Genomic DNA, 461,373 nt, shown 5'->3' on the forward strand with positions numbered 1-461,373 from the left:
GGATAAACTCAATTATCGCCCATTTTAAAACAAAACGATAACATAAGTAGGAAAAATACTACTTTATGCTTACTTTCGTCACCTTTCAACCCAAATCTGTTCTCCCAACCATGAGGATGTTTGATAAAATGTAATTGATACTTGCTGTGGTATTTGGTTTAAATCAATAAATCTAAATACCATGAGTAGAAAACTACTATTACCTTTATTTGTTTGCTTTTCCTTAGGGGTTTATAGTCAATCTTGTAACTGTGATGTTACATTATCTGGCCTATCCTCTACTACATTGAATCTTGTTTGGGCATCCAATATCAATTATTCCCCAGGAGATACCATATGTATTCCTGCCGGTAACTATGCCGGTATTCGATTTTATGACTTTAAAGGAACTGCGAACAACCCTGTTACTTTTAAAAATTGTGGGGGACAGGTAGTATTGAATGAAACTGCCTATTCTGCATTGGAATTTAAGAATAGTGAATATATCCATTTAACTGGAGCGGGTGATTCTGGGTATAATTATGGAATTAAAATCGCAGGAACTGGCTCATGGGCTATGGGTATTGTACTGAGTGCATTAACTACAGATGTAGAAGTTGATCATATTGAGGTGGCTACAGCTGGTTTTGCTGGATTTATGGCTAAAACGGATCCAGATTGTAACAATACGGCTACGTGGCGAATCAATGGCTTTATTATGAAGAATTTGAATATTCATCATAATTATATCCATGACACAGGAGGTGAGGGCATGTATATTGGGTATACTTTGGGGTATAAACTAGATAGCGGTAAAAACTGTGGGGGAACCCAAGTCTATGGTCATTGGCTTGAAAATGTAGATGTACATAATAACATTGTGGAAAACACTGGTTGGGATGCTATCCAGGTTAACCTCACACGCGAAAATGGGAAAGTAAGGGATAATTACATTTATAACTATGGCACCAAAGGTCATTGGGGGCAATCCTTCGCAATGAGTATTGGTGGTGGAACCTATGAGATCTACAACAACTTTGTTGAGAATGGAACTTTGGAAAAGGGATGGGGTATGCAGGTTATCAATGGTGAGAGCGGAACCAAGGTTTTTAATAATGTTTTTGTAAAACCTAAAATGCACGGTATCTTTTTACATAACCGTCATGAATTTGAAGATATTAATGATGGCTATTATATAGCCAACAACACTATAATAGAACCTCAAAGAGCTGGTGTTCACTATAATACCACGGTATTGCATCCCATCAATCCATCGGATTTATATCGTAATCAAAGTGAAGTAAGCTCCTATTTTGTGAACAATCTGGTCATAGACCCTGGATATGATTTTGAAGGAGGTAATACATGGAAACAGAATCAGGAGAGTTATTTTGATTTTAATGAACGTGATACAAGGGATAGTTTGTTGACCAATATCTATACGAATATCATGTCCCGTGACATTGATACATTAGGACTGACAAATCCGTCTATCTTGGATTTCACACCGGCAAGTAGTGGTTCTGCTTTGGTTGATGTCGGTTCAACGTTATCATCATGGGGTATCACTTTTGATATGGATACTAATTCTAGACCATCAGGAACCGGATTTGATATTGGTGCATTTGAATTTCAGTCTAGTGGAACTAGCCTAAGGGCTGCAATTCCGGAAGAGCTGGAGCTAAACAATCAAATTGTAGATGTCAGTAGAGAAACAATTTTCTATCCAAATCCTACCCGCTCTTCTTTTAGGTTGATGCATTCAAACTACGATAAAGTTCAAATTGAATTAACAGGGATGGATGGGAGAGTTATGTATAAAGGGGATTATAAAACAGGAACTTCCTTCAATGTGGAATCTTTTGCAGCTGGACTATACTTCTTGAAGTTAATAAGCTCAGAAGCAACTGAAGTGCATCGATTGGTCATACAATAAAAAAACTCCTGTGCTTTAATGCATCAGGAGTTTTCGGTTAGGTTGGTTATGGTTAGTTGTTATACCCTTGGAAGGTCTCCATCACCTTTCAGGGGTAAATTTGATATACCCATCAAGTAGGTATCAACATGGTGTGCCGCTTGCCTGCCCTCAGAAATAGCCCAAACAATCAAAGATTGGCCTCGTCGCTGATCGCCAGCGACGAAAACCCCTGGGACATTGGTTTTATAATCCAAAACAGATGCTTTAACATTTGTGCGTGGATCTAATTCTAGCCCTAATTCGTCAGCAATAGTTGTTTCTGAGCCGGTAAATCCTAGTGCCAATAAGGCAAGATCGCATTCCCATTCTTTTTCAGAGCCTTCAACTTCTTTTAGTACAGGTCTTTTTTCTGGAATTTTTTCCCAAGTCACCTCGGAAGTAATCAGACTTTTCAAATTGCCTTTTTCATCTCCCACGAATTTTTTGGTAGAAATACTAAAAACACGATCGGCACCCTCTTTATGTGAAGTGCTGGTTCGTAATCGCATAGGCCAAAATGGCCAAGGTTGTCCTTCTGGTCTATCAGTTGTTCCTTTGGGCATTATTTCAAAATTGATAACTGAATCTGCACCATGTCTGATTGAAGTGCCAATACAATCGGAGCCTGTATCTCCACCTCCAATAACGACTACTTTTTTATCCTTGGCTGTAAGATCTTTTCCTTCATACGGAATGCCATCCACCTTTCTATTGTTTTGAGGTAAAAAATCCATTGCTTGGACCACGCCATTTAAATCCGCACCGGGTATTGGAAGATTTCTTCTGACCGTTGCACCACCGCATAACAATAAGGCGTCGTATTCTTCCTGTAGCTCCTTGGCTGTGATATCCACTCCTACATTTACACCAGTTTTAAAATGGATACCTTCTTTTTCCAAGATTTCAAGTCTACGGTCAATGATGTTTTTTTCCATTTTAAAATCTGGAATGCCATAACGGAGTAAGCCTCCAACTTTTTCATCGCGTTCAAACACGGTTACGGTATGCCCAGCTCTATTTAATTGCTGGGCAGCTGCTAAACCTGCCGGACCTGAACCTACAATGGCTATGGTTTTTTCCGTACGAATTATTGGTGGTTCAGCTTGCACCCATCCTTTTTTAAATGCGGTTTCAACAATGTTTTTTTCAATATTTTCTATAGAAACAGGGTCTTCGTTTATTCCTAAAACACATGCTTCCTCACACGGAGCTGGACATAATCTTCCAGTAAACTCCGGAAAATTATTCGTGGAATGAAGGATTTTTGCCGCTTTTTCCCATTTACCCTGATATACGGCATCATTGAAATCTGGAATCAGATTCCCAAGAGGACACCCACTGTGACAGAAGGGTATACCGCAGTCCATACAGCGTGCTCCTTGATCTTTTAACTGCTGTTCCTTAAGCGGAATAGTGAATTCCTTATAGTTCTTGATTCTTTCCTTGACAGGTGCATAACTTTCGTTAATCCTGTCAAACTCCATAAATCCAGTCGTTTTCCCCATGCTTCAACAATTATAAGGTTTGTAATTTTTCTTTTTCCAATCGAATAAGTGCCTGTCTGTATTCTTCTGGGAATACTTTTATGAACTTAGGCAATTCCTCTTCCCAATTTTCCAAAAGTTCTTGTGCCAATGGACTAAGCGTAGTGTTGTAATGATTTTCAATCAATTCTTTTAACTGTTTGATATCTGAATCTTCTTCTACCGCCAAAAGGTTTAGTGTTTCACCATTGCAACGTTTTCTGAAAGTGTTTTCTTTATCGTAGACATAGGCGATGCCACCACTCATACCTGCTCCAAAGTTTCTTCCAACAGACCCTAGTATTACTGCAACTCCGCCAGTCATGTATTCACATCCATGATCTCCAATTCCCTCAACTACAGCTTTTGCTCCTGAGTTACGCACGCAAAAACGTTCCCCTGCCTTTCCATTAATGTAGGCTTCTCCTGAGGTAGCACCATAAAGTGTAACATTACCTGTGATTATATTTTCCTCTGGTTTTAGGGTGGAGTTGAAAGGAACTTTGATTATTAGTTTTGCCCCTGAAAGTCCTTTTCCAAGGTAATCGTTGGTGTTTCCATTAACGATCATCGTTAGACCTTTGGTTGCAAAAGCTCCAAAACTCTGACCAGCTGAACCTGTAAAATTCAATTTCAAAGTGTTCTCTGGTAGGCCATCTGCACCATAAATCTTAGAAATTTCATTGCTGATTATAGATCCAACGGCCCTGTCGGTATTGTAGATTGGGAAATCCAGTGTGGTTTTTTCCTTTCTAAATAAAGCAGGATGGGCTTGTGCTATGATATCAAACTCAATAGATTTTTCGATTCCATGAACTTGACTTTCCGTATTGTGGAATTTGGTTCCATCTGGTACATCCACTTGATACAAAATTGGCGTCAGGTCAATTCCGGCTGCCTTGTAATGCGCAATGGCTTTTTTGCGATCTAGCTTTTGAACTTGGCCTACCATTTCATTTACGGTTCTGAATCCTAGTTTGGCCATGATTTCACGCAGCTCCTGTGCTACAAAATACATGTAGTTGACCACGTGTTCGGGTTTACCTTTGAATTTTTTCCTCAATTCTGGATTTTGAGTAGCAATTCCAACAGGGCAGGTGTTCAAATGACAAACCCGCATCATAATGCATCCAGATGCTACTAAAGGCGCAGTTGCAAAGCCAAATTCCTCTGCACCTAATAAACAAGCAATTGCAACATCCCTTCCCGTTTTTAATTGCCCATCACATTCCAAGACGATTCTATTTCTCAAATCGTTGAGTACAAGGGTTTGCTGAGCTTCAGCTATTCCCAATTCCCAAGGAAGTCCGGCATGCTTTAAAGAAGTTAGGGGAGATGCTCCTGTTCCACCATCAAATCCAGAAATAAGGATTACATCTGCCTTAGCTTTGGAAACCCCAGCAGCCACAGTTCCAACTCCCACTTCGGAGACCAATTTCACGTTGATACGGGCATCCCTATTTGCAGATTTCAAATCGTAAATAAGTTGAGATAAATCCTCAATAGAATAGATATCGTGATGTGGTGGTGGGGAAATTAGCCCAACATAAGGCGTTGAATTCCTGGTCTTTGCAATTGCTGGATTTACCTTAGGCCCCGGTAGTTGGCCTCCCTCACCGGGTTTTGCGCCCTGAGCCATTTTAATTTGGATTTCCTGGGCATTGGTAAGATAGTTGGAGGTAACCCCAAATCTACCTGAAGCAACTTGTTTAATGGCACTGTTTTTCCAATCACCGGTTTGGTTTTTATAAAAACGTTGCGGGTCTTCACCTCCTTCACCAGAGTTACTCTTACCACCTATACGATTCATGGCTATTGCCAAGTTCTCATGAGCCTCTTTACTAATACTGCCATAGGACATGGCCCCTGTTTTGAATCTTTTTACGATTTCAGTCCATGGTTCCACTTCTTCCAATGGTATAGGGTCGTAGTTAGAAAACTCAAACAGTCCTCTTATGGTCATTAGGTTTTTGGATTGTTTGTTTACCAAGTCTGAGTATTCCTTATAGGTAGAAGGCTCGTTATTTCTTACCGCCTTTTGAAGTTTGGCAATGCTCAATGGGTTGAACATATGTTTTTCACCATCTCTTCTCCAGCGGTATTCTCCACCAATCTCAATATCAAGATTGGCCGCTAATTCCTGGTTTTTGAATGCCTTTTTATGGCGTTTGGCAATTTCCTTTTCAATTTCATACAATCCAATCCCTTGTATACGGGTTGGTGTGTTTGGGAAGTACTTGTCAACAACCTTGGTGTTGATTCCGATACATTCGAATAACTGTGAACCACGATACGAGTTCAACGTTGAGATGCCAATTTTGTTCATCACCTTCAAAATGCCTTTACCAATAGCTTTATTGTAATTCTTAATGGCTTCATCAAAGGTGTATTCGGTGATATCGTTTTCTTCTATTTGCTCTCCAATAATTTCGTTTACCAAATAGGGGTTAATGGCACTGGCGCCAAACCCAAACAATAAGGCAAAATGGTGCACCTCCCTTGGTTCTGCCGATTCTACGATAATGCTTAATTTGGAGCGCTTACCTAACTTGCTAAGTCCGCTGTTAACAAAAGAACATGCAAGTAAAGCTGGTATTGCCGCCATTTCGGTACTTACCATCCGGTCAGAGAGTATGATGATATTGGCACCTTCATCAATGGCATCAAGAGCTTGTTGTAAAATGGAATCCAATGCTTCTTCCAGACCATTATGTCCTTTGGCAATTTCATATAGCATTGAAATCGAAACTACTTTATAATCTGGACTTGCATCATAGTTTTTAATCTTGTCCAAATCCTCTTTGGAGATTACCGGATTTTGGATTTTCAGCTTTCTGCAATGCTGTTCATTGATATCAAACAGATTCTGGTCACTTCCCAAGGTAAGGCTGATATCAGTAATCAATTCTTCACGAATCCCGTCCAAAGGTGGGTTGGTGACTTGGGCAAACAATTGTTTGAAATAGTTGTAGATTAATTGCGGGCGCTCTGAAAGTACTGCAATTGGAGTATCCGAACCCATAGATCCGATAGGTTCCTTGCCATTTTTGGCCATGGGAAGAATAATGGTATTAATATCTTCCAATGTGTACCCAAATGCTGCGCGCCTGGTTTCAATTGGAAATTCCCCATAAAATACAGGACAGTCGTTATATGGAATATCCTTAAGGTGAACTAAATTGTTGTTCAGCCACTTTTTATAAGGATATTTCTTTGCTATGGATTCCTTTATCTCTTCGTCATTAATAATTCTTCCCTCTTCCATATTAACCAGGAACATTTTACCAGGCTCCAATCGTCCGTGTAGCTCAATATCCTCTGGTTCCAAATCAACAACACCTGTTTCGGACGACATGATAACATACCCTTGCTTTGTCACTGAATACCTAGAAGGGCGAAGACCGTTACGATCTAGAACGGCGCCAATATAATTTCCGTCGGTAAATGGAATTGATGCTGGTCCATCCCATGGCTCCATTAGGCAAGAATTGTATTCATAAAAAGCTCTTTTGGCTTCGGACATTTCTGTGTTTTTTTCCCATGCCTCAGGAACCAACATCATCATAACTTCCGGTAACGAACGCCCAGTCATTAATAGCATTTCAACTACCATATCCATACTTGCGGAATCTGATTTACCAGGAAGTACCACAGGAAGTATATTTTTGATTTCTTCCCCAAACCATTCACTTTCCAGTAATTCTTCACGTGATCTCATTCTGGAGACGTTGCCGCGTAACGTATTAATTTCGCCATTGTGGCACATATAGCGGAACGGTTGTGCCAGGTCCCATGTTGGGAAGGTATTAGTTGAGAACCTTTGGTGCACTAATGCCAATCGTGTCACCACGCGTGGGTCCAACAAATCTTCATAATACCTACTAATGTCTTGAGGCACCAATAAACCTTTGAATATGATGATTTTAGTAGATAGGCTGGGCAGATAAAAAAACTGACTCTGCGAGAGTTTACTTTTTAAAATTGTATGCTCTGTAACCTTTCGTGCTATAAAAAGTCTAAGGTTGAACTGAAAATCATCCAGATCCTCTGTTTTGCCGATAAAGACTTGTTTTACAAAAGGTTCCGTTTCGGCAGCTATTTTCCCAGGTACCGAAGCGTTGACCGGAGCATCTCTCCACCCCAGTAACTTTAACCCCTGTTTTTCTATATTTTCTTCCAGGGTTTTAATGCAGAAATCACGTTGGTTTTCTTTTTTAGGAAGAAAGACATTACCTACCGCATAACTGCCTGGGATTGGAATTTCAAAATTACATACCTCTGTAAAAAAATCATGTGGGATATCTATAAGTATACCCGCACCATCACCAGTTATTCCGTCCGCACTAACCGCTCCTCGATGTTCCAGTTTATCAAGAATTTCAAGTGCTTTATGTATGATATCGTTGGATTTCTTTCCTTTAAGGCTGCAAATAAAACCTGCTCCACAGTTGTCATGCTCAAATTCTGGCAGGTATAACCCTTGCTTTTTCAGTGTCCTCATCATTACAGTATTTCCTCAAAAATATCTTTTTTGATGAAGAAACATCATGGTTTTTAATCAAATACAACTAATTCATCAACGTTTGTGTTATAACGTTAAAAATCATTCAAATTTTAAATTTAAACGCCTTGAAATTGTCAATATCTCAATTTAGGGGTAGGTCAAGTATTTAAATTGATTGTATTGATGGGTATATGGTTGGAAAACATGTTATACACATATGGATGCCCCCTAATTTAATAGGGGTACTCATGTAAAAAGTCAAAAAACCTATTGAAAACGGCCTGCAGAATGGGGTTGGGGAATTAATCCCTTTTAGTCTTTTAAAATACTTCTGGAAATGACGATTTTTTGAATTTCAGACGTCCCTTCGTATATCTGTGTGATTTTGGCATCACGCATTAGACGTTCTACGTGATAGTCTTTCACAAACCCGTTACCACCGTGGATTTGAACTGCTTCCACAGCTGTTTCCATGGCCACTTCCGAAGCATATAATTTTGCCATGGCACCGGACAAGGTGTAATCCTTGTGTTCATCTTTGTCGCAAGCGGCTTGATAAACAAGGCTTCTTGCAGCTTGGATTTTGGTATGCATGTCGGCTAACTTAAAGGCAATGGCTTGATGGTTTGCTATTTCAGTGCCAAATGCCTTACGTTCCTTTGAATACTTTTTTGCCAGTTCATAGGCGCCGGCGGCAATACCTAAAGCCTGTGCGGCTATCCCAATACGTCCACCTGCTAATGTCTTCATGGCAAATTTGAAACCAAATCCATCCTCACCAATTCGATTTTCTTTCGGAACCTTCACATCGTTAAAAATCAAAGAATGAGTGTCACTTCCTCTAATTCCTAATTTGTTTTCCTTGGGTCCAATAACAAACCCATCCATTCCTTTTTCCACAATTAACGCGTTGATGCCTCTATGACCTTTATCAACATCAGTTTGAGCAATAACCAAAAATACTTCTGCAGAACTGCCATTGGTAATCCAGTTTTTGGTACCATTAATAATATAGTGGTCTCCTTTGTCCAGTGCGGTGGTTTTTTGGGAGGTTGCATCACTACCTGCTTCTGGCTCTGATAAGCAAAATGCACCGATTATTTCCCCAGACGCCAAACGTGTTAAATATTTTTGCTTTTGCGCTTCCGTTCCAAAAGTTTCAAGTCCCCAGCAAACCAAGGAATTATTCACGGAAACCATTACCGAAGCGGATGCATCTATCTTGGATAACTCTTCCATTGCCAATACATAACTCAAGGTGTCCAATCCACTGCCTCCGTATTGGGTGTCTACCATCATTCCCATGAATCCCAATTCAGACATTTTGCGAACAAGTTCCCAAGGAAATTTTTGATCATCATCGCGTTCAATTACTCCTGGGAGCAATTCGTTTTGTGCGAAATCCCTAGCGGCTTGTTGAATCATTAATTGTTCTTCGGAGAGTGAAAAGTCCATATAATTGACAAATAGTTAAAAAAAGCATACAAATATAGCTCTTCGATGGAAATTTCTCATCAAAGTTCCTATAAAAATGAGAATAAGTTAATTGTATTTTTTGGTTTATACTGGTTCTATACCCATTTCGAATTTTATGAAAATAAGATTATGCAGGAAATACCATTTTGAATATCTTTAACAGCAAGCTTCGCCATTAGGCAGATTAAGTTACACATCTAAACCAACACCTATGGAAACCATCCTGATTGCTATTTTCGTCCTTGGATATCTAGCCATTACCTTAGAACATAATCTAAAAATTGACAAGCTTATCCCAGCTTTGGCCATGATGGCCATATTATGGGCTATGATGGCTTTTGGGATTGATGGCTTTACAACTTGGTTCGATTCTGGCAAGCATGCGCTGATGGAGAATTTTGGTGCACTAGGGCATGAAGACAAAATGCACATGTTGGAAGAAACGCTGCTTCATCATTTAGGTAAAACCTCGGAGATTCTTGTATTCTTATTGGGTGCGATGACCATTGTTGAAATCATTGATTACTTTGATGGTTTTGCCACGATAAAATCCTATGTAAAAACAAGAAGTAAGCGAAAAATCCTTTGGATTTTTGCCTTCTTGGCATTTATACTTTCTGCAATTATTGATAACCTGACAGCTACAATTGTATTGGTTTCCATCTTGCAAAAGGTAGTTAGGGACAGAGATGTCCGTATTTGGTATGCGGGTCTAATAATTATTGCGGCAAATGCAGGTGGTGCTTGGTCGCCAATTGGTGATGTCACCACAACTATGCTTTGGATTGGAAACAAGGTGACTACGGCCAAATTGATAGGCTACTTATTGGTACCATCACTTATCTGTATGTTGGTACCAACGTTTATTGCAAGTTTTATGGCGCCATTTAAAGGCGAAATAGACTTGGAAGAAGCCGCTCCACCTAAATCTAAATTCGGCTCCAAAATGCTTTACTTAGGATTAGGCGCAATTGTTTTTGTTCCAATTTTTAAAACGGTAACCCATTTACCGCCTTATGTGGGAATGATGTTATCCCTTGCAGTGGTGGCTACTTTTGCGGAGATTTACAGTAATTCCAAAATAACGATTTCTTCAGTTGACCCTGAAAGTGACGCTGGTTCACATCATAGTCCAGTGCATAGTGCTTTGACCAAAATTGAATTGCCAAGTATTCTTTTCTTCCTTGGGATTTTGATGGCTGTTGCAGCACTTGAATCTCTAGGGTTGTTGTTTAACTTTGCGGAGAATTTAAAGCAAGGTATCGGATTGTTAGGTACTGAAATAGAAGGAACTGAAGTTTCAGATTTAGTAGTGATAATCTTGGGTATCGGTTCTGCGATTATTGATAATGTTCCATTGGTTGCAGCAAGTTTGGGAATGTTCTCTGAGCCTTTGGATAATCCGCTTTGGCACTTTATTGCCTATTCCGCGGGAACAGGTGGTAGTATGTTGATCATTGGATCTGCAGCAGGTGTTGTGGCTATGGGGATGGAAAAAATCGATTTCTTCTGGTACTTGCGAAAAATTGCATGGCTGGCTTTCATTGGTTTCATTTCCGGTGCAATCTGTTTTATTATCATGCGATATTTCTTCTAAAAGATACTTTAGCTCAAAAATCTCCGTTATTATTGCAACTTAAATTGGGGATTTTATATGATTACTTTTCAAGAATTGGAGGAAGGTGCCGAGGCAACTGCTGCTATTTCGGAGGAAAAAACACTTTCTGTTATTGATTTAATTGTAAATGGAGGTACCGGTAGTATCGTGATTATCATGGTGCTTTTTGTATTGTTATTTGTGGCACTCTACATTTATTTTGAACGCATTTTTGCCATTAAGGCAGCTTCAAAAATTGATAAGAACTTTATGAACCAGATTCGTGACCATGTCATGAACGGTAAATTGGAAGCCGCTAAACTCTTGTGTGCCCAAACAGATTCTCCAGTAGCTAGATTGACTGAGAAAGGGGTGTCCAGAATTGGAAAGCCTTTGGATGATATTAATACTGCCATTGAAAATGCGGGTACACTTGAAGTTTATAAACTTGAGAAAAATGTAAGTGTGTTAGCGACCGTGGCTGGAGCCGCTCCTATGATCGGTTTTTTGGGAACTGTAATAGGGATGATTTTGGCCTTTCATGAAATGGCAAGCAGCGGCGGACAAGCGGAAATGGGGTCGTTGGCCTCAGGAATTTACACCGCTATGACTACAACAGTAGCGGGATTGGTTGTTGGTATTATCGCTTACATCGGATACAATCATTTGGTGAACAGAACTGATAAGGTCGTCCATAAAATGGAAGCCAACGCAGTGGAGTTTTTGGATTTGTTGAATGAACCAATCTAGGATTCCCAAATGAAATTAAAAGGAAGAAATAAAGTAAGTCCAGAGTTCAGCATGTCGTCCATGACGGATATTGTTTTCCTGTTATTGGTGTTCTTTATGTTGACTTCCAATGCACCCAATGCTCTGGATTTGTTATTGCCTAAGGCCAAAGGCAAATCGACCAATACACAAAATGTTTCTGTTACCATTAATAGGGATTTGGAGTATTTTGTGAACAACGAGCAGATTAATGCAGAATACATTGAAATTGAATTAAAAAAGGCACTAGAAGGGCAGGATAAGCCTACAATCATTCTAAGGGCAGAACAGAACGTTGCCATCAAAGAAGCAGTCAACGTAATGGATATTGCCAATAGAAACAATTACAAGGTTATCTTGGCTGTGCGGCCAAAATAATGTCATTTTTAGATACGAGACACAAGAAAAAATCCTTCACGCTTACTACTTTATTGTTAAGCGCATTACTGCTATTGCTGTTTTATATAGGATTGACTTATTTAGATCCGCCCATTGAAAATGGGATTGCGGTGAATTTTGGAACCATGGATTTTGGTAGTGGTACCATCCAACCAAAAGAAAAAGTCCGTTCGGAGCCAAAGCAACAAGTCACAGAGCAAATCCCAGAACCTGTTCCGCAACAATCTGAACCTGAGCCAGTGGCACCGCCAGAGCCAGTTGAGGAAGTCGTGACCCAAGAAAGCGAAGAAACAATTCGCATAAACCAACAGAAAGAAGCAAAACGTAAAGCCGAAGAAGCTGAAAGAAAAGCTAAGGCTGAAGCGGAACGCATTGCCCGTGAAAAGCAACAAGAAGCAGAACGCAAACGCAAAGAGCAGGAAGCTAAAAAGAAAAATTTGGATGCTTTAATTGGCGGGATAGGTAAATCCGATGGCACTACAACAGGTAGTGAAGGTGATGATAACAAGCCCGGTGACAAAGGCAAACCTGATGGCGACCCGTATGCCACTAGTTATTACGGAAGTCCTGGTAGTGGCAGCGGCACTGGCGGCTACGGACTTAATGGCCGTTCTTTGGTCAATAAAGGTAAAGTACAACAGGAGTGTAATGAAGATGGGCGGGTTGTGGTCCGTATTGTGGTGGATCGGAATGGCAAGGTAATTCAAGCAACCCCCGGTGTTAAAGGTACAACCAACAATGCACCTTGTTTATTGGAACCGGCTCGTAAAACTGCTTTTATGCACCGCTGGAACCTTGATTCCAATGCGCCTTCCCAACAAATAGGATTTGTAGTGGTCAACTTCAAGTTAGGTCAATAATCAGATGACATATAAGGAAACATTGACTTGGATGTTCCAACAATTGCCAATGTACCAGCAAAAGGGAACTGTGGCATTGAAGGAAAAGCTTGATAATATCATTGTGTTGACCGAAAGGTTGGGAAATCCTCATGAAAACTTCAAAAGTATACATGTTGCAGGAACAAATGGTAAAGGTTCAAGTAGTCACATGTTGGCTTCCGTTCTGCAAGAGGCGGGATATAAAGTAGGATTGTATACAAGTCCGCATCTCAAGGATTTCCGAGAGCGAATTCGAATAAATGGTGAAACGATCGATAAAAAGGCAGTAAAACAATTTATCGCATCCCATAAATACTTCTTGGAACAAAACCAACTCTCTTTTTTTGAAATGACGGTGGGTATGGCCTTCGAATTTTTTGCAAAGGAAAAAGTTGACATTGCCATAATAGAAGTGGGTTTAGGAGGTAGATTGGATTCTACCAATATTATAGCACCAGAAGTTTCATTGATAACGAACATTGGATTAGATCATACTCAGATACTTGGAGATACTATAGAAAAAATCGCTTTGGAGAAAGCTGGAATCATCAAACGAAATACTCCGGTGGTCATAAGCGAAAAACAAGCGGAAACTACTGGAATTTTCTCATTGATTGCGGCTAAAAATAAGGCGGAAATTACTTTTGCCGATGATCAAGATATTCCACATTACAAAACGGATTTGATTGGAACATACCAAATCAAGAACATAAGAGGTGTTGTTTGTACGCTTAAACAATTGAATGGTTTTGATATTAAAAACAAACATCTGAGAAATGGATTGAAGAATGTAGCGGGCAATACCGGTTTGCTAGGTCGTTGGCAAGTTTTGGGGAAGGAACCGCTGATTGTTTGTGATACAGCCCATAATCGCGAAGGTTTGCAGTTGGTTCTAAAGCAGGTGTCGGAGCAAAAGTTCAATAGGCTGCATTTGGTGCTGGGATTTGTGAATGATAAAAACTTATATACGATATTGGAACTGTTTCCATCTAATGCAAGCTATTATTTTGTGACACCTAATATCCCTAGGGGTTTAGCTGCGGGGGAGCTCAAGAAAGTGGCGTCGAAATATGAATTGGTTGGAACAGAATACGCAACAGTATCCAAGGGTTTAGAGGCCGCACTCAAGGAAGCCCAAAAAGACGATATGGTCTATGTCGGGGGCAGTACTTTTGTAGTGGCAGAAGTAGTTTAGATATTTTATCTCTTTTCTTTTTGGTAAATAAAAAATGGTGCTATATTTGCACTCCCATTTAGGGAAATGAATGGGGCTCTTAGCTCAGTTGGTTCAGAGCACCTGCCTTACAAGCAGGGGGTCACTGGTTCGAATCCAGTAGGGCCCACAAAGGCTATCGGAAACGGTAGCCTTTTTTGCTTATATACTTCAAGAAACTGAAGAAAGAACCAACTATTCTTCAAAATCACATATTTCTTTCAGTGGTATTCCAAAAAGTAAGAACTACGGGTAATCGAAGTCTTTCTGATAAATCTACAATATTTATAGGGTTTATGGGATAATTGTAAATTCTCCCGACAAAGGTTTACGTTAAACCTTATCGGAAAAACCCAGAAACTCTTTAATTCGTGGGAAATTGAATGTAATTAAGTCGCAGATGACTCAATATGAAGAAGTTTCTAATAGACATACTTGCATTTAGGTCTTCCAGTACAAAGGCTCAACTAGGCACCACGATAGCGGTTAAATACGTTAAATCAGGCCTGACTTTGCAGGAAGCCACGGAAATTCAACAACGAATTACCCAAGCATTTGCATATGACAAAATCTACAGGAACAATACCATCTGTCTTAATGAACTTTCCAATTACATAGAAAGAGACCGATATAAGGTTTCACAAGTATTGAACGAATACCTTTCAAAAAATTTCTATTCACTAATCAATCAGTATCGCATTGCGGAAGCCAAAGAATTGCTTCGTAACCAACCTTATCTAAGTGTGAAAGCTGTGATGTACGAAGTTGGATTCAATAGCAAAACAAGCTTTCATAACGCGTTCAAAAAAGAAACCGGCTTAAGTCCTAATGATTATAGGGCAATGTCCTCTTTTGCTTCCTAAATCATAACCATTTACTAGTAGATTCAACAACTTAATATCTTGATATTAACGCTTTTGAATATTATCTCATTCAGAAATCCGAAAAAATTCTACTGTCGCGTATAATTGTTTGTTAAATGAGGTTCGTTTCCTTGGGCGTCCCAAAATTTTAGGTGTTTCCCGTTTTAAAAGTACTCGCGGTTGATGGTACTACAATTGTTTTGTTAGTGCAATTGTAAAGGTAAGGCGGTGAGTGGCCTTACTACCTTATTAAAAACTTTCCATTAAGTTTTGTTTTCGTGTTAGGGAGTATTATTTGAATTAGCTATCAATACCACCTTCTCCCGCCTGCCTTTCTCAGTTGCACTGACTCATTATTTTCTAACAAAACTGCTAACTCTATGAAAGTAAAAAAGCTAGTTGGGATGTTTGTGTTAATGCTCTTAGGCATAACTACCGCGAGGTCCCAAGAAAAAACAATTACAGGTACGATCATTGATCAAGCCGGAATACCGCTACCCGGTGTTAACATTTTGGTTGACGGTACCACCACAGGAACACAATCCGATTTTGATGGGAATTACTCCATCTTGGCCAGTGTTGGCCAAACATTGGTCTATACTTATATAGGTCAAAAACCTGAACGACGACTCGTAGGTGCTGCGAACGTGATTAACCTTCAGATGGAGGAAGATGCACAAGCACTTGAAGAAGTTGTGGTAACGGCATTAGGTATTAAAAGGGAGAAACAAGCCCTTGGGTACGCCGTTGCTGAAGTAAGTTCAGAACAATTGGAGGAAAAAGCCGAAGGTGACTTGGGAAGGGTCCTTATGGGTAAGGCTTCTGGTGTGAACATTACACAGCAAAGCGGATTATCCGGATCAGGTACCAACATTATTATACGTGGCTACAATTCCTTTAGTCAAAGTAATCAGCCGCTCTTTATTGTAGATGGTGTACCATTTAATGGAGATACCAACGCCTCTGGTAGACAGGGTTCGAGACAAGATTTCATAAATGGGAATAATGGTTCAAGTAGATTTTTGGATTTGGACCCCAATAGTATTGAAAGTGTAAACGTGTTAAAAGGCCTTGCCGCTTCCACCCTTTATGGTTCTTTAGGACGAAATGGTGTAATCTTGATTACAACTAAAGCAGGTGCCGGGGGTGATGGAGCCAAGAAAACAGAAATTACTGTAAACACTTCCCTGTTTTTTAATGAAATCGCTTCCACACCAGAGTACCAAAATCAATATGGTAATGGTTTTGACCAATCATTTGGTTGGTTCTTTAGTAACTGGGGGCCAAGTTTCGATCGCGAAGGGATATCGGGTTGGGGCAATAGCTCTGCTTTTGATGCACAAGGAACTTTGCCACACCCATATTCTATCTCTGCAGCTGGGCAACAAGCTTTTCCAGAGTTTGCCAATGCGAGATACGAATGGAGGCCGTACGATAGTTTTGGAGATTTCTTCAAAACAGGGACCGTTACCAATCTATCCGTTAATGTGAGCGGAGCTTCGGATGATGGGAAGGTGTCTTACAATGCCAACTACGGACATCTAAAAGACTTAGGATTTACGCCAGGAAATAGTTTGAATAGAAACAATTTTGGTGTTGGGGGTCGTGCCGTGCTTAGTAACAAATTTACCGTTACTGGTGCTATGAATTTTTCACGTACTAAATTTATTTCCCCTCCTGTGGCGCTTAGTCAAGGTAATGGTGCTACAGGCTCAGGTTCTTCCGTTTTTGGGGATCTATTCTTTACGCCAAGAAGTATTGATGTTGTTGGGCTGCCATTCCAAAGCCCTATTGACGGTAGGAGTATTTACTATAGAAATGGTAACGATATCCAGCACCCCTTGTGGACGGCAAACAACGCTGGAACCGAACAAGAAACCAATCGTGTGTTTGGTAATATGGGCTTACAATATCAAATCAATGATAATTTGAATGTAATCTATAGAGTCGGATTGGATGTGTACAGCGAGAATAATCTTAACTATCAAAACAAAGGAGGTATTAATGGTAATGTACCACAACCTCGATTGGCTAGTGGGATCTATGAAACTTGGAACAACACCAATACAATTTGGGACCACAACTTGGCCTTGAATGGTGACTACGATATTACCGAAATGATCGGTACAACCTTCAATGTAGGTGTCAACGGTAGAAGAGAGATATTCAATCAAAGTGGTGTTGCCAGTGATGCCCAACAAGTATTTGGGGTACTTAGACACTTCAACTTTTTAAATCAGAATGAAATTCAAGGAACGTCAGAAAGAAACTTAGTTGGATTCTACGGCCAAGTAGAAATGGATTATGACAACTATGTGTATTTGACGGTTGCGGGAAGAAATGATTGGGTCTCTAATTTGTCAACGGCAAACAGATCATTGTTTTATCCAAGTGCCAGTTTGTCTTTTGTACCTACAACTGCATTTGAAGGATTAAAAAGTGAGAATGTCCTGAACTATTTAAAAATTAGAGCAGGTTATGGTACTTCTGCTGGTTTCCCTGATGCCAATTCAGATAATTTTCCGGTGGCCAATAGGCTAAACTTGGATACACAGGATTTTCAGGGTCCAAATGGAACAAATACGGTTTCCAATACCAGTCCACTTACTTTGGGTAATCCCAATTTAAAACCTGAACGTGTTGATGAAATTGAATTGGGAATAGAATCGAGATGGTGGGATGGCCGTATTACTTTGGATGCTTCCATATACGAGCGTACCACCACAGATTTGATTGTTCAGCAACCACTGGATCCTTCATCTGGTTATTTCAGAACAAACACCAATGTTGGTGAAATCAAAGGTCAAGGTGTTGAAGTTGATTTAGGTTTGAACTTCTTTAGAAGTCAAGAACCGGGTGGATTCAATTGGAGTACGAACATCAATTTTACAGCCAATGAATCGGAAGTAACAGATTTAGGTCAAGAAACGGATTTAATCGTTTATTCCGGTTTTGGAAACTTGGGTAATGCAGCGATTGAGGGTGAGCCTTTGGGTATTATCTATGGTAGTAGGATTCTTAGGGATGATGCTGGCAACTTTGTAGTTAATGCAATCGGGGATTATGTTCAGGATTCCCAGGATGGAGTCATTGGTGACCCCAACCCTGATTTTGTGGCCAACATCAATAACACTTTTTCATATAAGAACTTCAGCTTGGGCTTTCAGTTCAACTGGACACAAGGCGGAGACATATGGTCCAGTACTATTTCCACCCTGCTGGGTAGAGGGTTGATCGTTGAGACGATTGATCGTGAGAACACTTTTGTTCTACCAGGTGTACAGCAAAGTGATGGACGCGTCAATGACGTTCAGATCAATAACTCAGATTATTATTTCAACAACATTTTGGGGAATATATCCGAGCTGCAAATTTTCGATGCAACCGTGCTGCGATTGCAAGAAGTTACACTGGGTTATTCGCTTCCCAAGAAATTCTTGGAGGATACGCCATTTGGTGCACTATCATTTACCCTTTCCGGTTTCAATCTTTGGTACGATGCGATCAATACGCCTGACGGTGCCAACTTTGACCCGAATACATCGGGGACTGGAGTAGGTAATGGATTTGGATTCGATTTCCTAAATGGGCCAAGTTCAAGACGATATGGATTCAGTGTAAAAGCAACCTTCTAAAAAAAATAACATGAAAATAAGAAGCAAACATATTATTCGAGGTCTTTTTGCAGGAGTTCTGATCCTAATGACCTCATGTGAAGTTACAGAGTTGGATTTAACAAACGACCCTAACTTTTTAACTCCAGAGCAGGCCTCTCCGGATTTCTTTATTAGCTCTATCCAAGAGGACTTTGCAAGACACTTGGATGGGGATGTCGCAGGTGATCCCAATGATAATTTTGTCACCGGTGGATTTCAGTTTGGTGATGGATTGTCGCCTTTGGGTATGGAACTTACGCGGGTAATGCAAATGAGTAGTAGGGATTATGAAAGTACATACCAAGATTCGGATGTGGATGATGAGTGGGACAATGCTTATCGGGGAGTTCTTTTTGATATAAGACTAATGACGCCCTTGGCCGAAGAAGCAGGTTTGACCCGTCATTTGGGGATTGCACAGTTTATTGAAGCCTATATCATTTCGTCTTTGGTGGATTTCTTTGGGGACATTCCCTATACCGAAGCCGTACAAGCACCTGAAATTGTTAATCCGATTTTAGATAGTGGGCAATCCGTGTATCAGGCGGCGCAAACCTTATTGGATCAGGCAATTGTCAATTTTACCAATACGGCCTCGGCTACGCCAGCGGTAGAATTTTTCTATAACAATGATTATTCAAAGTGGGTTAAGGCGGCCAATACGTTAAAAATGAAACTGTATCTGCAAACGCGTTTGGTAGACCCAGGTGCTGTAGTGGCTTTTAATGCTATTGTGAATTCCGGAGACTTTATCTCGGATTCTGCCGATGACTTTGATTTTCAATGGCCTGGCACGAGTGCTGCACAACCAGATAATAGGCACCCCCGTTATGGGCTTAACTATGTGTCCAATGGACCTGGGGATTACGCCTCCAATTGGTTGATGAATCAAATGATGGTGAACAATGACCCTAGGATGCGTTATTATTTCTACCGCCAAACCAATGCAGTTCCCGGGGTAGAAATAGATCCAGATGAACAGACCTTACGTTGTTCATTGCAGACACCTCCAGCACATTATACGAATGGTGGATTTACCTTTTGTAACCTTCCTAACGGATATTGGGGTAGGGACCATGGTGATGACGAAGGTACGCCTCCTGACGGGCCGGTTCGAACGACTTGGGGAGTGTATCCTGCAGGTGGTCGTTTTGATGATGATAGTTTCAGTCCTGTGGCCCAACCTACGGACCCATTATCCAATGGCGGTGGTGGATTGGGAATTACACCGATCTTGGATGCATTTATGGTAGATTTCTGGAGGGCGGAAATGGCCTTAGTAGAAGGGAATACGGCGGTAGCCCAAGGATTCCTAGAAGCTGGTATGACCAAGCAAATTGCAAAGGTGACTGCTGCTTCTGCTGTAGATCCAAATGCGGATCTGTCTTTTGAACCTTCTGCTACGGATGTGACTGATTTTATCAATACCGTGGTTGCGGATTTTGCTGCTGCTACAGGTGATGACCAATGGAACATATTGGCTGAAAACTATTTTGTTTCCCATTATGGAAATGGAATAGAAACGTACAATTTTTATCGGAGAACAGGATTTCCAAACAGTTTACAGCCCAATAGGGAACCTGATCCAGGAAGTTTTCCGAGGTCAATGTTCTATCCAAATCAGGCGGTCACCTCCAACTCCAACATTACACAGAAAGCCAATCTTGCGGTTCAAGTGTTTTGGGATAACAATCCAGCTGGACCAACATTTCCGGCATCAAACTAATCATAACAATGAAAGTTAAAAAACGTATTATGAGAAAAATAAGCACATATATAATGCTCGTTGTAGGGTTGGTTACGGCTTTATCCTGTACCGAGGAGAAAATTGTCGATGATGTTCAAGCTACGGTAGGGCGCGGTTTGGTTTTAAGAACTGTGGCTAATCTAAGTACAACATACAACTTACTTGATCCTTCGTCCACTTTTGGAGTTACTTTGGAGGCTCAAGATGAGGAAAATGGAGGACTGTTGTCAGAGGTGCGGGTATTTGCACAATTCGTGGACAATACGATCGAAAATGACAATAACGAATCATCTGCAGAGACATTGGTGGTCACATTGCCAACTTCTGCCTTTAGTACAGGGCCTTTTGGATTTCCAAGAGCTGATTTGGTAGTTACCTTGAATGAGGCACTAACAAGCACTGGTACGGATTTTTCAACCGTAGATGGTGGGGATGCTATTAGTTTTCGTCTAGAAGCCTTGTTGACCGATGGTAGGGTGTTTACGAACAATGCAGCTGGAACTGTGGCTAATGGTTCGTTCTTTTCATCACCGTTCGCCTATTCGGCAGGAATTAACTGTATTCCAGTAACCCCTGTTACCGGGGATTATCAGTTGGATATGACAGATACTTTCGGTGACGGATGGGATGGTGCCTTTATAACTGTGAATATAGATGGTACGACCACGGATTACACCATTGCAGCTGGAGGTGCGGCATCGTTTACCATTTCCGTTCCGGCAGGAACCACAGAACTTGTATTTACGTATACACCCGGTAATTTTGAAGCCGAGCATCTATTTGTTTTACTGGCGCCGTCAGGCGAAGTGGCGGCAGCCGGAGGACCTGGCCCTACACCAGGTGAAATTGTATTGAATATTTGTTCCTAATAGTAGTAAATTAATCTTTGGAGGAGCCACCTTTAGGTGGCTCTTTTTTTGCATAAAACTGGGTCTTGTCACATCTTTTTATTTGCTTTGCAAAATGATTGCCACAATTTGCAGAAAAGCACATTTTAATGCCGCTCATAGGTTGCATAACCCGAATTGGAGTGATGCGAAGAACAAGGAGGTTTTTGGAAAATGCAATAGCCCAAGTTTTCACGGTCATAATTTTGATTTGGAGGTAAGAGTTCGGGGTGAAGTAGATCCAGATACAGGATTTGTTATGGATTTGGCAGTTTTAGGCGGGCTGATCCACGATGAAATTGAGGAACGTTTTGATCATAAAAACCTGAATGAGGATTGCCCGGAGTTTAGTCACGGATTGCCTACAACCGAATATTTTGTGAAAGTCATTTATGATATCTTGAAACCTAAACTCACAACCGGACAGTTATTGCATATTACATTGCATGAGACACAAAAGAATTCGGCAGAGTATGGTGATTGGTAACATTTTTACGATATTGCACCGCTTTTAAGGGATATTAGCTCAGTTGGTTTAGAGCGCTGCCTTGACAGGGCAGAGGTCACTGGTTCGAATCCAGTATATCCCACTTTTAAATGCTTATTGCGCAGGTTTGGGATTTGCCAAACCATCTCACTCTATTTTTTGCCGCTAGTTTATAGATGTTATCCCGAATAACTTTTGGGACTAGCGCAAGTGCACTCCCAATTATTGCCCACTGCGGAATTTTGGAAAGGATACGTAAAAATCCATCGGAAAGGGTGTGTTCGCCATGCTCGTCAAAAAGAATTACAGTTTCTAGGGTGTTGGTGGCATAGCCATTTTGTTGCAACAATTGCTTTCCCATTGGAGACTGAAACGGAATCATCTGAAATTGACCATTTGGGGCATATGCCAAAAGCCAACCAACAACTCCATTGCATAAATTACATTCTCCGTCAAAAACAATAACATTTCTTTCCATGGCATATTGGTTTTGGAGTATTGGTCGGACCAAATCCAATGCCATTCCAAGTTTATGTTTTATTTAAGATTTTAAAATAAATCCAAGGTTCGTTCCAAAGCCATTCCTCTGGAACCTTTGATCAAGACCGTTCCTTTTCGAGGGACATTGCCTTTCAGGTAGGATTCAAAACTGTCATAGGAGTCAAATTGATGGAAGTCAGTTTGCGTTCTGGAAAAATTTTCCCCAACCAAAAATACATTGGAAAAACCAAGGGATGTTGCTAGATCCACAATACCTTGATGTTCCTTTTTTGCGTCTTCACCCAATTCGAACATGTCGCCAAGTATCAATGTTTTGAAATCAGATTGCATGCCTTTTAAGTTTTCAATAGCGACCTTCATGCTAGACGGATTCGCGTTGTACGCATCCAGTATGATTTCCAAGCCATTTTTTTCTATGATCTGCGAACGATTGTTTTTTGGCTGGTAAGATTCTAAAGCAGCTTTAATTTTAGCAGTAGGCACGTTGAAATATTTGCCGATAACTACGGCAGCACAACAATTGGTGAAATTATACCTCCCGATCAATTGTGTTTTTACTTTTAATCCTTCAAAAGTGAATTGAACAAAGGGGTCAGCATCTACATAATTTATATTGAAGTATTGTGGATTTTCAGTGCTGTAACCAATTTTCTTCACATAAGACCCCAGTTTTTCAAGTTGGATGGGATCATCTGCATTCATGAAAATGTGCTTATTGTTTTCAATGAGGTGATCGTATAATTCGCTTTTACCTTTAATTACACCTTCAATTCCACCAAAACCTTCTAAATGTGCTTTTCCAAAATTGGTAATGTAACCATAGTCGGGTTGGGCTATACCACATAAAAAGTCAATTTCTTTTTGATGGTTGGCTCCCATCTCAACAATAGCTATTTCAGTTTCATTTGTTATGGATAATAGGGTTAGGGGAACACCAATGTGATTGTTTAAATTTCCTAGGGTTGCTATGGTATTATAGGATTGCGATAGTACCGAATGAATTAATTCTTTAGATGTGGTTTTTCCGTTACTTCCAGTTAAGGAAACAACTTTAGCCTTAGATTGCTTTCTATGGTAGGTGGATAGTTTTTGCAAGGTGGTCAAAACATCTTCCACAAGTATATGCTTTTCAGAAGTGTTGAATTTTTCCTCGTCCACTAGGGCATAGGCAGCACCGTTTTCAAGGGCTCTATCCGCAAATTCATTTCCATTGAAATTGGGTCCTTTTAATGCGAAGAAAAGGCAATCTTTAGAAATTTTCCGGGTATCTGTGCAAATGGTAGGATGCGCTAAGAAAAGCTGGTGCAATTGTTCCAAATTCATGGGTCGAAGATAAAAAAAAAGCCCCGATTTAATCGGGGCTTTAGATGCTTTCAAGTTCTTATTTGGAGGCCTTTTTATGACGGACTGTTTTGTTTTTAGATTTGGATTTTGAACCAACTCTTGACATGGCGCATCTAAATCCAATATCATCCGTAGCCATATATTGTGGCATATATCTTCTTTGCGCTGGATCTAACCAGAATGCTCTATCTCTCCATGAACCTCCCTTGTATACACGAACTTCGTCGTTAATAAGTGATGTTCTGTAGTTTGATGTATCGTACTGGCGAATCAAATTACCAGTGGAATCACGTTCTACTTTGTGCTTAGGCGAATCATACATCATCCTGTTATTGGATTCATCACTGAATCTCTCAAAGAATCTTGAAGAACCAGCATCGCCATCTCTGTACCCTCTGTTGTCACTGGAGTCGAAATTGGTTCTTAAATAGGTCTCTTCTTCAGTAACCGGAACCATTTCAATTTCACCTGGTAAGTTCATCGCAACGATTTTACCGTTAGGAAGTGTATCATACTTGATTTCGTCCTTAAGTACTTTAACTTTTCCGTCTTCACCAATAGCTTTTTTCAAGAATATGTTACCACGATAGTAGTTGAAATCACTAATCTCGTCATCTACAATTGGACGATAAACATCAGCTACCCATTCGGAAACATTTCCAGCCATATCGTAAAGACCAAAATCATTGGGTTTGTATGATTTTACTTCTGCAGTAATATCCGCACCGTCGTCAGACCAACCTGCTATTCCGCCGTAATCACCTTTGGCTTGTTTGAAGTTTGCCAATTGATCACCACGACCAACACGTTGTCCGTTTCTGGTGTAATCACCTTCCCATGGGTATTTCTTTCTACCACGGTAATTGTTGTACTCTCTTGACCCTATAAGTGCTTGGGCGGCATATTCCCATTCAGTCTCGGTTGGGAGTCTGTATTCTGGCATGATCACACCGCTGCTTCTTTTAGCATAAACATTGATGGAATCACGTTTTTGTTTTCCTTGAAGGGAATCTATCTGACCGCCGTATACACTTTGGGGATTGTTCAAATACGCTTCGGTACTGAAGGTTTCACTGATTTCACCGTTTAACACCTTGTACTTGGCATCCTGGGCCAAATAGCCTTCTCTTTCCAACATAGCCTCATTTACCCTATCGGTTCGCCACTCGGCATATTGGGATGCCTGAACCCAGTTAACACCAACTACAGGATATTCAGCATATGCTGGATGTCTTAAGTAGTTGTTGGTCATGGTCTCATTAAAACCTAAACGGTTTCTCCATACCAATGTATCCGGAAGTGCACCGTGGTAAATATTTCTATAATTTGGGTTTTCAGGAGGATAAACCGCTTTCAAGTAATCCAAGTACTCCAAATACATAACATTGGTAACCTCGGTTTCATCCATATAAAAAGACTGTACGTGCTGCTGGGTTGGAGTATTGTTCCAATCATGCATGATATCATCCTGAACTTTACCCTTGGTAAATGTTCCGCCCTCAATAAAGACAGTACCAGGAGGTGTCTCCTGCTCTTTGAAATCTGAATTGAATTGGAACCCACCCTCCTTGGCGTTGATTTTCCATCCAGTTGCTCTAGAGACATTTTTGGATGAGGAAGATCCGGAGTTTTTACAACTGGTAAAACTTCCTACTATGACAGCACTAGAAAGTACAACTTTGATAAAGTGTTTTTTCATAATTTGGGCTTGAGTACTTTAAAATAAGGGCTTTGACCCCCTTAGCTACTTTAACTTGATTTTGATTTTAAATCCTTCAATGGCTTTAAAACGATGTTTTGACCATTATATTTTATCCCCGAAAAATAATTCTCAAGATCATTTGACGGATCACGGCTAATACTTAAACGCACTTACCCTTGGATTAGTATGGAATCCATCGGTTTTAACGCATTCTTGGATTCGTTTTTTCATGTGGGCGTAAATTTACCTTGGATGTAGCCAATTATTTATCAAAAAATAGTGCAGTTGGTACAAGAATTTTGGCAATTGGTCGTTAAGTTGTAATATGTCCATTAGATTTTTTAAATCTTTGTGGGCCTTAATGTTCACTAAACGCTAAAAACAAAAAATGAAAAAGTTACTATTATTGGTAGTGTTGCTTTGTCTTTCAGTAAGATTGAGTGCACAACAAGAAAGAGTAATTACAACAGCTGTCCCTTTCTTAACCATTGCTTCTGATGCTCGCGCATCTGGTATGGGTGACATGGGTGTTGCGACATCCTTTGACGCCTTCTCCCAACAATGGAATCCAGCAAAATTTGCATTTGCTACACAAAAATCAGGATTCGGTGCGAGTTACACCCCTTATTTGGAAAGTATCGTTAATGATGTTTCCCTGCTCAACGCTAGTTTTTACAACAAATTGAATGATAGAAGTGCATTCGCATTCAGTGTGCGCTATTTTGGGTTGGGTGAAATAGAACTTAGACAAACCATTGATGAGGATGCCACTTTGGTAAAGCCTAATGAATTTGCTATTGACGGTTCTTACTCACTTAAGTTGAGCCAGACCTTTTCCATGGCAGTTGCTGGTAGGTTTATAAGTTCAAATTTGAGGTTTCAGGATGGAGCGCAAGATTCGCAAGCTGCCAATTCTTTCGCTGTAGATGTTGCTGGTTTTTATCGTTCTAGGGAAATAGCATATAATAGTTTTGACGGACGTTGGAGAGCCGGATTCAATATCTCCAATCTTGGAGGGAAAATCCAGTATGACGAAGGCGGACAACAAAACTTTTTGCCAACAAACTTGAAGTTTGGAGGTGGTTTTGATTTCATATTTGATCAAGATAATATCCTTGCACTGCAAACCGAATTCAATAAATTATTGGTTCCAACCCCTCGAGACTTTACGGGTGATGGTTTGATTACTGCTGAGGATAACAACGAATACCAACAAATTAGTTTCTTGAGTGGCGTGTTCGAGTCTTTTGGAGATGCACCTGACGGCTTTAGTGAAGAGTTGAAAGAGATAACTTGGGCATTAGGAGCCGAGTATAGATATATGGAAGCTTTTATGTTGAGAGCTGGATATTTTAATGAAAGTGAGGTTAAAGGAGCACGACAGTTCTTCACACTTGGAGCAGGATTCAAATTCAAATCAGCTCAAATCGATCTATCGTATTTATTCTCTACTGCACAAGTAAGAAATCCATTGGAAAACACATTGCGTTTTTCGCTTACCTTCAATTTTGGAGAAGAGTTCCTAAACGATTAAGAATTGTTAATGAATATATTGAAAACCTGTCCTTGGACAGGTTTTCTTATTTTTGGGTATTACTTCCAAGTATGAAGAAACAGCAAATTGGCTTTGAGCTTTTCATATATGAAACTATCGAAGAGCTTTCACAAAACGAGCAAAAATTGTTAGTCGAGGCTGAGCGGGCACGTGAAAATGCTTATGCGCCGTATTCGAGTTTTAAAGTTGGCGCAGCTGTACTTTTAGACAATGGCGAAATTGTTATTGGTAACAATCAGGAAAATGCCTCCTATCCTTCAGGTCTATGTGCGGAACGAGTAGCTGTCTTTCAAGCCGGCGCCAAATATCCCGGAGTGCCTATAAATACAATTGTGATCACTGCTACATCCAAGGACTATGTGGTAGACAATCCAGCGGCTCCATGTGGCAATTGTAGGCAATCCATCATTGAGTATGAACAACGCCAAAAAAAGCCCATTGCTATTCTCTTAAGAGGTGAAACCGGACCTATCTACAAATGCAGTTCTATGGCAGATATTTTGCCCCTAGCATTTAGTAGTTCATTTTTGTCCGATTCTTAATCCATTTCTTTTCCCAAAAAGAGATATATATGTATTTTTGCTTTTCTTCCGTAACGGGGGTTTTCAATTAATACAACCATTGATGAAAAAGATTACCAAAGAAGTTTACCTTAAGTGGTATGAAGACATGTTGTTCTGGAGAAAATTCGAGGACAAATTGGCTGCTGTTTACATCCAACAGAAAGTAAGAGGATTTTTGCATTTGTACAACGGTCAAGAAGCTGTTTTAGCAGGTGCATTACATGCCATGGATTTGACAAAGGATCGCATGATCACAGCATATAGAAACCATGTGCAACCTATAGGTATGGGTGTGGATCCACGAAGAGTAATGGCAGAGCTATTTGGAAAAGTTACGGGAACTTCCAAAGGAATGGGAGGGTCAATGCATATATTCTCCAAAGAGCACCGCTTTTATGGTGGACACGGAATCGTAGGTGGACAAATTCCATTAGGTGCTGGATTGGCCTTTGCAGATAAGTATTTCAAACGCGACGCCGTAACTTTATGTTATATGGGTGACGGCGCTGTTAGACAAGGGTCGTTGCATGAAGCTTTCAACTTGGCTATGCTTTGGCAACTGCCAGTGGTATTCATTTGTGAAAACAATGGTTATGCAATGGGTACTTCAGTGGCCCGTACGGCTTATACCACGGATATCTGGAAATTGGGATTGGGTTATGAAATGCCTTGCGGCCCCGTAGATGGTATGGACCCTGCAATTGTTGCAAAGGAAATGGATAAGGCAATTGAGCGCGCAAGAACAGGTGGAGGTCCAACTTTCTTGGAAATGAAAACATACCGTTATAGAGGTCACTCCATGTCCGATGCACAGCATTATAGAACAAAAGAAGAAGTAGAGGAGTACAAGAAAATTGATCCTATAACCCAAGTGAAGGATGTGATTCTTGAAAAAGGATATGCAACCGAAGAGGAAATCAAAGTGATGGACAAACGGGTGAAGGATTTAGTTGCAGAATGCGAAAAATTCGCTGAGGAATCTGATTTTCCGCCAATTCAGCAATTATACGATACAGTTTACGAACAAGAGGATTATCCATTTTTACAACATAAACTTTAGTTAGATGGCAGAAGTGATCAACATGCCTCGCTTGAGCGATACCATGGAAGAAGGTACCGTGGCAAAATGGCTTAAGCAAGTAGGGGATAAAGTAGAGGAAGGAGATATATTGGCCGAGATAGAAACGGACAAGGCTACCATGGAATTTGAATCTTTTCATGAAGGTACACTTTTGCATATCGGTATTGCTGAAGGTGATGGTGCTCCGGTAGATTCACTATTGGCCATTATAGGTGAAGAGGGTGAAGATATTTCGGCACTATTAGCTGGAGGGAATGCACCTGCAGCTGAAGCAACACCAGTTGTTGAAAATGCTCCGGTTGAAGCAGCACCTGCTACAAGTCCAGTTGCTGTTCCAGAAGGTGTAGAAGTAATAAAAATGCCACGTCTTAGCGATACCATGGAAGAAGGAACTGTTGCTTCTTGGTTGAAAAAAGTTGGCGATGAAGTTGAGGAAGGTGATATCCTTGCGGAAATAGAGACAGATAAGGCCACCATGGAATTTGAATCATTTTATTCCGGAACCCTATTACACATAGGAATACAAGAAGGTGAATCTGCTCCGGTAGATGAGGTTTTGGCAGTAATTGGTCCTGCAGGGACTGATGTAAGTGCTGTATTAGCTGCACCTGCAACCGAAGCTGTTACAGAAAGTGGACCTAAAGCTGAAGCCGTTGCAGCATCAGCGTCTGCGGAGGTTGCTGTACAAGCCACTCCTTCACAAAATGGAAGAATCCTTGCTTCGCCATTGGCCAAGAAAATCGCCAGTGATAAAGGAATCAACCTTGCAGATGTCACTGGATCAGGAGACCATGGTAGGATTGTGAAAAGGGATGTGGAGAACTTCCAGCCTAGTGCTGTTCCAGCGGCGCCAACTGCAGAAAAAGCCGAAATAGCTCCAACCCCAGCCGCTCCAATGAACTTGCCAGTGGGTGAAGAAAGCATGGAAGAAGTGAAAAACTCTACCATGAGAAAAGTAATTGCCAAGCGTTTAGGAGAGTCTAAGTTTTCAGCGCCACACTATTATCTTACAATTGAGGTGGACATGGACAATGCGAAAGCGTCCAGAGCGCAAATCAACAGTTTGCCAGATACCAAAGTTTCCTTTAACGATATGGTGTTGAAAGCTTGCGCCATGGCATTGAAAAAGCATCCACAAGTGAACACCACTTGGAATGGAGACTCAACCATTTACAAACACCACGTACACATGGGTGTTGCGGTAGCGGTAGATGAAGGACTTGTGGTACCGGTAGTCAAATTTGCTGATCAACTTAGTCTTACTCAATTGGGTGCTTCGGTAAAGGATTTAGCAGGGCGTGCTAGATCTAAAAAGATCAAACCTGACGAAATGGAAGGAAGTACCTTTACAGTTTCCAATTTAGGGATGTTCGGTATTTTGGAATTTACCTCCATAATCAACCAACCCAACTCTGCTATTTTATCAGTTGGGGCTATCGTGGACAAGCCCGTTGTAAAGAATGGTGAAATTGTTCCTGGAAGCACTATGAAGGTAACTTTGGCGTGTGATCATAGAACGGTTGATGGTGCAACTGGAGCGCAATTCCTACAAACTTTGAGAGCTTATTTGGAAAACCCAGTAACAATGCTTGCATAGTAAAGCTGAGAAATATCCAACTAAATGATACTAAGCATCCTTTTAGGATGCTTTTTTTATCTTTAAATTCAAATTCATCACTATGAAAAATATCTTAACTGTAGCAAGTGTATTGTTAGTTGTAAGCTGCGGAACTACTCAAAAACTTGATACGTATTCCAACAATGACCAGCCAAATGGCCCAGATGGACTAAAGGCTAAAACTACACAGGAGATTAATTCAAAAACGATTAATACAAATACATTTTCAAAAGCGGATCGTGTGGGGGAAATCATGACTTATTTGGCTTCTGATGACTTAAAAGGTCGTGATTCTGGAAGTGATGGAATTGACATGGCGGCCACTTATATTGAAAACTATTTGACTTCCTATCAGGTTAAACCATACTTTGAATCTTTTCGGGATACGCTTTCCAATTTTGAAAAAACGGCATATAACGTGGTTGGAATTGTAGAAGGCAATGATCCTAAGCTCAAAAATGAATACATCATTATTGGTGCACATTACGATCATATCGGCCTAATTGAACCAGAAAATGGAGATATTATAGCCAATGGGGCCAATGACAACGCTTCAGGTACCACAACTGTAATGGAGCTGGCACGTTATTTTGGCACGACCAAATCCAACAAGAGAAGTCTGATTTTTGCGCTTTTCAGTGCTGAGGAAAAGGGTTTGTTGGGATCTAAACACTTAGCAAAAAAATTAAAAGAAGAAGGGTTTAATCTTTATACTATGTTGAACTTTGAAATGACCGGAGTACCGTTAAAGGATAAGGATTATACGGTTTACATCACTGGCTTTGAAAAATCAAATTTGGCGGAAATCAGCAACAAATATGCAAAAGAAAAGCTTGTAGGGTTTCTTCCTACTGCTAAGGAATTTAATTTATTCCAGCGCTCGGATAACTATCCGTTTTATACAGAATTTGGTGTTCCATCCCATACCTTTTGCACCTTTGATTTTACCAACTTCATTTTTTACCATAAAGTCGGCGACGAAATAAAGTTGATGGATTTTGAGCATATGGCAAGCCTAATCAATAAAATGCTGCCTGTAGTGGAAAACATTACCAATGCTGAAAAACAGGAAGTACAAGGAATTTAACCGAGAAAAGGAAAGATAAAATACTAAGATCAACAATGGCAAACATCATCGTTACTGGTACCAGCAGGGGAATAGGGTTTGAACTGGTAAAACTATTGGCTTCGGACAAGCACAATATTCTTGCCTTATCTCGTAATGACCAGCCATGCGCTAATCTTGGATTAAAGAACGTCCATAGCCTTAGCTGTGATCTTGCAAAAACTGCTGATTATGCAAAAATTGATTCGTTTATTGTACAGTGGGATCAGGTGGACGTATTGATAAACAATGCCGGGAGTTTGCTCAATAAACCATTCTTGGAGATATCCCCAGAAGAATTTGAGGCGGTTTATAAAGTAAATGTGTTTGGTGTGGCAGAACTTACACGCATGGTTTTGCCTAAAATGCGTAAAGATGGTCATGTTGTAACCATAAGCTCAATGGGCGGTGTTCAGGGAAGTATGAAATTTCCTGGCTTGTCGGCTTACAGTTCAAGCAAAGGAGCAGTGATAACGTTAACAGAGCTATGGGCTGAGGAGTTTAAGGAAACAGGCCCCAGTTTTAATGTGCTGGCCTTGGGTGCCGTACAGACAGAAATGTTGGAAGAGGCCTTTCCTGGGTACATGGCACCTGTTACGGCTTTAGAGATGGCTATTTACATCAAGGATTTTGCCCTCAGTGGTCAAAAAATGTATAACGGGAAACTTTTGCAAGTAAGTAATAGTACCCCTTGATCTAGGACTCCAAGTTTTTGATAGCTGAAAGATGGACCCATACAATAAAAACCAATTGTAACGGAATACGAAACCATAGATAATTAACTCCTGGTCCATCCGAATTCCCTGATTGATAATTAACATTCAACATTGCTGAACGGATATTCAAAGGTAAAAGCAGTACGAAGAATAGGATAAGTATGATTCCTATTGTTTTGTGATACTCAGGGAGTAAGAGTCCAATCGCTAGCATCAATTCAAATAGTCCTGAAAGTTTGACTAGGGCTAGTTTGTTCGGCACTATTTCTGGAAACATGGTAGACATACCTTCGGCGTAAATAAAATGACCTACCGCTGTGAATGATAACATTATTGCCATTGCCAACCGTCCCGCATACTGAAAGTCAATTGTACGATATACTAACTGTTGGATGATGCAGACAACTGCAAAGGAACTTAACAAAACGATCAATGGTTTCATTGTTTTTTTTGACAAAGATCTAGTGATCCGGCTGTTCAAACAATGAACCTAGGTTAAGAAATACGCTTTCGGATGCGACTTAGGGCCTGTGGCGTTATTCCAATATAGGAGGCTATATATTTTAAAGGTATTTTTTGGATCAATTCCGGGCGTTCAGTAAATAGCTTGAGGTAGCGTTGCTCGGCGGTATCATTCAGAAGGGCGATTTCCCGTTGCGATTTTTTCAGAAATTGTTCTTCGGCTGCCTTACGACCTATAAAATTCCCAATTTCTGTGGACTTGTATACAGCTTCCAAATCTTGATAGGAAATACGCCAAAGTTTGGTTTCTGTAATTGCTTCCATACTATAAATGCAAGGAGCTTGGGTTAAGAAGGAGTCGTAGGCACTTACAAAGTTTCCTTTAAAGGCGAAGCCAAACGTAAGATCATTGTCTGGATTTGGAATGTATAGGCGTATTATCCCTTCGGAAATAAATGAAAGATGGTTTTCCACCTTGCCTTTAACGAGCAAATGTGTCTTTTTAGGAAATTCCCGATAAATCAACTTTGAAGAGAAAGCGGCCCAGTCTGATTCGGAGATACCGAAGGTATTTTTGAAATAGAGTTTTAATTGGTCCATTGGAAAATCTAGGCTGTCACAAAGTTAATCATTGTAGACCCATGGAATCTTAAACGAATCAAGCGGCCTTACCGCCGCTTGATTTAGTATGTCCTTAAATAGGGGGCATTTATTTACCATAAACAAAATTCTCCAAGATTTTACCATCAAACAACTGGATAAGATTATTGGCGATATCATCCAAAGCCATGGCATAGGAGTCAATATTTAAATGTAAAGTGGGTTCATCTCCAGCATTATAATGTATGTCCCAGGTGAAAATGGTACTATCCTCTGTTACCGAAACAGACACTAAGGCAAGGCTATCTGTGTAACCAAAATTGTTAGGTTCTTGAGATTGGGAAATGTAGCCGATATTTTCTTCATACCAGATTACCTGCTCTTTATGTTCCAAACCAATGTTTTGTCCTTCCATGGGATGGAAATAACACGTGAAACCTGTGCATTTTTGTTCGGAATAATCAGCTTCTACCTTGTTAAGGCCCATGCTGTATTCTGGCATGCGTTCCGGTCTTCCAACTACATTCCAGACTTCGGAAACAGGGGCTTTTAGATTTAATTTAATTCGATTTCGTAAAGGACTATCAACAAAATTTTGTGCCTTGGGCATTTCGGGTATTACGTTCATAACAAGTTTACTTTCTTCGCTTTGTGTTTCATTTTTTGGTTTACAGTTGACGGAGATCAGGACAAAAAAAAGCAGTCCCAATCTTCCAAAACGGGTTGTTTTCATATCAATAGTATTAAGATGAAACAAATGTAAATCTGGGATATGACAGCCCTATGTCAACTAGGGTCAGGAAATTTGGGAATGATAGTCCTGAAGGTTAAAATCATCAGTGAATTGTGGTTTTTCCAGAAGGGTTTTATACTGCAATATGCGATCTAAACGAAATTCTCTAAACCCTTTTCTTAGTTGACAATAGGCAATTACTACCCAGGCTTTTGAGGTGTAATACAGTGCCAATGGTTCTATTTTACGTTGCGTGATGTTGTTTGTTTGGATTGCGCGGTACCTTATTTCCATTACCTGGTTTTTTGCAATGGATTTTTGGATATGGGTCAACGAATCACTTGGTACTGAATTGACCAAAAAGGATGAGCTTACTCTTTTGTCCAGTAAACTCAAGTCCTCTTTTTGCGAACTTCTTAAAATGGATTTTATCTTAAGCAATAATGAGTTGAACTCTTGCTGTAAGGAGGTGTCACCTTGATTTAAAACTACCTTTTCGGCAACAATTAAGGCATTGGCTTCTTCTTCTGTAAAACTAACAGGGGGTAATGTATATCCATCCACAATGAAGTAACCAACACCATTTTCCGAACCGATGGGAACGCCAGCGTCTTGTAGTGTTTTTATATCTCTGTAAATTGTGCGTAGACTTACTTCAAAACGATTGGCAATTTCCTGTGCAGTTATCACTTTTTTGGATTGCAGTTGAATTAATATCGCGGTGATTCTTGTGAGTCGATTCATGAAGAAAGAGGATTTAGGCCAATTTCAATATAAAAATAGTAGTAAGATAGGTTAGAATTCAAGACCTGGATTTAATTTCATCCGTAGACGAGCTAAACTCGTAACTTTGTTGTGGTGATTGAAATTTTAAAAAAATACCTTCCAGAACGCGCTGTATCGCCTTGCTTTGATTTAATCAAAGAACATCAAGTACATCTAAAAATCGTTGGGCACAGGCACACACGGCATGGTGATTATAGAAGAATGCCTGATGGATCACATAAAATCACCGTCAACGCCTCTTTGAACAAATATCGATTCTTGATTACCCTGATTCATGAAATAGCCCATCTGGTGGCCATTCAAGAATATGGGAGAGAAATAAAACCACACGGCAAGGAATGGAAACGTACGTTTCAACATTTGATGATTCCTTATATTAGACCGGAAATTTTTCCTTCACAGCTATTGCCAGTAATTGCCAACCATTTTAAAAATCCAAAGGCCAGCAGTAGTTCAGATGCACGTTTGTCCATTGCATTGAAATCCTTTGACCCCGAAGAACGCAAAGAAAGTTATGTGTATGAAATACCTTACAATGCAATTTTTCGTTTACATAATGGAAAACTATATAAAAAAGGCAATAAAAGGGTGAAGCGTTATGAGTGTATTGAGTTGGCCACAGGAAGATTATATTTGTTCCAACCCAATGCGGAAGTAGAACTAGTGCAGATGGCTTCCGACGTTGAGCCGCCATTTTGAAATATAAACAACAACTTGAAATGAATAAAAACTACTACGCCGTATTAATGGCTGGGGGTGTGGGATCACGTTTTTGGCCTGTAAGTACTTCGGCCAACCCCAAACAGTTCCATGATATGTTGGGTGCAGGCAAAACCTTGATTCAAAAAACATTTGATCGGCTCAATAAGTTTATTCCAACGGAGAACATTCTGATTCTGACGAATGAGCGATACAATGACTTGGTATTGGAACAATTGCCAATGGTAACGCAAGAACAAGTGGTCTTGGAACCTGCAATGCGAAATACGGCTCCTTGTATTCTGTATGCGGCATTGAAAATCCAAAAAATGAACCCAAATGGAGTTATGATCGTTGCCCCAAGTGATCATTGGATTGAGGATGAACAAGCCTTTGAAGATAACGTGAAGGCGTGCTTTGATAAATGTGAAAAGGAAGAGGTATTATGTACTTTGGGCATTCAACCTACCTATCCAAACACCGGATTTGGTTATATTGAATTTGAGAAAGGAACTGACGTAAACCTGAAAAAAGTGTCTCAATTCAGGGAGAAACCCGATTATGAAACAGCCAAGGAATTTTTAGCGCAGGGTAATTTTTTGTGGAATGCAGGAATTTTTATGTGGAGTGTTGATACTATTGTAAACGCTTTTAAGACATTCCAGCCCGAACAATTCAACCTGTTTGAGCAAGGAATAGCCTGCTATAATACAAGTGAAGAACATGATTTTATTACTGAAAACTATCCAAAAGCGGAAAACATATCCATAGATTATGCTATCTTGGAGAATTCCCAAGCTATTTTTACTTTACCTGCTACTTTTGATTGGAACGACTTAGGTACTTGGGGAGCTTTGTATGAAAAGCTCGGCAAGGACAAGGAAGCTAATGCGGTTGTAAATAGTAATACGCTGTTACAAGATGCAAAAGGGAACATGATTCGTTCTGATAAAGGAAAGATTGTGGTCGTGGATGGTTTGGAGGATTACATCATCGTTGATAAAGAGGATGTATTGTTGATCTTCCCAAAATCCAAACAGCAGGATATTAAATCGGTATTAAACCAAGTGAAGGAAAAATTTGGTGACGAGTACGCATAAAAATGAGTGAACACTTATTCGCAGAAGGGAATCCTCAACCACCAGACAGTGGTGATGAGGTAAAAAAAGGTTTTATGGGGCTGGTTGGCAGTGTCCGGAAGTTTCTATTGGAGCTTTTGGAAATACGTTCCAATACGGACGCCGCAGCAACCAAAGAATCCATAATTGCTGATATTCCATTTAAAGGACATACCTCATGGATTTTGGTGTGCTCCATTTTCATTGCATCTGTTGGACTTAATGCAAATTCTACCGCGGTTGTAATCGGTGCCATGTTAATTTCACCATTGATGGGTCCAATTTTAGGCATGGGCTTATCACTGGCCATAAATGATATCGATACCTTGAGGCGATCGTTCAAAAACTTCACCGTGATGGTGGTGCTGAGTGTTATTACAGCGTTTCTGTTTTTCTATTTATTCCCCCTTCGTGATGAATCTTCTGAATTATTGGCACGTACCAAACCGGATATTCGGGATGTTTTGATAGCCTTTTTTGGGGGATTGGCTTTGGTTATTGCTAGAGCAAAAAAAGGAACAATTGCAAGTGTGATTTTTGGTGTAGCCATTGCTACTGCTCTTATGCCACCACTTTGTACGGTGGGCTTTGGGTTGGCCATTGGTAAACCTTGGTATGCTGCAGGGGCCATGTATCTTTTCATAATTAATACCATTTTTATTGGATTGGCTACGTTTTTGGTCATAAAATATTTGCGCTTTCCTATGGTGCGTTACGCCAATTCTCAGCGTAGGCGTATGATTGCCCGGGCTGCATCAATTACTGGGATTGCGGTAATGATTCCAGCTGGATTTACCTTTTATCAAGTATTCCAAGAGTCACTTTTTAAGAAACAGGCCAATCAATTTCTTAAGGAAACCATAGAGGTTTATCAATTTAATTCTGCGGGACGCTATGTGGATAATCTCACAAAATTGGAGTATCAAGAAGGTGATGAACCCTCATTGATTGAATTGGTATGTATGGGAGACGAATTGATTCCCGAAAATGTGATCAATACTTGGCGGGTACAAAAAAATGATTATTCACGCCTAAAGGATGCAGAATTTAGAATTTTACAAGGGGGCAAGGACGATTCCGAAGAAAAATTCAACTACGTAAGTGAATTGTATGAGAAAAACAAGGCGGAATTGTTGAACAAGGATGAGCAAATCCGATTGTTGGAGGAAGAAGTTGCAACCTTGACCAAAAATGCAGGAAAACAGATTCCTTTTGAAAGTATAAGTGCCGAGGCAAAGGCAAACTATTCCAATATTCAAAAGGTAGGTTTTTCATACCAACTGCAAACAGATTTTAAAAAATTGGATACGATTCCTGTCTTTGAAGTCCAATGGAAGTCAGACGCCAATGCCAATCAAATTCAATCAGATAGTAGAAAGTTGGAAAATTGGTTGAAGTTGCGCATTCAGGATTCCACGCTGGTGGTTAAGGAAGTGAACTAGTTTCGCTCCTCAATATACATCTGCCGTACTTTTTTAAACAACTCGGAAGAATAAACAAAGTTTGTCACCGCCTCATTATCTGTCTTAAAGATCTCCTTGTTTGTGCCTTCCCATTCTTTAAAACCATCCTTTAGAAATAGGATTTTTTCTCCAATTTCCATAACCGAATTCATGTCATGCGTATTTATTACCGTGGTAATGTTGTATTCTTTGGTAATCTCCTGAATCAAGTTGTCAATTAATATGGCAGTCTTTGGGTCCAAACCGGAATTAGGTTCGTCGCAGAACAAGTATTTTGGATTCATTACGATCGCACGTGCAATGGCCACACGCTTTTTCATCCCGCCGGATATTTCTGATGGAAACTTTTTATGGGCATCAATAAGGTTCACTCTTTCCAAGACAAAATCGACCCGATCTTGCATTTCCGCCTTGGTTTGTCTCGTGAACATGTCCAGTGGGAACATAACATTTCCTTCCACTGTCATAGAATCGAACAATGCACTTCCTTGAAATACCATGCCCATTTCCTGTCGCAAGTCACGGCGTTGATCTGTGCTAAGGTCTGCATAGTATTTTCCGTTGTAACAGATGTTGCCTTGCTCTGGTTCAAATAACCCCAATAGACACTTCAAGAAAACTGTTTTGCCCGAGCCACTTTGTCCTATAACCAAATTTGTTTTCCCTTGTTCAAAAGTGGTACTGATACCTTTGAGTACATGGGTGTCACCGAATGATTTATGTATGTTTTCAACTTCAATCATTAGCCTAATAACAATTGGGTTAGGATATAATTCGATATAATGATTACCACACTGGTCCACACAAATGCAGTGGTACTGGCTTTGCCTACTTCCAATGCCCCGCCTTTCATATACAAACCATGAAAAGAGGGTATAGTGGCTATTATAAAGGCAAAAACCACGGTTTTGATAAAGGAATAGGTAATATGAAAGGGAATAAAGTCCAACTGCAGTCCTTTTACAAATTCTCCGCTTGGTGCATAACCACCAAAGGTCCCTGCGACCCATCCACCTAGAATACCCACATACATGGCGATTGCAACGGCAAAGGGGTAGGCCAACATGGCTATGATTTTAGGAAAAACCAAGTAATTCACTGAATTGATACCCATCACTTCAAGCGCATCAATTTGTTCCGTAACCTTCATGGTTCCAATACTTGACGTGATATAAGAACCAACCTTTCCTGCCATGATTATAGAAGTGAAGGTAGGAGCAAACTCCAGGATTACGGATTGACGCGTGGCAAAACCAATCAAACTTTTAGGAATCAAAGGGCTGTTGAGATTTAAGGCGGTTTGTATGGTAACAACACCGCCAATAAAAAACGAAATGAATATAATGATACCCAAGGAACCAAATATCAGTTCATCGATTTCCTTTAAAATAAGGGATCTCATGATTGGCCACTTGGTAGGTTTTTTAAATACTTCATACACCATGATGAAGTACTTTCCAATCGCTTCAAGGTATTTCATGTAGCAAAAAATAGACTTGCAGGCATAAAAATAAGAATATTGAAATGCAATTAACCTTCATTTGAATTTTAATACGGGAATTATTGAATAGTTTTGCGCACATACCAAATATTCGTACTGATGAGACTAACAAGGTCATTATCCCTATTACTGATTCTTTTTGCGGTATCCTTAACGATCGCACAACGTAAAAAAAAGAGTGTTCCGCAGCCTGAACCTATTGAAATTGCCAAATCGCCCAAGTTGGTTGTTGGACTTGTAGTAGATCAGATGCGCTATGATTACCTCACCCGATTTTGGGATCATTATGGAGAAGGTGGATTTAAACGGATGGTACGTGAGGGTTTTAATTGTAAGAACCATCATTTTAACTATGCCCCTACAAGTACAGGTCCAGGCCATGCTTCGGTGTATACGGGAACAACTCCGGCAACCCATGGCATAATAGGGAACAATTGGTATGATAAGGAATTGGATGAGGAAGTATACTGCGCATCCGATGTTAATTATAATACCATAGGTTCAATGTCGGATGCAGGGAAGATGTCTCCACATCGTATGATGACTACAACTATTACAGATCAACTGCGATTGCATACCCAGAAAAGGGGAAAGGTGATTGCGGTGGCATTAAAAGATAGGGGAGCAGTACTACCTGGTGGACATATGGCCAATGCTGCGTACTGGTTTGAAGGTGGAGAAAGTGGAAACTGGATTTCAAGTTCTTATTATATGGATGAGCTTCCTGAGTGGGTCAATGATTTCAATGAATCTGATGCGGTTGAAAACTATAAAAAGCCTTGGACCACATTAAAACCGATAGACACTTATTTGGAAAGTGGTCCTGATGCCAATACCTATGAAGGGAAGCACAAAGGGGAAGTCACAAATACCTTTCCTCATGATTTGCCTGCAATTTGGGACTTTAACAGACAATTTGACTTGTTGAGAAGTACCGCCTATGGAAATAGTATTACCACAGATTTTGCTTTGGCTGCTTTAAAAGGTGAAGGATTAGGAACTGATACTATAACCGATTTCTTTGCTGTTAGCTATTCCAGTACGGACTACGTTGGCCATTTCTATGGCGTCAACTCAAAGGAAATCCAAGATACGTATCTAAGGTTGGACCTGGAATTGACTAAACTTTTCAATGCCTTGGATCAACAAGTAGGAGCAGGTCAGTACACGGTGTTTTTAACCGCCGACCATGGAGCTATTGATGTGCCTGCCTATTTAAAGGATGAAAAAGTTCCTGCCGGTTATATTGATATCTTGGAAATGCGTTTGAAATTCGTTGAGTTCATGAAATACAAATACGGAACCACCGATGTGTTGAAGAATATTTCCAATTACCAGGTTTTCCTTGATCATAAAGTGATCAATAACTTGGACATTGACCTGCAAGATGCCCAGGAGGAAATTGCTGCCGAGTTTATGAAATATGGTTCCATTAACCAGGTCTATACGGCCTACCAGATGTGGCAAAATGAGTATACGGAAGGCATTCCCTATATCTTACAAAATGGATACAACCAAAAACGTTCTGGCGATGTGTTGTTCGTACCAAAACCAGGTTTTATTTCGTATAAAAATACGGGCTCTACGCATGGTTCACCTATGATTTATGACACCCATGTACCCTTATTGTTGTTTGGTAAAGGTATCCAACATGGAAGTACGGCAAACCGTACTGAAATCCCTGATATTGCACCTACCATAGCTACTTTATTGGGGATTTCATTTCCAAATGGGACTACGGGCAAGCCTATTGTGGAGGTGTTGGAATAGTTGACTTTATTTGTTGTTCAAAATTGTTAAAGCTATAATGGTTAAAGTAACGTGTCTTTTTTTCTAGATTATATGTTGTTGGCGAACCGTTAATTTTTAAACTTAAAGTCCATACCGAACAGAAAATAACCTAAAGTGAAATAATTGTTACCAACCATTCCGTTGATAGGTCTTATTTCATAAGCTATTTTCCTCTTAGGGAAATCTATTCGAAGCCCAATTGATACATTCCCGCCAAAATAGAATGAATTGAAAAAAATGGAATGGCTATTTCTAACATCGCCATCTCCACCTGTTCCCAAAAGGCCTCTTGAGTAACTTGCAAATGGTCCAATTGAAGTTACAAAGGATACTGCTTTGTATTTCATAATGTCATAGTGTAGGTTGTATCCCAAGGTAGTAATACGATAAAATTGATTTGGAGTATCAGTAATTCCAAAAGGAACGAATCCGCCTATCATCAGATTCGGATTTAATCTGAGTTTTTGTTTTTTTCCAAAGCTTTTTTGTAGCCCAATAGAGTAGATGATTCCTAGACCTCTTTCGGTCTCTCCTTCATTAAACCCAAAAGCAATACCTGTTTTTAAGGAATTTCTCTTGAATTCAATATTTTGGCCATAAACAAAGCTAGCGCACGAAGTAAGTAGGACTGTTAAATATAATGTTATGTTCTTTAGTTGCATCACAATATAGACTAATTGAGCTTGCCGGTGTTTTATAGGTTAGTCTGGTAATTCAAAAGCTCCCTCCAATAGTTCTGGAGTCAAAACATACTCATAAACCCGGGTGTCGATTTCTGTGAATATAGTGCCCTCCAATCTCGTAAAAACTCTTTCGTCGTCTATAAAACATAAATTCTCAAAATCTGAGATGGCTCTATGACATCGAAAGCCCATATTGGTATTTGAAATTCTAATTTCAACAAAATTTCCACATAAACCGCCAACAAAGCTTTCAGGTATTGTATATGAACATTCATATGAAAAGTTGTTTAAAATTGTTTGCGTTGATGAATCCGTATCATTTGTGATTTGTACATCTTGACCAGTCTCATTTTTTAATACATATACGTATTTGAATTTTTCCTCTTCAGTATCTTCAATGATGCCACAAGAAGTGCACAAAAGTATTATGGATAAAAGTGATAATAGTTTTTTCATTATTATTAATTAATTGCAATTGTCGTACATATAGACTCCAAATAGCTCATCAACAAAAGCTTCGGTTGGGTTAACGTGTTGATTTTTTAATCGTTCTTTCCATGTATGTGGACCTCTAGAGCGAAATAATGAAGTTTGAATTTGCCTTAAGGAATAATCACGAACACGGTCAATCGGCAATGTTTCACGTATTTCTTCTTGTTGATTATAGTTGTCAGTTAAATCAATAACAATTGGAGTATATTGATTCTTGCTATGATGTCTAACTATTTGATCTTGCCTCCATGAATTAAATAACCGCCTATCGTCTGTTGCTCTCGCGTTCAAAGCATTAGACCCTGAATAATTTAGATTAAGTTCTAAATATCTATCATTAGTAACAACGGTTTCCACGCCTGCTGCCCAACTTTCTGCCATGGTCTGTAGGGTACAGCCCATACTGCGTAAATTGGTGAAAAATGCTCGGTCCAAACGGTAATGACTGGCATGCGTCATTTCATGGGTAACCAGACCGTAGATTTCATCACTTGCCATGGGTCTTCGGCCGTCTAGCCTACCCACCCTAATTTCGCATTTTGGGATTAGACTGTATCTTCCCAAAGGATTTAAATCCAGATGGAACCCAGCGTCTTTGTTATATAATGCATTGATTCGTATCCAACTCCAATTGGGGTGTTTTAACCCAAATTGCCCAACGGCTCTTTCGTAGAAATCATGGGAGGCATTATGAACCAAGGCATAAAATTGGCTTCTACCCCATGTAAAATTTTGGTTCCAACTACGCCTTCTATAGGTGCGTGTACCTCTATGTTTAGCTGCAATATAGGCGTTGCCGGCCATTACTTTGAATTTTCTGCGGGTATTGTTAAAGTAAACCGCATATTTCACCCGTTGTGTGCGGGTGCTACTTGTTCTAAAATTCCCGTTTGCGTTTGTCCGTGCTCTTTTAATTACAAGATAACCCCATTTGCGCACCTTAACCTCTGCACCAACAACACCTACATTTCGTCCCAAGACATCCTCGCGCACCGTTATTCGCCCAGAGGGACTCCATCTGCGTCTTCTGGCTGTGGTGCCTTGTTCGGCTGCTATCATGGCTTCCACAGAAGCAAGGTCTATGATCAAGTCTTTTTGCTGATAACCCTTGGCCACCGCCTTAGCATAGCTGTAAAGTGTACCCGAGGTGTCGTTGGGAAGATAGAACTTTAGGGCTGCCAATTCTTCTTCATCCAGGTTATTGGTCAGTTTTAGGGCCTCCAGCTCCAAATATTCAAAGACTTCACCACTATTGTCCACAGTTAAAATGTCTTTGGTGGTTTGGTTACGGGGCTGTTTTACCATGATTTCCCCTTCAGCCAAGCTTTCCTTGTCATCCATTTCCGGAGCAAAATAAAGGTCATTTAATCGTTCATTGTGTATGTTTTCTGGTATAGGGTAATCAAAGGGTACTACAGCATAGAGGTAGGAAAAGGAATCTGGGTTTTCATCACCCTCCAATTCAGGGTCATCGTAAAAATCGCCTTGTTCCTCAATTTGGTAATGTAAAGGAATATTGGAAGCTTGAAGTATCGTATCTCTACTGATCAGATCATGTTCCAAACTATCTTTGGGTAAAAACCGATAGTAATAATGCGAAGGAAGAATTTCGATGCTTTGACCATTTTTAAAGGTTTTGGCAAGTTTGCTGTCTTTAGAACGGTGTTTGAGATTTACCAAAAGATTTTCAAATGCCGTATTCATATTTACCACGGTGTAGGGCATGTTGAGCTCTTCTCCTAAGATTACTGGTTTACTATCCAGTTGTTCTTTTTTGAGAATTTCATTCTGATTGGTTTCTAGATTCGACTCTTGTTGGCATGAAGTGACCAATAAAAGTAGGAGTGAAGTTGTAATAAGTGGAAAGTTAGCATGGTTTTTCATAAAGGATTGATTTGGGTTTAAATAACTAGACCTGTTTGTCAACTCAAAAAGACTGAAAATCAAAGTATTCCAAAATGCATCTTAGATTTTGGAAGCTTTTTCTTTCAAGATATGCGCTCAATAATTGAAAACACGTACGAATTGACGTACTCACGTTTTTAATTGACGGATACACTAATTGAGTTGACGGATGCCATATTGAAACCCAAATGTTTCAAGGTTTTGCTCTTCTATTTTTTTCGAAACACCTCAATTTTACCCCTGCTTAAACTGCGCCAAAGCCATTCAAATGGACCGTAGTGGAAATGGGACAACCAATATTTGCTATAGCTTAATTGCGCTGCCCAAATGAAAGCCACCATGATGAGTTGTTGCGATCGTTCCACTTTACCAAAATACCCTAATCCGTAGAAAAACAAAGCCATTGTGAGGGATTGAACTAAATAATTGCTTAAGGCCATTCTGCCAATTGCTGCAATTCGAGATAAGAGTCCTTTGGCACATTGTTTTTGGATGACCAGGATCATAATACCAACATAGCCTATGGCCATTCCAAGACTGCCCCAATAATTGAACTGGCTACCCAAAAACATGGAGTATTGTAGTTTCCAATCGTGATGAAAATTAAAAATTACACCGAATGCTACAATTATTAGTGAAGGAAACCCAACGAACAAAACGGATTTTATATAAACGCTTTTGCTACTTTTTCCTGTCAAAAATCCAGATTTGAACAATGCCATACCTAGTAACATCAAACCAAAAACACGCCAGAAGATGTGTCCGAAAAAATAGGTGGTTTGCAACATTTGGGCGGTATGGTAACGTTGTGCCATTTGATTGGAGATACTTCCTTGATAGGCAGCTACCTCTCGCTGAATCAAATCGACATTAGGTGCCCAGCCGCCGGATATGCTTTGAATTACTTCTTTTGGGGCATTTAGCATTTGGAATCCTGTATAAAAATCTAGTAGACTGCTAACTGAAAAAACAACAAGTCCTAGCGCTATCAAACCTTTTATGGATTGCTTTCGAAATGGATAGACTAAAAATGCGCAAAATGCGTATGGCGCCAATATATCACCATACCAGACGAGGTAGGCATGCACTAATCCAATAATCAACAACCAAAAATTTCTTTTGTAATGGATCTTGAAGGACGACCTCCCCTTTTGTTCATATTTGGAAGTTATCAATAGCACGGAAGCACCAAACAGCAGTGAAAACAATGTCATGAATTTTTGGTCGGCCAGAATATGACTGGAAACCCAAGTGATAAGATTCAATCCCTTTAAATCTTCAAACGCATTTGGGTTTAGATAAGCTTGTCCCACCATGGAAAAGCTTTGTACATTCATCAAGGGAATACCAAGAATGGCAAATCCTCTTAATACATCTAGGGCGATAATTCTCGTTTTGTCCTGCATGACTTTGATTTTAGCTCATGCAAGAAGTCTAATTTTCTTCAGAATCGACCAAAATCCAAGGGCTTAGGTATGATTGGGCAGGTGGGTGTTATGAATGGGAAAGTGTGCCTAAGCGTTCAGCTGTTGCAATAAGGTTTTGGATTTTGCTCTAGATACTGGAACGGCCATGCCGTTGGTCAGAATAAGCTTAAGGTCTCGTGCGTTACCATCGGCACGGGTGACATGCTTTAAATTCACTATAAAACTCTTGTGGCATTGTATAAAATCCTTTGAAGGAATTTGTTCCAACAAGACTTTCAAACGATTCCGAATGAGGTGTTTTTTGGTTTGGTCATGGACTGAATAATACAATTCTGCATAATTGCCATCGGAACCTAAGGCAATAATATCCTTGGGGTTTAATTTGATTTCAAAATTGCCTGTTTCAGAATGTAGTGCAAATTCATTTTCCTCATGTGTTGCATTCAATTTGGATTGCAGTTCTTCTGTTATTCTTTCGGAAAGTAACAATTGCCTATGCATTGCACGTTGATGTTTATATGCTATCAAGGCAATTAATGGTATCAACCCAACCAAAAAAGTATGCCATTCAATACGAATTAGCAAGGGTAGAAATGGCTCTTCTGTTCTAAATGTGAATTTTAGAAAAAGCGTGTTCCAAAACCCAATTAATGCAAAATCGTAGATATTGTATATAAATTCATGGCCCAATGTCCATTTTTCTTCGTCAATGTATCTTGGAGTAATCAGTTTGGCTAAGAAAAGATTTAAAGGCGCCGCCAAGGCAGTTATCAGGGTAAATGGAAATGCCAAGACAATCCGATCTATCCAATTCAATTCATCAAATCCATATGGCGCGAGAAAAACGAGTATAAAAAAGACTACCGAGGCAGGAATTAGGACATAAGCCCAGCCAAATCCTACAGGATGGGGTGTTTTTAAGAGTTTCATCATAATTTAGACTGAATGCCTTTCCACCGTAACTTACGTATAAACCTGCCTTCCTTTGGTGTCACAAATCGTTGGGGTCTTCTTACAACAGCATTGATATAGCCCAATATAGTTTGTATATAGAGTAATGGGCTTTTGGCGTGCCATGCCATTTTTAGAGCGGCTAATTTGGCAAGTACAATCCCGTATCGCATTTTATACAGGGCTTCGCCTTTGCTTTGCCACTTCTTTAGCGTATACCCGTGTCCGGTTGATCTTAGGTGTTTTACCTTCAAACCGGGTACGGTGCGTATGGTAAATCCATGGAACTGCGCCAATAATACATCAACAGTATCCCAGCCTACACCAGGTCTTAGTCCGCCAATTTTATCAAAACACGCCTTGTGATATAGTTTTATCGGCCCCCGAATGTGGTTTTTATTGGCAATATTTTCATACACCCACTTACCGTTTACTTCAATATGTAGCAAACCGGAACACATACCTAGTTTCCAATCACTTTGGAATTGGTTTACTATTAATTCAAAATAGTTGGAAGGTAATATGATATCCGCGTCGAACTTTCCAATCAATTGATACTCCCCTACCTGTTGAAGTCCAAAATTGAAGGTGTCAATAACCTTTTTACCTGGATGATGTTCATCTGAAGAAATGCGTTTGATCACGCTAATCCAATCATGAATCGCTGCGAATTTGGATGCTGTTTCGTGAGTGCTGTCGGTTGAATTATCGTCAACGATAATCAGATCATTAGGTTGAAGGGTTTGCGCCACAAAGGAATTGAGGCATTTTTCCAAATAATGGGCCTCATTATGTGCTGGAATTATCACACTTATCTTCACCCGTGCAAATTACCACTATTACCTCATGATTCTAAAAAAGAGAATTCTTTTTTGCGTAAAGAACGATTGATCCGAAGCAGTTTTATAGATCAAATACGGTATACAATAGCATTAATATTCATACCCGCACCTACACTGGCAAAAATAACCACATCGCCTTTGTTGATTTCATGTTCTGCCAGTTCTCCTTTTTTTACCAAATCGAACAAGGTAGGTACAGTTGCTACGGAGCTATTGCCCAATTTATGGATACTCATGGGCATAATCCCCTCAGGTGCTTGTTTACCATACCGTCTGTAAAACCTTTTTATGATGGCTTCATCCATCTTTTCATTCGCCTGATGAATAAAGATTTTCTTGACTTCGTCAATAGCGACACCGCTCGCATCCATGCAGGCTTGCATAGCTTCCGGGACATGAGTACAAGCAAATTCGTAGATTTTCCTCCCGTGCATTTTGATGTAACGCGTATCCGGACAGCCTTCTTCTTTGTAGGTTTTGTCAAAAAAGAGGTAATAGGCCTCTCCATTGGCATAAGTTTCAGAGGCATGACTTAAGATTTCACCAGATGAAGCGTCAGCTTCTAAGATAACTGCGCCAGCGCCATCAGAATAAATCATACTGTCACGATCATGCTCATCTATTACGCGTGAGAGTGTTTCGCCACCAATAATCAGACATTTTTTTGCCAATCCACTACGAATAAAAGCAGAAGCTTGAATCACTCCTTCTACCCAACCCGGACAGCCAAATAACATATCATACGCTACACATTTTGGGTTTTTGATTTGGAGTAGATGCTTAACCCTCGTCGCTAAACTTGGCAAGGTATCCCCTTGGATTTTACCCGGAGTCATGTCACCAAAATTATGAGCAAATATGATGTAATCCAGTTCTTCCTTATTGATACCCGCATCTGCAATAGCTTTCTCAGCGGCCAAATAGCCCAAATCCGAGGTTTTAAGTTCTGGTGGGGCATATCTACGTTCTGAAATTCCCGTTATGGCCTGGAATTTTTCAATGATTACTTGGTTTTCATGCTCAAAGTGAGATCCATTGGTATCCAAAAAATGATGTTGTAGAAAATCTTCATTTTTTGTGATAACGGGTGGAATATAACTCCCTGTTCCGGTGATGCCAATGTTCATATAGAGGTTTTGATAACAAGATAAGGGTCTAAAGCGAATTCAAACTGCTAATTGCGGTTTTCGTACGATGTCCAAAGGGCGTTGTTATAAACGAATACATGCTAAAACGCCATGGAACTCGTAAGAATCCATGGCGTTAAAACTAGTTTGTACCCTTTAAAACCTAGGCTTCAGCATAGGCTTCAATAGGAGCGCAAGTACATATAAGATTACGATCGCCAAAGGCCTCGTCAGTTCTTCGTATACTAGGCCAAAACTTGTTTTCCGAGACATATGCTAAAGGAAATGCGGCTTTTTGGCGACTATATGGAAAATCCCAGTCGTCGTTGGTTACCATGGCTAAAGTATGAGGTGCATTTTTCAGCACATTGTTAGGCTCATTTTGATGCGCCTCGTCTATTTCCTCCCTAATGGATATCATTGCTTCGCAAAACCTATCCAACTCGGCCAGACTTTCACTTTCCGTTGGTTCTATCATTATGGTACCTGCTACTGGGAATGATACTGTTGGGGCGTGAAACCCATAGTCCATAAGTCGTTTGGCGATATCCGTAACCTCAATCCCATGGGCCTTAAAGGGTCTGCAATCGATTATCATTTCATGTGCTGCACGACCTCTTTCCCCTGTATAAAGTACATCGAATTTCCCTTTAAGTCTATCCTTGATATAGTTGGCGTTCAAAATGGCAATTTTGGTGGCATCGGTCAAACCTTCTGCACCAAGCATTTTTATGTAACCATAAGAAATCAAGCATGCAAGGGCGCTGCCCCAAGGAGCCGCGGAAATCGCGGTGATTGCTTGTGAACCTCCAGTGGAAACTACAGGATTTCCAGGTAAGAAAGGTTTTAATTGCTCCGCTACGCAGATGGGTCCTACACCAGGTCCACCACCTCCATGCGGGATTGCAAAGGTCTTATGTAAATTCAAGTGGCAAACATCCGCTCCTATTGTTGCCGGATTGGTGAGACCTACTTGTGCGTTCATATTGGCACCGTCCATATACACTTGTCCCCCATGGTCATGTATAACCTTGGTGATATGTTTTATGGAGGACTCAAAAACTCCATGTGTAGAAGGATAAGTGACCATCAATGCTGCTAGATTTTCAGAATGAAGCGCCGCTTTTTCTTCCAAATCGGAGACGTCAATATTACCATGTTCATCGGTTTTTGTTACCACGACCTTCATGCCTGCCATAACAGCAGACGCAGGGTTGGTTCCGTGGGCCGATGCTGGGATAAGACAGATGTTTCGATGCCCTTCATTTCTGGATTCATGATAGGCTTTTATCGTCATTAATCCCGCGTATTCCCCTTGTGCTCCAGAATTGGGTTGCAACGATGTTGCTGCAAAGCCGGTAATCACATTTAACTGGGATTCCAATTCATTCAACACCTCTTGGTATCCTTGTGCTTGATCTAGTGGCACAAACGGATGAATATTTCCCCAATTGGCCCAGCTCAAAGGGAGCATTTCACTAGCGGCATTTAACTTCATCGTACAACTTCCTAAAGAAATCATGGAATGATTTAACGCCAAATCCTTTCGTTCCAACTTTTTGATGTAGCGCATCAATTCAGTTTCCGAATGGTATGAATTGAAAACTTCATGTTCCAAAAATGGCGAAGTTCTTTTCAAAGATTCAGGAATCACCTCGCTATGATCTTGTGTAAGTGTAGCCTCCGTGAAACAGGATACAAGCGTCTTGATATCTTCGGTTGAGACTGCTTCATTCAATGAAATCGAAACCGTGTCCTCATCTACATAATTGATGTTGATTTGATGGCGTTCTGTGGTTTCCTTCAATTTTACAGCATCCTTGACCCTTACCTGAATGGTATCAAAATAGGTGCTATTGATTTGTTCAAAACCATTAGCAGCAAGTGTATTCGCTAAAAGCTTGGTATGGTTGTGAACTTTGTTGGCAATATATTTCAGACCTTCAGGTCCGTGATACACGGCATACATTCCCGCCATAACAGCCAATAAAACTTGAGCCGTGCATATATTTGAGGTTGCTTTATCCCTTTTTATGTGCTGCTCCCTGGTTTGTAATGCCATTCGCAGTGCTGGGTTGCCATCAGTATCCTTGGTAATTCCAATTATTCTGCCAGGGATACTTCTTTTATACGCTTCTTTGGTGGCAAAATATCCGGCATGCGGGCCTCCGTAACCTAGTGGAATTCCAAATCTCTGGGTAGTACCAACAACAACATCCACTCCCCACTCCCCAGGAGCTTTTAACTTCACAAGACTTAAAATGTCCGCTGCTACCGCTACTTTGATTTCATTTGCTTTGGCGTGCTGCACAAATTCCGCATAATCGTGTACTTGACCATGTTTCCCTGGGTATTGTAAGAGAGCACCATAAAACTCTGAAGTGAATTCAAAAGTCTCATGATTGCCAATTACCAATTCAATGCCTAATGGCGTGGAACGGGTTTTCAACAAACTAAGTGTTTGCGGCAGAATTTCTTCAGACACGAAGAATTTTAAAGCACCATCCTTTTTTTGTTGTCTTGATCTCAAGTCGAGCATCATGGTCATAGCCTCAGCTGCAGCCGTACTTTCGTCCAATAGGGACGCATTTGCCAATTCCATGCCTGTAAGGTCACTTACCATGGTCTGGAAATTCAACAAGGCTTCCAAACGACCTTGGGCAATTTCAGCTTGATACGGGGTATATGCTGTATACCAACCCGGATTTTCCAAAATATTCCTTTTAATGACAGAAGGAAGCAAACTCTCATGATAGCCTAAACCAATATAGGTTTTGAACACCTTGTTTTTATCCGCCAATTCCTGAATGTGTGTCAAGAAATCGTTTTCACTGACACCAGCTGGAAGGTTTAGCCGTTGTTTTAATTTTATATCGTTGGGAATTGTTTCATGAATCAATTGGTCCATGCTTTCAACTCCAACGATTTCGAACATAGTCCGTAAATCTTTTTCTGTAATCCCAATGTGCCGGGAGGCAAACACATCTGTATTCATATTCCAAATTGTAAAGTGCACAAAATTAGTTATAAATTCATTCAAATTGATCAATTTTATAGGGGTCGAATTCAAAGTTGTTAACCACAGATTAAACAGCAATCAATTCGAATGTAATTTGTTTAATGCACTATTTTAAAATTCTTTTTGATTTTTATTTGAACGCCAGTGTTCACGTGGCTTTGTCCGTATTGGCCCTTACTGGTGGCACACAGCATTTGTTGAACATAACAACAACTATCGATTTACTTGCTTTTGTTTTTTTTGGTACAATTGTTTGCTACAATTTCATCAAGTATGGTGTTGAGGCCGAAAAATATTTGATTGTATCAAATAGCTATCATAAATACATCCAGATTTTCAGTTTCATCTGTTTTGGGTTGGCATTGTATTTCTTTTTCCGATTAGAATCCAATATGTGGTGGGCTATTTTGATTTTGGGTGTCATCTCCACCATTTATGCAATCCCATTATTACCGAGCTCAGGGAACCTTAGAAGTCTTGGAGGGATGAAAATATTTGTTGTTGCTTTGGTTTGGGCAGGGATTACAGTGGTACTTCCCGTGTTGGAGGTAGGAATCCAGTTTAACTGGGACATCTGGGTTATGATCATTCAGCGATTCCTATTGGTTTTAATCTTGATTTTGCCTTTTGAGATACGCGATTTGAAATGGGATGCTAAAGACCTTCGTACTTTGCCTCAGGTTTTGGGTGTAGCACGGACAAAACAATTGGGAATAGCTTTAACCACAGTGTTTATGGCATTAGTTTTTTTTAAGGATACAATTCCTATTTGGCAATTAACCGGATATGGAATGCTCAGTATAACATTCCTATTGATTTTTTTGCTGAAAAAAGATATGGGTAAGAACTATTTCGCCTCTTTTTGGGTTGAGGGCATTCCAGTTTTTTGGTTTGGTTTATTGCTGATGTTGGAAAGATGGATTTAAAGATGCTTCTCTAAATCTTTTTTCATGTTCTCTTTTTCGCTTTCTGATAAAACATTCAGATTAGCTTTGTCACAAAGCGAGGAGAGCATCTGGTTTTGCTTGGTGAACTTTGCACACGTCTTGCATGTGAATAGATGGAAGCGTAGTTTAAGTACTTGCCAAAAACCTGCTTCTTTGTATTGCGATTTGTTACATATGGTTGCTGCTTCCTCGCATGAAATCTTCATAACTAATACCATTTTTCATTTATGCAACCCATTAAGGCAGTTCTTGCCCTATGGATCATCACCCAGAGGTTGGACGGATTAATTCCTAATTCATTACAAATATCTTCCGTACTCATTCCTTGGATCGTTTTCATACTAAAAACCAAGGATTGTTTTTTTGGTAACTTGGAAATACACTCTTGGATTGCCATTCCCAATTCCTCGTTTTCAATTGTACTAGCGCCATCTTTACTAAATGGGTCGGCAACTTGTTCTTCCAACCAATCCCCTTCAGAATCAGATGCGGAATTGTAATTGATGCGTACTTCGGCTTTTCCTTTTTTGGAGTTAATTTTTCGATAGTGATCGATAACTTTACGCTTTAAGATGGCAATCAACCATGTGCGTTCAGCAGCATCGCCTTTGTAATTCTTAGCGGAATTCAGTCCAGCATAGAAGGTTTCCTGTACTAAGTCCTTGGCAATTTCCGCGTCACTAACACGAGCTACAGCGTAGTTAAAAAGGTAATCGGCATATTGGTCAACCCAAGTTTCCGGATGAAGTTTGTGCGCTACCATAGTTTTAATGAAGTACCAAAAATAATGGTTTTAGTTAATGATTTCATGCATTTTTCAACACAAACCACTTTAAAAACTATCACAAAATGTTCATGGACTTCCACATTACCATAAGTTTAACAATGAGAGGGATGTTTAGATTCAGCCCTACCCCGCTCGCTTGATTAATCCAGCACGCTCCAATAAAGGTTCAATTTTAGGTGCTGCCCCTCTAAACCTTTTATACAAAATCATTGGATTTTCCGTACCTCCTTTAGACAACACATGGTTTTTGAATTTATCTGCGATTTCCTGGTTGAAAATGCCATTTTCCTTAAAATATGCAAAAGCATCAGCGTCCAATACTTCTGCCCATTTGTAACTGTAGTATCCAGATGAATATCCTCCTTGGAAGATGTGCGAAAAGGCTGTACTCATGCAAGTTTCGCTTGTTTCAGGAAAAAGGCTTGTGTCTTTGAAAGCATCGGATTCATAACTTTTCACATTGGAAATACTCACAGGATCTTGACCGTGCCAGGCCATATCCAAAAACCCAAAACTCAATTGGCGTAAGGTAGCCATGCCCTCTTGAAACGTGGCAGATTCTTTTATTTTTTCTACCAATTCCATTGGTATCAATTCGCCTGTTTCATAATGGTGGGCAAACAATTCCAAGGCTTCTTTCTCGTAACACCAGTTTTCCATCACCTGACTCGGTAATTCCACGAAATCCCAATACACTGATGTTCCTGAAAGGCTGGGGTAGGTTGTGTTTGCCAACATCCCATGTAGTCCGTGGCCAAATTCATGAAATAAGGTGGTGACTTCATTAAAAGTAAGCAGCGAAGGTTTGGTGTCTGTAGGTTTGGTGAAATTACAGACATTGGAGATATGAGGTCTACTATTTATTCCTGATGCTGTGGATTGGGATTTGTACGAAGTCATCCAAGCGCCACCTCTTTTACCTGGTCTCGGATGGAAATCAGCATAAAAAAGAGCAACAAATTGATTTTCGGAATCGTATACTTCATAAGTTTTGACCTCTTCATGGTATTTTTCAATATTGAAGACCTCATTAAATTGCAATCCAAAAAGCTTTTCTGCCACTTTAAAAACCCCGTCTATTACATTTTCTAATTTAAAGTAGGGTTTCAGTTTTTCATCATCCAAATTGAAGAGCTGCTGCTTGAGTTTTTCAGAATAATAGGCACTATCCCATTTTTCCAATTGTTCAATCCCATCTAATTCCTTAGCAAAATCGGTTAGCTGCTTGAATTCCCGTTCTGCAGCAGGTTTGGCCTTCTCCAATAATTCGTTTAAGAAATCAAGTACGTTATGGGGTGTTTCAGCCATTCGTTCTTCCAAAACAAAATGCGCATGGGTCTCATAGCCTAATAATTGAGCACGTTCGTGACGCAATCGGACAATTTGAAGCACATTTTCCTGATTGTCCAATTCATCGCCGTGGAAACCTTTACTGCCAAAGGCCATGGCCAATTTTTTTCGTAGCTCCCTGTTTTCCGCGTATTTCATGAAAGGGATGTAGCTGGGATAATCCAAGGTGATGAGCCATCCTTCCTTATTCTTTGATTTTGCCAATTGCACCGCGGCTTCCTTCGCACCATCCGGTAATCCCGCAACTTCGGATGCTGAGGTAAGCAACATTTCGAATTTATTGGTCTCTGCCAATACATTTTCACCAAATGTGAGTTTGAGTTTGGACAACAAAGCATCTATTTCCCGTAATCTTGATTTATCCGAATCATTTAGATTGGCTCCATTACGGCTAAAACTTTTATAGCGTTTGTCCAGTAAGGTTTGCTGTTCAGGATTAAGTCCAAACGTCGCTTTTTGCCCGTAAATGCTTTTAATGCGATGGAACAATTTTTCGTTGAGGGTAATGTCATTGCTAAACTCTGAAAGCAATGGTGAGACTTCTTGAGCGATTTTTTGAATTTCCTCGTTGGTTTCAGCGGAATTTAAATTGAAAAAAATACTGGATATACGATCTAATTGTTTTCCAGAATAGTCCAAAGCTTCTAGGGTGTTTTCAAAAGTAGGAACCTCTGGATTATCCGCAATTTGGTCTATTTCATTCCTTGCGGACGCTATGGACTGCAAAAAAGCAGGTTTAAAATGTTCGTTTTTTATTTGTTCAAAAGGGGCTTTGTCAAATGGAGTAAGTAGGGGATTGCTCATGTTCTATTACGGTATATGATGTTTGAGTTCAGGGTTCAGATATCGGTTGTCAGGTATCAGTTGTAAGATATCAGATGACGGAGGTGAGATTTAAATAGTCTGGAATTCTTTGTTCCTATTTGTGGTGCTTACTTTTTATTCCTTACCTCTTCGGCACCTTTAATCACTTTTTCTTTTAAGCCTTGCTTATAAACCTCAATTTTATCCAACATACATTGGTCTGCACTACCCAGAATCTGCGCGGCTAAAATTCCTGCGTTTTTAGCCCCGTTCAAGGCAACTGTGGCTACTGGTACCCCACCTGGCATTTGTAAAATAGACAGCACGGAATCCCAACCATCTATGGAGTTACTACTTTTTACGGGCACTCCGATAACAGGCAGCGGTGAAAGGGATGCAACCATTCCTGGCAGATGTGCGGCTCCGCCTGCTCCAGCAATAATTACTGCGTACCCATTTTTATGTGCGTTTTTACTGAAATCAAATAATTTTTCAGGTGTGCGATGGGCAGAAACAATATCTACGTCAACTTCCACATCAAAACCTTTTAAAACGTCAACGGCATCTTGCATAACGGGGAGGTCGCTTGTACTTCCCATAATTACGGCTACTTTTTTCATTTAAATATTGAGTATTAATCCAAATGCGACCCAAAAATGGGTCAAATGGAATTCTATTTTTTACTTTTTACCTGTATAGTCTCTTTTACATGCTGAGCCACCTTTCTAGCTCTGGACATGTCCTCGTCAACAATGGTTACATGTCCCATTTTCCGGAATGGCCTGGTTTGTTTTTTTCCATAGATATGGGGGGTAACCCCGTCCATTTCCAATATGTCCTCCATATTTTCATACACAACGTTTCCCGTATGTCCTTCGGCGCCAACCAAATTTACCATGATTCCGGCGACCTTGCTATCTGTTTTGCCCAATGGTAAGCCCAAAATTGCTCTAATATGTTGCTCAAATTGATTGGTGTAGCTTGCCTCGATGCTGTAATGCCCACTGTTATGAGGTCTTGGCGCAACTTCATTCACTAGAATTTCATCATCTTGTGTTTGAAATAACTCCACCGCCAATAGGCCAACATGTTGCATGTGTTCGGACACTTTTAGGGCCACCTCCGTTGCCTTTCTAGCCACGTTGTCATCGATTCGCGCAGGACATATAACATATTCCACTTGATTGGCTTCCGGGTGAAATTCCATTTCCACTACAGGATAGGTCGTTATGTTGCCTGAGGCGCTTCGTGCAACAATTACCGCAAGTTCATTTTTAAAATTCACCATTTCCTCTGCAATGCACTCCACATTGGGTAGATCCTTTAAGTCCTCCATAGTACGTACCACTTTTACACCTTGCCCATCATAACCAAATTGTGCGCTCTTCCATACAAATGGTAGATTTAATCCGCCATTAGCTATACTGTCTTCAATTTCCGATGTATAAGCAAATCGGCTAAAGGGAGAAGTTGGTACGTCATTATCTGTATAAAATAGCTTTTGGGTTGCTTTATTCTGAATGGTACGCAATGCTTTGGTGGGTGGGTAGACCGTAATGCCCTCTTGCTCCAACTTTTCAAGTGCATCCACATTTACATTCTCGATTTCAATGGTCAGCACATCCACATCCTTTCCAAAGGAATATACTGTGTCAAAATCCAGCAAACTGCCCAGCACGAATTCGTCACAAGCAATACGACAAGGAGCTTCGGGTGAGGCATCCATAACTTTGGTCTGAATGTCCCATTTACGGGTTTCATAAAGCATCATCTTGCCTAGTTGTCCGCCGCCTAAAATGCCCAATTTGAAGTCAGAAGAGAAGAAATTCATGAATTGAATTATTGGAATGTCAGCAAAAATACGGGAATTCCTTGAAGCTATAAAGGTTGAGCCTTCGAAGAGGGCTTAAAAATGTTATCTTTGCCAACCTGATTAATTTGATGACCAATTGATTAAGCTTCACGATAAAGTCTTTAAGCCATTCTTGACCGAAGAGCAGATTTTGGAAGCCATTGAAAAAATGGCGCTGGAAATTGCCAAGGACTATCAGGATACCGTTCCGATTTTTATAGGCGTGCTTAATGGTGCGTTTATGTTTGTTTCGGATTTTCTGAAGGCTTATCCCCATCCTTGCGAGGTATCCTTTGTTCGATTAAGTTCTTATCAAGGGCTTACATCCACTGGGATAGTGGAGACATTATTGGATGTGCCGGAAAATGTAGAAGGAAGGGATGTGATTATTCTGGAGGATGTAATAGACACGGGACGAACGCTGAAACAATTGGTGCATCTGTTCTCAGGAACCAATGTTAGGCAATTTAAAATCGCTTCCTTGTTTTATAAATCTGAAATCTACAATGGCGAATATTCCATTGATTATGTTGGATTGGAGATACCAGATAGTTTTATCGTTGGATACGGACTGGATTACAAGGAATTAGGAAGAAATTTAAGACAAGTATATCAACTAAATCAAGATAATATGATCAACCTAGTGCTTTTTGGTAAGCCTGGTGCAGGAAAAGGTACCCAAGCGGGATTGTTGAAGGAGAAATACAATTTGAAGCACATTTCCACTGGGGATGTTTTCCGCTATAACATGAAAAATGATACCGAATTGGGCAAGTTGGCCAAATCATACATTGATCGTGGTGACTTGGTACCAGATGAAGTTACTATCAATATGTTGAAAGCCGAAGTGGAAAAGAATCCGGAGGCTGCAGGGTTTATTTTCGATGGTTTTCCTAGAACCGAAGCACAAGCAGAGGCATTGGATAATTTCCTTGAGTCAAAAGGAATGCAAGTAGATGCTACCATAGCTTTGGAAGCGGAAGATGATATACTGATTGCCAGATTGTTGGAAAGAGGGAAGGAAAGTGGTAGAAGTGATGATCAGGACGAAAGTAAAATCAGAAATCGTTTTGATGAATACAATGAAAAAACTGCACCTCTGAAAGCGTATTACCAAAAACAAGGCAAGTTCCATTCTGTAAATGGAATAGGCGAAATAATTGAAATTACAGAGCGATTGAACGCCGTAATTGAGCAGTTATAATTATCATTTTATTGACTTGATTGTCAATGGTAATTTACTATTGTTTTTCTTGTGGGAGTAATTAATTAGTGCATCCTACAAATAATAATCTCCTTGAAACCTTAATATGACCGAAGGAAACTTTGTTGATTATGTAAAAGTGCATTTGGCTTCTGGAAATGGAGGTAAAGGATCTGTGCATTTACATCGAGAAAAATACATCACCAAAGGTGGTCCTGATGGTGGTGATGGGGGTAGAGGTGGCCATGTTATCGTTCGCGGCAATAAAAACCTATGGACTTTAATCAATTTTAAGTTCAAGAAGCATTTTAAAGCAGGCCATGGAGAGCATGGGAGCAAAAATAGGAGTACCGGTGCTGATGGTGCCGATGTGTATATGGATGTGCCCTTGGGAACAGTTGTACGCGATACGGAAACCAATGAGGTGATTTTTGAAATTACTGCGGATAAGGAAGAAAAAATAATTCTTGAAGGCGGTAAAGGAGGTCGTGGCAACTGGCATTTTAAAAGCCCTACAAATCAGACTCCGAGATATGCACAACCTGGTATTCCAGGCCAAGAGACGCAAGTTACTTTGGAACTTAAGGTTCTGGCAGATGTTGGACTAGTGGGATTTCCAAATGCAGGGAAATCCACATTACTTTCTGTAATGACATCTGCAAAACCGAAAATTGCGGACTATGAGTTTACAACCTTGAAACCTAATCTTGGCATTGTAAAATACCGCGATTTTAGGAGCTTTGTGATGGCAGATATCCCGGGTATTATCGAGGGCGCCGCAGAAGGAAAAGGATTGGGCCATTACTTCTTGCGTCATATTGAGCGGAATGCCACATTGTTGTTTTTAATTCCTGCCGATAGCAATGATATTTCCAAGGAATATGAAATTTTGCTCGATGAGCTTCGTAGGTATAATCCCGAACTTTTAGACAAGGAACGTCTGGTCGCAATTTCGAAGAGTGATATGCTTGACGAAGAGTTGATGACCGAAATGAAAGCGGAGTTGGACAATGATCTAAAAGGAACTTCCTATCTCTTCATCTCTTCCGTGGCTCAGCAAGGTATCCAAGAGCTTAAGGATAGACTTTGGACGTTGTTGAACGAATAATACTTCCTTAGGTCTTTTTGAAATTAAATATTGATTACCTTTAAAGGTAACCCCTTAGCTATGAAAGACCTTGGTTTTCTTATCCTTTTAATGCTTTTGGTTTCCTGTGGCGGTGTCAAAGTCAATTACGATTACGATAAATCCACTGATTTTTCCAATTACACCAGTTACAACTACTTTTCAGACATGAATTCGGGCTTGAGTCAACTTGACGAAAAACGTCTATTACGTGTTCTGGATTCAACATTGCAGTCTAAAGGGTTCCTATTAACAGAAGAGCCTGATTTTTATATCAATATCATTAGCTCTGAGTACAGGAATGCTCCAAATAATTCGGTAGGCGTCGGAATTGGCGGTACCGGAAGAAATGTAGGCGGCGGTGTTTCCGTTGGTCTTCCTCTTGGTAACACAGGAATCCAAAGAAGAATTCAATTTGACTTTGTGGATGCCCAAAAGGATGCACTGTTTTGGCAAGCTTCAACAGAAAGTGGATATCGGGAAAATGCATCTCCAAGCGTACGAGAAGATCGTATAAGAGCTTTGGTGCATAAGGTATTCGATAAATTCCCGCCACAGTAGATTGGACTCCTTTTTTTAGGAGTTAAACTCTAATTTTTCTCAAATTTTGATCATCAATTTGTAACAAATGTCCTGAGGCACAGTCCTATTAGGATACTAGTACAATTTCCACGAACACTATAAACCAAAAAAAGTATGAAAACTACATTCAATTTTAGGGCCGTATATGTAACGGGCCTAGCATTATTATCTGGCTTGGTTTCACTCGCCCAGGATAAACCTGGAAATCCTGAACTGGCAAGCTCAGATGAAGAATTGTTGTCATTAGCAGCCTTGGACCAAGGAGATTATCGTTATACGGTCGAAGATTATTTTGCCAACCCGAAGGCATTTACCTTTCGATTCTCGCCAGATGGGAAATACCTCTCTTACCGGGAAAGTGATGAGAACGGAAAACAACACATCTATGTTAAAAACCTAGCTTCTGGCGAAACTAAAAGAGCTATAGAGGAAAAAGAAGAATTGGTAAGGACTTATGGATGGCTGAACAATTCCCGATTGTATTTTGCAATGGATCAAGGCGGGGATGAAAACTATCATATTTATGCAGTTGATTTAGACGGAAGCAATCTTAAGGATTTAACACCTTTTGACGGTGTAAGAGCACAGTTCAATGATTTGCTGCGAGAAGATAAGGAGCACATCATTGTTACAATGAACAAAAACAATCCTCAGGTTTTTGAGCCATATTTGGTAAACCTCAATACTGGGGAAAGTGAACAGCTTTATACCAATGAGGATTTGAACAATCCAATCCTTGGATACAATTTTGATAGAAAAGGAAAATTGAAATCATTCGCACGTATTAGAGATGGTGTGGAGCAGGATGTGTATTATGAAGATGGGAATGGAGGATATAAAATTCTAAAAAGCTTAAACTGGAAAGATAATTTCAATATCATCGCTTTTAACTACGCCACAGCTAATCCAGACGATGCGTATGTATTATCCAATTTGGAAAGTGATAAAACCGAGATTTTGCTGTACGATTTAAAGCAAGACAAAACATTGGAAAAAGTCTTTGCCAATGACCAGTATGATGTGCAGTCCATGGGTCTTTCCAGAACTAGAAATTATGAAATCGACTATTTCTCCTATGAAGGGGAAAAAGGAATCGTTGTACCAATTAGCGAGCCGCATAAGAAGCTGGCCGCCAAAATGAAAACGGATTTACCGGATAAGCAATACCGTGTATTGGACGCTACAGAAGACGAGAATATTTATATGGTCTATGTGGATAGTGATCGATTGTATGGTGTGTATTATTCCTACAATGTCGCTAAGGATGAATTGCAGGAACTGTACAATACAATGCCTCAGTTACGAGAAGAGGATATGTCCGAAATGCGACCTATTACCTTCACAAGCCGAGATGGCGTTACCATTCACGGTTATATTACCTTGCCAAAAGCAGCGCTTGCAGGTGAAAAGGTCCCAGTTATCGTAAATCCACACGGTGGACCTCAAGGTATCCGGGATTCTTGGGGATTCAACCCAGAAGCACAATTGTTTGCAAGTAGAGGCTATGCCACTTTGCAAGTTAATTTTAGAATTTCAGGAGGTTATGGTAGAGCATTTCTAGAGTCAGGCTTCAAGCAAATCGGAAGAAAGGCAATGGACGATGTTGAAGATGGTTTACAATATGTTGTAGACCAAGGATGGGTAGATGGATCTAAAGCTGCAATTTATGGAGGTAGTCACGGTGGGTATGCCGTATTGAGGGGATTGACAAAAACCCCTGATCTTTACGCCTGTGGAGTGGATTATGTTGGCGTTTCCAACCTCTTCACGTTTATGAAGACCATTCCACCTTATTGGAAACCCTACTTGAAAATCATTAAAGAAATTTGGTATGATGAGGATGTTGCAGAAGAAAAAGCCATAATGGAAGAAGTTTCACCAGTATATCAAATGGATAAAATCAATAAACCCTTGTTTGTTGTGCAAGGCGCAAACGACCCACGCGTCAATATTGATGAGTCAGATCAAATTGTAAGCGGGTTACGCGAAAAAGGATATGATGTTCCTTACATGGTAAAGTATGATGAAGGTCACGGATTTGGAAAGGAAGAAAATCGGTTAGAGCTTTATAAAGCTATGATGGGCTTCTATTCCAAGCACTTAGGGAAACAAGATATAGCGGTGCCATTAAAGGATTGATGTCAATGGTATTTCCATGAAAAGGAGCCTTTTAGGCTCCTTTTTTTATTTCTGGGATCAACTTACCGTTTAAGGTTTGAAAATTACCACTGGTCATATTTCACTTCTAAATGGGTCTATGCCCTTGTACATTTGACTTATCAAAACTTAAAACAGCAATTATGATCACTCTAGCAAAATTAATTCTGACTGTTCTTTTGGACGTTTTGATTTGATTCAAACCTTAATCCCATGAAAATGAAAAAATTAAGCAATACACAAAAATTGATTTTTGTTTTAGGCGTTGTTGGAACTATTGTAGGTCTTGTTGGAAAGTTCAACAACTGGGATCACGGCGATTACTTTCCAATTTTCTATGCCGGAATGTCGTTTATGTGGATCGCATTCTTAAAACCTGAAACTAAATGCTGCAATTTATTTAAACGAAGAACAAGTCGTTCCAGTATTTAATGTAGGCTAATGACCTATATTTGAAATAAGCATTTTTAGAATGGAATTGACGGATCGCAAAAGAAACCAGTTTTTTTGGCTCCTACAGTTTTTAGGCTGGGGATTTATAAATATGTTGTCCGTTTTTGTCTTGAAAAAGATAAGCATTGAGCTCGTTGTATATTCCATTATCACCGGGATGTTCATCGGTATCTTTTCAACGACTTTATTGCGCTTGATTCTTAAAAGACACGTTAAATTCGAAGATTTTTCCGTAAAGGATTTTCTAGTGATTCTTTGTGTATACCTTGGAGGCGCTGCACTATTTGGTTTTTTGAATTTTGGATTTGGATATGCCTATGTGAAATTGGGACCAGAGCTTACTGAAGGTGAAATTCAACTATTCAATACCTATGATAGCGTTTGGATTCAGGTAGTGAATGCATTATTCATCATAGGTGCATGGATCGTGACTTATTTGGTGATAAAACTCCTGCTGAAACTAAACAAGGACAGAATTGAACGTCTCGAATTAAGCACACATCTAAAACAAGCACAACTTAATACACTAAAAGGGCAGATTAACCCGCATTTTATGTTCAACAGTCTCAACAATATTAGAGGTCTGATGTTGGAGGATGTAGATAAATCCCGGGAAATGCTAACCAAGTTATCAGAAATTCTACGCTACTCCTTAACCAAAAACAATAGCAATTCAATTGCTGTTGAAGAAGAATTGGAGGTAGTTGATAATTATATCGATTTATCCAAAATACAATTTGAGGAGCGGTTAGAGTTCAAAAAAGACATAGCCCCTGAGACACTCCAACTTGAAATCCCACCAATGATTATTCAATTGTTGGTTGAGAATGCCGTAAAACACGGTATTTCCAATTTAAAACGAGGGGGCATAATTGAATTGACCATTAAACAGGAAAAAGGACTCCTGGTCATAGAAGTAAGAAATACAGGAAAGCTTCAAATTGGAAAAAACAGCACTCAATTAGGATTGAAGAACATTAAGCAAAGACTCAAGATTCTATATGCAGATAAAGCTTCCTTCAAACTTAAGGAAATTGGAGATGAGGTAGTGGCGGATATTAAAATACCAATGGCATGAAAATAAGTGCGGTCATTGTGGAGGATTCTCGGTTAGCTCGTAATGAGTTAAAGGAACTGATAAAAAATTATCCAGATATCGAGTTGCTTGGAGAGGCAGAAAATGTAGATCAAGGCTTTGAACTGATTACCAAAGAACGCCCCCAACTTCTTTTTTTGGACATTAATATGCCAGAAAAGGATGGTTTTCAACTCTTGGAGATGTTGGATGAAGTCCCATTAACAGTTTTTACCACTGCCTTTGATGAGTATGCCATTAAGTCTTTTGAATACAATGCTCTGGATTATTTGCTAAAACCGGTAAGCGAAAAACGGTTTGCAATGGCTTTGGAGAAAGTGAAACTAAAATTAAACTCAATCTCCGATCCCAATACGAATGGCCAAAAACTATCTGAAGGCAGTCAAATCTTTATAAAAGATGGTGAAGCATGTTGGTTGGTTAAAATTGGGGATATTTCACATTTTGAGATTGTAGGGAATTACACGCGTGTATTTTTTGATGATAAAAAGCCGTTGTTGTATAAGTCGCTTAATCAAATTGAAGAAAAGCTTCCGGAACAGTCTTTTTTTAGGGCAAATCGCCAACAAATAGTGAACACGAATTTCATCGTAAATGTGGTCCCATGGTTTAATGGGAAATTAAAACTGGAAATGGGAAATGGAGAGGAAATAGAAGTTTCACGAAGACAATCTTATATTTTTAAAGATAAAATGAGCTTGTAGTAAAGCTACCTAACTACCACTTAAACTAAAAGACCCGCCAAATTGGCGGGTCTTTTAGTTTGTATTGTAGAAAATCAAGCGCGGAGCATATCACTATATCGGTCTTTATAACCAAACACTGCTGCTATATTCAAAATCAATAGTAAAAGCGCTGGACCTACACCTTCAGGTGCAAGCGTTGCATGGAATAACACCGCATTGACGGACACACTCATCAAAATAACGGACATGAGTGCACCATATTTGTTCAAAATCAAAGCTAAGCCTGCCAAAATCTCCACTATTGCCACCATGGTCATAGTGTGAGTGGAAGAAAGGGCACCAAAATAGTTCATTGCTGCTTCCGGCATTTCACCAAATGGGATAAAATGGAGGAACTTGTTCAAACCAAATACTAGGACAAATACGCCCAACAGGATTCGAACGACTAGAAAAACTTTCGAGTTCATTTAGTTAATTTTTATCGGTTAAGCAATAAAAATACCAAATAAATGCTAAAATGTTAAAAAAACAACCTGAATATTACCATGTTGATGAAATGTAGGTCATAGGGATTTTAACAATCCACCATCAATTGGAATGTTGGTCCCATTGATATATGCGGCCTGCTCTGAGGCAAGAAATGTAACCAAAAAGCCATATTCAGATGGATGTCCAATTCGCTTTGCAGGTACTCTAGCTTCCATACTCGCTCTGACTTCCTCCGGGGAAACGCCCATTTTTTCTGCTTTTTTGGTGTTTAACTGTGCTATTCTATCCGTATCAAAATAGCCAGTTAGCACGTTATTTACGGTTATTCCGTACTGTGCAACATCAATGGATAAACTTTTGCCCCAAGTAACCACGGCTGCTCTTATGGAATTGGACAATGCCAAGTAATTTAAAGGTTCTTTTACAGAGATGGAAGCAACATTGATTAATCTTCCCCAACTTTTCGCCTGCATTTGTTTTAAGGCCAACTCAGTGGTAAATACAACACTTTTGAACAACAAGTCAAATGCAGCTTGGTAGTCATCAACAGTTTTTTCCAGTGCACCACCTGCAGATGGACCTTGTGTATTATTGACAAGGATGTCCACGTTATTGGTTTCAAAAAAATTGGAAATCTGTATTTTAAAGTTATCGTAGTCAGAGAAATCAACCATTAAATAGTGATGTTGTTGCCCTAAAGTTGTGTCCAACTCAGCAAGAAGATGTTCCATTTTGGCTTGATTCCTGGCCATTAGTGTCACAGAGGCCCCACTTTTGGCCAATTGCAGGGCAATTGCTGCACCAATTCCTTTGCTACTTCCGCCAACTAAAGCTTTTTTGCCTTTTAAAGAGATGTTCATGATTATTTATATTCTTCCCTAACCGGACTGAAGACGTCCATCAATTTACAATTGGTCAAAGCCCTTCCGCTGTGATTGGCATGAGAAGGAATGACAACGACGTCACCAGGTATATATATTTTGGTATGCCCATCCAAAGTAAATTCAAATTGTCCTTCAACAACATGCATGATTTGTTCATGTACATGACTATGCTCAGGTACTTGAGCATCTTTTTCAACCTCCCAGAAAGCCCATGAAATACGTTCCCCATGAATTAATTTACCATGGTAACCAGGCATAATTTCCTTTGGAGTTAGCTCTGCTACATTCATCTTTTTAAATTTTCAACAAGATAGAAATTAATAAGATGTGCACTTAGTTTGTATTGCCTGTCCCAATTTCTATTTTTGGCATATAATTCCTTTTCATGAAAATCCATTTTATTGCTATTGGAGGCAGTGCTATGCATAATCTTGCACTAGCTCTTGCACATAAAGGCTACACAATAACTGGCAGTGACGATGTAATCTTTGAACCATCCAAAGGGCGTTTGGCTGCTCAAGGACTGTTACCTGAGGAATTTGGCTGGTTTCCGGATAAAATTCATTCCGGATTAGACGCCATTGTTCTTGGAATGCATGCTAAATCGGATAATCCGGAATTGTTAAAGGCACAGGAATTAGGGTTGACCATCTACTCGTACCCAGAATTTCTTTATGAGCAATCCAAAAACAAGACAAGAGTTGTAATTGGGGGTAGCCATGGTAAAACCACCATAACTTCTATGATTCTGCATGTTTTGGATTATAATGACATAGCTGTGGATTATATGGTGGGTGCCCAACTTGAAGGATTTGATAGAATGGTGCATCTTACGGAAGAAAATGATTTCATGGTACTTGAAGGTGACGAATATCTTTCTTCGGCAATTGATAGAAGACCTAAATTTCATTTGTATAAACCCAATATTGCCTTGATGAGTGGCATTGCATGGGATCACATCAATGTTTTCCCAACTTTTAAAAACTATGTAGAGCAATTTCGCATTTTTGTGGATGGCATCGTTACTGGTGGTAGCATAACCTATAATGCAGAAGATCCAGAAGTTAAAAAGGTTGTGGAAGCTTCGGAAAACACGATTCGAAAATTTCCTTATGAAACCCCTGAACACCAAATAGAAGACGGTGTAACCTATTTAGAGACACCGGAAGGGCCTATGCCTGTCGAAATATTTGGACAACACAATTTGAACAATTTGGCAGGGGCGAAATGGATTTGCCAGCAAATGGGTGTTGATGAGGCGGACTTTTATGAGGCCATTGCCTCTTTTAAAGGAGCTTCCAAGCGATTGGAGAAAATAGCCGAAAGTTCCACTTCTGTGGTCTATAAGGATTTTGCCCATTCACCAAGTAAAGTCAAGGCTACTACACAAGCGGTTAAAAATCAATACCCAAATAGAAAACTGATCGCTTGCCTAGAATTGCATACGTATAGCAGTTTGAATGCTGAATTCTTGAATGAATACTCAGGTGCTTTAGATGCAGCGGACGAGGCGGTTGTCTTTTATTCTCCAGAAGCGGTAAAAATCAAACAACTGGATGAAGTTAGCGCAGAACAAATCGCAGATGCGCTGGGTAGGGGAGACGCCAAAATATTCACTGATCCCATATCTTTTCAAACGTATCTATTTGCTATGAATTTTGCCAATTCCGCATTATTGTTAATGAGTTCTGGCAACTATGGAGGGCTTGATTTTGAGCGCCTTAAGGGATTAATTTCTTAAGCCAATTTGGCAGTCCATTGGTCGAGGAATGGTTTTTGAATTCCCATTCTTATGGGTCAAAACAAGAAATCTCCAATCAACATAGGGCTTTGGAAACTTAGAAAGTTTGCGTCCATATTGATATCGGCATATATGATTGGTATATCGAACGTTGTGCTTGAGGAGGATCGAATGATTCAAGATACCACACCACAAATAGAACAGCAAGAACTACAAAACAACGAGGACATTACATGATGCGGTAATGCCTTGAATATGGATCAGGTTTGAATTGATCGCTAAACCGATTCTTGACTTCTATAAATTCACCTTATATTTAGAAACTACCTCAACCCCAGTGGCAAATTTAAATTTAGCTACTCACTCAACATTTTAGAATTCGAGCTTTAGCTCATACCTCAAATCTAAACTTAAATTATAATGGTAATGCCATTATAAAGTGGAATATAAATGCTTAACCTAATTTCAAATTATGCACAAAAAACAAAATTCGTTGACCATCAAGGACTGGTCAGAAGATGACAAGCCCAGGGAAAAATTAGTGAACAAAGGCAGAACGGTTTTATCTGATGCCGAGTTGATAGCTATATTAATTGGCTCCGGGAATAAGAAGGAAAGCGCAGTAGGATTGTCGCAGCGTATTTTGGCAATGGTTAATCACAACCTTAATGAATTGGGGAGATTATCTGTGCATCAATTAAAACAATTTGATGGTATTGGGGATGCCAAAGCCGTTACCATAGCTGCTGCGCTGGAAATAGGTAGGCGAAGACGCGGCGATGATATTGCTAACAATTCCAAAGTAAATAGTAGCAAGGATGCATTTGAAATACTCTTTCCTTTAATCGGTGAATTGGAACATGAAGAATTTTGGATACTTTATCTGAATAACAATAACAAAGTAGTTCACAAAGCATTACTTAGCAAAGGAGGTATAACCGGAACATTGGTCGATGTACGTTTGGTTTTGAAAAAAGCGCTGGAACTGGGTGCGGTGGCCCTAATTTTGGCCCATAACCACCCATCAGGAAGTCTTAGATCCAGTGCTGCGGACAAGCATATCACGAAAAAATTGAAAAATGCATCAGAAGCATTGGATATTCAGGTGCTGGATCACCTAATTCTTACGCAACATGGTTATCTTAGTTTCGCCGATAAAGGCATGCTATAACCAAAAGCACTAAATGTTACTGATTTATACCCATAAAATTACCAATCGTCTTACATATACCGCAAGGCACTTATTTGAACGGATTCTGGGTATTGAGGTGATATTCACCAGCACCGTGGAGGATTTTATTAAGCACACGGGGCCAAAGTTGACCTACTCCAAACAACCGCTCCAAAACGAATTTTTTATCAGGAGTAATGACCTTTTGTTTGAACAGGGAATAAATGATCTGGATATCAAAGTGTCAGATTGGGAGGGAGTTCCATGCTTTTTCAGGGCAGATGATAAAAGCACCGTACCCTATGACATATTTGCCGCTAGTTTCTTTCTTTTGAGCCGGTATGAAGAATACTTGCCCCATGTGAAGGACAGCGTGGGAAGATTTCCGGCAAAGGAAAGTATTGCCTACCAAAACAACTTTTTGGAGCTACCTGTGGTAGATATATGGGCATATAGGTTGTTGAATTTGCTTTCCGAGCGTTTCCCGAATATCAACAACGTTCAACGCAATTATTCATGTACGCCAATTATAAATGTTACCACCTCGCATAGTTACAAGTTTAGGGGTTTGGTTAGAGGACTTGGTGGTTTTTTTATGGATTTAGGGAATTTCAGACTTAGAAGATTGGCGCAAAGAACAATGGTCTTGCTAGGTTTTAGGAAAGATCCCTATGATAATTTTTTCGAATTGGTGGATATTCATAAGAAGTTTCCAGTGAAAAGTATGTTTTTCTTCCAGTTTGCAAAGTATTCCACGCACGATAAGAACATTTCACCAAACAACAATAAATTCAGATATCTGATAAAATCTATTGCAGATTATAGCATTGTTTCATTAAGTACTTCCTTGTTATCGTCAACAAATAAAATTGTTCTTAAAGAAGAAAAAGAACAACTTTCCAACTTGATAAATAGGCCCATAAAGTACTCCCGATTGCGCTACAATAGGGTAAACGTGCCTATGACATACAGAACCTTGATTGAAACAGAATTCACCGATGATTTTTCAATGGGGTATACCCATGAAATTGGGTTTAGGGCAGGAACATGCACACCATTTTACTTTTATGATATCAATATGGAAGTACGGCAACCTTTAAAAGTGCATCCCTTTGCAGTTCACGATTATGCTTTGACTTCATTTAAGACAAGAGAAGAGATTTTTGAGAAAATGGATGCGATTTACAAACAAATCAAAGGGGTAAATGGTGAGTTTATCATGGTATTTTCCAATGAGCTTCTGGGGGGTGAACATAAGATAAATTGGATGGAATTGTATCATTCTTTATTGAGACGCTATTATGTTTAAATATCCCATAACCGATATATTTTTTGATTTAGATCATACACTCTGGGATTTTGAAAAAAACTCCGCCCTAACTTTTGAAAAGATTTTAGCAGAAAATAATGTGGCAGTAAATCTTGATGACTTTCTTCAGTATTATGTTCCCATTAACCACGAATATTGGAAGCTTTATCGAGAAAACCTGGTTACAAAAGAAGAATTAAGGTACCAAAGGCTTAAAAGAACTTTCGATTCCTTGTCCCTGCAGATTTCGGATGCAACAATAAGTGTTTTGGCAGATGCTTATATACAATATTTGTCCTCCTATAACCATCTTTTTCCAGATACCGTGCAGACCTTGGAATATCTTTCGCCAAAGTACAAACTGCATATTATTACAAATGGGTTTCAGGAAATTCAAGAGAAAAAGCTCCGAGGTGCCAACATCTTTCATTTCTTTGAACACGTAGTCAATTCTGAGGATGCCGGAGTGAAAAAGCCGCATCCCTATATTTTTGAGCTGGCATTGGAAAAAGCCAACGTACTCCCAAAAAATGCAATAATGATCGGCGACAATCTAGAAGCTGATATTTTAGGTGCGCAGTCCGTTGGTCTGCAAACACTTCATTTTAATGCACATAGCGAACCTGATCACAATTTGTGTCAAATGATTAACCATTTGATTGAAATAAAAAGCATTTTATAGAGTTATAGTAGGGTACAGCATTACCCTCATTGTTATACTATAAAATTGCTTTTGATCCATGAAAAGATTGCTTTCGCGCTTTTTGGCTGTACCCCTTGCGTTTATTTTAACCTTGTCCTGTTCAGAGGAACAAGATTTCAATCAATTTGATGATTTGACCGTAACGCCAACAGTGGCCTCCAGTATATTTTACTTGGAATCTACAGAGGAAATGATAAATGCTGTACCCACCTTCCCAGTTTTTTATTCCCAAGAATTCAGTTTTAATCCATTTAATGAACAATTTGTTGCGGATCATCTTTTAGACGGGATGTTATTGTATGAACTGGAAAACACAACGAGTAAACAACTTACCTTGACCATTGAGTTCATGGATGATGCCAATACGGTATTGGATACAGAAACCTTTACCATAGAGCCTGAACCAGCACCATTGTTGACGCGGGAAGTTGCCTATGGACCAGGCGGAAAAAACTTGGATATATTGACGAACACCACCAGATTACGTGTATCTGGGCAGAATTTGGGGGATAATACAAGTGTTTCACCTATCGCAGACCCTACAATAATTTTTAGGTCAGCTGGCGAGTTTAGATTCCGTTTACAATGAAAAAACGGTTTCTGATTATTCTATTTTGGTCTTTAGGGGCAATTATTTTACATGCCCAAAACAAACAGTTGTTGTACGACTTTTACGAGATTCCACAATCCATCCTTGTAAACCCTGGTGTGAAAACCATGCAAAAATGGCATGTTGGTATTCCGGTGTTGTCCGGCTTGTCCTTTCAAGGAGGAACAAGTGGCGTAACTGTGAATGACCTTTTTGCCAATGATGGTGTGGACTTTACTACAAAGGTCAGAGAACGGCTTATAGATGGGATGAGCAAACGCGATGATTTCAGTACCACGAGTTATATTGATGGCATTAACATTGGTTTCCGTGGTAAAAACCGGCCAGATGACTTCTATTCCTTTGGAATGTATGGTGAAACGGATATCATAGCCTATTGGCCTAAAGATTTGGCCATTTTGGCGTTTGAAGGAAATGGAGGCAACAATATTGGAAGAAGTTTTGATCTAAGCGATTTAAGCTTGCGCGGTGAAATGATCAACGTAATCCATTTCGGGATAAATCGTAAGATTGATAAAAGTCTTATTGTTGGGGCTCGGGCGAAGCTGTATTCATCCATTTTCCAATTTCAGTCTACAGCAAACAAAGGAACCTTTAGGACAACGCAAGGTCAAGACAATATTTATAGATCAACTTTAGATATTGATATGCAACTGCAGACGGCAGGGGTTGAAGAGATATTGGATATTTTGGAGGTGGATTCAGGTACCACTGCAGAGGATTTAACTTCATTATTCACCAGACGCGTATTCCTAGGCGGAAATTTAGGTCTAGGATTTGATGCAGGTTTCACATACAAACTAAATCCTCAAACAACCATAACCGGAAGCATGTTAGATCTTGGTTTCATTTACAACTCCAAGGATGTAAAGAATTATTCGGTTAGGGGTAATACCGCTATTGAAGGAGTTACTGTGTTTTTGCCAGAAGACATCACCAGTATTGGCAACGAGTTATGGGAAGATTTGGTGGATGAGGTAGAAGCGGCAGTTCCGTATGAGGAGGATGATGGTAGTTATATTTCCTTTAGACCTTTAAAAGTTTACGGGTCCATACGATATGATTTTGGTGAAGGTTCAAGTCCGTTACGGGAAAATTGTGGCTGTTTGATTACTCAAGGTAATGGAGGAACCAATGACAATTGGTATAGGAATAGTGTGGGAGGACAACTGTATATGGTAAAGAGACCAAGAGGTGTTCAAGCCGCATTGACTGGTTTTTACCAAAAACGTTTAGGGCAGGCTATGTCGTTCAAGACAACTTATACGGTAGATAAGTATTCATTTACCAATATAGGATTGGGACTTAATTTTCAAGCTGGACCAGTTAATTTTTATATACTAGGAGACAATCTTTTGTCCTATAGAAATGTAGCGGACACTCATTATGCTTCTTTACAGTTCGGATTTAATATTATATCTTGGAACGATAATTGAGTATCTGTTACGTATGAAGTCTAAACAGTTATTAGTATCGGTATTTGTGTTGGTTTTTGTTGGTATGGCAAACGCGCAATTAAATAAATATAAGTACATCATTGTACCTAAGAAGTTTGATGCGTTCAAAGAGCAAAACATGCATCAGACCAGTACCATGATCAAATTCCTATTCTCACAAGAAGGATTTACTACCACCTATGACGATTTATTGCCTGAAGATTTAGCCAGTGATCGTTGTTTAGGTCTTGTTGCAGATTTGGAAGATAACTCCAACTTGTTCAGCACTCGTACCACACTTGTTTTAAAGGATTGTAATGGTGCAGAAGTGTTTCGAAGCATCGAAGGAAGAAGCAAAATAAAGGAGTTTAAGGCTGCATACAGAGAATCCGTTTCAAATACATTCGCGCCAATAAAATCCATCGGATATTCATATACACCCAAGGATGAAAAAACGGCAAAAAAGGAAAGCGAGACCGTGACCGTCAGCTTTAAGGATGATGTTAAATCTGTAAATAAACAACCCGACTCCAAAGTCGTGCAACAAACCGCTACTCAAGAAGAGCAGAGTTATAAAAGCGTGGAGCCAGTTGCATCGAATATTACAAAATCGGTGGAAAAGAAACCTGCAGAAAATAATGTCTTGTACGCGCAGCCAACAGAAAATGGATATCAATTAGTGGATAGCTCACCCAAAGTGGTCCTTAAGCTGATAAAAACTTCCGTAGATAATATTTTCCTTATAGATGATGATACCAAGAATGGGATGGTATTCAAAAAAGGAGAAAAGTGGGTATTGGAATATGCAGATGGAAATGGTAAAAAGCAGGAGGAATTGAACATTAAGTTCTAAAATTCATACTTGTCTTTCCATCGTTTTTTCAAAAAATCCCGCAACGAATTCTCTCTAGGAGTATTTCCCGGTATGTAAAAACTGGTTCCTGAAATTTCTTCAGGAAGAAATTCAAAATCCACAAAATTCTGTACATGGTCATGGGCATAATCATAACCTTGACCATAACCTAGGTCTTTCATTAATTTTGTTGGAGCATTTCGTATGGCCAGTGGAACCGACAAATCCCCAGTTTCCCGTACTTTCTGTTGTGCTTGTTTTATTGCAACATAACTTGCATTGCTTTTTGGTGAACTGGCCAAATATGTTGCACACTGACTCAGGATTATTCTCGCCTCGGGGTAGCCAATGGTATTGACGGCTTGAAAAGTTGCATTGGCAAGCACCAATGCGGTTGGATTAGCATTTCCAATATCTTCAGAAGCCAATATAACCAACCTTCTAGCTATGAATTTGACATCTTCACCGCCTTCTATCATTCGAGCTAACCAATATACTGCAGCGTTAGGGTCGCTACCTCTTATCGATTTGATAAAAGCAGATATGATATCGTAATGTTGCTCACCCGTCTTATCATAAAGCACTGTATTTTTCTGAACCTTGGCCATTACCAAGTCATTGGTGATTTCTACAGTATCACTGCCATCTGAATTAATGATCAATTCAAAAATGTTGAGCAATTTTCTGCCATCACCTCCTGACAGACGTAAAAGAGCTTCGGTTTCAACAAGTTCAATCTGTTTGGATTTTAGGTGCGTATCGGTTGCCATTGCCCTATGCAACAAGGCTTCTAAATCAGTTTTGTCAAAAGGGTTCAGGATATAGACTTGGCAACGTGATAAAAGCGCTGGAATTACCTCAAAACTGGGATTTTCCGTGGTCGCACCAATTAACGTTACCCATCCCTTTTCCACTGCGCCCAACAAAGAATCTTGCTGGGATTTACTGAATCTATGTATTTCATCAATGAACAAAATAGGATTTTTAGCCGTAAAAAGTCCTCCGCTCTGTTTGGCTTTTTCAATAACCTCCCGCACATCTTTTACACCACTACTAATTGCGCTTAACGTATAAAATGGGCGTTCGCTTTCAGTGGCAATAATATTCGCTAAGGTAGTTTTTCCTGTACCAGGAGGGCCCCAAAAAATCAAAGATGGGATAATGCCATTTTTGATTTGATGCGTAAGGGAGCCCTTTTCACCAACTAAATGATTTTGACTAATATACTCTTCCAGAGTTCTTGGTCGTATGCGCTCTGCCAAAGGTTCGTTCATGGGAATAAAAATAAGTTTTTAAAAGGATCATTGTCGAAAAAATGTAATCTTGAACAGCATTAAAACGACTATACAGCTGACAATTTGTAAGTAGATTACACTATGGAAGGATAATTGAAGTTATAAATTAAGATGCCTAAAAAACAATTTCAGATAAGTGATTCGGTGTTGTTAATGCCCCTGTTTGCTATACTGTCCATTTGGATTGTATATTGGATTGAAGTGCAATTTGGATTCAACTTCAACCAATATGGTGTGCGACCACGAACGATTTCCGGATTGAAAGGAGTATTTTTCAGCCCTTTTATCCATGGATCGGTTGAACATTTATACAACAATACGATACCATTGGCGGTCTTAACAGCCTTCCTATTTTATTTTTACCGATCTGTGGCGTTTAGAGTGCTGTTGATTGGGGGTCTACTCTCAGGGGTTTTGACATGGTTGATAGGTCGAGATTCCTTTCACATTGGCGCAAGCGGAATAATCTATGTGTTGGCGAGTTTCATTTTTTTCAAAGGCATATTTGCACGGCATTTCAGGTTGGTGGCATTGTCTCTTGTTGTGGTATTTGTGTATGGAAGTATGATTTGGTACATATTTCCAGTCAAAGAAGGGATTTCTTGGGAAGGTCATTTGTCAGGGTTTCTTGTTGGATTGTTTTTTGCATTGACTACAAAAGTTCAGGTACCACCCAGGAAAAAATACGAATGGGAAAAGGAAGGTTATGACGAAGAAAACGATCCTTTCTTGAAGCATTTTGACGAGAATGGAAATTTCATTGAGAACACACCTGAAGAACAGGACCAAAACGCGGTGAAAATAACGTACCAGTATAAATCCAAAGATTCGTAGGCTACCTATCTAGGAAATACGTTGTCGTACAACCTCGTATAGAAAAACACCACATGCTACAGACACATTCAGTGAACCAATCTGTCCCATCAAAGGAAGTTTGGCGGAATGATCCAATACCTTTAGCACTGAACTTGAAATACCTCTATCCTCAGCACCCATGACTATGGCACAAGCTAATTTGAAATCAATACTATAGAGGTTTTTATCAGCTTTTTCTGTGGCACCTACCACGTTAACCCCGGAAGATTGCAAATAATAAATAGCATCTTTCAAGTGATCAACTTTTGCGATAGGGACATTGAATACCGCCCCGGCAGAGGTTTTTACTGTGTCCGGAGTAATTGGTGCAGCGCCGTTTTTTGGTATTATTATCCCGTCAACGCCGCAAACTTCAGCTGTTCTAATAATGGCGCCAAAGTTACGGACATCAGAAATTTGATCTAGTAGAAGAAAAAATGGCGCATCCTTCTCCTCCAAAACCTTTTCTGCCAACGCCTCAAAGTCATGGAACTGTACCGGTGATATTTGAGCTACCGCTCCTTGGTGGTTGTTCTTGGTAAGTCTGTTAAGTTTTTCAACAGGGACATAAGAACTACTGATTCCATTTTTCCGGATTGTGCTTTCCAATTCTCGAAAGAGTTCTCCCGCCAATCCTTTTTGCAAAAAGACTTTATTGATAGGTTGGTCTGCCTCAATGGCCTCTAAAATAGCCCGTATACCGTATATCTGGTTGTTCATTGCAGTGATTCTAATAGCTAGGTGAAATCTTATGGATGCCTAAGGGGCCATTATTTGTGGTGTTTATCAAATAAGTACTATTGGGACCTTCAATCAACTCTAACGATTTTACATTTCCTTCAAGGTACAATCCAGATTCATGCTGTGACATTGGAAAATAGCCATCCTTGCCGTTTGAAATAAGGATTAAACCTGATATTGCATCCAATCTCGGTGTTTCTACCTCGGTTTCATAAATGTTTCCAGCAGTAATGACATCCTCAAAACCGTCCTTGTTGATATCAATGAAAACGCAATCGAGTAGGGGGAAAGCTTGCACTTCCGTAGGTAGAATATGCTTTTCAAAAGCATCATTGCCGTTGTTGATCAATAAAATGGAATTGAATTCGGTAACACTCCGCTCATAAGAAGATTCCAATTTTTCACCATAAATATCTACCAATGTGGCATTTGCAAATTCGTTATAGGTTCCAAATTTATCTTTTATAAAAGGCATTTGTTGAGATGAACATTCACGACCTCTTACCGGTACATAGGTGCCATTGTACTTCTTGCTCAACACAATATCATTTGTACCATTCTCATCAAAATCCGCTGCAAAAATTTTAAAGGGTTTCTCTTTGGAGGCTTTAAATTTGATATTTAGTCCCGCATTGCCTAGTATATAATCTTTAAGTCCATCATTGTTGACATCAGTCTCATTGACAGAGAACCACCATCCTTTTTGTTGAAGTACTGGATCGTCTGCGGCCATATTTTCAAAGCGACCGTTTTTATTAATAAACACACCAATTCCTGTCCACTCTCCCACAGCAATGAAATCATCCAGACCGTCATTGTTTACGTCCGTGAGCTGTATATCGTTTATGATGCCAAAATCCGCTAAATCCGGAACAACAGCGTCGGTTACATCTATAAGTTCCCCATTTCTATTTTCAAATAAGGTAGATGGTTGATGATTCGGATACATTCCTGGAGATACGCGATTTCCAATCAACAAATCGTTATCACCATCCTTATCAAAATCCAAGAAAACTACGGATTTGCCATTTTTGGGATATTTACCCAAGGCGTCACTCTCCATTCGGGTAAGGTTGCCGCGGCCGTCATTAATGTAAATACGATCAGTGTGATAGGATGAAAATTCTGCAAATTCATTTCCACCACTAACAATATAAAGATCTTGGTCCTTGTCCCCGTCAAAATCAAAGAATAGGGACTCCATGTCCTCATAAGCTGCATCAGCAACCAATGCAGGCGAGGCTAATTTTGTGAACCCCGTTGTATTTTGAATAAACACTGCTCCAGGTTGGCCCGCTGCACCTCCAACATGGATATCCATCAAACCGTCATTATTAATATCCCCTTGGGATACAATTGGTCCTAAATTGGATTGTTTGTAGGGTAACAAGATCTCTTTTTCAAAATCATCAAAAGGGTTTTCCTGATGGGTATAATCTAGTCCATATGCACTAGTGGTCAACTTTTGGAACAGATTGTTGGATATAACCTGATTATTAGTGGATTTGGCATCGTTCTCATGGAACTCCAAGGTGCTATTCGCAGCTACGTCAAACTTTTTTTCGATTTTTCCAGAGGCCCAAACTACTTGAATGGAATCAATTTTGGAGGCATTGCCTATTCCAAAGAGCGCATTATTTTCCTGTGATGACCGATATCCACGTACTCTTTTAACCTCCATCATTTGAGGTTTCCCATCAACATGGATATAGATTTTTGCGAACACTTCAGAGCTATTGCCCTTAGGAATAATTTTTAGATAATTGGCGTTGCCTTCTTCAATAGTTGTGTTACGGTAAACGAATGCGTTATCGTCCATGTTATTTACAACAAGGTCTAAATCACCATCATTGTCCAAATCAGCGCTTATTGCGCCATTACTAAAGGAAAAATCATCCAGACCCCATTCAGTTGAAACATTTTTGAATTGTAATTTGGAGGATTGTTTGTACAAAATATTGGGTAAGCGCTCTGAAGGCATGGATTCGTACAAACTTTGTTTTACATCCAAAGGAACATTGTTCCCGTATTTCTGTCTAGCTTCAAAAACTCTTCGCTGGAGGTCGTTATCTAATGCATAGCGCCTATAACCATTGGTAATGTGAATTTCTTTTTGACCATCCAGATCAAAATCGTTCATGAGTACCGACCAACTCCAATCCGTATTGGCAACACCAGATAGCTGGGAAATATTGTTGAATTTTAATCCACCAATATTCTGCTGCAAGGAATTGTACATGTATTGATGTTGGAATTCCCTTTTGTTCACCAAATAATCAAATCGGCTTGTGCTCATGGAAGCCATCAAGGTTTTTGATCTTACATGGTCATTGGCTGCCATATCAAGTACAAAGATGTCTTGAAGGTTATCGTTGTCGATATCAGCAATATCCAGTCCCATCCCATAAAAGGAGATTTGATTTGTGGTTTTTTTGATTTGATCAGAAAAAGTGCCGTTTTTGTTGTTGATGTACATGACATCCGGCAAATAGTAATCACTTGCCAAATAAATGTCCAACCAACCATCATTGTTAATGTCAGAAACGGAAAGACCTAAGCCGAAAATTGGTTTTTCAAGTCCAGCGGAGCGGGTGATGTCCACAAATTTACCCCCATCATTTCGGTACAAATGGGAGGAATTGTAATAAATGCTTTCAGGATTTGAATCTAGGTAACGCTGAAGGCTTATCGGATCAAACCCATACAATTCGTTTTCATTCATTACCATGCAATCCAAATCACCATCCTTGTCAAAATCGAAAAAAGCGGACTGGGTGCTGATTCCTTGATCGGCAAGGCCCATTTCCTCAGCTTGTTCGGTGAAGGTGCCATCCTTTTGATTGATAAACAATAGATTTTTTCGCTCAATACGATTTTTTGGTCCGCCTTGAGAGAAATAGATATCCATCCAACCATCATTATTGACGTCTGCAAAAGTTACACCATTGGACCAGTTTTTCCCTGAATTGATCCCTGAAGAATCCGTGACATCCTCAAAGGTGAAATTGCCAGTATTTATATAGATTTTATTGGCAACTTGATTCCCGCAGAACACAAGATCTAGGAGACCATCATTATTCAAGTCTTCAACACCAACGCCTGCACCATTATAGAAGTAATCATAATCAAAAAGATTTTCCATGGTCGCCACATCATGCGTAAGTCTGTTGTTGAAGTCAATCCCAGTTTTTGAACTTTCCAATTTTTGGAAAATCTTTTTCGTGGACGAATCCATAACGGATTCTTCGTTGACAGAATCTTCTTTTTTTTCAGATACGCAACTAAGGGCAAGTAGTGCAATTAAAAGTGATGTATAGGCTTTTGACATGCAATTAGCAATTAGCACGGGAATATACTATAATATGAGGATAAGCATTGTTAATATTCCTAGGAATACAGCAATAGGCCGTTAAAGACCTAATTCAACTACACCAGGATGGTCTTTTTCGTAATGATAAGCTCTCCAGAAAAACCCTTCTCCTGCGAATTTCCATACCACTTCACCTGCTTCAGTAACTTCCCATACACCAAAGTCGCCCTCCGTGATGAGTCGGTTCCCATTTGGGGATTTAACCATACCTGACACCCTAGGTGCATAAAGGTTTGCATCGGTGAAGCTCCATGCAATGGTAGGTTCATTGTTTGTATTTGCTGCAAGAGATAGCGGGTCTGGTAGCAGTAGTTCATATGCTGTGGATTGATTCAAATCGCCCCCGTTCATATAGATTGTAAATTTTCCAAGATCTTCACCAGACAACAATCGCGGATGGTGATTATTATAAAATAATCGTTCCCCCATAGGATTGTCATATACTTCAGGATTACCAAATCTATAGATCAAATCCCCACCGAAACCATAATTTCCCCCAGTGTGGCTAGCGGCTTCTTCCGTGGTTGTGCTATGATCAATTACCCAAACCTCATGATAAAAGTTTACGCTGATGTAAATGATATCATTTTCTTCGTCATATTCGATGCCATTGGCATGCATGATATCACCTTGTTTATCTGTAACATAATTCAGGTCTATCAAACGAGGATTATCTGCTAATACCCCAAAATTATCCTTGGTATCATCATGATCCTGTATGATATGGTCCCAAGCGTGCCATTCCCATACAATTTCATCTGTGAGTGGGTTGATTTCAATAATGGCTTCTGGAAAAATAGCCTCACTTAAAACGGATCCTGCCTGTTCGGCAACTTCTTGACTACGTTTTTCCCATACCAATGTGATTACATTGCCGTTTGGTAAGAGCTCCACATCGTGATGGGTAATGTAATCTTCAGATGAATAGTCAAAATTCCATTCTACCGAGCTATCAGGGTTCACAAACTGTAATTTTCCCCCTTGTCCGCCATAGGTAATATCCGGCGCTTCCGCTTTCATGATGCCCAATAGGCGACCGTCATCCAAAAGTTCTACATCGTTTCCGATACCGAAGGGCAAGTCCCATTCATGTAAAATTACAGCATCTTTGTCCATTAGGTAGACCCGGTCATTACCTGCGTCATTTATCAGCACATAGGTATCTTCCACTTTTGGTTCATTAAAAAACTCAACTGTACCAGCGATATCTTCTGGCAGCGGGTCCGTTGGACCATCATCCGTAGGTTCGTCATCAGTAGGTGTTTCCCCAATGGAGTCATCATCTGTTGGTTCTGGGGTGTCATCGTTATTGTTGCACGCATTCAATAATAAGAATACAGAAAACAGCGACGCTATAAGAAGTCTAAACGTATGTTTCATAGTAATTTTTGACTAAGGTAATCAAAATCGAAAATATGAAAATTGAAGAATATATATCAAAAAAAAGAGGCATCAATTGATGCCTCTTTCTATTGTGATAGGATCAAGATCCTATTCCATTTCTCTAGTTACAGATGTTCAACACAATCTCACCAGGAGTTGGGCCAGGGCCGCCAGCAGCAGCAGTCTCACCTGTAGGCGCGATCAACTCAAAAGAGTGCTCACCTTCAAAGTTTCCTGGGGTGTATTCCCATAGTAAATCTGTAGTTCCATCAGGAACATTGATCGTCTCGGTATTGGTCGTCGCTTGAGCAACGGATACCGTGTAATCAGTAGCTGTTCCATCAATGGTAACGGTAATAAATGCACCATCCCATCCATCACCATAGCTGTCATCCATGGTCAACTCATAATCCCCGGTCACTGGAGCAACTGGAATACAGTTGATCCCTGCTCTGTACGCATATGGAGAAGAGAAGAAGGAACCACCGGAAACGTTACCAGTAGCATCAACATCGGTAAAAGATCTACCATCGGTAAGGTTCACCACCAAACGAATGGCAATCTGGTCACCACCTGTTACGTTGGCAGGATCGTTTACGATACCCAAGGCACTAAGGGCCTCACCAAGACTCACGCTAAAGCTGGTCCTTGGCAGGTTGTTCGGTCCATTGGTGAACTCAGAAGCAGCCACGGTGCTCACCAAGGTCTCGGCAGCAGTGGTCGTTCCATTGGAATCCGTATTGTCTACGAAGCCAACATAGATTTCCATGTTGGACAATAATCCACCATCCAATAGGTCTTGCTCCTCGATGGTCACCCCGAAAATGGAGGCCGGATCAAAGACATTGAACGTTGTGCTCTCAAACGAGACAGTCCTTAAAACCGCACCTCGCTCAACAGTATCCTGAACTAGCACGGTAATCTTATCATCCTCAGAGCAAGAAGCCATAAGCGCGACGAAAGCAAGTGCTATAAATAATTTTAAATTTTTCATGAATTCTTATTTTGTTTTCAATGCAGTTATTAGTTAGCAGCAGGAGCCGAACCATTGTTGTCCCAGAAAACTGGTTGTTGTTGGTTTGCTTTCTGGCTGATGCTAGAGTTGTTGTTAACCGAGTTTGTCGGATAGTACATAGACCGAACGAAAACATCCGGATTTGGCTCCAAGTTTGCCTGCAAAGTAGTTGGGGCACCTGTTCTTCTGTAGAAGTTGTAAGGCTCCACACCATTCCCGAAACTTGCGATGAACAACTGCTCACCTAAAATGTCCCACTTACCAGCAGTATCAGCTGCATCATATGCGGTACCAACTGCATCTATATAGGCAGTAACAGCAGCAGCATCAGGTTCAAACGACCCATCTGCAGACCCCAATCTTGTAGCTGCAAAAGCTTGAACCTTGGCAATTGATTTAGTTACACCGTCTAATAATGCAGTTCTAGCACCAGGCTCATCGTTAGCGGCCAATGCCATCTCGGCGATTTTAAAGTCTATATCGAACGCTGTCAATAAATTACTGATTCCAAGACCTGCTGCACCAGCAACTAAACCAATGGCTTCAAAACTATCATCATCGAATTTACCACCTACCGGGTAAGTTCCATATACAGTTCTCAAAAGACCATCTGGTGGGATACCATCCGCATCACCGTGATCACGGCCCCAGTATCCATTAGGAAGGTAACAGAATGTATAACCTCCGTCAATATAGTGCTGTGGTGGTGCTTCCAAAGAACAGTTCAAAGTTTCCTCATCTGGTGGAATTTCCGCACCTGGAACCGCAGTAGTCTGACGGTAGAAGTAGTAACGTGTTCTTGGGTCATTTGATGTAGTCATTAGATTCATCAACCAGTTGGACATGTAATCACCGCCACCGGAAACCGTATAGTTGATCCCGTAACGAGGGTGTCTGTTATCAGGCTGTGAAGCACTGGTTGCACCCCAGCTGAATAGAAAATCATCAGCAGTAGCATCGATGTAGTCACCTCCAGCTACGATAGCATTGAAGCTAGCCGCAGCGCTGGCGTCCACCAATCTACGTTGTAAATAGATCTTCATCTTCAAGGTATTACAGGCCTTGATCCATTGGTCCTCATCACCTCCATAGTAAAGGTCAGTCGGTGGCAATGCAGACTCCGTAGCATTGAAATTGGCAATTGCCTGATCCAACAAGGCCAATGCGGCATCATAGATTGAAGCACCTGGATCCGCAACCGGGTTGAAGTTGTCATCTGCGATGGCAGCCTCGGAGTACGGTACATCCCCGAAGAAATCCACCATGGTCACAAATAGGTAGGCCTCAAAGAAGTTGGCCATACCCAAGTGGGTGAACAATTCAGAGGCTTCAGCCAATGGCTCTAATGTTCTGATGTTTGCCAAAGTCCTGTACGCATTGTCCCATTCATCGGACATGTCACTTCCTTGGTATACACTCACATAGTTCCTACCACTCATGTTAACAACACGGGTAAGCTCCATGCCAAGTTCATTGAAACCGTCACCGGTAGTGTTACCACCCGATGCCCAGTTATCGTTAGGGTCGTTATCGGCATCCCCTTCGAACTGTCTCACAAAGTCTTCCTGAACTGCATTCAATAGGAAATCAGGAGAAGACTGTTCTGGAGTCAAGAAGTTTGGATCTGCAGTAAGGTCCAATTCCGTTGTCTCACAGGAAACCAATACAAGGGCCATTCCGAAGAATGCCGTAAAAATATTTCTAGTTATCCGTTTCATTATTTTATAAATTTTTTATTCTTAGAATGTTGCCTTTACACTAAGCCCGTATCTTCTTGCACTGGGTCCGTTGATGAAGTCGAAACCAAATCCGTTGGATACCCCAAGACCTGAGGTGTTCGGATCGAAGTTGGCACCCTTGGGAGTGTTGACCGCTCTGTACCAAAGGTTGTTCCCTGATACCGTGAAGGTCAAGTTCCCGAATGGTGTCTTGTCCAAGAACTTGCTTGGCAAGGAATAGCTCAATGAGGCCTCCTGAAGTCTTACCGTTGTGGCATCGTACACCTGTAGTTCACTTGGTCCGAAAAGGACATTGGAGAACCAGAAGGTGGAGTTGTTGATCTGCAGGTTGTTGGTATTGCCATTGGCATCAACCCCTGGAAGTACATAAGTATCTTCACGATCAACAGTCTCAGTGATTAGCCCCCTACCCATCAATGTGGAGATGGTACTGGAGTATACGTCACCACCTTGGGTGTAGTTCCACTGGAACCCTAGGCTGAAGTTCTTATAGGAGATGTTGTTCCTTACGTTCATTACCCAGTCCGGGTTCGGATCACCGATGATACCATCGTTTGGATCCTGTACGTAGTTACCATCGGCACCTACAACGAAGTCCCCGTTGGCATCCCTAAGGATACGGCTACCGAAGAACACGCCCAATGGCTCGTCCTGGATGGCCGCGTTACCCAAGTTTGAGAAACCGGAGTAGACTACCTGATCGGTATCCTGTCCTAAATCTGTAACGGTCGTTTCATAAGCGGTGAAGTTCACGTTCGTTCTCCAGCTGAAACCACCTTGGTCTTTTGCCCTGAACCAGTTGACGCCCAAATCGGCCTCGATACCTTCGGACTCGATCTCACCGATGTTAACGGCAACGATCCTTGTTCCAAGATCAGCGGCTGGATCCAATGGTCTGTCCAAGATAAGATCGTTGGTCTTTCTCTGGTAGATGGAGGCATCCAGTGTGATACGTCCGTCCCACCATCTGGATTCGATACCAAGTTCGATCTCTTCCAAGGTCTCCGGCTGCAAGTTCGGGTTACCCGTTCTTGTACCCACTTCATTGGTCACGATGTTGGCACCGGTTCCGTCCTGTACATCCTGTGTATCCAATATCAATGTACTTGCGACTGGATAATTGGAGGACTCAAAATTCGCCGATACCCCAAGACCTGCACGGATCTTCAAGTAGTTCAATACGTTCTCCGACTTAAGGCCGTCGATAGCGGCCGTTGGGATGAAGGAGATACTTGCCGATGGATAGAACTGTGCCCTGTTTTCAGTGGTAAAGTTCGATACCCAATCGTTACGACCTGCAAGGGTCAAGTATAGGTATTTATCGTAATCGAAATCCACCTGTCCGTATACACCGACAAGGTTTCTCTCTACAAATGTCTGTATCTCATTTTGGTTCAAGAAGTTGAAGTGTCTCAATACGTCGAAAACCTGCTGTCCATCACTGGCCACACCGTTTTGGTCGAAGATCTCCCTTCTTGAAGTGGCACCAACGTTGAACGTGGTCCCGATCTTTTCGGTGATGTCAAAGTCACCGTTAAGGATGAAGTTGTGGTCCCAAATGGTGTTGGTGTTGTTCCATGTTTCATAGAAACCGCTAACCGTTCTAGCACCACCACCGATACCACCTCTGTTTTGGTAGTTGGTGTTGTTCTCACTATAGATATCGATACCTGCGCGATACACCAAGTTCAGGTTATCATTGATATCATATTGTAAAGAGGCTTGACCGAATACCCTATTTGTTTCCTGATTAGATCCAGCGTTATTTACGGTCCATAATGGGTGCTGGATGGAGTTATTCTGTCTGTAGTAAACGCTACTTCCATCGATAGGGTTCTGGAACGGAAGTCCCTGGACATCGATACTACGTGGTGTGAACCACAAGTGACCGAATACGGAAGAACCTGTACCTGTAGATCCGTTACCTTGACTTAATGCCACCGGAGGAGAGGTAAACTTCGTTCTTGCGTAGTTCAAAGTACCTGAGGCAGTGAACTTGTTGCTCAACTGCGCCCTACCACCAACGGATAATGTGTTACGAGTAACGCCATTTCCAGGTGTGAAACCGTTGTCCTTCAAGTGACCGAAGTTCACGTTGTATCCTATTTTTCCATCATCGGAAGCACCTCTAACGTTTACGGAGGAGTTTGTGATAATACCTCTTTTGAAGAAGCGTCCCACACTGTCATATGGTCTCCAATCGTAACGTGCCCCTTGGAACTCCGGGAAAGCGGCCTGGATGGCTGCAGTTGAAGTGGAGTATGGGTGGGCCAATGTCCCTTGATCATCGATTGCAGACTGTGCGCCCCAACCTGAAGCTCCTTCCCTTCTGAAGCTTGGGCCCCAGTTGGAGAAGAACCATCCGAAGGACTGGTCGAAACCGTTACCATATTCGTTCTGGTAATCTGGTGTAGAGGCGATCTCGTTGAAGAAAACCGAAGAATTTACTGTAACTTCTGTCTTCTTTGGACCGGCTGCACCCGTGGATCCACCTTTGGTGGTAATGAGGATGACCCCGTTACGACCTTGTGAACCATATAAGGTAGCAGCTGCAAGACCCCTAAGGACGTTCACGCTCTCGATACTGTTGGGATCAAGGTCAAGGAACCTACTGGAACCGTTGTTACCATTGATGAAATCCTGACGGTCGCCCTGTCTACCCTGTGAGTTGGTGTCCGTACTGAACGGCACACCGTCCACGATGAACAATGCCTGGTTGCTAGAGCTGAACGTGGAAAGACCCCGGATGATCACGTTTGTACCGGAACCGGAAAGACCACTCTGGTTGGTGATCTGTACACCTGCGGCCTTACCTTGAAGTACCCTGGCGACATCACCATCTGGTCGTTGCTCCAGGTCCTCGCTACCTACCTCGGTAACGGCGTAACCCAATGCTTGTTTCTCCCTTTTGATACCAAGGGCAGTCACAACAACTTCCTCGAGTGCCTGTGCATCTTCCTCCATTTGGACGTTGATCACATCACTTGCGCCAACTTCCCTTCTGGCATCTCTCTGTCCAATGTAACTGAAAAGAAGTGCTTGACCTTGACTGGCACTGATAGCATAGTTACCGTCAAAATCTGTTTGGGTACCCGTAGTGGTACCTTCAACGACAATGTTGACCCCAGGCAGCGGCAGCCCATCGGCGTCCGTAACAGTACCTGTAATCGTCTTGTCTTGTGCAAAAGAAACATGCACAACAAACGCCAATAACAGCGTTAACAATCCATTAAGTTTTGTTCTCATTTTAAAATTATTTGAATTAGCTAGCCGCTAAAATCATAATTTCATGTTAATAATCCAAACTAATTGTACTAAAATTTTAAGCTTAAGTTTACAAATGCAAAGCCATCAAAATTCAGAGGGATAATTATGGTGTTCACAATGTGAGGGGGTAAAAAATGATTAAACATCAATATTTGTCTTTTGAAAATTGCGTTATATATTGCTTAATTTCTTCTTGAAAGTGTTGTGTTTATAAGGAATCCACGTTTTTATGCGCTTTTAAAACAAACAGAACCTATTGTATGGGATCAGTTGGCTAGATCTGATATGTTTTTTGTAAATTATACCTTAATATATATGAGGGCATGTCAGTTAAAATTTTAACATTGTTTTTTTTGGTATTAAACACAATGTTGTGCGCGCAACAAAAAGTTAACGTACAGCCAGGGGTGATAAATCTATATGAAAAAGGATTGCAGGGAATTGGCCCTGATTTTGGCAATAACCCAGCTTCTGAAAATTTCTATAATCAAATGCGGGACAGGTTTGCAGCATTAGGAATTGACAGGCCAATTGGATTAGAGGATATTGAAGGGTCCATTTATTATAATGACAAGTTTAGACCGGCAACTATAAGCTTTGAGGGTATCGAAGCCCGCAAAGTTTTTGCGCGTTACAATGCCTTTAATGATGAGTTTGAAATAAAAAGTTCGGATGAAGGTGGTGAAAAAACACTGGCACTATTCAAAGATGTTGCTATTGCTTGTGAATTAGATGGAAAGAAATACACCTATTTTAAGGTAGTTGGAAAAAAAGGAGAACAATCGACGATTTATCTTACTCCAATCTCTACTGTCGGTGCTTTTCAATTAATGGAACAAAAATCAAAAAGATTTAAAGAAGGGAAACAGGCTAAAACATCCCATGCGGTATCATTTCCCCATAGATTTGTGGATGAAATTAATTTCTACTTAATAGTCAATCGTGCCGCACCAAAATATATTCCCTCTAAGAAAAATGAAGTAATTGGGTTGTTTGATGCGGACTTACGTCCAAATATCAAAAGTTATATCAAGACCAAAAAGTTAGATTTGAAATCTAAATCCGGATTGATTGAATTAGTGGCCTATGCTGGTGATTTGTAAGTTTCATGAGGTTTTCGCGCTTTCTTTTCGGTCTTAAAATCACTTCTTATACGATACTAAGATTTTGATTTTCAGGTTTGACTGGAAATTTAATCTGCTTGGATTTGAATTATAATGAAATATCACTACATTTGCAGCCCTCAAAACGAGGGTTGTTTTGATTTTTAAAAGAAATTTTAATGCCAACAATTTCACAATTAGTACGAAAAGGAAGAGTCACCATTACCAAGAAGAGTAAATCGGCTGCTTTGGATTCGTGTCCTCAAAGACGAGGGGTTTGTACGCGTGTTTATACTACTACGCCTAAAAAACCAAACTCAGCCATGCGTAAAGTGGCAAGGGTAAGGTTGACCAATGGTAAAGAAGTTAACGCATACATCCCTGGTGAAGGTCACAACCTCCAAGAGCACTCGATAGTATTGGTTAGAGGTGGAAGAGTTAAGGATTTACCCGGTGTACGTTACCACATTGTTCGTGGTGCATTAGATACCGCAGGGGTAGCAGGTAGAACGCAGCGTAGATCAAAATACGGAGCTAAACGTCCTAAAAAATAAGAAGCGATGAGAAAAAGACAGGCGAAAAAAAGACCGTTGTTGCCAGACCCAAGGTTTAATGACCAGCTGGTAACTCGCTTTGTGAACATGATGATGTGGGACGGAAAAAAATCCGTTGCCTTCAAGGTTTTTTATGATGCAATTGATATTGTAGAAGAAAAGAACCAAGACGAAGAGAAGACTGCTTTGGAGTTGTGGAAAGATGCACTTTCCAATGTAATGCCACACGTTGAAGTAAGAAGTAGAAGAGTGGGTGGTGCTACATTCCAGATTCCTATGCAGATCCGTCCAGATCGTAAGATTTCTACGGCTATGAAATGGTTAATCAGTTATGCAAGAAAGCGTAACGAGAAATCCATGGCGCAAAAATTGGCAGCTGAAGTCTTGGCTGCTGCAAAAGAAGAAGGTGCTGCTGTTAAGAAAAGAGTGGATACTCATAAAATGGCTGAAGCCAATAAAGCATTCTCACACTTTAGATTCTAGTCAATACAATGTCAAGAGATTTAAAATTCACAAGGAATATTGGAATTGCAGCACACATTGATGCTGGAAAAACCACAACTACAGAGCGTATTCTTTTTTATACTGGTGTAAGTCATAAAATTGGTGAAGTGCACGATGGTGCGGCAACCATGGACTGGATGGAGCAGGAGCAAGAGCGTGGAATTACCATTACTTCTGCTGCTACTACATGTACATGGCAGTTTCCTACTGAAAATGGAAAGCCAACTGCTGATGCCAAAGGGTACCACTTTAATATTATAGATACTCCGGGACACGTTGATTTTACGGTTGAAGTAAACCGTTCGCTTCGTGTTTTGGATGGTTTGGTTTTCTTGTTTAGTGCGGTTGATGGTGTAGAACCTCAGTCTGAAACTAACTGGAGATTGGCCGACAACTATAAAGTGCCAAGAATTGGTTTCGTTAACAAAATGGACCGTCAAGGTTCCAACTTCCTTATGGTTTGTAAGCAGGTTAAGGAAATGTTGGGTTCAAATGCAGTTCCGATTGTTTTGCCAATTGGCGAAGAGGCTGACTTCAAGGGTATTGTTGATCTTGCCAAAAACAGAGCAATAGTATGGCATGATGAGAACTTTGGTTCTACCTTTGATGTTATCGACATTCCAGAAGATATGAAAGCTGAAGTTAAGGAGTATAGAGCTGCCTTGATTGAAGCAGTGGCGGAATATGACGAGGAGTTGATGGAAAAATTCTTCGAAGATGAAGATTCCATCACGGAAGAAGAAGTTCATGCTGCATTGAGAGCTGCGGTTATGGATAGAGCTATTATACCTATGGTTTGTGGTTCCTCATTCAAAAACAAAGGAGTTCAATTTTTGTTGGATGCCGTTTGTCGTTACTTGCCTTCACCCTTAGATAAGGATGATATAGTAGGTACTGATCCAAACACAGGTAACGAGATTACAAGAAAGCCAGATCCAAAAGAACCATTTTCTGCTTTAGCATTTAAGATTGCAACTGATCCATTTGTTGGTCGTTTGGCATTCTTTAGAGCATATTCAGGTCGTTTGGATGCTGGGTCTTATATTTTGAATAATAGATCTGGTAAGAAAGAGCGTATTTCTCGTATCTATCAGATGCACTCCAATAAGCAAAATGCAATCGAGTATATCGAAGCTGGTGATATTGGAGCTGCCGTTGGATTTAAGGATATCAAAACTGGGGATACTATGTCTTCAGAAAAACATCCAATCGTTCTTGAAAGTATGGATTTCCCTGATCCCGTAATTGGTATCGCGGTTGAGCCTAAAACTAAGGCGGATGTGGATAAATTGGGAATGTCTTTGGCGAAACTCGCTGAAGAGGATCCAACGTTCCAGGTAAAGACAGATGAAGCTTCAGGTCAGACCATAATTTCTGGTATGGGAGAGTTGCATTTGGACATTATCGTTGATCGTTTGAGACGTGAGTTCAAAGTAGAGGTAAATCAAGGTCAACCACAGGTTGAATACAAAGAAGCTATTACACAAGCTGCTGATCATAGGGAAGTTTACAAGAAACAGTCTGGTGGTCGTGGTAAGTTTGCGGATATTGTATTTACAATGGAGCCGGCAGGTGAAGAAACTGAAGGTTTGGAATTTGTTAACTTGATCAAAGGAGGTAATATTCCTAAGGAGTATATCCCATCTGTTGAAAAAGGATTCAAGGAAGCTATGAAGAATGGTCCTTTAGCTGGATTTGAGATGGATAGCATGAAAGTTACTTTAAAGGATGGTTCATTCCACCCTGTGGATTCCGATTCCTTATCTTTCGAATTAGCGGCAAAAATGGGATACAAAGCTGCTGCTAAGGCTGCAAAATCCGTATTGATGGAACCTATCATGAAGATTGAGGTGTTGACACCTGAAGAAAACATGGGAGATATTGTTGGTGACCTTAACAGACGTAGAGGAACTATTAGCGATATGAGCGATAGGGCTGGTTCCAAAGTAGTTAAAGGTGAAGTGCCACTATCCGAAATGTTCGGATATGTAACTTCTTTGAGAACATTGTCTTCTGGTAGAGCTACTTCCACTATGGAGTTTTCACATTATGCAGAAACACCATCCAATATTGCAGAGGAAGTGATTAAATCAGTAAAAGGAGTAACCGCTTAATTTTTCAGCAAGATGAGTCAAAAAATTAGAATAAAACTTAAATCTTACGATCACAATTTGGTGGATAAATCTGCTGAAAAGATTGTTAAGACCGTAAAAACGACAGGTGCTGTAGTAACAGGTCCAATACCGTTGCCAACGCACAAAAAGATATTTACAGTTTTGCGTTCACCACACGTGAACAAGAAATCGCGAGAGCAATTTCAGCTAAGTTCCTACAAGAGATTGTTGGATATTTACAGCTCTTCTTCAAAAACCATTGATGCTTTAATGAAATTAGAGCTCCCAAGTGGTGTAGAAGTCGAAATAAAAGTGTAGATTTGCACGCCTTTTGAGAGAAAGGTGAACATGTCCTGAGCTGCGTGCGAAGGAAAAACGGGAAAAGAAAAATATCTGGGTCACAGAATCTTTTTTCTTGACCCAATTTTTTTGCCAAGGAATTGGCATAGTAAAACAAGAACAATTAATAATTAATATATGTCTGGGTTAATAGGTAGAAAAATCGGTATGACCAGCATCTTTGACGAGAATGGAAAGAACATTCCATGTACTGTTATTGAAGCAGGGCCGTGCGTGGTTACCCAAGTCAGAACCGAAGAGGTAGACGGGTACAGTGCCCTTCAACTAGGTTTCGATGACAAGGCAGAAAGACGTGCAAACAAGGCCGAATTGGGCCATGCTAAGAAAGCAGGTGCTTCTCCTAAAAAGAAAGTCGTTGAGTTCCGTGATTTTGAAGGTGAATACAAATTAGGAGACACCGTAGGTGCCGACCTTTTTGTTGAAGGTGAATTTGTTGACGTTGTTGGAACTTCCAAAGGAAAAGGTTTCCAAGGTGTTGTTAAAAGGCATGGCTTTGGCGGTGTTGGTCAAGCAACCCATGGTCAGCATAACAGATTGAGAGCTCCTGGTTCTATTGGTGCAGCTTCTTATCCTGCGAGAGTATTCAAAGGGATGAAAATGGCTGGTAGAATGGGTGGCGATAGAGTTACAGTTCAAAACTTGAAAGTGTTGAAAGTGGTTCCCGAAAAAAACCTTATCGTAGTGAAAGGTGCTGTTCCAGGTCACAAAAATGCTTACGTAACAATTGAGAAGTAATGAAGGTTGCAGTTTTAGATATCAAAGGAAAAGAAACCGGTAGGAAAGTAGAGCTTTCCAAGGAGGTTTTCGGTATTGAGCCAAGTGAGCATGCCATTTATTTGGATGTTAAGCAATATTTGGCACACCAAAGACAAGGTAACCATAAAGCCAAAGAGCGAGGAGAGATTGCAGGTAGTACCCGTAAGATCAAGAAGCAAAAAGGTACTGGTACGGCAAGGGCTGGTAGTATCAAATCCCCTGTTTTCAGAGGAGGTGGTAGAATATTTGGTCCAAGAGTAAGGGATTACCAACAGAAATTGAATAAAAATGTGAAGCGTTTGGCTAGAAAGTCTGCATTGACAATCAAGTCAAATGAAAAGGCAATCACGGTTGTTGAAGACTTCTCATTTGAAGCACCAAAGACCAAAGATTTCAAAGCTATTTTATCCTCCTTGGGTATTGAAAGCAAAAAGTCTTTGATTGTGTTGGGTGACGCGAATAATAATGTATATTTGTCGTCGCGCAATTTGGAGCGTTCTGAAGTTATAACTAGCTCAGAATTAAATACTTACAAGATTGTTAATGCTAACAATGTGGTATTTACTGAAAGTGCTTTGGAAGGAATAGAATCGAACTTTAAGAAATAAGAATATCATGAGTGTGTTGATAAAACCAATCATAACGGAAAAAATGACCGCAGATAGCGAGCTTTTCAATCGTTATGGTTTTTATGTTGATCCTTCAGCAAACAAGCTTCAGATCAAGGAGGCTGTTGAGGAAACTTATGGTGTTTCTGTGGAGAAGGTTCGTACCATGAATTATGGTCCAAATCGAAAGAGTCGCTATACCAAAACAGGAATCCAACATGGAAAAACAAATGCTTTGAAAAAGGCAATTGTTGATGTTGCGGAAGGTGATATCATTGATTTTTACAGTAATCTATAAAGACAAGAGATGTCAGTTAGAAAATTAAAACCGATAACCCCTGGTCAGCGTTTTAGAGTAGTAAACGGATTTGACGCGATTACTACTGATAAGCCGGAGAAAAGCTTGCTTGCTCCGTTAAAAAAGACAGGTGGTAGGAATAGTCAAGGAAAAATGACCATCCGTCACAGAGGTGGTGGTCATAAAAGAAGGTATCGTATTATCGATTTCAAAAGAGACAAGCAGGGAGTTGATGCTACTGTTGTTTCTATTCAGTACGATCCAAACAGAACTGCATTCATCGCACTTGTTGAATACAAGGATGGTGAAAAAAGATATGTGGTTGCTCAAAATGGGTTGCAGGTAGGTCAGAAAATTTCTTCTGGATCCAAAGCTGCTCCAGAAATTGGAAATGCACTTCCGTTAAGTGAGATTCCATTGGGTACCATTATCTCTTGTATAGAACTAAGACCAGGTCAAGGTGCTGTTATGGCACGTAGTGCTGGAACATTTGCTCAATTAATGGCGAAGGATGGAAAATTTGTTACTATCAAATTGCCATCTGGTGAAACCAGAATGATTTTGGCAAATTGTTTGGCGACTATCGGTGCTGTGTCTAATTCTGATCACCAATTGTTGGTATCCGGTAAAGCGGGTAGAAGCAGATGGTTGGGTAGAAGACCTAGAACAAGACCAGTAGCAATGAACCCTGTTGATCACCCAATGGGTGGTGGTGAAGGTAGGGCTTCTGGAGGTCACCCAAGATCTAAGAACGGAATCCCTGCAAAAGGATTTAGAACCCGTTCTAAGACTAAAGACACCAATAGATATATCATAGAACGTAGAAAGAAATAAAAGCAAAGTAAATGGCACGTTCATTAAAAAAAGGACCTTACGTTCATCATAGTCTGGAAAAGAAAGTCCAGAACAATATAGAGTCAGGTAAGAAAACGGTTATCAAAACATGGTCAAGAGCCTCAATGATAACTCCGGATTTCGTAGGACAAACCATAGCAGTACATAATGGAAGACAATTTGTTCCTGTGTACGTTACTGAAAACATGGTAGGTCACAAACTTGGGGAATTTTCACCTACAAGATCTTTTAGAGGTCATGCGGGAGCTAAAAACAAAGGTAAAAAGTAAGTAAGCTATGGGAGTTCGTAAAAGACAAATGGCCGAAAGGTTAAAGGAAGAGAAAAAGCAGCTTGCAATTGCCAAGTTGAACAATTGCCCTACTTCACCGAGAAAGATGCGTTTGGTAGCTGACTTGGTAAGAGGTAAGCAAATTGAGATGGCATTGGCTATTTTGAGATTCAACCCAAAAGAAGCTTCTAGAAAATTGGAAAAGCTTTTGCTTTCAGCAATTGCTAATTGGGAAGCTAAAAATGAGGATGCAAGTATTGAGGATGCTGATCTATACATCAAGGAAATCCGTGTAGATGGAGGAACTATGTTAAAGCGTTTACGTCCAGCTCCTCAGGGTAGAGCACATAGAATTAGAAAACGTTCCAACCATGTTACCATGATCTTGGAATCCAATAACAACGTTCAAAGCTAGAGTATAATATGGGACAGAAGACCAATCCGATAGGAAATCGTTTGGGAATTATCAGAGGATGGGAATCCAACTGGTATGGAGGTAACGATTACGGCGATAAGCTGGCTGAGGATGATAAGATCAGAAAATATATCCATGCGCGTTTGGCAAAAGCAAGTGTGTCAAGGGTAATTATCGAAAGAACCTTAAAGTTGATCACTATAACCATTACCACTGCAAGACCTGGTATCATTATCGGTAAAGGTGGGCAAGAGGTAGATAAGCTAAAGGAAGAACTTAAGAAGATCACCAATAAAGAGGTTCAGATCAATATTCATGAAATCAAGAGACCTGAATTGGATGCCAATTTGGTTGCTGCAAGTGTTGCAAGACAGATAGAAAGCAGGATTTCATACAGAAGAGCAATCAAGATGGCTATTGCCGCTGCAATTCGTATGAATGCCGAAGGTATCAAGATTCAGATTTCAGGACGTTTGAACGGTGCGGAAATGGCACGTTCAGAATCTTACAAAGAAGGAAGAATTCCATTATCTACGTTCCGTGCAGATGTTGATTATGCTTTGGTTGAAGCGCATACAACTTACGGAAGATTGGGTATCAAAGTTTGGATCATGAAAGGTGAGGTTTATGGTAAGAGAGAACTTTCCCCATTGGTAGGATTGTCCAAGAGTCAAGGTAAAGGCGGTAAGCAAGATGGTAAGAAACCACAGCGCCGTAGAAAGTAATTAGATAAAGTAAAGGTAAGATGTTACAGCCAAAAAGAACGAAATTTCGTAAAGCCCAGAAGGGGCGTATGAAAGGGAACTCACAAAGAGGGCACCAGCTTTCCAATGGAATGTTCGGTATCAAATCCTTGGATTCCCACTTCATTACCTCCCGTCAAATAGAGGCTGCTCGTATTGCTGCGACAAGGTATATGAAAAGGCAAGGTCAATTGTGGATCAAGATTTTCCCAGACAAGCCTATCACCAAGAAACCTCTTGAGGTTCGTATGGGTAAAGGTAAAGGTGCTCCAGAATATTGGGTGGCCGTTGTTAAGCCAGGAAGAATCATGTTCGAAGTTGCCGGTGTACCTATGGATATTGCCAAGGAAGCGTTGCGACTTGCTGCGCAGAAACTTCCAGTGAAAACCAAGTTTATCGTAGCTAGGGATTACTCCGCTTAATTTTTAATTGGAACGAAAGATGAAACAATCAGAAATAAAAGAACTTTCAATTGAAGAGCTAAAAGAAAAGTTGGCTGACCTTAAAAAGCAGCACGCTGATCTTAAGATGGCACATGCCGTTACTCCGTTGGAAAACCCTATGCAGATTAGGAAAACAAGAAGGACGGTAGCAAGACTTGCAACTGAATTAACTAAAAGGGAATTACAATAATCGGTTTTGCCTTATGGAAGATAAAAGAAATTTAAGAAAAGAAAGAATAGGCGTTGTTACCAGCAACAAAATGGAGAAATCCATTGTAGTTTCTGAGGTAAAACGAGTAAAGCACCCTATGTACGGTAAATTCGTTTTGAAGACCAAAAAATACGTTGCGCATGATGAAAAGAATGATTGCAACGAAGGTGATACCGTTAAAATTATGGAAACCCGACCATTGAGTAAGACAAAATGTTGGAGATTGGTTGAAATCCTTGAAAGAGCTAAATAATTATGTTACAGCAAGAATCAAGATTAAAGGTTGCGGATAACACAGGTGCAAAGGAAGTTTTGACCATCCGTGTACTAGGAGGAACTAAAAGAAGATACGCTTCTGTGGGTGATAAGATTGTAGTTACTGTAAAGGAAGCTACTCCCAACGGAACGGTAAAGAAAGGTTCGGTTTCAACAGCGGTTGTAGTTAGAACTAAAAAGGAAGTAAGAAGACCAGACGGTTCTTACATCCGTTTTGACGACAATGCTTGTGTTCTATTGAATCCAACAGGCGAAATGCGAGGAACAAGGGTTTTCGGTCCAGTGGCAAGAGAACTTAGAGACAAGCAATTCATGAAGATTGTTTCACTAGCTCCAGAGGTGCTTTAATAGAAATATCAGTAAGATGAAGTTGAAAATTAAAACAGGGGATACCGTAAGAGTCATTACAGGAGACCATAAAGGTACAGAAGGTAAGGTACTAAAAGTAGACCGTGAAAAGAACAAGGCCATCGTGGAAGGCGTCAATATGGTTTCCAAACACGAAAAGCCAAGTGCAAATAATCCTCAAGGAGGAATAGTGAAAAAGGAGGCTCCTATCCATATCTCCAATCTTTCGTTGATTGATCCAAAATCAGGTGAAACTACAAGAGTAGGTTACGAAGTTAGAGATGGGAAGAAAGTTAGGTTTGCCAAGAAATCCAATGAAGTAATCTAGTTATGAGCTACATTCCAAGATTAAAGCAAGAATACAAAGAGCGCGTAGTAAAGGCGCTTTCTGAGGAATTTGGGTACCAGAATGTAATGCAGGTTCCTAAATTGGAGAAAATCGTTGTAAGCCGTGGTGTTGGTGCTGCTGTATCTGACAAGAAACTGATAGACCATGCTGTGGAGGAATTGTCCAACATTACAGGTCAGAAGGCAGTTGCAACGCTTTCCAAAAAAGACGTTGCATCCTTTAAACTAAGAAAGGGAATGCCAATCGGCGCTAAGGTTACCTTAAGAGGTGAGCGTATGTACGAGTTTTTGGATAGATTGATTACTTCTGCCCTTCCAAGGGTACGTGATTTTCAAGGTGTAAAAGCTACTGGTTTTGATGGTAGAGGAAATTACAACCTTGGTGTTACGGAACAAATCATTTTTCCAGAAATCAACATCGATAAAATCAACAGAATTAATGGTATGGATATCACATTCGTTACTTCTGCTGAAACAGATAAAGAAGCAAAATCATTGTTAACCGAATTGGGAGTACCCTTTAAAAAGAACTAGTATGGCTAAGGAATCAATGAAAGCCCGTGAGAGAAAAAGGGCGAAGATGGTTGCAAAGTATGCAGAAAAAAGAAAGGCTTTGAAAGAAGCTGGTGATTACGAGGCTTTGCAAAAGCTTCCAAAGAACGCATCTCCGGTACGTATGCGAAACAGATGTAAACTGACCGGTAGACCAAGAGGTTACATGAGAACCTTTGGAATCTCTAGGGTTACGTTCAGGGAAATGGCCAATCAAGGCTTGATTCCAGGTGTTAAAAAGGCAAGTTGGTAAACAGATAAAGAAGAGAAATGCTTACAGATCCAATTTCAGATTATTTGACCAGAATTAGAAATGCCAGTAGGGCAGGTCATAGGGTAGTGGATATTCCTGCTTCCAATCTTAAGAGACAGATGACAAAAATTTTGTTTGATCAAGGCTATATCTTGAGCTACAAATTTGAGGAAAACAGTACGCAAGGTAATATCAAGATTGCTTTGAAGTATGATAAGTTTACCAAAGAGCCTGTTATCAAAAAATTACAAAGAGTAAGTAAACCTGGTTTGCGTAAATATGCAGGTTCAGAGGAGCTTCCAAGAGTTCTTAACGGTTTGGGAATTGCTATTGTATCAACTTCGCATGGCGTAATGACAAGCAAGCAAGCCAAACAAGAAAACGTAGGTGGCGAAGTATTGTGCTACGTTTATTAATTGAGAAAAGAAAAGAAAAATGTCTAGAATAGGTAACAATCCAATTACAATTCCAGAAGGTGTCACTGTAGAGGTGAACGAGAATGTAGTTACCGTAAAGGGTAAACTGGGAGAATTGTCCCAAGAATTTTCTGGTATTGAAGTTAAAGTTGAGGAAGGTAGTGTTCAGTTGAGCCGTCCTTCTGATTCCAAAGAGCACAAAGCCAAACATGGACTTTACCGTGCCCTTATTGCCAATATGACCGAAGGTGTTTCCAAAGGATGGACCAAGGAATTGGAATTGGTTGGGGTAGGATATAGAGCGAGCAACCAAGGACAAAAATTGGATTTGGCTCTTGGATTCTCACACAACATTGTGTTGGATATTGCTCCAGAAGTAAAAATCGAGACGATTTCTGAAAAGGGTAAGAACCCAATCGTGAAATTAACGTCTCATGACAAACAATTGGTAGGACAGGTTGCTGCCAAGATCCGAGGCTTCCGTAAGCCAGAACCTTACAAAGGTAAAGGGGTTAAGTTTGTAGGTGAACAATTAAGAAGAAAAGCAGGTAAATCAGCATAATTAGTAAGACTATGGGATTATCTAAGACTGAAAGAAGATTGCGTATCAGAAGAAGAATCAGAAAGGTTTCTTCCGGTACTGAAGCGAGACCAAGACTCTCTGTTTTCAGAAGCAACAAGGAAATTTACGCTCAATTAATTGATGATAATAAAGGTGTTACTTTAGCTGCTGCCTCTTCAAGAGATAAAGATGTCGATGCTAAAGGAACAAAATCCGAAGTAGCGGCCTTGGTAGGTAAAACAATCGCCGAAAAAGCCAAAAAACTTGGTGTGGAAGCTGTAGCTTTTGATCGAGGAGGTAACCTTTACCACGGACGAGTAAAATCATTGGCGGAAGGCGCTAGGGAAGCAGGACTTAAATTCTAATAAACTATGTACCAGAAATACAAAAACGTAGAAGTAGTTAAGCCAGGTGGACTGGAGTTGAAAGATCGTTTGGTTGGAGTCCAAAGGGTTACAAAAGTTACCAAAGGTGGTAGAGCATTTGGATTCTCAGCAATTGTTGTTGTTGGAGACGAAAATGGAGTAGTTGGTCATGGTTTGGGTAAATCCAAGGAAGTTGCAACGGCTATTGCCAAAGCAATAGAGGATGCCAAAAAGAATTTGGTTCGTATTCCATTGAATAACGGAACACTTCCACACGAGCAAAAAGGAAAATATGGTGGAGCTAGAGTTTACATTCAACCAGCTTCTCATGGTACCGGAGTTATTGCGGGTGGTGCGGTAAGAGCGGTATTGGAAGCCGTAGGTGTTCATGATGTATTGTCAAAATCACAAGGTTCTTCCAATCCTCATAATGTTGTAAAGGCTACTTTTGATGCTTTGTTGCAATTAAGAGGAGCACGGACGGTAGCAAAACAAAGAGGAATTTCCTTAGAAAAAGTCTTTAAGGGATAAATAGAGGGTATTATGTCAAAGATTAAAGTAAAACAGTTAAAAAGCGCCATCAAAAGAACACAAACGCAAAAGCGTACTTTAGAGGCACTAGGTCTACGTAAAATTGGACAGGTTGTTGAACACGATGCAACGCCCAATATCCTTGGAATGATCAATAAAGTAAAACACTTGGTTTCCACTGAGGAAGCATAAAAATAAGATTACATGGAATTACATAATCTTAAACCAGCAGAAGGTGCTGTTCAAAAAGAAGGAAAACGTGTAGGTAGAGGAGAAGGTTCTGGAAAAGGCGGTACTTCCACACGTGGACATAAAGGTGCCAAATCCAGATCTGGATATTCAAAGAAACTTGGATTTGAAGGTGGTCAAATGCCTTTACAACGACGTGTACCTAAGTTTGGTTTCAAGAACATCAACCGAAAGGAATACCAAGGTGTTAATCTGAACAAACTTCAAGAATTGGTAGACAAAGGAATCGTTAAGAAAGAGGTTACTTTGGAAACTTTGATTGAAAACAGACTAGCGCATAAAAACGACTTGGTAAAGATTTTAGGGAATGGCGAATTAAAAGCCTCCTTAAAAGTATCAGTACATAAATTTACGGCTTCCGCAAAAGCAGCTATCGAAGCGGCAGGAGGCGAGGCTATAAATTTATAAGGATAAAGAAGCATGAAGAAATTTATTGAGACCATATCAAATATTTGGAAAATTGAAGAGCTAAGGCAACGAATTCTTGTTACCCTTGGCTTGCTTTTGGTTTACCGTTTTGGTGCACAAGTTGTGCTTCCAGGTATTGATACTTCCCAATTGGCACAATTAACCTCAAATACTGAAAATGGTATTTTGGGAATTCTTAATGCTTTTACAGGTGGTGCCTTCGCAAATGCATCGGTGTTTGCACTAGGTATTATGCCTTATATCTCTGCTTCCATTGTTGTGCAGCTAATGGGTATTGCGATACCTTACTTGCAAAAATTGCAGAAAGAAGGAGAAAGTGGTAGAAAGACCATCAACCAGATCACAAGATGGTTGACCATTGCTATTTGTATTGTTCAAGCCCCTGCTTATTTATTTGGATTGGGAGCTTTGGGAGTACCGGATAGTGCCTTTGTATTGGGTAAAGGATTGGATTTTATTATTCCAGCTGTAATAATTTTGGTTACCGGTTGTGTTTTCGCAATGTGGCTAGGTGAGAAGATTACAGATAAAGGTATTGGTAATGGTATTTCCTTATTGATTATGATTGGGATTATCGCAACAATGCCACAATCTTTTGTTCAGGAATTTGTTTCTCGAACTACCAACAATACAGGAGGTATCATGTTCATGTTGATTGAGGTGATTATCTGGTTCTTGGTAATCTTGGCTAGTGTATTATTGGTGATGGCCGTGCGTCAGATACCAGTTCAATATGCTCGAAGGACAGCTTCAGGTGGTTATGAAAAAAATGTAATGGGGTCTAGGCAATACATCCCATTGAAGTTGAACGCTTCTGGTGTAATGCCAATCATCTTTGCACAAGCAATCATGTTTGCACCAAGTTTGTTGGGAAGAACATTCAATGATACAGCAGCAGGGCAATGGATGGAAGTTCAATTCGCGGATATCTTCGGCTTGGCTTACAACATCTTGTTTGCAGTATTGATTATAATATTCACTTACTTCTACACGGCCATTACTGTTCCTACGAACAAGATGGCAGATGATTTAAAAAGAAGTGGTGGTTTTATTCCTGGCATACGTCCAGGAAAGGAAACCGGTGATTACTTGGACAAGATCATGTCCCTGATCACATTGCCTGGTTCTGTTTTCTTGGCCTTGTTGGCGGTTTTACCTGCAGTAGTAGTAAAACTTATGGATGTGCAGGCCGGTTGGGCACTGTTTTATGGTGGAACATCACTATTGATTATGGTGGGTGTTGCCATTGATACGGTACAGCAAGTCAATTCATACTTGTTGAATAGACATTATGATGGTTTGATGAAAACCGGAAAAAATAGAAAAGTAGCATAAACAATGGCAAAACAGCCAGCAATAGAACAAGACGGAACAATTATAGAGGCATTGTCAAATGCTATGTTCCGAGTGGAATTAGAGAATGGACACGTGGTAACAGCTCACATTTCTGGGAAGATGCGTATGCACTATATCAAATTACTCCCTGGAGATAAAGTAAAGTTGGAAATGAGTCCATACGATTTAACAAAAGCAAGAATTACTTACAGATACTAAAGCGATGAAAGTAAGAGCATCAATAAAGAAGCGTAGTGCCGAATGCAAAATAGTTCGCAGAAAAGGCAGATTGTACGTGATCAACAAAAAGAATCCTAGATTTAAACAAAGACAAGGGTAATTATGGCAAGAATTGCAGGTGTAGATATACCTAAACAAAAGCGCGGAGTAATTTCACTTACCTACATTTACGGAATTGGTAAAAGTAGAGCACAAGAGATTTTGGCAAAAGCCCAAGTAAGTGAGGATACCAAAGTTTCCGATTGGAACGATGATGAGATAGGAAAAATCCGTGAGGCGGTTTCCGCTTTCACCATCGAAGGTGAACTTCGTTCAGAGACTCAATTGAACATCAAACGTTTGATGGATATTGGTTGTTACCGAGGAATTCGTCACAGATCTGGATTACCCTTAAGAGGTCAACGTACCAAAAACAACTCTAGGACAAGAAAAGGAAAGAGAAAAACTGTTGCTAACAAGAAAAAAGCAACTAAATAATAATTAGAAAGTAGTCATTAGTCTTTAGAAGTTAGAAGAATCTGTTTGAAATGTAAAAGTCTAGGATTCCAATAACTAAGAACTAACAGCTAAAAACTAAAAAGTATGGCAAAAGCAAATACAAAGACAGCCAAGAAGCGCAAAGTAGTAATCGAATCCACTGGGGAGGCGCACATTGTTGCTTCATTTAATAATATTATTATCTCCTTGACCAATAAGAAGGGAGATGTTATTTCTTGGTCTTCTGCCGGTAAAATGGGCTTTAGAGGTTCTAAAAAGAACACTCCTTATGCTGCCCAAGTTGCCGCCGAAGATTGTGCCAAGGTAGCTCATGAAGCTGGTCTAAGAAAGGTCAAAGTTTATGTAAAAGGACCTGGAAACGGAAGGGAATCCGCAATTCGTTCCATTCACAATTCAGGAATCGAGGTTACAGAAATCATTGACGTGACTCCACTACCGCACAACGGTTGTAGACCTCCAAAAAGAAGAAGAGTTTAATTAATTATAAATTGGGCCCAATAGGGTTTTCACGAAGGTGCAACTAGATTATCGAAGGATAAGCCTTAATTCATAATCGCACTTTCAAAAAATTAGAACATGGCAAGATATACAGGACCTAAAACAAAGATCGCTAGAAAGTTTGGAGAAGCGATATTCGGAGACGACAAGTCTTTTGAAAAGAAAAATTATCCTCCAGGACAGCACGGTAACAACAGACGTCGTGGAAAAAAGTCAGAATATGCAATCCAGTTGATGGAGAAGCAAAAAGCCAAGTATACTTACGGTATCTTGGAAAAGCAATTTAGAAACCTTTTTACCGAAGCTAAAAGACGCGAAGGTGTAACTGGTGAAGTATTGCTTCAATTGTGCGAATCGCGTTTGGACAATGTCGTTTACAGAATGGGAATTTCTCCTTCTCGTAGAGGTGCAAGGCAATTGGTTTCCCACAGACATATTACTGTAAATGGAAATGTTGTGAACATTCCATCATATTCCCTAAGAGCCGGTGATGTTGTTGGTGTGAGGGAAAAATCCAAATCAGTTCAATCCATCCAGGATTCACTTGATACAAATAGCAGTGTTTACGAATGGATTACTTGGAACTCCGAGAAAAAGGAGGGTACCTATGTAGCTGTTCCAGAAAGACTTCAGATTCCTGAAAATATCAAGGAACAACTAATCGTCGAGTTATACTCTAAATAAAATCAACATTAATCCAATATGGCATTACTTAATTTTCAGAAGCCCGATAAAGTTATAATGATAGATTCAACAGATTTCGAAGGGAAATTTGAATTTCGCCCTTTGGAACCTGGTTATGGATTAACAGTTGGTAATGCGCTGAGAAGAGTATTACTTTCCTCATTGGAAGGTTTTGCGATCACTTCTGTGCGTATAGATGGAGTTGAACATGAATTCTCTGTTATTCCAGGCGTTGTTGAAGACGTTACTGAAATGATTTTGAACCTTAAGCAGGTTCGATTCAAAAGACAGATTGATGATGTTGAAAGCGAAACTGTTTCTGTTTCCGTAAGTGGAAAGGAGCAGTTGACTGCTGGTGATTTCCAAAAATTCATCTCAGGATACCAAGTACTAAACCCAGATTTGGTTATTTGTAACATGGATCCTAAAGTGAGCATCAATTTAGAGGTGATCATTGAAAAAGGTCGTGGTTATGTTCCTGCTGAGGAAAACAAGAAATCCAATGCACCATTAGGCAGCATTGCCGTGGATTCTGTTTTCACTCCAGTGAAGAACGTAAAATACAGTATCGAAAACTTTAGGGTTGAGCAAAAGACCGATTACGAAAAATTGGTTTTTGAAATCATCACTGATGGTTCTATTCATCCAAAAGATGCGTTAACTGAAGCCGCTAAGGTTTTGATCCATCACTTTATGTTGTTCTCTGATGAGCGTATCACGCTTGAAGCTGATGAAATTGCGCAAACAGAGACCTACGATGAGGAATCATTGCATATGCGTCAATTGTTGAAGACCAAGTTGGTAGACATGGACTTGTCCGTAAGGGCATTGAATTGTCTTAAAGCTGCCGAAGTAGATACTTTGGGAGATTTGGTTTCCTTCAACAAGAATGATTTGATGAAGTTTAGAAACTTCGGTAAAAAATCCTTAACTGAATTGGAGGAGTTGGTAATCAACAAAGGACTTCAGTTTGGAATGGATCTTTCCAAATATAAATTGGATAAAGATTAATCAATCATATTTTGCTCTCCTGATTATTGGGATTTGGTAGCAAGATGATAAAATAGAAAAATGAGACACGGTAAAAAATTCAACCACCTAGGTAGAACAGCTGCCCACAGAAAAGCAATGTTGGCAAATATGGCCTGTTCCCTAATTGAGCATAAAAGAATCAACACTACGGTTGCCAAAGCTAAAGCGCTAAAGCAATTTGTAGAACCATTGATCACTAAGTCTAAAACCGAAAACAACCAAACTACGGAGAAAAGTACCCATAACAGAAGGGTGGTTTTCAGTAACCTTAGAAACAAGTACGCGGTTGCAGAACTTTTCAGCAGCGTTGCTGAAAAAGTAGGAGATAGACCTGGCGGGTATACTCGTATCATTAAGTTGGGTAACCGACTTGGGGATAACGCTGATATGGCCATGATCGAATTGGTTGATTTCAATGAGTTGTACAATGCTGGAAAGCCTGCTAAGAAAACTACAAGAAGAAGTAGAAGAGGAAAGGCTAAAAACGTAGAAGCTGCCGCTCCGGTAGCAGAAACTAAAGCAACGGACGATTCAGAAGAATAAGAAGATGTTATTAACTATTGTATTAGTGGAAAAAGGATAAGTGAAAACTTATCCTTTTTTTGTGTTTTTTTGCAAACAGAAATTTAATGAGCATGAAATATCAGGCAAAGAAAAAAGCATTGGTGTTGTTGGCAGATGGCACCGTTTTTTATGGAAAAGCAATTGGTAACCAGGAAGGTACCGCTGTTGGTGAAGTATGTTTCAATACAGGAATGACCGGCTATCAGGAGATTTTTACAGACCCTTCCTATTTTGGTCAGATCATGGTTACTACCAATGCCCATATTGGGAATTATGGGACCAATTTGGATGAAGTGGAATCCGATTCTGTGAAAATTGCGGGATTGGTAGTTAAAAATTTCAGCTATGAATATTCAAGACCCAATGCAGACGCCAGCTTGTTGGAATTTCTTGAGAAAAACAAACTTTTTGCCATTTCTGATGTTGATACTCGAGCTCTTGTAAGTTACATTAGGGATAATGGCGCAATGAACGCTCTTATTTCTACTCGTGTTAATGAGTTGGATGCGCTTAAGGAAGAATTGAAACAAGTTCCAAGCATGGAAGGCTTGGAATTGGCTTCTAAGGTATCAGCCAAAGAACCATACTATTATGGCGAAGAGAACGCAGGTATTAAGATTTCTGCCTTGGATATTGGTATCAAAAAGAACATTCTCCGCAATTTGGCCAAAAGAGGCGCATATATTAAAGTATTTCCGTACAATACCCCATTTAATGAGTTAAAGGAATGGAGCCCCGATGGATACTTCATATCCAATGGACCGGGTGACCCTGAACCTTTGACAGAAGCGATTGCCACCGCAAAGGAAATGATCGAATCAGATAAACCGCTGTTTGGCATATGTCTGGGTCATCAAGTTCTCGCATTGGCAAATGGTGTTTCTACCTATAAAATGCATAACGGACATAGAGGAATCAATCATCCCATATTGAATTTGGTCACAGGTAAGGGTGAAATTACCTCCCAAAACCACGGGTTTGCCATAAATCGTGAAGAAACCGAGGCGAACAAGGATTTGGAGATTACCCATATTCATCTAAATGACAACACGGTTGCCGGTATCAAAATGAAGGACAAGGATGTATTCTCCGTTCAATATCACCCTGAGGCAAGTCCTGGGCCACATGACGCAGAATACCTTTTCGACCAGTTTTTCGATGCGATTCAGACTAGGAGCAACTAAAACGTTGTAGTTTATTTTTAGGTTATTATCAGTGTTTTATGAAGTTTATCATGAAGCAAAAGCTACTTCCTTTTGTATCTTTGCCGAATTAAATTCAACCATAAATTTTAAGTTCACATGAGCATTATTATCAACATTCATGCAAGACAGATTTTAGATTCAAGGGGTAATCCTACTGTAGAGGTAGACGTAATCACTGAGAATGGTATTTTGGGAAGAGCGGCTGTACCCTCTGGAGCTTCTACTGGAGAGCATGAGGCTGTTGAATTAAGGGATGGAGGTAACACATTTATGGGTAAAGGTGTTAGCCAAGCGGTAAGCAATGTCAATACGATTATTGCCGAAGAACTGGTTGGCACTTCTGTTTTTGAACAAAACCATATCGATGATACTATGATTGCCTTGGATGGTACGCCCAACAAGTCAAAATTAGGGGCGAATGCAATTTTGGGTGTTTCTCTTGCAGTTGCCAAAGCAGCAGCCAATGAATTGGGAATGCCATTGTATCGTTATGTAGGTGGTGTAAGCGCCAACACATTGCCTGTGCCAATGATGAACATTATCAATGGAGGGTCACACTCAGATGCACCTATCGCATTCCAAGAGTTTATGATCATGCCGGTAAAAGCAAAAGACTTTAGCCATTCCATGCAAATGGGAACTGAGATTTTCCATAATCTTAAAAAAGTATTACACGACAGAGGGTTAAGTACTGCAGTTGGTGATGAAGGTGGATTTGCTCCAAACTTGGCAGGAGGTACTGAAGATGCATTGGATACCATCGCCAAAGCGGTTGAAAAAGCAGGATACAAATTAGGTGACGAAGTAATGATCGCATTGGATTGTGCATCTGCTGAATTCTACGTTGACGGAAAATACGATTACACCAAATTTGAAGGAGATAAAGGGGTTGTAAGGACTTCTGAAGAACAGGCTGCTTATTTAGCAGACCTATGTGCCAAATACCCAATTATCTCCATTGAAGATGGAATGGATGAAAATGATTGGGATGGATGGAAAATGTTGACAGATAAAGTTGGAGACAAAGTTCAATTGGTTGGTGATGACTTATTTGTAACCAATGTTGAACGTCTTTCACGTGGAATAGAAAATGGAATTGCAAACTCCATTTTGATTAAAGTAAACCAGATTGGAACACTTACGGAAACCATTGCAGCTGTGAATATGGCGAAGAATGCAGGTTATACTTCTGTAATGTCCCATAGATCTGGAGAAACAGAGGATAATACTATTGCCGATTTGGCCGTGGCCTTGAACACAGGTCAGATAAAAACCGGTTCTGCTTCCCGTAGTGACCGTATGGCAAAATACAATCAATTATTGCGTATTGAAGAGGAATTAGGTGGAACAGCATATTATCCACAAGAAAAGGCGTTCAAAGTTCAGTAATTGATGATGATTTAATAGCATTAGAAAAGCCTTTCCACAACGTGAAAGGCTTTTTTTTGCATCCAATACAAACTTTGGCTAAATTAACTTAGCAAACTTACCTAAATGAAGAATTTTCTTTTTGTGGCAGCTGAAAACGACGCCCTTGCAAATTGCAAGGCCGGCGGTATGGGAGATGTGGTTCGTGACGTACCCAGACATATTTCAGAAAAGGGGGATAAAGTCCATGTGATTGTCCCTTCCTATAGTCGTTTACATCAAAATGGTTTATTCAAGGTTAATTTGAATTTTAACCTTAGAGGCATGTCCTATACGGCCGAACTTTATGAAGTGAAACCCAAAAAGGAATTTCCAAACATCGTACATTATGTTTTGCACCATCCAGAAATAGAAGCTGGGGATATTGCGCATATCTATCATAATGACCCTGAAGAACCATTTTATACTGATGCAATTAAATATTTCATCTTCTGTACGGCAGTAGCTGAAGCAATTAAAAAAGGTGCTTTTGGTGATTTGAATATCATACACTTGCACGATTGGCATTCGAGTCTTTTGTTATTCTTGCGTGAGTATCATGAGGAATACACCAATTTGAAGGACATTAGGTTTGTATACAGTATCCACAACCTAGCCATTCAGGGTATTCGACCTTTTGATGATAATTACTCATCGGTACGTAATTGGTTTCCGGAAGTCATTTACGATCATAGAAAATTGATGGATTACCGTTATCAGGACTGCATCAACCTTATGGCAGTCGGTATTCGATTTGCTGATGCGGTACATACAGTTTCTCCTTCATATAAAGAAGATGTGATGAAGCCAAGTTCCCCGCCTGAATTCATTGGTGGTGAGAGCTTGGAGAAAGACCTGCAACAAGCAGATGCAGAAGGTCGCTTGATTGGCATTCTAAATGGATGTAACTATAAGAATATCAATGTTGAGGAGTCAGGATTTATCTATAGAAATACTGTTAAGGCTTTGTTTCAATGGTTGCAAGAGGAATCCAAAAAGTACAAGGCAGATTTCTTGGCGCACACCGGGGAAAAAATCATGGAATATGTAGATCATAGACCTAAATTCATTGCTTCCAGTGTGGCGAGACTTACAGAACAGAAATTCTATTTTTTCAGAAGATCACCAGAAGCCTTTGTGGAAATACTTAAAAAACTTGAAAAAGTAGATGGTATTTTCATGTTATTGGGAACTGGAGCTCCAGAGTATGAAGAGTTGTTTCGCAAACTTAGCTATGAACATAAGAATTTCATCTTTACCAATGGGCAATCGGAAAATTTAATAGATTCCATTTATTTGGAATCGGATCTATACTTTATGCCCAGCCTTTTTGAACCCTGTGGAATAAGTCAAATGTTGGCCATGCGTAATGGGAATCCTTGTTTGGTCCACCATACCGGTGGTTTAAAGGATACCGTAAAGCACATGAAGACAGGATTCAGTTTTGATGGAGATACTTACGATGAGAAAATTAGGAATATGCTCGATAGCTTTGATCAGGCATTGGACATTTTCCAAAACGATAAACCTACTTGGGAAAAAATTCAGGCAGCGGCCAAAAGAAAGCGTTTTACCTGGAAGAAATCCGTGGATAATTACTACAAGGATTTATATCGATTTGAGGCATAGGTTAAGCTATAACACCTTAACAATAATTTGTGTCTTAAGCCCTGTAGAAAGGGGCTTTGGAAATTGTTAATGGCGCTGCTTTTTCGTAATTTCCCCTTCTGTTTAATTAAAACGTTTAGAAGTTAATATGTCGGACAAAGCAACATTGGAATATGCAGGCAACAAATACGAATTCCCAGTTATAGAAGGCACTGAGAATGAGTTGGCTATAGATATTAAAACCCTTCGCGGCACTAGTGGAATTGTTACCATAGACCCAGGATACAAGAATACAGGTTCCTGTGAAAGTGCCATCACTTTTCTAGATGGTGAAAAGGGAATTTTACGCTATAGAGGCTATTCTATTGAAGATTTGGCAGAAAAAGCCGATTTCTTGGAAGTTGCATACCTATTGATTTTTGGGGAATTACCCAACAAAGAGCAATTGGAAACGTTCCATAACGACATCAAGGAAGAATCCCAAGTGGATGAAGAAATGAAGAAGATTTTGGATGCATTCCCGAAATCGGCACATCCAATGGGTGTTTTGTCTTCCCTTACCAGTGCCTTGGTAGCTTTTAATCCGGTTTCAGTTGATATTTCGTCAGAAAAAGCCATGTATGATTCCATTGTTAGAATCCTGGCTAAATTCCCAGTATTGGTTGCCTGGACCCAACGTAAGAAAAAAGGCCTTCCATTGGATTATGGAGATGACACGCTGGGGTATGTGGAAAATTTCCACAAAATGATGTTCAAAAAACCATCTCAGGAATATAAAAAAGACACCATCGCTATTGATGCATTGGATAAATTGTTGATCCTTCATGCGGACCATGAACAAAACTGTTCTACTTCAACAGTGAGAATCGTTGGTTCTTCACATGCAGGATTGTTTGCATCGTTATCTGCGGGAATCTCTGCGCTATGGGGACCATTGCATGGGGGTGCCAATCAGGCCGTGTTGGAAATGTTGGAAGCGATTCAAGAAGATGGCGGTGATACAAAAAAATATATGGCCAAGGCCAAGGACAAGAACGATCCATTCCGATTGATGGGATTCGGGCACCGTGTCTATAAAAATTTCGACCCTAGAGCTAGAATTATCAAAAAGGCCGCTGATGAAGTATTGGGAAGTCTAGGTATTGAAGACCCTATTTTGGATATAGCCAAAGGATTGGAGAAAGAAGCATTGGAAGACGAATACTTTGTGAAGCGTAAATTGTATCCCAATGTGGATTTTTATTCTGGGATCATTTATCGAGCGCTGGGAATTCCAACTGATATGTTCACGGTAATGTTCGCGCTGGGGAGACTTCCAGGCTGGATCGCACAATGGAGGGAAATGCGTTTGCGCGGCGAACCCATAGGTAGACCAAGACAAATTTACATCGGAGAAAACCATAGACCGTTTGTTGAAGTCAATAAACGATAATTAGTATTCGATCAGTTAAAACATAAGGCGACCTTTAGGTCGCTTTTTTATTTGGAATTTCTAACCAATATTTCCGAACTTGAATTCAAGGATGCATCCAGTTTGTGGCAAATGCGCAGCGCACCCAAATGATAATAGGTGTCCTTTTGGGATAGGGAATCAGCAAGCAATCTTTCACTAAATTCCTTGTACGCAGAATGTAAAAAAAGATGAGCTTCCACTGCGCTCAGATTCTGGACCACGGAGTCCATGGCATGACTGTACTTAATTAACGATTTTTCAGCTTCTAATACCAGTAGGGAATCATTGGGTTGATTAAGCTGATGTTGTTCCACAAGTCTTTTAAGCTTTAATGAATCAATACAATCGGAATACTTAAAATTTGGATCACTTTTTTCTATAGTTTTTTCACTAAACGTCAGGGGTAATGTCTTGCGGTCGTTTATGATGCTAATGGAGGCCAAGCATAAACTTAGAATTGCAATGAAACAGATGAATAAAACTATCTTCTTCATCTCGGGTTAGTTGTTTACTTAAAGTTACTATACTTCCGCTGGAAAATTGAGTTTTAAATGATAAAATATGTGGAAATAAATACCGTTTAAAATACTGAAAAACAAAAAGTTAGACAATAGTAGGGAATAAACTAATGCATATTGGTTTTTGTCTTAATCATTGGGAATTAATTTCCCAATTATCAAGTGGAAATTCGCAAACAAAGCACTAGTTTTGCCTTAGGATTTTTGAGGATATCCTCACATTGGACAAAATTCCAGTTCCAATGCACTTGAAAATTAGAACTATGATGCAATTGCATGTTATTGATGAAACAAGCTCTTTGAAAGCGGTTATTTTGGGAACTGCCGAAAGTTGTGGTCCAGTACCTAAACCGGAAGAAGCTTATGATCCAAAATCATTGGAACATATCTTGGCAGGAACGTATCCCGAAGAAGCGGATATGATCAATGAAATGGATGGGTTTGCAAAAGTTTTCGAAAAGCATGGCGTAAGGGTATATCGTCCAGAAGTTTTGGAAAACTGTAATCAAATTTTTTCAAGGGATATCGCTTTTGTGATTGAAGACAAGTTGTTTCATTCGAACATTCTGCCAGATCGTGAACGCGAATTTGATGCAATTCATGGCGTTTTGGAATTGATTGATCCAACGAAGATTATACGACCTCCAGAAGAAGTTCATATTGAAGGAGGAGATGTTATGCCTTGGGGAGATTACATTTTTGTGGGAACCTATACTGGAGCAGATTATCCAGATTTTATTACTGCAAGGACCAACAAGGCTGCAGTGGAATTTTTAAAAGCGCAGTTTCCCGATAAAACAGTTAAAGCATTTGAACTTCGCAAATCCAATACGAACGCCAAGGAAAACGCTTTGCATTTGGATTGTTGTTTTCAACCCGTGGGTAAAAACAAAGCGATACTGCATAAAAATGGTTTTCTAGTCGAAGAAGAATATCAGTGGTTGGTTGATTTCTTTGGAAAGGAAAACATCTTCGAAATTGATAAGGACGAAATGTACCAAATGTTCAGTAATGTCTTTTCTATATCCCCTGAAGTAGTTGTTTCCGAGTGTAATTTCACACGATTGAATGATTGGTTGCGCGAACAAGGGTTTACTGTAGAGGAAATTCCCTATGCGGAAATTGCCAAACAAGAGGGTTTACTACGTTGCAGCACCATGCCTTTGATTCGAAGTTAGTCTTTAGAACACTTTTACAATAAATTATAACATCTATTAATTTTAAATGCAGATTACCAACACAATTCTCATGGTGCGTCCAGCTACATTTCGTTCAAACGAAGAAACAGCTGTCAATAATTATTACCAAAAATCTGATGTGACTCTAAGTGAAACAGCACTTTTACAAAAGGCTCAGGAAGAGTTTGATGCTTTTGTGGGTAAATTGAGAGCACAGGGTGTTGAGGTGGTTGTTGTGGATGCTGTTGCCGCTGATGACACCCCGGATGCACATTTTCCCAATAACTGGATATCTTTTCATGCCAATGGAACAGTAGCGCTTTATCCTATGTTTGCCGTAAACCGGAGAAGAGAGCGAAGAGAGGCTATATTGGACCTTCTTGAGGAAAAAGGGTTTGATATTGAAAATGTTGTGGATTATTCTTCGGCTGAGGATGAAAACCTCTTTTTGGAGGGTACGGGAAGTATATTATTGGATCGTGTGAATAAAAAGGCCTATTGTGCACTTTCTCCCAGAGCAGATGAAGAACTATTTATTGAATTCTGTGAGGATTTTGAATATACTCCGGTGATTTTTACCGCGAACCAAACGGTAAATGGAGCGCGAATGGCTATTTACCATACCAATGTAATGATGGCCCTTGGGGAAAACTTTGCAGTGATATGCTTGGATAGTATTGATGATAAAAAAGAACGTAAAAATGTGATTTCCCATCTCAAGGAAGATGGCAAAGAAATCGTTGCGATTACTGAAGAACAAGTGACTCATTTTGCTGGAAACATGCTTCAAGTTCGAGGAGCCAACGATCAAGCCTATATGGTCATGAGCTCCGATGCATATAGTAGTCTTACTCCAACACAATTGCAATCAATTGAAAAACATGGCCCAATAATCCACAGTGATTTAAATTGGATTGAGACCTGTGGAGGTGGCTCTGCACGTTGTATGATGGCTGAGGTGTTTTTGCCTAAAGCATAATCCTTGCTTTAAAAGTATCAGAAGTTATTCTTCAACGGTAAACTCACGTATTGCTTGATTGGGCTCCATTATGGTATATCCTTGCCAAAACGCGGGATCATACGCAGATAGATACGTGGCTTCTACCGTTTCATCTTCTTCCAACTGCTCTAATTGCGAAGTGGCAATGGAAGTGTTGTCAAATGCAACCAATTCGTACTTTTCCGTATTGTAGTTTACAATATCCAATCCTAATGAAAGTTCGTTTTGCTTGCGCGGACCTTTTACGTGTTTGTTCTTTTCAATTACTTTTAGTGGTCTGTCAACACCAAATTTTCTACCAAAGGTGAGGTTCATGAATTTAATGTTGTACTTGTCTTTCCCAAACTTGGAAAATACCGTACTACCTTGATAATCCAGTTCAGCATAACTAAAGCCTAATAGTTTGATGCTTTTAATAGCCTTTACATTTTCATAGTCCATGCGTACAATGGCAAAATCCTCGATGTTCACAAATAGTTTTCCTTGAAAGTCAGCTCTTCCTTTGGGAACAAAGCCAATAACGTAGACGCCTTGATTTTCAATTTCTGAATATCCCAATAGTTCATAGCGGTAGCGGTTGAGCTTTTTGGCTACATCCAACTTGGATTTTTTGCCCAAAAATTGGGAATGGATTTCGTTCAAAACATATTTTCTACCTCCTAGAAAACCATTTTTCTTGGGTTCCTGTAGCTCATTTTCCAATTCATCGGTTTCTTCTTCAGCTTCCAAAATGGAGTCCACTTGCACCTTTTCTCCAAAGATTCCAGATTTGATCTTTAGATAGGAATCTGGTTTCACGTTGGCCTTGAAGATTTCTTCCAGCTTATTGGATAAGGCTTCCATTGAGCCTTCATTGCTTTTGTCATACAATTCAGCAGCTTTGATGATCTCTAATTTGTTCTCCTCTGTGCCACGATAGTAATCACCTAAGGTTTCCGTATAATATGAGGCATTCCTTGGTAAGATGGAAATAATGCTATCCATCAATTCTTCGTTGAGCTCCTCAATGGTCGATTTCTTGAATTCAATATCCAGTTTCTGCAGTGTATTAAAACTAGATTGTCGCAGGAAAAAGCGTTGTTTTATAGGTTCGTTATCATAATTCTTAGGTAGGTTTTCCTCTACCAAGTCCATTATCTCATCCACGGTTAACTCTTTATCAAAAAGATAGACGCCCGTTAACTCGATGGCTTTCGGTTTTAAGGTAATAATACTGTCTTGCAGTTGTTCCAAAGTAAAACCGGTTTTCTGATACCCCATGGAAGATATGTAAATGGAATCGGGTAGTGCGCCATTCTCATCTAAAATAAATCCAAATCGACCTTCCTCGTTCGTTATTACCCCTTGATGTTCACCATATTGAATTGTTGCATATGGTATTCCTTTATTGGTTTTGGCGTCTACCAATTTAGAGGAGATAGCTTGTGCATTTCCAATGTAAATTGAAGCTACCAGAAAAATTAAGGAGCTGATGGTGTTTTTTGATTGCATGATTTTTGAATAAGTCTTCAACATATAGACAATGAAAATCGTAAAAAGGTTGCTTGTCCTTAGGACGATTTGCAGCCAATGTTGTAACAAGGATTATTCCAAATTATACGCATTCACCAAGTTTTTGATCATGCCATTGAAAATGAAGTAGTGGAAGGGCAGTACACTATACCAATAAAGTCGCCCTTTTAACCCTCTTGGTCGGAATGTAGCTGTTTGGTGAAGCGTATTGGAATCATCAATTCGGAATTCGAGCCAAGCTTCTCCGGGAAGTTTCATTTCAGCAAAAAGCAACAATCTTTTGGTTTTTTTATCGGCTAGTAGAACGCGCCAGAAATCCAGGGCGTCGCCTGGGAATAGCTTGTCGATATGGGTTCGTCCCCTTCGCAAGCCAGGCCCCCCATTGATTTTGTCCATGAATCCTCGAATTTTCCAAAGCCAATTGCCATAGTACCAGCCGGTTTCACCGCCTATTTTCCAGATGCGTTCCAATGCAATATCGGGCTGTGCAACAATAATTGATTTCTTGTCTTGGAGCACTCCAAATGATGGGACTCTTATGTATTGATGCAAATCTTCACGAATATTACCGCTGGAAATACTATCCTTCCAGCTACTTATCACAGAATTCTGTGCAATTTTTATAAAAGCTTTTGCTATGGCATCCTGGTAACTAATTGTGGTTATTCCCAGAATCTGTTGTAATCTGTTGTCTTTGGCAACAACTTCCATTTTCATGCTTTTTACCAGGTTGACCGCCAGTTTGTACGAAGTGGAGGTAACAAAGTACAGCCAATACGAGGATAATTTTGGTGTCATCACGGGTACTGTTAAAATCCAATTGCGAAAACCACGGACTTTGGCGTATTGTTGCAACATATCCTTGTAGGTCAGTACATCTGGGCCACCAATATCAAAAGATTGGCCATAGGTTTTTGTATTTCCCAATACGCCTGTCAAAAACTGTATCACATCACGAATAGCGATAGGTTGGGTTTTGGTCAACACCCACTTAGGAGTGATCATTACGGGTAGTTTTTCACAAAGATCCCTGATTATTTCAAAGGAGGAACTACCGGACCCCACGATTATTCCAGCTCGTAAAACCGTTAATTTATATGGTCCACCATATAGAATATCCTCAACATTTTTACGTGAACTTAAATGCTTGGATAGTTTTTTGTCATTTACAATACCACTAAGGTAAATTACTTGACTTGCCTTTGTTTGTGCAATGTGTTTGATGAAATTTTTAGCGGCAGCTGCTTCTTTTTTATCGAAATCACCTGTGGATGAGGTCATGGAATGAATCAGATAATATGCAACATCAATGTCTTTAGGCAGAACAGGATTTGAATTGGTATCCAAAAAATCGATTTCGATCACCTTAACTTTAGATTTTAGCTGATCACTGATGGAAAGCCGGTCTTTGTCCCGCACAGCACATATTACCTCATGCCCCATTTCCAATAGTTTGGGTAACAAGCGCATGCCAATGTAGCCGTTGGCCCCGGTCAATAATATTCTCATAGATCACCAATGGATGTGGGTTCGTTATCCGCTTTATAGTCCAAAAGCTTCTTGAAAAACTTTTGGATAGCCTTTGTGTCCGATCTTACTTTGATGAAGTATTGGTCACGATGTACGGAGTAAGCTGCAAAATCGCCCTTGTACAACTTTAACTTATAGTACGGGATAATCAGCCCGTAGGTTTCCAATAAGGACCTAAATCGAATGACAATCCCTTTAGGTCTCATTTCAATATTACAAGTGTCCATATTGTTATCCAGAATCAGAAGGTTTCGGATTTCCAGACTGCAATCCAGAATATGCAGTTTTGGGGAGCCAATGCCGTTCATATTCCAGCGTTCCTTCAAGGTGAATGGCTTGCCAACTTCAGCATCTATCTTTCGGGTAATTTCGCAATCAGTGTAGGAAACGTTCAGAAGCATTTCTAAAATTAACGAAAAATGTGTTTTTCCTAATGATGTAAAAGGTACTGGCTCAAAAAATATGTAGTTTTGCAGCCTTAATTCCAATGTGTTTATGAACATTCAAGAAGTACTTGCCCAAAAGGTTAAAGATGCTGTTTCTTCTATATACAATGCTGAATTACCATCGGTTGAATTTCAGCCCACTCGAAAGGATTTTGAGGGTGATGTCACGGTAGTCGTATTTCCCATGCTTCGCGTAGTTAAGGGAAATCCAGTGGAAATTGGCACTAAGATAGGTGAGTATCTTCAAGAACACGTTGACGAGGTTTCCAAGTTCAATGTGGTAAAAGGTTTTTTAAATATTGTAATTAACGATGCCTTTTACCTTGATTTTTTCAATTCCATCAAGACAGTACCCGATTTTGGTTATGTTACCACACCATCAAAAGATGCCGTAATGGTGGAATATTCTTCTCCCAATACTAATAAACCCCTTCATTTAGGACATATTCGAAACAATCTCTTGGGATATTCAGTTTCCGAAATCCTTAAAGCTGCAGGTAAAAAAGTATATAAGACCCAAATCATCAATGATAGGGGTATCCATATCTGTAAAAGTATGTTGGCGTGGAAGAAATTTGGTGAAGACGAAACCCCGGAATCCACAGGCTTAAAAGGTGATCACCTTGTTGGAAAATACTATGTGGTTTTTGATAAAGCCTACAAGGAAGAAATAGCCGAGTTAGTAGGGAAGGGCATTGCAAAGGATAAGGCGGAAAAGGAAGCACCAATTCTGTTGGAGGCACAAGAAATGCTTCGAAAATGGGAATCAGGTGATGAAGCTACCGTTACGCTCTGGAAAACTATGAACGGTTGGGTATATGAAGGTTTCGATACTACCTACAATAACCTAGGTGTTGATTTTGATACCTTGTATTACGAAAGCAATACGTATTTGCTTGGTCGTGATGTGGTAAAAGAAGGTTTGGAAAAAGGGATTTTCTTTAAGAAAGATGACGGAAGTGTTTGGATAGATCTTACAGACGAAGGTCTAGACGAGAAAATAGTATTGCGTTCAGACGGTACTGCAGTCTATATGACGCAGGATATCGGTACCGCTATTCAGAGGGTCACGGATTATCCCGACATCAACGGAATGGTCTATACCGTTGGAAACGAACAAGATTACCATTTTAAGGTGTTGTTTTTAATACTAAAGAAACTGGGCTACAATTGGGCACAACAATTATATCATCTGAGCTACGGTATGGTTGATCTTCCAAGCGGTAAAATGAAAAGTAGGGAAGGCACTGTTGTAGATGCTGATGACCTAATTGTTAGTATGGAAAAGACCGCGGAGGAAATTTCCAATGAATTGGGAAAATTGGATGGGTATACTGATGCGGAAAAGAAGCAATTGTACCGAACTATAGGTTTGGGAGCATTGAAATACTACATTTTGAAGGTGGATCCGAAGAAACGTATTCTTTTTAACCCAGAGGAATCCGTGGATTTTCAAGGGAACACAGGACCGTTTATACAATATACCTACGCAAGGATACAATCTATTCTGAGGAAATCCGAAGAAGGTGTTTCCGAGACCATAACCAGCGGATTGGAATTGCACCAGAAGGAAAAGGAATTACTTAAGCAAATACGTTTATTTCCGGAAACGATTCAATTGGCGGCCGAAAATTATAGTCCGGCCTTGATTGCCAATTACACCTACGATTTGGTCAAAGAATTTAATTCCTTTTATCAGCAAGTATCTATTTTGGGTGAAACAGATGCTGCCAAACGTCAATTCCGAGTGGAGTTATCGAGAAAAGTAGGGGAGGTTATACAATCGGCTTTCAAATTATTGGGCATAAACGTACCAGGCAGAATGTAAATGGGACAACTTTCGGAACAGCAAAAAGAGATTCTGGCGGTAATTTTAGCGCTAGGACTTCTTTATGTTTTTGCTAAAGTGGCCTATGAATATTTCCTGAAAGAACGTTTTTCAATTTACAATGTATTTCACCCTGTCCGAAGGATAAGTACACGTGAACGGCATTTTATTAGCAGTTTTTTGGTTCCATTCACCCAATTTTCCCCAAAACAGCGAAAGCAATTTTTAAAACGATTTGCATGGTTCAAGTCCAAGAAACCCTTCGTTTTTTATGGTACTATTGAAAACAAAGAGGAAATCAAGGCTTATGTGTCTGCATCCGCTATTCTCTTAACCATGGGAATGGAAGATTTTAGGTACGAAAAATCCATTTCCAGGATAATCGTTTACCCAAATCAGTACTATTCCAAAATTGGTAAAAGTCATCATATTGGAGAATACAATCCCAATTTGAAGATTTTGGTGTTTTCTGCTGAAGACCTGGTCAAGGGATATGAAATCTCCAATGATAATAGAAATTTGGGCATTCATGAGATTGCCCACGCCTTAATGTTCGAAACCCGTAAGAAAAGTAGCTGGGAGGCCCGGAAATTCAAGGTAGGATTGACCAAAATCAAACAGATTTATGATATGCCGGAATTTCAAGAAAGATTGGAACATTCCGATTATTTTCGAGCGTATGTGAATGCCAATTTCTATGAGTTTTTTGCAGTGATTTTGGAAAATTTTGTTGAAACACCCAAGGAGTTCAAAGTGGAGTTTCCGGGGATTTTTGACACTTTAAAACGAATGCTAAATATTGATTATAGCAATTTGTCTTAGTTTAACAAAGCAAAGGACCATGGCAAATAGCACCAAAATCTAATCAAAGTGAATACGAAGACTGAAATTTGGGGTCAAGCCTAACGAAATGTTTTCCACAGTTTCAATTTGATTGTCCTCAGTAACCCTATAAAAACGATTAAGACTGTTTTTTCTATTGGTCATATTCAGAATTGAAATTCCTGCATTGGCTTTAATGTTTCTTCCCAAATTAAACTTGTAAATAGCAGATGCATCAGCTCTAAAATACTCCGACAATCTGTTGCTATTAGGTGCCTTGTAGTTTATTTGTACAGGAAAAACAGTGGTGTCCAAGGCCAAATCCCCATCCTGTGGTTCGGTGAATGGTTTCCCGGTTCTAAAATTTAACCCTAAACTCAATTTTAAGTTATTGTAGGTGTAAGTGCCTGCAAAGGTCAATGTATGTCTTATATCCAAGTTATTTGGAAAACTGCTAGGGACGATGGTTTCAAAGGTGTAATCGTTTTTATTGTAGGTATAGCTCAACCATGTACTGTAGTTGTTCCCTTTTTTATTGATCAAGAATTCCAGACCCTTAACATCATAACTACCAATTTCACCATCAAATTGATTTTGGTTTTGAAAACCTTGCGTACTTGTACTTATACCATCTACTTTTTTATAGAATCCCTCCAAACCAATATAAAGCTTGTTGGTGTCATAATTGAAACCCAGAGACCCTTGTTTGCTTTTTGTTATTGGCAATGTGTCTTCATCGGAAAGAATCCAACGCCGCTTTTCAATGCCGAGAAAATTCTGCTCTAAATCTATAACTTGATTGGTGCTCTGACTTTTGAATTCCCCCAATAACTCCGCTCTAAAATGCTCGGAAAGTTCATAACTGAGGTTTAGTCTTGGTTCAATCAGTAATTTTGTGAAGGTGTTCAAGTTTTCGATATAGTTGAATCGAAGTCCTCCGCGACCTACAAACTTATTGCCTTCAGAACGGTATGAAATACTAGAGTAGGGCGCGTGAATTCGGATAACGCCCTTTATTTCACTATCAAAACTAGGTTGATTGATTTGGGTGGTATTGGTGATTCCCGTTTCGATATATTGATAGCCATTGTGTAACGTGAGATTATCCCAGAACCGGTATTGTGTATCTATTTTCAATGCGTTCTCCAGTACCTCGTTGTTTTGCAACAACAATTGTATTTCGTTGGCAAACAAACTTTCTGCGTCCAATACATACTTGGAGTAATATGCATTGATGTTGGACGAAAAACGATTATTCCACTGACTTTGTAGTTGCGCCCCAAATGATATATTTTTTTGATCCAAAATACTATTGGTGCTCTCTACATCCGTTCGATTTATTTCTTCATAATTCAAGTTATTGGCAATACCGATAAAATTCAATCGAAGTTTGTGGTAGTCATTGATGTCATAAAGAAGTTTACCGGTAAAATCATAAAAGAAGAAGTTTTCATTTCGGTCAATGTCATCATCTATTGCCACATTGTTTTGATTGCTTACTTCGCTATCTTGAAAAGCTCTATCAAAGAACTTGTTATAAGTAGGTGTATTTAAGAAGTCCGTAGTTGACCGACGGGCAGAAAACTGCAAGCCCAGTTTTTCGCTTATGGGGATATGGCCATATATATCCCCACTTATAAAGTTAATACCACCTCCGCCAGCAAAATAATCGGTTAGTTCATTGCTGGTCTCCATTTGGATCACGCTACTAACACCATCCCCAAATTGTGATGGAGTTCCATTTTTTATTACGGAAACCTTATCCGTCAAGTAGGGATTAAAAGCGGATATCAATCCAAAAAAATGCCCAGATTGGTACATTTTAATGCCATTCCAAAGAATTAAATTCTGATCGTTGGTTCCACCCCTAACATTGATATCTGAAACTGTCTCGTCAATACTTTCAATACCAGGAAGTGCTTGTACCGTTTGTAGAACATCGGGCTCGATTAATCCAGGTAAAATACCAAAATCTGCAGTGTTCAATGTAATGCTTGCGTCGGTTTCCTTAATAATACCTGTTGTAAGAAATTGATAAACTACAACTTCCTTAAGCTGCTCATAATGTTGCGCCATTAGGATTTTAGGGCATTTCCCTTGTTGTAACAACTCCTCAACGGTAATGTACTTGGTATTAAAACCGAGGTATCGAATTTTCAGGGTGGCATTTCTAGGAATATCCGTTAAAACAAACGAACCATCAGTATCCGTCGTTTGAGCGATTTCCGTATTGAAGACTTCCACGGTTGCTCCTGGAATGTTGTTTTCTGCAAAATTGTCCAGAACACTGCCACAGACCTTGACTAACGAACTTTTAGTCAAGGTGTAATAGCGATAGTTGAGTTTTTGGGCATTGATCTGCAGTTGATCATCAATAAAATCTAAGATATCCTGTAAGGCCACTAAGTTGTTCGGAACCGTTATGGATAGTTCGTCCAGCTCTTCAGGGATATAGGAAAACTTAATATTGAATTGCTCTTCAAGGGACTTGATATACGCCACAAGATTGGTGGGTGCAATTGAATCTTGCTGACCCCAGGATTTGGGAATCAAAAGAAGCAAAAACACTAAGTAGAGGCCTATTCGGCTGTTAAGGAGTCTTTTCAGCATAGAAAAGTACATTATCGCCCTCAAGTTTGTAATTCATTCGAGATGGGGTACTTATACTTTTTAACGCCATATTTAAGTCTGTGTTGCTAAAAGTTCCTGTAAAAAGGAGATTCTTATCAACATTTTGTGTATTAACTTTTATATTGAATTGCCTTTCCAATTCTGATAAGACAAATTCCAGTGGGATTCGTTCAAATGAACTTTCATCATTAACCCATGAAGGTTCCATATTGTGTGGTTTCCCAGTTTCTTTAATTTCACCATCAATTACCATAAATGAGTTACCAGCAGGGAGCTTGGTTTCCATTCCATTATGGCTAACACTAACTAGCCCTTCATAACAAGTTACTTCAAAAAATCCATCACGATTTTCAACATTGAATTGTGTTCCAAGTACCGTTACGGTTCCTTGGGAAGTGGAAACTGTGAATTTTTGGCCTTTAGCAACTTTAAAAAAAGCTTCACCCTCAAGTTTAACATCCCTGTTTGTGTCCCAATTCTTTTCAGAATAAGTGATTTTGGAATCGGCATTCAAAATGATTTCGGAATTGTCAGGTAATGTGATTTCCGTGCGGTCCGCCAATTGTGTTGAAATGGATTCATCCAGGCTGTTCACGTAGAAATAAGATCCAGTCAATAAAATTGCAATGGCTGCTGCCACTCGTAAAAACTTTTTGAATGGATGTAGTGTAATTACTTTAGGAGCTTCCTCCATGCGGGTTGCCCTAAGCTGTTCGAATGCTTGGTCAACATCAAATTCAGGAGCTTCCAAGGTTTCGGAAACTTCCTTGAGCTTAACATAGGAAGCATAGGCTTCGGACTTTTTAAATTCCGCAAGCTCTGCTTCAGAAAGCGCTCCGCTAAGCCATTTTGCCAAGTAATTTTCTTGCATGATTTCTATGCTTTACATCTTTATAACAACTAACTACAAAAAAACCCTACCTAAATAAATGAAAATCAGATTCCATCAATTTTTTCACGCAGCGATTTAAGGGCCAAATGCATTCTTTTTTCTATCGCCTTCACACTTACACCTTCCATTTCTGCTATTTCTGCATATTTTTTTCCATCAATCCGATTCAATAGAAAAGTAGTGCGTTGGTTTTCAGGTAAATCGTTCAAAGCATTATCCAATTTTTCCTTGTACTGTTGTTCTTCCATCAAAAATTCCGGCGACTCAGTGGAATGCTCCAATGACGGTGCCGCGTACTTCAATCGAACTTTTTCAGCTTTGATCACATTGAGATACATATTGTTGGCAACGGTGTATAAATAGGATTTGGCTTTTTCCGGAACCACCTTGGAACAGTTTTCCCAAAGTTTCACAAAAGCCTCTTGTACAGCGTCATGTGCCTTTTCCTCATTACCAAACTTATAATATATATAATTGAAAACCGTTTTGGAATTAGCCTTGAAAATGGAGCTGAAAACCTGCTCTTCGCAAACGTTGTTCATTTAAGAGGTTTTGTCTGTTGATCAAAGATATCTGAAAAAAAACAAAGATGAAGTAGGGTTTTTTTTCGTTGAGTTGTTTTACGATTGAATTCTAACTAAAAAATCCAAATCGTTATGAAAAAGTTGTTAAACTTAATGTATGCTAGCTTTGTGCTGATTGCACTTACCTTCACTTCCTGTCAAGAAGAATTTGAAGAAGTTGCTGGCGGCAATGAAAATGAAACCATCCAAGCCGATTCCTCCACTTCCCTATTGATTCAAAAAACCTCATCTAATGATGGTTCTTATGACAATATTGTGGATGGTGCCAGTTGCATTGCACTTAAGTTTCCATATGTGGTGGAAGTCAATGGAATTTCCGTTACAATCGATTCGCGTGAAGATCTTCACACCATTGAAGATATTTTTGATGAAGTGGATATTGATGAAGATATCCTAGAGATTATCTTTCCAATTACCATTACCCTAGCTGATTATACTGAAATCATAATAGAGAATGTAGAGCAGCTGAGAGAATGGGCAGATGCCTGTACCGAAGGTGGTGACGATGATGATATTGAATGTATCGACTTCGTCTATCCAATTACCCTATTCACTTTTGATGTCAACGAGCAACAAACAGGTGAAGTCCAGGTTGAAAATGATGAAGAATTAAGTAGATTCTTTGATGGATTGGATGGCAGTGATCTTGTAAGTATCCAATTCCCGATTACCTTGAAAAAATATGACGGAACCGAAGTTGTTGTTGATAGCAACGCTGAATTGGCCCGTGCTTTGGAATTAGCTGAAGATGAGTGTGATGAAGATGATGACGATGATTTCAATGATGACGATTTTGATGAAGAAAGATTTGATTTCTGTTTGACGCAATGTCCTTGGAAAGTTATGGAGGTAGTACGCGATGAAGTTAACCAAACTGATCAGTACTACGCTCGTATCATGAACTTCTACGAAGATGGTAGTGTAACTGTTTCTGATGGTTCTGGGAATTTGATTGAAGGAACATGGAGCAGCAGGTTTACTGATAATGGTCCTCTATTGACCTTGGATTTTGATAATCTAGTTGACTTTAACCTTGAGTGGTTGGTTTATGAAATAGGAGATCACACGATTAAATTATATAATGCCAACGGAAACAAAATCATTCTAAAACAATTATGTGAGGATGATGAAACTGATCCAGATACCCTTCGCGAGATTCTTAAGGAATGTGAGTGGATCATCAAGAAAGTTGTGAATCAAGGTGAGGAAATCAACAGACTTTTAGGTTATAAGTTCAAGTTCTTGCCAGATGGTGTACTTCACTTGACCAATGGTGACACAACTTCTGAAGGTACCTGGGAAATAGGTCTGAATAATGATGAAATTCCTTCAGTGCTAATTTCCATTGGCGAAGAAAACAGCATCAATTTTGAATGGCCGTTAAGAGATCTTACCAATGATCGATTGAAGTTTGGTATCGAGGATATAGGATATAGATTGGTATTACAGCGTACCTGTGATGATGATGCCAATGACGGTGACGTTGCCGAAATTAGAAATATCATGCAAGGCGGAACATGGAATGTTGCTCTTTATGATAATGAAGGCATGAATACAACAGTAAACTATGCAGGTAAAGATTTCGCTTTTTCAATGCCAAATTTGGTAGAAGTTTCTGAAAACAACGATCCATTGCTTAACGGACTTTGGAGAATTGCCAGAAGTGAAGATTCAGGATTATTGTTCTTCTTGAATTTTGGCGAGGATGACATGGACTTCGCTGAATTAAATGAGCCTTGGTATATTGTTGAAGTAGATGCAAATCGAATAGAATTGGTTTACGAAGACGAAGATGTGAATTACAAAACATTGGTTTTCGAGAAACAATAAGATTTTCCCCTATCTTTTTTTGAAAAGGACGGCTCTCCCCAAAGCCGTCCTTTTCTTTTTATTCTTAAATTTGTCCCTCTTTTTAAATGCCGAGAGCACATGTTCGATAATTTAAGTGATAAGCTGGATAAAGCGCTCCACGTCCTCAAAGGTCATGGACAGATAACGGAAATCAATGTAGCGGAAACCTTGAAAGAGGTTCGAAGGGCTTTACTGGATGCCGATGTCAATTTTAAGATAGCCAAGGAATTCACTAACCGGGTAAAGGAAAAGGCACTAGGGCAAAACGTATTGTCAAGTCTTAAACCCGGTCAGCTAATGGTCAAAATCGTGAAGGACGAATTGACCGAGTTGATGGGTGGCGATGCTGAAGAATTGGATTTGACCGGAAGTCCTTCCGTGATTCTTATGTCTGGACTACAAGGTTCAGGTAAAACAACCTTTTCGGGTAAACTTGCCAACTTTCTTAAAAATAAGAAGACCAGAAAACCACTTTTAGTGGCCTGTGATGTGTATCGTCCTGCTGCGATAGATCAGTTACACGTAGTTGGGGAGCAAATAGGAGTTGAGGTTTTTTCAGACAGAGGAAACAATGACCCTGTGGCCATAGCCAAAGCTGGTGTACAGCACGCCAAAAGCGATGGTTTTAATGTTGTGATTATAGATACCGCGGGTAGATTGGCTGTTGATGAGCAGATGATGACGGAAATAGCCAACATCCATAAAGCAATCACTCCGCAGGAAACCTTGTTCGTTGTGGATTCCATGACAGGTCAGGATGCGGTAAACACGGCCAAAGCGTTTAATGATGTGCTTAATTTTGACGGTGTCATACTTACCAAACTGGATGGTGATACCCGTGGTGGTGCGGCAATTTCAATTAAATCCGTAGTAAATAAACCCATAAAATTTATCGGTACCGGTGAAAAGATGGAGGCAATTGATGTCTTCTATCCTGCCCGTATGGCCGACAGAATATTGGGGATGGGAGATGTTGTGTCTCTTGTTGAACGTGCCCAAGAGCAATTTGACGAAGAACAAGCCCGACAAATCCAAAAGAAAATCGCCAAAAACCGTTTTGGCTTTGATGATTTCCTAAGCCAAATCCAACAAATTAAGAAGATGGGGAACATGAAGGACCTCATGGGTATGATTCCCGGCGTTGGAAAAGCTATGAAGGGATTGGATATTGATGATGATGCATTCAAGCATATTGAGGCAATGATACATTCCATGACCCCAGATGAACGTGCAAACCCCTCTAAATTGAATGCAAGTCGAAAAAAGCGAATTGCGGCAGGTAGTGGGCGCTCTATTCAGGAAGTCAACCAACTACTGAAACAATTTCAGCAGATGAGCAAAATGATGAAAATGATGCAAGGAGGAGGAGGAAAGAAGATGATGCAGATGATGCAGAATATGAGATAACCGCAATACTAAAACCAACCCAATAGAACCATGGAAATCCTTGACGGAAAGAAAGTATCCAACCAGATTAAAGATGAAATAGCCGTTGAGGTGTCCCAAATGAAGGATAGGGGCGAAAAAGTGCCACATTTGGCCGCTGTACTTGTTGGTAATGATGGGGCAAGCCTTACTTACGTGGGCAGTAAAGTGCGTTCCTGCAAGAAGATTGGTTTTGAATCCACTTTGATTCACCTACCAGAGGATACCTCCGAAGAACAGTTGCTATCCCAAGTATATGAGTTGAATAACAACTCTGATATTGACGGCTACATTGTGCAGTTGCCATTGCCAAAGCATATTAATGAGCAAAAGGTATTGATGGCAGTGGACCCGGACAAAGATGTAGATGGGTTCCATCCAACGAATTTTGGTAAGATGGCTTTGGATATGGAGTCGTTTATTCCAGCCACTCCTTTTGGCATCATAGAGTTGTTGAAAAGGTATAATGTAGCTACTTCTGGTAAGCATACAGTGGTTATTGGAAGAAGTCATATTGTAGGTAGACCCATAAGTATTCTAATGAGTCAAAAAGGTGAAGCTGCAGACGCTACCGTCACCCTAACACATAGCAGAACAAAAAACCTTGAAGAACTTACCCGTCAGGCAGATATAATCGTATCGGCTCTAGGTGTGCCTAATTTTCTCAAGGCAGATATGGTAAAAGATGGTGTTGTGGTTATTGATGTTGGAATAACAAGGGTTCCCGATGAAAGCAGGGAACGGGGCTACTATATTACCGGTGATGTGGATTTCACAGGCGTTAGCGAAAAAGCCTCTTACATTACTCCGGTACCAGGAGGCGTTGGTCCAATGACCATCGCAATGCTTTTGAAAAATACCTTATTGGCTAGGGAAAGACATAAAAGTAGAAAGGCCTAAGCGCCGTTTCCTTTATCCATTTCAGTATACAAGCTGTTTTCTTCTTCTTCAGGGGTGATGAAATCCAAGTCATTTTCCCCTTCTTCATTAGTGCAACTGGATAATGCCATGCCAGCAAAAAAAAGCGTGATAAACAATAGAACAGTTTTCATGATTTTCGATTTGGGCGCTAAAAATGCCTGTTCGTACTAAATATTAACGGTTTAGGTCATTGATTCTTACGTCGTAAACCATTTATTCGATAAATTGTAGGCAAATCAGTAAACATGTCTGGAAGCACGCGTAACAAAATAGCTTGGGTAGTTTTTGCCTTTTTGGCCATTGGAGTGGGATTGTATCCACTATTGTATTGGCTGGTTGATGAACCTATTGGGTTGTTGCTAAGTAAAACAGCCGAGTTGCTGGCAGATGGGATTTGGCGGATTGGGTTTTATGGCCACATTACCTTTGGAGGTATCGCTTTACTGACAGGATGGTCGCAATTCAGCAAGAAAATCAGAAATAGGAATCTGCAATTCCATCGAAATCTTGGAAAGGTCTATGTAGCTGCTGTATTGATTAGTGGCATTTGTTCCATTTACATTGGACTATATGCAACCGGGGGACTTATCACCTCAGTTGGATTTATAAGTCTTGGTGTTATATGGTTGTATACCACCTTGCGGGCTTATACCGCAATTAGGTCAAATGATCTTAACCTTCATCAAGGTATGATGATTTACAGTTATGCAGCCTGTTTTGCCGCGGTAACCCTAAGATTATGGCTACCCTTGCTTACAATGATTTTTGGTGAATTTTTAATTGCCTATAAAATTGTAGCTTGGTTATGTTGGGTGCCAAACATAATATTTGCAAATTTATGGGTACGGAAAAAAGGACTTTCATTGGGTTGATTTCCATATGCCACTTACTTTGATCAATACCGTTTTATAGGATGAACTTAGGTTATCTATTAGGTCTATTGTCCATCGGTCAAGGTATATTCTTGACGTTTTATATACTTACCACAAGAACAAAGGAGCATTTCATTAAACTGTTGCTCATTGCCATTTTATTGATTGAAGTATTCATCTTATATGATGAGGTATTTTTATCCTATAACACTTCGTTACCTTGGCAATTATTCCTCTATGGTAGTGCAGGTGCCTTTCTCTTGGGTCCTTCCTGTTATTTTCTGGCAAGGAAACTTAGACACCCTTCATTAAAACTCAAACCTTGGGAGTTCTTGCATATTTTACCGTTTGTGGTATCATTGGTTTTTATACTCAATCAATATCATTTGCTGCCCATAGCAGAAAAGATGGCTTATATTGAATATTTCAATCGTGAAGATGATTTTGAGCGACAGATATCCGTTGCAGAGTTTTTGGTAAATGGATCTCTAAGATTCCATTTGTTGGTTTACAGTGTTTTAGCATTTTTTCAGTTAAAGGGAATGACCTCTATACAGGTGGATTCAAAACTGGTCACTATTCGATTTGCAAAGTTTCTGGTTTTAGGTCTTGGTATTCTAGGATTGTTCACTTTAGGAAATGCCTTGTTGAATCAATTTGAAGTGGGCAGCATGAATTTAAAGACTGAGGCATTTATCATCTGTTTTGCCAGTCATATTTTTGGATTGACTTTTTTCTACTTCAAAAGAAATTACATTCAATATCAAGCAGTAAAAAAATACGGTAAATCAGGTTTGTCCAATAAGGAAGAAACTGAGATTTATGATAAATTACTGGTTTTGATGCATCAAAAAGAATTATTCACAGATCCACTATTGAGTCTTCCAAAACTAGCCAAGGAATTGGAAACCAATACGCATTATTTGTCACAGGTCATCAATGCAAAAACCAGCCAATCGTACCACGCATACATTAATGATTTTCGGTGTAACAAGGCAAAAGATGCCTTGGTTAATCCAGTCAATTCAGAAAAAACCATTGAAGAAATAGGGTTGATCTGTGGTTTTGGTTCTGCCTCCAACTTTTATAGATCTTTTCGAAATAAATTCAATTATACACCCGCCAACTACCGAAAATCATACGCAAATACATTAGATTGAATTCTTGCAGCCTATCGGGCAGTATTGTTAACCCATGGTAATTGCTGGGATATCGACTTCTTTTGTCCTCAAAATAAAAAACAAAAAAATGAGGATTATACAATTAGTACTTGTATTGTTATGTGCTACAAACGGCATAGCCCAAGAGCTTAAACCGCTAACAACAGTACCAATAGAAACAGATTTTAATCTTATTCACGTACCGGTACAAGTAGGAGATCAAGAAGTTTTAATGATTTTGGATACGGGAGCTGCATTCACTGTAATTGATGAAGGAGTTGCCTTAAAGGCAGGTTTGGAAATAAAGGATCAAAGAGTTGTACCGCAGCCAGGTGGCGAAGTGCGTTTAGGTCGTTTAGATATGCTTACCCTTGGATTGGGTTCTGTAAACGCTGAAATTCCAAATGTGCGCACGGTAGATCTTTCTTCATTAAAACGATTTATTGGCAAGGAGACGCTGGGAATAATAGGGTACGATTTTATTAAAATGCACACTATTGAAGTTGATTATTTGGGTAACGCCATGCATATTTTTGATAAGGACAGTTACACCTATCAGGGTGATGGTACTATTTTGACTACGGAAATAATAGAAACCAAACCTTTGGTGTCTGGTGATATCCTTCATGGTGAAAAAGAATTTGAAGGAAAATGGCTGTTGGATACCGGAAGCTTAATGTCCGTTGGTTTGAGTAAAGCATTTGCCCAAAAAGATGGCATTGGGAATATGGTGAAAATGAAAAATTCCATAAGCGTTGGCTTTGGCGGTTCCACTCCTGGAAAAGCGTTTAAAGTTGACGGATTCAAATTAGGGGACTTCCAGTTTGAAAATATCATTACCGGCTATGCCGAGGATGAAGTGTTGGCCGCAATGGTTGATAATGGGGTAATAGGTGGTGAAATACTATCCCGCTTTACCTTGGTGATTGATTATGAACGGTTGCGCTTTATTTTAGAACCTAACCCTAAGTTGGATGGGCCAATTCGTTGGGATTTGAGTGGGATGATGATGGCTTTTCCTGATGATAAATTTATGGAACTTGAGGTTTTGCATGTTTTTGACGATGCTCCAGCAATGCATACAGGGATAAAACAAGGAGATATGATTAACGCAATTGATGGCATGGGAATTCAAGAATTCACATACCCAAAGCTTTGGAAATTGTTTCATTATAGTTTGGGTAGACCAGTTACCCTTACCATTACTAGGGAAAACAAACAAATGGATTTGACTCTGGTGCTAGCAGAGTACTTTGATTGATGCTATTTGGCGAACAACTGCCCCATGTCCTTAAATGCCTTGAACTCCAAGGCATTTCCTGCTGGGTCTAAAAAGAACATGGTGGCTTGTTCTCCAACTTCTCCAGCAAATCGGATGTAAGGTTCAATAACAAATTCCACACCCTTGGTTTGCAGTTTTTTTGAAAAGGTTTCAAAAATTTCCCAGTCCAATACCACACCATAATGAGGTACAGGAACATTTTTACCATCAACTGGATTGGTATGTAGGTCTTCGCCCGACTTTGCTTTATAATGTATTACTACTTGGTGGCCAAAAAGATTGAAGTCCACCCAATGGTCACTGCTTCTACCTTCTTCACATTCTAGCACATCTCGATAAAATGCTCTGCATTCAGCTAAATTATGTACAGGTATGGCAACGTGGAAAGGAGTTATTGTATTCATAGCTGTAAAGGTAAAAGCTACATCAGAGAACAGCAAGAGATTTAGTGTTGCTTATTGGGCAAAATAGGGTATTCGTTGGGTTAGGTATGTTGCTGGGCTATATGTTTTTATAAGATTACCTAAATGTGGTTACCTTTAGAAAAAAGGTACCAACCAACATGAAAAATACAGCTTTACTACTGGTCTTATTGATCGTTTGCGCTTGTAAAAAAGAAACAAAGAAAACCGAAACTGAAATTGAACCAGTTGCTGAAACAACTTCTGACTGGATTTATTTATTCGATGGGTCAAGTACTGAGGGATGGCGTGCGTACAATGGAGAAGCACTGCCGCCGGGTTGGATCATCAAGGATAGCACACTCACTTTTGATACTGAATTGGGCCTGGAACAAGATTATAAAGGAGGAAAAGACATTATTTATGGGGCTGAAGAATTTGAGAATTTTGAGCTTTATCTAGAATGGAAATTACCGGAAGGTGGCAACAGTGGTATCTTTTATCACCTTAAAGAAGGCTATGGTGGTCCACCAGAAGTTTCTCCAGAATATCAGTTGATAGATGATGAGAATTATGCCAGAATCCATGATTTGACCGCATACAACAAGAGTTTGGGCTATATGGATAAGCCCGAAGAACTAAAACCATTGCAGCAGACAGCTTCTGATTATGCGATGCATGCCGCGGACCCTGCAATGAAGAAACTGAATCCGGTAGGGGATTGGAATTCCTCTAAGATTGTTTTCACTCCGGAACGGGTTGAGCATTGGCTTAATGGTCAAATGGTATTGTCTTTTGTACCTTGGGATGAAGCTTGGTATGAAAAGAAAAACTCGGACAAGTGGAAAAATAGTGAGGATTACGGAAAATTTAAATCTGGATTCATCGGATTACAAGACCATTCCAGTCCAATATGGTTCAAGAATATTAAAATCAAAAAGCTTTAGTCGATATGGAAAAAAGGGAATTTTTAAAAACCACAGCGTTAGCATCCTCATTGGCCTTGTTGCCATCAGGAATGCTAGCTGCTTTAAAAGGAGATAAACGATTGAGAACGGCCCATATCGGCGTTGGTAATATGGGATTTGAAGATTTAAAAGCCATTTCTTCCCATAAGTTGGTAGATGTAGTTGCTTTATGTGATGTGGATGCCAACAAATTGGAAACAGCCAAAAATATTCATACCAAGGCCAAAACTTTTGCCGATTATCGAGTTATGTTGAAAGAAATTGGTGATGAAATTGATGCTGTGATTGTTTCAACACCGGATCATACCCATGCACCTGCCTCTATGATGGCCATGGAAATGGGTAAACCAGTTTACTGTCAAAAACCCCTAACACACCATGTATCTGAAGCAAGGGCGATGCGAAAACTTGCCAAAGAAAAGAACCTTATTACCCAAATGGGAATTCAAGTGCATTCATTTTACGATTATAAATTAGCTACACTATTGATTCAATCCGGGATTATCGGCAAGGTACATACCGTAAGGGCATGGTCTCCGAAAAATTGGGGATTCAACGGGCCAGCACCCGAAGGAAGTGACCCAGTACCAGAAACCTTAGATTGGAATCTTTGGTTGGGAACAGCAGCTGAGCGCCCATATAAAGAAGGCTATTACCACCCGGGTAACTGGCGAAAGTTATTGGATTATGGATGTGGTACATTAGGGGATATGGGAGTACATATTTTTGATACACCTTACAATGCATTGGGATTGGACGTACCGTACACAATAAAAAATGAATGTAGACCACCATCTGGTTTCGGATTTCCGGAAAACAATGTGGTTACTTACGAATTTCCAGGTACCGAATACACTACGGATAACTTCAAATGGGTTTGGTATGATGGACCAGGTGCTCCAACAATGCACGAGGATTTAAAATTACCTGCTGCCCAAACGGCTTCTGAAACAGAGGACACCGATCAAGGAGAGGCTTCACTTGAAGATAAGGTTTCCTTGGATACCAAAGAAACTGCCGAGGGCAAGCTTCCGGAACAAGGAGCCATGTTCATAGGAGAGAAAGGTCGACTGCTGTTACCTCACTTTATGGAATTGCCAAAGAAGATCGTTGATGGCGAATATGTGGATATTTCCGAAGAAATAGCGGCTGTGGAAAAGGCCAACAATATGGGCAAACCGATTCGTAATTATGCTTCAGAAGGACCAAAACACTATCATCAATTTGTTGATGCTTGTCTTGGTAAAGACACCTGTACGGCACCATTCTCTTATGCTGCAAGATTAACGGAAACCATTCTTTTAGGGGTAATAGCGGGTAGATTCCCAGGAGAAACTTTGCATTGGGATAATGCCACAGCGAGATTCAAAGAAGAGAAAGCAAATCAATATTTGGATTCGGAATACCGAAAATTTTAGGTTTCCAAAAAGGAGATTATTTGTTGGTTTACTTGTTCTTGGTGCATGGAATGCCCTAGTCCTTCTGTTGATATGAGCTTACTGTCAGACCAGGTGGCATTTACCTTTTGTGAGGCATGGTAAGGGGCTATAGCGTCCCATTTATCATGGAATAACAAGCCTTTTTTGGTGTTCTTTTTGGCAAATTCCGAAGTGGAGAATTCATGGATTTTAAACCCAAATCTGTTTTGGATGTAGTTATCTATATGTCCCATGAAGCGATTGCTGAATTTCAGAACAGCCTGATATTGATCCATGATTTCATGGAATTCAGAAGGTGAACCAATGGTCACCATTTTGGTCACTGTAGGATTGGGATTTTTATATTCATTATACATCATGGTCATTCCGCCTAGTGAATGCCCAACCAAATATTTTGGATTATGCTTTTTGACCATATGGCTCAATACCTCTTCATATAAGGGGGCATAAAGTAATTTGCCAGTGGAATAGCCATGCGAAGGGGCGTCAAAGGCAATAATGTTAAAGTTGGCCTCACGTAATGTTTTAATCAAATTTCGCCATCTAAAGGTATTGCTCTCCCACCCGTGTACGAGCAAAACAGTTTCCTTGTCTCCTGGCCAATGATAACTCTGAATTTCGTGTTTTGCAACGAGTTCACGTTCTAGTTTAGCTGCATCTAGAAATTCTTTTTGCTTTGGTAAAACCTTGCCTTTTCTTATGGTGCAGAATACATTGAATGCTTTGTGGGCCGTTTTTTTTGGTGCAATAAGGGAAGACAAGTCAAAATATTTCCCGTAGGCCAGTGGAACGATTTTAGCAATCAGTTTTTTCATAACGGTTACTTTTTGTAACTTACTCTTTCAAAGAAACCAAATGTAAGGATTCCCTCAATAAGAAAAAAGAAGTCACTCTAATTCAACCTGGTATGGAAACGGAAACTATTACTGAAAATCAATCAGTTAGGACTGCAAAAAAGTTAGAAAAAATGTTCGGTCATATTGACTATAAAAATCCCCCAGAACTTTGTCCTGTGCGTGATGTAATGTCCGTCGCCTCTGATCAATGGAGCGCCTTGATTATTTTATGGTTGGGCTACTTTCCTGTGTTACGATTCAATAAGCTAAAGAAATTCGTTTATGGAATCTCTAATAAGGTGTTGAGTCAAAGATTAAAAGTATTGGAAGCAGATGGCTACATTGAACGCAAGGCATATGCAGAAGTGCCAATCAGGGTAGAATATAGATTGACGGAATTTGGACAGTCCTATGTGGAGAAATTGTTGGAACTGGCGGAATGGATGCAAGCGAACAGCCCGAAAGTCATTGCCAATAGGGAAAAATATGGTTTGATTTAATCCACCAGTCGATTCCAGATATCGATATACATTTTCCAGCTACCGTTTATCTTTTTCCAAACAACGACATATTTACCCTTCCAATCGGAGATTGCCTCCGTGCCTTTTTGGCTTCGTCCGTTATAATAACCATAATCATAAGCAGTATCGCCAATAATGGTGATTTCCGAGGCATCCATGCTATGGCTAAGAATTTTGGTGTCCTTACCTTTTTCCCACCGTGCTCTAATGGCTTGTCGACCTTCCACAATAGGGACTCCTAGTGGTATGAGCTTTGCATCTGAGGTATACAAGTTGGCCATCTTATCAAAATCTTGAGCTATAAAGGCTGCTGAAAAGGCCTTGGAGGCATTTCTAACCTTTTCCTGTTCCATGGTATCCCCTTCATTTATCTTACCATTACTACAGTCAATTTTCCAAGTTGGGAATACAACAGATTCTGTTTTATCCACCCATTCGCCAACCCATTTAAACCCATTGTTATCAATTTCATAAAAGGTAAGACGATAGTAACCGTCCATTCCATTTGGGGCTTTTCGTTCCCTGTACAAAACGATCTTGCCTTCTTCATTCTTTGTACCCTCCCATGCTGGTAGTACGGTTGTTGGGAACTTTGCTGAATAATAGTGAACATACCATCGGGTACTGTCCGGTATAAACTGACGAATGCTTCCAGAATAGGTGTTGTCCTCCTTCATAGTCTCATCCTGAATGGCCATGCCGTTCATGATATATTTAAATCGCCAGATCATTTTAACGGGCTTGGCCCAAGTTTGATCTTGGTTTCTAGTTTCCGAAATACAGTTGCATTCGCCTATTAGCGGCGCAAAATCCATGAGCTCTTTTGGAGCATCTGGGTTGGGTAGTCCAAAAGGATGTGTTGCAGAAGGTTCGTAATCATATTGGGCAAAAGTCAACAGAGGCAGGACCAAAAACAAGGTCAACAATTTCATATTCATTAGGTTGGAGTTTCCTAACAAATTACCCAAATTACAGACGCCCTAGGTTTGCTTTAGCAATTAATTAACAGCCGTATCATTCCCAACCAATCATCAAATATTTGATTTTTGCTGTCGCAGGAATTTGAACTGATTCAATATTGGACGTAGTGTAACGAAGATTAGAAGGCAGTTCTTCTTTATCAATCGTAAAATACAGATTACTGCTCTTTGGGAATACAACAATGCTGTTGAGCGTAGTTACAATTTTTTTGATGCCGTATTTGGTCTGTACCTCCTCAAATGTGCTATTAAGTGATATGCCGCGGTCCGAGACATAACGCGAATCCAATACTCTTACGTTTTCGATGGTTGGTATACTATCCGTATTTGGAGTTAGTGTCAAGAGGTGGGCACCGCCTTTTTCGTAGATTTCAATTTTTTTGGAATTAGCCCCAAGTTTGATTCGTGCGGAATCACGAACAATGGAATCTTGTGCAAACACCGTTTCCAATTCACTGATGGCTGTTTTTTTTGTAAGTGTCCCTATACTTCCTTCGCCAATTAAAAACTTGGAATTTTTCTCAGAACAGCTCGCACATAGTACACCCCCTATGGCTAGGGTAACAATTATCTTTTTCATGAATAAATCTATCGGATTACTTTTTTCAAAACGCCTAGAACACCACGTATGAACGTAGCGCTTGTAAGCACTTTCACTACTGGATTCATCCGGGTACTGCGTCTTGTGGTTGTTTTTCGTCTTGAGGAAGTAGACTTTTTTTCTTCTTCTTTTTCCGCTTCCTTTTGGGCTTTTTCTATTTTCTCATTGAGAATTTCATAAGCACTTTCCCGGTCAATATCTTCATTATATTTCTTGACCAACTTGGAACTCGCGATAGCTTCTTTTAATTCTTTATCTGTTAGTACGTCCATACGACTCATTGGTGCCCGCAGCAAGGTTGCCGCTAAAGGTGTAGGTCTTCCCTTTTCATCCAATGCTGATATTAGGGCCTCACCGATTCCCAACGAAGTCAATACTTCTTTTGTGTCGTAGAACTCAGAGATGGGATAATTCTCAGCAGTAAGTTTAATTGCCTTTCGATCCTTGGCGGTAAATGCTCTTAATGCATGCTGAACTTTTAAGCCTAGCTGTGCCAACACATCATCTGGAACATCTGTGGGATTCTGGGTGACGAAATAGAGACCAATGCCTTTGGAACGTATAAGCTTTACTATGCTTTCTATTTGTTCCAAAAGTGCTTTGGAAGCTTCTTTGAATATCAAATGTGCCTCATCGATAAAAAGTATCAATTCTGGTGAATCACTATCTCCTTGCTCAGGGAAAGTGGAGTATATTTCGGCCAAAAGACTTAACATAAAAGTGGAAAACAGCTTGGGACGATCTTGAATGTCCGTCAATCTAATAATGTTGATATAACCACGACCATTTTCATCGATACGCACCAAATCCTCAACATCAAATGATTTTTCGCCAAAGAAAAGTTCGGCACCTTGTTGTTCCAACTCAATGATTTTCCGAAGTATAGTGCCTGTTGAACTTGTGGAGATACGACCATACGCTGCTTGAAATTCCTTTTTTCCCTCTCCTGTGGCATATTGTAGGACCTTTTTGAAATCCTTTAAGTCCAGCAATGGCAATTTATTGTCATCGCAATATTTGAAGACCACGGCTACAATACCCTCTTGGGTCACGGTCAAGTCTAAAATACGGCTTAACAATACCGGACCAAATTCAGAGACTGTTGCTCTTAAACGAACACCGTCCTGTTCAGAAAGTGACATAATCTCTACAGGGAATCCCTTTGCTTCAAAGGGAATACCTATCTTTTCGTGACGCTCATCAATTTTGGGATGCCCAGGGCTAGGTTGTGCAATACCACTTAAATCCCCCTTAAGATCCATTAGTAAAACTGGGATACCTTTATCAGATAGATTTTCTGAGATTACTTGTAAAGTTTTTGTTTTTCCAGTTCCAGTAGCACCTGCAATAAGACCATGTCTGTTTAAGGTTTTCAAAGGAATTTTTACCAGGGCATTGGTTACGGTCTCGCCATTGAACATTCCTGCGCCCATAGTGATGAAATCTCCTTTGGTGGTATATCCTTTTTCTATATGCTCGAAAAACTTTTCCTTGGTGCTCATGGCGTTCTATTTCGGATAAAAATAGGGGAATTTTGAGCAAAATTGAAAATGAACTAATGAAAGTAATCAACGCCTGCTCGTATTTGTTGGAATAGTGACTTCTGGTTTTTTATAATGACTCCTAATTATCGCGTAACTACCTGTGGTTCCATCTAGAATTGACGATAATTAGTTACAACAATCCATTGTATCTTTGCCGAATGGTTTCAGAAGAAGTTATGGCAATGGTAGAAGCGGGGAAGATGCTTCCCTTGATGGAGGAATTCTATACCATTCAAGGGGAAGGTTTTCATAAAGGAACTGCGGCTTATTTTATTCGAGTGGGCGGCTGTGATGTAGGCTGCCATTGGTGTGATGTAAAGGAGAGTTGGGATGCTAACATTCATCCACCAACACATGTGGATGAGATTGTTCAGAACGCTGCAAAGTATTCAGATACAATTGTAGTAACAGGCGGAGAACCATTGACTTGGGATATGGCTCCACTGACCTCAGGCTTAAAATCCAGGAATCTTCAAACCCATATTGAAACTTCTGGCGCTTATGATTTGACAGGTGAATGGGACTGGATATGTTTATCCCCTAAAAAAAACAAACTTCCGGTCCAAGAGATTTATCCACTGGCGCATGAATTAAAAGTTATCGTATATAACAAACACGATTTCATTTTTGCTGAAGAACAAGCAGCTAAGGTGTCCAAGGATTGTATTCTTTATTTACAACCAGAATGGAGTGTTAGGGATAAAATGATTCCCATGATTGTGGACTATGTGATGAAAGATCCAAAATGGAAGGTCTCGTTACAAACGCACAAATACCTAAATATTCCCTGATTTAATATTTGCGATTTACTATGCTAACGTCCTCCGTTACCTTGTAAATCACGGATGCATTCTGCATCTAAATGAGGAATAGCGGATAGGCCCTTTGCAGCTCTGTTTCTAAGCATTCGCATAGTCGGTGCACCAAATTCCAGCGTAGCTCTCATCAAACAGCCCTGTACTAGGCAATGGTGTTCGGCATCTGGGTCCTCATGAGGATTGATTTCCTCCGTACCCAAATCCACAAGTCCTAGAAGATGACCAAACTCATGATGCAAAGTGGATCCTTCAATTTCACTTAGAGGTATAGAAGGACTTTGTGCTTGTAAATCCATAATCGTGGATTCATAGATAATCATAGATGTATTTCGATAAACAGCTCCTAAGGTTACCAAACCTTCCTCCATATCATCGCCGTCAGAAGGCGCATCTGCGAAATAAATATAAATTGCCAAGGTAGTCCCATCGTTGTATGCTGTTCGGTTTTCTTGTTCCAAATCGTCTACTTCTTCAATGGTAAGGGTTTCCTCATTAGGAGAAGGAAGACTCAAAAACTCAAAGTCAATAGCAGTTTTAAACGTGGTTTGCCTCACAAAGTTCTCAAATAGCGCAATTGAAGTAGCTTGAGGTCTAAAGCCTTCAACATAAGCTATTTGGAATAAAATTCTATCGAAATTGGTGTTGGACAATATATCGTTTGCCGAAGCTCCTGTTGCCTGCAAATTGGCAGTCTTATCCACGTTATTGTCTGGTGGGGTTGGGCTTGAACCGGAATCTTTGGAGCATCCAACTAGTAGGCCTAGGCAAAACAAGGCGTAAATAGCAATTTTCTTTTTCATACCATAAATGTATTTAAATAGAACGTTTAGTAAGCACGTCTATTATTAATGCAGCAAAAGTTTTGCCAAATAGTCGTAATGATTTCCTTTTCCTACCAGCTCACACTCAAAATTATGTGCCCAGGCAGCATTTTGTAGTGTTCCATAATCCAAATACAACCAAGGAAAAGGTTCACTTCGTTGGTTTTTATATTCCATGGTAAAAACTACTTCTCCATAATAGGAACCATTATCTGGAATCCAATACCCACCGTCTTCGTCTTGATCAAACATATAAATGATATCACTGGAGTCCAATAAGATTTGTCCATTTGGATTTAAAAGCGATTTCAAATGACTTAAGAAACCATCAAGTTTTTGCATGGTGCCCGCTAAACCAATGCCATTCATTAATAGCAGAATGGTGTCATATTTTGTTTTGGAATGGTTCAATATATCTGAATGGATAACAGCATTTAGTCCACGTTGCTGGCATACCTTTACTGCGCCTTTAGATGTATCAATACCTGTAACGTCCATTCCTTTTTGTTGAAGATAGAGCGCATGGTTACCTGCACCACAACCAATATCCAATACCTTGCCCTTCGCCAATTTTAAAGCTGTCTTTTCTAAGCTTGGCATATCCTTAAAAGTTCTAAAAAGGTATGGTAGAGGGATGGTGTCCTCTTCATCTAAAGAGGAATAGGTTGCAATGTCTTCTGTGTATTCGCCAGCGAGATAATCCACCAATGCGTTTCCAAAAATATCGATCATAACTGTTTGCAAACCTACAAAAATGGACTGCAACCAGAATGCTAACAATTCATTCCAGTTTTATAAGTTTGCGGTATGGAGAAGGTATTAAGGGAGTTGCCAAATATGGCTTTGGAAAAGCAATCGGAAAACAGAAAGTTTTTTTCCAAGCTCAAAAAACGGCCCCCCAAGAACCTGGATTACCTTATGCAGGATTTACATGAAGAGGAATTTGAAAGAACTGACTGTCTTGAATGCGCCAATTGCTGCAAAACAACGGGTCCATTGTTCACTAATGCCGACATTGAACGGATTTCCAAATTCTTTCGCATGAAGCCCTCCAAGTTCATTGCAATGTATTTGAGAACGGATGAGGATAATGACCATGTGTTACAAGAACTTCCCTGTACATTTTTAGGGCCGGACAATTATTGCTCCATTTATGAGGTCAGACCCAAAGCATGTCGTGAATTTCCACATACAGACCGAAAAAAGTTTCAACAAATAAGTCACCTTACCTTAAAAAATGTGGCCATCTGCCCAGCCGCTTATAATATTGTTGAAGAAATGAAAAGAAAGTTAAAGTTTTAATATTTGTAGGAGGATTATCTAATAAAGTTAGATTTGCATTTTTTTAAAAACCAATTCATCAATCTTGCAAATGCAAAAATCAACCTTATTTTTCCTAGCGCTTTTATTTACCGTATCCCTAACTGCACAAGACTCTGAAATTCAACTTTCTGATGGCACAAGTATTCAAGGATTTATTGATTATAAGGGTTGGGTTAAGACTCCAGATGTCCTTCGAGTAACTACAAATGGTGTTGCTACCAACTATGACCCCAATGAAATAAGAAGTTTTGAAGTCAACGGTGATCGATACATATCCAAAGAAGTTGAACTGAATATTACCGAACAAAATCTTCAAAATTTATCAGATTTCACCAACTTGGAATCCATCCAAAAACATGTTTTCCTAAAAGTGATTGTGGATGGGAGCATGGGGCTGTATTCTTACAGGGACAGCCGTGTACATTATTTTGCTGAAAAAGACGGAAAATTCATTGAATTACTACGACTTAGACGACGAAGCAAGTCCACTATAAATAGGTATGTAGGTCAGTTGAATATTTTGTTCGCCGATTGTAATCAAAACTTGAAGACCAACAATATTGCTTTTACTTCTACGGGATTGAAACGAGCAGTAATCGCCTATAATAAATGTGTTGCCGGGAACAGTGGTTTTGTAGAGCAAAAAGAATCCTTGAAATTGTCCTTCTATGCGGTTGGTGGATATAAACTATCCTCATATGAACTAGATAATCCAAATTTTGTATTTGATGATGATAGTTCAGGAAGTTTCACATTTGGTGCTGGGGCCAGCATTGGACTGCTGCGCAACGTTCGTAATCTGGAACTTCGCAATGAGGTTTTGTTTCAACAATATGAATTTGAAGCCTCGTATCGAGATCAACGATTACCGGAACAATACACGGACTTCTTTTTGAGTGTGGATGTGAGTTTTGTTGAGATCCATAGTTTACTTCGATACAATTTTGGCAATGAAACCAAAAAGATTCGTCCATTTATCAATGTTGGTGTCAATAATGCCATACAAGTTTCTGATAATAGCGAAGAATACCGCGTTTCATATTTCTTTGGTGATGAAAATAGGGTAGATAGTGAGCCTTTGGAAGGAGAGCTCAAGAAATCCAGAATAGGCATGTTATTGGGCGCAGGTTTGGATTTTGACTTTATGAATGTAGAGGTGCGATATGGTTTTAATCCAAAACTATCGGATTTTCCAGCAATCTCTAGGACTTCTGATTTGAATCTCTTAATGGCTTTCAAGGTTTTTTAATCACCAATTGATTGACACACCTAGGTGGTGCTTTTTGCTTTTTGCTGGGATAATTCGTTAAATTTATTCGCAAGCAAAAATCTATCTACGGTTTCAATGGAACAAATCATTACCTATTTTGAAAACATCCCTGCACTGCATCGAAGCTTAATCTTGGTAGGGGGGATTACCTTTTTCTGGATTCTTGAAGGGATTGTACCACTTTTTACTATTCCATATAAAAAATGGCGACATTCCGTTCCGAATTTCTTTTTCACCTTGACAACCATTTTGGTCAATTTTCCACTGGCATTTCTGCTTTTGAAAACATCGGATTGGACCATTGCCAATGATTTTGGGATTATAAATTGGTTGCCTGAGATGCCATTGTGGCTTTATGTGGTTTTGGGAGTGATGCTCTTGGATTTGATCGGTGCATATACAGCACATTGGGTTGAGCATAAGGTAAAACCGCTTTGGATGGTTCATTTGGTGCATCATTCAGACCATAATGTGGATACCACTACAGCAAATCGTCATCATCCGCTGGAAAGTGTAATAAGATATACCTTCACATTGATCGGTGTTTTCTTGGTGGGCGCTCCAATTGGAATAATCATGCTCTATCAAAGTATGTCGGTGGTACTATCCCAATTCAACCATGCAAACATTCAATTACCTAAAAAGGTGGATATGGCCTTGAGTTGGGTAATTGTTAGTCCAGACATGCATAAAGTGCACCATCATTACAAACTGCCCTATACAGATTCCAATTACGGTAATATCTTCGCTATTTGGGACCGTCTATTTGGTACTTATATGCACTTGGATACTGAAAAGATTGTCTATGGTGTTGACACCTTTCCGGACGAAAAGGAAAATAGCAGTATTTCGGGTTTGTTAAAGCAACCTTTCCACAAATACAGGAAACCAACTACGGAAGGTTAATCATAGATTAAATACCGTTTTCTGATCTTTTGAAAATTCTCCAAATCAGATTGCCAGGTTGCCTTAATCTCTGATTCGGTCATCCCTGATTCGATTTGTTTTTGCAATGTTGCCGTACCCACGTGTTTGGTAAACGAATTGGTTTTGAAAAACAAACTCTTATCGGGACAATTTGTGTACGCATCCAATAGCCAAGCCAACGATACCGTGTGCATTCTTGTGGAATTCGATAAATCCATTCCATAGGTAGTCAAACCATTTTCCTTTGGATGTTTAGACCCAAAATTAGGTTTTGGAGTGTAATGGAATTCATATTTGGTGCTATCCAGAAAAGAAGCCCCATATCTTTGAAACTGAAACTCCGTACCACGCCCAGCATTGATATTGGTACCTTCAAGCAAACCTAAACTTGGATATAGTGTTATCGCAGTGTCGTTCGGTAGATTAGGCGAAGGGCGTATGGGTAGATGATACTCGGATTTATGTGTATAATTCGCCAACGGAATTATGGTTAAATCCGCTTGTTTGTCGCCTTCCAACCATTTTTCCGAATTGATCATCTGAGCGTATTCACCAATGGTCATGCCATATACCAAGGGAATCGTTGTCATGCCCAAGAACCCAGTATGTTCGGCTTCCATAGTGGGGCCATCCACGTAATGTCCATTTGGATTAGGTCGATCTAAAACAAGTACCGGAGTCCCAATTTCCGCACAGGCCTCCATCACTAATTGTAGAGTTGCGATGTAGGTGTAAAACCGGGTGCCCACATCTTGGATGTCGAATACAACAACATCTAATCCGGCCAGTTGTTCTTTGGTTGGCTTTTTGTTCTTGCCATAGAGCGAAATAATAGGTAATGAAGTTTTGGTGTCAACACCGTCACTAACCAATTCGCCGGCATCCGCCTTACCTCTAAAGCCATGCTCTGGTGCAAACACAACTTTTATATCCACGTCTCTTGCCAATAGTGAATCGACCAAATGCGTATGGCCGGTTTTGTGAAATATTACACTGGTCTGATTAGCTACAATACCAACCTTTTTTTGGTCCAGTAAGGGTAAATACTCAGCCGTTCTGTTTGCCGCCACAACAATTGCAGAAGTACTATCCTTTGAATTGTCATTGACCAGTTGATCAGCAGATTCTGCTTTTGCCTTTTTCCCACAAGCCATTAAGCAAAACGAAAAAACAAACAATAAAACTGTACTTTTGGAAAGAGATAAAATGGGCATTCGTTGAATTTAGAATTGTTTATTGCCAAGCGCCTGATTACAGGGAAGGAGCATAAAATTAGTATTTCCGCCCCTATAATAAAAATTGCTATTGCGGCTATTGCCCTTGGCATTATCATGATGTTGATTGCCATTGCCACCGGAATTGGCTTGAAACATAAAATCCGTGAAAAGGTCGCAGCTTTCAATGGCCATATCCAAATTTCCAATTTCGATAACAACAATTCCGACGTATCCATTAAACCCGTGTCTCTAAATCAAGAGTTTTACCCGGAATTCAAGGATATAGAAGGGATAGCTCATATGCAGGCGGTGGCTACCAAAGGGGGGATAATTCGTACGGAGGAAACCTTCGAGGGAATTTTAGCTAAAGGTGTAGGGAAGGATTATGATTGGACCGCATTTGAAGAATATTTGGTGGATGGTCGTATTCCCGATTACTTAAATAATCTGAATAATGAAGTATTAATCTCCAGAATGATGGCGAATCGATTGCAACTTGGGGTTGACGATACTTTTTTCTCCTTTTTTCTAAAAGATGGCGATGCTTCGAGGGTACCTAACAATAGACGATTTAAAATCGTTGGTATTTATGACAGTGGGTTTGAAGAATTTGATGGCACCTATGTTTTTGTGGATATAAGGCATATTCAACGAATGAATAAATGGGAAGCGAATGAAATAGGAAATTTTGAAGTTTTTCTTAGTGATTTTGACCAATTGGAACAAAAGAGCAATGAAATCTATGGCAAAACACTGTCTATTTTAGATACGCAAAATATCAAATCCAAATACTTCCGGATTTTCGAATGGATCGGACTTTTTGATTTTAACATTGCCCTGATTATTGGAATCATGATCATTGTTGGTGGGATAAATATGATTACCGCCTTGTTGGTATTGATATTGGAACGCACCCAAATGATAGGTGTTTTGAAAGCGCTGGGTTCTGAGAATTGGAGTATTCGCAAAGTATTTCTCTACAATGCCGCTTATCTTATTGGCATTGGGTTATTATGGGGAAATGGTATTGGGCTTGGCCTATTGGTTTTACAACAAAAGTTCAGGTGGTTCAAATTCCCAAACCCTGAAGAATATTACATTGAATACATCCCCGTGCATATTGATGTCCCAACCGTTGTATTACTTAATCTTGGGGTTATGTTTCTCTGTTTGTTGATGTTATTGGTGCCTTCCTATATCATCACCAAAATCAGCCCGGTCAAAGCGATCAAATTTGAATGATATCCTTGTAAACATATTCAAAAAATATAGACAGAGCTAGGGCAACTATGTATCTTTGCCACGACTATGGAATATGCAAACAACATCTTAGAAACTATTGGGAATACCCCAATGGTAAAATTGAATAAATTAACTGCGGAACTACCTTGTTTGGTCCTGGCAAAATATGAAACTTTTAACCCTGGTAACTCGGTAAAGGATCGTATGGCTTTGCAAATGGTGGAAGATGCGGAAAAAGAAGGTTTACTTAAACCGGGAGGTACCATAATTGAAGGTACATCAGGAAATACCGGGATGGGACTGGCTTTGGCCGCGGTAGTAAAAGGCTATCGAATGATTTGCGTGATCAGCGATAAACAATCCAAGGAGAAAATAGATATCCTCAAGGCTATGGGTAGCGAGGTTTATGTCTGTCCAACAGATGTAGCCCCAGATGACCCTCAGAGTTATTATTCCACGGCAAGAAGATTATCCACTGAAATACCCAATTCTTGGTATGTGAACCAATATGATAATCCAAGTAATGCTAAAGCACATTATTTGAGTACAGGCCCAGAAATTTGGGAGCAAACTAAAGGGAAAGTAACCCATTTTGTTGTTGGTGTCGGTACCGGAGGAACAGTGTCCGGTGTTGGTTCATATCTTAAAGAGCAAAATCCAAATGTCAAGGTTTGGGGTGTAGACACCTATGGCTCTGTGTTCAAAAAGTACCATGAAACCGGGATTTTTGATGAAAATGAAATCTATCCTTATATCACCGAAGGTATCGGCGAGGATATTCTTCCAAAGAATGTCGATTTTGATATTATTGATGGATTTACCAAAGTCACTGACAAAGACGCCGCAATATATACCCAACGACTGGCCAAAGAGGAAGGCATGTTTTTAGGTAATTCTGCAGGTGCAGCGGTAAAAGGGGTATTGCAACTATCGGAGCATTTTAGCAAAGATGATGTTGTGGTTGTACTATTCCATGATCATGGCAGTAGGTATGTAGGGAAAATGTTTAATGACGACTGGATGCGTGAAAAGGGGTTTATTGACTAAAATTGAGTTCCAGGATGGTAAAATTGAATTCAGGAAATAGTACCGTAAACATTGAAGCCGGCGAATTGGTTGGGTTCGTCCATGATGGGCATGAGTATATCCACCAAAAAGGAAGTCCAGGATGGGGAAGTTCAGATACCGAAATGTTTCCTATCGTCGGTCCGGTGAATGAAGCGAACTTTGCGGTTCAAGTACCTAGAGGTAGTTCAGTTCAAGATCAACATGGACTCCTACGTCTTTTGGAATATAAATTAGTGGATAGCACCAAAAACAAAGCTATATTCCGGAAAGCGTATACCGCTGGAACTCCGGTGAAAAATGCAAAATATCCAGAAAAATCACCAAAGCAATGGCTAATGTGGCCCTATTCCTTCCAATTTGAAAAAACCTATGAATTGCAAGGAAAAAAATTGGAAATCACTTTTACGATTACCGGAGAGCACGATATGCCATTTATGTTAGGTTACCACCCTGCATTTAAACTACATTCGGCAGATCCACTGATTATAGCCGGCGAGCGCCAAATTGAGTTAAAGGAAGTAATGGAATCAGGAAGTAGAGCATTGCCTATACTGGAAACCGATTCCATCACACTTAGAGACCAGCGCACAATTACCATTGAAGCCGAAGGTTTTGGAAATTTCATGTGTTGGACGGAAGTGCCGAATATGGTATGCATCGAACCAGTTTCATTTTATCCGTATGCAGTTGAGCAACGGGAATTGCATTTAGGATTTCAATACCTCAATGCAAAAGAAGCCGTTTTCAAAGTACGACTTAAGGTGGAGGCTTAAATCACAAAAGATTCAGATTTTGGTAGTAGGGATTCCACAATGCGCTGGGTTTCCAATGTATTTTTTTGAGGGATGATGAATGCTTCAATATCGGCAAGTGTTGATATTTCCATTTCGTGATCAATGAATCCATACCCTTTGTAAATACCCTCTTCAATTAGCACCACCCCATTTTCCGTGGGTTTCCTACCTTTCTCCTTAATAATTCGGATTTCCTTTTGGGAAGATTTGATGCTAGCAATGGCCGTGTCCACTTTTTGGTTGTAGTTTTCAATTGCCTCTTCCCCAGTACAAATTCCCTCGCATGTAGTGATTTCATGATGTGAGCATGCGCCATTTGTCTGCTGTAAATGACAATATTTAGGGCACAGGGCGAATGTTTTGCAAAGTAATTCAAGATACGCTCTGCAATCCGTTTGATTGTAAAACACCTTAATGGGATTTGGAATACCTTTGTTTATATTGAAAGCTAGGTGTTTGATCCCTTTTCTATCCTCATAAGAAAAGAGTGCAAACTGTTTGCCGATTCGTTTTTGAGCACTATTGTAAAGCGGAAAAAGCCGTTTTATCTCTGCGGATTCCATGAGTAGTGCCACCAGTTCACTTCCTGATAACTTGAAGTCAATGGATGCAGTTTCGCTGCACATCCGAATTTCCTTGGTGCTCTTATCATAAAAATGACCTAAAACCCTTTTCTTGAGATTGATGGCTTTACCAACATAAATAATTGCACCTTTTTGGTTTTTGAAATAGTAAATACCAGGTTTTTGGGGTATACCATCAAATATGGATTTGGGGAGATGTGGCGGTAAAGTAGCTTCCTGACTACGGGCATTCAAAAACTTTTGGATTATGGAATCTGACCCCGGCGTATGCACCAATTTATGGAACAATAGGGTAGTTGCATGAGCATCACCCCGCGCCCGATGCCTGTCTTTTAGCGGAATTTGGACTGCAGAACATAGTTTTCCCAGACTATAAGATTGAAGGCCGGGAATCAATTTTCTGGAAAGCCGAACCGTGCACAGTTTCTTGCGGACAAAATCAACCCCAATTTGCCTGAATTCTTCTTTTATTACCCCATAATCAAAGTTAACGGCATGGGCCACAAAAATAGTATCCTTGGTAAATTCCTGGATAGTATCTGCTATGGCTTCAAAAGTGGGTGCGCCTTGAACCATTTGATCGTCAATTCCAGTTAATCCTGTTATAAAACTTGGAATGGGGCATAGCGGATCTACCAAGGTGGTGTATTCATCAACAATTTGGACACCATCAAATTTAAATATGGCAATTTCCGTTATTCGGTTGCCTTTTATGCCATTGCCTGTGGTTTCTATGTCAATGATAGTGTACAAATCCGAAAAAAATGAAATGAACATTGAAGTTACTCATATTGAAAAAAGCTGGCAAGTCCATTGTGCTATTGAATTCGCTAGTTTGGATTTTTAAAAGAATGGCGCATCTTCCCACCAAATGATATAGATTTGCATCGTGTCTGATAAAGTCCATTATTCCTTAAATCCCGTACAGCGGTTTATCTACAAGCTGTTTGGCGCTACCCAAGTCACCAGATTGATTATGGGCCATTATTTGCTACAAAAGAACTTTCTGTACAAGGAGGGCTGGAATAGAACGGTGCGAACACAAAAACCCGTTGATGTTAAAGGCAATCCACTGCCTTGGTTTTCCTATGCCTGTATCACTTTTTTAAATGATCGTATCTGTCAAGGTATGTCGGTTTTTGAATACGGGAGCGGGAACTCCACTTTGTGGTTCTTAGGGAAGGGATGCAACTTGGTTTCCGTTGAGCATCACAAAGGATGGTATGACACCATGTTCAAAAAGATCGGCGACAATCCAGCAGTGGAATACTTGTGGCGTGATTTGGAAAGCAAGGATTATTCCATGGAGATTTTAAACCACAAAAACAAATTTGATATTGTGGTCATTGACGGCCGGGACCGTGTTAATTGTAGTCTGAACGCTCTTGGGGCACTTAAGGAAAACGGCGTTATCATTTGGGACAATGCCGATCGACCTGCATATGCCGAAGGCTATCAGTTTTTAAAGGACAATGGGTTCAAACGATTGGATTTTCATGGCATGGGACCCATAAATTCCAAAATGTGGACCACCTCGATATTTTACAAATCGGACAGTTGTCTGAAGCTGTAAGTGATTTACAGCAGTACTTCCCTATTTAAAACGGCCATAATAAAGAATACCGTTAGTGAAATGACCAAACAGCTAATAGCTGCGGTTCTGTTCTGAGGAGAAGCAAACTCCTTTTTTAAATTGTAGGCTATAGTTTTCATTGGGACTTATTTTACCCAAAGATCAGCAGATGAGGTTGGATCCCATAAATCAATGGATAACGGGTGGATTTTTGGGATTAACGGGATGCGGGATGCGATAAATCGAAAAAAAGATAGGTTTCAACTATATTTTTTTATCTAAAACCTGTGCTTAAGCGATAGTTAGGAAGGTCAATGCGAAATTACTCTAAACGCTCCCTAATGCGGTCAATGACCATTGCACCTTTTTCATGAGAATTTTTCTTATTCCAGTTTATTTTTATATCCGGTTCTATGCCATGGATTTCATTCATTCCATCTTTTCTGAACCGAGCACAATCTGGCATACGAATGGTTAATCCTATATGAGGTAAATTCAATTTAAATCCTCCGTGATTGTAACCGCAACCTGCACCATAGCTAACTTCACCAACAATTATTGCAGCATCATTGGCTTGTAACAAGGAACTGAATTCTTCGGTTGCAGAGCCCGAGTATTTATCCTGAACTATATACAATGGACCATCATATACACCTTTTTTAAAGGGTAAAAACCGCTCAATTTCCAATAAGCTCTTTGATTCAAGTTCTTCTAGTTGTTCGTGCTGACCAATTCCAAAAGGTAATTCACCGAAAAAAGGATTTTGGATTAATTCCAGACAATTCAAATTCTGATTGGACCAAACGTGACTAGGGTCACAGTATTCTTTTGTTTTTTCTATTAATTCTGAAAGTAAAGATTCCAGTTTTTCTAGTTTACTAATTAAATCTGGTTTGAGCTGTGTGTTTTTCAAATCATTTTGAACCAACGATAGATAATCCTCTAGTATTCCTGTCCAATGTTTATGCCTAACAAATGAGGCATCTAAATGCTTCAAGTGCTTACTCGTTAATAAGTTAGCGACAGCATTACACCATTCTGTTCCTCCGCCATTATTTGAAACATTAATAATTAGGGCTTCCATACCCATGTTTTTCAACTCATCAATTCGATCAGTCAAGTGTTCCAGTAATTTATCCTCCACTTTTTGGTAGAAGGTCCATTGGCAATCTTCATCACAATCACCGTCAAATGTTTTTTTGAAAGATTTCCATTCCATGTTGGCAGTTTGGAGATACCACCTTGTCAAAAAGATTTCAATTCGGATTACCCCAATGCTGTGGCCGCCATTTTTTATGATGCTGGATTCAAAAGGATTTGTATCAGTAGATAAAGAGTGAAACCCATCAATAGAATCAAATTTTATTGTTTTTTGAATATCTACATTTTGGTAATTCATTTTAGTAAGTGCCAAGGAATCCATCTCATTGGAATTTGGTAGCTGTTCTGCTTCACTCCCATTTATTGATTCTTCTTTGATCAGCGTTGCATTTAAATGGCCATCCTTAAAAACCGACAAAAACTTTCTAATTATTTCTTGAGCTTTTTTTTGAGATTCAGCCTTCTTTAAATTAATTCTGGTTGTGTCACTAAGCTGAATTAAATCAAGCCCTTCTTTCTCCTTCGCATATTTTAAATTGGCATAACCACTTGTCATTTCCTGTTTTAAGAGTTCAAAGTCTTGAAGCCATAGTTTGTTTGATTCTTTAGACATACAACCAAATAGGTAAAAGGAGAGGAATAATAGAAGGAATAATCTTTTCATACGAAAGTCTTAATCAATGTGATATGGTAAACCTAGATTTAACAATAAATTTCAACCTACTATTTCAAGGAAACAGGAGATGATTATTATTTATTGGACTGCATTTAATAGGTCATTGATAAAGTATTGTGTTTCTCGAAGGTGTCAGCGATATAGTTAAATTTTTGATGGCTTGGAATCAACATTAAGAGGTAAAAGTGATTTCAGTCATTTATTGACCTTCTTACTCAATTCCTTTCCAGACTTTACAGAAATCCCCCAGTTTTTTTAAGGGAAATCTATAATGGATTTTGAGGTTAATTGTCTAATTTACAGTGCCTAAATATTGTTTTGAATCACTTTCTTATTGCTGATGAAAATCCCTAGAAATGGGGATTTACTATTTCCTTTCATCATTGGATTTTTGAACAAACCTTAAAAACCTAGTATTATGAGTTCAAAATTGATTACAATTATGTCGATGGCGATATTGTGCGGATTATGTTATGCGTGTCAAGAAGCCATAGTTAAAACTGATACCAGCGTCGCCACGTATGACCAGCCGTCATCGAATAGTTCGACTGGTTCGCAAACATATATGAGCGGCACCTTACCGGAAGAAGTCCTTACCGGGAGTTTTCTTAAGGATAGTACGGGCATTTACCAGTCAATTTATTCGAGTCAGAATTATGGTACATTTTACCAAATTTTCTGTAAAGCCAAATTTACCAAAGAACAAAGTTCGGGCAAGGAACTATTGGATTCCTTGTATTTCAGACTAATTAACTATAAAGGTCAAATGGATTTGGGTTTTGCCAAATCCGCAGTAGAAAAAGACTTGGTGGATTACGATTCTACAACTCAAATAGTAGGAGTCAAACTAGCGGTAAGGGGAATGAGTAATTATCATACGCTGCAATACAAATTACCAGAATCGGTCAAAGTTTACAAAGATCAATTTAATAGAATCAATGTACATCGCATATTGATGCCATTGAATCCAACCGTATCATCGCATGCCTTAGGTAGTATTTTTGATTCTGAGTTTTATTACCGAAGTGGTTTGGAACCTCCAGTGAAGAAAAAATTAGTTGCTGGGCAGCATGGGTTTCCTAAAGATAGTTTGGGCGGATTTAAAATGTCCGATTTACTCAGTATGGATTTTGTAAGCATATATGGTGATGGTGGAAATTGTTATTCTTCAACTATAAATGTTCAGTAAAAGAATTTTATTAAACTTTTTTATTGCCCTATTATCTGCATATGGAAATGCAGGCAATACGGATAAAAATGAATTAGACTGGTTCTTTGTAAGAATCAAACATTTGGAATTCTCTGATTTAGAATCGGAATTGAGTTCAAGGCCCAATTCCGATTTTATTGATGAATTGAAGTATTTAAACAGCCTAATCGCAGCTAATGAGACCAAGGAATTGAATTCTTCCATGCCAGAAAGTGTTTCTGAAACCAGCAAGAATGCCATTCACCAATTAATACTTGGGTATGAACATTTGTTTGCAAAGCGTGATAGAATTTCTGCTTTCAATTATTTCTCAAAAGGGTTGAATACGGCAATTGAAGGTACTTATGATGAGATTTCAAAGGCCTGTTTAATTGGCCTATTCAAGGTAATGGTGCAAGGATATTCTGTCCCCGATGAAAATTTCGTTGAATATCTCAGGTTATATGAGGAACGAATTTCAGATGACATCGATAAATTCTGGTTTCATTTTTATGCCATTGCATTATTTGATTTGACTACCAATTACCATGATAATAAACATGAAAAAGAAGAAGTATATCTTATTCATTTGGATGCCTTGACACAACTTCAATCAAAATTAGACGACAGGCGAATTCTCTTTTTTATCAATAAACTAAATGGAGACTATTATGTTAAGATAGATGGGGCCAAAGCCTTGGAGTATTATCAAAAATGTAATCTTCAAATACCAAATGAATCTTATTATGATAAATATCGCTTTAGGGTCAAGCTTAATGTGGCAAGAGGGTTAAGCAAAATTGGTGAGCAAAAAAGTGCAATTCAGTTTTTGCATCAAGCCAAAACGTTACTAACTGAGGGCAATGAGATAACAAACAATCTGAATTATTACTTTTTCTTATCAGAATTCCACAATAAAAACAAGGACTATGATTCATCAAATGTGTATTTGAGAAAACTGTTTGCATTGGAAAAACAAACTGCCTATGTTGAAACCAATAGACAGATATCTGAATTGGAAGTTGCCTTGGAAACTGAAAAAAAAGAAAAACAAATACTCGAAGAGCAACAAAAAGCCAAGGCAATTCAGAATTGGTTGATTGCAGCTGGGATAGTGCTGCTGTTTGGTGCAGGGATCGCTATTCTTCTTCAAAAAAACACGACTAAAAGACGTCTTTTGGCTGAACAAGAATCAATTCTCAGGCAACAACGTGTTGACAATCTGCTTAAGGAACAAGAATTGATAAGTATTGACGCCATGATTGCTGGTCAAGAAAAGGAACGTCAAAAAGTAGCGAATGAACTTCATGACGACTTGGGCAGTTTAATGGCTACCATTAAATTACATTTTGATAATGCAAGGGTTAATAGAAAGGACCCAGCTTTGCAGAATGCCCAAAAACTCATAGAAGAGGCCTATCAAAAAATACGAAGTATGGCCCATAGTAAGAACTCAGGTGTAATGAGCGATCACGGTTTATTGCCGGCAATCAAGAAAATGGCAAAAACAATTTCTGCCACTAATGTTGTACAGGTAAAGGTTGAAGATTTTGGCTTAGGTGAACGTCTTGAAAATACATTGGAACTCACTATTTTCCGAATTGTTCAGGAACTAGTTGCTAATGCACTTAAACATGCCGTGGCCAAAAACATAAACATCCAACTTACACAGCATCAAGACAATTTAAATATTATAGTGGAGGATGACGGTAGAGGTTTTGATAGTAACGGCGCCAACAATAAGAATAACGGTATGGGATTGACAACAATTGAAAAGCGTATAGAACACCTAGAAGGTAGTTTTACCATTGATAGTATAATAGGGAAAGGAACTTCCATTCTAATTGATATACCACTATGATCACTGTAGCCATTGCCGAAGATCATCAAGCGCTAATAGATGGAATTAAATCCTATGTCCGATATGAGGATGATATTTCCATAATAGGGCATAGTAATAACGGAGAAGACTTGCTCAAGCTGGTGCGCCTCAAACAGCCTAAAGTAGTACTTTGTGATATTCGAATGCCCAAATTGGATGGGATTGAAGCCACAAAAATGATTTTAGATGAACTTCCCTACACTAAAGTGGTAGCTTTTACCATGTTTGATCAAGACGAAGCAGTGAAGCAGATGCTTAATGCTGGTGCACATGGCTATATATTAAAGAACAGTAGCCTGGAGGTTGTTTTGGAAGCAATTCGGACTGTGGCGTCCGGTAAAACCTATTATGACAGAAAAATACATGTGCCAAATGCTGAAAAAAATAGTACAAAAAGTCTGCTCTCATCACGAGAACGAGAAATTCTTCAACTTATAGCAAAGGGTAGAACTTCACATCAAATTGCCAATGAATTATTTATTGGCAAGAGTACAGTGGACACGCATCGTAAAAACATGATTCGAAAGTTAGGACTCAGTGGAGCAGGCGAATTGTTGCGTTATGCGGTGGATATGAAGTACAAGTTTTAGGTGCAACAGTGTTTAATGGAATGATGGGGGCGTATGCCCTTTTTTCATTTGTAATGGGTTTAGAATAAGTTTTTTATCGAAGAAAAATACCTAGAAATGGGGATGTCGCTTAAAAGTAATGGAGGATACTTTTGGTTCAAACGTAAAGACCATGAAACCAAAAATTTTCACAGCGATTGTACTATGCCTTTTAACGAGCGTGCTGTTTTCACAAGAGGATTCCCAAAAATTATCTGATAGTATCGTAAAAATTGCAATTGAAAAACTAGAAAAAAACTATGAAGTGACCAGCAATGAGGTTCTGGGTGAATTTAAGTTGAAGAAGGATAGCACGGATGTGATATTGGAAAGTGATGAAGGATTTTTAAAATCCAATATGTTGGATTCCAGCTTTACGGATAGATTGAAGATAAAATCAGTAAAAATAGATATAAGGGAAGGGGTCATTTTTGACATTAGAGTCAAAGGAAAATTAAAAAACGATAGTGTAGTATTTACGAATACGCGTCCAATAAATATGCAAAGTCTTGCCAACAATGATTTCGAATTGGAATATAGGAAGAAGGATTTATTTTCCAATAAACGAAATATTTATAAAGTACTATTACAGGATTTCTTGGAATATGACTATGAGAATGGGGAAAATTACACTGTGGAAAAACAATTAATTGAACTGATTTCAGGTAGTGAAAACGATGCAAAGGTTTATGGGAATAAAGGATTAAAATCTGTTATAGATTTTCGGATATATTCAGACTTTTTGGGATTGATCAATGAGTCGCCGAACGGAATTGTCAGTTTTGAAGGCAACAGTACATTTTATTTAAATCCTTTTAGCTTGGCTAAAGGGTACAATTATTTGTTTAAAAAAGTTCAAACAGGAATCAATTATTCCAGATTTGATAATGACGACAGAACCATTTCAATACCGCTTACAGATACTTTGAGCATAATACAAAAATCCTTTTTGAACATACACACAGAACTTGATGTATTTGAATTAAGAGTAGATAAGCGATTTCCCTACAAGTTTTTTGTGAAGGCAAGAGGAGATTTGGATATTACCGAGATTAATAGAGATACTACTGAGAACAAGTCAAACGTCTCAACCATTAGTATAGGACTCGGTGCTGGAGTCCAGATTGAACGCTTTTCAAATTTTGGTTTGAACACAGCTTTCTATTACAACCGATATCAAAATAACAATGTGTTTGATGACGGAATTTTGAATTTCAACACTATCGCATTAACAGGTGAAGTCTATTTCTATTCAAACAAAGAAGACCAACAAAATGCCTTTTTCCTTCGCCTTAATTATGAGCAAGGAACACGTGACTTAAGTTCAAAGGCCAATTTTTTCACCATTCAATTTGGATATAAGGCACAGTTAAATTTTCAACCCAAAAATGGGAGTTGATCCGTAGGTATAGAATTAGCGTGTTACTTAGTTTTTATTCCATCCAAAAACTCCGCTTCGGCATTGGGCAATAATCGTGCGGCAATTTCCAGAACAGCTTTAATGTTCAATGCTGGTTCTGGGATTTCCTTATGGTTATCAATTTCAGGATTGTCCAAGGCCAAAATACACACGTTTAATAGGGATTCCAGTTTAAAAAGAAGGTCTACATAACCTTTAACTCTAATTTGGGTAACGGCATAACCCTGTTTTTTAGAAGTCAAAGAAGTAAAATACGCCTCCATAGGTAGGTCCAAGTGGTCTAGACTAATTTGTTTTTTGTTTTTCATAAGTAAAGATTTAGGTGTAAGGTCAAAGGAAAAAGAAAAAAACTAAAAATCCGCGGACGATAGTCCGAACAGTTTTATTTTAATATTTAATGAGTGATGTTGTGAAAATTTATGTTTTAAGCTGCAACAGAACTAATTGTTCTTCACGGTTCATTATAACTAACCCGCTCCCGTATCCCACCACTGGCTCTATGAATAATAACATCGGCCTTATACTTTTTGGCTAGGCTTTTGGCTTTGCGTATTGCGGTACTCTGCTTTCGGTGTTTGCTTGTTACACGCTTGTTGCCCTCACGGCGTACGGCCCAACCATCTTCATAGGGGACTACATGCTGGTGCCAAGTACGACCGCGTTTATTGCTCGCCTTACTATTGATAAAAACTTCAATAAGCTCAATAAGGATTCGCAACCAAGATTTTCCGTTGGACATGGAGTATTGTTATGAATTCGAAGATAATGGTAATCGTCCACTTTATATTAGTCCATATCTCCGCATTTTTTTGAGCGCAAAGCGATGGAGGAGCTTTATTTCCATTAGTTATGCTGGAGGTAGACTAGATATTACACCAACAAACTCATAAAACACAAACAATCAATGTTCCAAATTTCAAGAAAAACCAGCAAGCTTTAGATAAAGTAATTTTCTTTACTTAAATTCAAACAAATGTGAGAAAGCAACCACATCTTTTACTGTTTAAGATTATTAATAATGTTGATTTCCAAATAGTTAAAAAACCAAACAAATGTATATAAAAATAGGATTGAAACCGACCAAAATTTACGCCAAACCCATACTATTTCCAATATTACTGCCTGCTCTGCAAGAGGCCATGACAGATTGTTATTTAGGTATTGGCACGCCATATGAGCCCATCGCAATCGATAATTTTGTGACTATAGGTGACTACGTTTTTCCGGTTTTGGAACCCAACTCGCATATTACCATAAGCCTTGTTTCTGAACGTGGAGATGACAATGGTATACTCAAAGATGCAAGACTGGAATGCTGTATGGTGAAAAATGTAGGTAAAGACTTCACTGATAAGGACTGTAAGCTTCAAGGCTATTGGAAAAAAATATTTAGTTATGATAAAAAATTGGTCCAGAACACTCCTGATGGAACACTTTATATCGCACCAGATAGAAAAAAGAAATGTAGGATTTCTACCAAAGATGTTGAATTAGACGATAATGTCTCTTATAGTATTTTGTTTTCAATGGTAATGAAAGTCAGCAAGAAAAGACAGCGTAGGTATTACTTTGTGCTAGACCCTCTGGTGAAGATTAGTTCTGGCGGTGGCACAGGAACCCCTTAAGTAAAATTCAAATTAGTATTTCATGAAAGCCCTAGTTGTATTGAATAAGATAGTTTTTGTTCTACTAACGCAACTTTTTAATGGCTGTCTCTATTCCCAAAGTATTCAAATTTCCGATAGTCTTGGAACTCTTATTCAACAAGATGGGATTACTCCAGAAGAAAAGTCCCGCCTATTAAGCTTAAGAGCTTACCATCTCCAGGATATTGACTCCTCCCTGATATTTGCAAAGGAGGCCTTGGCAATCGCCCAGGAAATAGAAAGTCCACTACTCGAAGCCGCCGCATGGGAAGAAATTAGCCATGTAGAAAGGCGTTTAGGAAATAACAATACCTCATTACAGGCATCGCTGTCTGCTCTTGCTATTTATGAAACTTTAGGGTTAACAGAAGAACAGGCGGCATCCTTCGGACAACTGGCGAGCAATAGTATTAGTGATGGAGATTATAACAGCGCAATAACCTATTTGAACAAGGCTAGGAAAATATACGAAACCTCGGATACTAATGGCAATCAAATACTAACCATATTAAATCTTGGGGAAACTTTCCGGTTGGCTGGGAAACTAGATAGCGCCGAGGTATATTTCAAAGAGACTCTGACGAGAAATGAACTTGTCAATAATGATATTGTGCAGGGTTATACCCTAGGAAATCTAGGTATGGTATATACATCCCAAAATAAATTCCAACAGGCAAAGGATCATTTAAATGAAGCTATTAAGATATTAGAACCAATAAATGACCCTTATTCAACGTCTGTCTATCTCGCAGAATTGGGTTCAATTCACAAGAAAGAATCCAATTTGACCATGGCAGAGCATAAACTGTTGGAAGCACTTGATATGGCGAAAACTGCAGGCCTTAAAGAACAAATTCGGGATTTTAGTAAAAGCTTGTCTGATTTGTATAGGACTAGTGATGATTATGAAAAAGCTTTTGCCTATCTAGAATTAAATAAAATTTATCAGGATAGTTTGTTAAACAAAGAGTCTATTCGACAAATAGAACAATTAAAAGCAGGCTATGAGATTGATAAAAGAGAAACACAAATAGGATTGCTTCATACGATTAACACCAATCAAAGGAACACTGTAATCATACTAGTAATCGGAGTCTTAATCTTATTAGTGTTGGCATTTCTACTTGTTAGAAGTATTAAAACGATTAAAATGGCTAATAATGACCTCGCTCTTCGGGAAAAGGAAAAAGCCTTGCTGTTAAAAGAACTAAATCATAGGGTTAAAAATAATCTCCAAATGATTTCAAGTTTGTTAAATCTCCATAGCCGCGAACTAAGTGGTCATCCAGCTCAAGAAGCAGTATTGACGGGAAGGAATAGGGTAGAGGCGTTATCCTTGGTACATAGTAAATTGTATTTGGAAGGTTTGGAAACCCGTATTTATTTAAAAGATTATATTGAGGATCTGGTGCTTGGACTATTCCATGGTTATGGTGTAAAATTCAAACCTAGTTTTGATATAGTCAATGTTAGTCTATCAATTGATACAGTGATTCCGGTGGCATTGATTATCAATGAGATTGTAGTTAATTCACTTAAGTATGCTTATCAAGGGATTCCGAATCCAATACTAAATATAAGAGTCAAAAAAACAGCGAATATTCTTGAATTGGCTATTAGTGATAATGGCATAGGATTTTCAACCCAGGAAATTGAAAAGGAAAACTCTTTTGGAATTAAACTTATTACATCCTTGATAGAACAACTAGAAGGGAATGTAGAGCGTATATCCGAACAAGGTACGCGCTGGGAAATGAAATTAAAAGCGGCTTAATATTATCGAATTGATGGTGAAGGATTCAGCAAGGGTTAAAATTATAGTGGTAGAGGACGAAATACTTCTAGCAAATGATATTGCAAATAGATTACGAGATAATAATTATACAATTACTGGAATAGCAGCTTCAGCAGATAACGCGATGAATCTCCTGTCGGAGAATCCTGATGTGGATATTATTTTGATTGATATTGTACTAAAAGGAGAACATGATGGAATAGAACTAGCACGAATGATCAATGAAAGCTACGATATCCCATTTCTCTTCCTTACATCCCATTCTGATGATTATTTGATTGAAAGAGCAAAAAGTGTGAAACCCTATGCTTACCTGCTTAAGCCTTTCAATGATCGGCAGGTCTGTATTGCTATTGAACTCGCGCTAAAGAATTTTTCAAATAAAACACCCGAAAAAGACCATCTGGGGAAACATGAGTTTTCTACAAATCAAAACCAAGTCCTGCAAATAAAAGATAGTTTGTTTTTAAAAAAGAACCATTATTTTGAACGAGTACCACTACAAGAGATTCTGTTTTTGGAAGCGGATAGTAACTACTGCTCGGTATATACAAAGACAGAACGTTTTATGTACTCCGTTGGACTCAATAAAATTGAAGCACAATTACCCGTTGATCGTTTTTTAAGAACACATAGGAGCTATGTGGTAAATATAAATTCGGTAAAGGGATTTTCAGGTAATATGCTGTATGTTGGAGAAATGAAAGTTCCAGTGAGTAAAGCGCATAAAGAAGATGTTTTCAAGTTGTTTCCTACCATTTAAACCAACTTTTTCACGCGAAACGTACAATAACCCCCTTTTCTACATTCTGGTTTACATGGGTTTTTGGTTTACTCGCTAAGTAAATTCCTTCATTCACACATCTATTTTTCATTCAATTCCAGGTATTGTCAAATTTGATGAGAAGCTAATTAAAGCTTCATCAATTGACACAACATGGAGATGAAAAAAGATTGCAATTCAATAGATAGGTATACAGGCACCATGAATATGTTCTGCTTCGTATTTCCAGAATGTCCGGAAATAAAAAATAAAGCGCTTCAAGAAGAACTAAAAATAGCCAAATACTATTTAGAAGGGTACTGGACATTGGTAACTCGAAAACTCCTTGAAAACAATACTGCTGATGACTTTGATTTCACGACGAACTCAATCATGAATGTGGTTGAAAAACTACCCTTGTTGTCAGGTTTCAGTTCAAAACAAGAAAGCCGAAGAAATGTAAAAGATATATACCTCCTTGCTCGTGATTTTTTAAATATCACCATTGATAATCTGGATCCTACGGAAAAATGTTTGAAGAAGACCATTGGATATTTGATGAATATTGGATCTCAGATAGGAATTGCAAATCATAACAAACATGGATATGAGCTTAACATACTTTCTGCATCTATTGAACATAATGCGCATTCACTTCAGGTAAAGTTCAAAGTTTCGAAGGCGATTTTGGATAACCTACAAAAATGCGGTTATGAAAGTGATATGAAAAAGGGTAGACGTGTAAAGTTTGATTATCACGTTCAATCTTTTGAAGCACTTTTAAATCTACAAAGCCTTCAACAGCCAAAGGTAAAAGCAGGTCTTGATAGATTGTTCAAAACCAAGGATTTATCCCCCATTCACAATTCTCGAAACTATTACAATCCATAGTAATGGTTAGTTCTATGGTTCAGTTTCTAGATAACACAATTCTCAATAGAATTTGAATATTAACACTTTAAATCACATATTATGACAACAAAAGAAGCAGTTCAGGAAGAACATTTGCAGCACATCGCCAAAGCAGAAAACGCGATGACAATTTTTGCTGCTGAACCATCTAATGCCATTGTTGATACAGCTGGCAGTGAAAATTTTACAGGATCCGACGGTCTTTTTTCAATGGTGTTTGCAGGTAAAAATTTGTTTGATGATCCAAAGATCCAAAAGAAAGTTGACGATGCGAGATATTATCTTCAAGGTTTTGTAAGCCTTGTGACGAATAAATTAATGAAAGGGCAAGCGGAACCTTCTTTTAATATTCCAGGAACTAAAATTTTGGAAATAGCCCAGCATTTACCATTGTTAGCGGAATTCAAATCTTCCCAAACTTCTAATCATGACGAGACTACTACCGTAGCATTTTCAACAAAGTTTTTGGAAATAGCGGTGGGAATGGCAATTGAAGACCCAACTGTATTAAAGAAAACACAAGACTTCTTGACATCATTAGGTGACCAAATCAAAGTTAGTCATGATGTTAAAGCTACCAATTATGCATTTACTATGTTTTCTTCGGCCATTGAGGTTATTGGAGAAGGTGATGCGAATACAGTTATAGCAAAATTCAAGATTACAAGTACCTCACTTAACCTTAAGGATGTTAAAACATCGATAGCAAGTTGCATTAAGTATGAGAAATTTAAACTTGACTTTGAGGCAGATACATTCGTTGCGGTCTTTAATCTGGATGCTTTAAACAATCCTGCGGTAAAAGCAAAAGTAGATCAGTTGGTTACTGGAAATTTAGTTACACAAGTAGAAGATTCTGAGAATTATTTCAATGTTTAATAATTGACAATTTAGAGGTCTTCATTTATTAAATAGTAATTAATGAATGAAGACTCTCAACTTAAATACTAATACAATGTCAAAAATCAACATAAAAAATCAATTGCCTGAATCCATTACAGTTTCGTATGAAGCTATTGATAATAATAGTGTAAAGCAATCGGTTGGAGCAAGAAAAGAAAAGACAAGCATAAAAGAGTTGAAAACTAATTCTTCCGTTACCGTATCCAGTTCAAATAATAGTAAAAATATCCATTATGAAAACGGCAACCGCGTATTGATGGTGCAGCAAGCAGGAACTTTGAATGATTTTGGACTTTTTTGGCAGTAAGTCATGGTTACAGCATAATAAATCAATAAATCAAAAAAAATGGCAAAAATTATATACTGGAATTTGGAAAATAACAATGCGAAAAAAATACTTAATTCGGTAGCCACAATATTCAATCAAGATTTTGATGTGATGTTTCTTTCAGAGATAACGAGCAGAGGTAATGGCTTGGAACAGAAATTGGAGTTTGCAGCAAAACAGTATGGAAAAAATATATTTATTAATATACTATTCGTTAGGGGAACTACTTATTTTGGCCATGGAGAGAGTATTGCAGTATTGTCCACTGTTGAACTCCAAAATACTTACGTAGTGAATGTTGGAACCTCCGAACAATCAAGGGATATTGTGGTGGTAGAATTTTTTGGAGGATTTAAAGTAGCGACTTTTCATCTTTCTTGTACGAATACAGCACAAAAAACTTCTGAACGTCAAAACATTATACATCGGCTGAAAAATAACGAATTTCAGTGCGCAATTGGTGATTGGAATACGGAACCAGCCGGTTTTCATTACCGTGGATTGGAAATTCTTCCACCTGACTCGGCTACCACAGTGAATGATGAGAAATTGGATTATACCGTGATTAATGAGAATTGTCAGGCAAATGGAATTACCACTGACGTATTAAGGTTTTATGGCAGGAGAACTAGCAATCACTATCCAATTAAAATAGAAGCCGTCCTAAATTAAAGATGTAAAGATTATTAAAAATATCCAGATTAGTATTGTAGCAAAGACTATTCAAAGGATTCGGTTATTTACACATCTTTGAACGCCCTGTATAACTTTCCATTCCCGGATTTTAAACTATAGGCCATCAAATTCATGGCTAAAACGTTTAACAGGACTACCGTGAACCGGGTCCACGGAATCCCAAGGGTTCAGAACAAAAAAGGAGGTTGAAAAATAAAAGAGCCCTCCTATGCTCACGCTTAACCTCGAGTTGTGGAGGGCGTAAGTGGAGCCGGAGACGGCCGAACGTTAAAAAAGGTCTTATATGCCTTTTACGCGAAGGAGTGAGCTGGCGCATTGGCTTTCGAACCCCGGAGGCGTAACGAAAAAAAGCTACCAAAAGGTAGCTTTTTGAAGTGGAGCCGGAGGGTATTGTAATATTTAACTGTTAATAAATACTTGAAAGCTAACAACCATCAAAATACCTTTATTAATAGGCATTTCATAAATTCACTTTGGTTGACAGTACTGAATTTTAACACTTCAAAACGAAATTTTTCTGTCAACCAAATTGTCGACCGCTATGTCAACACTTAGATCAACATTCTTTTTAAAGCATCCTCAAGGCAGGGGAAAGACATCCAATAAGGAGAGTCTAATATTGTTTTCTTGTTACTTCAAATTGGAAGACAAAAAGTTCATTTACTCGACAGGAGAAAAGATTAAGCCGAAAAGTTGGGATTTCAAAAACAGACAACCTCTGCTGCATGGTTCCAATAGGGCTAAACAAGCCTCATCAGTACGAATGCAAATAAACCGATACAAGGATAAATTCGATGAGATCCAAGCTCGTTGCAAATCTTATGGGGAGGATTTCACATCAAAGGTTCTAAAGGATGAATTTGACAAGACCTTCAAGCGTACCCCCAATCACAAGAACCTATTCTATGAGGCGTATGAGGCTTTTATGCAGTATAAAATCAAAGTTGGGGACTGGTCTAGTAGTACAATCATCAGATACAATAATATACTAGGGATACTTAAGGATTTTGAAAAGTCCAGAGGTTACAAACTCAACTTTAATAATATAACACCAAAGTTCCATGCAGAGTTCACTGACTACTGTATGAATGAGCGCGGACACATAAATAATACATATTCCAGGAACTTGGGGCTTTTCAAGACTTTTATGTTTTGGGCATTGGAGAATGGTTATACATACAAAGAGGATTTCCGAAAATTTGAAAAGAAAAAGGTTGTGGTGACTCAGCAACTAGCTTTATCCTTGGTGGATTTAGAGAATCTAATGAAACTGGAGTTTTCCAGAAAGAGATTGGAGAGTGTGCGTGATGTTTTCGTTTTTGCCTGTATGACCGGAATGCGATTTGGTGAGTTGAGCTTGATTTCAGAAGAGAACGTGATTGACGGCCAGATTTACCTAAAAGAAGAAAAGGATGCAGAAAAATCAGTTAGGAAGATTCCATTAAATGACCTTGCCACCCACATCTTGAGGAAATATGACTATCGTTTGCCACTCATTGCTAATCAGAAACACAATGAGTATGTTAAAGAGGTATTCGAGAAAGCTGGATATGACTGGGAGGTTGAAAAAGTAACAACCAAAGGGAAAGAAAATATAAGGGCTACCATGCCATATTATGAGCGTATTTCAAGTCACACGGCTAGAAGGACATTTATTACAATGATGAAGAAAAAAGGCGTAAGCGATAAGCTAATAGCCTCCATCACCGGACATCGGGACATGAAAACACTCAATCAGTATTATCAAGTAGACGATGAAGCCAAATCGGAGGCAGTGAAAAATGTTTTCAAAGTAGATTTTAAACCTTTAAAGAAAGTAGATTAAATGAAAGGGAAATTCTCCAAGGTTGATTGGCAAAAAATGAAACCCATGGAAAGATTTACTTTCCTGAACGAAACAATACGTCCTGAGATTGAGGAATTTTGGATTGAAGAGGCTAAAAAATCAAGCAGGAAAGATTCGTTTGATTCAGTCATAGGATTTACAGCAGAACTATATAATTGTACTACCAGTGATATAGGTCGATCAAATAATAATTTAACTACAAAAAGTGGCTACTTTATTCCTCTAGAAACATTCAGGAAATACTTTGAACCCTATCAACGACAGTGGGTAGGAACAAATAGAAGGGAACAGGCTGAACTTATTGCAAAGGATTACATTGATCATATCCAGAAAATTGTCGAAGATATGACGCTTGATGGGTACACTAGGAAGGAAATTGGAGAATTGGAGCTGAAACCCAGGTTGAACGAAATAAATGAACAAATAGATTCACTACTTAATCCAAGAAATTATGGAGATAGAGAGGGGTTTAAATCTGTGGTTGTAAAAAGTAGGTCTATTGTATCGGGTTTCATAAAGAACATATTAAAAGAATCGAAGGAAATTAATCCTAAAAGCTTCAGAGATTTGTTTGTCGAAAATGCAAACTATGAAAAGGTTATAACCTTGCTTTTGGAACATGGTTATCTTACTCTTGAACCAAAAAGTTGGACTCCACCTTCAAATGGTCATCGGACATCACAAAAATATCTCTCCGCTTTCTATTTTGACCTTGTTGAAAAAGGTTATCTGGTAAGGGTTCCAAATAATCTAGCAGCAGAATTACTGACGGCAGAGTTCATTAGTACATCATCTAAGAATTTGAGCAAGCATAAAAATAATGGAGACTTCACAGAAATTAAAGAAGATTACTTTTTCATACCTAAATGTTAAACTATCGGTGATTTCGGTAATCATTACTGATAACCAATAATTGTTATACCTAATAAGGAATTTAGCCTTGAGTTTAACTAAAAATTCAAGGTTATGTACAATCCATATGAAGCGATTTTAGCCGAGATAAGTTCTCTTAAGACTGACATCGCAACACTTTCCGATAAAATACCAGAAGAGGTATCAGTCAAAAAATATTCCCCTAAACAGTTGGCGGATGTCACTCCCTTGAGTGAACAAACCATCATCAATGCCATTAGAGATGGTAGAATAAAAGCTGAAAAATTCTCCACTAAATACCTGATTACAGATACGGAGTTTAATCGGGTCTGCAAGGAAGTTAAATCAATAAAATACAAAAGAGCTTCCTAGGATGAAGAAAGTATATGTTACAAACATTGAATATGACTTTTTGTTCAATGAGGGAGGTGATGGCCTTGTTGCATTCTTCGCAACGCTGCGGTCATCCAAACCAAATGTTGTCATAAAGAAAGTGGGGAAGAAAGGCTCGGTCGTCACAGTAAAGGAAGCGACGGGCCTGTCCCGCACTACTATTCAGAAGTATCTCCCAACTTTATTGGAATTGGGGATGGTGAGTATCCATCACAATGGCAATATAGCCATACATGGCCGTAAATGGAGTTCCAAACACCTCCCGGGGATAGGTAAGACTAAGTTAATCCCAATACAGGTGCATAAAAAGTTCACGGATACCAAAATATGCTCAGCATTTGTAAGGGTGCATTCAAGATTAAAGAAACAAGAAAGACAGATTGAGAGAAAAGCTAAACGGATAGAGGTACTGAGAACACACTCCAAAGGCCGTTGGTTATCCAAAAGCGATTACAGGATTTGCAGAAAGCTGCTACGTCGCGGCATTACAATAAAGGAGCTAGAATCTAAATATCGTTCATATAGCACCATCTCCAATCTGTCCTTTCATAAGATACTCAAAGATAGCCAAATAGCTTCAGATTGTAATGCGAACAGTGGCAAACATTTCAAATTGAAACTTATTGAACTAGGACTAATACAGCAGCAAAGAATCTCATTCTTAAAATGCCCTAATACAAATGACTGTGAATATATCGAGCATCAAAACTCACTTTCTGGCATTGGTGGTTTCCATCAAGGCTTTAAAGGTATATATCATGAGTATAGTCCTAAGATAGAATTGACTAGTGTGTGTTTATAGTAGGTAACAAAAAAAAGCAAGTTTAGAAAATGAAGGAGATGACAGCATTCAAAAACTTTGGAATCAAAAGCGGTGGAGAAGTACTCGCTACCAACTCACAAATAGAGGAACTATATGAAGTTCCAAAAATCACCCTACATGACAATATCAAAAAGCTAAAGCAGGACGGATTGGTAAACGGTTCGAAAATTCGAACACTTGCAAAAGACGGTAAGAGAAGACAGTTGGAGGTTTACACTTTAGAAGAAACAATAGCAATTGGACTAAGGTTGAGGAGTGACACCGCAATAAGGTTACAGCGATATGCCACAAAATTGGTATCGGATAAGATAGTTGGATTAGAAGAAGAAAAGAGATTGTTGGAAATAGAACTTAGCTATGCCTGGAACAAAAGCGATACGGAAGACCTATATAGATAACAGGTATTAAATCAACCAAACCGTCAACCAGTATTGTAATGTATTGAAAATTAGATAATTAAATATTAAAAGTAATAGTCGGGATGTATTGAACCGATCAAACAAAGAAAGATATGTCAGAAGCGGTAGAAGTATTGATAGTTAAAAAAGCAAGACTAGAATTAAAAGAGGCTATAAGTGATATGACGGAACTCAATGCCAAAATAATTGAGATAGCCAATAACGTAAACAAATTCACAGGAAAGCCTTTTACCAATCCCGTTCCTTCTTCATTGCCAAAAAGAGCGCAAGAGTCTTCCAAATGGATTTCGGACTTAAACGCAGCTAATCGCGAGGCTGAGAGATTAGCGGGGAACGTTGCGCGAAAAAAAGCCCAATTGGCTGCTGCCGAATCAAACAATGCAAAAGCCTTGGCGAAACTAAGGGTCGAGCAACGATTGAACAATAAAGCATTGACCGATGAGGCCATATTGTCCTCAAAACTAGTTGGGGCGTATCAGAAACTTACAACCAGAAGAGCGCAGGCAGCACGAAAACTAAAGGATCTGGAAGCTGCCAATATCCGAAACAACAGGGCGATAAGGCAAGCCCAAAAGGAATTTGATAAACTCGATAGACGCGTAAGGAAAGCGGATAGGGCTACAAATGACTTTAGAAGGAATGTCGGTAACTATTCTTCAGCATTGGGTAAGGCAAGTTTTGCTTTAAGGTCATTCATTGGGGTGCTAGGTGTTTACTCAGGTTTTGAGATAGCAAGACAGGTATTTGAACAGGTCAAGGCAATAGATGGGCTTAACCTTGCCCTGCAACAAGTGACAGAAACGCAGGAGAAGTTCAATGCTGCACAGGAATTCCTTGGGAATGTAGCTGAAGAATCCGGTCAAGACATATTTGTTCTTACCGAACGATACACAAAATTCTTAGCCGCCGCCAAAACCACCAACCTTACAATGGAAGAAATCAACAATATCTTCCGTCAAGTTGCGAAAGCTGGTGGGGTATTGGGATTGAGTACGGACAACATAAATGGCGCTTTCAGGGCATTGGAACAGATACTTTCAAAAGGGAAGGTTCAAGCTGAAGAGATCAGGGGTCAGTTAGGTGAGCGACTTCCAGGGGCGTTCCAAATTTTGGCCAAATCAATGGGCTTGACGACCCAAGAACTGAGTAAGCAATTGGAATTGGGAAATGTGCTCTCTGATGAAGTGCTTCCTGGATTCGCAAAAGAACTTGAAAAGACATACAACCTAAACCTTGTTGAAAGGGTGGATAATCTTGCCGCTTCTCAAACTCGACTTGGAAATGCTTGGAAGGAATTTTTAAGCAATGTAGAAGGTGGTGAAGGTATTATATCCAATGTGTTCAAAGATATTTTCAACAGTGTCACTGATGTCTTAAACGGGTTAAATGAACTAAATAAAACATTTAGCAACAAACAAGCAGAAGGTGAAATAAAAGGAATTTCTACAGCAATAATTGCAGTTAAGGATGAATCCGAGAGATTGAACATCTCGTTTAAGGATGCTGCTAACAACTTAATTCCAAGGTATAAAGCAATTATTTCGGATTGGGGAGAGGAGCTGTCTAAAGTCACCAATGAACAATCTAAGTCTGTTTTAACCAACTTTTTTAATACAGTTACTGGCAAATTCAGTGAACAAGAAAAAACAGCAAAAAGGGCGGGAGAGCAAATGTCTTTATACGGAAAAGCAATTGAGACTTTGGAGCAAATCGCAACCACGGGAAAGCTACCTGAAGAAACGAGGAAGGTCAATAAAGCAACCGAGGAAACGAACAGAACCTTTAGTCGGGCAAAAACAACATTGTCTGGTTCGATTGCCAGTTATCGCGCAATAATTAATGAGTTAACCGATAAGAGGGATCGACTGGCGACAACTTCGGATGAGTATAGTAGATATAATCAGCAAATAAATGAGGCCAAAAGGAGTGTTGACAACTTAAAAAAGGGATTGGTTGAGCTTAGTCAAATAAAGGATTCGGTTGCCAGTATTTTAGGAGCCTCGATAATTTCGGTGGAAACCCAAGAAGAATTAGCTGCTGGGTTCGAGGAAAATCTCAAGAATAGAACTGACAAGGAAGTCGAATTCGAGAGGCAAAAACAAGAGGCTTTGAATGCTTTGCGTGACGGGGAGCTTAAGAACATTGAATCCCTCACTGGTGAGCAGACTAATCTTATTAAAGAAAGTTTGAGCATTAGATTGAACCTAGAGAAACAGTATGCTGACGCAAAGGCAGATTTGGTCTTGGGTAGCATTGATTCAATTTTCCAGATGAGGGTCTCAGAAGTAGATAAGGAAATTGAATTAAACCAAAGAAGGTTTGAGGCTATTCTCAGCAATGAACAATATACCGAGGAACAAAAACAGGTTGCACGGGAGAAATTTGAGAAAGAGCAGGAAAGGTTACAAAGAAAGAAGGAAAAACGCGAGCGTCAAGGTTTTTTAGCCCAACAAGGACTTGCTATAGCAGAAATCGCTATAAACTTAGCAAGAACAATATCTACTATAAATACGAACGCAGCTGGTTTTGCTGCACTTCCTCCTTTTGGGTTTGGCCCTATTGCTGGCCCGCCTTTAGGCGCAGCTTATTCTGCCACAAATATTCCTCTAGCTCTTGGAATAGCAGCAGCACAAACAGGATTGATTGTAGCGCAGACAATTCCTGCATTAGAAAAAGGAGCGTTGAACTTTGAGGGTGGTACAGCACTAATAAATGACGAATCAGGATCTAATTTCAAAGAAATAGTCCAAACTCCTGATGGCAAAATGTATATGGCTGAGGGAAGAAATGTAATTGCGGATTTACCTAAAGGTTCCAATGTATACTCCGCTTCTGAAACCGAAAATATGTTAAAGGACGGATTTGCTAAAACTCAAGAACAAGAACAAGATTTGATTAATAAGTGGCTGATCAAAAAAGCCGAAAATCAAGAATTGAAAAACAACAATATGATGAGAAAGGAGATTGTAAAAAGTCTCGAAGAAGGGTTTAAAAATGTGAAGGTCATCAACCATAATGAAATAGTAATTGAGGAGAGATATGACCAATATTAGGAAATGAAACGGTAAATTTTTAAGTAATAAATAATGACAACAGAAGTAAAGGAAAAAGAAGTAAATCCCGTAATGGGTCACAACATGGATGGTGTTCGAATTTTAATGGGACAGGTTTCAAAAAAAGTGGATGAGATTAATGAAGGACTCAAAAAATATGATGAGTTTTTTGGAGAAGAACCCACTGAAAACCAACGAAAGGAAATTCTAGAAAAAGGATATGATTATGTATTGGAGAAATTAAAAGGAAAATTCCCTTTTCCCAAAGCCACTGATAAGTTCAATTTTGATGCAATGGGTATAGATCCATCTGAATTGAAGACTCCTCTGAATCATTCCGCGAACAGATTTAGGTCATTGGAATATGCTGAACTAAATGGTGTTTGGGTAGAGATGACGGAAGGGAATATTGAAGATATATATAGTAGATACGAAGTAGTTGCCAATACTAATAGGCAAAGAGAAGCACTTGAATTCGCAAAGGAGCTTTCAGAGTTATTCAATCGATACAAACACATTGTGGCCAAATTAGGCTTCCATAACGCAAGCCTTGAAGGCAGGCAAAACGTGGGTAAATTTTTAAGAGTGGTCTCCATCTCTAAAGAAGGCTTTGTCCCAAGTTCAAAAGGAATAAAAAATCTAAGAAATTAAATTGTGATGACGGAAATTGAAAAAAGAGAAATCGAGAAATCCACTTGGGAGTGTACAAAGGAATACAATAAGGACTATAACACTCCATTGGAAGAGAGGAGAGAGCAATTTGTAGCTGAAACAATTGTGAACCTTGCGACAAAACACCACAAACCGATAGCCCATTTAAGGCCAATAGTGGAAAGATGGAAGGGTCTCGTTGTAGAATTACCTGGATGGTCAGGATATGTTTCGCCAGAAGAGAAGGGTAGGACAATGGGTTTGTTCGAGAGAAACTGGAGAGAAGATAATCCCCTTAAATCTGCGAATAACCCACAGTACGCAAAGGATTACTCTGAATGGAGCAATCTATATCTAAGAACCCTATAAACATTTGAACATGGCCTACGATAAAAGTGAATTATTTGCTACGGCAATAAAGGAAACTGAAAGACACAACCTTTTCTTCATTGAGGATGTTGTGTCCTTGCTTCCTTGCTCAAGGTCAACTTTTTACTCACATTTTCCCGCAGATTCGGATGAATTGGATGAGCTAAAAGAAATATTAGGTAAAAACAGGATTGCACTTAAGGTTGAACTCCGGAAGAAATGGAGAGAATCTGATAATGCAACTCTGCAAATGGCACTTATGAAGTTGATAGCCACCAATGAAGAGCGTAAGAAGCTCTCACAGACCTATCTGGATCACACAACAGACAATAAACCTATGAATATAATATCCCTTGGAGGTGATGAAGCTACTACCGAAACAGATTGAAGCGGTTCGCTACCTAAAGGATAGCTCCACTCAGGAATTACTTTACGGAGGCGCTAGTGGTGGTGGAAAAAGCGCGCTGGGTTGTTTATGGATTTTAGAAGCCTGCCAAAGATATCCTGGCAGCAGATGGCTTATGGGGAGGTCTAAATTGAAGAACCTTAGAGAAACAACGCTAAATACATTTTTTGAGTTAGGGAAGATATTGGAAGTAACCGAACAATATACTTACAACTCGCAAAAGCAAATCATCCAATTCCAAAATGGAAGTCAGATATTGTTAAAGGATTTATTTCAATATCCAAGTGACCCTGAATTTGATTCTTTAGGTTCTCTGGAGATTACCGGAGCATTTATTGATGAGTGCAACCAAATTACGTATAAAGCTTGGCAGATTGTCAAATCCAGGATTAGGTATAAGCTGGACGAGTTCGACCGTATCCCCAAGATCCTAGGCACGTGTAATCCTGCTAAAAATTGGGTTTATCATCAATTTTACCAACGCAACAGAAAAGGCGATTTACCCAACCATAGAAAGTTTATCCAGGCACTACCTAAAGACAATCCGCATTTACATTCTTCATATTTAGAATCCTTATTGTCATTGGACAATGATAGCAAAGAAAGACTATACTACGGGAACTGGCTTTATGACGACGACCCTTCAGCCCTGATAAGCAAGGATGCAATTGATGACTATTTCAATCCTGTGCATTTACAAAGGGAAGGAACAATGCATTTGACTATTGACGTCGCTAGATATGGAAAGGATAAAACGGTTTTTAGAGTCTGGCACGGGTGGCTATGTGTAAAGAGATATGAACTACCAAAAAGCTCGGCTACAGAGGTTGTGGATTTAGCTAGACGGGTAATGAGAGAATACTCAGTAAGTCTATCCAAGACTATAGCAGACGAGGACGGAGTTGGTGGCGGTGTAGTTGATATGCTAAAGTGCAAGGGCTTTGTGAATAATAGCAAGGCATTAAAGGGTCAGAACTACTCTAATCTTAAGAGTCAATGCAGTATTGAGATGGCTAAAAAGATTCAGGCAAGGGAAGCGGGAGAACTGTCACAATCTGAAACGGTCAAAGACCTAGTTATCGCAGAAATGGAACAGGTCAAAATGAAAGACATGGATAGGGATGGCAAGCTAATGATCATTCCAAAGGAAACAGTTAAAGAAAAACTAGGAAGAAGCCCTGATGATTGGGATTCTATCATGATGAGGTATTACTTTGAGTTGAAGAAAGGAGATTACTTTATAGTAATGTAATTGTCGTTCATTTCGAATTTTAAGAAAATTGTATTTGGTATAACTTAATTTTATAAAAAACATGTCAACTAAATATGATGGATGTATTAAAAGGGCTATTTGATCTTACTAAGTTACCCGCTAAGTTTTTTTTATTGTTTGCTATAACTTCAGCTATTGTTCTTTTCTCTCCTGATGATTTTTTAGGAAGGCTTCACTTGATTGAGACCAGAAATAAATATGGATGGATAATAGGGTTGATATTTATCTCTACTGGAATTTTATCAATAATAAACATGATAGTTTGGGTTTATAATTATGTAAGGGGTGAGATAAAATTTATAGCGGCCAAGACTAATTTAAAAGAAGTTTTAGTTCATCTTGATCCTCATGAAAAATCAGTACTTAGAGAAATGTTTATTCAAGGCAGAAGCTCTATGGAAATGCCTATGGATAATCAAACAGTAGCAGGACTAGTTGATAAAAATGTTTTAAAGATTAACAATGTGCTTGGAAGCTCTGCAATAACTTCAGGTATGCGAGTTCCAATGTCAATCGGGAAATATGCACTAAAATATCTGGAGTTAGAACATATTGATTTAAAGTTACAGGAAGAAATGACCGAAGAGGATAAAGAATTTATAGCGAATAATCGTCCTCCTTGGATAGACAAATGGAGTCATTGGTCATAGCAAGACGCAATACTCAGGGGCTCCAAACAATTGATATTAAGTGGTTGATATTTAGTAGTTTATAACAATAGATGACAATTTGGTCGATTTGGGCTTTGATTTTTATGGATTTTCGTCGGTATTTTTTTTTAAAGTATTAAATCTCTCTCCATCAATGTGAATTTGTCGATTATCGTGATAATGATAATGAGTTGATTTATCAATGTATTTTCTTGGAGATAAATTTAAGTCTACATCACCAGCCTTAAAGAACATATCAAAAATACCTGTAAAGAGCAGATAGCCAAGGATTGGTAGTACAATGAAAAAGAAGAGCACAATTAGCCAGCCCATTTAATCTTTCTTTTCAATATTTTCAGTAAGCTTAAGAATGGATTCACCTTTTGTTTCGATAAAATCAATGTTCTGAGCATGGGCTTTTATCGAGTCAATAATAGCTTTTGTTTTTTCATATTCGTTGTTTGTTTCCTCCTCTTCTTCAGGCTCTGGTAAAGATTGTACCCGCACTTCAACTTTAAACCCTTGATCTATTCGGTTTGCAAGTTTATTTAACGCGATAATCAATCCATTTTCCAATTCATTTTTTCGAGGATTTTTTTCTTCATAGTGCTCTTCAATGACATCTTTTGCAATTGCTCTTATTTCTTCAACCATCATGCCATTAACATGACTTTCTACCGATTTGGTTTTTGATTCTGGCACTCCTTTTTCATTCAATTTATTTCTCAATTCGCGTATCTCAAGAATGGTTTTATAATGAGTTAACATCCTTTCCAGAGCTTTAGATAAGACGTCAGCAACTTGTAAGCCGATTATGACATATAATATGAAATCACTTGAAGAAATAGTCTTTACCTTGTATTCTAGTTTTTCTCCTAAGATGGCTTCGGTAATATGATCAAGGATAAAATTAAGTTCGTTGATTTCTTTTTTTAGAGCTGAAAGCTTATTGTCCACATATTCTCTTGGAATAGAATAGCCAAGTTCGCACTGCCCATCATCTAACTCCTCGTTTTCAATACCTAAAATTTCAAGACCTGTTAATGTACTGCCTATTCCAGTCATAAACCTTGACAGATTATTATAAATAGTTTTGATCTGCTCATGTGCAATTGTTGGGACGATTTTATTTGAAGTAATTACATTTTCTATCTCGTTCTTCAACTCAATACCCAGGTTAGTGCCCTGACTAATTTGGGTGATAACAGCCTTCCATCCCGGGGGGTAAGTATTATAAGCAGAATTTTCTAAAGATTTGTACAAATCCTTTAGACTTTTAGCTAGGTTTGATTGATGGGTGGGTTGGTTTGGTTGATTTACTTGTTTTTGTAAATTATTATTTACAGAGAGTAGTAGTGCAACCGTTTTTTCGATTTGTAAGTCATTTTTCAAATCGATTAAAACCCTATGTAATCTTTCAACATTCATTCTTGTTGGCTGTTTTTTGGTTTAGTAAATTAATTCATCTAGAAAATCGATATAAGCTTTGACTGGAATATGATATTCTTCTACTCCATAATTCCCCATCAACAACATTTTTTTTTCTTTTGTGGCATATTCTCTCATTGTCATACCATTGCTGTGTTCTAAATAATTCTTCCAAATGACCTGTTTGAAATCATCAGTTTCCTGAATTTTCATAGCTAATTTATAGGGCTTCAGCATAACAATTGATTATACATAATTAAGATTGATTACAGGAATTTACTCGAATTTGTACTTCTGCTAATCATAATGTAATGAAGTGAGTCATTTATTCAATTTTAACTATTCTTTCAATCAAATCATAATTTTCCACAGAATGAGGCTGCCCCATATCCTCTCGGATTTTCCTTAAATGAAGATTTGATTTTTCGTTTGTTGCTTTATCTTCTTCCGATAACAGAATCTCTTCAAAAGGTCGATCACTGCCCAATACTAAGGATACTGCATAAATCCCTGGTTCTTCCACTTTAAATGGGACATGAAATATAGTTGGTGTATTTGGCAGCAAACATATAGAGGATAACCACTGAATATCATAATTTTCTTCTGGTGCGGCAGAATATATTCCTGATTTTGCAACTTCTTTATAGTCGTACCTTCCCTTTCGATTTGATGTCAACCTGTTCAAAAGGACAGGGTGTCCATCGGTATAAACTACACGCATAGTCGACCTGGGGTTTTCTAATTCTATTTCGACAATAAGGTCATAGTCATTGGTATTTTTAAAATACTCAGTTTTTATGTCAACTTTTATGCCTTGGGTCTTTTGGAGTTCCTTCTTGATTTTGTCAATTTCATGTTGAGCCTTTTCCTTTTCCCTGGTATATTTAAATTTTAAAATACCCCAAGCACTTCCAATTATTGCAACTACACTGATTAAGATTGCTTGAATACCTTGTGCTAAATTTTTGAAGTCTTCAGGGCTAAGTTCCATTTGTTTTGATTAATGAATTGAATTGGAAAAATGAATAGTACATTTTGGTAAATTTATGTCATCTATTGTATTTGCTGAACTCGGGCTATTTTTTTCAAAATATTTGACTGCCCAAATAGAAAATTAAATAGTACACTCTAAAATAGGTACAAAAGCCTGATTATTAAAGGCTTAATTGATGCAAAATCTGTATTATTCATTTTTTGGAAATTGTACTATTCATTTTACGGTTTGTAGTTGTATAATCAGACACCTAAATTACCCAAAACTTTAACTTCATTAAATTGTAATATATCCATAAATTTGGATTTTTACCATGATAAATGAAGAGCAATATCATCAAATCTGCAAAAATGTGCTTAAAAGGCACTACTATAGCTTTCGTGAAGATATTAACGATGGGTTTTTCTACAACACACCTACTCAAGCTGAAAAAAGACTTTTGAAGATGATTAGGGATTTTCGGTCAGAAATGGAACAACGAGTGCCTGTCTCGCATAATGATTCAAATTCTCAGGTATTGAAAGAGCAAATCTTGGGGGATTACATCAATATTGCAAGAAAATATGGGAACAAAGTCAAGAGAAAGCAAGGGATGTAACGATGAATTTCAATTAATCCAAGCTTCAATCTTTGCCTTCAATTTGCTTCGAAGCTGCTCAAGAGACTCATAGATTACATGTGGGTAATGGTTGGTGTCAAAATGTGTATTCTTAAAATCTTCTTGGGAACAAGAATAAATGACTGGTCTTTTTAACCCAACAGCAAATCCAGCTTCAAAATATACACCACATTTTTGTTCTGTGAAATCGGCAACGACGAATCTCGACTTTTTAATCTCAGCAATTATAGCATCATTAATTGTTATGTCTGCATCAAAATGCTGCTCGTCGATCAAGATAGGATGATATCCACATTCGGTAATTGTTTCTTTTAGGCATTCCCTCGTTTTAAGCTGTTCTTTGGAAAATGACATTGCAATGAAACACCTATCGGAAAGGTTGCCAGATTCATTGAGTTCAATGACTTTGGATAGACCTTTATAGGTGAACTTGATGTCGGTGATTGAAGGGCCATCCATCGTACTTCTGCTTCCATAACTGACAAAACCCATGTTCTGTAGTGTCGCAAGATAGAAATGCATTTCTTTAAAATTTTTAAAGAACAATTTGTGTGCCAGCTCTTCTGTAAGGAGTTTGTGATCAACTGGGTTAATCGGAGAACCTTGGAATTCTTGAAGTGAGTGCAGATGGTTTAATAGATAATTCAATTTATCTTCTGGAGTTTTGGGAAATGATGAATTCCTTATGATTTTTTCCAGTTGTTCATTTTCAAAGTAAGGTTTATTTGGGTCTTCGTAATATTCGGGGAAATGTCCATTTAATATCAGCCCCTTAAAAATATGCTGATGATCATTTACGAATTTGGAGTTATTATGATCCCAAAGGAATCCAAATTTTATCGTCTTGCCATTTACTTCAATTGTGTATTCTGCAATGTCAGAATTCGATTGGGTGGGAGTAGTTTCAAGTCCCGTTAAATGGCAATATTTTGGGGCAGGTGAGTGCATGTGTTAATCTTAATGTTCTACCAAATATAGATACAATTCCACTTTCGATTCAAGGAAACAATCTAATGCAATAATTAGAACATGACTCTAAAGATGTGCGAAACAGAAAATGCGTAATTAGGAAGATTCTAAAAGGTTGAGCAATCTTTGTAAGTCATTTTGGGAGTTTATGGTATAAACTTTATCCTTATGCTGCACAAAACCGTTCAGCATTTCTCCACCTTTACTAGGTTTAAACAACTCACGTATATCAACATCAAGCTCACTAGCTATTCTGTCTAATAAATCAATACTTGGTTTTGCAGTGCTATTTGCAATTCGGGTAATAGTGTTATTTGACACTCCAAGTTTATCGGCTAGGGCCGTGGCTGTTGTGCCTTTCTCTTTCAGCACTTCTTTTACTCTAAACATATACTTCAAAAGTATAATGAATATATAAAATATACAAATTAAGTATAAATGTATTTGGATAAGTTATACATGTGGTGTATATTTGACCATATTAATCAACTTTATAGGTATATGTTACGATTGAAAATCAACAACAATGAACAATTAGGAGGGGCGTTCGATGCTCTTTGGAGCAATATATCGGAGTTCCGGAACACTCCAAATCAAAAAAATAAAATCAAACTAAATAAAAGTGCAGAGCAACTTAGAACGTTGGTCTCAAAACTGAATTAATTTTAAAACCAAATGATATGACAATTTTAGCAGACAATGATTTGAAAAGTAAGGTAATGGAAGGCGAGAAAATGCACTTTCATAGATATTTCATGGTGGAGCGACCAGAGTATCTCGGTGAAGCTGATGACCGTCGACTGATGGATGCTGTTGAGGTAACTTGTTTAATACAACAGATTTATAAGGTCAATGAAATTTTAAAAAGTCTAGGCGAGCGACAAATAGTGGATGTTGAGATATTCCATAAAGTTGTCGATAGAATGTTGAATCCTGCCTATAGGATGTCTGAGATTCATATTGAAAGATTCTACCAAGAGATGAAAAAATTAGAACAGCTAAGTTTTCTCCTAAATGATCTCTGCGAGGTAAATTTCAATCTTACCAGTAGAATTGACTATACTATCCTAGGTTTGTCATATGAGGAAATAAAATCAATGGATAAACCTCCTTATGACCAAGACTTCAATGATTTTTATTTCCAGGTTTACATTGCATTCATGAATGGGAAAATGGATTTTTCGAAATTCTTTACTTCAGTCAAAAACTTTTTGGAGTCAGTAAATGAGATAACATTGGAGTATCCGTCTTAAAACTTCCAAAACTGTCTACCAAATTGTCAACCGTGATTAAAAACCCCCATTATGTCTATAATAATGAGGGTATATGGTGGAGCCGGAGGGATTCGAACCCTCGTCCAAACAAGCAATCGCATTGCTTTCTACATGCTTAGTCTTTGTTCAGTTTTCGTGATACAGCTGACCAAAAACCGCCTACTGTATCCTTAGCTTTTTAGATTTTACACTTCTGTCAAAGCTACAAAAGCGCTATGTTGACTTTTATGGTGCCCCAAAAAAGGTCGCCGTCAACAAGGGCTACCAAGGGACATTTAGCTTTCGCGCCTGGCGCGACTAGGCTAGGACTTACTGTAATTCAGTCAATTAAGCAGCTAAAGCGTAGTTATTATCGCCATTTAAAAAGGTTGAAATAGATATTAACGAGCATTAATTTCATAGCTCGGCATGCTTACAATCCAACTGGTCTCGCTGTCAATACCGGTCGGCCCCAATTTATCAAAGAACTGTTTTGGGCGTTTCCCTTTTTCGCTGGTCTACTTCGCTTGTTAATCAAACTTCGTAACCCAAGCATCAAAGGGTCGGGCTATTGGCTGTACGCGCTTCGCGGGTACTTGCCGCTATCCCTAACGCAAAATCAATCTATTTATGTACGTTTGCCAAGCTTAAAACTTGGTACGGCCTGCAAATGTACCCCAAAAAGCATTCCAAAAAAAGTTTTGAAATCCTACAACTAAAAAGTTATGTTTGTAACAATAACAATTCAAAAAGTTATATAATTAATGAAATTCGGCATCATTCAAGAACGAAAATCCCCACCGGACCGCCGTGTGGTCCTATCCCCAAAAGAATGTCAAAATGTCCTGTCTAGCTTTCCGGAGGCACAGATAGAAGTGGAAACTTCCCCAATACGCGTGTTCCAAGACCAAGAATATTCAGATTTGGGCATTTCTGTAGTGGAGCATGTGGAAGCTTGTGATGTGTTGTTGGGGGTAAAGGAAGTTCCCATTGATGTATTGATACCGAATAAGAAATACTTTTTCTTTTCCCATACCATTAAAAAACAGCCCTATAACCGGGACCTTTTGCGTGCCATCTTGGAAAAAAATATTGAATTGTACGATCATGAGGTTATTACCAGCTCTAAAGGGCCGCGCTTGGTCGCCTTTGGCCGTTACGCTGGAATTGTAGGCGCTTACAACGGTTTTAGGGCCTACGGACTAAAGTTTGGTATGTACGATTTGCCCATGGCAGAGACTTTAAAAGATCAGCAAGCCTTGATAGATGAACTGCGCAAAATCAAATTACCGAATATCAAGATATTGTTGACGGGTAGGGGCCGGGTTGGCAACGGCTCGCGTGAAATGTTGGATGCCATGGGTCTAAAAAGGGTCAATGTTTCCGAATACCTGAAAGAATCCTTCGATGAACCTGTTTATTGCCAAATTGATGCATCGGAATACAACAAACGCAAAGACGGTGTAAGAGGGAACAAGGCAGATTTTTTTGCCAACCCAGAAGAATACAAATCCAATTTCTTCCGGTTTACTGAAGTAACCGATTTTTATATAGCGGGGCATTTTTATGGAGATGGTGCTCCTTATTTGTACACCAGGGAGGACGCCAAGCATCCTGACTTTAAAATCAAGGTGGTGGCCGACGTAAGCTGTGATATAGATGGACCAGTGGCTTCCACAATAAAACCAAGTACCATCGCCGACCCAATTTACGGGTATCACCCAGAAACGGAATCAGAGGTGGATTTTAAGGACCCAGAGGCCATAGCGGTAATGGCCGTTGATAATCTGCCATGCGAATTGCCACGCGATGCCAGTAACGGATTTGGGGAAGCATTTTCCAAATACGTGATTCCGGCATTCTTTAATAACGATGAAGATGGAATTCTGGAACGGGCACGGATGACACAAAATGGAAAGCTCACTGAACGGTACGCTTACCTTCAAAATTATGTTGATGGTCTAGAATAAACTAGCCTTGGTCGAGTCCTGGAATTCCTACCTTTCCTACTTGCTTCTTTTTTGTATATTGATCTTTCCTAAGTTTTAAACTTGTGAAATTCAATTGGGTAGTTGCTGGAACCCCTGATCCAGAAATAAAACGTGCTTGCATCGATTTAGAATATCGGTTGAGGCCTAAAATCACCAAGTTTTTGTTATCAAAATTAGATAGCGAAAGTTGTGGGGATTTTTCCTGTTTTCACTTTGATGTTGATTTCCAAAAACAATGGGTCTGGATATCCACCAAAACTCCTGAACAATATATTGAACTACTAAAAGCGGATTTTGATCGTGAGATCAATGGTTCCCCCTTGTTTTCTGTAGCTTAGTTACTCTTCACATTAACTTGCCATTCAATCACAGGATGTACTTTTGGTGCCACATATGCTCGTAGCGCTTTCAATTTTAGGGTTAATACCTCTTTTTGTTCCAAGGTTTTGATTTGCAGGGTGGTACTACTTTTGGCCTTTAGCGTGAAAACCGGTGCATTGGAATAAAAGGTATACGGCATTTCGTTCTCAAATAGCAAATCGCAACTGGTATTGTTTTTCAATTTTACCTGGAGTACGCTCGTATTGTTGATGTAAGTAGCACTTTCAATTTGAACAGAAGCTTTCAATAACGGATTTAAGTTTTCCGCTTTACCAACCATCAAATCATCAAAAACAGCCACGGTTCTGCCAGCAAACAACGCCTCTTTAATTGATGCCTTGGAACGTTCCTTGGCCAGAACAAGAGTTATGGGTCTACTGTGTCCTTCTTCCTTAAAATGCCAGTCAATCAAACCATGTATGTCACTGGTTCCCATTATGGTGAGATTTTGCTCCAATGCCAATGCCAATGCCTCTTCTGCATAATCCCCATCATTGATTACCTCAATGCCATGTAATTCCCCATTCTTTATCCGTTCTTTTTGAAAATCACTGAGTTTTGGATTGCCATTTGGATTTTGTGGGTACCAGGCAGGGTGGTTCCAAAATACAAATGCACCCTGTTCTTTTGCTGCTGCAAAAGCGTCCTCCGCCTTATCATGAATTAGTTTGTTGGCATCGGTAATGAATATGGCGTTGCTGTGGCCTACGGGAGCATCTCTGGTTATTTCAGAACCGGCTATGACCATTAATTCATGATTTTTAGCCTCTGCCAAGGCAATTTCATAGGCTCTGTTTCTATCTGGGTGCGGAATATCTTTGATGTGGGGCTGGTATTCCAAATGTTCGGTCATAGAGACTGCATCCAAATCATCACGTAACGCTTCCATGATTCGGATATTTGGCCACACGCTTCCATCGGAAAATACCGTATGCTGGTGAAAATCCGTAGTCAAGGTTTTATAGCCTGGTACATCTGGAAAACTAAGTGCTCCATTACTTTGATGTGAATGATCTTGGGAAAACAGTAAACTGCTGCTTAAAAAAACAAAGAAGAAAATACAAGGTTTCATATGGTTGGTTTTTTCCAAAGTTAAGAAACGATTGCATCCATTTTTGATCAGCAATTCGATTTATAACAACCCAAAAACATAAAGAGTGTTGTCCCTAGCGAAGGGACAACACAACAATCTTATTCGGTGACCTGCATTCCATTCCAGTCAATTTTTCGTGAAGTGAACATAATTATGCCCAGAATTATGAAGAGACCTATGCTGCCGACCAGCAAAGCAAAATCTTCTAGCTGAATGATTACAAAAATGAATGCATACAAACTGAACATGGATCCCAGGACCAGGAGCGTGAATTTTGGATGTTTCAGGATGGAGCGGGAATAGGTGGTGATCAATGCAACAACCGCAATGCTAGAAATTAAATAGGCTACTAGGTAGTTTTGATGCTCGGATATGGAAATCAAAAGTGTATAAAACATAACTAAGGCCAATCCAATCATTAAATACTGAAACGGATGAATAGGAATTTTACTGCTTATCTGAATCAACAAAAACACCAATAATGTGAGGCCTATGATCATTAGACCATATTTGCTGGTGCGCTCTGTTTTTTGGTAGTCGTCTATCGGTACCAAGAATTCCGTGCCAAATGAAAACTGGGAAAGGTCTGGGAGATTGTCAAAAAAATACTGCCCAAATCTTCTGTTGGTCTCCAGTATTTTCCATTTGGCCTCAAACCCGGCATCCGTTATTTTCTTTCCTTCAGTATCCGGTAAAAAGTTTCCATTAAAACTTGGGGAATGCCAATTGGATTTCATGTTCACCATGGTTTCCTTGCCAATGGGAATAAACTGTAGTTGATTACTACCATTGATACTAATATTGGATTGAAAGGAAAGGGCTTGTTCCTGGATGTTTTCTAAATCGGAAAGGTACCCGGATTCCAAAGTGTTCATGAAGGAATTGTCAAATTTGGGCTTAAGTGCATACTCTTTTTCCCCAAGACCGACCTTTACCGTATTTCGGATTCCTTTTAAATTGGAGGTTTTATAAAGCAAAGTAGCTTTATCCCAAAGAATATCCTCCTCTTTAATCTCCTTGACAGCGAAATTGAGTTTGGCGAACTTGCCCTTGATAACATTTTCTGATGAAAACACTACAGACTCGTAAATACCACGCTCCAATGGTTTTGTCTGTACTTTGGATTGGATATCCAGTTCCCATGGAAAGAAGTACGCATAGTGCCGTTCTGGTTTTTGCGAAGTAAGGAAGGTCTTTGTTTTTTCGTCAAAGACCTTTTCCTCAACGTAGATATGGTATGGTATTTTAAGGATGGGCCCATTAAGCACCACTTGATTGCCCCATTTGGTATTGATTTCCTCAATGACTTCGGCTTGTCTAAACCCACGTTCACGAATCAAGTCTTTTACAAAGCCCAAAGGTATAAGTAGAATTAAGATCAAGAATCCTACTGTTAACATTTTGGCCGAAATGGAATTTCTAAACCAATTACCGATTTTCTGTCTATTTGTTGTCATAATTATAAATTAAAAGTACTTTGAAAAACAAAGTGTATTGATAAAAAATTTTATGTTTGTGATTTAATGATATGCTCTAACGCTTCAATGTGTTTTTTGAATGAAAGTTTACCCAGTTTGGTAGCTGAATAGCGGGTATTGGGTTTTTTACCGATAAAAGATTTCTCGATTTTGATATATGCTGCCTTTTCCAAAGTTTTGGTATGGCTCGCTAGGTTACCATCCGTAACATCCAACAATTCTTTCAACCGGTTAAAGTCTACCTCCTCATTGACCATAAGAATGGACATAATGCCCAATCGAATCCTATGGTCAAAAAGTTTATTGATATTGTCAATGATACCCATGCTAAGCTTTCTCTTCCTTAAAGTAAATCAAACTTCCATAAATTATATGAAGCACACCAAATCCAAGCACCCAAAACCAGAAGCCGTAACCTGGAAAAGCTGCGCAGATCAGACCTATGATTATTTCGGTATAGCCCAAGTATTTTATGTTGCCAATGGTATATTTTGAAGCGTTTACCAGGGCTAGGCCGTAAAAAATAAGCATTAGCGAACCGGTAAGCCCGTAGTGTTGACTATTTAGTTTGATAAGTATATAGATCCCACCCGTTACCAATGGTATTAGGAAATTGATCAACAGTCTTTTTGTGGTTTCATCCCAAACACTTTCGTTGTTACGTTTTGCTTTTCTGGAGGTAAGGAGGTATGCCGTAACAAAACTTAAAACGGCAACCGCTATCAGAATACCTACGATCATTCTAAAATTCCAACTGTGGAGAACCACATAATCACCTTTGGGCAAAAAGAACACGTAGGTAATGAGGGCACCAGATATGGCATAAATACCTGCAAGAATCCCAGATAAACCACTTAAGGATATAAAACGTGAAGACCGGTTCATCAAATCCTTGATTTCGGTAATGTCTTCTAAGTATTTTTTTGATTCCATATTAAAAGTACTTTGAAATACAAAGTTAATATTATTTTTTGAACTTGAAATACATGTGGCGGGTATTGGTTTATTTTTTCAAACGAAACCTTAAAATAGGATTCTTATCTAAGTATAAGGTGATGTTCTCACCTGAAGTAATTGCTTCGGTTATTGCCAGTGTGGAGGTAAACACACGTCTGTTTATCTGACTTACATTCAGTTTTCGAATCTTCCCTTTATTTCCTTTGGTATCTATACTGTAATTTAATTGTGACGTAATTGGGAATTGCTCAAAAACGAATTCAATCGCTTGGGAATCAGACTGTGAAAGCATTCCGGCAAAATTATCTTGTAAGACCACATTACTAGTAAAATAACCGGGAAGAAACATAGGTGAAATGTAAAATTCTTCCAATGTTGATTTGGTATCCAACAATTGCCATTTAGACTCTGCAGGAAAATGATCTTTGATGAATTCCTTGGGATTGGAATCAAAGTAATGCTCATTGATTTCCAAAGCAAAACCGCCGGGGATACCGCTCCAATTTACTGCTGCCCAGGTTGCATCCATTAACACCCATTCATTTTCGATTTTAACCGTGTTCCATGTATGGTTTTTATAAAGCGTTTCACCTTTGAGTTCCCGAATTTGATCCTTCACGATTCCTTTAATGATATGCGATTCCAATTCAAAAAGACTGCAAAGCTCATCCAGTAACATGGAATAATCGAAGCAGACTCCTCTTTTGTTGGCAAAAGCCTGGTTCATTTGAAGGTTTAAAGCCTTTTTTAGTTGTTTTTGCTTACCGCGTTCTGAATAGTAGATGATGGTTTTTCGTGGTCTGAACAATTCGTCCATTGTTTTACCATAAGTAATGTTTTGGGTAAGCCATACAAACGCGGCCCTCACTCGGTCAATGTCGGAATCAAAATCATTTTGAATGCGATAAGAGAGTTGTTCCAATTTCGTGAAAACCGGGTACTGAACTACTTTACTGTCTACATGCTCAAATTGTTGTCCAAAACAGAAGCAGGATACCAAAAGCAAGAAGTAAAATGTTATTTTCGACATACAAGCAATTTATCAAATATATGAATCCTGCTGAAAGCTATATTTTGGACCAAGTTGATCCTTTCAGGGAAATTTTGTTACAATTACAGGTATTGATAGAAAGTACCATACCAGAATTGGAATTGAAATTTAAATACAGGATACCATTTTACTATTTGGAGGGCAAACCCTTTTGCTATTTGAATGTTCCTAAGAAGAAAACGTATGTGGATGTGGGATTTTGGAGTTCAGCGCATTTGACCGTACACCAAGAACATATGGTGACAGAAGGCCGAAAAGTCATGAAATCCCTGCGCTATAAAATCCTTCAGGATATTGATGCAACTATTTTATGTGAAGTGCTTTTGGATGCAAAAGCTGTCAATCACCAAGGCTTTTGGAAATAATTAAAGTTCCTGTACAACTTTCCTAATAGCAACCAAATCGGTTAACAATTTTTCAAGCAAACTTAGATCGAGCATGTTGGCACCATCGCTTTTGGCATTCTTTGGGTCAAAGTGGGTTTCCATAAACAGTCCATCTACACCTGCAGCAATGCCAGCACGAGACATCGTACCGATTAAGGCAGGTCTGCCCCCGGTTACACCAGATGACTGATTGGGTTGTTGCAGGCTGTGCGTAACGTCCAATACGACCGGTGCAAATTGTTTCATGGTTGGTATTCCACGGAAATCCACCACCATATCCTGATAACCGAACATTGTGCCGCGATCGGTTATCCATGCCTTATCGCTACCAGAATCTGTTACTTTTCGCACAGCATGTTGCATGCTTTCAGGACTCATAAACTGTCCCTTTTTTAAGTTGACGACCTTACCTGTATTTGCGGCGGCAACAACTAAATCGGTTTGTCGCACTAAAAAAGCTGGTATTTGAAGTACATCCACATATTCCGCCGCTTTTTCAGCATCCGAAACTTCATGGATATCCGTAACGGTAGGTACATTGAAGGTTTCGGAAACCTTTCTCAATATTTTGAGTGCCTTTTCATCGCCTATTCCAGTAAAGGAATCAATGCGGCTTCTATTGGCTTTTTTAAAACTTCCTTTAAAAACATAGGGAATGGACAGCTTGTCTGTTATTTCGACAACACGTTCAGCAATACGTAATGCCATTTCTTCACCTTCAATGGCACATGGACCGGCAAGAAGAAAAAAGTTATCATGGGTTGTATGTTTTATCTGTGGTATTACGTCTAATTGCATGCAAAATGATTTTGTGCAAAAATACTATTTTGATCAAGGAATAGTTCTAATGTTACCAAATTAACCTACAATGAAACGATTTTTAATAGGTATCACTTTGCTCTCCAGCTTGGTTGCCCAAGCACAATTTGGCAGGAATTGCGAAGTGCGACAGTTTAAACTCAATGCTTTTAATCCTGGGATGGAATATGAAATGGCCACCGGGGTAAATAGTACTTTGGATATAAGGATTGCTTGGCAGATGGCCGTGGAACCAGCATCATCCGCACCAGTTGAAGATTACGATTTTTTTCCAGCCTTAACTATTCAAAATAGATACTATCATAATTTCAATGGACGGCAACGAAGAGGACGAGATATTTATGGGAATTCCGGAAATTATTTGGCACCTACGGTTTCCGTATTCTCACCTGGTCAGCGCACCGTGGAAGGTAGGGTTGTGGAAGACCTTCATGGTGTTGGAGGCTTGGTTTATGGTGTACAACGCAGTTATGATTCAGGATTGAGTTTTTCCGTTGATGTTGGTGCAGGTTATTACGTTGGTCCTTTTAAAGGTGATATTCTTCCGGTAGCCAATTTGAGTATTGGATGGATTATCAGTGAAAAAAGATGGTGTGTGGGACGCTAGATTTATAGCGTTATACGTTTGATAGCTTCCATATAACCTCGACTTACACGCACGATCTGTCCATTTTCCATAGTAACATCATAACTTTTCCCATATTTGTTCAGCTCCTTTACCTTTTCCATATTGATTATTGAAGAACGATGTACACGTAGGAATAACTTTGGATTTAGTTTTTCTTCAAGGTCAGTAATGCCATAATTGCTCAGGTAAACCTGTGATTCTGTATGGATTTTGGAATAATCACCATAAGCCTCTATCCATATAATATCCTCACATTTGATTGTAATGAGTTTTTTATTGTGGTTTACCAAAACACGATGAGGATAGGAAGGTTCTTCCATAAGAATGCTTTGTGCCAATGAACCCAATTTGTCGTTTTCGGTATTCAAACGTTCCACGGCCAGATTAAACCGATCTTTGGTATAGGGTTTGAGCAAATAATCCACGGCATGTACTTCAAAGGCTTTTAAAGCATACTCGTCATAAGCCGTGGAAAAGATGATCTTCGGAATTTCCTCCAGATGTTTAAGTACTTCAAAACCAGTTTTTCCAGGCATTTGAATGTCCAGAAATACCAAATCAGGTTTGAATTTATTGATCTCAGTGATGGCATCCACGCCATTGTTAACCTCAGAAATCAAAACCAATTCAGGATAGTCCTCTAAATATTCCTTGATAAGAACTCTACCTGCCTTCTCATCGTCTGCAATGATTACTTTTTTCATAGTGCAAATCGAATTTTTAGCCCTTGTGGGTCATTGTCCAATACTTCCAATTGCGTCTGGTACATTTTCTGAAGTCGCAGTTTTGTATTTGTTAATCCAACACCTTTGTTAAATAGTGCTGTTTTGTCCTTTACGCCGATGCCAGTATCGGCAATCTCAAATTTTAATTTTTCCCCTTCCTTAAAAATACTGATGGAAATGGAACCGCCCTTAAGTGAGTTGGAAATGCCATGTTTCACGGAATTTTCTACCAATGGTTGTAAAAGCATAGGAGGGACTTGCTCTTTATAGATTTCCTCCGCAACATTGATTTCAATCTGTAGTCGTTCTTCAAACCGTGCCTTTTCCAGGTCTAGATACTTTTTTACAAAGTCTAATTCTTCCTCTAGGGTGACCAGTTCTTTTTTGGATGCCTTCAATTGGTATCGGAATAAATCAGCTAATGTAGCGATCAATTGCCTTGTTTTTTCCTGCTTGGCCGGCACGGAAGCATTGATGGTATTGAACACATTATAGAGGAAGTGCGGATTTAATTGTGCTTTGATGGCAGCCAATTCACTCTTCAGGGCAGCTTGCTTCAATTCGCCTTCCAATTTCAACTTTCGTTGGTTCTCCTTATAATACTCATAAGCATGGAAGATCCCAAATTGAACCAAGTAGAATAAAGCAGGAATGTAAAGGTCCCATATTTGACCGGAACCCTCTAAATGAAACCAGCCTATGGCTTCACAAATGTCGTAATAGATATAACGTGCAGTGTAGATGAAAATGGGAAGGAAAATGAGATGTAAAGAAAGACGTTTCCAAAGTTTAATGCCTTTTAGTTTTACAAATACCAACCACCAAATAGGGATGGTGAACAATAGGAATATCCCATATTGGAGACCACCACCATCCACAAAAGCTTTAATTCCCAAAAGGGTAATAGGGGTGTCCGTCCAGTCAGCAGCGCTTAACCAAACCACCCAATGGTAGAAGAAGGAAGAAAATAAATAAAAAGCCAGCACAAAAAGGATCTCTCTAAAGGTTATGCCCCAAACCAATTTTTTGCTCATGATCAAATCTTTTTTGGAAGATAGGCACAATACCCAGATCCATAAAATACCAGCAGACGAATGGTCCTATACGCCGACAGATGGACCTGCCCATTTATCGGTCTATGGGTCAACTCATCGGTTTCCACTTTTATAGCTGTAACGAAAAGGGAAATTTTGGGTATTAATTAAAATCGACTGTCATGAAACTAGTAAAAACCTTAGTATTAATTCTTATTGTAACGGCTTCATATGGTCAAACCATTAAAGGTAAGGTTGTGTCCGAACTTGGAGAACCCATACCTTATGCAGCAGTGACTTTGAACGCTGTAGTGGATGGAGCACTTATCAAGGCCTCCATAACTACTGAGGAAGGTACATTTGAAATCAATGGGATTTTTCCACCAGAATTCAATCTTAATATCTCTAGCATCGGCTATTCCGATTATCAGCAAAAATTGGATAACAAAGAGAATATTCAGGATTTGGGAAGTATTACATTGGCAGATGCTGCAGAAAACCTGGAAGAAGTTACGGTGGTAGCTGAGAAACCTATGGTACAGGTTTTGGCGGATAAAACAGTTTTTAATGTGGAAAACACCATAAATGCTACGGGAACAAGCGCTTTTGAGTTGTTGAGAAAAGCTCCAGGAGTTATAGTTGATAATAATGGAGGTTTAATCGTTGAAGGCAAAACCGGTGTCCAAATCTTTATTGATGGAAAAGTGTCTGTACTACAAGGTGAGGATTTGACCAATTATCTGGAAAGTCTTCAGGCAACGGATATCGATTCCGTGGAAATCATAACACAACCTTCCTCAAAATACGATGCCGCCGGAAATGCCGGTATAATCAACATTAAATTAAAGAAAGATAAGAGTTTGGGAACCAATGGTACGTATACGTCTGGTTTGACAAGCGGGGATTTTGCACGATACAATTCCAGTATAAACTTCAATAACAGGGGAAAGAAGGGCAACTTTTATGGAACCTACAGTAACCGGTTTGGAAAGAGTACGGGTTTCATCAATCTTTTCCGAACACAATCAGGTACCCAGTTTGACGACGAAACTACGAGCATCTATGACAGAAATAGCAACAACGTAAAGCTTGGTTATGACTATTATGTGAACGATAAGCATACCATAGGTGCCATTTTTAATGGAAACTTCAACAATAGCTTCAACACAAACGACACCAGAACCCCAATTCGTCCAGCGAACATAAGTTTGGTGGACAGTGTATTGGTAGCGTTGAACCAAACCGACAACACTTCGTACAATATCAATGCAAATTTGAATTATCGTTATGCAGATACTCTGGGCTATTCCGTAAATCTTGATTTGGATTATGGAAAATATAATAGTGATAGAAATGCGTTTCAGCCAAACACCTATTTCAATGGTGATGAATCCCAGATTTTAACCCAGCGCATTACTTTTCAGGAAACACCGATTGATATCGACATTGCTACATTTAAGGCCGATTATGAGCAAGATTTCTTAAAGGGAAAACTGGGTGTAGGAGTCAAATTCTCATATGTGAATACGGATAATACCTTCAATTTCTTTAATCAAATTGATGGCGAAAATATTTTGGATGCCAATCAAAGCAATCAATTTGAATACACTGAAAATGTGAATGCCGCGTACGTGAACTACAACCGAAAATGGGGTAAATGGAATCTTCAAATGGGTGTTCGTATGGAGAATACCGATTCTGATGGTAGATTGGAAAGTACCCAGGCCAACGAAAATGAACGCGTGGAACGTAACTACACGGATTTCTTCCCTTCAGGTGGATTAACTTACCAATTGAACCAAAAAAATCAGTTTGCTTTGACGTATAGCAAGCGGATTCAGCGACCCAATTACCAATCCTTAAACCCGTTTGAATTCAAGTTCAATGAATTGTCTTTTGGAAAAGGGAATCCTTTTTTACAGCCTCAGTATACGGACAATTTTAAGCTGTCTCACACTTTTAATTATCGCTTGACTACCTCCTTGGGCTATTCCTATATTTCTGATTTCTTTGCCCGAGTAACAGTGGCGGACGGGGAAAGCGCAAGTTTCCTAACCACTTTGAACGTTGCAGATCAGGAAGTCATTAATCTTGGTGTTTCCTATCCAAAAAAGATTGCTAATTGGTGGAATGTGTATTTAAGTGTCAATGCCTACATCAGTGATTATAAACCTACTAGTCCTGAATTTTTAGCTGTAAAACAAGAGACTTTAAGTTTTTATGCCCAAAACACCTTTACAATTTCCAAGGATTTTAAAATGGAGGTTTCAGGTTGGTATAGCTCTCCTTCCATATGGGGCGGAACCTACGAAACTCAGTCTTTGGGGTCTTTGAATGTTGCATTCCAGAAGAAATTCTTTGACAATAAGGTAACAGGTAGACTTGCATTCAATGATATTCTCTACACAATTCCTTGGCGTGGCACCACACAATTTGGAGACCTGTTTATTAATGGTACCGGAGGTAGTGATTCTAGACAAGTTGCATTTAGTTTCACCTATGATTTTGGTAGAAATGAGATTAAGAAAGCCAGAAAAAGAAAGACAGGTCTTGAAGATGAAAACAACCGAATTGGAAGTTAGGACAGATAGATGAGGTATTTGTTAGAAATGGTTAACTGGAATACGCTCTAAATCAGGAAGATAAAAATAACATTTCCTTTAGGGTTCAAGTAGAAAATAGCAGTATCTTTGCGGGCTTAAAATTCAGGTTATGTCCAAAATCAAGAATATCGCGATCATTGCCCACGTAGACCATGGGAAGACCACATTGGTAGATAAGATCATGTACCACTGCAGATTGTTTAGGGATAATGAAAACAAAGGTGATCTTATATTGGACAACAATGACCTGGAACGTGAAAGAGGAATAACTATCGTTTCAAAAAATGTTTCGGTTGTTTATAAAGACACCAAGATAAATATCATTGATACGCCTGGGCACGCCGATTTTGGTGGTGAAGTTGAACGTGTATTGAACATGGCCGATGGTGTTTTGTTATTGGTTGATGCTTTTGAAGGTCCTATGCCTCAAACACGGTTCGTGCTCCAAAAAGCTATAGACCTAGGTCTAAAACCTTGTGTGGTCATCAATAAGGTGGATAAAGAAAACTGTACACCAGAAGAAGTCCATGAAAAGGTCTTTGATCTTATGTTTGAGCTAGGTGCGGAAGAGTGGCAGTTGGATTTTCCAACCGTTTATGGTTCTGCCAAGCAAAATTGGATGAGTGAAGATTGGCAAAAGCCAACTGAAAATATTGAACCACTTTTGGATATGGTCATAGATCATGTACCGGAGTTTAAGCCAGAAGAAGGTTCTACACAAATGCTGATTACATCCTTGGATTTTTCTTCATTTACCGGAAGAATTGCCATTGGGAGACTTCAGCGTGGCACCCTAAGAGAAGGACAGCAGATTTCCTTGGTAAAACGGGATGGTAAAATCATTAAAACCAAAGTAAAGGAGTTGTTCACTTTTGAAGGTTTGGGACGTCAGAAAGTTCAAGAGGTTGTAGCAGGTGATATTTGTGCCATTGTTGGTATGGAAGGTTTTGAAATTGGGGATACTGTAGCTGATTTTGAAAACCCGGAAAAGTTGAAGACCATCGCGATAGATGAACCTACAATGAGTATGCTTTTCACCATCAACGATAGTCCATTTTTTGGTAAAGATGGGAAGTTTGTTACGTCAAGGCATATCAAAGAGCGCCTTGAAAAGGAATTAGAGAAAAACTTGGCACTGCGTGTTGAAGAAACAGATAGTGCGGATAAATTCATGGTTTTTGGTAGAGGTGTACTGCACCTTTCCGTTTTGATTGAAACCATGAGAAGAGAAGGTTATGAACTTCAAATAGGTCAACCTCAGGTCATCATCAAAGAAGTTGATGGTGTAAAATGTGAACCTGTAGAACATTTGACAATTGATCTTCCTGAAGAAGTTTCTGGTAAAGCTGTGGAAATGGTTTCCATCAGAAAAGGGGAAATGACGAGCATGGAAGCTAAGGGCTCACGTATGCTTTGTGAATTTATTATCCCTTCCCGTGGTATCATTGGACTTCGAAATCAATTGTTGACTGCAACTGCTGGTGAAGCGATTATGGCCCATAGATTTTTGGAGTACCAACCCCTGAAAGGTGAGATTGCCCAGCGAATCAATGGATCATTGGTTTCCATGGAAAATGGTACAGCTATTCCATATTCTATAGATAAACTTCAAGAGCGCGGTAAATTCTTCATTGATCCAGGTGAAGATATTTATGAAGGGCAGGTGATTGGTGAAAATTCAAGAGGGGATGATATGACCATCAATGTCACCAAGACCAAAAAGCTCTCCAATGTACGTTCAGCTGGTGCAGATGACAAGGCAAAAATCATTCCTGCCATCAAGTTTTCTTTGGAAGAGGCATTGGAATACATCCAGAAAGATGAATATGTTGAGGTAACCCCAAATCATCTTAGACTTAGAAAGATTTTTCTAAAGGAAGTAGATCGTAAGCGGAATAAAATCGATTAGGTTTTAGGGTGATGAACGCTTAATGTAGGTGTCCGTGATGCTGCTCACGTAAACATGCTACGGCAGGACCTATAATACCTGCATGATTCATCAGCTCGGCTTTCACTACTTCTGTTTCAATAGTAATGTGATGCCTGAATTCCTTCCATTTTTTGGAAGTTCCACCACCTACGATAATAAGGTCAGGTGCGATTATCAATTCCACTAATTGAAGAAATTTATTAAAACGCTTCCCCCACTTTTCAAAACTTAGGTTTTCACGTTCTTTAGCAGAAGCAGCTGCCCATTGTTCAATTTTTCGGTACTTCTTATATGGAATTTGGCCCAATTCAAAATTTGGAAGTAAAACACCATTGTAGAATGCCCCACTTCCAAGACCGGTACCAATGGTAATCATGATCACCAATCCTTGTCTTCCTTTCCCAATACCATAATTCATGGAAGCATAACCTGCTGCATCGGCATCGTTCAATACTGTGAATTCATGTCCCGTGACCTGTGTGAACAACTCATCGATATTGACACCTACCCAACTTGGATCAAGATTTCCAGCGGACCTGCAAACCCCATTTTTCACAACAGAAGGAAATCCACACCCAACTGGTCCTTGGTAATCGAAATGGTCCACAATTTGTTTGACTACTGCTGCCATTTCGTCTGGGGTACGGGATGGAGGTGTTGGAATTCGATGTCTTTCTGAGACCATTTCTCCCGTTTCGGCATTCACCAGTGCACCTTTGATGCCTGATCCGCCTATATCAATACCAAGTATTTCCATATGTGGAATGTAGATTTATTTTTGACAAAGAAACAAAAAACTTTTTGCCATCAAAGTCTTGTTTTGTTGGATTTTATGAAAGATCAGACAGCTTTCTGGATGACTTCGAAAATCTTACCGCCATCGCACTTCAAGGTTTTGTGCGGATATTTTAGTATCAAGGCATAGTCATGTGTGGACATAATGATGGTTCTTCCTGTCTGGTTGATGTCCTGCAATACTTTCATTACCTCTACACTTGTTTGTGGGTCCAAATTACCAGTAGGTTCGTCTGCTAGGATGATTTCTGGGTCATTCAAAAGTGCCCGGGCAATCGCAATTCGCTGTTGCTCACCACCAGATAATTCATGTGGGAATTTAAATCCCTTTGTTTTCATTCCGACCTTATCCAATACCTCCTCAATTTTTTTGTCCATTTTGGAAGTGTCCGTCCAACCTGTTGCCTTTAATACAAAACGCAGGTTGTTATTTACGTTACGATCAGGTAGTAGCTTAAAATCTTGGAAAACGATTCCAAGTTTTCTACGCAGAAAAGGAATGTCCTTTTCAGGAAGGCTTTTTAAATTAAAATCCACAATACTTCCAGTTCCTTGTTTTAAGGGCAAATCTGCATAAAGTGTCTTCATGAAACTACTTTTACCGCTTCCCGTCTTCCCAATTACATAAACGAACTCTCCCTTTTTTACTAGAAGTGTAATATCATTCAGGATAAGATTCTCTTTTTGGAACACAGCAACATCCTGCAGTTTAAGTATGGTCTCAGACATTTGGAACTCAAGTTTTATAGTTTGGAAACTTTAGTTTTCAAGAAGTGATTCTTTGTAAAACCCAATCCAAATTTACCATGTTTAAAATTAATCTCATGCTAAATTTGCAATCACATCGAAAACTTCAAATATACTTTGGCTTGAATTTTGACGTTATGGTAACAGTCAATCGAGAACAGCGTAGAACACTATGAGTCGAAAAAACCTCCTTATTGTTCCCATTATTCTGGGAGCATTTTCCGTATTAGTTGCACAAGAGACCCAGATTTATTCGCATGACGATAAGGCTTTTCAAGATGCATTGACCTTATACAACAATCAACAATACCAAGCGGCCCAAGCTATATTTGAAAAGGTAAAATCCTCTACAAATGATGAGGAAACCGAGGCCAATAGTGCGTATTATTCTGCAAATGCAGCTATTCGTTTAAACCAACGTGGTGCAGATAAGATGATGGAAGATTTTGTGAAAAGTTATCCCACATCAACCAAACGTAATTCTGCTTTCCTGGATGTTGCCGATTATTATTTTGAAACTGGAAAATATCCATATGCATTAAAATGGTACAAGAAAGTAGACCAATCCGCTATGTCAAATGCAGACAAAGAGCGATTTAATTTCAATAATGGTTATGCTTTATATTCCTCCCGTAGACCCAAGGAAGCCGAAAGATATTTAAGTAAGGTTAGTACATCTCAGAAATATGGGTCCCAAGCCAAATATTATTTGGGCTATATCGCTTATGAACAAGATGACTATGATGAAGCCAGTGCCAGATTTGACCAAATCACAGATCCTGAGCTGCTCAACGAAAAATTATCATATTACCAAGCAGACTTAAATTTTAAGCTGGGAAATTTTGAAGAAGCCATTGCCATGGCCCAAAAACAACTCCCAAAATCGGATCGCAAAGAGATTTCAGAATTGAATAAGATCATTGGGGAGAGTTACTTCAACATGGAACAATATGATCAAGCACTTCCCTATTTAAAGAAGTATAGGGGGAGAAGGGGTAAATTGAGCAATACGGACTATTATCTAATGGGGTATAGTCATTATAAGCAAGGCGATTTTGAGGGGGCTATCCAACAATTCAATAAGATTATTGGTGGGACTAATAGTGTCTCGCAGAATGCATATTATCATTTGGCTGAATGCTATCTTAAATTGGATAAAAAACCGGAGGCACTGAATGCGTTTCGAAATGCTTCGCAGATGGATTTTAGCCCGGAAATAGAAAAGGATGCATGGTTGAATTATGCCCGTTTAAGTTATGAAATAGGGAATGCGTATGAACCAGTACCCGAGGTGATGACGGCTTATCTGAAAAAGTATCCTAAAGATGAGCACCAAGAAGAAATCCAAGAACTTTTGGTCGATTCCTATATTACTTCAAGAAATTTTGAAGGGGCCATGGAACTCCTTGAGAAAAACAAGGGTTTTGCCAGTAAGGAGACCTATCAAAAAGTGGCATTTTACCGCGGGATAGAACTTTTTCTAGAAGGAGATTATGAGCCTGCCCTAGAACGCTTTACAAAATCTATCCGGAGTGCTGAAAATCCAAATTTTGAGGCAAGAGCTATGTATTGGAAGGCTGAAAGCAATTATAGATTGAATCGATTTGAAGACGCACTTTCTGATTTTAAGTCATTCCAAGGAATGTCAGCGGCACAAAACTTGGAAGAGTTTTCAGATATTGATTATAACCTTGGATATGCACAATTCAAGCTAAAAAATTATTCCAATGCAATTTCTCATTTTAATAACGCTGCCCAATCCAATACAATAGATGATCAAAAAATAGGGGACAGCTATGTGCGTTTAGGCGATAGTTATTTTGTGACCAGTAAATACAACGCCGCTCTGAATTCGTATGATGAAGCAGCAAAACTCAATGGCCCAGAGCGGGATTATGCTGCTTTTCAAAAAACACTTTGTCATGGCTTCATGGGAAAAAGTACTGCCAAGATTGAAGGTTTGAATCAGTTCTTGGTACGTTATCCTAAATCGACACTGCGAGATGACGCCTTGTTTGAATTGGGGAATTCGTATATCAAGGCTGAAAATGAAGCCCAAGGTCTTCAAACTTATGACCGTTTAATCGACGAGTATGCTAGAAGTAAGTTTGCACCCAGAGGTATGCTTCGGCAAGGTTTGGTCCACTATAATGCCAATCGTAACAACCAAGCCTTGGAGAAATTGCGCGGTGTAGTACAAAATTACCCCAACACCCAAGAGGCCAAACAGGCAGTGGCTACGGCTAAACTTGTATATGTAGATGAAGGAAGAGTGAGTGAGTTTGCAGCTTGGGTTCGAAATTTGGATTTTGTTGAGGTGACGGATGCCGAATTGGATAACGCAAGTTTTGAATCCGCCGATCGCAAAAATGCGGAAGGAAAAACTGATGCGGCAATGCGTGGGTTTGAGGATTATTTAAAGCAATTTCCGAACGGAATCCATGTGCAGCAGGTCAATTTTAATTTGGCACAGCTATATTTCTCCAAGAACAGGAAGGATGAAGCGCTGGATAAATACAAGTATGTAGCAGATAGCGGTAATGGCGATTACAAAGAACAAGCGCTTACAAGAGTGTGTGAGATTTATGTGGGCAAACAAGATTACGATTCGGCAATTCCCTATTTGGAACAACTAGAGTCCATAGCTGAAATTGACCAGAACAGGACTTTTGCACAATCCAACCTTATGAAGGGGTACTATGGTCAAAAGAACTATGACCGCACTTTGGCATATGCAGAGAAGGTACTGAACGCGCCAAAAATCGATAATCGAATTAAAAGTGATGCCCAGATAATGATTGCTCGTTCTGCAATTCAAACGAATGATGAACGGTTGGCAGAAACGGCTTACCAGGAAGTCAAAAAGATTGCCTCAGGAGCCTTGGCTGCAGAAGCTTGGTATTTTGATGCCTATTTTAAAAATCAGAACCAAGATTATGAGGCATCGAATGTGGCAGTTCAGAAATTGGCGAAAGACTACTCAGCGCACAAGGAATGGGGAGGAAAAGGGCTAATTATCATGGCCAAGAATTTTTATGCCTTGGAGGATGCCTTTCAAGCTACCTACATATTGGAGAGTGTGATTGCCAATTTTGCCGAGTATGACGATATCGTTGCCGAAGCAGAAGGGGAGCTGTCCTTGATAAAATCCAAGGAAGCCCAACGGAATTCATCAGTAGATCCAGGCAACTAATACGAGACACCATGACAAGGAATAACTATATATTTTCAATTTTCTTTTTGAGCTTTTGGGGAGCAATTTTTGCTCAAGAAACCGATGATATAGGTACTGAAACGGTAACGGTGGTCAAACCTTATTCACCTACCGTTTCGGATGCCTTTAAAATCAAGTCTGCTCCAAACTTGAATGATTCAATCGTATTGAAGAAAAAACCGGTCAACTACAGTATTTTTTCTGTTCCGGTAGCCTCTACCTTCACTCCGGCAAAAGGAAAAGCTTCCAAAGTGAAGCGCACGCCACCACCAACCTTGTATAATTCGTATGCATCAGTAGGCTTGGGCAATTACAATAATGCCCTTGTAGATGTATACACAAGTAGGACCTTTAACCGTGGAGAGGATTTATTGGATTTTGGATTGAGTCATCATTCTTCTAGAGGAGATATTGAATCCACACCGTTGGATGCTGATTTTTACAATACAAAATTGGATGTTTCCTATGCAAAAAAGGACAGGGATATGGATTGGGGTGCAAGCTTGGGTTTACAGCATCAGCTTTCCAATTGGTATGGTATAGAAAATGGCAGTTTTGATGATGCTACGGTTGCTGCTATTGACGAAACCCAAAATTACTTCAATGCACAAGCAAAAGCGCATATCAACCTGGAGGATTCATTTTTCAAAAGCGGTGAAGTGTTGCTAAGGCGATTTTGGGATGCAACGGACTCTGGGGAGAACAGGGTGGTTTTACAACCTTCCATTGAATTGCCAATCACCGAAGAATTGATAACCATCAATATGAAGGTTGATTATGTCAGCGGTAATTTCCAGAATAGCTCCCTGAATAATACAACCAACATAGGTGAGATAAACTATGGCCAATTTCAAGTAGGGGTCAATCCTAGTTTATTAGTCCTGCGTGATGACCTTACCTTGAATCTGGGAGCCAACTTTGTTTATGGAATGGATTCAGAAAACAATGATTCCAATTTTTATCTCTATCCTGCGGTCACAGCATCATATCGGGTGACGGAAGAAACGGTAATTGCATATGGAGGAATTGAAGGTCAATTAACGCAGAATTCCTATTATGATTTTGTGCAGGAGAATCCATATGTTTCACCTACCTTGGAAATACAACCCACCGATAAGCAATATGAAGGGTATTTAGGATTAAAAGGCCAACTGACTTCAAATATCGGTTATAACTTAAAGGGGTCTTATACTGCAGAAAACAGAAGACCGCTTTTCTTTCTAAATCCGCAGAATCTTTTTCGTACTGATGAAAAAGGCTATTATTACGGCAATTCCTTCCAGGTGTTTTACGATGATCTGAAAACTCTAGGTTTATTTGGAGAATTGAATATTGATGTGAATCGTAACTTCACTATGGGAATCAATGCGGAATTCTATGACTATGATACAGAAACAGATAATCCTGCTTGGAACTTACCTAGCATAAAAGGGTCACTTTTCATGGATTATCAAATCAATGAACAATGGTTTTTAGGTGCTAACTTGTTTTATGTAGGTGAACGGGATGATTTGGTTGCCCAGGCAATTCAAAATGCAACGCCCTCGGAATTTCCTGCTACCATTGTTACCTTGGATGGGTTTTTTGATGCCAATGCGCATGCGGGTTATCGATTTAATGATCAATTGTCCGTTTTCCTTAAGGCTTCCAACATAGCCAATAACAATTATCAGCGATGGGCCAACTTTAGGGTACAAGGATTCCAGGCATTGGCGGGTGTTTCGTATAAGTTTGACTTCTAATTTGTAGGAAAATACAATAAATAACACGTTTTGTCGTTATTACATGACCTTCAATTCATTTGTTGTAAATGTATTGTAGACCCCACTTGGATTGGAAATCATGCGATTGCGATTCAGCTACATATTGACCAACCTCACACTTCTGCTGTTTTTTTATACGGCGGTGGCCCAAAATCTTGTGCACAATGGCGGCTTTGAAGATTTTGTGGAATGCCCTATAAAAATGAGCAATCTCAACGGAGATACCGAACATTGGAGTGCCCCCACTTTGGGTACCACAGACTATTTCAATGAATGTAGTAAAACCAAATTGGGAATACCCTTGAATTTTAAAGGCAAACAAGAAGCCTATGAAGGTGTTGCCTATGCTGGACTTTATTTGTTTGCCCCTAAGGATTATCGTGAATACATACAGGTTCCTTTAAAGGAAACCTTAAAAAAAGGACACCGGTATCGTCTGAGTCTGTCTTTGAGTCTTTCAGAAAAGTCAGATGGCGCGGTAATGGACATTGGGGCCGTTTTTTCCCAAAAACCACTTTCCATACATACCAAACGGCAATTGTCAAACGCGGTGCTGGCGTCCAATCAAACAAGAACTAGTCATGCCAAACAATTTTCTGCAACTGGGTTTTACGATGACAAGACCAATTGGATGCAAGTAAGTATTGATTTAGTGGCCAGAGGATTTGAAAACCATCTCGTATTAGGGAATTTCAAAAGTAACGGGGGAACACACTATTTGGATTTTGGTAAAAAAACAACACGAGGCGAAGGATATTCCTACTACTATTTGGACGATGTCTCCTTGGTATATTTAGGTCCGGATTACCAACCTGATCAGAGTTATGTTCTAAATCATGTGAACTTTGATTTTGATCGCTTTGAGCTGGAACCTAAAGCTAAGCAGAGCTTAAAAGATGTTTTCGACTATTTGAAGAAAAACCCGAAGCTTAAGGTTTCCATAAGTGGTCATACAGATGATCAAGGGTCTGAAGAATACAATGATGTACTTTCTAAGCAGCGTGCCCGAACAGTTGCCAGATATCTTATGCGACTGGGTTTGGAATCCAAACGAATCAGTTCGGAAGGCTATGGTAACAAATTACCCTTAGACAGTGCGTTGACAGACAAAGCACGTCGAAAAAACCGTCGAGTGGAATTTGTTATGACGGAATTTGAGGATCAATAGGTTTTCTCAAGGAATTGGAATAGGAGCTTATTCGTGATCGCTGCCGTTTTCTTCCAGTATTGCTTTCATATCCATATCGTATTCCAGAACGATTGCACCCGTACTTCCGCCCTCTAACACAAAAAAAGTCTCGGTTTGGTATCCTTGGGATTGAATGTTGATTTTCCAATGGAAATCTTTCTCACTGCTTAAGGAAAAGGAGCCATCAAAATCTGTGTAAACAACACTGTCAGTAGCATGTAATTGGATAGAAGCGCGATAAATTGGGAAGCCTAATTCATCGACAATTTTACCTCTAATTTGGTTTTGTCCAAAACCAAAACAAGGTATTAAGCCTAATACAAGCATAAAAGAAACTATGCGCATTACAGCAAGATTTGGACTATAGTAACGAATAGATTGGTAACATAGTATATTGATTATCATGATTTTGGGATATCAAAATTCCTCATAGAAAACAATACAATACCACATTCTTCGTTAAAAGATATAGCACGAGAGCCTAAAATCGTAAATATTATGCATTGTAAGGTTACTCGTTTTTTATTGGTCTTCGTTTTTATCATGTTTTTGAGAAACAGCATGTTAGCCCAAAATTTGATAGCAAATCATAGTTTTGAAAATTATAAAAACTGCCCGGTAAGTATCTCAGGTTTTGAGGCCTTATTGGAAGATGTTTCATTGGCTTCCTCCAGTTCAGGAGACTATTTCAACCAATGTGGGTCATTGGATTTTGATGTTCCAGCCAATTTTAAGGGAACGCAGGATGCTGCGGATGGTTCAGCATATGTGGGATTATACTATTACGCACTTAATGACTATCGCGAGTACGCCCAATTGAATACAACCAAGACCTTAAGACCTGACCACCCCTATAAAATCAGTTTGAAGGTAAGTCTAGCAGAGACGTCCAGTTTGGCCATTAAGAATATGTCCATTTACCTGGTGAACTCTAAAGTGAAATTACCAAATAGCAATGCGCTTACACGTTCCCGTATGGATATGCAGGACGGTGTACAATTTCATGAAGTGAAATTAGAAGCGAACAATACACTTTCCAATACAGATGATTGGGTGACTCTAACAGCTGAATTTGATGCAAAAGGTTTTGAAAACCATATCATCATTGGAAATTTCAATACCAATTCCAATACAGAACTATTAGGAAAAGAAGGACCAGTGCTTTCTAGTGATTTTTCGTACTACTTCGTGGACAACTTCAATCTTGAAGAATTACCACGGGTTAATTATGATAAAGATAAAATCTATGTATTGGAACGTGATCCGTTTGAGCCTAAAGGTTATGAGTTGGATAATGAGGCCATTGCAAGTGTTAAGAAAATATTCAAGTACCTAAAAGAAAATGCAGAGGTGCAAATGAAAATCACAGGACATTCCGATAGTGTTGACCAACCAGGCTACGCCAAATTTATCTCTTCTCTAAGGGCAAGGGCAGTGGCACTTTATTTGACCAAAATGGGCATAGATGATAGTAGGATTGTCTGGGAAGGTGTTGGTGATACGCGACCATTGGGTAATGAGAAATTAAAGCAAAATCCACTGGAAGATAGACGGGTAGAATTTGTGATGACGGATAATAAAAACTAAAATTCCTATATACCCTTATTGGCATGTAGCGGTGCAAATTCATCCATGTCTAAATAACATTGGCGAAATCAGTTCGCTTTGTTTCGGACGTTACAAATTCATTTTCTATTTTTGAGAGAAACCATACTAATCCATGAAATTCTCTCTATTGACCCTTTTTGGCGCTCTGCTGTTCATTTCCTGTGATTCCAAGGAAGAAGTTGATCTTATTATTCAAAATGCCAATATCTATACCGTAGATGCTGCTTTTAGTAAAGCTAGTTCTATGGCTGTAGCGGATGGAAAGATTATTGCGGTTTCAGAATCCAATGATTTAGTGAATAAATACAAGTCAAGGAAGTTATGGGATTTACAGGGAAAAACAATTGTCCCTGGATTGATTGATGCCCATTGTCATTTTTATGGTTTGGGACTTACACAACAAGTTGTTGATTTAATAGGGACGAAAAGTTTTGATGAGGTCTTGGAAAGAGTAGAGGCCTTTCAGCGGGAAAAACCATCCAATTTCATTTTAGGCCGAGGTTGGGATCAGAACGATTGGGAAGTCAAAGAATTTCCAACAAAGGAAAAACTAGATGTGATGTTCCCTGATACGCCAATGGCGTTAGAGCGTGTGGATGGTCATGCCTATCTAGTAAATCAAAAAGCACTGGACTTAGCTGGTATTACAGAAAAAACAGAAATTGACGGTGGCGAATTGGTGAAATTAGACGGTAAATTGACTGGGGTATTGGTTGATAATCCAATGGGATTGATTGATGCCGTAATTCCGCAACCTGATAAAAAAACCCAAATCCAAGCGCTTAAGGATGCAGAAAAATTATGCGTGGATTATGGGTTGACTACAGTAAACGATGCTGGATTACATAGAGAAACCATTGAGCTCATTGATAGCTTACAAGGGTCAGGAGATTTGAATATTAGGGTTTATGCCATGGTTAGCAATACGCCAGAGAATTTGGATCATTATTTAACCAAAGGAATCGTAAAAACGAGTAAGCTTAATGTTCGTTCAGTAAAGGTTTATGGTGACGGTGCCTTGGGTTCCAGAGGAGCTGCATTAAGAGCTCCATACTCCGATAAACATGATCATTTTGGAGCCATGGTCACACCAGTAGATAAGATTGAGGAGTTGGCAAATCGAATTGCCGCCACAGCGTATCAAATGAATACCCATGCCATTGGCGATTCTGCCAATATTGTAGTCCTTAGAGCCTATAAGAATGCGCTACAGGGTAAGGAGGACAGGAGATGGAAGGTGGAACATGCCCAAGTGATTTCGGAAACCGATTTTGATTATTTCGAATCAGGAATTATTCCTTCGGTGCAACCAACTCATGCCACAAGTGATATGTATTGGGCGGAGGACAGACTTGGGCCAGAACGTGTTCAAGGAGCCTATGCGTTCAAAAAATTGTTGGACAAAGCTGGTATTGTTGCCTTGGGCACAGATTTTCCTGTAGAGAAAGTAAGCCCTTTTTTAACATTTTATGCTGCGGTGGCGCGCCAAGATTTAGAAAAATATCCAGAGGGCGGATTTCAAATGAAAGATGCATTGACACGCGAAGAAACATTAAGAGGAATGACGATCTGGGCTGCTTACTCCAATTTTGAGGAAGACGAAAAAGGGAGTTTAGAACCTGGGAAAATGGCTGATTTTGTGGTGCTCAGTGACGACATTATGACTATGCCGGTTGATGGTATTCCTAATTTAAAAGCCGAAAAAGTGTACTTGGGAGGTCAGCAAGTGAAATAAAAAAAGCCCCGGAATACCGAGGCTTTCATTTGTGTTTGGAATATCTTAAAGACTCATGTCCAAGGTAACTCTCGTGGTTCCCCAACCCATTACCATATTTCCATTATCGTCAAAAGCAATTGAAAATGCTTCCAAAGACTCATCGCCAATGCTGGCCTTGGCTGGCACTCGAGCTACGTCACCAGCGCTGTCATACGAATAAGCACCCCACTGGTTCAAATTGTTGTTTAGGATTACAGTCCATTCGCCATCACCTGGTATAGTGAATAAGGCATAGGTTCCAGCTTTAACAGCTTTGCCGCCAACAGTCGCGTCTTTGTATAAAGTAAGTTCAGCGGCTTCGTTGGCTCCAGTTCTCCATACCTTGCCAGCAGGTGCTAAATCAGCTAAACTTCTGCCTTTCAGTTGTGGTCGACTGTAAATTACACGTGCAGCTTTCTCAGATACACGATAGCTTGCAGGATACGAAGCTATGTCTGCTGGACTCTTGTCCAATCCGCTGAATTTTTGAGCAGTTGCTTCAGTAGCAAATACCATAGTTAATACTAAAATGGAAAGTGAAAAGATTTTTTTCATGATGATGATTTTTATTGCTCCCAAATCTAGGAGGTAATTAATAGAGGGTTTTATAAAAAGACGTTAAAATTTAACAAGACTTACAAAGTGCAAACTATTATTACGCTTAATCCGATAATAATTACAATAAATAACAAATATGATATATAAAATATTAATATGTAATCAATAATGTATAATTTGTTTTAATATTTACTTTATGAGCGGATATTTGTCTCATAATTGTTACAAACTAATTGAATTATGTGCGGAATTGTATGCGCGTTTGACGTGAAGGAACCAACTGAGGTCTTGAGACCTCAATTATTGGAAATGTCGAAAAAGGTAAGACACCGAGGGCCGGATTGGAGCGGTATTTATGCCGATGAGAAGGCCATTTTGGCTCATGAAAGATTGGCTATTGTAGATCCTGCTTCAGGAAAACAACCTTTATTAAGTGATGATGGTAAGTTGATATTGGCAGCCAATGGGGAAATATATAACCATCAGGAATTAAGAGCTCAATTTGAAGGTAAATACCAATTTAAAACAGCTTCGGACTGCGAAGTTATCTTAGCCTTATATAAAGAGAAAGGGGCTGGATTTGTAGATGAATTGAATGGAATTTTTGGTTTTGCCATTTATGATACTGAAAAAGATGAATATTTCATTGCACGCGACCACATGGGAATCATTCCCCTTTATATTGGTTGGGACAAACATGGGACATTTTATGTGGCTTCAGAATTAAAGGCCTTGGAAGGAACATGTTCTAAAATAGAGTTATTCCCTCCTGGGCATTATTTACATAGTTCGGATGGTGAATTCAAGCAATGGTACCAACGGGATTGGATGGAGTATGAGGCAGTAAAAGAAAACCATACCAGTATTGCAGAAGTACGAGAAGCACTAGAGGCCGCAGTACATAGACAATTGATGTCCGATGTGCCCTATGGAGTTTTACTTTCCGGAGGATTGGATTCATCGGTAACTTCAGCAATTGCAAAGAAGTACTCCCAAAAGCGCATTGAATCTGGCGATACCAAAGACGCTTGGTGGCCGCAACTGCATTCGTTTTCTGTTGGATTGGAAGGTTCTCCAGATTTAGCGGCTGCTCAAAAGGTGGCGGATCATATTGGCACCGTACATCATGAAATAAAATTTACCATTCAGGAAGGTTTGGATGCCATCAAAGATGTGATCTATAACCTTGAAACATATGACATAACCACGATTAGGGCCTCAACGCCGATGTACTTAATGGCAAGGGTAATCAAATCCATGGGGATAAAAATGGTCTTGTCCGGTGAGGGAGCCGATGAATTGTTCGGAGGATATTTGTATTTCCATAAAGCGCCAAGCCCCAAGGATTTTCATGAAGAGACCGTAAGGAAATTGGAAAAACTCCATATGTATGATTGCCTACGTGCCAACAAATCTTTGGCAGCTTGGGGAATTGAAGGGCGAGTACCGTTTTTAGACAAGGAGTTTATGGATGTAGCCATGCGCATTAACCCTAAAGACAAAATGATCAATGGAGAGCGTATGGAAAAATGGGTAGTACGAAAGGCATTTGAATCCTATTTGCCGGAAAGTGTTGCCTGGAGACAAAAAGAACAATTCTCTGATGGTGTAGGCTATAGCTGGATTGATACGCTAAAACAGCTTGTAGAAGATGAAGTGTCGGATAAACAATTGGCAAATGCCCTTTACAAATTCCCGATACAAACACCTACCACTAAGGAGGAATATTATTATCGTTCCATTTTCGAAGGGCACTTCCCTTCAGATGCAGCGGCATTAAGTGTGCCACAAGAGCCATCAGTGGCTTGTAGCACCAAAATAGCCTTGGAATGGGACGAAGCCTTCAAGAACATGAACGACCCGTCCGGAAGGGCAGTTGCCAATGTTCATGAAGATGCATACGTAAAATAGCGACGCCAATTTACGTTACGTAGAGGAAGATGCTGTTTTGTTTCATTTTCAATTAGTCAGAAAAGCCCCTTTTTAAAGGGGCTTTTTAGTTGGAAATCATCGAATAGTATCCTTTGGCTTTTCCACAATTATTTGTTGATAACTTGAAGGGTCAAATCGACCTGAAACACCTAATTACATTGGGTATTAGTTATATTTGTAAGATTTGAAAATTTCAAGGCAAAATAAGATAGATGTATGAGCGAAGAAGCTAAAAAAAATCAATATTCCGCGGATAGTATCCAGGCCCTAGAGGGAATGGAACACGTGAGAATGCGCCCCTCCATGTATATAGGTGATGTTGGAACAAGAGGGCTGCATCATTTGGTCTATGAAGTAGTGGATAACTCCATTGATGAAGCTATGGGTGGTCACTGTGACACCATAGAAGTCATTATAAACGAAGATAACTCCATCACTACCAAAGATAATGGTAGAGGTATACCTGTAGGACTCCATAAGAAAGAAGGTGTTTCTGCACTAGAAGTGGTAATGACCAAGATTGGAGCTGGAGGTAAATTTGATAAAGATTCCTATAAAGTTTCCGGTGGACTCCACGGTGTGGGTGTTTCCTGTGTGAATGCCCTTTCTAGCCATCTTAAGGCCGTAGTACATCGTGAAGGGAAAGTTTGGGAGCAGGAATATGAAAGAGGGAAAACGCTTTATCCTGTAAAAAGCACGGGAACAACATCTGAAACAGGTACCACGGTTACCTTTATGCCGGATGATACCATATTTACCCAAACTACGGAATATAGTTATGATACCTTGGCGAATAGGATGCGAGAACTAGCCTATTTGAACAAAGGTGTAACCATATCACTTACGGATAGGAGAAATAAGGATGAAAAAGGTGAATTTATTTCAGAAACCTTCTTTTCTGAAGAAGGATTGAAAGAATTCATCAAGTTCTTGGATGAAACAAGGGAACCATTGATCCAAAGGGTAATTTCCATGGAAGGCGAGAAAAATGGCATTCCTGTGGAGGTTGCCATGATCTACAATACCGGGTTTTCCGAAAACCTTCATTCCTATGTGAACAATATCAACACCCATGAAGGAGGAACCCATTTATCCGGATTTAGACGTGGTTTGACCACAACACTTAAAAAGTACGCGGATAACTCTGGCTTACTTGACAAGTTGAAATTTGAAATATCAGGAGATGACTTCCGTGAGGGATTAACGGCCATTGTTTCGGTAAAGGTTGCAGAACCGCAATTTGAGGGGCAGACCAAGACCAAGTTAGGGAATAGGGAAGTAACCAGTGCGGTTAGTCAAGCCGTTTCAGAAATGCTAACGGATTATTTGGAGGAAAATCCAGATGATGCCAAGCAAATTGTAGAGAAGGTGAAATTAGCTGCGCAAGCACGCCATGCAGCGGCAAAGGCCCGTGAAATGGTACAGCGTAAGAACCCAATGAGTGTTGGTGGACTTCCTGGAAAACTTTCCGATTGCTCAGAACAAGATCCTACCAAATGTGAGGTATTCCTTGTGGAGGGAGATTCTGCAGGTGGAACGGCAAAACAAGGTCGTGACCGAAATTTCCAAGCTATTTTGCCCTTAAGAGGTAAAATTCTGAATGTTGAGAAGGCCATGCAGCACAAGGTTTTTGAAAACGAGGAAATCAAAAACATTTACACGGCACTTGGCGTTACAATAGGAACCGAAGAGGATAGTAAAGCTTTGAATTTGGAGAAACTTCGCTATCATAAGGTTGTGATCATGTGTGATGCGGACGTCGATGGTAGTCACATTGAAACCCTGATTTTGACCTTTTTCTTCCGCTATATGCGAGAATTGATTGAAAATGGACACGTTTACATTGCTACACCACCACTTTATTTAGTGAAAAAAGGTTCTAAAAAACGTTACGCTTGGAATGATGAGGAGCGTGATGAAATTGTAGAATCCATGAAAGGTGGGGCTGGTATTCAGAGATATAAAGGTCTTGGGGAAATGAACGCCGAACAACTTTGGGATACCACCATGAATCCAGACTTCAGAACCCTGCGTCAAGTAACCATTGAAAATGCAACTGAGACGGACCGAATCTTCTCCATGCTAATGGGGGATGAGGTGCCACCAAGACGTGAGTTTATAGAGAAAAATGCGGTTTATGCCAATATAGACGCATAAGAAGTGTTCATCACTTGATAGAAAATCCCAGGATGCCCCCTGGGATTTTTTTATGCTTATTGCCATACAAATTCACCATTTTCAACTGACCAGTCATTACCAAAGAATCCTGCACATTTTACGCCATCGGTACCAAAATCCATAATTGCATTGCTGAATAAAAGCAAATCGGGATAAGACGTACCATTTAGTAAATAATGGTTGCTATAAATCGCTTTCAGTCCATCAATTCCGGTGGCGGCTATAACTCCAACACTTGCATTATCACTATCTGGTCTCGGAACGATAAAATACATCCCCCATTCACTTCCCTTGATTGTCTTATCTCCAATCTTAACTTGATTGCCTTTGATAGCTACTGGGGAATTCTTAAGCAGTTTTGACCAGGCAGAATTCGTATCGCTATTGCCATAAATAATAATATTCCGATCAGAAAAATCCTTGAGTTTGAAATCTTTGTCCGCAATCATTTCTACTGAACCGTTGGCTCTGTAATAAAAAGTTTCTGCATCTAATCTAGCCTTATTGTAGTACCACTGGTTTTCAATTTCAGTTCCGCCAGTTGCATAGACAAACACCATTTGATTGGTAAAGGCATCTTTGAATCCTCCATTTCTATGCGGACCTTTTTCAGTTTTGGCAAATGTTTCAACTGTTTTCCAACTTCCGCTATCCTGCTTTAAATGGATTTTGGATGCATTCGAAACTCTTATGGAATCATTATCAATCACAATCCGTTGGGCATCTCCAATAATATCTGACAGGTCCAAACTTAGCCCTGAAACGTTGGCGGTGGTAAAAATTGGGTATTCGCTTTTTGAATAAGTAAGGGAACTTACCTCGAATGGCTTCTCCTGTTGTTCTATGGTTGCAAAATGCGATTTTGCTGATACACCAGGGGAGGCGGTGTAGAATTCCATTTTATTCATTGTAGAATCCATTGGAATGCTTCGTTGTTTGAATAATTCAAAAATAGGAGGCCAATCCATACTATGGTCACCATACCAGTGTGTACCTCCGGGATATTCATAATAGGTGAAATCCGGGTGGAATTGACCAAGTACTTCCCGCATTTCACGGGCAATAAAGGTTGGAACCACATTATCCACTTCCCCGTGCAAAACATAAATGCCATGTTGGAGATAGTTTCGTTTTAAAGTTAAGGTACGACTTGGATTCCCGGCTCGTGAAATCATATGATCCATGTCTGACAGCTGAGGTTTCTTTTGCATTTCGGCCAACATTTTAGGAGTAATTCCCCAACGTTTAAGTTCTGCTTCACTAGCATTCAGCGCTCTTTTAACGAAGCTATCTCGATATCCCAATAAATCCGGATAGCCTGCACAGGGCGCAATTGCGGCAAACTTATCAGGATAGGTAGCGCCAAGATACCAGGTGCCATGACCGCCCATAGAGTGGCCTGTCAAGTAAATTTTTTGCGGGTCTGGCTCGTAAATTCGTTTTCCTTGCTCCAGTACTTCTAGTGCATCCAAACGTCCCCAATCTTCCCAAGCAAACCCAAAAGGTCTTCTGTTTGTTGGCGCAACCACATGACCCCAGTCCTTTTGTTTGTAAGCATTAGCTTGGTTTACCGCTTCTACAGACGCACCATGAACCGATAGAAACAGTGCTCCATTATTCAACGCTTTGTTGGATGATGGCGCAACGCTGAAGTATTGTACACTGTTGTCTATTTGACTGATAAATGTTCGTTTATGCTTCCCGAATTTGGATTTCAGTTCGATATCGATTTCCTGTTCGTCCAAAAGGACTAGACTTGCATCGTTAAGCTTAAGCTTAATTTTCGATTTGCCAATAGCGCTCCCTGTTGCCAAGGCGGGGATGTCAAAAGCGACTTTGCGCACACTCATTGGGGGTATTGCGGGAATAGTAGTGTTGATTTCAACGTTTCTATGTTCTGTTGCTATCTGATGTGATTTCACCCAAGAATCTGACGCATTGATCACGCGAATAGCACCCTTGTATGCCATGGAATCTTCAACCAAAAGGTCAGGTAAAGTCATATCTCTTTGTGTGAACAACACCGGCTTTTTAGGTTGAATCAAACGTGCTCGAACCCGCGGAAAGCGACCTACTTTCATAATAAATACATTGGTTCCTTTTTTTAATCGAACAGGAATCAAACTATAACCAAAGTCGTAATAATCACCTTCATGCGGAAAGCCATTTATAAGGACTTGGGTGTGTCCGGAAGCTTCAAAAAGGACAACTTGTTCCTGGCTGGATTCATAACTAAAGTAAACGTAGGCACCTCGTAGTTTTGGACTGCTGAAAGTACTGTTTTCACCAACAGCGATTTGAGTCCAACGTTGGGCGGTACCAGTATGATCTACCACTCCAATTTCGTTTTCAACCACCGTTTTTTGGGTCATTAAAAATTCTTTGAAGACTTTTTCGGTGGGGAATGATAGGGAATTAAGCGCATTTCTATTGGTGGGCAGGTAAAGCGCTTTAGAAAATAAATGTAAAACATCACCTTCCTTGACTTCGTTTATTTTTTCCTTCCCGAAATATTCCACAATGTTCCCCTGCCTTTTTTGTCCAGAAAGGATGAGGCAATTGAAGAAAATAATGCTGAGGGTAATTACCCCAAAAATGTTTCGTTTTCCCATTGTTTCTGATTAATGAAGACAGAATGTAAAGATTCAAAACCAGCGATTCAAAAAGAATAGATTACCCTTGTTTATGAGTCGACGGATAACCTGTTTTAAACAACCAACAGTTCTGGCCTAAAGGTTAATTGGCGTGATGTTTTTGCAATTTTATCCCAATTAGCTAGAAGCAATCCACAACGGAGCATACCTAAGTATATAGATAATGGCGTTTCACAACAAAAAATCGGACTAGGGGTAGTGTATTCATAGTTTTGGGAAAAACCTGACAATATGAAAAAGTTAGTTCTTTTAATGACATTGATTTGTGCTTCCCATGGAATAGCACAATCCAATTTGAATGATCTTCTGGCCGCGGGCCTAAATGATGCAGAGCGTTTTACAACTGCCTGGTTGGCGCCGGTTACAGAAGCCAGTGTTTACAGTATCTCCAATGGATGGTACAATTCCGCAGATGCCAAACCCTTAGGCGGATTTGAAGTTTCCATCGTTGGGAATATCACAGGTTTCAAAAACAAGGACGATAAAAAATCATTTACGCTCAATACCGCGGACTATGAAAACCTGACCTTTACGGATGGTAGTACTTCTAAGGAAGTTGCTACGGCTTTAGGGGATATAGAAGGAATTGATGTGGCCATTAACGCCTTGGTTGAGGGACAACCGGTAAGTGCAACCTTTGAATTGCCTTCAGGTCTTGCTTCCGAAGACATCAATTTTGTTCCATCAGGATATATCCAAGCTAGTGTTGGTTTGATTAAGGGAACGGAGGTAAAAGCAAGGTTTCTTCCTAAAATCAATACCGATGACGTGAAAATTGGATTGTACGGTTTTGGAATCCAACATGATTTTACCAAACACTTACCCGCAGACAAATTATTACCAGTCGCAATTTCGGCTGTTATTGGATATACAAATTTGAGCGGCGAATATGATTTTACCAGCACAGATGTAATTGCAGGGGAAAACCAACGTTTGGATGCTTCCTTTAGTTCTTGGAATTTCAGTGCAGTGGTTTCCACAAGATTGCCTGTAATCAACTTCTATGGTGGTCTGAACTATATCACGGGTAAATCAGATACAAACATCCTAGGTCGCTACGAAATAGAAACCATAGCCCAACCTATTGTATACAACGACCCTTTTACCATTAACAATAAGGTTAGCGGTGTATCCGGAAACATAGGAACCAAGTTGAAACTTGGATTCTTTAGACTTAATGCAGATTATAACATTTCCGAGTTCAGTACTTTGACATTTGGAATCAACTTTGGATTTAGATAAAATAACCGAACCATATCCAGTAATAAAGAAGGCCCCGACAATCGTCGGGGCCTCCTATTTTCATATGGTGGGTCTTCTTCTACTCCCTAGTGGCGAAGACAGTACCATTCTCCAGGGCTAAGATTTCGGGTTCATTGGTTTCTTCAAGACTAACCACAACATCGGAAACTTCTTCATGGGAATACGTTATAGTGTAAACACCATTGTCCTCAGACCATTTAAAATCGGTATAAAATGTTAGGTTAGCATCTGTGTAGGTCTGGTATCTTCCAAGGTAAACATCATTGAAAATCCATTCCTCACGGGTAGAATTGCCGCTTTTATTGCTGTTTGCATTTGCATCGTTTTTTACCCAAATCCCTAAAATGGGATCGTTGTTTTCTGGAATACTGGTACAATTGCTTATCGCAATTATAGATGCAATGGCCAACAATGAAAAGAACTTCTTCATAGTTAAGTAGGTTAAATCTAATTTGGGACTACTAGAACGATACGGGTTTGAAAAGTATTGTTGAAAATTCGATGTATGGTCATTCGGAATCCCATTTCTTCGGTGAACGACACATTTTCTTAACATTATGAATACTTTACCTACAAAGAACACAATGCAAATAATGTGTTAGATATGGTAAAAAGTCAGGTTTATTCTCTGCTAAATGCCTTATTTTTGAACGTTTAAAATAAAATCTAAAAAAAATGAAAGTTACCGTAGTTGGAGCAGGTGCAGTTGGGGCAAGCTGTGCGGAATATATTGCAATGAAAAATTTTGCTTCTGAAGTAGTTTTATTGGACATCAAGGAAGGTTATGCCGAAGGAAAAGCCATGGACTTGATGCAAACGGCTTCGTTGAATGGATTTGATACTAAAATCACTGGAACCACCAATGATTATGCAAAAACTGCGGGCAGTGATATTGCGGTAATTACATCTGGTATCCCAAGAAAACCAGGAATGACAAGAGAAGAATTAATCGGTATAAATGCTGGTATCGTTAAAACGGTTTCCTCTAGTCTTTTAGAGCATTCTCCAAATGCAATTTTGATAGTGGTCAGTAACCCAATGGATACCATGACCTACCTTGTTCACAAAACAACAAACCTTCCTAAGCACCGAATTATCGGTATGGGAGGTGCATTGGACAGCGCACGTTTCAAGTATCGTTTGGCGGAAGCATTAGGTGCTCCAATTTCAGATGTTGACGGTATGGTAATCGGCGGTCATAGCGATAAAGGGATGGTGCCACTTATCGGACATGCTACCAGAAATAGTGTAAAAGTCTCTGAATTTTTAGATGGTGACAAAATGGACTGGGTAGTTCAAGAAACCAAAGTAGGTGGTGCTACATTAACCAAATTATTGGGAACTAGTGCGTGGTACGCCCCTGGAGCTGCAGTTTCTGGATTGGTACAAGCCATTGCATGTGATCAAAAGAAAATGTTCCCATGTTCCGCACTTTTGGAAGGGGAATACGGATTGAATGACCTTAGTATAGGTGTTCCTGTAATCCTAGGTAAAAACGGAATTGAGAAAATTGTTGAAATTGAGTTAAGTGAGGCTGAAAAAGCCAAGATGCAGGAAAGTGCCGAAGGTGTTAAGAAAACCAACGGTCTTTTGCAGTTGTAAGCGCACTTTTTTTCAATTGCTAAATGTCATTTTGAATTCAAGGGAAGAAGCGATTTTGATGTTTTCTTCTTTCGGATTTGAAATGACATTTTTGTTTTAACAGTCTGCAGCCGCTTCCTTATTGCAATTCCCGCAATTTCTATTGGCAAATCTTATGGGAAATGATATATTTGCACGCTGTTTAGGAAAACATCATAAAAATTTAATAATCAATGCAAAATAAAGGACTTATAAAGCTTTTTGCGCTCCTTTTTGGATTAGTGAGCATTTATCAGCTATCCTATACTTTCATTACAAGTAAATTGGAACAGGACGCTGAAACCTATGCGATTAGCCAGATTTCGGAAGCTGAGGAAGATTATGTAGCAAAGCGTGAAGCTTTAGAAGCGTCGTATTTGGATTCCATTGGACCTAATCCAATTTTGGGTTTTACCAGCTACGATGACGCAAAAAAGAAGGAACTAAACAAAGGATTGGACCTTAAAGGTGGTATTAACGTAACGCTACAAATATCCGTGAAGGATATTTTGAAAGGGCTAGCGAACAATACTAAAAATCCTGTTTTCAATAGAGCTTTGGCTGATGCAGATACTGCATCCAAGAATAGTCCAGATACGTATTTGGAACTGTTTTTTGACGCCTTTGATGCTATTAAGGGTGATGCCAAATTAGCCTCCCCGGATATATTTGCAAATAAAGGCTTAAGTGATGTCATCAATTTCCAAATGACGGATGATCAGGTTAAACCTATCATTCGCACAAAAATTGATGAATCCATAGTTTCTGCGTTTGAAGTTCTTCGTGAGCGTATTGATGGATTTGGGGTTACGCAACCAAATATCCAGAGAGAAGGTAATTCTGGACGTATCTTGGTTGAATTGCCAGGTGCAAGGGATATTGCTAGGGCACAAGAATTATTGTCCAGTACTGCGCAGTTGGAATTCTGGGAAACGTACTCCCAAAACAATGTGAGTTTAGGAGCTTTCTTTGGTTCGGCCAATGAAAGATTGAAGGAGATATTGGAACCTGTTGAGGAAGAAGAAGTTGCTGCAACGCCAGAATCTGAAATAGATTCCTTATTATCCGATGTTGCACAGGATTCATTGGATTTATCGCCACAAGTCAATCCATTGATTGGCAAATTGATTCCGCCAAATCCAGGAAGTCATGCCATTGCAAGAGCTTTGGTTTCTGATACTGCTGAAATAGGAGGCTATCTAAGAATGCGCGAAATCAGAAGGTTGTTGCCAGCTGATGTGCAATTCACCAAGTTTCTATGGGAGCGACCAGCAAAAGATGTTGAGATCGTTGAGTTGTTTGCATTGAAATCAAATAGAGACGGTTCACCAAGAATAAGCGGGGATGTTGTATCCGATGCACAAGATACTTTTGATCAGTACAATAAGCCTGCTGTAAGTATGACCATGAATACACGTGGTGCCAAGGAGTGGGAAAAACTGACGGGTGATGCCTATAACAATCAAACAGGTATCGCTATTGTACTGGATAATAAGGTATATACTGCTCCTGGAGTGTCTTCTGGACCTATTTCAGGTGGTCGCTCGGAAATCACAGGAACTTTTACGGTAAACGAAACCAAGGATATTGCCAACGTATTACGTGCAGGTAAATTACCTGCTTCGGCAGAAATCATTCAATCTGAAGTTGTAGGTCCATCATTGGGTCAAGAAGCCATTGATAGTGGTTTCATGTCCTTCTTGATTGCTATGGGATTTGTATTGGTATGGATGATATTCTATTATGGAAAAGCAGGAATCTTTGCGGATATTGCCTTGATTCTGAACATCCTTTTGATTTTTGGAGTATTGACAAGTCTTGGAGCTGTACTGACACTTCCTGGTATTGCCGGTATTGTATTGACCATTGGTATGTCTGTGGATGCGAACGTACTTATTTTTGAGCGTATCAAGGAAGAGTTGGCTCGAGGAAAAGGAAAAGCGCAAGCGGTTGCGGATGGTTTCAGTAATGCATTGTCTTCCATTTTGGATGCGAACATCACTACAGGTCTTACCGCGATTATCCTATTTATATTCGGGTCAGGTCCTATCAAAGGATTTGCCACTACACTTTTAATTGGTATTGTAACTTCATTGTTCACGGCCATTTTCATTACAAGGCTAATGGTGGATACTTATATCGCCAAAAAGGGTAGAAACTTGGATTTCTCTACAGCACTAACCAAGAATCTATTCAGAAATCTAAGCATCAATTTCTTAGGTAAAAGAAAGATTGCTTACATCATATCCTTTATTTTGGTAGGTGTTGGCGTATTCTCGCTATTTACCACAGGTTTACAACAAGGAGTTGATTTTGTTGGAGGACGTTCTTATCAAATCCGATTTGAAAGAGCAGTTAATCCTTCTGAAATTGCATCTGAGTTAAATGAAGTTTTCGGTAGTGGTACCAATGTGAAAACTTTTGGTGAGGCCAATCAGATTAAGGTTACTACACCATATAAGGTTGATGTAGAAGGAATAGAGGTAGATAACGAGATTCAAGATAAATTATATACCACTTTGCAGAAGTATTTGCCAGACGGTACCTCCTTTGAGGACTTTACCGTTGGTGCTTCAGAGCGATCCATTGGTATTTTACAATCCGTAAAAGTAGGTCCTACTATTGCGGATGATATCAAGAACAATGCATTTTTGGCCATTATTGGTTCATTGGCTGTCGTATTCCTATATATCTTATTCAGATTTAGAAAATGGCAGTTCTCACTAGGTGCGGTAATTGCAGTTTTCCACGATGTTATGTTTGTACTTGGAATTTTCTCCTTGACAGGAAAAATCATGCCATTCAACATGGAAATTGACCAAGCCTTTATTGCAGCTATCCTTACGGTAATTGGTTATTCCCTGAACGATACGGTGGTTGTATTTGACCGTATACGTGAGATTGTAAATCTAAAAGGTTGGAATAATGGAGAAAACATTAACCAAGCTTTGAACAGTACATTAAGTAGAACGTTGAATACATCTTTAACAACATTGATTGTATTGTTGGCCATCTTCACATTTGGTGGGGAAAGTCTACAAGGATTTATGTTCGCCATGATCATTGGTGTATTGGTGGGTACGTATTCATCCGTGTTCATCGCAACGCCAATCATGTTCGATGCATTGAAAAAGAAAATCGGTTCAGCTAAAGAGTAAGGGTTGAACAACTCATAAAAAAAGCCATCAACTTGTTGATGGCTTTTTTATTGCTGTAAATCTTTGGCCATGGCTTGAAACAAGAAATCCTCTTTTCCAATACTAAAGTCGTGATCTCCTAGTATTGTAAAACCGTTTTTTTCATAAAAGCGAATTGCTCGGGCATTCGCTTTCAGAACCGACAACCATATTTTTTCAAACCCCTCTTTTTTAGCGCGTTCCAGAAGTGTTTCCTGCAACGGTCCACCCACTTTTTTTGAAAGGTAATCCTTGAGGACATAGATTTTTTGTAATTGGCAGCAAGTGGCTGTCGAAATGAACTTTGAAGGTGAGTGTAATTTTAATTTGGCGTAACCTACTGGGATTTCATTATAATGTGCTAACCAGAATATGTTATTGGCTTTGGTAAGGCTGGTTTTTAGTTTGGATACATTGAATGTATGGTCCAAATAGGTCTCTAAATCATTTGGATCATTGAAATAGTGCCCAAACGTGTCAGTAAATGTAGTCCGGGCAAGTAATGCAATTAATGGAGCGTCATTGGTTGTAGCCTCTCTTATTTGAATCATTTCGGATAGTTCTCTAGATTTTCCAAGATTTGTTTGTCATGATGTGTCACATGATAAATGGTGAAATACAACATTTCCCGTAATGTCAATTTACCCATGGCAGGATGTTTGACCAAATAGGTGTCCAAGTGGGTTTCTTCAAAATTTTGAAGCCCATGTACTAAATCATTTATCGCGTTGTGAAGATTTTCAAAGTGCCCAGAGCGCTCAGCAAATGCGATTTTTGTTGGGATAAATCGTTCAGGCAATACAAAATCCTTCAGGGTGACTAAAACTGCCAAGTAATCCGAAACCAATTGATCATAACTTCTACTCACCCTATTAGACAAACCATATTTTTCTTGTAACACGGTAAGATCTGTGTTATAAATTTTGGCAGTTGGGTTTACGGACTTCAATATATGGTCCAATTGTTGTCCAGCGGTCCATTTGTTTCCTGGTATTCGCTCAAAATCCACGGCGGAAAGACCGTCCAACTTGTTGGTGAATCTATAATGATTAAGTTCCAGGTGTTTTCTAATTTCCTTTTTATCCATATTATGATTTAGCTATGTGACCTGTTGAACCGGTAACTGCTGGTTCCAGATAATAGTTGAACTGTGGTTCCAGTCCAATTTCCTTTCGATGTGAAACAAATACAATTGTTGTATCACTTTCATTTGCGATTTTATTTACCAACGCAATAAAAAGTGAAGCGTTGGCATCATCCAAACCTGCCGTGGGTTCATCAAGAATTAGTAGCGGTGGATGTTTTACCATGGCACGCGCGGTCATTACCAAGCGTTTTTGACCTTGGCTCAGATCTTTGAATTGCTGGTTCTTTTTTGATTCCAAATCCAATAGTTGTAACCATTCCTTGGCTTTTCTTTTTTCTTGATCAGTAGGTCTAACATATAACCCTACAGAGTCGTGAAAACCGGACACTAGCATATGTTCTACACTATGATAGCCGCGAAATTTATCCGTCATGGCTGGTGTAAAGTACCCAATTTTGCTTTTCAATTCCCAAACACTTTCTCCACTTCCCTTTTTATTTCCAAAAAGTTTCAGATCCGTACCATATCCTTTGTGACTATCACCAGTAATCATGGATAATAAGGTTGTTTTTCCGCTTCCGTTCGGTCCTATGAGCTGCCAAAACTCATTTTTTTTGATGGTCCATTGTATACGATCTAAAACTGGTTTTCCATTAAAAGCAACTGAAACTTCATTGAATTCTATTAATTTTTCCGCAGTGGCTTCAATTTTTAGTAGTGGTTCTGGTAGCTTTTTATTGAACACGACCTTTTGTTCCTTGTTGGATGTAAAAAAAGAGGCTGAATCCGTGTAACCTACCAATTGGTCCACTTCAAGCTTAAAGTAGGAAGCGTCCAATTCTAAAATATCATCTAAACGACTCACAACTTGTACCAATATTGTATGTTTCGAAATTGCGACCAGTTGTGCTTTGAGCGATGTTTGAGTAGCTACATCTAAATTATCATAAGGATTCAATAAGATGATATAATCGGGTTGTTGCGTCAACAAATGCTGAAGTAAAGCCTTCTTTTGCTCACCACTACTCATTGTTTTTAGGGGTTGCGCGGTGTTTGAGGTTATGATTTTGATGTCATGACGTTCTTCTTCATCCATATAGCGATGAATTTCTGAACGGGAAAACAACAAACCAAGTTTATTTTGCAATGGTTGAAAACCATTGGGAAGTTGGCCATTCATCAGTTTTTGTATCAAGGGTTTGATAGCGGCCTTGTTATCCGTTAGGATGAGATAATGTTGGGTAGCGTCCATTTTTTGGTATAGGACATCAAATTATAGATTATCCCCGATTTACCCTAAAAATATGTACAGGATTGTCCTTGTAAATTGTGGTTTTATCTAAGTACATTCCATTTTTTGCAGCAACTTTTTGAGATGGTATGTTGTCCACATGGATGATGGAAATCAAAGAAGATGTGAATTTATGCTCAAAGGCAAATTGCTTGCATTTGGTCGCTGCTTCAATTGCGTAGCCTTTTAACCAAAACTGGGGTAGAATTGAATATCCAATTTCTAGTTCTTCCATTTCATCAACCACTTGAACCAAAAGGCCACAAATACCGACCAATTTTCCTGTTTCTTCTTCAATCAAGGCATTCATGCCGCCAAGATCGTTATCATAACGTTCAAAAATACGATCAAACTGTTGTTGGCAGGCTACTATTGGGTCTATAGGTAGACCATCCCAGAATTCTGTGGATTTAGGGTTGTGGTAAAAGGGCAACCAACTATCAAAATCGGAAGGAACTATTTTTCTAAAGAAAAGTCGTTCAGAGCGTTCTCCAGTCAAAAGATATTTTCCCATTTAGTTTCTGGAATACTCGATTTTATCACCAATTTCCAACTTCCATTGGTCAGCCAATCCAGCATTTACCTCCAATACATATTTGATGGGTTCTTCAGATGGGAGTCCCGTTTCATCAAAGGGAACTGCATTTTTTTGAAAGCTTGAGATTTTAAGGTTCTCATCAATGTATATGATGTCCAATGCAATTTTCGTGTTCTTCATATAAAACGAGTGTACGGCAACGTCAGGAAATACAAACAACATACCCTGGTGTGAGGCCATTGACTCGCGGTACATTAGCCCTGTTTGTGTTTCATAATCTGTTTCAGCAATTTCGATGTCCAAAGTAGTAACTAAAGAATCATTGGCAACTTTGCTAATATTCAGCTCTCCTTCTTTGGTGAATTCGATGCTTTCCGTTTTTATGGCCTTTTTGGATTCTGTTTTGCAAGAAATCACAGCAAGGAGTAAAACCAAAAGCAAACTATACTTTATACTCAGTTTGTGCATAGCATTACTTACTTGTAGGTCGGAACATAAAATAGAGTCCAATCAAAATCATTGGAATACTCAACCATTGCCCTGTGGATAATAAGCCCAAAGTTTCTTCGATTCCGCCTTGTTTCCGTTTTACATTCTCAACTAATAATCGTACTGTCCATAAACAGACCATGAACAAACCGAAAAGGTAACCGGGTTTGTCCTTTTTGTTCGTTTTCCAATAGAGTTGGTACAGCAATACAAATATCAAAGCATACCCTATTGCTTCATACAATTGGGCCGGATGTCTAAAAGGAATTGATTCCAATACGCTAGCATATTGTGGATTGTGTTCAATGGCTTTATAAGCAGCGTTGGCTGTTTGCTCGCCGGTAATTCGCATGGCTTCGCTTTGCGGCATATCTTGATGGTCGCGTATAAATCGTGTTGCCATAAAAAATGAACCATCCGTTTCCTTACCATTGATTTCCGAGTTGAAGAAGTTCCCCAATCGGACAAAACAGGCACCTATTGCAGATACAACGGCCATACGGTCGAGTAACCAGAGCATTTTGATATCTTTCCATTTACGGCAGTACAGCCAAATTCCGATAATTGCCGCAATGGTTGCACCGTGACTTGCCAAACCTGCAAATCCAGTAAAACGAAAAGTTGGAACCGTACTGATGGGTAGTAAGATGGACAATGGGTCTTCGGTGAATAATTCACTCTGATAAAATATTACATGACCCAAACGGGCACCAAGCATAATGGATACAATACCATAAATAAAAAATGAATCCAGTTTTTCCACGGATTTGTTTTCGTTCTGGAATATCCGTTTCATTAAAAACCACCCTGCCACAAACGCTGCAATCCAAAGTAGGTTGTAATACTTGATCTGGATAAAGCCGAGTTGGAGTAGGGTGCCATCTGGATTCCAGTTAAAGCCTAGGAAATACATAAAGTAAAATTTTGAACTAATATAACCACTTTGAATGGTTGGTAAACTTGTTTATTGGATTTTTAGCTATTTGTTTGCATAACCGTTCAAGGAACTGGGTCGTAGCCCTTTCCTCCCCATGGGTGGCAACTAAAAATTCGCTTTGCGGATAACCAACCCCCTTTAAATAGGCCATGTTTCTTTAGCGCTTCAAGGGTATAGGCAGAACAAGTAGGGCTATATCTGCACGTTGCCGGTGTTAACGGGGAAATCAATAGCTGGTAAGCCCTAACCAAGAAAATAAAAGGGGCAATAAGTATCTTTTTAAAGGTCATTGCCCAAATTGGTTTTATTGATTTAAGCTGAAATTGGTTCCGTCTTTTCCATCTTTCAATTGAATGCCCAAGGCAATCAATTCATCCCTGATTTTATCTGAAGTAGCAAAATCCTTGTTTGCACGGGCTTCATTACGCAATCCAATCAAAACCTCGATTACGCCATTGAGTGTTTGGGAACTATCTTCAGTGGCTCCGGCTTGACTTTCAATGCCAAGTACATCATGGACAAAGGAAGTCATGGTGTTTTGCAATACTAAAAGGTCAGCATCGGAAATTGTAGCTTTACCTTCTTTAATCAGGTTGATGTTTTTAACCGCGTCAAAGAGGTGCGAAATCAATATTGGGGTATTGAAATCATCATTCATCGCGTCATAGCAAAGCTGTTGCCATGCCTTAACATCAAAGGTGCTTGCTTTGGAAACAGGAAGTTTGGAAATATGTTCCATGGCTTCCACTAAGCGGAAATACCCCTTTTCTGAGGCCAATAGTGCCGTATCACTAAGGTCCAAGATGCTGGTATAATGTGCCTGCATCATAAAAAACCGAACTACGGATGGTGAATAGGCCTTGGTCAAAATATCATTTTCACCAGTAAAAATCTCCGATGGGTAAATATTGTTTCCGGTTGATTTAGACATTTTTTTGCCGTTCAATGTCAACATATTGGCATGTAACCAATAGTTTACGGGAGATTTACCACAACTAGCTTCCGATTGGGCAATTTCACATTCATGATGTGGAAACTTCAAATCCATTCCGCCACCATGGATATCAAAAGTTTCACCAAGATATTTAGTGCTCATGGCCGTACATTCCAAATGCCAACCTGGGAATCCATCTCCCCAAGGAGAAGGCCAGCGCATAATGTGCTGCGGTTCCGCTTTTTTCCAAAGCGCAAAATCTTGCGGGTTTCGCTTTTCACTTTGCGCGGTCAGTTCACGAGTATTGGCAATCATGTCTTCCAATTTTCGTCCACTAAGCTTACCGTACTCCTTACTTTCATTGAATGTTATCACATCAAAATAAACTGAACCATTGACTTCATACGCAAAACCGTTTGCGATGATTTCTTTGATGATTTCAATTTGCTCAATGATGTGGCCTGTTGCTGTAGGTTCAATGCTTGGAGGTAATAAATTGAACTTTTGAAGGGTATTGTGGAAATCCACCGTGTATCGTTGTACCACTTCCATTGGTTCAATCTGTTCCAATTTCGCCTTTTTTGCAATTTTGTCTTCGCCCTCATCTGCATCGTTTTCCAAGTGGCCAGCATCCGTAATATTCCTTACATAGCGCACTTTAAAACCCAAATGTTTGAAGTATCGGAAAATCATGTCGAAAGACATAAACGTCCGACAATTTCCTAAATGTACATTGCTATAGACCGTAGGTCCACAAACGTACATGCCAATGTGGCCTTCATTAATGGGTTTAAATGCTTCTTTTTTTCCAGTAAGTGAATTGTGGACTTTAATTTGCTGACTCTTGTACAGTTGCATTGATTTGTAGCGTGTTAAAAATCGGTATCCAAGTTGATATAATCCAAAAATTCCCTCCGGACTGCTTCATCTTTGAATTTACCTCCGTATTCTGCAGTCACAGTGCTGCTCTCTATATCGCGAATTCCTCTTGAATTCACACATAAATGCTTCGCATCAATAACACAGGCAACATCTTCGGTATTCAATACGCGTTGAAGTTCTTTTACAATTTGGATGTTCAAACGTTCTTGCACTTGTGGACGTTTGGCATAATAATCAACAATTCGATTCATTTTGGAAAGCCCGACCACAGTACCGTTGGATATATATGCGATGTGCGCTCTACCTATAATTGGCAGTAAGTGGTGTTCACAAGTAGAGTAAACAACGATGTTCTTCTCTACCAACATCTCGCCATATTTGTACTTATTTTGGAACGTGGAAGATTTTGGTTTTCTATCTGGATGCAATCCTCCAAAAATTTCCTTTACGAACATTTTGGCAACTCGTTTTGGAGTGCCGTTCAAACTATCATCATCCAAATCAAGACCCAAGGTCAGCATAATCTCACGGACACTTTTTTGAATGCGTTCAATTTTTTCATCATCACCCAATACGAAGGCATCCTCCCTAATTGGGGTTTCTGTTGAAGAGCCAACGTGATCGTTTCCTCTTTCCTCATATTGTTCTTCCAAAGCCTGCTCTAGTTTCATTTGCTCTTTTTTCAAGAAAGCAAAGATATACATTAATGCCCTATTTAACATCTGATAGCCAAGGTTTGACAACATAAATTATTGTTAAGGCTAAAGGCATTTTATTTTTAAGGTACCCTAAATCCATGGCTAATGAAATTGAAATCTGCAACGATTTTAACTGCGATTGCGATTTTCAGTCAAATGACCTACGCCCAGGTTATACCAGACTGCGGAAATGCTGTACCTATATGTAGCAATACACCTATCAATGGCGGAACCAATGGTTATGGTATTGACGACTTTTCTGGCGTAGCTTCTAGTGGATGTCTGGAACAGACTACCACGGGAAGCATTGAATCCAATTCTGCTTGGTATCGTTTTAGGACATCCGCTGTGGGGCAATTAGGATTTAATATAGGCCATGATAGCAGCGAGGATTGGGATTTTGCCCTATATCGTTCTTCGGATTGTACGAACCTTGGTGATCCTATTCGCTGTAATTTTTTCGATAATAGCGATGCCAAAAGTTTTGTTGGAGTAGGTGAAGACCCTAGCGGTGACCCTGATTCCGTACATTATGAAGATTGGTTGGATGTGATGCCAGGTGAAGATTACTACTTATTCATCAACAATTTCAGCAATTCAAACTCGGGCTTCTCCATACAATTCACAGGGAATATTTGGACAACAAACCCCACGGATGCATTGGACTGCTCTATTATCAATAATCTTTTAGGGCCACCAATTGCTGCCTGTGATGGAGATGTGGTCACTTTGGATGCAACAACAGTGGGTGCATTAGCTTATGAGTGGTACGAAGATACTGGGAGTGGGTTTACTCAAATTATTGGGGAAACCAATTCTACGTTATCAGTTTCATCATCTGCACTTTATCGCGCTCTAGTTACAACATCAACAGGGTCTATTATAAGTGAAGTGCAGGCCTATTTTAGTGCTATTCCGACAACTTCAGTCGTATTGGATGAAGTGGTTTGTCATACCGACAACATGGTATTTGATTTAGGAATCAAGGATGCCGAGGCCCTAGGGCTTCAAAACCCTGGTGATTTTGTCGTGAGCTACCATAGTTCGTCTGCTGATGCCAACACAGGAGCAAACCCAATGAACAAGCAATATGAAAAGTTGCCCGGTCTGGAAACAGTTTATGTTCGGGTGGCGTCCCGGATGAGTCCAGACTGCTATGATGCAACGGTAAGCTTTGAATTGAATGCTTTGGAAACCCCAAACCCTACATTTGAAACCATGGTTAATTTATGTGATGGTACGCCATCCATGATGATTGGTGAAACAATGCCCAACCCTGCATATACTTATCTTTGGGAAACAGGGGAAACAACCCCGACGATTTCCATTACCCAAGCTGGTGATTATACAGTCACAATTACAAATTCACATCTCGGTGTGGATTGTTTCGTGGATAGAACCGTAAGTGTTGCAATATCAAATAGTCCTGTTATTTCTGTTGATGTAGCATTTGAGGATATACAACCCGCAAATACCGTTACTATTACAAATGAGGCGGAAGGGGAATTTGAATACCGAATTGATGATGGGCCCTACCAAACAAGTCCAGTTTTTGAAGAAGTCCTGGGTGGTGCGCACACCGTGACGGCAAGAGATATTCACGGTTGTTCGGAAGTAACCGAAAATTTTGTTGTAGTTGGTTTTTCACCAAGTTTTTCACCTAATGGAGATGTGTTGAATGAAACATGGCAAATTGATGGGCTATCGGAGTTGGATTCTCCAATCGTTACCATTTATGATCGTTATGGCAAATTACTGTGGGAAATGACCGAATTTAGCCCTGGTTGGGATGGGAATTTTCAAGGAACACCCTTACCATCAACGGATTATTGGTTTAAACTAAGTTATTTGGATAATGATGGTAATAGGGTTTACGACCGTCATTTGCAGAGTCATTTCTCGCTAAGACGATGATGTAAATTGCATTTTGTCGATTAACTGTATATTTTTTCCGTTTAAGCATACTAAATCATCCTTTTTTGGAGTTATAAGGGATATTATAGAATAACCTTATAGCCCCAAAATTCTATGAGAGCCCTATTATGCGCTATTTGTTGTTTCATTCTTGGTTTCAACATAGCTATTTCCCAAAATTCTCCGGATTGTAGGACGGCCATTCCTGTATGTGCCGATATGCCAATTACTTCCGCTACCGATGGTAGTGGGGATATTGATGATTTTGACCCTATGGTCATTACGCAATCAGGATGTTTGGAAAAAGGTAGTGTAAGCTCCGCAAATTTGGAAAACAATACATCTTGGTATGTATTTAGGGCTGGAACCGACGGGCAGATTGGCTTTGATATAGAGGCACAACCCGTGATTCCGGGAGGAATCGTCACTTCAGAATTGGATTTTGCAATGTACGGTCCTTTTGATCAAACATCAGGACAAAACTTTTGTACGTTGGTAGGGAGTGGTACGGCACAACCTATACGATGCAATTATGAAGTGAATGATACAAATTTTACCGGTATTGGTGTAAATCCTGTTGACGGCCGTGTTGGGGCGCCGTTTGTTGTGGGAAGCCAAAATACCTATGATGAATACATTGATGTGATCGCAGGTGAGATTTATTACCTGTTCATCAATAACTACAATACCAACTTCAATGGTGATCCTGAACCCTTCACATTGACGTTTACCGGAACTTCTGTAGATGATAATCAAAATACTGCATTGGATTGTACCCTACGTGATGAGTTTTTAGGTCTTGATATCATTGCATGCGAAGGAGATCCTGATATTGTGCTTAGCGCCTTGAATTCTCCAGCAGGACCAAATATGTCCAATATTGTATGGACTTTGGATCGTGATGATGACGGAACTATCGATGAAATATTGGCCAGTGGTCCTGGTGAGACGGAGTTAACCGTAACAAGCCCAAATTCGGGGAGGTATTTTGTTTCAATCGAAACCACGTTTGCAACGATTATCACCGATGATATCTTGATTACATTTTATGCCACTCCTACGGCAGCGGATTTTGATATCGTTGTATTGGATGATTTTGTGAACAGTAACCAAACCGACCCTTATAATGTTGAGTTTGTTCCTTTAGGTGATGGTAACTATGAATATGCATTAAATGGAGGCGAATATCAGGAAGACCCGGTATTCTTGGATGTGCCCCCGGGCTTGAATTCCGTGGAGATAAATGATACAAATGGTTGTGGTACTTCGGAACCCATTGAATTCTTGGTTGTGGGCTATCCCAAGTTCTTTACGCCAAATGGGGACGGTATACATGACAATTGGAATGTCCAAGGTATTGAAACCCTAAGTAATCCTTCCGTTTATATTTTTGATCGCTTTGGTAAATTACTTAAAGAATTGAATGCAATTGGCGGTTGGGATGGAACTTTCAATGGGAGGGATATGCCATCTTCCGATTATTGGTTTCGATTGGATTATGACCGCGACGACCAAGGAGTGGTGGTTGCTCGTCAAGTAAGAAGGCATTTTTCCTTAGTGCGATAAAAAAAGGCCGAATTCCTTCGGCCCTCTATTAGATAAATCTAGTGTCTGATATTAGAATTTTAAAGTATAACCCAGGGTTACATTGGTGTTAATTCTATTTATCATTGCGGTACTGTTGATTCCTGCATCAAAGAGGAATTCATTTACATCTTGTTCCGAGCGACTTACGGCTAAATCCAAACGACTGCCACCAAAGTTGTAACCTATTCCGCCAGAATAAGCAGTTAAATCACCAACCGTATTGCCATTTACATAAGGACTTTCTTCAAATCGATAACCGGCTCTAAGACTTACTTTTTCTATTCTGTATTCCCCGCCAAATCGGTAGCTGTTCACTACGCCCAGTTGATTGGCGATGTTTTCATTTTCACCTGAGAAATTTGGATCGGAAGTAGGTCTCAATTCCGCTTGGGACATATCCTGATAGCCGTAATCAAAACTCAAAAGCCCATCTTTTCCAAATATGACCGCAACACTACCAGTAAGCTTGGAAGGCGTTTTTATACGGTACTCTTCAAAGAAGTTTACAATGCCGAAATCTATAAAATTGATATCTGAAACGGCCAATGTTGAATTGATACGTTGGCTTATGTCATCAGTTAATTCATACCAAGTTGGGGATTGGTAGCTTCCCCCAATTCTAATATTGTCATTAAGCTTGGCTATGGCCCCTAAACTGAATGAGAATCCGTAACCTTCCGTGTGCAAAAAGTTATCGAAAGTGGTTAATTGCACCGAAGAATCCTCGTTATAGCCTCTTTCATCCAGTAAAGTCAATCGGTCATAGAAAATATTATGGAAGTTTAAAGCTGCCCCCAAGTATAGATTTTCTTGGTATTGGCCGGCAAAATTCAACGTGAGCTTACTGTTGTATCCTGTAGTGCTTTTAAGGTATTCTTGGTTAACACTAGTATATTCCGCATTGGAAAAGTAAGAGGTATTGGCGTCATCATCAACCGTAGGTTCAATTATCCCAGCTTGAAAACCTATAAATGCCTGTTGTGCTCCAAATCCAAGACTTGCACCAATATCCAAATAGGCATCTTCAATGAATTCACCATCCTGTACACGTAAAGGTCCCAACGCTTGACCTTGGGCAAAATTCAGGAAATAATTATCAATCCCTTGAGTAGTATTTCCTGTCGCAAAATATTCGTTATCAAAATTTTGAACCATGTCGTAGTTAAACGCAATGGCAAGCTTTTTCCAAGGACTATCAGTAGATTTGAACACAAATACACCGCCAGCTTGATTCAATTCAACCGAATTCAAATCTGTATTTCGGACACTGCTACCAAAAAAAGCATCATTGTTCCTGTTGTAGTTAGAGCCCGTAACCGTAAATTGGCTGTAATTGAATACAGCAGAACCAGCAGGATTTACATTAAGTGCTGACAAGTCCCCACCAAGTGCTCCAAAGGCACCACCCATTGCATGAAGCCGAGCTGTTCCTAAGAGGTTTTCCGTGCTATAACGTACAACATCGTCAATATTTTGGGCACTTGCAAAAGCGCATGCCAATACCATGATGAAAGTTGAGATTCTTTTCATTTCTATGATTTAGTTTTTCTTAAAAGTAAATGGGTCTATTGTCTACCGTTACCTCTTCCTCCGCGTGATCTAGATGCACCTGAAGATCGCGAGCCAGAACTTCTGGAACCACTACTTCTGTAGCTGCCTGAACTTCTTGAGCTACCTGAACTTCTATACGAACCAGAACTACGGGAACTTCTACTCGGAGCACTGCTTCGGTAAGAACCGGTGCTTCTTCTGGTACTCGAAGAACGACTATAGTTACTTGTTCTAGGGACTGATCTTCCTGAAGATTGATAGCTTCTAGTACTGCGACCTTGGGTGCGATAACCGGATGAACTTCGTGTTGCATTGCCGCTTCGGTAATTTCGGGTAGTTCCACTTCTGTAGGCACTGTTGCTTCTGGTTGAAGGAGAAGTGCCATAAGAACGATAATTCCTTGAGCTTCTATAATTTGGTGATGTACGTGTGCTGCGACTCGTACGGTAGTTTCTATTACGTGTAATCGCATCCGTGCTGGACCTTCGTGCGGTTGTGCCACTGCGATAAGTTCTTGAACTTCTGCCTACTGCGCTTCGGTTTACATTGGATCGGCCAGTATTGGTTCGGTATCTAGAGGCATAACCACTGCGTCTGGTGTTCAAATTGGATCTTCCTCTAAGTGTAGTACCAGGAATTACATTACTGGAATAACCTCTTCTACCTCTATTATAGGCATAGCCTCTATTGTAACCTCTTCCCCAGCGATTACCATAGTAGCCTCCCCAGCCCCAATTTCCAGCATATCCCCATCCAGGATAGCCCCAGGCACCGCCATAAAAGCCTCCCCAGCCCCAACGATTCCATCTCCAAGGATTGTTCCAGCCCCAGCCCCAGCCGTAGCCTCCCCAGCCCCAGCCATTCCAGAGCCATGGGTCATTCCATCCCCATCCCCAACCAAGGCCACCCCAGCCCCAATTGTCATAAACGTTGATAGAAACGCTGGTAGGATTATCGCCCCAACCAGGATTGCCATTATAAACATTGTTGTTGGCAAAATAATCGGTTTGTTCACCTATTGGTATACTGTCATTGGTAATTGCACTGCTGTATCCGTCTATATCAGTGAATATCTCATCTTCCAAAATTTCATCATATTCCTGTGCTTTTTGACCAAAATAATCGCCGTAGATATCGCTTTCCTGCTGCTCAATTTCAACTGCTTGAGCGTTTTTCTTCTCTACACTTACTACGCGATTACCATTGGAGTAGATGCCATCGTCTTCATAGTATGATGCTTGTTGGTAAGATCCACACGAAACTAAAAATAGGGTGGAAACTACCATTGCCGTCAAGGTTTGGAAATTGGGGTGAGGTAAAGACTTTTTCATCGTACAATTTTTATTGTTGAACATACTAAAAATAGTTAGTTTTACCGAACTATTTTTGAGGATTAAGTCACAAGTTTTGTGCCAAACTATTGTAGATGGGTAAAAAATTAACAAGTCGAAGCGAGGATTATTCTAAATGGTATAATGAACTTGTTGTTAAGGCTGATTTAGCTGAAAATTCAGGTGTAAGGGGATGCATGGTCATCAAACCCTATGGTTTTGCAATTTGGGAAAAAATGCAGGCCCAACTGGATAAAATGTTCAAGGAAACGGGGCACGAAAATGCGTATTTCCCTCTTTTTATTCCAAAATCATATTTGAGCAAGGAAGCAAGCCATGTTGAAGGTTTTGCGAAGGAATGTGCCGTTGTTACGCATTATCGATTAAAAAATGCAGAAGATGGAAGTGGGATCGTTGTTGACGAAAACGCCAAATTGGAGGAGGAATTGATAGTACGACCAACATCTGAGACCATAATTTGGGATACTTATAGAAAATGGGTACAATCTTACCGGGATTTGCCAATATTGGTCAACCAATGGGCCAATGTGGTCCGTTGGGAGATGCGAACCCGTTTATTTCTTCGTACTGCGGAATTTTTATGGCAGGAAGGTCATACGGCCCATGCAACTGAAAAAGAAGCACTTGAAGAGGCGGAGCAAATGATGCATGTCTATGCGGAATTTGTGGAAAATTATATGGGTGTTCCGGTCATTAAGGGAACCAAAACAGAAAGCGAGCGTTTTGCTGGTGCCGTAGAAACCTATTGTATTGAAGCGTTGATGCAAGATGGAAAGGCGCTTCAGGCTGGTACTTCTCACTTCTTAGGTCAAAATTTTGCAAAGGCTTTTGACGTGAAATTTGCCAATAGAGAAGGTAAACAAGAATATGTTTGGGCTACATCCTGGGGTGTTTCTACAAGACTTATGGGTGCCTTGGTAATGACTCATAGTGATGACAATGGCTTGGTGTTGCCACCAAATTTGGCACCAATTCAAGTAGTTATTGTACCTATATATAAAGGATTGGAACAATTGGATGCTATTTCTGAAAAAGTTGATCCTTTGGTAAAAGAACTGCGTGCTAAGGGAATTTCGGTTAAATACGATAAGCGGGATACGCACAAACCAGGTTTTAAATTCAATGAATATGAGCTAAAAGGTGTGCCGGTACGATTGGCTGTAGGTCAGCGTGATTTGGAAAATGGAACATTCGAAGTTGCAAGACGGGATACCTTGGAAAAAGAATCTGTTAAAGCTGATGAGGTTATTGAAAAGATTGAAACCTTGATGAAGGATATCCAAGAAAATATTTTCAAAAAGGCATTGGATTTCCGTGAGGAGCGCATCACTATGGTTGATACGTACGAAGAATTCAAAAAAGTAATTGAAGAAAAAGGTGGATTTGTATCAGCGCATTGGGATGGAACTACGGCTACTGAAGACAAGATAAAAGAGGAAACAAAAGCCACGATTCGATGTATCCCTTTGAATGCTGAATTAGAGGAGGGTAGGTGCATGGTGACAGGAAATTCGTCGACCCAAAGAGTGTTATTTGCGAAGGCGTACTAACAGGATTAAAAAATTAAAAAAATACTGTTGCAAGACTTAAAAATAGTTGTATTTTTGCACCCGCCTGAATGACTTTTGGTTACGGATTTTAATCAGGCAAAGGTTCTAAAAACTTTTGGCCCGTTCGTCTAGGGGTTAGGACGCCAGGTTTTCATCCTGGTAACAGGGGTTCGATTCCCCTACGGGCTACTACAGGTTAAGTGTTAAGCACTTCCTATGTTCAAATGCATTTTGGCCCGTTCGTCTAGGGGTTAGGACGCCAGGTTTTCATCCTGGTAACAGGGGTTCGATTCCCCTACGGGCTACTTAAGAAAATTAGTTAAGAGAAGTATAGAATTACTTTTCAAAAGAAAAATAAATTAGGATAATGGCAAATCATAAGTCAGCATTAAAAAGAATCAGAAGAAACGAAGCAGTACGTTTGCGCAATAGATATCAGCACAAAACGGTTCGTAACGCAATTAAAAAATTGCGTAATGAGGAGGATAAAAAAGCTGCTGAAGCACTTCTTCCTACCGTTGTTGGTATGATTGATAAATTGGCCAAGCGCAATATCATACACAATAACAAGGCTGCAAACCTAAAGAGCAAATTGATGACTAAGGTTGCTGCAATGTAATTGGTAGTTATTTAAAATATTTAGAACGCTCCTGAAAAGGGGCGTTTTTTTATTGCCGTAATTTTGAGAAATTACGATACCCTGGAAAATTCTTATACCAGTTTTTCCTTGTAGTTCCCCCGGAACGACCCCACTCTTCAAAATACAAATAGCCTTCATTAATGGGTTCTTTTTCTATTAGTAATGGAAAGGATTCCACCACATTTATGGCCCATGGTAAACCATTGTCTGTGGCGTAATTGCCATCGGTATCAGCATTATTCCCTTCAACTAAAGGTAGTGCATTACCCAATGAAGTAGGGGAGTGATCCAAAAGATGGATTTCTTTTTCGCGGTCTCCATTGGCTACTAAAAATGGATTAAATGGCGCTTCTGCCAAAGAACTGGGTTGTATTGGACTTATGAGTTCAATATTGATTTGGTTTTCTTGGTTAACCAAAATAGAATGGTCATCAAAAAGAGGAATAACTGCATGGTTTTGCCCGAGTTCAACTCCGTTGGCGTCCAAACTAAAAACTTCCCCTTCTAAACTTTGACCTGTTACATTAAATACATTATTTGGGTCCAGACCGCCAATTTCAAAAGCCAAACTGTTGACAAACCCAGCTCCATCCGAGGTAACGATGTAATCGATATCTAGGGCAACAATATCACCATTTGTGTTTAGGAACCTAGTAATGGAATAATCAATGGAAGTGTCATTAAAATCCCAATCACCTCTAAAAGGCCATAAATCTTCAAATACCAACGAAGCCGTATTGTCTTTGGCGGGATAGGTTATGGAATATGCCCTTGTGGGATCTGTTGGAAATTCATCAACAGAGTCGACTGCACCATCTCCATCCTGATCATTACAGATTTCGACTTCGGTAAAGGTGAACCAATTGGAATCATTTTGAACGTTGATTTCTGGTTCGTCTATTCTGCGCCAAACTATTTTATTAAAGGTTCCTGAGGTGGCGGAAATCAAAATCGTACCATATCCATCTCTATAGTACCTACCTCTTGTTCTAGGTTGTACATCCCGTAAAATTCGCTGGGATTCATTGTATTCCAATTCCCTTCCTCCAGATATAAGGGTTTCGGTATGTTGCGTACCAACGAAATGATATCTTGAAGCGTCCACACTTCGCACATGCATTAAAATATGCTGTACTGGTGTATCGAAATCCATCTCGAATTCAACGTATCCTGATGGATTATTGTTCGTGTCAATTTTGGAACTAATCCAAAAGTTAAAGCCGTAAAAACTGTAAATAGGAGGGGCAAATCCAGCGCCAGCCAATGAGAATCGATTTTTGAATTCCGCACCATCAAAATCTGTCGCTCTAATGATTGCCGTAGCTCCATTTCTTGGAAATTGAATGTTTGAAATCGTATGCACGCCAGGATCATCCAGCGTTACAATATTGCCCATGTTTATGTAGGAACGTTGTCCAAAAACGTTTGCGCAATCTAAGTTGCTCTTTTCGGAATTTATTGATTGGAGGATGTTTGATTTTCCACTACTACCATTGAAGGTGTACGAAGCCATGTTTTGTTCTATGGGAATCGTAATGTCAACAATTGCCGCGTTGGTTTTCCTTACCAAGAACAACTCTTCTACATAGGCGGGAATGGAAACATCTTCAAGTATGGAACCATTTAAAGTGGGTCTTTCCAATAGTTTATCATCTAGGGGACCTACGATACTGTCTAATTGTTGGGTTAAGTCTTCCGTAACAGGATAAACTTCATAAACAACGTTAGCCGTATCGTCAAAAATACTTAGGCGCACAGTGGTCTCTGTGCTGAAATCAAATTCTTCAGGGAATTTTAGTTCTGCCAATACAGGGTCTTCTACCTGAGTTGAATCATTTTCTAAGGATTCCAGGTAATTGTTGTATTTCTGTTCAAGACAGCTTTGAACCGAAACTGCAACAGTAATCAGTACTATGTATTTAAAAAATGAGGCCCTCATATATCGCTCACTTGTAATTAAATGAACGAAAAAACCTACAAAATGAATGATTTAATCGATGAAATACAGCACAAAGTTGTAAAATGAGTTAAAGCTGTTGTGTGGGCTTAAAAGTTGTTCTAAGTGCCGCTCTGAGTTTGGAAGTGTATAGCATCAAAAAGCCCTTCATTAGAAGGGCTTTTTTTGTTAAACACGAAATTAAAACCTATTTCAAATCACTCTCATTTCTATATCCTTCATTGTCTTTATACCAATCTTGGAACAATACCCCACCTGATGTTGCCCATTGGTTAAAGAAGTTATATGCTCTGTTTACAGGTACTCTTTCTCTTGGCACCTTGAAATCGTGTACAATATTGATACCCCATGGCAATCCAGAATCTGTTTGGAAGTTCCCGTCCAAATCCTGATTATTACCTTCTATGGAGGTGTTGTTCACTCCTAAACTCGTTCTGAAGCGGTTTGGTAAATGAATTTCCCTACCTCTGTCACCTGCTACAATTAGGAATGGATTAAATGGTGCCAAACCTAACTGGAGTGTTGTAATTGGTGTGCTGAATTTTACGGATACCGTATTGGCAACATCTACAATGGCCTCATGGTTGTCAAATAGTATAACCACGGCCCTGGATTGATTTTCTTCAGTACCGTTGGATGCAGTATTGATATAGTTTTCTGTAATAATACTACCAGTCACGGACTCAATCAAACTTGGGGCGATACTTTCCATTTCCAAGCCAAAACCGTTCATAAGACCTGCGCCATCAGAGGTAACCTGAAAGTGAATATCCAGCTGAACCACCATATTATCCGCATTGAGTACGGCAACAAATCTGTAGTTGACTGCTGTATCATTAAAGTCATAATCTCCTTGAAATGGCCATAAATCTTCAAACGCTACGGTTCCCCATCCGTATTTACTGGGCGTAAACTGTTCAAAGGCTTTGTCCGCGTCTTCAGGGTATTCATCATCGGTGTCGATAATGCCATCACCATCAGTATCTGGAACCTGTACGTTTTCAGTTACAGTATAGGTGGTTAAATCGTTTATTGTCCTTCCAAAATTTACTCCTGAAGTGGAATTAGGGCCAAAAATATACTCCCATCCGCCGGTTACCGTATCCATGATTATCAAATCCGAACTACCACCATTACTGGCTAACCAAAGCTCATTATTGGAATCAAATGTCATTGAGGTTGGCGTAAATGGTAAGTTATCAGCACTGATTCTGGTTGCTTGATATACATTGTTGCTATCCAAATCCAATCGATATAAACCGCCAAAACTACTTAGAAACAAGGTTCCATCAGGGGCAAACGCTAAATCTCCCCCATTGGTTACATCCAAATTATTGATATTCCAAGTTGAAAGCGTGTTGGCATTAGTAGGATCAATGGTATAAACTTTGGCGTTGTTGCCGGAAAAATATAGTAATCCATCATTGTCGTTATAGTCCAGACGTGGACCACCCATTCCAACATTTCCTACAATTGACCATGAATCATTGACCATATCATAACGCATTAAAGGATGTGGATTGTTTCTACCAATAGAATATAAATACATGTTGGCATGATCAATTGCAGCCGTCCAACTTCCTTGAGGCATAGCTGCCAATTCGGTTAAATTACCATCCAAGGGGTTTACATTGAACAACTGTCCTGAACCATTAACACAGAATAGCGTATCTATGTCCACATTTCTCGCACTGAGCCTTTTTGTGGCAAGTTGCGATTTAAACTTGCTTACCTCTGCAGCTCGAATTTTTCCACTAGTATCTGTAAAGGTATATGTGACTTCTCCTTGGTTTATATCCAAAATTTCTGAAGTAAAGGAGCTGCCATCTTTGCGTCTTAAGTATAGTTGTGAATAGTATTTTGGCGTCATGATGGTATGCTGAAGCTGCCCATTGGAAGGCGAACCGGTAAATAGTATTTGGTTTAGCTCATCCGTTTCAAATACCATTTCCGTATCGGATTCCCCAGCGTCATTAGTTACGGCAATAGAGGTATTTTCATATTGGGTATTGTTGTATGCATATACCGTATAAATCGCCCCTGGTGTATTGTCGTTGATGGTAATGGTTACTGTTTCAGAAGTTTCAAAGTTGAAATCTTCTGGAATGACCAAATTCACAATTGCCGTTTCGTCGAATTCCTCTTCCACTTCTTCTTGTTCTTCTTCTTGAGTGGTTTCCTCCGCTATTTCATCCAAACTGTCTTTGACACATGACGTCTGGAATAAAATGAAAATGAGGCTTAATGTACCTAGTAGAAATTGAGACTTTTTCATCACTAATGGATTTAGAGATTGAGTTCTTTTTGAGATTAAAATTATGGGCAAGCCAATAGCTTTTGCCCTGATTTTAGATGGAATTCCCTAATCTATCGGTGAATGGTTTATACACTTCGATGAAGGAACCTATACATAATCTGTCACAAAAAGAACGAAAAAACCTACAAAAACATGAAATGGATCGTTGAAGTACCGCTCAAAGTTGTAAAACCTTAAATTCTTGTGGTGAGATTACCTGAAGGCCTTTCTTTGACCTAATAAGAAGCCAATAATGAAGAGGGCGTACATGACCACAATGAGAATCATCAGAAGATGGTGTAAGTTATACATGGTGTATATGCGGGGGGCATCATAGGCTGCTATAAAAATAAAAGGGAAGAAAATGTGGAAAATTGCCAAGCCCCAGCTTATCCAAAACAGTAAGTTTCTTTTTTGAGGGTATGGGTTATCCTCTGCCTTCTTTTCTTTGAAGTACATCCAGATGGCCATTAAAAGCACCAAGGACGCAACTAGGTCAGCATAATACAGGTTAACATGAAATGGATCTTGAAAAAAAAGACTGACTACGTAGCTTGATGCACTTAGCAAGCTGCCATATTTTAACCATTTTCTGTGAACCGGATTTTTGAGGACCTTCCAATAGATATAATAAAAGAATAGGAAGGATATAACTGAATAGATATTGTAGATTATTACATTGTGCCAGGTATATCTAGAATCTGAGAAGAACTGGAATTCTTCATAATTCTTGACAAAATATCCAAGTAATTCAGTCATGAAGGTATACATGATGAATACTGGGAAAAACCTGAGAACGGTATCAAAATAAGACCTGTACCTGTACATGGCAATAAACCATGTTAGCAGGTACAGGACAATGTTGTAGTTATCCGTCAAGAAATTTTTGAGTTCCGGCGACATTCAATTAAAAGTCTGGGTTTGGTGGAGGGCCTGATTGCCCACGGTTCAAGTTAAGGCTTTGACCACCTTGCATTGCAGGTGCTGAAAAATTAGGGGCGAAACTTGCGACCGCTTTCTCTGTTTTAATATTAGTTCCCCCAATTCCTTGTGCGCCAACTGCATCCTTAATCAGTTTGGCTTTACCATCTTCTCCAATATAAAACCCGTATTCCTCCCCATCTACTTTCATAGTTGGCACGAAGAATAAAGAATTTTGCCTTGGGTGGACTATTTTGTCGCCATTAGGAAAATCCTCCTTGTCCGGATAATTTGCGAAATATAAACGAAGTGAGGAGATGTCCACATTGGCTTCTTTGGCTTCTTGTTCAATAAAAGCCATGTATTGTTTCATCGTGGCATAGTCAAAAGCGGAGAACCTCGCTTCTTCAAAACCATCGCCACGTTGTGCTTCAAACTCTTTAATGATACCTACTCTATTTTCAGTGTAATTGTCGTATAGGGATTTTGACTCTTCCAAAGAAATAATACCTTCAGGTGGTTTTACCTTTTCTTGCTTTTCTGCGGGGGCTATTTGAGTTTCCTCTACTTTTTTGGGTTGTTGCTGGCAGGCACCTAGACACAACAATAGGCTTGCCAATACTGGAAAAGTAATTTGTCTGTAATTTTTCATTTGTAAGGATATTAAAGTGTTTTTAGTATGAGGAAACTTTATTAAAGATATGTTTTTTCCCTATAAATCTTAACAAAAAAACCTCTGGGATTTCCCAGAGGTTTCACAAATTATTATGGTTTTTATCCGTTGGAACGAATTCTACTCGTTCATGGTCAGTAAAAACTCTTCGTTGTTTTTGGTCTGTTTTATGCGCTGTTCCATGAACTCCATGGCTTCTACCGGATTCATATCCGCAAGGTATTTACGCATAATCCACATACGTTGAATGGTAGTTTCATCCAATAAGAGGTCATCTCTACGTGTAGAGGAAGAAATAAGGTCAATAGCAGGGAAGATTCTTCTATTGGAAATTCTTCTATCCAACTGAAGTTCCATATTACCTGTTCCTTTGAATTCTTCGAAAATCACTTCGTCCATTTTGGAACCTGTTTCGGTCAAAGCAGTGGCAATTATGGAAAGCGAGCCACCATTTTCGATGTTCCTTGCCGCTCCAAAAAATCGTTTTGGCTTGTGCAACGCATTGGCGTCCACACCACCACTTAAAACCTTACCAGAAGCAGGTTGTACAGTGTTGTATGCTCTTGCCAAACGTGTAATCGAATCCAATAGTATTACGACATCGTGGCCACATTCAACTAAACGTTTTGCTTTTTCCAACACAATATTGGCAACACGAACGTGTTCCGTGGCCTCTTTATCAAAAGTTGATGCAACAACTTCACCACGCACATTTCGCTGCATGTCCGTAACTTCTTCTGGACGCTCATCAATCAAAAGAATAATTTGATAAACTTCAGGGTGGTTGGCGGCAATTGCATTGGCGATATCCTTAAGTAACATGGTTTTACCGGTTTTCGGCTGAGAAACGATCATTCCTCTTTGTCCTTTACCTATTGGCGAGAACAAATCCATGATTCTAGTTGATAAAGTACTTTGTCTTTCCGCTAGTTTAAACTTTTCCTTTGGGAATAGCGGTGTCAAATGCTCAAAGGACACACGATCCCGAACCACTTGAGGATCCAAGCCATTGATTTTGGTCACCTTGATCAGCGGGAAATATTTTTCACCTTCTTTTGGAGGTCTTACATTACCCAAAACCGTGTCACCAGTTTTCAAACCAAACAAACGAATCTGTGATTGAGATACATAAATATCATCTGGGGATGATAGGTAATTGTAATCTGATGAACGTAAGAAACCATAACCATCCTGCATAATGTCAAGGACACCTTCACTTTCGATAATACTATCGAATTCGAATTCTGGCTCCTTGTAACGGTTTTTCAGGTCTTTGTCAAAGTTGCTACTTTTTTTCTCCTGCCCGTTTCTATGGTGTTGGTTCTTTTTGTGATGTTGGTTCTTTTGGTTTTGATGCTGCTTATGTTGCTCCTTCTTTTGTTGCGGTTTTTCCTTTGGTTCTGAAGCTTCTTTTGCCTCTTTGCCAGAAGTTGATTCTTTAGGAGCAACAGCTACATCTTTTTGTTCTTTCTGTGGTCTTGGGGTTCTGGCTCTCTTCGGTTTTTGGGTTGTATTTTCTTTAGGAGCCGCAGTGTTCTCCTGTACCGCTTTGGGATTGGATGCCTGAACGTCCAAAATCTGGTAGACCAAATCCAGTTTTTTTAAGGTCTTGAATTTAGGAACACTTAGTCCCTTTGCAATTTCTTGCAATTCAGGAAGCTTTTTAGCTTTTAGATCTGAAATCTCAAACATTAAATTACGAATAAATTAAACTTGTAAATTCTAAAACTTGAAGTAAAAGTTATTGGGGTACTATAGATAGGAAAGAATCCTGAGGCTAGTGCTTTGCTAATAACGTCACAATAATACAAATTATTTTTCAAGATTAAAGTGTCTTTTATCGAAAAGACGCCTATTTTTGCCATCTGAAATCAATTTGATAGATGATTCAAAGAATCCAAACATTATTCTTGGCCTTGGTGGCACTAATTGCAGGTGTTCTTCCGTTTATAGTCTATCTATGGTTGGATGCAGACGGCAACCATTTTTTTGCCAAGGAATCCTTGGGAATTAGCTTGGGTTTTTATGCTACTGCAGGTTTGGCCTTGATTTCAATTTTTTTGTACAATAAAAGACAAAATCAATTTGTGGTGAACAGATTGAATATGATATTGAACCTTTTTTTACTAGGATTTTTCGTTTACCGATCGCTAAGCTTATCCGGAGAAACTGTGGTTTCTGAGAAGGGTATTGGGATGCTGATTCCTGTATTTTCTATCGTTTTTCTGGTTCTTGCCAATAGAGCCATCAAAAAGGATGAAGATCTTGTAAAATCTGTTGATCGCTTACGTTAAACCTAACATCTTAGTAGTATTAGTGCGAGAAAACCCCGGCAATTGCCGGGGTTTTCATTTTTTTGTAAACAGTTATGGACTATTGCATCAAGGTTTCCGCCGTAAATCCATTACCAAATTTCACATTGGTCATTGTCTGAACAATACTTGGATCTTCAGAATAACCTTCCTCACTTGGAAGGTAATAGGTGCGTTTAGAAGAAATCAACTGTCCATCAATGTTTTCATAAGAATAATCTGCGATGATTACGGGCTCGTTCACACCCAAAAATGGAAGTGAAAAATAGAACCTATCAATCAATCTAGTTTCGGGATTGACATAAAGAATATAAATGTCATTTTGTTCCTTTCCTGTTATGGCAGGGTCGTATGTAACGTGTAATTTATCATAGGTAATACCATTATGCTCTTCTTGTCCCTGGTAGGTCGTAATAGTGCCTTTGTCTCGCAATTTATAGGGCATAACAAACCAAAAATGATTGGCTCGTCTTAAAAATTCACCTACTGCATTTCCTTGTGGATCTTCAGTTTTTTCACCGTTTATCATTACGATGGTTTGGTCCCCATCGTAGTACTGTTCAATCTCACCTTCTACGTTAGGCATTACATTGATTTCATGCTGGGAGTATTTTCCATAGGAGGCTTCGGTACTGAAAATGTATCGTTCTAAGGAAATGTCTTTTTTGTCATTTCCAGGAGAATGATAGGTATACGTATATTCAACATCTCCTTTTTTCCATAAGTCACCCCACCCACCATGGGCATGTGCAATGGATGTAAGCACCGTTTCAGGTTTGCTGGTGTCATAAATAGGTTCCGCTTCAACTGTTTCAGTTGCAGGTTCTACTACACCATTTTCTTTTTTTGTGTTTTGTCCACAAGAAAGTAATAGTGCCAAGGCTGCAAATGCAGCCAGTTGTAAATTAAGTCTTTTCATCGCTGTGGTATATATTGTTTAACCGCTTAGACGAAAATTCCAAGAATTACTTACCAGCTCTATCAGAGACCTATGACTTGTTGGAATTTTGAAATGTGATACCCTTCTGAAAGAACAGTTCTGCTGGCTTCACTATCATTCAACAACAATGGGTTGGTATGATTAAAATGAATAAAATGGATTTTTGCTTTGTCAGCCTTGGATAATGACTTGAAAAGTTCCATACTTTCAATTACAAAAGGATGTGGGATTTCAGCTATATCCCTGTTGTTTATCTCTTCAGCATCAAAAAAAGACGCGTCTAGAAAAGCATAGTCTACTTTTTTGATTTCTGAACGTATACTTGTTTCCCATTTTGCCCATTTATCAATATCGGGAATGAACAATACACTCTTGTTTGGACCCAAAATCTTAAAGCCTACAGTTTCAGAAAATTCATCACGATGTGGCACTTTAAAAGGAATAACTGTGAGGTTTGATGTAATTGGTATTTGGTTTTGATGCTCCATTGCCTTAATGTCAATATTTCCTAGTGTAACCAATTGACTCCATGGACCATTTGTTTCCAAAAAGGATTTCATTTTTGGCATTGCATAAACGGGAACATGATTACCGCCAAGTGCCTCCCTACCTAAATACATCAGACCTGTATAATGGCCAATATGTGCATGGGTAAGGAAAATACCGTCTGGCGTTTCTTTGTTTAGGCCAGAAAAGTTCCTTAATGCCTTCATCTGGGCAGTCATATCCGGAGTTGCTTCAAACATGAATGAACGTTTGTTTTCATGGTCTATGACGCCAAGGGAAACTACCTGCCGGGTTTTATCGGGATTTGCAAATAGCGCTTTACAACAATCGCGTTTACAGCCAATATGCGGACTACCCCCATCTTGAACAGTGCCCAAAATAATTAAGGACACGGGTGAAGTATTTTGAGTCTGACTGCAGCTAGTAAAACTGATTGAAAGACTGATGATAATAGTTGCTAACCAATATTTCATATTAACGTTTTCCAAGTTCAATAACTTCCAGATCCGAGATTTTACTACCATCTATGGTAAATCGCAACATGGTTCTAACCGGATGGAATCCATGTTTGCCGCATGCACCAGGATTCATATGAAGCAAATCCAGTTTTTTGTCATGCATCACTTTTAGGATGTGCGAATGACCACAAATAAAAAGTTTGGGTGGATTTTCCTTGATTTGATCCTTGACTCTTCTGTCGTATCTATTGGGATATCCTCCGATATGGGTTATCCAAACATCTACCGCCTCACATGTAAAACGATTGTGTTCTGGAAATTCCAATTGGATCGTGGCATTATCGATATTTCCATGAACTCCTTTCAAAGGTTTCAATGTTTTGATTTTATCGGTAACGGCCAAACTTCCAATATCGCCAGCATGCCATACTTCATCAGCCTGCGAAACATATTTTAAAATGGTTTCATCTAAATGGCCATGCGTATCAGAAAGCAAAAGGATTTTGGTCATAACGCTAAAAATATGCTAAAAATAGACACCTGGATTTCTATTGCTTGGGATTCAAGTATCTTTAACATTTAAAAGTAGCCAATCCCATTGAGATATTTTATCCGCTTCTCTTATTTTGGAAAACCCTACCATGGCTGGCAAAATCAACCTAATGCCATAACGGTACAGGAAGTCCTGGAAAAAGCGCTTTCCATGCTTTTACGTCAACCCATTGAGGTAGTTGGTGCCGGAAGGACGGATGCTGGTGTTCATGCCAAGGAAATGTATGCGCATTTTGATGCGGATATTGAGCAAACGGAGGAACTCGTCTATCGATTGAACGCTTATCTGCCTGACGCAATTGCAGTTCAGAACATATTTCGAGTAAAAGACACAGCCCACGCCCGCTTTGATGCCGTGGAACGCACCTATGAATATTGGATCGTTCAGCATAAGAATCCATTTTATTCGGATTTGGCGCATTGCGTATTACAACCATTGGATATTGATGCAATGAATCAGGCTGGGGCTTTGCTGAAACAGCATTCTGATTTTGAATGTTTTTCAAAATCCAATACGGATGTAAAGACTTTTATTTGTGATGTGCGAAAAGCAATTTGGGAAGTTCGCGATGATAAATTGGTCTTTACAATTTCGGCAGATCGCTTTTTACGAAACATGGTTCGGGCGGTTGTAGGAACCTTATTGGATGTAGGGCTCGGTAAAATGGAACCAGCGAGGATAGAACAAATAATTGCGAGTAAAAACCGAAGCGAAGCTGGGGTTTCTGTACCTGCAAAAGGTTTATATTTGACGGCGGTCTCTTACCCAAAAAATAACATTGATGAGTAAAAATGAAGAAATAGGCAAAGCATTTGATTTTGGTTTGTTCAAAAGAGTTTTTGCACATACCAAACCTTATCGGTCTATATTTTGGGTAGTAGCTTTGGTTGCCATTCTATCTGCGGCTTTTGCCATACTCACTCCAATTTTGGTAAAATACATCATTGATGAGCCGCTAACCAATAGGGACAGCGAACAATTGCTCCTTGTTGTGCTCATCATGCTTGGGGTTTTAGTGGCTCAGGTAGTAAGTCAGTTGCTCTTTAATTATTATGCCAATTTATTAGGTGAATCTGTAATCAAAGACATCCGTGTTCAACTTTTCAAGCGGATAATGGGATTCAAAATGACCTATTTTGATAATTCTTCCATAGGTGTATTGGTTACAAGGGCAGTTGCGGATATGCAGCGGATAGGTGAGATATTTAGCCAAGGATTTTTCGTAATTGTTGCCGATGTCTTGAAAATGTTGTGTGCGGCTGGAGTGATGCTATACATGAACTGGCGGATGGCATTGATTGTGTTTGCTATTCTACCTGTAATTCTTGTTGCCACAAGGTTGTTTCAACAAGCCATGAAAGTTGCTTTTATTGATGTTCGTGCACAGGTTGCCAATCTAAATTCATTTGTCCAAGAGCGGATTGCAGGAATGAAAATCGTGCAATTGTTCAACCGGGAGCAAATTGAAAAAGAAAAATTCAGGAAGATCAATGAAAAGCACCAAAATGCTTGGTTGCGAACAGTCTGGTACAATTCCATATTTTTCCCAATTGCAGAGATTTCCAATTCCGTTGGAGTAGGATTGGTGGTCTATTTCGGAATTATTCAAAATATTGATAGTGCAAGCTTGGATAGCAACAAAGGGTCTATTATCGCATTCTTTTTCTTGATGGATTTGTTGTTCAGGCCATTGCGCCAAATCGCCGATAAATTCAATACCCTACAAATGGGAATGGTGGCTGCGAACAGGGTGTTTGGTATTTTGGATACGGATAGTAAAATCCCGGATACAGGACAGTTGGAAAGAAAAGATGTAAAAGGGGATATAACATTTACAGATGTCCGCTTTGGTTATTTGGAAGATGAGGAAGTGCTTCATGGTATATCCTTCAAGGTAGATGCCGGGGAAACCGTTGCAATAGTTGGAGCTACGGGAGCAGGTAAATCAACCATCATAAACCTCTTGAATCGTTTTTATGAAATCAATTCTGGGACGATTATGATAGATGGGCATGATATTAAGGAATATACGTTACGGTCCCTACGTTCCCATATAGCCATTGTTTTACAAGATGTATTCCTGTTTGCGGATTCTATAGCAAATAACATATCACTGCGCGATAAGTCCGTTAGTTTAGAACAGATAGAATCGGCGGCAAAACAAATTGGGGTACACGAGTTTATTTCCAGTTTACCCGAAGGTTATCTCTATAATGTTAAGGAAAGAGGAACTATGCTTTCTAGCGGTCAACGGCAGTTGATAGCATTTTTGAGAGCGTATGTGAGCAATCCTAGTATCTTGATTTTGGATGAGGCAACTTCCTCGGTTGATACGTACTCAGAACAGTTGATTCAACAAGCTACGGACAAAATCACTGAAGGCAGAACGTCAATTATAATTGCACATAGATTGGCTACCATTAAAAAAGCAGATAAGATAATTGTGATGGATGCCGGTAATATTGTCGAAATTGGTAACCATCAAGAACTCTTGAAAAAAGGCGGCTATTACAGTGATTTATATGAGGCGCAGTTTATGGCCGAAGAAGTAGTTTGATCATTGTTGGACAAAATCAGCCAAAGTAACCATGCCCGTGGATAATGCAATGATTACCATCACAACGCCAATACCTATCATAACCACCATTAACATAATCATGTATAGGGCTGCCCGCCAAAATGCCCCCCAAAATCCAATTTCATGCATTCTGGCCAATGCATAAAATTGGTAAATAACCATAAAGAAGAGGAAAATAAAATTGAACACATCAAACTTTATGGGGAATAGTCCTAGAAAGATGGTATACGTAACCACTTGTACATAGGATGACTGCCCTATAATGTAAGCGTTGGCCACTAAATGTTCCGTATAATTGAATTTGTTGGGTCCTCGGAAAAGAATATACGTCATTAGGGCGTAGACCGGCATGATCAAATAGGAAACAACACCTTGGTAATCGAAGACAAAATTAAGTTCAGGGGCTTGATTGTCATTAATGCTACTTTCCGTCAAATTCAAATGATATACATCCCTTAGGATAAAAAACATTAATCCGGAAAGCGTAATGGCAATGGCGAAGTAACTGATTGGATTCATGTAACGTTTCCGGGTCCCAGAAATGTACTCGATAATGACTTCTTCTGGCCGGACAAAGAGATGTTTCAACGTTTTTAGAAAGGTGTTGTCGACATTGAGTACTTGTTGACTCACATCATGCCAAACATTCTTTAAGGTAAGACGGTTTCGGATGACTTTGGCACCACAGACATGGCAAAATTTATCCGTGTGTTTCAGTTCAGCATTACAGTTTTTACAATGCATTTATTCCAAGTCCTTTTTAATCTTTGCCGTTAAGTCGTCCAAACCTTTATAAGGGATGAATTCGCCATTTTTGATGTATGAAATGGAACCCGTTTCTTCACTCACTACCAAGCAGACCGCATCAGTCTTTTCAGTAATGCCCACTGCGGCCCTGTGACGCAATCCAAAACGTAAGGGAATATTGCGGTCATTGGAAACGGGTAGGATAACACGGGTTGCGGTAATGTAATTGTCTTGAATAATGGCAGCACCATCATGCAATGGGCTGTTTTTGAAAAATATACTTTCCAATATGGGTTGTGTTATCTCAATATTCATGCTGTCCCCGGACGACTTGAAAAAATCAAGTGAGTTGGTTCGTTCCATTACCAAAATGGCCCCAGTCTTGGTTGCACCCATTTTATCGCAAGCTCCTACAACGGCTTCAACATTGGTGTCAGTGGGCAAGGCTTCTTGCCTCAAGAACTTAAAATGGCGCGTAAAATTTCGTTTGGCCGCAAAATTAGTGGAACCGATCATCAACAAAAACTTTCGGATTTCCTGCTGAAAAACGATGATCAAAGCGATCAAACCAATATTCATAAAACCACCAACAACGCTACTGATCATTTTCATTTGAAGTAGTTCGGTGAGTTTCCATAGCGCCCAAACAATGACAATGCCTATGAAAATATTTATGGCCACTGTGCCTTTTACCAGCTTATAAACGTAATAGAGGAGAGCGGCTACCAGCACAATGTCAATGACATCGGTAATCTTAAATTCAATAAAATTGAGAAAATCCAACCGCAGTGTTTTTGTAAAATTAGCAAAAATAGCCTAACCTTAAATTAAAGCGAATTTGCTTTTAGTTCTTCAATCAATTTAACACATTCCACAGCTTCTTTTACATCATGAACGCGCAAAATGCTCGCACCTTTAAGGAGTGCGACCGTGTGTAATGCCGTAGAACCATTCAGTGCTTCTTTTGATGTGCCGTTCAATACCTTGTAGATCATTGATTTCCTGCTCAAACCTATAAGAAGTGGAAGCCGAAACGTTTGGAAAAGGTCTAAATGATTTAAAAGAGAATAGTTTTGCTCCGTTGTTTTTGCAAAACCAAAACCGGGATCTATTATTATGTCGTTGATTTTTAGTTGTGTGGCCTCATTTATTTTTTCTGAAAAATAATAACGTAAATCTTGGATCAGGTCATTATAAACAGCTTCTTTTTGCATGGATTGTGGTGTACCTTTTAAATGCATCATGATATAAGGTACCTGATATTTGGCTATGGTACGGAACATTTCAGAGTCCAAATTTCCTGCCGAAATATCATTTATGATTGCGGCCCCTGCTTCTATTGCTTCTTTAGCAATTGAGCTTCTAAATGTGTCTATAGATAGCAATGCTTTTGGGAAGTGCTTTAAAATCAGTTCCAACATAGGGAGCATTCGCTGCGCTTCAATAGCCTCAGGAACGTGTTCTGCACCTGGTCTGGAGCTGTAGGCACCCATATCAATAAAGCTCGCACCCTCTTTGAACATTAGTTCAACCTGATTCAAAATACTTTTAGCATCCTTGTATTTGCCACCGTCATAAAATGAATCAGGCGTCAAATTAAGAATGCCCATAACTTTTGGTATGGTTAAATCAACAAGATCTCCTTTGCAGTTTAATGTCATAAAGAATAGGTGCTTTGATGGGTTTGATTATCTTTGGCACAGTGCCTTTTTTGGTGCTTTTGTATAAGACGAAATTTACGCAATTTAGCTAGAATAGATGAAGCAGACTTCGCAACAATTCGATGCAGTGATTCAAACTTGTCGGGAACTTTTTACAAAGAAGACCAAAGACTATGGAACTGCTTGGCGAATATTAAGATTACCATCCCTAACAGACCAGATTTTCATAAAGGCACAACGCACTCGGAGTTTGCAACAAAATGAGGTTCGTAAAGTTGATGAAGGCGAACAATCTGAATTTATAGGAATTATCAACTACGCCATTATGGCCTTGATTCAATTGGACAAAGGGGTAGCCGAACAACCCGATTTGGAAGAAAAACAAGCTATAGCATTATATGATGAACAAGTTCAGGTGGCTAAATCGTTGATGGAGAATAAAAATCATGATTATGGTGAGGCATGGCGCGATATGCGCGTGAGCTCGCTTACCGATTTAATTCTGCAAAAGTTATTACGCGTCAAACAAATTGAGGACAATAAAGGAGCCACCTTGGTGAGCGAAGGTATTGACGCCAATTACCAGGATATTATCAATTATGCAGTTTTTGCGCTAATCCACTTAAACGATAGGTAATGAAATATTTGGTTTGGATATCAAGAATTGTAGTTGGTATACTTTTTATCATAAGTGGTTTGATCAAGCTAAATGATCCAGTAGGTTTTTCATTTAAATTGGAAGAATACTTTAGTCAAGGGGTGCTGGATTTACCATTCCTAATGCCGTTGGCTTTGACAATTTCCCTGTTTGTGGTAATTGTTGAGGTATTATTGGGCATATTACTATTAATAGGTTTTAAGCCCAAATTCACGGTGTGGAGTCTTTTGTTGATGATTGTGTTTTTCACTTTTCTCACTTTTTACTCCGCTTATTTTAATAAGGTCACGGACTGCGGTTGCTTTGGTGATGCGGTTAAACTTACCCCCTGGGAATCTTTTACGAAGGACGTCATTTTGCTGGGGTTGATATTGATTCTGTTTTTTGGAAGAAAGCACATTAATTCAATTTTTAATACCAAAACCAATTGGATAATAGGCGGGGTGTCACTAGTAGCCTGCATACTTTTTGCAAATCAGGTTTTAAACCATCTTCCAACCGTTGATTTTAGACCCTATAAAATTGGTGCCAATATAGAAGAAGGAATGTCCGTTCCAGATGATGCTCCCAAACCTTTATACGAGTATGCGTGGCGTTTTAAAGTAGATGGAGAAGATAAAATCGTGGTCACCAATGGTGAATACCCATCCGTTGATGGTGAATTTTTGGATGTGGAAACCACGGAGATTCAAAAAGGCTATGAACCACCCATTCATGATTTCACCATTGAACAAAATGGAGTTGATTTTGCACCTGAACTATTGATGGTTGACAAACTAATGATGGTAATTGCATATGATTTGGCCAAAAGCGACAAAGCATATTTTAAAGATGTCGCCGAATTGGCGAACAGTGCCAAAAAGAAAAACTACCAAGTAATAGGTATGTCCGCATCAAGTGATGCCCAAACAAGTCAACTGATCAAGGAATTTAACCTGGATTTTCAGTTTTATTTTACTGATGAAACTACATTAAAAACCATTGTGCGATCCAATCCAGCAGTATTGCTATTGGAAAAGGGTACAATTGTGCAAAAAGTACATCACAATGATTTGGACCAGATTACGCTTGAATGATTTAAACCGATAACCAACATAAACTGATAATTTTAAGACACTAACAATGAGAAAGAAAATTGTTGCCGGAAACTGGAAGATGAATAATAATTTGGAAGAAACAGAAGCTTTATTATCAGAGCTCTCCGCCAAATTGCCCAATACACATGCCGATGTGGTAGTTGCGCCAACCTACGTGAACTTGGCTACAGCACAACGTAATTTACAATCCTCTGCAATAAAAGTTGCCGCTCAAAACATGCATTATGCAGAAAACGGTGCATACACCGGTGAAATTTCAGCAGATATGTTGCTTAATATCCATGTTGATACTGTAATTCTTGGCCATTCGGAAAGACGCTCCTATTTTGGAGAGGATGATGCTTTACTTGCCAAAAAGGTACAGACCGCTTTGGACAAAAATATGACCATTATCTTTTGCTTTGGCGAGGAACTGGAAGAACGCAAATCCGACAATCATTTTACAGTAGTTGAAAGTCAATTAAAAAATGCTTTGTTTCAATTAGACGGCACGGCATGGGAAAATATCGTATTGGCATATGAGCCGGTATGGGCTATTGGAACAGGCGAAACCGCAACTCCTGAACAAGCTCAGGAAATGCATGCATTTATTAGAAAGACCATTTCAGAGGCCTATGGTGATGCGATTGCTGAAGAAGTCTCCATTTTATACGGGGGTAGCGTAAAACCCACTAATGCTGAAGATATTTTTGGTAAACCCGATGTTGACGGAGGCTTGATAGGTGGGGCTTCCCTAAAGGCAGATGACTTTATCGCCATTATCAAGGCCATTTAATCATATTTGTGGCAGCAACCTATATTGAATACAAGTTTACCATCTCCCCGTTGTCACCATGGTCGGAGATTCTCATTGCGGAACTGGGAGAACGTGGTTTTGAGAGTTTTGTAGAAAACGACCTTGGTATTGATGCCTATATTCTCAAAGAAGAATGGAATGAGGGTATATTGCGGAAATTACAAGTTTTGGACAGCCCAGGGGTAGAAATTACTTGGGGCCATTCAGAAATTGAACAGCAGAACTGGAATGCTGAATGGGAAAAGAACTTTCATCCTATAATTGTGTCTGATCAATGTATGGTCAGAGCGCCTTTCCACAAGCCAATTGATGTTGCTTTTGACATTATCATAGAACCCAAGATGAGTTTCGGAACAGGGCATCATGAAACTACCCACATGATGCTACAGCATATTTTGGATAATGATATGAAAAACAAAACGGTTTTGGATATGGGTTGCGGAACAGGGGTGTTGGCCATATTGGCAAAAATGAAGGGAGCCAAACATGTGGAAGCTATTGATATTGATGAATGGTGTTATTTGAATACCGTCGAGAATGCCGAAAGGAATGAATGTGAATTGGATGCAATGCAGGGCAATAGCGAGTTATTGGATGGAAAAAAATACGATATCATCTTCGCAAACATCAACAGAAATATCCTTTTGGAAGATATCCCAATCTATGCCAATTGTCTTAATACCTCGGGAGCTCTTTATTTAAGTGGCTTTTATTTGGATGATTTGGATGTAATATCCTCAAAATGTGCTGAATATGATTTGGAATTCGTTAAAAATTACGAAAAGAACAATTGGGTTTCCTCAAAATATGTAAATTAGGAATAAGTAATTCCGGAGAAATGGGAATCAAAGAGAAAGAATCGGAAGAACTCCTACTGGAGGAAGAAGTTGTAAAGCAAAGTGAAATTGTTTTGTTCAATGATGATGTAAACACATTTGATCATGTCATAAATACTTTGATATCAGTCTGTGATCATTCTCCTGAACAAGCAGAACAATGCTCACTGATAGTGCATCACAATGGAAAGTGTACGGTTAAAACTGGGGAATACAACGATTTGAAGCCTAGATGTACCCGGCTGCTCCAAGCAGGCCTAAGTGCCGAAATAGTTTGATTTGGATTTGGGTCAAAGCATACTTCTAACCAATAATTGAAAAATCATAAATGCTTTACACAAACAGCATTGCTGATTGCCAACCTAACTTTTATTTTTACGAAAAATAATAGCGTAGAAATCCATAAATCCCTCACTTAGAAATGGGCGAGTTTTTCAAGGCCGAATTAAAAGATCGCTTTTTAGAATATGCACTTGATCGCCAAGATTACTTTGAGGCACAAGTTCTTTATGACGAATATTTGAGACCCAACTACAGTCTGGAGTTCGTTACCAAACTCATTAAGGAAATAATGGAACACGATGCCAATCTGTTGGATGTTATGGCTGGAAATGGTGTGGATATCTTTATGCTTGCATCCACAAGGAATACCCAAGATTTTTTAGATGACGGTGGTTTTATGGATATGCATGTCAAGGAAGAAGAAAAGTGGGATACTTTCCTTGATCAAATGTCTAATAACAAGAAACTTTCCAAGGATGAAAGAGCGCTGCTCAAGAAAAATTCACCAATTCTAAAAAAAGAAAGAACCATACTTTTGGTTTTGATATCTGCGGTAGTGGTTAGTTTCCTCTTCACACTATTTAGTTTGCTAAATGGACTATTTTGGGAGCCGGAGTACGTTCCTGCAGATGAATTTGAACGTAAATTGGAAGTATTGAGATCACAATACACTGAAGAAAATCAAAAGTTGGAACAGGAATTGGACAAGGCAAGATTGACCATCGATTCATTGCAAAAATCCAGTTTGCCCACGCCAAGACGTTAGCACAAGAATAGATTAAATTCCATAATGATTAAAGACAGTGCCTAACAACTCATTTGTTAATTCATAACGTAACAATGGCCCATCATCAGATCTACTTTGGTTATTGAGTACGGCAATACTTACCTTACTAATGGGCTCAAAGAACATATAAGAACCATAACCTCGCATACCACCTGTATGACCGTAAGTAGAACGCCCATGGAATATAACTTCCCGTGTGCCAAGCCCGTAGCTTACAAATATGGTATCCGGTATATCGAAGTGACCCGTTATCATATTAATTCGCGAAGCCTCTGAAACTGCACTACCGTTATACAAATGTTGTGCCCATAAAGAGAGATTGGGAGCAGTTGAGAATACATCGGCAGCACAATAAAAAATACTGTGAAAAGAAGGGCCAAAATCTGCTTCAATGTCCTCCAATACGCCATCATCATCACCATCACGCCACGGCGTCGCCCAAGTTCCTTCAATCGGTTCATTGGTTCCAAAATAAATTTCACTCATGTTAAGCGGTGTCCAAAATTTTTCCCGCATAACTTCGCCAACTGTTTTTCCAGTGGCAGCTTCTATGATCAATCCCAAAATCAAGTAATTGGAATTAGAGTACTCATGGACAACACCTGGTTCGTTGGTCGCTGGGCCAATAAAACCAAATAAGGTCTCCTGGGGTATTGGTGTTTGAAGATCTGCTTCTGCCATGGCCCACAAGTCATTGTACATATATCCAAAAAGTCCAGAAGAATGTGTCAATAATTGATAGATCGTAATAGAGCTGTCCACATTTTCCGAAGTAAAACTTACCCAATCTTCAATGGTGTCCTCTAAGTTCAGAATGCCCTCGTCAACCAACTTCATAACTGTGGCAGCAACAATGGTTTTAGTCACACTGCCCACACCAAAGCGCATGTCTTTGGTTATTGGTACGCCCAATTTGGAAATGCCGCCTACCAAACTTAAATGCGTTTCATCACCTATGCGGATAGAAACAGAAACACCTACCAATTTATCAGAATCCGTTCCTACCTTATCATCTATTATGTTTTGTAATTTTTCCTCAATGGTCAAGGTGGGAGTAGGATTTGGCGTAGGTGTAGGTGTCGGGTTGGGAGTGGAATCTGGGTTTGTATCAGTAGTATTGCCGTCACTGGAACAACTAGCGACTAGGATTAGCAGGATGAGGATAATTAATTTTCTCCAAAGGTTAAAGGTGGAACTAGACATTGTTGATGGTGTTTGATTGATGATTAGCTGTTTTCAAGATACAGAATATTAGACAATTAGAATTTTTCATGCTGATTCTGAGACTATATTGTGGAAGTTTTGATTGTTTCCATTCCCTACGATTCGATCATCTGGAAGATTTATTTTGGCTAATATTTAACTAATTGTGTATTGATTATGCCTATTCATTTGACAATTATCTGATACGTTTTTATTTATTTTGTCCAATTCAAAATAACATTAGTTTCATGTATAAGTTTACCAACCGAAACCTTCATCGTGACTTTGCCTATTTCTATGTGGGCTTGATTATTGCTTTTTCATTTTCAGGAATTATATTAAATCATAGACAGGATTGGTATCCTATGGATTATGCATACGAAAGTGAGGAAGTTTCATTAGCAATGGTTACAAATACCTCTGATTTTTCCAAGGAGCAGATTGAGAGTTTTTCCAAAGACTGGGATGTGGAATACGACGGCCATAGGGTGAGGGACAATACCCTTCGTGTTTATTACAAAAACAATGTCATTTTAGATGTTGATATGTCCACCGGCGAGGGTGTTCTTGAGCATAAACGAAAGGTGCCTTTTATTGGACATACCATGTTTTTGCATAAGTCCACCAATTCATTCTGGATTTGGTATTCAGATATTTTTGGCGCAGCCATGTTGCTTATTGCCATCACCGGAATTCTGATTCCAAACGGTAAAAACGGATTCAAAAGCCGCGGTTGGAAATTTGCAGTTGCTGGAATACTATTCCCACTGCTATTCTTGATACTTTACGCCTAATCTGATAGAAAAACAGGCTGGGCATGATTTGTTTGCATGGTTTGTTCATCTGTTTGATGCAACAACAACTGGAATACCACTTGATTATTTTCGGCATCATTACAGAAATTTAGTTGATAATCGTTCCCGTATATGGCGGATAATCTTTCATCTATGTTTTTGATGCCAGTACCATTTTTCTTCAAATCCCCAATTTTTTGGGTTAATGGTAACCCGTCGTTGCTGACTTGAATACATAATTGATTCTTTGGTCGGGATACATCAATCTTAATGTTTAAATGCTCATGATCCCTTGAATATCCATGTTTTACAGCATTTTCTACAATAGGTTGAATAATCAATGGAGGAACCGATACATTTTTCGTGTCCACTTGAATTGACTTGGAAATGCTTAATTGTGCCTGAAATCTAGTTTCAATAATGTTGAGGTACTTATCCAATAATTCCAATTCGTATTCAAGGGTAATGTATTTGTGTTCAAACAGGTTTACTGTATTATACAAGTACTCGCTAATATCAGCGATCATGTCTTTTGACTTCTTTTTGTCAATATCGATTAGTGCAGAAACATTATTAAGTGAATTGAACAGAAAATGTGGGTGTAGTTGATTTTGCAAAGCCATGGCCTTTGCCTCATTGAATTTCTGTTCAATATTGTTCTTTTTTTCACTTTCGGTTAAGGCCCTATTGATATAATAATAAGTGTAAATAATAAAGGTAACAGTGAAGTAGATAAGAAGATTGTATTCCAAATACCTTATAAAGTTGAATTGTAGTCGACCTAAATCAAAAAGTACGACATTATGTGTATTGTCTATAATAGTCGCTAGATGATGCAAAAAGGTCATGAATATCCCAAAAAGAAGGCCAGCAATTAAATGAATTGGTATAACCAGTGATAAGGAAATCTTTCTTTGCATAAGATACTTTACAAGCCTACTGATTAAAATGGAAAAGAGCATAACACCTGACCATTCCAATATCATACTAAATACAATATCGGACCAAGTTACACGTGCCAATCCATCATTATATACTTTGATGTAAATGGTTTTAATGAATCCCAATAGCGTGAGTCCGGTATAAAACGCGGCAAGTAGACCTAGTAACCGTTTTTCGGTAAAAAAAAGTTTTTTGGACCCTTCGTTTTTCTTCATTGTCAAACTTCTCATATAAATCTATTTTCCTCGTTACATGACTCCTTACTTGAATACATATCAATAATTCCGCTATTGAAATCAGAAAGCAAGGGACACAAATCATTTGTTCTCACCGTACTGGTCTGGGAAGGTATTTTTAAGCAGACAATTTATTAATTCTCAGTGTTAAATTGTTTGAATTAGCTTTGAAAGCCGGCCTTGAGTCGGCTTTTTTATTGTATTCCCAATTTAGAGAAAAATGTCTTTTTGTACCCCTTGCTTACTCTGATTAAATTGTGATCAACCATTTTCACATCCAACTCACCATAATTGGAATAAACCAACTCTTCTATAAAATCAAAATTGACGATTGAGGAACGGTGAATCCTGGCAAATGGTTGGTGCTCCAATTGTTGGATAAGGTTTGTAATCGACTCTCGGAGCACATATTTTTTCTTTAGCGTATATATTTCTGAATAGTATCCAGAGGCCAAAATATATTTGATTTCAGTAGTGGGAATAAGATTGATTTTATTCCCGAGTTTTACCGGTATTTTGGTAAGGTTTAAACTATTGTTTTTATTATTGTCGGATGTTTCTAGATAGGCCAAAAGTTTAGAGACTTTATCGTCATACCCTGGGTTTTTCTCTGCCAAATATTCTTCAACCTTGTTCAAAGTCTTGAAAAAGCGTTCATCCTTGAATGGTTTCACTAAAAAGTCAAAAGCAAACACGTCAAATGCTTTTATGGCGTGTTTATCATAAGCTGTTACAAATATGAATATAGGATTGTATTCCAACTGTTTGACAATATCAAAACCAGTGATATTTGGAAAGTTGATATCCAGGAAAACCAAATCAGGTCGTAAGGCATTGATTTTTTCCACAGCCTCATGTCCTTGGTTGTAGGTGCCAATTACTTCAAATCTCTTGTTTTCCTTGAGTAGGAGTTCAACCCGTTTGGTTGCCAATATTTCGTCATCCGCAATAATCGTCCTGATCAATGCCATCACATACTTTTTGAGATTTAAAAGTAACAAATATCGCTGTCAGTCAGTTTTCTAAAGACTTCGATAAAATCAATATAAGGGGTTTAATAGCATGAAAAGTCATTTACAAATCAAAAAACATAGGTTACAAATCATAAAATGGATCGTTTCTAGGCTGAAACTTGCCCATTGATTTTTCATTATTTCCACTTAAGGGCAAGCAGATCAGAATACCCATCGCTCACTTCATCTAAAAGTGAATAGAATTCATAAAAACCTAGCGCGTATGGGAGGATTTTACTTTTACCCGGATAACTAATAACTCAAATATGAAAATGAGAAACAGATTTTATTTGATTTTCCTGTTCTTTCTCGCCTATGCTACAGTTGGCTACGGACAGGAAAGAAGTATTACGGGTAATGTTACCGATGTTAGTGGTTTACCACTACCTGGGGTCAACATTGTCGTTGAAGGTACCACTACGGGTACCCAAACAGATTTTGACGGTAACTATGCCATCAGTGCCAGTCAAGGTCAAGTATTGGTGTTCACCTACATCGGCCAAAAAGATGCCAGAAGGGAAGTTGGCGCAAGTGATGTGATCAACGTCCAAATGGAGGAAGATGCACAGGCACTCGAGGAAGTTGTTGTGACTGCCCTTGGTATCAAAAGGGAGAAGCAGGCATTGGGTTACGCCGTTACCGAGGTAGGTAGCGAGGACCTGGAGCAACGACCGGATGGTGATGTCGCCAGGGTACTTCAAGGTAAGGCCGCCGGTGTACAGATTACCAACCAGAGTGGTCTTTCCGGTTCCGGTACAAACGTGATCATCCGGGGTCTTTCCACGTTCAGCTCTGGCAACCAGGCATTGTTCATCGTGGACGGTGTGCCGTTCAGTACGGACACCAACTCACAGGGTAGACAGGGCGACCGTCAGGATTTCGTGAACGGTAACAACGGTTCCAGTAGGTTCCTTGACCTTGATCCCAACAGTATCGAGAGCGTGAACGTCCTTAGGGGTCTTGCAGCTGCTACCTTATATGGTTCACAGGGTCGTAACGGGGTCATCCTTATTACCACCAAAGGTGGATCCACGGGTGCTGCCGGTCCAAAGAAGACAGAGATAACGGTGAATTCTTCGGTTTTCTTCAACGAGATAGCATCCATTCCAGAATACCAAAATGAATACGGTAACGGTTTTGATCAAAACTTCGGATGGTTCTTCTCCAACTGGGGCCCAAGCTTCAGAAGGGAAGGAGCCGCAGGATGGGGAAATCAACCCTCCATTGACGACCAAGGGACATTGGCCCACCCATACTCCACTTCAACTGCAGCCATCCAGGCCGCTTTCCCGGAGTTCCAAGGGGCACGTTACGACTGGAGACCTTATGACAGTGTGGGACGTTTCTTCAAAAGAGGAACAATCTTAAATACTTCCGTAAACGTTAGAGGCGCTTCAGATGACGGTAAGATCGGGTACAACGTGAACTACGGTCACTTGAAGGATAACGGTTTCACACCGAACAACAGTGTTACACGTAACACCCTTTCCGTTGGTGGTAGGGCGCAGTTGAGCAACAAGTTCACTGCTTCAGGTACCTTGAACTATGCGCGGACAAACTTTACCTCTCCCCCAGTGGCGCTCAGCCAGGGTAATGGTGCTACAGGTACAGGTTCCTCCGTGTTCGGTCACTTGTGGTTCACACCACGTAGTATCGATGTTCAGGGACTTCCGTTCCAGAACCCCATTGATGGAAGTAGCGTTTATTACAGACAGAACAACTCCATTCAGCACCCATTATGGACCGTTAACAATGCGGAGTCGAACCAAGAGACCAACAGGATTTTTGGTCAAGCTTCGCTGCAGTACGATATCAACGACAACCTGAACTTGGTGTATCGTGCGGGTATCGATATCTATAGTGAGAACAACACCAACTACCAGAACAAAGGTGGTATCGGTGGCGGTGCCAGAACGGTAAGTGGTTTTTATGAAACATGGAACAACACCAATACCATTTGGGATCATAACTTCTTATTAAATGGTGACTTTGACATCACCGAGAAGATCGGGACCACCTTCAATGTGGGTGCCACTTCAAGAAGGGAGATTTTTGATCAGAACGGTGTTGCCAGTGATGGCCAACAGGGGTTCGGTGTGCTTAGGCACTTCAACTTCTTGAACCAAAACGAAATTCAAACATTTGTTGAACGTAACCTAGTCGGTGTTTACGGCCAGGTGGATTTCGATTACGATAAATACCTATACTTGACCCTTGCAGGTCGTAACGACTGGGTATCGAACTTCTCCAGGGACAACAGGACTCAGTTCTACCCATCGGCAAGTATCTCCTTCATCCCAACGGCCGCCATCGATGGCCTTAAGTCGGAGAACGTATTGAACTACTTGAAGATCCGTGCGGGTCTTGGGGTATCGGCAAACTTCGAGTCGGCCGCCTATCCAATCGCAAACACGCTTATTTTGGACACGCAGGACGTTCAGGACAGTTCTGGCGCAAACATCGTGACCAACGAAGTAGGTGTTAGAACGGGTAACCCGAACCTGAAGCCAGAGACCTTGGAAGAGATTGAACTTGGTATCGAATCCAGATGGTGGGACGGACGTATTACATTGGACGCTTCCATCTACCAGAGAAAGACCAACGATCTTATCTTGGACAAACCTTTGGATCCAGCCGGTGATCTTGGTACAAGGATCGTTGCCGTAAATATCGGTGAGATCAAGTCCGAAGGTATCGAGGCCGATTTGGGCATCAACTGGTTCAGGGCAAAAGACCAAGGTGGTTTCAGCTGGAGAACCAATGTGAACTTCACGGCTTATGAGACTACTGTGATTGACTTAGGTGTTGATACTGATCAAGTGGTATACTCCGGCTTCAATAATCTTGGTAACGCGGCCATCCAGGACGAGCCATTGGGCGTGTTCTTTGGAACACGTATACTTAGGGATGCCAACGGTGACTTCGTTGTAGGTGCTGACGGTAACTATGTACAGGATCCGAATGATGGCATCATCGGTGATCCGAACCCGGACTGGGTAATGAACGTTAGGAACAACATCTCCTACAAGAACTTCAGCCTAGGCTTCCAGTGGAACTATACTTCAGGGGGTGACGTATACTCCAGTACCATCTCCACATTGATGGGTAGGGGGCTAATCACTGAGACCATCGATCGTGAAGATACGTATGTACTTCCAGGTGTGGATGCCAATGGCAATACCAACAACCTACAGATCAACAACTCCACCTTCTGGTTTACCAATATCCTTTTCGGACCAAGTGAGCTTCAGGTGTACGATGCCACAACAGTAAGACTTCAGGAGGCCTCATTGAGCTATTCCTTGCCAAGCCAGTTCTTGGACAAGACACCATTCGGGAACCTGACCTTTACGGTATCGGGGAACAACCTTTGGTTCAGGGCCATCAACACTCCCAAGGGTGCCAACTTCGATCCGAACACCTCTGGAACCGGTGTTGGGAATGGTTTCGGTTTCGATTTCATCAACGGACCCAGTGCAAGAAGATACGGGCTTAGTGTAAAGGCAACATTCTAAGAATAAAAAATCTATAAAATAATGAAACGGATAACTAGAAATATTTTTACGGCATTCTTCGGAATGGCCCTTGTATTGGTTTCCTGTGAGACAACCGAGTTGGATCTTACCGCAAATCCCAATGCGTTGACACCAGATCTCGCAAGTGCTGATTTCCTGCTGAATTCTGTACAGGAAGACTTTGTGAGACAGTTCGAAGGGGATGCCGATAACGACCCTAACGATAACTGGCAATCGGGTGGTAACACCACCGGTGACGGTTTCAACGAACTTGGCATGGAGCTTACCCGTATCGTGAATATGAGCGGTAGGAACTATGTGAGTACATACCAAGGAAGTGATATGACAGATGAATGGTCCAATGCCTATCGGATCTTGGCCAACATCAGGACCATGCAACCTTTAGCAGAAGAAGCCGGACTTACACACCACTTGGCCATTGGTGAATTTATTGAAGCTTTTTTATTTGTGACCATGGTGGATTTCTTCGGGGATGTACCTTACTCTGAGGCTGCCATCGCCGATGATAACTTCAACCCAGTTGCGGATCCAGGTGCTTCAATCTATGATGCCGCATTGGCCTTGTTGGATCAGGCAATAGTCAATTTCAATTCCGACCCCTCCGCTAAACCTCCTACAGATTTTTATTATGCAGGTGATGAGGACCAATGGATAAAGGCCTGTAATACGTTGAAGATGAAGATCTACTTGCAACGTAGATTGGTGGATGCCAGTGCGGCTGCCAGTTTCAATGCCATTATTGCAGCCGGGGATTATATTTCAGATACCGAGGATGATTTAATATTCCAATGGGGTGCTACCAGTGCTTCACAGCCTGATAACAGACACCCACGTTACGGGATCAACTATACGGTCTCCGGTGCTGGGGAGTATATGTCCAATTGGCTCATGAACCTTATGGACACAACGGACGACCCGAGGATTAGATACTATTTCTATCGACAGAATGCTACGGTACCTGGAGCTGACGGTACTCCTGTAGATGAGCAAACTTTAAATTGCTCCCTGGAGCCTGTTCCGCAACATTATTTGGATTTTGGCACAACTTTCTGTAACCTACCCAATGGATATTGGGGCCGTGACCATGGGGATGCTGATGGTATTCCACCGGATGGTCTTTTACGGACTACATATGGAACCTATCCTGTAGGTGGTAAATTCGACGATGATAGTTTTGAAGCCATAGGTCTTGTTGCCGGTGCTGCGGGCCTTGGTATCACTAATCTGTTGACCGCTTACAACACGGATTTCATGATCGCTGAAATGGCCATGGCCGCCGGTGATGAACCAGGTGCTAAAACTGCATTGTTGAATGCATTGGACAAATCCGTGGCCAAGGTACAGGCCTTTGCTGCTTCAAGATTAGGGGATGCCGATGGATCATTCCAACCTGATGCAACCGCCATATCCGATTATCGTGATGCGGTTGAAGCTGCTTGGGATGGCGCCGATATTGAAGGTAAATCAAACATCCTAGGTGAGCAATTGTTCATCGCAAGTTTCGGAAACGGTGTGGAGCCATATAACTTCTACAGAAGAACTGGGTTCCCAACCACTTTGCAGCCGAACCTTGAGCCAAATCCAGATGTGTTCATTCGTTCCATGTACTATCCGACCAACTCGGTGAACAACAACTCTAGCATCAGCCAGAAAGCAAACCAACAACAGCCCGTTTTCTGGGACAACAATGGTTCGGCACCTGCTGCTAATTAATAACTGCATTGAAAATAAAATAAGAATTCATGAAAAATTTTAAATTATTTATAGCACTTGCATTTGTAGCGCTTTTGGCCTCTTGTTCTGAGGACGATAAGATTACTTTGTTTGTACAGGATTCCGTGGAGCGAGGTGCGGTTTTAAGGACCGTCTCGTTCGAGAGCACAACCTTCAATGTCCTTGATCCAAGTTCTACATTTGGAGTAACATTGGAGGAACAAGATCACCTTGACGGGGAATTGTTCTCTAATATGGAAGTTTACTTGGGTTTCGTGGACAATACGGATTCCAACGGAACAACCACTGCTACCGAGACCTTGGTGAGCACAGTGGCCGCTTCAGAGTTCACCAATGGACCGAACAATTTACCAAGATCTAGTTTTTCCATTACACTAAGTGATGCGTTGAGTGCATTGGGAATCGTCAATGACCCGGCCAACGTAACAGGTGGTGATGAAATTAACGTAAGATTGGTAATTAATTTAACGGACGGACGATCGTTCACTGATTCAGATGGAACTGGTAACGTTTCCGGTGGTTCCTTCTTCTCATCGCCTTTTAGCTATAGAGTTGGGGTCAATTGTATTCCTGTGACCCCTGTAACTGGAGATTACGTGTTGAACATGGATGACAGTTTTGGTGATGGCTGGAATGGAGCGTTTATCTCCGTTACCGTTGACGGTACTACCACTGAATATACGGTATCGGCTGCCCAGGCGACCACAAATACAGAAACAATCAATGTGCCGGATGGGACTACAGAGTTAATCTGGTCGTTTTCCTCAGGAAGCTTTGATGGTGAGGTCACCTATGAGTTGATCGCACCCAGTGGTGAGACTGCTGCGGCAGATGGCCCTGGTCCGACGCCCGGTGAGATCGTTTTGAATATCTGTAACTAAAAAGAGAGAGTTAGTTTAGAGCGTAAAGCAGCTTGCTTTATGAAAAGTGGATCGGTCCCATCGTATTGCGTGGGTCGATCCACTTTCTTTTTTCTTCTGATTTAGGTGGTTTGTGCTTAGCAAGCTTGCGTCGAAAATTATGGAATTAGGATGTTCATAGCATGAAAACCCTGCTTCGTTGCATAGATGATGCCCTTTACTTCACTTAACCTTGGATTAACAAATAACAGGGGGTGAAATGTGAATTTTACCCCAAAATCACTAAACTATAAACTAATGAAAAACAGGAAATTAGCGTTATCAATTTTGTTCTTTTTCTCATTCTTGATACTCGCTTACAGTCAAGGTGTAACCACCTCATCCATTGGCGGTCGCATATTGGATGGAGAAGGCGAACCTTTACTTGGAACCAATATTAAGGTAACCCACTTACCGTCAGGAACTTTATATGGCGGTACTACGGATTTTGACGGTTACTTTAGAATTTCTGGGATGCGTCCCGGAGGTCCTTACAAGGTGGAGATCTCTTATGTTGGGTTCAATGATTATGTAGAAGATAGTGTGTATTTGCAACTTGGTGAAGCGTACAGGATCAATAGGCAACTACTGGAATCAGCTACAGAATTGGAAGGTGTGGTTATCACTGCCCAATCAGATGGTGTTTTCAACTCCAATAGAACAGGAGCTGAAACAAATATTAGCAATCGATTGATTCAAACCATTCCAGCCGCTTCAAGATCTATTGCGGATTTTGTACGATTGACACCGCAGGCCCAAATACAAGAGGGTAACGATGGATTTTCAGTTTCGTTGGGTGGTCAGAACAATCGTTACAATGCCATTTATATTGATGGTGCCATTAACAACGACGTATTTGGTTTAGCGGGTTCAGGAACCAATGGAGGACAAACAGGCGTTAATCCGTTTTCAGTAGATGCCATAGAATCTTTTCAAATTCAATTGGCACCTTTTGATGTTCGCATTGCTGGATTCTCTGGTGGTTCCATAAGTGCCGTAACACGGTCAGGAACCAATGATTTTCAAGGATCTGCCTATTACTTTTTTAGAAACCAAGGATTGGTTGGAAAAACCCCACACGCCAACGTTCCTGATGGAGGTAGTCGTGAAAAATTGGCGGATTTCTCCGCAAAAACATATGGTTTTAGGCTAGGAGGCCCATTGGTGGAAGACAAGTTGTTTTTCTTTGTGAATTATGAAAGACAGGATGATGAAACACCTCAACCTTTTGATATTACCAACTATGTTGGGGATACGGATGCACAAGGACTGGCGGATTTAAGTTCGTTCCTGCAAAATACGTACGGTTACAATCCCGGAGGCTACGACAATAACACCAGAACCTTGACCAGTGACAAGGTTACCGCAAAGTTGGACTGGAATGTTGATGCTAACAATAAGTTGTCTTTACGCCATAGCTATGTAAAGGCTGATAATTTGGAATCTAGAACCTCAAGTAATTTTGGAATTGGATTTATCAACGGATCCGAGATTTTTAAGTCTATTACCAATTCTACTGCTTTGGAGTGGAACGCGCGTATAGGTAATCGTATGGCCAATAAAATGGTTATCGGATATACTAAGGTTCGGGATGATAGAGATCCTTCTGGTGACCCATTCCCTTCAGTAGATATTTTTGATGGGAGCGGAAGAATCACCTTTGGCGCTGAGCCATTTTCGACAGCAAACTTGCTGAACCAAGATGTATTTACCTTCACCAACAACTTTGAAATCTATTCCGGAAAACATACTGTAACACTTGGAACGCATAATGAATATGCAAAAGTGAAAAACTTGTTTTTTGCGTTTAATTATGGGGATTATACCTATAACAATGTTGCCGATTTCATCAATAATGAAAACATCAACTTTTACCAGCACGGTTATTCATTGGTAGGCGATGGCACTGTTGGTGATGAGTCGGCTGGAGCATCTGAATTCAACGTGTGGCAATTGGGTTTTTATGCACAGGATGAAATACAGGTTACCGAGAATTTTAAGATGACTGCTGGTTTGCGCTTTGATTTCCCGATTTGGGAGGATGGGACAGTCAATGATGATTTCAATTCCAGAACAATTCCATTATTGACGGCAGAAGGAAAAGATTTGCAAGGTGCACAGGTAGGTAAGGGCGTAAATACATCGGTGCATGTTTCTCCGAGGCTTGGATTCAACTGGGATGTTAATGGTGACAGACAGACCCAGATACGAGGAGGATGGGGTATGTTCACCTCAAGACTGCCATTGGTTTGGCCTGGTGGCACCTATAACAACAATGGGATCACAAGTGGATTTGCTGCAAGCTTCAATTTGCCAGATGATGTAGTTTTCACCCCAGATGTTAACAATCAACCTGTTAATGTTGAACCTGGTACTGGTGGTGTTGGTGGTAATGTGGATATGTTTGCTGAAGACTTTAAATTACCTAAAGTTTGGAAGGCCAATTTGGCGGTAGATCAGAAATTACCATTTTTTGGACTTGTTGGTTCTGTTGAAGGGATCTACAATAAAAATATCAATGCCGTATTCTACCAAAATCTGAATATTCGTGGTCCAGTTGGGAGTCTCAATGGAGCGGACAATCGACCAATTTATGACAGGAATGACCGGATTGATCGCACTTACGGTGGTATATTTCTCGCTTCCAACACCTCCGAGGGTTCTTCTTGGAACTTTAGTGCAACTTTAAGTAAACCATTTGAAAATGGATTTGCCGGAAGTATTTCCTACTCGTATGGAGATGCACGCGCCATATTTGATGGTACATCTTCCCAGAACAGTTCGCAATGGAGAAACATGGAAACCGTGAATGGAAAGAATTCCAATATCCCTTTATCCCGATCTGATTTTTCTCCTGGTCATAGGATTGTGGGTAATTTCTCTTATCAATTCAGATGGACAGATAACTTGAAGACTACATTGGCACTTTTTTATGATGGGAATCAAGCTTCTCCATTTAGCTATATATATCAAGAAGGCGCAGACCTTTTAAATGATGATTCCAGGGATAATGCTTTAATCTTTGTGCCGCAAAATTCAAACGAAATAACATTGGTTGAAAGTAATGGTTTGAGTCCAGCTGAGCAATGGAGTGAGTTGGATGCTTTTATTGAGAGCAATGGATATTTAAGAAGTAGAAGAGGACAATACGTGGAACGTAATGGTGATCGAGGACCTTGGAGCCATGTAATTGATCTTAAATTCATTCAAGATTTCAAACTTAATTTAGGGGGGAATTCCAAGCATTCGTTTCAATTTACCGCGGATATTTTCAATTTTACCAATATGTTGAACAAAGATTGGGGACAGCGTAAGTTTGTAAGTGATATTGGTTTACTTCGAACTGAATCTGGTGGGGAAGACCCGACTTTTAGTTTTAATCCCACAATCGTTGAACAGATTGAGCAGATTGATGATGTAGGGATACAAAGTTCCAGATGGCAGATGCAATTGGGACTACGATATTCTTTCAATTAGCGTTTTAGATAGTTTTCATAAAGAAAAGCCGTGGTCATTTGAGCACGGCTTTTTACTTGGCAAATTTTAGTGTAAAACAGTTATTTCTGTTCGTGAAACTGTTTGCCTAGGGTCTTGAAATCAGCGTAATCTTCATGCTTTATGATTTTATCTCCCTCAAATGTGAGAATGACCACAGATCTAATGTTGAAATCGTAAACCTTTTTGGATTGATAATCTTGCCAAGAGTATTTCAAATCACCTTCGAATATGGTGTATACATCCGACTCAAAACTATGGTCAATTATGAATTCACAAATCAAGATATCCCTGGTCATTTTTTTGATGTGGTTTATTACATTGATTTTGCCCTTTACTTCTAAAATGTATGTGCCTACTTCCTTAGATGTATGATCGGACCATTGAATGGAATCATGCATATGTTGACCTGAAGTTTCGGCATTCCCTGCATAGTAGGCCTTGATGTATTCTTGTGCTTTAGGTAGCAACGAACGATTACCATCTTGGGCAACACATTTGCTACCTAAGCAAACCACAAATAAGAGGCTGAATAGCGCGTTTGTCGACTTAGTAATTGTCCTACTGTTTTTCATATTACTGGATTTATTTAATTGATATTTAAGTGTTAGTTTCAATTAAAACAATCCAATCCAAAAGTTTTGAAGAAATGATTTAAACGACTTATATAATGGATTCAAAGACCATGAAATTGATTTATGGGTGCCGCCCATAATTAGGTCAAATTGGATTTTGAAGTGTATTCTTTTGGGCTATTCCCAAACTTTCGCTTAAATGCTGCACTAAAATGTTGAGGATAAGTGTACCCCAGAATGATGGATACTTCAGATACGTTTAAACCTTCATCAAAGAGGTCTTTGGCCTTCTTCATTTTTAAATCATTGATATAATTGAAAACAGTGGTTCCAAAAAGGGCTTTAAAACCCTTTTTTAGTTTGAATTCGTTGATTTTAAATTGTTGTGAAATGCCAGTGAGACTTTGTTTTTCCAGATAACTGAAATTAAGATACTCTCTAATTTTATTTAGTATCAACATATCGCGATATGGGATATTGCCGACCATGATAATATTTGAAGTGCGGTCGTAACCAAGGTTAAAACTGATGAGCTCCAAAATTTTAATCGTAATGTACATTTCTTTTAAAGCATCGTCTAAAGGAGGGTTTTTAATTTCACTTAGACACTGCACAATCTTTGGATGCATCACCAATCCCTTTCGGTCAATAAAACGCTGACCTTTTACTACAAAGGGTTTGATCCAACTATTTCCACCGAACATTTTAAAAATGACATCATCAATAAATTCTTTGTTGACCACTATTCGGACCCATTGTACAAAAGACTCTTTGGGGTAAGTGAGTTCATAGTCGTTGTCTGGTAAGTAGTAGGTGTACTGATTGTTTTGGCTAAGTGTTGTAGAGGTACCATCGCCATATGTGATGTGTAAATTTCCTTTGAACATATACGTTAGCACCAAATGCGGGGAAGCAACTTTTCCAGCATAGGTTACTTCATGCGGTGTATAAGCTTCCACAAATCTTATGGAAAAATTTTTATAAACAATATCCTGTTTGCTGTATACCGGGATAAGTTTTGCTTCAAGATTTCGAATGTTGTTTACCGATTCCCATAATTCGGCATAAGACTCAGTTTGGAGATGGTGATTGTCCATAAAGAAACTACTTATTGCGTAGGGAATTTATATAATTGTAAGTACATGCAAAGAATGGATTGTGTTAAAAAAAACTAATTTTTAAAAGCTTTCTGAGTCAATTCGGAATTTCCGAAAAGTTGAATATTATCCGAATGTGATACAAAAAAATCCTTTTAGCGTAGGTTTTGGGGTCATATCATTAATAATATTGATGATTGTTACTAATTTAGAAACACCGTTGCCGTATTTGAAGCTTTTTTTATGCGTTCATCCTATTGTTTTCATGTGATTTGTATGCTTTTTATGCTGTTGGGCTGCATGGAAAAGAAGGGGCAAAACCACAGTACGGCATTAGATTACAATCTCATTCATCAAGTTGAAAGCAAGCTTACCGAGAAACTCCATTTCAAAACGACGCCAACATTTGATCTGCAATCCCAAATGGAAAAATATAAAGTACCAGGATTGGCATTGGCAGTCATTGCAGGGGATAGTATTTCATGGGTTAAGGGCTATGGTACGGCAAAAGTAGGAGGGATGTTCCCGGTTGATGAGAATACCATATTCCAAGCAGCTTCCATTACAAAATCGATTACCGCTTTGCTTGCTTTAAAATTGGAAGAAGAGGGTTTTTTGTCATTGGATGTGGATGTCAATGAGTATTTGAAAGGGTGGCAACTAGAGTCACCAATGGGCTATGCCACCAATGTTAGTATTAGACAATTGCTCTTGCACAAAGCAGGAACTAATATTCATGGTACTGGTGGTTATGAAGACCATCAGGAGTTACCAGATTTGTTGACCTTGTTAAATGGGAATGCTCCATCACTTTCACCCAAGGTTCAAATTGTATTTCCGCCAAATCAAGAGTGGATCTATTCCGGAGGCGGCTATTGGGTAGTGCAAAAGGCATTGGAAGATGTCTCGGGCAAAACTTTCCAGCAATTAGCAAATCAGTACATTTTCGACCCTTTAACGATGACCAACAGTAGTTTCATACAATATGAGTCCAACGAAGTTTCTGACGCCTTTTCTTTTGGGCACCAAGATGGAAAAATAAAGGGTAACGGAATACGCAGATACGCTGGATTGGCGTCCGGTGGGTTAACAACCTCTGCAAAGGATTTTGCTTCGTTAGTAGTTGAATTGATTAATGCCTATTATGGAAAAGGGAAGTTGTTTTCCAAAGAAATAATAAAGAAATTGATGCAATCCACTGAAAATGAAAGATATGCATTAGGGGTTATGACAGGTGGCGACCTTGGGAATTTGTTCTTTGAACATGGCGGGGTAAATCCAGGTTTTACGTCTCATTTTATTGCTTTGCCAGATGAAGGCATGGGCATGGTGGTTTTTGCTAATTCGGAGTTTGCTTTGGATTTGATAGATGAAATTACCCATTCAGTAGCGAATACATACGCGTGGAAATCGCACCAAGCACGAATAATTGAGAATCCACGAAAGTTGACAAATGCTGAAACCATTCCACTACTAGGGATGTATCAGCGACGAGGAGAAGAGCATTTGGCCATGTGGGTAGATTGGGTGGATGGTAGGTGTCAAATGCACTTGGATGATTTAAAAAACCCGATTCCAGATCCATTATACGATGAACCAATTGTTATCGCTGAAAATCAATTCATGTTGAAAAAATTCAACGCGGTATTGACTTTCGAAAAAAAAGAGGGCTCCTACCTTGGTTATAAAATGGAATATGGTGGTGGAGATGTGGGTTATTTTACAAAATCGAATTAAGTTATGGGAAAAATCAAGTTTTACGCAGTGTTGGCAATGTTGATGGGACATCTTGGATTTGGTCAACATGAGGAATTGGATCTTAAAACAATAAGTAGGACTTATATCGATGCCTATTTTGGCAAATCAATAGACATTTTTGCTTCAATGATGGCAGATGAAGTGGAATGGTCTGACCCAACATGGGCAGAAGTGGATCCTTCTACAAAACTGGTTAGCGGTAAAACCAAGGTACTCCAACATTTGAAACAGGCAACCGCAGAAATTCAAAATATGTCCTATGCTATAGATCACCATTTTGTTTCAGGAAATTTTGCTGTTTTTGAGGGGACCTTAAACTATGAATGGAAACAAGAGGCCACAGGAAAGGTATTTTCATTTAGCATGAGAGAGGTATCGGTATTGGAATTTGAATCGGGCTTGATTGTAAAACATACGGATTACACGGATTTCAAGAGATGGAAAGAACAATATACGAGTCAATTGAACTAATATGATGAATAAGAATTTCAAAATATCTAAGATTTGCAGGTATTTCATACTATCAATCGGCATTTGTTTTATTCCCTTCCTTGTTCAGGGTCAAAGAACGACCGAAGTACCTATGGAGCTGCTGGAAAATGTAAAAAAAGATGTTTGGCTCCCATTTATGCAATCATATAAAGACTTAGATGCCGAAAAATTACAGGCAATTCACGATAAAGATATCATGCGTATTTCAGTAGATTCGAATAAAATCTACGGCGGTCAAATTTACCTTCAAGAATTGCATGGATTTTTTGCTATGCTCCGTCAAAAGAAGGAAAAAGCAGAAATCATTTTTTCCATTGGTTCAACTGCGTTCAATGCCAATTATGTCTATCAAACAGGATTTTATCGATTTAAGGCAACAAATACTGACGGACTGGTATTAATGACCAATTACCGGGAATTTATGGTAGTCCTGCAAAAGCAAGACGGGGTTTGGAAAATTACCCAAGACATGGATCGTAGGTCAAATTTGGATGAAGAAAGCTTTAGAAAATCCGGTACCATTTATGAACTTAAACCATAACTCTGCAAAACTTTAATATGCATAAACTAAAAGCGTTTCTCATTCTTTGTTTGTCGATTTGGCACTTAGGTAATACCCAAACACTTGAAGCATTACAAAATGAAATAGCTCAGCTTCCAATTTATACCAATTTGGATAAGGCTTCCCAAAGCCCAACTACTGTTTATCGCATACATGTCCCTTGTGAAATGGAGCAAGCTAGACAGTGGTACAAATCGTTGGCGCTATTCGAGAATGTAAGAGAACTGAAATTATGTGCTGAAAATTGGCATGAAACAAATGTGAAGCTTAAAGAATTAAATTCCATTGAATTCTTGGATTTAGGGAATTATTCGACTCAAAACACTTACCCTACGGATCTTCCTGCTGGCACATATAGTTTGAACAGCTTAGTATCCATAAACCTCAATGGACTTCCAAATTTGAATTGGAACCTGGTGCTTTCAAGACTTTCCAAATTAACAGGTCTGAGAAACTTAGCACTTATGAACAATGGATTTGTTATACTTCCTAAAGAAATTGAACAATTACATTTTTTAGAGGCTTTATGGCTTGGCAGTAATTCCAAATTGGATATAACAGATAGCCTAAAAAAGCTCGGATCACTGCGTTCCCTTCGGCACTTGGGGTTTGGAGGAAATGGAATACGTAAAATTCCAAAAGAGATAAAAGGACTGCAAAAAATAGAACTGTTATGGCTTAGCGGAAATCCAATTGAGTCGTTGGAAACCTTGTCGTCAATTAACAGTTTGGAACAAATGGCATTGAATAGCTGTGATTTAAAAGGCTTTCCCGAAACGCTATTCAAATTAAATAACCTTAACGCTTTATCAATGAGGAATAATCCAAATCTAAAGCTGGATTGGCATGTTATGTCTTTGCCCAATAAGCTTAAAACACTTGACTTAAGAGGAAGTTTGAATGAAAATATTCCACTTGACTACATCCAAAAAACACATTTAACCAAATTGGTATTGGATAAGGATCCTTGGCCGAATTATCAAATCGAAAAATTAAAGCAGTTAAATAAAAATCTAACTATCATCATCAGAAACTAATATCATGAGAATGAGAACTATTTTGGTTTTGTCCTTTTTTTATGCCTTAGCCGCTTTTGGACAAAGCCAAGCAGAAGATCAAGCCGAAATAGACGCTATCATTAAAAAAATGTACAACTCCATCTCATTTGATGCCAATAAGCCCGTGGATTACGCCACCTTGGATTCCATTTATCATCCTGATGCATTAATAGGAAAGATTGACACAGCACGAGTGCAGGTTTTTGTAGCCAAGGAGTTTAGGGAAAAAAACAAGAAAGCCTTCAAAAAGAATAATATTAAATCCTTTAAAGAGCATGAAATTAAGGGTATAACCAACATTTTTGGAGGTGTGGCCTTGCGTTTCAGTTCTTATGAGTTTTTCTTGGAAACGTCCAGTGGGAAATACCACATAAAAGGAGTTAATACCTTCCGGTTGATTAAGGTTCCAAATCAAGGCTGGAGGATTTATTCCAACTTTTTTAGCGATAATTTGACGTACCCAGAATTGCCAAAGGAGTATTTTGGGAATTGACTTTCTAATAGTCAATTCAGTAGGATTTAAAAAAAAGAGGCATCAATTGATGCCTCTTTCTATTATAGTAGGATATTTTATGTCATTCTACTAGTTGCAAATATTCAACACGATATTGCCAGGAGTTGGGCCAGGACCACCTGCGGCAGCAGTCTCACCGCTAGGTGCGATCAACTCGTAAGTGTGCTCTCCCTCAAAGTTACCTGGAGTATACGTCCAAACCAAAGTGGTCGTACCATCAGGAACATTGATCGTCTCTGTATTGGTGGTCGCCTGGGCAACGGATACCGTATAATCAGTGGTCGTACCATCGATGTCAACGGTAATAAATGCACCGTCCCATCCATCACCATAACTGTCGTCCATGGTCAACTCATAATCCCCAGTTACGGGAGCAGTTGGGATACAATTGATCCCAGCTCTGTAAACATATGGAGATGAGAAGAAGGAACCACCGGAAACGTTACCAGTAGCATCCACATCGGTAAAAGATCTTCCATCGGTAAGGTTCACCACCAAACGGATGGCGATCTGGTCACCACCTGTTACGTTGGCAGGATCGTTGACGATACCCAATGCACTGAGTGCCTCACCAAGGCTCACGCTGAAGCTGGTCCTTGGCAGGTTGTTCGGTCCATTGGTGAACTCTGAAGCGGCCACGGTGCTCACCAAGGTCTCGGCAGCAGTGGTCGTTCCATTGGAGGACGTGTTGTCCACAAATCCAACATAGATCTCCATATTGGACAATAATCCACCATCCAATAGGTCTTGTTCCTCGATGGTCACCCCGAAAATGGAGGCCGGATCAAAGACATTGAACGTTGTGCTCTCAAACGAGACAGTCCTTAAAACCGCACCTCGCTCAACAGTATCCTGAACTAGCACGGTTACCTTGTCGTCCTCAGAGCAAGAAGCCATAAGCGCGACGAAAGCAAGTGCTATAAATAATTTTAAATTTTTCATGAATTCTTATTTTGTTTTCAATGCAGTTATTAATTGGCAGCAGGTATATCACCGGTATCCCAGAAAACAGTCTGCTGTTGGTTCGGTTTCTGGCTGATGCTGGAGTTATTGTTCACCGAGTTCGTCGGATAGTACATGGAACGGATGAACACATCCGGATTTGGCTCCAAATTTGGCTGCAAGGTGGTCGGGAAGCCTGTTCTTCTGTAGAAATTGTAAGGCTCCACACCGTTTCCAAAATGGGCAACCCAATACTGCTCGGCTAAAAGGTTCCATCTTCCGTTGGTATCAGCGGCATCCCAAGCGGCGTCAACAGTATCACGATAAGCACTGATGGCTGCTGCATCAGGTTGGAAGGAGCCATCCGCAGTTCCTAATCTTGTAGAGGCGAACGCCTGTACCTTTGCAACGGACTTGTCCAATGCATTCAACAATGCGGTCTTTGCCGCCGGTTCGTCACCTGAAACCATGGCCATTTCGGCTATCATGAAATCTGAAGTGTAGGCGGTCAACAGATTAGTGATACCAGCACCAGCTGCACCAGCAACTAGACCAATGGCTTCAAAACTATCATCATCGAATTTACCACCAATGGGATAAGTTCCATAAACTGTTCGTAACAAACCATCCGGAGGCGTTCCATCCGCATCACCGTGATCACGGCCCCAGAATCCATTTGGAAGGTAACAGAAGGTGAAACCTCCGTCAATATAGTGCTGTGGCGGTGCTTCCAAAGAACAGTTCAAAGTCTCCTCATCCGGTGGAATCTCCGCACCAGGTACGGCACTTGCCTGGCGGTAGAAGTAGTATCTAATCCTTGGGTCGTCAGTCGTGTCCATAAGGTTCATGAGCCAGTTGGACATGTATTCCCCTGCACCGGAAACCGTATAATTGATTCCGTAACGAGGGTGTCGGTTGTCTGGTCGAGAGGCACTTGTAGCCCCCCAGTTGAAAATCATGTCATCTGTTGTGTCGGCGATATAATTACCACCTGTAACAATCGCATTGAAACTGGCCACAGCACTGGCGTCCACCGATCTACGTTGCAAGTAGATCTTCATCTTTAAGGTGTTACAGGCTCTTACCCAGGCATTTTCATCCCCGTTAAAGTATAAATCTGTAGGAGGCAAAGCAGATTCCGTGGCGTTGAAATTCGCAATTGCCTGATCCAACAAGGCCAATGCGGCATCGTAAATTGAAGCACCTGGATCCGCAACCGGGTTGAAGTTGTCATCAGCGATGGCAGCCTCAGAGTACGGTACATCCCCGAAGAAATCCACCATGGTCACAAATAGGTAGGCCTCAAAGAAGTTGGCCATACCCAAATGGGTGAACAATTCCGATTGTTCAGCTAAAGGTTGCATTGTCCTGATGTTGGCCAAGATCCGATAGGCATTGGACCATTCATCGGACATGTCACTTCCTTGGTACACACTCACATAGTTCCTGCCGCCCATATTCACGATACGGGTAAGCTCCATGCCAAGTTCGTTGAAACCGTCACCGGTGGTGTTACCTCCCGATGCCCAGTTGTCATTAGGGTCAAAGTCGCCATCCCCTTCGAACTGTCTCACAAAGTCTTCCTGTACAGAATTCAGTAGAAAGTCCGCGCTTGCTTGGTCCGGTGTCAACGCATTGGGATTCTGGGTAAGGTCCAATTCCGTTGTCTCACAGGAAACCAATACAAGGGCCATTCCGAAGAATGCCGTAAAAATATTTCTAGTTATCCGTTTCATTGTTTTATAAATTTTTTATTCTTAGAATGTTGCCTTTACACTAAGCCCGTATCTTCTTGCACTGGGTCCGTTGATAAAATCGAAACCGAATCCATTCCCAACGCCGGTTCCAGAGGTGTTCGGATCGAAGTTGGCGCCCTTGGGAGTGTTGACCGCTCTGAACCAAAGGTTGTTCCCTGATACCGTGAAGGTCAGGTTCCCGAATGGTGTCTTGTCCAAGAACTTGCTTGGCAAGGAATAGCTCAATGAGGCCTCCTGCAATCTTATCGTAGTGGCATCGTACACCTGTAGCTCACTTGGTCCGAAAAGGATGTTGGAGAACCAGAAGGTGGAGTTGTTGATCTGTAGGTTGTTGGTGTTACCGTTGGCATCAACCCCTGGAAGTACATAAGTATCCTCACGATCGATGGTCTCCGTGATAAGACCCCTACCCATCAAAGTTGATACGGTACTGGAATAAACGTCACCACCTTGGGTGTAGTTCCACTGGAACCCTAGGCTGAAGTTCTTATAGGAGATGTTGTTCCTTACGTTCATTACCCAGTCCGGGTTCGGATCACCGATGATACCATCGTTTGGATCCTGTACGTAGTTACCGTCAGCACCTACAACGAAGTCCCCGTTGGCATCCCTAAGGATACGGCTACCGAAGAACACGCCCAATGGCTCGTCCTGGATGGCCGCGTTACCCAAGTTTGAGAAACCGGAGTATACCACTTGATTTGTATCTTGACCTAAATCTGTAACGGTCGTTTCATAAGCGGTGAAGTTCACATTGGTTCTCCAACTGAAACCGCCTTGGTCTTTTGCCCTGAACCAGTTGATGCCCAAATCGGCCTCGATACCTTCGGACTCGATCTCACCGATATTGACGGCAACGATCCTTGTTCCAAGATCAGCGGCTGGATCCAAAGGTCTGTCCAAGATAAGATCGTTGGTCTTTCTCTGGTAGATGGAAGCGTCCAATGTGATACGTCCGTCCCACCATCTGGATTCGATACCAAGTTCGATCTCTTCCAAGGTCTCCGGCTTCAGGTTCGGGTTACCCGTTCTTGTACCCACTTCGTTGGTCACGATGTTGGCCCCGGACCCGTCCTGTACATCCTGGGTGTCCAATATCAGTGTACTTGCAACGGGGTAAGGAGAAGACTCAAAGTTCGCCGATACCCCAAGACCCGCACGGATCTTCAAGTAGTTCAATACGTTCTCCGACTTAAGGCCATCGATGGCAGCCGTTGGGATGAAGGAGATACTTGCCGATGGGTAGAACTGAGTCCTGTTGTCCCTGGAGAAGTTCGATACCCAGTCGTTACGACCTGCAAGGGTCAAGTATAGGTATTTATCGTAATCGAAATCCACCTGGCCGTAAACACCGACTAGGTTTCTTTCTGTAAACCTTTGAATTTGATTCTGGTTCAAGAAATTGAAGTGTCTTAAAATGTTGAACACCTGCTGGCCATCACTGGAAACCCCGTTCTGGTCAAACACCTGTCTCCTTGAAGTGGCACCAACGTTGAATGTGGTCCCGATCTTTTCGGTGATGTCAAAGTCACCGTTAAGGATGAAGTTGTGGTCCCAAATGGTGTTGGTGTTGTTCCATGTATCGTAGAAACCGCTAACCGTTCTGGCACCACCACCGATACCACCTCTGTTCTGGTAGTTGGTATTGTTCTCACTATAGATATCGATACCTGCACGATACACCAAGTTCAGGTTGTCGTTGATATCATATTGCAAAGTTGCTTGACCAAAAATCCTGTTGGTCTCTTGATTTGATTCTGCATTGTTCACGGTCCATAATGGGTGCTGGATGGAGTTGTTCTGTCTGTAGTAAACGCTACTTCCATCGATAGGGTTCTGGAACGGAAGTCCCTGGACATCGATACTACGTGGTGTGAACCACAAGTGACCGAAAACGGAGGAACCCGTACCTGTTGCTCCGTTACCCTGGCTGAGTGCCACTGGAGGGGAGGTAAAGTTTGTCCTAGAATAATTTAGTGTTCCAGCAGCGGTGAACTTGTTGCTCAACTGCGCCCTACCACCAACGGAAAGGGTGTTACGCGTAACACTGTTGTTCGGTGTGAAACCGTTGTCCTTCAAGTGACCGTAATTCACGTTGTACCCGATCTTACCGTCATCTGAAGCGCCACGGACGTTGATGGAGGTATTGGTGATGATGCCCCTTTTAAAGAAGCGTCCCACACTGTCATATGGTCTCCAATCGTAACGTGCCCCTTGGAACTCCGGGAAAGCGGCCTGGATGGCTGCAGTTGAAGTGGAGTATGGGTGGGCCAATGTCCCTTGGTCGTCGATCGCGGATTGACCGCCCCATCCTGCGGCTCCTTCCCTTCTGAAGCTTGGGCCCCAGTTGGAGAAGAACCATCCGAAGGACTGGTCGAAACCGTTACCGTATTCGTTCTGGTAATCTGGTGTAGAGGCGATCTCGTTGAAGAAGACTGAAGAATTCACCGTTATCTCTGTCTTCTTTGGACCGGCAGCACCAGTGGATCCACCTTTGGTGGTAATGAGGATGACCCCGTTACGACCCTGTGAACCATATAAGGTAGCAGCTGCAAGACCCCTAAGGACGTTCACGCTCTCGATACTGTTGGGATCAAGGTCAAGGAACCTACTGGAACCGTTGTTACCATTGATGAAATCCTGACGGTCGCCCTGTCTACCCTGTGAGTTGGTGTCCGTACTGAACGGCACACCGTCCACGATGAACAATGCCTGGTTGCTAGAGCTGAACGTGGAAAGACCCCGGATGATCACGTTTGTACCGGAACCGGAAAGACCACTCTGGTTGGTGATCTGTACACCTGCGGCCTTACCTTGAAGAACCCTGGCGACATCACCATCCGGTCGTTGCTCCAGGTCCTCGCTACCCACCTCGGTAACGGCGTAACCCAATGCCTGCTTCTCCCTTTTGATACCAAGGGCAGTCACAACGACTTCCTCGAGTGCCTGTGCATCTTCCTCCATTTGGACGTTGATCACATCGCTTGCGCCAACTTCCCTTCTGGCATCCTTTTGGCCGATATAGCTGAACGCCAATACTTGACCTTGACTGGCACTGATAGCATAGTTACCGTCAAAATCTGTTTGGGTACCCGTAGTGGTACCTTCAACGACAATGTTGACCCCAGGCAGCGGTAGTCCATCTGAATCTGTGACGGTACCACTAATTGTTTTTTCCTGGGCAAGGACAGCGGTGTAACTAAAGAGCGTTAACACCAAAACCCTGAACAGTTTTTTTAATTTCATAGAATTAGAGTTTTGTTATACATTATTGAGTTAGTGCAATAGAGAAAGGCAGGTGGCTAAAGAAACGTTGATAGCTAATTCAATTAACTTCTAAAATGAGAACAAAACCTAATGGGATTGATTCTGAAGAAGTAAGGCCTCTCACCACCTTACCTTTACAATTGCGAGGTAAAACAACATAAACAGCACTCTATAAACGCAAAGCCTTATAAGTCTTACGGACTTTGCCGTTACTAATTAAGAGATTGCTTGGTGTTCAAAAGAAGACCACGGTATTTTGAAGGTGTAAGTCCGGTATTCTTTTTGAATGCTTTATTGAAGGAAACCGTATTATTGAAACCTGAAAGATATCCTACTTCTGAAAGTGTTACTTCCTTTTTCCTGCTTTCCAATAATTTAATGGATTCCTTGACACGGTAGGTATTGATGAAATCAAAGAAATTTGAATTGAAATATTCATTGATCACCTGAGAAGTATGGTGCCTGCTGACACCAAGTAACTCTGCTAAATCATCTAATCGCAGCTCACTTTGTAAATAGGGTTTTTCTGATTTCATCAGCCCTTCCAATTTGGCCTTTAATTCCAAAGAATAATTCTTGGATAATCCTGTTTTTTTGTACTTCACAAAAGGCAGTACATTTTCAATTGGAATACCATTGAAAATGGCGCTGTAATTGAATGCGAAATAGGAAATGACCAGCACAAAAATTGAGAGTAGCAGATTGGCCGCATAATCTTGCTCTTCGGTAACAACACCCAATAAATAAAGAATGCAATAGGCAACAAAGCTAAGTACACATCCGAAAAATGCCGTTATGATGGCTCTGGTCCAAATTCGTAGATCCCTGTTTCCTTTATAGATTTTCCAGAACTTGAAAATGATGACGATTCCATAAAATGCCATTAGGGCTATAAGAATTACATCAAGATGTGGGATTAATAAATAGGTATACTTACCTAATTGATGGGTCCGTAATAATTCCAGTTTTTCCTTTGCAGGAATCAGTATGATAGGCATAACACTAATTACCGTATACAACAACGGAATAAAATGCCAAAAGTCTTTTTTTGGAACAAACCTTTTTTCCAAAACAATGTTTCTAAGATAGAAATAGAACAACGGTGCAAAAGCTGCGAGTGGTATATGAAAAATCCAATAGAAATGGATGTATTCTACAGTGAACAATTGCTGTGTCCAATACAATACGCTGGAAATAAGTAACCATGAACTGGAAGCCAGAAAAAGCGATAGCAAAATATTGGCCTGTCTGTTTTGCGTTTTTCGGAACACAAATAAAACGGCAAGCAATAAAGCTTGAAAAGCGAACATCAATACCAATAAATAAGACAGTCCCATGTTTTATTTCAAATGTATCCAATGCCTAAGTTAATTTATAAAAGCCTTATAAGTATTATGAAATATTAAGGTTTTAGACTGCGTTTTTCTGTCAAAAGAGTATCGTTTTGAGTCATTTGAAGCCCAATTCTGTATGTTATTGATGTATAAATTTGATGGTTATTGATTGGTTTAATCCTCATTTAATTCGCGATAATTAACTTTTTAACCTAGCCATGAACCTCAATTTTGTAAAAGTTCTGATAATCCTCGTAACGCTTTGCAGTATAGGCTGTCATCAAAATACCCCTTCCATAATATTTGAATATGTAGATCCATTGGAAAAAGTACTTCCAGATAATGGCTACTTCAAGGAAACTAATGCCCACGCCGATGTAGCTCGTGGCGAACATGCCTCATTTCAGTTTGTGGTTAGGTCCAATGACGATATTAAAAACCTATCATTGGAAATTACACCACCTGAAAAGCATGGAACGGAACTTTTGGAAATCCAAAAAGGTTTTGTTGAATTTGTGAAAGTCGGAAGAACCAATCCTGACCCATCCAAGGATATCATAAAATCCAATTCTGGCTATTTCCCAGATCCTATAATCTACAAAAGCAGCACCGATGTTCCATTCTCAACAAGTCAGCCTATTTGGGTATCCGTTAAAATACCCGAGGATGCAGAAACCGGAATGTATATTGGGCAATTAAAGATAACTGGCGAAATTCAAGGTTCTGAGTTTACGCAAACCAAACCGTTTTCAGTAGAAGTCTTCAAACCAGTGATTACAAAAACCTCTTTATTGGTTACCAATTGGTTTGCACTAGGTAATTTGGATTATTTGAACGATAATGAATCGGTTGAAGCATACAGTGAAACGTATTGGGAACTTTCCAGGGTGCTTGCTAAAACATTGGCTGATTATCGTCAAAATGTGGCCATGCTTTCACCATTACAGCACACGGAGTTTACTTATGAAAATGGGAATTGGCAGTTTGATTTTACAAATTTCAATGCCTTAGTAGAATTGTTCATTGAGGAAGGCGTGATTGGAACTTTGGAAGGCGGTCATTTGGGTACAAGATTAGAAGGTTGGGATGGTCCTTTTGGGCTTAATGTGCCTGTCTTTGGCGATGACAGCAAAAAATTAGAAACCAAGTCTATTAATGAATCTGGTGTTCGCGAATTTTATGCGGCATTCTTGCCAGCATTGATGCAGAACATTAGAGCCAAGGGTTGGGAAGATATTTATTTACAGCATATTGCTGATGAGCCAATAACTTCCAATGCAGATTCCTATATTGAAATATCGGATTTTCTCAAAAGCATCGAACCTAATTTAAAGGTTATTGAAGCCTGTCATACTGCTCAATTAAAGGGAAGAGTGGATGTTTGGGTTCCTCAAATGAATTTTCTAAATGAAGACCTTGATTTTTACAAGGAGCGACAAGAGCAAGGTGAAGATGCATGGTTTTATACCTGTTTGGCACCCAAGGGTGAGTATGCTAATCGTTTTATAGAATTACCATTGATTAAAACGCGTTTGTTGCATTGGGTCAATCATAAATATGGTATCCCAGGTTATTTGCATTGGGGTTTTAATTTTTGGAAAACCGGTAGTGGTATAGCTACAGCAGGTAATCCATATGAAGATGCGTCTGGAATGATAGTTTCATCAGGAAATGTGTTGCCAGGAGGGGATTGTTGGATTGCCTACCCTGGAAAAGGGACTATTTATCCCTCCATCCGTTTGGAAGCCATGCGAGATGGTATTGTGGACTATGAATTACTTAAAATGTACCAAGAAAAATTTCCGGAAGCGGCAAAGGAATTAGTAGGGACTACAGTGTACAACTTTGAGCATTATGATACCAATATTGGTGATTTCCGCAAAAAGCGAAGAATAATTTTGGAAGCTTTAAGTCAATAATTTGATTGATTTGTTCAATAGGTTGATGTTGCAATTAAGCAGTGTCCTATAATAGGAAACGATGTGAATTTTACTAACCAATTACTATAGGGTTATTTACGCTTCAAAATTTACTGATCTTTCAGTTATAGTTGGGCTCATTTTATCACCACTTGGATAACCGATTTCTACTGGTGATGGTGAAATATACGCCGTGGTGCATCCTTCAATATGGAGATTGTTTTTTTCAGGATCCAATGTAATCACAGTGTAAAGAGGATCACGGTAAGGGCAGGTTGAGCTAACGGTAGGATAAGCGCTTTCAATATGAGGAGCAAAGCGTTCTCTACTGTATTTGCTGCCGACCCAACGATAGGACATACTGTTGATTTGAATGTAAGGGATATCATTGATTACTTTCATGTAATCTGTGTGATGATGCCCAGATAGACATGCGATGACCTTTGTTTTACCATTCTGTAGTTTCTCCTTCTCTAAAATGGTTCTTATGTCCGCATTATTGGCAATTCCCTCCTCGTTTTCAAGGCTCTGATGAATAAACACGATCGTAGGTTTATACGTATTGGCCAGATCGTTGCTTAGCCATTTTTTCTGTTCATTTCCGATATAACGGTCATAACCGCTCCAAGGTGCAGGGTTTTTATCGTTACCATCTAAAACGATAAAATGAAAACCTTCCTTATCAAAAGAATAGTAGCGAGACTGCATTTGCCACCATTTCATGGTCTGTTCTCGTGTAAAACCCAAATCACGCATATCATGATTGCCCAATACATGGTACGCCGGACCATCAAATTCATTCCAGATATCCAGAAAAGGCTGGTTTTGTTTCCGTGGTAAGGCAAAATCACCCAATTGAATTATAAAATCCGGTTTCCGTTCTTTCATATCGTCCATGAAAAAACGTAATCTGGCATAGGCATCATGGATAATGTCTTGATGTACGTCTGCTACAACACCAATTTTTAGCACGTTACCTTCCAAAAAATCCACAGTTGGGATTTGCAATGGAAGCGTCATCATTATGCTCGCTTTTCCGGTGTTTTTGATAAATTTTCGTCTATCCATTTGTTGTATTTTGTTTGGTTTGGTCAAGGGTCAGTTCCAAGATTACCGCCTGGGAAGCAGCTTTAGCACACTTAAAACAGGAAGATGGTCGGAACCCACGGGTTCTTGGATTACTTTTGTCGAAATAACTTCCCATCTATCTTGTGGTCTATATAAAATGTAATCTATTTTGGATTGCGGATTGCTTGATGGGGAAGTAGGTGTATTTTCCGAAAATGACTTTTGCCAATGATTATAAAATATTTTCATGGTTTCACCGTAAGGAAGCGCATTTAGGTCCCCTGCCAAAATCGTTGGCGCATATGATTCTTTGTCAGCAAATGTTTGATTGATAAACTTGGCTTGATTCAAACGATCAGAATTCTCATCCATATTATCCAAATGTGTGGAAACGAACCGGATGGTGTCTTTCGATTTCAACGCAACCCAAATTTCCAATGCAGTTCTAGGTTCATGACCGACTTTGCTTGGTAATTTATGGTTTTGAGATTTGACTATTGGATGTTTGGACAGAATGCCTACACCATAATAACCATTACTGAAGGGCATGGCCGAGCCAAAAATTGGGATTAATCCTGTTCTTTGTGCTAATTCTGTGACGATGTTCATCCCCATTGCACGATCTGTGTGCACATCTACTTCCTGAAGTGCTACAAGGTCAGGATTCACACTTTTAATCGTTGCTGAAATAAGGTCAAGATCAAAATTGCCTTTCATTGTCTCACCATGATAAATATTATAGGTGAGCACACGAATGGTTGAAGTTTCTTGGGCCATACTATTAAAAAGGACAGTAATAAGTATTGTTACCGTTAAGACTGTTCGAAACGTACAGGAGGTTGTCATTGATCCGTGATTTTAAGGCTGGTATGGAGAATTATTCTGAAGTAAATTTAGGAATCTTATTCGTTTAAAATCGTAATCTTCAACTTCTTGAATGAAAATGAATATATGCAGTGACAGTTGGTCATTCCAAGGTCAGGATTCAAGGGGTCAAAAAAGGAAGTAATATGTTTTATTGACTCTGTTATTTATGGTTGGCCAGAATCTAGCAGCTTCACGGAAATCGAGGTTTTATATGTTTGGAAACGACCTTACAAAATCTGTTGACAGTCTATTTGAACGTAAATGATATCATTTGGCTTTCATTTCATACATATGTATATCAATTTTTCAAATCAAGAATTTGAGTATTTAAACAAAACCCCAGAAAATATTCATATAAAGATATCTTTTGTATCAAATTTAAAAACCTGTTTTCTAAGGCGGTAAGTTGTACTGAGAATTTTCCTCCGTTATCTTGATTTTGCAATAATCAGAATGAAAGAGCAAGGTGTTTATACGTAAACTGCCTTGTTCTAAGGTTAGTTCTTTTATATTATTGTTACTTTGATTAAATATGGAAATCCCAAAACAAATAGATTTTATAGCCTTAGTTATATTTTTAGGGGTTTTTCTTGGCCTATTCGTATCCTACTTCATCATCAAAAAATCACTAGGCAACAATCTCCCCAACCTTTTTATGGGGCTTTTTATTCTTGCCATATCGCTAACGATGTTGGAAGGCTGGCTGAATTACACAGGGTATATTTTTAGGTTTTTATGGTTATCGAATTTTGCTGAGCCACTGAACTTTTTAATGGCGGGATTACTCTATTTATTTATCGATTCACAACTTGATGGCCATAGGAAAAAATATTATTGGGTGCATTTTATCCCTTCGCTGTTCTGGTTTGGCATTTGTATGTTTTATTTCTTGCAACCTGATGAAGTCAAATTTAATGATAGCCTTGAGGTAATGGATATGGATTATCCCAGATTGGATGAAAACCAAACTTTTTCAGATGATCCCCTTGGCGTTCGCAATTATACAAATCTATTAACGGGCATTTATTTTGTAGTTTACATAATTCTTGGGTCACGTAAACTATTGCTTAAAACCAAATCTTTGGGAGAGTCAATTTTTGTAACGAAAAACAAAACCCTTAAGGCTATTCGTAATATCTCCTTGCATATCATAATCGTGACGATAATCTTTATTCTTGTAAAGAATACTTTTCATGACGACGTAGGTGACCATTTTATATATCTCTATGTTTCTTTTATGATATTTATGACTGCGATCCAAATCATGAATCAATCGACCTATTACAACGAGGTTTCTTCCTTTTTAGAAGTCCCATCTCTAAAATATATAAAGTCGTCTTTGGAGGAATCTGAAAAAAATACCATTCTCGAGAACATTTTGTCCCAAATGGAGAATGAAAAGTACTTTAAAAGTAGTACGGCCTCATTGTCTGGGTTGGCGAAAGCCATTCATGAAACCCCGCATCATGTTTCACAGGTCATAAATGAGAAAATTGGTAAGTCTTTTTTCGAGCTTTTGGCAACCTATCGTGTCAAGGAAGCACAGACGATTTTAAAAACGGATATGGGTAAAAAACTGACCATTGAAGAAGTTGCGGAACGTGTGGGCTACAACTCAAAGTCCGCCTTCAATTCCGCTTTTAAGAAAATTACTTCTAAGACTCCCTCCGCCTTTCGGGATTCGTAAATCACTGATATACAGTATAAAAATGTGCTTTCCGATAAGGGCGAACACCGTACTTATAGGCTAGGTCGTTGGAAGGGGGCGTTGTACAATAGCTTTGTTTCATAATCAAAGAACGAACAGTTATGTACACACAGTCTACACCTAAAAAACCAAGAAAGTATTTCATCGATTGGCTAAGAATCGGACTAATAATAAGCGTATTCTTCTTCCATGTTGGAATGATTTTTAGACCGGAAAAATGGCACGTGAACAGTGCGGAATCATTTGAGTTTTTAGACCCTATAATGTGGTGGTTACATCTATGGCGCATGCCGCTATTGTTTCTGGTTTCTGGTATCGGAACATTCTACGCTATGGGCCATAGAACAACTTGGCAATATGTGAAAGAGCGATTAAGAAGACTGTATATCCCATTTACAGTTGGCTTTTTCACTTTAGTACCACTTATGGTCTATGTAGAACGAATTGACCTATACGGCTCATTCTTGGATTTCACCCCCCATATGTTCGATGGAGGACCTTATCCAGTTGGTAATATCTCATGGCACCACTTATGGTTCATTCTTTATTTATTGTTGATTTCCTTGATAATAGCACCGTTTTTACATTATACCAAAAGTGGGCATTACAATATGATCAGGGGAAAATTGATAAACATTGCCTCAAGGAAAATGGGGTTGAATTGGCTGTTGCCCGTTCTTATCCTTTCCCAGGTTATTTTGAGACAGTATTTTCCAAACAGTACCCATGCCCTTTATAATGATTGGGCTTATTTTTCCTACTACTTGTTATTCTTTTTGGGCGGATTTATCCTATTCACAAGTGATAAAGTAATTAGGGCTCTTACTAAGGATAGGCGATTGTACTTGTATCAAACAATCCTATTTACAGTATTACTCTTTTCATTGCCATCAATTTTCGGAGAACCTTCCATAGTTCAGGATTACACTCGAGGTATAACCGAAATGGTCATTTCATTGTCCTGCGGATTGACTGCAATCGGCTATTGTAAAAGATACTTCAACAAAGATCATGTATCACGAAAAGCATTGAATGAAGCCATTTATCCCTTTTACCTATTGCATCAGCCTGCCTTGATTTTTGTAGGCTATGTCGTCTTACAATGGGATGTTTCCTATGGATTGCAAGCAATTTTAATAACCCTAATATCATTGGTGTTCATTCTAGGAAGTTATTGGTTCATTCAAAAATTTAATGTTCTGAGAGTTGTTTTTGGAATGAAGCCAAAAAAGAAACAAGGTGCGGTAGCCAACGCAGTCCCTAAATCCCCCGTATTTGATAAATAATTGGTTCAACCCTTAATAAACAAAGATGAAACTATTCAGAAAAATACGACAGTCCCTTATTGTAGCGGGGAATTTAAAACGATATACGCTGTACGCCCTAGGCGAAATTCTGTTGGTCATGATCGGGATAAGTTTGGCCATTCAAGTCAATAACTGGAACGATAACCGAATAAAGGGCAATGCTGAAATTCGGTATTATCAAAATGTACGTAATCAGATAGCGAACGATAGAGAATTGATTTTGGAGCAAATGAACATGAACAAGAGCTTTATGTTTCAATTTAATTACGCCAATGAAATTCTGGAAGATAATAATAGAAGTCAGATGGACACTCTGGGGCTTCTTGTTCGTAAACTGACCCAATATACCGATTTTGACCGTCAAGGAAACATTTACGAAACCTTGGTAAATAGCGGGGAGATTAAACTCTTGCGCAATCAAGATATCATTAATGGGATTCGACTACTAGAGGAAAAATACCTGTATATCAATCGAATGGAGAACATTCATTATGATGCTATGATGAATTATGTGGTACCCAGTATAACCCCCCTTTTAAAATTTTCAGACGGTAAAATTCAGAAACCCGATGAATTATACACTTATAAATTTCAAAATCTAGTATTGGCCCTGCTTCAGATTATGGAAGAAAAGGACAAGGTATATCAAGAAGCGTTGAACGAAATTGAGGTGATTACAGCTGAAATTGGCGAAGAACTTCCATCCTGAATTTTAACACAACACATTTTAAATATTAATAAATCAATTGAAAACAATCAAAATGAGAACAGTTATAATGAAAACAAGTAAAAATCAAATGAAAATTGCAATGATGGCAATAATGTCCATCGTATTTATCACATCATGTAATAATGACGATGATATTTCGCAGCCGAATGCAAGTAGGAATGAACCACAGCAGGTAAGTATTAATCTAGGTACACACAAATTAGAAACTTATAACCAAATCAACAATACAGAATATCTTGTTGTATTTGAATCTGGACTTGGTTATGGTGCTTTCGAGTGGTTCACAACAGGAATAGTAGACGAAATTGGAGATTTATCAGATGTATTGCTTTATGATAGAGCAGGTTATAATAATTCTGAAATTGGTCCAAGCCCCAGAGATATTGAGACTTTAACCTCCGATTTAGAAATGGTCGTGGAGCCCTATTTAAATGGAAGAAAAATGATATTGGTTTGTCATTCTCTTGGAGGACTAATTGCTAGAGATTATGCAATCAAAAATCCAGATAAAGTAGCATCAATCCTTTTTATTGATCCAACACATGAATCTTTTCACAATCTTAATCAAGCTAAAGAAGATTTCGTCTATGAAATTTATTTAGGTCTTTTTGGAACGGAAAATCATGGGGCACCAATGGAAGCCAGAGAGTTAATAGAAGATGACATATATGCCACAACCTTAACGGATTTGCCGAACATACCCATAACGGTGCTTACAAGCATGAAACAAGATCAGAATAATAACGATACCGATGATCTGCATGAAGGAACTAGACAAACTTGGTATGAAGCACACGAAGAATTAGGTGTTGGCATCTCCGACTTTACTCATATTAGTACGGTACACTCAGGACATGGTATAAATTTCGAAGAGCCAAGTCTAGTAATAGAACACATCAAAATATTATTATCAAAATAGAATTGACAATTAAAAATCAAAAAATTAAAAGTAAATCAAAATGAAAACAATAAACAAAATTTTAGTAGGATTAACATTGCTGATAGTATGGTCAGCCAGTGTTACAGCTCAAGAATTAATGGTAGAAGCAGTATCTTCTGTAAGCGTTGATGAACTGCCTGAATACGTGGTTGTTACTTCAGAGAACACCAAACTTATTGGGGGAATCAATATAAACATCGATTATAAAAAATCTACTTATGAAAAGGTTTTAAGGGAACTTGAATCCTTACTTCAAAACAAGAAAAAACTTCGAATCAGAAATCAAACCGATTTATTGAACGCGATGTCCAAACTTGGCTTTGAGTATGTCAATGCCTATAATGGTAAGGAGAACAATATAAGTCTTAGTTCAGGAAAGGATGTAGAAGTCATCGGTGGTCAGGCCAAGTACCGTGTTAACATGGTATTCAAAAAGAAGGATAAGTATCAGAGTTGATCTAAAGAAGAAACGAAGACCAATGAGCACAAACAGCTTACGATTGAGCTCATTGGTTTTTAATTTGATGAATGCCTGTAAACCCTACCAACCGACCGATGAAACCAGAGAGAAAACTAAGCCTACAAAACATTTACATAATCATGGGAATTTCAATGGTTTTTGGGCTTTCATATAACTACTTCTTCTATTCACATACGTTTATAGAGTTTTTTGAGGCAGGTAGTATAGGTGTTATTTTAGGTCTGCTTATTGGAGTTTTGGAAGAGTTTGTTTTCAAAAAAGCATTTCATAAAATTTCTTCTCTAGCTGTAACCATAATTAGGTCATTGTTATACTCTTTGCTTATAAGCACCATTTTGGCCTTGGTATTGGCTATCGAAAATGTCTTTAAATATAATACCAGTTATTCAGAAGCAGTAATTCAATATCTGATCGGCCCTGAGTATAGACGAGATTTTCTATTTAGTTTGTCGTTTATTGCTATAACACTCTTTTTACTGCAGATTATACACCTCATCGGGAGGGCCAATTTTTTAAGATTATTTTTTGGAATGTATCGTCAACCACGTGAAGTTTCTAGATTGTTCATGTTTCTAGACCTTAAAGGTTCCACGTCCATAGCTGAAAAATTGGGCAACAAAATGTACAGTACATTTATAAGGGATTTCTTTAATGATATTTCCGATGCCATTATTTTGTTCAAAGGAGAAATCTATCAATATGCAGGAGACGAGATAATCTTGGTATGGCCTATAGGAAAGAATAATTTGAATGCCATCCTATGCTTTTTTAAGATGGTGGAAATCATTAAAAAAAAGCACAATGAGTATCTTACCAAATATGGCATCATTCCTGAATTTAAAGCGGGCATACATACCGGAAAGGTTATCGTAACGACCGTTGGGAAACAAAAAAAGGAAATCGTCTATCATGGCGATGTTCTGAACACCACCGCAAGAATTGAAGGAAAGTGTAATGAGTTGCAACAAAAACTATTGGTTTCAGAAAATATATTGCCATTTCTACAAAAGGAAAAAGACTATTATATAAAGGTAAAAGGCGAAATTCAACTTAAAGGTAAATCACAAAAACTTCCGCTTTATGGAGTGCAATTAGCGACCCAAAGACAATTTTTGCGTTAGTTTCATTGTTTCAAAAATGCCCGTTTTAAGGGAATGTGAAGCTTAAACAGATTCTGACCTATATCTGTGTGCCATTTTTGGTCTTTTTTAATAGTTTCAATAAGTGACGTTTTATGGCACAGTATAAAGTTATTTGGAATTAGGTCAACACGGTTTACGAATAGATAATTGTAGATTGAATTGTTGACGAATTCATTGAAATCAATTAAAACTGTAATCTTGGGCAAAAACAACAAAACCCTGCATTTTCATGTAGGGTTTTCGCTTTAAGTGACCGCGGCAGGATTATCCATGATTTTCCCTAGCGCTACGCGCTGAAAATCAAAAACCCACAAAATCAAAAAAGCAAGCTTTAATATTTTGCTTGCTTTTCGATTTATTCGTGACCGCGGCAGGATTCAAACCTGCAACCTTCTGAGCCGTAATCAGATGCGCTATTCAGTTGCGCCACGCGGCCTTTTAATAGGGGTGCAAATATATTTCTTTTTACCTTTACTACAAAACCACTTAATCTAAAATTGCTAATGGATTTTGAGTCCTATATCCGTGATGTTGCGGACTTTCCAAAACCGGGTGTGACTTTCAAGGATATAACACCACTCCTCAACAATACCAAAGCACTAACTGCGGCATCCGATGCTCTATTGAATATGTTGGAAGGTGTCCATGTGGATAAAGTTGTTGGTGTAGATAGCCGAGGTTTTATTTTCGCGCCAATGCTTGCTTCTAAACTTGGTGCGGGATTTATTCCTGTACGAAAAAAGGGAAAACTACCCTACAAAACCCTCTCTGAACCCTATGATTTGGAATATGGTACGGATATTCTTGAAATCCATTCAGATGCCATTAAAAAGGGCGAGAAAGTTTTGGTCCATGATGATGTTTTGGCGACTGGAGGTACCGCACAGGCGGTCTGTAAACTGGTTGAAAAATTAGGTGGAGAGGTAGTGCAGTGCAATTTTTTGATTCAGTTGGCTTTCCTTGATGGAGCGGAAAAACTGAATGGATATCCCATCCGATCCTTGTTGCGTTATTAATCCAATGCTCTTGTGGTAACGTAATAACGCCAACCAATAATAGCCAACTGCAACTTTGAAGCTTTTGCTGGATCTAGACCCTTTTTAGTAAAAGAGGGCAATACCGCTTTATTGATTTTGGCCAATATTCTATAAAACATCATACTAAGTGTTGGTGTTGCAAATATAACCATCCTTGTGTAACGAGTTGATAGCAAAAAAGAAAGGGGGCAAAGCCCCCCAAGAAAAATTAAAAAAACCTAACAATTAACTATTTTCCTTAATCCAGTTGTCGATTTTGTTTTCCAATAAGGCTAAAGGCACACATCCGGTTTCTAAAACTTGGTTGTGGAATTGCCTTATATCGAAGTTAGCGCCCAACGCATCTGAAGCTTTATTTCGAAGCTCCCTGATTTTCAATTGACCTATTTTATAGGAAAGGGCTTGACCCGGATTCGCCATGTAGCGCTCAATTTCAGAGGTTATGGATGCTTCGGATTCAGCCTCATTGTCCAAAGAGTATTGGATGGCCTGCTCTCGAGTCCATCCCTTGGAATGTAAACCGGTATCAACGACTAAGCGAATGGCTCTGTGCATTTCTGCGCCAAGCATGCCAAACAATTGATATGGATCTGTATATAGACCTAATTCTGTCCCTAATGATTCGCAATACAAGGCCCAGCCTTCACCATATCCGCTATACCACAATAATTTTCTGAATTTGGGCAATTCCGTACTTTCTTGGGTCAAGGAAATTTGATAATGATGTCCAGGTATTGCTTCATGCAAAAAGAGGGATTCATCTGAGTATACATTGTATTTCGTTACGTCAGGAATCGGCGTGTAAAAGATGCCTGGTCTTGTCCCGTCCAGTGAGCCCGGATTATATTCTGCACTTGCCGAGCTTTCCCTGAAAGCCTCAGTACGTCTTACTTCAAAAGGGGTTTTTGGTTTTACATCAAATAACTTTTCAATTTGCGGTTGCATGCGGTCATGAATGGCATTGAAGTTATCAATGACCTCTTGAGGATCTGTAAAGGGCATTAAGTCCTTATTGTTTCTAACGTAATCAAAAAAGGCCTTTAAGTCCCCTTCAAATCCAACCTGATCTTTGATTTTTTCCATTTCTGACCGAATACGGGCTACTTCGCTTAAGCCCAATTCGTGGATTTCAGCTGCAGTCATATCCGTTGTGGTGTAGCGCTTAATTTGGTGTGCATAATAGGCGTCACCATCAGGTTCTCCTTGGATTCCACTAGATTCACGTCCTGCATCCATATACTCGTTCGCCATGAATGTATGAAGGTTCTCATATGCTGGAACAATGCGTTCCAGAATCATGCTTTCGTATGCATTTGTCAATTTTTCTCTGTCCGCTTCAGAAAAATCCGCGGGCATATTCTTGATGGGGGAAAAGAACAAGTGTTGGTCTACGTTTTTTACGGTTTGCGACTGCAATTGTGGTAACACTTTCTTAATTAGGGATTTGGGAAGGACGTGTCCGGATTCCATGCCTTGTCGCATCCGCTCTTGCGCACTGGAAAGCCACGCCAAATAGCCATCCACTCGTTTCATCCAATTTTCATAATCTTCTACCGTATTGAACGGTTGCGCACTGGAGCCACTAGCCAATTGTCCCATAAAAAGGTTGGGGGACCACATTTGGTCTATCGGCGTAAGATTGGCGTTGTAATTGAATTCATTTAAATTAATGTCACATTCCCATTGTAAAATGGCTTTGCTCATTTGCTCACTTGAAGAAAGTTGATCATCAGGAAAACTATCGAGTTTGGCCTTATATGTTTCGTAATATGCTTTTACTTTCGCAATATGATCGTCAGCAAGTGAATTAGGGAAACTATCGTCGTATCTGTGGTCACCAGCCGTTGTTGCGTTTATTGGGGATAATTTGAGGCCATCTTCATAATAGCCATCTAAAACTGCTGTAAATTCAGCTTTTAGGTTTGGGGAAACTTCAGTTTTTGGTTCGCTCTTACAGGATTGAAGTACTGCAATCGACAGAACCAGAATTGTTATTTTTTTCACTTTTTATAGATTGATTTGTTACAAAAATGTAAAATAATCAAATCGTGAATAGCAACTCTAGATCAACTGCTAAAGTTTTGATAAAAAAATACCTCGCCATTTGGCGAGGTATTGCAACTAAGGTTCTACTTCTTTGGATTGCTCATCATCTGTTTGGCCAAATCAGCACCAATTAATGATTCCAGCAAATTGTTGTCGTTACTTTTACCATCAGAACCTTCAATAAAAATTTCGGGTAGACGGAGTTCTTTTAATTCCCTGGCAACACCGACCGAGGTTTTATAGTCCCATTCAGCACGCTCTTGAGGGGTAAGACCGGCATTTACAAGTTTGGCATTTTGGTAAGCCTCAGCATCAGCAGCCACTTTTTTACTTTGTGCCTTGTATTTTTCCACCTCAAATTGCTTCTTCTCCTTCACAAGATTGAACTCCGCAACTTTAGCTTCAGTTTCCGCTGCAATGGTCTTCTGGATCTGCTCTTTTTCCAGTCTGGCTCTTTCTGCGGCCTTTTCAGCTTCACCTCGTGCTTTTTCTTTTTGTGCACGGTAAAACTCACGCTCCGCTTGTTGTTTTTCCAATTGGGTTTGCGCAACTTCTTCCTTTTGCAACTGTAGGCGTTTGTCAAAAGTTGTTTCCCAGTCGATTTCTGTTACCACCGCTTGTACCACAGTTAAACCATAGGCCTTAAGCGAATTTCCCTCTTCGCGAATAGGTTGTCCATTTTTGATTTTGATCCGAAACCGCTTTTGTTTCGTTTCCTTGTTCACCACCGTCCGAACCGTAGTGGAATCGCCAATGATTTCCTTGTTCTCCATAGCTGAGTACTCTTCTAGTACATACATTCCATTTTCCAACTGATCCTTGAAATAGCGGTCAAAGTCTGAAGCTTGACCTGAAATGTAATCCTGCGCGTCCATAAGCTTACAGGTGTTTTTTATGGACTGATCAATATTTGGAATGATACGTGATCTAATTAGGTTTTTTTCAGTTTTGTTGCGATCTGCCACTGATAAGAACTGCGTTTGATCGTCCGTATTGATACTGATAACTACGGAGGTAGCAATTCTTGCTTTTACTGCATCACTGAACGCCCAATACTTGGCAGCGTCAACGTTAGCGTATTCACTCTGCTCTCCCAAATCACCTTCGGAATTGGGAATAACATATTTAATGGGCAATTCAAATTGTATTGGTATTAATCTACCCCACATCTTGGTATGAATGCCTTGTCTGAAGACAGCTTTTTGACCTCCCCAAGGATATTGTACGGCGTAGGCGGTACCTGGCTCAGCATAGAAAAACGTCCCGGTTACCACACTCATCAAAATACCGACACCTATGATTTGCAAACTTCGCTTTGGATTAAACCATTGCAATAGTTTACTGGTTTTAAAGATGGGTTTTGCAACCAGGGTAACAATTCCTAAAAGTATTATGAGTATTCCTAATGTTATAAGCATAGCGATTGGTTTTAAAGGTTAAACAAAAATTACAGTGATGAGCTGAACGACCAGCATCACCAAAAACTTTACAATTGTGATCATTGAAATGATTGATTTTAATGGTTGAAAATGATGTAGTTAACCGGTTACTTTTTTTAAGATAAAATGATGGAAATCATGTTTCCAAATTTTTGGGGCAAAATCAATACAATTGCATACATAATTGTAGTTAAAAAAATGATATAGGATATAAATATGATTCGAAGCTCTACGATAAAGTAATAGTATGTAAGGTTATTGTCAGTATACTATAAGAAATTGTAATAATTGTAGGGGTCTTTTTGGTCTGATTTTAAAAACTAAGGGCGAAAACCTTCAAAAATTGAGCGTTTTTGAGGATTTCGTTTGGGGGTGGATAAAAAAAACGGCCCCATATGGGACCGTTTTTAACTGTCAAAAACGAAGAAAATTAACTATTGATTACGCTTTTTTGTAGTGATTTCCACTACGCCATTTTTTGCTTTCTTACCATATTTTTTTGTCGCACTTTCGCCTTTCAGTACTTCAATGGTTTCTATATCATGGGGAGTTAATTTTTCGACTTCTTTTTTTGTGGTTTTTTTACCATTGACATAAAAGAGTGGCTTATCGGTACCATCATAATTAAATATTAGATTCCTGTCGTTACCGCTAAATTCCATCTCATCATGTTGGTCACCATGTTTTATCATGATGTTATTCTCGGTGTTTCCATCTTCGGATAATCTTTCAATAATAACATGCCCCTCTTTTTCGGTATCGTGATTCATGTCTTCATGAACTTCAACATTGTGCCCATTTTCACTATCCACTCGCACATTAACACTAGCATGGTTGTCTGCGGAATGTACTTGGATGTTCTTGTATGATGAATTTCCGAAAGACACACTGTTTGAAGGGCCATCATAATACATGGAAATTGGGCTGATAGGTGAATTAGAGTTAGAACTGTAACTACCTGTGAAGTTATCACCATCTTTTCCACGACCACTTATGTGCAAGTCAATTCCTATGATTTCATTGTTGGAGTTGTGGACTACTGTATAGGAGAAATCAACGTTTTCTTTCTGCAAATCAGATTTGATACGTTCTAGTTCCGCATCAGAAGTATCTTTATCAATGACAACACTAATAGAATTGTCCTGCGCAATGTTGGGATGAACGTTGTCTTGGGCTATTTCATTTTTATACACAGTTTTGGTGTTGAATGCCATAAGGAAAAGCGTGAGGGCAGGAAAGACTACCAGCATTTTAAGCATTCTAGTTTTTTTGGAGTGATTTTGATTTAACATGACTATTCGTTTTTTGATTAATGAACTATAAAATGGATTTGCAAGTGTCATGGATTTTGGGCCCATCACTTGCTTTAACATTAGGTATTGATAGAATGTTTTGCCTTCACCTGTTGTACAACTTTTCGCATCTGCCAGAAATTCCAGATTTTGTTTTAGGCAAGTCCGGTATAACCAGACCAATGGGTTAAACCATAAGAAGATTACTAGAGATTCCATTATTAGGATGTCTAGACTATGGTATTCCCTGGCATGTACCTTTTCATGGGCAATAATAGATTTCAACTCACTGGGGTTAAAGGTGTCTTTGTGATAAAACAAGTATTTGAAAAATGAAAACGGGGATATGGTTTTTTGGGTCTGAACGTGATAAAAAGACTGTTCCCTTAGTAGTTTGCCATTTGTAATCATATGATTAATGGTCCATAACTGTACCAAAAGACGTAAGCCGAATACAAGTACACCCGCCAAATAGAGTACCAAAAGTGTTGTATTCCAATTAAATGTTGAAGGTGCTGTTGATGTTCCCGTTGTAAGAGCATTATTGATTGTTGCTCCTGAAAACAGATTTGAATCCAAGATTACGACTTCAGTTATGGAGATGAAAGGGGCGAACAGGGCAAATGCAATTCCGGATAACAGAAACCAACGGTTGCCATCAAAAAAAGTCTCTTTTTTCAAGAAGATCAAGTAGCATCCTAAAAAAAGCAACAGGATGCCAGATGATTTCAGTAGATGTATAAAATAGGGTTCCATTACTTTTTCTTTTCAATGAGTTCAATAATTTCCTTTAGCTCTTCCACGGATATCTTTTCTTCCTTGGCAAAAAATGATACCAAACTTTTATAGGAATTGTCATAGAAATCAGCAATTGTTGTATTGATGAACTTTTTACGATATGCTTCTTTGGTAATTAGGGGATAGTATCGATGTGTATTTCCAAAAGCCTCATGTCCCACATAGTTTTTTTCCTGCAGGTTTCTTATTATGGTGGATAGGGTATTGTAATGGGGTTTGTTACCCTCCATTTGTTCCAACACCTCTTTTACAAAAGCCTTTTTCAGCCGCCATAAAATTTTCATTACTTCTTCTTCCTTGTTTGTTAGTTTTTGCATGGTGGTTCAATGTATGTTCAATGATGCTTTTTGCTGCTCAAGTTTTGTTACAAAACCGAATAATTGATGAATTTCAACCAAACATACTATTATAAATTTAGTTATACAACTATAAAAATAGTTAATTAACTAAATATTTAGTTTTTATTTCGGTTGTAAATCATCAACTGTCATAAAATCTTGGTCTATATTTACGCCAAAATTTACTGGATTGGAAGATTTCTTCTTTATACTCTTGGGGCTTGTTTTGTTAATTGCAGGAGGTAATTGGCTGTTAAAATCAGCAGTTGCACTTTCCTTGAGATTAGCCATACCAAAAATTGTCATTGGGATGACTATTGTTTCATTTGCAACTTCTGCACCGGAACTCATTGTAAGCATAAAGGCTGCTCTGGAAGGTTATCCTGATTTGGCTTTGGGAAACGTTGTTGGTTCCAATATCGCGAATCTGGGATTGGTCCTTGGTATCACGGTAATTCTAGGTAGTATTGATGTTAGGAAGAGCTTTTATACAACGGATTGGCCGGTAATGATGGTAGCTTCGTTGTTGTTTGTTGGTTTCATCTTTTTCGATGGAACGCTACAACGGTACGAAGGAGTCATATTTGTGGTGTTATTGTTTTTGTTCCTAGTGTATTTACTTCGATTTCAAAAACAGGCAGTTGAAGATGAGATGCCGGAAGATGACGAAATGCTACCGTTATATAAGACCGTACTTCTGTTGGGAATAGGTGGGACTGCCTTATGGGGTGGTTCGGAATTGTTGATTGATGGTGCCGTTGGAATGGCCTCCAACATAGGAGTCAGCGATCGCGTCATTGGCATCACAGTTGTATCAGTTGGGACCAGTATTCCTGAATTGGCAGCTTCTGTTATAGCGGTTTTGAAAAAGGAGAAGGCTATTTCCCTTGGCAATCTTATTGGGTCCAATATTTTCAATTTATTGGCCGTTTTGGGAGTCGCCTCGATAATTACACCAATTTCGGTGGTTGATCAGGGATTGTTGACCAATGACATTTTTTGGATGCTTGGTATTTCATTCTTGATACTTCCGTTGGTGTTTTTTCCAAAGGGACTACGATTGGGGTGGAGAGATGGGATAGTGTTATTGACCTTGTATATAACCTTTGTGTTCCTTACCATAAATTAAGAAACCGCCCTATTAGGGCGGCTTCCTAAATATAATCAACAATTAATCTATGAGCTTATACGTCAGCTGACTTAACAGTCTTGATAATTCGGCCTGCAATTTTGTATGGATCACCATTAGAAGCTGGCCTTCTATCTTCTAACCATCCTTTCCAACCTTTTTCAACAGTTATAATCGGAATTCTTATCGATGCACCTCTATCCGAAACTCCATATGAGAAATCGGAAACGTGGGCTGTTTCGTGTAATCCAGTTAAACGCTCATCATTGAATTCACCATAAACATCGATATGTTCATCAGTTACAGGTCTGAAGGCTTCACAAATTTTCTCGTAGATTTCTTGCGAACCACAAGTTCTTAATGTGGTGTTCGAGAAGTTTGCGTGCATACCAGAACCGTTCCAATCTCCTTTGACAGGTTTTGGATGGTACTCGATATAATAGCCATACTTTTCAGTCAACCTATCTAATAAATAACGAGCTATCCAAATCTCGTCACCAGCTTTTTTAGCGCCTTTGGCAAACAATTGAAACTCCCATTGGCCTGGTGCAACCTCTTGGTTGATACCTTCAAAATTTAAACCAGCTTCGATGCATAAATCAGCATGTTCTTCAACCAAATCCCTACCCCAGGTGTATCTTCCGCCAACTGAGCAATAGTATTTACCTTGTGGTCCAGGGAAACCTCCCCGAGGAAAGCCTAAAGGTAAATCTGTTTTGGTATCCATTAAAAAGTACTCTTGTTCAAAACCAAACCAGAAATCATTATCATCATCATCAATTGTCGCCCTTGCATTTGAATCATGGGGTGTTCCATCTGCATTTAAAACTTCGGCCATAATTAACCAGCCATTTTTTCGTACTGGGTCTGGGTAAATGGCAACAGGTTTCAAAAGACAGTCAGAAGAACCTCCTGAGGCTTGTTCTGTAGAAGAACCATCAAATGACCATATTGGACAATCCTCCAGTTTACCACTAAAATCATCTTCAATTTTAGTCTTACTCCTCATGTTTTGAGTTGGCTGGTGACCATCCAACCAGATGTACTCTAATTTAGATTTGCTCATAATTACGGTAATTATTTGTTCTCAAATTTTCAAGTGACAAAAATAAATGTTTAAAACAATATTATGCATTTTATAGGGTTAAAATGTCAAAATAGTCTATAAATTTAAACGAACCCCTAAAATTTATGGGGTATGCTGATAAAAAAGTAAAATATCAATCATTTATTATTAAATTGTTAATTGTAGTTTTGTATTTCAAATACATTCAAGCATGTCAAGAACCAGATTTGATGCATTAGCAGAAAGCAACAATCGAGAATATACCACAGTAGAGGAAACCGGAAGACGCTCTCAACTATTTGGACAACAGGTTTTCAACGAAGAAAAAATGCTTCAGTTTCTTACTAAGGAAGCACTGGAAAAAGTAAAGGCCGCAATTTTTCAAGGAACCAAAATCGACCGTAAAATTGCCGATCAAGTTGCAGAGGGGATGAAAGCTTGGGCGTTATCCATGGGCGCTACCCACTACACGCATTGGTTTCAGCCACTAACAGGCTCTACTGCTGAAAAACATGATGCTTTTTTTGACATACTTTCTGACGGAAGGGCGATGGAGAAATTTGGTGGGGCACAGTTGGTTCAGCAAGAACCAGATGCTTCTAGCTTTCCTAGCGGAGGTATTCGCAATACGTTTGAAGCAAGGGGCTACACAGCTTGGGATCCCACTTCTCCGGCCTTTATCTATAAAACCACACTTTGTATTCCTACCATATTTGTAGCCTATACGGGTGAAGCATTGGATAACAAGGCACCGCTCTTACGCGCCTTACATGCTGTGGATGAAGCGGCCACTGGTGTTGCCCAGTATTTTGACAAAAATGTGAGGAAAGTACATGCAACCTTAGGATGGGAGCAGGAATATTTCTTGATTGATAAGGCCCTTGCCGAATCACGATTGGATTTGATTATGACTGGCAGGACGATGGTCGGGAATGCTGCTGCGAAAGGTCAGCAATTAGACGACCATTATTTTGGTGTTATACCAAGCAGGGTGCTTAGTTTTATGAGTGATTTGGAGAAACAGTGCACTAAACTCGGTATTCCGGTAAAAACTAGGCATAATGAAGTAGCGCCAAATCAATTTGAATTGGCTCCTGTTTTTGAAGAGGCCAATTTATCGGTGGACCATAACCTACTGCTAATGGATGTTATGGAAGAAATAGCCGATAGACATCATTTTAAGGTGCTGTTTCATGAAAAACCATTTGCTGGAGTAAACGGATCTGGGAAACATAACAATTGGTCATTGGCCACAGACACTGGTGTCAATTTACTGAGTCCAGGGAGCACGCCAATGAAAAACCTACAATTCCTTACGTTTTTCGTGAATACCATAAAAGCTGTCGATACATACGAGGAATTATTGCGTTCGTCAATTGCCTCGGCAAGTAATGATCACCGGTTAGGGGCCAATGAAGCCCCTCCATCCATTATTTCCATATTTATTGGTAAACAGTTGAGTGATGTTTTGGACGAACTGGAAGGTGTTTCCCAGGGAAAACTGTCGCCACAAGAAAAAACAGAGCTTAAACTAAATGTAGTAGGTAAGATTCCAGAAATCTTATTGGATAACACTGACAGAAACCGTACTTCACCATTTGCTTTTACAGGAAATAAATTTGAAATGCGAGGGGTGGGTGCCAAAACGAATTGTGCTAAACCCATGACCGTTTTAAATACGATTGTTGCTAAGCAATTGACCAGTTTTAAAAAGGAAGTTGATGCCTTGATTGACAAGAAAAGTCTGAAAAAAGATGAAGCAGTTTTCAATATTTTGCGGGAATACATCAAGACTTCAAAACGTATTCGATTTGATGGCGATGGATATGGTACGGAATGGCAAGACGAAGCGAGACTAAGAAAGCTCAGTAACAATAAAAATACCCCGGAAGCGCTGCAGGTACTAACATCCAAAGAAAGTATCGCTTTGTTCAATGAGATGCAGGTGATGAGTGAGGTAGAGCTAAAGGCGCATCAAGAAGTGGAATTGGAAGCGTACATCCTGCATCTGCAAATTGAAGGTCGCGTGCTAGGTGAAATGGCATATAATCATATCATTCCAGCCGCAGTACGATATCAGAATGTCCTTTTGGAGAATGTTACTGGATTAAAGGAAGTTTACGGCGCCGCATATAACAAAGTGGCCGAAAACCAATTGAATATTCTGGAGCAAATAGGTGAACATCTCTCCGAAATCAAAAAGTTAACCGATGAAATGACGGCCAGTCGCAGACGTGCAAATGGTCTTTCCACAATTAACAAGCGAGCACAAGCATATTGTCAAGATGTAAAACCTTATTTTGATTCTATTCGAGAACAATCGGATAGTTTGGAGAAACTGATATCCGATGATTTGTGGCCTCTAACGAAATACGCTGAACTCTTATTTAAAAAATAACCAGACATGGCGTTGGATTTAAAAGATATTGAAAAAGCAAAATCCCGTATTTCAAAATTTGTTCACCAAACCCCAATTCTTACATCAGAACTTTTAAACCAATGGTTGGGGCATGAAGTGTATTTCAAGGCAGAGAATTTTCAAAAAATAGGTGCCTTCAAGGCTCGGGGTGGTTGCAATACCCTTGCTTGGTTATTGGAAAACGGTGAGCCACCTGAACGAATTGTAGCCAATAGTTCTGGAAACCATGCCCAAGCAGTGGCTTTTGCGGCAAGACAGTTTGGTATTCCCGCCACTATATTCATGCCTGAATACGCGTCAAAAGTTAAAATACAAGCTACAAAGTCCTATGGGGCCAAGGTAGTACTAAGTGAAACTAGGGATATCACTGATGTCAAGGTACGAGAGGCAGCTAATGAACCTGGAACGTATTGGATTCCGCCGTACAATCACAAACAGGTAATCTGTGGTCAGGGAACCGCGGCATTTGAAGCCTTAACTGAATTGGAGGCAATTGATGCCATTTTTGCACCATGCGGTGGTGGCGGATTAGTTTCTGGAACCTATATTGCTACTAAAGGACTGTCATCCAAAACAGAAGTACACGGTGTTGAACCATTAAATGCCAATGATGCAGCAGAATCATTGCGGACAGGCATCATTCAAAGACTACCGGGGATTCCAAATACCTTGGCTGATGGTGCCATGACGATGGCTGTTGGAGATATTACATTTGAATATTTGAAGCGTCTTGATGGATTTCATGAAGTTTCTGAAGCGGATATGGTGTATTGGACCCAATGGCTGACCCATCTCCTGAAATGTAGAATTGAACCTACCAGTGCAATGACAATGGGCGGGGTCGTACATTGGTTAAAAGGAGTTTCGACCAAAAAAAGAATAGTGGTAATACTCTCTGGCGGAAATGTTGACCAACCTACTACCAATAAAATCTGGGAAACGGATTACATGGAGCATTCCCCTGCAGAATTGTTGTAAATCCGGATGACATAAAACCCAGTTTCCCTATTTTTGCCGAAAACCTGATTATGTCCTCAGAAACTAGCAAAAGATACGCCCAAAGAGGGGTTTCGGCATCCAAGGAAGATGTTCATAATGCCATTAAGAACATTGATAAAGGACTCTTTCCGAAGGCTTTTTGTAAGATAGTACCGGATTATCTAACCGGGAGTGAGGAACATTGTCTGGTGATGCATGCGGATGGGGCTGGAACCAAATCTTCGTTAGCGTATATGTACTGGAAGGAAACCGGGGATTTATCTGTTTGGAAAGGTATAGCTCAGGATGCCTTGATAATGAATGTTGACGATTTGATCTGCGTTGGGGCTACCGACAACATTATGCTTTCTTCTACCATTGGCAGAAATAAGAATTTGATTCCAGGGGAGGTTATTTCCGCTATAATCAATGGTACTGAGGAATTGATTTCGGATTTATCGGAACATGGAATCACAATACATTCTACAGGAGGTGAAACCGCGGATGTAGGGGATTTGGTGCGGACCATAATTGTGGACTCCACGGTTACTGCAAGAATGGAACGTAGCAAGGTTATTGATAATGCCAATATTAAATCGGGAGATGTTATTGTGGGCTTGTCTTCCTATGGAAAAGCATCCTATGAATCATCGTACAATGGTGGAATGGGGAGTAACGGATTGACTTCGGCAAGACATGATGTATTTTCAAAATATTTGGCCGAAAAATACCCAGAAAGTTTTGATGAATCAGTTCCTGCTGAATTGGTGTACTCAGGCAGCACCAAGCTTACAGATGCTGTTGAAGAGGCACCTCTGGATGCTGGAAAATTGGTACTTTCGCCTACGCGTACTTATGCACCAATTGTAAAACGGATTTTATCAAAATACAACACAAAGGATATCCATGGTATGGTGCATTGCAGTGGCGGTGCACAAACCAAGATTTTGCATTTTGTGGATAACCTACATGTGATAAAAGACAATCTGTTTCCGGTGCCACCCTTATTTAAATTGATACAGGAACAATCCGGTACGGATTGGAAGGAAATGTACCAAGTATTTAATTGTGGACATCGATTGGAATTATATGTAAATCCAGGTATTGCCGAAGATTTGATATCTATATCCAACGAATTTGATGTGGAAGCCCAGATTATTGGTCGTGTAGAAGATGCAACTTCCAAAAAGTTGACCATAGAAAGCGAGTACGGCAAGTTTGAATACTAGCATACGAATCCAATCAAAATAGCGTTCTTTCTATAAACCCCACGCTATGGAAAGAAAAGATTTTTTACGAAGTATAGGAGCAGGTGCTGCATTTGCCCTTACGTTTCCTTGTTTGAATGGATGTTCAACAGATTCCGAAAATTTAGAACAGTTCCCTGAACCGGATGGTGTAGATTTTATTGTGGATTTAACTTCCTCAGATGCGGCTCCTTTGGCGAACAACGGTGGCTTTATATTGGTAAAATCAATACCAAGCCTTGGTTATACCGATATTGTTGTGGCTAGGAACTTGGAAGGTAATTTGATTGCCGCAAGTCAGATTTGTAGCCACCAACAAACAGAAGAAGTACGTTTTATCTCCGAAGATGGAGGTATTTTTAGATGCTCTACCCACGGTTCCAGATTCGCGCAAAACGGTACACCTCTCAACTCTGTTACCAGCAATCCATTACGAGTTTTCAATACTGAGCTTAATGGTACCGACCTTAGGGTTTTTGAATAATTCCAAATCTTTAAATAAACCATGAAGAAAGTACTGACCTTTTTATTCGCAGTAGTGACTTGTGGAATTCAAGCGCAATGGCAAACAAATTATGATGAAGCTTTGGCCATGGCCAAAAATGAAAACAAACCTATTGTTTTGGTGTTTTCCGGTTCGGATTGGTGCGGCCCATGTATACGATTGAAAAAAACAATTTTAGATACGGATGCCTTTAGCGAATATGCCTTAGAGAATTACGTGCTTTACAACGCTGATTTTCCACGAAAAAAGAAGAATCAACTTGATGATGATCTATTAAGCCAGAACAAAACACTTTTTGCGGAATATAACCCAAAAGGATATTTCCCATTAGTTGTGGTCCTGGATGAACAACAAAATGTTTTGGGTAAAACAGGATACAATAGACGGAATTCCGTACAAGATTACATTTCGTTAATAGATGGCTTCATAGAATGAGGAATGTCCTGGTTCTTTGTGTAACATTTTTTGCGCTGTTGTCATATGGGCAACGGCAAGAGGATGTTACGGTAAAAAGGGTCATGAAATTAATGGGTACGCGATTCGAAATTACCGTGATTGCGCCCAACGAGGACATTGGATATATAAATATAGATGAAGCCGTATCCGAAATAAAACGGATAGAGCGCATTATTTCCTCTTGGGATGAAGCTTCTGAAACATCCCTGATAAACATGAATGCTGGGATACAACCGGTAATAGTCAGTGCTGAGTTATTTGGGCTGATAGAACGAGCTAAAAAAATATCAGAAATTACAGATGGTGCTTTCGATATTTCCTACGCATCCATGGATCAAATCTGGAAGTTTGATGGTAGTATGGAAGGTTCACCAAAAGAATCCGAAGTGCAAATGGCAATTTCCAAAATAGGACACGACAAAATCATTTTGGATTATGATAAGCGTACGGTTTTCCTTTCAGAAAAGGGGATGAGGATTGGTTTTGGTGCCATTGGTAAAGGTTATGCAGCGGATAGGGCCAAGGAACTATTGGTTTCAAAACAAGTAAAAGGTGGGATAATCAATGCTTCTGGTGATCTTACCACCTGGGGAACAAAGATTACTGGTGAAAAATGGTTAGTTGGTATTGCCAATCCCCTCAGCAAAGAGAAAGTGTTCAGTTGGTTGCCTGTCGTGGAATCTTCTGTGGCAACAAGTGGCAATTATGAGAAGTTTGTTGTGTTAAATGGTGAAAAATATTCCCATATCATAGATCCGAGAACAGGTTATCCCACGAAGGGAATCCAAAGTGTATCCGTTTTTGCGAAATATGCGGAGTTATGTGATGCTCTGGCAACTGCTGTCTTTATTATGGGAAGAGACAGCGGTATACATCTTATAAATCAAATTGATGGCGTGGAGGTGGTCGTTGTAGATTCGGATAACAAAGTACACCGTAGTACAGGGATATTGTTTGATAATAATCCATAATTTTAAATATGGGCAGAGTCTTTCTTGTAGTCATCCTTTTAATTTTCGCTAGCTCCTGCGTGGTGGTTAGGGAATATGATAAAATATACCTCACTGATGCTGATATGATATTAAGTGCAAGGCCCTGTGAGCGTTTCGAAACGAATTTTCAATTGTATAGAGAGGGTTCAGCTGGTGCCAACGGCGGAAAAACTGGAGGCGGATGTGGTTGTAACTAGCATCTGCTGAATTGTCAAAATAGTTCCATGGGTAAGAGACACCAAATTAGCGGCAAGGGACTTGGAATTTCCAAGGGTTATCTACTTTTTCTGTTTTTGCTTGTGAACACCATGTTAATTGCGCAGCAATCGAATACTACCTATTCTAAAAAGGTTTTGGAATCCACCGAAATCGACATGCTTTTTAGCTTCTATGAACAAGAAGGAAATAATGCTGCTGTGACCGGTGGGGAAGGAACTGAAGAATTAACAGATGCGACTTCCAGTTTGGTATTACGGATGCCCATGAACGAAGACGGTGTCCTTACAGTGGATGTTGGCTTATCTGCTTATACTTCTGCTTCTTCAAGTAATGTAAATCCGCTTGATGGTAGTAATAGCAATGCCACACCTTTTGATGCTTCGTCCGGAGAATCCAGAAAGGACTTATTGGCCTATATTAATCCGTCTATTCAATTTAGTTCGGCGGATCGCAATACGGTTTGGAGTGCTAACCTGTACTTTTCCAACGAGTACGATTATACATCTTTTGGTATTGGGGGTAGTTACACCAGACTTTTTAACGAAAAAAACACGGAGTTTTCAGTGATTAGTCGTGTTTTCTTGGACAAGTGGAATGCCATTTATCCAATTGAATTGCGAGACGGTTTCTTTGATGACCGTATTTCAGGTAATGGGACGTATAATCCCAATTTTGTTCCATTTGTTGGTGAATCCAGAAATACCTATTCCTTATCCTTCGGATTATCCCAAATTTTGGGTAAACGCCTCCAAGGTGGTTTGTTTGTGGATTTGGTGTCTCAGGAGGGATTGCTAAGCACCCCATTTCAGCGTGTCTATTTTGGAGATACAGAAGCATTTTTCATAGATGATTTTCAACTGGCTGATGACGTTGAGCGATTACCGGAAAAAAGATTGAAGATTCCTGTTGGTGGTAGATTGAACTATTTTTTGAATGATGTAGTGATTCTCAGAACGTACTATCGTTATTATTGGGATGATTGGGGCCTTACCTCGCATACTGCAAGTATAGAGGCGCCTGTAAGGTTATCTGATAAATTTGTGTTGTTTCCTACCTATCGATTTTATACCCAGTCTGCTGCGGATTACTTTTATGCAAAGGAAGTCGCGTCTTCCACGTTTCAGTTTTATACCTCGGATTACGATTTGTCGGCATATGATGCGCATCAATATGGCATGGGTATCCAATACAAGGATATTCTGGCGAATGCTAAACTATTAACCTTTGGATTGAAAAGTATTGATCTTCGATTTAATCGTTATGACCGCAGCGATGGGCTCAACGCTTACATCATCACTTTAGGTACCACCTTCGTTGGGAATTAGCACAGTTTCCTGCCTGAAACAATCCAATCAAAAATTGTAAATTCGCAGCTTAACGCGGATTGATTTATGCTAGACAAGCTCAACATTGTAAAACAACGTTTTGATGAGGTTTCTGACCTTATTATCCAACCCGATATCATTGCAGACCAAAAACGCTACGTAAAACTCAACAAAGAATACAAGGATTTAAAGGTACTTGTAGACAAAAGAGAGGAATACATTGGATTTACCAATAACATTACGGAAGCTGAGGAAATCATAGCCGATGGAAGCGATAAGGAAATGGTGGAAATGGCCAAAATGCAGTTGGATGAGGCCAAAGAAGGGTTGCCGAAGTTGGAAGAAGAAATAAAATTTCTTTTGATACCCAAAGATCCTGAGGATGAAAAGGATGTTGTAATGGAAATCAGGGCTGGAACTGGTGGTGATGAAGCCAGTATTTTTGCTGGAGACCTCTATCGGATGTATGCTAAATATTGCGAATCCAAAGGGTGGAAGACCAATATTATGGATTTAAGTGAAGGCACTAGTGGGGGTTATAAGGAAATCCATTTTGAAGTGAGTGGCGCGGATGTCTATGGCACCCTAAAATTTGAAGCTGGAGTGCATCGTGTGCAACGCGTACCACAAACCGAAACACAAGGGAGGGTACACACCAGTGCGGCAACGGTTATGGTAATTCCGGAAGCAGAGGATTTTGATGTTCAGATAGACCCCAAAGATGTCCGAATTGATTACTTCTGTTCTTCAGGCCCAGGTGGTCAGTCTGTAAATACCACATACTCTGCGGTACGTCTTACGCATGTTCCAACCGGATTGGTCGCACAATGTCAGGATCAAAAATCGCAACATAAGAATAAAGAGAAAGCTTTTAAAGTGTTACGATCCAGATTGTACGACTTGGAATTGGCCAAAAAACAAGAAGAGGATGCTGCTAAGCGTAATTCACAAGTAAGTAGCGGTGATCGTTCAGCAAAAATTAGAACTTACAATTACCCACAAGGTAGGGTTACGGATCACAGAATAGGGTTGACGCTCTATGATCTTCAGAATATCATCAATGGAGATATCCAAAAGATAATTGATGAGTTGATGTTGGTTGAAAACACTGAAAAATTGAAGGAAGCTTCTGAGATTTTTTAAATCCAATTTAAAGTACGTCCTGGTTACTACCATTACCTCCTAGAATCAAGAATGAAAATAGAACACTTAATAGCCCAAATCAAATCCAAGAATTCCTTTCTCTGTGTGGGATTGGATACGGATTTGGATAAGATTCCTGAACATTTACTAAAAGAGGAGGATCCTATATTTGAATTCAATAAGGCAATAATAGACGCTACACATTCCTATTGCGTAGCCTATAAGCCAAATATTGCGTTTTATGAGGCTTATGGCATTGCGGGGTGGCGGTCCTTGGAAAAGACCATGGATTACTTAAATGAAAAACATCCTGATATGTACACGATAGCAGATGCTAAACGTGGGGATATTGGAAATACTTCAACACGCTATGCAAAGGCGTTTTTTGATACCATGAATTTTGATGCGGTGACCATAGCTCCATATATGGGGCGTGATTCTGTTGAGCCGTTTTTGACATTTGAAGATAAGCATGCGATTTTATTGGCATTAACTTCCAATCAAGGGGCTTTTGATTTTCAAACTAGAACTACTGAGGGCTTGGAGCTCTATAAACAAGTCTTGAAAACTTCTAGGGACTACGAGAATTCAGAACGTTTAATGTATGTTGTAGGCGCTACGAAAGCGATTTATCTAAAGGAGATAAGGGAAATAATACCAGAAAGTTTCCTGTTGGTTCCTGGGGTAGGTGCGCAAGGGGGAAGTTTGCAGGAGGTCTGCAAATATGGTATTACTAAGGATGTGGGACTATTGGTGAATTCGTCAAGAGGTATTCTTTATGCTTCTCAGGCCAAAGATTTTGCCAACAAAGCGGCACAACAAGCCAAAACCATCCAAAATGAGATGGAAATGGAATTGCATAAACGCTTTGGAGATTAGCCTAAGTTTTCCAAGACCTTCTGAATGCTTTGGGCTTTGCGCTTAAAAAATTCACCCAAATTGGTATTGATATAAGCGGCATCAGCAGCCATTTCAATAAATTGTTGGTACCTGAATTCCAAAACCGAGACTGCCTGGGCCCCGCTGGTGATTGGGGTAACTGCCCCAACTTTACAATACTGATTTTTCATAACTAAGATTTGTTATAACAAAGATACGTTCAAAAACAGGCTTTGGATTATTGGTTTGTAGTGTATTCAACTAAAAACCAGGTACTTTATCTAAAATTTAACAGTGTAGTCCAGTTACATTCAAAAAATTGGGAAAGTTTAATAAATAGGTTAAAGTGATCATTAGTGCAAGGACTGAAAAGATAAACAGCCTACCGTATGTATTGATGACTAATTCAACTGCACCTATGTAGACCGACTATTATAGGAAACGATAGACTGCTTATCCTTTAAAGTAATATGTAAGTTGTATTAAGAAGGCTAACCCTGATAAACCTTTACCATTGCACAATTATTTTAATTAATAGCGCATTACGCTTTTTTGATATTGAGACGGCGTAAGCTGCGTATCTTTTTTAAAAGCCTTATTGAAAGTCACTTTGTTGTTATAGCCAACCTCGTAGGCTACATTTATAATATTCAATCTTCGCGCTTTGTCCTCCAATAAGAGTTGCTTTGCTTCTTGAATTCTGTACATATTCACAAATTCATGAAAGCTCACTTCAAAGTGCTCATTGATGATCTGTGAGGTATTATGTCGTGTGGTGTTTAATCGCTGGGCAACCATGTCCAGATTTATATTGTTTTCCTTATAAATTTTCTCTTCTCCAAAAAGAATCAACAAATTCTGTTTGAGTTCAAGCGATAGACTGGGAGTAAGCCCGGATTTTTGGTATTTAGGAAACAAGCGGTTCGTATAGGCATATGCACCACTGAAGACATCGGGTTGAATGTTGGCGGAATAGCCAACATATAAAACCATCATGGCCATTGTAGCTACCGAGATATCAAATAGTGCCCCGGAATTAAACTGATTGGATATTAAAATACCGTATCCGGTATACGTAATTACATAAAGGATATGGATATGATAGACGTTTTTTTGCCATATCAGCTTCTTTTGCTGTAATAGTTTTTCTTTTCTGCCCTTGCGGTATACCCTGCCGATGAAATATCCATATACAGTTAAGGATATGATTTTTAAAACTACCAATAGAATCAACCTGTTGGAATCCTGTGGGTTTAACCCATTTTGGATACGCTGTAACATCAATTCTAATTTGGTGTCATGACTGTTTAGATAAATATTGATGGTTAAAAAACCAAGTAGAATTAATGTGGGTGTCAAATGAAGCAAGTCCCGCAGCTTTAATTGATATTTCTGTAAAGTAGATTTGAAATATAAATACAATAAAGGACCATATAGAAAGGACGCCCAAGTCGTCATCAAATAGGTGTGTGGATATTGTAAGTTATAGCTCGCACTATTAATGGCAATATGAAGTATGAAAAATGAGTGAAGGAAAATGAAAACAGCGATTAAGAAACGTGGAGTTCGATGTATTTGTTTGTTAAAGCAAATAATGATAACTACATAAAACCCTACTATGGCAACAAATAGATATATCAAGGACCAAATAGTTACTCTTGGAATAACCCGGTCTGAAATTGCTTTAAATTCTGAGGTGGTCCTTATGGGGTCAAAACCTTCATTAAGTAGAAAGTTAGGGTTGAATTCTTCTTGAAGGTATTCGTTTAGAAATTGCGTGGAAGCTTCCGGATGTTCTAGGGCGGCTTCACTTAATGCTATTCGTTTTAATATGTGAATTTTGTCTGCGGATGTATTCTCTAGATTTTTTTCATAGAGTGTTAGCGCTCGATTGTATCTATGGATGTTATAGTAGTAATCAGCCCAATCAAGGGAATCCTGTGCTGGGAAATTGAAAGATATGTTTTCGGGACTCTCCGGGATACGACTTGAGTTTGCCATACATAATGTGCACGACATTACAAGCAGTAATATGATAGTACCGAACCGACCCATGTGATGATTAGTGAATTAGCCTCCCTTGAAATTACCAATTATGTAGGGTCGAAATGTTAAAAAAACTTTAAAAACCGTAAGCCCCGATAATAACTTACTTTTAGAATCAAATGATTTTGTTGGTTTAATGTTGGAATTTATTCATCGATCCTAATAATTCGATAAACGAAAAAACCGGCGCACGCGCCGGTTTTAAACTAACTAACTCAAAAAAATGCTAACTCAGATAACTTGCTACAAAACTCCGTTTTAACCTTTGGATCAAGGTTAACTTAACTTTAGGAATTTGTTAAAATTGTCTTGTTTTGTTGTGATAATAACGAATAATCCTGAATCTTATTGCATTATTATGAAAATTTTATAATTAATCTTGCAAAGCAAACACCTTTTTTAACAATTCAGTGGTTCTAGACGCAATTTTTGTGCGAATTTCCTTCTCTTCCACCGCTATCATTTTATAGACGCCGTCCAAAGCTTCCTTAGTCGTATAGTCTGTTAAATCGGGATTTACATCCGTAGTCAAGGGTAGGGCATTATACTTGGTAATAATGTTTCTCCAGACCACATCAGCACCTACTTTTTTAAAGGAATCTTCGATTACAGGATTGAATTTATTGTAAAGTCGTGTTTCTGTAGTCCTCCTTAAATATGCCGTAGCCGCATCATCAGAACCCATAAGAATATCACGTGCGTCGGCAAAGCTAATGCCTTTCACAGCCTCCACAAATACGGACATTGCGTTGTCCACCGCATCTTCGGCAGCCCGGTTCAGTGCTCTTTCGCCCTCGTCGGCCAAATTTCCTAGGCCAACATCACGTAAGGTTTTCTCAACTTTTTTTAGTTCCTCCGGTAGTAGGATTTTTGCCAGTTGGTTTTTAAAGAAACCATCTTTTCCCGCCAATTTGTTCACCTGCCTTTCAATACCTTGGTTTAATGCATCTTTTAAGGCTTGGGCAATTTCAGCTTCTCCAATAGTGGTTCCTTGAGGCAATTGATTGACTACTTGTTGTAGCTCGTTACATCCCATTAATTGGAATAATAGGACGAAACATAATAATCGTTTCATGTTTCAGTGTTTTATAGTTGAAGATAAGTTACGGTTTAACGTCCTAATATCAGCTAAATAACACCTATTTTTTAGGAAAAGATTACGGTCTTATTATTGTAAACGATTGTTTTACGGGCAACATGAAGATGAACTGCTCTGGATAACACAATCTTCTCCAAATCTCTTCCTTTGGCGATAAAATCCTTAATGGAATGCGAATGTGAAACTGTGGCTACATCCTGTTCTATGATTGGTCCTGCATCCAATTCTTCCGTAACATAATGGCTAGTTGCTCCAATAATTTTTACCCCTCTCTTAAATGCTGCATGATAAGGTTTGGCCCCTGCAAATGCGGGTAAAAACGAATGGTGGATATTTATGATCTTATGCGGATATACATTGATAATAGTAGGGGAAACAATTTGCATATATCTCGCCAAAACAATAAAATCAATTTGATGCTCAGCTAACAATTTTAACTGTTCTTGTTCCGCTTCACTTCGGATATCTTTCGTAAATGGCACATAGAAATAAGGTATCTCAAATTGCGCGGCAACATAGCTGAGATCGTCATGATTACTCAAAATAAACGGGATTTCCACCTCTAATTCCCCAGAATTGTAGCGACTTAATAAATCATAAAGGCAATGATTGTATTTGGATACGAATATGGCCATTTTTGGTTTAATACCATCTTCATAAATACTCCATTCCATCTGATATTCATTGGCAATGTTATGCTCAAAATCTGTTCTAAAACTGGTCAGGGAAATTCCATTGGTAAACTCGCTTTCCAATCGCATAAAAAAGACGCCAGCCTCCTTATCAACGTGTTGGTCCAAATAAACGATATTCCCATTTTTCAAAAATAAAAATTGGGTCACGGAACTTATTATTCCCGCTTGATCCGGACATGATATGAGAATGGTTAGTTTCATTGATAGTGTTTACCTCGTAAAATTATGATATTCAAAAAAAGGATACCGAGTTGGAGTGAATTTTTATAAAATTCGAAACGAAACCTTATTTTACCTGCATTTTCTGTAAATTGCATAGCAAAATATGAGTCAATATTGTCAATGAAACAATCCACGCCCTACCAGCCCCAAAACAAAGTAAGGATAGTTACTGCAGCCTCATTGTTTGACGGGCATGATGCAGCTATTAACATTATGCGAAGAATCATTCAATCTACTGGGGTTGAAGTGATTCATTTGGGTCATGACCGCAGTGTTTCTGAGGTGGTCGATTGTGCAATTCAAGAAGATGCTAATGCCATAGCCATGACATCCTATCAGGGAGGTCATAATGAATACTTCAAATACATGTATGATTTATTGCAAGAGCGGGGTGCAGGTCATATCAAGATTTTTGGCGGCGGCGGCGGTGTCATATTACCGTCAGAAATAAAAGATCTGATGGAATATGGAATCGAGCGAATTTATTCCCCGGATGATGGTAGGGAAATGGGACTTCAGGGCATGATCAATGATTTAGTACAAAGATGTGATCTACCGGTTCCTGAATTGGTGACATCCAAGGATAAATCTTTGAAGGATGAGCTAAAGGGTAAAAATGTCAACACCTTGGCAAGATTGATTTCATTGGCGGAGAACCGATATGATGAATTTAAAAGTTACCAATCTCAATTTAAGAGTGAAAAAGGAAATGTCCCTGTACTTGGAATAACGGGAACCGGCGGAGCTGGGAAATCGAGTTTGGTGGATGAACTTGTACGACGGTTTCTTTATGATTTTGAGGATAAGCAAATAGGAATTGTTTCTGTTGATCCTTCGAAACGTAAAACAGGGGGTGCATTGTTGGGCGATCGTATTCGTATGAATGCCATCAACAACAAAAGGGTATATATGAGGTCCCTGGCTACGCGACAATCCAACTTGGCATTATCCAAACATGTAGCAGAGGCCGTTGATGTCCTCAAGGCTGCTGATTTCGACCTAATTATCTTGGAAACCTCAGGGATTGGGCAATCAGACACAGAGATTTTGGAACATAGCGATGTTTCTCTTTATGTGATGACACCTGAATTTGGTGCCGCTACCCAGTTGGAAAAAATCGATATGTTGGATTTTGCAGATGTTGTTGCCATTAACAAATTTGATAAACGAGGAGCATTGGATGCACTTCGCGATGTCAAAAAACAATATATGCGAAATCACGGTCTTTGGGAAACACCTGAGGATCAATTACCGATTTTTGGAACCATTGCTTCCCAGTTCAATGACCCAGGAATGAATCAACTTTACCAGAAGATCATGGAGGTATTGGTTGAGAAAACAAATACCAATTTAAAATCAACCTTCCAGGTATCTGAAGAGATGTCTGAGAAGATATTTGTGATTCCACCGGCACGAACGAGATACCTTTCAGAAATTTCGGAGAACAATAGGTCTTATGATGCCAAGGTTAAAGTGCAAGCTGCTATTGCCCAAAAATTGTACGGTATCTTTCTTTCACTAACCTCCGTTATTGGGATGGATGAAAATGAAGCTGCCGTTAAACTACTCAACAAAACAGGAATCGATGAGGAAGTTATGTTGGACTATGCCTCAGATCCAGATGATAAACTCCTAGTGTCGCTTTTGGTTAAGGAATTTGATAAAGTGAAAATGAATTTGGACCCGCATCATTGGGAAACCATCCTAAAATGGAAGGACAAACTAGATCGGTACAAAAAAGATGTTTATTCATTCAAAGTGCGTGGTAAGGAAGTTAATATACAGACACATTCACTTTCATTGTCACAGCAAAAAATACCCAAAGTGGTATTGCCCAAATACAAAGCATGGGGAGATGTACTTCAATGGTGTCTTCAGGAAAATGTTCCCGGGGAATTTCCCTTTACTTCAGGATTGTACCCGTTTAAAAGGGAAGGAGAGGACCCTACAAGAATGTTTGCTGGAGAAGGTGGGCCGGAAAGAACCAATCGCAGATTTCACTATGTGAGTCTGGACATGCCGGCAAAAAGGCTGTCAACGGCATTTGATTCGGTAACACTTTACGGTAGCGACCCAGATTATAGACCTGATATTTATGGAAAGATAGGCAATGCTGGGGTTTCCATTTGTTGTTTGGACGATGCGAAAAAATTGTATTCTGGCTTCGATTTAAGCAACCCCATGACTTCCGTAAGTATGACGATCAATGGTCCTGCACCAATGTTGCTTGCCTATTTTATGAATGCGGCAATAGATCAAAATTGTGAGAAGTACATTAAAAAGCATGGTCTTGAAAAGGAAGTTGCAAAGCAGATGACCAAGATTTTCAAAGACCGGAATATGGAACCGCCAAAATATGCTGGTGATCTTCCGGAAGGGAATGATGGTTTGGGATTAATGCTTTTAGGGGTAACCGGGGATCAAGTGCTTTCAAAAGATGTATATGATATTATCAAAAAGGAAACATTGACTCAGGTTAGGGGAACGGTCCAAGCGGATATTTTAAAGGAAGACCAAGCCCAGAATACCTGTATTTTTTCCACGGAATTTGCCTTGAGGCTTATGGGAGATGTGCAGGAGTATTTTATTGCCAATGAAGTTCGTAATTTCTATTCCGTTTCAATATCTGGCTATCATATCGCTGAAGCCGGAGCCAACCCAATAACCCAACTTGCCTTTACATTGTCCAATGGTTTTACTTATATAGAGTATTATCTGAGTAGAGGTATGGACATCAATAAGTTCGGACCTAACTTATCGTTCTTTTTCTCCAACGGCGTGGATCCTGAGTATGCGGTTATTGGTCGGGTTGCCAGAAGGATATGGTCCAAGGCACTAAAAGAAAAATATGGCGCCAATCCAAGAGCGCAAATGTTGAAATATCACATTCAAACTTCTGGACGTAGTTTACACGCTCAAGAAATAGATTTCAACGACATCAGAACTACTCTTCAGGCATTATATGCGATATATGATAATTGCAATTCTCTACACACAAATGCCTATGATGAGGCCATAACAACACCCACCGAAGAATCTGTGCGAAGAGCTATGGCCATTCAATTGATCATAAACAAGGAACTGGGATTGGCCAAAAACGAGAATCCTTTGCAAGGTTCCTTTATAATTGAGGAATTAACGGATTTAGTTGAGGAAGCCGTGTTGGTGGAATTTGATAGGATTACGGAAAGAGGAGGTGTTTTAGGGGCCATGGAAACGATGTACCAGCGTTCCAAAATACAAGAGGAGAGTTTGCACTATGAAACCCTAAAGCATACCGGGGGGTATCCAATTATTGGCGTGAACACCTTTTTGAGCTCCAAAGGATCTCCTACGGTGTTACCGGCGGAGGTCATTAGGGCTACTGATGATGAGAAACAAAACCAAATCAACACCTTGGTAAATTTGCATAAAGGACATAAGTCCTATGCGGAAGAAGTATTGAAGGAATTGCAATCCAAAGCCGTTCAAAACGAGAATATTTTTGAAGTATTGATGGAGGTGGCCAAAGTGTGCAGTTTAGGCCAAATTACCAAAGCCCTTTTCCAAGTGGGCGGGCAATACAGAAGAAATATGTAATTGTGTGTTTATTGATTTCCGTTCTGGAAAGATTTCTTCCACTTTTTAAAGGAAACTCTAAAAATCTTGATTTCTCGGCGAAGAAGGTTCAAGTATTCTTTTTCCTTGACACCATCTCGCTCCAAGCCATTGCAATAAGCAAGAATGTTACGTGTCATGATATTGATAAATGAAAGACTACGCATTTTAACAGAATAGGAATTACTCAAGGCAATTTGTTCTACCTCCTTGGTAATCTGTTCAGCATCCGCTAATATGGATTGGGTAACATCATCCCTGAAACTTTCAATTTTCCTAAAGGAAAGAAATTCACGGTTTCTGGCGAAGTAAACGGCAATTGCTTCACTTAAGTCTTTTAAAACCAGTGATTGTCTATAAACCGTAAGAGAATTTAATGATTGTCTCTCCATTTTTTCAAAAGCAATTTTCTACTATAAAATTACATATCAAAAAGATAACTTAACTTTGGAATCGAAGGTAAAACAATTCATATGCTTTATTTTAGAAATTAAACACAGCATAATCTTTAAGAATGAAAATCGATGAGTTAAACTGGCAAATACTTGCCCGTCTACAAGAGAATGCCCGAGATACTTTTGCGAACATTGGGAGAGCGATTGGGTTGACTCCACCGGCAGTAGCGGAGCGTGTTAAAAAGATGGAAGACCTAGGTATTATACAGGGTTATGACACCAAGGTTTCTTATACTATGGCCGGGCATCAATTAAAAGCAATCATAATGCTTCGTGCTTTTGTGGGTAAACTAAAACCCTTTTTAAATAAGGTGGATTCTTTCCAGGAAATCGTAAACTGCTATAGAATTACGGGGAATGAAAATATCATAATGGAGGTAGTGCTAAAGGATCAATCCCATCTTGAGAAGTTTATTGATCAACTTATTGTTTACGGAGAATGTCGTACACATATTGTATTGTCAGATGTAATTTCCAATGCTCCGATAAAAAATGGCAAGGTTTACTGATCTTTTTAGATTAATTTTAAGTGACCAAGCCTCAAATATATTTTGGCGGGGTTTTTGTTGTGAAAGGAATATGAAAAAAAATCTCACGCTACTTCTCTTAATTTCGTGCACGCTTCAGCTAGGTTTTGCTCAAGAAATGGTTTTAAAAAAGGGAGCTGTATTGGATGCGCTTCCCGTAAATGATTCCCTGCAAGATACCTACGCCTTATATTTGCCCACTTCTTTTTCAACAGATAAGCAATGGCCGTTGCTTATGGTTGTGGACATGAATGGGAAACAAACCCAAGCGCTGTCCATGTTTATTGCCGCAGCCGAAAAAGAGGGTTATGTGCTTATGGCGCCACAGGTGCGTGATAGCGTTTCTTTGTCAGGAAACGTAGTCATTGCAACAAGGGCCCTGAAAAAGGTCTTGGATTATTTGCCCATCCAAAGATCCAGAATTTATAGCGCAGGTGCAAATTCAGGAGGGAGGTTCGCCAATCTATTACCCATATTCACAAAAACGGTGAGTGGAGCCATTTCAATTGGAGCGGCAATTACGAATACTGAACTTCTAAATGTTAGACAGCCATTCCATTTTATCGGAATCGTTAACAAGGAAAATTACAACTATCCAGATTTATTGAAATCTGAAAAAGTCCTTGAGCGATTACGATACCCAAATCAGCTTTTGATTCATGAAGCCGAGAGGTTATGGCCTGATCCAGAATATTTGCAAAGAGCATTGCAATTCCTTACCATTTCAGCAATGCGAAAAGGAGTTGCCAAAAAGGATTCCACATACATTCGAAAAGCATTTACTAATGATCTTTTAAAAGCAAACCAGTTAAAAGGGTCAATGCAATTGTTGGAAGCTGAGCAATTTATTGGGGAAATGTTTGGAGTTTATGCAGCGCATCAAAATTTGGACTCACTTCGTATGGTTCAAAAGGATATCCGAAGGAATAAGGTTTACAAAAGCATGAAACGAGGCGAAAATGCTGCCTTTTTAAAGGAATCATTGCTCAAGGAAGATTTCCTGTATTATATGGATGAAGATTTAGTGACATATAATTTCAACAATTTGGGATGGTGGAATTTTCAAAGGGAAGAAATCGAGAAATTTATAAATGGCTCCAATCCGTTTGAAAAACAGATGGGTCATCGATTATTGGGCTTTGTAAATGCCTTAGCGGAAGACAATATTGATTTGGTAGTGTCAGAAGCCTTGATTGATGAAGACGCCCTTGCTTTCTTGTATATGCTCAAGACTATTTTGGAACCTGAAAATTTTGAATATTATCTCAAGGTCATTTCATTAAGTTGTAAAAACGAAGATTTTGGAACGGCCTTATTTTACTTGGAAGAAGCCTTGAAAAAAGGATTTGACAACACAGAAAAACTTTATGGTCTGCAGCATACCGCCCTATTAAAAATTGATCCAAGATTCAATACGTTGGTGTCTAAGTATTTAAAAGATGCCCGTTATAAAGTTAAGGAGCAATAAACTTAGGCACTGAATCCAAATCCCACTCAATGACTAAACCGCCGGCCAGCGATTGGGCAATTTCCTTACCATATAAATACTCACATAAGTAGAGCGCTGCCTCAAAACTTTTTGCACCTCCAGCAGAAGTAATAAACTTGCCATCATGCACGAATAAAACCTGGTCCTTGACATCCAAGTGAGGGAACATATTTTTATACTTTGGGATATCGCTAGGGAATGTGGTGGACGCGACATTGTCCAGGATTCCTGTTTTTGCCAAAACAAAAGCACCATCACAATGTGAAGTGACGTACGTCGCATTTTCGCTGGTGTTTTTAACAAAATCCAACATTACGGTATTTTCAAGATCGCTGTCCAAATGATGTTCTGCACTGGGCACAACCAAAATATCAATATGCGGAATGCTATCTCTGGTGTAATCGAAATCAGGAAGAATGCGTACACCTTCAAAAGAGGTAATGGGATCTAAGGTGTTGGCTACTGTAAAGGTGTTCATTGCTTTTATACCTTCGCGGTATTGTGTGTGTTGAAAAATATCATAAGGCGCTGTAAACTCCGTATTGTAAACACCGTCCATTATTAAAAAAGCCACATTGTACCTATTTGGTTCCAATATTGGGCGGTGTCGTTGAGGTTGCTCAGGTGCTTTCTGTTCTTTGGTCTCAGGTGTTTTCTGTTGATTGCAAGAAGTGGATAAAATAAGCAGCGTAAAGGCAAATAGATACTTGAACATTGTAAAATGGATTATGTGGAGTGCTAAGGTACCAATCAATTTCATTTACGCTACTTTTATGTAAAAATAGATTTGATGAGGTTTATTCTACTTTTGACCATTGGTTTACTAATTGCATGTAAATCGGATAAGAAATTCCATGGCGAACCGCTGGCAATTGAAGGTGTTTCCGAGAAAATGAAAGGGATTTTGGAATTTCAATCCAAATATGACGCTATGTTCAAGGATCCTGAGGCATCTCCGCTACCGGATAGGTTCCGTAAGGATTTTGAGGGTCTTGAATATTATAACGCAGATACTACATATGTGGTGAACGCGGTCTTGGAACGTACACCAGATGCGATTCCATTTAAGATGAGCACCACAACAGATGAACAACGAAATGAGGTGGTTTTTGGAATAGCACATTTTGAACTCAATGGGAAATCCCATCAACTGGAGATTTATAGAAGCGCTGATGAGGGTGAAGCGGAGGTTGGGGATTATTTGTTTTTACCATTTCTAGATGAAACCAATGGCAACGAAACTTATGGTGGAGGGCGTTATATTGAATTGGAAGTGCCTTCGGGCGATAGCATCACTATAGATTTTAATAGGGCATTTAATCCATATTGCGTTTACAATAAAAAGTACTCCTGCCCTCTAGTGCCAAGGCAAAATTATTTGAGAACTAATGTGAGAGCAGGAGTGAAAGATTTTAAAAAGGATTAAAAAAGCCTTTACTCCCATGGGAGCAAGGCTTTTAATCACATTAGTCAGAACTTGTTAAAAGGAATAGATTGCAGCAAAAAGTACTGATGCCAAACTTGATGTTGGGGCAAGGTCGTTGTCAATAAAAGCATCTTCAGATGCGCTATCCAATCGAATTTCTGGTTTGAGGATCAAATCCCCAATAGTCGCACTTCCTGTCAATGTCAATGCCAAAACGCTAGAATCACCATCAGCGTCAGAAGCACCAATGGCGCCAAAGAAATCCCCTTCCATAAAATACTCACCTCTTAAACCAATTGTAAAATTATCAGAGGTGGCCAATTGTGGATACAGCGCAACACCGGTAAAACTTCCACCATCGTCTTCTTGGCTAAAGTGAGCGGCATTGATACCTAAAAAGAAGTGCTCGGTGACATCAAAACCACCGGTATAATCAATTTCAAATCCACCTTGACTATAAAGTAGGTTCAAAAATTGACCGGAATATCCTAGCTGTGCACCAACGGCGTAATCCCCGGTACCATTCAATTCGGTCAAATCAGTTGGGTTCATTACTGCAAGCATGGCACTCCATTCGTTGCCCAAATCAAAATCGGCTTTCAAGCCTGTGTGGCTAAATGGGCCATAGGAAAACAAATAAGAGGTGCTGTAGTTGAAGTTAGCAGCAGGTGAGATTACTTCATAACCTAAAAATGTATTGAAGTTTCCAAAGGTAAGTGTCACCGATTCGCTCACATTCCAATAAACGTACAACTGATTAACAATGTCTCCAGTGGCGGAATACATTGGTGATGCGAAGATGGCATCCGTTCCTCTTGGACCAAAAACCAAGTCAGCAACGAATCCTACATCTCCGCTATCATAGCTTGCAATAACATTTGCCATACCTAGTGCAAATCCATCCAAATTTGCAAAAGATGACCCAGGTGCGATGGCATCTTCACCATTTGGCGCGGTCAAATTTGTTCTATAGTAGGCATCTACCGTTCCGCTGAACGAGAATTTAGATTTTTCTTCCTCTTCTTCCTGGGCAAAAGTGCTAATCGAGACCAATGCCATAGCTGCGAAAGCTAAATTTTTTACGTACTTTGTGTTTATAATCGTTTTCATATCTATAATCAAGTTAGGTGCCCCATAGTGGGCATTTAATAATATTGAGAGTTTGTAGTTTGAAAAGGTTATTCTAACGGAGCGTTCTGCCAAACGCTCCGTTTCCTTTTGAATTTATTAATGCTGATTCATTCGGAAGTCCGCATAAGCATCCATACCGTGTTCGTGTATGTCCAATCCTTCCAATTCTTCTTTTTCCTCCACTCGGAGTCCAGATACTTTTTTAATGGTGAATAGGATAATAAACCCGGTTATTGAGCAGAATGCAGCAGCGGCACCAACACCAGCCAGCTGAACCAAAAATTGGTCAAATCCTGCTTTGGCGCCAAAGATTCCAACGGCCAACGTACCCCATATACCGCAAATCAAGTGAACTGCAACTGCACCAACAGGATCATCCAGTTTTAGTTTGTCGATTAGGGCAACACCTGCTACGATAACCACACCGGCAATTAACCCGATGATAACAGCCTCATTGGGGGACATTTGGTCTGCTCCAGCAGTGATACCAACAAGACCACCCAATATACCATTCAAAAACATGGTAAGGTCGTAGTTTTTATATGCAAAAGTTGAAGTAAGAAAAGCGGATACGCCTCCTGCTGCGGCTGCCAAAGAAGTGGTAACCAATACTAGGGAAGTAGCAGCTGGGTCTGCTGATAGTACAGAACCACCATTAAATCCGAACCATCCCAACCAAAGAATCAAAACACCAGCGGCCGCCAACGGTAGATTGTGACCTGGAATGGCTTTTGGTTTTCCGTCTTCACCAAATTTACCAATACGTGCACCCAAAAGATAGATGGCGATCAATGCACCCCATCCACCAACGGAATGTACCAATGTAGATCCAGCAAAATCGTAGAATCCTTCGGCTTCACCATAAGAAAGGGAAGAAAGGAATCCGCCGCCCCATTGCCATGAACCAACAATTGGGTAGACTAATCCTACGTAGATGATGGTGAAAATCATAAAGCCTCCAAGTTTTACTCTTTCAGCTACGGCTCCAGAAACTATGGTTGCTGCAGTAGCTGCAAACATGCCTTGGAATAGGAAGTCGGTCCACCAAGTATAACCGCCACTTGCGTAATCTGGGGTCATGCCATTTTCAGGTGCTCCTATTCCAAATCCTGCAAATTTTAAAAATCCACCATCTCCATCTTCAAAACCTGGGTACATTAGGTTGAACCCGCCTATATAATATAAAAGGAGTCCAACACATATAATAAATACATTCTTAAATAGAATGTTTACGGTATTCTTTTGACGAGTAAGACCAATTTCCAAAAAGGAGAATCCCAAGTGCATAAAAAACACTAGAGCGGTACATACCATCATCCATACGTTATTCGCTGTAAATAATCCTGCGTCCATATCTTTAAATATTGTAGTTAAGGTTAGTTGATTCCGGCGCTGCCGCTTTCTTTGGTTCTAATACGGTAAGCTTCTATCACATCGGATACGAAGATTTTCCCGTCTCCTACATTTCCGGTAGAAGCACTTTCAAGTAGTGTGTTTACAGTGCGCTCTAAAAAATTGTCGGAAACCACAATGACCAAATACCTTCTTTGGATATCTGATGTGCTGTAGGAAATGCCGCGGTAAACGTGACCTTGTTTTTCATTGCCAACTCCTGTTACATCCCAGTAACTGAAGAAGTTGACCTCAATTTCATGAAGTGCTTTTTTCACCTCATCAAATTTGGATTTTCTAATAATCGCCTCGACTTTTTTCATAATTAAGTAGTTAATTGATGTGCCAAATATATGTTAAAAGCATAATTACCCTTCAAAATATAGGGGTATAAGCTTAATTTTTATTATTTATAAAAAAAGACCCCTATTAAATTAGGGGTATGTGATTTTAAATAATGATTTATTGATCAATTGGTGACATTTTGCTGTCCCAGGTCTGAATTAAAGCTATATTCTGGTGCTTGGATGTTACAAATGCGCCCAAATTGTTTGGAAATCAACAAATACTAAAAGAAAATGAAGGAATTGTAACTAGTCTAAAAGTTTAGACAACCATAGTCCTAGTGCAACCGCAATTACACCTACCGCAATACTGGAAAAGGTGTAAAGTGAAAAACTAAGGATTTCATTGTTTTTGAGTAAGCTATGTTTTTCAAAAGCAAATGCAGAAAAAGTGGTGAATCCTCCGCAAAAACCGGTGGCAAGAAATAAGGTGTTGTTTTGCGAAAGTAGATTGGCCTTGGTTGATATACCTAAAAAGATGCCAATTAGTAAGCAACCTATTATATTGACTAAGAACGTGCCAAGGAAGAAATTATGAAAAACAAGATTCAAGGGTTTGGAAATGACAAAGCGCAATGCACTACCTATTCCACCTCCTAAAAAGACAAGAAGAACCTGCTTCATGCCCCAAAGGTACAAACTATACTGCTTTTTTGTACTCGGATTCGGATAGCTCTCGGGGGAAGATTTTTTTGATAGCGGTTTCCGAAATTTTCTGAACTGGTTTTCTAAACGTATCCTTGGCGCCGTTTACGCTAAAAATCAATAAGATAGCGTTGATGGCAAGCAATACGAAAAGAAGACTGAAAAATGTTACCATGTTTTAATGATCAAGTGCGCTACAAAAGTACGTCTTTTCCTATACGCGCCGTCCTATTGTCTGATTAAAGTTGTAAAACGGTAAATTTTTGTTGTGAATGCAATTTTGCTGTTAATTTTTGAGGGAATATTTAATCAGACAGAGGATTACAATAAAAAACACAAAAGAAATCAAAACCCATTGTACCCCTTTGTAGTTTTTTTTATGCCATGATCTGTCTTTTTTATAGGTGAAAAAGATAACGGCCACGAAGGCAATAAAAAAAAGCACTGCAAAAATTAATTGACCGTTGCTGAACATATTTTATACTTTTATGCAAAGCTAACTTAAAACTAGATAATGCAAAGCAAAATTAAAGCAGTAGAGTTATTTCATAATTCATTTGGATTAGGGGTTCGGCAGGATCCCAAGGCAGATTTAGGAAAGGAAAAAAATAAACTACGTTTCAATTTGATGGATGAGGAAAACAAGGAATATTTAGAAGCTGCAAATGAAGGGGATTTGGTTGAAGTAGCAGACGCATTGGGAGATATGCTCTATATACTTTGTGGTACCATTTTGGAACATGGGATGCAATACAAGATTGAGGAAGTGTTCAATGAGATACAGCGGAGTAATATGAGTAAATTGGGAGCTGATGGTAAACCTATATATCGCGAAGATGGCAAGGTTTTAAAAGGGCCGAATTATTTTAAACCCGACATTGAAGGAATACTTAAGAAATAAAAAAAGCGCCAGTAGGCGCTTTTTTTTAGTTTATACTGGATATCTCCAGCCAAATTTATCTTCAGAACGATTGTATTGAACGTCTGTTATATATTTCTTGAGTTGGGATGCATAACTATTCTCCAGCTCCGGTAACTCATAATCAGTGTCCTTATAGCCAAATGCAGCTATTGGTGACACCACTGCAGCAGTTCCCGCACCGAACATTTCCTTGAGGCTTCCATTTTTAGCGGCCGCTACAACTTCAGATACGCTGATTTTTCGTACCTCTGTCGCAATGCCCTGGTTTTCCGCAATTTGTAGAATACTCTTTCGGGTGATACCATCTAAAATACGGTCGCTGGTTGGCCCTGTGATCAAAGTATCGTTTATCCGTACGAAAATATTCATCGCACCGGCTTCCTCAATATATTCATGGGTATTGTCATCGGTCCAGATAACTTGATGATATCCTTTTTCAATAGCCAACTGTGTTGGATAGAATTGACCAGCATAATTACCGCCGGCTTTAGCATATCCCACACCACCATTTGCGGCTCTCGAATATTTTTCCTCAATAAGAACCTTTACTTTTCCGGAGAAATAAGCACCAGAAGGTGCGCAGGCAATAATGAACTTGTATTCATCCGCTGGAGAAGCATGGAAACCTTTTCCTGAGGCCAACATAAAGGGCCTGATATAAAGCGAACTTCCTGGGTTTTGGGGAATCCAATCCTGTTCTACTTGCAATAGTGTCGTCAGACCATCCATAAAATGGGATTCTGGTAGTTCCGGGATTGCCAATCGCTGCGCTGATTTGTTCAAACGCTTGTGGTTTTCAAGGGGACGGAACAACCAAGTTTTACCAGATTCGTCCTTGTATGCCTTCATTCCTTCAAAAATGGACTGGCCATAGTGAAAAATCTTGGCAGAAGGATCTAATGAGATAGGTTGGTATGGTACGACTTTCGGTGACTGCCAAGCTCCATTAACGTAATCACAGACCAGCATGTGGTCCGTGTAGACGCTTCCAAACGATAGATTGTCAAAATCAACTTCGTTAATTTTGGAAGTGGTTGCTTTTTCCACAGAAATGTTGTTTACCATTGTTTCCATGTCTTTACGTTTTAGACTCTAAAATTAGCCATTTATTGTTAGTTTTGGTATACTGCCTATTTCTAATTATCATCCTTTGTTAGGGTGGGTACAAAACTTATAGATTATGAGATTTTTTAACATATTCACTACAATTTTAGCAACGTTTTTAATGGTGTCGCTAAGCGCTCAAGAATCTCAAAACGGGAATTTCTATGGAAAGGAATTTGAGATTCAATCCAATAAAGGCACTTCCAGCATTCAAACTGACCTGAAAGACAATGATGTTGTGGCAACTCAATTGAAAGGAAAAATAAAGGAAGTGTGTCAAATGAAAGGATGCTGGATGAACGTTATTTTAGATAATCAAGAAGAAGTTTTTGTACGATTTAAGGATTATGGTTTTTTCGTGCCCCTAGATTCAGTAGATAAAGATGTGGTCTTGAATGGAGTTGTTTTCTTGGAAGAGATTTCAGTGGAAGACCAAAAGCATTATGCAAAGGACCGTGGTGATTCTCCAGAGGAAATTGCCAAAATAACCAAGTCAAAACGCCAATTACGTTTTGAAGCTGACGGTGTTTTAATCCAATAATACAATTGAAACGTCGAATTATAGAGACGGGTGATGGTTCCAAAACCATTCAAATTGAGGATTGGAATGAACAATACCATTCCAAACATGGTGCAATACAAGAGGCTTATCACGTTTTTATCAAGAATGGGTTATGGCAGTTAAAAGAAAAATCCATTAAAATATTGGAAATCGGGTTTGGGACAGGATTGAATTCCCTGATAACCTTGATTGAATCCCAAAAAACCAAACAACATATCGATTATGTGGGTGTAGAAGCATATCCCGTGTCTCAGGAGGAGGTGGTCGCGCTTGATTATTGCAATCAACTTAACGTAGGCGATATGGAAAATAACTTTCTAAGTTTCCATGAATCGCCATGGGAGGAATGGCATTCGATTATAAATGGTTTCAATCTACTGAAGCAAAGAAAGGATTTTCATCAAATTTCTGATGAAAATCTGTTTAACCTTGTATATTTTGATGCCTTTGGAGCACGAGTCCAGCCCGAATTATGGACGGAGGAGCTGTTTGGTAAAATGTACGTGGCAATGAAGACCAATGGCATTTTGGTCACCTATGCAGCTAAAGGAAGTGTGCGAAGGGCCATGCAAGCGGTTGGATTTAAAGTTGAACGTTTACCTGGACCTCCTGGAAAGCGTGAAATGCTTCGTGCTACCAAAGTCCAAGAAAATGAAGTGCTAGAAAAGACGACTAAAAGTTGAACAATACTGTTAAACCTTATTTAATCTCGCAACAAACCGGATTTTATTCGACTAATTTTGCAAAAAGAATGCTGGTATGGGCGTGTTGATTACAGGGGCTACAGGATTGGTGGGGCAGGAATTACAGAAAACACTTCACTCAAAAGGAATTCCCGTTAACTATTTAACTAGAAACAAAAACAAGCTTGGATTACATGGCCAAGCCAAGGGTTTTTATTGGAATCCCGCCAATGGTGAAATAGATACGGCCTGTTTCGAAGGGATACATACCATAATCAATTTGGCTGGTGCTACCATTTCCAAAAAATGGACCAAAACGTATAAAAGAAAAGTACTGCAGAGTAGGGTGGAGAGCATTAACACCATGTTTAATGCACTTAGAAAAAGTGGGCCTTCCCATATTAAAACAGTGATATCGGCATCGGCAATAGGTATTTATCCTAATTCTCTTACCGAATTCTATGATGAAAATACAAAGGCGGTAGATGATAGTTTTTTAGGCGAAATTGTCCTTGCATGGGAAAATGCGATATCCAAATTGAAAACCGTTGTGGATAGGGTTGCAGTAGTAAGAATTGGGCTTGTTTTATCGGATGAGGGAGGAGCTTTACCTAAAATGGCTACGCCTATTCAATATTTTGTTGGGGCACCTTTTGGCTCCGGATTACAATGGCAATCTTGGATTCATATTAACGATTTGGCAGGAATTTTTGTCCATATCATGGAAAATCACCTTAAAGGAGTTTACAATGGTGTTGCTCCTAATCCCGTTACACAGTCAAAATTGATACAGACATTGGCCAAAGTGCTTCAAAGGCCTGTTTGGCTACCCAATGTTCCCAAATTTATGATGCGCCTGATCCTAGGAGAAATGGCCTATTTGTTATTCGCCTCACAACGCGTTAGCAGTAAGCGTATAGAAAAAAAGGGATATGCGTTTAAGTTTGCTAATCTAGAAGCAGCCTTACAGGATTTATATGGCGACAAAAGTCAACACCCGTCTATTTAGGTCAATCACGATTCCATTTGGAAATTCCTATAATGTCTGGATTTAAACGATTTCTTGTGACATTTTGACATTTTTGGACAAATGGCAGTACTTTTGCCAACTCTAAAAAGAAAATAAACCCAATATATGAGCAAGAAAAGTAAGGTTGAGGAAATGGAAGCTGAATTAAACGATTCCTCAATTGCTGAAAACCCTGAAGTAAACAACGAGGATTCCGCGAAGGAGGAAATCTCGGTTGAGGATCAACTTAGGGAAGAACTTACCAAAGAAAAAGACAAGTTTTTAAGACTTTTTGCCGAATTCGAGAACTTTAAAAAACGTACCTCCAAGGAACGAATGGATCTTTTCAAAACAGCAGGTCAGGAAGTCATGGTTTCACTTTTGCCTGTGTTGGATGATTTCGATAGGGCTTTAAAGGAACTATCAAAATCTGAGGATAAGGAGATGTTCAAAGGGGTTGAATTGATCAGCAATAAGTTCAAAGAAACTTTAAAGGGAAAAGGCCTTGAACAAATTGAGGTAGGTGCTGGTGATGCTTTTGATGCAGAGATACATGATGCGATTACACAGATTCCTGCTCCAGATAAAAAATTGAAGGGTAAAATTATTGATGTTGTTGAAAAAGGATTCAAACTTGGAGACCGCATCATACGACATCCAAAAGTGGTTGTTGGTAACTAATTCTATATGAAGGAAGATTTTTACGACATATTAGGCGTTTCCAAGGGAGCTTCGGCAGCGGAAATCAAAAAAGCTTATCGAAAGAAAGCAATTGAATTCCATCCTGATAAAAATCCTGGTGATACCAAGGCTGAGGAAATGTTCAAAAAAGCTGCAGAAGCCTATGAAGTACTAAGCGATCAAGACAAACGTGCCAAATATGACCAATTTGGACATGCTGCGTTTGAAGGAGGCGCTGGTTTTGGTGGTGGTGGAATGAATATGGATGACATATTCAGTCAGTTTGGTGATATTTTTGGAAGTGCCTTTGGTGGCGGTTTTAGCGGCTTTGGAGGCTTTGGCGGCGGACAGCGACGTGCGAAGGGAAGCAATCTTCGAATTCGTGTGAAACTAAGTTTGGAAGAAGTAGCCAATGGCGTAGAAAAGAAGGTGAAGGTACGGAGAAAAGTACAGGCGGATGGTGTGACCTACAAAACATGCCCTACCTGTAATGGAACCGGACAAGTGACCAAAATTGCAAACACCATTTTAGGGAGAATGCAAACTGCTGCCACTTGTTCAACTTGTGGAGGAGCAGGTCAAGTAATTGATAAAAGACCCAATGATGCCGATGCTCAAGGACTAAAGGTGCAGGAAGAGACCGTTTCCATTAAGATACCTGCAGGGGTGGAAGACAGTATGCAACTTAAAGTAACTGGAAAGGGTAATGATGCGCCCGGAAATGGTATACCCGGAGACTTATTGGTGGCTATTGAAACTGTGGAGCACGACACCCTAAAAAGAGAAGGGGATAACCTTCATTATGATTTGTACATAAGTTTCTCTGAAGCAGTATTGGGCAGTTCCAAGGAAATTGATGCAGTTGGAGGTAAAGTGCGAATTAAATTGGAGCCTGGAATACAATCTGGTAAAATACTAAGATTAAGAGGGAAGGGAATATCCAGTCTCAATGGTTATGGTAGTGGCGATTTGTTGGTTCATGTTAATGTTTGGACCCCTAAAACGTTAAACAAAGAACAAAAAGAGTTCTTTGAGCGTATGCAAAATGATGAAAATTTCGCCCCTAGACCTGAGAAATCGGACAAATCGTTCTTTGAAAAAGTAAAGGATATGTTTTCTTAAGAACGGAATAAAAGTTTTCTGTTTAAATAAAAAACGTATATTTGGAACTGATGTTGGGAAACCAATATCTAATTTTCTTTTTCATAGCAATTTTTTTCCCATCCTTAGATTTATTTAAGGGTGGGTTTTGTTTTTAAGGCCAATAGAGGTTATTTACCTATTAATTATCTTTGAAAAAATAGTTTAGATGGACCACATCCTTGTTGCCAAAAACGTCTCCAAAACCTATGGAGACCATAAAGCTTTGAGCAACATTTCGCTGGAAATCCCTGAAAATTGTATCTATGGCCTATTGGGACCTAACGGAGCAGGGAAAACTACTTTTATTCGCATAATCAATCAGATTACCTATCCGGATACTGGAACAGTTTTGTTCAATGGAAAACCTTTGTCACCTGAACATATTGCACTGATTGGATACCTGCCTGAGGAAAGAGGACTTTACAAAAGTATGCGTGTTGGAGATCAAGCGTTGTATTTGGCGCAATTAAAAGGGTTATCACGCAGTGAAGCAAAAAAAAGACTCAAATATTGGTTTGATAAACTTGAAATTGGGGATTGGTGGGGTAAAAAAATACAAGAGTTGTCTAAGGGAATGGCCCAAAAAATCCAATTTATTGTCACCATTCTTCATGAACCTAAACTTTTGATATTTGATGAGCCATTTAGCGGTTTTGACCCTATAAATGCCAACATCATAAAGGACGAAATCTTGCAGTTGAAGGAGAAGGGCACCTCCATCATCTTCTCTACACACCGGATGGAATCCGTGGAGGAACTATGCGAATACATTGCGCTTATCCATAAATCTGAAAAAATATTGGATGGGAAGCTATCCGATATCAAAAAATCCTATAAGAACAATATTTTCAACGTTGGCGTGGAGGTCAGTGAGGAATCAGGTTCATTTTTGGATACGATTCAAGAACGCTATCAAGTGTTAACATCAAATTTTGATGCCCAGGAAAGGCAATTGGATATTTCGGTGCAACTTGCTGATAATGAGACTTCTGTAATACTTTCAGAATTATCACAAATGGCAAAAATTAATCGCTTTGAGGAAACCATTCCTTCGGCCAATGATATTTTTATTCAAACCGTAAACAACAGGGACAATGACAGGTAAGCTTGGGTTGATCATAAAACGGGAATACTTGGCCAAGGTGCGCAACAAGTCATTTATCATAATGACCATTCTAAGCCCCATCCTTATTGTTGGGATGATTGTCCTTATCGCCTATTTGACCAAAGTAAACGACAGTGAGAAAAGAGTGGTGGCCGTACTTAACGAAAGTGATTTTTTCCATGAGGAATTCGGAAGCACAGATCATTTATCCTTTGTGAAGTTTAGGGATTTAACGCTGGAAAAAGCAAAGGATTCCACAAGTTCCATGGGACTTTATGGTTTATTGCATATTCCTGAAAATGAAGTATTGGAACAAGCATCGAATCAATCCTATCTGTATACTAAGGACAATCCCAATACACAGATAACGCAACAATTGGAGGGTATTTTTCAAAGGAAGTTACGCCAAGAAAGACTAGGGGATTTAGGGGTGTCCAGTGAACAATTCTCATCCATTGAAAAACCATTTGAATTAAACCTATCAACCTTTGAAGGTGAGAAAAGCGTAAAAGGCATCACTGAAATCAAGGCTTTTATTGGCGGTGGATTTGGCTACGCCATAATGATGTTTATAATTATATATGGCACTTTTGTGATGCGTAGTGTAATTGAGGAGAAAACCAGTCGAATTATAGAGGTCATTATTTCTTCAGTAAAACCTTTTCAACTAATGTTGGGAAAGATCATTGGAACATCATTAGCTGGTATGACACAATTTGTTATTTGGTTGATTTCCGCTTCGCTATTGCTATTTGTAGTGGTTTTGGTTTCTGGTATAGATCTGTCAGCACTAATGACCGAGGTACAAAGTACACCGGGTGCAATGAATGGGATGTCACAGTTTTCCCAGTCACTTGACAATGAGACTATTTTGTACGCCCGGGAAATACTGAATATTCCCTGGGTTTTGTTGATCGTATCCTTCCTACTTTATTTTGTTTTGGGCTATTTTATATATAGTTCCATCTACGCTGCAATTGGTGCGGCAGTTGACAATGAAACGGATACACAACAATTTGTCTTTCCAGTGATACTACCATTGATGTTGGCCATCTATGTGGGATTCTTTTCCGTTTTCAGCAATCCACATGGCCCAATAGCGGTAGGGTTTTCGCTCTTTCCATTGACATCGCCCATTGTAATGCTGATGCGATTACCTGCGGGAATTGGTGAAGGTGGTGTACCTTTGTGGCAGCTGTTGACTTCCATAGCACTCTTAATCGGTACTTTCTTAGGCATCGTTTACCTAGCAGCTAAAATCTATAGGGTGGGAATTCTCATGTATGGTAAAAGACCAACGTACAGGGAATTGGTTCGATGGTTACGATACTAAATGGCAATGCAGCAAGAAACCAGTGAAATAAAGGAAATTATCCAAGAAGATATTTGGGGGTCCATTAAAGAGTTCCTAAATATGGGGATACATTTGGGTGAAGGGGAAAAATCCATACATCTAACCATTGGTCTTTTGTTGTTATTGGGTGTTGCCTTTGTGATCACAAAGTTTCTTTTGAAGTGGTTAAGGCATTTGCTTACCCGAAAAATGGAGCGTGAAGACAAACAGAAATTCTCCAGCGTATTCAAGTTTGCCAACTATGTAATTTACTTATTGGTGGTACTGGTTACTTTGAGTGCTGCTGGAATAGATATTACCTTGATCATCACGGCATCAGCCGCATTATTTGTTGGTTTGGGATTGGCCCTGCAAGAACTGTTTCAGGATATCTTGGGGGGAATCTTCATCATAATTGACAAATCATTGCAGGTAGGGGATATCGTGGAAGTAGACGGTAAGGTAGGCAAGGTGTTCGAGATCAAATTGCGAACTACCCGTGCCATTACCAGGGATGATAAGGTAGTGGTGATACCTAACCATAAGTTTATCAGCGATATCGTATTCAATTATACGCAAAACCATCGGACTACCATGGAAAGTGTACGGGTTGGTGTGGCATATGGCAGTGATGTGGATTTAGTCACTAATATTCTATTGGAAGTGGCATCGGAACAGAAATTGGTGTTGCAAAAACCAGCACCTTTTGTCCTTTTTGATGATTTTGGTGATTCAGCGCTCCTCTTCTCACTCAACTTTTTTACCAACGATAGTTTTGCAGGGCTAAGAATAAAAAGTAAAATACGTTACGATATAGATACCAAATTCAGGGAAAACAACGTTACTATTCCATTCCCACAGCGGGATGTGCACATTATCGGGCAGCAAAAACCTCAATAATAACAAGAACCTCAACATATCAAAAACCTTCATTGACACTCTTGGTATATCTAAGTGTGTTGTTTCCGCTCATCGGCTTAGCGCAAAGTTCTGATGTTTTTAGGTTGGAGTATCTCAATATTCCAGAAAACGATACGGGTATAAAAACCCAACGTTACAAGTTTTTATTCAATGTACCTATCAAGCTAAACCCTAAGAAGGATTACTTGGTCGCCGGTTTTGAGTACAATAAACTGGACATTGGTTATTCCAGAAATTTTGACTTTGACCAGAGTGATTTAAATCGGTTTCATGTGGTGGATTTTAATTTGGGATTTATTACCAAATGGAATGAAAACTGGAATTTTGTCGGCATTCTGACTCCAAGATTTGCGTCAAATTTTACGGATGGTACATTGACTGACGATTTTTTCATGAATGCCACGGCAACCTTTTGGAAAGAAAACTCAAAGGCGGATAAACCATTTCGCATTGTACTTGGTCTGTCCTATAATAGTACCACAGGATTGCCCATTCCGTTACCTTTGATCAGTTACTACCGTAAATTCCATCCTAATTGGTCCTATATGCTTGGAATACCACGTTCCAACTTCAAATATCACTTTGCAAAAAAGCATTCGTTGGAAATGGCATTGTTCTTGGATGGCTATTTTATAAATATCCAGGACAATATTGTTTTGCCGGATAGTCAAATTGCATCAAAAATATCATTATCTGCCTTGGTGGCCGCATTGGGATATGAATTCAGCGTAGCCAAACGCATGAAATTTTATACGTTTGTTGGAAGGTCCATTGAGCAAGAAGGTAAATTGAGGGCAGACAATAGGGATGATGTTTTTTTGTTGAATGACGAGGCGAATTTTTATATTCGGACTGGATTCAAAATAGGAATCTTTTAAAAAGCAACGTATGTCGAAAATACTGGTAATTGAAGATGAATCGGCCATTAGAAGAGTATTGGTGAAGATTTTAAGTGAAGAAAGTGATACTTATAATGTGCTTGAAGCGGAGGACGGTCTAAGAGGAATGGAAATCATCAAAAAAGAAGATTTTGATTTGGTGCTCTGTGATATAAAAATGCCTAAAATGGATGGCGTGGAAGTCTTGGAAGCCGCAAGTAAAATCAAGCCAGAGATACCCTTCATCATGATTTCTGGCCATGGGGATTTGGATACCGCGGTAAACACCATGCGTCTTGGAGCATTTGATTACATTTCAAAACCTCCGGATTTAAACAGATTACTTACCACCGTAAGAAATGCTTTAGATCGCAAGGAACTTGTTGTAGAAAACAAGAAACTGAAAAAAAAGGTTTCCAAGAACTACGAAATGATTGGGGAAAGCAAGGAAATAGGTGTAATCAAGGATATGATTGAGAAAGTGGCACCAACCGATGCCCGCGTCCTTATTACAGGCCCAAATGGTACAGGTAAAGAGCTGGTAGCACATTGGTTACATCAAAAAAGCCCAAGATCTGCTTCTCCATTTATTGAAGTGAATTGCGCAGCCATACCTTCAGAATTGATAGAAAGTGAGCTTTTTGGTCATGTGAAAGGCGCATTTACTTCCGCAGTAAAGGATAGAGCCGGTAAATTTGAAGCTGCCAATAAGGGAACCATATTCTTGGACGAAATAGGCGATATGAGTCTTTCTGCCCAAGCCAAGGTGCTTCGAGCTTTGCAAGAGAACAAAATTTCAAGGGTTGGTACAGACAAGGACATTAAAGTTGATGTGCGTGTGTTGGCTGCTACCAATAAAGACTTAAAAAAGGAAATTGCGGAAGGTAAGTTCCGTGAGGATCTATATCACCGTTTGGCGGTAATTCTTATCAAAGTTCCAGCGCTTAATGACCGAAGGGATGATATTCCAATTTTGGTGGAACATTTTGTAAAGAAAATCGCTACCGAACAAGGTGCTGTCCCGAAAAAATTCGCAAAAAAGGCAATGGATCTATTGAAAAGTTATGACTGGACAGGGAATGTCCGGGAGTTGCGTAATGTTGTTGAACGTCTTACAATTTTGGGAGGCGCTGAAATTTCAGAGGAGGACGTTAAATTATTTGCTAGCAAATAAACGTTATTCGTTGTTACATTTTCCTAAACGATTTAATGCACTCATGGCAATAGTCCGCACTCTATTGTGGTATTCCTTTTTATGAGCGGACAATTCCGTATTCAACAATGTTTCACCAGCGTCTTCATGGATATTGGAAATAAAGGCATAAGCTTCCTTACAATCCACATCAGTAACAACTTTGGCTAATGACGATTCAAATCCTAAAAGACAATTGTGTACTTGGGATTTAATGGGGTCCATATCGCTTAAGATAATCACTTCATGGTCATTCAAGGCATCTTGAGTATTGTCCAACAGCACTTGATTGACGTTGCTGTCAATGGAGTCCTGTTCAAAAACTTTTAATACTTTGCTTCCAATCTCCAAATTTTCCAAAGCTGTATGTAGGTATCGTTTAGATGAAGAAAATGACTTTGCTTTTGTAGCATCCTTTAAATAGAACAAAGCAGCTTCTAAACTCTCTATTGTACCATTACAACCACAATCCACAAAATTGGCTCTGGTTTTTTCTATACTATTCAAAGCTTTAAAGGCATGGTATTTAGACTGCTCATAGTTATCAGCACCTATAGCAGCTTCAGTCTTGATTTTTATGTAATCAAGATTGGCGTGTGCGTATTCGCAAGCACTTCGGGAGATAAAGGAAGACAATATCAAGAGGCTGACAATGCCCAAGATAAAGACTATAAGTAGGATAACCTTTCTTGTTTTCATAACGCTAGATTTGGGATATTGCGTCTTATGTTTCCTACGAATTTAGAGGAAGAGTCCGCTAACGGTAAAAAAAATCGATAAAAAACGAACTTCTACTACGAAATGACCTTAGTATCGATGAATGGCACTTTTTGGTCGATGGTTGAAGTAATGCGCAAAAACAACTATATTCATTCCCATGGAAAACAGGGATTTAGACCAATATCGCATTCAAAAGGCCATAAAACTGCAGGAACGGCCTACCTACGAGGATTTCGGAAGTTCGAGTAAGGACCTTAAAAACAAATTGGAAGAAATAAGGGAGGAATTGGGCAAATTCCAAGATAAACTCTATGCCCATGGCAAGTATGGCGTACTCGTATGCCTTCAGGGCATGGATACGGCGGGCAAGGATAGTTTGATCAGGGAAGTTTTCAAGGATTTCAATGTGCGTGGCGTTACGGTGCATAGTTTTAAAGTACCTACGGAATTGGAACTGAAGCATGATTACCTCTGGCGACATTATATAGCCCTACCTGCTCGGGGAAAATTCAGTGTGTTTAACCGTACACATTATGAAAACGTATTGGTGACCAAAGTTCATCCCGGCTATATTTTAGGTGAAAATATACCTGGAGTCAACTCGGTTAACGATATCGATGAAGCATTTTGGGAAAACAGATACCGTCAGATCAATGACTTTGAACGACACATTGCTGAAAATGGCACTTTGGTGTTCAAGTTCTTTTTACATCTATCAAAAGAAGAACAGCGTCAGCGTTTGCTTCGAAGAATACGATTAAGAGAGAAGAACTGGAAATTTTCACCCGGTGATCTAAAAGAGCGAAAGCTATGGGATAAATACCAGGACTGCTACGAGTTGGCTATCAATAAAACCAGTAAGGAACATGCGCCTTGGTATGTTATTCCTGCAGACAACAAAAAAGCCGCCAGGGTAATCGTGGCTTCTATACTATTGGATGCGTTAAAAAAGTACAAAGATATTGAGGAACCAGAGCTTGATGACGAAATAAAAGCTAATTTAGAAACCTTCAAACAAGAACTAGAAAAAGAAAGCTAATGAGAACATCCCTACTCCTGATTCTTTTATTGATCTCTGCTACAAATTTTGCCCAATCTGAGGATGAAAAACAAATGAAGGCCATTTACGATTTGGCCTTGACCGAAGGAAAGGCCTATGATTGGTTGAACTATTTATCCAATCAAATCGGTGGGCGACTTTCAGGATCCGTGCAAGCACAACAAGCGGTGGATTATACTAAAGGACAATTGGATTCCTTAGGTCTTGACCGTGTGTGGTTGCAACCCGTGATGGTGCCAAAATGGGTTAGGGGTACTCCAGAGTTTGCATACATAGAAACAAAACCAGGTTTAACAACCAATGTCCCGATTTGCGCTTTGGGCGGTTCCGTGGCAACCCCAGATGGCGGCATCAAAACCAATGTGGTGGAAGTGCAAGGAATTGAGGATTTGGAAAAATTGGGTCGCGAGAAAATCGAAGGGAAAATTGTTTTTTACAATCGTCCGATGGATCCGACACAAATAAGTACATTTTCTGCCTATTCTGGTTGTGTAGATCAACGTTACTCAGGAGCTGCCGAAGCAGGCAAATATGGCGCTGCTGGGGTTATTGTCCGTTCTATGAACCTTCGTTTGGATGATTACCCGCATACGGGATCCATGAGCTATGGGGAAACACCAGTTGCTGAACGGGTTCCTGCAGCAGCAATTAGCACAAAAGGAGCTGAACTTTTAAGTGCAACCTTAAAGTTGAATCCAGCTATCAAGTTCTATTTTAAGCAAAATTGCAAGCAATTTGACGATGTGGAGTCCTATAACGTAATAGGGGAAATTAAAGGAACAATCCATCCAAATGAGATTATGGTGGTTGGTGGCCACTTGGATTCTTGGGATTTAGGTGATGGTTCACATGATGATGGAACGGGCTGCGTGCAAAGTATGGACGTGCTGCGACTATTAAAGGAAACAGGTTACAGACCTAAAAGAACTTTAAGAGTGGTACTTTTTATGAATGAAGAAAATGGTTTGCGTGGCGGTAACAAATATGCTGAGGTAGCGCGTGCAAAAAATGAAAAGCACGTATTTGCCTTGGAAAGTGATGCCGGTGGATTTACACCACGCGGTTTTTCATTTGATTGTTCCGATGAGAATTTGGCGCAGGTCCAAAGTTGGAAAAAATTATTTGAGCCTTATTTGATCCATTTATTTGTGAAAGGATATGGAGGAGCAGATATTGGACCATTAAAAACCGATGATTTGGTTTTGGCTGGTTTGGTTCCGGATTCCCAACGCTATTTTGACCACCACCATGCTGAAAATGACACCTTTGAGCACGTTAACCAACGCGAATTGCAATTGGGCGCTGCTTCTATGGCCAGTTTGGTGTATTTGATAGATAAATACGGAACGATTACTTCAGATAAAATAAAAGGGTAGTTTTTATTTCTACCCTTCTTTTTTTTTATTGAACAAGAGCTTTTTTGACTAAAGACCAGTAAGCAGATCAGCTATACAAACAATATCGCCTGGTACACCTTCACCGTGCCACTCAGGATCCCATTGAGTGAATTCAATATAGCAATTAGGATACTGAGTAAAATAACCTCCATAAAAGCATAAAGTGTGGGGACTCCAGATGTATCCGTCCCAATATTTCTTCTCACAAGGTCCATCATTGGAATTTGTTAATTGCAGCAAAGTATTGGAGTCCTTTTTTACCATTCCCTTTTTAACCGTATTGGATTGATGGTCAAAATACTCAAACACTTCCAATTCAGCGGATTCTAGGACTAAAGGGTCCACAGAGCTAATGGTAGCATTAAACTGATTTTGGCCTTCTTCTTGCGCTTCTTCAGTTGTATTGAAATCAAACTGAACCTGTTGTTTGGCCACTTTGAATACTTCAGGAGTGCTGACATCTTCTTGTGAGCAGGAAAAAGCGAATAGTGCGATTAGCACGATGAAAATAGGAAAATTGACTTGGGTTCTCATAAGTAAGTTTTTGGTTATAGTTAATTATTGAATTGATTACACTTTGGTATTAAAGGACTACTACAACATCCTTAAGGCAGAAATGCCAAGGATGCATATCATGTATTTTCCATTTATAACTGGAAAAGGTAACACTGCAATCAATAGTTTGCATAAATGATCCATAATAAAAGCAAAGGTCGTAGGGGTTGAAAACATAACCGTACCAGATTTCTGTCTCACAAGGTTCACCATTATCGGCCTCTAATTTTGAGGAGGTTCCTATTTTAGCAATACCTTCCACATACGTGTTCGTTTCGTGGTCAAAATACGTGAAGACCTCCAATTCCTCGGATTCAATAGCCAATGGGTCTATAGAGACGATGGTCGCATTAAATTCATTTTGGCCTTCTCCTAATGATTCTTCAGTTGTATTGAAATCAAACTGGACCTGTTGTTTGGCTACTTTGAATTCTTCAGGGTTGCTGACATCTTCTTGCGAACAGGATAAAACGAATAGCGCGATTAGCGCAATGAAAATTGGAATTTTGATTTGGGTTCTCATAAGCATTGAGTTTTAAAATTTAAGTTAGACATAAAGTGAACCTTACATTCGCTTGGATGCAGGCAGTACTACGTAATAAAATCTTTTCAGTGAAGAACATTAGCTACATCTGAAAGACAAAAAACAGGTGATTGAAATGGATAGGTAAAGAAAATAAAATTACAATCAGGAAATACCTTATAATAACCTGAATGAAAGCATGATGTTTGAGGGTTAAACAAATATCCAGGTATTGTCTCTTCTTCACAAGGTTCACCATTATCGGCCTCTAAATTTGAGGAGGTTCCTATTTTAACAACACCTTCCACATGGGTGTTCGTTTCATGGTCTAAATAGGTGAAGATCTCCAATTCTTCGGATTCAATAACCAATGGGTCCACAGAGCTAATGGTTGCATTAAACTGATTTTGGTCTTCTTCTTGCGGTTCTTCAGTTGTATTGAAATCAAACTGGACCTGTTGTTTAGCCACTTTGAATTCTTCGGGATTGCTTACTTCTTCCTTGGAGCAGGATAAAGCAATTAGCACGACTAGCGCAATAAAAATTAGAATTTTGATTTGGGTTCTCATAGTTTGATATAGTATTAGAATGAATAAAAAATACTTGAGTTACGCTTCAGGAAGAAAGAATGTTGAAAGACATATTTCATGCTTTAGTTTTTCCGCGGTGTAGGGATGGAAATGGATGGTACAATCTGGCCATTGACTCCAGACACCAAATACAAAACAATTTTTATTCAAGTCGTACTTATAACCTTCTTCAAACTGAAAACCGCAAGGTTTGTTACTTGCAGGAGTTAAGTTAGGAAAGCTGCCTTTAGGCACAATACCTGCCATGAGCTCATCAGAACCATCGCCAGAAACTTGAAACGCCTCCAATTCTAAAGAATAGATAATCAGAGGATTGATGGAAATGACGGTTACATCAAAGTGATTTTGGCCTTCTTCTTGGTATTCTTCCGTTGTATTGAAATCAAACTGGACCTGTTGTTTAGCCACTTTGAATTCTTCGGGATTGCTGACATCTTCTTGTGAGCAGGATGAAGCGATTAGCACAACTAGCGCAATAAAAAGTCGAATTTTGATTTGGGTTCTCATAAGCTTTGTGGTTTAAAATTTAAGTTAAACATATAGTGAGCCTTACATTCGCATGGATGCAGGCAGTACTGCGTTATAAAATCTTATGAGGTTGTACTATCCCTTGAGGTACTGATGGGAATAGCGTGGAATAATGCTAAACCTAGTGAAATTGTGGGTAAAGCAAAAATTGATGCTAAAAACAGCCGTAATTAAATGTTTGCAATTGGATAACAAACATGGCGATTCGGATTTTTCCAAAAGCAACATGGTGATAAAATATGGAAAGCTATACCCTTGATGTTAAGTTGTTTTTAGCGCATGTTAGACTTATTTACCCCAATTAAATCCCGTACCTTTGCAGCCTTAATTTTGAAGAATCGAGCAGTCGATTAACTAAATATTCTAGAAAAATGCAAGACGGAATCTACGCAAAATTCAATACCACCAAAGGTGAGATTTTGGTAAAACTCACACACGATAAAACTCCAGGTACTGTGGGTAATTTTGTTGCCCTAGCGGAAGGGAACATGGAAAACAGTGCAAAACAACAAGGGAAACCTTATTACGATGGATTGAAATTCCATAGGGTTATCGCCGATTTTATGATTCAGGGTGGTTGTCCTCAAGGAACCGGAACAGGAGACCCAGGTTATAAATTTGATGATGAATTTCATCCAGAATTAACCCATGAAGGACCAGGTGTGTTATCTATGGCCAATGCTGGACCAGGTACCAACGGAAGTCAGTTTTTCATTACCCATGTTGCCACACCCTGGTTGGATAACAAGCACACGGTTTTTGGACATGTAGCACACGGTCAGGAAGTAGTGGATGCCATTGCCCAAGGAGATTCCATAGAAACTCTTGAAATTGTAAGAGTAGGCGGCGAGGCAGAAGGATGGAATGCCATTGAGGCATTTAGAACGTTTGAAGGTGCGCGCGAAAAACGAATTGCTGAAGCTAAAGCAAGAGCAGAAGCTGAAATGGAGAAATTGGCTGCTGGCTTTGAAAAAACAGAAAGTGGATTGCGTTACCAAATGATTCAAAAAGGAAGTGGTGCACAAGCCGAGAAAGGGAAAACAGTTTCCGTACATTATGAAGGCAGCTTAACCAATGGTCAGGTTTTTGATTCTTCTTATAGCAGAAACCAACCCATTGATTTTACCTTAGGTGTTGGTCAAGTTATTCCAGGTTGGGATGAAGGAATTGGTTTGTTGAAAGTAGGAGACAAAGCGCGTTTTGTAATTCCATCCAATTTGGCTTATGGTAGTGCAGGCGCTGGTGGTGTAATTCCCCCTGATGCTACCCTGATATTTGATGTTGAATTGATGAACGTTAAGTAATCAAATCAGTAGAATAGAAAAGAAAAAGCTTCCTTTTAGGAAGCTTTTTTTATTTTGAACGATTCACGCTTATCAATAATAAGCAGAAATTAAGGGCTATCAATAATAGCAGTACGGTAAAAAATGTGCCCATAGTTAATGGTTTTAGCTATTCAGATTGTGTTTTCGTCTCGGTTGAATAACAATTGAACGAAGAAATACCCTACTATATTGTGTTATTTTTTTTGACTATTGACGCTGATTAAAATCAGGGCCAAGTTAATCGCCAATAAAATGGAAAGAATAACAAAAAAAGTATTCATGGAAATTTTGTTTAATGGTTTTGGGGAACGGTGTTTGTTTAATCTTTAGATTAATTACACCAAATAGGTTGCGTATTGGTTAAACAAAATTTTAAACAAAAAAACCCGAGATATTATCTCGGGTTGCATATAGAAAGTAATTACTTGTCCTATTCGATAACTTGTACGTTAACGGCGTTCATTCCTTTTTTACCTCGTTGTAATTCAAATTCTACAACGTCACCTTCTCTTATTTCGTCAATTAAGCCAGAAATGTGTACAAAGTGATCTGTGTTTGAACCATCTTCAGTGATAAAGCCATAACCTTTTGAATCATTGAAGAATTTAACTGTTCCTTTACTCATTTTATTATATTAAGATTATTGAGCCGCGAAGGTAATACTAAATTACCTGACACTGGAGGGTTTACAATAATTTAATCTAAGCTTAGTCTAAAACCTACAATTGAATTTTTAAAAACTGATGGTACTTAGCAATGAAAAGTCTACAGAATCCTCCAAGGCATTTAATTGAAATTGGAACAATCCCGTTTCCCCGATTGCAATTAACAGATCACCATTGATGATTACGTCAAACGCCTTTTTATCAATTGCCTTTACCAATTTGGAATTCGAAGGGTCACTTACATCAAATACCTTGATCTCATCGTCGCACACAATTAGGTAATTACCATAAAGGCCCAATCCACGTGGAAATATCAAATTCCTACTACTTACCAGTATTGGGTTTGTGACATCCGTTACATCATAGATTTCCAAAAGATTGATGTCATTACCGCAAAAAGTATCGGAATGTAGGGTTACAAAAGCATGAGTTGCATTTGCCACCACAGGATCACAAGCCGTAAAATGTTCCACATTGGATAGTTTTTCAGGAAATTCAGGGTTATCCAAACTGTAGATGAACATACCTGTCCTAGAACCGATGTACAAGTAATTTCGATAACTAAAGAGAGTTTCAATACCAAAGCCAATATTCATTTTATTTACGAATACGGGTTGCAATTGCTCGTCCAAATTGAAAACTTGCAAGTCAAATTCATCAACAACGTATAGATAATTTCCTTTCAATGTAAAGGTTGCCAAAGACCCACCTTGTCCGTCTACAGTGGGACCAGCATTTTCATCAGAACTGGAGGAATCGCTGCTGCAGGCGAATACAACCAAGAATATCAAAAAACTGCATAATGCTATTATTTTCTTCATGGCTAATCGTTTTTAAGGTTCCAGTTTACTACTACGCTGTTTTCAGGAACGTCATATGGGTAGTAACCGTCTGGTGAAATCAATTCTGGAAAGGTTTCCTTGACGCGTTTAGTCACGGAGATGGTGCTAAGGTCAGGACTCAATTGGGCAGCTATGAGGTCCGTGGCCTGGTTGATGTAAAGCGCATTGTTCCGGATTGCCAAATCAGTTGCTCCAGGCACGCTGATAAATTTGATTTTTATTGGGTTTTGAGGATTGCTATTATCAAAAACATGAAAGCCTTCACGGATTTCATTTATAAATAATAGATTTTCTTTAATATAGATTTTACCAGAGCTGTAAATGGGTTTCGGGTTTTCCAAGGCGATGGAATTTTCCAACATTTCCCTGGAAAGGTAAACAGGTTCGTACTGCGAATAGTCAAAGGGCTCGATGGTATCATCGATATCGTCACTATACCACCAACACGATTGTAGTAATAAGACAATGACCAACCCCAATTTTGAGAAGTTCTTCATGGTTAATGTTTTAGAATAAGATTTGGGGTAGGGGTTATATTGCGTGTTCCCAAGTTAAAAAAAAGTTATTTATACAAAAAAACCTCCTAAAAGGAGGTTTAAAATTGTTTTGAGATTCGATTTATGACACGGTAGGGTCTGGTGTCAATCGCAAATACGGTTTTACCTCTTCAACACCCTTACTGAACATTTCTCTTGCTTCGATTGTTGGAATAGCTGGACTAACAACCACCTTTTCTCCACTTTCCCAGTTGGCTGGCGTAGCTACTTTATGATAGGCTGTAAGTTGCAGCGAATCCACCACACGCAGTAATTCATAAAAATTTCGTCCAGTGGAAGCAGGGTAAGTCAAAATCAGTTTGATTTTCTTGTCCGGCCCTACAATAAAGACTGAACGTACAGTTAGCGTATCATCCGCATTGGGGTGTATCATATCGTACAGATCAGAGACTTTTCGATCCTCATCAGCGATTATTGGGAAATTGATCTGTGTATTTTGGGTTTCGTTGATGTCCTTGATCCATTCAGCATGGGAAGCTGCTCCATCCACACTTAGCGCCATCATTTTTACGTTTCGTTTGTCAAACTCTCCCTTGAATTTTGCAGCAGTCCCAAGTTCGGTTGTGCAAACAGGTGTAAAATCCGCTGGATGCGAAAATAGAATCCCCCATCCTTCACCGAGGTATTCATAAAAGTTTAAGGTTCCTTGTGAAGTTTCAGCCGTAAAATCAGGGGCGGTATCGCCTAATCGTATAGTTGCCATATGTTTTTGTATTAATCGATTGATAAATTGTTTTTTACAAAGTTAGGGCAATGTCAATCCCAATATTTTTAATGGCGTTAAAAGTGTATTAAAGTTTATGCAGCTGTCTATTTAGGACTATTTCTGTTCAAATCCTGGGTAAAAGTTTTCTAATTTTATGCTATGGAAGAACAAACTTTGGAACAACTCAGATACCCTATTGGGACATTTAATGCCCCTGAAACAATTGGCCATGAATTAATTGCTGATTGGATAGCAATTTTAGAACATTTACCTGCTCGACTTGAGCAAATGGTCACACCCTTATCCGAGGAACAATTGGAAACCCCATATAGACCTGAAGGATGGACGGTTCGCCAATTGGTACATCATATTTCGGACAGTCACCACCATAGTTATATCCGATTTAAATGGGCGCTTACCGAAGATAATCCAATGATAAAACCTTATTTTGAAAAGGAATGGTCCAACTTGTTCGATGCGAAAACTGCTCCAATTCAAATGTCTTTAGATCATTTAAAGGCGGTACATGCTAAATTGGTGTATTTGTTGAAAGGACTCTCTGATGATGCTTTGCAACGGAAATTCACCCATCCTGAAGGTAACACGGAAACTACCTTAAAAGAAAATATTGGAAGGTATGCCTGGCATGGAAGTCATCATTTTGCCCATATAGAAAATCTAATCAAAAGAGAAGGTTGGTAATCAAAGTTGTTTTGTGAGTACCCACATGGGTTTTTCTTCGGGAATAGCCCCGGGAATTTGTAGCTCACTTTCTTTTTTTATCTCAAACCCGTTTTTGAGATAAAACTTTATGGGACCTCCTTTCTGCATGGTGTCCAACCAAAGGATATTTTTGTTTAACTTCCGTGCTTTTTCACTGATCAGATCTAGGATTTGCTTGCCCAAACCTTTACCGGAATAGGCATGTAGCAGATAGATTTTTTGGGCTAACAAGGCGTCCTTAGCCTGGTATTCATCCAATGGAGCGTCAAGAACCAGTTTTACAATTCCAGCAATTGCTTCACCATATTGTACAAGATATAACTGAAGATTTGGATTTTCCATGTCCTTTTCAACGATTGTACTGGTAAAACTTCTACTGATATAAGGGTATGGGTCATTCCGTTCCCATAAATGCAAATAATGTTCTTTATAGGATTGTACACCAACGGAAATGTAAATTTCCATGTTGGTTTTGTTGACAGGTATAAGATTTAATTTCATATAAAACTATTCACCACCCTCAGGTCCGTAAAACATTACCCAAGTAGCAAAATCATCAGTAAAATTTTCAAATCGATGTTCACGGCCTGCTGGCACAAATAGAAAGTCACCTGGCCCAATATCAGTGCGAACATCACCATTTTGAAATTCACCGGTGCCAGAGATAACCACATAAACTTCATCTCGTGTATGTGGTTGTTGCAGATCTATTTTCTCTGGTTTATAGATTTCCACTTCAAGCGTACCGTGTGTAAATAGTTTTTTAAATGGACTTTCTTGCTTTTGCAATGCATTCAAAGCGTCTTCCGTTGATATTCTCATTTCCATTTGATATTACAACCAATACTTGGTTTTTGTTCAGAACTAATTTTGTCGCCAGCCAGTAGGGCGTCCATAGCGTTTCTTAAGTCTAACCCGGTCAATGGAAGCCCATTCCCAGGTCTTGAATCGTCCAATTGCCCTCTATAAACCAATTTGGTATCACCATCGAATAAATAAAAATCTGGTGTACATGCAGCATCATAGGCTTTTGCCACTTCTTGGGTATCGTCATAGAGATACGGAAAAGAATAGCCTTCCCGCTTTGCTGTGATCTTCATTAGGTCTGGAGCATCATCAGGGTAATTGATTACGTCGTTGCTTGATATAGCCACGAATCCAATACCTTTTTCTTGATATTCTTTACCGAGGTTAACCAATTCTGGGTTCACATGAATCACAAAAGGGCAGTGATTGCAGATAAACATGATTACAGTACCAGCTGTTCCCTTTACATCTTCTAAAGAAACAGTGGTGTCAGAAACGGTATCGTATAAATCAAAATTTGGGGCTGTTGTGCCTAATGCCAACATATTGCTAGGTGTCCTCGCCATTATCTAATTTGTTTTAATTGTATGAAATTAATGGACTTTATCCACAATTGAAAGAATCCTGTATATTGTAATGCAAACACCAACTTATTGGAACAAATAATAGATAACGTTCATATCAATTTTGATGCGAAATCCCTTTGGATTTTAAACCTTGCTTTGGCATTGGTCATGTTCGGGATAGCTTTGGAAATCTCAATACAGGATTTCAAACGATTGCTAAAAACCCCGAAACCTGTATTAACTGGGATTGTTTGTCAATTTTTACTTCTACCTATAATCACATTTCTGTTGGTTACAATTGTTGAACCACTACCTAGTATAGCATTGGGCATGTTTATGGTAGCAGCTTGTCCTGGGGGTAATGTTTCTAATTTTTTTACGCATTTGTCCAAGGGCAACGCCGCACTTTCCGTTACATTAACTGCAATTGCAACCTTACTTGCGATTGTAATGACCCCCTTTAATTTGAGTTTTTGGGGAGGCATGTACGGACCTACAGCCTCTATTTTACAAGAAGTATCCATTTTTCCCTTGCAAATGATAAAACTTGTTGCACTGCTTTTGGGCGTGCCATTGCTATTAGGCATGTTGGTTAATCAATACCGTCCCAAATTGGCAAAAAGACTGGCCAAGGGGTTTAAAATTGGATCATTATTGTTCTTTGTTGCCCTTGTTTTCCTTGCGCTTTATAACAATAGGGATATTTTTATGGAATATGTATTCTACGTTTTTTGGCTAGTGGTCATCCATAATTTAGTTGCTTTATTGACAGGGTTTTCGGTTGGCAAAATCATGCGGTTTTCTTCAGAAAATGTAAGATGCCTTACCATTGAAACAGGTATACAAAATAGTGGCTTGGGATTACTTTTGATTTTCACCTTTTTTGACGGTTTGGGCGGAATGGCATTATTGACAGCATTCTGGGGGATATGGCATTTAGTGTCTGGACTGGTAATGGGTATGGTTTGGGGTTCAAAACCCGTAGAAAAAGAAGAACTGGTTTGAAACAACTAGGCTACCAAGTTTTAAAACTGTGGGTCAAATTTGGCTTGTACTGCTACTACAAGAAAATCAATGTAACGGGAATGGGGCATATTCCCAAAGACAAACCTGTACTACTGCTTTCCAATCATCAGAACGCATTGATGGACGTTCTTTTGGTTGCAACTCATTTGGAACGTAAACCTTGGTTTATAACCCGTTCAGATGTATTTAAAAGTGGATTATTAAAGTCGCTTTTCGAATATTTACAAATGCTTCCGATTTATCGCATTCGCGATGGAAAATCCCATTTGCATAAGAACAACGCAATTTTTGAGAAATGCGGAACACTTTTGACCCATAAAGAACTAATCCTCATTTTTCCTGAAGGGAACCATAGTTTAAAGCGTAAGGTAAGACCATTGAGTAAGGGATTTACTCGGTTGATCTCAGAAGCATATCAGCAAAATCCCGATTTGGATCTAATGCTTGTGCCAGTTGGGCAGAACTATGCCAATCCTCAAAGGGTAGGAGATGCAGCATTGGTAAATGTTGGTAAACCAATAGCGGTTGGGAATTATGTGGATACTAAGGTATTTATTACGGAACTCAAACAAAAGGTATTTGATCAACTATGTGAACTCACCACACATATCCCGGAAGCGAATTATGATTCCGTAGTTTCGGAAATTGGAGCTAATGGTAATCATTTTTTGAATTCAGAGCGAATTAATAGCGCGATTGCCAATAAGGATTTAGCCTCCCTAAAGCCTAATAGGACTAATAAAAAAAGAACGCTTAATAGGGTATTATTTGTTTTATGGAACTTCCCTTGGATCCTGCTATGGCGAACCTTGATAAAGCCCAAAGTTCCTGAGCCAGAATTTGAAGCAACTTTTCGGTTTGGGTTTGCACTTTTGGCTTATCCCTTAATTTACATTCTATGTTTTCCTGTATTGCATGCCAGTTTGGGATGGACGCTTAGTATACTTACTTTGTTACTACATTATTTGACAAATATTCTAATGGTAAAGCTGGCCAATATTAATTTATAATATTATACTATTGATCATTGTTTTCAATAGATACCAGTTTGTCTTTCAACGTCAATAGTGAATTTTTTATAGTATTCGATTCAATCTTTTTTTCCAAAAGGTCAATTTTTTGGATAGTTTTAGAATAGTCCCCTTCTGGATTCATTTCTACAAGCTTGTTGAAGTAAATACTAATACCTTCAGAATACACTCTTTTCCCTTCTTCAGAATATGCATTTTCATTGTTTAATTCATTAAGGTAAAGTGAGAAGTTATCTATTAGTGTTTCAATATTATTTTTAAGATGAAATTGAACTTTACGATCTGACGGATCTAACGAATTTGCCAATATTTCATCGTTTCCTAATTTGAAATAAACTAGTTGAAGACCAAGTCCGAATTGCCATACTTTAAGTAATTCTTCATCATATAGATATTTGTCTTGAACATTTCTGCCTTGATATATTTTTTGCATATCCTTCCAAACATTAAAAAAAGATTCTGCAACATTGTTTTTGTATTTAAGACCTAATTCTTTATCATAGAGTACTATTTCATAGTTTCTATGGTCTGTAAGCTTTTCAATAATTAACCTTGTACTTGGGTTGGAAAAAGAAGGTAGTTGTTCGTCAACTTCGTAACCATAGTTTAATTCTAACACTACTTTTTTATAATCTTCAACATCCCAGTATCTTTTATCCAGAGGGAATTGATGTTTTTCCTGGTTGCAACTAATTATTGCTGTCAGAATAAAAACTATGGAATAAATGAATTTTTTCATCTTGTTTTTGGTTTGATTCTAGGATTCTTAAATTTTTCAAGTAAAAGTAGTAAACTATCTATCTTCTGTTCATACCTTTTTTGTTCGGAAAACACATAGCTATGAAATGTATCGAAATCATATTTTTTCTGAAAATTCCTTTCTTTTAACCAAATGTCACCTACTATTTTATCTATATCATTTTTAGTTGGATTCTTTAACACACTTACCAATTTTCTAGCCTTCCTAGCGTACAATTCTGTAACCTTAAAATGGTACAATTCGTGTTTTAGTAAGTCAGGACTATTCGTTGCATTGTTATAAACATATGATCTGGAAGGATGAAAAAAAGATTGAATTATAATGTAATCCTCATGGTATTTTAACTCAATAGAAGTGACTATATAGGCGTATCGTTCATTACCGTAAAGTGTTTTTTTAAAAAATTCTAAACCTCTAAAATTTTCAAATGAGATTTCCTCAATTCTATCATAAGGGATTGGTTTTTCATAATCAAGAAAGTTAATTCTGATCAATACTAAGAAAATTACCAGTATAGGAGTTAAAATTATTAAGCTTACTCTTAATGCTTTTTTTAATTTTTTATAAGGTAATTGATTACCTTTTTTCTTTTCCTTGATTACAATTGATAATTGGAAGAAAACTGGTGAAAAATATATGGCTAAGACTAAAACTACAATTAAAACATCATTCATAGTTTGTTAGACAAAATTGTATCCATGTTACTTAACCAAACAATTAAATCATCAAAATCGTGATTTGATTTTGTAAAAAACAAATTATTTGAAGATTGAATAGATACTAGTTACCGCTTTTGCATTATTAGTTAATTCTTCAAATAACGCTCAGGAATATCTTTTCCTTCGTCTTTGCTCATGGCCCAAACCATATTGGCAATCCACCAACGGCCGTCAGAATAAATCATCTGGTAACTCCCCACACCAAAGCCTTTTTGGTTTTCAGAATCAATGCCAGAAAAGCTCTGTATAACTTGTGCTATGCCATTGTATTCCTCAACAATTGACCCAGTAGGGCCTTCATAATAGCCTTTGCTGTAGTATTCATCGGTAAGCATTTCTGCAAAAGTCTCAAGATCCATGGTTTCATGGGCGGTAACACCATCTTCCTCACCCACCACCGTAAATCGGGCAGTGGGCAGGAACAAAGTCTTGAAATATGCAGTGTCTATCTTTTGACCTGCTTCAATGGAGATTATTTTTTGGGTTTCCTTGGCTAAGGAATTTGGGTCTTGGAAAACCTTGTTATTTTGGGCATAAACCAAAGTTGTGCCGAGAAAAATCAACAAAAATCCAAAAGTTGAAGCAGTGCGCATAGTTTTATTTTTACATCATTTGACCAAAGAAAATAGCATTCATGAGCAATTTGTTTGTGCCATACCAGAATGCTCTGAAGTTGGTGTTGTCCGTAAATAGGATTACTCGTCCCTTGCCCATTCTTTTCACTTTGAAAGGAACACTGTTTTTGATTAGTTCATTATTCTCCTCGGAAATATAGCCACTTTGCAAAGGGTCATTGGTATATTGGATTGGATTATCATAACTATTCTTCTCAGGTTTCAAGTAAATATTGGTATTCCTGAACAGTGATAGTCTATCATTTTTATACCCATAGTTAATCGGATGGGAGCGATCAATTTTGGCTTCAAAAATGGCACCACCTGTAACTTGTGCCCCTAGGAAATCATTTTTTTGGTCAAAACGAATGTTCTTCGCTTCCAATGTGTCCGATTTGGTTTCAAACTTGATGAATTCATTCTTTTGGAGCCAGTTTACGGCATTTCTGTATCCAATTACTGTTCCACCATTTTGCACCCAGGATTTTATCTTTTTAGCCCCGTTCGCATCCAACAGATTATTGTTCCAGCCGCTAGGTAAAATTAAGTCGGTGTAGCTATCCAAATCCACATTATCAAAATACTTGGTATCTATTTTGGTGATTTTCATGTTATAGCGCGTATCGAACAAATGCCATACCTCCCCAGCATCATATGAGCGAACCCCGTCACCAACCAAAATGGCAATTTTTTGCTTTTTGATAGGGTCAAAATCATTACTTCCTAAATCAATCCCTTGGGTCAATCCAGTAGAAACTGCATCAATTGAGATGCCACTTTCATTGGCGACTTTGGTCAAGAATTGATGCAAAGCATCCGCATCCAATTTCTGATTTTGAACAGGAACCATAATGGTTCCGTAATCGTAAGACTTTCCAGCTAATGTAAATGGTGTTTTTGCCGTCTTTGCCCTTAGCCCTTTTTGAAGAATTTGGTTCAGCGCTTTAGGGGTATAATATCCGTGCCATTCAAAAAGATAAGCATAGTTGCTTTTACCACTTACAGTGCCTTTTGGCTTTTCAAAATCGGTAACTTCACTGCCTGCATTGGCCAATGATGATAAATTGGCATAATCCAAATTGAAAGCTAGCGGAAAGGTCCAAGCGGATACATCGTAGAATAAACTATCTTGAAAAGCGGTCCGCTTTTCGAACATGGCTTGAATCAATCTAGGATTCTTTTGGTTCATAGGCACCACATAGCTAAAACCCTTTTTATAACTTTTCCCGGCTATGGTCACATCATTTGCCAATTCGTGGAATTTGATTTTGTGCCGTTTCAGGATTTCTGCCAGATGATAGGTCTTTGTTGCATCTTTGCTGTCGCCAAATACAATGGCTTTTGTTCTTTCCTTGCCAACTGCAGCCTTCATGTCCTTGTAATACTGTTGATGGTAATTCAATAGTTTGACACGCATGTTTTTAGCAGCTTCTACAGTGGATAGTGCCGTGGTAAACTGATTTCTAATTGTGAATGGAAACGTTAAGATGCCGTTTTCACTTTCTTGAATATGCCCCCGTGAACTACCTTGTTCAAACAGAATTCCAATACCGCCATTTACATCTGGGAAGGTGGATCCTTTTCCATAATAGTAATCGTCAAAGTTTTCCTCAGAATAGTAAAGTGAACCAATTTTATCCAATGCTTTGGCGTGGTAAGTTCCTATTTCCTTTGTCAATTCTTGATTGATTTTAGGTGTAAGTGGATTTACCCTTGATGGTTCACCTGGTTGAAAAAAGAAGGTGGAATTGGTGCCCATTTCATGATGATCTGTCAATATGTTGGGCATCCAATTATGGTAGGTGGCAATTCTAGCCCTACTTTCAGGTAATTGAACAGGTAGCCAATCCCTATTCATATCAAACCAGTAATGATTGGTTCTTCCTCCAGGCCATACTTCGTGGTATTCACGCTCGTTGCTGTCAGGGTTTAGATTAATGCTTTTATTGGTATTTGCCCAATAGGCAAATCGTTGTAAACCGTCTGGATTAAAACTCGGATCCAGCAAGATGACCATGTTTTCCAACATCGCCTCGATTTCTGCTCCTTGTGCTGCTGCCAAATAATAGGCATAGGCCAAGGCAGCATTGGAACCACTAGCCTCATTGCCATGGATGGAAAAACCTTGATATACCACAACCGGCATGTCAGAAGTGTCCATGTTCCCGCTTCCTTCGGACAATTGCACATGTTGCGTGCGTATTGTTTCCAAGTTCGCATGATTTTCAGGTGAGGTTACCGTGAGCAACACCAACGGACGTCCCTCGAAGGTGGTTCCACGATCCTCAATGGTAATCCGATCACTGGAATTTGCCAATTGCTGCATATAGTACACCAATTTATCATGGGTAACATGCCATTCGCCAACCTCGTGACCGATAACATCAGCTGGTTTTGGTATGTTGGGATTGTAGTTTAGTCCATCTGGAAGGTAATAGTCTAGACCGACAGTTTGGGCAGAAAGTGAGATTCCTAAACATAGGAACAACAGCAATTTGAAATGTTTCATGCAAGCGATTTTGAATTAGTCAGTGTTAAAAATAAAAAACGGCCTACTCACAGCAGGCCGTTTTAAGCTTTTTTTAAAAGAATTGTTTTAGATGTCATCAAAACTTACATCGGTAAAGTTAGCAGCCGAGCCGTTTTCACTGATACCATTTTCTTCTTCTTTCTTAAAATCACGTTGATGGCGTTCCGATATTACCTCTAATCCTTTCTCATCAATGATATAATCCATCATTTCCTCCATAATTTCCTTAAAAGCGGTAAAATCTTCTTTGTATAAATAGATTTTATGCTTCTTGTAATGGAAGGAACCATCGTCATGGGTAAACTTCTTGCTTTCGGTGATAGTTAGGTAGTAATCTCCGGCTTTTGTACTTCTTACATCAAAGAAATAAGTCCTTCTACCGGCTCTTAGGACTTTGGAAAATATTTCTTCCTGGTCCATAATATCTTTATCCCTCATGTGGTCAAGTGTGTTTAGTGCAATAGTGAATAATTCTACCAAAAATGTAAAAAAAAAGCTAATCCAGCAACTTTTTTCTCATTCTTTCTCAGAGAGTTGATTCAAGTAGAGTTCCTTATAGTACCCATCTGTATTATTCAGTTCACTGTGGGTTCCCTCTTGAATTATTCGACCGTTTTCCAATACAATGATCTTGTCTGCATTCTTGGCCGAAGACACTCTATGGCTAACAATGAGCGTGGTTTTGTTCTTGGAAACCTGCTTGAGATTTGTCAATATTTCTTCCTCAGTTTCTGTATCAACTGCGGATAAACAATCATCAAATAAATAGATTTGGGGATCTTTCAATAATGCCCTTGCAATTGATACCCGTTGTTTTTGTCCACCACTAAGTGTAATTCCACGTTCACCAAGTATGGTGTTATATTGGTTAGTGAATCCTTCAATGTTTTGATGCACGACAGCTTTCTTTGCGACATCGACAATTTCCTCAAAAGAAGCATTTTCGTTTCCAAATCGGATGTTGTTTTCAATGGTATCCGAAAAAAGAAATGCGTCTTGCGGTACGGCACCAATGCTACTTCTTAGACTATCCAGATTCAAATCCTTGATTTTTCTTCCATCTATTTCAATCGAACCAGACGAAGAATCATACAACCGCGCAACCAAATCCAGTATGGTGGATTTACCAGAACCAGTTTTTCCTAAAAACGCTACGGTTTCACCAGGGTTGATTTCAAATGAAATATTATCGAGAGCAGTGATGTTAGTGTCTTCGTAAGTGAATGTTACATTCTTAAAGTTTATTTTTCCCTCAATGGGCGTTGGGGCGTCCAGCTCGTTCTTAATTGCCGGCTCTTCCAATAAGAATTCGTTGATCCTCTTTTGGGAGGCCTCTGCACGTTGAATGATGGAAGTAAGCCACCCAACTATTGCCACAGGCCACGTAAGCATATTTACATACAGGATAAACTCAGCAATAATACCAATAGATTGAATTTCCCCATTGATAAACTGTCTTCCACCGATATAGATGACAAAGAGATTACTGATACCAATCAATAAAATCATTAAGGGAAAGAACCATGCATTGACTTTGGCTAAATCCATACTTGTATCTTTTCCTTCCAATGCCAAAGCATTAACCTCAGTATTAATTTGTGGTTCCAAACCATAGGCCTTAATCACTGCAACACCAGAAAATGATTCTTGGGTAAAGGTGGATAAGGTGCTCAAAAATTCCTGAACTCTTGTACTGCGTTTATGAATGATTTTACTGATTTGATAAATCAATACAGAGAGGATTGGAAGCGGAATCAAAGTGTAAGCCGCTAGTGACGGTGCCTTAATGAACATCAATGGAATGATACAGACGAACATCGTCAAAGTATTGATGCCGTACATAATAGCCGGACCCACATACATTCGAACCTGATTGATATCCTCACTTATTCGGTTCATTAGATCCCCAATACGATTCTTTTTGTAAAAATTGAGGTTCAGCAGTTGGTAATGATCAAATACCTCATTTTTAAGATCGTATTCAATATATCTGGAAACATTGATGATGGTTTGACGCATCAAAAATGTAAAAAGACCTGAAAGCAATGCCGCCCCTATGATGATAAGGATATATTCAAAAAGGGTGCTTTTTGCCTCCACTGCGGTCATCGTCTCTCCTAAATACGCCTCAAAAGTTTGCAAGGTCTTGTTCACATATGAAGGCATGATTAGCGAAAACACCCGGGCAATTACGGTAATGATAATCCCGATGAGCAGTTTAAACCAATATTTTTTGAAGTATTTGTTTAGGTATTTAAGTTCCTTCATAGGAGGGTTTGGCAGTGGATTTATTGTGACAATTCAGCAAATATAGCCGATACACCACAAAGTAAATGTTATAAAACTGATAAGAAAACAAGTTTGGTAGGTTGGATGAAAATATAAGATTACTTTTGCGCAGTAAAAGCCAACAAACGACTTTAAAGTTCTTTTAAATGCTTACTAGAAGGCATATCAGAGTAAAAGTGATGCAGTGCATATATGCATTGATCCAATCCAAGGATGATTCTTTGGAAAAGCAACAGAAATTCCTGAAAATCAGTATAGATAACATGTATGTGCTCTATTTGCTGGTGTTGAGCTTATTGGTTGAGATACACCGATTGGCAGAGAAACACGTGCAGCACGCATCAAAAAAATATGTTGCTACTAACGACGACAAATACCCAAATCCGGAAAAGTTTGTGCAAAACCGATTGTTGGTTCAATTGGCCAACAACCAGTTGCTTCAAAATGAACTTGAGAAAAGAAAACTGAACAACTGGTACCTGAACGAGGAATACGTCAAAATCATCCACAAGGAAATTGTAGCAAGTGACATTTACAAAAGCTACATGACCACTGGGGACTCCAATTATGATTTGGACCGGGATGTCATTGTTCAATTGTTTAGGGAGATTATTGCTCCTAATGAAAAAATCTACGAGTATTTTGAGGATGATAAATTGACATGGGTAGACGATATACCGATTGTAAATACCTTTTTGGTGAAAAGGCTCAAAAAAGCTACTTCCAGTAGCAATGAGAGCTTCTTTTTGCCCGCATTGCTCAAAGACCAACAGGATATGACCTTTGCGAATGACCTATTGACAAAGACCTTGTTGAATGACGCAAAATGGGAGAAGGAGATAGAAGGTAAAACTCCCAATTGGGACAATGACCGTATTGCGGAAATCGATTCCATTATCCTGAAAATGGCCATATGCGAACTTTTGAATTTCCCATCGATTCCTGAAAAGGTGACATTGAACGAATACCTTGAAATTGCCAAGGAGTACTCAACACCAAAGAGTAGTATCTTCATTAACGGTGTGCTGGACAAGCTTGCCAAGGAGTATAAATCCTCAGGAAAATTGCAAAAAATGGGCAGGGGTTTACAGTAAACAATATTTGATTAATTTTGGACAAATAAATTTTTAGTATGAAAAAAATAACAACGATTTTAAGTTTGATCTTGACTGTTGGACTTGTAAGTGTTTCTTGCAAGGACAAGGCTGCTAACAAAGTAGTTGCCGATAATGTGGAGAATGCGTCCGACAGGGATGAAGCGCAAAAGCAGCTTCCTGTAATGAGCTTTGACAAGCAAGAGTATGATTTTGGTACCATTACTCAAGGTACTGCACAAGAAACAACCTTTAAATTCACCAATACTGGAAATGCTCCTTTGATCATCACAGATGCAAAAAGTAGCTGTGGATGTACAGTTCCAGAGTACCCAAAGAACACTCCAATTGCCCCAGGTGAGACAGGAGAACTTTTGGTTAAATTCAATGGGTCTGGGCAAAACCAGATTACTAAAACCGTTACGGTAACGGCCAATACCGAAAAAGGAACTGAATTGTTGCGTATCAAGGCGTTTGTAAATCCGCCAAATGCAGCACAAGCAGGACCTGTAAACTAGAACCAACAATCTACAATGGAAAACCTAGGACAGTTTTTACCTTTGATGCTCATCTTTGTGGTGGCTTATTTCTTTATGATTCGCCCTCAGATAAAGCGTCAAAAGGATGAGAAAAAGTTTGCATCTGAACTTAAAAAAGGTGATCGTATAATTACCAAAAGTGGACTTCACGGCAAGATTGTGGAATTAAATGACAAGGACTTTTCTTGTGTCATTGAAACCATGGCCGGCAAACTTAAGTTTGATCGCTCCGCTATTTCAATGGAAATGAGCCGAAAATTGGCTGCCCCAGCGAAAAAATAAGTTCTGCACAATACTATTGAAAAGCCCCTTGAGCATTTGTTCAAGGGGCTTTTTGTATTTTAAAGCAAAAATAACAACCATGGGCAATCGCAGACAATTCATTAGGCAATCTTCATTGTTAACAGCAGGACTAGGGGCATCTTTCATTTTTCCCACGGAATTATTGGGAGCTATTCGAAAGAATGTGAGTCCCAACGATAAGATTCAGGTTGGTTTAATTGGTTGCAAAGGGATGGGGTTTGCCAATCTTACTTCAATGCTGAAAAATAGCGAAGTTGAAATTGTAGCCTTATGCGATGTTGATAAGAATGTGCTGGCAGCAAAAACCGAGGATTTGTCCAAAGCAGGAATCAAAAAACCTAAATGGTATGGCGATTATCGGAAAATGTTGGAAGATAAAGATGTGGATGTCGCAATAATTGGTACACCGGATCATTGGCATTGCTTACAATTGGTAGATGCCATTGATGCCGGAAAAGATGTCTACTGCGAAAAACCGATAGCTAATTCCATTGCGGAATGTGATGCCATGTTAAACAAAGTGAATGCGAATGACCGAATGGTACAAATTGGACAATGGCAAAGAAGTCAACCGCATTTTGTGGATGCTATTGAATATGTGCATTCCGGTAAATTGGGACAAATACGATTGGCCAAAGCATGGGCCTACCAGGGTTGGATGCAATCCATACCGGTGGTTCCGGATAGCCCTGTACCGGCAGGTGTGGATTATGAAATGTGGTTGGGACCCGCACCAAAACGACCTTTCAATAAAAATCGCTTTCATTTTAACTTCAGATGGTTTTGGGATTATGCGGGTGGTTTGATGACCGACTGGGGAGTTCATCTAATTGATTATGCCTTGTATGGCATGAAAGCAACAAATCCCAAATCCGTAATGGCCATTGGCGGTAAATTCGCTTACCCAGATGACGCAGAGGAAACGCCGGACACCTTGCAGACGGTTTATGAGTTCGATAATTTTTCCCTCTTATGGGAACATGCCACAGGGATTGATGGTGGCAACTATGGCCGTGATCATGGCATTGCATTTATCGGAAACAATGGGACATTGGTTTTAAATCGAGGTGGTTGGGAGGTAATACCTGAAAATGACCGTCCACATTGGAGTGAGAACAAAGGTCCTAAAATTGAACCTGTTCCGCTGCAAACCGTTGAGGCAAGTGGATTGGATTTGCATACTGCTAATTTTTTAGAAGCAGTAAAAGCGCGGGATAAATCCCTGCTGAATGCTCCGATACAAGTTGGCTACGATACGGCAAGAGTTTGTCATATGGGCAATATTGCATTCAAAACGGGACAGCGAATCTTTTGGGATCCTGAAAACTCGAAATTCATGGAAGCTGAGGCAAATGCACTCTTGGCAAATGCATATCACAACGGCTGGAAGTTACCAACAGGATAAGGTCAATTTATCGATAAGCATCATTTAACCCCTTTCCCACTTCAATCATAGGTAGGATTTTTTCCAAACGTCTTATTTTGGTTTTCTCCTGTTTGGCTTCGGAAATGTACTCACAATATTCTTTTTGTTTGTAAGGTGTCAATGCATCGTATGCGTCGCGTAACCCAGCTTTATCTTGTAATGCGTTTTCCAATAATTCTGGAATTGCGATAGAAGTACTCTTTTTCGTTACAGTAATTTTAAGACCTTGTATTTCGTTGGAGATTGCTTCCTCCATATAAGCCAATACGCCTTCGGAATCAATACTGCTATTGCCCTCAAAATTCCAGTGGCGCATTCCCTTGGTTTTACCTTCTTGGGCATTTCGAAGCACATTTTTTGGATCACTCAAAAATGAACCATTGAAAAACCATACGCCAAAGTGGTTTTTGAATCTACAGATGCCAAATACGTTTTTGCCCTTAACAGTATAGACAGGAAAATTCCATTTAAAGGTTTCATCACTAGCCGTCTGATTTGCAATCATTCGTAATTTGGAAATACCTTCTTTAAAAGGATGTTCTCTTTCGTAGTAAGCCTCAAGACTTTTTTCTCTTTCCATTGGATTTGATTTGAATAGCGGTCAATTCGCATATTTTTACAATAACCTGAACAGCTTTTTGCATGCTTTCCAACGGAATATATTCATATTTTCCATGAAAATTATGTCCACCTGCAAAAATGTTGGGACAGGGTAGGCCCATAAAACTAAGTTGGGAACCATCCGTTCCACCCCTTATCGGTTTGATAATGGGTTCAATGCCCAAGGACTCCATGGCTTCTTTTGCAATTTCAACAATGTGGAAAACAGGCTCCACTTTTTCCCGCATATTCCGGTATTGGTCCTCAATTTTCAACGCCACGCAATCACCGTACTTTTTGTTCAGTTTTTGTGTGATGTCGTCCAATAATTCCTTTCGTGCTTGAAAATGACCTGCATCGTGATCTCGAATGATAAGTTCAATTTGGGCATTTTCAATTTCACCTTTTAACTTATGGACATGAAAAAAACCATCTCGGTCAGAAGTGTGCTCAGGTACTTCCCTTGCTGGCAGCAAGCTCAAGAATTCGTTGGCGACATTAATGGCGTTTACCATTTTGTTCTTGGCATATCCAGGATGGACACTTTTTCCCGATACTATAATTTTAGCGCTGGCTGCGTTGAAATTTTCGTATTCCAATTCACCAACCTGACTTCCGTCCATGGTATATGCCCATTCCGCGCCAAACTTCTCAACATCAAATAAATGCGCACCCCGACCAATTTCTTCGTCCGGCGTAAATGCGATACGGATTGGTCCGTGTTTAATTTCTGGGTGTTGAATTAGATACTCCATGGCCGTTATGGTTTCGGCGACCCCTGCTTTATCATCAGCTCCCAGTAATGTCGTGCCATCGGTGGTAATTAGGGTTTGTCCAATGTATTGTTCCAGATCGTCAAAGTACTTGGGTGAAAGCACAATATTCTTACTTGAATTCAGCACAATATCCTTACCATCATAGTTTTCAATGATTTGTGGTTTTACATTTTTACCGCTGAAATCCGGAGAAGTATCCATATGTGAAATAAATCCAATGGTGGGAACTGTTTTTTCAATATTTCCGGGTAGTGTTGCCATGATATAGGCATTGGCATCGATGGAAACATCCTGCATACCGATTTGATGCAATTCCATCACGATTTTTTTGGCAAGATTTCGCTGTTTTTCTGTACTCGGAGTAGTTTTTGAATAGGGGTCACTTTGGGTATCAATGGCCACATATTCCAGAAATCGGTCTAATAATCGATCCATATTGTGCGTTTCATCAAAAATACTGTTTATTCAATCGTTTTTTTGATAAAATGGAGAATTGAAAACCTATCTTTTCCGCTTACTAAAACTAAACCATTGAAACGAATACTTTTGCCCATTGTTTTATTTTTTGGGCTCACCGTTTGCGCTCAGGAAGATTGTTTGCTGGGCCTCGGAGGAATGGATGATGAGGCCATTATCTCTGTTTTTCAGTTGAATGAAGAACAAGAGGAGCAAATGCGGAATTGGTCTGCTGAACTTAAGGTGCGGAATGCGGTATTTAAGGATCGTGCCAACTATTTACTTAAGCGTCATGCGCAAAGTTCCCCCGAAGATTTAATATCGGTATCATTTAAGTATAAGGATTTGCTGGATAGTATGCGGCAAAATGTTCGTATGCTCGATAAGCGCTTACTTTCTATATTCAATGACAATCAATACAATCTATATATCGAACTGTGCACGCAACTGACTTTGCGGCCTATTTATATTAATGGGTCAGTCAACGAAAATTAATCGATTTCCAAGATTGTGATACTAGAGTTTATATTTTTGTCCAAAATTTGCTGAATGTACAAATACCTTGTTCGCCCATTACTTTTTTTATTGGATGCGGAAACCGCCCATCACTTTTCTTTTAAGTCAATCAAGGTATTGTCAAAACTAGGTTTTGGTGCCTTGTTTCGTAGCTTATACTTGGTTGAGGATCCTAAACTGGAACGTGAGGTTTTTGGGTTGAAGTTCAAAAATCCTGTTGGGCTGGCCGCGGGCTTTGATAAAGATGCGGTTTTGTATAATGAACTGTCCAACTTTGGCTTTGGCTTTGTTGAAATTGGGACACTTACACCAAAAGGTCAACCTGGGAATCCCAAAAAACGACTTTTTAGACTTCTCGATGATCAAGCGATCATCAATCGTATGGGATTCAATAACAAAGGGGTGTTTGAAGCTGTTGAACAGTTAAAAAAGAAGCACAAAGTACTGATTGGTGGAAATATCGGGAAAAATAAAGTGACCGATAATGATAAGGCCATCAAAGATTATATGATTTGCTTTGAAGCCCTTTTTGAACACGTGGATTATTTTGTTGTCAATGTAAGTTCACCAAACACACCGGGTCTTCGCGAATTGCAAGACAAAGAACCTTTGACGGCTTTACTGAAGAAATTAAAAAAACAAAACGGCAAATTGGCCAAAAAACTGGAAGCCTCACCAAAACCAATATTGTTGAAGATCGCACCTGATTTAACCGATGATCAACTGTTGGATATAGTCGATATTGTTAAGAATACCGCTATTGAGGGTGTCATTGCTACAAACACAACGATTTCAAGAAAAGGCCTGAAATCCCATTTGATCCAAACGGAAGAAAAGGGAGGTTTAAGTGGTAAACCTTTGACAAAAAGAAGTACACAGGTAATCCGGTTTTTGGCTGAAAAAAGTAATAATTCGTTTCCGATTATTGGAGTAGGAGGAATCCACACTGCTGAGGATGCCCTGGAAAAACTGGATGCAGGCGCTGCCTTGGTTCAACTGTACACGGGTTTTGTTTACGAAGGTCCTGGATTGATTAAAAAAATCAATAAGGCGCTTTTGGAAAGGGCCTGATGCGATTCATCTAAATCTATCGTTTTAACGAAAAGTGGCTTTTGTATTCCTTCCGGATTCCCTCTGAATTATCGTAGGTTAAACGAAACCAATAATCGCTCGATGGTACTTGGTTGCCATTCCGGGTTCCATCCCAACTTTGCTCGCCAAAAATTTGATGCTGTATAATTCCAAAGCGATCAAAAATGGTGATTTCTGGATTTCTGATTTCTACAATTCCAACGATTTGCCAAGTGTCATTGATACCATCACCATTGGGTGTAAAGAATCGAGGATAATCCACAATTATGAATGGTTGTGAGGTGATATTGCAACCATAGGTATCCTGGACTTCAGCGGTATGTTTCCCCGGAGCCAGATTGTCAAATATTGGGTTGTCCCTAAACGAGCCACCGTCAACGGCAAAACGGTATTCACTATTGCCCTCAACTTGTATTTCTATTACATGATTATCGGCGAACAAATCGCTTAAAACCTCAACCTCAAAGCTTGTGGGCGGTTCAATGCTAAAGACATTGGTGCTAAAAGATGTAGAACAGCCATAAATCAAATGTTGGGCTTCAACAAAATAGTCACCAGGGGTGTTTGCAGTGTAAGAACTACTCGTTGCGCTGGGAATTATATTAGCTGGATCAATACTATCTCTATACCAGATAAATTGGAAATCTGTTTCAGATAGTCCAGTATCCAATACGGGTAAATCGCCATTAGGAACCCCAGTTTCGTCTACACAGAGTAAATAGGATTCCTCTAATGAAGGCGTGAAATTAAGTTGTAATAGATTAATATTGAAGGGTTCAATATCGTAGCAACTTTCACCAGAAGAAACTCGGGCAAAGATGGTTTCCTGCGCTTGTGACAAATTGTATTGGCTAGGTCTTCCGATGACGTTCTCAAAATTTTCAGCATCAGCTAAAGAAGTATAATAGTAGACCCTATATATACTTGTATCCAATGTGCCCAACATTCCGGGCGAATTAACCGTAAGATCAATAGATTCAGACCCGTCATTATCGAAGTCACAAGCGTTTAAGTCAGATGGTGGTTGGTCAATCAGTGGAGGGGATATGAACTCTAATTCTACGCGGCCTGTTGAAATACAGCTAGCTGAAAATTCAACTTCCACCTCATAAAGCCCATTTTGGGTGACATCAACCGTTTCCATATCATCAAACAAGGGTAAACGTATTCCATTCCTGTACCAGCGATAGGCCAAGGCACCTGATGATGTGGCATCCATAGTGTAGGTTTCGCCAATACAAAGTGGATTTCCTGATCGTACAGTTCTATCATCACCTAATGAAACATCAATGGAAAAACTACCTGCTTCCAAAAAAACAGCGGAGTCCAATGCAGAATCCAAGTTGTCCGCGATGACCAATTTAATATTATAGGTCTCTCCAGGATTTACTTCGGACTCGGCAACAAGACTTTGGGTTTGCCCGGTCATTGATATTGCTGAGGTATCCCCATTGATTCCCCCAAAAAAGTTACTGTTTCTTGCACTGCATTCATTAGGAACTCCTGGTCTAATGGTTGTGGCCGACACCCGATCTTCTGAATCCGGAACAATGGCCAAATTAGTCGCGTCCCCGTTGGAATCTGTAAGGATAAAGGCAAAAACATCCGAATAAACGCATTGAAAACCATCTGAATATTCCTCAGAGGCAAACAGGAAATTAAAACTTATTCTATTGGTTTGTGGTACAAAATCAAAACTGATATAAGATGCATTGAACAAACTTCCTATACTGGTAATTCGACCTAAATCAGCATCACCAGGCCATGCAGGAGTTCCGGAGGTTTTTATGTCAATGTTTGGACCAACTGCATCAGTGGCACTACCTGTGGAAATCATAATGCCTTCGCGATAGCTGAACCGTCCGCCATTGGAATTGAAATACCCAATACCGTTGATCATGTCGGCATCTCCAGTGGAAGAATCGTAGTTGGAGGTAGTTGCACAACTACTGTTGATCAAAACGTCTCGAATTAGCTCTTCTACCGTATAGTTCTGTTCAACTACAATCTGTTGAGCAGCAACAAAAGTGCTACAGAGAAGCAAACAAAGTGCAAGTGTATTTCTCAATGTTCAGTGTCCTTACTTCCCAAATGGGGGATTTAAATATAAGTGTATTTCGCAAAACCAAAGGTTTTGAACCTTAAAAGAGCAGATAATCGATGGTAAACACAGTTCTATCGGTAATTTAAATTGTCACAGTCCTGAGAGTTAAGCTGATCGAATAAATAGTGGTAATTTTATGCGCAGCCTATGTCAAAAGTCAAACTCATAGAATGTCCACGAGATGCCATGCAAGGCATTAAGACATTTATTCCTACGGAAGCCAAGGTGAAATACATCCAGTCTTTACTGGGCTGTGGATTTGATACTTTGGATTTTGGAAGTTTTGTTTCGCCCAAGGCCATTCCTCAAATGGTGGATACGGCAGAGGTTTTGGCACGTCTAGATCTATCCAAAACAAAAAGTAAATTATTGGCCATTGTAGCCAATACTCGTGGCGCCGACGATGCATGTCAACATAAAGCGATTGATTATTTGGGCTATCCGTTTTCAATTTCGGAGAACTTTCAAATGCGAAATACGCATAAGACCATTGACCAATCCGTAGATACTTTAAAGGCAATTTTAGAGCTGGCAAATCGACATGATAAGAAAGTGGTAACTTATGTTTCCATGGGGTTTGGAAACCCATATGGTGATCCCTGGAATGTGGAAATTGTAGGGGAGTGGACAGAAAAATTAGCTGCAATGGGTACCACAATCTTATCCCTATCCGATACCATTGGAAGTTCTACCCCAGAAGTCATTGATTGTTTATTTTCCAATTTAATTCCTAAATATCCAGATATCGAATTTGGGGCCCATTTGCATACCACGCCTACCAAATGGCATGAAAAAGTTGAAGCGGCATATTTAGCCGGATGTCGAAGGTTTGATGGGGCTGTACAAGGCTTTGGTGGTTGCCCCATGGCCAAGGATGAATTGACCGGAAATATGCCCACTGAGAAAATGCTTTCTTATTTCACAGAACAAAAAGCGGACTCAGGAGTAAATTGGATGGTCTTTGAGGCTGCCTACAACAAGGCAACAGAGCTTTTCTCTGCATACCACTAAACCTTTCTTAGACGGCTCCAAATAAGGATTCTTAAAATTTATTTAAAATTAGTCTAATTTAATTTGGTTGAAATTTAAGCTCATAATATATTTGCCACAACAACTTATTTACATTTAATCTAAATAAACTTTAAAAAAGATGTTAGCAAAAAGATTGCTTTTATTAGGTTTCGCAACAGCCTTGTTTGTTGCCTGTTCAGACGACGATGGTAGCGTAGATCCTATTGCTACTTGTAGTGACGGAATCATGAACGGAGATGAAGAAGGTGTTGACTGTGGTGGCAGCTGTGAACCATGTGGCACTTCCATAGAAAACCCAACTACCTACGTATTTGAAAGAAACAGTGAAAGTTCAGTAAGTTTTGGTGGTCAGACTACCCGAATCTTAATGGCAGAGGAAATCATCACTAAAATGAAGGATGAAACCACTACTGCCGTAATATTAAAAGCAATGTTTGCACATGAAGAAGGAGCCAATGACTTTGAAAATACCGAGTTGAATGCTTCTGACAAGAATGTTCGAGGTAAAACTGCGGCGTCATTTGATTTCTTTTCTGGAAATGCAACAGATCAAGCCTTGATTCGTGCTGATTTTGAGGGCTGGATAGATAGCCAAGTAGCTGAAGTATTCCCAAGATGGAATGAAGCTGCTTCGGCTGGTGTTGCAGGTCAATTGGCAGATGGTTCCTCTACCAGGTATGTCACTGGTGATGGTTTGGAAATGAACCAATTGTTCAATAAATCATTGATCGGGGGATTGATGGTAGATCAAATGTTGAACAACTATACAAGTAACAATGTTTTGGATCAGTTTGAGTCAGCAAATGACGATGAGACCTTGGTAGATGGAAAGAACTACACCGATATGGAGCACGATTGGGATGAAGCCTATGGTTACGCTTTTGGAACCGCTCAAGATTTAACAGATCCAAGACCAACTATTGGAGATGATGACAGCTTCTTGAACAAATACATAGGCCGAGTGGAAGGTGATGATGATTTTGCAGGTATAGCAGATGATATCTATCAAGCATTGAAATTAGGAAGAGCGGCTATCGTAGCCAAAGATTACACCGTAAGAAATGAGCAGGCGGATATCCTAAGGGAACTTATATCTAAGGTAATCGGTGTTCGTGCAGTATATTATTTGCAGCAAGGTAAAAATGCCTTGGACCAAATGACACCAGACTACGGTGGTGGTTTCCATGATTTGTCTGAAGGATATGGATTTATTTATAGCCTACAATTTACACGTAAACCAAACTCTGATGACCCATATTTCACCAAAGCTGAGGTTGATGCCTTCTTAGCGGATTTATTGGATGATGGAGCCAACGGACTTTGGGATGTGACCCCGGCAACTTTGGATGAAATTTCCAATGCCATTGCCGATGAATTTGATTTTACCGTGGAGCAGGCTGGCAGCTAGTTTCCTAGTAAATATATTTAGCAAGTTTTCATAATAATAAAGAGGTGGGTATTGGTTCAATCCCACCTCTTTTGTTATCTTTGGGCGCTATTTAATTAGAATAAATAAAAATAACCTCATGAAAGGGAAATGGTATTACGCATTTGTGGCGATTCTAGTGATCTGGGCCTGTTCTTCGGACAGCTCTAATCCAACACCGGGGACGGATGATGATGGTATGGGAGGGGGCACCGATGATGAGGTTCCTGTAACCTTTGATAGAGGGGCAATGCTTACGAACTGGGCGGATAATATCATCATTCCTTCATATCAAGCTTTTCAAACTGATTTGGCGGCATTGCAAACTGCTTTTGAAACATTTGAATCGGATAAAAGTGAAATAAATCTGCAAGCTTTTAGACAAGCATGGGAAGTAGCATACATTACCTGGCAAAAAGTTTCCATGTTTGAAATTGGGCCAGCTGAATCAGCAGGATACAGACTGAACATGAATACCTACCCAGCGGATACGGATTTGATAAATGACCATATCACAACTGGCACCTATGATTTGACGCTTCCATCAAACAGGGATTCAAAAGGCTTTCCGGCTTTGGATTACTTGTTGAACGGCCTTGCAGCAGATGATACGGCATTATTGGATTTATGGACCAATGGTGCTGAGACCGATAATACCATGGCATTTATTACCGCATTGCTTGCAGATATGACCGCGTTAACCAATACTGTGGTAGGCGATTGGGAAGGTTCTTACAGAAATACCTTTGTGAGTAACGACGGTTCTTCCGCTACAGCCTCCGTAGATCGCTATGTCAACGATTTTATCTTTTACTACGAAAAATTTCTTAGAGCAGGGAAGATGGGAATTCCATTAGGTGTTTTCTCGGGAACTCCTGCGCCAAATACCATTGAAGTTTTTTACAAATCAGAATTGAGTAAAACTATGTTTCTGACCGGTATGGACGCGGTACAGGATTTCTTTAATGGAAAACACTTTGCTTCTGCAACCACAGGGGAAAGTTTAGCATCCTATTTGGGTGCCTTGAACACCCTAAAGGATGGGGCTGATTTAGCAGAAGTTATTAATGATCAAATGAATGAGGCACGTGACCTTGTCAATGGCTTGGGAACATTCAGAGATGAAATTGAAAACAATACACCACCAACTAATATGCTTTTGGCATATGATGAGGTACAACGCGTAGTGCCATTGTTCAAAGTGGATATGGTTTCTGCTATGAGCATTAGTATCGACTTTGTGGACGCTGATGGGGATTAATGACATTCAATCTTAAAAAATACCTGAATACCAGTATGGAGGCCGCCCCTTTGGCGGTCTTTCGTATTTTTTTCGGGTTAATGATGTTGGGCAGTATTGTCCGGTTTTGGGCCTATGGCTGGATAGAAAAATTGTATCTAGAGCCCGAATTCCATTTTTCCTATTATGGTTTTGAATGGGTAAGGCCATTGGGAAATATTACATATCTCTTATTTCTAGTTTGTGCCTTGAGTTCTATTGGTATTGCGCTGGGTTACAAGTATAGATCATCCATTCTTTTGTTCTTTCTATCGTTTACTTACATCGAATTGATGGACAAGACAACCTACCTTAACCATTACTACTTTATAAGTGCGCTGTCGTTTTTAATGCTGTTTCTTCCAGCAAACAGCTATTTTTCAATGGATGCGAAAAGCAATAAAGCATTGCGCTTCCAAAGAATACCTAAATGGACCATAGATAGTATCAAATTAATGTTGGCCGTGGTCTATATCTATGCCGGAATTGCCAAATTGAATTCAGATTGGTTGGTGGACGCTATGCCCCTAAAAATATGGTTGCCATCAAAATTTGATATTCCAATTATAGGAGAATTGATGACCAAAGAATGGGTTCACTTTGGATTTAGTTGGGGTGGCGCCTTATATGATTTGAGCATACCTTTTTTGTTGTTATGGAGTAGGACACGCTTTTTGGGATTTTTCCTAGTGTTATTCTTTCATATTATCACTAGAATATTGTTTCCAATCGGGATGTTTCCCTACATCATGATTGTGTCGGCTTTGATATTTTTTGATCCGGCGTTGCATCAGCGCATATTAGCCATTATGTCGAAATGGCTTCGTGCGGATAAATCGGTATTTGACAATGGCAAAGCTTTGTCTTTCGCGCATCAACCCCTACATAAATTAAAATATGTTTTGGTGTCGGTCTTTTTTGCGTTCCAAGTACTGTTCCCATGGCGTTATTTGTTATATCCTGGTGAACTGTTTTGGACGGAAGAAGGTTATCGCTTTTCATGGCGGGTCATGCTTATGGAAAAGTCAGGATACGCGCAATTTAAGATTGTGGATAGCGTAAGCGGGAAATGGTTCTATGTTGACAATTCCGATTTTCTTACTCCTTTTCAAGAAAAGCAAATGTCTTTCCAGCCTGATTTTATTTTAGAATACGCACATTACTTAAAATCCCATTTTGAAAATGATGGGCATAAAAACATTGCAATCTATGTTGACTGCCAAGTGGCTTTGAATGGCAGGTTGAGTCAACCTTATATAGACCCAACAGTGGATTTAACAAAGGAAAAAGAATCGTTTAAACACAAAACCTGGATATTACCATTTAAGGATGAAATCAAAGGGATTTAAAAGCACAATTTTACTGCTACTATTATTTTCAAGTGCTGGTTGGGGACAGTCCAAACTTACTGGGAAGGTTGTAGGTGGTGATGGAATTGGTTTGCCAGATGCAGAAGTCTATATTACTGAATTACAGAAACTGGAGTATACCTCAGAAGATGGTAGCTACCAATTTGAACAATTGGAACTGCGACCTTATAACCTTGTGGTTTTTGCCTTTGGGTATCAGGTATTGGAAAAAACCGTGACTCTGAATGGTAATACCGTTCAAGATTTTAAACTGAATCCGTTAGGGGAACAACTGTCCGAGGTAATCTTGACCCAAGAAAGGGAAAAGGTATTCGCCTTGCAGCAATTAAAAAAAGTGGAAGGAACCGCCATATATGCCGGAAAAAAGAGTGAGGTGGTTCTCATTGAAAACTTGACAGGGAATTTAGCGGCGAATAATTCACGTCAAATATACGGTCAGGTAGTTGGGCTTAACATTTATGAAAATGGAGATGCGGGTCTTCAATTGAATATTGGAGGACGAGGATTGGACCCTAACAGAACCGCAAATTTCAATGTTAGGCAAAATGGCTATGATATAAGTGCCGATGCTTTAGGGTATCCCGAAAGTTATTATACACCTCCTGCCGAAGCACTCCGTCAGATTCAAGTGGTGCGTGGTGCTGCTTCTTTGCAATATGGACCACAATTTGGTGGATTGGTCAACTTTAAGTTCAAAAAACCCAATCCAACAAAGAAATTGGAATTGGTATCCAGACAGACATTGGGTTCATTTGACTTATTTACGAGTTTCAACAGTTTAAGTGGTACAGTTGGCGATTTTAGTTACTATACCTACTTCAATTACAAACAAGGTAACGGTTTTCGTCCCAATACAAATTTCAACAGTAGAAATTTCTTTGGTCACTTTGGATATGACCTTTCCAGTAAGACCAAGTTAACACTGGAAACCACATTTTTCAATTACCTGACCAAACAACCCGGAGGTCTGACCGATGCTCAATTTCTTGAGGACCCAACCTTTAGCAATAGAGATCGTAACTGGTTCAATGTGGACTGGAAGTTGTTTTCATTACGTTTGGATCATGCGTTTTCAAACCATACGGATTTTAGTTTGAATTTGTTCACTCTTGATGCCACCAGAAATGCTTTGGGTTTTAGGACGAATCGCGTTTCCCAACCAGACGACCCAAATGAACCCCGTGAATTGTTACAGGATAATTTCAAGAACTGGGGCGCCGAAGGGCGCGTTTTAACCCGTTATCAAATCAAGGATAAAGATGCGGTATTATTGTTGGGTGCCAAATATTACCAATCGGATAATGACCAAAGACAGGGACCGGGAAGTATTTCAAGTAATCCGGAGTTTGAGTTTCAGGAAACTGATTTTCCTAATTATGAGCGTCAGTCCCAATTTGATTTCCCTAACCTCAATGTTGCTGTTTTCGGTGAGAACATCTTCAATGTTTCCGATAAATTCTCGATTACCCCTGGTTTTCGTTTTGAATACATAAAAACCGAAAGCGAAGGAAGTTATAGAAACATTGTCTTGGATTTGGCTGGGAATCCACTGCTAAATGAAGAGATTCCTGATAACAGGACTTTTGAACGAGGATTTTTGCTCTATGGGATAGGAGCTTCTTACAAAGCCTCAAGAAGCGCTGAATTTTATGCCAATTTTTCCAGAAACTACCGATCTGTCACCTTTAATGATATTCGTGTGATCAATCCTTCATTTCAGGTTGATGAGAACATTTCGGATGAAGACGGTTTCAACACGGACATAGGAGCCCGTGGTCGATTTGGGGATATATTGAGTTATGATTTTAGTGCATTCGGTTTGTTGTATGACGATAGGCTGGGTGAAGTGCTTCGAAGTGAAACCAGACTTAATGCCCAAGGAGAACTTGTGGAAACGGGTAGGATCGTCCGTTTTAGAGGTAATATTGGTAGGGCATTTATGTATGGCTTGGAGAGTTTCTCTGATTTGAATCTTAAGGAGTTCCTATTGCCTGGGAATGAAAAGGTCCGCCTGAACTATTTTCTCAATTTAGCGTTGACCAATTCAGAATACCTATCATCAGAAGAAAACAATGTTGAGGGTAACCAAGTGGAATTTATCCCTAAGGTAAACCTCAAGACCGGATTAGGATTTGGATATGGGAATTTATTGGGGAATATCCAATATACCTATCTATCCAAACAATTTACGGATGCGACTAATGCTCCACAAGATATCAATGACAACCAACGAGGAATAGAAGGTGCCATACCATCTTACGATATTTTGGATTTTTCAATGTCTTATACTTTTAAAAAGTTTAAATTGGAAGCTGGAATCAACAATGTTCTGGATAATAGTTACTTCACAAGAAGGGCAACAGGTTATCCGGGTCCAGGGATTATTCCCGCGGAACCACGAACATTTTATACTACATTGGAAATAAAACTCTAAAACAGCGTCCATGAAAATTGTAAAGAAAATTCTACTAGCGTTATTGGTGATTTTGGTTGTGTTGCAGTTCATAAGGCCAGATAAAAACCTATCAGATCAAGATGTTACTGATGTGTTTGAGACCGAAACACAGCCCAATAAAGAGGTAGTCGCAATTCTTGAAAATAAATGTTATGACTGCCATAGTAACAATACCGAATATCCATGGTATGCTGAGGTGGCACCTATATCATATTGGCTGGATGGCCATATTGAGGAAGGCAAAGAACATTTCAATGTTTCGGAATGGGCCACCTACGATTTGGAGAAGAAAGAACATAAAATGGAAGAGCTGGTGGAAGAAGTAGAGGAAGATAAAATGCCGGAATCATCTTATACATGGATTCATGGCAATCTCACTCCAGATGAAAAAGAGAAATTGATGGAATGGGGTAAGCAAGTGCGCATGGCTTACAAGGATAAAATGGGCGGTTAGTAATGGATTACAATGGCCGGTTAGCCACTTTTCCCAGAGAAATACGCTTGTTCATAGTTGCATTTGTAGTTGTATTATCCGTGGGCTTTGCAACCGGGTTACTCTTTATTAAACATACAGATGCCACAACTTCAGCTGGTATTGAGGAAAATTACCTGGGCAATGAAGAGGATGAGATGGCTGAGGTAATGAAATTCAAAAAAGGAGATCGTGAAATGCTTACTATTGTGCATACCCATATCCTTAGCATGTCCTTTATATTTTTTCTGTTAGGCGGATTGGTCTGGATTACACGCTTTCCGAAAAAATGGAAGTTGTTTTTGACTATTGAACCCTTTTTCTCCTCGGTGTTTACCTTCGGGGGGATTTATTTGATGTGGTTGGGTTTACTTTGGATGAAGTATGTTGTTATAGCTTCTGGAATTTTGATGACTTTGACATTTACTATATCCGCTCTTTTGGTCATCAATCAATCACTGTTCCCAAAGCGGAGTTAAAAGAACAGTCAAAACTTGAAGGTTCAGCTAAAGATCAATTTTCTATCATCCTGTAATTGATATCCTTGAAGGTTATCAATCGTACATTTTGTTTGTTGATTTTCAGTAAACGCTGTAACTCGGATATTTCCTCTTGATTGACTAAAATCACAAAACACTTGTTACCTACAGAAATGGGTATTTTTCTATGTGTCGGCGCATAAGACATCGCATTCTCCCAATAGTCCAGATTCAGCTCAAACAAATGCCTTTTAAAAGCTTCTAATTCCCATTCGTAAAATTCAAAGCAAAGATTGTTGAATACCAATTGAAACAGTTTATTGTGGTTGCAGAAAGTTAGGATTCCATTCTTACTTTGGTTAAGTACTTTGATTGATGGGCACATAGCTGAATGATTTAATGGTATAAAAATACATTATTTATAATAATTCTAAATAAGTATTTTGGTAAAAATGTTAATCAAATTCCAGAGGTAATTAGGTTGAAATTAATTGTGGTATATTTGCACGCAATTAATCCGTAATTGCAATGGAAGCCCACCTAAATAAAATTGTTGGAGAAGGTTTAACCTATGATGATGTTCTCCTTGTGCCAGGTTATTCTGAAGTCCTACCTAGAGAAGTAAACATTCAGACCAAATTCACCCGAAATATTTCTATAAATGTGCCGATTGTATCTGCTGCTATGGATACGGTCACAGAATCGCGTATGGCGATTGCAATGGCGCAGGAAGGCGGAATAGGAGTGTTGCATAAGAACATGACCATTGAGCAACAGGCCATAAAAGTACGCAAGGTAAAACGTGCGGAAAGCGGCATGATCATGGATCCTGTGACCTTACCATTGAATTCTACGGTGCAAGATGCCAAAGCCAATATGAAGGAGCATAGCATTGGTGGTATTCCAATTGTGGATGAGCAGAAAAAGTTGTTGGGAATAGTGACCAACCGTGATTTGCGCTTCGAAAAAAATAACGACCGTCCAATTTCAGAGGTAATGACCTCAGAGAATTTGGTTACAGTGGCTGAGGGGACTTCTTTAGAAGAAGCCGAAGTCATTCTCCAAGAAAACAAAATCGAAAAACTTCCAGTCGTCAACGATTCTAATGGCTTAGTTGGATTGATAACGTTTAGGGATATAACCAAACTTACACTTAAGCCTATTTCCAATAAGGATGAATACGGTCGTTTGCGCGTAGCAGCGGCCATAGGAGTTACTCCAGACGCCGTGGATAGGGCTGGAGCATTGGTGGAAGCTGGAGTAGATGCCATTGTTATAGATACAGCGCATGGTCACACCAAAGGTGTGGTCGGAATCTTGAAGGAGGTAAAGAAGGCTTATCCAAAATTGGATGTGATTGTTGGAAACATTGCGACCGGTGAAGCGGCTAAATATCTTGTTGAGGCAGGTGCAGATGCTGTAAAGGTTGGAATCGGACCAGGGTCTATTTGTACCACAAGGGTCGTTGCTGGTGTTGGATTCCCACAATTTTCAGCAGTTTTGGAAGTAGCAGCTGCCATAAAGGGTAGTGGGGTTCCTGTAATTGCAGATGGTGGTATACGTTATACTGGAGATATTCCAAAAGCAATCGCAGCGGGCGCTGATACGGTGATGCTAGGTTCACTATTGGCAGGTACCAAAGAATCCCCAGGCGAAACCATTATCTATGAGGGGCGTAAATTCAAATCGTATCGTGGAATGGGATCCGTAGAAGCCATGAAGGAAGGAAGCAAGGACCGATATTTTCAAGATGTTGAAGACGATATCAAAAAACTGGTTCCGGAAGGAATTGTAGGCCGTGTTCCTTATAAAGGAGATCTATATGAAAGTATGCATCAATTTATTGGTGGTTTACGAGCCGGAATGGGTTATTGCGGAGCAAAGGATATTGATACTTTGAAGGATACTGGACGATTTGTAAAGATTACCTTCAGTGGCATCAATGAGAGTCACCCTCATGATGTAACAATCACAAAGGAAAGTCCGAATTACAGTCGGTAGAATTTAAATCTCGATTATTTGCTGCTGGTATAAGCTTGCCAGTCTTTATCCTTGTAGTGGTCATCACCAAAATAGCGCGCTATTTCAAGAAATGGCTTTGCTTTTTGATATCCTGGAACAGGAGAGAGCATATTTAGATTTTCATCCAAGAACACAACAGTAGGATAGCTTAGTTTTCCTTGTAGGAGGGCAGCTGCTAATTCGTGATACCCTCTTCTTCCAGAAGGAACATATTTAAAGGTGTTGCCTTTATATTCAATAGGGTCCTTCCCTTCGGCATCCATTTTTACCATATAAAAGTTTTGCTGCATATAAGCAGCCACTTCTGGATTTTGAAAAGTGTCCTTGTCCATCTTTTTGCACCATCCGCACCAGTCTGTGTAGATATCGATGAATAATTTCTTGGGTTGCGCATCTGTTTGTGATAGTTGAACAGCTTCTTCCCAGCTCATCCATTCAACAGTCTGGGCTTGGGATTGTAATCCAACAAACAGCAATACAAGTAGGGGTAATCTTGTTAAGTAGGTAATATCTGCACGCATCGTTCCTTAATTTTATTGGGATTGGTCTTCCATCCCTAACAAAACTAACGAAAATTATGCCAAATTAGTGTTAACCTAGTAGTTCCAAGAGCAATATCAATAAGCCCATCAATAGACATAGGGGGGAGTAGTAACGGGTATCAAGCAACGAAAATTTGCTGTTTTTGGCCGTCTTAAAAAAGCCAACATATTTGAAATCCCCGAGTGCCCTTACCATAAAAAGAATGCCAATTCCTATAGCAGCATAATCGAGCCAAATTCCTTGAGTGTATTGAATAACCTTGTTGATGAACACAAAAGCAAAACCGAGAAGAAATACACCAACTATGACCGCTCCAAATTTTCCGGGTGATTTTATGGTTCTCGTATCGACGTTGGTGGGTAAAACCGCTTCAGGATCTTTAATGCCGAATATTGACCAATAGAAATGTAATACCGCCAAGAATATGAGAACAACGGATAACATTATGGCCAATACATCCATATTATTTGACTACTGCTGGTTTAGGTTTAATGAAGAGGTCTTTTACGTCTACTTGATTCCTAAGAATGTCGTCAAAGGTTTCACGTTCCCTGATTAGATGTGCCTGTCCTTTGTACCATAGGATTTCTGCAGGTCTAAACCGGGAATTGTAGTTGCTGGACATGGTAAAACAATATGCTCCAGCACTTTTGAAGCATAAAATATCCCCTTCTGAAATTTCATTGATTCTTCGGTTGCTGCCGAAAGTATCTGTTTCACAAATATAACCAACCACCGAATAATAACGCTCCCTTCCTTTCGGATTTGAAATATTTAATATTTCATGCGAAGCACCATACAACATGGGGCGTATTAAATGGTTGAATCCGGAGTCTACACTAGCAAAAACAGTGGATGTTGTCTGCTTTACCACATTGACTTTGGCTAAAAAATGACCAGCCTGGCTAACAAGGAACTTGCCAGGTTCAAATGCCAAGGTGAGTTCTTTGCCATATTCCTCACAGAATTGATTGAATCGAGTAGTTAGTTTTTTGCCCAATTCTTCAATATTGGTCTCAATATCCCCGGTTTTGTAAGGTACTTTGAATCCACTTCCAAAATCTATGAATTCTAAGTTCTTGAAGTTTTTGGCCGTATCAAATAGTATTTCGGAAGCGTACAAGAACACATCAATATCTAAAATATCGCTTCCCGTATGCATATGTATGCCGTTGATGTTCATTTTTGTCAGATCAACAATCCTTAGCAGATGCGGGATTTGATGTATGCTAATCCCAAATTTAGAATCGATGTGACCTACGGATATCTTGGAATTGCCACCTGCCATAACATGCGGGTTAATCCGAATACAGACGGGTACATCAGGGTGCTTACTTCCAAATTGTTCCAATATGGAAAGGTTGTCAATATTGATTTGAACACCAAGTGCGGAAGCTTCCTCAATTTCCTCTAAGGATACTCCGTTTGGGGTGAAAATTATGGATTCTGGCTTAAAACCAGCCATCAATCCCAATTTTACCTCTTGTATGGAAACAGTATCCAATCCACTGCCCAATTGGTTCATCAATCGAAGAATGGAAATATTGGAAAGGGCTTTTGCTGCATAATTCAGGCGTAAACTGCCAACACCTTTAAAGGCATTCGTTAACCTTGTGTATTGAGAAGCGATTGTTTCAGCATCGTAAACATAAATCGGTGCTCCAAACTGCTTTGCTATTTTAAGTAGATTCTGGGTATTCATTTTTAATCAGTCTTTGAAACAAATCTAATTCTTGCCCTATAGCTATACAAGAATATCGTTTCAATTAAAAATTATATAACAATATGTTGTAAAAATAACAATCATTGAAAAATACTACTTGTGGCTTTTCCAATCACATTGTACATTTAATACAAATTCGCAGCATGAAATTACCCCTTTTTCCATTGCAGTCGGTATTTTTTCCGGGTGAAACAGTACCTCTGCACATTTTTGAAGAGCGTTACAAGCAATTGATCAATGATTGCAGACAAGAAGCTGTGACTTTTGGTATTCCTGTTTTCATCAATAACTCCATTGCCTTTGGAACAGAAGTACAGCTAGTTGAAGTGGTGACGACCTATGATAGTGGGGAAATGGATGTGGTTTGTGTAGCACGACAAGTATTCCAGGTATTAAGTTTTGAACAACAATTGGATGGGAAACTGTATGCTGGGGGTGAGGTCGAATTTTTAGATGTACAGTATGATGCAAATGACAATTTGCGCCAAGAAGTATTGGAGAAATTGGAACGGTTATATGATTTAATGGAAGTTCCATTTAATAAAATCCCACGAAAACAGTTCAATAGTTTTTCCCTAGCTCATAAAATGGGGCTTTCTTTTGAACAGGAATACGAGTTACTTCAAATTTCCAAGGAAACCGATCGGTTGAACTTTATCAAAAATCATTTGAGTACGACTATCACGGTCTTGGAAGAAATAAATCGCACTAAGACGCTTATTGAAATGAACGGGCATTTCAAAAATTTTGACCCTTTGGATTTTAAAAACTTCAAGGGTTAAAAGTCAGCCCTACTTGCTTCGGGCAAGTTTCGGAACGCCAATACATAAAATCATTCGAACGGAAATCCTTGAATTCGCATCAAACCGAATCAATTAAGGGCGAATAATTCTTTTTCACCTTCAATTTGTCGTCACGGTTGTTTATTTTTGTCCGCAAATTAAAGTCAATTCAAAGATGAATCTTCACGAATATCAAGGGAAAGAAATTTTAGCCAGTTTCGGAGTTAGGATCCAAAAGGGAATCGTAGCCCGTAACGCCAAGGAGGCTGTTGATGCAGCAAAACAACTCACCCAAGAAACGGGTACTGGTTGGCATGTTATCAAGGCTCAAGTACATGCAGGAGGACGAGGAAAAGGAGGCGGTGTTAAACTGGCCAAGAACTTGAAAGAAGTAGAAGAGTTGGCAGGAAGTATCATTGGGATGAATCTGATAACACCGCAGACTTCCGCAGAGGGTAAAAAAGTACACCAAGTCTTAATCGCAGAAGATGTCTACTATCCAGGGGATAGCGAAACCAATGAGTTTTACATGTCTGTACTTCTAAATAGAGGTACGGGACGCAATATGATCATGTACTCCACTGAAGGAGGAATGGATATTGAAGAAGTAGCAGAGAAAACCCCACATTTGATATTTACTGAGGAAATAGACCCTGCAGTGGGTCTTATGCCTTTTCAAGCGCGTAAAATTGCGTTTAATCTAGGTTTGTCTGGTGCGGCTTTCAAGGATATGACCAAGTTTGTGTCGGCTTTATACAAGGCTTATCAGGAAAGCGATGCAAGTCTTTTTGAAATCAATCCGGTTTTGAAGACTTCGGATGATAAGATTATGGCTGTTGATGCAAAAGTTTCCATTGATGATAACGCTTTGTACCGCAGAAAAACTTACGCTGAAATGCGTGACCTTCGTGAAGAAAACCCAATAGAGGTTGAAGCTCGAGAAGTAGGTCTGAACTATGTTGATTTGGATGGAAATGTCGGCTGTATGGTAAATGGTGCCGGTTTGGCCATGGCTACAATGGATTTGATCAAGATGGCAGGAGGAGAACCTGCTAACTTTTTGGATGTAGGAGGTACCGCAGATGCCAAGAGGGTTGAGGAAGCCTTTAGAATCATTTTGAAAGATCCTAATGTTAAAGCGATCTTGATAAATATCTTTGGAGGTATCGTGCGTTGTGACCGCGTTGCCCAAGGAGTAGTGGACGCCTATAAGAATATGGGCGATGCCATAAAAGTTCCAATTATCGTAAGGTTACAAGGGACCAATGCAGAATTGGCTAAAGAGATTATTGATAACTCTGGATTGGCCGTGCATTCAGCAGTGCAATTCCAAGAAGCTGCAGATAAAGTAAAAGAAGTCTTAGGATAATATACCTAAGATTTAAAATACAATAGGCATCGATTTTTCGATGCCTTTTTTCGTTTATGATGATTAGGTTGCAACGTTAAAATCGCTTTTAATAGCGTTAAATCCAACTCCTTAGGCACTAAAAGGTCCATCAGTTGAGTTCTATATAAGTAAACCGACCTTTTTTAAGAAGCATGGGAACGTACCAAGAAAAGCTTAGTATTCTTACCGAAATGATTGCCTTTGCCAGGGTGGATCATGCGTTAAAAGATTCCGAGTACCAGTTTTTGCTGGGTGTAGCTACCAATCTTGGTGTGGACAAGGATACTTTTGATGGATTGCTAAATGAGAAGTCTTCCAAGGTCATACTCAAATCCCAGGGTGAGCGAATCGTTCAATTTCATAGGTTGCTTTTATTGATGAATATTGACCAAGAGCAACATAAAAAAGAGATTAGGACATTACACAATATTGGTCTAGCTATGGGATTGCCGCCATCTGCCATCAGTCAGGTATTAGAGGTGATGCATAAATATCCGGATAAGGTTGTTCCTGTTGATGTCTTGATTAATATCTTCAAAGCGCATTATAATTAGCGACATATTGACAGTATTTTTTGTTAATAAAATGCCAAAATGACACTATTTCAGCTATGGTACGGCATTTGACTATACCATCGTGATTTGCAGTATTAAATTAAAATTGAATCACCATGAGTATAGTAAAAAGAAATAATCTGTTTTTCCCAACCTTAATGAACGACTTATTAAGACCGGATTGGTTTGGCGGAACTGAAAATTGGAATAACAACCTACCTGCCGTTAATATTAAAGATAACACAGAAGGATTTGAACTGGAACTGGCTGTGCCAGGAGGTAAGAAGGAGGATTTTAAAATTGAGGTTGACAACGATATTCTTACCATTTCGAATGAGGCTAAGACAGAAAGCAAAGAACAAAACGATAAATACACCCGTAAGGAATTCACCTATTCCGCATTTCAAAGAGCATTTACTTTGCCAGAAACCGTTGATGGTTCCAAGATAGATGCGAAATATGAAGATGGAATTTTAAGGATAAGCTTACCTAAAAAGGAAGAGGCTTTACCTGCTCCAAAGCGGATGATTTCCATTGGGTAAAGGACATTGACAATCTTGAACACCGACTAAGGTGTTTCATGATGGTTGGTTTAGTTGGTTAGTTTGATGGCGCGCTTCTACATACTTCAACGTAGAGGCGCGCTTTCTTTTAGTCCTGTTCTTGAAGTGTTTTTATTTCGTCCCGAAGTTTTGCTGCTTCCATAAAATTGAGCTCCTTGGCAGCCTTTTCCATGGCTTTTCGTTTCTCACGAATCAATTTATCCCGTTGATCAGGGGTCAAGTATTCCAAATCGGGTTCTGCCGCACGCAATTCTTCTTTCTGAAAATGATAGGTAGACACAGAATTTTTGGCCAATGCATTATCAAGCGTTTTGTTCAATGCCTTTGGGGTAATTTTATTTTCTGTGTTATAATTGATTTGCTTTTCGCGACGATAATTGGTTTCATCTATTGTTTTTTGCATGCTGTCCGTGATGGTATCGGCATACATAATCGCTTTTCCATTTAGGTTCCTTGCTGCTCTTCCGACGGTCTGTGTCAAAGAACGATTACTTCTTAGAAAACCCTCTTTATCTGCATCCAATATGGCTACTAAGGAAACTTCAGGTAGATCCAATCCTTCCCGTAGTAGATTCACACCTATTAGTACATCGAATAATCCTTTACGTAAATCTTGCATAATCTCAACGCGTTCCAAGGTGTCCACATCACTATGTATGTAACGGCATCTGATATTGATACGTGCCAAATACTTAGCCAATTCCTCTGCCATTCTCTTCGTCAAGGTGGTGACCAAGGTACGCTCATCCAATTCAACACGTTGTTGAATTTCTTCCACCAAATCATCAATTTGATTCATACTTGGACGCACTTCGATAATGGGGTCCAAAAGACCTGTAGGGCGAATTACCTGCTCCACATACACCCCTTGGCTTAACTGTAGCTCATAATCTGCTGGGGTGGCGCTAACATAAATTGCTTGGTTCTGCAATGCTTCAAATTCCTCAAATTTCAAAGGTCTGTTGTCAAGAGCGGCAGGTAGTCTAAATCCATAATCCACCAAATTCTCTTTGCGACTTCGGTCGCCTCCATACATGGCATGAACTTGGGGTATCGTGACATGGCTTTCGTCAATCACCATTAAATAGTCATCCGGAAAATAATCCAAAAGACAGAATGGCCGTGTTCCCGGTTCCCTGCCATCAAGATATCTGGAATAATTCTCAATTCCGGAACAGTAACCCAATTCTCGAATCATTTCCAAATCAAAATTGGTACGTTCCTCCAAACGTTTTGCCTCTAATGGCCGTCCAACTTCCCTGAAATAATCAATCTGTTTTAGCAAATCGTCCTGGATCATATGAATGGCATTTTGCAGGATATCTGGGGAAGTAACGAACATATTAGCAGGGTAAATATTCAGCGAATCGTAGATTTCAATCACTTTGTTGTTAAAGGGGTCAAGCGCTTCGATCTCCTCGATTTCATCACCAAAAAAATGGATTCTGAATGCATGGTCTGCATAACCAGGGAATACATCCACTACATCTCCCTTAACCCTAAAGTTGCCATTTCTAAAATCTGCGGTGGTTCGTGAATATAGACTCTGGACCAATAGTTTTAGGAATTTCGTCCTCGAGATGACTTGATCTCGTTGTATAGAAATCACATTTTTTTGAAATTCCACAGGGTTCCCAATACCGTATAAACAAGATACTGAGGCCACCACCAAAACATCCCGCCTACCTGATAAAAGAGATGAAGTTGCACTTAAGCGCAATTTTTCAATATCTTCATTGATGCTAAGGTCCTTTTCAATATAAAGTCCGCTAGTTGGAATGTAGGCTTCAGGTTGATAATAGTCGTAATACGAAACAAAATACTCGACGGCATTGTTCGGGAAAAACTGCTTGAATTCCGAATATAACTGTGCTGCCAATGTTTTGTTATGCGCTAAAACCAAGGTTGGTCTTTGCACACGTTCAACCACATTGGCAACAGTAAACGTTTTTCCTGAACCGGTTACACCCAAAAGGGTCTGATGTGGTTCCCCTTCTTGGATTCCGTCTACCAATTGTTGTATGGCTTGGGGTTGATCCCCCGTGGGTTTGAAATCTGATACGACTTGAAATTTCATAGGTTAAAAATACTAAAGGGAAAGGGCAATCGGAAGTGTAGCGATCTTATCTTTTTAACGAAAAATGACCCTTTACTTCTCGATTCATATCATCCGTTGCAGAGAACCAATATTCACCAGCAGGAAGTGGTCTACCTCCATAATTTCCGTCCCAACCTTGCGAGTTTTGATTTATTACGGATAACAACCGGCCAAACCTATCAAATATTCGGATATCTCGCAGAATAATCTGTATACCTTCAGTGGGTTGTATGAATTGCCAAAAGTCATTAATACTATCCCCATTTGGGGTAAAGAATTTCGGAAAGCCTTCTACGGTAAGATCCTGCACAAAAAGTTCACTTACAGTTCCACAACCATTTTTATCTCTAACATAAAACGTATGGGTACCAGGCGAAACTGGATTGAATCTGTTGCTATCTTGATATGGGCCGTTGGGGTCATCAATGGCATACTCGTAATCTCCAATTCCTGATACATCTACCGTTACATCAAAACCTAAAGCAGTGTCCACTGCGGTAATTCCATCAATGGTTGCAACACTGCTTGATACTACCTCAAAAATCTGAGTAACCGGACATTCAATGAATTCCCCAGACTGTGAAATGATGTTATATGCTTCATAGCGATAGCGTCCATTTTCATTGATAGCAACATCGGCTGTGTCTGAAATCAGTATTTCGTTATCAAAATCATCAATTTGGTACCAGCGATAGCCATCTGCTAAGTCTGGTGCCGTAAAATTGAAAGGCACTTCATTGGCACAGAATGAAAACACTTCCTGTAAATTAGTTGCTGGGCTAAAATCGACAAAATCACCTGTACTCGGATCCAAATATGGCCCACATCCCAAAACCGTGGAAAAACTTTCCTGCCCACAACCAATAGCATCCCCTGCGGCATTAAAGGGTACAATGCGCACAAAAAAGCTTTGATTGGGTGGAAAATCAATCACGAAGGTTGAATTGGTCGCGAATGCTGTATTATTTAGGATATCTGTACCATCAGGTGTGGATCCTATGGTTACGCGATAGCCGGTAGCCCCAGGCACTGGTAGCCATTCCAAAAATGGTGTTAGGGGTACATTGATTTCCCCATTAAATGGGGTTACCATGGTAGTACACCCTGGTATAGGGGCCAAAATTCCGGTCTGAAAGCTAATTTCAACGCAGCTAGTAGCATTACCAATACTGTTGTAAGGAATTACATTTACATAAATGGTGGTACTGGCAGGTAACTCTCCAGGTGGATTAAATAGCAAGGTGTTCCCAACATCCGTTGGCGCAACTATATCGGTTGCACCAGGAGAAGTTCCAAGTGATACGATATATCCAGTGGCTCTTGGTGCATAAAACCAGGATATATTCGAAAAAACACTAACGCTTGTGTCGCCATCCATTGGCGTTCTATACAACACACATGCTGGAGCTGTGGTTACGTTTTCGGTAGTAAATGTTTGGCTATCGCATACGATATCTATTCCACCTTGAAATAGAAAATCCAAAATTATGGTAACGTAAATGGTAGTATTGGAAGGCAGACCCAATGGTGGTGTATACGAAGTAGCACTTCCTACTGAAGCGTCTGTGATTTCACTGCCACCTGGTGTGGTTCCCAAACGAATGCGGTATCCAGGTACACCTACAGCGGCATTCCATGTGATTGAAGCATCAACAGGGACCCCCGTGGCACCATTTACCGGACTAAGTAAACTTGGACAGTCTTGAGCAAGTATTGGCGTTAACGCGCAAAACGCGATAATTTGTAGCAATTTTTTTAACATTTCAACTAAATCTAAACTTCGGTTACCTCATAATTTCCAATCAATCATCGTTTTAAAGTAAAATGTCCTTTAAATATACGCCCATCTTCTAAATTAACCTTAAACCAATAATCGGAAGCTGGGAGTTCATTATTGTTAAAAGTACCATTCCAACCTTGGGATTCCGGACTTACCATGGCCATTAGCTTGCCGTAGCGATCAAAAATGGATATCTGACTATTGGCCTGAAATTCCTTATTAATACCAATAATCTGCCAGGTATCGTTAATATTGTCGCCATTTGGGGTAAAGAATTTAGGGTAGCCAATCACGGAAAATTTACCTTCTGTGATTCCACAATCGTTTTTGTCCTGAACATAAACCTTGTGAAAACCGGGTTCCACATTTTCAAATATTGTGGCATCTTGGTAGTTGATTCCATCCAAGGAAAATTCGTAATCCCCATCACCAGAGACCAATACTTCTACGATGTTGTTGTCCGATAAATCTTTTACTACAATATCCTCAATCAAAGCGCTGTTGGAAGGGATGATTTCAAAATCTACGGCATTGAAGCATTGAAAGACACCCTCAGCAGTAATGTATTCGTATCCTACTTCCAAAGAATAGGTGCCTAGGTCAGAAATCATGAGGTTTTGGGTGTTGCCAACTTCAGTAGGACCTGAACCCGTTATACGATACCATCTATAAAGGTCGTAACCTGCGGGCGCTTGAATTGGTAATGGAGCACCATCAGTGCACCACAAAAATGATTCATTAAATGTGATGGTAGGTGTTGGATTGACAGTTAAATGGACCCGTTCAATGTTTAAACAGGCGTTGCTATTTTCAATCCGGGTATATATTGTTGTGGATGAAGAATTAAACTCACCAGAAACTGGATTTTGTTCTAAAATAGCATCATCAAGATTCGTATAGAAAGCAATATCCATGCTACTGTATTCGGAGTCTTCGATTGCATTTAAATCAAAATTACCCTCCAATAAAAAATCTTCTGGGATGGAATCGCATGCATAAAATGTCTTGTCATTTGCAGGGTCCAAAATTACATCACGTACCACCAAATGGAGTTGACCGGTATTGGAGCAACCATTGGAATCAACGATTTCATAAAAGATGGTTTGATTAAAGGGGGTAGTATTTGTATAACCAATGGGATTTGTAATAGGATTGCTGCTAATATAATCCGCTGGTGTTTCGTAGAAGGTATAGGAATTACCATCCTTAGGGAATGTTTCTTCCAAGTTAAAAGGCGTCAAACCATCAGGAGCACCAAATTGAACAACATCACACTGCGTCAAAGTGACATCAGGTGCATCAGGAATGGGGTTTACAGAAACAAAGGCTTCTCCAATAATTGGACAAAGGCTAGGGTCGATTGGAACAATTTCCAAACTATATCTTCCTGAATCTGTGGCTGAAGCGTTGATAACTGTGAGTATATTACTGTTGTTTACTATTGGGGTTCCGTCTTTCTCCCAATTGTAGGTTGCGTTGACAACGACATCCGCTTCAAATGAGAATTCTTCACCTTCACAAAGCGCTTTTGACGTGCTTTCCGTGCCGTCATCATTTTTAATGATAGCCACGCGGTCAAAATAGGACTGGATGAAAGGAGGTAATCCTTGGGTAGACCTAGCCGTTCCAAGAAAAATTGCATTATGCACATAGGAGGCATCTGTTCCCAACTCATTTGGATTCTCGATTACGCCTAAATAGTTGGTTCCGCGGACGTAATTTTCTGCAATGGTTCTGTAAATTTTTCCGTTTTGCCCAAGCTGCAAGGCACCACGGTAAATGGCCCGACGGTCAATTTCAATTTCAGAACTTGAAATGTCTGGCGCGGTCATGTCGTATTGCAGCAAAGAGGAAAAATGTCCACCCTCTTGCAGTGCGGGTTGATTGTTGGAAGTGTGAACGTATAAAAATTGTTGATTGGGAGAAAATTCCAAACCATAAGGGATTTTGTTTGGCGCAGTTACCCTAATCCGTTCCTGATTGGAGACCATTCCATTTGTGGTATCAAAATCATATAAATACAGGCCAAAACCCATATTGGCACTTGCCAATTTTTTTCCATCGGCAGAAAATTTCAAATAGCCTCTTGGGTCTAAAATCTCTAAATCTGTAAAAGTGGAAGATACCGAAGTGGTGTTGACCCCTGTAGGTGCAACTTCAAAGGCGTGATAGGTATCAAATGGACCTTCACCTCCATTTACGGTTGCCAGTGTAACCACCCAGATGGATTCATCGGAACAGTCTTTTAGGACCGCTGTGATTTTTTCAGAGCAGTCTGCCAATAGGTTCACATTCTTCTGCGTGATGGCACCAAGTCCACCGTTCAATGTCATGTCCACCTCCGAATAACTGAGCCCGCGATCAGGGTCGTCTTCAAAGGTGGCGGTATCTACCGTAAATATGTATAGAATGTTCGGGTCTTGTGGTTTTTGCACCACAATAGCGGATTGGGTACTGGAAGGGTCGCCAAACAATCCATTCCCGTTTTGCATAACATTATGCGATGCATCGTAGACTGTTATACCATCAGTATAGAGGATAAGATTTCCAAGCGCGTCCGAAATGGAGGCGCAACCTTCAAATGTACTTATCCGACCATCAGAAATTGGTGATACGGTGCCGTCATTATTAAAGGTAATTCCAGCACTTCGACCAAAATACCAATTGGAGGTTTCCCCTTGTGCAAAAGCGCTCAAAGGAAGTAATACCAATAGTAAAAATGTAATGTATCTATATAGCATTCAAGGGATAACAGTATCTCACAAGATACTATAAATCCCGTTTTTTCAACAATGCGTATGATAAATAGATGAAAAGTGCCGTCCAAAAGATCACAATGAGGAATTCATACCAGTAGACTTGGTAATCAAAACTCATATCCTCACCAATTTGTTGTCCAATGTTTTGGACCGCTGATAATCGCGTAAATGGTTCCTTGATTAGATTTTGCATCGACTCCAAAGGAAGAAAGTTCTTGATGTTCTGTGCAATTTCCCAAGTGGTGAACTTCCATCCTAATATTCCGAATATGATTTGTTCCAAAATCACCCACAGAATGAGGAAACCTAAGGCAAAGGCGGAACGTTTAACGAATATTCCCAGAAAAAGACAAAAGGAGAAGAATCCTACCAATTTGAAGAAAAATGCAAAAACATACTCCAAGTCAGAGAAAATAATCGACAATTCGTTATAGTCCGAATAAATCAACCCTAAAATCATGGAAACCACAAAAACAAAGACTGTGGATATCAATGAAAACGATATGACCGTCAAGAATTTGGAGGCAATGAACTCCTTTTTTGAAAGGCCGTCAATCAAGTTTTGTTTAATGGTTTTATTGCTGTATTCGTTGGCCATCATCGAAACGATTACAATAGCCAGGAACAATTTAAAAATGGCGGTGACAAAGGTGTTGAAATGCCAGATATAGGGAAAGTTGAATATACCCTGTTCGGCCAAATGGAACTTAACTGGGCCAATATCGAACTTAATTGCTGCAATCAGGGCAATGGAAGTCAAAAGGATAAAATAAGATGTGATTAAGATCTTACTGGCCCTATTGTTCCAAAGCTTTATGAATTCTATTTGTAGTAAGCGTACCATTGGTTTTTTGATTAGTTGTTTTTGGTAAGGGTAAGGAATTGTTCTTCAAGACTTTCTTTGCGTTTTACAAGATGTGATAGCACAAGTCCTTTGTCATACAGCATTTTGTTCAGCTCTTCTGCCTGCATTTCCTCCTTTAAATATGCGGTCAACGTTCCATTCTCTTGTGTGATTTTTCCGAAACTTGCACTCTTTTCAAGCAGTTCTCGTAGTTTATCCATCGCTGTGGTCCTGAGCTCAAAGAAGCCATGACTGGCCATCATGCCATCCACAGGTCCGGAATAAAGTTTTTCTCCCTTTCTAAGGATTACAACATGGGAACAAACTTTTTCTACTTCATCCAAAAGGTGGGAAGCCAATAGAATGGTGGTTCCTTTGGCCGCAATTTTCTTGATGATTTCCCGGATCTGATGAATTCCTTGGGGGTCAAGTCCATTGGTGGGTTCATCCAAAATGAGAATTTCTGGGTCATTTAATAGGGCAGAGGCTATCGCCAAACGCTGCTTCATACCTAAAGAATAGGTTCTGAACTTACTGTCTTTACGATCTAATAAGCCTACAAGTTCCAGTTTCTCCTCGATTTTAGTTTCAGGAACCTCCTTGATTTTACAGACCAGCTTCAAATTCTGTACTGCGGTCATATAAGGGTAGAAGTTCGGACGTTCAATTATGGCCCCGACTTTTTTCAAAGCTTCATGCGTGGAGGTATTCCCCTCAAACCAGCAAAAGCTCCCTGAAGTACGATTGACCACATTAAGAATTATCCCAAGCGTTGTGGATTTACCACTACCATTGGGACCTAAAATACCATAGACATTTCCTTTTTCGATAGTAAAAGATAAATCCTTTACAGCGGTGAGGAAGCCGAATTTCTTGGTAAGGTGTTGTACGGTTAGTATTGTTTCCAAGACGGAATCGTTTTTTGATTAGTTTATAGTAACTTGACGAGGTATAGCCGAATTTGTTACAAATTAGGGAAAGAATGTCCGAAGAAAAATTGATGTCCAAGAAAAAACCCGCCTTTCCGGTCAATAAAAAGCTGGATGGTTATTTGCATCGATACAGCAGAAAAATAGAGATTCCCATCTTTTATGAGGATTTGTTACGATTTGCAGGATCCGTTGTGGTTTATGATGCTAATGGGGAGGATACCCTTTGGGTAAGGGTGTATTATTCGGATTTTGACCGTGAAGAAATTGACGCTAGTTTAAAGAAGGTGTACTCTATTTTGCATTCCGATGGTGGTGATCGCATATTGGAGTATTTGAACGTAGATGCTGTGGATTACTGCACTTTTGGCAACTCCAAACCTTTCCGTATCAAGGTGCGTAACATCTTGAATGACAACTATACTTATTTCTATGTGAAAAAAACTGATGCTTCACGGGTGTATGGTTTGGAATTGGAACACATGCTTTCTCCATACAACCTCAATTTTTTGGTGTACGGTGATACTTTGATTGAGGAACATATCGCCGGAATTCCAGGAGATGTATTCATTGAGGATATGTTACCTAAATGCAGCGAAGCTGAAAAGGCGCAATTGGCCAAGGAATTTGTGAAGTTCAATGAGCGCTGTATGATACGACTACTAGGTGATATGCGTTCCTACAACTATGTGATTGTACCCGTTCACGATTTTGATCATGTGGTTTATAAGATCAGGGCCATAGATTTTGACCAGCAGTGTTTTGAGGGTAAATTAAAAGTTTATCGACCACAATTTTTCAAGGAAAACTATAAAATGGTAGAATTGGTCCGGTCCAAGTTGCAAAAACATTCCGTGGATCAGTATAAGATTGAGGAACGCTCTATAGTTGCCAAAAGGATAATCAGTTCTGGTAATCGAATAAAGCGATTAGTGGGCATCAGCAAGACCGATCATATTTCCTTGGATGAAAATATTGAGGCGCTTAAACTGCAGATATACGATCTTACGAAGGATATGAACTTTAAGCGCTGCTCCACTATGGGTGAGGTACTGTCACTTGCACTTGATTTTGTCAAACGTAATTATCAAGATGTAAATATGAACAAGATTTTTGATAGCTAGACTTCAGACTTCAGAAATCAGACATTAGAGTTCAGTTAACTAAAATCTGACAACTGAATTAAGATATCTGTGTTATGACTAGTGGTAATTAGCTTTTCTGCTCCTTATTAAAGTAAACAAGGTAGTAATACATCTGACGTTCTTCATCCCATCCTTTTTCAACAAACTTCTCTGCTGATTCTGGATTAATGAAATCCATCTTAATCTGAATGTTGGTGTCCAGATTGATTACATTTTTGATTTTTTTGCGTGCATCTGAAACGGCCTTGTTCGCAATATCGAAGTTTGACACATCTTCAATGCTGTACTTAGGGCCTTTTTCTACTTTGTAATGTTTGAACTCTGGAATCAATTCCGGGTTTTCCATCACCTCATTTAAAAAAGAGGTTTCTTCAAACTCGTCGTTTTTGGCAAAATGGTTTACTGCACGGTTCATGAACAGTACCTCTTGTTGCTTATCCTCCGCAGGTAACACCACATCTTTGGCGAAGTTCTGGCAGAATTTCAGATAATTCTTGGTGTAGAAATTTTCATCTGTCAACGGCGATAATCCCAAAAAATTTTCTATCCAATATTTAGCATCATACCGATTGCTATCCACGGAAAGTACTTTGTATCCTTCTTCTTTATTGGTATTAAAAACTATGCAGCCTTTATCCAATTTGTTGATATTGATTCCTTGTTTGATTAGGATGTCCAGATTGGCTCCATCTTCTTCAAATTGAAGAAAATCATGTTTAAGTTCACTTTTAAAAATCCCAAGTGCGTCCACTTTCTTGTTATCTAGCACCATGTCGGAAAAATGGACAACGTACACCTCTCCACTTTTAATATGGGGATGATTTGATTGCTCAAATAAATGCGTTGTGATTTTTTTAGAGTGTTCGTGTACATTGGAAGCATCCTCGAAAATCGTAACCACCGATTTAAATACTTCATTAAACTCCAAATCCACTTCATGGTCAAAACGGTAATAGTTCTCTTCTTTTTCTCGAAATGGTTTAAAGAAATATTCCTTCAATAAGCCAGACATCTCATCATTGAGGCTAAACGGCTCTTGGGATAAAAAAATGGATTCGTTCTTGCTTTTGTTGCCAACACGGTGCAAAGACACGCTTTCGATTTGGGCAGGATATAGGTTTAGCATTATACAGGATAGGCGTTATGGTTGGCGATTAATTCCAGTTCTCGTCAAAATCAAGGTCGTCGTAACTGTCCAAGGAATCATCAAAATCGATGGATGGCTTGGATTCAAATTTTTTCTCTGGGGGAGAATCTGGTAACTCGCCAAAACTAAAGAGTACATTTGGATAACTTCTGCCATCTTCTTTTTCAACAATATCGGCCAGTTCCACGAAAAAAGTCCACATGCTGAAAAAGTCATAGACATAAATCATTTTTGGGTTACTTTCGGTAAGTACATCATCCAAGGCGGTTTCATTCATGAGTCGCACGTCAGAGCCAGTTTCACTCATATCGAAAAGCGCAAATTCTTCCTCCTGATTCCATTCTTCGTCGCAAGTATAAAAGGAGGCCATTTCGCTTCCACCAAAACCAAATGCCTGGGTAATGGCATTATGGAATTCTTCCAAAGATTGGGAATTTTCAATTTCCAAATCCCTGAAAATATCTTCTTCAGCATCAAGAATCACCCTGATTTTATAGATCATTCAGCATCATTTAAAGTAAAGGCAAATGTACAATAAATAGTCCTTTATTTAGAAAATCGGTGTAAGGTAAACGTCATTGCGGCCAATAAGAAAAAAGCACCTACTTGGTGCAATACGCCCAACCACAATGGAACTGCAAGAATCAATGTAAGTACCCCTAAAATAAACTGCAAACTTACTAATAGCAGTAAGGCTTTAATTCCTTTGACTTGCTGGATAGTTTTATTGAAGTTTCTGGATTTGTACCAAATGGCTATTACAAAACCGACCACCAGATAGGCTAAATAGCGATGGATGAATTGTACGCCACTTTTCCCTTCATAGAAATTTTTGAGCAATGGATTTTGTTCGATATAGACGGTTTCATGAATCAATTTACCTTCACTCATCAATGGCCAATGGTTGTGTATGAACCCAGCATCCAACCCTGCAACAAAGGCTCCCCAAATAATTTGAATCACAAGCAACACCAAAGCTACTCGAATAAGGTTTCTAAAGGATTTTTGTATTTCCCGCTTTTCCGGGTAAATGAGGTCCAATGCGACCCACAGACTATACGCAAAAGTTAAAAAGGCAGTAGTCAAATGTGCTGCCAATCGATAATGGGAAACGTCTGGACGGTCAATAAGCCCACTTTTGACCATATACCACCCAAGAAAACCTTGAAAACCGCCTAAAAAAAGTAAAACCAAACACTTTCTAACGGTAGGTTTGTCAAGTCTTTTTCGGATCAAGAAATAGAGAAAAGGTAGTATAAATACAATACCTATAAATCTGCCAATTACACGATGTAACCATTCCCAAAAGTAGATGCTTTTGAAGTCTTCAAGGGTAAAATGGTAATTGAGTTTTTGGTATTCTGGATATTGTTTATAGAGGTCAAATGCTTCTTCCCATGCTTCTTCACTCATTGGGGGAAGGGTGCCGGTAATTAAGTTATAGTCAGACATGGAAAGTCCAGAATGCGTCAATCTAGTAATGCCGCCTACAACGACCATGATAAAAATCAAGGCGCAACCTGTTAACAACCAATAAACTACATATTTATTCTTTTTCATCATCAATAGGAATTAAATCAAGTTCCTTTCCTTTTTTCAACATAAACTGATAGGCTGCGCTATATTCATTAGGAATCTCACCTTCTAGAATTGCTTCTTTGATGGCATCCTTAATTATACCAATTTCCTTGGAAGGAGATAAATTAAACGTCTTCATGATTTCCTCACCGGAAACGGGTGGTTGGAAATTTCGAATATGATCTCGTTCCTCAACCTCTACAATTTTTTGACGTACAATCTTGAAGTTGTTTTTGTATTTCTTCTGCTTGCGCGGATTTTTTGTTGTGATATCCGCTTCGCAAAGCGTCATCAAGTCCTCCACATATTCTCCAGCGTCAAAAACCAATCTTCGGACGGCAGAATCGGTGACATGATTTTCAGAAAGAATAATAGGTCTTGAACTCATCAAAACCATTTTTTGGACGAATTTCATTTTATCATTCAATGGCATTCGAAGCCTTTTGAACAATTTGTAGACCATTTTAGAACCAACAAACTCATGTCCATGGAAGGTCCATCCGATTTTTTTATGAAAGCGTTTAGTTGGTGCTTTACCAATATCATGTAGAAGAGCGGCCCAACGCAGCCAAAGATTGTTAGTGGTCTGTGCAATATTATCCACGACTTCAAGCGTATGCCAAAAGTTGTCTTTATGTCGCTGACCCTCGACCTCCTCTATGCCCTGCAAAGCAGTTAACTCCGGTAAGATCAATGGTAGCAATCCAGTTTGATGCAGTAATGCGAAACCAATGGATGGTTTAGGACTTGCCAAAATCTTATGCAGTTCGTCCACAATCCGTTCTTTGGAAACAATTTTTATGCGGTCCTTGTTTTCCAAAATTGCTTGAAGCGATTTTAGTTCTATTTCAAACTCCAATTGTGTGGCAAATCGGATGGCCCGCATCATACGCAAAGGGTCGTCTGAATATGTGATGCCCGGCTCTAAAGGGGTTCGAATTGTTTTTTTGGATAAATCTGTAATGCCATCGAATGGATCTACTAATTGCCCGTAATTTGCTTTATTTAAGGATAAAGCCATTGCATTTATGGTAAAATCCCTACGATTTTGATCATCTTCTAGGGTACCATCTTCAACTACGGGTTTTCTACTACCCCGATTGTAACTTTCCTTGCGGGCGCCCACAAATTCCAATTCAAGATCATCTGTTTTGATCATTGCTGTACCAAAGTTCTTGAACACGGTCACTTGAGGATTTCCCTTCAACTTGGAAGCAACTTTTTCAGCAAGCTTTATTCCACTGCCAATGGCAACTACATCAATGTCTTTTGGTGTGCCGCGATTTAAGAGATAATCCCGAACGAAACCACCAATAACATAAGAGTTAACACCAATTTCTGATGAAGCTTCACCAATGAGTTCAAAAATAGGATGTTGTATGGCTTTTTTATGGAATTCCTGCGTCATGCTACTCCCGGATTACCTTGACCTGGCCATCGTTGCTCAACTTAATAATGGACGATGTGGAAGGATTTTTGTTTTCGTCCGGCAAATTTACCACATAGTCCACTCCTTTTAAAATTTCAGGACTAATCTCATTGAATTGTTTTGGTGTTGGAATACCTGAAACGTTTGCTGATGTTGAAACTATAGGTTTGCCAAATTTGTTGATGAGGTATTGGCAAAACTTGTCAGAAGCTACACGAATGGCAATGGTATTGTCCGAGGCTATTAGATTTTCAGCTAGCCCTTGTGGCTCATCAAAGACTATTGTTGTAGGTTTTGTGGCCAAATCCATAATGTCATAGGCGGCATCTGGAACTTCCTTTACATGTCGTTCTAGCATTGCCTGATTTGCTGCTAGGCATATTAAGGCCTTGCTGTCTTCACGTTGTTTTAAAGCATAAACTTTTTTAACAGCTTCAGGATTGGTTGCATCACAACCAATTCCCCAAACGGTGTCAGTTGGATAAAGAATCAGATTTCCTGCTTTTAAAGCAGCTATGCAATTGTTGATTTGTTCAGTCAAATCGTTCTGGTTTTATGTCAAAATGTGAGGTCAATGCCTCCCACTGCGTTCTATTTTTATCTTCGGTTATATTAGATTTCTTAAGAGAAACCCTTTGTGAGCCCCAAATAGGAATAGGTTCTTTTCCAGTATTTGAAGCTTTTATTGATTTGGTTCCATTCAATAATCCCATAGCTTTGAACCATAAGTCATCTGCTTTTGGGGTCAATTTCAAGAATAGTTCCCGGTCAAACATCGTTTCGCTAAAAGCGCCGATAGGATATAATGTGCCTCCCGCCCCAATTGGTAACAAGGCATCTGGGCGTTTGCAATCCTTTCCGAACGGCCAAGATTTGTAGGGGAGTAATTGACCATCCTTGTACGATATACATCGTGATTGATTTCCTATTATAGCCCTTGGGTTTTCGAGGTGCTGTTGGTATAACTTTGGAAGCCAATCTTTTCGATACATCATATCATCATCACAGGTAACCACAATGGCATCATCGAAAATCTGAAGGGTATCCACCAATTTTCGATGGGAACTTTTGTAATCAGAATATTTTATGGAGAATATTTCTCCTTCAAGTTTTGCTAATTGTTTAGGAATTGTACTTTTCAAATCTTCATGAAGCCAAAGAATGATTTTGTTGGGTAAAACTTCTTGATTTAGAATACTTTTTACCGTCAGATGAACAATGGAGAGCCTAGACGGAATGGAAGCCAATGAAACAATAACTGGGATAGTATCTTTAGCGCGTATTAATTTACTGCTAGTAGCATAGGATAATCGCAATTGATTGTATAGGGATACCGGTATTTCTTTTACCTTCATTAGATTATGTTCGGCATGCAAAATTAAGGATATACCATAACATTTTATATTGCTATTTTTGCCAAGATGGACCAGAATGAAATAGACATACCCAAGATATCGGTTATTGTAAGTACATATAACTCTGAAGAGTGGCTAAAAAAAGTACTCTGGGGGTTTAATTGCCAGCTTTTTAAAAAGTTCGAAGTGGTTATTGCGGATGATGGTTCTGGGCCAAAAACCAAGGAGTTATTGGAAAAAATGTCCAAAGAAGTTTTTTATCCAATAGTTCATGTTTGGCAGGAAGATGATGGATTTCAAAAATCCCGAATTCTGAATAAAGCTGTTGAAGCTTGCAGGGCGAATTACATTATCATGACGGATGGGGATTGTATTCCTAGAGAGGATTTTGTTGAGGTTCATTACATCAACAAGGAACCAGGCTATTTTATCTCAGGGGGGTATTATATGTTGCCGATGAATATTTCAAAGATGATCACTATAGATGATATCTTGCAGCAGAATTGTTTTAATATCAATTGGTTGAAGGAAAAGGGTGTTCCGAAGACCTTTAAAAATAATAAACTCACTGCCAGCGGCTTTATCTCCAAAATATTAAATACCATAACGCCAACAAATGCCAGTTGGAACGGTCATAATTCATCAGGTTGGAAACAGGATATTCTAAATGTTAATGGCTTTGATGAGCGGATGCAATATGGGGGTCAAGACCGGGAATTGGGCGAACGTCTGTTCAATTTTGGGATAAAGTCCAAACAATTGCGTTATAGTGCTGTATGTGTGCACTTAGACCACAAAAGGGGATATAAAACTCCAGAATCAATTGCGAAAAATAGGGCGATACGAAAGGAAACGCGAACTAATAAAGTGGTTTGGAGCCACTACGGCATCACCAAATAATAGGTGAGCTGATTTTTTTTCTCCAAGCGTTTCAATTCCCTATAGCGTTCCAGCACACCTAAGGCATTGAGGTAAGAAACAATGATTCCTTTTTTACCATCCAAAAAACCTAATCTCAGAACATAGTGGTTGAAAAATTTCCAAAGCGGTCTGAATACCAATAAGAAATAATTAAAGTGCTTTTCCTTATAAAATGCCTCTTTGGCCTTTAGTTGACCATATCGGAGCATTTTACCTTTATAATCCTCGTAATCCTTATAGCAATAATGTATTAATCGCTCTTTAAGAATACAGGATTTACCATCTACCTCTAGTGTTTCATGTACCAATTTTTGGTCCGTGAATTTAGCTTTGCTTTTTCGGAATAACCTGTGGTTTTTATCAGTTTGCCATCCACTGAAATTCAAGCGGGTATTTTGGAACATGAATATTCGGTAAAACCAGTAAGCTTCACAGGCGTTAGGGTCATTGATTGTTGAAACAATCTCAATTTGTAGTTTATCGCCAACCACTTCATCAGCATCCAAGAATAATATCCAATCATTGGAAGCTTGTTTTAAGGCATAGGATTTTTGAGCTGTAAAGTTTTCAAATGGATGTTGCATCACCGTTACTTTGGGGTGATTTTGTAAAAATTCATAGGTTCCATCCGTACTGTAGGAATCAACCACAAGAATTTCATCTGCAAAGGAAACGGATTCTATGCATCGCTCAATATATCCTATTTCATTGTAGGTGATAATAAGCGCGGATAGCTTTTGCTTTGGGGTGCTCAATCCAGCCATATTTATTGGTACGCGGTTTGGTGATTACAAAACTATAACAAAATTATAAGGAGAAAATTGTTTAGAATGGTAATTTTCTTACATGGATGAGATTTAACAAATCCATCAATTCCTCCCTTATTGGTTAACGATGTAGGTGGTTTTGTAAGCAAAAGATGCCAAAAGTTTAATTGGTTGCTTTGCGAGTTGATAAAAAATGAATGCTATATTGAAAATTACAATATAGATAGTTCCAAAATTCTCAAATAGCTTCAAAAGCAAAGGCGAAATTTGAAACTATACGGCAACGTCATGCTCTCGTAACGCATTGTTCAAGGAAGTTTTCTTGTCCGTACTTTCTTTTCGTTTTCCAATGATCAACGCACAAGGAACTTGATATTCACCAGCTGAAAACTTCTTGGTATAACTGCCAGGAATTACTACTGAACGCGCAGGTACCCTTCCTTTCATTTCAACAGGTTTATCACTTGTGACATCAATGATTTTTGTAGATGCGGTAAGTACCACGTTGGCGCCTAAAACGACTTCTTTTTCAACACGCACGCCTTCAACAACGATGCAGCGTGAACCAATAAATGCATTATCCTCAATGATTACAGGGGCTGCTTGTAAGGGTTCCAATACCCCACCAATTCCTACACCGCCACTTAAGTGAACGTTTTTACCTATCTGGGCACAACTGCCTACTGTTGCCCAGGTATCTACCATTGTACCTTCGTCAACGTAAGCACCTATATTCACATAACTTGGCATTAATATAGTTCCGGAGGAAATATAAGCTCCATGTCTTGCAACTGCATGCGGTACAACACGAACTCCTTTTTCTTGGTATCCTTTTTTTAATGGAATCTTGTCATGATATTCAAAAATCCCAGCTTCCAGAACCTCCATTTTTTGAATCGGGAAATATAGTACAACCCCCTTTTTTACCCATTCATTGATTTGCCAACCATCAGCGGTTGGTTCGGCACAGCGCAATTCTCCAATGTTAATAAGGTCTATAACCTTACGAATTGCATTTTGAGTAGCTTCATCTTTTAACAATTCCCGGTTCTCCCAGGCTTCTTCAATTTGTGCCTTTAACTGCGTCATGGTATAGAAAATTTTGACAAAGATAGTGGGCTCCTTAGAATAATCGCAGCATATTTAATGACGTAACATTTTTAGGGTTATTTTTGCCAAAAATTAAAAATTGGCAAGACTATTGGCATTGGATTTTGGTAAGGTGCGTACCGGTATTGCGGTCACGGACGAGCTGCAATTGATTGCATCAGGACTTACCACGGTCTTAACCGATGAATTGCTGGATTTCCTGAAATCCTATTTGAAAGAGGAAAAGGTGGATGCATTTGTAGTTGGACTACCGAAACAAATGGATAATACGCCATCAGAATCCGAAGAATTGATACAAGGTTTTTTAAAAAAGTTAGTAAAACAGTTCCCTGCTATTCCCATAGAAAGGCAAGATGAGCGATTTACATCAAAAATGGCCGTTCAGTCCATGGTGGCCAGTGGTATGAAAAAGAAAAAACGACAAGATAAGGCCTTGGTGGACGAAATTAGTGCGACCCTTATTTTACAGGCATACCTTAATAGATTTTAACCTATGATTTTACCTATAATCGCTTATGGCGACCCCGTATTAAGAAAAGTAGCCAAGGCTATTGATTCTGAATACCCAAAATTAGAAACCCTGATAGCAAATATGTGGGAAACCATGTATAATGCGCATGGAGTAGGATTGGCAGCTCCTCAAATCGGATTGCCTATTCGTATTTTTTTGGTAGATACATCCCCTTTTGCGGATGATGACGAATTAAGCCCAGAAGATCAAGAAGCCTTGAAGGATTTCAAAAAAGTGTTTATCAATGCTAAAATCACTGATGAGACGGGTGACGAATGGGATTTCAATGAGGGTTGCCTAAGTATTCCTGATGTACGGGAGGATGTAAAACGCAAACCAAAGTTGACCATTACGTATATGGATGAAGACTTTAAGGAACACACCGAAAGCTATGACGGGTTGCTGGCAAGGGTGATTCAACATGAGTACGATCATATTGAAGGTGTGTTGTTTACAGATAAATTATCATCGCTGAAGAAACGGTTGCTCAAAAATCGATTGGATAAAATATCCAAAGGGAAAATCAATGTTGAATACAAGATGAAATTCCCGAATATCAAAAAAGGACGTTAAAAAAAACAAGGATTGCGCTAAAAGCCTAATTTTGCGCGCATAAAAATTAAATATGGCACTGGACAAAATTTTATCAATTGCAGGCAAACCTGGACTTTATAAACTCTTAACCCAAACAAGATCTGGATTTGTTGGTGAATCCCTTTTGGATGGTAAACGAGTTACTGTTGGAATGCGAAACAATGTTAGTGTTCTTTCAGAAATAGCCATCTATACATTGGAGGAAGAAGTTCCACTTCGGGATGTATTTTCCAAGATGTTGGATAAGGAGAATGGAAAAAAGACCACCATTAGTCATAAAGCGGAAAAAATTGCTCTAGAGGAGTATTTCTTTGAAGTATTGCCAAATTATGATGAGGATCGCGTTTACGCCAGTGATATCAAGAAAATCATCCAGTGGTACAACATTCTTCTCGATAACAAAATCACTGATTTTACGACAGAAAAAGACGAGGAGGTCGAAACCCCCTCATCTGAAGAGGAGTAAATTTACTCCCAGTCTACTAGCTTGGTTGGATAGTAATTTATATTCATTCGGGAGAAGTAAGGAACCTGCTTTGCCAATCGAGTTCTATATTCTTCCCAATTCCTGCTTTCTGCTGTTGACCAGCCCATTTCAGCATAACCAATGGCCCTTGGAAATGCTAAATATTCAAGCTCGTCACTATTGCTAATGGTCTCTGACCAAAGCGGTGCCTCAATTCCCATAATGCTTTCCTCAGGTAATTCTTCCAAATACGTTTTTGGATCCCAATTGTAAGCCAGATCTACAGGAATCAAGCCTGCCCATGTAAGGCCATATTCAGAAATAGAATCGTATTTCATATCCAAATACATTCTTTCCGCAGAGGAAACGATGATTTTGGAGCCGTTATTCGCTGCTTTTAATGCATTGTGGGGTTCATTCCAAAGTTGCAGTACCGTATTTGGGCTTATTTTGGCTTGACCTATCTCATTCCAGCCAACTGCAGTTTTACCATGGTTTTGCACAATCTTTTCTACTTTTTCAACAAAATGGATATAATCTTTTTTCTTGGTCACATGACTTTCGTCCCCTCCAATATGGAAATATGGGCTTGGCGAAATTGCAGCAATCTCACGTACAACATCATCAATAAACTCATATACCTCATCTTTTCGAGTATGAAAAGAACTATAGCCCACTTGGGTATCAGTACGAACACGTGGTTTATCCGCCTTTCCACCAGCGTGAAGGAAGGGATAACTCAAGGAAGCAGCATTTGTATGGCCAGGCATATCAATTTCAGGAATGATTTCAATATGTCGCTCTGCCGCATAGGCGACTATTTCTTTATACTCTTCCTGGGTATAGAAGCCACCTGATTCGCCTCCAACTTCCGAAGCTCCACCGATTTCGGTTAGCTTAGGCCAAGATTTAATTTCTATTCTCCAGCCTTGGTCATCAGAGAGGTGTAAATGCAAGGCATTGTATTTATAATAGGCTAAGATGTCCAGGTATTTTTTCACCTCATCCACGGTAAAAAAGTGCCTTGCCACATCTAACATGGACGCACGGTATGCATATCTGGGCGCATCCATTATTTTTCCTGTTGGTACCAACCACAGCGGATGGTCTGTTAAGGTATCGTTTGATTGTTCTGGTATAAGTTGCCTAAGCGTCTGTATACCTCTAAAAGCGCCGGCCGCTGTCTTGGCGTTAATGTAAATAGAATCCTTTTTTACATAAAGTTGATAGGCCTCTGGAGTCTTCAAGTCATCGCTGTCTGATTGGTTAATATAGACAATGCGGTCAACCGAACCAGCTTCACTTGTGGTATTTACGTTAACCGTTAATCCGGTCTTCCCTTTAATTTTATTGGCTAAAAATTCACCCACTGCATGAAATTCCGGGTTAGCTTGACTTGTGTAGATTACCGTACTGGAGTCCAAGGCGTAGGCAGAATGAGTTGCAACGGTTTCCACTGGTTTTGGTATCAAGGCAACCTGTGCCATATCCGTTTTAGGAAGATTGATTTCCTTTTTTTGTGATTGACATGCCGCTAAACTTATAACAGCAATAAAAATCCATGCAACTCGTGATATCATGATTAAAGGGTATTGTTTACGTATTCTTTAAGTGCTTCTTGCCAAAGATCATAACCTTTGGAATTCATATGTAACCCATCTTCGATGAATAGGTCTCGCTTTAACTTTCGTTTATTGAGCATCGTGGTCCAAACATCAGCATAGCGAACACCTGTCGTTCGTGACGCCAATTTGCTCAATCTTTTATTAAAGCGCTTGTACTTTCTTTTTAAGTGCCATCTTGATATGCTTGGCTTGGCCGAAATAAGCACAATGTCCATGTTTGGATTTTTGGTTTGCAGAACTTCCAATATATCCTCCATTGTACCAATAATGGCCCTTGGACTTTTTTTGGAATTGATGTCATTATCTCCTTCGTAAATAAAAACTTGACTGGGATTGTAATCCAATATCAACTCGTCTAGAAAGTGTTCCAAATCTGAAGATTGGGAACCCCCAAATCCCGTGTTCAATATTTGGGTTTCAGGAAATCGTTCCTGAAGATCATTCCACATTCGAATGCTGGAACTGCCTGTAAAAACAATTGTTTCTTTGGAATTGTCCCAAGTTTTCTGGATGTTTTCCTGAATTTCTTTTACCTCTCCTGCAAATGGCAAATCCGTTTGTCCAAAAAGTGGAAAAATTGCGAAAAACGTTAATGCAAGTAAAGAGCGGATTTTCATCTTGTATTTCATAATGACTGAACTAATTGATAGTTAATTTTAAGCTTGTCTAAAATTACCGAAAATCCAGCCTCTCTAAATGTATGGTCTTTGTACTTTTAGATAAAATTTTATAGATGAATGCAAGATCTGAGCAGCTAAAGGCCATTGATAGACTGCTAACCATCATGGACGAGCTTAGGGCAGGTTGCCCATGGGATAAAAAGCAGACAATGCAATCCCTGAGGCATTTGACCATAGAGGAAACCTATGAATTAGGTGATGCCATTTTGGATAATGATTTGGAGGAAGTGAAAAAGGAACTTGGGGATTTGTTGCTTCACATAATATTCTATGCTAAAATTGGCTCCGAAACCCAGGATTTTGATATTGCCGATGTGGCCAATGGGATATGCGAGAAATTAATAAATAGACACCCACATATTTATGGAGATGTTGATGTTAAGGATGAGGAAGAAGTAAAACAAAACTGGGAAAACATCAAATTAAAAGAAGGCAAGAAAAGTGTTTTGGAAGGAGTGCCAAACAGTTTACCAGCATTGGTTAAGGCCAATAGAATCCAAGAAAAAGTAGCAGGGGTTGGCTTCGATTGGGAACAACCAGAACAGGTGTTTGAAAAGGTGCAGGAAGAATTGGGTGAGTTGCAGGAGGAACTTAAACAAGGCAATGCTGACCGATTGGAATCTGAATTTGGCGATGTTTTGTTTTCAATGATCAATTACGCCCGTTTTTTGGACATCAACCCTGAAAATGCACTTGAAAGAACCAATAAAAAGTTCATCAAACGGTTCCAATATCTAGAACAAAAAGCAAAAGGACTGGGCAAAAGCCTCAAGGATATGTCATTGGCAGAAATGGACGTTTTTTGGGAAGAAGCCAAGAAAGCATAGCCTTTTTGAGGTAAAGGGAATTGATAAAAATGAGTAGTTTTATCATTCACCAACCCTAAAACCACACCAATGAAAGTTACCTCCGCTTCTAAATTGCTTGCATTTCTGTTGCTAATAATAACCTTTGTTTCGTGCGCAGAAAAGCTGGAGCAACAAGAGGAACCTCCTAACATCTTGTTTATTCTCTCAGATGATCATACCTCCCAAGCTTGGGGACTCTATGGTGGAATTTTGGAGGATTATGTACACAATACCAATATTAAAAGATTGGCAAATGAGGGTGCGGTGCTGAATAACGCCTTTTGCACAAATTCCATTTGCACACCAAGTAGAGGTAGCATTTTAACCGGTCAATACAGTCATGTAAATCAGGTGTATACCTTAAGTGAACCCCTTCCTAAGGGTCATCCAAACATTGCCAAGACACTTTCTGGACAGGGGTATCAAACCGCAGTAATCGGAAAGTGGCATTTAGTGGGTAAGCCAGAAGGTTTCGATTATTTTAATGTGTTACCAGGACAAGGTCTGTATTGGGACCCAATACTAAAAACAGATGCAGATTGGGTAGATGGATACGACAGTTCTAAAGGCACGGTTCATAAAGGTTTTTCAACGGATGTGATCACGGATTTAACCATATCCCACCTAGAAAAAAGAGATAAAGAAAAGCCCTTTCTAATGTTCTGTAATTTCAAGGCTACACATGAACCTTTTGAGTATCCTGAACGATTTGCGCATTTATACGAAGATGAGGAAATAGTAGAACCTAAATCCCTCTACGATTTTGGAAAGGAAACCACGGGAAGGACTTTTGGTGGCCAAATTTTGGAAAGATTGGCCGCACGATGGGACGAGGCTACCAAAAACCCGGAAGAATTTTGGACCGACTACCCTGGATTGCCTTATCCCTTGGACGGCTTGGATAGTATCCAAAAACGAAAAAAAATCTATCAAAAATTGGTCAAGGATTTTATGCGTTGTGGCGCGGCGATAGATGATAATATTGGAAAATTATTGGATTGGCTTGAAAGTGAAGGAATAGCTGATAATACCATTGTGGTTTACACGGCAGATCAAGGTTATTTTTTAGGAGAACATGGCTTTTTTGACAAAAGGTTGATTTATGAAGAATCCTTGCGCATGCCCTTTGTAATTCGCTATCCAAAGAAAATAAAGGGAGGTCAACGTATTGATGATATTATCTTGAATATCGATTTTGCACCCTTGATTGCAGATTATGCTGGAATTGAAAAACCTGCTTATATGCAAGGGGAGAGCTTTAGGGAAATCCTGGAAGGTAACTCCGATGGGAATTGGAGAAAACAAATGTATTACCGGTATTGGTTACATCATCCGCATAGACCCGCACATTTTGGAATTCGTAACCATAGATATAAGTTAGCCTTGTTTTACGGACAGGCTCTTGGAAAAAAAGGCACATCCAAAGACAGTACAGCGCCACAATGGGAGTTTTATGATCTAGAGGAAGACCCAAAAGAACTTCACAATGCCATTGCCGATGAAAAATACGCCGAGATTATTTCCGAGATGAAAGTAGAGCTGATAAAAGAGCGAACTAAATATGGGGATTTGGATGAGGAATACCCCGCAATGCAAGAAATTCTGCAATCTTCTTTCTAGTTGATATTTTAGTGATTTTAGGTTCGTTTAAGGATTACGGAAACAGTATCTTTGGCGGTCTAAATCCAATAGCTTGTTTTCTAATTACACTAAAGAATTTGTGTACAACCTAAGGTTGGCCTACCCTGTTATTCTGGGTATGCTGGGTCACACCTTTGTGGCATTCGCAGATAACATCATGGTTGGCCAATTGGGAACAGCTGAATTGGCAGCCGTTTCTTTGGGAAACAGCTTTGTTTTTATCGCCATGTCCTTGGGTATTGGATTTTCTACGGCTATAACTCCGTTAGTTGCTGAGGCGGATGGTGCAGGGGATAAAAAAGCAGGTAAAAGTGCATTAAAGCACGGTTTAGTGTTATGCACGCTTCTTGGTTTCTCGCTTTTCGGTATTATTTTACTCTGCAAGCCTTTTTTACACTACATGAAACAGCCCGTGGAAGTGGTGGAATTGGCAATGCCCTATTTGGATTTGGTGGCCTTTTCTTTAGTGCCCTTAATCATATTTCAAGCGTTCAAACAATTTTCGGAAGGACTTTCACAAACCAAGTACCCAATGTATGCAACCGTACTGGCCAATGTCATCAATATTGTTATCAATTACTTATTGATTTTTGGCTCCTTCGGTTTTCCTAAACTTGGTATAGTTGGTGCTGCAATTGGTACATTGACTTCACGTTTCATAATGGTTGGTTATATCTGGTTTTTGTTGAAGCGTAAAGAGAAATTCCAGTTTTATGTCACCAATTTCAATTTCAAGGCGATAGAACGGAAAATCATCAATAAAATCATAAGCTTAGGTTTTCCCTCTGCGCTACAAATGTTCTTTGAGGTGGCCATATTTACAGCTGCCATTTGGTTGAGTGGGGTTCTGGGTAAAAATGCACAAGCGGCAAATCAGATCGCATTGAACTTAAGCAGTATGACGTTCATGGTGGGTATGGGATTGAGTGTAGCTGCTATGGTCAGGGTTGGAAACCAGAAAGGACTTCAGAATTTTCAAGAATTGAGGCGTATAGCACAGTCCATCTTCTTTTTGACTTTACTTTTGGAGGTAGTTTTTGCCGCCTTATTCTTGTTGGGTAGACATTGGTTGCCCACAATCTACTTGGATGTGGATGACGTAGTCAATCAAATGGACAATACAGAGGTAATTATAATTGCAGCAAAACTATTGCTGGTGGCTGCGTTTTTCCAAATTTCGGATGGTATCCAGGTGGTGGTATTAGGAGCGTTAAGGGGCTTGCAAGATGTGAAGATTCCAACCTTGATTACCTTTATTGCTTATTGGTTGATTGGCTTTCCAGTATCCTACTATTTTGGCTTGTTTTCAGAGTTGAAGAGTACAGGAATCTGGTTGGGGCTATTACTTGGACTTACGGCATCTGCAGTAATGTTGTATATTCGATTTAACTATCTAACCAAAAAACTGATACATACCAATTGATGGCCTCACCATCAAAGAAACCTTGAACATGGAACTACCAAAATTTCTATTGGGGGATAACACTGATTACCCAACTTCAATTTTCATTGTACACACGGAGTATCCGCGATTTATCATCAATTTGGAAAATGATGAAGTGGAATGGTTGGAAGAATTCTCAAAGGAAGATGAAGCCGAACTGGCTTCTGAAGCTGAAAGTTTAATTGAAGCCGCTACTGCTTTCTACGATAGGGAAGTGGCCCGATATGACAACTGATCATGTTGGAAGAAATTATAAACATTGACCATGAACTCTTCTTGTACCTGAACGGATTGGGTACGGAAACATGGGATGGATTTTGGATGTTCATGACCAAGACCAGAAATTCATTTCCACTATATGTTTTGTTGCTATATCTAGTTGGAAAAAACTTTAAAACAAAGCACATTATTATAGTTCTTGTGGCTATTGGTCTGTTGATTACATGTACCGACCAATTATCCAATTTTTTCAAATATGGTATTGGTCGTTTGCGACCTTGCCATGATCCTGAAATCAGTGGTATGATGCGATTGGTTAAAAGCTATTGTGGCGGAAAGTTCAGTTACTTTTCGGCCCATGCAGCCAATTCATTTGCACCTGCCACTTTCTTTGCCTTATTGTTTAAGGAAAAAGTACGGTTTATTGGAATTTTCCTTTTTATCTGGGCATTTATTGTAGCCTACAGTAGAATTTATATTGGGGTGCATTTTCCGTTGGATGTGATTAGTGGTGCCGCAATTGGAGCATTCTTTGGATGGGTCTTTTACAGGTTGTCTATATTTGCTTTCCAAAAGATTAGTCCATGATTTCTAAGCTTCGCTATTGGTTTTTGATAGCCCTGGTGGTTATTGTTTATATAGCTGGACTGTTTGTAACACTTTTTGAAAATGATTCTGCACAATTTGCCGTAATGGCAATGCGGATGGTTCAGGAAAATGATTTTTTCACCTTGATCAAAGGCACTGAAGAATACCTGGATAAACCACACATGCATTATTGGTTGGCGGCATTTTCCTATAAAATATTCGGCATACACGATTGGGCGTACCGTATTCCCGGAATATTGATGCTCTTTTTGGGTGCCTATGGTTGTTATGGCTTAGGAAAGCTATTATACAACAAGGATGTTGGAAAGTTGTCAGCTTTGATTTTCCTAACCGCTCAAACCATTGTTTTATCAGGAATTGATGTAAGAACCGATGCGGTTTTGACTGGATTTGCAATCTGTGCTATCTGGCAATTGGCAACGTATATTGAAAAAGGCGGGTTGAAAAACATACTATTTGGTGCTTTTTTTGCAGGCATGGCCTTTTCCACAAAAGGGCAGATAGCATTGGTGGTGATTGGATTTTCCTTGTTATGTCATCTGGCCTATACCCGCAAATGGGAACGTCTGCTCAATTGGCGAGTTATTTTGGCCCTAATGGTTTTTGGATTGACCATTGCACCTATGTTGTATGCATATTATTTACAATTTGATTTACATCCAGAAAAAGTTATACGGGGAAGAGATCATAGAAGCGGCATCTTTTTTATTTTATGGGAACAAAGTTTTGAACGAATGAGCGGTCAAGGTGTGGGCAAAAACAGCAGTGACTTCTTTTTCTTTTTCCATACATTTTTATGGGTTTTCCTTCCTTGGACAGTCCTTGCTTTAATTGCTTATTGGCAAAGAATCAAGGAATTCTGGCGGTCAAAGTTTGCTATAAGGCCCAAGGCGGAATTTTTAACTGTTGGCGGGATAACGATTTTGTTTTTCTTAATCAGTTTGGCACAATTTAAATTACCACATTATATAAATATTCTAATCCCGCTTTATGCAATATTGTCGGCAGGGTTTTTCTATAGGATTTATAAAGAGGATAACAAACGACTGATCAACGTCTTACTAGGTATTCAATATTTTATATTGAGTCTTGTTTTTGTGGGATCAGTCCTGATTTGTTTTTATGTGTTCAAGCTTAAGGAAATATATCAATATGCGCTGTTGCTACTTGCATTGGCAGGCATCGTCTATTTCTGTTTGAAACGTGAGCCACGGTATCTACGTATCATAACCTTGGGAGTGTGTGCTTCATTTTTGTTGAATGCCGTTTTGAATATGCATTTTTATCCAAGATTATTGGAGTTTCAAGGCGGGTCTACAATGACTGCGCTAGTGAAGGAAAAGGGGATTCCGGTTTCTGAAATCTATAAGATTTCTGAACGTCATACCTGGGCCATGGATTTTTATAACCAACATCCTATTAAAATTATGCCCATCACAGAATTGGAAAACCAAAAAGGTATATGGATTTATGCATCTGATTCTGAATTGGAAGCGCTGAAAAACAGTGGCTATCATTGGCATCAACACTATACGGTGGATCAATTCAGAATTACGCGACTACAGCTCAAGTTTCTTAACCCTGCAACCCGGCAAAAGAAGTTGAACAAGATGCATCTTGTACAGTTGGATTAGGATATGGTTTCCAATTCTGGTTTATTTAGCACATAGAAAATCCCGAAAAAAGAGATGAAAGCCGTAATTAGGAAAAAAATGAAGCTTATTCCTATTGAAGTACTTGCATCTAAACCTAACCATTGTGCACCATAAAGAAATGTAATTTCCCTACTGCCTATACCTCCAATGGTCAATGGAATAACAGAAACAATGGACGACACCAAGAATATGAAGAGATAAGCTATCACATCCCAAGTAATGGAGAGCGCTTGAAGGATTAATAAGATACTGATCAATTGTGTGCCCTGCACCAAAGCGGAATAACCAACGGATTTCCAAAAAACTGGCAAGGTATATTCAAAGAACTTTTTATTCAGTAGCCAAAACGTAAATACTGCCATGGGAATGGCAACAATCAGTAGCCACCGAACTTCACGGAACAGATCTTCCTTTAATACAAGGGCCAAAAGACATCCGAGAACAAAAATCAATAGCATTCCGCTTAAACGATCAAGAAGTAGAACTGCTACTACCCGTTTTGTACCTGATTTATATTTTTTTTGAATTACATACCCCTTGTAGGCATCCCCACCAATACCACCTGGAAGGAAAAGATTGTAGAACATACCTAGCAAGTATAGCTTTAGATTGCTTAGCTGGGTAATTTTTACTCCAATTTGATGAAAGTACAGATTTAGCCTAAATGCGGCGAACATCTTGGATAAACCAACTAGCAATACCGCTGCCACAAGATAAAAAAGGTTGCTGCCTTTTAAGGCTTTCGCCACATCCTGAACGTTGATTTTGGTAAATATGAAATAAATCAGTGCTGCACTGACCACAATCTTTAGGAGAGTGATGAGTTTTTTACGCAGATTTTCCGTCACCTATGGAAATTTTCTTAATTCTGTAAGGTCTTTTTTGTTGGGATTCATAGTAGGTTCGAATCAGAAGTTCCATAACAATTCCGATAGTAAACAATTGAATACCTCCTAATATGAACATCATTCCAAAAATCAGTAACGGTCTGTTACCAATATCCTCACCAAGACCTAACTTCACTATCAGCAAATAGATATTTATAAAAATACCGAGTATGATCAGCAATACACCTAAAATCCCAAACAAGTGAATTGGGCGTTGAAAATACTTTCGGATGAAAAGTAACAGCATCATGTCAGCTACCACTTTAAATACTCGCTCCAAACCATATTTGGAAACCCCAGCATGTCTAGCATGGTGTTTTACGGGCATCTGCTTGATCTGTGCCCCCTCAAGATGCGCCAAAAGGGTGATAAATCGGTGCATTTCGCCATAAAGATTTAGACCTTTGGCTATATCCTTGGTGAAGACCTTAAGCGCACAGCCATTATCCTTTATGTCCAATTTGGTTACCCTTCGTACCAGGAAGTTGGCAATTTTGGATGGAATCTTTTTAATTAGGGAGTCTTTTCTTTTTTGCCGAATCCCCGTAATAAGGTCAAACTCACCTTTAACCGCTTCGGCCAACATCATTGGAATGTCGGATGGGTCATTTTGTAAATCACCATCCATGGTAATGATATACTCTCCCTCCGCATAATCAATACCTGCGGCAAGAGCAAGACTTTGCCCATAGTTTTTCTTTAGTTCAATAAGGTGAACTTTATCATCATCCATGTCTTTGACCACCTTTCTGGTCCTATCCTTTGAAAAATCGTCCACATAAACAATTTGATAGTTGTACCCTGGAAGACTTTCATGGATTTTCTGGGTAAGAAGTACCACATTGTCTTCTTCGTTGTATAAAGGAACTACTATGGATAAAAGTGAATCGGTAACAGTGCTCATGAAATTGCGTCTAGACGCGGCAAATTTACTTCTTTTATTTAAGTTCTTGATGTATATCCATCAGTAGGGTTTTGGCGGCGAAGTAGGGTGATATTTTGTTTGCTTCGATTTCTGTGAGCAAACTTTCAATTTTGGTTTTGTAATTCTTTCGTTGGTAAAACAGGTGTTTCAATTGCTCATCCAATGTTTGCAAAAACCAGTTTTTGTTTTGAATTTTCCGATGTTGTTCAAAATGACCATTTTTTGTTGTGTGTTTTGAAAACCCTTCGATTAATTCCCAGATCTCTAGAATTCCTATGTTTTCCATTGCGGAACACCGCAAAACCTTAGGTGTCCAACCATTTTCCTTTGGCGGATATAGATGTAAGGCTCTGGTAAATTCCCGCTCGGCTAATTTTGCCTTTTCAATATTATGACCATCGGCTTTGTTTATGGCTATGGCATCTGCCATTTCCATGATGCCTCTTTTAATTCCTTGCAATTCATCTCCTGCACCAGAAAGTTTTAACAACAAGAAAAAATCAACCATGCTGTGAACTACGGTCTCACTTTGACCTACCCCTACGGTTTCAACCAAGATGACATCAAAACCTGCTGCCTCACAAAGTATAATACTTTCACGCGTCTTTCTGGCAACACCACCTAAGGAATCGCCAGATGGAGTAGGCCTAATAAAAGCGTGGGGGTCTTTTGATAAACGCTCCATTCGGGTTTTATCACCAAGAATACTCCCTTTACTCAATGTGCTAGTAGGGTCTACCGCCAAAACGGCTACTTTTTTACCTTGATTGGTCAATGTTTTGCCAAATACCTCAATAAAAGAACTTTTGCCCACCCCGGGAACTCCTGTAATACCTATTCGCACACTTTTGGTGGGTTTGGACAAGCACTTCTGAATTACCTCATTCGCCTTTTCAAAATGAATAGGATTAGAACTTTCCAATAAAGTTATTCCTTTGGCAAGCAGTGTTTTGTCGCCCGCAAATATTCCTTTGGTTAGTTCTGAAACGGACATTTCCTTTCTGCGCAGTTCTTTTATTTTGGAAACCGTATGATCAGGTGTTTTTCTTTTATTGGACAAGATTGAAGGTATTTACCACTAAGGTATAAAGTTTTACTGATGCAACCGAATACCCCAAAGGGCTTCTATTTTGTTAAAATCCCTTAAATCCGTATTATTTTGCAACGATGATATTTTTACATCGTCCTTAAGGAAAACAACTAAAACACCAAACCTTTAACGCTGCATGTTTCAGATTGAGCTCGTAGAAAAATGCAAGGATAACGACCGCAAAGCGCAAATGCAATTGTATCGGCAGTATTGCGATGGTATGTATGCCGTTGCCATGCGCTTTGTAAAGGAACCACATGATGCGGAAGATGTGGTGCAGGAATCCTTCATAAAAGCGTTTCAGCGAATTGAGCAATTTAAAGGCGAGGTAACGTTTGGCGCATGGTTAAAACGCATAGTTGTAAATAGAAGTATAGACTTTTTAAAGTCGAAACACCAAAATACCATTGCCTTGAACGAAAGTTATATGCAAGTGAGCGAGGACGATGATTGGACGGTGGATGATCATGTAAAGGTCGAAAAGGTAAAGCAAACTATTGAAGCGTTATCCGATAAATATAGATATGTAGTGCAGCTATTTCTAGTGGAGGGCTATGATCATCATGAAATTTCCCAAGTATTGGGAATTACGGAAACTGCTTCGAGAACAAGATTGCTCCGTGGTAAGGCGCAATTAAAAGATAAACTTAAAGATTTGGCATATGGCACAGGATCTTAGAAAAATGTTTGAAAAAGAGCGAAAGGAGAAAACCTTTCGAATGGACAAGGACCATGAGTTACGATTTCTCGCCCGATTGGATGCGGAATTACCTGAGCAAAATCAATCGCAAAGAAAAACGGACTATAAGTGGTTGAAAATTGCGGCAGCAGTTGTCGTTTTATTTGGTCTTGGAGTTTACTTCTTTAATGCTAGTAACCCAGATATTCCTGGGCCAAATGATCAAATTGTGGATGCCACGGATAAAAGTGGTCAGGTGCCCAGTATTTCCTTAGGGGATTTATCTCCGGATTTGAAAAAGATAGAGAGTTATTACGTGTCCAATATTAATTTGGAATTGTCCGAACTCGATTTTTCAGAAGACAATAAGGAACTCATTGACGGATATATGGAACAGCTATCAGAATTGGATAGCGAGTACAAGGCATTGAATAATGAATTGAACAGCCTAGGGCCTAATGATCAAACCATTAATGCACTTATTAAGAACCTTCAGTTAAGATTGCAGCTATTGCAAAAACTTAAGTCAAAATTAAATCAATTAAAATCATCAAAAAATGAACAGGAACAATCAGATATTATTTAGTGTACTGCTCATGGGTCTAGTGGGTTTTTCCACTATGGCCCAAGAGAAGAGAAAAACCTATAAGGAGACATTTAATGTGGGCGATGAAACGGTATTGAATATCGATACCAAACATGCCGATATCGAATTTCAAACTTGGGATAAATCCGAAGTTGAAATCACAGCCATTGTAGAACTCAAAGGAGCTACTGATGAAGAAGCTGAAACCTATTTTGAGCGGGACGCGTTTAAAATCATGGGAAATAGCAAGGAAATACAAGTGACCACAAGCGGTTCGGATTTTGGGGTGTTAGCCCCAGGTGCTCTAAGTTTTGGCGATATTGATATAGTCATTCCTGAGGCTCCCTTTGTTGAACCTTTGTTTGAGGAACTCGAAATTCCTGAACTTCCAGAGGTAATGGTAATACCAGAATTGCCACCCTTGCCACCAATTCCTTCCATAGACTTTGACTATGATGCTTACAAAAAGGATAGCGATAAATACATGAAGGAGTGGCAAAAGAAGTTTCAAAAGAATTTTGATGGCGAGTATCAAAAACAATTGGAAGAATGGAGCGAAAATATTGAGAAAATGGCAGAGGAACGCAAAGCAGAACGTGAGGCTATGTTGGAAGAAAGGGAAGCCATGATTGAAGAAAGAGAGGCCATGCGTGAAGAAGTTAAGGCGGCTAGAGAAGAGGCTAGGGAATTGATGCGCGAACAACGTAAATTAGAACGCGAGCAGCTGCAGTTGGAACGCGAGAAAGATAGAAAAACACGTGTAGTTAGTCGGTCTATACGGATCAGTAATGGGGATGATTCCAATATTTTCTATTATTCTAACGACGATGGAGAAGCCAAGGAATACAAAGTGAAAAAGAGCATTAAGATAAAAATGCCTAAATCAGTGAAATTGAAAATGAATGTGCGTCACGGTGAGGTAAAACTCTCTGCAAATACCAAAAACATTAAAGCAAGCTTGTCCCATTCAAGCTTGCTTGCTTCAATTATTGATGGCGATCATACGGAAATCCGTGCTTCGTATTCACCCGTGGTGGTCCAGCAATGGAATTATGGGCAGTTAAAGACGGACTTTTCGGATAAAGTGGATTTAAAGGAAGTGCGGGAGTTGAAATTGGATGCGGTTTCATCCCATGTGACCATAGACAAATTGATGAACAAGGTGTTTGCAACCAGTAATTTGGGTGCACTGCAAATCAATACAGTATCCAATAATTTTTCCAATATTGATATATCCGTGAAAAATGGGGAGGTGGGTTTAAATGTACCAACTGTGCCCTTTACCATCTATGTCAATGAGGCGCATTCTGAATTGGAATTACCAGATTTGTTGACCGTAGAAAGTACCGAGGACTATAATGGCAAGGTGTACAAAGGATATCACAAAAGTAAAACAGCTGATAAATCCATAACTATTAATGCCAAATACAGTGAAGTGGCTGTAAAGGAGCAGGGTTGAAGGTGACTTATCTATCCTAACCTAAATCTTATTTCCTCTTGTAGCTACACTCAATTGGCCTTAAGATTCCAATTTTTCTTCAATGGAATCAGTGGCTTTCATCTTTTAAGTACGTATTAAAATTCGCCTTGAATCGATTCAATCTAGGAATGGAGACATTTCTGATGTACGAATTGTTAGGATTTCTTCTTTCATAGTCCTGATGATACGCTTCCGCAATGTAGAATTTTTCAAAGGGTACTACTTGGGTAACAATAGGCCTACCATACACATTTGATGCTTCCAAAGCTTCCATGTACTTGGTGATGATTTCACGCTCCTTATCACTCTTGTAGAATGCAATGGAACGGTATTGTGCTCCTCTATCAGGTCCTTGTCGGTTTAATGATGTTGGGTCGTGAGAACCAAAAAACACCTGTACTAATTCCGTAAAGCTTATGACGTTTGGATCATAATATACTTCCACAGCTTCAGCATGTCCTGTTCTTCCGTAGGCAACATCCTCATAGGTGGGATTTTCTTCTGGGCCGCCTGAATACCCCGAATAAACCTCTTTTACGCCTTTTACGCTTTCATAGATAGCTTCAACACACCAAAAACATCCACTGGCAAAATAGGCCGTTTCGTATCCTTCCAAATCTTGTTTGCTCATTGGTGTCTTTTCTTCCATCTTTTCTTGGATGGAAGCTGTATTTTCCTGTACTGTACTAGTGGTCTTGGGCTTGCAGGCCGTGGAAGCAATGAATAGCATTCCAAAAAGAAGTAATCTCATAGTGTTTATTGTAATTTGATGTGTTGGTCGTTTTACGTCTGGATGCATTACGTAAAAGCTGCAAATACCAAAACTAAATGGTTAGGCTTTGGCCAATTTCCAATAAATGCAATTCCTTTCCTCTTGAATCAAAGTGCGCTCTCGCTTTCTCCTTATCCAGCTGTATTGGGGGGAATGTATCATAATGACAGCCCAAGACCTGGTTACATTCGATAAAGTCGCTGGCGACAACCGCATCTTCATAACCCATTGTAAAATTGTCTCCAATAGGCAAAACTGCCAAATCCAACTTGGGTGAAGTCATTGGAATCAATTTCATATCCATGGTAAGTGCAGTGTCTCCCGCTATGTACACTGTTTTAGAACCGCCAGTCACTATAAATCCACCAGGATTGCCACCATAAGTACCGTCGGGTAGGACACTTGAATGAATTGCATTTACGTATTTGAGGTGACCAAAATCCAATTGATGCATACCACCATGATTCATAGGGTGTCCATTGATTCCTTTTTCAGCAAACCATTGAACAATCTCATAATTGGATATCAATACAGCTGTAGGATTGTTTTTGGCAATGGTTTCAACATCCAAAACATGATCTTGATGTCCATGGGTGATCAAAATGTAATCGACCTCTAATGATTCTACATCAATTTCTGATGCCAAAGGATTTCCAGTAATGAATGGATCAACAATGATTTTTTGATTTTCTATTTCCAGTAGGAGGGATGCATGTCCCAAAAATGTAATCTTCATAGCAGTGTACTTAAAATTGATTGTAAAAGACTCTAATAGGACATGAATTTATGAAAAATTGGGTCTCGTATCAAGATTAATCATAGACGACCATATCAAAAAATCGGATGAACTGCACTTGTGTTAACGTTGACTATTACTGGGAATATCGATGAAATGCACTAGATATCGTTAGGGTGTTTTTGGGCCTGAAATCTTTCATCGAGGATAAAATACACTTCAGCCGAAAAAAGTACCGACACCGAAAAAAAATGGAGGTTAAGCGATGAAAATCTAGGCCGGGTTGACCCCAAGGTAACTTTACCATGTAAAAATAACCCAAGTCATGAAAACAGTTTTAACCATCATCGCAATCGTCTTTTTCGGAACTCTAGCTATGGCACAGAATGTTTCTAAAGAAGTAAAAGTGGAAACTACTACTGCAAGTGTAGCGTTGGATGTTGAAATCAAGAAAGCTACTAAAAAGGATACTAAAGTTGCTCGCTTGTATATGTTTAAAAACTCTAGGGTTAAAAAAGCACTTGCTTTCAGAACTAAAAGAAACAAGTCTAAATTGGCTTAATCATGTTATTGGAAATTGCAATACCATTTACATTATTCCTAAGCGTTGCCTTTGTAGTGGCATCCATTGTGTTTTCGTTCCGCAAAAGAGCACCAAAAACAGACATGGAGACGCTTAATCGGATTAAATCGCAACAGGGCGATAATTAAGCCTCTACTTTTTTACAATGTTTTATTTTCAACAAACAAACCCATTACCCCACAATATGTATACTATTCTGATCCCGGTTGCTTTATTTTGTAGTTTAGTTTTTGTTTCTGCTGCTGTACTGTTTTCTTTACGTCTTGCAAAAGAGCCTTTGCGTCGTAAATAATACCATCCTTTATGGTGTAGCTAACACCACCAACACGGACAACTTCATTATTTTCATTTAGTTTGATGGCACCTGTGCCATAAAGAACCTTGAGGTTTTTCAATGGATTTTCGGCCACAATGGCAAAATCTGCCAGTTTTCCTATCTCAACAGTTCCAATATCATCAGCCATTCCTAAGGCTTCTGCCCCGTTAAGTGTTGCAGAACGTATTATTTCCAATGGATGAAAACCAGCCTCACGTAGCAATTCCATTTCCCGGATATAGGCAAATCCATATAATTGATAGATGAACCCAGAATCAGACCCTGTGGTTACCCTACCACCTCGATTTTTATATTCATTGACAAAAGTCATCCAAAGGTTATAGTTTTCTCGCCAAGCCACTTCTTGTTCTGTGCCCCAATCATGCCAGTAAGATCCATGAGAAATTCTACTTGGCATGTAAAAAGACCATAAAGTGGGTAATGTGTATTCTTCATGCCATTCTGCCCTGCGAGCACGCTGTAAATCCCTACTTGCCTCATAAATATTGAAAGTGGGGTCCAAGGTAAAGTCCAAGGCAATCAGCTCGTCCATAACCTTATTCCAATGTTCTGAAAAGGGTTTGGCCGCTTGTTTCCAAAGTCTTCCTGCTTCTTCAAACCGATGTTGTTCGTTCTGGTAGTTATAATCCAAGGGATAATCTTGAACTGTACGGTCATTGAATAATGCTTCTGGAAGTCCGTACCAATGCTCCATGCTGGTAAGTCCTGCCCTGGCCGAATGCAATACATTCCAACGCGCCACATCCACTTGGGCATGATGACATGCTGAACGTAAGCCCAATTTTTTGTTTTCGTCTAAGGCGGCCGCCATTATTTCCGGTGGTGCACCAAAGAATTTTATGCCGTCTGCACCTAGTTTGGCATTAGCTCTAACCCATTCCCTAGCTTGTTCTGGCGTACTGATGGGTGCATCATTCAATGGATTGAAACCACTGGTGGTTTGACCAAATGCTGTATAGGCCTGTATTCTTGGGGCTATGATCTCATTTTTCTCACTTTTGCGTTTTAGGTCCAAGGTCCAATCGATACCTCTTCCTGCGGGTTCCCTTATTGTAGTAATTCCATGGCCCATCCAAAGTTTAAACACGTAATCAGAGTCTGCACCTTGTGCCACGCCTCCTATATGGCCATGCATATCCACAAAACCTGGCAGAAGGTACATCCCTTCACAATCAAGTTCTTTTCCGCCTGCTTTTAACTGTGGTCTATCACTATCCTTGATCTTAACACCAGGGTAGCCTACAACCTGAATGTTTACAATCCGATTGTTTTCTACAACGATATCCACGGGACCTCTTGGCGGCGCACCATTTCCGTTTATCAAGGTCACACCTCGAATAATCAATTGTTGAAAAGGGCCTTCACTTAGGTTATCCTGACCAAATGCATGGATACCACACAAAAGTATCAGTACTGAAAGTAGTTTTTTCATAATAGTTGGTTATTCAGGTATTTCAATTTTATCACCCAAGAACAGTGCGTTCAGGAATAGACGGTTTGTTCCGTACCATGAACCCCGAAAATTAGGGTTGTCCGCGAACAGAATAACACGCCCACCACCCAATTTGCTTACGATTAGGGAGGCGGATGGTTTTAAGAACTCTTCCGTGTTCTTTTTGGTGATGAAACCATCAACATGAGGGTCCTTTGCATATTTGGCCACGGTGGCATATTCATTTTTACTTGGCGCCAGCCAAACTGTATTGTTTTTATATACCGGAATAGTATTGTCGCGGTACCCGAAGGCTAGGGGATGGGTAATATCCAAATCTACCTTAAATATGGCACCTCCCACATAATCCTTTCCTAAATTCTCTGGTGCATCCACGTAAGGTTTTCTATTTACGGCCTTAGTTGAGTCCTTTTCTTTTCCTTCAGTCAATTTCTCTTTGACCAATTTTTTATCAATAGCCCATTTAGCTGCTGTTCCAAGCGTAATTAGCGTATTGCCCTTACTGGTCCAATCCTTGATTTTCTCCAGCTGTGTTTTTGAGAAATTATAATTGCCAGAAACCATGACCAGGGTATTGTACTTATCCAGGTTTGCCCGACCAAAATTTCGGATGGGAATTTTAGTAATGGGCATATGAACTCGAGTATCTAATAAATGCCAAACTTCCCCAGCATCATAAGAACGAACACCATCACCAATGATCATTGCCGCTTTGGGTTTGGTAACGGGTTCTACGTACCTGCTTCCCAGGTCAATACCTTGTGCATTGTAACCGGTATTTGCCGCATAGGTAGGTACCTGATATTTTTCTTGTGCTTTGCTCACAATCTTAAATACATCATCTGCATTTTTCTTCTGAAGACTTACCGGTATTACCAGGGCTCCATAATTAAAACGCTTATTGCCATCCGTGGTTTTTGCAGTGAATGGTTTAAAGGATGACGAAACGACCAATCCTTTGGATTGCAAATAGTTCAGCGCTGCTACCGCATTGTAGTCATCGTAATCAATGATATAGGCATAATTGGTCTTTACTACGGCCTTAGGTTTGACCAAATCTTCGGTTGATGTGATTTTTGTGCCAAGATTCAAGGTGGAAACTGGCTTGTATTTCATGTTGTAGAAGTTGGCTACAGACCACGCGGAAGCATCATAATAAACACTATCCCGATACTTTTCATAAGTCTCGAACATGGTTTGCACCATTCGGTATTGCGGTTGTCTGGTTGGGACTACAAATTCATCACCAGATTGGTAAACGTCAATTTTATGCAACAATAGCTTGTCGATAAATGCTTTTACCCTATTTGGATCGTGATTATCCTTAAACGAGTATCCCTTCAATCTGTTTTTGTCGGCATTACCCAAGGCGCTCTTGAAGAAATCCTGCTGGTATTTTCTAAGTTTTGCTTTATTTTCCACTGAAGCCTGGACTGTTGCCATACTAGAGGTGTACTGATTTCGTATCGTGAACGGGAACGTTATTTCACCAAATGCAGTGGTCTGTTTATGTCCCCTAGAACTTGCTTGCTCAAATAGAATTGCCAAACCACCTTGTAAATCTGGATAGGAAGAACCATAACCGGGATAGGTCCCATCAAACACTTCCTTGGTAAAATAAAAGGAACCGATACTGTCCAAAGCGGCTGCGTAATAATCCCCAAATAAGTTGTTGAGGTCGATATAGTTTTCTTTGGGCATTATGGGGTTCAATGAGGCATTATCTTTCATTGGCTCAAAAAAGTAGGAGCTTTGTGTTCCCATTTCATGAAAATCGGTAACAACGTTAGGGTACCATTGATGATACCATGTAAGTTTGCCTCGACTTTCTGGATTGATTCCCAGAAGCCAATCGCGGTTTAAATCGAACCAATAATGATTTGTTCGTCCTCTTGGCCAGTATTCATTGTGTTCTGCATCTTGTGGGTCGGCCACTAATGGATTCCCTTGGTACATATTGGCCCATTGGGTATGCCGGTCCCGTCCATCTGGATTTATGGTAGGGTCTATTAATATGACCCCGTTGTTAATGTACTTTGTTACCTCAGCACTGTTTGACGCCACTAAGGTATATGCGGTCAGCATTGCCGCTTCCGAACTAGAGGGTTCGTTGCCATGTACATTATATCCTAAGTTGACAAAAATTGGTACTTCATCATAATTGGATGCTGTTTGTGAAGGATCTACAAATTTCAAGTGCTGTGATTGAATCTGCTCAAGATTACCAAGGTTTGAAGGCGATGTCACTGTAAGCATTACCAATTTCCGGCCCTCATGCGTTCTTCCATACTCGTAGATACTTGCACGATCTGATGTTTCAGCGAGTTTTGTCAAATAAGCCACAATCAAATCATGTCTAGTGTGATGTTGCCCAATAGGATACCCTAGAAATTCTTCAGGAGATGGAATGTCGCTATTAAACGGATGATATTTTTTAAAGAAGTAGTCTTGTGCGGAAACGGTAGTACCTATAAAAAGCACTACTAAAAGTAGTTTTTTCAGCATTCTCAGGAAGATTAGATTAATCTTCTAAAGATAGGAAAAGGATTTAATCGATGCTGTTGAATTCTTCTATAATTTCTTCAAATTCCAAGCGGTAATAGGTTCCCTTTTTTTCAGGGTCACGATCAATGGTTCCCCGTAATTGACGTGCCAAATTATAGATCAATTTTAACCCAAGGGATTTGGAGGTTTCAGGACCAATGTTGTCTGCATAACCAACCCCATTATCTCCAAGGTGCATCTCATACCTTTTATCGGATAATTGCCTTAGGGAAATCAAAATTTCCCCTGCATCATCTTCCTTGATGCCATATTTAAGGGCGTTTGTAATGGTTTCGTTGATAATGAGCCCTAATGGGATAACCGTGTCAATGCTCAGTTTATGATCATCGATATGAAGACTGAGTTTTATTTTATTGGTGTTGCCTTTAACGGAACGAACCAAATAATTGCAAAGTTCCTCTACGTAAGGACGTAATTCAATTTTAGAAAGGTAATCATCGCGCTTGTATAGCATTTCGTGTACCATGGCCATGGAGACCACCCTGTTTTGACTGCTTTTGATGATACTGCTTATTTTTTCATCAGCAACGGACCTGGATTGTAAGCTTAACAAACTGGAGACCGTTTGAAGATTGTTTTTGACCCTATGGTGTACTTCTTTCAATAAGGTTTCTTTTTCTTCTATTCTAGCTTGAACTTCTTTTCTGGAATTGTACAGGTTGTGGTGCGCACGTAATAAATTACGGCCAAAAACGCCACCCAATAAGTATACCGCAAAAACAACACTTAAGAATGCAAACCATCTGCGTGAAGCTTCTGGAACCATATTTTCTGTAAGGTTGAAGTCACCCATGTCATAAATAAAAATGGCCGCCACGACGATCAGATTTACTATCAAATAAACCTGTCCGTAGATTTTTGTTGTGACATATCCAGCAAAGACTACAATGGCCAATACGAAAATAAATGGGCTTTGAATGCCACCGCTGTGAATGGTAATCAAGACTCCACCTATCATTGCCAAGAGGGAAGCTACATTATAGGTGAGGGTAAGGTTTTTATGCTTGCTGTATAGATAAGTGTTCAAAAAATTCAATACCGCATAACCAAAGAACACATAATTGATGATCCCTTTGATATCCAGTAAAAACATACAGATCAACCCAAACGCTATGGAAGTTAAGATGGAATTGTGGTTGACCTTAAGAATCAACTGGATTTTATCCTGTAAACGACGATTTTCCTCGTTGGGTATGTTCATAGACATGGTATGGTTATTCGCTTTTGCCACTTACAGGTTGTTTAGAATGACAAATATGCTTAACGGGGGTGTTTGGGATGTAAAGCTAATTATGTTTTTCCTATAATCAAAAACGACGGCCATAAATGACCGTCGCTTTTATTTTTTAAGGTATGGGGATTAGTTTTCTACAAGTACCCATTCACCCTTATCTATCAGAGGTTCAGCTTGTTTGTATTTAACTGTTTTGCTTTCTCCTGACATGACATTTTTTATGGTAACTCGTTCATTACGACCAATTTTGGGTTTTTCACGAGTAATAGTTTCTGTAACAGCGGGTCTACCACCTTGAGTCTGTCCTGCAGCTCTATTTTGTGCTGCTAGTTCATCGCTATTTGGAATCTCTTCCTTGGACATCCGCAATTTTTCTTTTGGACGTCTAACATTGCGTGCCTCCTGGATATTGTTGGCGTTTTCGGAAGGTAATTCTCCTTTGAACAAAAAGGATATTACTTCCTTATTCACCTTGTCAATCATGGATTTAAACAATTCAAATGCTTCAAACTTATAAATCAACAATGGATCTTTCTGTTCGTGAACTGCCAATTGTACTGATTGTTTCAATTCATCCATTTTACGCAAATGCGTTTTCCATGAATCATCAATTATGGCCAATGAAATGTTCTTCTCAAAATCCGTGATAAGTTGTTTCCCGTTACTGGAATAGGCTTCTTCCAAATTGGTGACCACATTAAGGGATTTGATACCATCTGTAAATGGAACAACAATGCGTTCAAACTTGTTGGTTTGATCCTCATAGACTTTTTTAATCACCTGGAAAGCTACCGTTGCACTTCGTTCCATTTTTTGTTGGTAGAAGTCATATGCTGCGGTATAAACCTGGTTTGCAATTTCCTGAAAGTTCATCTTTTTGAACTCTTCCTCGGAAATCGGGGAGGTAATTGAAAAATATTTGATCAATTCAAACTCAAAGTTTTTATAATCCTCTGCCAATTTGTTGGTCTCTGCAATAACCTCACAGGTATCATAGATCATATTGGCAATGTCCACTTTAAGACGTTCTCCTTGTAATGCGTGCCTTCTTCGTTTGTAAACTACTTCACGCTGGGCATTCATCACATCATCATATTCCAAAAGTCGTTTACGAATACCAAAGTTATTCTCTTCAACTTTTTTCTGGGCCCGTTCAATGGATTTGGTCATCATGGAGTGTTGTATCACCTCGCCGTCTTCCAACCCCATTCGGTCCATCATTTTGGCAACACGGTCCGAACCAAAAAGACGCATCAAGTTATCCTCCAAGGAAACATAGAATTGAGAACTACCCACGTCTCCTTGTCGCCCGGAACGACCTCTTAACTGCCTGTCAACCCTGCGGGAGTCATGCCTTTCGGTACCCACTATTGCAAGTCCACCTGCTTGTTTTACCGTGTCGGATAATTTAATATCCGTACCCCTACCGGCCATATTGGTGGCAATGGTAACAACTCCTCCGTTACCGGCTTCGGCGACAATATCCGCCTCTTTTTTGTGCAACTTGGCGTTAAGAACGTTATGTGGTACTTTGCGAACACTCAACAATTTTGAGAGCAATTCGGAAATTTCAACTGAAGTAGTACCAATAAGAACAGGCCTTCCCGCTTTGGATAGCTCTGTTACTTCTTCGATTATGGCATTGTATTTTTCCCGTTTTGTCTTGTAAATCAGGTCATGGCGGTCATCTCGTGCAATCGGTCGGTTGGTAGGAATTTCCATCACGTCCAACTTATAGATCTCCCAAAATTCACCAGCCTCTGTTACCGCTGTTCCCGTCATACCTGATAATTTGTTGTACATACGGAAATAGTTTTGAAGCGTAATGGTGGCAAACGTCTGGGTCATGGCCTCGATTTTTACGTTTTCCTTAGCTTCAATCGCTTGATGAAGTCCATCGGAATAACGTCTTCCGTCCATAATACGACCGGTTTGTTCATCCACGATCATAACCTTGTTGTCCATTACCACATACTCTACATCTTTTTCAAACAAGGTATAGGCCTTCAATAATTGACTCATGGTATGGATACGCTCACTTTTAACAGCGAAGTCCTTGAACAATTCTTCCTTGAGTTCAGCCTCTTTTTCAATTTCTAGTTCTTGCTCTTCAATTTTTGCAATTTCCCCACCAATGTCAGGCATAACAAAGAAATCCTTATCCTGATCGCCAGAAATATAATCGACCCCTTTATCGGTCAATTCAATTTGATTGTTCTTTTCATCAATGGTGAAGAGCAAATCGGCATCTACCTTAGGCATTTCCCGATTGTTATCCTGCATGTAGAAATTTTCTGTTTTCTGAAGCAGTTGTTTTACGCCTTCTTCACTTAAAAATTTGATAAGGGCTTTGTTTTTTGGAAGTCCTCTATGTACTCGAAGCAATAGGAAGCCTCCTTCTTTGGTATCCCCTTCTTTGATTAGTTTCTTTGCTTCTGCCAGAACACCGGTCAAATGCTGGCGTTGTTTCTGAACAATATCGCCTACTTTCGGTTTTAACTCATTGAACTCGTGTCTGTCTCCTTCGGGTACTGGACCGGAAATGATCAAAGGTGTCCTTGCGTCATCAATCAATACGGAATCCACCTCATCTACAATGGCATAATGGTGGGGTCGTTGTACTAAATCGCCAGGGGTATGGGCCATGTTATCCCGTAGGTAATCAAAACCAAATTCGTTATTGGTACCATAGGTGATGTCAGCGTTATAGGCAGCCCTTCTACCATCAGAATTGGGTTGATGTTTATCAATGCATTCTACGGACATGCCATGGAATTCAAAAATCGGTGCCATCCAAGTACTATCCCGTTTGGCCAAGTAATCATTTACTGTTACCAAGTGTGCACCTTTACCTGACAGGGCGTTCAAATAAAGTGGCAATGTGGCCACTAAGGTCTTACCCTCTCCAGTCTGCATTTCTGCAATTTTACCTTGATGCAAGGAAATTCCGCCGATGAGCTGCACATCGTAATGGATCATATCCCAGGTTACTTCCTTTCCGGCAGCGTCCCAAGAATTTTTCCACACGGCACTATCTCCTTCCAGTGTAACATAGTCTTTAGTGCCAGATAAGGATCTGTCAAATTCTGATGCAGTTACAGCGATTGTTTCGTTGAGGGCAAACCGTTTTGCGGTTTCCTTAACTACGGCAAAAGCTTCTGGTAATATATCGTTTAGGGTCTTTTCCGATATTTTGTAGGCCTCCTCATTGAGCTTATCAATTTCTGTGTAGATCTCCTCATTTCTATCAATATCGGTTGAGGTGGATACCTCTTCCTCAAGGACTTTTATTTTGTCGTTGATTTCTTTGCAGTCTTCTGCTATTTGGGCTTTGAACGCTACTGTTTTCTGTCTAAGTTCATCATGCGATAATCCTTCCAGCTGCTGTTCAAAGGACTTGATTTCTTTTACTAAAGGCTGTAATGCTTTTACATCTTTCTCGGATTTGTCCCCAACAAAAACCTTTAGTACGGAATTAATAAAGCTCATGAATAAATTTTCTTTTGGATTGCAAAAGTTGTTCCATTGTCCAGAACGGCATGGTAACCCCTTGCAAGGCTGTCAAAATTACATAAAAAAAAGCCTCAAATGAGACTTTTTTAATTCGGTTTTATATCTGAAGATCAATACTCATCTTCGTTCCAGAGGTAATCTTCCTCTGTAGGGTAATCTGGCCAGATTTCCTCGATGGATTCGTATATTTCGCCTCCTTCTTCTTCCATGGATTGTAAATTTTCCACAACTTCCAACGGAGCTCCAGTACGGATGGCGTAATCTATTAATTCGTCTTTGGTGGCTGGCCAAGGCGCATCACTTAAATATGAAGCTAATTCTAATGTCCAGTACATAGTAACGGTTTGTTTTTAATTTTTTGCAAAAATAATTTTTAAACCCAATTTGTCAAGTAAAATTGGAATTATTTAAAAAAATATTTCAGCGTGTTAATCTGAAACGCAGAAAATTACGATTTATTCTTCCAGTTTTTCAGGAATCCATTTGACCTCTTCTGCTTGCAATTCCTTTGACAATTTTCGTGCCAATACAAAGAGGTAGTCGGAAAGGCGATTAATGTATGACAAAAGGTTTTCTGGTACGGGGTCATTTTCATGTAGATAGGAGACCATACGTTCTGCTCTACGACAAATGGTTCTTGCAATATGACAGTATGACACAGTTGTGTGTCCGCCAGGTAGGATAAAATGCGTCATTTCTGGTAATTGTTCATTCATTTTATCCATTTCCTGTTCAAGGAATTCAATATCTGCTTCGGAAATACGTGGTATTTTAAGACGATTATCTTTTGTTGGCTCGGTGGCCAAAATAGCTCCAACAGTAAACAGCTTGTGTTGAATCAACGCAATATCTTCCTTGGTTTGTTGGTCAATTTCCTGATCTCGGATAAGTCCAAGGAAAGAATTCAATTCATCCACCGTACCATAACTTTCAATACGAATATGATGTTTAGGAACACGTTTGCCCGTAAATAGTGCAGTTGTGCCTTTGTCCCCTGTTTTGGTGTAGATTTTCATTTTTGATTTAATTACTTATCTGAAAAGATAGAAGAATAATTAGATGAGATGGTTTAACAAAATAGTGCTCAAACCTATTTTTCATGGCGCTTCTTCCCATCCATAAATTGTCTAGATCGTCTTCGTTTGTTTCCTCTTTTATTCCTAAAAAGGATTACCAGATAGATAAAAAACAAAAAACCAAGGACATACCAAATGGTGTAATCGGTTGTACTATTTTCCATACTTAAAATTACTTTTTTATATCCGGATAGTGAAATGTTCCTTCTCCTGTTCTTTACGGATGAAGATAATACCCAAATGATAGAGGTCCATACTTACCGTTATATCTTTTGCGCAAATCAATTGGGTCCATTGTTGATAACACATTTGATCTTTGTAAATGCCTGGAATAATAAGTATACTGTCATTATGCAAAAGACCTTTTTTAATCATGTCATCGAAATCATTTACTGTCAATTGTGATTTGTAAATGATATCAAAAGGATTATTATTCATTTCAATCCCATCGAAACTTTTACGCAACAAATGTTGTACTTCAGGTTCATCGCTGAGATGGATGTGCTGTGCATTAAAGTACGATACGGATTTTAGAAGCACATTTATACTGGGATTAGTATGTTGTTTTTTTGTTCCATACAAGCATTTGGTTACAAACTGAAAAACAAATGGGGAGTGTACACCATGTTGATTAGTGGATTTGAGTAGAAATTTCAAGTATGAAAGAACTCTGAACATATACAGCACTTACCCGTATGTTAACCTTCCAGGATGGCAGAGAGCTCAAACCATCGTTCAGTTTTTGTTTCTATGGAATCGGTAATCGTGTTCAATTCGATGGAAAGTCGCTCTATTTCCTCACCAGTTATATCGGGGTCCATGAATTTGTTTTGCAATTCGGACTTCTTTTCTTCCAATTTTTGGATTTCCTTTTCCAGTGTTTTATGTTCCTTCTGTTCCTGGTAGGTAAGTTTTCTTGTATCGTCTTTTTCCTTCCAAGAAGATTTTTCCGATTTGTCTGTATTCTCCTTTTTTGCCTCTCGAGCGGCCAATACCCGGCTATTTTCATAAGCTCTATAATCAGAGTAGTTCCCAGGAAAATCCTCAATTCTGCCATTCCCTTTGAAAACGAATAAATGGTCCACAATTTTATCCATGAAATACCGGTCATGGGAAACCACGATCAAGCAACCTGGAAAGTCAAGTAGGAAGCTTTCGAGAACATTCAGCGTTACAATATCCAGATCATTTGTAGGTTCGTCAAGAATCAAAAAATTTGGGTTTTGAATGAGTACGGTGCACAGATACAAGCGTTTTCGTTCACCACCACTTAGCTTTTCTACAAAATCGTATTGCTTTTTACGATCAAAAAGAAATCGTTCCAAAAGTTGTTGAGCAGATATTTGCTTTCCTTTTTTCAAAGGGATGTAATCCCCAAATTCCCGGATGACTTCTATAACTTTTTGACCCTCTTTTATTGGAATTCCCTTTTGTGTGTAGTACCCAAACTTCAGCGTATCGCCGATTACAATTTTACCTCCGTCTGGGTTTTCCCTTTCGGTCAAAAGATTTAAAAAGGTAGATTTTCCGGTACCGTTCTGGCCGATGATGCCAACGCGTTCCCCTTTGGTGAAATTGTAATCGAACTTATCCAAAATAATGCGCTCATCAAAAGCTTTGGAAACATTGTGCATTTCCAATATTTTACTACCCAATCGCTCCATGTTCAATTCCAGCTGCACCTGATGGTCTTGTCTTCGTTGGTGCGCCTTTTTCTTGATTTCCATGAAATCATCTATACGGGATTTGGATTTAGTAGTACGTGCCTTAGGTTGTCTGCGCATCCAATCCAGTTCTTTTTTAAATAGGATTTTGGTTTTATGTTGCTCTACCGCTTCACGTTCTTCCCGTGCTTCTTTCTCTCGCAGATAATAGGAGTAATTTCCTTTATAATTGTATAGTTGATTATTATCCAACTCAATGATTTCATTACACACGCGCTCAAGAAAATAGCGGTCGTGCGTTACCATGAACAAGGTGATGTTTTCCTTGGTGAAATAGGCTTCCAACCATTCTATCATTTCTAGATCCAGATGATTGGTAGGCTCGTCTAAAATCAATAGATCTGGTTTGTTCAATAAAGCATTGGCAAGTGCCAACCTTTTTTTCTGGCCCCCAGAGAGTGTACTCACCTTTGCATCTAATTGATCTAAATGCAATTTGAATAGAATTTGCTTGTATTGCGTTTCAAAATCCCAAGCATTATGACGATCCATGGCATCAAATGCTTTTTGATATTTTTCTTCTTCCTCCGGATGTTTGACTGCTTGTTCGTAGTTGGCAATTACCTTAAGGATTTCGTTGTCCGTAGTGAAAATGGTTTCCTCAATGGTTAAGTTTGGGCTAAGATTGGGTTCTTGTTCTAAAAATGAAACCTTGATTCCTTTTCTGGATACCACTTGTCCGGTTTCGGAGGTATCCTTTCCGGACATGATATTCAATATAGAGGTTTTTCCACTACCGTTTTTTGCAATCAGGGCAATTTTCTGATCCTTGTTGATGCCAAAGGAGATGTCGGAAAACAAAACAAGTTCCCCGTAAGATTTGGAAATGTTCTCAACGGTAAGCAGATTCATCAATAGATTTTTGTAGCAAGATTATGCCTTAGTAAACTTCAATAGGTATACGTAGCGAATGGCCAAAGTCAAAAGTAAAGGAATCAGTACAGGAGAAAAAATCTGAACGCCGATTAACCAAATCAATAACATTATCCCCATACAAACCAATGCGGCTATTAGATATTTTTCAAACCATTTTGGAACTTGCTGAGGGAAAACAAAGACGTAAACTACGGCCAGATTCGTGGGCAAGGCCCATAAAATATTGAAATTCCAAGGAGTGGAGGTATGGTCCGTGGCAACCCAAAGTATGAACAGAAAAAGGCCAATCAATCCAGTGATGGAGAAAAGTGCTAGGTCCAACCAACGACTACGGGCACTATGCTTAATGTCCAAATAAGTAACTACTGCGGTGAACAAAAGAAGAACTATGAACCAAAATAATGGGGATAATGGAAAAAAGGAAGTTTGTTTGATTTCATTGTAATCCAAAATGGTGCGTTCACGCGCCAACAAAGGTTTCCCATCTTTAGTTGTGTTTCTTATCTGCCGCATGGCATAATAGGGTAGAAACATGTGTTCTTCTACAGTAGCTTTTCGGTCCACCACAGAGCCAAAGGCCACATCAATTCCAAAACTGGCCCAGGAGTTCAATTTCAGATTTTGACGTACCAATTGCCTGAAGGTATAGCGTTGGTCAAGATAACTGCCATCAAATACAATTTCATCACCAAATTGGTCCTTTAGAATAGTACCTGTAATGCTGGAACAGTTATTAAGCAGCGGGTCATATAGGTAATCACGGTTTTCAGGAAGAAAATTGGTTTCAAAAAAGTTCAGTAGTTGGTTTTTTTCATCCAAAGTAAGGTCAAGGATTTGTTCTTTAACCCATCTCTTTTCCAATTCGTATTCAAACAAAAACCGCTCAAAACTCCTTCGGGACAAGGAATAGATCAATCTACCTTTTACAAAATTCAAATAGAAATTGGGTCTGTTGAAATCAAAGGTTCCATAATTGTAGACTACATCAATACCCAAAACAGAGTCCTGAACCCGAAACGCACTGTGCCCAAAAGCGTAATACAGTTCGTCTCCAGCAGCGCAGGTCAAAAGGCTAATTTGAGATTTTTCTGAAAGTTTAGGTATTTGAGCATGGAGCTGTTTTCCAACTAAAATCAAACAAACAAGAAGAATGAATTTTTGCTTCATAATGATACGATCACGGCAAATATCAGAATAAATAAGACAAGGTAATCACATTAAACCAGCGAGACTGATTTTTAGCTTATTTTTACGAAAACCGAAACCTATGAGGTCTTACATTCCCAATTTTTTAACCCTATTGAACCTGTTTAGCGGTTGTATTGCTGTTGTTTTTGCTGTTATGAACCAACTTGATATGGCGGCATTATTTGTTGTATTGGGGATTGTTTTCGATTTTTTTGATGGTTTTGCCGCAAGGGTTCTGAAAGTTCAAAGTGAATTAGGTGTTCAGTTGGATTCATTGGCGGATATGGTGACCAGTGGCTTGGTGCCAGGTATTGTGTTGTTCCAATTGTTGGCAATGAGTCAAGGTTCCGCTTGGGTGGGAGGTACAGGAGTTGCTGAAAGTTCACAGTGGTGTGGGTGGAAATTCCCGCCTATAGCATTGTTGGGTTTTATTGTCACGCTTTCTTCTGCGTGCAGATTGGCTAAATTCAATATTGATGAGAACCAAGTCACATCCTTTATAGGTCTTCCTACGCCAGCAAATGCGCTAATGGTTTTGTCCTTGCCATTGATTTTGATTTTCCATCAAAATGATTTTTTAAATGGAATTATCCTTAACCAATGGTTTTTGATAGGATTTACCTTGGTAAGTGCATACCTGCTCAATGCCAAAATTCATTTGTTTGCCCTTAAGTTCAAAAGCTGGTCATTTAATGACAATGCAATACGATATCTTTTTTTGATTGGTAGTCTTGTGTTGTTGATTACGCTTCGTTTTATGGCAATACCAGTAATAATAGTACTTTATATATTCTTGTCTTTGCTGATGAAAAAAGAATAGCATGACCAAACGGATAATTTACAAATCAAAAGTAGGGGCAGGGTTATTGCTATTCGTGCTAATCGTATTCGCTCTTGGGACATATTGGTTACTGTTGGATTGGAATTGGGTTGGCGGAACGATTCATTTTGGTACGCTAATTCTGATCCTTTATCTGTTTTATTCCATTTCCTATGAATTCAAAGAGAAGGATCTACTGATAAATTATGGCGTATTTTATCAGAAAAAAATCAAGATAACTTCAATCCAAAGTATTAAAGAAACGCGAAACCCAATTAGTTCGCCTGCAGCTTCTTTAGATCGATTGGAATTAGGTTACAAGGATGGTATAATTCTGGTTTCGCCTAAAGACAAAGCCGGATTTATAGCACATATCAAAACCGAAGTACCTGATGTCAAGGTAGAAATGAGATCCTGATCAGATTTAGAAATCCAATTTCTTTTTCCGAAGTTCGAAGTTTTGCCCCAGGTAAACTTTCCGTACCATTTCGTCAACTGCAAGCTCCTCGGGAACACCTGCCTTAAGAATACCACCCTCAAACATTAGATAGGATCGTTCAGTAATTGCCAGTGTCTCTTGAACGTTGTGGTCAGTTATTAGGATGCCTATGTTTTTGTTTTTCAGTTGGGCTACGATACGTTGAATATCCTCAACCGCAACAGGGTCAACACCGGCAAAAGGTTCATCCAACAGAATGAATTTTGGGTCAGTTGCCAAGGCCCTAGCGATTTCCGTACGTCTTCGTTCCCCACCAGAAAGTAGGTCGCCTCGGTTTTTGCGAATATGTCCCAAACCGAATTCATCAATTAAGGATTCCATTTTCATATGTTGCTCCTTTTTTGACAATTTAGTCAGTTGGAGTACACTTAAAATGTTCTTCTCTATACTTAACTTTCGAAAAACAGAGGCCTCCTGAGCTAAGTAACCGATTCCGTGTTGGGCTCTTTTGTACATTGGAAAAGTCGTGATTTCCATGTCGTCAAGAAAAATCTTGCCACCATTGGGTTTTATCAACCCTACAATCATGTAAAAGGAAGTGGTTTTACCTGCTCCATTGGGTCCTAAAAGCCCAACTATCTCACCTTGGTTAACTTCAAGGGAAATTCCTTTTACAACTTTTCGGCCTCTATAGGCCTTCATGATATTATCGGCACGTAGCTTCATAAGAATTCGCCAAATCTAATCATATTCTTGTTTGGGGTCACTTACTTTGGGTTTTTTTTAAGCCTCATTGTCTTCTAATGCTTCCCAGTATTCATAGGCTCTTCTGAGATGGGGAATAACAATGGTGCCTCCAATCAACGTAGCAATTCCAAGTGTTTCCATTACTTCGGCCTTATTTGCTCCGGAATCTTTGGAGCTTTCCAAATGGTACTTTACACAATCATCACAGCGCATCACGGCTGAAGCCACAAGACCCAACAATTCCTTGGTTTTCACATCTAGTGCGCCTTCCATAAAGGCATTGGTGTCCAGGTTGAAAATACGTTTGATCAATTTGTTGTTCTCAGCCAATAACTTATCATTCATTTTGGCTCTGTAGGCGTTGAATTCTTCGACTTTATTTGGCATTTCGCTTTTCTTTTTTGGCCTCTCTCTTTACTACTATATTCGAAATATGAATACTTGCTTGATATAGCATTAGAACTGGGATTGCAACAATAATCTGACTAGTAACATCAGGTGGAGTTATAACAGCACATAATATCAACACTACCACCAATGCTATTTTTCGGTATTTTTTTAGGATTTCAGGTGTTACTAATCCAACTTTGGTTAAAAAGAATACGACGATTGGTAATTCAAACATTATTCCGCAAGCTATAACTGAAGAACGTATTGTTGCAATAAAGGAACTGATATCAATCTCGTTCAACACTTCACTACTCACCTGATATGTGCCCAAGAAGTTTATGGACAATGGAGCAACTACATAATAACCAAAGAGGACCCCTAAAAAGAATAACGACGATGCAACTAATATAAAACCTCTTGAGTATTTCTTTTCATTGGTGTGTAACCCGGGACTAATAAAGCGCCAAAGCTCCCAAAGTACATATGGGAAAGAAACTATGAATCCTGCCCATATTGAAGTCCAAATATGTGCAGAAAACTGTCCGGCCATAGTTCTATTCTGAATGGTAAAGGGTAAAGAATCCCCACAGAATTCAGATTCTACACCAAAAAATGTAGCTATTTTACAGAAGAATTGATAGGTTGGAAAGTCCATTTTTTTAGGACCAAAGAGAACAGTGTCAAAAATAAAATCCTTCATTATAAACGCACCACACGCTACAATCACTATGGCGACAACTGAACGTATTAAATGCCAGCGTAATTCTTCTAAATGGTCCAAAAAGGACATCTCATTGGGGTTGTTGATTGCCTGTTTTGCCATTACAGAATACCTTCGTTAATAAGGTTATGAATGTGAACTACACCAGAATATGTGCCATTATCAAAAGCCAGCAATTGAGAGATACCATTGTCCTGAAGCATTTTCAAGGCTTTTACAGCCAAGGTGTCCACTTCAATCGATTTTGGGTTCTTGGTCATGATATCTTTGGCGGTGAGTTCTCCAATATTATCGTATTTGCTCAGCATTCTCCGTATGTCACCATCAGTAACAACACCAACTACATCTTCACCATCCATAACAGCGGTAACGCCCAACATTTTTTCAGATATTTCTACAATTACTTCCTTAACGCCAGAATCAACACTGACCTGGGGTTTTTGGTTGTTGAGCACAATATCGGCAACCCTGAGATAGAGTTTTTTACCCAAAGCCCCACCAGGGTGGAATTTTGCGAAATCAGCACTACTGAAGCCTCTTAATTCCAATAAGCAAATAGCAAGGGCATCGCCTAGTGCCAATTGCGCGGAAGTACTGGTGGTAGGTGCCAAATTATTTGGGCATGCTTCCTTTTCTACATGGGCATTTAATACAAAATCCGCTTGTTTGGCCAATACGGAATCCATATTCCCGGTAATCCCTATAAGTTTATTTTTTCCCTTCTTAATTAGAGGTAACAGCGCTTTTATTTCCGCAGTGTTGCCACTTTTGGAAAGGCAAACTACCACATCATTGTTCTGAATAGTACCAAGGTCCCCATGGATTGCGTCTGCCGCGTGCATAAAAATTGCAGGTGTTCCTGTGGAATTTAATGTAGCTACGATTTTGGAAGCGATGATTGCACTTTTACCAACACCAGTAACAACGACCCTGCCCTCGCTTTTAAGGATATATTGAACCGCTGCTGCAAATTGTTCATCCAATTGCTCAACCAATTTTAAAATGGCCTTACTTTCTGTTTCCAAGGTTCTTTTGGCGGTGGATAGGATAGATTGGGTTTCGTCCAAGGTAATTAACTGATTATCTAATTGTATTCCTAAAAGAATGTCTTATATTTAAGTTTACAAAACTAAACAAACTATCGCTTACTGACCATTTAGGGAAGATAGATTACTTCCGCTTTTTAAAATAAGATTATGAACTTCCTTGATATGAGGTCGTTTCATCCGAATAGAATGCAAAGAAATGGGGCCTGCCAATACTGATTTATACTCCTCGCTAAAAAAATACTTTGGTTTTTCACAATTTAAGGGTCTTCAAGAAAAAGTAATCCAAAATATTCTTGATGACAATGACACCTTTGTGATCATGCCAACTGGTGGTGGTAAATCCTTATGTTACCAACTTCCGGCCATAATGAAAGAGGGAACTTCCATTGTGGTATCGCCTTTGATTGCTTTAATGAAGAATCAAGTCGATGCAATTCGAGGGGTTTCAGAAAATCATGGCATTGCCCATGTTCTGAATTCTTCTTTGACCAAAACTGAAGTAAAGCAGGTGAAGGAAGATATTTCCAAGGGTGTTACCAAACTGCTTTATGTGGCTCCTGAATCCCTCACAAAGGAGGAAAATATAGAATTCCTACGTGGTGTTACCTTGTCTTTTGTTGCGGTTGATGAAGCGCATTGTATTTCTGAATGGGGCCATGACTTTAGACCAGAGTACCGTAACTTAAAGAATATTATCAATAGATTGGGAGAAAACATACCAATCATAGGCTTAACGGCCACTGCTACACCAAAGGTTCAAGAAGATATTATCAAAAACCTTGGGATGACGGATGCCAAAGTATTCAAGGCTTCCTTTAACCGCCCTAATCTGTTTTATGAGGTAAGACCCAAGACGCAAAACGTGGATGCGGATATCATTCGTTTTATAAAACAAAACCAAGGAAAATCCGGAATAGTCTATTGTTTAAGCCGGAAGCGAGTTGAAGAACTCGCCCAAGTCCTGCAAGTCAATGGTGTTAGTGCAGTTCCCTACCATGCTGGATTCGATGCTAAAACACGGTCAAAATACCAGGATATGTTCTTAATGGAGGAGGTTGATGTAGTGGTTGCTACCATAGCTTTTGGTATGGGAATAGATAAACCGGATGTCCGTTTTGTAATCCATCACGATATCCCAAAAAGTATTGAAAGTTATTATCAAGAAACAGGTAGGGCAGGCCGAGACGGTGGCGAAGGGCATTGTTTGGCATTCTACGCCTATAAGGATGTGGAAAAGCTTGAAAAATTCATGTCTGGTAAACCTGTTGCGGAGCAGGAAATTGGAAATGCACTATTACAAGAGATTGTGGCTTATGCCGAAACTTCCATGTCTAGACGTAAATTCATCCTGCATTATTTTGGGGAAGAATTTGATGAGGTGAACGGTGATGGTGCCGATATGGATGATAATACCCGGAATCCAAAGCCAAAAGAAGAAGCGCAAGATGATGTAGTGAAATTACTGAGCGTTGTCAGGGATACCAAGGAAAAATTCAAGACCAAAGAAATTGTAAAAGTGCTGGAGGGTAAGGTAAATGCGATGATTTCGTCGCACAAGACTGATGAGAGACCGTTTTTCGGTATTGGGAAAGACAGAAATGAAGCTCATTGGATGGCTTTGGTACGTCAAGTAATCGTTGCGGGATTATTGAAAAAGGAAATTGAACGCTACGGTATATTACAAGTTACCGACCGAGGCAATTCTTTTTTAGACAAACCGTGTTCTTTTATGATGACAAAGGATCACGAGTATAGTGAAGCTAAGAATGATGCCATAGTAATAGCAGCTAAATCTGCGGGAGGCGCTGCTGATGAGGCATTATTAAAGCTACTGAAAGACCTTCGAAAGAAAGAAGCGGCTAAATTGGAAGTACCTCCATTTGTGGTATTTCAGGATCCTTCTTTGGAAGATATGGCCTTGAAATATCCCATTCAAATGCAAGAGTTGGTGAACATACATGGTGTGGGTGAAGGAAAGGCCAAAAAGTACGGTAAACCCTTTGTGGATTTAATCTCCCGTTATGTGGAGGAGAACGACGTGGTTCGTCCAGATGATTTGGTGGTAAAGAGTACAGGCGCCAATTCCGGACTGAAACTCTACATTATCCAGAATGTGGACAGAAAACTTCCGTTGGATGATATCGCCTCAGCCAAAGGTTTGGAATTGCCATCCTTGATCAAGGAAATGGAACAAATTGTCTTTAGTGGAACCAAATTGAACATTGGTTACTGGATTGACGAAATTTTGGATGAAGACCAACAAGAAGAAATCCACGATTATTTTCTAGACGCGGAAACAGATTCCATATCCGAAGCAATCGAAGAATTTGATGGGGATTATGAGGATGAAGAGTTACGGCTCTACCGCCTCAAATTTATTAGTGAAGTGGCTAATTAGTAGCTCTCCCAGCCGCCAGAACTTATTGCGGCAATAATCAATCCAAAATAAGCAATACAAAGTATCAAATAAACAAGGGAAATGGCTAAACCAATATAAGCTAGAATTTTCCCAGTTTTAATGTTACTGTAGTCCGTGTAAGCTTCAGGATTTTGCAAATACAATTGATTGGCAGACTTGGCTTTGACCAACGCTATTATGCTGAAAATTGAACCAAATGGGCCACAACAAAATATGGTGCCAACAATGGAGATTATCCCCATTGTTAGCACTGTACTTGCACCAGGTAACGGTTGTTGACTCATATCTAAATGTTATTGTCCGTATTGTTCAAGTAACTGTTCTTGCATTTCTTGGATGCCTTCCATTCCTATGGTGCTGAACAAGAAAATGGTATAACCCAGGTAAAGTACATTTAAAATGATACCTATTATGGCCAAAATCTTACCAGTCTTTACGTTATTGTATCCCTCATAATTCTCTGGGCTTTCCATATATAATTTGGTAGCCTTATTGGCCAAAATCAGTGCAATTACACCAAAAATTAGACCAAGCACACCGTAACAGCAACATGTTACAATGGAAATGATTCCGAAAACAAGAATCAATGTGGAATTTGGGAGTTTTTGTTTTTCCATGATTAGGGTTTTAGTTGATTATAGTACTCATTTTTATTACATAACTAATAATGATCGTTCCTGCCGCGAGCAGCATTAAGATCAATTTTATTTGTGGAGCATATTTGATTTTCACGAAAAATGTTGAAATGAGGAAAATCAGGAGCAGCATAATGGGATATATCGCAGGATACATTTTAAAAGCTCCCACAAAGTCGCCTTGAAAAAGCAAATGAACCGCTCTTTGCATTCCACAGCCCGGGCAGTCAAAACCAAAAATCTTCTTGTTCATACATGGGAGCATATAATCCCTTGCGTTCAGGTGAAGTGCGAAAAGGTTTGAAAGCATGGTTATGGTTATGATCAAGTAAATTACTACTATTTTTGGTATTGCTTATAAATTTTCAAAATATTTTTGAAGGGTGTCAAATACAAAATTCAAGATAGGGGATAAGGTAGAAGTCTTGGATGAGAATATCACCGGCTACGTTGACGATTTGGTAGGAGAAACGGTGATTGTAATTACGGAAGATGGATTTCCGTTAAGCTATCAAGCCGATGAACTTTTGTTGAAAAAAGAAGGTATCAAGGTTTCCAACTATGAAGCATCTATGGTCAAAAAAGAGAAAGACCGTCCTTCAAAAAAAAGAACAAGCACCCCAAAACCAAAGCAGCGAAATGCTCCCAAAATGGAAGTTGATCTTCACGTCCATCAGCTTATTAAATCCACAAGGGGGATGAGTAAATTTGATATTGTAAACCTTCAATTGGACACAGCAAAAAGACAATTGGAATTTGCCATCCAAAGACGAATACAGAAAATAGTGTTCATTCACGGTGTAGGGGAAGGTATCCTCAAGGAAGAACTAGGCTATTTGTTTCGAAAATATGAAGGTATAGATTGGTATGATGCCGATTACCAAAAATATGGAATGGGAGCCACAGAAGTTTATATATGCCAAAGCGCTAATTCGTGATGGCTGTGCTCACTATGCCAAACTCATCAATGGTTAAATTGGTTATTCGTTCTCCATTTTCGGTGATAAAGGAGACCCCACTTAGTGTGATATTGTGTTCAAATTCGGTCTGATCTGCATTAGCCGTGGTCACAATGGTTACAAGACCATCTTCAGCAACAACTTCCTGGCTAACGGTGGGTGTGGCTGGAGGTACATCGGAACAGAAGTAACTTGAACTTACCCCATCCGAGAAATTTCGGTAAATCAATTGTGATTGGCTGGATATACTACTTTCTGTAATTACGGTTTCCCCAATCGAGCCATTATTCAAAACGCCACTTTGCAACGTAAGTATTAACGCTTCGCTATTGTTGATTTTAAAAAGCAAATTTCCAGTATCCGCTTGTGGGGCATCACAAAACTGTATGATTTCGTCATTAAAATCGATGGTTTCAATCTGAAGGTCGCCATCACTGCAAGAAACAAGAGCTAACACAAGCAAGAAAGGGAAGAAGATTTTTTTCATGGCCCAAATTTAAAGTAATTCAAAATTAATACCTGAATCAAGGAGTAGACTTTAAAAGAAATTAACTTTATTTCACCTATTTTTGATGATTGGAAAATTGATAGCTTAATCATGCAAAAAGTGTATCTAGATAACGCGGCTACAACACAGGTTAGGGCTGAGGTTATCTCAAAAATGCAAGTGGCATTGTCGGACTTTTATGGCAATCCATCCAGCACCCATAGTTTTGGTAGGTCAGCTAAAACTGCTGTAGAACAAGCACGCAAGACTATTGCCAAAACTCTTAATGCCCATCCATCCGAGATTATTTTTACTTCTGGAGGAACTGAAGCTGATAATATGATCCTTCGTTGCGCGGTTCGTGATTTGGAAGTGAAGACAATCATAACTTCCAAAATAGAACATCATGCTGTATTGCATACTGCAGAGGAGTTGGAAAAAGAGTATGGAATAAACTTACTTTTTGTGGATTTGGATGCATTTGGTAATCCTGATATTGGGCACTTAAAAACGCTTTTAGCTCAAGATGCATCCAAGAAACTTGTAAGTCTTATGCATGTAAATAATGAAATAGGCAACTTGGTTGATATCAACGCTATTGGTGAATTGAGTAAGGAACATAATGCTTTGTTCCATTCAGATACGGTACAATCCGTAGGCCATTATCCTTGGGATGTACAAGCAACTTCAGTAGACTTTTTTACCGCAGCTGCTCATAAGTTCCATGGGCCCAAAGGTGTTGGTTTTGCATTTATCCGCAAGAATTCAGGCTTAAAACCCATGATTTTTGGAGGCTCCCAAGAAAGAGGGTATAGAGCAGGGACAGAACCGTTTCACAATATCGTTGGTTTAGAGGAAGCTTTTGTGCAGTCCTATGACAACTTGGAGGAAGAAATGGCATATGTAAAAGGGTTGAAGCAGTATTTTATTGAAAAAATCCAAGAAGCAATTCCCGGAGTACAGTTCAATGGGCATTCAGGTGACCTTGAAAAAAGCACTTATACATTGGCCAATGTGCGATTGCCAATTGATAAGCAAAAGGCATTGATGCTTTTGTTTCACTTGGATATCAAAGGAATTGCTTGTTCAAAAGGAAGCGCTTGTCAATCTGGAAGTGCAATGGGTTCGCATGTGCTTACTCAAATCCTTCCGACTGAAGAACTTGAAAAACCCTCACTGCGTTTTTCTTTTTCCAAATACAACACTAAAGAAGAGTTGGATTACGCAATTGCAGTTCTAAAAGAGTTTTCCGAGAGTTAGGATTTGTTTTTGCGCTGTTTTTTTTCCTTGTCATAAGGAAATTTACGGGAAGCCAATTTCATCATTTTGTCAATAAGTTCGGTGGTATTCTTACCGGTCTTTTTGGTAATTGCCTTTTCATATTTCCAGAGCAATTTTCCAGAATCACCATCACTGACTTTTACGCCGATTCTACCGTAATTGGCATCCCCGCTAAAGTAATCCAACAAATTAAAATCGGTTGGAACACCCTTGGAGAGTAAAATGTTAAGGTTCAGATTTCCACTAATTATGCCATCAACCTCTAAAATTTTACAAAGTTCGTTTATGGTATGGATATCTAAATTGTCGTAAGTGATTCCATTTTGGGCCAAAATTGCATTGGTGTCTTCAATATTTTGGAAATCCACATTGAACTTTTTACGCTTTTTCCTTTTGGAGAAATAGGTTTCCAAAGCATTTTGAACGGCGTAACCTTCCTTTTTGGCCAATTCCTTTAGTTCATTGCGATCTACATGGCGCTTTAGATCCAAATTGGCAATAAACGGTATGATTGCAAGAACTTCGTGGTGTTCACTTAATTCGTCAAACCTTCGATTTTCATATATGTTCTTTTGGCCGAACGCTGAACTTAACATCACGAAAGCCAAAAGAAAAAGTAATTTTTTCATCAGTGTATTTTAAAAACGCAAGCCAAATTTCAAATTTAGAATGCGACCGGTAAGAAAATTTGGGACGGCGAATTGTCGTTGTGTGTCCACATCCCTTACCCATGTATTCGTAATGGAATTCTGATTGTTGAACATATTGAAAATTTCAAAACCAACATTGAACTCCTTGAACCTATGCAGCCAATGCCCTTCGGGGAACTGACTTTTTCTATCGGCAAAAATATAGGAAATTCCCATATCCGCACGTTTATAATCTCTTAATCTATTCTGAAAATCATAGGGATCTACGTAATTGGGTGACCCTCCTGGTACTCCTGTATTATAAATTAGGTTGAGGTAGAGTTTTAGGTTAGGAATGGTAGGAATATAGTCTTGGAACAATACACCAAATTTCAAACGCTGGTCGGTAGGTCGGGATAGGTAACCGCGTTGGTTGGAGTTTTCTTTGGTCTCCAAATAGCCAAGGCTTACCCAGGATTGCGCCCCTGGCACAAAAGCTCCTGTAAGTCGAAAATCAAAGCCGTAGGCGTAAGCTGTTGCATCGTTGTTCGCAGCATAACGAACTCGGACATCCTCAATAGTATATGTATTTATTTGGGACATATCCTTGTAATACGCTTCGCCAATTAGGGTAAAGGGCCGGTTCCATAAGTTGAAACTGTATTCGCTGCCTAACACATAATGGACGGATTTTTGGGCTTTAACTTCTGGGTTGATAGCACCGGTATTGTCCCGTAATTCCCTGTAGAATGGGGGCTGTTGATAACTTCCAATAGCCGCTCTAAATACTATATCTTTTTCCCAGTAAGGTTTGATGGAAAATTGTGCTCGCGGACTTAGAATGCTTTGTTTACTTCGTTCAAAACCAACAGCATTAGCGGACCATAGTTGCGTTCTTATACCAAGGTTATAATACACATCATGTTTGCCTAATTTGGTTTGTTTGGCAAATTGAACATGACCAGAAAAGCGATGGGTTTTTACAAAGTTGGTGGCTTGGACTTGGTCATAAGCCACTAGGTCTCCAGTGAATGGTTCTTCCGGTTGATTATTTTGAAAAGCTGGTTGAAATGGACGAATGAAAAATCCAGCGGAATCAATAAATTCCGATTCTCGGAGCTGGTCTCGAATATCCTCAAAGGTATACTTGACTCCCCAATTAATAGTAGAACCGTTATTCTTGTGAATGCCCCCATGGCTAATGGCGAAAAGTAACGCATCCAACTGGTTTCTGGCTCTATTGTATTGTGATCCTACACCTCTTGAATTGGTTGCCTCACCAAAAGATTCGTTGTTTAAATTGCTGTCCACCTCGCCTAACTCGTAAGCTGCAATGATATCTGAAAACTCTTCCTCTTGTGTATGGTAAATAGAGGTGGTCAAGTTCAATTTGGTTTTTTCACTAACCAGAAAATCACCTTTTAATGCAGCTATACCACTTTCATAACTACTCTTTTCTTTCCCTTGATAAAAAATAACCAGAGCCCGTGGATCATTCAAGGTGCCAAAATTAGTTTGCCGGGATTGAGGTTCATTATTGTAATCATTGACTGCGTAGGTACCCAAAAACCCAAGCCGAAATTTATCTGAAAATTGGAAGCTCATGTAATTTTGAACATCGACGAATACAGGGTTGTAATTGCCTTCTGTCTGTTGACTATTCACCAAAAGACCATTATTACGATATCTAATACCTGAAATTGCACTGAATCTTTTGTTTTTGGAGGCGGATTCTATTGTAGTTGAAGCGCCTAATAAATCTGCATTAAGTTTAAGCCCAAATGCTGTTGGAATCTTATAGGTAATATCTAGAACAGAAGACAGTTTATCTCCATATTTAGCTTGAAACCCGCCAGAGGAAAAATCCAAGGACGAAATCATGTCACTATTGATAAAGCTCAAACCTTCTTGCTGCGCAGAACGAACCAAGAATGGACGATAGACTTCAATGCCATTGACATAGACCAGGTTTTCATCAAAGTTGCCGCCTCGGACATTGTATTGCGTACTCAGCTCGTTGTTAAAAGAAACACCGGGAAGAAGCTTCAGTACGTTCTCCACACCTGAATTGGCGCCCGGTATTTTTCTAGCAATTACTGGGTCGATTGTAGTAATGCCTTCTAGTTTTTTAGAGCCAGTTGGTGTTACTTCAACACCTGCAATTTGGGTGAGGTTTGTTTTCATCACCGGATTAAACTCAAAAGTCTCATTGGTGGTCAATATGAGATCTTCTAATATAATAGCTTCATGGCCCAAATGTGTAAAACTTAGTTCTACTTTGGTTTCAGCGATAATTACAAGAAGGTAATTTCCATTGGAATCAGTTACTCCACCGGTATCATTTGCGGTAATATTAACATTGGGGAGTGGTTGGCTGTTTTCATCCAGAACACGCCCGAAGACCGTTGCGGTTTGGCTGTAAACACCCGTGGTCCAGATAAGAACCAAGAAAAAAAAGACTTTTTTGCTATAGGATGGCACTATTTTCTAAAAAACGTACTTCGGAAAGTACTGGAATTACCTACATTATCAGTAACGGTAAGCTCAAGATCACATTGTGTTAGATCTAGAATCTTATCATCGAAATTATAGGTAAGGGTGCGCGTTTTGGGCTCGTATTCCATCAGAATCCACTCGCCATTAAGTGTGGCGCTGTAGGAATTGATTCCGCTAAGATCATCTGAAATTCTTAAGCTTAGATAATTGTAATTGCTAAGCCATTGCTTTTCTTTAAAATTTCGGGCCTTTATCTCTGGAGCTATAGTATCCTTGGCAAGCGTATAGATTCCAAGGGACCTGGTACGTGTGGTAAAAGAACCATCTCTTTTGAATGTTTTTGTGTATCGAGGTTCCAGTTTATCATCCAATCGGGCAATAAAAAGCTGTTGTTTATCGGCTTCAGCATATTTTGAAGCGTCAAAGCTGATGGTGAAATTCCGGTGTGCGGCTACTCTATTGTTATGAATGGTTACTGTATCGGTTCCTTTCTTTAGGTCGATGTAAAAATCGCGATAAAACGTGTTCGCCGGGAAATACACCTTAGCAGCGCCCAAATCGAAATTATTAGGTTTATCCGCAATAATATAGTCGTTTGTTTTATCGGCAATTCTTTCAACAATTGGTTGCTCTCTTTTGCCATCCACGGGGATGACTACCTTGATCTGATTCTGTTCGATATCGGATATTAAAAGTTCAATCGTATAGGACAAACCTTCTTTAATCTCAATTTTACCATTGTTTTTGAGGTTTTTATAGATGCCTAAACGGTTATGTGGTTCCTTAAAACACTTTTGGATACGTTGGCGAAATCGGCCAAAATGGGCATAATCAATCAAAGTATTGATGTACCGAGTCTCACCAAAAGAAAACGACTCAAAATCATATTCGGAATAAACTGTACCGTTGACAGTTTGTTTAACGGAAAACACACCGTTTTTATTCGCTGCCAAGTCCTGACGGTCAAACCCATGAAACCCAAAGCCAATAGTGCCAATTGCAGTAACTTTATCCGCCATAAAAGTCCCATCAGCCTGTTTGGTAAAGTTCAATTGTATTTTTCTTCCACTTTTATTGACGACTGCATCTTCGGAAATGGGATAACCATATAGCCCCAACATAGTTGGGTTGGTAGCATCACGCACCTCATAGCCATAGAGTAGGGGGTTCGTTGGTTTCTCCGAAACACTACTTCGAATTTCAAAATGCAAATGTGGGCCTGAGGAGCCGCCGGTATTGCCTGAAAACGCAATTACCGAGCCTTTGGAGACTTTAAGTTCCCCATAATCTGGAAATACTTCAACCTCGTAGGATCTCTTGCTATATTGGATTTTTTTGATGTATGCCTCTATTTCCGGACTGAACTTTTGTAAATGGGCATACACTGATGTATAGCCATTTGGATGCGCAACATAAATGGCTTTCCCGTAACCCCATAAGGAAATTTTGATTCGAGTTACCGTACCGTCCGCTATCGAATATACCGGCAAACCCTGCCTGCGTTGTGTTTTAATATCTATTCCCGAATGAAAATGGTTAGATCTTAATTCGCCGAAGGTGCCAGCTAAGACCAAGGGGATATCCAAAGGAGATTGAAAAGCATCTTGGGGATATTTTTCCTGAGCTGATACTAAAAAGGAGAGGAAAAACAAGATTCCGGGTAAATATAAACGCATAAGGAAATTTATAATTACATACGAATGTAACCAATGTTTTGATTTAGAAAAAGGTTTCCTTTACTAAAGCGGGTTCGCGGAGCATTCCATCAAGATAAAGAGGAAAACTATTGTGCGGTTAACAGAGGTTGGTTAACTTTGTGTGATACGCATTGATGTTTGCATATGGGCGAGCTTGTTGAAATTGTTGATTCTTTGGAAAACAAGGTGAGCAAATTGTTGCACAAAATGGAATTGTTGCACAAAGCTAATACCAAGTTGAAAGAAGAATTGGAATTTGCAAAAGAGGAAAACAAGGTTCAACTAAGCACCATAAATGAATGGGAGGAGAAATATAACTCCCTAAAAATGGCAAATACAATGCTGGGTAGTAACACTAATAAAACAGAAGCCAAGCTCAAAATAAACACATTGATCCGTGAATTGGATGTTTGTATCGCCAAACTAGCGGATTAAGATGCATAGAATATATGGAGGAGAAGCTCAAAATAAAGCTTTCCATTGCAGATAGGGTATATCCTTTGACCATAGACCCCAAACAAGAAGAGGGGTTACGTAAAGCGGCCAAAAACATAGAAAATTTGGCTAAGAAGTTTGAGCAAAACTATGCAGTGCGTGACAAGCAAGATGTTCTTGCAATGTGTGCCTTACAGTTTGCCTCCAAGATTGAGCAAGGTGGAATAGATAGTTCGGAAAACACCAAAGCGGCATATGAACGCTTAAAAGCTTTGGACGATTTGGTACATTCCAAACTTGGAGAATAAGTTCTTTTAAATAAAATATTTGTTACTGCCCACATTGGTAATTATTTTTTGACAAACTCAACACTATTATATTTGAAAAGGGTGAGTTTAGGTTGTAAAAGCAGGCCCTACCTGTATAGGGATCCTTGATCAACTTGTTAGCCCTAAACCTGTAATTTGGAGTTTGTACAAAACTTCGGCTAATGTGGGCTTTTTTTATAACCAAACATAAGCAACATGGATAGCACTATATTATTGGTTGTGGCGGGGGTAGTAGGATTGATCATTGGATTCGCAATTGCCAAAATGATGGAGAAAGGAAAAGCCGCTAAGACCATTTCTGGAGCAAAGAAGGAGGCTTCCGATATTGTCAAAGAAGCAAAAAAAGAAGGTGAAAACATAAAAAAGGATAAAATCTTCCAGGCCAAGGAAAAATTTCTGGAACTAAAGGCCGAACATGAAAAGGTCATCATAAATAAGGATAAGAAAATTGCCGAAGCTGAAAAACGAACCCGAGATAAGGAATCACAAATCAGCAATGAACTTACCAAAAACAAAAAACTAAACGATAAACTTGAAACTAGAATCAAGGAAGTTTCCTATAAAAGTGAGATTCTAGAAAAGAAGCAATCGGAGGTAGAAAAACTTCATAAAAGTCAGGTTCAGCAGCTGGAAGTAATTTCTGGACTATCCGCTGAAGATGCGAAAAGTCAACTGTTGGAGTCGTTGAAAGAGACAGCCAAGACGGATGCAATGGCTTATCTTCAGAGTACCCTTGAGGAAGCGAAGCTTACTGCCCAGCAAGAAGCACGAAAAATAGTCATCAATACCATTCAACGCATTGGTACGGAAGAAGCAGTTGAAAACTGTGTTTCCGTTTTCAATTTGGAATCTGATGATGTTAAAGGACGAATCATTGGTAGGGAAGGACGTAATATCCGTGCCATAGAAGCAGCTACTGGTGTCGAGATTATTGTAGATGATACGCCAGAAGCCATTATCCTTTCTTGTTTTGATTCCGTGCGTAGGGAAGTAGCACGATTGTCGTTACATCGCTTGGTAACGGACGGAAGAATCCATCCTGCACGTATTGAGGAAATCGTTAAAAAGACGGAAAAACAAATCAACGAGGAAATTGCGGAAATCGGTAAACGTACGGTCATTGATTTGGGGATTCATGGTTTACACCCAGAGTTGATAAAGGCAGTAGGTAGAATGAAATACCGTTCCTCATATGGCCAGAACTTGTTACAACACTCAAGAGAGGTTGCAAAACTTTGTGGGGTAATGGCTGCAGAATTGGGACTAAACCCAAAAATTGCCAAAAGAGCAGGTTTATTGCATGACATAGGCAAGGTGCCAAATACCGAGGTTGAGGTTGAAACCCCACACGCGATTCTTGGTATGCAATGGGCCCAAAAGTATGGCGAAAAGAAAGAGGTGTGCAATGCCATTGGTGCCCACCATGATGAAATAGAAATGACCACCTTGATTTCTCCAATTGTACAGGTTTGTGATGCTATTAGTGGTGCGCGACCTGGGGCAAGAAGACAAGTATTGGATTCCTACATCCAACGTTTGAAAGATTTGGAGGATATTGCGTTTGGTTTCAATGGCGTTCAAAAGGCGTATGCCATTCAAGCAGGAAGAGAGCTTCGGGTAATTGTTGAGAGCGAAAAAGTAAGCGATGACAAAGCCGCGGAGTTATCTTTTGAGATTTCCCAAAAGATTCAAACAGATATGACCTATCCGGGTCAGGTAAAAGTTACGGTAATTCGGGAAACGCGTTCAGTTAATGTGGCCAAGTAATTCTGCAGGCTGACTTTTATCATAATTTTCCCGCATAGATAGGGCTAATTTCATGGTAGTTTTAAATCAAATATCATGAAAAAGCGAGTTCCTGTTTCCGAGATAATGTCCAGAGATTTGGTCACTTTGACCACAGCAGATGATTTGGTCTATGCTGAAGAATTGTTCAAGAAAAATCGCATCCGACATATTCCAGTGGTTGCTACGGATAAAATTGTTGGAATGTTGAGTTATACCGATTTACTTCGTATAAGCTTTGCAGATGCCGTGGATGAGCATGAAGAATCTGTAGATACAATGGTCTACAATATGTTCACAATTTCACAAGTAATGGCCCGTGACGTTGTTAGCGTTACCTCCCAAACAACAATTAAAGAAGTGGCGCAATTTTTGGCATCGAAAGACTTTCACGCCCTACCTGTAGTTGATAATGGGAAATTGGTGGGTATTGTAACCACCACTGATTTAATCAACTACCTACTGGATTTGTATTGAATTCCTTAAGAGTTCTGAGGCCTATTCCTCTTCCCCGGAAGATTCGGAATTGGTCTCTTCCGCCTCTTTGTTCCTATTGTTTTTGAGGATGTTCAATTTTTTCAGCTTGGCTTGCCATGTCTCTAAAGACTCTTTATGCTGGTTGATGTTTTTGATAACATCCTTCACCAACGGATTATCTTCGGAAGCATTTGAGAAGAATTGCAAATTATTTTCCAATTGCCTTATCTCTGCCTTGCTCTCGTCAATTTTCCTGCGAATAAATGTGCGTTCGTTGTTGATCGCACGTTCATCATCGGCTTTGGCCAATTCTTGCATTTTATCGCCATAACGCAATAGCTCTGATTCTTGTTTGCTTACGCCAAGCTTTCTGAACAGGGCATCAACAATTTTGTTGAATTTACCATTAATATGCTTTTTATTGTATGGAATTCTCCCGTAACCTTTCCATTCATTGATGAATCCCTTTAAGGTCTCAAGGTCTTTTTCATTTTCACCAGTTAGTTGGAACGCCTTTAAGCGATCTAAGCAAGCACTCTTCTTTTCAAAATTCTCGTATTCTGCCTTTTGGGATTCATTTTTTTGCGCATGTAATCTGTTGAAATAATGATTGCAAGCGTCTTTGAATTCATTCCATATTTTATCGGAGTATTTCCTAGGTACATGGCCAATTTTCTTCCATTCACTTTGAATGCGTTTCATTTCTGGGGTGGCCATTTCGCGATCGTCACTGTCTTTTAATGCCAATGCCAAACCAAGTAAGGCGCGTTTTTTCTCCAGATTTTCCAGTTGTTCTTTCTTTTGACTTTTATAGAACGCATTTTTGTTTCTATTAAATGTCCTTACAACTTCCTTAAACGCACTCCAAGTTTGTTCATTCACTTTTTGTGGAACCTTTCCTGCTTTGAAAAAGTCTTCCCTAAGTGCTTCTATTTCCTTTATCTGTTGCTGTAAAGCTCTGTGGTTGTTAGTCACATTATTGGCAATTTTACCAATCTCCGCTATTATTTCCTGTTTCTTTTCAAGGTTTTTCTCATAAACCTTGTCCATTTCCTGAAAATGCTCCTGTCTGCGCTGATGCATGGCTTTGGTTGCGTTGCTAAAACGTTCCCAGACTTCTTCGCGTTGCTCTTTGGCGACAGGACCAATATCTTCCTTCCAGATTTTATGTAACGTCTGTAATTCTCTGAAGGCCTTACCAAGGTCAGGCTCATTAACAAGCCCTTCAGCGCGTTCCACTAATTTTAATTTTTCTTCAAGGTTGTGCTTGAAATCAAGATCTCGAAGCTCTCGATTTAAATGCAGGAAATCGTAAAAAATCTCCATATGATGATGGTACGTACGCCATACATCATTGTAATTATTACGAGGAACCGGACCTGCATTACGCCAGTTTTCCTGTAATTCCTTGAAGTTTTTATACGTGGTATTGATGTCTTCTTCAACATTTACCAACCCTTTCAATTCCTCAATGATCTCCAATCTGCGTTGCAGGTTGTTTTTGAGAGATTGTTCAAGTTGCTTGTAATACTGATCACGTTTTTCGCGATATTCAGAGAAGACTTCGTTAAATTGTCTTTTAGCCACAGAATTGTATCTAAAGTCAATCGCATTTCCTCCGTGGGAGACAAACTCTTCTTTCTTATGCTCAATGAATTCCTGGAACTTCTGGTCAAATTCGTATTTAATGGAGCTTACATGTTTGCCAATGGCTTGAACTTTCTCGTTCTTCACCAAACGTTGTAGCTCACCCACCAAATTTTCCATGGACATGGAATGGTAGTCCAAAAAGGGGATATGATGACGTTTTTCGTTATCCACATCTTCAGCATCTTCCGCATTGGATTCGTCGATTTCCTCAATAGCTTCTTCAGCTTCTTCGGATTTGGGTACGGCTGCATCCTTCGTTTCCGCAGGTGCTTCTGCCTTCTCCGTTTCTTTTTCTTCCTTTATTTCCTGTACGGGCTCCTCCGTTGTGTTGGTTTCAGAATTGGGGGATTCTTCTAAATTTGTCTTTTCACTTTCCGTTTGTTGCCCAGTACCACCACCTTCAGTCTCCTGAAGTTTTTGCTCGTTATCCTGCATTAGTAGTTTCTTTACCTTTTTGGATTGATGATAATTATAGCCAAGTTAACAACTAAATTACCTAATAACAAAAGTAGTGATTCTTCTTTTGGGCAGGTTTTGCGGTATTTTTTAAGGAATTGACGGATTTTGGATTAGAAACTAAGGCGTATTCCATATTTCCCAAGCTTTTTCCGCTTGATATTCCAACATTTTCTGACCATTGATTATTGTTGCTCCATTTAGCGCTCCAAGTTCTAGAAAGGTGGTTTTGGAAGGGTTATAGATTAGGTCAAAAAGTAAATGTTTTGAAGTGAGATATTCGTAGGGCAGATCAGGCTTGTCTTTTACCTTGGGATAAGTTCCCAAAGGTGTGCAGTTTACAATTACTGTAAATTCTGTTATTAATTCCTGGCTAAGCTCCTTGTAGGTTAATTGACCAGGCTTTGAAGATCTGGAAACCAATACATTTTCGATGTTCAACTGTTCCAATGCGTAGGATACCGCTTTGGACGCACCTCCTGTTCCTAGAATCAGTGCTTTGTTATGCGTTGGTTTCAGTGCGGGTTCCAATGATTTCTGAAATCCGTAATAGTCCGTATTAAAACCAATAAGTCCATGCTCAGTAAATCTGATGGTATTTACTGCTCCAATTGATTTAGCGGTATCATCAAGATCCTGGAGGTAGGGCATGACCAACTCCTTGTAGGGTATAGTAACATTCATTCCCGATAGGCGGTTGTCCGAAATCAATGCTTTAAACTCGGTAATATTTGGAATATCAAAATTTTCATAGCTATGATCATCCAGTCCCAATGACTCGAATTTTTTGGTAAAATAGCCCTTGGAAAAGGAATAGCTAATGTTTTTACCGAGTAGCCCGAATCTTTTTTCTTTCTTTTCTGTTTTTCCCATACCAATCCAAAACCAATAATACCAAAACGCCGAGAATAATAAAAACCACTGCCCAATAAGTGTCTATATTGGATAAGCTTGGTAAATAGCGTTCGTAATTCAAAACAATTTTGTCACCATTACTGTCCAGCAAAGTATTTCCTGCACTGTCCAATTTGTACATGGTTCTTTTCCATGGCCATAAAACACCTAGGGAGCCGGTAATAAAACCAAGAATCACTGCTGTTGAAATATTCTTGTAATGTTTAAGGACATAGCTCAATAAATGTGAAAAAGTGACCAAACCTGTAGCTGAACCTAAAGTAAAAACCCCAAGAATCTTCAGTGTTTGCAATCTCTTGGGATTTTCCATAAAACCGAAATCCCCAACCAGCAATTCTGACATGGTATCGTACAAAGCATTCACAGAATCCACCAATAGCAAAACATAATTACCAAGTAAAATTAGAATAAAGGAACCTGACAACCCTGGAAGGGTCATCCCTGAGACGCTGATAATACCGCAGAAAAAGATAAATATCAGATTATCGTTTTCTGTAGCTGGACTTAAAAAGCTAATGGAAATACCCACAACCAGCCCAACAAAACCAAAAAGGATGTTGCGTTGATTCCAATGATGAAAATCTTTACCGATGTAGTAAATGGAGCCCAATATCATTCCAAAAAAACCAGCCCACACGTAGAGCTCTTTTTGGGCCAAAAAATAATCCAATACCCTAGAAACACTGAAATAGCTGAAAAGCATTCCTGCAATAAGCAATACCAAAAACTGTCCGTTGGTATATTGGTAGAAACTTTTAAACCGACCATTTATGAGCAGTTTAAATGCCTTTCCATTAATCTTTTGTAAGGAATAAATGAATTCTTCATAAAAGCCACCAACAAAGGCAACAATTCCTCCCGATACACCTGGCACCTTGTTTGCGGCACCCATGCATAAGCCTTTTATGACCAAAAAGAAATTGTCAAGAAATGTTCTTGGCTGATGCATGCTTCTATGATGTTAATCCTATTTTTTGGAGGCCGTTCTTTCGAGGATAAAAATAATGGAAAAACCAACAATGGCGAGTATAACTGCGGCGAGCAATTGATTGTCACCTTCAAATGCTGAAGGCCAAACGTTTATGTCCTTAACCACAACGGTTTTGTCACCATAGGTCCTTGTTTCCAATACCTTTTTCCAAGGCCACACTTGATTTATGGAGCCTATTATCAGTCCGGTAAGAACAGCAAAAGTTTGAAATTTGTACTTGTTCAACAACCATTTCAAAACCTTGGAAAAACTCAAAAGTCCAATTACTGCCCCAGAAACGAAAATCAATATCTTTTTGATATCCAAATCTGCAATGGCTGTACTCAATGTGCTATATGCGCCAAGAAGTATAAGGATAAACGTACCTGATATACCAGGTAAAATCATTGCGCAAATGGCAATTGCTGCACAGATGAAAAAGTAAAGCTGATTGTCCGAAGCTTCTGAGCTTGGTAAGGTGGTGAGAAAGTAACCTAGGCCTATGCCCAAAATCAAAAATAATACGGAAGAAAGATTCCATTTTGGTATTTGTTTGCCCATATACCAAATACTGGCTATGATCAATCCGAGGAAAAACGACCAAATAAGTATTGGATGGTTCTCAAGAAGGTATTTTGCCAATTTCATGAAGGTCACATAGCTGACCAAAACACCAGCGCCAAGAGCAAGCACAAAGTTCCCATTTGCTTTGGTCCAGAAATCCTTCAGTTTACCTTGTAAAAGGAGTTTAAGAAGCGCCAAATTTATGTTTCCAATGGTCCCAACAAGTTCCTCATAAATTCCTGAAACTAAAGCAATGGTGCCACCTGATACACCAGGAACAGCATCAGCTGCACCCATGGCCATACCTTTAAGGCCAATCAACACATAATCGACTAATTTGCGTGCTTTCATAATACTCTGAACTGGACTAACGCCTTGTTATGTAGATGTTTTTTTTATTTCGGAAACGAAATTTCGCAACCAAACCATTTTTTGGAATTCTGGAAATTCTTTTTGAAACATGGCGAGTTTATCGATATCCAAGTGCATGGCTTGTGCCAGTTTTTCCTTTGCATTTAAGAGTTCTCCATTTTTTAGATAAGCTCCGGCAAGTTTATAGGCCATTTCTGCATGTTCAGGGTAAAACTCCATGCCTTGCACCAGGACTTGAATTGTGGATGCAAAGTCGTTCAGTTTTAGAAGAACGTCTGCCCAATTCATCCAAGTATCCAATTCGTAATTACCTAAATCCACGGCTTGTTTATAGGAGAAATCCGCTTCATCAAAATTTTTGAGCGCTAAATAGATTTTAGCACTTCGTTTCCAGTAAATGGGGTTTTCACCGTCTATGTTTATAGCCTTGTTGATGTAATACAATGCCTTTTCATAGTTCTGTAACTTATAATGGAAATCCGTAATGGCCAGCCACCCTTTATCCAATAGCGGGTCTTCATGTACCGTGTTGTAATAATAATATTTGGCCAAGTCGTTATTCCCTAGTTTTTCATGACACCTTCCTATTCGGAGATAGGCATGTGATGTCGGGTCCTCAATGGAGATTGTGGTTTCGTAATTTTCAATGGCCTCATTATAGCGACCCAATTTCTCCAAGACCTTTGCCTTTTCAAAATAGGCTCCAATAAAAGAATCATCGGAAATAATCGCAAAGTCAAATGATGCAAGGGCTTCTGTATACATCTTTTTACTGTAGTATATTTTACCCAATTGATGCCAAGCAACCTCACAATACGGATTGCGCTCCAAATATTCATTCAAGAAATGGATAGCCCCATCAAAATCCTCCAAGAATTCAAAACAGTAGACTACGTTGTATAGTGATGCATAATCTGAATTATCAAATTCCACACACTTCATGAAGCTTCGCTTAGCTTTTTCGTAATCATCCATAAAAAGATACTCCATACCCAACAAGGAATGAATGTCTAAACTATTGTCTGCTAGATTCAATGCTTCCAATAACAGGTTTACGGCCTCTTGATGATTGTCTTGTTTGGATTGTATATTGGCCCGTTGGATGTATATTTCCTCGTTATGGCTATCGATATTTTGAAGTTCATCCAGTAACTGTTCAGCAACTTCATATTTATCCTCAAAAACCAATACCTCCACATGAAGGAGTTTTAATTCTGAAGAGTTGGGATGCTGTTCCAATCCTATTTGGATGGCCTTTTTTCCCAAGGAGATTTTGCCGTTGTTCAAGTAATGGTGAATGATTTCCTCGAAGTCCTCCGCGTCAAAAAAATACACATCATCCGTTTTGAGCATGGACTCAAATTTGCTGATGGATTTATCCGGAAATTCGTTAGAATCTAACGCCATAGTAAGGTGTTTGGTTTAACTATGGACTTAAAATTAGCCGTTTGCGACTATCAAAAAGTCCGATTTTGGGGTATGTTATCAACAAATTAGTTAACAGCAGTAGGCTTAAATGCATTTAAAATACTGATGATTTGATCACAACCTTGTCGGATTTCCTGTTCTGAAATCGTTAATGGAGGAGAGATGCGAACCGCTCTGGGTTCAAACAACAACCAAAATAGTATCAATCTTTTTTGGGCTGCCGTAAGCACTAAATAATCAGCAATTTCTTTTTTTTCTAATAGCAAGGCAAGCATTAAACCTTTGCCCCTTATTTCTTTAATCAAAGGATGTACCAAACACGCCCGAATGAGTTTTTCTTTCTCAAGTGTCTGTGTAATGATTTGGCTTTCAGTAATTTCCTTTAAGGTTGCCAAGCTGGCAGCAGCAATGACAGGATTACCTCCAAAGGTGGTGATATGCCCTAATTTTGGATGTTCCTGAAGTGTTTTCATAATCGCCTGAGAGGATACAAATGCGCCAACTGGCAATCCTGCTGCCATTCCTTTACCGATAACCAAAATATCAGGGGTAATGCCGTAGTGCTCAAAGGCAAATAATTTACCAGTTCTACCAAAGCCTGGTTGTATTTCATCCAATATCAACAGGGCGCCAACGTCATCACATCGTTTTCTAACCTCAGTAAGATATCCATCAGTTGGTAGTATGAATCCTGCACCGCCTTGTATGGTTTCCAAAACTACGGCAGCAGTTTTCTCTGTAATACCATTCAATTGGTCTTTTGCATTGAATTGAACAAAAGCAACATCTGGTATCAAAGGTCTAAATGCGCTTTTACGTTCTTCATAGCCCATTAGACTAAGGCTACCCATGGTGTTTCCGTGATACGCATTTTTAGCGGAAATTACTTGAGAACGACCCGTGTAGCGCCTTGCCAGTTTAATAGCTCCCTCGATAGCTTCTGTACCCGAGTTGACCAAATAAGTGCAATTCAAGTGGTCTGGTAAAAGACGCGCCAGAAGTTTGGTATATTCCACAGCTGGACCTTGCACATACTCACCGTAAACCATTACATGCATGTACTTTTCAACTTGCGCTTTAATGGCCTGGGTTACTTTTGGATGACCATGACCTAAACTACAGGCAGATACTCCAGCCACAAAATCCAAATGCGCATTACCATCAATGTCATAGATATAGCTCCCCTTTGCATGCGACACTTCCAAGCCCAATGGATGTGGTGTGGTCTGTGCTTGATATTTGAGAAAATCTTCTTTCAAATCGTTTGCAGTGGATTAATCTGTAACTGGTAAATCAATTTCCTGATTTAGGTACGGTAGTCGGTTCTGGTTTCAGTCCGCTAGAGTTTGGCTTTTGAGAATTATCGATAGGTAAATTGCCACTTCGTTCCTGTTCTTCCGTGTCAATGTCCACAGGGTTGTCAATACCTCGTATCTTGACCAATTCAATTGTATTATCATCCTCATCAAAAATGTCCTCCTTGGACAGAATACGTTCTTCTCCACGCCAGACAAAGCCCTTTAATTTTCTACTTTCAACAGGGAAATCGGCCTCTGGAAATATATCCCCATCTGGATTTACAAAAAATGTAATGTCATCGATATCACTGTTCTCCATGATCAACCGAATCTTGCTACAAATGGTCTTATTGATTCCAACCAGCTCATCGTCATCATTGTACATGTAGTAAATTACTTCTGTGTTTTTGATCAAATCAATGATTTTCAACTCATTCTCAATGAATTTTCCAAAGAGGTCCTTTCCCTTGGCTTGATTATATCCTTTTTGACCAATGGTGTCTTTTGAAATAATAAATGCATTATCCAAAACTTTTAACGAATCCAACTTTTCCGTCTCCAAGTCTGAGATCAAATGAATGCTATCGCCTGTTATCTGGTTGTCCAAGTTCCATAGGATGGGATTGGTGATCAATTGGGTGATTCCTGTTTTCTCCTCGGAATGAATGGAATCACATTTACCGCTTAAATCCGTTTTGTAGAATTTGGCGTTTCTAAATGCCCTTAAAATCCGGTCCTCCTCTGGCCCTGTAATCATTAAGGTGTCCCCATGAATAAAGAGCGAATCTTGTTGCACTAAGTTTATGGCAACTGCTCGTTTGGTGGCGAAAACAGAATCCTTTTCCTTGAATACTTCAGCATAATGTGCCCTGATGACCCCATTGTTGATCGTATCCGTCACTGTGATATTGTTTGTGGCCGAGGCGAAGGACGTGGCCTTATCGAAATAAACACTGTCCCCTTCAATAATCCGATTACTGTAATCGATTCGTGTATTTTTTACCCCATAGCCTTGCTCAATTGTTGTATCATAAAAGCCTCTTTCACAGTATATTTTATATTCTTCACCTGTTATTGTAGAGGGGCCATACATATAAGCATTCTTGGATAATCTATAATAATCCAGCTGCTCAGAGTCAATTATGTACTCGGGATTGTCAATATGGACGTTTTCTCGGAATTGTACTTTTTT

444 protein-coding genes, 5 tRNA genes and 2 other RNA genes (1 of these 451 only partly in view) are annotated in these 461,373 nt (G+C 39.5%); 249 read left to right on the forward strand and 202 right to left on the reverse strand.

What is annotated here, in order from left to right:
- Positions 1-181: 181 nt before the first annotated feature.
- Positions 182-1,915 carry a T9SS type A sorting domain-containing protein gene (locus M3P19_RS00005; RefSeq protein ID WP_249655560.1) on the forward strand — a complete coding sequence of 578 codons (1,734 nt, stop codon included), beginning with the start codon at positions 182-184 and terminating at the stop codon, positions 1,913-1,915.
- Between the two features lie 59 nt (positions 1,916-1,974).
- On the opposite strand, the gene M3P19_RS00010 is transcribed toward M3P19_RS00005, so the two are convergent.
- From M3P19_RS00010 to M3P19_RS00020, 3 genes are all read right to left on the reverse strand, one after another.
- Entirely contained in the window at positions 1,975-3,441 is a 1,467-nt protein-coding gene (locus M3P19_RS00010) for a glutamate synthase subunit beta (protein WP_249655561.1), read from the reverse strand.
- A 10-nt stretch (positions 3,442-3,451) separates the two neighbouring features.
- Positions 3,452-7,960 (reverse strand): glutamate synthase large subunit, encoded by a 4,509-nt coding sequence (gene gltB / locus M3P19_RS00015; protein WP_417953118.1) that lies wholly within the window; start codon positions 7,958-7,960, stop codon positions 3,452-3,454.
- Between the two features lie 315 nt (positions 7,961-8,275).
- On the reverse strand, positions 8,276-9,418 hold the full coding sequence (locus tag M3P19_RS00020) for an acyl-CoA dehydrogenase (protein ID WP_249655563.1): 1,143 nt from the start codon (positions 9,416-9,418) through the stop codon (positions 8,276-8,278).
- Positions 9,419-9,650: 232 nt separating this feature from the next.
- Between M3P19_RS00020 and nhaD the strand changes: the two genes are divergently transcribed.
- From nhaD to M3P19_RS00080, 12 genes are all read left to right on the forward strand, one after another.
- Positions 9,651-11,036: a sodium:proton antiporter NhaD gene (nhaD, locus tag M3P19_RS00025; RefSeq protein ID WP_249655564.1), complete on the forward strand. Its 1,386-nt coding sequence runs from the start codon at positions 9,651-9,653 to the stop codon at positions 11,034-11,036.
- Positions 11,037-11,093: 57 nt separating this feature from the next.
- Positions 11,094-11,786 carry a MotA/TolQ/ExbB proton channel family protein gene (locus tag M3P19_RS00030; RefSeq protein ID WP_249655565.1) on the forward strand — a complete coding sequence of 231 codons (693 nt, stop codon included), beginning with the start codon at positions 11,094-11,096 and terminating at the stop codon, positions 11,784-11,786.
- A 9-nt stretch (positions 11,787-11,795) separates the two neighbouring features.
- Positions 11,796-12,182 carry an ExbD/TolR family protein gene (locus M3P19_RS00035; protein ID WP_249655566.1) on the forward strand — a complete coding sequence of 129 codons (387 nt, stop codon included), beginning with the start codon at positions 11,796-11,798 and terminating at the stop codon, positions 12,180-12,182.
- Positions 12,182-13,063, forward strand: coding sequence for a cell envelope integrity TolA family protein (locus M3P19_RS00040; RefSeq protein ID WP_249655567.1), 882 nt, complete (start codon positions 12,182-12,184; stop codon positions 13,061-13,063). The genes M3P19_RS00035 and M3P19_RS00040 overlap by 1 nt, the downstream gene beginning before the upstream one ends.
- A gap of 4 nt (positions 13,064-13,067) precedes the next feature.
- Positions 13,068-14,279: a bifunctional folylpolyglutamate synthase/dihydrofolate synthase gene (locus M3P19_RS00045; protein ID WP_249655568.1), complete on the forward strand. Its 1,212-nt coding sequence runs from the start codon at positions 13,068-13,070 to the stop codon at positions 14,277-14,279.
- 73 nt (positions 14,280-14,352) lie between these two features.
- Positions 14,353-14,427 (forward strand) — tRNA-Val (locus tag M3P19_RS00050).
- A 280-nt stretch (positions 14,428-14,707) separates the two neighbouring features.
- Positions 14,708-15,160 carry a helix-turn-helix domain-containing protein gene (locus tag M3P19_RS00055; protein WP_249655569.1) on the forward strand — a complete coding sequence of 151 codons (453 nt, stop codon included), beginning with the start codon at positions 14,708-14,710 and terminating at the stop codon, positions 15,158-15,160.
- Positions 15,161-15,540: 380 nt separating this feature from the next.
- Positions 15,541-18,795 (forward strand): SusC/RagA family TonB-linked outer membrane protein, encoded by a 3,255-nt coding sequence (locus M3P19_RS00060; RefSeq protein ID WP_249655570.1) that lies wholly within the window; start codon positions 15,541-15,543, stop codon positions 18,793-18,795.
- A 10-nt stretch (positions 18,796-18,805) separates the two neighbouring features.
- A complete protein-coding gene (locus M3P19_RS00065; protein ID WP_249655571.1) occupies positions 18,806-20,542 on the forward strand; it encodes a SusD/RagB family nutrient-binding outer membrane lipoprotein in 1,737 nt (578 codons plus the stop codon).
- A 29-nt stretch (positions 20,543-20,571) separates the two neighbouring features.
- Positions 20,572-21,432 (forward strand): hypothetical protein, encoded by an 861-nt coding sequence (locus M3P19_RS00070; RefSeq protein WP_249655572.1) that lies wholly within the window; start codon positions 20,572-20,574, stop codon positions 21,430-21,432.
- Between the two features lie 94 nt (positions 21,433-21,526).
- Complete coding sequence (locus M3P19_RS00075; protein ID WP_249655573.1) at positions 21,527-21,937, forward strand: 6-carboxytetrahydropterin synthase; 411 nt, start codon at positions 21,527-21,529, stop codon at positions 21,935-21,937.
- A gap of 28 nt (positions 21,938-21,965) precedes the next feature.
- Positions 21,966-22,040, forward strand: a tRNA-Val gene (locus tag M3P19_RS00080).
- A 3-nt stretch (positions 22,041-22,043) separates the two neighbouring features.
- On the opposite strand, the gene M3P19_RS00085 is transcribed toward M3P19_RS00080, so the two are convergent.
- From M3P19_RS00085 to gldJ, 3 genes are read right to left on the reverse strand one after another with little or no spacing between them, the layout of a single operon-like run.
- Positions 22,044-22,460, reverse strand: coding sequence for a thiol-disulfide oxidoreductase DCC family protein (locus tag M3P19_RS00085; RefSeq protein ID WP_249655574.1), 417 nt, complete (start codon positions 22,458-22,460; stop codon positions 22,044-22,046).
- Positions 22,461-22,486: 26 nt separating this feature from the next.
- A complete protein-coding gene (locus M3P19_RS00090; protein WP_249655575.1) occupies positions 22,487-23,761 on the reverse strand; it encodes a UDP-N-acetylmuramoyl-tripeptide--D-alanyl-D-alanine ligase in 1,275 nt (424 codons plus the stop codon).
- 58 nt (positions 23,762-23,819) lie between these two features.
- Positions 23,820-25,481, reverse strand: coding sequence for a gliding motility lipoprotein GldJ (gene gldJ, locus M3P19_RS00095; RefSeq protein ID WP_249655576.1), 1,662 nt, complete (start codon positions 25,479-25,481; stop codon positions 23,820-23,822).
- 391 nt (positions 25,482-25,872) lie between these two features.
- On the opposite strand from gldJ, the gene porV reads away from it, so the two are divergent.
- The 6 genes from porV to M3P19_RS00125 all read left to right on the forward strand — a co-directional run bounded on the left by porV (position 25,873) and on the right by M3P19_RS00125 (position 32,101).
- The gene (porV, locus tag M3P19_RS00100; protein ID WP_249655577.1) at positions 25,873-27,018 is read left to right on the forward strand and encodes a type IX secretion system outer membrane channel protein PorV; all 1,146 of its coding nucleotides are present in this window, start codon (positions 25,873-25,875) and stop codon (positions 27,016-27,018) included.
- Positions 27,019-27,089: 71 nt separating this feature from the next.
- Positions 27,090-27,581: a cytidine deaminase gene (gene cdd / locus M3P19_RS00105; RefSeq protein ID WP_249655578.1), complete on the forward strand. Its 492-nt coding sequence runs from the start codon at positions 27,090-27,092 to the stop codon at positions 27,579-27,581.
- An 82-nt stretch (positions 27,582-27,663) separates the two neighbouring features.
- Positions 27,664-28,662: a pyruvate dehydrogenase (acetyl-transferring) E1 component subunit alpha gene (gene pdhA, locus M3P19_RS00110; RefSeq protein WP_249655579.1), complete on the forward strand. Its 999-nt coding sequence runs from the start codon at positions 27,664-27,666 to the stop codon at positions 28,660-28,662.
- Positions 28,663-28,666: 4 nt separating this feature from the next.
- Positions 28,667-30,280, forward strand: a complete 1,614-nt coding sequence (locus tag M3P19_RS00115; RefSeq protein ID WP_249655580.1) for a pyruvate dehydrogenase complex dihydrolipoamide acetyltransferase — start codon at positions 28,667-28,669, stop codon at positions 30,278-30,280.
- Positions 30,281-30,362: 82 nt separating this feature from the next.
- Complete coding sequence (locus M3P19_RS00120) at positions 30,363-31,388, forward strand: M28 family metallopeptidase (RefSeq protein ID WP_249655581.1); 1,026 nt, start codon at positions 30,363-30,365, stop codon at positions 31,386-31,388.
- Positions 31,389-31,423: 35 nt separating this feature from the next.
- On the forward strand, positions 31,424-32,101 hold the full coding sequence (locus tag M3P19_RS00125) for an SDR family NAD(P)-dependent oxidoreductase (protein ID WP_249655583.1): 678 nt from the start codon (positions 31,424-31,426) through the stop codon (positions 32,099-32,101).
- A gap of 1 nt (position 32,102) precedes the next feature.
- On the opposite strand, the gene M3P19_RS00130 is transcribed toward M3P19_RS00125, so the two are convergent.
- The 4 genes from M3P19_RS00130 to M3P19_RS00145 form a co-directional block, all read right to left on the reverse strand.
- A complete protein-coding gene (locus tag M3P19_RS00130; protein ID WP_249655584.1) occupies positions 32,103-32,564 on the reverse strand; it encodes a DoxX family protein in 462 nt (153 codons plus the stop codon).
- A 53-nt stretch (positions 32,565-32,617) separates the two neighbouring features.
- The gene (locus M3P19_RS00135) at positions 32,618-33,184 is read right to left on the reverse strand and encodes a Crp/Fnr family transcriptional regulator (RefSeq protein ID WP_249655585.1); all 567 of its coding nucleotides are present in this window, start codon (positions 33,182-33,184) and stop codon (positions 32,618-32,620) included.
- A gap of 109 nt (positions 33,185-33,293) precedes the next feature.
- Positions 33,294-33,917 (reverse strand): SRPBCC family protein, encoded by a 624-nt coding sequence (locus M3P19_RS00140; protein ID WP_249655586.1) that lies wholly within the window; start codon positions 33,915-33,917, stop codon positions 33,294-33,296.
- Between the two features lie 63 nt (positions 33,918-33,980).
- Positions 33,981-34,661: a helix-turn-helix transcriptional regulator gene (locus M3P19_RS00145; RefSeq protein ID WP_249655587.1), complete on the reverse strand. Its 681-nt coding sequence runs from the start codon at positions 34,659-34,661 to the stop codon at positions 33,981-33,983.
- A gap of 114 nt (positions 34,662-34,775) precedes the next feature.
- Between M3P19_RS00145 and M3P19_RS00150 the strand changes: the two genes are divergently transcribed.
- From M3P19_RS00150 to M3P19_RS00160, 3 genes are read left to right on the forward strand one after another with little or no spacing between them, the layout of a single operon-like run.
- Positions 34,776-35,402 carry a SprT-like domain-containing protein gene (locus M3P19_RS00150; protein WP_249655588.1) on the forward strand — a complete coding sequence of 209 codons (627 nt, stop codon included), beginning with the start codon at positions 34,776-34,778 and terminating at the stop codon, positions 35,400-35,402.
- A 20-nt stretch (positions 35,403-35,422) separates the two neighbouring features.
- Positions 35,423-36,502 (forward strand): mannose-1-phosphate guanylyltransferase, encoded by a 1,080-nt coding sequence (locus tag M3P19_RS00155; RefSeq protein ID WP_249655589.1) that lies wholly within the window; start codon positions 35,423-35,425, stop codon positions 36,500-36,502.
- A gap of 2 nt (positions 36,503-36,504) precedes the next feature.
- Positions 36,505-37,962 (forward strand): DUF389 domain-containing protein, encoded by a 1,458-nt coding sequence (locus tag M3P19_RS00160; protein WP_249655590.1) that lies wholly within the window; start codon positions 36,505-36,507, stop codon positions 37,960-37,962.
- Here the strand turns inward: M3P19_RS00160 and M3P19_RS00165 are convergent.
- Both M3P19_RS00165 and M3P19_RS00170 read right to left on the reverse strand, forming a co-directional pair.
- Positions 37,959-38,726 carry an ABC transporter ATP-binding protein gene (locus M3P19_RS00165; RefSeq protein WP_249655591.1) on the reverse strand — a complete coding sequence of 256 codons (768 nt, stop codon included), beginning with the start codon at positions 38,724-38,726 and terminating at the stop codon, positions 37,959-37,961. The genes M3P19_RS00160 and M3P19_RS00165 overlap by 4 nt on opposite strands.
- A complete protein-coding gene (locus M3P19_RS00170) occupies positions 38,726-39,463 on the reverse strand; it encodes an MlaE family ABC transporter permease (RefSeq protein ID WP_249655592.1) in 738 nt (245 codons plus the stop codon). The genes M3P19_RS00165 and M3P19_RS00170 overlap by 1 nt, the downstream gene beginning before the upstream one ends.
- Before the next feature lie 120 nt (positions 39,464-39,583).
- Here M3P19_RS00170 and pafA point away from each other — a divergent pair, with 120 nt between their 5' ends.
- On the forward strand, positions 39,584-41,254 hold the full coding sequence (gene pafA / locus M3P19_RS00175; RefSeq protein WP_249655593.1) for an alkaline phosphatase PafA: 1,671 nt from the start codon (positions 39,584-39,586) through the stop codon (positions 41,252-41,254).
- A gap of 89 nt (positions 41,255-41,343) precedes the next feature.
- On the opposite strand, the gene M3P19_RS00180 is transcribed toward pafA, so the two are convergent.
- From M3P19_RS00180 to gcvP, 8 genes are all read right to left on the reverse strand, one after another.
- A complete protein-coding gene (locus M3P19_RS00180) occupies positions 41,344-41,937 on the reverse strand; it encodes a hypothetical protein (protein ID WP_249655594.1) in 594 nt (197 codons plus the stop codon).
- Between the two features lie 39 nt (positions 41,938-41,976).
- Positions 41,977-42,414, reverse strand: coding sequence for a hypothetical protein (locus M3P19_RS00185; RefSeq protein ID WP_249655595.1), 438 nt, complete (start codon positions 42,412-42,414; stop codon positions 41,977-41,979).
- A 9-nt stretch (positions 42,415-42,423) separates the two neighbouring features.
- The gene (locus tag M3P19_RS00190; protein WP_249655596.1) at positions 42,424-44,334 is read right to left on the reverse strand and encodes a hypothetical protein; all 1,911 of its coding nucleotides are present in this window, start codon (positions 44,332-44,334) and stop codon (positions 42,424-42,426) included.
- 230 nt (positions 44,335-44,564) lie between these two features.
- Positions 44,565-45,761 carry a DUF418 domain-containing protein gene (locus M3P19_RS00195; protein ID WP_249655597.1) on the reverse strand — a complete coding sequence of 399 codons (1,197 nt, stop codon included), beginning with the start codon at positions 45,759-45,761 and terminating at the stop codon, positions 44,565-44,567.
- A 108-nt stretch (positions 45,762-45,869) separates the two neighbouring features.
- Positions 45,870-46,715 carry a LytTR family DNA-binding domain-containing protein gene (locus tag M3P19_RS00200; RefSeq protein ID WP_249655598.1) on the reverse strand — a complete coding sequence of 282 codons (846 nt, stop codon included), beginning with the start codon at positions 46,713-46,715 and terminating at the stop codon, positions 45,870-45,872.
- Positions 46,712-47,554, reverse strand: coding sequence for a glycosyltransferase family 2 protein (locus tag M3P19_RS00205; RefSeq protein ID WP_249655599.1), 843 nt, complete (start codon positions 47,552-47,554; stop codon positions 46,712-46,714). Before M3P19_RS00205 ends, M3P19_RS00200 begins: the two co-directional genes overlap by 4 nt.
- A gap of 89 nt (positions 47,555-47,643) precedes the next feature.
- Complete coding sequence (locus M3P19_RS00210; protein ID WP_249655600.1) at positions 47,644-48,702, reverse strand: 3-oxoacyl-ACP synthase III family protein; 1,059 nt, start codon at positions 48,700-48,702, stop codon at positions 47,644-47,646.
- 163 nt (positions 48,703-48,865) lie between these two features.
- Complete coding sequence (gene gcvP, locus M3P19_RS00215) at positions 48,866-51,697, reverse strand: aminomethyl-transferring glycine dehydrogenase (protein WP_249656791.1); 2,832 nt, start codon at positions 51,695-51,697, stop codon at positions 48,866-48,868.
- A gap of 125 nt (positions 51,698-51,822) precedes the next feature.
- Here gcvP and M3P19_RS00220 point away from each other — a divergent pair, with 125 nt between their 5' ends.
- A complete protein-coding gene (locus M3P19_RS00220) occupies positions 51,823-52,647 on the forward strand; it encodes a UbiA prenyltransferase family protein (RefSeq protein WP_249655601.1) in 825 nt (274 codons plus the stop codon).
- On the opposite strand, the gene M3P19_RS00225 is transcribed toward M3P19_RS00220, so the two are convergent.
- From M3P19_RS00225 to M3P19_RS00245, 5 genes are all read right to left on the reverse strand, one after another.
- Positions 52,644-52,874 (reverse strand): hypothetical protein, encoded by a 231-nt coding sequence (locus tag M3P19_RS00225; RefSeq protein ID WP_249655602.1) that lies wholly within the window; start codon positions 52,872-52,874, stop codon positions 52,644-52,646. The two genes, M3P19_RS00220 and M3P19_RS00225, sit on opposite strands and share 4 nt — an antisense overlap.
- A gap of 2 nt (positions 52,875-52,876) precedes the next feature.
- Entirely contained in the window at positions 52,877-53,431 is a 555-nt protein-coding gene (locus M3P19_RS00230; protein ID WP_249655603.1) for a sigma-70 family RNA polymerase sigma factor, read from the reverse strand.
- Positions 53,432-53,578: 147 nt separating this feature from the next.
- The gene (locus M3P19_RS00235; RefSeq protein ID WP_249655604.1) at positions 53,579-55,609 is read right to left on the reverse strand and encodes a M3 family metallopeptidase; all 2,031 of its coding nucleotides are present in this window, start codon (positions 55,607-55,609) and stop codon (positions 53,579-53,581) included.
- Positions 55,610-55,737: 128 nt separating this feature from the next.
- Entirely contained in the window at positions 55,738-56,229 is a 492-nt protein-coding gene (purE, locus tag M3P19_RS00240) for a 5-(carboxyamino)imidazole ribonucleotide mutase (protein WP_249655605.1), read from the reverse strand.
- Positions 56,230-56,282: 53 nt separating this feature from the next.
- Positions 56,283-57,440, reverse strand: a complete 1,158-nt coding sequence (locus M3P19_RS00245; protein WP_249655606.1) for a 5-(carboxyamino)imidazole ribonucleotide synthase — start codon at positions 57,438-57,440, stop codon at positions 56,283-56,285.
- Positions 57,441-57,558: 118 nt separating this feature from the next.
- Here M3P19_RS00245 and M3P19_RS00250 point away from each other — a divergent pair, with 118 nt between their 5' ends.
- From M3P19_RS00250 to M3P19_RS00280, 7 genes are all read left to right on the forward strand, one after another.
- Complete coding sequence (locus M3P19_RS00250; RefSeq protein ID WP_249655607.1) at positions 57,559-58,665, forward strand: adenylate kinase; 1,107 nt, start codon at positions 57,559-57,561, stop codon at positions 58,663-58,665.
- A gap of 106 nt (positions 58,666-58,771) precedes the next feature.
- A complete protein-coding gene (gene obgE / locus M3P19_RS00255) occupies positions 58,772-59,773 on the forward strand; it encodes a GTPase ObgE (protein ID WP_249655608.1) in 1,002 nt (333 codons plus the stop codon).
- A gap of 60 nt (positions 59,774-59,833) precedes the next feature.
- Positions 59,834-60,352, forward strand: coding sequence for a DUF4136 domain-containing protein (locus M3P19_RS00260; protein ID WP_249655609.1), 519 nt, complete (start codon positions 59,834-59,836; stop codon positions 60,350-60,352).
- Between the two features lie 135 nt (positions 60,353-60,487).
- Positions 60,488-62,512, forward strand: a complete 2,025-nt coding sequence (locus M3P19_RS00265; RefSeq protein WP_249655610.1) for a S9 family peptidase — start codon at positions 60,488-60,490, stop codon at positions 62,510-62,512.
- A 231-nt stretch (positions 62,513-62,743) separates the two neighbouring features.
- The gene (locus M3P19_RS00270) at positions 62,744-62,962 is read left to right on the forward strand and encodes a hypothetical protein (RefSeq protein ID WP_249655612.1); all 219 of its coding nucleotides are present in this window, start codon (positions 62,744-62,746) and stop codon (positions 62,960-62,962) included.
- Positions 62,963-63,002: 40 nt separating this feature from the next.
- On the forward strand, positions 63,003-64,061 hold the full coding sequence (locus M3P19_RS00275; protein WP_249655613.1) for a sensor histidine kinase: 1,059 nt from the start codon (positions 63,003-63,005) through the stop codon (positions 64,059-64,061).
- Complete coding sequence (locus M3P19_RS00280; protein WP_249655615.1) at positions 64,058-64,783, forward strand: LytR/AlgR family response regulator transcription factor; 726 nt, start codon at positions 64,058-64,060, stop codon at positions 64,781-64,783. The genes M3P19_RS00275 and M3P19_RS00280 overlap by 4 nt, the downstream gene beginning before the upstream one ends.
- Positions 64,784-64,857: 74 nt before the next feature.
- Here M3P19_RS00280 and M3P19_RS00285 read toward each other — a convergent pair whose 3' ends face one another.
- The 3 genes from M3P19_RS00285 to M3P19_RS00295 form a co-directional block, all read right to left on the reverse strand.
- On the reverse strand, positions 64,858-65,232 hold the full coding sequence (locus M3P19_RS00285; RefSeq protein ID WP_249655616.1) for a DoxX family membrane protein: 375 nt from the start codon (positions 65,230-65,232) through the stop codon (positions 64,858-64,860).
- Positions 65,233-65,328: 96 nt separating this feature from the next.
- Positions 65,329-66,114 (reverse strand): SDR family oxidoreductase, encoded by a 786-nt coding sequence (locus M3P19_RS00290; protein ID WP_249655617.1) that lies wholly within the window; start codon positions 66,112-66,114, stop codon positions 65,329-65,331.
- Between the two features lie 2 nt (positions 66,115-66,116).
- Positions 66,117-66,428 carry a cupin domain-containing protein gene (locus tag M3P19_RS00295; protein WP_249655618.1) on the reverse strand — a complete coding sequence of 104 codons (312 nt, stop codon included), beginning with the start codon at positions 66,426-66,428 and terminating at the stop codon, positions 66,117-66,119.
- Positions 66,429-66,523: 95 nt separating this feature from the next.
- Between M3P19_RS00295 and M3P19_RS00300 the strand changes: the two genes are divergently transcribed.
- The 8 genes from M3P19_RS00300 to M3P19_RS00335 all read left to right on the forward strand — a co-directional run bounded on the left by M3P19_RS00300 (position 66,524) and on the right by M3P19_RS00335 (position 73,961).
- Positions 66,524-67,879 (forward strand): UDP-N-acetylmuramate--L-alanine ligase, encoded by a 1,356-nt coding sequence (locus tag M3P19_RS00300; protein ID WP_249655619.1) that lies wholly within the window; start codon positions 66,524-66,526, stop codon positions 67,877-67,879.
- A gap of 51 nt (positions 67,880-67,930) precedes the next feature.
- On the forward strand, positions 67,931-68,116 hold the full coding sequence (locus tag M3P19_RS00305) for a hypothetical protein (RefSeq protein WP_249655620.1): 186 nt from the start codon (positions 67,931-67,933) through the stop codon (positions 68,114-68,116).
- Between the two features lie 235 nt (positions 68,117-68,351).
- A complete protein-coding gene (gene radC / locus M3P19_RS00310; RefSeq protein WP_249655621.1) occupies positions 68,352-69,050 on the forward strand; it encodes a RadC family protein in 699 nt (232 codons plus the stop codon).
- A 13-nt stretch (positions 69,051-69,063) separates the two neighbouring features.
- Positions 69,064-70,359, forward strand: coding sequence for a polysaccharide deacetylase family protein (locus M3P19_RS00315; RefSeq protein ID WP_249655622.1), 1,296 nt, complete (start codon positions 69,064-69,066; stop codon positions 70,357-70,359).
- Positions 70,352-71,041, forward strand: a complete 690-nt coding sequence (locus M3P19_RS00320; RefSeq protein ID WP_249655623.1) for a YjjG family noncanonical pyrimidine nucleotidase — start codon at positions 70,352-70,354, stop codon at positions 71,039-71,041. Before M3P19_RS00315 ends, M3P19_RS00320 begins: the two co-directional genes overlap by 8 nt.
- 58 nt (positions 71,042-71,099) lie before the next feature.
- A complete protein-coding gene (locus tag M3P19_RS00325) occupies positions 71,100-71,651 on the forward strand; it encodes a hypothetical protein (protein ID WP_249655624.1) in 552 nt (183 codons plus the stop codon).
- Positions 71,648-73,108, forward strand: a complete 1,461-nt coding sequence (locus tag M3P19_RS00330) for a DUF5723 family protein (RefSeq protein ID WP_249655625.1) — start codon at positions 71,648-71,650, stop codon at positions 73,106-73,108. The genes M3P19_RS00325 and M3P19_RS00330 overlap by 4 nt, the downstream gene beginning before the upstream one ends.
- Positions 73,109-73,121: 13 nt before the next feature.
- On the forward strand, positions 73,122-73,961 hold the full coding sequence (locus M3P19_RS00335; protein WP_249655626.1) for a hypothetical protein: 840 nt from the start codon (positions 73,122-73,124) through the stop codon (positions 73,959-73,961).
- On the opposite strand, the gene M3P19_RS00340 is transcribed toward M3P19_RS00335, so the two are convergent.
- Positions 73,958-75,235 carry a replication-associated recombination protein A gene (locus tag M3P19_RS00340; RefSeq protein ID WP_249655627.1) on the reverse strand — a complete coding sequence of 426 codons (1,278 nt, stop codon included), beginning with the start codon at positions 75,233-75,235 and terminating at the stop codon, positions 73,958-73,960. The two genes, M3P19_RS00335 and M3P19_RS00340, sit on opposite strands and share 4 nt — an antisense overlap.
- A 132-nt stretch (positions 75,236-75,367) precedes the next feature.
- Here M3P19_RS00340 and M3P19_RS00345 point away from each other — a divergent pair, with 132 nt between their 5' ends.
- Positions 75,368-76,090 (forward strand): rhomboid family intramembrane serine protease, encoded by a 723-nt coding sequence (locus M3P19_RS00345; protein WP_249655628.1) that lies wholly within the window; start codon positions 75,368-75,370, stop codon positions 76,088-76,090.
- A gap of 9 nt (positions 76,091-76,099) precedes the next feature.
- Here the strand turns inward: M3P19_RS00345 and rlmB are convergent, their stop codons facing one another.
- The 6 genes from rlmB to M3P19_RS00375 all read right to left on the reverse strand — a co-directional run bounded on the left by rlmB (position 76,100) and on the right by M3P19_RS00375 (position 87,605).
- Entirely contained in the window at positions 76,100-76,831 is a 732-nt protein-coding gene (gene rlmB / locus M3P19_RS00350) for a 23S rRNA (guanosine(2251)-2'-O)-methyltransferase RlmB (protein ID WP_249655629.1), read from the reverse strand.
- 10 nt (positions 76,832-76,841) lie between these two features.
- Positions 76,842-80,180, reverse strand: a complete 3,339-nt coding sequence (locus tag M3P19_RS00355) for a VCBS repeat-containing protein (protein ID WP_249655630.1) — start codon at positions 80,178-80,180, stop codon at positions 76,842-76,844.
- An 81-nt stretch (positions 80,181-80,261) separates the two neighbouring features.
- Positions 80,262-81,602, reverse strand: coding sequence for an arylsulfotransferase family protein (locus M3P19_RS00360; protein WP_249655631.1), 1,341 nt, complete (start codon positions 81,600-81,602; stop codon positions 80,262-80,264).
- Positions 81,603-81,726: 124 nt separating this feature from the next.
- Positions 81,727-82,599, reverse strand: a complete 873-nt coding sequence (locus M3P19_RS00365; protein WP_249655632.1) for a hypothetical protein — start codon at positions 82,597-82,599, stop codon at positions 81,727-81,729.
- A 29-nt stretch (positions 82,600-82,628) separates the two neighbouring features.
- Complete coding sequence (locus M3P19_RS00370) at positions 82,629-84,338, reverse strand: SusD/RagB family nutrient-binding outer membrane lipoprotein (RefSeq protein WP_249655633.1); 1,710 nt, start codon at positions 84,336-84,338, stop codon at positions 82,629-82,631.
- A gap of 21 nt (positions 84,339-84,359) precedes the next feature.
- Positions 84,360-87,605: a SusC/RagA family TonB-linked outer membrane protein gene (locus tag M3P19_RS00375; RefSeq protein WP_249655634.1), complete on the reverse strand. Its 3,246-nt coding sequence runs from the start codon at positions 87,603-87,605 to the stop codon at positions 84,360-84,362.
- A 389-nt stretch (positions 87,606-87,994) separates the two neighbouring features.
- On the opposite strand from M3P19_RS00375, the gene M3P19_RS00380 reads away from it, so the two are divergent.
- The 37 genes from M3P19_RS00380 (at position 87,995) to M3P19_RS00560 (ending at position 111,691) form a co-directional block, all read left to right on the forward strand.
- Positions 87,995-88,729 carry a hypothetical protein gene (locus M3P19_RS00380; RefSeq protein WP_249655635.1) on the forward strand — a complete coding sequence of 245 codons (735 nt, stop codon included), beginning with the start codon at positions 87,995-87,997 and terminating at the stop codon, positions 88,727-88,729.
- Positions 88,730-88,908: 179 nt separating this feature from the next.
- A complete protein-coding gene (rpsL, locus tag M3P19_RS00385; protein WP_031445118.1) occupies positions 88,909-89,283 on the forward strand; it encodes a 30S ribosomal protein S12 in 375 nt (124 codons plus the stop codon).
- Between the two features lie 6 nt (positions 89,284-89,289).
- The gene (rpsG, locus tag M3P19_RS00390; RefSeq protein ID WP_249655636.1) at positions 89,290-89,766 is read left to right on the forward strand and encodes a 30S ribosomal protein S7; all 477 of its coding nucleotides are present in this window, start codon (positions 89,290-89,292) and stop codon (positions 89,764-89,766) included.
- Positions 89,767-89,774: 8 nt separating this feature from the next.
- Positions 89,775-91,901, forward strand: coding sequence for an elongation factor G (gene fusA / locus M3P19_RS00395; RefSeq protein ID WP_249655637.1), 2,127 nt, complete (start codon positions 89,775-89,777; stop codon positions 91,899-91,901).
- A 12-nt stretch (positions 91,902-91,913) separates the two neighbouring features.
- Positions 91,914-92,219, forward strand: a complete 306-nt coding sequence (gene rpsJ / locus M3P19_RS00400) for a 30S ribosomal protein S10 (RefSeq protein ID WP_007094989.1) — start codon at positions 91,914-91,916, stop codon at positions 92,217-92,219.
- Positions 92,220-92,378: 159 nt separating this feature from the next.
- Positions 92,379-92,996 (forward strand): 50S ribosomal protein L3, encoded by a 618-nt coding sequence (gene rplC / locus M3P19_RS00405; RefSeq protein WP_249655638.1) that lies wholly within the window; start codon positions 92,379-92,381, stop codon positions 92,994-92,996.
- Entirely contained in the window at positions 92,996-93,625 is a 630-nt protein-coding gene (gene rplD, locus M3P19_RS00410; protein ID WP_249655639.1) for a 50S ribosomal protein L4, read from the forward strand. The genes rplC and rplD overlap by 1 nt, the downstream gene beginning before the upstream one ends.
- Positions 93,626-93,632: 7 nt before the next feature.
- Entirely contained in the window at positions 93,633-93,923 is a 291-nt protein-coding gene (gene rplW, locus M3P19_RS00415; RefSeq protein ID WP_249655641.1) for a 50S ribosomal protein L23, read from the forward strand.
- A 9-nt stretch (positions 93,924-93,932) separates the two neighbouring features.
- Positions 93,933-94,757 carry a 50S ribosomal protein L2 gene (gene rplB, locus M3P19_RS00420; RefSeq protein ID WP_249655642.1) on the forward strand — a complete coding sequence of 275 codons (825 nt, stop codon included), beginning with the start codon at positions 93,933-93,935 and terminating at the stop codon, positions 94,755-94,757.
- Between the two features lie 11 nt (positions 94,758-94,768).
- Positions 94,769-95,047: a 30S ribosomal protein S19 gene (gene rpsS / locus M3P19_RS00425; RefSeq protein WP_106145055.1), complete on the forward strand. Its 279-nt coding sequence runs from the start codon at positions 94,769-94,771 to the stop codon at positions 95,045-95,047.
- 7 nt (positions 95,048-95,054) lie between these two features.
- Entirely contained in the window at positions 95,055-95,462 is a 408-nt protein-coding gene (rplV, locus tag M3P19_RS00430; protein WP_073181014.1) for a 50S ribosomal protein L22, read from the forward strand.
- Positions 95,463-95,470: 8 nt separating this feature from the next.
- Positions 95,471-96,187: a 30S ribosomal protein S3 gene (gene rpsC, locus M3P19_RS00435; RefSeq protein ID WP_249655643.1), complete on the forward strand. Its 717-nt coding sequence runs from the start codon at positions 95,471-95,473 to the stop codon at positions 96,185-96,187.
- A gap of 20 nt (positions 96,188-96,207) precedes the next feature.
- Positions 96,208-96,627: a 50S ribosomal protein L16 gene (gene rplP, locus M3P19_RS00440; protein WP_055397052.1), complete on the forward strand. Its 420-nt coding sequence runs from the start codon at positions 96,208-96,210 to the stop codon at positions 96,625-96,627.
- A 19-nt stretch (positions 96,628-96,646) separates the two neighbouring features.
- Positions 96,647-96,838 (forward strand): 50S ribosomal protein L29, encoded by a 192-nt coding sequence (gene rpmC / locus M3P19_RS00445; RefSeq protein WP_249655644.1) that lies wholly within the window; start codon positions 96,647-96,649, stop codon positions 96,836-96,838.
- A gap of 13 nt (positions 96,839-96,851) precedes the next feature.
- Complete coding sequence (gene rpsQ, locus M3P19_RS00450; RefSeq protein WP_249655645.1) at positions 96,852-97,112, forward strand: 30S ribosomal protein S17; 261 nt, start codon at positions 96,852-96,854, stop codon at positions 97,110-97,112.
- A 2-nt stretch (positions 97,113-97,114) separates the two neighbouring features.
- Positions 97,115-97,483 carry a 50S ribosomal protein L14 gene (gene rplN, locus M3P19_RS00455; RefSeq protein ID WP_249655646.1) on the forward strand — a complete coding sequence of 123 codons (369 nt, stop codon included), beginning with the start codon at positions 97,115-97,117 and terminating at the stop codon, positions 97,481-97,483.
- A 16-nt stretch (positions 97,484-97,499) separates the two neighbouring features.
- A complete protein-coding gene (gene rplX, locus M3P19_RS00460) occupies positions 97,500-97,811 on the forward strand; it encodes a 50S ribosomal protein L24 (RefSeq protein WP_249655647.1) in 312 nt (103 codons plus the stop codon).
- A gap of 2 nt (positions 97,812-97,813) precedes the next feature.
- Positions 97,814-98,365, forward strand: a complete 552-nt coding sequence (gene rplE, locus M3P19_RS00465; RefSeq protein WP_249655648.1) for a 50S ribosomal protein L5 — start codon at positions 97,814-97,816, stop codon at positions 98,363-98,365.
- 1 nt (position 98,366) lies between these two features.
- Positions 98,367-98,636: a 30S ribosomal protein S14 gene (gene rpsN / locus M3P19_RS00470; RefSeq protein WP_116218582.1), complete on the forward strand. Its 270-nt coding sequence runs from the start codon at positions 98,367-98,369 to the stop codon at positions 98,634-98,636.
- A gap of 17 nt (positions 98,637-98,653) precedes the next feature.
- On the forward strand, positions 98,654-99,052 hold the full coding sequence (rpsH, locus tag M3P19_RS00475) for a 30S ribosomal protein S8 (RefSeq protein WP_249655649.1): 399 nt from the start codon (positions 98,654-98,656) through the stop codon (positions 99,050-99,052).
- A gap of 19 nt (positions 99,053-99,071) precedes the next feature.
- Positions 99,072-99,614: a 50S ribosomal protein L6 gene (gene rplF / locus M3P19_RS00480; protein WP_249655650.1), complete on the forward strand. Its 543-nt coding sequence runs from the start codon at positions 99,072-99,074 to the stop codon at positions 99,612-99,614.
- An 11-nt stretch (positions 99,615-99,625) separates the two neighbouring features.
- On the forward strand, positions 99,626-99,979 hold the full coding sequence (gene rplR, locus M3P19_RS00485; RefSeq protein ID WP_249655651.1) for a 50S ribosomal protein L18: 354 nt from the start codon (positions 99,626-99,628) through the stop codon (positions 99,977-99,979).
- A gap of 6 nt (positions 99,980-99,985) precedes the next feature.
- Positions 99,986-100,510: a 30S ribosomal protein S5 gene (rpsE, locus tag M3P19_RS00490; protein ID WP_249655652.1), complete on the forward strand. Its 525-nt coding sequence runs from the start codon at positions 99,986-99,988 to the stop codon at positions 100,508-100,510.
- Positions 100,511-100,522: 12 nt separating this feature from the next.
- Complete coding sequence (gene rpmD / locus M3P19_RS00495) at positions 100,523-100,702, forward strand: 50S ribosomal protein L30 (protein ID WP_249655653.1); 180 nt, start codon at positions 100,523-100,525, stop codon at positions 100,700-100,702.
- Between the two features lie 12 nt (positions 100,703-100,714).
- On the forward strand, positions 100,715-101,167 hold the full coding sequence (gene rplO, locus M3P19_RS00500; protein ID WP_249655654.1) for a 50S ribosomal protein L15: 453 nt from the start codon (positions 100,715-100,717) through the stop codon (positions 101,165-101,167).
- A 12-nt stretch (positions 101,168-101,179) separates the two neighbouring features.
- Complete coding sequence (gene secY, locus M3P19_RS00505; protein ID WP_249655655.1) at positions 101,180-102,523, forward strand: preprotein translocase subunit SecY; 1,344 nt, start codon at positions 101,180-101,182, stop codon at positions 102,521-102,523.
- Positions 102,524-102,526: 3 nt separating this feature from the next.
- Positions 102,527-102,742 (forward strand): translation initiation factor IF-1, encoded by a 216-nt coding sequence (gene infA, locus M3P19_RS00510; RefSeq protein ID WP_014031991.1) that lies wholly within the window; start codon positions 102,527-102,529, stop codon positions 102,740-102,742.
- A gap of 4 nt (positions 102,743-102,746) precedes the next feature.
- The gene (gene ykgO / locus M3P19_RS00515; RefSeq protein ID WP_013621733.1) at positions 102,747-102,863 is read left to right on the forward strand and encodes a type B 50S ribosomal protein L36; all 117 of its coding nucleotides are present in this window, start codon (positions 102,747-102,749) and stop codon (positions 102,861-102,863) included.
- Positions 102,864-102,865: 2 nt separating this feature from the next.
- Positions 102,866-103,240 carry a 30S ribosomal protein S13 gene (rpsM, locus tag M3P19_RS00520; RefSeq protein ID WP_249655656.1) on the forward strand — a complete coding sequence of 125 codons (375 nt, stop codon included), beginning with the start codon at positions 102,866-102,868 and terminating at the stop codon, positions 103,238-103,240.
- Between the two features lie 105 nt (positions 103,241-103,345).
- Positions 103,346-103,738, forward strand: a complete 393-nt coding sequence (gene rpsK / locus M3P19_RS00525; RefSeq protein ID WP_249655657.1) for a 30S ribosomal protein S11 — start codon at positions 103,346-103,348, stop codon at positions 103,736-103,738.
- A gap of 99 nt (positions 103,739-103,837) precedes the next feature.
- Complete coding sequence (gene rpsD, locus M3P19_RS00530; RefSeq protein WP_249655658.1) at positions 103,838-104,443, forward strand: 30S ribosomal protein S4; 606 nt, start codon at positions 103,838-103,840, stop codon at positions 104,441-104,443.
- A gap of 18 nt (positions 104,444-104,461) precedes the next feature.
- A complete protein-coding gene (locus M3P19_RS00535; protein ID WP_249655659.1) occupies positions 104,462-105,454 on the forward strand; it encodes a DNA-directed RNA polymerase subunit alpha in 993 nt (330 codons plus the stop codon).
- A gap of 60 nt (positions 105,455-105,514) precedes the next feature.
- A complete protein-coding gene (rplQ, locus tag M3P19_RS00540; protein ID WP_249655660.1) occupies positions 105,515-106,018 on the forward strand; it encodes a 50S ribosomal protein L17 in 504 nt (167 codons plus the stop codon).
- 92 nt (positions 106,019-106,110) lie between these two features.
- A complete protein-coding gene (carA, locus tag M3P19_RS00545) occupies positions 106,111-107,223 on the forward strand; it encodes a glutamine-hydrolyzing carbamoyl-phosphate synthase small subunit (RefSeq protein WP_249655661.1) in 1,113 nt (370 codons plus the stop codon).
- A gap of 117 nt (positions 107,224-107,340) precedes the next feature.
- Positions 107,341-108,633 (forward strand): phosphopyruvate hydratase, encoded by a 1,293-nt coding sequence (eno, locus tag M3P19_RS00550; protein ID WP_249655662.1) that lies wholly within the window; start codon positions 107,341-107,343, stop codon positions 108,631-108,633.
- 105 nt (positions 108,634-108,738) lie between these two features.
- Complete coding sequence (locus M3P19_RS00555) at positions 108,739-110,280, forward strand: glycogen synthase (RefSeq protein ID WP_249655663.1); 1,542 nt, start codon at positions 108,739-108,741, stop codon at positions 110,278-110,280.
- A 127-nt stretch (positions 110,281-110,407) separates the two neighbouring features.
- Positions 110,408-111,691: a citrate synthase gene (locus M3P19_RS00560; RefSeq protein ID WP_249655664.1), complete on the forward strand. Its 1,284-nt coding sequence runs from the start codon at positions 110,408-110,410 to the stop codon at positions 111,689-111,691.
- Positions 111,692-111,738: 47 nt separating this feature from the next.
- Here the strand turns inward: M3P19_RS00560 and M3P19_RS00565 are convergent, their stop codons facing one another.
- Positions 111,739-112,206 (reverse strand): hypothetical protein, encoded by a 468-nt coding sequence (locus M3P19_RS00565; RefSeq protein ID WP_249655665.1) that lies wholly within the window; start codon positions 112,204-112,206, stop codon positions 111,739-111,741.
- Between the two features lie 287 nt (positions 112,207-112,493).
- Between M3P19_RS00565 and M3P19_RS00570 the strand changes: the two genes are divergently transcribed.
- Both M3P19_RS00570 and ctlX read left to right on the forward strand, forming a co-directional pair.
- Complete coding sequence (locus M3P19_RS00570) at positions 112,494-113,408, forward strand: dimethylarginine dimethylaminohydrolase family protein (RefSeq protein ID WP_249656792.1); 915 nt, start codon at positions 112,494-112,496, stop codon at positions 113,406-113,408.
- A gap of 46 nt (positions 113,409-113,454) precedes the next feature.
- Entirely contained in the window at positions 113,455-114,387 is a 933-nt protein-coding gene (gene ctlX / locus M3P19_RS00575) for a citrulline utilization hydrolase CtlX (protein WP_249655666.1), read from the forward strand.
- Between the two features lie 24 nt (positions 114,388-114,411).
- On the opposite strand, the gene M3P19_RS00580 is transcribed toward ctlX, so the two are convergent.
- The 3 genes from M3P19_RS00580 to M3P19_RS00590 form a co-directional block, all read right to left on the reverse strand.
- Positions 114,412-115,899, reverse strand: a complete 1,488-nt coding sequence (locus M3P19_RS00580) for a carboxypeptidase-like regulatory domain-containing protein (RefSeq protein ID WP_249655667.1) — start codon at positions 115,897-115,899, stop codon at positions 114,412-114,414.
- Positions 115,900-115,992: 93 nt separating this feature from the next.
- Complete coding sequence (locus tag M3P19_RS00585; protein WP_249655668.1) at positions 115,993-117,429, reverse strand: SDR family oxidoreductase; 1,437 nt, start codon at positions 117,427-117,429, stop codon at positions 115,993-115,995.
- Positions 117,426-117,851: a hypothetical protein gene (locus M3P19_RS00590; RefSeq protein WP_249655669.1), complete on the reverse strand. Its 426-nt coding sequence runs from the start codon at positions 117,849-117,851 to the stop codon at positions 117,426-117,428. Before M3P19_RS00590 ends, M3P19_RS00585 begins: the two co-directional genes overlap by 4 nt.
- Before the next feature lie 94 nt (positions 117,852-117,945).
- Between M3P19_RS00590 and argS the strand changes: the two genes are divergently transcribed.
- On the forward strand, positions 117,946-119,724 hold the full coding sequence (argS, locus tag M3P19_RS00595) for an arginine--tRNA ligase (RefSeq protein WP_249655670.1): 1,779 nt from the start codon (positions 117,946-117,948) through the stop codon (positions 119,722-119,724).
- Complete coding sequence (locus M3P19_RS00600; protein WP_249655671.1) at positions 119,725-120,546, forward strand: zinc-dependent peptidase; 822 nt, start codon at positions 119,725-119,727, stop codon at positions 120,544-120,546.
- 39 nt (positions 120,547-120,585) lie between these two features.
- Here M3P19_RS00600 and M3P19_RS00605 read toward each other — a convergent pair whose 3' ends face one another.
- The 3 genes from M3P19_RS00605 to M3P19_RS00615 form a co-directional block, all read right to left on the reverse strand.
- Positions 120,586-123,156 (reverse strand): TonB-dependent receptor, encoded by a 2,571-nt coding sequence (locus tag M3P19_RS00605; protein ID WP_249655672.1) that lies wholly within the window; start codon positions 123,154-123,156, stop codon positions 120,586-120,588.
- Positions 123,137-124,048: a FecR family protein gene (locus tag M3P19_RS00610; RefSeq protein ID WP_249655673.1), complete on the reverse strand. Its 912-nt coding sequence runs from the start codon at positions 124,046-124,048 to the stop codon at positions 123,137-123,139. The genes M3P19_RS00605 and M3P19_RS00610 overlap by 20 nt, the downstream gene beginning before the upstream one ends.
- A 65-nt stretch (positions 124,049-124,113) precedes the next feature.
- Positions 124,114-124,611, reverse strand: coding sequence for an RNA polymerase sigma factor (locus tag M3P19_RS00615; protein WP_249655674.1), 498 nt, complete (start codon positions 124,609-124,611; stop codon positions 124,114-124,116).
- Between the two features lie 114 nt (positions 124,612-124,725).
- Between M3P19_RS00615 and M3P19_RS00620 the strand changes: the two genes are divergently transcribed.
- From M3P19_RS00620 to M3P19_RS00630, 3 genes are all read left to right on the forward strand, one after another.
- Positions 124,726-126,483 carry a hypothetical protein gene (locus tag M3P19_RS00620; RefSeq protein ID WP_249655675.1) on the forward strand — a complete coding sequence of 586 codons (1,758 nt, stop codon included), beginning with the start codon at positions 124,726-124,728 and terminating at the stop codon, positions 126,481-126,483.
- Between the two features lie 99 nt (positions 126,484-126,582).
- Positions 126,583-127,911: a signal recognition particle protein gene (ffh, locus tag M3P19_RS00625; RefSeq protein ID WP_249655676.1), complete on the forward strand. Its 1,329-nt coding sequence runs from the start codon at positions 126,583-126,585 to the stop codon at positions 127,909-127,911.
- A gap of 30 nt (positions 127,912-127,941) precedes the next feature.
- Positions 127,942-128,829 (forward strand): bifunctional 5,10-methylenetetrahydrofolate dehydrogenase/5,10-methenyltetrahydrofolate cyclohydrolase, encoded by an 888-nt coding sequence (locus tag M3P19_RS00630; RefSeq protein WP_249655677.1) that lies wholly within the window; start codon positions 127,942-127,944, stop codon positions 128,827-128,829.
- Here M3P19_RS00630 and M3P19_RS00635 read toward each other — a convergent pair.
- A complete protein-coding gene (locus M3P19_RS00635) occupies positions 128,826-128,981 on the reverse strand; it encodes a DUF3836 domain-containing protein (protein WP_249655678.1) in 156 nt (51 codons plus the stop codon). The genes M3P19_RS00630 and M3P19_RS00635 overlap by 4 nt on opposite strands.
- A gap of 114 nt (positions 128,982-129,095) precedes the next feature.
- Here M3P19_RS00635 and M3P19_RS00640 point away from each other — a divergent pair, with 114 nt between their 5' ends.
- From M3P19_RS00640 to M3P19_RS00650, 3 genes are all read left to right on the forward strand, one after another.
- Positions 129,096-129,722 (forward strand): DUF2306 domain-containing protein, encoded by a 627-nt coding sequence (locus tag M3P19_RS00640; RefSeq protein WP_249655679.1) that lies wholly within the window; start codon positions 129,096-129,098, stop codon positions 129,720-129,722.
- A gap of 41 nt (positions 129,723-129,763) precedes the next feature.
- Positions 129,764-130,882 (forward strand): helix-turn-helix domain-containing protein, encoded by a 1,119-nt coding sequence (locus M3P19_RS00645; protein WP_249655680.1) that lies wholly within the window; start codon positions 129,764-129,766, stop codon positions 130,880-130,882.
- Between the two features lie 88 nt (positions 130,883-130,970).
- Positions 130,971-132,143 (forward strand): aspartyl protease family protein, encoded by a 1,173-nt coding sequence (locus tag M3P19_RS00650; protein ID WP_249655681.1) that lies wholly within the window; start codon positions 130,971-130,973, stop codon positions 132,141-132,143.
- A 2-nt stretch (positions 132,144-132,145) separates the two neighbouring features.
- On the opposite strand, the gene M3P19_RS00655 is transcribed toward M3P19_RS00650, so the two are convergent.
- Complete coding sequence (locus M3P19_RS00655) at positions 132,146-132,568, reverse strand: VOC family protein (RefSeq protein WP_249655682.1); 423 nt, start codon at positions 132,566-132,568, stop codon at positions 132,146-132,148.
- A gap of 158 nt (positions 132,569-132,726) precedes the next feature.
- Between M3P19_RS00655 and M3P19_RS00660 the strand changes: the two genes are divergently transcribed.
- Positions 132,727-133,512 carry a 3-keto-disaccharide hydrolase gene (locus tag M3P19_RS00660; RefSeq protein WP_249655683.1) on the forward strand — a complete coding sequence of 262 codons (786 nt, stop codon included), beginning with the start codon at positions 132,727-132,729 and terminating at the stop codon, positions 133,510-133,512.
- Between the two features lie 5 nt (positions 133,513-133,517).
- Positions 133,518-134,951 (forward strand): Gfo/Idh/MocA family protein, encoded by a 1,434-nt coding sequence (locus M3P19_RS00665; protein WP_249655684.1) that lies wholly within the window; start codon positions 133,518-133,520, stop codon positions 134,949-134,951.
- On the opposite strand, the gene M3P19_RS00670 is transcribed toward M3P19_RS00665, so the two are convergent.
- Positions 134,948-135,787 carry an alpha/beta hydrolase gene (locus M3P19_RS00670; RefSeq protein ID WP_249655685.1) on the reverse strand — a complete coding sequence of 280 codons (840 nt, stop codon included), beginning with the start codon at positions 135,785-135,787 and terminating at the stop codon, positions 134,948-134,950. The two genes, M3P19_RS00665 and M3P19_RS00670, sit on opposite strands and share 4 nt — an antisense overlap.
- Before the next feature lie 92 nt (positions 135,788-135,879).
- Between M3P19_RS00670 and M3P19_RS00675 the strand changes: the two genes are divergently transcribed.
- On the forward strand, positions 135,880-136,308 hold the full coding sequence (locus tag M3P19_RS00675) for a winged helix-turn-helix transcriptional regulator (RefSeq protein WP_249655686.1): 429 nt from the start codon (positions 135,880-135,882) through the stop codon (positions 136,306-136,308).
- On the opposite strand, the gene M3P19_RS00680 is transcribed toward M3P19_RS00675, so the two are convergent.
- The 3 genes from M3P19_RS00680 to M3P19_RS00690 all read right to left on the reverse strand — a co-directional run bounded on the left by M3P19_RS00680 (position 136,305) and on the right by M3P19_RS00690 (position 139,412).
- Positions 136,305-137,261: a YybH family protein gene (locus tag M3P19_RS00680; protein WP_249655687.1), complete on the reverse strand. Its 957-nt coding sequence runs from the start codon at positions 137,259-137,261 to the stop codon at positions 136,305-136,307. The genes M3P19_RS00675 and M3P19_RS00680 overlap by 4 nt on opposite strands.
- A gap of 82 nt (positions 137,262-137,343) precedes the next feature.
- On the reverse strand, positions 137,344-137,889 hold the full coding sequence (locus M3P19_RS00685; RefSeq protein WP_249655688.1) for a hypothetical protein: 546 nt from the start codon (positions 137,887-137,889) through the stop codon (positions 137,344-137,346).
- Positions 137,890-137,897: 8 nt separating this feature from the next.
- Positions 137,898-139,412, reverse strand: a complete 1,515-nt coding sequence (locus M3P19_RS00690; protein WP_249655689.1) for a helicase HerA-like domain-containing protein — start codon at positions 139,410-139,412, stop codon at positions 137,898-137,900.
- 200 nt (positions 139,413-139,612) lie between these two features.
- Between M3P19_RS00690 and M3P19_RS00695 the strand changes: the two genes are divergently transcribed.
- Entirely contained in the window at positions 139,613-140,245 is a 633-nt protein-coding gene (locus M3P19_RS00695; protein WP_249655690.1) for a 7-carboxy-7-deazaguanine synthase QueE, read from the forward strand.
- A gap of 23 nt (positions 140,246-140,268) precedes the next feature.
- Here M3P19_RS00695 and M3P19_RS00700 read toward each other — a convergent pair whose 3' ends face one another.
- Positions 140,269-141,072 (reverse strand): hypothetical protein, encoded by an 804-nt coding sequence (locus M3P19_RS00700; protein ID WP_249655691.1) that lies wholly within the window; start codon positions 141,070-141,072, stop codon positions 140,269-140,271.
- Between the two features lie 45 nt (positions 141,073-141,117).
- A complete protein-coding gene (locus tag M3P19_RS00705; RefSeq protein WP_313791606.1) occupies positions 141,118-141,873 on the reverse strand; it encodes a class I SAM-dependent methyltransferase in 756 nt (251 codons plus the stop codon).
- A gap of 27 nt (positions 141,874-141,900) precedes the next feature.
- Between M3P19_RS00705 and M3P19_RS00710 the strand changes: the two genes are divergently transcribed.
- The 3 genes from M3P19_RS00710 to M3P19_RS00720 all read left to right on the forward strand — a co-directional run bounded on the left by M3P19_RS00710 (position 141,901) and on the right by M3P19_RS00720 (position 144,592).
- Positions 141,901-142,395 carry a YkgJ family cysteine cluster protein gene (locus M3P19_RS00710; RefSeq protein ID WP_249655692.1) on the forward strand — a complete coding sequence of 165 codons (495 nt, stop codon included), beginning with the start codon at positions 141,901-141,903 and terminating at the stop codon, positions 142,393-142,395.
- A gap of 70 nt (positions 142,396-142,465) precedes the next feature.
- Positions 142,466-143,665, forward strand: coding sequence for a PorT family protein (locus M3P19_RS00715; protein WP_249655693.1), 1,200 nt, complete (start codon positions 142,466-142,468; stop codon positions 143,663-143,665).
- A gap of 96 nt (positions 143,666-143,761) precedes the next feature.
- Entirely contained in the window at positions 143,762-144,592 is an 831-nt protein-coding gene (locus M3P19_RS00720) for a sterol desaturase family protein (protein ID WP_249655694.1), read from the forward strand.
- On the opposite strand, the gene M3P19_RS00725 is transcribed toward M3P19_RS00720, so the two are convergent.
- Positions 144,589-145,827, reverse strand: a complete 1,239-nt coding sequence (locus M3P19_RS00725; protein WP_249655695.1) for an exo-beta-N-acetylmuramidase NamZ family protein — start codon at positions 145,825-145,827, stop codon at positions 144,589-144,591. The two genes, M3P19_RS00720 and M3P19_RS00725, sit on opposite strands and share 4 nt — an antisense overlap.
- A 3-nt stretch (positions 145,828-145,830) precedes the next feature.
- Between M3P19_RS00725 and M3P19_RS00730 the strand changes: the two genes are divergently transcribed.
- The 3 genes from M3P19_RS00730 to M3P19_RS00740 all read left to right on the forward strand — a co-directional run bounded on the left by M3P19_RS00730 (position 145,831) and on the right by M3P19_RS00740 (position 148,913).
- Positions 145,831-147,072: an ABC transporter permease gene (locus M3P19_RS00730; protein WP_249655696.1), complete on the forward strand. Its 1,242-nt coding sequence runs from the start codon at positions 145,831-145,833 to the stop codon at positions 147,070-147,072.
- Between the two features lie 66 nt (positions 147,073-147,138).
- The gene (locus M3P19_RS00735) at positions 147,139-148,119 is read left to right on the forward strand and encodes a PLP-dependent cysteine synthase family protein (protein WP_249655697.1); all 981 of its coding nucleotides are present in this window, start codon (positions 147,139-147,141) and stop codon (positions 148,117-148,119) included.
- 14 nt (positions 148,120-148,133) lie between these two features.
- A complete protein-coding gene (locus M3P19_RS00740; protein ID WP_249655698.1) occupies positions 148,134-148,913 on the forward strand; it encodes an aldose 1-epimerase in 780 nt (259 codons plus the stop codon).
- Here the strand turns inward: M3P19_RS00740 and M3P19_RS00745 are convergent.
- The gene (locus M3P19_RS00745) at positions 148,910-150,295 is read right to left on the reverse strand and encodes an exonuclease domain-containing protein (RefSeq protein ID WP_249655699.1); all 1,386 of its coding nucleotides are present in this window, start codon (positions 150,293-150,295) and stop codon (positions 148,910-148,912) included. The genes M3P19_RS00740 and M3P19_RS00745 overlap by 4 nt on opposite strands.
- A gap of 112 nt (positions 150,296-150,407) precedes the next feature.
- Here M3P19_RS00745 and M3P19_RS00750 point away from each other — a divergent pair, with 112 nt between their 5' ends.
- Positions 150,408-151,091: an O-methyltransferase gene (locus M3P19_RS00750; protein WP_249655700.1), complete on the forward strand. Its 684-nt coding sequence runs from the start codon at positions 150,408-150,410 to the stop codon at positions 151,089-151,091.
- 5 nt (positions 151,092-151,096) lie between these two features.
- Here M3P19_RS00750 and M3P19_RS16890 read toward each other — a convergent pair whose 3' ends face one another.
- Together M3P19_RS16890 and M3P19_RS00755 are read right to left on the reverse strand one after the other, a co-directional pair.
- The gene (locus M3P19_RS16890) at positions 151,097-151,231 is read right to left on the reverse strand and encodes a hypothetical protein (RefSeq protein WP_283777896.1); all 135 of its coding nucleotides are present in this window, start codon (positions 151,229-151,231) and stop codon (positions 151,097-151,099) included.
- A 182-nt stretch (positions 151,232-151,413) separates the two neighbouring features.
- Positions 151,414-152,805, reverse strand: a complete 1,392-nt coding sequence (locus M3P19_RS00755) for a S41 family peptidase (RefSeq protein WP_249655701.1) — start codon at positions 152,803-152,805, stop codon at positions 151,414-151,416.
- Positions 152,806-153,286: 481 nt separating this feature from the next.
- Here M3P19_RS00755 and M3P19_RS00760 point away from each other — a divergent pair, with 481 nt between their 5' ends.
- From M3P19_RS00760 to M3P19_RS00775, 4 genes are all read left to right on the forward strand, one after another.
- Positions 153,287-154,057 (forward strand): hypothetical protein, encoded by a 771-nt coding sequence (locus tag M3P19_RS00760; RefSeq protein ID WP_249655702.1) that lies wholly within the window; start codon positions 153,287-153,289, stop codon positions 154,055-154,057.
- The gene (locus M3P19_RS00765; RefSeq protein ID WP_249655703.1) at positions 154,047-155,918 is read left to right on the forward strand and encodes a sensor histidine kinase; all 1,872 of its coding nucleotides are present in this window, start codon (positions 154,047-154,049) and stop codon (positions 155,916-155,918) included. Before M3P19_RS00760 ends, M3P19_RS00765 begins: the two co-directional genes overlap by 11 nt.
- The gene (locus M3P19_RS00770) at positions 155,915-156,529 is read left to right on the forward strand and encodes a response regulator (RefSeq protein ID WP_249655704.1); all 615 of its coding nucleotides are present in this window, start codon (positions 155,915-155,917) and stop codon (positions 156,527-156,529) included. Before M3P19_RS00765 ends, M3P19_RS00770 begins: the two co-directional genes overlap by 4 nt.
- Positions 156,530-156,680: 151 nt before the next feature.
- Positions 156,681-157,946 carry a hypothetical protein gene (locus M3P19_RS00775; RefSeq protein WP_249655705.1) on the forward strand — a complete coding sequence of 422 codons (1,266 nt, stop codon included), beginning with the start codon at positions 156,681-156,683 and terminating at the stop codon, positions 157,944-157,946.
- Positions 157,947-157,969: 23 nt separating this feature from the next.
- On the opposite strand, the gene M3P19_RS00780 is transcribed toward M3P19_RS00775, so the two are convergent.
- On the reverse strand, positions 157,970-158,275 hold the full coding sequence (locus M3P19_RS00780; protein WP_249655706.1) for a hypothetical protein: 306 nt from the start codon (positions 158,273-158,275) through the stop codon (positions 157,970-157,972).
- Between the two features lie 143 nt (positions 158,276-158,418).
- Positions 158,419-158,706, reverse strand: coding sequence for a DUF2188 domain-containing protein (locus M3P19_RS00785; protein WP_249655707.1), 288 nt, complete (start codon positions 158,704-158,706; stop codon positions 158,419-158,421).
- Between the two features lie 313 nt (positions 158,707-159,019).
- Here M3P19_RS00785 and M3P19_RS00790 point away from each other — a divergent pair, with 313 nt between their 5' ends.
- From M3P19_RS00790 to M3P19_RS00875, 18 genes are all read left to right on the forward strand, one after another.
- A complete protein-coding gene (locus tag M3P19_RS00790) occupies positions 159,020-159,592 on the forward strand; it encodes a hypothetical protein (RefSeq protein ID WP_249655708.1) in 573 nt (190 codons plus the stop codon).
- A 22-nt stretch (positions 159,593-159,614) separates the two neighbouring features.
- Complete coding sequence (locus tag M3P19_RS00795; RefSeq protein WP_249655709.1) at positions 159,615-161,387, forward strand: tetratricopeptide repeat protein; 1,773 nt, start codon at positions 159,615-159,617, stop codon at positions 161,385-161,387.
- A gap of 13 nt (positions 161,388-161,400) precedes the next feature.
- Positions 161,401-162,171, forward strand: coding sequence for a LytR/AlgR family response regulator transcription factor (locus M3P19_RS00800; protein ID WP_249655710.1), 771 nt, complete (start codon positions 161,401-161,403; stop codon positions 162,169-162,171).
- Between the two features lie 174 nt (positions 162,172-162,345).
- A complete protein-coding gene (locus M3P19_RS00805) occupies positions 162,346-163,062 on the forward strand; it encodes a hypothetical protein (protein WP_249655711.1) in 717 nt (238 codons plus the stop codon).
- Between the two features lie 81 nt (positions 163,063-163,143).
- The gene (locus M3P19_RS00810; protein WP_249655712.1) at positions 163,144-163,962 is read left to right on the forward strand and encodes a hypothetical protein; all 819 of its coding nucleotides are present in this window, start codon (positions 163,144-163,146) and stop codon (positions 163,960-163,962) included.
- Positions 163,963-164,038: 76 nt separating this feature from the next.
- On the forward strand, positions 164,039-164,293 hold the full coding sequence (locus M3P19_RS00815) for a hypothetical protein (RefSeq protein WP_249655713.1): 255 nt from the start codon (positions 164,039-164,041) through the stop codon (positions 164,291-164,293).
- 39 nt (positions 164,294-164,332) lie between these two features.
- On the forward strand, positions 164,333-164,986 hold the full coding sequence (locus tag M3P19_RS00820; RefSeq protein WP_249655714.1) for an exonuclease/endonuclease/phosphatase family protein: 654 nt from the start codon (positions 164,333-164,335) through the stop codon (positions 164,984-164,986).
- Positions 164,987-165,551: 565 nt separating this feature from the next.
- Positions 165,552-166,835: a tyrosine-type recombinase/integrase gene (locus M3P19_RS00825; RefSeq protein ID WP_249655715.1), complete on the forward strand. Its 1,284-nt coding sequence runs from the start codon at positions 165,552-165,554 to the stop codon at positions 166,833-166,835.
- 45 nt (positions 166,836-166,880) lie between these two features.
- The gene (locus M3P19_RS00830; RefSeq protein WP_249655716.1) at positions 166,881-167,729 is read left to right on the forward strand and encodes a hypothetical protein; all 849 of its coding nucleotides are present in this window, start codon (positions 166,881-166,883) and stop codon (positions 167,727-167,729) included.
- A gap of 93 nt (positions 167,730-167,822) precedes the next feature.
- Entirely contained in the window at positions 167,823-168,101 is a 279-nt protein-coding gene (locus tag M3P19_RS00835) for a helix-turn-helix domain-containing protein (RefSeq protein WP_249655717.1), read from the forward strand.
- Between the two features lies 1 nt (position 168,102).
- Positions 168,103-168,924: a hypothetical protein gene (locus tag M3P19_RS00840; RefSeq protein WP_249655718.1), complete on the forward strand. Its 822-nt coding sequence runs from the start codon at positions 168,103-168,105 to the stop codon at positions 168,922-168,924.
- A 29-nt stretch (positions 168,925-168,953) separates the two neighbouring features.
- The gene (locus M3P19_RS00845; RefSeq protein ID WP_249655719.1) at positions 168,954-169,343 is read left to right on the forward strand and encodes a hypothetical protein; all 390 of its coding nucleotides are present in this window, start codon (positions 168,954-168,956) and stop codon (positions 169,341-169,343) included.
- Positions 169,344-169,456: 113 nt separating this feature from the next.
- Positions 169,457-172,417 carry a tape measure protein gene (locus M3P19_RS00850; protein ID WP_249655720.1) on the forward strand — a complete coding sequence of 987 codons (2,961 nt, stop codon included), beginning with the start codon at positions 169,457-169,459 and terminating at the stop codon, positions 172,415-172,417.
- 33 nt (positions 172,418-172,450) lie between these two features.
- The gene (locus tag M3P19_RS00855) at positions 172,451-173,068 is read left to right on the forward strand and encodes a hypothetical protein (RefSeq protein WP_249655721.1); all 618 of its coding nucleotides are present in this window, start codon (positions 172,451-172,453) and stop codon (positions 173,066-173,068) included.
- A gap of 6 nt (positions 173,069-173,074) precedes the next feature.
- The gene (locus tag M3P19_RS00860) at positions 173,075-173,437 is read left to right on the forward strand and encodes a hypothetical protein (protein WP_249655722.1); all 363 of its coding nucleotides are present in this window, start codon (positions 173,075-173,077) and stop codon (positions 173,435-173,437) included.
- Positions 173,438-173,447: 10 nt separating this feature from the next.
- The gene (locus M3P19_RS00865; protein WP_249655723.1) at positions 173,448-173,825 is read left to right on the forward strand and encodes a hypothetical protein; all 378 of its coding nucleotides are present in this window, start codon (positions 173,448-173,450) and stop codon (positions 173,823-173,825) included.
- Positions 173,800-175,095, forward strand: a complete 1,296-nt coding sequence (locus M3P19_RS00870; RefSeq protein WP_249655724.1) for a phage terminase large subunit — start codon at positions 173,800-173,802, stop codon at positions 175,093-175,095. Before M3P19_RS00865 ends, M3P19_RS00870 begins: the two co-directional genes overlap by 26 nt.
- A 74-nt stretch (positions 175,096-175,169) precedes the next feature.
- Positions 175,170-175,766, forward strand: coding sequence for a super-infection exclusion protein B (locus M3P19_RS00875; RefSeq protein WP_249655725.1), 597 nt, complete (start codon positions 175,170-175,172; stop codon positions 175,764-175,766).
- A 102-nt stretch (positions 175,767-175,868) separates the two neighbouring features.
- Here the strand turns inward: M3P19_RS00875 and M3P19_RS00880 are convergent, their stop codons facing one another.
- The 4 genes from M3P19_RS00880 to M3P19_RS00895 form a co-directional block, all read right to left on the reverse strand.
- Positions 175,869-176,099, reverse strand: a complete 231-nt coding sequence (locus M3P19_RS00880; protein ID WP_249655726.1) for a hypothetical protein — start codon at positions 176,097-176,099, stop codon at positions 175,869-175,871.
- Positions 176,100-177,194: a hypothetical protein gene (locus M3P19_RS00885; RefSeq protein ID WP_249655727.1), complete on the reverse strand. Its 1,095-nt coding sequence runs from the start codon at positions 177,192-177,194 to the stop codon at positions 176,100-176,102.
- Between the two features lie 21 nt (positions 177,195-177,215).
- Positions 177,216-177,407: a hypothetical protein gene (locus M3P19_RS00890; protein ID WP_249655728.1), complete on the reverse strand. Its 192-nt coding sequence runs from the start codon at positions 177,405-177,407 to the stop codon at positions 177,216-177,218.
- 112 nt (positions 177,408-177,519) lie between these two features.
- A complete protein-coding gene (locus tag M3P19_RS00895) occupies positions 177,520-178,185 on the reverse strand; it encodes a hypothetical protein (RefSeq protein WP_249655729.1) in 666 nt (221 codons plus the stop codon).
- Positions 178,186-178,501: 316 nt separating this feature from the next.
- Between M3P19_RS00895 and M3P19_RS00900 the strand changes: the two genes are divergently transcribed.
- Complete coding sequence (locus M3P19_RS00900; RefSeq protein ID WP_249655730.1) at positions 178,502-178,786, forward strand: hypothetical protein; 285 nt, start codon at positions 178,502-178,504, stop codon at positions 178,784-178,786.
- Positions 178,787-178,795: 9 nt separating this feature from the next.
- Here M3P19_RS00900 and M3P19_RS00905 read toward each other — a convergent pair whose 3' ends face one another.
- Together M3P19_RS00905 and M3P19_RS00910 are read right to left on the reverse strand one after the other, a co-directional pair.
- Positions 178,796-179,755: a TIR domain-containing protein gene (locus tag M3P19_RS00905; protein WP_249655731.1), complete on the reverse strand. Its 960-nt coding sequence runs from the start codon at positions 179,753-179,755 to the stop codon at positions 178,796-178,798.
- A 117-nt stretch (positions 179,756-179,872) separates the two neighbouring features.
- A complete protein-coding gene (locus tag M3P19_RS00910) occupies positions 179,873-180,166 on the reverse strand; it encodes a helix-turn-helix domain-containing protein (protein ID WP_249655732.1) in 294 nt (97 codons plus the stop codon).
- A 111-nt stretch (positions 180,167-180,277) separates the two neighbouring features.
- On the opposite strand from M3P19_RS00910, the gene M3P19_RS00915 reads away from it, so the two are divergent.
- Positions 180,278-180,439, forward strand: coding sequence for a hypothetical protein (locus M3P19_RS00915; protein WP_249655733.1), 162 nt, complete (start codon positions 180,278-180,280; stop codon positions 180,437-180,439).
- A gap of 17 nt (positions 180,440-180,456) precedes the next feature.
- Positions 180,457-181,029 carry a hypothetical protein gene (locus M3P19_RS00920; protein WP_249655734.1) on the forward strand — a complete coding sequence of 191 codons (573 nt, stop codon included), beginning with the start codon at positions 180,457-180,459 and terminating at the stop codon, positions 181,027-181,029.
- Positions 181,030-181,103: 74 nt separating this feature from the next.
- On the opposite strand, the gene ssrA is transcribed toward M3P19_RS00920, so the two are convergent.
- Positions 181,104-181,503, reverse strand: a transfer-messenger RNA (tmRNA) gene (ssrA, locus tag M3P19_RS00925).
- 290 nt (positions 181,504-181,793) lie between these two features.
- Between ssrA and M3P19_RS00930 the strand changes: the two genes are divergently transcribed.
- Positions 181,794-182,999 carry an NAD(P)-dependent oxidoreductase gene (locus M3P19_RS00930; RefSeq protein ID WP_249655735.1) on the forward strand — a complete coding sequence of 402 codons (1,206 nt, stop codon included), beginning with the start codon at positions 181,794-181,796 and terminating at the stop codon, positions 182,997-182,999.
- Positions 183,000-183,082: 83 nt separating this feature from the next.
- Positions 183,083-183,358, forward strand: coding sequence for a hypothetical protein (locus M3P19_RS00935; protein WP_249655736.1), 276 nt, complete (start codon positions 183,083-183,085; stop codon positions 183,356-183,358).
- Here M3P19_RS00935 and M3P19_RS00940 read toward each other — a convergent pair.
- The 5 genes from M3P19_RS00940 to M3P19_RS00960 form a co-directional block, all read right to left on the reverse strand.
- Positions 183,355-184,473: an Sb-PDE family phosphodiesterase gene (locus M3P19_RS00940; protein WP_249655737.1), complete on the reverse strand. Its 1,119-nt coding sequence runs from the start codon at positions 184,471-184,473 to the stop codon at positions 183,355-183,357. The genes M3P19_RS00935 and M3P19_RS00940 overlap by 4 nt on opposite strands.
- A 119-nt stretch (positions 184,474-184,592) precedes the next feature.
- A complete protein-coding gene (creD, locus tag M3P19_RS00945; RefSeq protein ID WP_249655738.1) occupies positions 184,593-185,951 on the reverse strand; it encodes a cell envelope integrity protein CreD in 1,359 nt (452 codons plus the stop codon).
- 50 nt (positions 185,952-186,001) lie between these two features.
- On the reverse strand, positions 186,002-186,298 hold the full coding sequence (locus tag M3P19_RS00950) for a winged helix-turn-helix domain-containing protein (protein ID WP_249655739.1): 297 nt from the start codon (positions 186,296-186,298) through the stop codon (positions 186,002-186,004).
- A 1-nt stretch (position 186,299) separates the two neighbouring features.
- A complete protein-coding gene (locus M3P19_RS00955) occupies positions 186,300-186,905 on the reverse strand; it encodes a hypothetical protein (protein ID WP_249655740.1) in 606 nt (201 codons plus the stop codon).
- 70 nt (positions 186,906-186,975) lie between these two features.
- Positions 186,976-187,959 carry a transglutaminase domain-containing protein gene (locus M3P19_RS00960; RefSeq protein ID WP_249655741.1) on the reverse strand — a complete coding sequence of 328 codons (984 nt, stop codon included), beginning with the start codon at positions 187,957-187,959 and terminating at the stop codon, positions 186,976-186,978.
- Between the two features lie 20 nt (positions 187,960-187,979).
- Here M3P19_RS00960 and M3P19_RS00965 point away from each other — a divergent pair, with 20 nt between their 5' ends.
- Entirely contained in the window at positions 187,980-188,345 is a 366-nt protein-coding gene (locus tag M3P19_RS00965; protein WP_249655742.1) for a DUF1801 domain-containing protein, read from the forward strand.
- On the opposite strand, the gene kdsA is transcribed toward M3P19_RS00965, so the two are convergent.
- Positions 188,346-189,164 carry a 3-deoxy-8-phosphooctulonate synthase gene (gene kdsA, locus M3P19_RS00970; RefSeq protein WP_249655743.1) on the reverse strand — a complete coding sequence of 273 codons (819 nt, stop codon included), beginning with the start codon at positions 189,162-189,164 and terminating at the stop codon, positions 188,346-188,348. It lies immediately after the preceding gene.
- A 70-nt stretch (positions 189,165-189,234) separates the two neighbouring features.
- Here kdsA and M3P19_RS00975 point away from each other — a divergent pair, with 70 nt between their 5' ends.
- Positions 189,235-189,792, forward strand: a complete 558-nt coding sequence (locus M3P19_RS00975) for a hypothetical protein (protein ID WP_249655744.1) — start codon at positions 189,235-189,237, stop codon at positions 189,790-189,792.
- Between the two features lie 2 nt (positions 189,793-189,794).
- On the opposite strand, the gene M3P19_RS00980 is transcribed toward M3P19_RS00975, so the two are convergent.
- On the reverse strand, positions 189,795-190,517 hold the full coding sequence (locus M3P19_RS00980) for a LytR/AlgR family response regulator transcription factor (RefSeq protein WP_249655745.1): 723 nt from the start codon (positions 190,515-190,517) through the stop codon (positions 189,795-189,797).
- Positions 190,514-191,572 carry a sensor histidine kinase gene (locus M3P19_RS00985; RefSeq protein ID WP_249655746.1) on the reverse strand — a complete coding sequence of 353 codons (1,059 nt, stop codon included), beginning with the start codon at positions 191,570-191,572 and terminating at the stop codon, positions 190,514-190,516. Before M3P19_RS00985 ends, M3P19_RS00980 begins: the two co-directional genes overlap by 4 nt.
- Between M3P19_RS00985 and M3P19_RS00990 the strand changes: the two genes are divergently transcribed.
- The 3 genes from M3P19_RS00990 to typA all read left to right on the forward strand — a co-directional run bounded on the left by M3P19_RS00990 (position 191,571) and on the right by typA (position 196,084).
- Positions 191,571-191,708, forward strand: coding sequence for a hypothetical protein (locus M3P19_RS00990; RefSeq protein WP_249655747.1), 138 nt, complete (start codon positions 191,571-191,573; stop codon positions 191,706-191,708). The genes M3P19_RS00985 and M3P19_RS00990 overlap by 2 nt on opposite strands.
- A 46-nt stretch (positions 191,709-191,754) precedes the next feature.
- Positions 191,755-194,154, forward strand: a complete 2,400-nt coding sequence (locus M3P19_RS00995; protein WP_249655748.1) for a TonB-dependent receptor — start codon at positions 191,755-191,757, stop codon at positions 194,152-194,154.
- Between the two features lie 130 nt (positions 194,155-194,284).
- Positions 194,285-196,084 carry a translational GTPase TypA gene (typA, locus tag M3P19_RS01000; RefSeq protein WP_249655749.1) on the forward strand — a complete coding sequence of 600 codons (1,800 nt, stop codon included), beginning with the start codon at positions 194,285-194,287 and terminating at the stop codon, positions 196,082-196,084.
- A 19-nt stretch (positions 196,085-196,103) separates the two neighbouring features.
- Here typA and ppgK read toward each other — a convergent pair whose 3' ends face one another.
- Together ppgK and M3P19_RS01010 are read right to left on the reverse strand one after the other, a co-directional pair.
- Complete coding sequence (gene ppgK / locus M3P19_RS01005) at positions 196,104-196,862, reverse strand: polyphosphate--glucose phosphotransferase (RefSeq protein ID WP_249655750.1); 759 nt, start codon at positions 196,860-196,862, stop codon at positions 196,104-196,106.
- 83 nt (positions 196,863-196,945) lie between these two features.
- Entirely contained in the window at positions 196,946-197,629 is a 684-nt protein-coding gene (locus tag M3P19_RS01010; protein WP_249655751.1) for a cell division ATP-binding protein FtsE, read from the reverse strand.
- A gap of 190 nt (positions 197,630-197,819) precedes the next feature.
- Between M3P19_RS01010 and M3P19_RS01015 the strand changes: the two genes are divergently transcribed.
- The 3 genes from M3P19_RS01015 (at position 197,820) to M3P19_RS01025 (ending at position 203,792) form a co-directional block, all read left to right on the forward strand.
- The gene (locus M3P19_RS01015; RefSeq protein ID WP_249655752.1) at positions 197,820-200,840 is read left to right on the forward strand and encodes a tetratricopeptide repeat protein; all 3,021 of its coding nucleotides are present in this window, start codon (positions 197,820-197,822) and stop codon (positions 200,838-200,840) included.
- Positions 200,841-200,851: 11 nt separating this feature from the next.
- Positions 200,852-202,603, forward strand: a complete 1,752-nt coding sequence (locus tag M3P19_RS01020) for a TonB-dependent receptor (protein ID WP_249655753.1) — start codon at positions 200,852-200,854, stop codon at positions 202,601-202,603.
- A 100-nt stretch (positions 202,604-202,703) separates the two neighbouring features.
- Positions 202,704-203,792, forward strand: a complete 1,089-nt coding sequence (locus M3P19_RS01025) for an OmpA family protein (RefSeq protein ID WP_249655754.1) — start codon at positions 202,704-202,706, stop codon at positions 203,790-203,792.
- Between the two features lie 27 nt (positions 203,793-203,819).
- Here the strand turns inward: M3P19_RS01025 and M3P19_RS01030 are convergent, their stop codons facing one another.
- On the reverse strand, positions 203,820-204,158 hold the full coding sequence (locus M3P19_RS01030) for a carboxypeptidase-like regulatory domain-containing protein (protein ID WP_249655755.1): 339 nt from the start codon (positions 204,156-204,158) through the stop codon (positions 203,820-203,822).
- Between the two features lie 153 nt (positions 204,159-204,311).
- Between M3P19_RS01030 and M3P19_RS01035 the strand changes: the two genes are divergently transcribed.
- Both M3P19_RS01035 and M3P19_RS01040 read left to right on the forward strand, forming a co-directional pair.
- Positions 204,312-205,400: an OmpA family protein gene (locus tag M3P19_RS01035; RefSeq protein WP_249655756.1), complete on the forward strand. Its 1,089-nt coding sequence runs from the start codon at positions 204,312-204,314 to the stop codon at positions 205,398-205,400.
- 133 nt (positions 205,401-205,533) lie between these two features.
- The gene (locus M3P19_RS01040) at positions 205,534-207,156 is read left to right on the forward strand and encodes an amidohydrolase (RefSeq protein WP_249655757.1); all 1,623 of its coding nucleotides are present in this window, start codon (positions 205,534-205,536) and stop codon (positions 207,154-207,156) included.
- A gap of 45 nt (positions 207,157-207,201) precedes the next feature.
- On the opposite strand, the gene M3P19_RS01045 is transcribed toward M3P19_RS01040, so the two are convergent.
- Entirely contained in the window at positions 207,202-207,732 is a 531-nt protein-coding gene (locus tag M3P19_RS01045) for a DUF2911 domain-containing protein (protein WP_249655758.1), read from the reverse strand.
- Positions 207,733-207,975: 243 nt separating this feature from the next.
- Here M3P19_RS01045 and asnB point away from each other — a divergent pair, with 243 nt between their 5' ends.
- Together asnB and gyrB are read left to right on the forward strand one after the other, a co-directional pair.
- Positions 207,976-209,646, forward strand: coding sequence for an asparagine synthase B (gene asnB / locus M3P19_RS01050; RefSeq protein ID WP_249655759.1), 1,671 nt, complete (start codon positions 207,976-207,978; stop codon positions 209,644-209,646).
- Between the two features lie 237 nt (positions 209,647-209,883).
- Positions 209,884-211,824 (forward strand): DNA topoisomerase (ATP-hydrolyzing) subunit B, encoded by a 1,941-nt coding sequence (gene gyrB, locus M3P19_RS01055; RefSeq protein WP_249655760.1) that lies wholly within the window; start codon positions 209,884-209,886, stop codon positions 211,822-211,824.
- Between the two features lie 56 nt (positions 211,825-211,880).
- Here the strand turns inward: gyrB and M3P19_RS01060 are convergent, their stop codons facing one another.
- Positions 211,881-214,457 (reverse strand): carboxylesterase family protein, encoded by a 2,577-nt coding sequence (locus M3P19_RS01060; protein WP_249655761.1) that lies wholly within the window; start codon positions 214,455-214,457, stop codon positions 211,881-211,883.
- A gap of 273 nt (positions 214,458-214,730) precedes the next feature.
- Between M3P19_RS01060 and M3P19_RS01065 the strand changes: the two genes are divergently transcribed.
- Entirely contained in the window at positions 214,731-215,741 is a 1,011-nt protein-coding gene (locus M3P19_RS01065) for a DUF6588 family protein (RefSeq protein ID WP_249655762.1), read from the forward strand.
- Between the two features lie 79 nt (positions 215,742-215,820).
- On the opposite strand, the gene M3P19_RS01070 is transcribed toward M3P19_RS01065, so the two are convergent.
- Positions 215,821-216,192 (reverse strand): hypothetical protein, encoded by a 372-nt coding sequence (locus M3P19_RS01070; protein WP_249655763.1) that lies wholly within the window; start codon positions 216,190-216,192, stop codon positions 215,821-215,823.
- A gap of 245 nt (positions 216,193-216,437) precedes the next feature.
- Here M3P19_RS01070 and mdh point away from each other — a divergent pair, with 245 nt between their 5' ends.
- Together mdh and secDF are read left to right on the forward strand one after the other, a co-directional pair.
- Positions 216,438-217,364 (forward strand): malate dehydrogenase, encoded by a 927-nt coding sequence (mdh, locus tag M3P19_RS01075; RefSeq protein WP_249655764.1) that lies wholly within the window; start codon positions 216,438-216,440, stop codon positions 217,362-217,364.
- Between the two features lie 212 nt (positions 217,365-217,576).
- Positions 217,577-220,540 carry a protein translocase subunit SecDF gene (secDF, locus tag M3P19_RS01080; protein ID WP_249655765.1) on the forward strand — a complete coding sequence of 988 codons (2,964 nt, stop codon included), beginning with the start codon at positions 217,577-217,579 and terminating at the stop codon, positions 220,538-220,540.
- A 47-nt stretch (positions 220,541-220,587) separates the two neighbouring features.
- Here the strand turns inward: secDF and M3P19_RS01085 are convergent, their stop codons facing one another.
- The 9 genes from M3P19_RS01085 to folE form a co-directional block, all read right to left on the reverse strand.
- Positions 220,588-221,109, reverse strand: a complete 522-nt coding sequence (locus tag M3P19_RS01085; RefSeq protein WP_249655766.1) for a GNAT family N-acetyltransferase — start codon at positions 221,107-221,109, stop codon at positions 220,588-220,590.
- On the reverse strand, positions 221,106-221,645 hold the full coding sequence (locus M3P19_RS01090; protein WP_249655767.1) for a DinB family protein: 540 nt from the start codon (positions 221,643-221,645) through the stop codon (positions 221,106-221,108). The genes M3P19_RS01085 and M3P19_RS01090 overlap by 4 nt, the downstream gene beginning before the upstream one ends.
- A gap of 1 nt (position 221,646) precedes the next feature.
- On the reverse strand, positions 221,647-222,897 hold the full coding sequence (locus M3P19_RS01095) for an ATP-binding cassette domain-containing protein (RefSeq protein WP_249655768.1): 1,251 nt from the start codon (positions 222,895-222,897) through the stop codon (positions 221,647-221,649).
- 28 nt (positions 222,898-222,925) lie between these two features.
- Entirely contained in the window at positions 222,926-223,450 is a 525-nt protein-coding gene (locus M3P19_RS01100; protein WP_249655769.1) for a GNAT family N-acetyltransferase, read from the reverse strand.
- The gene (locus M3P19_RS01105) at positions 223,451-223,942 is read right to left on the reverse strand and encodes a DUF192 domain-containing protein (protein ID WP_249655770.1); all 492 of its coding nucleotides are present in this window, start codon (positions 223,940-223,942) and stop codon (positions 223,451-223,453) included.
- A gap of 4 nt (positions 223,943-223,946) precedes the next feature.
- Positions 223,947-224,876, reverse strand: a complete 930-nt coding sequence (gene lgt, locus M3P19_RS01110) for a prolipoprotein diacylglyceryl transferase (RefSeq protein WP_249655771.1) — start codon at positions 224,874-224,876, stop codon at positions 223,947-223,949.
- Positions 224,877-224,962: 86 nt separating this feature from the next.
- Positions 224,963-225,190 (reverse strand): membrane protein insertion efficiency factor YidD, encoded by a 228-nt coding sequence (yidD, locus tag M3P19_RS01115; protein ID WP_249655772.1) that lies wholly within the window; start codon positions 225,188-225,190, stop codon positions 224,963-224,965.
- Between the two features lie 14 nt (positions 225,191-225,204).
- On the reverse strand, positions 225,205-226,692 hold the full coding sequence (cysS, locus tag M3P19_RS01120; protein ID WP_249655773.1) for a cysteine--tRNA ligase: 1,488 nt from the start codon (positions 226,690-226,692) through the stop codon (positions 225,205-225,207).
- Positions 226,693-226,706: 14 nt separating this feature from the next.
- Positions 226,707-227,387 (reverse strand): GTP cyclohydrolase I FolE, encoded by a 681-nt coding sequence (gene folE, locus M3P19_RS01125; RefSeq protein WP_249655774.1) that lies wholly within the window; start codon positions 227,385-227,387, stop codon positions 226,707-226,709.
- A 132-nt stretch (positions 227,388-227,519) separates the two neighbouring features.
- Here folE and M3P19_RS01130 point away from each other — a divergent pair, with 132 nt between their 5' ends.
- Together M3P19_RS01130 and M3P19_RS01135 are read left to right on the forward strand one after the other, a co-directional pair.
- Positions 227,520-229,328 carry a T9SS type B sorting domain-containing protein gene (locus tag M3P19_RS01130; protein ID WP_249655775.1) on the forward strand — a complete coding sequence of 603 codons (1,809 nt, stop codon included), beginning with the start codon at positions 227,520-227,522 and terminating at the stop codon, positions 229,326-229,328.
- Positions 229,329-229,442: 114 nt separating this feature from the next.
- Entirely contained in the window at positions 229,443-230,894 is a 1,452-nt protein-coding gene (locus tag M3P19_RS01135) for a T9SS type B sorting domain-containing protein (protein ID WP_249655776.1), read from the forward strand.
- A 51-nt stretch (positions 230,895-230,945) separates the two neighbouring features.
- Here the strand turns inward: M3P19_RS01135 and M3P19_RS01140 are convergent, their stop codons facing one another.
- Both M3P19_RS01140 and M3P19_RS01145 read right to left on the reverse strand, forming a co-directional pair.
- The gene (locus tag M3P19_RS01140) at positions 230,946-232,445 is read right to left on the reverse strand and encodes an OmpP1/FadL family transporter (protein WP_249655777.1); all 1,500 of its coding nucleotides are present in this window, start codon (positions 232,443-232,445) and stop codon (positions 230,946-230,948) included.
- Between the two features lie 35 nt (positions 232,446-232,480).
- Entirely contained in the window at positions 232,481-233,797 is a 1,317-nt protein-coding gene (locus M3P19_RS01145) for a hypothetical protein (protein WP_249655778.1), read from the reverse strand.
- Between the two features lie 95 nt (positions 233,798-233,892).
- On the opposite strand from M3P19_RS01145, the gene proS reads away from it, so the two are divergent.
- The 4 genes from proS (at position 233,893) to rpsT (ending at position 235,987) form a co-directional block, all read left to right on the forward strand.
- A complete protein-coding gene (gene proS / locus M3P19_RS01150) occupies positions 233,893-235,368 on the forward strand; it encodes a proline--tRNA ligase (RefSeq protein WP_249655779.1) in 1,476 nt (491 codons plus the stop codon).
- 117 nt (positions 235,369-235,485) lie between these two features.
- Positions 235,486-235,557, forward strand: a tRNA-Glu gene (locus tag M3P19_RS01155).
- Positions 235,558-235,601: 44 nt separating this feature from the next.
- Positions 235,602-235,673 (forward strand) — tRNA-Glu (locus M3P19_RS01160).
- Positions 235,674-235,735: 62 nt separating this feature from the next.
- A complete protein-coding gene (gene rpsT / locus M3P19_RS01165) occupies positions 235,736-235,987 on the forward strand; it encodes a 30S ribosomal protein S20 (RefSeq protein WP_119608682.1) in 252 nt (83 codons plus the stop codon).
- A gap of 49 nt (positions 235,988-236,036) precedes the next feature.
- Here rpsT and M3P19_RS01170 read toward each other — a convergent pair whose 3' ends face one another.
- The 5 genes from M3P19_RS01170 to rho all read right to left on the reverse strand — a co-directional run bounded on the left by M3P19_RS01170 (position 236,037) and on the right by rho (position 243,547).
- Entirely contained in the window at positions 236,037-237,947 is a 1,911-nt protein-coding gene (locus tag M3P19_RS01170; RefSeq protein WP_249655780.1) for an LruC domain-containing protein, read from the reverse strand.
- A 205-nt stretch (positions 237,948-238,152) separates the two neighbouring features.
- Positions 238,153-240,240 (reverse strand): LruC domain-containing protein, encoded by a 2,088-nt coding sequence (locus M3P19_RS01175; RefSeq protein ID WP_249655781.1) that lies wholly within the window; start codon positions 240,238-240,240, stop codon positions 238,153-238,155.
- 234 nt (positions 240,241-240,474) lie between these two features.
- Positions 240,475-241,164, reverse strand: a complete 690-nt coding sequence (locus tag M3P19_RS01180) for a hypothetical protein (RefSeq protein WP_249655782.1) — start codon at positions 241,162-241,164, stop codon at positions 240,475-240,477.
- A gap of 4 nt (positions 241,165-241,168) precedes the next feature.
- Positions 241,169-241,834 carry a hypothetical protein gene (locus tag M3P19_RS01185; RefSeq protein ID WP_249655783.1) on the reverse strand — a complete coding sequence of 222 codons (666 nt, stop codon included), beginning with the start codon at positions 241,832-241,834 and terminating at the stop codon, positions 241,169-241,171.
- Between the two features lie 141 nt (positions 241,835-241,975).
- Positions 241,976-243,547 carry a transcription termination factor Rho gene (gene rho / locus M3P19_RS01190; RefSeq protein WP_249655784.1) on the reverse strand — a complete coding sequence of 524 codons (1,572 nt, stop codon included), beginning with the start codon at positions 243,545-243,547 and terminating at the stop codon, positions 241,976-241,978.
- Positions 243,548-243,738: 191 nt separating this feature from the next.
- Here rho and M3P19_RS01195 point away from each other — a divergent pair, with 191 nt between their 5' ends.
- The gene (locus tag M3P19_RS01195) at positions 243,739-244,149 is read left to right on the forward strand and encodes a DUF4293 domain-containing protein (protein WP_249655785.1); all 411 of its coding nucleotides are present in this window, start codon (positions 243,739-243,741) and stop codon (positions 244,147-244,149) included.
- A 79-nt stretch (positions 244,150-244,228) separates the two neighbouring features.
- Here M3P19_RS01195 and M3P19_RS01200 read toward each other — a convergent pair whose 3' ends face one another.
- From M3P19_RS01200 to M3P19_RS01210, 3 genes are all read right to left on the reverse strand, one after another.
- A complete protein-coding gene (locus M3P19_RS01200) occupies positions 244,229-245,086 on the reverse strand; it encodes a DUF6503 family protein (RefSeq protein ID WP_249655786.1) in 858 nt (285 codons plus the stop codon).
- A 62-nt stretch (positions 245,087-245,148) separates the two neighbouring features.
- A complete protein-coding gene (locus M3P19_RS01205; protein WP_249655787.1) occupies positions 245,149-246,006 on the reverse strand; it encodes an MBL fold metallo-hydrolase in 858 nt (285 codons plus the stop codon).
- Positions 246,007-246,088: 82 nt separating this feature from the next.
- Positions 246,089-246,583, reverse strand: coding sequence for a metallophosphoesterase family protein (locus M3P19_RS01210; protein WP_249655788.1), 495 nt, complete (start codon positions 246,581-246,583; stop codon positions 246,089-246,091).
- 87 nt (positions 246,584-246,670) lie between these two features.
- Between M3P19_RS01210 and truA the strand changes: the two genes are divergently transcribed.
- Together truA and M3P19_RS01220 are read left to right on the forward strand one after the other, a co-directional pair.
- Positions 246,671-247,414 (forward strand): tRNA pseudouridine(38-40) synthase TruA, encoded by a 744-nt coding sequence (truA, locus tag M3P19_RS01215; protein ID WP_249655789.1) that lies wholly within the window; start codon positions 246,671-246,673, stop codon positions 247,412-247,414.
- On the forward strand, positions 247,407-249,182 hold the full coding sequence (locus M3P19_RS01220) for an ABC transporter ATP-binding protein (RefSeq protein WP_249655790.1): 1,776 nt from the start codon (positions 247,407-247,409) through the stop codon (positions 249,180-249,182). The genes truA and M3P19_RS01220 overlap by 8 nt, the downstream gene beginning before the upstream one ends.
- Here M3P19_RS01220 and M3P19_RS01225 read toward each other — a convergent pair whose 3' ends face one another.
- Genes M3P19_RS01225 through folP form a run of 3 tightly spaced genes read right to left on the reverse strand, consistent with a single transcriptional unit; the run spans position 249,183 to position 251,611 of the window.
- The gene (locus M3P19_RS01225; RefSeq protein WP_249655791.1) at positions 249,183-249,947 is read right to left on the reverse strand and encodes a DUF3667 domain-containing protein; all 765 of its coding nucleotides are present in this window, start codon (positions 249,945-249,947) and stop codon (positions 249,183-249,185) included.
- Positions 249,948-250,733 carry a diadenylate cyclase CdaA gene (cdaA, locus tag M3P19_RS01230; RefSeq protein ID WP_249655792.1) on the reverse strand — a complete coding sequence of 262 codons (786 nt, stop codon included), beginning with the start codon at positions 250,731-250,733 and terminating at the stop codon, positions 249,948-249,950.
- A gap of 44 nt (positions 250,734-250,777) precedes the next feature.
- Positions 250,778-251,611 (reverse strand): dihydropteroate synthase, encoded by an 834-nt coding sequence (gene folP / locus M3P19_RS01235; protein ID WP_249655793.1) that lies wholly within the window; start codon positions 251,609-251,611, stop codon positions 250,778-250,780.
- Between the two features lie 97 nt (positions 251,612-251,708).
- On the opposite strand from folP, the gene M3P19_RS01240 reads away from it, so the two are divergent.
- The 6 genes from M3P19_RS01240 (at position 251,709) to M3P19_RS01265 (ending at position 256,046) form a co-directional block, all read left to right on the forward strand.
- A complete protein-coding gene (locus M3P19_RS01240) occupies positions 251,709-252,248 on the forward strand; it encodes a DUF1599 domain-containing protein (protein ID WP_249655794.1) in 540 nt (179 codons plus the stop codon).
- A complete protein-coding gene (locus tag M3P19_RS01245; RefSeq protein WP_249655795.1) occupies positions 252,248-253,345 on the forward strand; it encodes a BT_3928 family protein in 1,098 nt (365 codons plus the stop codon). The genes M3P19_RS01240 and M3P19_RS01245 overlap by 1 nt, the downstream gene beginning before the upstream one ends.
- Positions 253,346-253,391: 46 nt before the next feature.
- The gene (tpiA, locus tag M3P19_RS01250) at positions 253,392-254,141 is read left to right on the forward strand and encodes a triose-phosphate isomerase (RefSeq protein ID WP_249655796.1); all 750 of its coding nucleotides are present in this window, start codon (positions 253,392-253,394) and stop codon (positions 254,139-254,141) included.
- Positions 254,142-254,149: 8 nt separating this feature from the next.
- Positions 254,150-254,980: a 50S ribosomal protein L11 methyltransferase gene (gene prmA, locus M3P19_RS01255; RefSeq protein WP_249655797.1), complete on the forward strand. Its 831-nt coding sequence runs from the start codon at positions 254,150-254,152 to the stop codon at positions 254,978-254,980.
- Positions 254,981-255,000: 20 nt separating this feature from the next.
- The gene (locus M3P19_RS01260) at positions 255,001-255,276 is read left to right on the forward strand and encodes an ATP-dependent Clp protease adaptor ClpS (RefSeq protein ID WP_249655798.1); all 276 of its coding nucleotides are present in this window, start codon (positions 255,001-255,003) and stop codon (positions 255,274-255,276) included.
- 143 nt (positions 255,277-255,419) lie between these two features.
- Positions 255,420-256,046, forward strand: a complete 627-nt coding sequence (locus M3P19_RS01265; protein WP_249655799.1) for a hypothetical protein — start codon at positions 255,420-255,422, stop codon at positions 256,044-256,046.
- 12 nt (positions 256,047-256,058) lie between these two features.
- Here the strand turns inward: M3P19_RS01265 and M3P19_RS01270 are convergent, their stop codons facing one another.
- Positions 256,059-257,270 carry a serine hydrolase domain-containing protein gene (locus M3P19_RS01270; RefSeq protein WP_249655800.1) on the reverse strand — a complete coding sequence of 404 codons (1,212 nt, stop codon included), beginning with the start codon at positions 257,268-257,270 and terminating at the stop codon, positions 256,059-256,061.
- Between the two features lie 248 nt (positions 257,271-257,518).
- Between M3P19_RS01270 and M3P19_RS01275 the strand changes: the two genes are divergently transcribed.
- Entirely contained in the window at positions 257,519-258,064 is a 546-nt protein-coding gene (locus M3P19_RS01275) for a PepSY-associated TM helix domain-containing protein (RefSeq protein WP_249655801.1), read from the forward strand.
- On the opposite strand, the gene M3P19_RS01280 is transcribed toward M3P19_RS01275, so the two are convergent.
- Both M3P19_RS01280 and M3P19_RS01285 read right to left on the reverse strand, forming a co-directional pair.
- Positions 258,061-259,236, reverse strand: coding sequence for a sensor histidine kinase (locus M3P19_RS01280; RefSeq protein WP_249655802.1), 1,176 nt, complete (start codon positions 259,234-259,236; stop codon positions 258,061-258,063). The genes M3P19_RS01275 and M3P19_RS01280 overlap by 4 nt on opposite strands.
- Positions 259,237-259,436: 200 nt before the next feature.
- Positions 259,437-260,213 carry a LytR/AlgR family response regulator transcription factor gene (locus tag M3P19_RS01285; RefSeq protein ID WP_249655803.1) on the reverse strand — a complete coding sequence of 259 codons (777 nt, stop codon included), beginning with the start codon at positions 260,211-260,213 and terminating at the stop codon, positions 259,437-259,439.
- 314 nt (positions 260,214-260,527) lie between these two features.
- On the opposite strand from M3P19_RS01285, the gene M3P19_RS01290 reads away from it, so the two are divergent.
- The 4 genes from M3P19_RS01290 (at position 260,528) to M3P19_RS01305 (ending at position 269,901) form a co-directional block, all read left to right on the forward strand.
- The gene (locus M3P19_RS01290) at positions 260,528-263,770 is read left to right on the forward strand and encodes a SusC/RagA family TonB-linked outer membrane protein (protein ID WP_249655804.1); all 3,243 of its coding nucleotides are present in this window, start codon (positions 260,528-260,530) and stop codon (positions 263,768-263,770) included.
- A gap of 21 nt (positions 263,771-263,791) precedes the next feature.
- Entirely contained in the window at positions 263,792-265,504 is a 1,713-nt protein-coding gene (locus M3P19_RS01295; RefSeq protein ID WP_249655805.1) for a SusD/RagB family nutrient-binding outer membrane lipoprotein, read from the forward strand.
- 29 nt (positions 265,505-265,533) lie between these two features.
- Positions 265,534-266,406: a hypothetical protein gene (locus tag M3P19_RS01300; protein ID WP_249655806.1), complete on the forward strand. Its 873-nt coding sequence runs from the start codon at positions 265,534-265,536 to the stop codon at positions 266,404-266,406.
- Positions 266,407-266,682: 276 nt separating this feature from the next.
- The gene (locus tag M3P19_RS01305) at positions 266,683-269,901 is read left to right on the forward strand and encodes a TonB-dependent receptor (protein ID WP_249655807.1); all 3,219 of its coding nucleotides are present in this window, start codon (positions 266,683-266,685) and stop codon (positions 269,899-269,901) included.
- An 80-nt stretch (positions 269,902-269,981) separates the two neighbouring features.
- On the opposite strand, the gene M3P19_RS01310 is transcribed toward M3P19_RS01305, so the two are convergent.
- The gene (locus M3P19_RS01310; RefSeq protein ID WP_249655808.1) at positions 269,982-270,494 is read right to left on the reverse strand and encodes a nuclear transport factor 2 family protein; all 513 of its coding nucleotides are present in this window, start codon (positions 270,492-270,494) and stop codon (positions 269,982-269,984) included.
- 140 nt (positions 270,495-270,634) lie between these two features.
- Positions 270,635-271,591 carry a helix-turn-helix domain-containing protein gene (locus M3P19_RS01315; protein WP_249655809.1) on the reverse strand — a complete coding sequence of 319 codons (957 nt, stop codon included), beginning with the start codon at positions 271,589-271,591 and terminating at the stop codon, positions 270,635-270,637.
- A 300-nt stretch (positions 271,592-271,891) separates the two neighbouring features.
- Between M3P19_RS01315 and M3P19_RS01320 the strand changes: the two genes are divergently transcribed.
- The 5 genes from M3P19_RS01320 to M3P19_RS01340 all read left to right on the forward strand — a co-directional run bounded on the left by M3P19_RS01320 (position 271,892) and on the right by M3P19_RS01340 (position 275,954).
- Complete coding sequence (locus M3P19_RS01320) at positions 271,892-273,328, forward strand: serine hydrolase domain-containing protein (protein ID WP_249655810.1); 1,437 nt, start codon at positions 271,892-271,894, stop codon at positions 273,326-273,328.
- A gap of 3 nt (positions 273,329-273,331) precedes the next feature.
- On the forward strand, positions 273,332-273,820 hold the full coding sequence (locus M3P19_RS01325; RefSeq protein WP_249655811.1) for a nuclear transport factor 2 family protein: 489 nt from the start codon (positions 273,332-273,334) through the stop codon (positions 273,818-273,820).
- A gap of 112 nt (positions 273,821-273,932) precedes the next feature.
- A complete protein-coding gene (locus M3P19_RS01330; protein WP_249655812.1) occupies positions 273,933-274,382 on the forward strand; it encodes a Cif family virulence factor in 450 nt (149 codons plus the stop codon).
- A 17-nt stretch (positions 274,383-274,399) separates the two neighbouring features.
- Positions 274,400-275,440, forward strand: coding sequence for a leucine-rich repeat domain-containing protein (locus tag M3P19_RS01335; RefSeq protein WP_249655813.1), 1,041 nt, complete (start codon positions 274,400-274,402; stop codon positions 275,438-275,440).
- 10 nt (positions 275,441-275,450) lie between these two features.
- Entirely contained in the window at positions 275,451-275,954 is a 504-nt protein-coding gene (locus tag M3P19_RS01340) for a Cif family virulence factor (RefSeq protein WP_249655814.1), read from the forward strand.
- Positions 275,955-276,044: 90 nt separating this feature from the next.
- Here the strand turns inward: M3P19_RS01340 and M3P19_RS01345 are convergent, their stop codons facing one another.
- The 4 genes from M3P19_RS01345 to M3P19_RS01360 all read right to left on the reverse strand — a co-directional run bounded on the left by M3P19_RS01345 (position 276,045) and on the right by M3P19_RS01360 (position 283,278).
- Positions 276,045-276,917: a hypothetical protein gene (locus tag M3P19_RS01345; protein WP_249655815.1), complete on the reverse strand. Its 873-nt coding sequence runs from the start codon at positions 276,915-276,917 to the stop codon at positions 276,045-276,047.
- Positions 276,918-276,946: 29 nt separating this feature from the next.
- Positions 276,947-278,653 (reverse strand): SusD/RagB family nutrient-binding outer membrane lipoprotein, encoded by a 1,707-nt coding sequence (locus M3P19_RS01350; protein WP_249655816.1) that lies wholly within the window; start codon positions 278,651-278,653, stop codon positions 276,947-276,949.
- Between the two features lie 21 nt (positions 278,654-278,674).
- Positions 278,675-281,920, reverse strand: a complete 3,246-nt coding sequence (locus M3P19_RS01355) for a SusC/RagA family TonB-linked outer membrane protein (protein ID WP_249655817.1) — start codon at positions 281,918-281,920, stop codon at positions 278,675-278,677.
- A 233-nt stretch (positions 281,921-282,153) separates the two neighbouring features.
- Positions 282,154-283,278 (reverse strand): helix-turn-helix domain-containing protein, encoded by a 1,125-nt coding sequence (locus M3P19_RS01360; RefSeq protein WP_249655818.1) that lies wholly within the window; start codon positions 283,276-283,278, stop codon positions 282,154-282,156.
- A gap of 215 nt (positions 283,279-283,493) precedes the next feature.
- Here M3P19_RS01360 and M3P19_RS01365 point away from each other — a divergent pair, with 215 nt between their 5' ends.
- Positions 283,494-285,194, forward strand: coding sequence for a DUF4091 domain-containing protein (locus M3P19_RS01365; RefSeq protein WP_249655819.1), 1,701 nt, complete (start codon positions 283,494-283,496; stop codon positions 285,192-285,194).
- Between the two features lie 96 nt (positions 285,195-285,290).
- Here the strand turns inward: M3P19_RS01365 and M3P19_RS01370 are convergent, their stop codons facing one another.
- A complete protein-coding gene (locus M3P19_RS01370) occupies positions 285,291-286,262 on the reverse strand; it encodes a metallophosphoesterase family protein (RefSeq protein WP_249655820.1) in 972 nt (323 codons plus the stop codon).
- 42 nt (positions 286,263-286,304) lie between these two features.
- On the reverse strand, positions 286,305-287,108 hold the full coding sequence (locus tag M3P19_RS01375; RefSeq protein WP_249655821.1) for an endonuclease/exonuclease/phosphatase family protein: 804 nt from the start codon (positions 287,106-287,108) through the stop codon (positions 286,305-286,307).
- 553 nt (positions 287,109-287,661) lie between these two features.
- Here M3P19_RS01375 and M3P19_RS01380 point away from each other — a divergent pair.
- The 6 genes from M3P19_RS01380 to M3P19_RS01405 all read left to right on the forward strand — a co-directional run bounded on the left by M3P19_RS01380 (position 287,662) and on the right by M3P19_RS01405 (position 293,416).
- Complete coding sequence (locus M3P19_RS01380) at positions 287,662-288,816, forward strand: helix-turn-helix domain-containing protein (RefSeq protein WP_249655822.1); 1,155 nt, start codon at positions 287,662-287,664, stop codon at positions 288,814-288,816.
- A 122-nt stretch (positions 288,817-288,938) separates the two neighbouring features.
- Positions 288,939-290,123, forward strand: coding sequence for an acyltransferase family protein (locus M3P19_RS01385; protein WP_249655823.1), 1,185 nt, complete (start codon positions 288,939-288,941; stop codon positions 290,121-290,123).
- 25 nt (positions 290,124-290,148) lie between these two features.
- A complete protein-coding gene (locus M3P19_RS01390; protein WP_249655824.1) occupies positions 290,149-290,853 on the forward strand; it encodes a DUF6090 family protein in 705 nt (234 codons plus the stop codon).
- A 52-nt stretch (positions 290,854-290,905) separates the two neighbouring features.
- Complete coding sequence (locus M3P19_RS01395) at positions 290,906-291,793, forward strand: alpha/beta fold hydrolase (protein ID WP_249655825.1); 888 nt, start codon at positions 290,906-290,908, stop codon at positions 291,791-291,793.
- Between the two features lie 40 nt (positions 291,794-291,833).
- Positions 291,834-292,271 (forward strand): hypothetical protein, encoded by a 438-nt coding sequence (locus tag M3P19_RS01400; protein ID WP_249655826.1) that lies wholly within the window; start codon positions 291,834-291,836, stop codon positions 292,269-292,271.
- Between the two features lie 143 nt (positions 292,272-292,414).
- Positions 292,415-293,416 carry an adenylate/guanylate cyclase domain-containing protein gene (locus tag M3P19_RS01405; protein ID WP_249655827.1) on the forward strand — a complete coding sequence of 334 codons (1,002 nt, stop codon included), beginning with the start codon at positions 292,415-292,417 and terminating at the stop codon, positions 293,414-293,416.
- A gap of 383 nt (positions 293,417-293,799) precedes the next feature.
- Here M3P19_RS01405 and M3P19_RS01410 read toward each other — a convergent pair.
- Positions 293,800-293,873: transfer RNA gene (locus tag M3P19_RS01410), tRNA-Arg, on the reverse strand.
- 67 nt (positions 293,874-293,940) lie between these two features.
- On the opposite strand from M3P19_RS01410, the gene M3P19_RS01415 reads away from it, so the two are divergent.
- Positions 293,941-294,453: an adenine phosphoribosyltransferase gene (locus tag M3P19_RS01415; RefSeq protein ID WP_249655828.1), complete on the forward strand. Its 513-nt coding sequence runs from the start codon at positions 293,941-293,943 to the stop codon at positions 294,451-294,453.
- On the opposite strand, the gene M3P19_RS01420 is transcribed toward M3P19_RS01415, so the two are convergent.
- The 5 genes from M3P19_RS01420 to M3P19_RS01440 form a co-directional block, all read right to left on the reverse strand.
- Positions 294,450-294,626, reverse strand: coding sequence for an SsrA-binding protein (locus M3P19_RS01420; protein WP_249655829.1), 177 nt, complete (start codon positions 294,624-294,626; stop codon positions 294,450-294,452). The genes M3P19_RS01415 and M3P19_RS01420 overlap by 4 nt on opposite strands.
- A 73-nt stretch (positions 294,627-294,699) precedes the next feature.
- Positions 294,700-296,478 (reverse strand): DUF885 domain-containing protein, encoded by a 1,779-nt coding sequence (locus M3P19_RS01425; protein WP_249655830.1) that lies wholly within the window; start codon positions 296,476-296,478, stop codon positions 294,700-294,702.
- A 125-nt stretch (positions 296,479-296,603) separates the two neighbouring features.
- A complete protein-coding gene (locus tag M3P19_RS01430) occupies positions 296,604-297,938 on the reverse strand; it encodes a cell envelope integrity TolA family protein (protein ID WP_249655831.1) in 1,335 nt (444 codons plus the stop codon).
- Between the two features lie 455 nt (positions 297,939-298,393).
- Positions 298,394-299,932 carry a M56 family metallopeptidase gene (locus M3P19_RS01435; RefSeq protein ID WP_249655832.1) on the reverse strand — a complete coding sequence of 513 codons (1,539 nt, stop codon included), beginning with the start codon at positions 299,930-299,932 and terminating at the stop codon, positions 298,394-298,396.
- A gap of 74 nt (positions 299,933-300,006) precedes the next feature.
- Positions 300,007-300,366, reverse strand: coding sequence for a BlaI/MecI/CopY family transcriptional regulator (locus M3P19_RS01440; RefSeq protein WP_249655833.1), 360 nt, complete (start codon positions 300,364-300,366; stop codon positions 300,007-300,009).
- Between the two features lie 211 nt (positions 300,367-300,577).
- Between M3P19_RS01440 and M3P19_RS01445 the strand changes: the two genes are divergently transcribed.
- The gene (locus tag M3P19_RS01445; protein ID WP_249655834.1) at positions 300,578-301,516 is read left to right on the forward strand and encodes a calcium/sodium antiporter; all 939 of its coding nucleotides are present in this window, start codon (positions 300,578-300,580) and stop codon (positions 301,514-301,516) included.
- Between the two features lie 55 nt (positions 301,517-301,571).
- Here M3P19_RS01445 and M3P19_RS01450 read toward each other — a convergent pair whose 3' ends face one another.
- Complete coding sequence (locus M3P19_RS01450; protein ID WP_249655835.1) at positions 301,572-302,582, reverse strand: glutamine synthetase beta-grasp domain-containing protein; 1,011 nt, start codon at positions 302,580-302,582, stop codon at positions 301,572-301,574.
- A 211-nt stretch (positions 302,583-302,793) separates the two neighbouring features.
- Here M3P19_RS01450 and M3P19_RS01455 point away from each other — a divergent pair, with 211 nt between their 5' ends.
- The 10 genes from M3P19_RS01455 (at position 302,794) to pyrF (ending at position 312,745) form a co-directional block, all read left to right on the forward strand.
- A complete protein-coding gene (locus tag M3P19_RS01455; RefSeq protein WP_249655836.1) occupies positions 302,794-304,980 on the forward strand; it encodes a glutamine synthetase III family protein in 2,187 nt (728 codons plus the stop codon).
- A 6-nt stretch (positions 304,981-304,986) separates the two neighbouring features.
- On the forward strand, positions 304,987-305,979 hold the full coding sequence (locus tag M3P19_RS01460; protein WP_249655837.1) for a serine/threonine dehydratase: 993 nt from the start codon (positions 304,987-304,989) through the stop codon (positions 305,977-305,979).
- 50 nt (positions 305,980-306,029) lie between these two features.
- On the forward strand, positions 306,030-307,208 hold the full coding sequence (locus M3P19_RS01465) for an AIR synthase related protein (RefSeq protein WP_249655838.1): 1,179 nt from the start codon (positions 306,030-306,032) through the stop codon (positions 307,206-307,208).
- A 46-nt stretch (positions 307,209-307,254) separates the two neighbouring features.
- Positions 307,255-307,710, forward strand: coding sequence for a QcrA and Rieske domain-containing protein (locus M3P19_RS01470; protein WP_249655839.1), 456 nt, complete (start codon positions 307,255-307,257; stop codon positions 307,708-307,710).
- Between the two features lie 21 nt (positions 307,711-307,731).
- The gene (locus tag M3P19_RS01475; protein ID WP_249655840.1) at positions 307,732-308,166 is read left to right on the forward strand and encodes a thioredoxin family protein; all 435 of its coding nucleotides are present in this window, start codon (positions 307,732-307,734) and stop codon (positions 308,164-308,166) included.
- On the forward strand, positions 308,163-309,158 hold the full coding sequence (locus M3P19_RS01480) for an FAD:protein FMN transferase (protein ID WP_249655841.1): 996 nt from the start codon (positions 308,163-308,165) through the stop codon (positions 309,156-309,158). The genes M3P19_RS01475 and M3P19_RS01480 overlap by 4 nt, the downstream gene beginning before the upstream one ends.
- 8 nt (positions 309,159-309,166) lie before the next feature.
- The gene (locus tag M3P19_RS01485) at positions 309,167-309,376 is read left to right on the forward strand and encodes a DUF4266 domain-containing protein (RefSeq protein WP_249655842.1); all 210 of its coding nucleotides are present in this window, start codon (positions 309,167-309,169) and stop codon (positions 309,374-309,376) included.
- Positions 309,377-309,403: 27 nt separating this feature from the next.
- Positions 309,404-310,723 carry a DUF3570 domain-containing protein gene (locus M3P19_RS01490; RefSeq protein WP_417953205.1) on the forward strand — a complete coding sequence of 440 codons (1,320 nt, stop codon included), beginning with the start codon at positions 309,404-309,406 and terminating at the stop codon, positions 310,721-310,723.
- Between the two features lie 66 nt (positions 310,724-310,789).
- Complete coding sequence (gene prfA, locus M3P19_RS01495; RefSeq protein WP_249655843.1) at positions 310,790-311,866, forward strand: peptide chain release factor 1; 1,077 nt, start codon at positions 310,790-310,792, stop codon at positions 311,864-311,866.
- Positions 311,867-311,917: 51 nt separating this feature from the next.
- On the forward strand, positions 311,918-312,745 hold the full coding sequence (pyrF, locus tag M3P19_RS01500) for an orotidine-5'-phosphate decarboxylase (protein ID WP_249655844.1): 828 nt from the start codon (positions 311,918-311,920) through the stop codon (positions 312,743-312,745).
- On the opposite strand, the gene M3P19_RS01505 is transcribed toward pyrF, so the two are convergent.
- The 4 genes from M3P19_RS01505 to purU all read right to left on the reverse strand — a co-directional run bounded on the left by M3P19_RS01505 (position 312,742) and on the right by purU (position 316,786).
- Positions 312,742-312,936, reverse strand: coding sequence for a hypothetical protein (locus M3P19_RS01505; protein WP_249655845.1), 195 nt, complete (start codon positions 312,934-312,936; stop codon positions 312,742-312,744). The genes pyrF and M3P19_RS01505 overlap by 4 nt on opposite strands.
- A 340-nt stretch (positions 312,937-313,276) precedes the next feature.
- The gene (locus tag M3P19_RS01510) at positions 313,277-314,764 is read right to left on the reverse strand and encodes a helix-turn-helix domain-containing protein (protein WP_249655846.1); all 1,488 of its coding nucleotides are present in this window, start codon (positions 314,762-314,764) and stop codon (positions 313,277-313,279) included.
- A gap of 400 nt (positions 314,765-315,164) precedes the next feature.
- A complete protein-coding gene (locus M3P19_RS01515; protein ID WP_249655847.1) occupies positions 315,165-315,866 on the reverse strand; it encodes a DUF4197 domain-containing protein in 702 nt (233 codons plus the stop codon).
- Positions 315,867-315,937: 71 nt separating this feature from the next.
- Complete coding sequence (gene purU, locus M3P19_RS01520; RefSeq protein WP_249655848.1) at positions 315,938-316,786, reverse strand: formyltetrahydrofolate deformylase; 849 nt, start codon at positions 316,784-316,786, stop codon at positions 315,938-315,940.
- 141 nt (positions 316,787-316,927) lie between these two features.
- Here purU and M3P19_RS01525 point away from each other — a divergent pair, with 141 nt between their 5' ends.
- Positions 316,928-320,386, forward strand: coding sequence for a methylmalonyl-CoA mutase family protein (locus M3P19_RS01525; protein ID WP_249655849.1), 3,459 nt, complete (start codon positions 316,928-316,930; stop codon positions 320,384-320,386).
- 8 nt (positions 320,387-320,394) lie between these two features.
- Here the strand turns inward: M3P19_RS01525 and M3P19_RS01530 are convergent, their stop codons facing one another.
- A complete protein-coding gene (locus M3P19_RS01530) occupies positions 320,395-320,796 on the reverse strand; it encodes a hypothetical protein (RefSeq protein ID WP_249655850.1) in 402 nt (133 codons plus the stop codon).
- A 122-nt stretch (positions 320,797-320,918) separates the two neighbouring features.
- Between M3P19_RS01530 and M3P19_RS01535 the strand changes: the two genes are divergently transcribed.
- Entirely contained in the window at positions 320,919-321,368 is a 450-nt protein-coding gene (locus M3P19_RS01535; RefSeq protein WP_249655851.1) for an Lrp/AsnC family transcriptional regulator, read from the forward strand.
- Between the two features lie 70 nt (positions 321,369-321,438).
- Positions 321,439-322,854 (forward strand): alpha/beta hydrolase, encoded by a 1,416-nt coding sequence (locus tag M3P19_RS01540; RefSeq protein ID WP_249655852.1) that lies wholly within the window; start codon positions 321,439-321,441, stop codon positions 322,852-322,854.
- On the opposite strand, the gene M3P19_RS01545 is transcribed toward M3P19_RS01540, so the two are convergent.
- Positions 322,841-323,590 carry a DJ-1/PfpI family protein gene (locus M3P19_RS01545; RefSeq protein ID WP_249655853.1) on the reverse strand — a complete coding sequence of 250 codons (750 nt, stop codon included), beginning with the start codon at positions 323,588-323,590 and terminating at the stop codon, positions 322,841-322,843. The genes M3P19_RS01540 and M3P19_RS01545 overlap by 14 nt on opposite strands.
- 75 nt (positions 323,591-323,665) lie before the next feature.
- Between M3P19_RS01545 and M3P19_RS01550 the strand changes: the two genes are divergently transcribed.
- Positions 323,666-324,301, forward strand: coding sequence for a DUF1684 domain-containing protein (locus tag M3P19_RS01550; protein WP_249655854.1), 636 nt, complete (start codon positions 323,666-323,668; stop codon positions 324,299-324,301).
- A 54-nt stretch (positions 324,302-324,355) separates the two neighbouring features.
- Here M3P19_RS01550 and M3P19_RS01555 read toward each other — a convergent pair whose 3' ends face one another.
- The 5 genes from M3P19_RS01555 to M3P19_RS01575 form a co-directional block, all read right to left on the reverse strand.
- Complete coding sequence (locus M3P19_RS01555; RefSeq protein ID WP_249655855.1) at positions 324,356-325,411, reverse strand: outer membrane beta-barrel protein; 1,056 nt, start codon at positions 325,409-325,411, stop codon at positions 324,356-324,358.
- Between the two features lie 117 nt (positions 325,412-325,528).
- Positions 325,529-326,785: an ammonium transporter gene (locus tag M3P19_RS01560; protein WP_249655856.1), complete on the reverse strand. Its 1,257-nt coding sequence runs from the start codon at positions 326,783-326,785 to the stop codon at positions 325,529-325,531.
- Positions 326,786-326,808: 23 nt separating this feature from the next.
- Entirely contained in the window at positions 326,809-327,147 is a 339-nt protein-coding gene (locus M3P19_RS01565; protein ID WP_249655857.1) for a P-II family nitrogen regulator, read from the reverse strand.
- A gap of 270 nt (positions 327,148-327,417) precedes the next feature.
- Complete coding sequence (crcB, locus tag M3P19_RS01570) at positions 327,418-327,792, reverse strand: fluoride efflux transporter CrcB (protein ID WP_249655858.1); 375 nt, start codon at positions 327,790-327,792, stop codon at positions 327,418-327,420.
- Positions 327,793-327,808: 16 nt separating this feature from the next.
- Positions 327,809-327,988 carry a hypothetical protein gene (locus tag M3P19_RS01575; protein ID WP_249655859.1) on the reverse strand — a complete coding sequence of 60 codons (180 nt, stop codon included), beginning with the start codon at positions 327,986-327,988 and terminating at the stop codon, positions 327,809-327,811.
- 339 nt (positions 327,989-328,327) lie between these two features.
- On the opposite strand from M3P19_RS01575, the gene M3P19_RS01585 reads away from it, so the two are divergent.
- Positions 328,328-328,714: a nucleoside triphosphate pyrophosphohydrolase family protein gene (locus M3P19_RS01585; protein WP_249655861.1), complete on the forward strand. Its 387-nt coding sequence runs from the start codon at positions 328,328-328,330 to the stop codon at positions 328,712-328,714.
- Positions 328,715-328,744: 30 nt separating this feature from the next.
- On the opposite strand, the gene M3P19_RS01590 is transcribed toward M3P19_RS01585, so the two are convergent.
- Complete coding sequence (locus M3P19_RS01590) at positions 328,745-329,809, reverse strand: branched-chain amino acid aminotransferase (protein ID WP_249655862.1); 1,065 nt, start codon at positions 329,807-329,809, stop codon at positions 328,745-328,747.
- A 106-nt stretch (positions 329,810-329,915) separates the two neighbouring features.
- Between M3P19_RS01590 and M3P19_RS01595 the strand changes: the two genes are divergently transcribed.
- From M3P19_RS01595 to M3P19_RS01640, 10 genes are all read left to right on the forward strand, one after another.
- Entirely contained in the window at positions 329,916-330,380 is a 465-nt protein-coding gene (locus M3P19_RS01595; RefSeq protein ID WP_249655863.1) for a DUF4920 domain-containing protein, read from the forward strand.
- Between the two features lie 5 nt (positions 330,381-330,385).
- The gene (gene mnmC2, locus M3P19_RS01600) at positions 330,386-331,084 is read left to right on the forward strand and encodes a tRNA (5-methylaminomethyl-2-thiouridine)(34)-methyltransferase MnmC2 (RefSeq protein WP_249655864.1); all 699 of its coding nucleotides are present in this window, start codon (positions 330,386-330,388) and stop codon (positions 331,082-331,084) included.
- A 76-nt stretch (positions 331,085-331,160) separates the two neighbouring features.
- The gene (locus M3P19_RS01605) at positions 331,161-332,093 is read left to right on the forward strand and encodes a TIGR01777 family oxidoreductase (protein ID WP_249655865.1); all 933 of its coding nucleotides are present in this window, start codon (positions 331,161-331,163) and stop codon (positions 332,091-332,093) included.
- A gap of 126 nt (positions 332,094-332,219) precedes the next feature.
- Entirely contained in the window at positions 332,220-332,774 is a 555-nt protein-coding gene (locus tag M3P19_RS01610) for a nucleotide exchange factor GrpE (RefSeq protein ID WP_249655866.1), read from the forward strand.
- 6 nt (positions 332,775-332,780) lie between these two features.
- Entirely contained in the window at positions 332,781-333,896 is a 1,116-nt protein-coding gene (gene dnaJ / locus M3P19_RS01615) for a molecular chaperone DnaJ (RefSeq protein WP_249655867.1), read from the forward strand.
- 187 nt (positions 333,897-334,083) lie between these two features.
- Positions 334,084-335,022, forward strand: a complete 939-nt coding sequence (locus tag M3P19_RS01620; RefSeq protein WP_249655868.1) for an ABC transporter ATP-binding protein — start codon at positions 334,084-334,086, stop codon at positions 335,020-335,022.
- Entirely contained in the window at positions 335,012-336,355 is a 1,344-nt protein-coding gene (locus M3P19_RS01625) for an ABC transporter permease (RefSeq protein WP_249655869.1), read from the forward strand. Before M3P19_RS01620 ends, M3P19_RS01625 begins: the two co-directional genes overlap by 11 nt.
- 6 nt (positions 336,356-336,361) lie before the next feature.
- Positions 336,362-337,255, forward strand: a complete 894-nt coding sequence (locus tag M3P19_RS01630) for a mechanosensitive ion channel family protein (RefSeq protein WP_249655870.1) — start codon at positions 336,362-336,364, stop codon at positions 337,253-337,255.
- Positions 337,256-337,287: 32 nt separating this feature from the next.
- Positions 337,288-338,154: a DUF6268 family outer membrane beta-barrel protein gene (locus tag M3P19_RS01635; RefSeq protein WP_249655871.1), complete on the forward strand. Its 867-nt coding sequence runs from the start codon at positions 337,288-337,290 to the stop codon at positions 338,152-338,154.
- 10 nt (positions 338,155-338,164) lie between these two features.
- Complete coding sequence (locus tag M3P19_RS01640; protein WP_249655872.1) at positions 338,165-339,328, forward strand: sigma-54-dependent transcriptional regulator; 1,164 nt, start codon at positions 338,165-338,167, stop codon at positions 339,326-339,328.
- A 3-nt stretch (positions 339,329-339,331) separates the two neighbouring features.
- Here M3P19_RS01640 and M3P19_RS01645 read toward each other — a convergent pair whose 3' ends face one another.
- Positions 339,332-340,045 carry a hypothetical protein gene (locus tag M3P19_RS01645; protein WP_249655873.1) on the reverse strand — a complete coding sequence of 238 codons (714 nt, stop codon included), beginning with the start codon at positions 340,043-340,045 and terminating at the stop codon, positions 339,332-339,334.
- 178 nt (positions 340,046-340,223) lie between these two features.
- Between M3P19_RS01645 and M3P19_RS01650 the strand changes: the two genes are divergently transcribed.
- Positions 340,224-341,105, forward strand: coding sequence for a PPK2 family polyphosphate kinase (locus M3P19_RS01650; protein WP_249655874.1), 882 nt, complete (start codon positions 340,224-340,226; stop codon positions 341,103-341,105).
- Positions 341,105-342,502, forward strand: a complete 1,398-nt coding sequence (locus tag M3P19_RS01655; RefSeq protein WP_249655875.1) for a M20/M25/M40 family metallo-hydrolase — start codon at positions 341,105-341,107, stop codon at positions 342,500-342,502. The genes M3P19_RS01650 and M3P19_RS01655 overlap by 1 nt, the downstream gene beginning before the upstream one ends.
- A 48-nt stretch (positions 342,503-342,550) precedes the next feature.
- On the opposite strand, the gene M3P19_RS01660 is transcribed toward M3P19_RS01655, so the two are convergent.
- From M3P19_RS01660 to M3P19_RS01675, 4 genes are all read right to left on the reverse strand, one after another.
- Complete coding sequence (locus M3P19_RS01660; RefSeq protein WP_249655876.1) at positions 342,551-343,057, reverse strand: hypothetical protein; 507 nt, start codon at positions 343,055-343,057, stop codon at positions 342,551-342,553.
- A gap of 49 nt (positions 343,058-343,106) precedes the next feature.
- Positions 343,107-343,601, reverse strand: a complete 495-nt coding sequence (locus tag M3P19_RS01665) for a hypothetical protein (RefSeq protein ID WP_249655877.1) — start codon at positions 343,599-343,601, stop codon at positions 343,107-343,109.
- 86 nt (positions 343,602-343,687) lie between these two features.
- Positions 343,688-344,170, reverse strand: coding sequence for a hypothetical protein (locus M3P19_RS01670; protein ID WP_249655878.1), 483 nt, complete (start codon positions 344,168-344,170; stop codon positions 343,688-343,690).
- A gap of 39 nt (positions 344,171-344,209) precedes the next feature.
- A complete protein-coding gene (locus M3P19_RS01675) occupies positions 344,210-344,698 on the reverse strand; it encodes a hypothetical protein (RefSeq protein WP_249655879.1) in 489 nt (162 codons plus the stop codon).
- A 392-nt stretch (positions 344,699-345,090) separates the two neighbouring features.
- Between M3P19_RS01675 and M3P19_RS01680 the strand changes: the two genes are divergently transcribed.
- Entirely contained in the window at positions 345,091-346,023 is a 933-nt protein-coding gene (locus tag M3P19_RS01680; RefSeq protein WP_249655880.1) for a peptidylprolyl isomerase, read from the forward strand.
- 451 nt (positions 346,024-346,474) lie between these two features.
- On the opposite strand, the gene M3P19_RS01685 is transcribed toward M3P19_RS01680, so the two are convergent.
- The 4 genes from M3P19_RS01685 to M3P19_RS01700 form a co-directional block, all read right to left on the reverse strand.
- Complete coding sequence (locus M3P19_RS01685) at positions 346,475-346,669, reverse strand: cold-shock protein (protein WP_249655881.1); 195 nt, start codon at positions 346,667-346,669, stop codon at positions 346,475-346,477.
- A gap of 108 nt (positions 346,670-346,777) precedes the next feature.
- Entirely contained in the window at positions 346,778-347,530 is a 753-nt protein-coding gene (locus M3P19_RS01690) for an LVIVD repeat-containing protein (protein WP_249655882.1), read from the reverse strand.
- A 2-nt stretch (positions 347,531-347,532) separates the two neighbouring features.
- Positions 347,533-348,048 (reverse strand): hypothetical protein, encoded by a 516-nt coding sequence (locus M3P19_RS01695; RefSeq protein WP_249655883.1) that lies wholly within the window; start codon positions 348,046-348,048, stop codon positions 347,533-347,535.
- A gap of 121 nt (positions 348,049-348,169) precedes the next feature.
- Positions 348,170-348,811: a peroxiredoxin gene (locus tag M3P19_RS01700; RefSeq protein ID WP_249655884.1), complete on the reverse strand. Its 642-nt coding sequence runs from the start codon at positions 348,809-348,811 to the stop codon at positions 348,170-348,172.
- Positions 348,812-348,973: 162 nt separating this feature from the next.
- Between M3P19_RS01700 and M3P19_RS01705 the strand changes: the two genes are divergently transcribed.
- A complete protein-coding gene (locus tag M3P19_RS01705; protein ID WP_249655885.1) occupies positions 348,974-349,516 on the forward strand; it encodes a YfiT family bacillithiol transferase in 543 nt (180 codons plus the stop codon).
- Here the strand turns inward: M3P19_RS01705 and M3P19_RS01710 are convergent, their stop codons facing one another.
- From M3P19_RS01710 to M3P19_RS01720, 3 genes are read right to left on the reverse strand one after another with little or no spacing between them, the layout of a single operon-like run.
- Positions 349,517-350,038 (reverse strand): GNAT family N-acetyltransferase, encoded by a 522-nt coding sequence (locus M3P19_RS01710; protein ID WP_249655886.1) that lies wholly within the window; start codon positions 350,036-350,038, stop codon positions 349,517-349,519. It abuts the gene before it with no gap.
- 6 nt (positions 350,039-350,044) lie between these two features.
- Positions 350,045-350,359: a cupin domain-containing protein gene (locus M3P19_RS01715; protein WP_249655887.1), complete on the reverse strand. Its 315-nt coding sequence runs from the start codon at positions 350,357-350,359 to the stop codon at positions 350,045-350,047.
- Entirely contained in the window at positions 350,356-350,910 is a 555-nt protein-coding gene (locus M3P19_RS01720; protein ID WP_249655888.1) for a thioredoxin family protein, read from the reverse strand. The genes M3P19_RS01715 and M3P19_RS01720 overlap by 4 nt, the downstream gene beginning before the upstream one ends.
- Positions 350,911-350,997: 87 nt before the next feature.
- On the opposite strand from M3P19_RS01720, the gene M3P19_RS01725 reads away from it, so the two are divergent.
- Both M3P19_RS01725 and M3P19_RS01730 read left to right on the forward strand, forming a co-directional pair.
- Entirely contained in the window at positions 350,998-351,915 is a 918-nt protein-coding gene (locus M3P19_RS01725; protein WP_249655889.1) for a bile acid:sodium symporter family protein, read from the forward strand.
- On the forward strand, positions 351,840-352,946 hold the full coding sequence (locus M3P19_RS01730) for a lysophospholipid acyltransferase family protein (RefSeq protein WP_249655890.1): 1,107 nt from the start codon (positions 351,840-351,842) through the stop codon (positions 352,944-352,946). The genes M3P19_RS01725 and M3P19_RS01730 overlap by 76 nt, the downstream gene beginning before the upstream one ends.
- 7 nt (positions 352,947-352,953) lie before the next feature.
- Here the strand turns inward: M3P19_RS01730 and M3P19_RS01735 are convergent, their stop codons facing one another.
- From M3P19_RS01735 to M3P19_RS01760, 6 genes are all read right to left on the reverse strand, one after another.
- Entirely contained in the window at positions 352,954-353,706 is a 753-nt protein-coding gene (locus M3P19_RS01735) for a hypothetical protein (protein ID WP_249655891.1), read from the reverse strand.
- Entirely contained in the window at positions 353,703-354,401 is a 699-nt protein-coding gene (locus tag M3P19_RS01740) for a hypothetical protein (RefSeq protein WP_249655892.1), read from the reverse strand. Before M3P19_RS01740 ends, M3P19_RS01735 begins: the two co-directional genes overlap by 4 nt.
- A gap of 131 nt (positions 354,402-354,532) precedes the next feature.
- Positions 354,533-355,039, reverse strand: a complete 507-nt coding sequence (locus tag M3P19_RS01745; protein ID WP_249655893.1) for a hypothetical protein — start codon at positions 355,037-355,039, stop codon at positions 354,533-354,535.
- A gap of 10 nt (positions 355,040-355,049) precedes the next feature.
- Positions 355,050-357,569: a M14 family metallopeptidase gene (locus tag M3P19_RS01750; RefSeq protein ID WP_249655894.1), complete on the reverse strand. Its 2,520-nt coding sequence runs from the start codon at positions 357,567-357,569 to the stop codon at positions 355,050-355,052.
- Between the two features lie 87 nt (positions 357,570-357,656).
- The gene (locus tag M3P19_RS01755; protein ID WP_249655895.1) at positions 357,657-358,028 is read right to left on the reverse strand and encodes a PUR family DNA/RNA-binding protein; all 372 of its coding nucleotides are present in this window, start codon (positions 358,026-358,028) and stop codon (positions 357,657-357,659) included.
- A 78-nt stretch (positions 358,029-358,106) separates the two neighbouring features.
- The gene (locus M3P19_RS01760; protein WP_249655896.1) at positions 358,107-359,858 is read right to left on the reverse strand and encodes an ABC transporter ATP-binding protein; all 1,752 of its coding nucleotides are present in this window, start codon (positions 359,856-359,858) and stop codon (positions 358,107-358,109) included.
- Positions 359,859-360,025: 167 nt separating this feature from the next.
- On the opposite strand from M3P19_RS01760, the gene nusB reads away from it, so the two are divergent.
- From nusB to M3P19_RS01780, 4 genes are all read left to right on the forward strand, one after another.
- Positions 360,026-360,973, forward strand: coding sequence for a transcription antitermination factor NusB (nusB, locus tag M3P19_RS01765; RefSeq protein ID WP_249655897.1), 948 nt, complete (start codon positions 360,026-360,028; stop codon positions 360,971-360,973).
- A gap of 38 nt (positions 360,974-361,011) precedes the next feature.
- Positions 361,012-361,491 carry a DUF1573 domain-containing protein gene (locus M3P19_RS01770; RefSeq protein ID WP_249655898.1) on the forward strand — a complete coding sequence of 160 codons (480 nt, stop codon included), beginning with the start codon at positions 361,012-361,014 and terminating at the stop codon, positions 361,489-361,491.
- Between the two features lie 15 nt (positions 361,492-361,506).
- Entirely contained in the window at positions 361,507-361,794 is a 288-nt protein-coding gene (yajC, locus tag M3P19_RS01775; protein WP_249655899.1) for a preprotein translocase subunit YajC, read from the forward strand.
- Between the two features lie 79 nt (positions 361,795-361,873).
- Positions 361,874-363,220 (forward strand): Gfo/Idh/MocA family protein, encoded by a 1,347-nt coding sequence (locus M3P19_RS01780; RefSeq protein WP_249655900.1) that lies wholly within the window; start codon positions 361,874-361,876, stop codon positions 363,218-363,220.
- 7 nt (positions 363,221-363,227) lie between these two features.
- Here the strand turns inward: M3P19_RS01780 and M3P19_RS01785 are convergent, their stop codons facing one another.
- Entirely contained in the window at positions 363,228-363,821 is a 594-nt protein-coding gene (locus M3P19_RS01785; protein WP_249655901.1) for a YdeI/OmpD-associated family protein, read from the reverse strand.
- Positions 363,799-365,052 carry a peptidase T gene (pepT, locus tag M3P19_RS01790; protein WP_249655902.1) on the reverse strand — a complete coding sequence of 418 codons (1,254 nt, stop codon included), beginning with the start codon at positions 365,050-365,052 and terminating at the stop codon, positions 363,799-363,801. The genes M3P19_RS01785 and pepT overlap by 23 nt, the downstream gene beginning before the upstream one ends.
- Before the next feature lie 96 nt (positions 365,053-365,148).
- Between pepT and M3P19_RS01795 the strand changes: the two genes are divergently transcribed.
- On the forward strand, positions 365,149-365,568 hold the full coding sequence (locus tag M3P19_RS01795) for a hypothetical protein (protein WP_249655903.1): 420 nt from the start codon (positions 365,149-365,151) through the stop codon (positions 365,566-365,568).
- Positions 365,569-365,622: 54 nt separating this feature from the next.
- Positions 365,623-366,660 (forward strand): quinone-dependent dihydroorotate dehydrogenase, encoded by a 1,038-nt coding sequence (locus M3P19_RS01800; protein WP_249655904.1) that lies wholly within the window; start codon positions 365,623-365,625, stop codon positions 366,658-366,660.
- A 16-nt stretch (positions 366,661-366,676) separates the two neighbouring features.
- Here the strand turns inward: M3P19_RS01800 and M3P19_RS01805 are convergent, their stop codons facing one another.
- Positions 366,677-368,749, reverse strand: coding sequence for a T9SS type B sorting domain-containing protein (locus M3P19_RS01805; RefSeq protein ID WP_249655905.1), 2,073 nt, complete (start codon positions 368,747-368,749; stop codon positions 366,677-366,679).
- A 183-nt stretch (positions 368,750-368,932) separates the two neighbouring features.
- On the opposite strand from M3P19_RS01805, the gene M3P19_RS01810 reads away from it, so the two are divergent.
- From M3P19_RS01810 to M3P19_RS01840, 7 genes are all read left to right on the forward strand, one after another.
- Positions 368,933-369,796, forward strand: coding sequence for a hydroxymethylglutaryl-CoA lyase (locus tag M3P19_RS01810; protein ID WP_249655906.1), 864 nt, complete (start codon positions 368,933-368,935; stop codon positions 369,794-369,796).
- A gap of 139 nt (positions 369,797-369,935) precedes the next feature.
- Complete coding sequence (locus M3P19_RS01815; protein WP_249655907.1) at positions 369,936-371,225, forward strand: DUF4856 domain-containing protein; 1,290 nt, start codon at positions 369,936-369,938, stop codon at positions 371,223-371,225.
- Between the two features lie 118 nt (positions 371,226-371,343).
- Positions 371,344-372,504, forward strand: coding sequence for an imelysin family protein (locus M3P19_RS01820; RefSeq protein WP_249655908.1), 1,161 nt, complete (start codon positions 371,344-371,346; stop codon positions 372,502-372,504).
- Complete coding sequence (locus M3P19_RS01825) at positions 372,504-373,871, forward strand: HTTM domain-containing protein (RefSeq protein WP_249655909.1); 1,368 nt, start codon at positions 372,504-372,506, stop codon at positions 373,869-373,871. Before M3P19_RS01820 ends, M3P19_RS01825 begins: the two co-directional genes overlap by 1 nt.
- Positions 373,852-376,326, forward strand: a complete 2,475-nt coding sequence (locus M3P19_RS01830; RefSeq protein WP_249655910.1) for a TonB-dependent receptor domain-containing protein — start codon at positions 373,852-373,854, stop codon at positions 376,324-376,326. Before M3P19_RS01825 ends, M3P19_RS01830 begins: the two co-directional genes overlap by 20 nt.
- A 10-nt stretch (positions 376,327-376,336) precedes the next feature.
- Positions 376,337-376,801 (forward strand): heme-binding domain-containing protein, encoded by a 465-nt coding sequence (locus M3P19_RS01835; protein WP_249655911.1) that lies wholly within the window; start codon positions 376,337-376,339, stop codon positions 376,799-376,801.
- Between the two features lie 2 nt (positions 376,802-376,803).
- A complete protein-coding gene (locus tag M3P19_RS01840) occupies positions 376,804-377,298 on the forward strand; it encodes a hypothetical protein (RefSeq protein WP_249655912.1) in 495 nt (164 codons plus the stop codon).
- A gap of 34 nt (positions 377,299-377,332) precedes the next feature.
- On the opposite strand, the gene M3P19_RS01845 is transcribed toward M3P19_RS01840, so the two are convergent.
- Positions 377,333-377,683 (reverse strand): DUF6686 family protein, encoded by a 351-nt coding sequence (locus M3P19_RS01845; RefSeq protein WP_249655913.1) that lies wholly within the window; start codon positions 377,681-377,683, stop codon positions 377,333-377,335.
- Positions 377,684-377,826: 143 nt separating this feature from the next.
- Here M3P19_RS01845 and guaB point away from each other — a divergent pair, with 143 nt between their 5' ends.
- Positions 377,827-379,299 carry an IMP dehydrogenase gene (gene guaB, locus M3P19_RS01850; protein WP_249655914.1) on the forward strand — a complete coding sequence of 491 codons (1,473 nt, stop codon included), beginning with the start codon at positions 377,827-377,829 and terminating at the stop codon, positions 379,297-379,299.
- A 14-nt stretch (positions 379,300-379,313) separates the two neighbouring features.
- Here the strand turns inward: guaB and M3P19_RS01855 are convergent, their stop codons facing one another.
- The 3 genes from M3P19_RS01855 to lysA form a co-directional block, all read right to left on the reverse strand.
- Positions 379,314-379,841: a thioredoxin family protein gene (locus M3P19_RS01855; RefSeq protein ID WP_249655915.1), complete on the reverse strand. Its 528-nt coding sequence runs from the start codon at positions 379,839-379,841 to the stop codon at positions 379,314-379,316.
- A 70-nt stretch (positions 379,842-379,911) separates the two neighbouring features.
- Positions 379,912-380,325 (reverse strand): DUF3995 domain-containing protein, encoded by a 414-nt coding sequence (locus tag M3P19_RS01860; RefSeq protein ID WP_249655916.1) that lies wholly within the window; start codon positions 380,323-380,325, stop codon positions 379,912-379,914.
- A 1-nt stretch (position 380,326) separates the two neighbouring features.
- Positions 380,327-381,565 (reverse strand): diaminopimelate decarboxylase, encoded by a 1,239-nt coding sequence (lysA, locus tag M3P19_RS01865; RefSeq protein WP_249655917.1) that lies wholly within the window; start codon positions 381,563-381,565, stop codon positions 380,327-380,329.
- A 164-nt stretch (positions 381,566-381,729) separates the two neighbouring features.
- Between lysA and M3P19_RS01870 the strand changes: the two genes are divergently transcribed.
- From M3P19_RS01870 to M3P19_RS01885, 4 genes are all read left to right on the forward strand, one after another.
- Positions 381,730-382,368 (forward strand): LON peptidase substrate-binding domain-containing protein, encoded by a 639-nt coding sequence (locus M3P19_RS01870; protein ID WP_249655918.1) that lies wholly within the window; start codon positions 381,730-381,732, stop codon positions 382,366-382,368.
- Positions 382,369-382,543: 175 nt separating this feature from the next.
- Positions 382,544-383,737, forward strand: coding sequence for an ADP-forming succinate--CoA ligase subunit beta (sucC, locus tag M3P19_RS01875; RefSeq protein ID WP_249655919.1), 1,194 nt, complete (start codon positions 382,544-382,546; stop codon positions 383,735-383,737).
- A 173-nt stretch (positions 383,738-383,910) separates the two neighbouring features.
- Entirely contained in the window at positions 383,911-384,312 is a 402-nt protein-coding gene (locus M3P19_RS01880) for a TerB family tellurite resistance protein (RefSeq protein ID WP_249655920.1), read from the forward strand.
- A gap of 116 nt (positions 384,313-384,428) precedes the next feature.
- The gene (locus M3P19_RS01885; RefSeq protein WP_249655921.1) at positions 384,429-384,854 is read left to right on the forward strand and encodes an Hsp20/alpha crystallin family protein; all 426 of its coding nucleotides are present in this window, start codon (positions 384,429-384,431) and stop codon (positions 384,852-384,854) included.
- A gap of 109 nt (positions 384,855-384,963) precedes the next feature.
- On the opposite strand, the gene uvrB is transcribed toward M3P19_RS01885, so the two are convergent.
- Genes uvrB through M3P19_RS01910 form a run of 5 tightly spaced genes read right to left on the reverse strand, consistent with a single transcriptional unit; the run spans position 384,964 to position 393,264 of the window.
- Positions 384,964-386,952, reverse strand: coding sequence for an excinuclease ABC subunit UvrB (gene uvrB / locus M3P19_RS01890; RefSeq protein WP_249655922.1), 1,989 nt, complete (start codon positions 386,950-386,952; stop codon positions 384,964-384,966).
- A gap of 46 nt (positions 386,953-386,998) precedes the next feature.
- Positions 386,999-388,735, reverse strand: a complete 1,737-nt coding sequence (locus tag M3P19_RS01895) for a T9SS type B sorting domain-containing protein (RefSeq protein WP_249655923.1) — start codon at positions 388,733-388,735, stop codon at positions 386,999-387,001.
- Positions 388,736-388,779: 44 nt separating this feature from the next.
- Entirely contained in the window at positions 388,780-391,494 is a 2,715-nt protein-coding gene (locus tag M3P19_RS01900) for a T9SS type B sorting domain-containing protein (RefSeq protein ID WP_249655924.1), read from the reverse strand.
- 28 nt (positions 391,495-391,522) lie between these two features.
- Complete coding sequence (locus M3P19_RS01905; RefSeq protein ID WP_249655925.1) at positions 391,523-392,356, reverse strand: ABC transporter permease; 834 nt, start codon at positions 392,354-392,356, stop codon at positions 391,523-391,525.
- Between the two features lie 11 nt (positions 392,357-392,367).
- A complete protein-coding gene (locus tag M3P19_RS01910; RefSeq protein WP_249655926.1) occupies positions 392,368-393,264 on the reverse strand; it encodes an ABC transporter ATP-binding protein in 897 nt (298 codons plus the stop codon).
- Positions 393,265-393,338: 74 nt separating this feature from the next.
- Between M3P19_RS01910 and M3P19_RS01915 the strand changes: the two genes are divergently transcribed.
- Entirely contained in the window at positions 393,339-394,409 is a 1,071-nt protein-coding gene (locus tag M3P19_RS01915) for a hypothetical protein (RefSeq protein ID WP_249655927.1), read from the forward strand.
- A gap of 88 nt (positions 394,410-394,497) precedes the next feature.
- Here the strand turns inward: M3P19_RS01915 and M3P19_RS01920 are convergent, their stop codons facing one another.
- From M3P19_RS01920 to M3P19_RS01945, 6 genes are read right to left on the reverse strand one after another with little or no spacing between them, the layout of a single operon-like run.
- On the reverse strand, positions 394,498-395,556 hold the full coding sequence (locus M3P19_RS01920; protein WP_249655928.1) for a nucleoid-associated protein: 1,059 nt from the start codon (positions 395,554-395,556) through the stop codon (positions 394,498-394,500).
- Between the two features lie 28 nt (positions 395,557-395,584).
- Entirely contained in the window at positions 395,585-396,079 is a 495-nt protein-coding gene (locus M3P19_RS01925; protein ID WP_249655929.1) for a plasmid pRiA4b ORF-3 family protein, read from the reverse strand.
- Positions 396,080-396,123: 44 nt separating this feature from the next.
- Positions 396,124-397,140 carry a COX15/CtaA family protein gene (locus M3P19_RS01930; RefSeq protein ID WP_249655930.1) on the reverse strand — a complete coding sequence of 339 codons (1,017 nt, stop codon included), beginning with the start codon at positions 397,138-397,140 and terminating at the stop codon, positions 396,124-396,126.
- The gene (locus M3P19_RS01935; protein ID WP_249655931.1) at positions 397,124-398,563 is read right to left on the reverse strand and encodes a CCA tRNA nucleotidyltransferase; all 1,440 of its coding nucleotides are present in this window, start codon (positions 398,561-398,563) and stop codon (positions 397,124-397,126) included. The genes M3P19_RS01930 and M3P19_RS01935 overlap by 17 nt, the downstream gene beginning before the upstream one ends.
- Before the next feature lies 1 nt (position 398,564).
- Positions 398,565-399,125: an L-threonylcarbamoyladenylate synthase gene (locus M3P19_RS01940; RefSeq protein ID WP_249655932.1), complete on the reverse strand. Its 561-nt coding sequence runs from the start codon at positions 399,123-399,125 to the stop codon at positions 398,565-398,567.
- Complete coding sequence (locus M3P19_RS01945) at positions 399,118-399,939, reverse strand: zinc-binding alcohol dehydrogenase (RefSeq protein WP_249655933.1); 822 nt, start codon at positions 399,937-399,939, stop codon at positions 399,118-399,120. Before M3P19_RS01945 ends, M3P19_RS01940 begins: the two co-directional genes overlap by 8 nt.
- 66 nt (positions 399,940-400,005) lie before the next feature.
- Here M3P19_RS01945 and M3P19_RS01950 point away from each other — a divergent pair, with 66 nt between their 5' ends.
- The gene (locus tag M3P19_RS01950; RefSeq protein ID WP_249655934.1) at positions 400,006-400,839 is read left to right on the forward strand and encodes a glycosyltransferase family 2 protein; all 834 of its coding nucleotides are present in this window, start codon (positions 400,006-400,008) and stop codon (positions 400,837-400,839) included.
- Here M3P19_RS01950 and M3P19_RS01955 read toward each other — a convergent pair.
- Complete coding sequence (locus tag M3P19_RS01955) at positions 400,821-401,624, reverse strand: glycosyltransferase family 2 protein (protein WP_249655935.1); 804 nt, start codon at positions 401,622-401,624, stop codon at positions 400,821-400,823. The genes M3P19_RS01950 and M3P19_RS01955 overlap by 19 nt on opposite strands.
- Before the next feature lie 276 nt (positions 401,625-401,900).
- Positions 401,901-402,716, reverse strand: a complete 816-nt coding sequence (locus tag M3P19_RS01960; RefSeq protein ID WP_249655936.1) for a 2,3,4,5-tetrahydropyridine-2,6-dicarboxylate N-succinyltransferase — start codon at positions 402,714-402,716, stop codon at positions 401,901-401,903.
- Positions 402,717-402,816: 100 nt separating this feature from the next.
- Between M3P19_RS01960 and ruvX the strand changes: the two genes are divergently transcribed.
- From ruvX to M3P19_RS01975, 3 genes are read left to right on the forward strand one after another with little or no spacing between them, the layout of a single operon-like run.
- Entirely contained in the window at positions 402,817-403,227 is a 411-nt protein-coding gene (ruvX, locus tag M3P19_RS01965) for a Holliday junction resolvase RuvX (protein ID WP_249655937.1), read from the forward strand.
- A 3-nt stretch (positions 403,228-403,230) separates the two neighbouring features.
- Positions 403,231-403,821: a peptide deformylase gene (def, locus tag M3P19_RS01970; protein WP_249655938.1), complete on the forward strand. Its 591-nt coding sequence runs from the start codon at positions 403,231-403,233 to the stop codon at positions 403,819-403,821.
- Positions 403,822-403,873: 52 nt separating this feature from the next.
- Positions 403,874-404,308 carry a DUF5606 family protein gene (locus M3P19_RS01975; RefSeq protein ID WP_249655939.1) on the forward strand — a complete coding sequence of 145 codons (435 nt, stop codon included), beginning with the start codon at positions 403,874-403,876 and terminating at the stop codon, positions 404,306-404,308.
- Positions 404,309-404,310: 2 nt separating this feature from the next.
- On the opposite strand, the gene M3P19_RS01980 is transcribed toward M3P19_RS01975, so the two are convergent.
- Positions 404,311-405,888 (reverse strand): beta-N-acetylhexosaminidase, encoded by a 1,578-nt coding sequence (locus tag M3P19_RS01980; protein ID WP_249655940.1) that lies wholly within the window; start codon positions 405,886-405,888, stop codon positions 404,311-404,313.
- A 2-nt stretch (positions 405,889-405,890) separates the two neighbouring features.
- On the reverse strand, positions 405,891-406,562 hold the full coding sequence (locus M3P19_RS01985) for a GDSL-type esterase/lipase family protein (protein WP_249655941.1): 672 nt from the start codon (positions 406,560-406,562) through the stop codon (positions 405,891-405,893).
- A gap of 104 nt (positions 406,563-406,666) precedes the next feature.
- Between M3P19_RS01985 and mazG the strand changes: the two genes are divergently transcribed.
- The 6 genes from mazG to M3P19_RS02015 all read left to right on the forward strand — a co-directional run bounded on the left by mazG (position 406,667) and on the right by M3P19_RS02015 (position 413,008).
- The gene (gene mazG / locus M3P19_RS01990; RefSeq protein ID WP_249655942.1) at positions 406,667-407,440 is read left to right on the forward strand and encodes a nucleoside triphosphate pyrophosphohydrolase; all 774 of its coding nucleotides are present in this window, start codon (positions 406,667-406,669) and stop codon (positions 407,438-407,440) included.
- A gap of 69 nt (positions 407,441-407,509) precedes the next feature.
- Entirely contained in the window at positions 407,510-409,081 is a 1,572-nt protein-coding gene (locus M3P19_RS01995) for a sulfatase family protein (RefSeq protein ID WP_249655943.1), read from the forward strand.
- 73 nt (positions 409,082-409,154) lie between these two features.
- A complete protein-coding gene (locus M3P19_RS02000; RefSeq protein WP_249655944.1) occupies positions 409,155-410,525 on the forward strand; it encodes an MATE family efflux transporter in 1,371 nt (456 codons plus the stop codon).
- A 28-nt stretch (positions 410,526-410,553) separates the two neighbouring features.
- Entirely contained in the window at positions 410,554-410,781 is a 228-nt protein-coding gene (locus tag M3P19_RS02005; RefSeq protein ID WP_249655945.1) for a hypothetical protein, read from the forward strand.
- Between the two features lie 2 nt (positions 410,782-410,783).
- Positions 410,784-411,353 carry a phosphatase PAP2 family protein gene (locus tag M3P19_RS02010; protein WP_249655946.1) on the forward strand — a complete coding sequence of 190 codons (570 nt, stop codon included), beginning with the start codon at positions 410,784-410,786 and terminating at the stop codon, positions 411,351-411,353.
- Positions 411,350-413,008, forward strand: coding sequence for an ArnT family glycosyltransferase (locus M3P19_RS02015; RefSeq protein WP_249655947.1), 1,659 nt, complete (start codon positions 411,350-411,352; stop codon positions 413,006-413,008). The genes M3P19_RS02010 and M3P19_RS02015 overlap by 4 nt, the downstream gene beginning before the upstream one ends.
- On the opposite strand, the gene M3P19_RS02020 is transcribed toward M3P19_RS02015, so the two are convergent.
- From M3P19_RS02020 to meaB, 3 genes are read right to left on the reverse strand one after another with little or no spacing between them, the layout of a single operon-like run.
- A complete protein-coding gene (locus M3P19_RS02020) occupies positions 413,005-413,877 on the reverse strand; it encodes a lysylphosphatidylglycerol synthase transmembrane domain-containing protein (protein ID WP_249655948.1) in 873 nt (290 codons plus the stop codon). The genes M3P19_RS02015 and M3P19_RS02020 overlap by 4 nt on opposite strands.
- A complete protein-coding gene (locus M3P19_RS02025) occupies positions 413,858-414,820 on the reverse strand; it encodes a glycosyltransferase family 2 protein (protein WP_249655949.1) in 963 nt (320 codons plus the stop codon). The genes M3P19_RS02020 and M3P19_RS02025 overlap by 20 nt, the downstream gene beginning before the upstream one ends.
- A 34-nt stretch (positions 414,821-414,854) precedes the next feature.
- Positions 414,855-415,901 carry a methylmalonyl Co-A mutase-associated GTPase MeaB gene (gene meaB / locus M3P19_RS02030; RefSeq protein WP_249655950.1) on the reverse strand — a complete coding sequence of 349 codons (1,047 nt, stop codon included), beginning with the start codon at positions 415,899-415,901 and terminating at the stop codon, positions 414,855-414,857.
- Positions 415,902-416,067: 166 nt separating this feature from the next.
- Here meaB and M3P19_RS02035 point away from each other — a divergent pair, with 166 nt between their 5' ends.
- The 3 genes from M3P19_RS02035 to M3P19_RS02045 are packed head-to-tail and all read left to right on the forward strand — an operon-like array spanning position 416,068 to position 418,655.
- A complete protein-coding gene (locus M3P19_RS02035) occupies positions 416,068-416,610 on the forward strand; it encodes an RNA polymerase sigma factor (RefSeq protein WP_249655951.1) in 543 nt (180 codons plus the stop codon).
- Positions 416,594-417,196, forward strand: coding sequence for a hypothetical protein (locus tag M3P19_RS02040; protein ID WP_249655952.1), 603 nt, complete (start codon positions 416,594-416,596; stop codon positions 417,194-417,196). Before M3P19_RS02035 ends, M3P19_RS02040 begins: the two co-directional genes overlap by 17 nt.
- Positions 417,168-418,655 (forward strand): hypothetical protein, encoded by a 1,488-nt coding sequence (locus M3P19_RS02045; RefSeq protein ID WP_249655953.1) that lies wholly within the window; start codon positions 417,168-417,170, stop codon positions 418,653-418,655. Before M3P19_RS02040 ends, M3P19_RS02045 begins: the two co-directional genes overlap by 29 nt.
- An 88-nt stretch (positions 418,656-418,743) precedes the next feature.
- On the opposite strand, the gene msrA is transcribed toward M3P19_RS02045, so the two are convergent.
- Positions 418,744-419,427 carry a peptide-methionine (S)-S-oxide reductase MsrA gene (msrA, locus tag M3P19_RS02050; protein WP_249655954.1) on the reverse strand — a complete coding sequence of 228 codons (684 nt, stop codon included), beginning with the start codon at positions 419,425-419,427 and terminating at the stop codon, positions 418,744-418,746.
- A gap of 73 nt (positions 419,428-419,500) precedes the next feature.
- Entirely contained in the window at positions 419,501-420,184 is a 684-nt protein-coding gene (locus tag M3P19_RS02055; RefSeq protein WP_249655955.1) for a metal-dependent hydrolase, read from the reverse strand.
- 325 nt (positions 420,185-420,509) lie between these two features.
- Between M3P19_RS02055 and M3P19_RS02060 the strand changes: the two genes are divergently transcribed.
- A complete protein-coding gene (locus M3P19_RS02060) occupies positions 420,510-420,746 on the forward strand; it encodes a hypothetical protein (protein ID WP_249655956.1) in 237 nt (78 codons plus the stop codon).
- Between the two features lie 2 nt (positions 420,747-420,748).
- On the forward strand, positions 420,749-420,895 hold the full coding sequence (locus M3P19_RS02065) for a hypothetical protein (protein ID WP_249655957.1): 147 nt from the start codon (positions 420,749-420,751) through the stop codon (positions 420,893-420,895).
- A gap of 63 nt (positions 420,896-420,958) precedes the next feature.
- On the opposite strand, the gene M3P19_RS02070 is transcribed toward M3P19_RS02065, so the two are convergent.
- The 10 genes from M3P19_RS02070 to M3P19_RS02115 all read right to left on the reverse strand — a co-directional run bounded on the left by M3P19_RS02070 (position 420,959) and on the right by M3P19_RS02115 (position 434,712).
- Positions 420,959-422,536, reverse strand: a complete 1,578-nt coding sequence (locus M3P19_RS02070; protein WP_249655958.1) for an amidohydrolase family protein — start codon at positions 422,534-422,536, stop codon at positions 420,959-420,961.
- Positions 422,537-422,545: 9 nt separating this feature from the next.
- Positions 422,546-425,062 (reverse strand): M14 metallopeptidase family protein, encoded by a 2,517-nt coding sequence (locus tag M3P19_RS02075; RefSeq protein ID WP_249655959.1) that lies wholly within the window; start codon positions 425,060-425,062, stop codon positions 422,546-422,548.
- 43 nt (positions 425,063-425,105) lie between these two features.
- On the reverse strand, positions 425,106-426,323 hold the full coding sequence (locus M3P19_RS02080) for a sensor histidine kinase (protein ID WP_249655960.1): 1,218 nt from the start codon (positions 426,321-426,323) through the stop codon (positions 425,106-425,108).
- 159 nt (positions 426,324-426,482) lie between these two features.
- Positions 426,483-429,845: a preprotein translocase subunit SecA gene (secA, locus tag M3P19_RS02085; RefSeq protein WP_249655961.1), complete on the reverse strand. Its 3,363-nt coding sequence runs from the start codon at positions 429,843-429,845 to the stop codon at positions 426,483-426,485.
- A 134-nt stretch (positions 429,846-429,979) separates the two neighbouring features.
- Positions 429,980-430,204, reverse strand: coding sequence for a DUF2795 domain-containing protein (locus M3P19_RS02090; protein WP_013551418.1), 225 nt, complete (start codon positions 430,202-430,204; stop codon positions 429,980-429,982).
- Positions 430,205-430,324: 120 nt separating this feature from the next.
- Entirely contained in the window at positions 430,325-430,885 is a 561-nt protein-coding gene (locus M3P19_RS02095) for a cob(I)yrinic acid a,c-diamide adenosyltransferase (RefSeq protein ID WP_249655962.1), read from the reverse strand.
- A gap of 74 nt (positions 430,886-430,959) precedes the next feature.
- Complete coding sequence (locus tag M3P19_RS02100) at positions 430,960-431,109, reverse strand: hypothetical protein (RefSeq protein ID WP_249655963.1); 150 nt, start codon at positions 431,107-431,109, stop codon at positions 430,960-430,962.
- A 16-nt stretch (positions 431,110-431,125) separates the two neighbouring features.
- Positions 431,126-431,485, reverse strand: coding sequence for a hypothetical protein (locus M3P19_RS02105; RefSeq protein ID WP_249655964.1), 360 nt, complete (start codon positions 431,483-431,485; stop codon positions 431,126-431,128).
- 158 nt (positions 431,486-431,643) lie between these two features.
- Positions 431,644-433,521 (reverse strand): ABC-F family ATP-binding cassette domain-containing protein, encoded by a 1,878-nt coding sequence (locus tag M3P19_RS02110; protein WP_249655965.1) that lies wholly within the window; start codon positions 433,519-433,521, stop codon positions 431,644-431,646.
- Between the two features lie 21 nt (positions 433,522-433,542).
- Positions 433,543-434,712 carry a lipoprotein N-acyltransferase Lnb domain-containing protein gene (locus M3P19_RS02115; protein ID WP_249655966.1) on the reverse strand — a complete coding sequence of 390 codons (1,170 nt, stop codon included), beginning with the start codon at positions 434,710-434,712 and terminating at the stop codon, positions 433,543-433,545.
- Positions 434,713-434,812: 100 nt separating this feature from the next.
- Between M3P19_RS02115 and M3P19_RS02120 the strand changes: the two genes are divergently transcribed.
- Together M3P19_RS02120 and M3P19_RS02125 are read left to right on the forward strand one after the other, a co-directional pair.
- Complete coding sequence (locus M3P19_RS02120) at positions 434,813-435,553, forward strand: CDP-alcohol phosphatidyltransferase family protein (protein ID WP_249655967.1); 741 nt, start codon at positions 434,813-434,815, stop codon at positions 435,551-435,553.
- A gap of 1 nt (position 435,554) precedes the next feature.
- Complete coding sequence (locus tag M3P19_RS02125; RefSeq protein WP_249655968.1) at positions 435,555-435,971, forward strand: PH domain-containing protein; 417 nt, start codon at positions 435,555-435,557, stop codon at positions 435,969-435,971.
- A 6-nt stretch (positions 435,972-435,977) separates the two neighbouring features.
- On the opposite strand, the gene lptB is transcribed toward M3P19_RS02125, so the two are convergent.
- The 4 genes from lptB to M3P19_RS02145 are packed head-to-tail and all read right to left on the reverse strand — an operon-like array spanning position 435,978 to position 438,917.
- Positions 435,978-436,718 carry an LPS export ABC transporter ATP-binding protein gene (gene lptB, locus M3P19_RS02130; RefSeq protein ID WP_249655969.1) on the reverse strand — a complete coding sequence of 247 codons (741 nt, stop codon included), beginning with the start codon at positions 436,716-436,718 and terminating at the stop codon, positions 435,978-435,980.
- Positions 436,719-436,775: 57 nt separating this feature from the next.
- Positions 436,776-437,126 carry a carboxymuconolactone decarboxylase family protein gene (locus M3P19_RS02135; RefSeq protein ID WP_249655970.1) on the reverse strand — a complete coding sequence of 117 codons (351 nt, stop codon included), beginning with the start codon at positions 437,124-437,126 and terminating at the stop codon, positions 436,776-436,778.
- The gene (gene tatC, locus M3P19_RS02140) at positions 437,116-437,952 is read right to left on the reverse strand and encodes a twin-arginine translocase subunit TatC (protein WP_249655971.1); all 837 of its coding nucleotides are present in this window, start codon (positions 437,950-437,952) and stop codon (positions 437,116-437,118) included. The genes M3P19_RS02135 and tatC overlap by 11 nt, the downstream gene beginning before the upstream one ends.
- Positions 437,952-438,917 carry a KpsF/GutQ family sugar-phosphate isomerase gene (locus tag M3P19_RS02145; RefSeq protein ID WP_249655972.1) on the reverse strand — a complete coding sequence of 322 codons (966 nt, stop codon included), beginning with the start codon at positions 438,915-438,917 and terminating at the stop codon, positions 437,952-437,954. The genes tatC and M3P19_RS02145 overlap by 1 nt, the downstream gene beginning before the upstream one ends.
- A 178-nt stretch (positions 438,918-439,095) precedes the next feature.
- Here M3P19_RS02145 and recQ point away from each other — a divergent pair, with 178 nt between their 5' ends.
- Positions 439,096-441,297: a DNA helicase RecQ gene (recQ, locus tag M3P19_RS02150; protein ID WP_249655973.1), complete on the forward strand. Its 2,202-nt coding sequence runs from the start codon at positions 439,096-439,098 to the stop codon at positions 441,295-441,297.
- Here recQ and M3P19_RS02155 read toward each other — a convergent pair.
- The 3 genes from M3P19_RS02155 to M3P19_RS02165 are packed head-to-tail and all read right to left on the reverse strand — an operon-like array spanning position 441,294 to position 442,263.
- Positions 441,294-441,602: a CCC motif membrane protein gene (locus tag M3P19_RS02155; RefSeq protein ID WP_249655974.1), complete on the reverse strand. Its 309-nt coding sequence runs from the start codon at positions 441,600-441,602 to the stop codon at positions 441,294-441,296. The genes recQ and M3P19_RS02155 overlap by 4 nt on opposite strands.
- A gap of 9 nt (positions 441,603-441,611) precedes the next feature.
- A complete protein-coding gene (locus M3P19_RS02160; protein WP_249655975.1) occupies positions 441,612-441,935 on the reverse strand; it encodes a CCC motif membrane protein in 324 nt (107 codons plus the stop codon).
- A 10-nt stretch (positions 441,936-441,945) separates the two neighbouring features.
- A complete protein-coding gene (locus M3P19_RS02165; RefSeq protein ID WP_249655976.1) occupies positions 441,946-442,263 on the reverse strand; it encodes a DUF2752 domain-containing protein in 318 nt (105 codons plus the stop codon).
- Positions 442,264-442,336: 73 nt separating this feature from the next.
- Here M3P19_RS02165 and M3P19_RS02170 point away from each other — a divergent pair, with 73 nt between their 5' ends.
- The gene (locus M3P19_RS02170; RefSeq protein ID WP_249655977.1) at positions 442,337-442,891 is read left to right on the forward strand and encodes a Smr/MutS family protein; all 555 of its coding nucleotides are present in this window, start codon (positions 442,337-442,339) and stop codon (positions 442,889-442,891) included.
- On the opposite strand, the gene M3P19_RS02175 is transcribed toward M3P19_RS02170, so the two are convergent.
- On the reverse strand, positions 442,881-443,399 hold the full coding sequence (locus M3P19_RS02175) for a hypothetical protein (protein WP_249655978.1): 519 nt from the start codon (positions 443,397-443,399) through the stop codon (positions 442,881-442,883). The two genes, M3P19_RS02170 and M3P19_RS02175, sit on opposite strands and share 11 nt — an antisense overlap.
- A gap of 111 nt (positions 443,400-443,510) precedes the next feature.
- Here M3P19_RS02175 and M3P19_RS02180 point away from each other — a divergent pair, with 111 nt between their 5' ends.
- Complete coding sequence (locus tag M3P19_RS02180; RefSeq protein ID WP_249655979.1) at positions 443,511-444,659, forward strand: cysteine desulfurase family protein; 1,149 nt, start codon at positions 443,511-443,513, stop codon at positions 444,657-444,659.
- On the opposite strand, the gene M3P19_RS02185 is transcribed toward M3P19_RS02180, so the two are convergent.
- Genes M3P19_RS02185 through M3P19_RS02195 form a run of 3 tightly spaced genes read right to left on the reverse strand, consistent with a single transcriptional unit; the run spans position 444,656 to position 449,481 of the window.
- Positions 444,656-445,309 carry a hypothetical protein gene (locus tag M3P19_RS02185; RefSeq protein ID WP_249655980.1) on the reverse strand — a complete coding sequence of 218 codons (654 nt, stop codon included), beginning with the start codon at positions 445,307-445,309 and terminating at the stop codon, positions 444,656-444,658. The two genes, M3P19_RS02180 and M3P19_RS02185, sit on opposite strands and share 4 nt — an antisense overlap.
- Positions 445,310-445,318: 9 nt before the next feature.
- On the reverse strand, positions 445,319-447,757 hold the full coding sequence (locus tag M3P19_RS02190) for a TonB-dependent receptor (RefSeq protein WP_249655981.1): 2,439 nt from the start codon (positions 447,755-447,757) through the stop codon (positions 445,319-445,321).
- Between the two features lie 32 nt (positions 447,758-447,789).
- Positions 447,790-449,481, reverse strand: coding sequence for a M23 family metallopeptidase (locus tag M3P19_RS02195; RefSeq protein WP_249655982.1), 1,692 nt, complete (start codon positions 449,479-449,481; stop codon positions 447,790-447,792).
- A gap of 165 nt (positions 449,482-449,646) precedes the next feature.
- Between M3P19_RS02195 and M3P19_RS02200 the strand changes: the two genes are divergently transcribed.
- The 5 genes from M3P19_RS02200 to M3P19_RS02220 all read left to right on the forward strand — a co-directional run bounded on the left by M3P19_RS02200 (position 449,647) and on the right by M3P19_RS02220 (position 452,528).
- Positions 449,647-449,937 carry a hypothetical protein gene (locus M3P19_RS02200; protein WP_249655983.1) on the forward strand — a complete coding sequence of 97 codons (291 nt, stop codon included), beginning with the start codon at positions 449,647-449,649 and terminating at the stop codon, positions 449,935-449,937.
- A 14-nt stretch (positions 449,938-449,951) separates the two neighbouring features.
- Positions 449,952-450,245, forward strand: coding sequence for a cell division protein ZapA (locus tag M3P19_RS02205; protein ID WP_249655984.1), 294 nt, complete (start codon positions 449,952-449,954; stop codon positions 450,243-450,245).
- Between the two features lie 55 nt (positions 450,246-450,300).
- Positions 450,301-450,410: non-coding RNA, 6S RNA (ssrS, locus tag M3P19_RS02210), on the forward strand.
- Positions 450,411-450,461: 51 nt separating this feature from the next.
- Positions 450,462-452,033: a ribonuclease Y gene (gene rny / locus M3P19_RS02215; protein WP_249655985.1), complete on the forward strand. Its 1,572-nt coding sequence runs from the start codon at positions 450,462-450,464 to the stop codon at positions 452,031-452,033.
- Between the two features lie 75 nt (positions 452,034-452,108).
- Positions 452,109-452,528, forward strand: coding sequence for a CBS domain-containing protein (locus M3P19_RS02220; protein ID WP_249655986.1), 420 nt, complete (start codon positions 452,109-452,111; stop codon positions 452,526-452,528).
- Between the two features lie 21 nt (positions 452,529-452,549).
- Here the strand turns inward: M3P19_RS02220 and M3P19_RS02225 are convergent, their stop codons facing one another.
- The 7 genes from M3P19_RS02225 to M3P19_RS02255 all read right to left on the reverse strand — a co-directional run.
- Positions 452,550-454,613 (reverse strand): DUF349 domain-containing protein, encoded by a 2,064-nt coding sequence (locus tag M3P19_RS02225; protein WP_249655987.1) that lies wholly within the window; start codon positions 454,611-454,613, stop codon positions 452,550-452,552.
- A gap of 141 nt (positions 454,614-454,754) precedes the next feature.
- Positions 454,755-455,507 carry a shikimate dehydrogenase family protein gene (locus tag M3P19_RS02230; RefSeq protein ID WP_249655988.1) on the reverse strand — a complete coding sequence of 251 codons (753 nt, stop codon included), beginning with the start codon at positions 455,505-455,507 and terminating at the stop codon, positions 454,755-454,757.
- Positions 455,461-456,498, reverse strand: a complete 1,038-nt coding sequence (locus M3P19_RS02235) for a DUF368 domain-containing protein (RefSeq protein ID WP_249655989.1) — start codon at positions 456,496-456,498, stop codon at positions 455,461-455,463. Before M3P19_RS02235 ends, M3P19_RS02230 begins: the two co-directional genes overlap by 47 nt.
- Before the next feature lie 18 nt (positions 456,499-456,516).
- Positions 456,517-457,434 (reverse strand): DUF368 domain-containing protein, encoded by a 918-nt coding sequence (locus M3P19_RS02240; protein WP_249655990.1) that lies wholly within the window; start codon positions 457,432-457,434, stop codon positions 456,517-456,519.
- 27 nt (positions 457,435-457,461) lie between these two features.
- A complete protein-coding gene (locus M3P19_RS02245; protein WP_249655991.1) occupies positions 457,462-458,862 on the reverse strand; it encodes a tetratricopeptide repeat protein in 1,401 nt (466 codons plus the stop codon).
- Positions 458,863-458,948: 86 nt separating this feature from the next.
- On the reverse strand, positions 458,949-460,142 hold the full coding sequence (locus M3P19_RS02250; protein WP_249655992.1) for an aspartate aminotransferase family protein: 1,194 nt from the start codon (positions 460,140-460,142) through the stop codon (positions 458,949-458,951).
- A gap of 34 nt (positions 460,143-460,176) precedes the next feature.
- Positions 460,177-461,373 carry the 3' portion of an OstA-like protein gene (locus tag M3P19_RS02255; protein ID WP_249656795.1) on the reverse strand. Its footprint extends 456 nt past the window's final position, so the window shows 1,197 of its 1,653 coding nt (coding positions 457-1,653); its start codon lies off the right edge, out of view — the gene reads right to left on this strand; it ends in the stop codon at positions 460,177-460,179.

Source organism: Flagellimonas spongiicola, assembly GCF_023502425.1.
Lineage (GTDB): Bacteria > Bacteroidota > Bacteroidia > Flavobacteriales > Flavobacteriaceae > Flagellimonas > Flagellimonas spongiicola.

What these genes read in the sequence shown, in the direction of transcription:
- M3P19_RS00005 (WP_249655560.1), top strand. Translation starts at nt 182, where the DNA reads ATGAGTAGAAAACTACTATTACCTTTATTTGTTTGCTTTTCCTTAGGG.
- M3P19_RS00010 (WP_249655561.1), bottom strand. Translation starts at nt 3,441, where the DNA reads ATGGGGAAAACGACTGGATTTATGGAGTTTGACAGGATTAACGAAAGT.
- gltB (WP_417953118.1), bottom strand. Translation starts at nt 7,960, where the DNA reads ATGAGGACACTGAAAAAGCAAGGGTTATACCTGCCAGAATTTGAGCAT.
- M3P19_RS00020 (WP_249655563.1), bottom strand. Translation starts at nt 9,418, where the DNA reads ATGGACTTTTCACTCTCCGAAGAACAATTAATGATTCAACAAGCCGCT.
- nhaD (WP_249655564.1), top strand. Translation starts at nt 9,651, where the DNA reads ATGGAAACCATCCTGATTGCTATTTTCGTCCTTGGATATCTAGCCATT.
- M3P19_RS00030 (WP_249655565.1), top strand. Translation starts at nt 11,094, where the DNA reads ATGATTACTTTTCAAGAATTGGAGGAAGGTGCCGAGGCAACTGCTGCT.
- M3P19_RS00035 (WP_249655566.1), top strand. Translation starts at nt 11,796, where the DNA reads ATGAAATTAAAAGGAAGAAATAAAGTAAGTCCAGAGTTCAGCATGTCG.
- M3P19_RS00040 (WP_249655567.1), top strand. Translation starts at nt 12,182, where the DNA reads ATGTCATTTTTAGATACGAGACACAAGAAAAAATCCTTCACGCTTACT.
- M3P19_RS00045 (WP_249655568.1), top strand. Translation starts at nt 13,068, where the DNA reads ATGACATATAAGGAAACATTGACTTGGATGTTCCAACAATTGCCAATG.
- M3P19_RS00055 (WP_249655569.1), top strand. Translation starts at nt 14,708, where the DNA reads ATGAAGAAGTTTCTAATAGACATACTTGCATTTAGGTCTTCCAGTACA.
- M3P19_RS00060 (WP_249655570.1), top strand. Translation starts at nt 15,541, where the DNA reads ATGAAAGTAAAAAAGCTAGTTGGGATGTTTGTGTTAATGCTCTTAGGC.
- M3P19_RS00065 (WP_249655571.1), top strand. Translation starts at nt 18,806, where the DNA reads ATGAAAATAAGAAGCAAACATATTATTCGAGGTCTTTTTGCAGGAGTT.
- M3P19_RS00070 (WP_249655572.1), top strand. Translation starts at nt 20,572, where the DNA reads ATGAGAAAAATAAGCACATATATAATGCTCGTTGTAGGGTTGGTTACG.
- M3P19_RS00075 (WP_249655573.1), top strand. Translation starts at nt 21,527, where the DNA reads ATGATTGCCACAATTTGCAGAAAAGCACATTTTAATGCCGCTCATAGG.
- M3P19_RS00085 (WP_249655574.1), bottom strand. Translation starts at nt 22,460, where the DNA reads ATGGCATTGGATTTGGTCCGACCAATACTCCAAAACCAATATGCCATG.
- M3P19_RS00090 (WP_249655575.1), bottom strand. Translation starts at nt 23,761, where the DNA reads ATGAATTTGGAACAATTGCACCAGCTTTTCTTAGCGCATCCTACCATT.
- gldJ (WP_249655576.1), bottom strand. Translation starts at nt 25,481, where the DNA reads ATGAAAAAACACTTTATCAAAGTTGTACTTTCTAGTGCTGTCATAGTA.
- porV (WP_249655577.1), top strand. Translation starts at nt 25,873, where the DNA reads ATGAAAAAGTTACTATTATTGGTAGTGTTGCTTTGTCTTTCAGTAAGA.
- cdd (WP_249655578.1), top strand. Translation starts at nt 27,090, where the DNA reads ATGAAGAAACAGCAAATTGGCTTTGAGCTTTTCATATATGAAACTATC.
- pdhA (WP_249655579.1), top strand. Translation starts at nt 27,664, where the DNA reads ATGAAAAAGATTACCAAAGAAGTTTACCTTAAGTGGTATGAAGACATG.
- M3P19_RS00115 (WP_249655580.1), top strand. Translation starts at nt 28,667, where the DNA reads ATGGCAGAAGTGATCAACATGCCTCGCTTGAGCGATACCATGGAAGAA.
- M3P19_RS00120 (WP_249655581.1), top strand. Translation starts at nt 30,363, where the DNA reads ATGAAAAATATCTTAACTGTAGCAAGTGTATTGTTAGTTGTAAGCTGC.
- M3P19_RS00125 (WP_249655583.1), top strand. Translation starts at nt 31,424, where the DNA reads ATGGCAAACATCATCGTTACTGGTACCAGCAGGGGAATAGGGTTTGAA.
- M3P19_RS00130 (WP_249655584.1), bottom strand. Translation starts at nt 32,564, where the DNA reads ATGAAACCATTGATCGTTTTGTTAAGTTCCTTTGCAGTTGTCTGCATC.
- M3P19_RS00135 (WP_249655585.1), bottom strand. Translation starts at nt 33,184, where the DNA reads ATGGACCAATTAAAACTCTATTTCAAAAATACCTTCGGTATCTCCGAA.
- M3P19_RS00140 (WP_249655586.1), bottom strand. Translation starts at nt 33,917, where the DNA reads ATGAAAACAACCCGTTTTGGAAGATTGGGACTGCTTTTTTTTGTCCTG.
- M3P19_RS00145 (WP_249655587.1), bottom strand. Translation starts at nt 34,661, where the DNA reads ATGAATCGACTCACAAGAATCACCGCGATATTAATTCAACTGCAATCC.
- M3P19_RS00155 (WP_249655589.1), top strand. Translation starts at nt 35,423, where the DNA reads ATGAATAAAAACTACTACGCCGTATTAATGGCTGGGGGTGTGGGATCA.
- M3P19_RS00160 (WP_249655590.1), top strand. Translation starts at nt 36,505, where the DNA reads ATGAGTGAACACTTATTCGCAGAAGGGAATCCTCAACCACCAGACAGT.
- M3P19_RS00165 (WP_249655591.1), bottom strand. Translation starts at nt 38,726, where the DNA reads ATGATTGAAGTTGAAAACATACATAAATCATTCGGTGACACCCATGTA.
- M3P19_RS00170 (WP_249655592.1), bottom strand. Translation starts at nt 39,463, where the DNA reads ATGAAATACCTTGAAGCGATTGGAAAGTACTTCATCATGGTGTATGAA.
- pafA (WP_249655593.1), top strand. Translation starts at nt 39,584, where the DNA reads ATGAGACTAACAAGGTCATTATCCCTATTACTGATTCTTTTTGCGGTA.
- M3P19_RS00180 (WP_249655594.1), bottom strand. Translation starts at nt 41,937, where the DNA reads ATGCAACTAAAGAACATAACATTATATTTAACAGTCCTACTTACTTCG.
- M3P19_RS00185 (WP_249655595.1), bottom strand. Translation starts at nt 42,414, where the DNA reads ATGAAAAAACTATTATCACTTTTATCCATAATACTTTTGTGCACTTCT.
- M3P19_RS00190 (WP_249655596.1), bottom strand. Translation starts at nt 44,334, where the DNA reads ATGAAAAACCATGCTAACTTTCCACTTATTACAACTTCACTCCTACTT.
- M3P19_RS00195 (WP_249655597.1), bottom strand. Translation starts at nt 45,761, where the DNA reads ATGCAGGACAAAACGAGAATTATCGCCCTAGATGTATTAAGAGGATTT.
- M3P19_RS00200 (WP_249655598.1), bottom strand. Translation starts at nt 46,715, where the DNA reads ATGATGAAACTCTTAAAAACACCCCATCCTGTAGGATTTGGCTGGGCT.
- M3P19_RS00210 (WP_249655600.1), bottom strand. Translation starts at nt 48,702, where the DNA reads ATGAACATTGGCATCACCGGAACAGGGAGTTATATTCCACCCGTTATC.
- gcvP (WP_249656791.1), bottom strand. Translation starts at nt 51,697, where the DNA reads ATGAATACAGATGTGTTTGCCTCCCGGCACATTGGGATTACAGAAAAA.
- M3P19_RS00220 (WP_249655601.1), top strand. Translation starts at nt 51,823, where the DNA reads ATGCACTATTTTAAAATTCTTTTTGATTTTTATTTGAACGCCAGTGTT.
- M3P19_RS00225 (WP_249655602.1), bottom strand. Translation starts at nt 52,874, where the DNA reads ATGAAGATTTCATGCGAGGAAGCAGCAACCATATGTAACAAATCGCAA.
- M3P19_RS00230 (WP_249655603.1), bottom strand. Translation starts at nt 53,431, where the DNA reads ATGGTAGCGCACAAACTTCATCCGGAAACTTGGGTTGACCAATATGCC.
- M3P19_RS00235 (WP_249655604.1), bottom strand. Translation starts at nt 55,609, where the DNA reads ATGAGCAATCCCCTACTTACTCCATTTGACAAAGCCCCTTTTGAACAA.
- purE (WP_249655605.1), bottom strand. Translation starts at nt 56,229, where the DNA reads ATGAAAAAAGTAGCCGTAATTATGGGAAGTACAAGCGACCTCCCCGTT.
- M3P19_RS00245 (WP_249655606.1), bottom strand. Translation starts at nt 57,440, where the DNA reads ATGAATTTCTTCTCTTCTGACTTCAAATTGGGCATTTTAGGCGGCGGA.
- obgE (WP_249655608.1), top strand. Translation starts at nt 58,772, where the DNA reads ATGACCGAAGGAAACTTTGTTGATTATGTAAAAGTGCATTTGGCTTCT.
- M3P19_RS00260 (WP_249655609.1), top strand. Translation starts at nt 59,834, where the DNA reads ATGAAAGACCTTGGTTTTCTTATCCTTTTAATGCTTTTGGTTTCCTGT.
- M3P19_RS00265 (WP_249655610.1), top strand. Translation starts at nt 60,488, where the DNA reads ATGAAAACTACATTCAATTTTAGGGCCGTATATGTAACGGGCCTAGCA.
- M3P19_RS00270 (WP_249655612.1), top strand. Translation starts at nt 62,744, where the DNA reads ATGAAAATGAAAAAATTAAGCAATACACAAAAATTGATTTTTGTTTTA.
- M3P19_RS00275 (WP_249655613.1), top strand. Translation starts at nt 63,003, where the DNA reads ATGGAATTGACGGATCGCAAAAGAAACCAGTTTTTTTGGCTCCTACAG.
- M3P19_RS00280 (WP_249655615.1), top strand. Translation starts at nt 64,058, where the DNA reads ATGAAAATAAGTGCGGTCATTGTGGAGGATTCTCGGTTAGCTCGTAAT.
- M3P19_RS00285 (WP_249655616.1), bottom strand. Translation starts at nt 65,232, where the DNA reads ATGAACTCGAAAGTTTTTCTAGTCGTTCGAATCCTGTTGGGCGTATTT.
- M3P19_RS00290 (WP_249655617.1), bottom strand. Translation starts at nt 66,114, where the DNA reads ATGAACATCTCTTTAAAAGGCAAAAAAGCTTTAGTTGGCGGAAGTAGC.
- M3P19_RS00295 (WP_249655618.1), bottom strand. Translation starts at nt 66,428, where the DNA reads ATGAATGTAGCAGAGCTAACTCCAAAGGAAATTATGCCTGGTTACCAT.
- M3P19_RS00300 (WP_249655619.1), top strand. Translation starts at nt 66,524, where the DNA reads ATGAAAATCCATTTTATTGCTATTGGAGGCAGTGCTATGCATAATCTT.
- M3P19_RS00305 (WP_249655620.1), top strand. Translation starts at nt 67,931, where the DNA reads ATGGGTCAAAACAAGAAATCTCCAATCAACATAGGGCTTTGGAAACTT.
- radC (WP_249655621.1), top strand. Translation starts at nt 68,352, where the DNA reads ATGCACAAAAAACAAAATTCGTTGACCATCAAGGACTGGTCAGAAGAT.
- M3P19_RS00315 (WP_249655622.1), top strand. Translation starts at nt 69,064, where the DNA reads ATGTTACTGATTTATACCCATAAAATTACCAATCGTCTTACATATACC.
- M3P19_RS00320 (WP_249655623.1), top strand. Translation starts at nt 70,352, where the DNA reads ATGTTTAAATATCCCATAACCGATATATTTTTTGATTTAGATCATACA.
- M3P19_RS00325 (WP_249655624.1), top strand. Translation starts at nt 71,100, where the DNA reads ATGAAAAGATTGCTTTCGCGCTTTTTGGCTGTACCCCTTGCGTTTATT.
- M3P19_RS00330 (WP_249655625.1), top strand. Translation starts at nt 71,648, where the DNA reads ATGAAAAAACGGTTTCTGATTATTCTATTTTGGTCTTTAGGGGCAATT.
- M3P19_RS00335 (WP_249655626.1), top strand. Translation starts at nt 73,122, where the DNA reads ATGAAGTCTAAACAGTTATTAGTATCGGTATTTGTGTTGGTTTTTGTT.
- M3P19_RS00340 (WP_249655627.1), bottom strand. Translation starts at nt 75,235, where the DNA reads ATGAACGAACCTTTGGCAGAGCGCATACGACCAAGAACTCTGGAAGAG.
- M3P19_RS00345 (WP_249655628.1), top strand. Translation starts at nt 75,368, where the DNA reads ATGCCTAAAAAACAATTTCAGATAAGTGATTCGGTGTTGTTAATGCCC.
- rlmB (WP_249655629.1), bottom strand. Translation starts at nt 76,831, where the DNA reads ATGAACAACCAGATATACGGTATACGGGCTATTTTAGAGGCCATTGAG.
- M3P19_RS00355 (WP_249655630.1), bottom strand. Translation starts at nt 80,180, where the DNA reads ATGTCAAAAGCCTATACATCACTTTTAATTGCACTACTTGCCCTTAGT.
- M3P19_RS00360 (WP_249655631.1), bottom strand. Translation starts at nt 81,602, where the DNA reads ATGAAACATACGTTTAGACTTCTTATAGCGTCGCTGTTTTCTGTATTC.
- M3P19_RS00365 (WP_249655632.1), bottom strand. Translation starts at nt 82,599, where the DNA reads ATGAAAAATTTAAAATTATTTATAGCACTTGCTTTCGTCGCGCTTATG.
- M3P19_RS00370 (WP_249655633.1), bottom strand. Translation starts at nt 84,338, where the DNA reads ATGAAACGGATAACTAGAAATATTTTTACGGCATTCTTCGGAATGGCC.
- M3P19_RS00375 (WP_249655634.1), bottom strand. Translation starts at nt 87,605, where the DNA reads ATGAGAACAAAACTTAATGGATTGTTAACGCTGTTATTGGCGTTTGTT.
- M3P19_RS00380 (WP_249655635.1), top strand. Translation starts at nt 87,995, where the DNA reads ATGTTGTGCGCGCAACAAAAAGTTAACGTACAGCCAGGGGTGATAAAT.
- rpsL (WP_031445118.1), top strand. Translation starts at nt 88,909, where the DNA reads ATGCCAACAATTTCACAATTAGTACGAAAAGGAAGAGTCACCATTACC.
- rpsG (WP_249655636.1), top strand. Translation starts at nt 89,290, where the DNA reads ATGAGAAAAAGACAGGCGAAAAAAAGACCGTTGTTGCCAGACCCAAGG.
- fusA (WP_249655637.1), top strand. Translation starts at nt 89,775, where the DNA reads ATGTCAAGAGATTTAAAATTCACAAGGAATATTGGAATTGCAGCACAC.
- rpsJ (WP_007094989.1), top strand. Translation starts at nt 91,914, where the DNA reads ATGAGTCAAAAAATTAGAATAAAACTTAAATCTTACGATCACAATTTG.
- rplC (WP_249655638.1), top strand. Translation starts at nt 92,379, where the DNA reads ATGTCTGGGTTAATAGGTAGAAAAATCGGTATGACCAGCATCTTTGAC.
- rplD (WP_249655639.1), top strand. Translation starts at nt 92,996, where the DNA reads ATGAAGGTTGCAGTTTTAGATATCAAAGGAAAAGAAACCGGTAGGAAA.
- rplW (WP_249655641.1), top strand. Translation starts at nt 93,633, where the DNA reads ATGAGTGTGTTGATAAAACCAATCATAACGGAAAAAATGACCGCAGAT.
- rplB (WP_249655642.1), top strand. Translation starts at nt 93,933, where the DNA reads ATGTCAGTTAGAAAATTAAAACCGATAACCCCTGGTCAGCGTTTTAGA.
- rpsS (WP_106145055.1), top strand. Translation starts at nt 94,769, where the DNA reads ATGGCACGTTCATTAAAAAAAGGACCTTACGTTCATCATAGTCTGGAA.
- rplV (WP_073181014.1), top strand. Translation starts at nt 95,055, where the DNA reads ATGGGAGTTCGTAAAAGACAAATGGCCGAAAGGTTAAAGGAAGAGAAA.
- rpsC (WP_249655643.1), top strand. Translation starts at nt 95,471, where the DNA reads ATGGGACAGAAGACCAATCCGATAGGAAATCGTTTGGGAATTATCAGA.
- rplP (WP_055397052.1), top strand. Translation starts at nt 96,208, where the DNA reads ATGTTACAGCCAAAAAGAACGAAATTTCGTAAAGCCCAGAAGGGGCGT.
- rpmC (WP_249655644.1), top strand. Translation starts at nt 96,647, where the DNA reads ATGAAACAATCAGAAATAAAAGAACTTTCAATTGAAGAGCTAAAAGAA.
- rpsQ (WP_249655645.1), top strand. Translation starts at nt 96,852, where the DNA reads ATGGAAGATAAAAGAAATTTAAGAAAAGAAAGAATAGGCGTTGTTACC.
- rplN (WP_249655646.1), top strand. Translation starts at nt 97,115, where the DNA reads ATGTTACAGCAAGAATCAAGATTAAAGGTTGCGGATAACACAGGTGCA.
- rplX (WP_249655647.1), top strand. Translation starts at nt 97,500, where the DNA reads ATGAAGTTGAAAATTAAAACAGGGGATACCGTAAGAGTCATTACAGGA.
- rplE (WP_249655648.1), top strand. Translation starts at nt 97,814, where the DNA reads ATGAGCTACATTCCAAGATTAAAGCAAGAATACAAAGAGCGCGTAGTA.
- rpsN (WP_116218582.1), top strand. Translation starts at nt 98,367, where the DNA reads ATGGCTAAGGAATCAATGAAAGCCCGTGAGAGAAAAAGGGCGAAGATG.
- rpsH (WP_249655649.1), top strand. Translation starts at nt 98,654, where the DNA reads ATGCTTACAGATCCAATTTCAGATTATTTGACCAGAATTAGAAATGCC.
- rplF (WP_249655650.1), top strand. Translation starts at nt 99,072, where the DNA reads ATGTCTAGAATAGGTAACAATCCAATTACAATTCCAGAAGGTGTCACT.
- rplR (WP_249655651.1), top strand. Translation starts at nt 99,626, where the DNA reads ATGGGATTATCTAAGACTGAAAGAAGATTGCGTATCAGAAGAAGAATC.
- rpsE (WP_249655652.1), top strand. Translation starts at nt 99,986, where the DNA reads ATGTACCAGAAATACAAAAACGTAGAAGTAGTTAAGCCAGGTGGACTG.
- rpmD (WP_249655653.1), top strand. Translation starts at nt 100,523, where the DNA reads ATGTCAAAGATTAAAGTAAAACAGTTAAAAAGCGCCATCAAAAGAACA.
- rplO (WP_249655654.1), top strand. Translation starts at nt 100,715, where the DNA reads ATGGAATTACATAATCTTAAACCAGCAGAAGGTGCTGTTCAAAAAGAA.
- secY (WP_249655655.1), top strand. Translation starts at nt 101,180, where the DNA reads ATGAAGAAATTTATTGAGACCATATCAAATATTTGGAAAATTGAAGAG.
- infA (WP_014031991.1), top strand. Translation starts at nt 102,527, where the DNA reads ATGGCAAAACAGCCAGCAATAGAACAAGACGGAACAATTATAGAGGCA.
- ykgO (WP_013621733.1), top strand. Translation starts at nt 102,747, where the DNA reads ATGAAAGTAAGAGCATCAATAAAGAAGCGTAGTGCCGAATGCAAAATA.
- rpsM (WP_249655656.1), top strand. Translation starts at nt 102,866, where the DNA reads ATGGCAAGAATTGCAGGTGTAGATATACCTAAACAAAAGCGCGGAGTA.
- rpsK (WP_249655657.1), top strand. Translation starts at nt 103,346, where the DNA reads ATGGCAAAAGCAAATACAAAGACAGCCAAGAAGCGCAAAGTAGTAATC.
- rpsD (WP_249655658.1), top strand. Translation starts at nt 103,838, where the DNA reads ATGGCAAGATATACAGGACCTAAAACAAAGATCGCTAGAAAGTTTGGA.
- M3P19_RS00535 (WP_249655659.1), top strand. Translation starts at nt 104,462, where the DNA reads ATGGCATTACTTAATTTTCAGAAGCCCGATAAAGTTATAATGATAGAT.
- rplQ (WP_249655660.1), top strand. Translation starts at nt 105,515, where the DNA reads ATGAGACACGGTAAAAAATTCAACCACCTAGGTAGAACAGCTGCCCAC.
- carA (WP_249655661.1), top strand. Translation starts at nt 106,111, where the DNA reads ATGAAATATCAGGCAAAGAAAAAAGCATTGGTGTTGTTGGCAGATGGC.
- eno (WP_249655662.1), top strand. Translation starts at nt 107,341, where the DNA reads ATGAGCATTATTATCAACATTCATGCAAGACAGATTTTAGATTCAAGG.
- M3P19_RS00555 (WP_249655663.1), top strand. Translation starts at nt 108,739, where the DNA reads ATGAAGAATTTTCTTTTTGTGGCAGCTGAAAACGACGCCCTTGCAAAT.
- M3P19_RS00560 (WP_249655664.1), top strand. Translation starts at nt 110,408, where the DNA reads ATGTCGGACAAAGCAACATTGGAATATGCAGGCAACAAATACGAATTC.
- M3P19_RS00565 (WP_249655665.1), bottom strand. Translation starts at nt 112,206, where the DNA reads ATGAAGAAGATAGTTTTATTCATCTGTTTCATTGCAATTCTAAGTTTA.
- M3P19_RS00570 (WP_249656792.1), top strand. Translation starts at nt 112,494, where the DNA reads ATGATGCAATTGCATGTTATTGATGAAACAAGCTCTTTGAAAGCGGTT.
- ctlX (WP_249655666.1), top strand. Translation starts at nt 113,455, where the DNA reads ATGCAGATTACCAACACAATTCTCATGGTGCGTCCAGCTACATTTCGT.
- M3P19_RS00580 (WP_249655667.1), bottom strand. Translation starts at nt 115,899, where the DNA reads ATGCAATCAAAAAACACCATCAGCTCCTTAATTTTTCTGGTAGCTTCA.
- M3P19_RS00585 (WP_249655668.1), bottom strand. Translation starts at nt 117,429, where the DNA reads ATGAGAATATTATTGACCGGGGCCAACGGCTACATTGGCATGCGCTTG.
- M3P19_RS00590 (WP_249655669.1), bottom strand. Translation starts at nt 117,851, where the DNA reads ATGCTTCTGAACGTTTCCTACACTGATTGCGAAATTACCCGAAAGATA.
- argS (WP_249655670.1), top strand. Translation starts at nt 117,946, where the DNA reads ATGAACATTCAAGAAGTACTTGCCCAAAAGGTTAAAGATGCTGTTTCT.
- M3P19_RS00600 (WP_249655671.1), top strand. Translation starts at nt 119,725, where the DNA reads ATGGGACAACTTTCGGAACAGCAAAAAGAGATTCTGGCGGTAATTTTA.
- M3P19_RS00605 (WP_249655672.1), bottom strand. Translation starts at nt 123,156, where the DNA reads ATGCTGAAAAGACTCCTTAACAGCCGAATAGGCCTCTACTTAGTGTTT.
- M3P19_RS00610 (WP_249655673.1), bottom strand. Translation starts at nt 124,048, where the DNA reads ATGCAAGAAAATTACTTGGCAAAATGGCTTAGCGGAGCGCTTTCTGAA.
- M3P19_RS00615 (WP_249655674.1), bottom strand. Translation starts at nt 124,611, where the DNA reads ATGAACAACGTTTGCGAAGAGCAGGTTTTCAGCTCCATTTTCAAGGCT.
- M3P19_RS00620 (WP_249655675.1), top strand. Translation starts at nt 124,726, where the DNA reads ATGAAAAAGTTGTTAAACTTAATGTATGCTAGCTTTGTGCTGATTGCA.
- ffh (WP_249655676.1), top strand. Translation starts at nt 126,583, where the DNA reads ATGTTCGATAATTTAAGTGATAAGCTGGATAAAGCGCTCCACGTCCTC.
- M3P19_RS00630 (WP_249655677.1), top strand. Translation starts at nt 127,942, where the DNA reads ATGGAAATCCTTGACGGAAAGAAAGTATCCAACCAGATTAAAGATGAA.
- M3P19_RS00635 (WP_249655678.1), bottom strand. Translation starts at nt 128,981, where the DNA reads ATGAAAACTGTTCTATTGTTTATCACGCTTTTTTTTGCTGGCATGGCA.
- M3P19_RS00640 (WP_249655679.1), top strand. Translation starts at nt 129,096, where the DNA reads ATGTCTGGAAGCACGCGTAACAAAATAGCTTGGGTAGTTTTTGCCTTT.
- M3P19_RS00645 (WP_249655680.1), top strand. Translation starts at nt 129,764, where the DNA reads ATGAACTTAGGTTATCTATTAGGTCTATTGTCCATCGGTCAAGGTATA.
- M3P19_RS00650 (WP_249655681.1), top strand. Translation starts at nt 130,971, where the DNA reads ATGAGGATTATACAATTAGTACTTGTATTGTTATGTGCTACAAACGGC.
- M3P19_RS00655 (WP_249655682.1), bottom strand. Translation starts at nt 132,568, where the DNA reads ATGAATACAATAACTCCTTTCCACGTTGCCATACCTGTACATAATTTA.
- M3P19_RS00660 (WP_249655683.1), top strand. Translation starts at nt 132,727, where the DNA reads ATGAAAAATACAGCTTTACTACTGGTCTTATTGATCGTTTGCGCTTGT.
- M3P19_RS00665 (WP_249655684.1), top strand. Translation starts at nt 133,518, where the DNA reads ATGGAAAAAAGGGAATTTTTAAAAACCACAGCGTTAGCATCCTCATTG.
- M3P19_RS00670 (WP_249655685.1), bottom strand. Translation starts at nt 135,787, where the DNA reads ATGAAAAAACTGATTGCTAAAATCGTTCCACTGGCCTACGGGAAATAT.
- M3P19_RS00675 (WP_249655686.1), top strand. Translation starts at nt 135,880, where the DNA reads ATGGAAACGGAAACTATTACTGAAAATCAATCAGTTAGGACTGCAAAA.
- M3P19_RS00680 (WP_249655687.1), bottom strand. Translation starts at nt 137,261, where the DNA reads ATGAAATTGTTGACCTTGTTTTTGGTCCTGCCTCTGTTGACTTTTGCC.
- M3P19_RS00685 (WP_249655688.1), bottom strand. Translation starts at nt 137,889, where the DNA reads ATGAAAAAGATAATTGTTACCCTAGCCATAGGGGGTGTACTATGTGCG.
- M3P19_RS00690 (WP_249655689.1), bottom strand. Translation starts at nt 139,412, where the DNA reads ATGAGCACCAAGGAAAAGTTTTTCGAGCATATAGAAAAAGGATATACC.
- M3P19_RS00695 (WP_249655690.1), top strand. Translation starts at nt 139,613, where the DNA reads ATGGTTTCAGAAGAAGTTATGGCAATGGTAGAAGCGGGGAAGATGCTT.
- M3P19_RS00700 (WP_249655691.1), bottom strand. Translation starts at nt 141,072, where the DNA reads ATGAAAAAGAAAATTGCTATTTACGCCTTGTTTTGCCTAGGCCTACTA.
- M3P19_RS00710 (WP_249655692.1), top strand. Translation starts at nt 141,901, where the DNA reads ATGGAGAAGGTATTAAGGGAGTTGCCAAATATGGCTTTGGAAAAGCAA.
- M3P19_RS00715 (WP_249655693.1), top strand. Translation starts at nt 142,466, where the DNA reads ATGCAAAAATCAACCTTATTTTTCCTAGCGCTTTTATTTACCGTATCC.
- M3P19_RS00720 (WP_249655694.1), top strand. Translation starts at nt 143,762, where the DNA reads ATGGAACAAATCATTACCTATTTTGAAAACATCCCTGCACTGCATCGA.
- M3P19_RS00725 (WP_249655695.1), bottom strand. Translation starts at nt 145,827, where the DNA reads ATGCCCATTTTATCTCTTTCCAAAAGTACAGTTTTATTGTTTGTTTTT.
- M3P19_RS00735 (WP_249655697.1), top strand. Translation starts at nt 147,139, where the DNA reads ATGGAATATGCAAACAACATCTTAGAAACTATTGGGAATACCCCAATG.
- M3P19_RS00740 (WP_249655698.1), top strand. Translation starts at nt 148,134, where the DNA reads ATGGTAAAATTGAATTCAGGAAATAGTACCGTAAACATTGAAGCCGGC.
- M3P19_RS00745 (WP_249655699.1), bottom strand. Translation starts at nt 150,295, where the DNA reads ATGTTCATTTCATTTTTTTCGGATTTGTACACTATCATTGACATAGAA.
- M3P19_RS16890 (WP_283777896.1), bottom strand. Translation starts at nt 151,231, where the DNA reads ATGAAAACTATAGCCTACAATTTAAAAAAGGAGTTTGCTTCTCCTCAG.
- M3P19_RS00755 (WP_249655701.1), bottom strand. Translation starts at nt 152,805, where the DNA reads ATGTCTAAAGAATCAAACAAACTATGGCTTCAAGACTTTGAACTCTTA.
- M3P19_RS00760 (WP_249655702.1), top strand. Translation starts at nt 153,287, where the DNA reads ATGAGTTCAAAATTGATTACAATTATGTCGATGGCGATATTGTGCGGA.
- M3P19_RS00765 (WP_249655703.1), top strand. Translation starts at nt 154,047, where the DNA reads ATGTTCAGTAAAAGAATTTTATTAAACTTTTTTATTGCCCTATTATCT.
- M3P19_RS00770 (WP_249655704.1), top strand. Translation starts at nt 155,915, where the DNA reads ATGATCACTGTAGCCATTGCCGAAGATCATCAAGCGCTAATAGATGGA.
- M3P19_RS00775 (WP_249655705.1), top strand. Translation starts at nt 156,681, where the DNA reads ATGAAACCAAAAATTTTCACAGCGATTGTACTATGCCTTTTAACGAGC.
- M3P19_RS00780 (WP_249655706.1), bottom strand. Translation starts at nt 158,275, where the DNA reads ATGAAAAACAAAAAACAAATTAGTCTAGACCACTTGGACCTACCTATG.
- M3P19_RS00785 (WP_249655707.1), bottom strand. Translation starts at nt 158,706, where the DNA reads ATGTCCAACGGAAAATCTTGGTTGCGAATCCTTATTGAGCTTATTGAA.
- M3P19_RS00790 (WP_249655708.1), top strand. Translation starts at nt 159,020, where the DNA reads ATGTATATAAAAATAGGATTGAAACCGACCAAAATTTACGCCAAACCC.
- M3P19_RS00795 (WP_249655709.1), top strand. Translation starts at nt 159,615, where the DNA reads ATGAAAGCCCTAGTTGTATTGAATAAGATAGTTTTTGTTCTACTAACG.
- M3P19_RS00800 (WP_249655710.1), top strand. Translation starts at nt 161,401, where the DNA reads ATGGTGAAGGATTCAGCAAGGGTTAAAATTATAGTGGTAGAGGACGAA.
- M3P19_RS00805 (WP_249655711.1), top strand. Translation starts at nt 162,346, where the DNA reads ATGGAGATGAAAAAAGATTGCAATTCAATAGATAGGTATACAGGCACC.
- M3P19_RS00810 (WP_249655712.1), top strand. Translation starts at nt 163,144, where the DNA reads ATGACAACAAAAGAAGCAGTTCAGGAAGAACATTTGCAGCACATCGCC.
- M3P19_RS00815 (WP_249655713.1), top strand. Translation starts at nt 164,039, where the DNA reads ATGTCAAAAATCAACATAAAAAATCAATTGCCTGAATCCATTACAGTT.
- M3P19_RS00820 (WP_249655714.1), top strand. Translation starts at nt 164,333, where the DNA reads ATGGCAAAAATTATATACTGGAATTTGGAAAATAACAATGCGAAAAAA.
- M3P19_RS00825 (WP_249655715.1), top strand. Translation starts at nt 165,552, where the DNA reads ATGTCAACACTTAGATCAACATTCTTTTTAAAGCATCCTCAAGGCAGG.
- M3P19_RS00830 (WP_249655716.1), top strand. Translation starts at nt 166,881, where the DNA reads ATGGAAAGATTTACTTTCCTGAACGAAACAATACGTCCTGAGATTGAG.
- M3P19_RS00835 (WP_249655717.1), top strand. Translation starts at nt 167,823, where the DNA reads ATGTACAATCCATATGAAGCGATTTTAGCCGAGATAAGTTCTCTTAAG.
- M3P19_RS00840 (WP_249655718.1), top strand. Translation starts at nt 168,103, where the DNA reads ATGAAGAAAGTATATGTTACAAACATTGAATATGACTTTTTGTTCAAT.
- M3P19_RS00845 (WP_249655719.1), top strand. Translation starts at nt 168,954, where the DNA reads ATGAAGGAGATGACAGCATTCAAAAACTTTGGAATCAAAAGCGGTGGA.
- M3P19_RS00850 (WP_249655720.1), top strand. Translation starts at nt 169,457, where the DNA reads ATGTCAGAAGCGGTAGAAGTATTGATAGTTAAAAAAGCAAGACTAGAA.
- M3P19_RS00855 (WP_249655721.1), top strand. Translation starts at nt 172,451, where the DNA reads ATGACAACAGAAGTAAAGGAAAAAGAAGTAAATCCCGTAATGGGTCAC.
- M3P19_RS00860 (WP_249655722.1), top strand. Translation starts at nt 173,075, where the DNA reads ATGACGGAAATTGAAAAAAGAGAAATCGAGAAATCCACTTGGGAGTGT.
- M3P19_RS00865 (WP_249655723.1), top strand. Translation starts at nt 173,448, where the DNA reads ATGGCCTACGATAAAAGTGAATTATTTGCTACGGCAATAAAGGAAACT.
- M3P19_RS00870 (WP_249655724.1), top strand. Translation starts at nt 173,800, where the DNA reads ATGAAGCTACTACCGAAACAGATTGAAGCGGTTCGCTACCTAAAGGAT.
- M3P19_RS00875 (WP_249655725.1), top strand. Translation starts at nt 175,170, where the DNA reads ATGATGGATGTATTAAAAGGGCTATTTGATCTTACTAAGTTACCCGCT.
- M3P19_RS00880 (WP_249655726.1), bottom strand. Translation starts at nt 176,099, where the DNA reads ATGGGCTGGCTAATTGTGCTCTTCTTTTTCATTGTACTACCAATCCTT.
- M3P19_RS00885 (WP_249655727.1), bottom strand. Translation starts at nt 177,194, where the DNA reads ATGAATGTTGAAAGATTACATAGGGTTTTAATCGATTTGAAAAATGAC.
- M3P19_RS00890 (WP_249655728.1), bottom strand. Translation starts at nt 177,407, where the DNA reads ATGAAAATTCAGGAAACTGATGATTTCAAACAGGTCATTTGGAAGAAT.
- M3P19_RS00895 (WP_249655729.1), bottom strand. Translation starts at nt 178,185, where the DNA reads ATGGAACTTAGCCCTGAAGACTTCAAAAATTTAGCACAAGGTATTCAA.
- M3P19_RS00900 (WP_249655730.1), top strand. Translation starts at nt 178,502, where the DNA reads ATGATAAATGAAGAGCAATATCATCAAATCTGCAAAAATGTGCTTAAA.
- M3P19_RS00905 (WP_249655731.1), bottom strand. Translation starts at nt 179,755, where the DNA reads ATGCACTCACCTGCCCCAAAATATTGCCATTTAACGGGACTTGAAACT.
- M3P19_RS00910 (WP_249655732.1), bottom strand. Translation starts at nt 180,166, where the DNA reads ATGTTTAGAGTAAAAGAAGTGCTGAAAGAGAAAGGCACAACAGCCACG.
- M3P19_RS00915 (WP_249655733.1), top strand. Translation starts at nt 180,278, where the DNA reads ATGTTACGATTGAAAATCAACAACAATGAACAATTAGGAGGGGCGTTC.
- M3P19_RS00920 (WP_249655734.1), top strand. Translation starts at nt 180,457, where the DNA reads ATGACAATTTTAGCAGACAATGATTTGAAAAGTAAGGTAATGGAAGGC.
- M3P19_RS00930 (WP_249655735.1), top strand. Translation starts at nt 181,794, where the DNA reads ATGAAATTCGGCATCATTCAAGAACGAAAATCCCCACCGGACCGCCGT.
- M3P19_RS00940 (WP_249655737.1), bottom strand. Translation starts at nt 184,473, where the DNA reads ATGAAACCTTGTATTTTCTTCTTTGTTTTTTTAAGCAGCAGTTTACTG.
- creD (WP_249655738.1), bottom strand. Translation starts at nt 185,951, where the DNA reads ATGACAACAAATAGACAGAAAATCGGTAATTGGTTTAGAAATTCCATT.
- M3P19_RS00950 (WP_249655739.1), bottom strand. Translation starts at nt 186,298, where the DNA reads ATGGGTATCATTGACAATATCAATAAACTTTTTGACCATAGGATTCGA.
- M3P19_RS00955 (WP_249655740.1), bottom strand. Translation starts at nt 186,905, where the DNA reads ATGGAATCAAAAAAATACTTAGAAGACATTACCGAAATCAAGGATTTG.
- M3P19_RS00960 (WP_249655741.1), bottom strand. Translation starts at nt 187,959, where the DNA reads ATGTCGAAAATAACATTTTACTTCTTGCTTTTGGTATCCTGCTTCTGT.
- M3P19_RS00965 (WP_249655742.1), top strand. Translation starts at nt 187,980, where the DNA reads ATGAATCCTGCTGAAAGCTATATTTTGGACCAAGTTGATCCTTTCAGG.
- kdsA (WP_249655743.1), bottom strand. Translation starts at nt 189,164, where the DNA reads ATGCAATTAGACGTAATACCACAGATAAAACATACAACCCATGATAAC.
- M3P19_RS00975 (WP_249655744.1), top strand. Translation starts at nt 189,235, where the DNA reads ATGAAACGATTTTTAATAGGTATCACTTTGCTCTCCAGCTTGGTTGCC.
- M3P19_RS00980 (WP_249655745.1), bottom strand. Translation starts at nt 190,517, where the DNA reads ATGAAAAAAGTAATCATTGCAGACGATGAGAAGGCAGGTAGAGTTCTT.
- M3P19_RS00990 (WP_249655747.1), top strand. Translation starts at nt 191,571, where the DNA reads ATGATCAAATCTTTTTTGGAAGATAGGCACAATACCCAGATCCATAAA.
- M3P19_RS00985 (WP_249655746.1), bottom strand. Translation starts at nt 191,572, where the DNA reads ATGAGCAAAAAATTGGTTTGGGGCATAACCTTTAGAGAGATCCTTTTT.
- M3P19_RS00995 (WP_249655748.1), top strand. Translation starts at nt 191,755, where the DNA reads ATGAAACTAGTAAAAACCTTAGTATTAATTCTTATTGTAACGGCTTCA.
- typA (WP_249655749.1), top strand. Translation starts at nt 194,285, where the DNA reads ATGTCCAAAATCAAGAATATCGCGATCATTGCCCACGTAGACCATGGG.
- ppgK (WP_249655750.1), bottom strand. Translation starts at nt 196,862, where the DNA reads ATGGAAATACTTGGTATTGATATAGGCGGATCAGGCATCAAAGGTGCA.
- M3P19_RS01010 (WP_249655751.1), bottom strand. Translation starts at nt 197,629, where the DNA reads ATGTCTGAGACCATACTTAAACTGCAGGATGTTGCTGTGTTCCAAAAA.
- M3P19_RS01015 (WP_249655752.1), top strand. Translation starts at nt 197,820, where the DNA reads ATGAGTCGAAAAAACCTCCTTATTGTTCCCATTATTCTGGGAGCATTT.
- M3P19_RS01020 (WP_249655753.1), top strand. Translation starts at nt 200,852, where the DNA reads ATGACAAGGAATAACTATATATTTTCAATTTTCTTTTTGAGCTTTTGG.
- M3P19_RS01025 (WP_249655754.1), top strand. Translation starts at nt 202,704, where the DNA reads ATGCGATTGCGATTCAGCTACATATTGACCAACCTCACACTTCTGCTG.
- M3P19_RS01030 (WP_249655755.1), bottom strand. Translation starts at nt 204,158, where the DNA reads ATGCGCATAGTTTCTTTTATGCTTGTATTAGGCTTAATACCTTGTTTT.
- M3P19_RS01035 (WP_249655756.1), top strand. Translation starts at nt 204,312, where the DNA reads ATGCATTGTAAGGTTACTCGTTTTTTATTGGTCTTCGTTTTTATCATG.
- M3P19_RS01040 (WP_249655757.1), top strand. Translation starts at nt 205,534, where the DNA reads ATGAAATTCTCTCTATTGACCCTTTTTGGCGCTCTGCTGTTCATTTCC.
- M3P19_RS01045 (WP_249655758.1), bottom strand. Translation starts at nt 207,732, where the DNA reads ATGAAAAAAATCTTTTCACTTTCCATTTTAGTATTAACTATGGTATTT.
- asnB (WP_249655759.1), top strand. Translation starts at nt 207,976, where the DNA reads ATGTGCGGAATTGTATGCGCGTTTGACGTGAAGGAACCAACTGAGGTC.
- gyrB (WP_249655760.1), top strand. Translation starts at nt 209,884, where the DNA reads ATGAGCGAAGAAGCTAAAAAAAATCAATATTCCGCGGATAGTATCCAG.
- M3P19_RS01060 (WP_249655761.1), bottom strand. Translation starts at nt 214,457, where the DNA reads ATGGGAAAACGAAACATTTTTGGGGTAATTACCCTCAGCATTATTTTC.
- M3P19_RS01065 (WP_249655762.1), top strand. Translation starts at nt 214,731, where the DNA reads ATGAAAAAGTTAGTTCTTTTAATGACATTGATTTGTGCTTCCCATGGA.
- M3P19_RS01070 (WP_249655763.1), bottom strand. Translation starts at nt 216,192, where the DNA reads ATGAAGAAGTTCTTTTCATTGTTGGCCATTGCATCTATAATTGCGATA.
- mdh (WP_249655764.1), top strand. Translation starts at nt 216,438, where the DNA reads ATGAAAGTTACCGTAGTTGGAGCAGGTGCAGTTGGGGCAAGCTGTGCG.
- secDF (WP_249655765.1), top strand. Translation starts at nt 217,577, where the DNA reads ATGCAAAATAAAGGACTTATAAAGCTTTTTGCGCTCCTTTTTGGATTA.
- M3P19_RS01085 (WP_249655766.1), bottom strand. Translation starts at nt 221,109, where the DNA reads ATGATTCAAATAAGAGAGGCTACAACCAATGACGCTCCATTAATTGCA.
- M3P19_RS01090 (WP_249655767.1), bottom strand. Translation starts at nt 221,645, where the DNA reads ATGGATAAAAAGGAAATTAGAAAACACCTGGAACTTAATCATTATAGA.
- M3P19_RS01095 (WP_249655768.1), bottom strand. Translation starts at nt 222,897, where the DNA reads ATGGACGCTACCCAACATTATCTCATCCTAACGGATAACAAGGCCGCT.
- M3P19_RS01100 (WP_249655769.1), bottom strand. Translation starts at nt 223,450, where the DNA reads ATGGGAAAATATCTTTTGACTGGAGAACGCTCTGAACGACTTTTCTTT.
- M3P19_RS01105 (WP_249655770.1), bottom strand. Translation starts at nt 223,942, where the DNA reads ATGCACAAACTGAGTATAAAGTATAGTTTGCTTTTGGTTTTACTCCTT.
- lgt (WP_249655771.1), bottom strand. Translation starts at nt 224,876, where the DNA reads ATGTATTTCCTAGGCTTTAACTGGAATCCAGATGGCACCCTACTCCAA.
- yidD (WP_249655772.1), bottom strand. Translation starts at nt 225,190, where the DNA reads ATGACCTTTAAAAAGATACTTATTGCCCCTTTTATTTTCTTGGTTAGG.
- cysS (WP_249655773.1), bottom strand. Translation starts at nt 226,692, where the DNA reads ATGCAACTGTACAAGAGTCAGCAAATTAAAGTCCACAATTCACTTACT.
- folE (WP_249655774.1), bottom strand. Translation starts at nt 227,387, where the DNA reads ATGAAACTAGAGCAGGCTTTGGAAGAACAATATGAGGAAAGAGGAAAC.
- M3P19_RS01130 (WP_249655775.1), top strand. Translation starts at nt 227,520, where the DNA reads ATGAAATTGAAATCTGCAACGATTTTAACTGCGATTGCGATTTTCAGT.
- M3P19_RS01135 (WP_249655776.1), top strand. Translation starts at nt 229,443, where the DNA reads ATGAGAGCCCTATTATGCGCTATTTGTTGTTTCATTCTTGGTTTCAAC.
- M3P19_RS01140 (WP_249655777.1), bottom strand. Translation starts at nt 232,445, where the DNA reads ATGAAAAGAATCTCAACTTTCATCATGGTATTGGCATGCGCTTTTGCA.
- M3P19_RS01145 (WP_249655778.1), bottom strand. Translation starts at nt 233,797, where the DNA reads ATGAAAAAGTCTTTACCTCACCCCAATTTCCAAACCTTGACGGCAATG.
- proS (WP_249655779.1), top strand. Translation starts at nt 233,893, where the DNA reads ATGGGTAAAAAATTAACAAGTCGAAGCGAGGATTATTCTAAATGGTAT.
- rpsT (WP_119608682.1), top strand. Translation starts at nt 235,736, where the DNA reads ATGGCAAATCATAAGTCAGCATTAAAAAGAATCAGAAGAAACGAAGCA.
- M3P19_RS01170 (WP_249655780.1), bottom strand. Translation starts at nt 237,947, where the DNA reads ATGAGGGCCTCATTTTTTAAATACATAGTACTGATTACTGTTGCAGTT.
- M3P19_RS01175 (WP_249655781.1), bottom strand. Translation starts at nt 240,240, where the DNA reads ATGAAAAAGTCTCAATTTCTACTAGGTACATTAAGCCTCATTTTCATT.
- M3P19_RS01180 (WP_249655782.1), bottom strand. Translation starts at nt 241,164, where the DNA reads ATGTCGCCGGAACTCAAAAATTTCTTGACGGATAACTACAACATTGTC.
- M3P19_RS01185 (WP_249655783.1), bottom strand. Translation starts at nt 241,834, where the DNA reads ATGAAAAATTACAGACAAATTACTTTTCCAGTATTGGCAAGCCTATTG.
- rho (WP_249655784.1), bottom strand. Translation starts at nt 243,547, where the DNA reads ATGTTTGAGATTTCAGATCTAAAAGCTAAAAAGCTTCCTGAATTGCAA.
- M3P19_RS01195 (WP_249655785.1), top strand. Translation starts at nt 243,739, where the DNA reads ATGATTCAAAGAATCCAAACATTATTCTTGGCCTTGGTGGCACTAATT.
- M3P19_RS01200 (WP_249655786.1), bottom strand. Translation starts at nt 245,086, where the DNA reads ATGAAAAGACTTAATTTACAACTGGCTGCATTTGCAGCCTTGGCACTA.
- M3P19_RS01210 (WP_249655788.1), bottom strand. Translation starts at nt 246,583, where the DNA reads ATGACCAAAATCCTTTTGCTTTCTGATACGCATGGCCATTTAGATGAA.
- M3P19_RS01220 (WP_249655790.1), top strand. Translation starts at nt 247,407, where the DNA reads ATGAGTAAAAATGAAGAAATAGGCAAAGCATTTGATTTTGGTTTGTTC.
- M3P19_RS01225 (WP_249655791.1), bottom strand. Translation starts at nt 249,947, where the DNA reads ATGCATTGTAAAAACTGTAATGCTGAACTGAAACACACGGATAAATTT.
- folP (WP_249655793.1), bottom strand. Translation starts at nt 251,611, where the DNA reads ATGACATTAAACTGCAAAGGAGATCTTGTTGATTTAACCATACCAAAA.
- M3P19_RS01240 (WP_249655794.1), top strand. Translation starts at nt 251,709, where the DNA reads ATGAAGCAGACTTCGCAACAATTCGATGCAGTGATTCAAACTTGTCGG.
- M3P19_RS01245 (WP_249655795.1), top strand. Translation starts at nt 252,248, where the DNA reads ATGAAATATTTGGTTTGGATATCAAGAATTGTAGTTGGTATACTTTTT.
- tpiA (WP_249655796.1), top strand. Translation starts at nt 253,392, where the DNA reads ATGAGAAAGAAAATTGTTGCCGGAAACTGGAAGATGAATAATAATTTG.
- M3P19_RS01260 (WP_249655798.1), top strand. Translation starts at nt 255,001, where the DNA reads ATGGGAATCAAAGAGAAAGAATCGGAAGAACTCCTACTGGAGGAAGAA.
- M3P19_RS01265 (WP_249655799.1), top strand. Translation starts at nt 255,420, where the DNA reads ATGGGCGAGTTTTTCAAGGCCGAATTAAAAGATCGCTTTTTAGAATAT.
- M3P19_RS01270 (WP_249655800.1), bottom strand. Translation starts at nt 257,270, where the DNA reads ATGTCTAGTTCCACCTTTAACCTTTGGAGAAAATTAATTATCCTCATC.
- M3P19_RS01275 (WP_249655801.1), top strand. Translation starts at nt 257,519, where the DNA reads ATGTATAAGTTTACCAACCGAAACCTTCATCGTGACTTTGCCTATTTC.
- M3P19_RS01280 (WP_249655802.1), bottom strand. Translation starts at nt 259,236, where the DNA reads ATGAGAAGTTTGACAATGAAGAAAAACGAAGGGTCCAAAAAACTTTTT.
- M3P19_RS01285 (WP_249655803.1), bottom strand. Translation starts at nt 260,213, where the DNA reads ATGGCATTGATCAGGACGATTATTGCGGATGACGAAATATTGGCAACC.
- M3P19_RS01290 (WP_249655804.1), top strand. Translation starts at nt 260,528, where the DNA reads ATGAGAAACAGATTTTATTTGATTTTCCTGTTCTTTCTCGCCTATGCT.
- M3P19_RS01295 (WP_249655805.1), top strand. Translation starts at nt 263,792, where the DNA reads ATGAAACGGATAACTAGAAATATTTTTACGGCATTCTTCGGAATGGCC.
- M3P19_RS01300 (WP_249655806.1), top strand. Translation starts at nt 265,534, where the DNA reads ATGAAAAATTTTAAATTATTTATAGCACTTGCATTTGTAGCGCTTTTG.
- M3P19_RS01305 (WP_249655807.1), top strand. Translation starts at nt 266,683, where the DNA reads ATGAAAAACAGGAAATTAGCGTTATCAATTTTGTTCTTTTTCTCATTC.
- M3P19_RS01310 (WP_249655808.1), bottom strand. Translation starts at nt 270,494, where the DNA reads ATGAAAAACAGTAGGACAATTACTAAGTCGACAAACGCGCTATTCAGC.
- M3P19_RS01315 (WP_249655809.1), bottom strand. Translation starts at nt 271,591, where the DNA reads ATGGACAATCACCATCTCCAAACTGAGTCTTATGCCGAATTATGGGAA.
- M3P19_RS01320 (WP_249655810.1), top strand. Translation starts at nt 271,892, where the DNA reads ATGGAAAAGAAGGGGCAAAACCACAGTACGGCATTAGATTACAATCTC.
- M3P19_RS01325 (WP_249655811.1), top strand. Translation starts at nt 273,332, where the DNA reads ATGGGAAAAATCAAGTTTTACGCAGTGTTGGCAATGTTGATGGGACAT.
- M3P19_RS01330 (WP_249655812.1), top strand. Translation starts at nt 273,933, where the DNA reads ATGGAGCTGCTGGAAAATGTAAAAAAAGATGTTTGGCTCCCATTTATG.
- M3P19_RS01335 (WP_249655813.1), top strand. Translation starts at nt 274,400, where the DNA reads ATGCATAAACTAAAAGCGTTTCTCATTCTTTGTTTGTCGATTTGGCAC.
- M3P19_RS01340 (WP_249655814.1), top strand. Translation starts at nt 275,451, where the DNA reads ATGAGAACTATTTTGGTTTTGTCCTTTTTTTATGCCTTAGCCGCTTTT.
- M3P19_RS01345 (WP_249655815.1), bottom strand. Translation starts at nt 276,917, where the DNA reads ATGAAAAATTTAAAATTATTTATAGCACTTGCTTTCGTCGCGCTTATG.
- M3P19_RS01350 (WP_249655816.1), bottom strand. Translation starts at nt 278,653, where the DNA reads ATGAAACGGATAACTAGAAATATTTTTACGGCATTCTTCGGAATGGCC.
- M3P19_RS01355 (WP_249655817.1), bottom strand. Translation starts at nt 281,920, where the DNA reads ATGAAATTAAAAAAACTGTTCAGGGTTTTGGTGTTAACGCTCTTTAGT.
- M3P19_RS01360 (WP_249655818.1), bottom strand. Translation starts at nt 283,278, where the DNA reads ATGGGACTGTCTTATTTATTGGTATTGATGTTCGCTTTTCAAGCTTTA.
- M3P19_RS01365 (WP_249655819.1), top strand. Translation starts at nt 283,494, where the DNA reads ATGAACCTCAATTTTGTAAAAGTTCTGATAATCCTCGTAACGCTTTGC.
- M3P19_RS01370 (WP_249655820.1), bottom strand. Translation starts at nt 286,262, where the DNA reads ATGGATAGACGAAAATTTATCAAAAACACCGGAAAAGCGAGCATAATG.
- M3P19_RS01375 (WP_249655821.1), bottom strand. Translation starts at nt 287,108, where the DNA reads ATGACAACCTCCTGTACGTTTCGAACAGTCTTAACGGTAACAATACTT.
- M3P19_RS01380 (WP_249655822.1), top strand. Translation starts at nt 287,662, where the DNA reads ATGGAAATCCCAAAACAAATAGATTTTATAGCCTTAGTTATATTTTTA.
- M3P19_RS01385 (WP_249655823.1), top strand. Translation starts at nt 288,939, where the DNA reads ATGTACACACAGTCTACACCTAAAAAACCAAGAAAGTATTTCATCGAT.
- M3P19_RS01390 (WP_249655824.1), top strand. Translation starts at nt 290,149, where the DNA reads ATGAAACTATTCAGAAAAATACGACAGTCCCTTATTGTAGCGGGGAAT.
- M3P19_RS01395 (WP_249655825.1), top strand. Translation starts at nt 290,906, where the DNA reads ATGAGAACAGTTATAATGAAAACAAGTAAAAATCAAATGAAAATTGCA.
- M3P19_RS01400 (WP_249655826.1), top strand. Translation starts at nt 291,834, where the DNA reads ATGAAAACAATAAACAAAATTTTAGTAGGATTAACATTGCTGATAGTA.
- M3P19_RS01405 (WP_249655827.1), top strand. Translation starts at nt 292,415, where the DNA reads ATGGGAATTTCAATGGTTTTTGGGCTTTCATATAACTACTTCTTCTAT.
- M3P19_RS01415 (WP_249655828.1), top strand. Translation starts at nt 293,941, where the DNA reads ATGGATTTTGAGTCCTATATCCGTGATGTTGCGGACTTTCCAAAACCG.
- M3P19_RS01420 (WP_249655829.1), bottom strand. Translation starts at nt 294,626, where the DNA reads ATGGTTATATTTGCAACACCAACACTTAGTATGATGTTTTATAGAATA.
- M3P19_RS01430 (WP_249655831.1), bottom strand. Translation starts at nt 297,938, where the DNA reads ATGCTTATAACATTAGGAATACTCATAATACTTTTAGGAATTGTTACC.
- M3P19_RS01440 (WP_249655833.1), bottom strand. Translation starts at nt 300,366, where the DNA reads ATGCAAAAACTAACAAACAAGGAAGAAGAAGTAATGAAAATTTTATGG.
- M3P19_RS01450 (WP_249655835.1), bottom strand. Translation starts at nt 302,582, where the DNA reads ATGAGCAAATCTAAATTAGAGTACATCTGGTTGGATGGTCACCAGCCA.
- M3P19_RS01455 (WP_249655836.1), top strand. Translation starts at nt 302,794, where the DNA reads ATGTCAAGAACCAGATTTGATGCATTAGCAGAAAGCAACAATCGAGAA.
- M3P19_RS01460 (WP_249655837.1), top strand. Translation starts at nt 304,987, where the DNA reads ATGGCGTTGGATTTAAAAGATATTGAAAAAGCAAAATCCCGTATTTCA.
- M3P19_RS01465 (WP_249655838.1), top strand. Translation starts at nt 306,030, where the DNA reads ATGTCCTCAGAAACTAGCAAAAGATACGCCCAAAGAGGGGTTTCGGCA.
- M3P19_RS01470 (WP_249655839.1), top strand. Translation starts at nt 307,255, where the DNA reads ATGGAAAGAAAAGATTTTTTACGAAGTATAGGAGCAGGTGCTGCATTT.
- M3P19_RS01475 (WP_249655840.1), top strand. Translation starts at nt 307,732, where the DNA reads ATGAAGAAAGTACTGACCTTTTTATTCGCAGTAGTGACTTGTGGAATT.
- M3P19_RS01480 (WP_249655841.1), top strand. Translation starts at nt 308,163, where the DNA reads ATGAGGAATGTCCTGGTTCTTTGTGTAACATTTTTTGCGCTGTTGTCA.
- M3P19_RS01485 (WP_249655842.1), top strand. Translation starts at nt 309,167, where the DNA reads ATGGGCAGAGTCTTTCTTGTAGTCATCCTTTTAATTTTCGCTAGCTCC.
- M3P19_RS01490 (WP_417953205.1), top strand. Translation starts at nt 309,404, where the DNA reads ATGGGTAAGAGACACCAAATTAGCGGCAAGGGACTTGGAATTTCCAAG.
- prfA (WP_249655843.1), top strand. Translation starts at nt 310,790, where the DNA reads ATGCTAGACAAGCTCAACATTGTAAAACAACGTTTTGATGAGGTTTCT.
- pyrF (WP_249655844.1), top strand. Translation starts at nt 311,918, where the DNA reads ATGAAAATAGAACACTTAATAGCCCAAATCAAATCCAAGAATTCCTTT.
- M3P19_RS01505 (WP_249655845.1), bottom strand. Translation starts at nt 312,936, where the DNA reads ATGAAAAATCAGTATTGTAAAGTTGGGGCAGTTACCCCAATCACCAGC.
- M3P19_RS01510 (WP_249655846.1), bottom strand. Translation starts at nt 314,764, where the DNA reads ATGTCGTGCACATTATGTATGGCAAACTCAAGTCGTATCCCGGAGAGT.
- M3P19_RS01515 (WP_249655847.1), bottom strand. Translation starts at nt 315,866, where the DNA reads ATGAAACGATTATTATGTTTCGTCCTATTATTCCAATTAATGGGATGT.
- purU (WP_249655848.1), bottom strand. Translation starts at nt 316,786, where the DNA reads ATGAAACTAACCATTCTCATATCATGTCCGGATCAAGCGGGAATAATA.
- M3P19_RS01525 (WP_249655849.1), top strand. Translation starts at nt 316,928, where the DNA reads ATGAAACAATCCACGCCCTACCAGCCCCAAAACAAAGTAAGGATAGTT.
- M3P19_RS01530 (WP_249655850.1), bottom strand. Translation starts at nt 320,796, where the DNA reads ATGGAGAGACAATCATTAAATTCTCTTACGGTTTATAGACAATCACTG.
- M3P19_RS01535 (WP_249655851.1), top strand. Translation starts at nt 320,919, where the DNA reads ATGAAAATCGATGAGTTAAACTGGCAAATACTTGCCCGTCTACAAGAG.
- M3P19_RS01540 (WP_249655852.1), top strand. Translation starts at nt 321,439, where the DNA reads ATGAAAAAAAATCTCACGCTACTTCTCTTAATTTCGTGCACGCTTCAG.
- M3P19_RS01545 (WP_249655853.1), bottom strand. Translation starts at nt 323,590, where the DNA reads ATGTTCAAGTATCTATTTGCCTTTACGCTGCTTATTTTATCCACTTCT.
- M3P19_RS01550 (WP_249655854.1), top strand. Translation starts at nt 323,666, where the DNA reads ATGAGGTTTATTCTACTTTTGACCATTGGTTTACTAATTGCATGTAAA.
- M3P19_RS01555 (WP_249655855.1), bottom strand. Translation starts at nt 325,411, where the DNA reads ATGAAAACGATTATAAACACAAAGTACGTAAAAAATTTAGCTTTCGCA.
- M3P19_RS01560 (WP_249655856.1), bottom strand. Translation starts at nt 326,785, where the DNA reads ATGGACGCAGGATTATTTACAGCGAATAACGTATGGATGATGGTATGT.
- M3P19_RS01565 (WP_249655857.1), bottom strand. Translation starts at nt 327,147, where the DNA reads ATGAAAAAAGTCGAGGCGATTATTAGAAAATCCAAATTTGATGAGGTG.
- crcB (WP_249655858.1), bottom strand. Translation starts at nt 327,792, where the DNA reads ATGAAGCAGGTTCTTCTTGTCTTTTTAGGAGGTGGAATAGGTAGTGCA.
- M3P19_RS01575 (WP_249655859.1), bottom strand. Translation starts at nt 327,988, where the DNA reads ATGGTAACATTTTTCAGTCTTCTTTTCGTATTGCTTGCCATCAACGCT.
- M3P19_RS01585 (WP_249655861.1), top strand. Translation starts at nt 328,328, where the DNA reads ATGCAAAGCAAAATTAAAGCAGTAGAGTTATTTCATAATTCATTTGGA.
- M3P19_RS01590 (WP_249655862.1), bottom strand. Translation starts at nt 329,809, where the DNA reads ATGGAAACAATGGTAAACAACATTTCTGTGGAAAAAGCAACCACTTCC.
- M3P19_RS01595 (WP_249655863.1), top strand. Translation starts at nt 329,916, where the DNA reads ATGAGATTTTTTAACATATTCACTACAATTTTAGCAACGTTTTTAATG.
- M3P19_RS01605 (WP_249655865.1), top strand. Translation starts at nt 331,161, where the DNA reads ATGGGCGTGTTGATTACAGGGGCTACAGGATTGGTGGGGCAGGAATTA.
- M3P19_RS01610 (WP_249655866.1), top strand. Translation starts at nt 332,220, where the DNA reads ATGAGCAAGAAAAGTAAGGTTGAGGAAATGGAAGCTGAATTAAACGAT.
- dnaJ (WP_249655867.1), top strand. Translation starts at nt 332,781, where the DNA reads ATGAAGGAAGATTTTTACGACATATTAGGCGTTTCCAAGGGAGCTTCG.
- M3P19_RS01620 (WP_249655868.1), top strand. Translation starts at nt 334,084, where the DNA reads ATGGACCACATCCTTGTTGCCAAAAACGTCTCCAAAACCTATGGAGAC.
- M3P19_RS01625 (WP_249655869.1), top strand. Translation starts at nt 335,012, where the DNA reads ATGACAGGTAAGCTTGGGTTGATCATAAAACGGGAATACTTGGCCAAG.
- M3P19_RS01630 (WP_249655870.1), top strand. Translation starts at nt 336,362, where the DNA reads ATGCAGCAAGAAACCAGTGAAATAAAGGAAATTATCCAAGAAGATATT.
- M3P19_RS01640 (WP_249655872.1), top strand. Translation starts at nt 338,165, where the DNA reads ATGTCGAAAATACTGGTAATTGAAGATGAATCGGCCATTAGAAGAGTA.
- M3P19_RS01645 (WP_249655873.1), bottom strand. Translation starts at nt 340,045, where the DNA reads ATGAAAACAAGAAAGGTTATCCTACTTATAGTCTTTATCTTGGGCATT.
- M3P19_RS01650 (WP_249655874.1), top strand. Translation starts at nt 340,224, where the DNA reads ATGGAAAACAGGGATTTAGACCAATATCGCATTCAAAAGGCCATAAAA.
- M3P19_RS01655 (WP_249655875.1), top strand. Translation starts at nt 341,105, where the DNA reads ATGAGAACATCCCTACTCCTGATTCTTTTATTGATCTCTGCTACAAAT.
- M3P19_RS01660 (WP_249655876.1), bottom strand. Translation starts at nt 343,057, where the DNA reads ATGAGAACCCAAGTCAATTTTCCTATTTTCATCGTGCTAATCGCACTA.
- M3P19_RS01665 (WP_249655877.1), bottom strand. Translation starts at nt 343,601, where the DNA reads ATGAGAACCCAAATCAAAATTCCAATTTTCATTGCGCTAATCGCGCTA.
- M3P19_RS01670 (WP_249655878.1), bottom strand. Translation starts at nt 344,170, where the DNA reads ATGAGAACCCAAATCAAAATTCTAATTTTTATTGCGCTAGTCGTGCTA.
- M3P19_RS01675 (WP_249655879.1), bottom strand. Translation starts at nt 344,698, where the DNA reads ATGAGAACCCAAATCAAAATTCGACTTTTTATTGCGCTAGTTGTGCTA.
- M3P19_RS01680 (WP_249655880.1), top strand. Translation starts at nt 345,091, where the DNA reads ATGCAAGACGGAATCTACGCAAAATTCAATACCACCAAAGGTGAGATT.
- M3P19_RS01685 (WP_249655881.1), bottom strand. Translation starts at nt 346,669, where the DNA reads ATGAGTAAAGGAACAGTTAAATTCTTCAATGATTCAAAAGGTTATGGC.
- M3P19_RS01690 (WP_249655882.1), bottom strand. Translation starts at nt 347,530, where the DNA reads ATGAAGAAAATAATAGCATTATGCAGTTTTTTGATATTCTTGGTTGTA.
- M3P19_RS01695 (WP_249655883.1), bottom strand. Translation starts at nt 348,048, where the DNA reads ATGAAGAACTTCTCAAAATTGGGGTTGGTCATTGTCTTATTACTACAA.
- M3P19_RS01700 (WP_249655884.1), bottom strand. Translation starts at nt 348,811, where the DNA reads ATGGCAACTATACGATTAGGCGATACCGCCCCTGATTTTACGGCTGAA.
- M3P19_RS01705 (WP_249655885.1), top strand. Translation starts at nt 348,974, where the DNA reads ATGGAAGAACAAACTTTGGAACAACTCAGATACCCTATTGGGACATTT.
- M3P19_RS01710 (WP_249655886.1), bottom strand. Translation starts at nt 350,038, where the DNA reads ATGAAATTAAATCTTATACCTGTCAACAAAACCAACATGGAAATTTAC.
- M3P19_RS01715 (WP_249655887.1), bottom strand. Translation starts at nt 350,359, where the DNA reads ATGAGAATATCAACGGAAGACGCTTTGAATGCATTGCAAAAGCAAGAA.
- M3P19_RS01720 (WP_249655888.1), bottom strand. Translation starts at nt 350,910, where the DNA reads ATGGCGAGGACACCTAGCAATATGTTGGCATTAGGCACAACAGCCCCA.
- M3P19_RS01730 (WP_249655890.1), top strand. Translation starts at nt 351,840, where the DNA reads ATGGCATTTAGTGTCTGGACTGGTAATGGGTATGGTTTGGGGTTCAAA.
- M3P19_RS01735 (WP_249655891.1), bottom strand. Translation starts at nt 353,706, where the DNA reads ATGAAAAAATTCATTTATTCCATAGTTTTTATTCTGACAGCAATAATT.
- M3P19_RS01740 (WP_249655892.1), bottom strand. Translation starts at nt 354,401, where the DNA reads ATGAATGATGTTTTAATTGTAGTTTTAGTCTTAGCCATATATTTTTCA.
- M3P19_RS01745 (WP_249655893.1), bottom strand. Translation starts at nt 355,039, where the DNA reads ATGCGCACTGCTTCAACTTTTGGATTTTTGTTGATTTTTCTCGGCACA.
- M3P19_RS01750 (WP_249655894.1), bottom strand. Translation starts at nt 357,569, where the DNA reads ATGAAACATTTCAAATTGCTGTTGTTCCTATGTTTAGGAATCTCACTT.
- M3P19_RS01755 (WP_249655895.1), bottom strand. Translation starts at nt 358,028, where the DNA reads ATGAGGGATAAAGATATTATGGACCAGGAAGAAATATTTTCCAAAGTC.
- M3P19_RS01760 (WP_249655896.1), bottom strand. Translation starts at nt 359,858, where the DNA reads ATGAAGGAACTTAAATACCTAAACAAATACTTCAAAAAATATTGGTTT.
- nusB (WP_249655897.1), top strand. Translation starts at nt 360,026, where the DNA reads ATGCTTACTAGAAGGCATATCAGAGTAAAAGTGATGCAGTGCATATAT.
- M3P19_RS01770 (WP_249655898.1), top strand. Translation starts at nt 361,012, where the DNA reads ATGAAAAAAATAACAACGATTTTAAGTTTGATCTTGACTGTTGGACTT.
- yajC (WP_249655899.1), top strand. Translation starts at nt 361,507, where the DNA reads ATGGAAAACCTAGGACAGTTTTTACCTTTGATGCTCATCTTTGTGGTG.
- M3P19_RS01780 (WP_249655900.1), top strand. Translation starts at nt 361,874, where the DNA reads ATGGGCAATCGCAGACAATTCATTAGGCAATCTTCATTGTTAACAGCA.
- M3P19_RS01785 (WP_249655901.1), bottom strand. Translation starts at nt 363,821, where the DNA reads ATGGAAAGAGAAAAAAGTCTTGAGGCTTACTACGAAAGAGAACATCCT.
- pepT (WP_249655902.1), bottom strand. Translation starts at nt 365,052, where the DNA reads ATGGATCGATTATTAGACCGATTTCTGGAATATGTGGCCATTGATACC.
- M3P19_RS01800 (WP_249655904.1), top strand. Translation starts at nt 365,623, where the DNA reads ATGTACAAATACCTTGTTCGCCCATTACTTTTTTTATTGGATGCGGAA.
- M3P19_RS01810 (WP_249655906.1), top strand. Translation starts at nt 368,933, where the DNA reads ATGTCAAAAGTCAAACTCATAGAATGTCCACGAGATGCCATGCAAGGC.
- M3P19_RS01815 (WP_249655907.1), top strand. Translation starts at nt 369,936, where the DNA reads ATGTTAGCAAAAAGATTGCTTTTATTAGGTTTCGCAACAGCCTTGTTT.
- M3P19_RS01820 (WP_249655908.1), top strand. Translation starts at nt 371,344, where the DNA reads ATGAAAGGGAAATGGTATTACGCATTTGTGGCGATTCTAGTGATCTGG.
- M3P19_RS01825 (WP_249655909.1), top strand. Translation starts at nt 372,504, where the DNA reads ATGACATTCAATCTTAAAAAATACCTGAATACCAGTATGGAGGCCGCC.
- M3P19_RS01830 (WP_249655910.1), top strand. Translation starts at nt 373,852, where the DNA reads ATGAAATCAAAGGGATTTAAAAGCACAATTTTACTGCTACTATTATTT.
- M3P19_RS01835 (WP_249655911.1), top strand. Translation starts at nt 376,337, where the DNA reads ATGAAAATTGTAAAGAAAATTCTACTAGCGTTATTGGTGATTTTGGTT.
- M3P19_RS01840 (WP_249655912.1), top strand. Translation starts at nt 376,804, where the DNA reads ATGGATTACAATGGCCGGTTAGCCACTTTTCCCAGAGAAATACGCTTG.
- M3P19_RS01845 (WP_249655913.1), bottom strand. Translation starts at nt 377,683, where the DNA reads ATGTGCCCATCAATCAAAGTACTTAACCAAAGTAAGAATGGAATCCTA.
- guaB (WP_249655914.1), top strand. Translation starts at nt 377,827, where the DNA reads ATGGAAGCCCACCTAAATAAAATTGTTGGAGAAGGTTTAACCTATGAT.
- M3P19_RS01855 (WP_249655915.1), bottom strand. Translation starts at nt 379,841, where the DNA reads ATGCGTGCAGATATTACCTACTTAACAAGATTACCCCTACTTGTATTG.
- M3P19_RS01860 (WP_249655916.1), bottom strand. Translation starts at nt 380,325, where the DNA reads ATGGATGTATTGGCCATAATGTTATCCGTTGTTCTCATATTCTTGGCG.
- lysA (WP_249655917.1), bottom strand. Translation starts at nt 381,565, where the DNA reads ATGAATACCCAGAATCTACTTAAAATAGCAAAGCAGTTTGGAGCACCG.
- M3P19_RS01870 (WP_249655918.1), top strand. Translation starts at nt 381,730, where the DNA reads ATGAAATTACCCCTTTTTCCATTGCAGTCGGTATTTTTTCCGGGTGAA.
- sucC (WP_249655919.1), top strand. Translation starts at nt 382,544, where the DNA reads ATGAATCTTCACGAATATCAAGGGAAAGAAATTTTAGCCAGTTTCGGA.
- M3P19_RS01880 (WP_249655920.1), top strand. Translation starts at nt 383,911, where the DNA reads ATGGGAACGTACCAAGAAAAGCTTAGTATTCTTACCGAAATGATTGCC.
- M3P19_RS01885 (WP_249655921.1), top strand. Translation starts at nt 384,429, where the DNA reads ATGAGTATAGTAAAAAGAAATAATCTGTTTTTCCCAACCTTAATGAAC.
- uvrB (WP_249655922.1), bottom strand. Translation starts at nt 386,952, where the DNA reads ATGAAATTTCAAGTCGTATCAGATTTCAAACCCACGGGGGATCAACCC.
- M3P19_RS01895 (WP_249655923.1), bottom strand. Translation starts at nt 388,735, where the DNA reads ATGTTAAAAAAATTGCTACAAATTATCGCGTTTTGCGCGTTAACGCCA.
- M3P19_RS01900 (WP_249655924.1), bottom strand. Translation starts at nt 391,494, where the DNA reads ATGCTATATAGATACATTACATTTTTACTATTGGTATTACTTCCTTTG.
- M3P19_RS01905 (WP_249655925.1), bottom strand. Translation starts at nt 392,356, where the DNA reads ATGGTACGCTTACTACAAATAGAATTCATAAAGCTTTGGAACAATAGG.
- M3P19_RS01915 (WP_249655927.1), top strand. Translation starts at nt 393,339, where the DNA reads ATGTCCGAAGAAAAATTGATGTCCAAGAAAAAACCCGCCTTTCCGGTC.
- M3P19_RS01920 (WP_249655928.1), bottom strand. Translation starts at nt 395,556, where the DNA reads ATGCTAAACCTATATCCTGCCCAAATCGAAAGCGTGTCTTTGCACCGT.
- M3P19_RS01925 (WP_249655929.1), bottom strand. Translation starts at nt 396,079, where the DNA reads ATGATCTATAAAATCAGGGTGATTCTTGATGCTGAAGAAGATATTTTC.
- M3P19_RS01930 (WP_249655930.1), bottom strand. Translation starts at nt 397,140, where the DNA reads ATGATGAAAAAGAATAAATATGTAGTTTATTGGTTGTTAACAGGTTGC.
- M3P19_RS01935 (WP_249655931.1), bottom strand. Translation starts at nt 398,563, where the DNA reads ATGACGCAGGAATTCCATAAAAAAGCCATACAACATCCTATTTTTGAA.
- M3P19_RS01945 (WP_249655933.1), bottom strand. Translation starts at nt 399,939, where the DNA reads ATGAAGGTAAAAGAAATACCGGTATCCCTATACAATCAATTGCGATTA.
- M3P19_RS01950 (WP_249655934.1), top strand. Translation starts at nt 400,006, where the DNA reads ATGGACCAGAATGAAATAGACATACCCAAGATATCGGTTATTGTAAGT.
- M3P19_RS01955 (WP_249655935.1), bottom strand. Translation starts at nt 401,624, where the DNA reads ATGGCTGGATTGAGCACCCCAAAGCAAAAGCTATCCGCGCTTATTATC.
- M3P19_RS01960 (WP_249655936.1), bottom strand. Translation starts at nt 402,716, where the DNA reads ATGACGCAGTTAAAGGCACAAATTGAAGAAGCCTGGGAGAACCGGGAA.
- def (WP_249655938.1), top strand. Translation starts at nt 403,231, where the DNA reads ATGATTTTACCTATAATCGCTTATGGCGACCCCGTATTAAGAAAAGTA.
- M3P19_RS01975 (WP_249655939.1), top strand. Translation starts at nt 403,874, where the DNA reads ATGGCACTGGACAAAATTTTATCAATTGCAGGCAAACCTGGACTTTAT.
- M3P19_RS01980 (WP_249655940.1), bottom strand. Translation starts at nt 405,888, where the DNA reads ATGATATCACGAGTTGCATGGATTTTTATTGCTGTTATAAGTTTAGCG.
- M3P19_RS01985 (WP_249655941.1), bottom strand. Translation starts at nt 406,562, where the DNA reads ATGAAATACAAGATGAAAATCCGCTCTTTACTTGCATTAACGTTTTTC.
- mazG (WP_249655942.1), top strand. Translation starts at nt 406,667, where the DNA reads ATGAATGCAAGATCTGAGCAGCTAAAGGCCATTGATAGACTGCTAACC.
- M3P19_RS01995 (WP_249655943.1), top strand. Translation starts at nt 407,510, where the DNA reads ATGAAAGTTACCTCCGCTTCTAAATTGCTTGCATTTCTGTTGCTAATA.
- M3P19_RS02005 (WP_249655945.1), top strand. Translation starts at nt 410,554, where the DNA reads ATGGAACTACCAAAATTTCTATTGGGGGATAACACTGATTACCCAACT.
- M3P19_RS02010 (WP_249655946.1), top strand. Translation starts at nt 410,784, where the DNA reads ATGTTGGAAGAAATTATAAACATTGACCATGAACTCTTCTTGTACCTG.
- M3P19_RS02015 (WP_249655947.1), top strand. Translation starts at nt 411,350, where the DNA reads ATGATTTCTAAGCTTCGCTATTGGTTTTTGATAGCCCTGGTGGTTATT.
- M3P19_RS02025 (WP_249655949.1), bottom strand. Translation starts at nt 414,820, where the DNA reads ATGAGCACTGTTACCGATTCACTTTTATCCATAGTAGTTCCTTTATAC.
- M3P19_RS02035 (WP_249655951.1), top strand. Translation starts at nt 416,068, where the DNA reads ATGTTTCAGATTGAGCTCGTAGAAAAATGCAAGGATAACGACCGCAAA.
- M3P19_RS02040 (WP_249655952.1), top strand. Translation starts at nt 416,594, where the DNA reads ATGGCACAGGATCTTAGAAAAATGTTTGAAAAAGAGCGAAAGGAGAAA.
- M3P19_RS02045 (WP_249655953.1), top strand. Translation starts at nt 417,168, where the DNA reads ATGAACAGGAACAATCAGATATTATTTAGTGTACTGCTCATGGGTCTA.
- msrA (WP_249655954.1), bottom strand. Translation starts at nt 419,427, where the DNA reads ATGAGATTACTTCTTTTTGGAATGCTATTCATTGCTTCCACGGCCTGC.
- M3P19_RS02055 (WP_249655955.1), bottom strand. Translation starts at nt 420,184, where the DNA reads ATGAAGATTACATTTTTGGGACATGCATCCCTCCTACTGGAAATAGAA.
- M3P19_RS02060 (WP_249655956.1), top strand. Translation starts at nt 420,510, where the DNA reads ATGAAAACAGTTTTAACCATCATCGCAATCGTCTTTTTCGGAACTCTA.
- M3P19_RS02065 (WP_249655957.1), top strand. Translation starts at nt 420,749, where the DNA reads ATGTTATTGGAAATTGCAATACCATTTACATTATTCCTAAGCGTTGCC.
- M3P19_RS02070 (WP_249655958.1), bottom strand. Translation starts at nt 422,536, where the DNA reads ATGAAAAAACTACTTTCAGTACTGATACTTTTGTGTGGTATCCATGCA.
- M3P19_RS02075 (WP_249655959.1), bottom strand. Translation starts at nt 425,062, where the DNA reads ATGCTGAAAAAACTACTTTTAGTAGTGCTTTTTATAGGTACTACCGTT.
- M3P19_RS02080 (WP_249655960.1), bottom strand. Translation starts at nt 426,323, where the DNA reads ATGAACATACCCAACGAGGAAAATCGTCGTTTACAGGATAAAATCCAG.
- secA (WP_249655961.1), bottom strand. Translation starts at nt 429,845, where the DNA reads ATGAGCTTTATTAATTCCGTACTAAAGGTTTTTGTTGGGGACAAATCC.
- M3P19_RS02090 (WP_013551418.1), bottom strand. Translation starts at nt 430,204, where the DNA reads ATGTACTGGACATTAGAATTAGCTTCATATTTAAGTGATGCGCCTTGG.
- M3P19_RS02095 (WP_249655962.1), bottom strand. Translation starts at nt 430,885, where the DNA reads ATGAAAATCTACACCAAAACAGGGGACAAAGGCACAACTGCACTATTT.
- M3P19_RS02100 (WP_249655963.1), bottom strand. Translation starts at nt 431,109, where the DNA reads ATGGAAAATAGTACAACCGATTACACCATTTGGTATGTCCTTGGTTTT.
- M3P19_RS02110 (WP_249655965.1), bottom strand. Translation starts at nt 433,521, where the DNA reads ATGAATCTGCTTACCGTTGAGAACATTTCCAAATCTTACGGGGAACTT.
- M3P19_RS02115 (WP_249655966.1), bottom strand. Translation starts at nt 434,712, where the DNA reads ATGAAGCAAAAATTCATTCTTCTTGTTTGTTTGATTTTAGTTGGAAAA.
- M3P19_RS02120 (WP_249655967.1), top strand. Translation starts at nt 434,813, where the DNA reads ATGAGGTCTTACATTCCCAATTTTTTAACCCTATTGAACCTGTTTAGC.
- M3P19_RS02125 (WP_249655968.1), top strand. Translation starts at nt 435,555, where the DNA reads ATGACCAAACGGATAATTTACAAATCAAAAGTAGGGGCAGGGTTATTG.
- lptB (WP_249655969.1), bottom strand. Translation starts at nt 436,718, where the DNA reads ATGAAGCTACGTGCCGATAATATCATGAAGGCCTATAGAGGCCGAAAA.
- M3P19_RS02135 (WP_249655970.1), bottom strand. Translation starts at nt 437,126, where the DNA reads ATGCCAAATAAAGTCGAAGAATTCAACGCCTACAGAGCCAAAATGAAT.
- tatC (WP_249655971.1), bottom strand. Translation starts at nt 437,952, where the DNA reads ATGGCAAAACAGGCAATCAACAACCCCAATGAGATGTCCTTTTTGGAC.
- recQ (WP_249655973.1), top strand. Translation starts at nt 439,096, where the DNA reads ATGGGGCCTGCCAATACTGATTTATACTCCTCGCTAAAAAAATACTTT.
- M3P19_RS02155 (WP_249655974.1), bottom strand. Translation starts at nt 441,602, where the DNA reads ATGAGTCAACAACCGTTACCTGGTGCAAGTACAGTGCTAACAATGGGG.
- M3P19_RS02160 (WP_249655975.1), bottom strand. Translation starts at nt 441,935, where the DNA reads ATGGAAAAACAAAAACTCCCAAATTCCACATTGATTCTTGTTTTCGGA.
- M3P19_RS02165 (WP_249655976.1), bottom strand. Translation starts at nt 442,263, where the DNA reads ATGCTTTCAAACCTTTTCGCACTTCACCTGAACGCAAGGGATTATATG.
- M3P19_RS02175 (WP_249655978.1), bottom strand. Translation starts at nt 443,399, where the DNA reads ATGAAAAAAATCTTCTTCCCTTTCTTGCTTGTGTTAGCTCTTGTTTCT.
- M3P19_RS02180 (WP_249655979.1), top strand. Translation starts at nt 443,511, where the DNA reads ATGCAAAAAGTGTATCTAGATAACGCGGCTACAACACAGGTTAGGGCT.
- M3P19_RS02185 (WP_249655980.1), bottom strand. Translation starts at nt 445,309, where the DNA reads ATGAAAAAATTACTTTTTCTTTTGGCTTTCGTGATGTTAAGTTCAGCG.
- M3P19_RS02195 (WP_249655982.1), bottom strand. Translation starts at nt 449,481, where the DNA reads ATGCGTTTATATTTACCCGGAATCTTGTTTTTCCTCTCCTTTTTAGTA.
- M3P19_RS02200 (WP_249655983.1), top strand. Translation starts at nt 449,647, where the DNA reads ATGGGCGAGCTTGTTGAAATTGTTGATTCTTTGGAAAACAAGGTGAGC.
- M3P19_RS02205 (WP_249655984.1), top strand. Translation starts at nt 449,952, where the DNA reads ATGGAGGAGAAGCTCAAAATAAAGCTTTCCATTGCAGATAGGGTATAT.
- rny (WP_249655985.1), top strand. Translation starts at nt 450,462, where the DNA reads ATGGATAGCACTATATTATTGGTTGTGGCGGGGGTAGTAGGATTGATC.
- M3P19_RS02220 (WP_249655986.1), top strand. Translation starts at nt 452,109, where the DNA reads ATGAAAAAGCGAGTTCCTGTTTCCGAGATAATGTCCAGAGATTTGGTC.
- M3P19_RS02225 (WP_249655987.1), bottom strand. Translation starts at nt 454,613, where the DNA reads ATGCAGGATAACGAGCAAAAACTTCAGGAGACTGAAGGTGGTGGTACT.
- M3P19_RS02230 (WP_249655988.1), bottom strand. Translation starts at nt 455,507, where the DNA reads ATGGGAAAAACAGAAAAGAAAGAAAAAAGATTCGGGCTACTCGGTAAA.
- M3P19_RS02235 (WP_249655989.1), bottom strand. Translation starts at nt 456,498, where the DNA reads ATGCATCAGCCAAGAACATTTCTTGACAATTTCTTTTTGGTCATAAAA.
- M3P19_RS02240 (WP_249655990.1), bottom strand. Translation starts at nt 457,434, where the DNA reads ATGAAAGCACGCAAATTAGTCGATTATGTGTTGATTGGCCTTAAAGGT.
- M3P19_RS02245 (WP_249655991.1), bottom strand. Translation starts at nt 458,862, where the DNA reads ATGGCGTTAGATTCTAACGAATTTCCGGATAAATCCATCAGCAAATTT.